Origin of the sequence: Sphingobacterium sp. B29, assembly GCF_001952815.1 — a bacterium.
GTDB lineage: Bacteria > Bacteroidota > Bacteroidia > Sphingobacteriales > Sphingobacteriaceae > Sphingobacterium > Sphingobacterium siyangense.
Window position 1 is genome coordinate 4,729,059 of the sequence record NZ_CP019158.1, and the last position, 461,373, is coordinate 5,190,431.

Sequence of the window (461,373 nt, forward strand, 5' to 3'; positions counted from 1 at the left end):
GCATGGACCAGTACACCATGTATTTACCGACCGAAGGGTCATATATAGTCTGTGGTGCCCATACTCTTTTCAACGCTTCCTGACCTTTGAAACGCTGCTGGATATCGATTGCCTGATGAGACCAATGCACAAGGTCTTCGGATTTTAGCAGGATCAAACCCCGATTAGAATCCCAGCCTTTGGAGGAGGTCATGTCGGTGAGCACCATATAAAATGTTTTCCCATCTTCGCCACGGAGAATATGGGGATCACGTACACCACCAGTCTTGCTGATCACCTTCGAATCCAGGATAGGCTGGTTTTCATTTAAGGCTCTGTAGGTATAGCCATCTGTGCTGATCGCAAAACAAACCGCTTCATCTGCGACAGCATTACCTTTGAAATAGGCAAATAAATAACCTGCAAAATCTTTGTCCGTAGGTCCGCTGCGATAAGCCTGAGCAAAAACACCGCATGTAGCATGTATTAAAAATAAGGTAACTAAGATTGAAATTTTGTTTTTTTTCATGAAGGTTTAGTAGAATAAATAAGCATTAGACCATTTTTTTGCATCGATGAAAGCCACGGGATATAATCCCGTGGCTTCGTAATCCGGCAATTTTACTTGCCATCAGCACCTATTTTAAAGCTATTTTTTGAACTGCCGTATAGTAGTACTCTCCAGATACCGTAGCTTTCACCCCTATTCGGGCAAACACATAATCGAGGTTTTTCAGGTTGTCCGGCAATTCACCGACGATACTTGTCGGTTGACCAAAAGCAACATTAGCCAAATTGGCATCCACACGTAGCTCGCGTTGTACCTGATCTGTTAAAACAGATTTACCGAGGTAAAGTCGCACAAACTCCAAATTTGCCGTACCTACTATTCTATTAACCGTAAAGTTAGCAGTAATACTGTTATTATTTTTTTGAAAAGACTCGTTTGTCACCGTGAAATAGGGTGTTACAGGCACATCAATTGTCGTATTGCCTTTCACTTGCACCAATACCGTATCGGTTGCCTGTTGTAGCCATGGTGAATCTCCTTTCCGCACCAATTTGTATTCGCCATCAAAAAGACTAACAGAAAAAGAGCCGTCCTGATCAAAATATACGGGTATTGCTGAGCGAAGCGGATACCCATCCTGCCATAATTCCAATTGAGGCCCATTATTCCGAACGCCAATCGCCTTTCCTTCATAAACAACGCGTCCCGAAAGCGTTGATTTTGGGGCTTCAAAATTATCATATTTGCAACCTACAACGAGTAGGCTTGCAAAAGCTACCAATAAGCTTAAAAATTTTATTTTCATGGTACAACTAGATTAATGGAATGGATTTCTAACTATTTTAGGATTTTTATTAATGACATCCTGACTAATGGACGCATAATAATTGGCCATACGGAAAAAGCGTGCCTTTCTGAAACGCGCAGGTCTTACCCGTTCATAGATATACTTACCGTCATCGGCATGCCCTGGACGCACGACACGATAAGCATACAGTCCATATACAACAGCGTTGGGATCATTTTCCGATCCGTCCCACACCAAATGTGCAATACGCCATCTTTTAAGATCATAGTAACGATGATCTTCGAAAGCAAGTTCGACACGTCGTTCGTTCCGGATAATATCCATTGTTAGGTTACTAACGCTATTGGCCGGAAATCCTGCTCTTTCGCGCAATTTATTGACGTAAGTTCTTGCGTCCACGGTCTGTCCCAGCTCAAATGCAGCTTCTGACGCGTTGAGATAAATTTCACCAAGACGAAACCACGGCCACCAGTTAGCAGCTGATGTACCGCGTGTACTGGCTGCCGGCGCATCGCTGACAAATTTACGGATATAGAAGCCGGTGTTGCTGACGTCCTGTGCGTCATAAAGCGGTCCATCAAAGCCGGTCCACAAACCACCACTCGCATAATTCTGTCCCAGTTGTGGCGCTGCAGTAAACTGGTAAGCTCCATTCGTCCCCCAAGTTGCCACTCCAGCCTGAATACTCACAGCACGTCCGCGGAAAGAAGTTCCCGGATAAATCACCGTCCCAAACAATCGAGCATCTTTATTCGCAAAAATATCGTTGATATTTTGATAGGCTACGTAATTTCCTGCGCCGTTTTTATCATGTAGTGTGCCTTTGCTACCGTCTAGATAATCAAAACTTTCTACAAGACTCAATGAAGGAGAAATTGTCGATGATGACTCATTGTCTTCGGTCAGACTTCTGACGATATTGTCATAAGCAAAGCGGTGAACTTTTAAACTCGTGACAAAATCCTTGGCAAAGATGACTTCGGCACCAGTTTTCTTATTGAGCATATCATAAAAATTGGCACCTTTATCGGCATTCTCATTGTAAAGCGCATAGGGACCATTCATAATTTCCTTGGAAGCAGCCAGCGACTTGGTATAATACCCCGTCGCCATATTGGCTGGAATACCCACTTCTCCTCCGGCAGTCGTTATCGGTGAGGCCATTAGATTATTATATTTCGCGATGGATGCCGCATAAAGCATTGCCCGACTTTCCAAAGCTAATGCTGTATACTTGTTGGCTCTGGTCTTACTGGCATTATAGACGGTAAGATCTTCCTTGATCTCTTCCAATTCTTTGTAAATAAAATCGTAGACTTCATACTCCTTGGCACGTGCTACCTGCAATGGTGTTGGATCACCGCTAAAGTCATAGATGAGCTGGGTTGTAACGATAGGTACGCCGCCCATGCGTTTGACGAGTTCGAAGTAAACAAAGGCCCGGATGAAGCGTAATTCGGCTTTATACTGCTTACGTTGTGCATCAGACAATTGTGTACTGAATTGATCGATATTTTCGAGGGAAAGATTCAGATCCCGAATCAGTCCATAATCCCAATAGCGACCGTAATCGTCACCAAACTGATAATCATTACGCCAGTTTTGATCGCGATGTCCCGACCACATGGCATCATCCAATTCGGTCATTCCTCCTGTATTGAAAACACCATGTAGCGTTGGCATTCTGTCGTAATAATTGGCGACGAGTGAAGTTAACAGTTTCGGGTCATTCCAAAGCTGTGCATCGGTAATCAATGATTTTGAATCCCGGTCAAACCAATCGTCGTGATTGCAGCTGCTCAACGAGGACAAGGTCAATAAAGCAACTCCTATATATGTAAGTTTAAATCGTAGTTTCATGTTAAAAAGTCATATTAAATCCAACCATAAATACCCTTTGCTGTGGATATACTACTGCTGCTCTCGCTTCGATCTCAGGATCAATCTGGTAGTCTTTGACATTGTCAAAAGAAATCAAGTTTGAGGCATTAACGTAGAACCGTATTTTTTCGGCCTTTATCTTTTGAATCCATGCTTTTGGCAGATTGTATCCAAGCTCCAGGTTGCGGACACGCAGGTAACGTACATTGGTCAACCAAAAATCACTATTTCGACTATTGGGACCTGAGTTGCCATTACGAATCGCAGGGTAGCGTCCCGGAATCCATTCACTGTTTGGATCATAAGGGTCTTTGCGATGCCATCTATCTTCAAGTAGATAGGCTGGAGAATTACCCCCACCGTGGAAGGCATTACGTAATTCATAATCCTGAAACCAGGATTGCACCGCACCACCGGCCAGATCAATATTTAAGTTGATGCCTTTCCAGTCAAGTCCTATCCGACCACCGAAGCTCATCATCGGTGCCCAACCCGTCGGATAACCGATCGGACGCTGATCCATATCATTGATAACCCCATCGCCGTTTACATCTTTATAAATCAGATCACCAGGAAGTTGCGTCCTATTGTTCTGACCATCATTATTGATCGGATGGTTGCGGATCTCTTCTTCCGACTGAAATCGTCCAACTACTTGGTATCCCCACCATACTCCGCCCCAGCGGTCTTCAATCGAGTTACGGTATTCATTCCACGAATTACTGAAACGAGGCTTATAGGTTTCTAGGTCACGATAACGTGAAAAAGTCATATTCCCACTGACAACATAGTTAAGCTCACCGACCTTATCGGTATAGGTAATGATACCTTCGGCTCCATAATAGCCGTTCTTACCGAGGTTTTCATTGGGAAGATCATAACCGATTTCGGCTGGTAATAGGACATCGTACCGTTTGCCAGGATATCCAGTACGGATAATTTTAAAGATATCGGCCGTCAATGTCAGCTTATTTTTCAGCAGTGTCGCATCGATACCCATGTTATAATTGGTGTTTTTAACCCAGGAGAGGTTGCGAACTGGTAAACCTCTAGGCTGTACCCCGGGCACATAAGCTCCGTCTAAGACAGCACTTCCAGCCGCCCAATTATACCCGGCAAGGTAATCGTGCATTCCCACGCCCTCTTCAAGTCCTGTTTGTCCGATCGAACCACGGATTTTAAGGTCACTCACCACAGATTTTAAGGATTTAAAGAACCCTTCATCCGAAATACGCCAACCTACCGATGCTCCTGGAAACAATCCCCAGCGTTTACCTTCATAATATTTAAAGGAACCATCATAACGGCCCAGTACCTCCAGAAGATACTTGCCCTTGTAGTTGTAGTTGATACGGCCAATATATCCAGCCCGAGCCTCGTAAGCCCATTCATCGGCCAAACTATTGAGCTCCGACAGTCTTAACAACGGAATATAATTGTTTGAAGGATTTGCGCCCAATGCCTTATACGTCCGGTCCCAATCTGAACGCTCATAGCCTAACATTCCCGCGAAAGTATGATCGCCGATCTGCTTGTTATAATCGATCTGGAACTGTGCAAAGCGAGAAACAATCTCCCTCGTGGTATCGTAACGCCAGCCAGCATCACTTCCACCAGTACGCTTATAGGCATTATTTTCGTACCGATATACATCATAGGTATATTGGAAGCCTTCAAATTTATTGTTGGTATAGTTGTAAGAAACAGTTCCTTTTGCCGACAAACCAAAATTTGTCTTATAGGCCGCAAAGAGATTCACATTTCCAGCAAGGTATTTATTGTCTTTATAGCCGGCAATATCGCGACTAAAGAGAGCCGGGTTATAGGGAAAATCATTGGTATGATTGATATATTCCGGATTGTCATTTGCGTAGGGACCTACAGTCGGCCTATTTTTCATAATAGCCAAAATAGACGAGAAGTATCCATCCCCACCTGGTAAGCCAACATCCTGTGTGCCCTCATGTCTTCCTGAAATCTGCGTCCCGACAGTAAGTCCTTTGAGTACCTCAGCTTCCATATTGGCCTGGAAATTGGTTCGCTTATAATTGAAATCCTTGATCATTGCATCCTGATTGAGGTGGCCCAATGACAGGAAGTAATTGGATTTTTCATTTCCACCGGTAACATTGGCATTGATGTATCGCTGTGGAATATTCTTACGGATCACCATGTCATAATAATCATAGCCTTGGTAGCCGGGCTCTGTCCCTGCCTGCCATTTCGCCAACTCCTCGGGCGTATATACCGTCCTCGGGTCGCGGTTTTCATTCTGTGCGGCCTCAACCAATCCACGTGTGTATTGTTTAGCGTTTGCCATGGTCGGAAAACGTGTCAAATTTTGCCAGCCTTGGTAGCCATTAATATTGATTTTTGCACTTTCTCCTTTTGCGCCTTTTTTGGTGGTAATCAATACAACACCTCTGGAAGCACGGAATCCATATACTGCTGCGGCGGCATCTTTCAAAATAGAGATACTCTCAATATCTTCTAGATTCAGCGAATTAAAGATATCTGCGCCGGAGCCATTCTGTGTACCAACCCAATCAGTACCTTCCTGACCTCCATAAGCAACCCCATCAATTACATATAAAGGCGAGCCCATATTCCGGATTTCGATCGCTGCACCACGACCGGGACGCGCGTCTTTGGCACGCACTGAGATCCCCTGCACCTTTCCTGCCAAAGCCCCAGCAGTCGTCGTCGATGATGACCGTACAATATCCTCTGATTTAATATTGCTTACCGCCCCTGTAATATTACGTTTGGACTGTTTACCATAACCAACAACGACGACATCCTCCAATACATTTTCATCGGCCTCGAGCTGGATTTTTAAATTTGTTGTTCCATCCAATGGAATTCGACGAGTCTTATACCCAACAAATGACACGACGAGCGTTCCTTTGTTAGCATTCAGCTCAAATTTCCCCGATTTGTCTGTTGAGGTTCCCTTACCTCCTTCCAGGAGGAGTACACTCGCACCAACGATAGGCTCGTTTGCTTTGTTGAAAACTTGTCCCGTAACCTTCTCCTGCGCATACAGCAATGTTGGCATCACGCTCAACATGGTGTAAAAAGAAGCAATCTTTAAGTTTTTCATAAATTTCAATACGAATTAAACAGTAAATAATACAATCTAGCCGGACAAGACAATATGATGGTAAACTACGGTCTACTTTGGTTATTTCTTTTGCATCGTTGCCACCCCTACCTAGATTTATAATTGGATTAATACCTCAAACTTAGCCGATTTTGCAGCATTCTATCGTACACAAATCCGTCAAAAAACATATATTTTTTAGTCAAAAACAGCTTTTTAAATATATTTAAGGCATATTTTATGTTTTTTTTCTCAAACTGATCTACGAAAAAACTATGCCCCTATCTATGTTGAAATAGTAGGGGCATACTTATCTGATGTGGATTGTTTTAATACACTACGCGAGCTTTATTGTCGGATCGTTGATATTCGGAAGGTAGCTGGCCAAACTCCTCTTTAAAACATTGTCGAAAATAAATCGCACTATTGATTCCGACCATAAATGACACTTCAGTCACGTTATACTTCCCGGTCCGAAGTAGATCTGCCGCCTTATGGATACGTATCTTACGTACGAGTTGATTGATATTTTTCCCTGTGATGCCTTTCAATTTCCGATAAAGGGTAGACTGACTCATATTCATGCGATCAGCGAGGGCAGCAGCATCCAATACCTCATCCTGCATATGCTGTTCGACAATCTGCATAAAATCCTGAACAAATTCATTTTCACGCCAGAGTTCCTCCGTAGGCTTTTGTTCTAGTCCTATATTGGTAGTTGAAAAAGATGATTTTGAATTTAAACTTTCCAAAATCAGTTCATTGATCTGTTTCTGTCGGCTCAATAGATTGTCAATACGTTTGAAAAGTAAAGCTGCTGTAACTGGTTTGATCAGGTAGGAGTCTATCCCCAGATCATAACCTCTCTGCCGATCTGCATCGGTATTTTTTGCTGTCAATAGCAACAGTGGGATATGACTTGTACTACGTTCCTGTTTCAATTGCTTTACAAGCTGAAAACCATCCATATCGGGCATCATAATATCACTGATCACCAAGTCGGGCACCCTAGCCATCGCCATTTGATAGCCTAAAGTTCCATTTTCGGCGAGCACCACGTCATATTGTCTTTGCAAGGTACTTCCCAGATATTCACGAAGTTCCAGATCATCCTCAACCAATAGCACTAGCGGACGTTGCGAAGAAACAGGCTGCTCGCCATTCTCAACAGGTAATCGATCGGTTTTCAATTTTACTGTAAAGGTGGTACCAAGGCCAAATGTACTATTCACATCAATCTTTCCATGATGGATCGCCACAAGTTCTTTCACCAAAGCCAGACCAATACCCGTACCCTGAGTACCTGTACCCGCAACCTGATAATACTTTTCAAAAATCCTACCGATATCTTCTTTGTCAATACCTACTCCTGTATCCTCTACGGACAACACCGCCCAATGGTCCAAATCCGATTCTTCGTAATGCAAGCTTAGTTTAATATAACCTGACTCGGTATATTTATAGGCATTCGACAATAAATTATCGACGATCAATTGTACGATTTCAGCATCAAATAGCGTACGTGAATCCCTCACAGGGAGTTCAGACAACACCCGAAGACCAGGTTTGTGATTCAATGTTTTATATTTATGGGCAAGATCTGCGAGCATTTCTCCCAAAGACCCAGCTTCGGGCACAAAGGGTTTAAACTGCGATTCTACCTTCCTAAATTCCAACAACTGGTTGACCAATGTGAAGAGTCTATTAGCGCTTTTCTGTACCGTCTGAACCAGTTCGCGATGTTTTTCAGTAAGCTGCTGCTCTTGGGACAGGTCGTCAAGGGGGCCTAGAATCAACGTCAAAGGTGTCCGTAGCTCGTGTGTTATATGCGTATAGAAATTTAGGCGCTCTGCATGTAACTGTTCGTCCTGCACATGTTGCCGCTCTTTCAGTTTTAGTTCGGATTCGGCTTTCATTTTTTTGAAATAGAAAGAAATGATAATATATCCAATTAGCAGCACAAGGAGCAGATACACGATCTTGGCGGATAAACTGAGATAAAAAGGTGGCGCAATGTTGATCAATAGATGCTGGTAGTCCTGCGACCATTGCCCATTTTTCATCCGGGTACGAATCAGCAACTCATGTTCACCGTAGGGTATATTACGAAAATCGAGGTTGGTCTCGTTTCCCAGAAAAATCCAGTCATTATTAAGCCCTTGCAATTTATAGCCAAACTCGACCAAACCGTCTAGAGCAAAGTCCATAACAGCAAGTTCGATACGAAAGCTATTTTCATCATAATTGAGTTCAATCGCCTTTGTCGGCGAGGGATATTTATCGACCTGCGTACCGGACTCTCCGGATCGAAAAACAATAAATCGGCTAATACTTAGGGGCGAGGTTGGTAAATTGGACGGGATTGTGGCTGGGTTGAAATAACACATTCCTTCCTGCATCCCAAAATACAGTCGACCTTCACTGTCTTTTCCTACACTTGCATTGATAAAACCTCCCAAAGGCAAACCGAAAGACTGGTCATATTGTAGAAAACGTCTTTCTTTCGGGACATAGCGTAACATCCCCGATTTGGTCGAACACCAAATATTTCCGGTCTGATCTTCTGCGAGTCCATTGACAAAAAGCCATGCATTCCCTCCCGGAGGCATCAATAGAGACAGATCACCAATCTTCTTACCCGCTTCCTGTACAGCCAGTCCTTGATTTGTAGCCACCCAGATATTGTTATTTCTATCCCGCAACAAATGATTAATCGTGTTATTTTGCAAGCCATTACCCTTGTCCATTTTTCGAAGCAGTTTATGCTGAGGATCGTAAACATAGAGTCCTTGCCCATAAGTTCCGACCCACATGTTGTGTTGGCCATCTTCCATCAACGTTCGGGGCGCATAATCGCCAAGCATTGGTTTGTTGATCAAAAGCTTCTGGACATGCCCCTTTCCTTCATCATATATAAATACCCCTTGATGTGCTGCAAACCAGATCTGTCCCAAATGGTCCTCATAAATCGCGCGTACCTCCGTCACAGGCTCACCTAAATCAATGGTTTTCCAAACGGACGATCCAGCATATTGAACGGCAATTCCACCTTTACGTAATCCGAGCCAAACATGTTGATGCTGGTCCTTAAAAGCTGTTAGCAGGAAATCGTCTGCCCCACCATTCTTTTTGGTAATCTGTCTCAATAAACGCCCTTCCGCATTCATTTCGACCAGACCTGAACCTTCAGTCGCCAAACGTATTGTCCGATTTTCCCCCACCAATACATTGCTCACTGTTGCCAGTCGATCCGGCAGCATATTGTCTGATGGAAAGAAACTAAAGAAGGGGGCTATATGACTCACAACTCCCAAGCCACCACCATATAACGCTAGCCAAACGTTTCCAAACCGATCGGGAGTAATATGCTGAACCATCGTATTATTGCCTTTCCCCAGATCAAAACGCTCTACATGCTGTACGGCTTCAATACGCTTATCATAACCATAGCTCGGCTGCAATAAAAAGAGTTGCGACGATTCGGCGCCTATCCACAATGTATGGCCAATTTCCTTAATCGCATATACAAAAGGTTCATTTCCATTTTTTGCCAATCCTGCCAAAGAAATCTGCTGTAGTTTACCGGAAGCTGGATGATACACAGCCAGCCCCTTTCGGGTCCCTATCCACATATTGCCGGCTTGATCACAAAACAAAACTTTAATTTCATTATCTGGTAATTGTCCGGAGGTATTGTGATTAGTTAGTCTTTTCAAAGAATGGCTAATGGGATCCATTATTGTTAAACCTTCGTTAACATGCCCGATGTAAAGCATTCTTTTTTGATCTTCGGCCAGAGACCAAATGCTATTTTCGGGAAGACCCGGAAAATTCTTTTTATTGAAATGACTAAATTCTCCCGTTACCGGATCAAAATGCTGCACCCCTTGATGGTAGGTCGCTAACCACAATTTCCCATCCTTGCCTTCAATCATATCCGTAATATCATTCGTGGCTATGGATTTTGGATTAGCTGCATCATGTGTATAATAACTGAATCTATTTGTGCCTAGGTCAAGCACATTCAGCCCATTGGACCTTGTTCCGATATACACTTTCCTGTCTGCATACAGCAACGTATTAATTTCATTGCTATTGATCGATTGACCGTCCTGCTTATCGGCGGCATAATATGATTTAAAAGACTTTCCCGCATAACGGTTCAGCCCCAGCTCTGTGGCTACCCACATAAATCCTTCATCGTCATGCACGATATCCAGTACCTGCTGATTGCTTAAGCCATCTTGAAGGGAAAAAAAATGGGCATTGTTGGGCTGTCCATAAACATAGGCCAACTGCCAAAGAAAAACAATAATAATGAGAAAATTTTTCATAGCTCCGCCACCACCAAATAAGTTAACAACACCAACCTGTTCTCTTGAATGGGATCCTTTGCCGACTATCATTCGCCCCAATCCATTTGCAACTTTTTGCAAAATTGTTGAGCACCACAACAACTATACAATGAAAATATTCAGGATATAAACACAACATAGGCCCATTCAAATAAAGGTTATTTTCAAGTTAAAGATAAGAATAAATATATAAATGTCAAACAAACATTTATAATAGTACCAAGAGGAATATCGTGCATAATCTCACGGAATATTGATCAACTAAAATTACCTACCAATACCTGAAATATTGGTATATTGCAACAAAATCTAATAACACTTGTGAATCACAAAAAACACGTTCATGAATAAAATCTTCTCAACCTTACTCCTATCCTGTGCCCTGTACCTGCCGACACTAAATTTTGCGCAACAAAAAAATGCACTTCCTCAACTCATTCCATTTCCGCAGCAATTGGAGGCTAAGCCAGGCCATTTTCAGCTAAAGGGTCAAGAATTGGGTTACTATATTGATCCAGCCCTATCTTCTAAATCATTATCGGGATGGATCGACCATTCCCTATTCGGGAAACTGAACAAAAAAAACGTAAAGAAAGCCAGCGCTACGTTGCAATTGATTAAAAATCAAGGCCTCTCAAATGAGGGGTATGAATTGATCATAGATCAAAAAGGTATCCAGATCATCGCCGCATCTGAAAAGGGTGCATTTTATGGATTACAAACAATCCAGCAATTATATTTACTCTCAGGAACAACAGCTAAGCTTGCTCTCCCCTATGTAACGGTCAAAGACGAGCCAGCTTTCCAATGGCGAGGTGTCGAACTCGATGTAGCCCGTCATTTTTTTCCAAAAGATTATATTTATAAATTTATCGATCTACTTGCAACCTACAAGTTTAACAAATTTCACCTGCACCTGACAGACGATCAAGGTTGGCGCATAGAAATCAAAAAATACCCCAAACTAACCGAACAAGGGGCTTGGCGGACGTATAACAATCAGGATTCTGCCTGCTTTGTGAAAGCCAAGGAAAATCCCGACTTTAATCTGCCTAAGGAATTGATCCGCACAACAAACGGAAAGGAAGAATATGGCGGTTATTATACACAACAGGATATCAGGGACATTGTAGCTTATGCGGGCAGCCGACAAATAGAAATCATTCCGGAAATAGATATGCCAGGGCATATGATGGTAGCTACAAAGGCCTATCCCGAACTCCTATTGGACAGTCAGTCCGCGGGCTGGGGAAAACAATTTTCTGTACCGATCAGCCCCTGGAAAGAAAGCAGTTATACTTTTGTTGAGAATGTACTAAGCGAAATCATTGAGCTATTCCCATCACATTATATTCACATTGGTGCCGACGAGGTAGAAAAAGACTCCTGGTCAAAATCAGCAGCTGCGCAGGCTTTTATGAAAGAAAAGCAAATACCTAACTTACATGATCTGCAAGGTTATTTCGTCAAAAGAGTGAACAATTTTATCCGTTCAAAAAATAAACAGAGTATCGGCTGGGATGAAATATTGGACGGCAGTTCCGATACCAGCATGATGGTCATGTACTGGCGTGGTTGGGTAAAAAATGCACCTATGGAAGCTGTTAACCGTGGTCACAGGGTCGTTATGACACCTACAAATCCGCTTTATTTTGATTACCTTCCAAATAGCAGCAGCCTAGATGCCGTGTACAATATGAGCGTGGTACCTTCGGATATATCCAGCCAAAAAGCACATTTGATCCAAGGTGCACAAGCCAATATCTGGACAGAAATGATCCCCTCAACGCGCGGTTAGAGTTTATGATCCTCCCACGTTTAAGTGCTTTATCGGAACGCGTATGGACCAACAAATCCCTGTATGATAGCTATAGAAATCGAGTGATTGCACACTTTGGACTCTGGAACAAAATGGGTTTACGGTATCGTATGCCAGACCTCAACGGTTTCGCCGAAACACAGGTAATTGTCGACGGACAATCTACACTAAAAGTCTCGAATGAACTTCCCCAAAATCCAATACATTATACCACCGATGGTAGTCTTCCAACAAAGCAAAGCGCAGTGCTGAACGGCTCTCTTGTCGTTAAAAAAGAAGGCCCTATTCGTTTTGCGACAATCTCGCCTTCGGGTGCAAAAAGTGAGCTCTATCAGGTTGATTTTAAAAATGATACTTGGAAAAAGGGTATAAAAGTTGATGAAAGCACGGTGGTTCCGGGTCTTACGGCAACATTTTTCAATGGAACTTTTACCAATACTTCTGCCATTTCGGGTCCCGAAGTGCGTCAGGAAGTGATTAACAATGTAGCGCTAAGCGATACCATCAAAATGCCTTCTTTTGGTGCAAAAATAAGAGGATACCTCTACGTCAAAGAAAAAGGAATCTATAATTTCTATTTTACTTGTGATGATGGTGGTGTCCTGCGGATCCATGATCAGCTTGTCGTTGATAATGACGGGCAGCATGCACCGATTATGAAAAGCGGACAGATTGCGCTAGAAACAGGCTACCACCCAATTGCTGTAGATTTCCTTGAAGCTGGAGGAGGTTTCACTTTAAAACTTCAATACAATGTCAATGATTCAAAAGTGATCGATATTCCCAAAGCGTCTTTTTTCCATAAAAAGGATTAAAAAAAAATCGACATAAAATAGCAGTGATACCATCCCCAGTGCAGTCAATAGGCACTGGGGATTTTTTTATCCGACAAGATTCTGGTCTAACGCGAAGCTAGGGATAACATATTCGCAAAAAGACGATATGCCCCTGCTACTCCTGCTGGCAGTTGTCGAAAGAGCGACAGGCTGTTATAGATATAATAACCTTTTCCTTTTTTGTGCAGCAGCAATAACCCATCTTCCGTACGATTATCTCCATTTTGCCCACGCAGTATCGGTTCAAAATCCGATGCCCATTTTTGAGGTAAAAAAAAGTGCCCGGTCCTGTACCCAATTTTGAAAATCATGCTGTCCGATTACATTAGGGTAGTTCAATATGCGATGGGAAGGGTTCAAAAATGATATATGGCTTTCCGTATCTGTAATTCTTTCCGGGGAAACCGCTAAAGGATAAGCCCCAACCTCCGTCAAATGCAAATCATACGGCGTATTATACTGCCCTATCAATACACCTCCCTGTTCAACATAGTCACGAAAAAGCTGATGAAATCCCGTAATTAGGGGATGGCTATTGTATATTCGTATTCCCAAAACCACTGCATCAAAGCCTGAGAGATCAATTCCCCCAATTGACTCAAATGGAATAATCTCCAAATGACCAACAAGTTGGCGTAAGCTCCCTGCAAGCTCATCGTTCATCCCCGAAATATAAGCAACTTTCTGGGCTGTAATATTCACGGGTAAGTTTAGCACCCGCAATATGCCCTTGGGAAAGTAAGTTACTTGATTAACGTGTGGATAAACAATACTTCTGGATGTGAACGGATACCGCCCTGTAGCCGTCTCAATCTCAAAGCCGATCTCTTGAATATATTCCTGCTGCGCAGGCGACCTCAACTCAAAGCTAAGCTTCTCGGTTGCATTACCCGCTATATTGAGCTCAATTTCTTTCGGAAATACATCGAGCCCATCCGGTAGCGTAAGCTTAACCTTTATAGATAAGGATTCGGAGACATTAGATTGTAGCTCTAAAGCAATTAAACGTCTAGTCGCATTAGAGAGCACCACGATATCCGAATCAAAAGTTGCTGTCAACGGGGGGGCCACCGCAACAGGACTACCAGCATGTTTCACAGGTAACTTAACCGCGATCGGTAAGCCGGCAAACTGCAGTTCCAAATGAACAGACAATTCAGTTCCAAATTGTGTCAATACAACATCAGCAGGCGACGCGGGCGCATAGTTATGTGCATCGCCCTCAGCACTAAGCCAAGTTGGAAAAGAAGGTAAAATCGTATCCAGAAGCTGACCATTTAAATGGATCGTCTTCGAAGGTGACAAAGTAAAGTCTTTTTGCTCTCCGTTACGAATAAATGGAACTTTCACTGTGGTCAGCTGTAGATTGGATTCCGATGGGATATGCGCGTTCAGGATCATATTAACCTCGGTTCCTGGTACCCAAAGTTCCTCAATAGCCTGTACTTCCAAAGATACACCAGCAAAGTCGAGCAGAAGACGCTCTACCTCAGCTCGTTTTTCATGGATAACATGACCCTCGGGAACAATCCTCATCCAAAATAAAATCGTTCCAAGCTCCAAGACAAGTTCTGCTGTATCTGACTCACATTTTGCAATGAGGTCGTCCACCAAGCGATTAAATACGAGTGAATAAGAATCTTGAGCAGTATATTGTTTAAAAATAGCCTGCTGTTTCTCCGAACTGATCGGTGTACCTTTTAATAATTCAAAATATTCGGTGCTAGGCTGATGCCGAACCAGACTTCCCATGGCCTGAGAGCGATGTCTATTACGGCTTTCTGCAGCAATCTCACCATAATGAAAGTCCAAAGAGCCGTGTCTCACTGGAATATGCAGCGAAAAATACGCTGGCAAAGGCCTTACTTCTCCACCGATATCCTTAACACCACTGTCCTGATACACATTCCACAACAGCTGCCGAGCCTGCCAAGGCTCCAATTCGGATAGCTGTTCTATATAAGCTGATGGATCAGCGGCCAGATCAAAAGCCTTTGCCGCTAGAATTGCTGAGGCCTGATGATGTCCATGTGAGTCCGGGACATCCGGTGAAAAACGTGTTACAATTACAGTAGGGCGAAAATAACGGATGGTCCAAACCATATCGGCAAGTACACCATTTTCATCCCATCGTGCCAGCGTTTCATCGACAGATTTTGCAAATCCAAAATCCTTAGCACGTGTAAAGAACTGTTTTGTTCCCTCAATTGCACGAGCCGCAAGTGATTCCTGCACCCGAAGTACACCCAGATCCAGTCCCTTTTCTGTGCCTATAAAATTCTGTCCACCCTCACCACGCGTCACAGAAAGATAGGCCGTATCGACCAACTGGTGTTGAGCCAAAAAGGTCAACAATTTATTGTTCTCGTCGTCCGGATGAGCACCGATATATAAAACACGATCAGACATTTTAAGCCTACATAACGCACGCATCATCATTTGTTCTTTACGCGAAAAAGCCTGATCTAAATGTTGTTCGTGTGCCTGTTGTGCTAAATATTCCAATGCCATATCCTTCCTACTAAATATTTCTACGGCTCAAATATAGGAATATTTTTCAATAAACTACTAAATTGGTAGATTATATATTTTAATAAAGAATTAGTATTAATTATAATGGAGGATTAGGGTTAAAAACAAACATGTTGCTCGTAAAAAAACACTAATCTAATCGTGTCAATACACCTTCTTTATGGGCGTAAAATTCATAGCTGGCTCCTTTGCTAAACTGCATAACCTTTTCGATATGGATACTACTATGGTTTTTGCTGAGGGTAAAGTATTTTTGCCGGAGCTGAAGCGGCAGACCAGTCCAGTGAATAGATCGCTCGAATTCCAGACCGTGAGCTTTACTATATTCCAAGACAAGATTTGTTTCTCTCCAGTTCAAAGTAAGCTCGGTTTTATTTGGCGAATGAGCGAAGCTAATCAGCAAACTATCCTGATCGACAATCTTACGCGAACTACCAACCAGCAATACTGCTCCCGAAACCACCATAGCGCCATAACCGATTTTTTTAAAGAGCTGATCACTGACATAGGGCAATATAAATTTGACTGTCACTGAAGAGACTATTGTTGCTATGGCAATAGCCAAGCCCAGTCCCAAGGCTGCCTTAGAATACAAACCTAAAATAATATAAATAATAAGCTTTACGAGATGTAAAAACACTTCATTTGCGGCACGGGTGGCTATAATCTCTTCTTTGGAAAGGCCCATTCTCAGATAGAACCGGTTGAACAGCAGCCCAATCGCACCTGTAATTCCCGAAATAAAGCCGGAAAGAAAACCAATAATTGCCAAAAAAGATTTCGAATACTTATTTTCCGATGGCAAATCCGCATTTTTTGATCCAAATAATTGGGGGATATTTCCAATAAGGAAAAACGCGACAATCAACTGCAAATAAGAGGGTTCGATATATTTAATCAGATATCCCCCCAATAGTACAGCTGGAATGGAAAACGGTACAAACCATAAAAAGATTTTCCAGTTGATATGCCGTTTAAAAACGACTATTCTTGAGACTGAACTTGTAAATGTACCGATAGTCAACGAGAAAGGAATGACCGATGAAGGTAACATAAAATTCAAGAGAGGTATAAGGATAAGACTTGCCCCTCCTCCACAGATAGCGCTGATCCAAAAAGCGACTATCGTGCTTAAAAATAGGATAACTAAATTTGCAATCATATTTCAAAAACTAAAAAGCTACTTAACTGTAACACCTGACAAAGATGCCTCCCCTTTCTGTAGAAATTTAGAATTGATAGCCGCTGGTATTTATTTTTGATGTACATCATGCGTACACTGCCTGCTCAATCTTGTTTTGTATAAAAATTAAATGCTTTCGTATAATATCGATTTCCCGGTGTCACCAGGAACATAAATTTGTAAGGATACCTCAGGTGATTGGGGAATCAAATGATTTTGAACGCAAATAAATTAGTAGCGATGAAAGTTAGGCAAGTGATGATTTTTAAAAGTTCAGTGAAGACCAAAGACAAGAAAATTTTTTTGATGCAATTGGTCAAGACCCATCTTCCACAAGTACAAGATGCCACGGTTGATATTGATGATGAGGATGCTATTTTCCGGTTCGAAACAGAAGAGTGTTGTGTCGACTATCTGACAAATTTCCTACGTAGTTATGGTATCCAAGTCGATTTTCTGGATCGCTTTGTGGTTGCCTAGGATAACTATTCGATCAAAGTAGCCCTCCTGTATATTGTTTAAAGAAAGATTCTCGATAGATCTCACCAATCGGGATTTCAAACTTATCGATGTAAACAGTATGGTTATCAAAAGAATCAATAAACGATAAATTAATCAGATAGGATTTGCTGGTACGCGCAAACAGGCTAATTGGAAGTTTCTGGTGAATTGTCTTCAAATTCATTGCAGTAATCAGTTTATTGTTCCGGGTATAGATAACCACATAATCCTTGAGTGCTTCTATAAAGCGAATATCGGTAAATGCAATTTTATAGTATTTCCTATCCGATTTAATAAAAAGTGCATCCTCACTGGCCTTCTCAACCGTACTTTGGTTTTCTTTTAACGCTAGTAATTTTTTATAGGCTATTGCTTTATCGATCGCTTTTGCCAAACGGTCTTTATTGATCGGCTTCAACAGATAATCTATTGCATCCAATTCGTAACTTTTCAGTGCATATTGCGCATAGGCAGTCGTCAGGATAACCAGCTTGTTATTGGGAAGAGACTGTGCAAAATCGAGTCCATTGACTGTCGGCATCTCGATATCCAAAAAAAGTAAGTCCACCGGGTTTGTCTTAATACATTCCAATGCCGATATCGCATTGGAAAATGTACCGACTATCTGAATAGACGAAATTTCTTCGATTAAATTTTTCATTTCCTCCCTAGCCAGGGGTTCGTCGTCTACAATAATGCAATTCATAAGGGAATAGTAAGTTTAACGCTATATAATGTCTCAGTTGTTAACACCGACAGTTCATAATCATTTCTATACAGCAGATCCAGTCGTCTTTTGGCATTAGCCAATCCCAGTCCGCTATATTTGCTTCGGACGAATGAGTTGTCGGGATCTTTCGAATTTTCACATTCAAAACAAAGCTGCTGATCCGTCTCAGAAAAATGGATTGTGATGAAAGTATCAGCATCACCGGCGCTGAGACTATGTTTAATCGCGTTTTCAACAAAGGCCGTAAATAGATGCGGCGGTAGAAATACACCCTTTTTTTCCAATTCTATTGGGCAAGATATACATGTTTTTAGGTTATCGCGGCGTATTTCCTCCAATTTCAGGAAATTGCTTATAAAATTGATTTCGGACTTCAGAAGTGTCTTATCATCGTTATTTTCATACAGCTGATATCTTAGAAAATCTGATAACTTCATGATGACCTCGGTAGCCATATTCGGATCTTTTCGAATTAAAGCTTTAACGTTGTTCAGCATGTTGAATAAAAAATGTGGCTGAATCTGATTTTTTAAGGAAACAAGCTCTGTGGTCAAAGCCAGGTTTTTCAGTTCAGAAATACGCTTATTGTCTTCCAACCAACGTTTAAAAAGCTTAAATGTCGTGGTGGTTAGAATAATCGGAATACAGATAAATAATGCGGCGATTAGCCCCATAGAGTCCGACTCCGGTTTTTTTATAGCGGGAATATGAATGGAATAGATGTAATTTGCAATGTACATGACTACCAGCAAACTGGCCGTTACCAGCAGTATCAATGCTAAGACATATAACTCATATTTGGCCTTAAAGAAAAACTTTGGGATCAGTACATACATATTGGCGTAAAACATGCAGACGAATACAAACCATAGGATAATAGAAAAATAAAACCGATAACTCCCTTGAAAATGAGAACTCGAATTTGCATTTGCAAAGAGCAACAGTAAACCGATCAGAAAAACCACGTGTCGCAGTGGCCTGAATTTATTTTCTGTAAAATACCTTAAAACAATGCTATTATTGAAGTCTTGCATGCATTAGAATGATTTTAACCTAAATAACAAAAATAAAGCTTTTCTTGGCAAGAATCCGATCTCTTATACGAAGACCTGTTTTTTTTATACCAAAACTGGGAGATGATTTTTAACGTTCCTTTTCACTGTTCCCCTAAATTGGACTTTTGTATAAAAACAAGACCTGTTGGTCTAAAAAAAAAATACCACCTACAAATTTCGGCTATCCTTACCATGATTTTAATCATACATTTATGCAAAAAATACTTTTAGTGTCAGTACTATTGTTTCGTATATCCACTTCAATCGCACAGACTAAAGATAGCGTACAGCAAAAAGTGAGGGCTGTTGTTACTGACAAATTTCCCATAACACGGGTCCTCAATTTGACCTATGAATCCAATACAGGATACCGTTATTCATCAAAACTCCAAGGTCAGGATTTACCTAAAACAAAAGTAGAATCGATGTACCAAGCCGGAGGTAGTATCAACATTAATTTTTTAAAGAGCAGAACCTGGAACTTGGGTACCAATATTGGCTATCAGTTCACTTCTGTAAACTCCAATCGTTTAGACTCCATCGCACAATCCACCATACAGTCAACCCATCAATATCATTATCATTACGAATCACTTAATCTTACCCGTTATTCACGTTTATGGGGCAAAGTAGCATTTTATACCGCAACGATTGCTGCCAATGGGAGTGAAAAAGCAATAGAACGCATTAATGGGATATTATCTGCTACTGTGGTACTAAAAGCTACGCGGGAGATTCAAATGGCGGTGGGCCTCATCGGCTTTATAGATCCGGCAGCAATTATTCCGGTTTTCCCAACCTTTGCCTACAAGCAACAATTTGCCAATGGGATGATACTTGATGTCATCTTACCTAAAGGAGCCTACCTTCGAAAAGAGGTCTTGCGGAATGGCCGCGTTTCAATAGGTTCCGATTTAAATAGTACGATCTTTTACCTCTATAACTTTCAGGGCGCTGAAAAAGTATATACCTTCAGTCAGATGGAGATCAATTCGGGTCTGACTTATGAACATAACCTGGGCCGATCTTTTATTGCTACCCTTAAATCAGGACTAAAAACCATACCTCGTGCACGCGTATTTGAAAAAAACAAAACCCAGCGCGATTATGTATGGGAAGCAAGTCCCGATCCTTCGTTTTATATTAATGCGGGGCTTTCCTTCAATCCCTTTGCTAAGAAAAGGAAATAATATCTTTTTTTCGGGTTATCCACCCCATATAAATCGATGATTGAAAGAATCGAACAGGAGGTTCAAATCCGGCTTCCTCACAGAGCTCGGCTAATCGTTCTTCCGAGACATGCAACAATTCATGCTCGATTCTTCGCAATCTTTGAGCGACCTGTGTTTCATCTATCCCCTTGGGCAGAAGAAGTCTCAACAACTGCAAGTTTTGTTGAATCTGCTCCTTATTGCCCGTAATATCTAATAATAACAAGGGTGCTTGCGACATCATTCTCTTGGAAATATCTTGGAGCATAACCAATTTTTCGCCATTGTCTTCTAAAAAATGTAATACAAGCAAAAGCGTCGCAGCACCATATTGTTTCTCTTCGTCCAAATCACTTACCACACCTTCGACAAGATGAACATTTTCGTCCGCTTCAAATTTTTCCAGGGCCTGACTAATCATCTCAGGCGACGGATCTACCCCGGTTATTGTCCAAGATTCTGCTGTGTCAACAAAACGTTCTATTTCATTTCCTGTGCCACATCCTACCACCAATAAATCCTTATTTTCAGTTTCTCGGAGAAGCTTCGGCAGCTGATCTAAAAAATAATGGTAATTGGGAATCCAGCTCTCAACAAATTGGTCATAGCCACTTGCACGCTCATTTTCAAACAGTTCTACTTTATTCATCTAGCTAATAATAATCGTTCAATATAAAATCAGTATGCAGTTAAAAGGTATACCTTTTCTGCATTCCAAATATACATCTAAAGTTATCTATTTAAAACTATTCTAAATAACTAATGATTATTCTGACAATCTCGTTACTTATATTTCACCGAATAGATCGGTCAATGAGTTTCTATATTCAGATTATATCAATACTATTTTTTTGAGAGTGTATCAATTACTTTTTTCAGATCGATCCCTTTCCCCAATACAGGTTTAAAGATATCACCCTGCTCATGCATTCTTTCAATCGCATTAAACAAGGTGAAATCACTAATTTTCAACCCTTTTTTAACTTCATCCCAATATAATGGCATGGACACTGTCGCTCCAGGCTTGGGACGTACTGAATATGCTGCAGCAATGGTAGCATGTGGTCTATTTTGAAGAAAATCAAGATACATTTTACCTTTCCGAGCACGAACAGTTCGCTCTAAGCTGGTATAGTCGGGTAGCTCCGCATGAATCAGGGTGACAATAATATGCGCAAACTCCTTGGACTGATCGTAATTATATTTATTTCCTAATGGTATATATATGTGAAGTCCAGTGGAACCACTTGTTTTACAATACGAAGGTACCGCCATATCATCTAAAAGTTGTTTGGTGAGCTGGGCGGTTTCAATAACTTGATCAAATGTATTTTTATCCGGATCCAGATCAATGATACAAAAGGTCGGATTATCCGGTTTTCCGACGGTACTACTCCAGGGATTCATTTCAATACAGCCAAGATTAGCCATATATAACAATGTAGCCTCGTCTTTTCCGACCAGATAATGCCGATCACGGCCATCGGCCTCACTTTGGTAAAGATAGGTTTCTGCCCATTCCGGTGCTGTATCGGTAACATCCTTGAAATAGAACCCTTCTTCTTTGATACCATTTGGGTATCGATTCATACTTTGTGGTCGATCTTTAAGGTATGGTAAAATAAACGGTGCAGCCTGCTCATAGTAATTAATTAAATCGCGCTTGGTGATCTTTTCGTCAGGCCAAAATAGTTTATCGAGGTTGGTAAATTTTAACTCATGTCCATTTACCTTCTGAACCTGGGTTTTGTCTTTGGGGTTTAGCATTGTTTTATAGTTTTTCTTATCCGAACTGCCTTCCTTACTATTTTTTCGCATCCCATCTCCCTCTTTTGATTGTTCGCCGATAATCTCATTAACAGCCAACTCTTCTTCTAGAATCACTTTTTTGGCATTTTTATCGTTACGCATGCCGACAAATGAGGGATGTCGCATAACGCCGTCCCCGGTCATTTCTGTAAAGCTCACTTCGCAAACCAGGTTGGGATGTAGCCAGGTGACAGCGGCGTGAGGAGGGCGGGGTCTAAATCGTGAGGATTTGTTGATATCGGGTTCGTCATCAAACGGGCTATTTTTTGTGACCAAGGGTTTGAACTGCGCCATCAGCTCTTGTTGTAATTTTGCACTGAATCCTGTTCCGACCTTTCCGGTATAAATAAGCTTTTTATCTTCATATAAGCCTACTAATAGGCTACTAAACAGTTTGCTGGAGCCTTCGTTCTTTGTAAAACCGCCAATAACAACCTCCTGACGCCTATTAGCCTTTATTTTCAACCAGTCAGGTGAACGCTCATGTATATGGTAAACGCTTTCCTTGCGTTTGGCCATAATACCCTCAAGACCGAGTTTTTTGGCTTCATTCAAAAATCCAACGCCCGATGTATCGAAATGTTCACTCAATAAAATCAAATCGTTTTGCGGTATTACTTCCTTTAAAATCGCTTTTCTTTCCAATAGCGAAAGACCTTTTAGATCTTTTCCATCGTACCAAAGGATGTCAAATACATAATATACCAAATCGCCATCCGCCTCACTTCTCCAGTTTTGTAGGGCCGCAAAGTTGGCGGTTCCATTTTTTTCCAATACAACGATCTCGCCATCGAGTATGGCATTGATCGCGATGCTTTTCAGGGTATCATATACTGGATAAAACTTTTCATTGAAGCTTTTGTCATTTCTAGATTTTAGTTCTATTTCGCCATTTTTCATAAAGGCAACAGCACGATAACCGTCCCATTTCACTTCGTATACCCAGCTTTGATCATCAAAAGACTTGTCGACCAGCGTCGCCAGCATGGGCTGCACCGTAGTATAAAAGACCTGCTTCGGTGATTTCTTTAGCAAGTCGGTGATATTATACGCTTGTTTCTGCGTCTCAGCCTTTTTCTTTTTAGGCACTTCTTCCAACTGGTTACTGATTATTTCAGCAGCATTCCTGCTTTTCTTGCCTTTATTTTTTGATATGCTATTCTTTTTAACAACTGGCTGTCCATAGACTTTATCGGGCGATTTTTCCATTTCCGCTATCGTCTTTCCCGACAATACGGATTTATCATTTGCTATGACATCCTTGCTTGTTGCATATTGATCTTCCAACTTCATCAATAGCCATTCATTTCCTCCTCTTCCGTATGCTTTTACCAAAGCAAATTCTCCCTTCAATTTTTCTCCATACAATCTGAATTTGAGCTTTCCGCTATAAAGCTGATGTCGAAGATTCTTATCCATTTTTACAACATCATTGCTCTCAGGAGCTAAAGCTTCATATCGCCCTTCATCCCACACGATAACTGAGCCACCCCCATACTGTCCTTTTGGTATGATACCTTCAAAATTCCGGTAATCATAAGGATGATCTTCAACCATCATGGCCAAGCGTTTAATAGATGGATCCATAGATGGCCCCTTGGGAACCGCCCAACTTTTGAGCACCCCGTTCATTTCAAGCCGGAAATCATAATGCAGATGCGAAGCATCATGCATCTGCACGACGAACCGCAACTCCTTTCCACTTGATCTACCTCCAAAGGGTTCCGGTGTTTTTCCTGCGGAACGCTTTTCGCGATATTTTGACAAACCCATACGCCTGTTTTTAATCGTAGCTAACTTTCTATCTTAACACAACCATAACACAAAAAAAAGTTTGTTTTTTTTTAGATGTTCGGGTTGATAAAGGTTCAGCATAGTTTCCTGGTAAGATCTCACAATTCAGCATAAAAAAGGCCAGGAAATCAACCCCTGACCTTTGAAAAATACAATATCTAACCTACATTACTTACTTTTTTAACCGGTGCAGATCGCAAATAGTTTTAAATATTTTTAGGAAATTCGTCTTTCCACCAAGTAAAACGCCAGTCATCGCCTTCTTCTTCGGTCAACAGGCATTCTTCCAGCTCTGCCAGATATTTTTCTTTATCCAGATCCTGACCTATAAATACCAATTCATTTTTTCGATCTTCCCACTCCGGATGCCAACGTTTAAGAAGTTCAGCTCTGATTTCGGCATAACTGGGATACTGATAACGCTGCTCTTCGGGCATACTACTCCACCATGAGCCTGCACTTTCCAACCTTACGCTACCGCCTGCCTGACTAAAGCTAATGGCCAAATGCGGGCGGGAGGCCAACCACAGGAGACCTTTAGCTCGTATGATATTGTGCGGATAGCGCTCGTTGAGGTAATGGTGCAGTCGTTGTGGATGGAAGGGCCGTTGCGATCGAAAGACAAAAGATGAAATACCGTACTCTGCTGTTTCGGGTGTATGTTCATTTTCAAGTTCCCTGATCCACCCTGCCGAAGATGAAGCTTCATCAAAATTAAAGGAGCCCGTACCCATAATTTCCCAGGGATCAACGCGTCCAAATTGTGTACGGATACGCTTTGCACCTGGATTGAGCCGCCCAATTGCAGCCTCCAGGGTACCCAAAGTTTCCTCAGATACCAGATCGGCCTTATTCAGAATGATAACATTCGCAAACTCGATCTGATCAGTCAACAGATTTACGATCGCCCTATTATCATAGTCGTCATCCGTCAATTTCCGATCTAATAAGGTGTCGGCGCTTCCAAAATCTTTGGCAAAGTTGAAACAGTCCACAACTGTTACCATGGTGTCAATATAACTGAATGTAGACAGGTCAATCGCATTATCATTACCAACATAACTGAATGTCTGGGCAACAGGGATAGGCTCCGAAATACCAGTACTTTCGATAAGAAGATAATCAAAGCGGTTTTCTTTCGCTAGTCGCTCCACCTCCACCATCAAATCCTCCCGTAATGTACAACAAATACATCCATTGCTCATCTCTACTAATTTTTCTTCCGTTCGCGAAAGTACATTTTCCCGCTCAACAGCCTGTGCATCGATGTTCACTTCACTCATATCATTCACAATGACGGCCACTTTCTTACCCTCCTTATTGTGTAAAATATGATTCAATAGTGTTGTTTTTCCTGCGCCTAAAAATCCACTTAAAACGGTGACAGGCAATTTAGTTTTTTGGGAAATGCTGCTCATAGTAATTTCGTTTTCACAAATGTAAAAACAATAACACTTAAATGCAACACTGTTGCTTTATTATTATAAGCACTAAACCAAAAGTCTTCCAAATGCCATTAAAAACTTATCAATGATTAAGATAAGTTTCATTTCACCTGATCAGCAAGACGTTGCCTCAAGATACGTTCACGATCAGCATCCCAATACTTGCAGTCCAGTTCGATAAACAAGGAACTGTAAGGCAGAGTTGACTCGGTCTTCAGTACGACAACACCAAAAAGCTGTGCTGCTTTATCCATTTTCGCAAATACTTCTTCGTGCATCAGCGGGGTTAATTTTATGTTCGGAAGTAATTTCTTTAGACTCTCCTGATATGCTTTTAAGCCTGGCGCGATGATTTCATCTAAGTATCCAAGCTCCTTATCTTGGTAAAAAACAGGTCTTATATGTGTTTGCTTATCGAGTAGTCGCAATGCGGTATCCAATACCTCAGGCATCTTTCTTCCCGTATTAATAATCAGCATATTTTGGGTTGCAGGAGCGGGATAGGCCTTATCAACAATCAATATCCAATTGCGGTGACCTAACAAAGGTAATTGCTGCGAAAATAAATCCTTCCAGTTTGGTTTTAACGGCGGATCACCCAAATGACGTGGCGATGATTCACAAGCGACCATCACAGCAAACATCATGAAAAGAAGCAAATTATTTATCCATTTTTTCATAGCCATTGTATTGTTAGTGTATCTCCATTTTTTAGCATGACTTGCTTTTTAAAACTAAGGATCAGACGCCCATCGGTGCGTTTCAGCTCAACCAGTTCAATCGACCTTTCATTTTGCTTTACAATGAGTTGTTTTTTATTGAGCGATAGGTCATCCGCATCACCTAGATGAAATTCATTGAGCGTCAATTGACCATATTTCAAGGTCAGTGTACACTGACATACCCCTTTAGTTTTTCGCTTCTGGGCATATGTCCCCCATCCTTTTGCTGTTGTGAAAGGCGCCTTGAAATCTGCTTTTCCTAACTTAGGGGCAAATCCAATCTGCCCTTTCGGCCCATGATAACTAAAACCACAGGCGCTGATAAAGGTTCCATAGCTTGCCATGGCACGTGCATAATGATCGCTGCATTCAATCTCATTAAAAGGATTTCTCTTGGCAGCGTGATGGCGATCGTGGATCACCCTTGTCAATGTTAAACTTTCGTCAACCATGCCTTCCGCCATCATATGTGCAGCGACCTGATGTTCAAAGCCACTCATACATTCATGGAAATAACCTAATTGCCAGGTAGTATTGTCGCCATAAGCCTTGTCTTCATTCTTTGGATTAGTGTTCATAACCATGCCCCCCTCCCCAGCCAAGGCATAAGGCCTTCCGCCAAGATGCGTTTTTATATAGGGGCCAACATCCATGGTAAAGTTATATTTCCAGAGTGCTTTCAATGCAGACACTACGTTCTCCTGACGATTGACCCCCGGCATGTCCACTTGTCTGCACCAGGCCTGACCATAGACCTGGTCAATATGACAGGTATTATAAGAGCCTAGCATCTTTCGCCCCTGCAGCATATCGGGACGATGAATATAATACTCTCCATTAAAGAGTTTGCTATCCATATTTTCAGATCCCTTCCTAACGTATTCCAAACACAATTTTTGAAACGTTTTATCACCTACTTCCTTCGCCATCAATGCAGCAGCCTGTATTGCTGCGAGACATAATCCGACAATCCAGGCAATTTCACCTTCCCAGACCGCATCAAGTGTATTTTCCATTGGCGTATCGGTCATACCATCCTTGTTTTTATCCTGATCAAGAACAAATTGAACAGCCTTCTTAAGTTTAGGCCAGTTTCGCTCAAGAAATGTGCTGTCGCTGCTCATCTGATGGTCACGATAGAAGCGTAGAATAACACCAGCCTGCCCATCAATAGCTGGTCTTTTTTCATATTCAGCACGAAAGATGATGGCACCGGTATCAGACTGAAAGCCAACACCTAAATCCGTCACTTCACGTAAATTACGTTCAAGATCCGGAAATATCCTGCCCATGGACTGCCCATATTGCCAAACGTGCGTACAGGTACCGGCACATGCCCCTACTCCTTCCCAGCCCCAAAATCTTCCCGAAGCAAAACGCATGGTGTTTGCTGTAGCCAGTGTGCCTATATTGACAAAAGTACGATCCATAAACCAGTACGGCAGTGTTGTATCATTCCAGGTCTGCTGCCATGCCATGGTTTCGCTCTCGAGTTTTTCACGATTGTTCAAATAATAATTGATTACTTCGGCCGCATTACTAAACCTGGCACCATACCAATAACCCGATTGCGCATCCTTGAGGTGAAGTTTCAGTTTAGGGTGTGGATTGTTAAAATACCAAGATATTGCATAAGAAATTTGGCTTGTCGCCTTCGCTTTTATTGTCCGTTTTACCGTAAAGGCACCTACTTGCAAATCCGAAAAATCGACGGTCGAATCCACCCTATCCGCCTTTACCTCCTGCGGTTTTACAGGCCATTCCTCTAATCTCGTCGTAGGTTGCGCTTCTAGATCAATACAGGTAAAAGCCATTGATCCATGGTCGCCAGCTTCCATGGCTTGAGTAGGAACCTGATCGCAACTAAAAAGCAACACTTGAGTATTGGCATGTTCCGCGAGGAAAGAGCGTTTGTGTACAGTGTCAAAATCTTTCCGCCCTTTATGTACACCATTTTCCATCCAGCCCGTGACCGTTACATCGACTGGCGCGTCGCCCTTGTTCTGCAATTCGATATGTATGGTGGTAAGTGGCAAAGAAGAGTTGTCCTGATCCAAAGGAATAAATGGTGAATAGGCGACCAACACCACATCCAATGGAAAATCGATACTGCTATAGGTTATTCGACATGTTGGATATGTTGCTTCAAATGCAACCTCATCCCAGTGGTTTTCCCTAAGCTCCTTGATAACCTGCTTTCCATCGACTAAGGTCGAAATCGCAAAGCCCTGTTCCATACTCCGCAGGTTGTCTGCTACAGCAGGCTCAATATAAGCAGATCCATCCCTCGGCCGTACAGTGACCAATTCTTTTCCATTGTTCCATTGCACATTTTTGGGTTCTATCCCCTCGCGCTCACCATCATAAGCCGTATTAAATATCTGCCACAACCATAGCCGACCATCACCTCCTATATAGACCGTACCCGAATGTAAACCACCTACAGGCATTCCAATGTACCGAAGCTCGTTTTTACTTTTTCGATAGGTGATTTTTTCTCCCTTTTCATACAGCGAATCAAACCATTGCCTGCTGAGACCTTTTTCCTCTGGAATGTTGTGAACAGGTTTATCCCAGAAAAATACGGTATTTGACCATACATGAAATTTGCTGGCCAATACGCCCAGGCCAACTAAACTGGCTTTCTTAAAAAAACTTCTTCTGTCCATTCGTTTATAATTTATTGCCGTCCCGAATTTAGCGGAAGGAAATATTGGTTTGTCTGCACAAGATATTGAAATATCCTTGATATCCAGCAATAAACATCCCCACAACAAATGGTAAATTATTAAAAAAGTTAAAGCCGCCTGATGTAGCAAAATCAGAGCGGCTCAGCTTACAGCACAGGAAAGTCTGTAAAGGTTACCTACCAGTGGAACTATTCGCTTAAAACAAACGCACTTTAAATCCCAGTTGATACTGGTCAATATGCGCATCCCAGTTGTCTACAATTTTATTATTCTTTTTGAACTGTCGGTATCTAAAATACAGCGCGCCAAGGTCTATCCCTAATGCGTAACCTATCCGTGTACGACTGTTGAATGCTGGTGTTCCATCATTGAGCTTATAAGCGTCGTCATTGAGCAACATATTAAGGTCTAGACCGCCCAGGATGGAAAATTTTCTTGTAAAATTAACTTTAAGGTACACCGGAGTGTTGAGATATTTCAGCGAACGGGTCCCTTTAGACAAACCTCCGGAAAGGGAAGCTGTGTTGTCATTAACACGTATTCTGGTTAAATTATAACTAGGTTCAACTTGAATATCCATTTTGCTATTAAGCCCAAATATCAAATCTCCCCCCAATTGATATCCCATTCTATTGGCGCCAAATGCATTCCCACTTGCACGCGAAATATTACCACCAACCCGAAGTCCAAACCCCATTTGTCCGTAACATGCGGTCTTGAAACCGAACAATCCCACGATCAAAAAACAAACTAGTGTACAATGCTTCAACTTTAATCGATCTATCTTTATCATTTTTACCATAAAACACACCATTACATTAGACCAATAACTGTTTTCCTGTAATTTGCAACTTCACAAAATAGGCTATATTATTTTTCTTTATACTTTCCTTCAATATTCGCGCTTCCTTCGTAAAGTACCTGTGGGTTCGCAAGAAGGCAAGGGTCAGTGCACACCAGATACGTTCATCGACCACCTGATTTTTTCTATAATTTACTTCCAGATACATCCTTTGATTAAGGTCAACAAAACTTTTACTCCCCAAATGAAATGAGACCGCATCCACAACTATTTCCTCCAGCAGATTTTCTGGCTTTTTCGAGGGCCTTGTTGCAAAAATGCACATTTCAACTTTTTTGATTACGGACTCTCCAACCAAATGTTCCTGTAAAAAACACCTTGCTGCAGATACGCTCCTCTGACGGGTTCCTTTTACCCCTTCAAATAGATAACCTATATCCTGAAAATAAGCGGCACAATTTACGACGAATTTATCTTCGACCGTCAAGCTATACTTTTCACTCAGGATAACTACCGCATTTACAATATCACGAACCCTATCAATCGTGTGAAAACACAGTTGTGGATTGTGGTTCTCGCGGTAACTCTGCACTAAAAAAAGATCTGCCTGCTGAAGTAAGTTTGTGTAATCCATTTAAACAAAACTAAAATTCCGTAAAAAATAGATTTAACATATTATACCAAAGGGGCTATTTTTTATACCAAAGGGCTCTTAAACAAAAAAGGCCAGGTAATCATACCTCGCCTTTATCCTTAAATTTTCCTTTTTCTATCAATTATCCCAAGCACCAAATCGCTTTAGATGGTTAATTGCTGTTATTTATGACATTATTTGATCGTTACAGCAAAAGCATATTCATCGGGAGGAAGACATTGTGAAGCGTCACAAGCTTGCCATTCCACTGTACCTTTTACTGTTGCAGTTCCTTTGTTGAGCGAAACTTTTTGCTGAAAGATCACTTCATTTGTAAAGTATCCTACATCCATTTTGAAAACCTCTTCGTGTTTAATCTTTGGTTTTGGTTCAGCAGTCTTACCTACCAACGCATAGTCAGCGGCTTTACTGAAATTGAAAGATGTTGGAATTGGTCCTCCATCTTTTACATTTTGAGAGTAAATGTGCCAACCATCTTGAATGGTAGCCTTCACGTAAACCATAGCTTCCTTGTTGTTCAATTTTTTGCTGGCCACAGTCCATTTTACAGGTTTATGGATCTGAGCGAATGCGCCCGAAACGGCGAACATAACCACGGTCACTAACAATAAAATCTTTTTCATGTTTGTATCAATTTTTCAGTTTATTATTTCATCGGCAGCACATTTCATACAGTATTTTTTCTGTAAAAAACACCACTTAAATGCTTACAACAATATTCGCTATAAACAGAATAAAACACAATATGATCACAATAAAACAATAAATTTTATCAAAAAAAACTAATTAAACCATATTTTTTACACTTTTATAGGCTCAGTTTTTTCAATTCCAGTAATATATTCAAAAAAGGCTATCAGACTAAAACAAAGGGAATTGTCAAACATTGTCTGTTGTGAGCTTGTGAACGCGTTCTGCTCTACAACTCCATCCCGAGCGAATCAATTTTACATAATTATCTGTATCTTATGCATGATTCACATTTATGCCATGGCTATACCAACCACAAAAGACGAACTCCTTCAAGCTATCCGTACAAATTACAGTAATCTTGTCTGTGAACTTTCCGATATTCCAGTCGATCAAACTAATCTTCTTATACTCCAGGGTCATGCTAAAGGAACAGTAATGAGTATAAATAATCTAATTTCCTATTTAATTGGCTGGGGTGAGCTGGTTCTCAAATGGAATAAGAAAAGTGAAGATGACAAAGAGGTTGATTTTCCGGAGACTGGTTTTAAATGGAATGAACTAGGCAAACTGGCTCAAAAATTTTATCAGGATTATGCCGACCTCGATTTTACGACTTTGTGCGCAAAACTAGATCAAACTGTTTTAACAATTGTGGAACTCCTTGAGCAAAAAACAAACATGCAGCTTTATGGTGTAACCTGGTATGGAAAATGGACCTTAGGCAGAATGATTCAATTTAACACCGCTTCACCTTATCAAAATGCAGTCGGGAGAATCCGTAAGTGGAAAAAAGAAAAAAAATAGTAAACCATAGCTGGATAAATATTGTTATTCAATAAACACATATAATCATTACTATGGGAAATCTATTATATACTATCGCTGTTATTTTGGTCCTGATATGGGCAATCAGTTTTTTTGGCGGATTTGTTGGCGGAGGGCTAATTCATATTCTTTTGGTTATCGCTATCATTGCTGTGCTTCTGCGTGTAATTAAAGGGAACGCGTGAAGACTGTAAGCAGTTTATTGATTACGATAAAAAGCTCCTCATTTTAACGCTGAGGAGCTTGTATTTGCTGTAAATTCTTCAGTTAAGAAACTTAAATATTCAGATCTCCTTCTTTACCTATATCTTCCGTTTCACCTGTTAGTCTAACTTTTAGCATCTTAAACAGGTTGACAATCATATTGGAGTCTGAATCCCAATAATGAGCATCTTTAGGCGTAACACGCAACAATCGGATATTGGGATCCTCCTTACCTTTATCAAACCATCCTTCCATCATTTTGTTCCAGTAACGATCTATCCTTTCCTGATCTCGCGAAAGACTCGCTTTACCATTTATACTTAGAAAGGTGTAGTGTTTTGGGTCCGCATAAAATAAGGAAGCTTTTGGGTTTTGTGCGATATTCTTAAAGGTATCGCTCTCAGCAGAACAAATAAACCAAATATCTCCATCTTCGTCTACTTCTTGTCTACTCATTGGAACCCCATGTGGATACTCCGATTCAGCTGGGAATGAACACACTGTTCCCACATCGATTTGATCTACAATTGCTTTAAGCTTATCTAAAGCTTCTTTGTTATTTAAATTATTCTCTGCCATAATATGTCGTTTATTAAGGAACAGTATCCTGTAGAAAATCGTTTATTTTTTCAGCAAATTCAGGCTATCTTGGGTAGTGAAAGGGGAAAAGTACGAATAAAAAAAGGCAAATCAAGTAATTTTACGCATCCTTAATACTAATAATATTAGTAATTTTACATCAAAATAGTAGAAAATAAATCATGTTTGGTTTTGATGATAAATTGCAAATATTAGCTGATGCCGCTAAGTATGACGTAAGTTGCAGCTCAAGCGGAAGTAAACGAAAAAATAGTGGTGGTATAGGTGATTCATCGACTAGTGGCATTTGTCATACCTACACCGAAGATGGTCGCTGCGTCTCCCTGCTAAAAATTTTAATGACCAATTATTGCATCTACGACTGTTCATTTTGTGTGAGCCGACGAAGCAATGACGTACAACGGGCAGCATTTTCGGTAAAGGAAATTGTCGAATTGACCATGAACTTCTACCGTCGTAATTATATTGAGGGTCTTTTTTTAAGTTCGGGTATTTTCAAATCTGCCGACTATACCATGGAACGCTTAATGTTGGTCGTCAAGAAACTTCGGACGGAAGAACGGTTTAATGGTTATATCCATCTCAAGGCCATTCCGGGTGCGAGTGAATCGTTATTAAAAGAAGCAGGTCTATATGTTGACCGGATGAGTGTGAACCTCGAAATTCCCACTGAGGAGGGACTCAAGCTAGTTGCTCCCGAAAAGGATCATCAATCCGTTCGCGAGCCTCTAGCGATTATTAAAAATGAAATCCTCAACCTTCGGCAGGATCGAAAAAAAGAGAAGAAAACACCCTTGTTTGTACCAGCAGGCCAAAGTACACAGCTGGTTATTGGAGCAACTCCAGAGAGCGACCTACAGATTATGCAGGCCGCCAATACATTCTATAAAGATTACGATCTCAAACGGGTTTATTATTCGGGTTATATTCCCATCAACGCGACCGATTCCAACCTTCCCCAAATTGGGACATCACCACCTCTTGTACGTGAAAACAGACTTTATCAGACGGATTGGCTACTTCGGTTTTATGGTTTTTCGCTTCATGAAATACTCAACAGCACGCATCAACATCTCGATCTAGAAATAGACCCTAAGCTTGCTTGGGCGCTACGCAACCCACAATTCTTTCCCATCGACATCAACAGCGCTACGTATGAGTGGATTATCCGAATCCCCGGTATTGGCAGGCAATCCGCAAACAAAATTGTACAGTCGCGCAAATATGGAAAATTAAAGGAATATCAACTTCGAAAAATAGGAATTGCCTATAATCGCGCCAAATATTTTATGGTTTGCCAAGATACATGCATAGCAGGAGGCTTCCATTATCCCGAAAAAATCAGAAAGTCTATTCTTGAAAGTAACCCGCGTACACTGGTCACGGCTTCCAATACACAGCTAACACTTTTCTAATGGACTATATTTTTGACGGAAGTTATTCCGGATACCTCTGTTGTGTATTTGAAGCCTTTGAACGGAAAGAATTTGATAGCATTCCCACAACAGAAAAGTCTATGGAAATTAATATTTTTTCGGAGAAGCGACAGGTTCATACTGATGTAAAAAAAGCCATGCGCATTTTAGTGGGAATGGAAAAGATACTCGGAGCACAAGAAACAAAAATTTTTTATCATAACTTTTTGTCCGATAATCAATCTGAATGGCTCAATGGATTTCGGTTGATCATCGAACTTTTTCGAAGGGGAAAATTGGATATACGCAATTATGGATACCCACCTGTACTCCGTATCCATCAGACGATCAAAAAGATCAGCCGCGAACGACACCGCATGAAGGCTTTTATCCGATTTGTCAAGTCTAACGATAATCTCTACACAGCCATCGTTGAACCCGATTTCAATGTGATTCCCCTGGTTGTAGACTTCTTTAAAAACCGATTTGCCGACCAGTGCTGGTTAATTTATGATATACGGCGAAACTATGGCTTCCATTATGATCGCAAAAATATCTTGGAGGTATCCAACAACAATACACATGAGGTTCAAGATCCATATCAGCTAGAAGTGGATCTCGATCCTCAAGAAAAAGATTATCAGCATCTCTGGAAGACTTATTTTAAGAGTACCTCTATTGAATCACGCAAAAACCTGAAGCTTCACTTAAGACATGTTCCCAAACGTTACTGGAAATATCTCGTCGAAAAACAATAAGTCCCTAATTAGTGAAAATCCTATTTCATATCATTATTTTGATCCGCCAAACAGCTTGCTCACCAACCAAATGACAATAGCGACTACGACAACAACCAATAAGATGCCCGACCATACACCAGCTTTAAATATACCTTCAATTGCTGCACAGCTAGACACGAGCACCAATAAACTCGACATGAGCGCAAATGGAATTATCTTTTTCATAAATACCTGTTTTAATTATTAATTGGAAGTATGACAATACTGGCCTTGAAAATGTTTTACAGCAATGACGTTCATGTACTTTTTACATCTCACTGCGGATACGTCCGATACGTTCACTGCATTAAATACTTGAGCAGTCCGTATTTTTTGTCACAAAGTGAATGCGCTACGTTATTTACACCCTAAAAATACGGTTAACGGGCCAAGGGAAGCTTTTGGGTACAGCATTTGATTCTGTTTACCCAAATAGCAAAATAGAATTTAAACAATAATTGACTAAAGATATGGACACTATACACCAAAAAGCGCAAAAAATAGGATTGGAAAAAGGTTATTATCTATTATTAATGGCTATATTGGATTTACCTGTTGATGGTAAGAAAAAATCGGAAAAGAAAAAAATAAACATAAAGCCTTTTTCAACTACATGAAAAAGGCTTTTAGTCATATTTACATCAACAATTTTTCCTAAACTCCTCAGGACTCATTCCTTTATTTGCTTTAAAAAATGTACTGAAATATGGTACATTTTCAAAACCAAGTTCAAAGGCAATTTCTTTTACCGTTTTAAAAGTATGATAAAGCAATCGCTCGGCCTCCAATAGTATGCGTCCACGGATAATAGTACCGCAGCTCGTCGATCTTTTTTTTCGACAAATCCGATTAAGATAGTTGATCGATATATTCAATTGCGCTGCATAAAATGACGGATAACGCTGCTGCGCATAATGACTATCAACCAAAGATTCGAAACTTCGGATTTTATCGTCATCATCCTCCTGCTTTACAACTACATGATCGACCACGATATGCCGTCCCAAAATCTGAAGCAACATGGTTAAGTAGCGGCTCAATACACCGTGAGCACTCAATTTAACTGAATTATAAGCAGTTTCCATCAAACTTACTATATGTAGACAACTGATCATATCTTCTTTCGAGTGCACAAAAGCGTGCTTACATCTACTCCTTAAAAAATGAAAGGATTTTCTTACAGCAGTGTTCTGCCTTTCCATGAAAAAAGATTCTGTAAATAAGACACTGTATCCTTCTACAGACGAACCTGCCTGAAAACTACACACACAATTTGAATTTATGCTGATTATATCATGGGCAGCTATAATCTGTACGCTCTGATCCGCTACCATAGACAGTTCACCACCCTTGATAAACAAAAGGGTATAAAAAGATCTTAGATGGAGCGTATTTTGATTTGCTTTAGCTTGTAAAAAAGCTGCTATAGGCATAATAACGATTCCCTTCGAAGTGGAATCAATATCTTCTAATTTTAGAAAATCTAGTTTCTCTTTTCGTATTACCATTTCTTTATGATTATTCTGTAAAAAAATATTTGTAGAATAATCAAATGATAGGCGGTCTAAAAATTTCAGGTAGTATACCTCCGAAGGTATCGGAGGCAAAGTCTTTCGGATAGACAGTCTTCACAGCAGGTACTATTGGATAGCACAGCAAGATTTCCTTCACATACTGCACAAAGACCAATATTTCCACCCCCTTCATTTTGGCAAGCACATTGTTCACATCCTTTTGTTCAACCGTCTTTTCGCTGAGGAAACAGAAACCTTTGCAGCTCACTGCCGGTTCAAAACGATTGACGCAGAGATTTTGCTCGATATACGTGCGATTGCACTCAAATTCAATAAATGCCCACAATAGATTGGTTGCCTGCACACATATTGCCCAAGCCATTATCATACAAAACCACCATCTACAGCGCTGAAACTTCATTGATCCGATCTATTTTGTTGTGCTATTACGTTCGCGCAAATATTCTAAAATGGCACGTGCCTCTTCTTGCTTCAAGCCCAAACTAATCATTGGCGAACCATATTCCTTGCTAAGTACTTTTGCGTCGGCATCTTTCTCCAGCATGGTTGCCGGATCTAGCATCATGTTCATAATCCACTCCGGGGTACGACGTTTGATGACAGCATCCAATGATGGTCCTACTAATGTGCGGTCAAAACTATGGCACATTGCACATTTCGACACAAATAGTTCTACACCTCTATTTGCAAGCTGCGCATCAAAGGGTTTGTGTTCAAAGGACGTAATGGTTCCTACACCTTTGGATCCCTCTGTTTTATAATCGAGCATAGCCGCAGGCTCATCTACGGAAGGTTGCTGGGCACTATCTTCTTTCTTGACTTTTGTACCCTCATTTCCGCTGCACGCCAGTATAGCTACAAAACCGAAACAGCCTAGGATTACGTTGATTCTCTTTTTCATTTTTATTGTTTAAGTATATTGGTAAAATAAATTCTGTTTGTATTAAGTGACCTGCACCAGATATTTTATATCATCCTGATTTGATTTTTTGCCCTCTTTCCATAGTTCGACAATGACTTCCCAACGACCAGGCATAGAAAAATTAACAGTGCCTTCATAGTAACCATTACCTGTACTTTCAGCAGCAAAATTTTCCGAAGACCCCGTTTCCGTAGTAGGCCTATTGATCTTTAGTTTAACGACATAATGATCTAATACCGGAAAATGATGACCATCCATTTTATTCATTAAAAATCGGATCGGATGCTTTCCCTGCTTTACGCTATCAGGCAATAGGCAGGAAATAAATACGCGACTATCGTCTCTAGTTCCTGAGCTCATTGTTCGCATGGTTGCTGCTGAAGTAACCGGAATCTTGATGGCAAGTGTATCTTTTAGGCGATTGTGACTACGTATCGTATGTAATTGCCAGCCCTTTCCCATCTGCGGGATATCTGCCATAATAAAAACCATTGGGCCTCGATACCAGCCTTCGCCGAGCGCGACGGGATGCTCAAAGGGGCCTCCATGCTTCATACGTCCCATACTCATTTCTGGATAGAAATCAAGGGATTTGTCATTGATCGGAATTCCCGAGGTATCTCTTAAACGCAGATAAATGGTATGATATTTATTGTTGAGTTTGGCATCCGCATATACGGTATAATTGGTAACATCCCAAACAGTATCCGCTATAAAGACCAGATCGGACTCCTCAGGCAGGATAAAATCCGTAGCATTCTTACCCTTCTTTTTTGAATGGTCGGCAGTACAGGATGAAGTTGAAAAAGCAACTGAAAACGCGAGTAGCAGTAAGATTACGCCCCCGACAGTCCCGACACGGGAATATAAATTCATATGTATTGATTTAAATCTTTTGAAAATAGACAGTACCTGCCATCAGTCAACATGCCGACAGCCCGTACGAAAAGCAAAATGACTTAAACCAAAGGTGGATGAAAAATAGTAAAGATTGGTCTATAGGAATAGTTTGCCTGATATGCTGGAAGTAAGGTCTCCGCAGCTGCTTCTTCAAAAAAAGCGATATCAAGGTTAAAACATTGCTGATTATTGATAAATACAACGTCGATTATACGAGATTCCAGGTTCTTTTGTTCCTTCTCCTCATGTTCACGCATTTTCTTCATCAAAATACATTGTCCTCTACAGGAAAGTGCCTTTTCGTTGAATCGATTGATACACTCATTCTTAGCGATATAATCTCTGTTAAATTCAAAAACAGTCCATAGCCAAACCGACGAGAAGCTCTGCAGGAGCATCAGCGGCAGTAAAATCCATATCAATTGTTTCGCTTTCATGTATCGCTAGTGAAGCAAATATACTAATTATTGACATATCAGCAACGAACTGCCTCTTTTCAAAACGCCCAAATGTTTTCTAAAACATCAAGAAGTTTTAGTACATTTAGCTAAAAATCACGCGCTTTGAGCAAATGAAGTTTAATCCTCTTTTAGTCATTAAATTATTACTTGGGCTGTTTATATGCATCGGAATAGCTTTGACCATATTGATGATGGTTCATGAAAGCAAAGTTGTGGGAGGATATGTCGTTTCTGGACTTTTCATACTATTCCCCGGTATTATCCTGTACGGTATGACCGTTGGATTTCGAGTATCCGAAAAAACCATAACACGACAGATTGCCCAACAGGAAAGTGTAACATCCGATCATAAAGGCCTATACTATCAAATCCCCTTGCTAAAAACAACCCAATTTATCTCCTGGGAAATTATCGAGACCATTATCTACAGCAACTACCACAGCGACGACCAGGCGCAGTTCAACTTTTATCTGACACAACCGGCATTGCAAATCGCCTCAGAAAAGCCAGGATGGATAGCGAAAGTTCTCTTACCCTTGATAAAAACAAGTAAAAAGGTCGTTATTTACGAAAATTGCAGCAATTTTCGCGAAATCCAGAAAATGCTAGAGAAACATTTTTCCACCATCAACCCCGTTGACATAAACGAAGTCCATGGAAAAGGAACACTACTGAGCTCAAAGACCACCTTAAGGGAAAATACGATTCAGATCGAAGAATATTGGAAACCTAATCCAAATTTTGAACCTGAAAAAGTCATTTATGATCGATACAACCGGACTATTGATGAACTGAAACAATCAAAAAACAGCAAAAATTTGTTTTCCTGAGCAAAATCACCCACGTCATCGTGTAATATTCAACAGGTATTGCTTATTATTTATTACTACGTTGGTGCATTGGCTGGGTGATATTAATGTTCGCAGCTGAGGCAAGCAGAATAAAAATCCAAAATAAGCTGATCGGAGATATGACATAAATTCCAGCAATTGTTGCTGATAAAATGGATAAATTTGTACCCGTTAACATTATTACGATGATTAAAAGAATAACAGCATATTGGAATGACCGTAGTAGCTCCTGGCGCAAGGAAAGGGATGAAGCTTGGTCCCGGCCGGAGACCGAACGCTGGCTTGCGTTTTTCAAGTCGGTCCGTAGCCAGACTACGGGCAATAAAGTACTTGAAGTTGGTACTGCTACCGGATATTTTGCCAACATTATGACCCTTGCCGGTTTTGAAGTTACTGCCGTTGACCTCTCCCCGCAGATGATTGAATATGCAAAACTCGTCAGCGAAGAACTAGAACTTCGCGTAGACTATCGGGTCATGGATGCACAAGTACTACAATTTGAAGCCAACACCTTTGACTTCGTCTTCACCAGGTTGATGACATGGACCATCCCCGATCTTGAAAAATGCTACCGCGAGATGGAACGTGTACTTAAACCGGGTGGAAAACTGATCAACCTGGATGCCGATTTTGGGAAAACGGTCTTTAGTACCGACAGGCACGATGAATGCCCATCGGGCGCCATCGATCAGATCAATGACATCAAATCGGCATTGGACATCAGTGCACATCCACGTCCTGCCAAAGACGTCGAACTATTGGAAGCAGTTGGATTTGATTCTATTGAAGTCGATATGGATGCACAAAATCGTATTCTTGAACTCCCTTTCGAAACTGAAGGACTTTTTATGCTAGAGGCTATCAAAAAGTAAAATTTGTTCAACACCTTTGATGTGTTTTTCGTCTGGAAAAACCGCAAAATAATTGGTTTACGGATCTTTCATACCAACCGATCTTTCATGAAAAACTAAGTTTGTCATTTAAATTTTCATCAAAAAAGCCCGATCTATATCGGGCTTTTACAGTAGATAGATTGTTATCAAGAGACAGCCTGATAAGCCTTCCGCGGAAACGAGATCCGAACAGAAACGCCTGTACCATGCTGATTCTCGAACTGCATTTTTCCATCAATCCGTTTGATCAAATCCTTACAGAGGGAGATACCCAACCCTGCACCATTTTTGCTCTCAGATTTTTTACGGTCCCAGCTATTGACAAAATTTAGATTATGGAGGACTTCCGACGTAAGTTCTTCCCCTTCGTTGCTGACGATAAGTTCCCACCGATCGTTCGGATCATCTATCAGTTGCAGCACAATGCTACCGCCGACTCGTCCATATTTAATGGCGTTGCTAATCACATTTCTAAGCACAAAAGCGAGAATTCCTTTATGTGTATCCGCCCAAAAATCCGGACTCACCGAATTTATGATCTGTAAATTGAAACGCTGGATTTCTAGCGTATAGATCCCCAATACCGCATCAATTTGATCGCGAATATTACAGTTCTCGGTATTTTCAAGTTTATCCCGGAGTTGTGACTCTGTCCATAGTAAGACCTCTTCCAACATCGTACGCGATCTAGCCACTTGTCCTTTTAGATTTAAAAAGATGAGTTTAAGCTCCTCCTTATCAACTAGAGAAATATCATCAATCGCCAACAAAATTTCGACCGATGCAAATGGCGCTCTTAGATCATGTGAGGCAATCGATAAGACTTTAGTCTTGAAACTCTCGGCAATTTTTAATTCTTCATTATAATGGTGAATACGAATTGCCTGTTCACTGAGGATACTGTTTGCGGTCGTCAATTTGAGCTGCTCGACCTTTAACAACCGATTCTTTCGGATTAAAAAGTAGATCAGTACGCCTATCAGCGTTTTACTGATGACTATTCCAACAATAAGTAAGGTAATAATAGTTTGGCTTTGCACAATTTTTAGGTAATAAATTAACAATAATGACTAATGGAATATCAAAGCTAAACAATCACATGCTAATTAAAAAATTTACCTTAAAAAAAATTACACTTACCTCGATTCTTTCTTAATTCATTAAAAAAAAAGCTAGATCAATATTGACCTAGCCTTTAAAAAAAAACTATCCTCTAATAGACGTATACCTTATATACCTTTGGTCTAATGAACAATAGCTCAGTAAAATAGTTTTAAGTATTTTATTTTTGTTAATTCACCAAATAAACCAATCTATTTTTAAATCCATTTCGGCGATGCTGCACTTTCAGCAAAGATTTCCTAAATTTCCAAAGCCTGCCTAAAGTCTACTGAATATGCTCAAAATTATTTGCGTTTGGGTATGGCTGTCATCACATCCAGTGACATATCCATCGCTTTCTTGGCCCACTTTTTCAGATTGTCCAAATCAGCTGCTTTTAACGCCTTATTTCCAAAGATTACCGCATTAAGTGAATAATTTTTGGCATTCGCACAATTGCAATCTGGAATTATACTGTAGGCAGAAGCTTCTTTTGCTTTACCTACGGCGTCCTTAAGCAAAACTTTGGCATCATCCAGTGATCCAGCCTGATAGGCTTTTTTAAAGCTCATAAAGGCCATCTCGGCATAGGTAGATGCCATACCGCAGCCCGTATTTACCTTTTTGTTCTCCTGGGCCATTACCGAAAAAAACATACTCAGCAAGGTCATCGTAAAAAAATATTTCTTTTTCATGATAAGGGTATAATTATAGGGGTATATCTAACTTAAAAACGCTATTTTATCGTTACTGTTTCTTTAATATCGAAAGAGCAATGTCCATTGTTCAATCCTACCTTAGCAATGGCTGTATACGTCCCCGCTTTTGTGTAGGTATGACTCGCATCTCGTCCTGTAAAATCTTGCACCGTGCCATCACCAAAGTCCCAGCGAACCGCATTGTCCACTGTTTGCTTGCCGGTATATGTAATGTTAAAATCAATCTTTGATGCATTTGATTCTGAAGCTTTGTGATCCACATCAACTAGAATGGATTGACCGAAGCAATCCACCACGCTCTTCTCAACTTTATCACCGCAGGAAGAGACTGCTATCAGCCCCAAAAACAGTAGGCTCTTTTTTACAAGTTCCATAGAATAATCTGATTACACTTTTTTTGACAAGATAACAAGATATCCGTAACAACGTTTTCACTTTGTCCATTTTTTTTCTTGAAGAAAAATAACACATAATTCACAAAAACTTAATTATTTAAAAATACAGTACAAATAAACTTTGTTTAGTATTACAAAACTTATGTATTTTTATATAAAATGAAAAACCTAGCAACATATTACGTATTTGATCGTGCCAATACAGCGCTCTCCAAAGTGATTAAACCTATTCCACCTTTGCAGGATGGTGAAATTTTGGTCAACATACGTTATACCACACGCTGTGGCATCAGGCTCGTCGGGACAGGCATTGGTGTAATGAATATGTTTGCGTATGTATTTGCTGCTGTCGGTGAACCTTTGTTTGGCAAGCTGATCGATTACACGGGCAATACTGCCAATATATTTCTTTTCGTTGCGCTAATATGTGCGATATGTGCAACAATCATTAGTTTTGTCCAAAGCCCAAAATCAATATCAATTAAAAAACCATGATAAACCGAAAAAAATTCCTAAAAATTGGCAGCCTGGGTATTTCGGGACTTTTAGTTCCCGCCGCATTCAGCTTTGCAAAAACACATACAGACCTAGACTCTGCAGCATCTGAGAACTTGGAAGCGAGACAGCAAAACCTAAAATTCGGTATTATTGCCGACCTGCATTATGACCTTATGCATGATGGTGAACGTCGCGCTCAACTTTTTATCGATGCAATGAACCAACAACAGCCTGATTTCATTATTTCCTTAGGCGATTTCTGTCTCCCAAAATCCGCTAACAAAAAACTGATGGCTATATGGGCACAGTTTAAGGGTAAAAAACACTACGTACTGGGCAACCACGATACCGACGGCGGATTTACCAAACAGCAGGCTTTGGCTTTCTGGGATGCAACATCCCCCTATTATTCTTTTGACGATAAAGGTTTCCACTTTGTGGTGCTGGACGGCAATGAAAAAGATCCCGAAAATAAGATTGAAGGCTATCCACGTACCATTGGAAAAGAACAGCTTAGTTGGTTAAAACAGGATCTCCAACAGACAAAACTTAGAACGATTATTTTTTGCCATCAAGGGCTCGATAATACCATGGGCGGCTTAGATAATGGCATGCAGGTACGCTATTTACTTAAACAAATCAACAAGGAAGCGGGTTTCAACAAAGTCATTCTCGTTTTGACAGGACACCATCACCTCAATTATCACAATGAGATAAACGGCATACACTACGTACAGATCAATAGCTCTTCGTACTATTGGGCAGGCGAAACCTTTGAGAGCAAAGCTTTTGATGCAGCGTTCTATAAAGATCATGGTATCTTAAAACGCACATTGGTTTATCAGGATCCCATTTGGGCAACGGTATCGATTGGTAAGAAAGATATTACGATTCAGGGAACGGAAACCGTTATGGCAGGCATTCCACTCGACCAAACCGGAATTGATGTTTACAAAGACGTCTATCCCATTACGTCGAAAGTCGACTCCCGTAAACTAATGTACTGATGCAACAATCAGTGAATAGCCTGGTAAAAAATCTCCTGATCTAAAAAAAGAAGCCGCTTTCCATAACGGAAAGGCGGCTTCTTTGTACTTCTTTCTTTCGACATCTTCAAGCAGAGCAACCCTAATGATTGGGTTCTACTTTTGTTCGCTATCCGTCTGATCGAGGACTATCTGTTGAATCGGCAAAGCCATATCGATACCTTCATCAGCAAAAGCTGCATAAATTTTGGTTAATAATCCGCTCTTGACACCGCCACTATCTTTGGATATTCTGACCCAAAAATAGAGTTCGACCACCAGTGCCTGCGAGCTCACCTGCACAAATTGCACAGCAGTGCCACCTGAAGAAAGAATCTGCTCGTCCTCGTCCATTATTTTTTTAAGCTGCTGAGTTACCCGTTCAAGATCTACCCCATATTTTACCTCAAGTCGAATACTGAGACGTTTTTTGGCACCACCCTGGCTCCAGTTCATCACATGTGCATTGAGCAGATCTCCATTCGGCATAATCAGATCGGCCCCCTCAGCTGTCGCAATAACACTGCTGCGAAATCCGATAGATTTCACTTTTCCCGATCGCCCACCGATCTCAATTAGATCATCAACATTCACAGGCTTTTCAAAGGCAATGATCAAACCACTCACAAGATTGTTGACAAGCGTCTGTAAGCCGAAACCTATTCCTACACCCAATGCCCCTACGATAATTCCGATCTGCTGAACCGGAATCCCCAGCGCAGAAAAGGCCAGAAAAAATCCAATCACGATAATCGTGATCCGAACGAGCAAAATCCAACTTCCCAGTCTAAATTTATGCTGAGCCGCACCTTCCTTTTTCTCCCATTGGGAGTCCGCAGCAAAATAAGAAACGATCTTCGAAAGCACCGTTGCACAGACCATAATTAATAGAAACACCGCGAGGTTATTGACAGAAAACTGATAGTTACCCAAACGGTGTTCGGTTTCCAAAAAGTCTCTCAATGGATCTGCAAGGAACCTGAATTCGTAGAAATTTCGGCCAAAGAGCACAAACCATCCAACAATCAATACCGCATAGAAAAAAACCGGGGCTCTTTTGCCCACCCTATTATAATTGATATAAAATAATCTTCTTTCCTGCTTCTGATAGACCGAAGAAGCCAATTGCAATCCTTCATTGACCAATCGAATCACCCACAAAAACAAAATAAAAACCACAGCATTTGTCAATCCCGCCACCAAAAGCACTTTACTAAGGTTGAAACGCCCAAAAAGGTTCATTATAATGGACCCAAATTCCAGGAAAACCATAAATGCAATTGGAAAAAGTATCCAGCGTTCTTTGATCTCGTCGCGACGTTTCTTATTCAAGAGCGCCAGCAGACCGACCAGGCAGGAAAGGCTAGCAATGACAAGAATCAACCAACGTTCCGATCGTGAAGGTTGAAGCACGAGGTTATCTAATCCGGCTAAAATAAAAAGGGTCAGAATGGAAAGCCATATCGCCATCCAATACCCTGTTATTGCCGGTCTAAAAACGAGGGATAAAAAGACCGAGGCAACAGTCAATATGGTGATCGTACACACAAAAGGTGGTGCGGGAAATATAAATTGCATGACGCACAGTCCGATGATTAACCCACTCAGAAGCGGTCGGTGCAACAACAGACTTGACTGAACCGTATTTTTATCGTTGATCCTCCCGCGCAATACATAAACATAGGAAACGACGACCAGGGTTGCCAGAAAAAAGAAAAGCAGTTTTCCCAGATGCGCTCTCAAATAATAGAAATAGAGCCATTTTGCTTTCACGAATGAGAAGAAGAGGATTTCATTCATCGGTCGTTCAAACTTACTTGGGACCCAAATATTGACAAAGTTGCGAGCTATCGTTCGGTTAGAGAGCCTGTTCTGGTAGTAGAGCACCTCCTCCATATCCGATTCCAGCCGTGCCAGCTCGATATTAATTTTATTCTGCAGTTCGTGGACACTGTTGATCCGCTCTGCCAATTTCAGCGTAATGGGTGAAATCTCCCTTGCGATCACCCGAATCCTGTTCATATACCGGGCAAGATTAGCAGAATCCTTGGAGATGACAAAAAGTGCGGGGTCATTGCTCAAAGAGTCGAGATCCAACTGATAATTTGTGAGCCTATCCTGATAACGGTCCATATCGCGTTTTAAACTCCTTACCTCTATGGAAAGTGCGTTCAAAATGTTGAAGGTCACTGTAAGATTGCGCGATGATTGGGCAGACCCCTTGTTTTCGAAAACACCATCTTTTGCAATATCGTGTAAGATGATCAGCTCCTTCAGCCCCTGGTCCACGCTCAACGAATCGAAACCTTTGTGCAGAAAGGAACGCGATTGGCTCGCCAATAACTTAATATCCTCCAATACCCGATTTTGGCGGATTGCAGCACGGTCCATTTCCAAATCCCGGATACTCCTTTTAGCCGATTCTTTAAAAAATCGTTCCGTCTTGGCGACAAATCCCTGTTGAAGAGAATCTTGCGGATTACCAAATAGCACCTTTGAAAACAGTATGATGAAGAAACACGCTAAAAATTTCCTACTCATTGCCCTTGAAGTTTATTTTTTTCCTTTAGGTATTTAAATTGTACTACGAACACCTAAATGTACATATATTGCTTTAATATTGTTTCATCATCCTTCATTTAACAGCAAGATATTTTATAGTTACCCTCCCCTCAATTCGATCTTTCACAAAACCAAAGCCGCTTCGGTCAAAACGCGATCAGTAGCCTAAAAACACGTCCGGGATCATTCAACCATGATTCCAAGGCCAATTGTGCATCCTCCGCCCGATAAATAGCCGTTATCAGTTCTTCGATCGGGCAGGTTTTCATTTTCAAGTAATTCATTACCGCAGCAAAATCCTTTGCCGTGGCATTGCGCGACCCGCTGATATCCAGTTCCTTTTTGACAAAAAACTGTGTATCAAAAGGAATCGCTTCCTTTGCATACCCGATATACAGCACTCTGCCTGTATATGCAGCGGCAGCAATGGCCGCCAGGTATGTTTCCTTTCGGCCAACGGCTTCTATAACAACATCAGCTCCCATGGACTGAGTCAACACATCCAACCTCGCAAGCAGATCTTCCGTAGCGCTATTAATCGTATACTTTGCACCTAGTTTTTTCGCTAGTTCGAGCTTTTCAGTACTCACATCGACAGCAATGACTGTAGCTCCCCGTAATGCTGACCGAATGATCGCCCCCACTCCGATCATACCACATCCAAATACCAATACAATATCGCTGTCTGTTACCGATGCTCGGTCAACGGCGTGGAAGCCCACACTCATAGGTTCCACAAGAGCCAATTCTTTGGATGAAAGCTGTCCCCCAGCGATGATCTTTTCAACAGGTAAGACAAGATATTCGGTCATGGCGCCATCGCGCTGTACACCCATAGTCTCGTTGTAACGGCAAGCGTTGGGCCTATTATTCTTACATGCGGTACAAACACCACAGTTGGAATACGGATTTACGGTAACTTTTGTACCAACCTTAAGATCAGTTGTCACATTAGTCCCCAATTCCACGACCGTTGCCCCAATTTCATGCCCTGGTATGACCGGCAAATTGACCAATGGATTCAACCCCCGAAAGGTATTCAGATCTGAACCGCAGAATCCAACATAGTCTACCTTTACGAGGACATGTCCATCCTTAACAGTCGGTTGCGGAATATCCATGATTTCCACACGTCCCTCTTTCACTATTTTTATTGCTTTCATTTATAAATGGCATCAAGATTTAAATAACAATTGCGTTGATTATGAATTGTACCAAAGCTCATATCGGAATTGATGAGATTTCCTGTTTTGGAATCTTTACTATTATCGTATAGTCAAAAATAATTATATAGAATGGAGAAAGGAACTACATTAGCGATAAAAACTAACACGATATCGATCCATCCCCATATATATCACAAAACCTCTCTTTCAAAAGTACCAAATAAAGGAAGGTTATTAACGATCAGACAAATTGCTTGATGCTAAAAAAATATTGCTCAGATAAGTTCAGCTACTAGTAAAGCTGTTATGAAACCATAGCCTTCACAAAAAACAAAACGCTCGGAATAATCCTAAAAAAAAAACATAAAACGATCTCAGAGATGCGTTGATTGCGCAAAAAAAAACACATTATCGACAACTGTAGGTAAAAAGTGCTATTTTTTTTTAGAGAAAACGAGTATTATTGTATCTGAGATTAATATAGTATGTAACTATTTTTCCGCTTCGCATAATGATAAATAACGAAAAGAATAAACTCGATTTTACACTATTGAATATTGGCTATGCGGAACATCTGGCAGATTGGAACTTTCAAAATATTAAGAGTCCCTTTGCAAGAATACATTATGTATGTGAAGGTGAGGCATCTATTATTTTAAAGGATGAAATCATTAAACTTCGACCCGGCCATCTCTATCTTACACCAGCCTATATCCATCATAGCTATGCCTGTTCTGCTAAACTCTCGCTCTATTACATCCATATCTATGAAAATCCCGAAATTAGGTCAAGTATTTTTGATCGTTACACTTTTCCAAAGGAGATCAAATCTGATCAGCTATTGGAGACTGTCATCCAGCATCTCTATGCCTCGAATCCAGGTCGTGAGTTAAAAATTTACGATCCAAAGGGCTACGATAATTCATCAGAATTAATGAAAAACATGGCACTTCAGACGGCTTCGCCTTTCGCCAGAGCCTCCGAAAACCAAGCGATCATTCATTTGTTGATGAGCCGATTTCTAGCAGAAGCGACCAACAAAATACCGCAAGTAGAAAAACGACTTCTGCGTGTACTCGATTACATAGACGAAAATATCCATCATACGATTTCAATCGAACAACTTGCCAATCTGATTTTTATCTCCAAAGATCATCTGATCCGACTTTTCAAAAAACACATGAATGCCACACCGGTACATTACATCAATCAAAAAAAAATAGAAAAAGCACAGTTGATGATGTTAATCGATGAAGACAATATCCAACAGCTGTGCTTTAAATTGGGCTTTGAAAATATATCTTATTTCAACAGACTCTTTAAAAAAATAACGGGCGAAACACCTACGATTTATAAACGTCGAATAAGCAGATAAAGCAACCCATTATGAATAAGATCTTGAAGACGTTGCTTTTTTTGCTAATTATGATGCCCCATCGGCAGCTTAATTTTCTTTAACTCCTCCAAATTATGTATTGGTCGCTCCAACTCGTAAGGAATCGGCTGACGCGAAAAACACTGAAAGTACTGTAGACAAGCATCTTTCCACCAAACTGCATCTCTAGCTTGGATTCTCAGTTTAGCTTGAACAGCCAAAAAACGTGGTCGATCAATATATTTTTCCATACGATCCCAAACTTTTTGAAACTCCCTCACTTTTTGGACACCGTGGTCATAACGGAAACATAATTCGGTCCAAAGCGTATTGCCGCTATTCATTCGATAATTCCAGGAAACATGATGAAACCACAATAAAAGATTTTCCGGACAGGTGGATATATTCCCATAAATCTTGTCCAATGGTGGATTATATTGTGTTACAGCACGACTTCCATTAACCGTTCGGTCAAAGCCCAATCCCACGCTATCCGCATTATGGTAATACCATGGCATCCAGTCTGGACGTCCCCCCGGAATATCTCCCCAAGGTTCTGGGCCGTAATGATGCTCAAAAGCAAAAAGGTGATGCAGGCCTAAAGGCATCATATAATCGACTGCTGCCTCCCGTGATTCAAGCATCAGCTTCTTTATAGGTTCTACAAACTCCTGGACTCCCGTAAAAGTCATTCTTATCCACTCATCCGCTATCTGAACCGACGACAGGTTATTGTTCCAAGCCAAACGACCAAAGGCATACCAGTTGGCTTGGGCAAAATGATGCCCCGTCCAATTGGTATCCAAACCAATATTGGCGACAGCAGCGATTGCAGTTTTACGTCCCAAATGCCCCCTACTGTCGGTCAATTTTGACACCGTTTGCCCTTTCCCATTGGCATAGGTATCACTATCCAATACTTCCTTAAACAAAGGAGCCAAATAGACCAAATGATTAGAAAAGCCTAGATATTCCTGTGTCAATTGAAATTCGAGCATCTTTGCTGTATTTGGCATCGCACCCAACAGTGGATTGAATGGCTCTCGGGGCTGAAAATCTATAGGCCCATTTTTTACTTGAAGAATAACATTGTCCCGAAACTGGCCATCAAGAGGAACAAACTCTTGATAAGCCTGTTTGGCACGGTCATCTTTAGTCGGATGATAGACAAAAGCCCGCCAAAACACTGTACCACCATAAGGACTTAATGCATCGGCAAGCATATTAGCCCCATCCGCATGGGTTCTTCCGTAATCTTGCGGTCCAGGTTGTCCTTCAGAATTTGCTTTAACCAAAAATCCACCGAAATCCGGAACTAATGCATAAATTTCTTTGACTTTGGATTTCCACCAGCGCTTAACTTCCTGATTTAAGGGATCTGAATTGGTTAAACCGCCTATATTTTGGGGTGAGGAAAAATTGATTGACACATATACTTTAATGCCATATTTACGAAAGACATCCGCCAATGCTTTAACCTTTTTCAGATAATCCGTCTTCAAGAGATCCGACGAAGCATTCACGTTATTCAATACCGTCGCATTAATTCCTATTGAAGCATTGGCTCGTCCATATTGTTCATATCGGGGTGAAAGTTTATTCGGCAACTCCTCCCAGTTCCATAATGAATGCCCGGCATAGCCGCGTTCTATTGTCCCGTCGAGATTATCCCAGTGGTTTAAAACCCTGATATCATAGACAGGTATTTCAACGAATCCCGAGCGGGGTATCCCTGCTCCCGTTTCCTGAAGACGTAATAAATGATAAACAGCATATAATATACCCACAGATTGGCCTGCAATCATATAAACCTGATTTTCGTGTTGGCTAATTTGATAGCCGTCTTTTAAATCCTTTCGGCTAGGATCTAATTTTAAGATGACATCCCCTCCCTTCCAGTAACATTCCAGTTCCTGTTTTGCCAGTGCCAAGGTTACATCGGTTGATTTTCCTTTGATAACCTGGATGGTGCCTACAGGTTTTACCTGTTTTGAAAACCGCAGCCACAATTGGCTACCATCCTCCGACCTTAAAGTAGCGGGGAAAATAAAAAGCAACGCCAACAATAAGAAATGGAAATACATAGTATACCTCATCCGTAAAAAAACTAATACATCTTTTAAGAAGACAATCCATCTATTGGCTTAATATGACCATTCTCATCATACGTCAACTCAATAACTTTCATGCTTCTGAGCCAGGTCTTTCCTCCAGATGGAACCGAGTCGTGATAAAATAGGTACCACTTGCCCTTGAATTCCACGATGCTGTGGTGTGTGGTCCAACCAACAACAGGCGATAAGATCACCCCTTGATAAGTAAATGGTCCATAAGGATTGTCTCCGATGGCATAACAAATCAAATGGCTGTCGCCTGTAGAATAGGAAAAATAATACTTACCTTGATATTTATGCATCCAGGAAGCTTCAAAAAATCGCTTTTCCGTATCCCCATGCTTTAATGGTTTGCCCTCTTTATCTAAAATAACTAGATCCCGCGGCTGTTCCGAAAACTCCAGCATACCAGCAGACATCTTGACAACCTTAGGCGACAATGCAGTTTCATCAGATTTTGGCAATTCATTAGGCGAAACAATCTTATTATTCCGATAAAATTGGAGCTGTCCACCCCATATACCACCAAAATATAAATAATAGGAACCATCTGTATCTTTAAAAGCACATGGATCAATACTGTAGCTTCCCTTAATTGGATTATCCTGCGGCACAAATGGTCCATAGGGTTGGTCTGCCATAGCGACACCCAGTCTAAAAATATCGTTTTTGTCTTTCATGGAGAAATACATATAGTACTTCCCATCTTTCTCGGCTACATCGGAATCCCAAAGCTGACGACCGGCCCAGGGAATGTTTTTTACATCCAATACCTTTCCATGATCAACAACCTCCGCATTGATATCTTCTAGGGAAAATACATGGTAATCCTGCATATCAAAATGGTCGCCGTTATCATTTTCGGGGATGCCGCTTTCCCTATCGTGAGAGGGATAAATATAAATTTTGTTTTCAAAAACATGTGCTGAAGGATCAGCCATGTAATCTCCGGGATATAAATACTTACTTTTGTTCATTTTTCTTATTTCTTTTTTTTTTGAGTCAACGCAATAATATCCTTTACAAAAGGTTTGGGCTGATAATTCCGGTCAAATAACAACGGATAGTCTGTCCGTCCCGGAATAGGCCAGCCATTCTTCCATGAGTCTCCATCGCCAACACCCCACAATGTCACACGTGATATTTTATCCCGATGTTTGAGATATAAATTAAAAAAAGCTACATATCTCGCTCCCAACTCATTCATTTTCGCTGCAGGAAGTCCTTTTTCGTACGGATTCATCGCTTTACTGTAGGCATGACGCTCCCCTATTTCCGCTCCCATATTGGGACGTACATGCGGTAGGACCGAAATATCCATTTCCGTCACCATTACCTTCGCACCAAGGCCTGCAAATCCGAGTATGGTTTTTTCGACTTCATCGACCGATGGATTGTCCAATGCATTATGTTCCTGCATACCAATTCCAGTGACCTGCCCACCGGCAGCCTTTACCTGTTGCACCATACGCATAATACCCTTTCTTTTTTCGGGGATAGCAGTTGAATAATCGTTATAATATAATTCTGCATTTGGATCTGCCTCATGCGCAAATTTGAAGGCCAACTCAATGAACTGCGGCCCGATGATCTGGTAGAATTTGCTTTTACGCCATTCTCCATTATCCAATATGGCCTCATTCACCACATCCCAACCAAATACCCTTCCTTTATAACGGGAAACAACGGTTTGTATATGCTTCCGCATGCGTTCGATAAGTACCTCTCGGGTGACTTCTTTCCCATTTTTATCGACAAAAAACCAAGCTGGTGTCTGCGAATGCCAAATCAGCGTGTGACCGATAATTTGCATTTTATTTTTTTCTCCAAATGCGACAAAGCGGTCCGCATCTTTAAAATCGAACTCACCTTCCCTTGGTTGCAAAAACATACTTTTCATACAATTCTCGGCAACTATGGAGTTGAACTGCGTTTTGACCACCGCGACCGCTGCCTGATCGCGCTCCCATATCTGATCAAGGTTTAATGCTGTTCCTATAAAAAATTTACCCTCAAATGCATCTTTCAAGGTCAATGAATCAGGAGCCCGCTTCAGGTTCTGCAAAGTGGCTGAAGCAGCAGGACCAAATAGTAAGGCTGCTACCGCCACAACAATAGTTTTTAACATCTTCATGGTTTATTTTTGATTAATAAGTATGTCTTGATTCTATATCTTGGTTGATTTTGTCGATCGTTATATCATCCAGCTCGTATTTGGAGATAACATACATCGCGAGAACCAAAAGTACTGCAGGAATAACAGCCACCAACCATAGAATTCCCTTTTCAGCCAATGCAGATTGTCTTACGGCATTATCTTTATCAAATTCAACATAGGCTAGTACCAAACCCGGCACTACACCTCCTAGTGCCATTCCAGCCTTATAAAAAATACCTGTCAATGCATTGACAATACCCGAAATACGCTTACCGGTTTTATATTCACCATAAGATATGACCTCAGGCACAAGAGCCCACATATACCCCGTAGCGACGATTACACCCGTTGACTTAATAAACTGAGCAGCCAATACCAGTCCAATATTATTCTTGAGTGTCTCGTTGGATGAAATTATGTACAACATGAGCATTCCAAGGATAGCGATACTCAGAAAAACATAAAACATTTGCTTCTTTCCTATTGCACGTTTGATAGCCGGCACCAATGGCATAAAAATAAAAGCAGGCAGGGAGCCCAGAGCCATAAAATAAGGCAGCATATCCGGAGCATGTACATTATAGATCATGTAGTAGGATCCTGCCGAATTACCGATGGCCATCATCGCAAATGCTGTAATGAAAAAAAAGGCCAAAATACGCAAAGGCCGATTGTGCTTAAATTCTCGCCATAGATCAGATACGCGTACATTATCCGTATCCTTTTCATCCATAATAACCCGTTCTTTTGTTTGTGAGAAACAAAAAATCAGAAGGGCCAATCCGACTAAAGCATAGATCAGCATCGTTGTAAACCAGGCTTCGGCCGAATCTTTTGAGTTTATCTTTCCATCCGGAGCGAGATATTGTACGACCAGCGGTACACCATACCCAACAGCCAGCCCGCCCACGTTCGCCATAAACATGCGCGTCGATGTTAGTTTTGTCACCTCGTCCGTATCCCTCGTCAAGGAGGCATTTAAAGCACCATAGGGAACATTCACTAAAGTATAAAGCATTGAAAGGCCAACATATGTAATATAAGCGTAGGCCAAAGAACCCGAAAAGCCATTCCAAAAACACAGAATTGCAAACCCTGTCAATGGAATTCCTCCCAGCACCAAATAGGATCTGTACTTTCCCATCCGGGGATTTCTCTTATCGACAAATGCACCTACAATGGGATCCCACAGCACATCCACAATTCGAACAATGAGAAACATGACTCCTGCCGAAGCAGCAGAAATTCCATAAACATTGGTATAAAAAATCAGGAGGTACATCGAAACAGTCTGGTAAATAAGATTCTGTGCAAGATCACCAGCGCCAAACCCCACCCGTTGTTTCATTGAAAGTTTGTAAAAACCTTTAATAGGCTTTACCTCTGTTATACTTTGATCCATATAATTGGTTATTCGATTAGTTGATTACAAGGGTAAAACTACAAGTAGCTTTCTACCGGGAACCAATACAAATGTTTTATATTCCAATAAAAATGTTTAAAAAAGGCTGTCCATTTCCATTGGACAGCCTTTTTCCACATGTTTGTAAAACCGCTTACCGGCTAACGGTTCAATTCTTTACATACTTTACAAGATAGCTTTTGGTTTGTCCTTTGTAAACACAATCGACCTGTGCGTAACCAGTCACCGAGCTGCCTTGTTTAACTTTGATTTCAACTTCAGGGTTATTTGCCATAGCCTTCACCACAGGAATCTTCTTGTCGTTGGTTTCCATTGGAAAAGTAACTTCATAATGGTTGTAACCAACGATGCCGTTCTCATCGGTAGATCGCACAGGAATCGAAGGCAACATTAGTTTTTTTCCATTCACTGTAATCGTAACCGAAGGCGGTACCGGACGTTCAATTTTTTTGTCTTTCGAACTAAATCCCAATCCTATAAAATCAAAAAGTGGCTTGCCCTCTTCACCCTCAGCGACCAGAAACAAGGCATGTTTGCCATCCAAGTGATCGACATAATTAGAAACATCGACCGTAAATTGCTTTACTGTTGTCGCGGTATTTGCAGGAACTGTTATTTGAGCAATACGCTTTCCTTTCCAGGTTTCGTTATCCCAAGGGCCATCCAGCCACACGTTAACTTTAAATGAAGCTTGTGTTTTTGGTGTAATAAACAGATTGAAGGTCGTACGATTTCCTTTTTTTTGTTCCCTCAAACGCCTTTAATCCAAATTTATCCTGTTTTAGGCCTCCAAAACCAAAATATTTAAAACCTGCGATAGTTCCATTTTTCATATTTGTCACAGGCATATGGTTATCCCATACGTCCCATGAATCCTGTTGTAAACTGATATCTGAAAGATAACAGGCATATCCAGCCGAGTAATACCGATAGGGGTCTAATCCATAGAAATGGAATCCTTCCGATGTCACCTCTGCGCCTTTATATTCTTTTCCCTGCTTATCTTTGATGGTTAAATTTTCTTGAAATGGGTCAAAAGCACGGATAGAAACCATCCCACCATCTTTTACGCTTTTTTCATCCCACGAAACTTTGATAGGTTCCACTACCGCCTGCCGTGCAAAGCCAAATCCGCGTGGCGGTCTATGGTAAAATACGTACCATTGTCCATTGATCAGTTCGATACTGCCATGGGTATTATGCCCCGCATTGCTGGTTTCGATAGCCGATCCGTCTTTATTTAATACTGGAGCACGCGAATCGACCAAAACACCACCACTCTTCCAGGGCCCCAATGGTGAATCCGCCACCGCATACCGCAAGGTTGAATTTGAGCTTCCTACCCCATATTCAGGACCCGAATAGCCGCTGTATACCGAAACATACTTGTTGCCGACTTTACGAATTGATGAAGCTTCAAAAAAATTAAAAGTTCCTAAATCCTCCCCCTCAAAAATATTAGGATACGCGGTACCTTTTGGATCACGCAATTCACCATATCGTGCACTTGCTGGCAATAGATAATTAATAATTTCGGTACCTGGTCGTAGCGAATACATCGTTTTCTGATCTAACTGTGCCGCCATCGAGCGTTGAAACCCCCAAAAACCGTATGCCCGGAATCCAATTTCATAATCAGGATCTTTGGGATCCGTCACATATTCAATGTAAATGGCCGGATCAAACCCTAAGATACTTCCGGGCAAAGTACGTTTGCCGTCTTCCGTGAGGTTTATAGGTTTAAAGGGGCCATTCGGTCGATCGCCTTTGACTACCATTGCTTCACGTTTATCTCCTCTGCTGTGCGGAAACAAGTAGTATTCTTTTTTTCCATCTTTACGTTTGACCTCTACAAGATCTGGGGCATACATTACATCCCATTTTCCATCAATCGGATAGCTAAAAATAGCACCCTCGTCTCGCCAGCTCGTTAAGTTTTCAATCGGCGCTGACCACATCCGAATGTCAGGCCCACAATAACTCGTAAAACGTAAATCATGGGAACCAATGATATATGCGCGATATTTTCCTGGCTGGTCAGGATCTTCAAAAACACGGGGTTCACCATCAGGGAGATGCTCCCAAAGTGGTAGGTATGGATTACCTATAGACTGGTGCACAAACCCCTTACTGAGATCCTTCACCATATTTTGCTGCTGCCCCAACGCCCGTGTTGTTGATAAAATTCCCGTAACGGATAATAACAATACCATTGTCCGTTTTTTTAAGACAATATTTAGTCCCTTCATAAATTGATTATATTAATTACTTAAATTGCTGAATTATATTTTATACTATTCAATTGATTTTTTTGCTTCGAACTACTCATGCTACCAATTATCGGTACGAAATGGCACAGCTAGCATTCCTTCCTTGTTGACTAGATTTGCATCTTCGGGATTATTGCTCCATGCATAGCGGACTGCCTGTGGATTGCTGATCTTTGGATGACTCAATACAACCTCATTCCCACGTATAATTGCATTCGCCCATACAAATTTTCGGTCTGAACCTGCAATCGCAAAATGTTGCAATTTTTTACCATGACCGATAGCCAGTCCCTTTCCAATTTCGTTGAATGAAACGACAACTTGATTTCCATCGGTCCGCATATGTTTAAACCGTGGGCCGGAGGCGACTACCTGTTCACCATACAACATCTTACGCGCGCATAGAAATAATCGCTTTGCCATATCCTTCTTATTTAGCGGATGTATATCATTCCACTCACCAAGATCATAAGTCACGGCGAGCGCTGTTAAAGGAACCTCTTTGCTAACCTCAAATTGAGCCTCCCTGATCCTTGCCCAGTTAGACTCCGCCGGTACCGTATCTTTGGCCATAAAATTGGGCAGCTGCACCATCAAAAAAGGAAGCTGAGGCTGACCAAATTGCGCGCGCCAATTACTGATCAAACGAGTAAGATAGCTTTGATAATAGGATGGATCAACCGCATTTGCTTCCCCTTGATACCAGAGAACACCTTTTATTCCATAGCCGCGCAATGGATAGATCATTCCGTTATACAGGCCCGAACCAACCTGCCCCAAATGCCGCAGGCGGCTTTTATACTTTTCAACTTCTTCCTGGTCGATCGCAATTTGCCAACGCCATTCGCCTGCAAGATCAATACATACATCGTCCAATCTAATCTTATAGGATTTATCGGGTGTAAATCCGCCATCCCCTCCATCCGATCGCAGGCGCACGGTTAAATTATTTCTTCCTGCATGAAGTATCCCTGCAGGAATATCGTAAATCCGTGGCGGGTAACGGTAGGCAGTAGAACCTACAAAATGACCATTGACATACACCGAATCGCTATCGATCAAAGTCCCCAAATACAACTTAGCATGCCGCCCTTCTTTAGCTTCCGGAACAGTGAAATTCTTACGGTAATAACGTACCCCTTTAGTAGTTCGCTGCGCTTTTTCCCAGTATCCAGGCACCAGCACCGTTGGCCAATCCGAATCGTTATATTCTTCTTCCGTCCAATAATCCGCTCCCAGATCTCTTTCGGCCAACCGAAGGCTATCGACAGCATGTTGGTCTAGCAACAATTCAGGAAACTTTTTCAGATATTTCTGATCAATCCAGCGCTCTATTCCTGATCCGCCGAGACTAGATACGATCATTCCGACAGGAATACCATTATGCCGATAGGACTCCATAGCATAAAAATAGGCCAATGCCGTCCAATTCATAACATCAGAGGCGATTCCCGAATGCCATCGTTCACCAGAAGGTATATCTTCCTGCCTATCCACTAGACTATTTTGTGTCGGCACCTTGAAATAACGGATCATATGATTATTCGACTCATTTATTTCAGGAAAACGTTCCACAAGCCGCTTAATCGGTGTCTCCATATTCGACTGCCCCGAACAGAGCCAGACATCGCCAATTAACACATCCCGAATAACAATGTCATTGATCTCCATGAGATAAGGACCACCGTAATGCTGTGGCGGGATATGCACAGACCACTTACCATCCCGCCCTGCTTCTGTATAATAGTATGCACCTCTAAAACGAAGAGTAATCTTTTCGCCTTTCGCTGCCCATCCCCAAATATTGAGATCGATATCCCGCTGTAGAACCATCTGGTCCCCCAGGACTGCTGGCAAGCGTACACTGGCAGCACATGGTAGTAGTCCGAGAAGCCAAACAGTAACCAGCGTTAGACGACTAAAAAAAGATGAAAACCAAAAGACATTTTCTATTCTAAAAAACATATTCTACCACATTACCTTCCAAATTTCCAACAATCGAAAAACAGAATATTCGACGGAGCCTTGCCTTTAAAAACAAAGTATAAATCGTGTATTCCTTTCACTTTATCGGCTAGTACGGTCTCCACTGTAGTCCACCGGTCATCGCCCCCTGTCATAGGAACTTGTATGGTAGCTAATAAAGCCCCGTCGATCGCTCCCGAACGAACCTCCATGCTGACTCCACCGTTATGTGTTGTTCCCACCCGTGCAAAAAAAGTGCGGGCACCTTTCTCACCAAAGTCAACATTTTTCACACAGGTATAAGCTCCATCTTTCCTTGCCTTTATAAAAACACCTACTTTTTCATGCTGATAGGATTTAACGTGCTCGGACCAAGCAATCATTTCGGCCTGATGAAGTTCGTAAGGGTTTACGTTTGCTACCCCCTGAGTAATTCCTGCAGTCATTTTCATCGGCGGGATACTGCCGTCTGGATTAAAGTTTAATTCCTGAACAGCAACTGAGCGCGTGAAACCTCCCCCGCCGGGTAAAGCTCCATTGTGATAAAAGAAATAGGTCTTCCCTTTAAAATCGACAACACCAGGATGGTTTGTAAATGCTTTTCCTTCGGCTGGCATGACTACACCACCATACTTCCAGGGTCCTTCGGCTTTTTTGCTGGTCGAATACCCAATAAATTCAGGTAAAGGGCCTCCCGGCCAAAAAAGATAATACAAGCTGTTTCTTTTGTACAACCAGGGACCTTCCTCGTAGGTTGTAGGTCGTTTCGGATCTCCCGCTCTTTTTCCAAATGATGCTGCTGTCATCGGAACCTCAACGATATCACCCGCATAAGAGATCATATCTTCATTCAGCCTGACATATTTCAGCTGAGGATTCCCCCAGTACATATGTGCCTCACCATCGTCATCAATAAACACAGTCGGATCGATATCGCCCCATTCACTCTGTAGTAATGGTTTTCCCAAGGGATCATGAAAAGGTCCCAACGGACTATCAGCAACTGCAACACCGATCGCACCACGATTGTTGAGTTTAGAAATAACAGGCACATATAGATAAAATTCACCATTCTTTTCAACACATTGCGCCGCCCAAGCATCCCCTTTTGCCCATTCAAAATCTGTATAAGAGAGAATCGCACCATGGTCGGTCCAGTTCACCATGTCATTGGTTGAATACACCCGCCAATTGTTCATATTAAACCAGGTGGATTCTTCTTCATCCTGCGTGGTATAAAGATAAAGACGGTTATTATACACTAATGGTGCCGGATCCGCCGTATAGGATGTCTGTACGATCGGATTTTGTGCTTTTAACGTATTTATTGAAGGCAAAAACAGGAATTGGAATCCAAACAGAAATAACGTAAAAAATTGTTTTCTCATATCATCTTAATTTATGGTTAAATGGAAGTAATCAAAATCTACGTAGCCACCAGCCTCTTTACTCGCATAGTTAAAAAGTCCGAACCGATACCCCATAAAATGAGGGATGGTGTAACTCATTTTTAGCACGTTACCTATCATCTTCCAATGGTGTCCATCGGTACTATAAAAAAATTGGGCCGTATCTTTTTTGTTTGAAAAATCGCAGTTTGCTTTAAGAAATATACGCTGCTGTTTGAGATTGATCTTCGCTAGTTCTTGTGGCGCCCCCGTCATCGCATTAATCATTACCAACGATTTTGTATTTCCTTCCATCCGGACGCCTACTAAACCATAGTTTTTTTGCAATAGCGATATTCCTGCAAAATCACCATCTTTCATGTTAGAAACCTCTACAGCAATAGCGGCGCTGCAGCTCGGGCCGATGGTGCGTTGCGTCAATGTATTCTTAGCTGAAAGAAAGTCATCAGTAAGGTCGCCGGTTCGCAGTCTTAAAAAGCCACTGCGTTCGGTCACTGACCAAAGATCAACAACTGGGTTATGGTTCCATTGCCATGCCAGGGGAAGGGCGGCTTGTCCGGCTTTCCGGTCAAAATCATCCGAGTCAACAATTCCGGGGCTTAAGCTTTTATTTGCGGGAAGATCCAATGTGGCCGGGACTTTTCCGTCAATACCAAGCACTGGCCATCCATCTTCCCATTTGACAGGAACCAAAAACGGAATTCGGCCTACAGCACCATAATCCTGAAAAAGATAAGCATACCATTTTCCGTTCGGCATATCAATGAGACCTCCCTGTGCCACACCCTGATCCTGCAAAACCACTTTCCCCTCATACGGACCTTCCAATTGGCTCGCCCGATGTACAATCACCGTGCGCATTCCTCCCGCTGGCCATGAAATATTAAAAAGATAATACATACCATTGATCTTAAACATTTGGGATCCTTCAGCAGGTAAACCGGCTTTGCCTTCTTTAGGCTTGGCGGGTAAAGAGGCATCGTCTATCAATACGCGTTGTGTTCCTGCTTTAACACCTGAAAAATCAGGCAATAATTCAGCAATATAGATACGTCCCCCACCCCAGATCATATATATTTTCCCCCCGTCAAAGAATAAGCTATGATCGTGCATCATCGGCTGAAATTCTTTCGAAACCCAGGGGCCATGTTCAATATCTGCTGTGTGGTAGACATGCGTTTTTCCTGTATTGGCCGAAAATGTACTGACATAGTACCGCCCATCATGAAAGCGCAAACTGCTTGCCCAGGAGCCGTGCCCATACGCATTTTTATGGTTTGACAGATTGAGTTCATCCTGATCGCCAAGACGATCGTACGCATAATTAATCAACGTCCAATTGACCAGGTCTTTGGACTTCATAATCGGGACACCGGGGTTCATGTGCATGGTCGTACTGCTCATATAATAGGTATCACCGACGCGTATCATGGACATATCGGGCACGTCAGCAAAGATGATTGGATTATGGGCTTGCTGCGCCAATGCTCCCAAAAACGGGATCATTAAGGAGAAGACAAAAGCGCCGATTTTCATTCTTAACATATTGACAGGATTCATTAGTCGCATTAATTTAGTAAGCCTTAAAAGTATAATGTTTTCCAGGCAAGGTTTGTACATCGTATTCATAATAGCTTGGTAATTCAATTCCTTTCAGCTGTGAATCTGCAGATTGAATACTTACTGGTGTTATTACAGGAGCTAAAAGGGTATTAGTCTGATCGCCTTTTGCGATTTGAAGTTCAGATCCTTTCAATGGCGAAGCTGTCCGTAGCCGCAAATTACCGCCTAAAGGTGAAAAGACCATTACCTCCTTTATCTTCCCTTTTTTCCATTGCATTTCAATTTCAAATCCACCGCGCGCCTTGATACCCTTTACCCAACCCTCTTTCCATTGATCGGGAATCGCTGGCAGCAGATGCACAGCGCCATCGTGGCTTTGGACCAGCATCTCCGCAATACCCGCTGTTAAGCCAAAATTACCGTCAATCTGAAATGGAGGATGTGCCGTAAAAAGATTTGGATAGGTACGTCCATCGGGATGGTTTTCATCGGAAATGCTCAGCATTTTCTTTATAATTTCGTAGGCATGGTTTCCATCCAATAAACGGGCCCATAAATTTATTTTCCATCCAATTGACCATCCCGTCGCAAAATCACCTCGATATATCAATGAATTACGTGCAGCCTCAAACAATTTAGGCGTGCGGAACGGTGAAATTTGACTACCTGGAAACAATCCGTATAAATGGGATACATGCCGGTGTTGATTTTGAGGATCATCCACATCTTCCAGCCATTCTTGTAACTGATTAAATCGACCGATATGCATTGGTGGGATCCGCCGTGCCGTTGCCAGCAATGTATCCCTATACATTGCATCAATATCGAGCGCTTCCGCCGCCAAAGCGGTACGGGTAAGCATGTCGTAGCATAGCTGATTATCCATGGTCACGCCTGCCGCAAGTGGCCCTTGCTCGGGCGAAATTGAGGGACTCAGGACGAGCCATTTTTCAGCTGGATAACCACGATGCACGACAAGCGCAGACAAAAGAAAGTCGCAAGCTCCCTTCATAACCGGGTAAAGTTGCCTCAAAAACTCTTTATCTCCCGTAAAAAGATAATGCTCCCAAAGATGTTGGGACAACCACAGCCCCCCACTTGGCCACATTCCGGCAGCCGCAAAATCAATCGGACTCGTCACGCGCCAGATATCGGTATTGTGATGGGCCACCCAGCCACGGGCATGGTACAATGTCTTCGCGGTTTCTTCACCACGTTCACTGAGTTCTTTGATCATGGAAAATAACGGCTGAAGCGTACTGGAAAGATTGGTGACCTCTGCAGGCCAATAGTTCATTTCGGTATTTATATTGATTGTATATTTACTGTCCCATGCTGGTTGCATGGATCGGTTCCAGATTCCTTGTAGATTAGCAGGCTGGCCACCCGCTTGTGATGAGCAGATGAGCAAATAGCGCCCAAATTGAGCCAACAAGGTCACTAAGGCCGGATCCTGTGTACGGGCAAAGTCTGCAATACGCGCGGACAGCGGCAACTGTTGTTCGCTATTGGCATCCCCCAAATGCAGCTGGAATCGATTAAACTGTCTGCTGTAAGCAAGGGTATGCTGGTGTGAAGCCTGCTGATAGTCTTTGTCCATTGCCTTTTGCAATCTTTCTGCAGCCAGCTTATAGGGATCAGCTCCCAGTTGTTTATAATTTTGAAAATTACTCGCAATTGAAATATAAAGACAAACGGAACTTGCATCTTTTATATCAATCGATTCCTCTTTCACAACAAGCTGTCCATCGGTATGCTTTACTCCCGTATGAATCTGATAAACAACCTGCCCTTTAATACCCTCGTGATCGGATCCTCGTCCTTCTAAAATAAGCTTATCACCGTTTTTGTAAATAGTATGCTTCGACTCATTCTCATAAGTTAATGTGAAATTGAGTTTCCCCTTCTTGCTCGACTTTATTTTCATAACAATGGCATCATCAGCAAACGAAGTGAAAACTTCTCTAGTAAATGTTACCCCATCTACTGTATAACGCGACAACGCAACTGCCCGTTCAATATCCAGTTCGCGATAATAGTGCCGGTACCGTTCATGCCCAGGGAATCGAAGCAGAATATTTCCTGCCGTTTGATAGGGCATGCCATGTGTCTTGGTGAAGAAGGTTTCATTTGCAAGCTTATCGGCTTCAGCTGGTTTCCCATCGAATATATAATTCTGAATAGTTTTTAATGCCGCGCCGCCTTTCTTATTATCGTTGCGATAAGGACCTCCCGCCCAAATTGTTACCTCATTAAGCTGCATACGCTCACAAGATGGAATTCCATAAACCATCGCGCCCAACCGACCATTTCCAAGCGGTAAAGCTTGTTCCCATACCTTTTCGTCTGCAGGCCGATCATACCATAGGGTCAATGCCGATCGCTTTTGGGCAAACAACAATGTAGTATGCAGTGACAAGATCGCAATGAATAGGCTTATGTACTTCCAAATAAATTTTTCAATCATTTTTCTTGATAGTATTTTTTGCAGTTTCGGAATTAATCATCAGGACTAACAAACTCATTTTAAGAACGGCCAAGGCAAACCGTCGAAGGATTTATTGCTATGATCAAATTAGTAAAGTCTTTATTTCTTATCCTTAAATAGCAATTGCGAAACATTATAGAGATCATTTCTCCATACATTAAAATCATGCCCACCAGACTCCAGGTAGTAAATATGAGGCACCCCATGTTCCGAAAGGTACTCATGTGTGCGCTTACTGATATTGAGCAAACCATCCTGGTCACCACAGGAGATCCACAGCAGTTTTAGTTTATCTTTAGCTTCTTTTGGAACAGGCAGTAATTCCTGTGGCATCTTGGTATTGGGCGCAGAGGAAAAGCCCCCCACCCAGGCAAAAGTATCGATATGGCCAAGTCCAAAATTCAGGGCCTGTCCACCACCCATAGACAATCCAAAAATCGCGCGGTGCTCGCGATCCTTGATAACGGGAAACTGCTTTTCAACAAATGGAATCAGGTCATCGAGCAAATCTTTTTCAAAAGTTGAAAACGCCGCTACCCGATCGGGGGCCATCACATTTCCACCAGCACGGTCATCTTCCATGGCACGGCCATTGGGCATAATCACCAACATGGGTTCCATTTTTCCTTCCGCATACAGGTTATCGAAAATGACCTGCGGGTTTCCATGTCTGAACCATTCCCGTTCATCACCGCCAATTCCGTGCAAGAGATATAATACGGGGTATTTTTTTGCTGCACTGTATCCCGGCGGGGTATATATCAGCGCTTTCCTCTTAACTCCTACAGTTTTTGAAGGATAAACAAGGGAATCTATTTTCCCAGTTGATGTCAATTTTCGTTCAACATCAAATCCCTGTGGGGCAGTCTGCTGCGCCTGGGCCACTAGGCTGGCGGAAAAAACGCACAACATGGTGCAGATCATCTTTTTCATATTATAATTGGTTTAATAGCAAATAGATAGCGAGGCTATCACCCATGACGGGACAACAGCCCAATTTCAACTAAATCACCACTTTCCTTTTGAGTACTCTTAATACCGCAGCTACAATAGCATCGGCGTTTAAGCCATATTTATCCATCAGCGCACTTGGCGGTCCCGATTCACCGAAGCTGTCGTTTACAGCCACATATTCCTGCGGAGTAGGCAATTGTTTTGCCAACAGTTGCGCTACACTATCTCCTAGTCCACCGATACGATTATGCTCTTCGGCTGTAACAACACAGCCCGTTTTAGCGACAGAAGTCAGTACGGCTTTCTCATCTAGAGGTTTGATGGTATGGATATTAATGATTTCGGCATCAATACCTAATGTTTCCAATTCTTCGCCGGCACATATGGCTTCCCAGACGAGATGTCCAGTTGCCAAAATAGTCACAGTTGTACCCGGATTGAGCATCACTGCTTCGCCGATCACAAATTCCTGATCTTCCGGGGTGAAAACCGGCACCACGGGTCGTCCAAACCGCAGGTAGACTGGCCCCTTGTGTTTGGCAGCAGCTAGCGTTGCAGCCTTCGTCTGATTATAATCGCAAGGATTGATAACCGTCATCCCTGGAAGCATTTTCATCAATCCAATATCTTCCAATATCTGATGGGTCGCCCCATCTTCACCCAACGTAAGGCCGGCATGCGAAGCCGCTATTTTCACATTTTTATCCGAATAGGCAATAGATTGACGAATCTGATCGTATACCCGTCCTGTGGAAAAATTAGCAAATGTACCTGTAAAAGGTATTTTTCCACCGATGGTAAGTCCAGCTGCAATACCCATCATATTTGCTTCGGCAATGCCGATCTGAAAAAAACGTTCCGGAAAGGCCTTGATGAAATCGTTCATTTTGAGCGAACCGATCAGGTCTGCACAGAGTGCAACCACATTTTCATCATCCTTTCCTGCTTCCAGCAAACCGGCACCAAATCCAGAACGTGTGTCTTTTGATTCTGTATATGTATATTTTTTCATGTTAATCTATTTCAAAATCGTCCTACGATTAGGCGATATAATCACCCAATGTTTCTGCATTCTGGTTTAAGGCCACAGCTAGTTGTTCATCACTGGGCGCTATGCCATGCCATTTATGTGAGCCCATCATAAAATCAACTCCATTTCCCATTTCGGTATGTAGCAACACCATTACAGGCATTTTAGTTCCGGTCGAAGCTTGCGCCTTTCGAAGTCCTGAAATCACAGAACCAATGTCATTACCGCGCATAACCTCTATAACCTTCCAGCCAAATGCCATCCATTTGCGGGGTAGGTCGCCCAGCGAAAGGACATCATTGGTAGCCCCATCAATCTGCGCACCATTGTAATCTACAATAGCAATCAAATTGTCCATTTCGTTGTGAGCTGCATACATGGCCGCTTCCCATACCTGCCCTTCCTGCAATTCGCCATCGCCCATAAGCACATAAACCATGCGGTTATCTTGATTTAATTTTTTGGCTTGAGCAGCACCAATAGCGACAGAAAGACCTTGCCCCAAGGATCCCGAAGCGACACGGATACCTGGCAGTCCTTCATGCGTAGTCGGATGTCCCTGCAGTCTTGAATTGAGTTTTCTGAAGGTGGCAAGTTCATCGATTGGAAAATAACCTGCTCGCGCCAACACACTATAAAATACCGGAGAGATATGACCATTGGAAAGGAAAAACAGGTCTTCCCCGAGGCCATTCAAATCAAACTGATCGTTTCGCTGCATCAATTCAAAGTATAAGCAGACCAACAATTCGGTGCAGCCCAACGATCCTCCCGGATGCCCCGACTGGCAACCATGCACCATACGGAGTATATCCCTTCGGACTTGCTTAACAATCGCTTCTAAATTATGGATACTATGTCTTGTCATGACCATCTCAATTGTTACTTTGTGCGGCAACGCGTTTATGATCAGCTAAAAATTGAGCAAGGCCACTGTCCGTCAACGGATGTTTTAAGAGGGAAAATATCGCCTGTAAAGGTCCAGTCATCACATCCGCACCGATCTTGGCGCAGCCAAGGATATGCGCACTATGACGTACCGAAGCCGCAAGAATCTGGGTAGGGAAAGCATAATTATCGTAGATCGTCCGAATTTCGCGGATCAAGGCCAGCCCATCGACAGAGATATCATCGAGCCTACCGACAAAGGGCGATACATAGGTTGCCCCGGCTTTGGCGGCCAAAAGTGCCTGCCCGGCAGAAAAGACCAGCGTGCAATTGGTTTTAATTTGTTTTGCACTAAAATATTTAATTGCTTTAATGCCGTCTTCAGTCATCGGAACTTTAACAACAATCTTATTGTCTAAGGCCGCCAAGAGCAAACCTTCCTCAATCATCGCGTTAAAATCAGTTGAAATCACTTCAGCACTTACATCGCCGTCTACAATAGCACAGATAGCTTTATAGTGCGCATGTACAGGAGCAGTTCCTGTAATCCCCTCTTTGGCCATCAGCGAAGGATTGGTCGTTACACCATCCAGCACACCTAAATTTTGAGCCATACGAATCTCACTGAGACTTGCCGTGTCGATAAAAAATTTCATTTTTTTTAGTTGATTAGTTTTGTATTCGCTAGAACTCCAGCGATTGGTTATAAGACAAAACTATAGCTTTCAACAAGATAGGATTGCAACAAATAAAAAAAAGAAGGGTAAAAATGTTTAAAACAGATTACCCTCCTAAAAAACTGACCTAAAACGACCTTTTAAATAACAATATTATGCTTAGTGCACGGATGTACTTTTATGCGATTGGATATATTCACTTGGCGTCATTTGATATTTTGCTTTAAAGACTTTTGTAAAATAGTTTGGATTGGCAAATCCCGTCTCATAAGCAATTTCAGAAATAGACTTATCGCTTTTTTCCAGCAAACCTGCCGCCTTTTCTAGTTTCACAGAGCGTATAAAATCTACGGGAGACATGCCCGTCAGTTCCAGCAGCTTATTATAAAGGGAGGCACGGCTCATGGAGGTGTGGGCACTTAGCGCTTCGACCGATAACTGCGGATTATCGATATTATCGTGTACATAATTGAGTACTTTTTGTAAAAATTTATCTTTTTCGGACCTGATCGTCATTTCAGGAGCTACAATAGACACTTGTTTACTATAGACTTCCTTGAATGCTTGGTTCAGCTGGAGCAAACTGTTAACCTTCGCGACCAATACATCCATATCAAAAGGTTTGGTCAGGTAACCCACCGCACCCGACTCAAGTCCGCAAACAAGACCATTATCGACCTGTGAAGCCGTCAGCAATACAACAGGAATATGTTTTGTCCGTTTATCCTGCGCCAGCTTCTGTGAAAATTCCATACCATTCATATACGGCATCTGAACATCGCTCACCACAAGGTCAGGGTGATGAAAAAGTGCTTTTTGCCAGCCATCCTTTCCGTTAGTAGCCTCGATAATCTGATAATACTCCTTTAAAGACTCGCTAAGGTAGTACCTAAAATCTTCATCATCTTCAATAATCAACACAAGCGGGCACTGTCTAAGCTCCACAGGTTGTGTCTCCGTGATTACTTCCGGTTCAGCCCCTTCCTCGTATACCGACTCAGCTTGATCCAGCCATAGATCAAATTTAAAGGTACTTCCGCTGTCGGGTTGACTGCTAACCGAAATCTCACCATGGTACATCTGAACAAATGACTGGGCAATTGACAGTCCAATACCCGAACCCTGACTTGCCACCTTGCCCTCAGTATCATGCTGAAAAAAACTCTCAAATATCGATTGTTGCAATTGCTCGGGAATTCCGATACCAGTATCGCGCACTTCAAAGGAAACTTGCAGTTTCTTGTCGACAAGGCTTATAGAGGATATACTTACAGCGATATCCCCACCCTTTTTGGTAAATTTAAAAGCGTTATAGATTAAATTAAATAGAATGCGCTCAACCTTATTTCGGTCAAAACGACAATACAATTTTTCCTGGCATGGAAAAAAAGAATAATCTATACCCTTTTGCAGCGCCATATCCTGAAATGAACGGTAAACTTCCTGTACAAAAGATACCAAGTCACCATCTTCATCCTGCACTTTCAATTCATGGTATTCCATTTTACGAAAATCCAGTAATTGGTTGACCAGATTTAGAAGCCGCCGCGCGTTACGGCTTACCAAATTTAGTTGATCGCCCAGTTTACTGTCTTTATTCTTGGCAATCAAAGCGTCTACGGGTCCCGTAATCAAAGAGATCGGGGTACGGAATTCATGACTTAAATTTGTTAAGAATCGGATTTTCATTGCATCTATTTGATGCTTTGTCTCGGCATCTCTCTTTTGTTGTTCAATGAGCTGCCTCGCCTGGATACGCTCTTGTTCTATCGCAAATTTTTGTTTTAACTTTTGAATCCCGCGATGTCTGATCCACAGCAGACTGCCCAATACTGCCAACACATAAAATAGATAAGCATAAATGGTGCGCCAGAACGGTGGAGCAACATGTATGGCAATCGATTTGATTTCCTTGTTCCAAATACCGTCGTTGTTGCTTGCGCGCACCTCAAAGACATAATCTCCGGGATCCAAATTTGTATAATAAGCACTATTATCCTTTCCATTTCGAATCCAATTTTTGTCAAAACCAACGAGTCGGTACTCATATTGGTTATCCTCAGGAACAGTTAGATTTAGCGCGGCAAAAGAAATTGAAAAATTTTGCTTGTATTTCAGATTGATACGATCGGCAGTCAATAGAGACTGCTGAATTGGCCCTTTTTCCGTTGGCTGAACGATCACATTGTCAATTTTTAGATCCGTGAGTGCTACCTTGGCAGGATTACCATTTGTTTTTAAATGGGCCGGATAAAAATGGTTAAAACCTTTCTGACCACCAAAGTAAATTTCTCCATCGTCCGTTTTTAACGCGGCACCGAGCATAAAAGCACCTTCTTGCAATCCCACAGCATTAGAATAGTTTTTGAACTTATTTTGCACCGGAGAATAACAACTCAATCCTTTGTTTGTTGAAAACCAGATCCTCCCCTTATCGTCCTCGATAATACTCTGAATAGCACCATTCACTAATCCATCTTTCTCAGAAAGTGTCTCAAATAGTGTTTTCCCTTTTCGCAGCAAACCTACTCCATTGCCATTTGTTCCAACCCATAAATTTCCATTTTTATCCGTATGTACAGCTAATATATAATTGCTCGGGAGCTTATTTTTTGCTTTGTCATACAGTGTAGTCTGTTGTTTGAAAGGATCATACATCACCAGGCCCGAGCCGTAAGTTCCTATCCACATGTTGTGTTGCTGATCTTCCGACAGGGCACGTATAAAATTCGCCGGTAATTCGATACCATCGTTTGAGGGCCCTTCGCGCTTGTATTTTTTGACGATAGCGCTCCCGTTTTGAATGATGTTCACTCCGCCGCCATTCGTCCCAACCCAAGTATTCCCCCGAAAGTCAACTTTTAAACAAAAAACATCATTATTATTCAAATTGTCGTCTCTGTTGCCGGCAGTATATCTTTTTAGGTTCCCATTAAGCAGATCATAACAGATAACTCCTCGCTGATAGGTACCGATCCAAAGCTGATCGAGTTTTCTTTCCAAAGTCAACACCGTAAGATCTTTAGGTAAGTTGGCCGAAAGCTCAACAGACGACAGTCTATCTGTCGATCGGTCATATCTCCAGATACCACCACCATCAACGCCCAAAAAAATCTTATTTTGATAAGCCGCGAAAGAAGTTACTATAGCTGGGTCACCGGTCATACCCTCCAGAAAATCTAAACTTTTTAATCTAAATTGGCTTAAATTGGTATCGAATTTATTTAGCCCTCCCTGAAAGGTACCTATCCAGTAAATTCCGCTATTATCGACAAAAATAGATCGTATCGATTTATGAGAAAGACTATGAACATTACTTGGATCCGGCTTAAAGGTCCGAATTGTTAAATCCTTGGTATTAAGCACATCCAGACCATTATCCGTTCCGATCCATAAGTCCTGCTTTTGATTGTGACATAAGGTGTAAATGCGGGGACTGCTTAAAGCTCCTTTCCCTTCTCCTGCGCTAAATTTATTGAACTGCGAATCGCCCGGATTCAAATATTTAAGGCCGAGCATAGATCCGACCCAGATACGGCCCTGATCATCTTCAACAATGGAACTAATTTCAATCCCATTTCCATACCCTTCCTTTTCCGAAAGAACTTCAAAACGTTTGATGGTCTTTAGGTCTGCGGCTATACGGAATATGCCGTTCTCTGATGACACCCACATGTTGTTCTGTCGGTCACGAAAGACACTGCCCGTCACTTTACCGGCAAAAGCTTCCACAATACGTCGATAAGTTGGATCCATTTTCTTTTGTAGATCATTGACATCCAAAATATACAGAGCACCATATGAAGCGACCCAGATATTTCCACTTGCATCCTTATCGATCGCATTAATAGCGGTACTGAGCCATTTACCATCAGGGGTAAGATTGTATGACCTGATCCGGTCAGCTTCCCGATCATAATAACTTAATCCCCCTCCATTTGTGCCGATCCATATTCTTCCTTTTCTGTCTTCACATAAAGCTGTAATATGGTTTGCCATTAAACTGTTCTCTTTGTTGGCATCATACCGGTAGACATTATAATGACGTCCGTCGAAGCGATTAAGCCCATCCTCTGTTCCTAACCAAAGAAAGCCATAACTATCACGGTAGATACTATAGATTGTATTGGAAGAAAGTCCATCCTTTGAAGAATAGCGTTGAAAAGTTACAGGCTGGCTTTGTCCATAAGAAAAAAACGTCAGCATCATCCAGGTGAATACCACTAAAGTCCGTATCATATATTTAGGTATGTAATCTTCAGCACAAAAAATCTGCGTTGAACTGTCAACTAAATTATCAAATTAATCCCTACTAAACTAGTCTCCACAATCATTTACACCATGTAAGCGGTAATTTTTGACATTCTTATCCTTCATTTAAACATTCTTGCTATCCACCAAACTTTCCAATGGCTAGCTTTGGTTTACAATTATAACTGCTTTGAAAGGCATTCCCAATATAGGGAAAACTATATGCAAACAATGCAACCGGTTGCTATATAGTTATAAAGAAAAATTTAACCAATTATTATACAGCATATGACAGTACCTGATGATCCATGACTGTCCCTTGATTTTTTATCAAAATGAACAAAGGGAATACGGATACAAATGTATCTAGCCAATTAGAGAAAATTTAACCAAGAATTCTTCAACCTATTTATCAATCCACAAATGCGATGATGATTACATTTACAATCACACGAGTAAGGCATTGGAAAAAGCTATGGGGTATAGCTAAGCCATTCACTTTACTGCTGTTCCTGCTTTATGTGGGACAGGCAACACTCTATGCTCAGGCCAAAAGGCAGATAAGGGGCATTGTCGTCGATAGTAACCATAAAAAAGTGAGCGGCGCGTCCATCAGGGTAAAAGGCACCTCGCTAGCCACGGCTACCGATGACAATGGAGCTTTCACGATCCAAGTCCCTGCAGATAATAATCTGTTGACCATCTCCAAGCTAGGATATGGCCAACTCGAAGTGGATATCCACAACAAGAACACGGTAGAAGTACAGCTAAGCGATAAGTCTATCGAAATCGAGGAGACTATTGTTGTCGGTTATGGCCGTCAGAAAAAAGAAACTGTCGTTGGCGCCATTGCGCAAACTTCGGGTAAAATCCTCGAGCGTGCAGGAGGTGTTTCGAGTGTGGGCGCTGCGCTAACAGGCAACGTGCCGGGAGTAATAACCACGGCAAGTACAGGTATGCCCGGTGAGGAAGAGCCCCGAATTGTGATCCGGGGTCGAAGCACATGGAATAATACCGACCCTTTAGTGATGGTCGACGGTGTTGAGCGACCGATATCTGCCGTTGATATCAGTTCCATTGAAACAATATCTGTACTCAAAGACGCATCAGCAACTGCTGTTTACGGAGTCAGAGGTGCCAACGGCGTTATTTTAATCACCACCAAGCGGGGTAAGGAAGGTCAAATGCTGATCCGTGGCACTGTCAACAATATTGTCAAGACCGTTTCCCAACTTCCAGGTAAAATGGATTCGTACGATGCATTGATGCTGCGCAATAAAGTAATCGAGTATGAATTGGGCATAAATCCTGCAAGTTGGGCCGATTATTCACCACAGGACATTATCAATAAATACCGTTTTCCCGCTGACCAGACGGAACGCGAACGTTACGTGAATACCGACTGGGCAAAGGAATTATTTAAAAGCCACGCTTTTTCACAAAATAGCAGCGTCAATATTGCTGGTGGTACACCCTTTGTCAAATATTTTGCCAATGCGGACTTTCTTTACGAAGGCGATATGTTCCGCCAGTTCGAAAATGCTCGCGGTTATAAAGCTGGCTACGGTTTTAACCGTCTAAATGTACGGTCCAATTTAGACTTCCAGCTTACTCCCACAACTAAATTTTCAACCAACCTGGCAGGGTCTCGCGGTGTCAAAAAAAGTCCATGGGGCGGCGGCAACGATTATTCCTATTGGATCGCTGCCTATACGGTAGCTCCAGATGTTATTTATCCACGCTATTCAGACGGTACCTGGGGTTACTATGCCTTAAACACACAAGCCGGGATAAACTCTGCCCGTGTGCTGGCACTCAGCGGAACCGAATACATCACCACCAGTCGTATTACAACAGATTTTACGCTCGAACAAGATCTTAAGTTTTTAACGAAGGGGCTTAACGTTCGTGGGACAATCTCACTGGACAACACGTTTGTCGAGGGCGGCCGCGGTATCAATGATGCCAACAACAGTACACAAAGTAAATGGATCGATCCCAATACGGGATTGCCAACCTATCAGATCGCTTTCGATGGTACAAATAGATTTGACTTCGTCGAGGGCATAAACTGGACAACCGGTGCCGGACAGGTTAGAGACTGGTCTACCTATCGAAGATTATTTTATCAATTGCAGTTAAACTACGCAACGACCATCGCTAAGAATCACAACATCACTGCCATGGGTTTATTCAACCGCAATCAGACCGGAACAGGGAGTATGATTCCCTCCTATCGCGAAGACTGGGTATTCCGCACCACCTACAACTACAAAAATAAATATATGCTCGAGTACAATGGAGCCTATACGGGATCAGAAAAATTCGGTCCTGACAATAGATTTGCCTTTTTCAATTCCGGTGGGATAGGCTGGCTAGTTACTGAAGAAGAGTTTATGAGGCCTATCTCGTTTCTCAATATGCTCAAGTTACGTGCGTCCTATGGTGACATCGGTGACGATAGTGGCGGCCGTCAATTTCTGTACCTAACCCAATGGGCATATGGGGGCACCGCTGGCATGGGGGTTGAAGGCCGCTACTCCTACTCCGACGGCAATACCAGTCCTTATATCTGGTATAAGGAAAGTGCGCTTGGCAATCCAAATATCCGCTGGGAAAAAGTTAACAAATTCAATATCGGCCTCGACTTCGGTCTGTTCAATAGCCAGATAACCGGTAAAGTCGACTTTTTTAGAGACCGGCGGACAGATGTTCTGATTAGCGGCGCCAACCGAGCCATTCCTTCCTACTTTGGGATGGAGGCACCTACAGCCAACCTAGGTAAGGTACAGAATAAAGGGTTTGAAGTAGAACTGAAATTTAACAGACAGCTCAATACTGACTGGAGAATATGGGCTGATATCAATTTTACCCATGCCAAGGATAAAGTCATCAATGCCGATGCCCCCGAGTTGCTGCCCGAATATCAGAAACCGGATAACAAACAAGTTAGTCAAACCTATTCTTATGTTAGCTCCGGATATTACAATACTTGGGACGAACTTTATTCGAGTACCGCGCACGAAAGCAATGACCTAGCGAAACTACCCGGCAATTATCATATACTGGATTATAACGGGGATGGTATTATCGATGCTAAGGATAATATTCCCTACGCCTTTCCTTCGGTACCACAGAACACTTATAATTATACCATTGGATTTGATTGGAAGAATTTCAGTGTCATGACCCAGTGGTATGCCGTAAATAATGTCACCCGGCAAGTTGTTTTCAACAGCTTCTCGGGCCAGCTTAACCTTGCTTATGACGAAGGTTCCTATTGGTCAAAGGACAATGTCAATGCAGACGTACCACTACCACGCTGGTTATCACAGTCGAGTACTTATACACCCGGTAGCCGGTATATGTTTGATGGTTCCTACATTCGATTGAAAACAGCCGAAATTGCCTACAATTTTAATCGGGAATCCAGCGTAATCAAACGACTTGGGCTTCAAAACCTTCGCATTTTTCTAAATGGCAACAACTTAGTTTTCTGGTCCAAAATGCCAGACGACCGTGAATCCAATTATGCCGGTACGGGCTGGGCATCGCAGGGCGCCTACCCTACCGTAAAGCGGTTTAATCTAGGTGCAAACATTACATTTTAATCCTACCACTATGAAAAAGTATTTCAAGGTAATCTTTATATCTACTGTGATCTGGTCTTCAACATCCCTACTCTCGTGTAAAAAATACCTGGATAAAGAAGAACAGTCCAATGTGTCCTCCAAAGAAGCATTTAAAAACTTTATTAACTTTCAGGGCTATACAGAAGAGCTATACAGCTGTGTTGTCAACTTCAGCAACAACTACTGGACCAACTCGTGGAACTGGGGTGAAGATGAAATGACCTCAACGGCTGGCAATTACCATTTCGTTCACAAAATCGACAACGGTAATTTTTGGGGTTGGCAAAGAGAATCCGACGGCTGGGGCTCCGGCTGGATGGATCAGGGTGATTTTACCACCATCAATGGGGATGTATTTGCCAACCGTGCCTTCCGCGATTTATGGAGCGCGGCCTGGTTTGGTCTGCGAAAAGTAAGCCTCGGACTAGAAAATATCGACAAATTAACCGAAGCCACCTCCGAAGAAAAGAACCTGATCAAGGGGCAATTGTTATTTTTCCGAGGCTGGTTTCACCACCGATTGATGGAATATTTTGGCGGGATGCCGTACATCAATTATGTACTTCCAAGTGACGAAAAGCTGCGGTTGCCAAGATTGAGCTACCATGCCTGTGCGGATCTTGCTGCGGCCGATTTTAGAGAAGCGGCCAATCTATTGCCGATCGACTGGGACAATACCACTGCCGGAAAACGTACCCTGGGGAAGAATCAATTGCGCATCAACAAAATCATGGCCCTTGCTTATCTTGGCAAAAATTATCTTTGGGCGGGAAGCCCTTTGATGAATTTTCAGTCTACCGGGAATAAAACCTATCATACTGACTATTGTAAAAAAGCAGCTCAGGCCTTTGGCGAACTACTTTCACTTGTCGAAAGCGGACAGACAAATTACGCCCTTGTTCCTATGGCCAATATCCACTTGAATTTTTACACAACAGGCCAAAATTGGGCCATGCCCGGGAGTACAGAAGCTATATTTAGAGGGCCCTACATTGACGCATGGGTATCGAATTATGGTACCAGTAAACAGTACATTCCGCTGGTCGTCTCCGACGGAGATGCATTGAAGTTTATTCCAACAGCCAATTATGTCGACTACTATGGTATGAAAAACGGTTTACCGATCAAAGACATTACCCAGTCTGACGCAGAATCAGGTTACAATGCCGAATACCCTTGGAAAGATCGCGACCCACGCTTTTATAAGGACATCATTTTCGATGGAACAAAAGTCGTCCAGGGAAATACACAGGACGAAAAAAATCGATACGCTAACCTTTACAGTAATGGAAGCTATCGAGATATCCAGTCTGGCAGCCAGACAGGCTACGTGTTACGTAAATTTGTCCCTATAACAGCCAACAAATATGATCAAGCCTATAATTATGGATCCAATCTTCATATTTACGTGCCCTATATGCGTTTATCTGATGTCTATCTGATGTACGCCGAATCCGCCATGATGGCTTCCAACTCAGCTACAGGCAAAGCCGACAATTACGGTAAAACAGCAGTTGATGCGATCAATATCGTTCGGGATCGGGCTGGCGTGGGTCATGTAGATGCCAAATTTCTAGGTTCGGCGAACGCATTGTTGCCTGAATTACGGCGGGAACGAGCTGTGGAGCTCGCTTTTGAAGGTCATCGTTTTAATGATCTGCGACGCTGGTTGCTGTTGACCGAATCACCTTACACCTTAAAAAAATCGGTTGTTTTTGATCGGGCAGGAACCTTCAACACCGTAGATCCATCCCAAAACCGCGTCGTAAACATGAAAGAAAATGTGCTTTTGGAACGGAAGTTTACAAGCAAGCATTACTGGTTGCCCCTAAAGGTCAGAGATGTCAACATGTATCCCGAGTTCTATCAGAACCCAGGCTGGTAACAAGTTTTTCATTTAATCATTCAAAAAATGAAGTACAAAAAATTAAGAATAGCACTATGTCTTGGATTAAGTTGGATAGCTACCGCTGAAGGAATGGCGAAAGAATCACTTAATCCAACCATTAGACAACATAAAAATATTTTTCCGGAGCGCTCGACATTTGTTGGTCCGGACAGTATTGGCACCGATAGTACGACACTTGTACAGGTCGCTTTCCGAAAAGTTCAGAAGAAGGACCTCATGGGCAATGTACAATCCATCAATGTTCCACAATTGCTCGACAAGAGTTACAACACCTACAGTCTGGAAAATCTAGATGCCTTTATTCCGGGATACAACGGTAATATTTGGGGTATGGGTGGTTATTTGGTATTAGTGGACGGATTTCCGCGTGATGCCAATAACGTTATGCCAACAGAAATCGATCAGGTCAGTGTATTGAAAGGCGCCAATGCCATCGCTCTTTATGGTAGCCGAGCAGCCAAAGGCGTTATTAGCATCACGACAAAACGCGGAAAATCCGGAGGTCAACAGATAAAAATTAGAGCCAATAGCGGTATCAATGCGGCTATGAGCTATCCACAATATCTTGGCTCCGCAGAATATATGACATTGTATAACGAAGCTCGACAAAATGATGGATTATCACCACTCTATAGTACCGAAACAATCTACCAACATGCAGCCGGAACAAATCCTTATCGTTATCCCAACGTGGATTACTATTCATCGGACTATATCAAAGATCACTATAATCGCTACGATGCCACCGCCGAAATCTCAGGCGGAAATCAACGTGCACAATATTATACCAACTTTGGATTTTGGTCTGAAGGGTCCCTCCTCAATTTTGGACAGGCGAAAAAAAATGGTGGCGCCAATAGATTCAATATGCGCGGTAACATCGATGTGAAAGTCAATGATCTGATCTCCCTGAACGTCGATGCGGCAGCCAGTTTTTATATTTCCAAAGGGGTAAATGCGGACTACTGGGGTGCAGCGGCAACCGTGCGGCCACATCGCTTCTCTCCACTCATTCCTATTGATATGATCGAAGAAGGTGACGTCAACTCGATGGTGTATGTCAACAACAGCAATTTTCTCATCGATGGCAAATATCTCCTTGGGGGAAGTCAGCTGGATCAAACCAATGCCTTTGCAAACGTTTATGCCGGCGGCACAAACCGCTATCTAAATCGGCAGTTTCAATTTAATACGGGTTTGAATTTTGACTTGAAAAATATCCTGGAAGGATTGGTTTTCAAAACCAACCTGGCTGTGGATTATCAGTCAAATTATAACCAATCCTATAACAACAATTATGCTGTTTATCAGGCATCGTGGAACAACTATGATGGAAAAGACCTTATCAGTAGCCTCACAAAATATGGTGACGACCGTATTTCAGGCATCCAAAATATCAGTGGCAGTACCTATCGGCAGACCATCGGTCTCAATGGGTCCCTAAACTTTAACCGTACCTACGGTAATGACCACCATGTATCGGCAATCCTATTGGCCAATGCGTTCCAGATCGCTGCCTCTGGCAGCTACCACAAAACCAGCAATGCCAACCTAGGGCTGCAGTTGGGCTACAATTATTCAAGCAAATATTATGTTGACTTTAGCAGTGCTTACAGTCATTCCGCCAAATTACCACAAGGGAATAGAAGAGCCCTATCTCCTACTTTAGCGCTCGCCTGGCGTCTATCTAAAGAAAATTTTTTGGTCGACAGCAAAGTCGTCAATGAGTTAAGATTATCCGCGTCGGCCGGTATATTAAACACGGATCTGGATATTAGCGACTATTACCTCTATCAGGGCTATTATACCTATAACGACGCAGCATGGTATAGCTGGCGCGACGGTGACCTCGTCCATACCTTTGACAGACGCAGGGGTGACAACCCCAACATGAAATTCCCGAAACGCAAGGAATTTAATATCAACCTCGAAGGTGGGCTCTACAACAACCTGATCACCTTTAATACGTCCTACTTTGTTAATCGGATGAGCGGCGGGTTGGTACAGGCGGCAACACAGTACCCAATGTATTTTATGACTTACTGGCCGGTTTATTCAGACCTTCCCTATGTCAATTTTAACGACGACGAACGCCGGGGTGTCGACTTTGGCATCAACCTGAACAAACAGATCAACAAAACCTTCGTATCACTGGGTTTCAACGGGATGTACTATACGACCAAGGCGGTAAAAAGGGACGAACTCTATGAATTTGCTTACCAAAACAGAGCCGGAAAACCACTAGACGCCATCTGGGGCTTACAGCATGATGGTTTTTATAACAGTCAAAGTGAAATTGACCAAGCTGCCTTTTCAACATTTGGAGAAGTCAAGCCTGGGGATATCAAGTATAAAGATCAGAATGGTGATGGTACCATCGATACCCGCGACGAAGTATACTTAGGCAAAGGCGGATGGGCCGGTGCCCCACTGACATTAGGTTGCAACCTGACAGTCAAATGGAATAATTTCACATTATTTGCCGCGGCAACGGGACAGTTCGGAGCCAAAGCGATGAAAAACAGTTCTTACTTTTGGGTAGATGCGGAAGATAAATATTCAGTGGTCGTACGTGACCGCTGGACAGAGTCGACCAAGGAGACCGCAACTTATCCGCGCCTTACCACCTTTAACAGTGACAACAACTTTCGAAGCTCAGACTTTTGGCTTTACAAGACCGATCGCATCAACCTATCCAAAGTGCAGCTGTCTTACGATTTCCCAAAGCGTCTATTCAATGCTAAGTTTATACACGAACTGGGGATTTATGCCACGGGATCCAACCTACTGACCATTGCCAAAGAAAAGGAAACGATGCAATTGAATATTGGACAAGCACCACAAATGCGTTTTTTCAACATCGGACTGAAGGCACTATTTTAATCTTTACTATCTAAGACGAGAATGATGAAAAGAATACTAACCATAGCCATCCTAAGCAGCTTACTATTTTCTTCCTGTGAAGATATGTTTGAGCCGGCTCTTGAAAATAATCTTGAAATTGAAACAGCCAATAGTCGCCCCCTTTACGCACAAGGGCTACTTTTAAATGGATACAACCGGGTTCCGGCTAATAGCTATAGCTTTGATGATGTCGCCACAGACAATGCTGTGAGCAACGATAAAAGCAATACTTACCTTAAAACAGCAACCGGACAATGGACAAGCATCAACAATCCTTTCGACCAATGGCGCAATAGCTATGCAGCCATACAGTACCTCAACAATTTTTTATCCCTAAGTGATAAAGTAGAATGGGCCTTGGATCCCAAGGTCAGTACGATGTTTAACGATCGCATGAAAGGTGAAGCTTATGGTCTCCGGGCACTATTTATGTTTCACCTGTTGCAATCCCATGCCGGAAAGTCGAGTACCGGTGAGATACTTGGTGTGCCTATCCTGCTGACTCCCGAAGATGTCAATTCGGATTTTAACCACAGTCGTGCACCGTTCGAAGCCTGCATGCAGCAACTTTACGATGACATCAAAAATGCAGAAGACCTGTTGCCTATGGATTATGAAGACATCAGTGCAGACAGTCAAGTTCCGGTCAAATACGCAGGCACAATCAATAAAGACGACTACAACCGTGTATTTGGAGCCTATTTCAAACTCCGCATGACCAAGCGCATCGCGCAGGCAATTCGTGCCCGAGCAGCGTTAATGGCGGCAAGTCCGGCATACAGCGAGGGCAGCAAAACAACCTGGGAGCAAGCCGCCACCTATGCGGGGCAGGTCATCCAGGCCAAAGGCGGACCAAGTGGTATCGATCCGAAAGGATTCACCTGGTACAATAAAGATGTGGTCGATGGCTTAACCTCCGGATCCAATCCGGCCGAAATACTTTGGCGCACCGACAAAGGAAATAGCAACAGCATGGAACAGGACCATTTTCCGCCAACATTGTTTGGCAGAGGACGTCTCAATCCTACACAGAATCTGGTCGATGCCTTTCCCATGGAAAATGGCTATCCCATTGACGATGCCAATTCGGCTTACAATAAAACCAATCCGTACGACAAGCGGGATCCCCGATTGAAGACTTACATTATTGTCAATGGTGCCACGGCAGGCGTAAGCAACACGGCTATCAATACCGCTGCCAATAGTCCAACAAACGATGGGTTAAATAAGGTCGAGACATCTACTCGGACGGGCTATTACCTGAAAAAGCTGCTGCGCCAAGATGTAAACCTCAACCCTTCATCTTCTACACAACAAATGCATTTCAATACACGTATACGGATGACAGAAATGTATCTGGCCTATGCCGAAGCCGCAAATGAGGCCTGGGGGCCTACTGGCATGGGTACTTTTACCTTCTCGGCCTACGACATCATCAAGGCTATTCGCAGACGGGCGGGTGTAGGAGCCAACAATGGCGATCCTTACCTAGAACAGGTAAAAAACAACAAAGAGCAAATGCGGCAGCTGATCCGCAATGAGCGGAGACTAGAACTTTGTTTTGAAGGGTTTCGGTTTTGGGACCTGCGTCGCTGGAAGTTGGATATCAACGTTGCTGCAAAAGGAATCAGTATAAGCAACAACAGCTATACCGAGATTCCGGTAGAGAATAGACTTTATGAAAACTTTATGTACTACGGTCCGATCCCGTACAGTGAAGTACTCAAATACAGCAATCTTGTACAGAATACGGGATGGAATTAACATTAATACACGCATAATGAAAAAGATCAATCTTCTTTACGCCATGGCTTTGGTAAGCCTGGCGTCTTGCAAAAATAACGACTGGGAGTTCCCAGATTTCGAATTTCAATCGGTATACTTCGCCTATCAGACACCAGTCAGAACGGTAACCCTAGGCGAAGACATTTTTGACAACAGTCTCGACAACCAGCATAAGGTGAAAGTCATGGCAACCACTGGAGGAGTATACAACAATGGAAAAGACATCCGTATCGATTTTGTTGTCGACAACAGCCTTACGAATGGCCTTAGCTATCCAAACGGGCAGACAGTTACCGCATTACCCAACAATTACTATCAGCTTGCTAGCAATCAGATCAATATCCCAAGTGGTAGTCTCACAGGTGGTGTTGAAGTACAGCTGACTGACGCATTTTTTGCCGACCCAAAATCCTTGGAAACCTATTACGTACTTCCTCTAAGGATGACAAAAGTGGTTAACGCCGATTCCATCCTCTCCGGTAAAACTTCGCTACAGGCTGCCAATAGGGCTATTGTATCCGATTGGGATGTCGCACCAAAAGATTTTACCTTTTATGCACTCAAATATATCAATCCCTGGCACGGCAATTACCTGCGTCGGGGTACCGACCAAATTGTCGGCAAAGGTGCCAATAACAGCTTGACAAAAAATATCGTCAGACATCAGGCTTATGTAGAAAAAGACGAAGTCAAAAGCGTCACGACAGCAGCGCTAAAGAAATCGATCTTGCCTCTTTCTTTTAAAGGAGCTGATGATGTCAATATCAATGTCAATCTGAACTTAACTTTTGACGACGACGACAATTGTAGCATTAGCTCGGCAAGTGCTGGCATCTCCGCTACAGGAACCGGTAAGTTTGTCAAACGGGGCGAAAAAAACAGCTGGGGCAATGCAGACAGAGATGCACTTTATCTTTCCTACACGATCGATATGACACAAATGAGTGTCACCAGCAAGGATACCCTCGTGATGCGGGACAGATCTGTAAAAATGGAAACATTTACACCCATCAAAAAGTAGTATCAATTCTATAACGAACAACGATGAAAAAAATCAATAAAACTATCGTCATCCTACTTTCGCTCGGCACCGCCTGGAGTTCCTGTTCCAAATATCAGCCACTGGATTACGCCGTCGATAAACCGGAGAAAGTACTGACGCAGGAAGATATCAATGCTTACAATCCATTAAAAAGTTATCTGGATAAGCAAGGCAACCCCGGACTTAAGCTGGGTGTTGCGCTCAATATGAACGATTATTTTAACAAAGGAGTACTCTACCGCTTGGCTAACCGCAATTTCGAAGAAATGGTGATGGGCTATGAAATGAAGCATGGTTCCATTGTGCAAGCCGACGGAAGCCTGAATCTATCTCGTGTAGAACAGCTGATCACAGCTGCGCAGGAAAACAACATGGCACTGTATGGCCACACGCTGTGCTGGCATTCGGGACAGAATGCCGCCTACCTGAATAAGTTAATCGCTCCTGTGGTAATACCAGGTTCTGGAGGACCAGCTCTAGCGGGACATGCATTAAAAATGAGCAATCCCACTGTTGTCAATGCCTGGGAAGCACAGACAGCCACAGACATTAACCCCACGGAAATAGGGAAAGAATATGTATTGAAGATTGTAGCCCGGGGCAGCAAAGCGGGCAACATTGGTATCGATCTGCAGAGCACCTCCAATTATACGGGCGACAATATGGGTTCATTGGCATTAACAACAAGCTACAAAGAATACGAACTCAAAGTGACCGCAACTGCCGCGCGTAACCGTTTTATCATCAATTTTGGTCAATACGATGGTACCATCTTCATCGACAAGGTTGTGCTGACAAAAACAGGCAGTTCGGCAAGCCTCATTGCCAACAGTGATTTTGAAAGCAATATTGATGGCTGGTTTGGCTGGGGAAACAATTCCTCCCGAGCGCAGTCCGCCAATGGCGAAGGTTATGGGAGCCCTGGGGGCAGCACGATCGAGAAAACCCCTGCCGAGAAAGAAGCCATTCTCGCGAAAGCACTGGAGACATTTATTGCCGGCATGCTTGAGAAAACCAAAGGCTACATCAAGGCTTGGGACGTAGTCAACGAACCGATGTCCGACTGGCCCGACCAATATGCCCTAAAGACGGGAGTGGGCAAAACCGATCTGGCGGATGATGAATTCTACTGGCAGGATTACTTGGGTAAAGATTATGCCGTAAAAGCCTTCCAGTTTGCCCGCAAATATGGTAATGCCAATGATCTCCTATTCATCAATGACTATGGCTTGGAAGGCAGTGACAACAAATGTAAAGGGCTGATCGCCTATGTCAGCTACGTCGAAAGCAAAGGGGCCAAAGTGGATGGAATCGGTACCCAGATGCACATCGACATCAACACAAGCAAAGACAATATCGTCAGTATGTTTAACCTATTGGCCGCCACCGGCAAGCTGATCAAAGTGTCTGAGCTCGATATTGGTTTGGGAAATGGCATAAAGACTAGCAATGCAACGACTGAAATGTATCAGCAGCAGGCCGACATGTACAAATTTGTCGTTCAAAAATATCTTGAGATCATTCCCAAGGATAAGCAATATGGTATTACCATATGGAGCCCACTGGACAGTCCGGACCAAGAGAATTCATTCTGGAGACGTGGGGAACCCATCGGTTTATGGACCGAAGGATTCGTTCGAAAGCCAGCCTATCAGGCGGTTGCTGAGGCATTGTTAGCTAAAAAATAAGATCATTAATCACCCTTTTATATTTAAATTATGAGAACAAACAAAATGTGGTTACTTCTGGTCATTTTCTTAGTTTTTCTTTCCAGCTGCTCGCGGCTGGAAGAAAAAACCTTGACCAGCGAATCCGAAAGAAGTCTTAAATCCAATGTTTCCGCCCAAGCCGTTACAGGTTGGCCACGAACGACACCAACCTTACATGTAGGCGGGAAGTACCTCAAAGATCCCTGTGACAACAATATTGTCCTGCATGGAGTGGCCATTACACCCAGCCCTTGGTTCAATGGCTGCCAGTATGGTGCCAACTCCGGTTACTGCACCTGGGATAATTACAATGTTCAGGGTGCGCTCAATTACAATAAAGCAGTCATTGACAAACTCAGCAGCGCGGCCGACGGTTGGTATCTCAATTATATCCGTCTGCACATCGATCCGTATTGGACCAATGATCCGGGCGCTCCTATTCCTGAAGACGACATCTCAAGATTTAACTATAATCGCTTGGTTACCTATACTGATCAGGTCATTATTCCTTTAATCAACCATGCCCGTAACCGGGGCATGTATGTGATCTTGCGTCCTCCTGGCGTATGTCCACACCGTATCGCAGTCAATGATGCCTATCATACTTATCTTAAGACCGTATGGACTTTCCTATCGCAGCACCCATCACTAAAGAATGCTGACAATGTGATGTTTGAATTGGCTAACGAACCCGTTGAGATTCTGGGAACAAATGGCAACTGGGGGACGACCGGCAACGAGCATTTTGCTGCGTTGAAAAATTTCTTTCAGCCCTTGGTCAATATCATCCGTAATAACGGTGCCAACAATGTATGCTGGATACCAGGAACTGGCTGGCAGTCCCATTATCAAGGCTATGTCAATAATCCGATTACGGGTGGCAACATTGGCTATGCAGTACATATCTACCCTGGGTATTGGGGTGGTGTCAATACCTATCAAGCTTTTCAAAATGCCTGGAATACCAATGTTAAACCTATTGCAGACATTGCACCCATTGCCATTACAGAGACAGACTGGGCTCCACAGGGATATGGCACATTTGGTACGGGATCAACCGGTACCGCTGGCGGAAACGGTTTTGGTGCAAATTTAAAATATATTGTGGATCAGTCCGGCAATGTAAGCTGGAACCTTCTCGCCCCCGACGATCTGCTCCACAAAGGGGATCCCAACGCCGGGACAGCTTTTAACAATGATTGGGAAGCCTGTGCTGCTCCCGCTAAACAGTGGTTTCAGCAGTATGCTGCCTCCAATTACCCCATGTCTAACTGTACAGTTACTAGTCTGGTCAATAATGGCATTTACGAAATCGAATTCCAGACCGATGCCAACAAGGTACTTGATTTAAAATCAGGTGAAGATGCCAACGGTGCAGTGCTCAGACCGTGGACCAGAAATGGCGCAAATGCACAGCGCTGGGTCGCTATAGATGCCGGTAACGGATACTGGCGCTTTGTTTCAAAAGCAAGTGCAAGCAATCGCTGCATTGATCTGACGAGTAATAGCAATGCGCTTGGAACTGCCATCCGGCTTTGGCAGAACTATAGCAATGATGCTCAGGCCTGGAAGGTAACTGCTGTAGCCAATGGCTATTACAAAATTACCTCAAAGGTAGATGCTACACGCGGTTGGGATGTACCCAACTGTACCATGGACGGCAATTCCAATCTTCAGCTTTGGGATTACTATGGTACCTCCTGTCAATTATTTAAGTTCAAATTTATTGCCATGAACTAAACACTATCTATTCGCGGTAAGCCATACTTACCGCGAAATAGGTTAATTTTAAAAACATAAAAAGCTTCACGATGCGACAAACACAATTTAAAATGCTGCTACTGATCTTCTTGGTATGTTGTTTTACCGGAACAACAGCTTTTGCCCAAGACAAGAACTTCCATATCTACCTTTGTTTAGGACAATCCAATATGGAGGGACATGGACAATTCGAACCTCAGGACACCATCACCAACAGCCGGTTTCATGTGCTAGCGGCAGTAGATTGCCCCGAATTGGGACGGCAGTACGGTAAGTGGTATCCTGCCCGGGCACCACTCACGCGTTGCCACACAGGCCTTACACCTGCAGATTATTTTGGCAGAACGCTTGTAGAAAAGCTTCCCAAAAATATCGAGATCGGAGTCATCAACGTTTCGGTAGGTGGTTGCCATATTCAATTATTTGATCAAGATAGCACGGCAAGCTATGTCGCAAAGGCACCCGAATGGATGAAATCCATGCTTGCAGCTTATGACAATAATCCTTATGAAAGGCTCGTCGTCCTGGCCAAGATGGCACAGCAGAAAGGTATTATCAAAGGTATTTTACTTCATCAGGGGGAATCCAATACCGGCGATCGCGAATGGCCCAATAAAGTAAAAAAAGTCTATGAAAGCCTCTTGCACGATTTGCACCTGAACGCCGAAGATGTACCCCTACTTGCTGGTGAACTCCTATCGGCCGAAGCAGGGGGTAAATGCGCAAGTATGAACAGTATCATCCAAACATTGCCCGCTACTATCCCAACTGCCCATATCATTTCTTCTGCGGGTTGCCAGGGTATCGGCGATGGACTACACTTCAGTCCTGCCGGATACCGGCAGCTGGGTAAAAATTATGCGGCAAGCATGCTTAAAATTCTTCAAAAAAAATAAACTTCCATTGCTTTAAAATTGCCATTTGCAGGTGACTTAAATCCATAGTTTTTCCAACAATGACACTACGGCGAAGGAACGAGTCTAAGCGATTTCCAAAACCGTAGCAATGTTATTCTGGATAAAATCATCCGGTAAAGTCACCTGCAGCGCGGCATCAAGCTGCGTATAAACGATGTTATCGGCATATCCAAGTATCCGGACTGACTTGACCTTTCTCGAATTGGGTGATAAACTACCCAATGACTTTAATTGGAGCTGCTTTTTGGTCAACGTTCCCATTATAAAAGCGTACATGACATTTCCTTTTGTCGTGAAGCGCACATCATCGCCGGTAAAAGCTTTTCCCTTCCCTTCATTAAAGCCCTGCACATGCAGTGAAGGAGCTTCCTCCTGTGCAGGCCCCTCACCAAAAATGCGCCAAGGACGCGTTCCAACAATGGCTTCTTTGTGTATGGCCATCCAGCTTCCTATGCCTTGTACCACTTCCTTCGCCCTATCGTCGATAGAACCATCACCGCGCAATGGTACACTTAACAATAAGTTACCGTTTTTACTGACGACATCAATCAGCATATGAATTACGGTTTTAGCCGATTTATAGTGATTATTCTCATAAATCCGGCGATCATAATGCCAAGACCCGATACAGGTACAGGTCTGCCAGGGCTGCGGTTCAATGGTATTGCTCTGTCCACGTTCAATATCCCATACCAGGCATTTTCGTTGTTGTTCATTCAGTATTTTCCCATTGATTACCACATTAACCTTGCCTTTATTTGCCTGCACGCTTTTATTATAAAAATCGGCTACGATCTCCAAGCCAACATTGCTTATTGGATAAAGTGGCAGCACCGTATCGTCAAAATAAACGATATCGGGTTTGTAATTGTTGATCAATTCCAGGGTCCGGGCCTTAAAGTTTTCGCAATAGGCCTTTGTTGGCACACTTACCCCTGAATTCACATCCCAATGCCATTGCCGATGAACGGTGTTATCATCCTTACTATCCAAACTAAGCGCATGATCCTGTGCATAAAGCTCCTGCGGATCGTATGCTGCCCACCATTTTCCTGCGCCATCTTTTTTCGTTAGTTTCCCATCATAGGGTATACCGGCAAACTTGCCTTCTTTATCACTCCGCTGTGCCGTTTCATACCAGGTCCAGGCATGTGCCGCGTGTACGCTGACACCAAATTTCAGCCCTCTTTTTTTTGCAGCGCTTTCCCAACCCTTTATAATATCTTTCCTGGGGCCAACATTTACACTATTCCATTGATGGTGGCTGCTGCGATAAAGGTCTAGATTATCATGATGATTGGCCAAAGCCATAAAATACTGGGCTCCGGCATTTTGATACAGTTCCATTAACTCTTCCGGATTCCAATTTTCGGCTTTCCACTGATGGATAACATCTTTAAAACCAAACACCGAAGGATGTCCATATTTTTCAACGTGATAATTATACTGATCGGATCCCTCCTGATACATGCCCCGCGCATACCAATCGCCGCGCTCGGGCTGACACTGCGGGCCCCAGTGCGCCCAGATACCAAATTTGGCATCCCTGAACCACTCAGGCACCTGATAATTTTCTAATGAACGCCAGTCGGGATTAAAAGGAGCTTTCCCCAGATGAGCTTGGGAAAGGCTAAATTTACTCAGGAAAAGCGTCGGAATAGTTGCACCGAGAAACTTAATTGCTGTTCTTCTGTCCATTATACAATGATCTTCGATCAGAATGCCTCGACACAAATTGCACGACAAAGGCATCCGGTTTATAATTTTTTATCTACTTGAATACCAAAAATACCTGTATTGGATCAGGAAAGAAACTACATAATCGATCAATACTAGTACAATATCGACACAGGATTCTTTTTGATCAGTTGAACCAAAAAAAGGTGCCCTAAAAAGGACACCTCCACCTAACACTAACTATGAATAAATAAAAACATCTATTTTCCCAGATCAATTGTTCATATCATTGCCTTTCAAATTTTTATTGTTGTCCAATTCCGACTGTGGAAAAGGATAGAACATTGCTTTGGTAGACCAGCCGCCTTTTTTTAAAGGTTCCAGCCAGCTTGGATTGGCCATCCCCCACCGTAACAGGTCAAAATAACGTTGATATTCACCCAAAAATTCAACAAATCGCTCATGCACGATAATATTTTTGATCGTATTTAAAGGAACGCCGTTTTTTACTAATCCCTGAGCGATCAATCCATCTACATCAGGAATTGTTCCATTGGATTTTTGATACCATAGGTGTGGCTGCTCATCCGGAACGATATTATTGGCGCGCTTACGCACCAGGTTGATGTATTGTTTCGCTCCGGCGATATCGCCACGTTCATTGAGACATTCCGCATAAAGCAGCAGCACATCGCTATAGCGAAAAATACGATCATTGTTACCATTATCAAAGTCAGCGATCTGAACATCCGGACAATATTTCCGGGTACCAAAGAAATCTTTATTGGTCGCCAGGTTTTTCATCCAGTCCGTATAGGTCGTGACCTTACCGTCCAGCTGCGTAAACTTTGCACCATTCTCGCACCAAAGCGTCATATATTTCCGGGGATCTCCTTCTTCAAATTCATCATGTGCCATTTTATTGGGCGCCAGATTCCACCAGGCACCACCCGTTCCGTCAAACATTCCGATTTCCTGCCACCGCCATGAACTCGATATATCGTCCCCCAGCCAGCCCGGTCCATTGTAGAGTTGCACCTCAAAAACAGACTCCTGATTATTCTCTTTTGTTTCCAGAAAATTATCCCTGTAAGAGGACATCAACTGATACTCCTTGCTATCAATCACGCTTTTCAACTGGATCTCAGCATTGGCAAAATCCGCTGCCTGTCCTTTTGCGAGGATGGGTTTATACAAATAAGTTTTGGCCAGGTAAGCCTGTGCTGCACCTTTGGTTGCCCGACCGATCATTTTACTGTCGGCATAGAGTGCTGCCCGCGTTGGCAACAATTCCGATGCTTTCTTAAAATCATCCACGATCAGCGCATACACGGCACCCGCCGCTGCGTTGCCCGGATAATAATCTTCGTTGGTCTCGACAGGTTTATTGATCAGCGGAATGGTTTCGCCAAACAACATGCTCAGGTGCAAATAGTTCAGTGCTCTCAAAAAATACGCTTCCCCCAAGAGTCTATTCTTTCTATTTTGATCTATTTCGCCTTCAAACTTCTGAATCCGATCGATGGCTAAATTAGCCGCAAACACCCCGTTCCAAAAATCTCTCCAGGTCTGGGCGGCCATCCCATCGCTCGCAGGGGTATTGTAGGTATCCTGATACATGGGTTCCCATTTGAAGGTATGATTGTAATCATCCCCAGGAGCCAAAAGCTCGAAATACAAACTGCGCGCATATCCACCCTGTGTGCGGCCGATTAACGCTTGGTAGGCCGGTATGACCGAATTTTCCAATTGATCTGCTGTTTTATAATAGGTGTCCGTCGACAATTCCTGCGGGTTGGAGAGATCCAGATTCGGTTTGCAGCTTGAAAACTGTATCAGCAATGCAGCAGCTGCGAGTTTTATATATTTTCTATTCATGATGTCAATAAGGGATTAGAATGTAAATTGAATACCCATAAAATACTCTCTTGAATTTGGAAAGCTCAACCCCCAAGGCGTTTGCCCATCGATACCACGGCTTAGATTGGAGCGTGTATCGCCCGACCCCACTTCAGGATCATAACCTGAATACTTGGTAAAGGTCAGTAGGTTTTTTGCGCCTACGTAAAACCGCAGTCGGTCGATCTTCCAACGTTCAAGTCTAGGACTTGAAAAACTGTAACCAATGTTGAGTACTTTAAGCCGGAGGTAAGAGCCATCCTCCACAAACCTGTTGGATGCCCTTAAATTTTGATTGGGATCGCCGAGTACAGCGCGTGGAATAGTAGTATCTGTATTTTTTGGATAGACCGTAGTTTCACCAGATACCGGATTTTTGAAGACAAGCTCCTCCGCACGATAACGATCCAGAGTCGATGCAAAATTATTGTAGTAATGGTACATTCCCTCGCCCCAATAGCGGCTATTGTTGTAGATGTCGTTTCCTTTACTTCCCTGCCACATCATCGACAGATCAAATGTGCCAATCGAACTGTTGTAGTTTACATCAGCATTGAAGCCGTAACTAAAATCAGGTATTGGGCTTCCCAAAAAATCCTTATCCTGATCATTTAAGACCTTGTCGCCATTTCGGTCATTGAAGCGTACATCGCCCAATGCTGCGTGGGGTGCAAAAGCTTTATCGGCATCCAATTGTGCCTGACTGGTATATAAACCGTTGGTGGTGTAGCCCCAAAATTCCCCTACCGAACGACCAACTGCTGTTCTTGTGACGTTTTCACCCCCAGGAGAGATACTTCCCCATAAAATTTCATTATTGTTGCCCAGACTCAGCACGCGGTTTTTCACAAAAGAAATATTGGCGCCGATACGATAGCCAAAATTACCGACCTGATCTTTGTAGGAAGCCAGGATATCCCAGCCCCGATTCCGTATGCTACCGGCATTCAGCACGGGAAAGTTGTTACCATAGCCTGCGGTAAACGAAATGGGTACATTGATCAGCATGTCCTCGGTCTTTTTATTATAGTAATCAACTGTCAAAGCCAATTTATGATCAAAAAGCTCCAGATCGAGACCAAGATCAGTTGAATACTGACTTTCCCATTTTACATTCGGATTCGAGGGAGTCTGTGGCAGGGCCCCCGTGACCATCACATTGTTCAGGTAATACCAGACATGGTCGAAACTAACTGTCCGTTGATACTGATATTGTGCAATATCCGAATTACCCAAAAGCCCGTAACTAGCTCGGAGCTTCAATTCGCTGATCGCAGGAAATGCTTTCATGAAAGATTCCTGACTGATCCGCCATCCCGCTGATACCGAAGGAAAGTTTCCATAGCGGTATTGATTGCTAAAGTTGGCCGATCCATCCCGTCGCATATTAAATGTCAACAAGTAGCGGTTATCATAATTATAGTTGACACGTCCCAGCATGGAATACATGGCAGACTGTCCCACACCTGACCCCACAAGACGGGAACTCGCCAGGGATGCCGAATTAAGGATCAAAACATCCGGACTCGGCAAACCACGGGCCCCAGCATTGACAGCATTATACCGGGATTCTTCTGAAGTGATTCCCGCCAAAGCCGAAATCGCATGCTTACCAAAGTTATTTTCATAAGTCAGCGTGTTTTCAAATAACCAGCGGTTATTCTGACTGCTGGAAATATTGAGTTCATCCGGATTATGGTTCTGATATTGTCCGACAGAGTAGTTACCTATATACCCCTCATTCCGCACCCGGCTAAGGTCGATCCCCATATTAAATTTGTAAACCAGGCCTTTTATAATCTCATAAGTAGCCCAGGCATTGCCGTTTACCGAAAAGTTGTCATTGACGTTTTTATTGAGGTATGCATTTGCCAATGCACTCTGAACATCCGTTCCATTGCCAGCTCCGGCAAAACCAGTGCTGCTGTTGGCATCGTAGAGCGGTAATGTCGAGGACCACTTTTGCGCATCGATGATATTTTTGTCGCTCCAGTTGCGGCGGGTGTAACCTAAGGAAAGGGTTTCGCCTATCTTGAGTTTTCCTTTGGTAAAATCAGAGATAAATTGGGCGCCATAATACTTATTTTTATCTTGAATAATAATGGATTTGTCTGTCGCATAGATACCGCTAAGCCGAAAATTGGCGTTTTGAGATCCGCCGGAAACCGAGAGATTATGCCGTTGATAATTGCCCGTCTGCAGCAATTCGTCCATCATATTATACCCGTGCCCGATGTCGGAGGGTTTAGACAGCGCGGCCAGATAATCTTTGCGCGAAGGATCCTTATTGTACATTTCCTCATTAATCAATTCGGCCAGTTGCTGTCCGTTCAGCAGAGGTATATTATGGGAAATATTTTTGATGCCGGCGAAGGCATTATAATCGAGCTTCACCTCTCCGGCTTTACCCCGTTTTGTGGTGACCAAAATAACGCCATTGGCCCCACGGGAACCATAGATGGCACTTGATGCGGCATCTTTCAAAACCTGAATGCTGGCAATATTATTTTCATCCGGCATAGCTCCGCCGATCATCCCATCCACGACATAGAGCGGATCGGTTCCGTTAATGGATCCAACGCCACGGATACGGATAGCGCCATTGGTTACCTGCACTCCAGGCACGGCGCTCTGAAGCGTAGCAATTGTACCACCAGGTACTTTCACCAGATCTTTGGTGTCCACAACAGCGATGGAAGAGGTCAGATCGACCTTCTTCTGTTTACCATAGCCTACCACCACAACTTCATCCACGGCAATTTCTGCGGCAACAAGTGGAATACTGATTTCCGAAGAATTACCGATTACATATTCTGCCTGATTATAACCCACATTGGATACAATAAGGACTTCTCCCGGATTGAGTTTGAGTACAAATTCGCCTTTCTCGTTTGTTGAAGTACTGAGGGTTTTATCCTTCACTTTGATCGATGCCCCAATAATTGGTTTTCCTTGATCACTGATGATCTTTCCATGAATCACTTTTTCCTGAGCAGACAGTCGTCCAATGCCCATTAAAATGGAAGCCATTAACAACCATTTCACTTTCCTATTCCTTTCTTTGGGAAAACAAAAGAAAGAAGACACATAATTTCTGTTCATAATCTTTATTTGAGATAAATGTCTTTTTGCCCCTTGAGGCGAGTACTTGGTTATTTATTTATACAAATTGGTTATTTATTACTTATATGCTAACTGTATCTGCTCACCGCTATGTGCTATCTGGTCACATAATAAGCTCGCTTTAACAGGTGGCATCCCTTAAAAATTCACTATTGCATTTACTGGATCATTTATTTAAAATGAACTGGCTTTTCGCCAATTGGTTACAAAGCAAAGCTATTGCTTTCAACAAAATCGCTTTGCAACGAATATTTAAAAGAAGGGTAAAAATGTTTAAAAGCTGTTATCGAAGACCATTGCCATTACTTTTGGATATCGATCCAGAACCTATCTTGAGATCAAAACAGGAAACCTACTGGAGATATCATTTTGAGAGATCTATAGAAATGCGGTGATTAAGTAGCCAAGCGAAAACAGTTTAACAAAAAAAAGCAACATTAATTTATAATCTTTTGAAGAAATATTAAAAATATTTCACATCTTTGAATTGACTTATGCAATCGATTGAATTGGCCATTTAACGCATATTTTGGATAGTTTATCCGACCTATTTTTTAAAGAAAAACCAAACTTAATGGAATATTTTTCGCTATTGAAACACCATTCCGATGAAATCATCAAATTCATCGCTAATTGCGGTATATTTTCCTTACTCCTCAAAAATGGTAAGGTGATCCATTTTATACCGGACGACCCGGATCATTTTACCGAATGGCTCCATAGGAAAGGCATCAAAAATATTAAAAAATCACAATCTGTCACTATTGAGGAAGAGATTCCCGTATAAACGAATAACGGAATAATCGTATTCCTAGATAAAAAGAATTTGCTTAACGGCCGAAAATAGTACAATATTAACCAATTGAATCCTTACCCTCATTCCAGTGTATGGATGACCAGTATTAAACTTCGCATATCCTGCTGAATAGAACGTATAGTCGCCTGCAATTCATTGTGCATATTGGCTAGATCATGTAGTTCCTCGGCCGCAAAAGTTCCACCATTCTTAAAATAAAGCTGCTGCAGGGGACTATCCGGTTCATCGTCCAAACCATATTGCAGCCAGCGCTGCCGCATTGTTTCTATCAGTGACGAGTTTTCAGCGTTGCTAAATTTTTTCTCGGATAAAATTCCCCAAACTGAGCTTGGGTAGATCTGCGCCTTATTATTTTGATACCAAATACTTTCAAGCATATTACGTTGCAGCTGCATCTTGACCTTTTTGCCTTTTGGGTTCAGGGTCATAAATCCCAATACGGCGGTACCGACCCCGCCAGCGATGCTCAACCCATTGTTGAGGCCATCATTTTTGACCGTTGTTGCAGTAACCGCTGTCACCGCTCCCAGAAGTATAGAAGCCACCGTCAAACGGGTCTGCGTTTTCGCATTCAGTTCGTCTATATATCCTGCGAGCTTATCGATACGCTCACCGTTACAGTCCAACTCCGCTGCAATGGCATTCAGTTCTGTCTCAAACAGCATGTACCTTTCAGTCATCTTTTGCCTTGCCGCCAATTTCAGTGTAGCACTATTCGCAGTCCCCAAATACTGGATAATGGGTTCTGCAAGATTGAGGTATTTGATCAGCACAAAATCATGGTAAGAAAAAATTTTCCTTATCTGGATACTATCCGAGGCAGCGATTTCCTGTATTGGAATTGATGTATAGGCCACATTTGGCGCACAGTAGTTTGTTGTCAACGTATGTACCTGAACATTGTTGATCAAGGTCGAACAGGCTGTCAACAGCAATATGGACAAAAAGAGAAAAGATCTGATCGTTAGAAGAAGTATTTTCATTACCTGAGGTTATGCCTTAATTTTTACAACAATAACCTTTTCAGAATGTTTTTGCCCCACCTATTTACTTTTTTGGAAAACAAAAAGAAGGCCCTATATTTTTTTGAAAATCCGCACAACAGGTCGATCACTCCATATTTTTTTAATATATTTAAAATGAAAACAGGAACCCATTGTATACAGATACAATGCGGGTGCAAAATATACGAGCCTAGCAACATCAAAAGACCATTTATGAACAAAACCCTTTTTCGGAACCTATTTATTGTATTATCATTCGTTGTGATACTCTTGCCCATTTACCCATCTATGCGGTCGTATTTCAGCAAAACATGTATTACCGAAAAATATGGAGTCAATTACAACGAGCAACGCAAAAAGCTGGGGCTGCATCCCATTCCAGCTAGCTGGGGCAGAAGGAACCTTGATTCCTGCATCATCTGGTATAATCCGAGCGGCAATATAGGGCATCGCTGGAAAAACATCTATTTTAAAGGCTGCAGTATCAAAAAAGAACTCGATCTTTTTGCCTTCGGATATGATGCCGAAAAAAGACAATATACCAAGGTATTGGAAGTGACGACAGATTATGATTTACAGGAGAAAGTGTTGGATATCCGCTATAAAGTGCTGACCGCATCATACAGTAAACAGATCGAAAAAAAAGAAGCTGACTCATTGATCAGCTCTTTAGCGCTAAATGACTCCAAGTGATCCTTCTTCAGTAAACTTTCGATAAAAAACGTATTGAACAATGTTCAATACCGTTTTTTATGGACATATCATTTTTACTTCCAGATACGAAGTCTTTCAAATTCACCATAACCTAACTGGTTGTTACCGGCAATCTGATAAAGTCCGACGCGCAGTCTTTTGCCGTTCAGATCGGGGCGTAGAAACGGTGTTCCGGGAAGATCCTTCCAGTCCATGCCATCTCCCGAGCAACGCAAAAAGAAATAATTACCGATCTTCTGAACCTGAAGGTAGGGCGAAAAATTTAGGCCGGTTCCTGTATTCTCTTCCTGAAAAATCTGTGGGCCGATGCTCCGCGAAAGATTGCCCAGGTTCCATCCCGTCAAAATACAATTGGTGATGTAGGCATCCTTACTATCCACGCGTTGAATCATGATACCGGCTTCACTTGATGTACGTGCTTTGCGGGCCAAGCCTGCCACATCGCTTATCTTAACCTCTAGCGTGAAATCTCCCTCCAGCTCTTTATAAACAAAGGGGGCCAGAAGGTCTGCATCACCCCATTTTGTATTTTTGGACTGGATTTTCCAGGTTCCATTCAAGTAGGAAAGCGCTGTCTGTGTACTGTCGGTTCTTTCACTGTATTGATAACCATCCCAGAAAGGAATTTTCTGATCCTTGGCTGAATAGCTTTCATCGTGTGCTGGCTGTACCAATTGCGGCCTTTTCGCCGAAACCCCTTCCACTACCGGCTTACTGACATGGCCAAAGGCATCCTTTGCCAGAACTTCGATGGATTTTCCAGGTTCGAATGATTTAAAGAGATGGTAAGACTGTTGCTTCCAGCCTGAACTTTCGCCCTCAGAACGGAAGAGATACCACATTCCCGCTTGCTTTTCGACCTGTACAAATACCTGATCCGCATTGATCAGGTGCGGCGGAGAAAGCACCTGCGGAACATACCCGTCCAGCCCATTGGCCAAGCCTGCTTTCCACTGACTGAACTTTGCGTTTATCTCATCCGATGTTAAGGTGCCAGAATAGGCGCGAAAGAAATGAAATGGATAAGCCAGTTCAATGCTAGTCTTATTTACCCCCAGCAGTTTTTCAGAAAACACCCGCTTTTCAGCCTTCCCATTGCGATAAAAGCGCTTTTTTCCTTTATCATGCACAAACAAAGCATGCTGCCAGGCAGCGCCGTCGTACCAGTCAAAATCCAGCGTATACTGCTGCTGACGAAGAATGTCCGTTAGCGCCGCACTTTCAAAAGCCTTACCTTTCAATGCCAATCTATTTCCCGCTACCACCACCTCCGCATCGTCAAGCGCCACTAAGGTATCCTTTGCTGTTCCCTGGTTCCGCAAAGTGCTGAGCTTTCCGAGATTTAAATCGTCAGTTTGCAGCCCAAAGAAATCCGATTTCGGGACTTCATTGGCCAAACTGGCCACTTCCTCCTCATCCAAGCTCGTATTATATACCTGCAAACTGGATACATAGCCCGAAAAATACTGATCTAGCACATCCGAAGCTCCCAGGACAAAAACATCTCCGGGCCTGACAAACAGCATCCTATTTTCCCTGCGTTGCAGCTTTCCGTCCACATAAATAGATTCCTGATAGCCGTCAAAAGAAAATACAATATGATGCCATATATTTGCGCCTGGAACCGATGCATATCCCAAATCAGGCCAGGAGCCATGCGTGATGGCCCCACGTCCGGGATCAGTACCATAACCAAAAATTGCTTTGCTGAGATCCTGCTGCCCCGACGACCAGGCAACCAACTGTTCAAACCTGGCGATGTCCGGATTATTGACCCATAGCGCAATACTATAAGAACTATTTGTAGCCAACGACTGTGGCACAGTGAAAGTCGAGCGCAATGCGGTAGCTCCATCAAAGAAGAATGCCTTTTTACCCTGATAATTTTTAACGGCCAAGGCATGTTCTGTACTGAACATCCCCCCGAGTAGCCCTTTATTCTGAATACCTTTTACCTGTTGCCCCTCCTGGTAATTGGCCGCATCGATATGGATTAAATTACCCAATGTTATTTCCTTGACGGGCATCGTTTGTGCTGCAGACCACAGCGTCTGTTGTGGAAGCTTTTGTGCATACACTTTCATGTTCCAAACGCCACGAGGAAGTCCATTCACTTGCGTGTTCAATACATGTAATCTAACATATCTTGCCATAGCTTTGCCGTGTTCAACAATAGGACTTGCCCAACGGTCATTATTCGAGCGATCTACAAAGCTTTTCCAGGCAAGACCATCCACAGAGGTTTCGAGTCGGTATTGATAGGCATAAGTTGGGTATTCAAACTGAATGGATATGGTCTGTATATCCAGCTTCTTACCCAGGTCAATAGCTACCCAGGCCGGTCCTTGATTATTTTTGGCACGCCATAGTGTTCCATTGTTGTTGTCGACTAAGAATGCAGGCCTAAAATCTGTATTGTAGTAAGAGGAGGCCTTCACCGTTTTCCCAAAAGCCAAATCGACCGGCCCTGTAACTGTTGGAAGCAAATCTGTCACACCAGCATGTGTGGGCCGCACCGGCTCAATATCGCCGTCAGGCCTAAAGAATAGCTCGTCCATGGCAACCTGACGGTGGAAGCCGCCCCCAGCATGTGGATTATTATGCCTGTGATAGACGATGAAATAACGATTATCCTGTTCAAGAATACTATGATGTCCCGGACCATGAATACTACCATCCTCGTTTGTAATCAATATCGGATTGGCCGATGGATATTCAAAAGGTCCCATGGGACCGATTTTACTTTTAACATATTGCACACGATAAGTACCATCTTCACAATGCCCCGAGGAGTACATCAGGTAATAGATGCCCTTACGCTTAAACATATAGGGCGCCTCAAAAAAGTCCTTTGCCACCGTATTAGGAATCAATGCTGTTTTTTCGAACGTTTTCATATCCCTGTTGAGTATCCCCACCCCACATCCATGATCGGGGTAGATTCCCCAGGTTCCCCAAAATAGATAGATGCGACCATCATCATCCCGAAAGGTTTGCCCGTCCAGAGTAATTACACCTGGAACCATATAGTTCGGGATCATCGATTTGCCACCGGCTACCAAAGGTTCCCAGGGGCCTGTGGGGCTGTCGGCCACTGCCCCAAAAATTTCTACAGGCTGACTATAATAGAGGTAATATCGTCCGTCGTATCCCTGCGTCATATCAGGAGCCCAGTACCAGTGTGTATTGGGCCAGTTCATGGGTTGAATGGTCCAGTTCTTAAAATCCCTGGATGTCCATACCTGTGATGGCCCTGCTCCCCAACCATTACCATCGGTGGTCGCATAGATATAATACGTATCTGCAATTTTCTTGATGCTCGGGTCCGCAAAATACCCAGGCAACAGTGGATTCAATACATTAGGCTGTTGGTAGGGTTTCAACGGCTGTGCCACCAGCCCTGTAAGCGACATAACCAGTGCAACCAAAATAGCGAAAGAAAAATGATGTTTCATGATAACACAAAGTTTACTGGTACATAAAAAACGATATCGCCATTCAACTAACTTTACAACAAATAAAATCTACGATAAATGTCTATTTAACATTAAATTTATAACTTCGATCATCGCATTACAAATTTTGAGGGCTAATAGGTTAAAAATGGGCTATTGAAGGTTAAAATCTACCCATAAATCGAGGGTACAATCCTTCATCTTTGTAAGAACAATGATCTTCGGCGTATTAAATGAGCAATAACATGTCAAAAATGAATCTTAAAAAAAAGCTATTGGATCCTATTTGCGCTCGTATGCACACAGTTGCCAAGCAGCGTATATAGCCAACAGGACGAACACCCCGTATGGAAAGCAGTCAAAGCACAGCAAGCCACTTTAGGTGTAGAAGAGGGTGCCAAAAACTTTACCCTCAAAAACCTCCATGTAGCTATCCTCAATGCATCGCAGACGCTATCTTCTTTTCGCCCCAACGGCGGCGAAAAAGATTTTGACTATACACCTGTTGAGCTCCTGAGCAAAAGAGACCGCAATAAGTTTTTTCATATCGGTGATATCAATATCAGTTTGCGCCGTCAGGGTGATACCCCCTGGACTTCCTACTCATCGGCGGCAGACCGTAAACATGTCATCCCAATAAATCCGGCAAAAAACGATCTTGCAAGCGCAGATATCAGCCCTACGCTCAACAATATTCCGTTGAAGGTTGTACGCAGCTGGCGAGATGACGGAGGCGATCTGATCCTGAGTTTTGAAGTTTCAAATCCCAACGATTATCCCATCGAAATCGGCGCGCTGGGTATCCCACTTCCTTTCAACAACAACATGGATTGGAAAAATCTCGATCAGGCACATGCACAGAATGTCTTTTTCGATCCCTATATCGGCCAAGATGCGGGTTATCTACAGGTCAACCGCCTACATGGCAATGGGCCGAGTCTGTTGGTATTGCCCTATAAAAATGCAGGCTTTGAAGCCTACAATCCGCTCAATACAGACCCTACCCCCCGAAGTATTACCTTTGAGGGATTTCATGAATGGATGATCCACAGTAAGGCCTATGCCGAGACTGATTGGAAAGGCGTAGAACAATGGAATACACCGACTTATACCCTCTTGAAGCCACATGAATCAAAGACCTTTGCCTTAAAATTTGTCCTCGCGCCAAGTATCCGGCAAATTGAATCGGAGTTATTGAAAAACAATAGGCCTGTCGCTGTTGGACTTCCCGGATATGTTGTCCCCATGGACAATCCCGCCAAACTCTTTGTTAAGCACAACAAAGCGGTCAAAAGTGTCAGTGTCTACCCCGAAGGTGCATTGACCCTGACAAAAAAAGGAAGCACCGCACAGCAATGGACCGAATACGAAGTGAAGGGCAACCATTGGGGACGCGCGCGGCTTACCATCAACTACAGGGATGGCATTACGCAGACGATCCACTATAAAGTAATCAAATCCGAAAAAGAAGTTGTACAGGATCTGGGCCATTTCCTCACCACCAAGCAGTGGTATGAAAATGACAAGGATCTCTTTGGCCGTTCACCATCTGTCATATCCTATGACTATGAAGAACAGCAGCCCATCACCCAAAATAGGAGCGCCTGGTTTGCAGGCCTCAGCGATGAAGCCGGAGCAGCAAGCTGGCTTGCCGCCCTGATGAAACAAGTACTGCAGCCCGATCAACAGGAAATAGCCAAATTGAAACGTTTTGTCAATGAGACCCTATACGGTCATATCCAGCATAAAGAAGGCGACAAGAAATATGGTGTTGTCAAAAGCCTTTTTTATTATGAACCAGATTCAATGCCAGCCGGTACCTACCGTTCGGATATCAACTGGAAAACCTGGTCTGCCTGGCCCAAAAAGGAAGCCGATGACATTGGACGATCCTACAATTATCCACATGTTGCGGCAGCACATTGGGTGATGTACAGGCTCGCCCGCAACTACAACAATCTGGTCAATGAGGAAACCTGGGACAAGTACCTCGAACGGGCTTACCAGACCAGTATCGCCATGGTCGAAAAAGCGCCTTATTACGCACAGTTCGGTCAAATGGAAGGCAGTATCTTCCTTATCGTACTCAATGATCTCCGTAAGGAAGGATTAACAACGATGGCCGACAAGCTTGAAGCCGCCATGCGCAAGCGAGCAGAGCATTGGAAAACCCTCAATTATCCATTCGGGAGCGAGATGCCATGGGATTCTACAGGTCAGGAAGAGGTATACCTCTGGTCGCGCTTTTTCGGTTTCGACGAAAAAGCTCAAGTGACGCTCAATGCCATCATTGCTTACATGCCTACCGTACCGCACTGGGGTTACAATGGCAGTGCACGCCGCTATTGGGATTTTGTCTACGGCGGCAAGCTCTCCCGTATCGAGCGGCAGCTGCACCATTATGGTTCGGCCCTCAATGCCATTCCTGTCCTTACAGCTTATCGCGACCATCCGGACGACTTCTACCTGCTCCGTATCGGACATGCAGGTATGATGGGGGCCTTGGCCAATGTCACAGCCGACGGCTTTGGCCCGGGAGCGTTCCACTCCTATCCATCCACACTAGCCAATGACGGCATCTCGGGCGATTATGGAACCGGCTTTTATGGTTATGCCGTCAATTCGGCGACCTACATTGTCGAACATCCCGAATTTGGCTGGCTGGCTTTCAGCGGAAATCTAAAAACCGAAAAACAACAGGTCAAGGTTGCCCTGACTACAGCTTCCAAGGGACGTGTCTTCCTGGCAAAAGAAAATCTTTGGTTGACCACAGATGCCGGAGAAATTGCCGAATTGCACTACGATCAAAAAGACCATAGTGTCACCCTGATCTTCAATAATGAAGCAAAACAAAACAGCACAAATATTCTGCTCAATGTAAATCCCGAAAGCCATTATGAGGTGGAAGGAATAAACCAAGATCCATTGAATCGCTATGTAATACCCCTATCAACAAAAACAGTAAAATTGAAAAAGCTGAAGTAGAAAAGAATCCAGACAATGGCCTACTAAAACATGGGCTATCTCTTCGCCAGACTCCATGCTAGAAACACAAGCGATCATAAGACTTCAAAAAAACGGGCTTTCATTTAGATGGAAGCCCGATTCAAAACAAAGGCTATTTTTTCACGGTTCTATTTAGCTCAGCAGCTTTTGCTGAAATGCAAAACGGATCAGATCGGCCGTATTTTTGCTTTTGGTTTTGTCCATCAGGTTCTGACGGTGCCCTTCGACAGTCCGTTTGCTCAAAAAGATCTTATCCGCAATTTCCACAGCGGTGAAACCCTGCGCAATGAGTTCCAGTACGGCAAATTCCCTTTCTGTGATTTCATACTGCGACAGCCGTGAAGTAACATCAACATTCGCACTATTCTCAACATCAAAATTTTCCATAAACCGTAGACCGAAATTGGTCATCAGATATTTATGCCCATGAGATAAACGTAACAATCCGAATAAGATTTCATCATAATCCCCCCCTTTAGATAGATACCCGTCTGCACCACTCCGAAAAGCTTCGGCTACATCAACCGGATCTTCAATCATGGAAAGCACAGCAAACCTAAGATCAGGATATATTTTTTTGGCCATTCGGATGAAACTCACACCATCCATGCCCTGCATATTCAGGTCCGTTAAAACCAGATCCGGCAATGCATTTTGTTCAAGATAGATTAATGCATCCTCTGCACTGTCTACTTCTCCTACCACCGAAAGCTTGTCGTGGGTATCAATGATCAAGCGTATCCCATTTCGCACAAGTCGATGGTCATCAACTAAAAGAATTTTAGTCATTTTTCCTCCAATCCTACCAAGATAATCTATTTTTTTAATTAAGTTATTTTTTAAAATAAGTTCACGTAAAAATCCCCTCCAGTTCTACTTGACCTTTCGCCATATCTTTTCATTACCCACCTGATTATAGTGGGGTGCCAGCGCAGAAAAGCGCAGTGTCTCCTGACTGCCTAAGGCAAGGTAGCCGAATGTTTCGAGGCTTTCATCAAAAAGGGACAATACCCTGGCCTGCAGCTCTGTGTCAAAATAGATCAGCACATTGCGACATAGAATCAGCTGAAAAGCATTAAAAGAAGCATCACTCACCAAGTTGTGAGATGCAAAAACAATACGTTCCCGCAACGTGGAATTGAGTTTTACCCAGTTATAGTTCGCGGTATAGTACGATGAAAAATCAGCTTTACCGCCCGAAAGCTGATAATTTTCAACATAAGATTTTAGATTTGCCATCGGGATGACAGCCTTCTTTGCCTGCTCAAGCACCGAGGGGTTGATATCGGTGCCATAGATCAATGATTTGTGCAATAGATTTTCTTCTTGCAATAAAATTGCCAGCGAGTACGCTTCCTCACCTGTTGCACAGCCCGCTATCCAGATGCGGATAAAGGGCGAAGTGCGCAATTTTGGAAGGATTTCATGGCGAAGATTTGCGAAAAAGCTTGGATCACGAAACATTTCGGTTACGTTCACTGTCATCTTTTCGACAAATCGCTGCATGTATTCCGGATCGTGGACAACACGATAACGTAGCTCGGCGAAACTCGCAAAATTATCCAGCAGGCAAAGCTGGTTGATCCGCCGCGATAAGGATGCTTTCGTATAGTGGGTAAAGTCGTAACCATAGAGACGCTCCACATCCTCCATCAGGATCATGACCTGCTCTTGGCTGACAATTTTTTTCCCTGTGGTCATCCTGCGATTTCTCTTATCATCTGCACAAGCAGTTCAATGTCGATCGGTTTCGAGATATAGCCATTTGCCCCTGCAGACAGACATTTTTCACGATCGCCGGTCATTGCCTGTGCCGTCACGGCGATAATAGGCAATTCACTTGCGTTCCATGAATCACGGATCAGCTTGGTGGCTTCATAGCCGTCTATCTCGGGCATCATCATATCCATGAGCACAATACCTATGCCGCCATGATCCCTTAACTGAGCAAGTCCTTCTTCTGCAGAAAGACTGCCCATCGCCTGAAAACCTCTTGACTTCAAGGCCAATTTCAACGCAAATATATTGTTCTGATCATCGTCGATGATCAATATGGTTTTATTTTTATCCATGCTCCTTATTTATTGCGTTATTATTCATATAGCCATACGCGCAAGAGAGACAATAGCTGATCGATATCCACCGGTTTGGATATATAATCAGACGCTCCTGCGGCAATACATTTTTCCCTATCCCCCATCATTGATTTGGCTGTAACAGCAATAATGGGCATGTTTTCGTATCGCTGATCTTTTCGGATCGAAGCAATCGTTTCGTAACCATCCATTTCGGGCATCATCATGTCCATCAGGATCACCGCCACATCCGGATTATCTTCCAGCTGTTTCAGCGCATCTTTTCCGTCCGTTGCCGGCACCACGGTCATCTGATATTTTTCGAGCGCTTTGGTTAGCGAGAAAATATTTCGAATGTCGTCATCCGCTACTAGTACTTTTTTTCCCTGCAGAACATCCTGCAAAAAGCCAAGTCCACCCGGCGATTTGGTAGAAGGACCATTATTTTCCTCTACGAGATGTAGAAATAAACCCACTTCGTCCAAAATACGCTGATAGGAATTAGCCGTTTTTACAATGATAGAATCCGCATACCGTTTTAATTTCATTTCCTCTACCTGCGAAAGGTTCTTACCGGTAAATACAATAATCGGCAAATTTTCAAGGCCTTGGTTTCGTTTTACGGCTTCCAATGTCTCGTAGCCAACACGGTCTGGAACCCCCATATCAAGGATCACACAGTCGGCAGTGTCTGAACTCAGCGCCACAATGCTATCTTCTACATTGCTCTTGATCTCCGAGGCAATGTCAAAACTCTCGAGGAAGAGCGACAGCGCCGCCGCATGTTTGGGATTTTCTTCAACGATCAATACTTTTTTGGGATGCCGTGTGAGCGCATCTTCTATTTTACGGAACATATCGCCCATCTGCTCCAATGCCATCGGTTTATTGATAAAGTCTATGGCGCCCTGAAGCAGGCTTTCTCTTTTAACCTGTAAAGAAGACATAATATGCACAGGTATATGTCGAGTCTTGGGGTTTTCCTTGATCTCAGCCATTACCTGCCAGCCATCTTTGAGCGGAAGCTGAATATCCAATAGGACCGCCAGCGGCATATAACGGGCCACCATCTCCGCAGCGATATCACCACGGACGACCACGATACCTTTGTAGTTTTGCTGACGCGTATATTTGAGCAAGATCTTTGCGAACTCAATATCATCTTCAACAATCAGGATAAAACGGTCGCCTGCGACGATGCTATCGCGATCATCCGGAATATCGGCTGGGATAGGAATCTCAGGCATCCTTTCCACGGCCTGCACGGCCACTTGTGAATCTTGTTCCACTAGAGCGGGCTCCACCGTTTCAACGTCTGTTTCTCCGATCATTGGTCGCTGCAATTCCGTAGCAAATACGGATGGCATGTTGCCCGAAATCTGCTCCGGAAGGATAAGGCGGAATACACTGCCTTTGTTTTCTTCACTATCCAACAAGATTTCGCCTCCGAGCAGACGCGCCAGTTCCCGACTGATCGAGAGCCCCAGTCCAGTACCGCCAAATTTGCGGCGCGTCGAACCATCAGCCTGTTGAAAAGCTTCAAAAATCAGATGCTGCTTGTCTTTTGGTATTCCTATTCCCGTATCGCGCACTTCAAATACGATACGGTGTCTCTGCGACTGTTCGCGGTCAATATGCAAGGTAACCTTACCCGAAGCTGTAAATTTGATGGCATTCGACAATAGGTTACGTAAAATCTGATCCAGGCGCTGCTTGTCTGTTTCGAGCTGTATCGGCAAACCCTCCGCGGCGCTCATTTCTAATCCGAGCTGCTTATCCGCGGCGATTGGTCCGAACATAGCCGTCAGTCCGTTCAGTATATCGGTAAAATATACAGGCTGTACATCCAGATCCATTTTTCCGGACTCTATTTTGGAAAGATCCAGAATCTCATCTATCAAGGTCAGCAGGCTCTTTCCCGAACTTTGGATCACAGCTGCCGATTCCATCTGTTCTTCATTGAGGTTGCCGTCCGAATTTTCGGCCATCAAACGGGAAAGTAACAGAATTGAATTGAGCGGTGTACGCAGTTCATGCGACATATTGGCCAAAAATTCAGACTTATAGCGTGTACTTTGTTCCAGCTCCGCCGCTTTTTTCTGAATTTCCTGATTGCGTTCGGCGATTTCAACATTTTTATCTTCCAATAGTTTTGAGCGCTCCTCCAATTCACGGTTAGATTGCACCAGTTCTTCCTGCTGCACGCGGAGTTCCTCTTCTGATGCCTGCAATTTATGGGTATGCATTTCGAGGCTCGAATTGAGGGATTCCAATTCGGTATGCTGTGCCTGCAGCTCTTCAGTCTGCGCCTGAGTTTCTTCCAATAGATTCTGCACCACAAGTCTGGCCTGTGCCGCCGCAAGTGTAGTACCTACTTTTTGCACTGCATCTCTAAAAAATGCCAGCTGTATGGAAGAAAAAGGCTTTAGTGCCCCCAGCTCCATCACACCGATACATTGGTTACCATCAAAAACAGGCAAGATAAAAAGGTTGTTCACCTGCACCTTTCCGCTGGCAAAACTGATAACATAGCTGCTATTTTCGAGGTTTTCAAATAACTTTTCTTTCCCGTCTTTAAAGACCTGACCGACCATGCCTTCTCCTGGAGCGAAGCGCTTATGGTCGGGATCTTCGAGTCCATAGGCTCCCCTTAAGACAAGTTCATCCTGTTCCATCAGGTAAATGGCACCATTGACACAGTTGCCATATTTTGTCAGATGACCCAGCGTAACGGCTGTGAGCTCTTCCTGCTGTTTATTACCCATCAAGAGGTTGCCCAGCTGGGTTAGTCCGGCCTGATGCCAATTGTTATTACTGAGTTCATCAAATGATGTTTTGAGCGACCTGGCCATTTCGTTGAGGGATCCCGTCAAGCTGCCCAGATCGTCCTGTTCGGCATCCTGAATCTGCATTTCATAATTGCCGGCAGCAATCTCGCGTGCTATACGCTGGGTAATGCTCAGTCGGCGCTGGATCTCCTCATCCTTGCGTTTTAGGTCATTCTGCAACTCCTCGCGCTTAAAGAAATCTGCCCTGAGGCGGAAGTAAAAAAACAGTGTAATCAGCAACGAAACTGCCGCAGCCAATAAAACAAATATGGAGGTATATCCCGAAGACCGTGTAAGTTCATCTGAACGTCGATTAAGCAACGATTCTTCTTTATCTATGATTTTGCTGATCAACAAACGGCAACTGTCCATATAGGTTTTGCCTTCTTCGAGCTGGGCAACAGAGACGATACCACCTCGTTTTTTGATGTTCACCAAATTCTCTAATCGATCCAGTCGAGACTGAACAAGTGTTGACAGGGTATCAATCACCTGCTGCTGAGCTGGGTTATCAGCCGTAAGATCATGCGCGCGGCTCAGGGATTGAGGCAAGGACTGAAGACCATTTTTGTAGGGATCGAGAAACTTGTCCATCCCCGTCAGCAGGAAGCCGCGCTGGCCTGTTTCTGCATTCTGTAAATCCTGCAAAATTTTATTGACACGACTCATGACACGGCGGCTGTGATCAACCATCGCACTATTGTGGATCTGCTTACGGATACTCACATAAGAAGCCGTTGAACTCGCTAACAGGATCAACAGTGAAATTCCAAAACCTATCTGCAGGTTTCTTAAAATAGTTTTAGGCATGCTTTTCAACAATTGATTTAAGACAATGCCAACTGATGGTCTAGATGGCCGCCAAATATAGCAATAGGGAGCTTAAATTAAATCCCGTGTCGCCCGGCCCCAACCATCTTACCGTATTTTAACAAAAACTTACGTATTTATCCCCCCGAAGCAATTCTATTGGCAATGATTTCGGAGGTTGCTGCACAAAAATCGAGGCCCGAATAATCCGGATTATAGCCGCCCATGTAAGGTACAGCCATCATGAAAAGACGTTGACTGGCGTTGCCGCTGTGGTCTACCAGCCGGAAGCTGTCGTCTATCTTTACCCCGGGTACCTGCAAAAAAATGGCACCATCCGGAGCCACAAACATATGGTCGTTGCCTGCCAGCATTTGTTCTTTGGCCTGTTCCACTGAACGAAATCGCAGGTAAGCTGGACTGACATTGCCATTGTCGACTAAACTCTTGAAAGGAAATTCTTCAAAGTCCAACGGTCGCTGTCCTACACAATCCACAAATGTCTTATAATGGGTTTTTACTTCTATCCCAGATTCATCGGTATAAAAATAGTTAGCGCCGCGGTCGCTCGCAGGTTCAACCCGACTGTCCGTACCAACATTGACCACTTCCAGCCGACCAGCATCGTGTAGTGCGAGGAGCTCACGACTGGAACTCTGCGGCACAAAAGCGATGACAATGGAAATCAACGGCATCAGTACTTTTTTTAAACGCAACATATCTTCGGCAGACATATATTTGGCCGGGTAATTCAGGGTAAAGCTCAAGGCAGAAAGTACTTCTTTCCAATAGATAGACTGACGCCTTCTGATAGATTTCAGCGCTTGTTCGTGCTCCTGGCGAAATCCCTCGAAGGCATCTTTCTGTTCCCTTAAACTGAGTACTGCTTCTACAAAGTCTTCCAGGCTGAGTTTTTCCACAATTGCATAAAAGTCGGGATCCTTTTCCTTAAACTGCGCTTTAAAATTACGATCGAACAGAAAATCCAACGACACGAAACCTTCATTTTCAAGTCTGTTAAGCATGAGTTCCTCTTCGGAGATCAAGAGCTTGTTGGCTAGGAAAGGTTCTTCCTGATGGAATCGGATCGCAGGCAGAAGGCCACTGCGGGTATGCATCAATAACTTAAAATTTTCACTTCCCGGGTCGATCTGATATCTTAACTCACCTGTCTCCAGCGCCTCAAAAGACCCATTGTGGCGTGCAAGTGTACGGATAGCATCGATTGCCGTGAGCGAAGCGCCACGTAAGCCTACTGCATGGTCTGTTTTTAAGGCGAGCTTTGATGGCGGATAGGGTGATTCAAAATAATGCTCTACATTGCCCTCATACCTGGTTGGCCATTTATGTCCGGTACAGATGATAACCTTGTCTACGATATAGGTATCGGTGCTGCCGACCATGATTTTAACCTGCGTCTGGCTTTCCAGATCAATGATATCGCTGACCTGGCAGCCGAGATGAATCTGTGTTTCTATCCCCTTTTCATCCGCCATCCGTTTCAATAACATAAACTGCTCCGAAAGGTAGCGGCCAAGGAGCAACCGTGGCACCACTTTGTAGCGATTAAAATCGTCAACATCGATTCCATAGCTTCGAAGCGTGGTTTCCGATAAGGATTGAACATAATCCTCAATCGTGGAGACCAGTGCGGGAATTTCATGATCCGAGACATTAGTTAGATGCTCAGGTGTAGCACCTTCGTAGCTATAAGGCATCCCTGCCCCCAATTGCTTGCGGGACTCGAAAATAGATACTTTGAGACCGGCTATATTCTTTTCGACCAATCTCTTGTACATAAACAGGCCACTGGGTCCACCCCCGATAATGGCTACATGAATGTTTTGTTGCATAGTTTTCGTTGCGCTGCCTAAAGGACAGTATTCGGTTCTAAGAACAAGGGTAAATTGCAGAAAGTTTTAGGCCTATTTATTTCAGGACAATAAAAAACGGGATAAATACGGGCCATGATTTAAATACCTGAATCTCGGATTCTGCAAACGATAATCAGGTACCTGCTGTTTTTCGAATAAACAAAATGATAACAAATAACAATATTATGGAAAACAACATCAACAATCCGGAGATCATCAATGACATTATCAAGATCAACAACGACCGCATCGAGGGTTATAAAAAAGCTATTGATCTGGCGACAAGTCATGGTTTAGATAAACTTATACCAACATTTCAAAAATTTATCGGACAGTCGGAAGAATTTATTGCCGAGTTGACACCTTATGTTGAGCTTGAAGGCAAAGAGGCGACGGATAGCACCATGCTGAGCGGCAAGCTTTTCCGCGCCTGGATGGGGATAAAAGTAAATATTACGGGAGATGACGAAAGAAGTCTGCTCGAAACCTGTGAGCAGGGAGAAGATGCCTTCAAATCAACTTATCAAACAGCTTTGGCTGAAGGATCGGAAGAACTTTCGCAAAATGTGCATAGCTTGATCAATACACAGCTCAGCAAGCAGCTTGAAGCGCATAATATCATTAAAATGCTGCGCGATAGCAAAACCCTCTAAGATTGAAATAGTAATTTTTCTTTTTCACGAAAAATACCGAAGTGTAATCCCTTCGGTATTTTTTTATGTTTCGACTTCATCATTGACTCACCCTAGCCAAGAATGTAGTGCCGCTTTTGCTGATTGCTTCCATTTCTCCCGAACAGAGATTGTTGTAGTAACAATTAGCATGATCAAAAATATCATTTCACTTAAATACATCATCCTATGATCGCCATACTCCCATACGGTAACCAAAAGCGGAAAAAGGAAATCTGAAAAATCATATGGTATAGCAGAATTGACACCACCGAAAGTTACATATAAGAGTATAAAGACATAAAAAATAATTGCCGTACACTGTATGAAAAATCGGTTCACTAGCTGAAAAAATATTAATAGCAGCTGAACCATTAGGATACCCCTCGGAAAGTATGTATTGTTAAAATAGGCCCACATCGTAAACAATACACATACAATGAGCCCCATTAGGATCAAATTATTAAGAAATTTTGACATCGTACAATGCTCAATTCGGTAAACAGTTAAAAAAAGTAATATTTTACATGATTTTAAGCCTTTAATACATGGCTTTTTTGATTAATAATGCGTCTTTTGAGATACAATTTCAAATCAATTATAAAGATAGGTACACGCTGCCATTATTTCATTAAAATATTTTCAGCAATTATGAGACCGGTTTATACGAAAGCACTTTCGAATTTAGGGAACAGGATTTTTGAAATTCGACGAGAAAATTGCGACAAATACCTCTCCGAATATCATTTTCACAGTGAATGCCAGCTTACCTACATCATCAAGGGTAATGGCCAACGCTGCATTGGCGATCAGCTGGAAGACTTTGAAAGCGACGAGCTGACATTTATCGGCCCGGGCTTACCGCATGTCTGGCACCATGAGGACACAGTTGCCTCCGAGGAGCACAGCGCAGTGTCCATAACACTGATTTTCGATCCTGAAGCCCTACTATCTTTTTGCCCCTTATTAGTTGAAACAGCCCCGCTGCATGACTTCCTGGAAAGATCGCGACAGGGGATGTTATTTTATGGAAAAACAAAAGATAAGCTCAAAAAAATACTACGAAAAATGGTCGGCACCTCCGATATGCAAAAAACAGCCTATCTATTTGAGTGCTTAGCTACCATTCTTCACACAGAAGAATATGCTGTACTATCCGATAAGTCCTATAGCAATGGATCACCGCGAAAGGACGGGGAAATTATTTTTAGCATATACAATTATGTTTTTGAAAATTTCAACAATGAAATTTCCTTAGAGGAAGCAGCTAAATTGGCGAACTTGACCAAGCCATCCTTTTGTCGCTTTTTTAAAGCACATACACGAAAAACATTCTCAAAATTCGTCAATGAAGTGAGGATCAATGAAGCTTGCAGGCTGTTGGTTCAGGATGAAAACCAGATAACAAATATTGCCTATGCATGTGGATTCAACTCCCTTCCCAACTTCAACAAGTTCTTTAAATCGATTAAAGGGATTACGCCTTCCGATTATAAAAGTAAGCTTTTGATGAATAAAGATTAGCGAGCAGTGACAAAGCGAATCAAAGAAGAACTGTATTAATCAGCTCTTTTTATAGTCCTCAGGTGCCAATGGGATAGTCGGCGTTCCAGCGATCTCACGCATCCAGTTATTGAAATCTACATTCTATGGTATGTCGAACTTTTTGTGCAGTCTATTTTTGCGAACCTGCACTGACCTAATCGTCACAAAGGTATATTCCGAAATATTTTTAGTAGTAAAGTTGAGAAAGGCCATGGCACAAACTCTAATTCTGTATTTCGCAGATTAGCGTCAAATGATGTGAGCGCCTGGATAAACTGTGGATACAATTCAGTAAATAGGATCAAAAATTCAGGATTGTTGTTTTTGGCCAGGTCTATCAATGTATTGAATTTATTTTCCCCGATCTGCTCGGGCAGTTCCTTATTGATTGTTTCGGTTTCCTGCAATGCCTCTTCTTTCTGTACCAATATCTGCTTGTTGTGCTTCGACCGCCAAACAAAAAACGAAACCGCAACAAGCAGCAGCAGCGACGCTATTGTATTTATTGCTGCCTTAGAAACTTTTGTGTTCGCTTCCCTGTCCTTGAATTTTAAAATTTGGTTTATTGCAATATCCATGACATGCGCCTTTTCCCTTTCCAAAGAATCGTTGAGCAAAGCATAGGCTAACTCATATTTTTCAGACTTGTCATTTCCCAATTGTAGGATCTATAATGATCAGCCAGATATTTATACCTTCTACGCGTTGCATTACGGTCCCCGACTTTCTTTATATTGGCCAGGCTCTTATGATAATAAACCAATGCTTTTTGACGATTACCTTTCTTTTCTTCCAGGTTAGCCAAATAAGTATATGTATTAAAAAATATAAGAACATTATATTTCTTTACAGGTTCAAGCGATTTATCAAAATAGTGATGTGCATTTTCAAAATCATCTTTCATTGTGTAGAAGTTTCCTATCGCATCAAAGACTCCCAAATAAATTAGTACATATTTCTTTTATCATTCTGCTTTGTCGCGCATTGAGCAAGGCAAAAAATAGGCAAAAAATGCCAAAAATTCTCATCGGCGAAACATAATGAAAGTACAAATATTTGCTTTTTTCTTCAATACAACAAAAAAATCAATATCCAATAAGTTACAATAACAAATTCGACCTCAGAAAAAAGAGTTAAAAAAAAAAATACAACGAAATAAAGATCTCTGGAATAACAAAAGGCACCTCAAAAAGGTGCCCTTCCACTGTAGTGCTATATTGTATTTTCCTCCTATTGTGGGTAATAGTGCTGCTGTACCGTTTTGATCTGTTCTACTATCGGTGGGGTGCTTCTTTCGGTTGCAATCTCGATTAATTTTTTGAAAAAGAGTTGCGTAGGCCGGAATTCATAGCCCATGTCGGCCGAAAGCTGATCAAAATGCTGACGGATCGTCCCGGGGTCTTTTAAGGCATTCCGCACATTCCAGCGATAAGGAGCAAATATAAACCGTAGCCCATCGTTATTGCCGGGCAGCGGCACCGTACCGTGGTCATCTTCTTCGTAAAAAGCATATTTCCAGTTGAGCTCTTTCAACTGCCCTTTTTCCAGTAAAGCCTTAAACTTGCCAATAGCTATTTCGTGTTCATCATCTTTGACGTTGCGCACACGCCCATTGTTAGCCTGTGCCAGAAAAAGCCGTATCCCCTTAAAATCCTGCTGGGTATTTTCACTTTTCCGGATCAGTAGTTCATTATCCCACCAGAGGCTCGGATCATTTGCAATATAAGCATTGAACATAGGGGCGGTCAACAGGTTATTGATGGCGGTGAGTCCGCCAAATGAATGCCCTACAAATACTTTAAAACCATTGGAGCGGTAATTCTTTTCCATAAAAGGGAACAGCTCGTTACCCATGAAATTCATGAAAGCCTCATTACCGCCACTCCCCTTAAATCCGGCCCGACGTTTTCCGGAAACTCTTTTTCTTTTGCTGTTGCTGTTGGCGTCAGATCGCGCGTGCGGTCGGTATTGGTTATCCCCACAAGGATGGCCGCAGGAAGAATACCAAAGGGTTCGCGGCTCAGGTAATGGTAAATAGAGGAAAGGTAGTTGAAATTGGTTTCGCCGTCTAATATATAAATAACGGGATAATTTGTCTTTGCACTATTTTCGTAGCTTTCGGGAACCGAAATCAATAGCGTCCGGTTTTCGTTCAATATTTCGGATTTCAACTGGGTTTTGATGCCAATCGTAATGTCCTGTCCTTTTACCGGATTAAATGATAAAATACATAACAGCGAAACAATGTAGGGTATAATTTTCATAATAAATAATGTATCAAGCGCTAAAAAACGGAGCCGATAACGATCGACTCCGTCCGACAAATAATGTTACTCACAATGCGTAACATTGTGCATAACCTGCAATTCTATTTCTTTTTTCTGCGCCCCCACCAGATCAGAAAACCTGTAATCGGGAGCGATGTGGCGACTATACCTGCCACAAAGGTAGATAACTTACCAAATTGTCCCCACCACTGCCCCATGTGAAGCTGCCACACGTAGTTTTCCACTTTTTCGTGGATCTCCTCCGGTGGGGCCACAGCGATGCGAGCTCCGCTGTACTTGTCAAATACGGCGATGTCCATATTTTCGGTGCTCTTCAGTCCGGAGGTTCCTCCAGAAAATACATAGGCACCCGATTTTTCGAGCCTATAAATCCAGATACCGATATTTTTCTTGCCTGCATATTCGTTTCCGAAAAGCTGGTCAACAAAAGGTACCATATCCAGTGCTGTTTTTCCTTTGACAGCTTTCGGGATTTTCTCGACCACATGGGCAGCGGATCCGCCCGCGAGTTTTACCGTCAGGTCGCCCAGCGGATGAAAGAAGATAATCAATCCCGTCGCGCTCAGTACCACACACAAGATCAGGGAATAAAATCCATATACATTGTGAAGATCGTAATTGAGCCTTTTGAACCTGGCCTTCCATTTGACCGTAAAACTTGCCTGCCGGGTGGTCCTGTTCCATCTATTGGGCCACCAGAGTATCAGCCCTGTCAGGGAACTGATCAAAAAGATCACTGTCGAAATGGCTACGATCCATCCGCCGGCTTTCCCTGCCAGCAGGCTGGAATGCAGGTGTGCTGTGATATAAAAGAAGTAGATGGTCGTATCCATCTTGAGCACCTCGGCCGTATAGGGGTCGATGTAAAGATGTGCCAATTTTTTGGTCTTCCCATCAAATACCCTTGCACGCACCGAACGCTTGGGATCTTTGAAAAAGACAAGTTCCGAAATCGCCAGGTCAGGGCTACTTTTTTTGATGGATGCCAAGAGCACTTCACTGGTCACCTTCTGCGCTTTGACTTCCTTGACAAAACGCGCATCGCCGGCACAGAGATCCATGATTTCGTCGCCATAGACAATGATTACACCTGTAAGACATACAAACACCAGTATCAGACCGGAGACTATGCTCGGCCAAAGATGTATCCATGAAACAAAGCGCATAAAAAGTGTCTTTCCTTTCCGCTTGGGCACCTGGTCCACTGCGGCAGGCCGGGGTTTCAATTTGGGGGTATAGGTTGCCATCTCTCTTTTCTTTTGATCTATCGGTTAGAATTTAAAGGATAAACTCGCCAGCACTTCGGTCGGCTTCTGTGGTTTGCCATAGAAATCCCAGTAGTGGATATTGCCCAGGTTGTTGAGTTTCAATCCGATTCTATATTTGGGTTGATCATAAAATGCTGTCGCACCAAAAACAGTATAAGCCGGAGTCGCAAATACCTCATCCAGATCAAGGTATACCTTATCGACGTGATTTAATCCGGCCCCTATACCAAAACCTTTGATGCGTCCGTCAAGAAACTTGTAGGAGGTCCATACGTTGGCAACATTTTTCGGTGTCCAGATCATCCGTTTTCCTTGTGTGGAAGCCGTATTTTTGATGTATTTATTGTCATTGTAACCATAGCCGACTATGACGTTCCAGCCGCTTAGTGGGTTGGCAATAAAATCAAATTCAAATCCGCGGCTTCGCGACTTACCGTTCTGTACGCTGATACCGTCCACAACGGTCCAGAGGATATTCGACACTATAATGTTATAATAACTGAGGGTGGTATTGACTTTACCGCCAAACAGTTCGGCCTTGGCCCCCACCTCAAATTGATTGGCCTGCTCCGGTTTCCAGTTCATCATTTCGGGTTCGCCGGCCTGATTTTCATTGGTATACCCACGTGAAGAGGCCAGGTTGGTAAAACTGTTCATGTAATTTGCAAACACCGAGAGCTGATCCTTGATCGGCTGGTAGACCAATCCGATCTTGGGTGATACATTGGTCTGCTTATAACCTTCGGTCGTTACTGCCGTACTTTTTGCCGGATTGGCATTGGGGGTGTAACTGTAGGAATCCCCATTGATGTAGTGATTTAGACGTAGGCTCAGCATCACAAACAAACGATCCGACAGGTTGGTCACATTAGACAGATAGGCACTCAGATTTTTGTAACTGGAGCGGCTATAGGAATCTCCAGGGCTATTTGCTGCACGGGATTTTTGGATATCAGCCCGCGAGATCGGTTTCCAGGCTGAATCTTTGATACCGATGGTATCGTAGGTGATAAATGCCGGAGACATGCTCTGGTCCGTACTTTTGTAATACGAGTAGTCCAGTCCGGCAACTAACGTATTCTTTACTTTACCGAGGTAGTAATCTCCCGTAAAATTCTGCTGCAGGGAATTATAAGTCAAGTTGTAACGGTCAAAAATACGGTAACGACGCTGAATCTGGTTATCATTTATATAAGTGGGCACAAAGAAAATAGACTCTTTGTCGCCACTCTGGTTGAACTGGTAGGATGTGCGCGACACCCAGTTTTCCGAAATACGGTACTCCAACTCTGTCCCCACGTTCATATTGGCACGTGATGTGGTGATATCATCACTCAGCATGGCACGGTCATAGGGAAGCGGAACTTTGTCCATCGTTCCGTAAGATAGCTTATTGGTATTGCGGACATAGGCCAATAATGTTTTTTCGGGCACATAGATATCGGCATCAAAACGGACGGTGGTACGTTCGTTGGGTTTAAACAGGAGGCTTCCCGCAAATCCCATGGCCTTTTGTTTTCCGGCATCCTGAAAACCGTCCTGCGTACTCCCCATGACATTGAAACGTGCCAGGGCAGTGCGGTCTTTGTTGAGCGGCGTATTGATGTCGGCCGTGATCCGGTTCATTCCCCAGCTTCCCGTGGTATAGCCCACCTCACCGCGAAACGATTCAAAAGGTTTCTTGGTCACATTGTTGACCACTCCTCCATAGGAAGTTACCTGCGATCCGAATAAGGTTGCCGAAGGGCCTTTAATCACTTCCACCCGTTCAATATTGAATATCTCGGAGGTTGTACGCGGGTTGCTCGGCAAACCATTCCGCATGGTCACATAGGCGTTAAATCCACGCATGAAAATCTGATTTCCACTGTCGTTGACGCCATTGCTCACCACTGCACCGGCCACCTGGCTCATGGCTGTATTGTAATCCGTAGCCCCCAATTCCTGGATCAGTTCTTTCGGAATGACCGAATACACCTGGGCATTCTGCAGGTTGGCCAGGGGCATACGCGAGATGTCTTCCGTTTCCTTACGGGCAAACTTGTTCTTCTGAATATCTTCGACCACGACCTCCCGCAGTTCGTTATATTTTGATTCGATAATAATGGGATCAATGGATTGACTGGCTCCAGCTTCGATACGGACCGGCTTGGTGATAGCAGCGTAGCCTGCATAGGTGATAACCAGCGTATAATGTCCTGCTGGGGCCTCCAGTTTAAAATTCCCTTGCTCGTCTACCCGTGTGCCAAAACGCGTGTCGCGCAATACAATAGAAGCATAAGCTAAGGGTTTATGGTCGGTGGTGAATACCTGACCGCTAATTTTACCCATTTGCTGTGCCAGTGCGGCAAATGGAAAAATAAGGCTAAATAAAATCACCATTCCCAGCGATTGAAGAGTGATGTCATTATTTTTCATACGATATATTGTCTGTAGATTAATGATGAATTAGGCTGAAACACCGCGTTTCATTCCGTTCTGCTCTTGTAAAATGTGAAACAAGAAATATTCGTTATTTTTAATAAGTCTAAATAACTTTGCAAAAATAAAATGTATTTTTGTTGAAATAGCAACGCGAAAACGAGTATTACACCAACGAATTTTGACCATGATAGACGAGAATCTGTGTTTCGGATCGGCCTTTGCGCATCGGCTGATTACGCTCCAGGAAGATTACATGAGCATCATTATGGATAACATTACCTACGCAGACATTAAGGAACAGATCTGGAAGGACTGCGGTTATATTCTGATATATCGGGAGCTGAACCTAAAAAAGCCATTTGTATACCCTACTACACACAAAAATGGGCTCTTAAAGATTCAGTTTGAGCTCGAGGGTTATTCTTCTTACCGTCCGGTAAAGGAGTCGGACAGCAATCTTCCGATTGAAATCAGGGCCGGGCAGTTCAATCTTTTTTATATGCCCTACGTGCAGGGCGATCTTCATTATACGGTAGACAGGCGTTGTATTGACCTCATGCTGCCACTGGATTTTCTTTCTACGCTGAGGCTTGCCTGTCCCTTAATCAGGGAGCGGTTTGAACAGGCAGTTTCGCAGGGCAAGGGCTTTAAACTATTTGAACAGGCACAACCTGTTCCTTTTAAGGTGAGGGAATGTCTCAAAGAAATCATTGGCAACACAATGCCCGTCAGCCTGTCGCGCTCCTATTTTCGGGTCAAAGTGCGGGAAATTATCCTGCTGGTATTGCTCCACTACTACGAAATGAATTCCGGTCAGCATTGCCAGCCACCAGAACTGAGAGGAGCAGAAAAAGCTTCTGTCATCAAACAGTGGATTCTCAAACACCTGCATGAGCCCATCGATATTGATCTGCTCTGCAAACAGTTCAATTCAAACCCGACGACGCTAAACCGCATCTTTAAGCAGCACTTCAACAGCTCCGTCAAAAAATTTATCTGCCTACAGCGCATGGAATGGGCACTGCAGGCCTTACAGAGCGGAGCATATAACATTAAGGAGGTTGCTGGCTATTGCCGTTATGAGCATCCACATCATTTTGCTCACGCTTTTAAAAAGCACTTCGGCAAGACACCACGCGACATGAAACCTTCCTGATGTCACAGGCAGCAATCTGCAGCAGCAGTCTGCAGTAAAACAAAAGGTCTTTCTGCCCACCACAAAAAAAAGACTAGCCTCACGACTAGTCTTTGATTTTACGAAACAACAAGTTTTAAGTATGATCTAAAATTAAATATTATTTAGAATAATTCCAAATAAAAGACAAATTGTTTACAATCGATAGGAAACCGTCGCCACAAAGTTTCTGCGCTGCTGCGGATTCACAGACCAGTAGCCAATGTAATACTGCTTGTTGTTTATATTATTGAGGTTAAAATTGACCCTGAATTTGTTAAACGAGTAGTATACGCTGCCATTTAAAAGCGCATAGCTCGGAAGCTCAAATACACCGGTTACGCTATTGTCTATGACCTTGTATTTGCCACCATAGTTACCACCGAGGCCAAAGCCCAGATTTTTGAGTTTACCGTTCTGAATCTGGTACGATCCCCAGAGATTACCCAGTGTACTCGGTCCTTGTCCACCCGGAGCACGTCCCTTTTCGTTGTAGAAATCATTTCCGTTTCCGGCGATGATGGCAATATGGTTGTAACTGAATCCAGCTTTGACCGAAAAACCAGCGTATGGTATTGCTTCGACGTCAAAATCAAATCCCTTGCTCTCTACCTTTCCACCCTGTATGGATCCCGTAGGTGTGCTATACACCCGATTGGCAACCCTAATATCATACAGGGCCAGTGTTGTCCACAGTCTATCCTTGATCAGGCTCGCCTTAGTGCCGAGCTCCCATTGGTTGGCCCGCTCCGGTTTGAAGGATTGTACCCCGGTCTTTACATTATTGGCATCGTATACGATACTTGGCGCAACATTGTAGAATGCATTCATGTAATTGGCAAAGAGCGAAACGCGGTCTTTTACCACCTGGTAAACCAAGCCCAATTTGGGCGAAAGTGCCCATTGGCTATAATTGTCGTCCGCATTGGAAACCTCCCCTTTTGAATCAAAGTAATCGGCACGCAAACTCGCCATCAGCGAAAGGCGGTCGGTCAGATCCAATAAGTCCGAGGCATATACACTGAACGAACTGTTTTTGATATGCGAAGGGTCGCCCGCTTCGGTACCTGCCAACAGCTGGTCAATCGCCTGACTGGTGAGCGGAACCGGCGTCAGCTCTTTGCCATCGCCATCCAGTGGCCCCTTGATTAGTCCCTGCGGATTTACCCGACGTCCCAGTCCCCAACCCGAACCATGGTCCTTCACGTCGCGGGCAAAATAGTCGACCCCGACCAAAAGCCTGTTTCTCAGACCGGCCAGCTTAAAGTCGCCGTTAAAATTCTGCTGTATATCAAAGGTTCGGGTCTTCTGATTTTCATTGTGGAAGTACTGGTCAAAATAGCTATCACCGGGTTGATTTCCCCAGATATAGCTGTAGATCCCATCAGACTTCACATTGCCCATGGAGACCACAGTCTGTGAATTCCATTGCTCATTGATCTTGTACAGTACCTCGCCCTGCACATTGGACCGTGGGTTTTTGATGGCCAGGTCGTTGCTTGTAAAGGAAAGCTTGGGATTGAGGTTGAGTTCGGCAATATTTTTAAAGGTCAGCGGAGCAACACGGTCCGAGTGGAAGAAAACCGGTGCCACAGCCCGTTTCATATCGAGCAGCTCGGCCATCAGGTTGACCGTTAGCCTGTCATTAACCTTATAGGTCAGTGAAGGTGCAAAGTAGAATGAGTTTTTAAAACCCGCATCCTGAAAACTATGCTCGCGGTGGAAGGCAGAATTGATCCGGAGCGCGATCGTCTTATTTTTATTTAGCGGTGAATTGAGATCTAAGGTTGCGCGATGTAGATCGTTGCTGCCATAGTTGTAGGCCACTTCACCGCCAAAATCAAAATAAGGTTTTTTGGTGATGGTGTTGATCACGCCCCCGTAACCGTAAAAACTAGCACCAAAAAGCGTTCCCGAAGGCCCTTTGAGCACCTGTATTTCCTCTACGCCAGCCGGATCCAGAATACCACTCGACAAGCCCGGAAGCCCGTTGACCAGGTTGCTCTGCGCCTCAAAACCACGTAACGAAAAATAAGCACCACCATCGCCACCACGTCCTGTCGATTCCCAGGTACGGCTTATACCCGATACATTGCGCAGCAAGGCGTCGTCAAAATTGGTAATGGCCTGCTGTTTCATTATTTCATGAGAGACTGTACTGTACACCTGCGGGTTTTCGAGATTGCTCAGCGGCATTTTGGCGACAGAGTTTACCGTCCGGTTAGATCTGAATGCAGATACGAGAACCTCCTGCAACTGCGCATAGTTTTCATTGAGGACAAAATCAAGCACGGTCGGCTTATTGCCTTCAACGGTTACTGTTTTTTCAATTGAGTTTAAACCCGTAAAACTGGTGACAAGCTGATAGCTCCCCGGTTTTAAGCGTTCAAATTTGTAGTGACCATTTTTATCTGTCTGTGTCTGTCTGTTCGTTCCCTTAATGGCTAGGTTGACCGATTCCGCTGGATTGCCATCCAAAGTGGTAATCTTTCCAAAGATACTGGCTGTCTGTGCATTGGCGACACCGGTAAGCGATAACATCGCTACAGCAATATGTATAGATTTCATTCCATAAAAAATTTATGGAGCCGAATATAGGCTAATTTTAGATCTAATTGAAATTAATTAGACTAATTATAAATAATAGTTCAATTAACTGTTGACCTATAGGTTAAATAATATGGTACTCAACTCACTTTATTGTTCTATCGATTCGCTATCGGAAAATTCCACGCTTAATCCATTGTCAAAAAAAACTGTAACAAAGCGTATGTATTCTCAAAATAACTAACCTTATAGCGACAAATTATTTTCAACATCCTGTAACAGTACATATCAGGGTTGTGGCTACCCTATTTATCTCGATCAGCCTACAAACTAAAAAGGTAAGCCCTATCGGGCCAACCTTATCCAGAAGGAAATTATCGATAAAGATTTTAAAAGTCGCTTAATTCTCCAAGCAGCCTCACCTCGTAAAAAAAGGCGGCCGATAAAATCGGCCACCTTTAGGATTAGAATTGAATAATAATTGTCTTTAAAATTCGGTCATATCAATAAAAACTGATTGTATTCTTATGAAAGTTTACTGTCATCTTGTACTGATTTAAAAACGGAGTTCCCAATAAGCCTTCTATCGGTAAGGCATCGTGACCTGTTCCGCCACCGATAGCCTGATCTGTAATCACAGTATACATATCCTGCAGAGCCAGCTCACCTACTTTCGCATGCGTTAGAAACGCTATACGATTGCCTTGACTTGTTCCATTCACCCCTTTGATATCCACCTCACCTTCCTCAAAATCAATATAAGGTTTTAGTTCAGTTTCCAATGTCTTTTTCAATACATTGGCATTTGCACCACAATCTATTCCCATTGGATACATCTTTCCGCCAATAGCAATATCCACAATCGGAATATGCCGTTTCAACCGTAAAGGATATTGCGCCAGCAAAGGCCCTTTCTCGATTGACTTCGCAAGTAGATCACCACGTTCGTCCAATTTTTCGAGCAATAACTCCTGCCGTCCATAATCTAATGTAAACTGGTAGTTTTTCAATACGCCGATGCCCAGCAAACCAAAGATCGGACTGCCATCTTCCAGCTGCATATCGTCCATTTCAGAAACTGGAGCCTCCAATCCATTGAGTACAATGCCTCCTATCTGAAGGCGATTGCCCGCTGACCAGACCACCTGTTGCATCTGCCCGCCAATACCTGCGAAATCTACTGAAACATCAGCACGAATCTGTTCTGCGGGAACAAATTTTTTGCGCAATATAACAACGGGGGCACCGCTATCAAATTGAAAGTAACCCTTTGTTCCGTTGACTGTAGACTCCAGATAGACCAATCCATTAACTAATCTAAAAGGAATCACCAATGTCTTGGGTTGCTCCGCATTCCCCACCGCATCAGCCAATGCTTTTTCAGGATTACCTTTCAAACGCCCTTTAATAATGCCAAGATTTATAATTTTTCCTACACGATTAAATAAGAAACTTGGTTTGCCTGGTTTACCATCCTGATAGGTAACTTCAAGCTGAATCCGTTCATCCCCATTGGCAAGCTTATGCTGATCGGCTATGTAAAACGAACTTATGGTGGAGAATTTAGCCAAAATTTCTGGTACAGCAGCTTGGTTGTTCATTTTGGGAAGATTACCGATCGTTGCACTATCAGCCATCATACGCAACAGTGCGGTTGCATCTTTTGTATTCATTGCCCCAATAATCCGATCAATCGACTTGCTATTGTCATGTTGTTGGGCGATAGCAAGATTTCCAATCAGCAACAAAACAAATTGCATATAAATGATTTTCTTCATATTATTTTACTGTTTCGTCCAACCATTTTGCAATTGAGTCCAAGGTACTATCGGGCATTTCACCTAGCTTTGTATACTCCGAAGGCAGGCAGGTTTGACAGACCTGCAATAAGTGGTTTACATTTGGCAATAAGATCGTCCTAACTTTTCCTCGCTGACCTGCGCCGCTATACTGTTGCCAATAGGTCAAATTGACCGGATCTACAAAAACATCCCTACTTCCATTGATTGCCAAGATGGGCACATCAACCTTACTTAAGAAGATCTGCGGCTCATAACTAACAAAATAGCGGTACCAAGGTCCGATAGCCTGCTGCACATAAGACCAGATCGGAAAACGAAAATGATCATGTTCAATACCTAAAGATTTAAAATAAAGGTCATCCTTTTGCTTCCAATAATTATAAACTGCATTGAGCTTACTCTCCATACTGTCCGATTTGGCATATTGAAAAGCTGTTGCAAACATCAGTCGATTGATTTCATTGGATCTCTTTTTGTCCACTGCGGTCATCGGCGAAGTATTGACCAAATTTTCGTTCTGGACAAAAAGTGATTCCAGACCGCTCGAAGCCAAACCCGATAAACTGATCAAAAAAGCAACATCTTTGCTCTGCGATGCGGCTATCGAGATAACAGCTCCCCCTTCGCTATGCCCTAACAATCCGATATGACTCAAGTCAACATTCTTTTCCGTTTTCAAAAATTGCAGTGCGCCCAATACGTCAAGTGCAAAATCTGCTGTCGTCGCATAGCGGTATTCGCCCGTAGTTTTACCCACACCACGGTCATCCATGCGCAAGACCACATATCCCTTTGGAGTCAGGTAACTGGCAATACGTGCAAACATCTTTGTCCCAGCCATTGTGCCATCCCGATCCTGCGGTCCAGTTCCCGAAGCGATAATAATGGCCGGGTATTTCCCCGCCTTGACAGGCGAGGAAATGGTGGCACCGATGGTGATACTATCTGCTTTTGACTTAAATACAACGTCTTTCTGTTGAATGGATTGTGCTGAAGCTTGGTCATAAAAAAGCAATGCAAGAGCAGCCAATACCAGTGATTTGATTGTTTTCATGCCCTTATTTTCCTGCTTTTAAAACGTTGACCATTTCAATAATTTCATCGGCAAGTTCTGAAGTGCTCCCCATATATCCAACCTCCGAAAAACGAAGCTTGCCATTTGGACCAATCACCATCTTGTGCGGTATAGGACCTACCCCAGCTGCCTTCGAAGCCTTGCTATCCGCATCCAGCAATACCGTGAACGGATAACCATTTTCTTTCATATAGTTGGTCACATATTCTTTCATATCCGATTTACGTTCCTGTGTATTTATAAAGTAAAAGACTACATTCGGATCATTTTTGAAATGATCAACCGCCAGCTTCATACCCGGAAATGCGCCTTTACATGGTGCACACCACGATGCCCAGAAATCCAAAACAACAATTTTTCCTTTTTGGGCGGAAAGGCGTACTTTTTTCCCATTTTGATCCAAAAGCTCAAAATCTGCAATACTTTTATTGATTAAAAGTTGCTGTACTTTTTCTTTCAGCTCTTTGCCTTTATCTGCATTTTTCAGACCAGCAAGATACTCTTCATAGCCCTTTTCTGATTTGGTTCTTGCGCTGTAGCTTTTTTTCATCAGCTCCAACATATACGTAGAACTCTGATTCATCGCATAGCTTTTCTCTAGCGCCATCTGCAGTTCTTTTGCTTTCCCTTGTCCTTCAAGCACGCGTACATAGGTATCGTTCAGGTCCGCATTTTTATAGCTTGCCGCACTTTGAGCTGCCGAGGCATACACAAAGGCTTCATCGTAAAGCTTATTGTCCACTAATATTTTGGCAAATAATGGTGCATTGCCGTAGTATAAAGTCGCGTATTTATCACCCTGAAAATTATCCTTGTAATAATTTAAACGCTCCATAATGACGCGTGCATAGGGCAATATCTCTGCAGGTCCCATACTTTTTTGTGCAATATAAGGAACGTCCAGCGAGCGATAGATCACATTAGAAAGTGCTTCGTATGGCGCTATCTTAGCCATATATTTGCTGTAATTCGGTAGATCTTTTTTCATGCTGGTATACACCGAAATGATCCAGTAAGCACTGATATAACTGATTCGGTTGGCCTCATTAAAAGAAACCTCAGCTTCCTGGTAAGGGTGTTTATCGATAAAATCCGTCGCCGCTTTTAAGCGTTCATCGTCTGTTTTGGCCTTCTGGATCAGATTAAAATCGGTCAGGCGACGCTGATCCTTTACATATTGCCCATTTGGAAACTGCGCAACAATCTTATGTTGGATTGCCTCCGTCTTTGGTCCATCTTTTAAAATATCCTTATAGACACGATAAATTTCAAGTAGATCCTCTTCTCTGATATCAGGAATCTGTTCCAGGGTGTTCAGCTCCTTATCGAGCTTAGCCAAAGACTCTGGCGTATTCATGTGTTTCAAAGCACTTGCAGCAGTATAAAGCACGCGAAAGCGGTTTTCCGGATGATACTGCAATTCATATTTCACCCACATCAGGAGTATCTCATCCGATTTGTAGGACGCTGTATCCACCACATATGGTACACCCGCAACGATATGCGGTGTGCGCAACATGCCCCAACCCAGCATTCCTCCTGACATCTGGCGTTTATCGTTTGCAGAGAGGATATAAGAATAGGTTTGTTCCCCACCTTTATCTACCAAAGTATCTGATTTAAAAACAAGATTCATCAGCCCCAAATGTGCCGGCAGAATATATTTTGCAGTCCATACTGAATCATTTTTAGTAAACTTGAGGTCCGTCGTCGTCCATTTAAAATCGGTATAACCTGTTAACTGTGCCGAGATATCTTTAGCATCCTTCAGCACAGTATTCCGAGCATCATATACGAGCTGTACAGTATCCTGTTCCTTTGGAAATTCCGGTATCACCTTAAAAATCTGCGGCTGTTTCTGTTGTTGCGCTAAAGCAACGGAGCTACTCATCAGTGCCCAAGCCAATATAGATGTTGTTTTCATCACCCTATTTTTCATATTTCTTATTCTTCCTTTTTCAATAATGGATCTACTGACCCGGTTTTATGGATTTTGCGCTATTTCGGGACTTAAATTGATTTCGTATTGGGCGATCCGAAACACATAGCGGTTGCTATTCGGAGCCAATGTGAAGGTGCTTCCGCCGAATGTACGCGTATAAGTTTTCTGGAAGCGTGTGTCGTCTTTGAGACGGCGCATATCCCACCAGCGCAGCATGCGAAACATAAACTCACGACGGCGTTCCTGCATCACTTTCACCAATGCATCTTCAGCATCCGTCGCGCTGAGATTGACAGTTGACCCCGGCAGAATTCTACTGGCGCGTAAACGATTGACCAATGTCATTGCAACGACAGGCTGATTGTCTCGCGCAGCAGCCTCCGCCTTAATCAATAGCATTTCAGGAACCGACGGACCTACATTTCGGCCTTCATTCTTGATATAGTCCAGGTAAAAGTAGCGTCCATCATAAACCTCCCAATTTGATATCATTGACCCCGGCACCGTAAATAAATTATAACGCTGATCGGTGGCATCAAACAGGCCCAAAAGGTCCTTACTCAAGCGTAACGCGGTGGTGGTGTAGGCCGTGATTCCATTAACGGGTATTTTAGACAGCAATATTTCCGGATTGGATACCCGCAATGGATAATTGACCATGGTCGTTGTTGTCAGCTTGGTCAAATCGTTCAGTTTATCATTCAGCGCAAGTGCCTGGTCGGCCGCTTTTGCTGCCTCCGCATAGCGATTCATATAAAGGTACGTGCGCGCCAATAAACCATAAGCCGAAGCTTTGGAAGGCAAGGTTGTAAACTGCTGTTGTGCCGGCAAGCCAGGCAGTGCTGTTTCAATATCCGCCAAAATAGCATCATATACCTGTTGCAGCGTACCTCTATCGAGCGACTTTTCTGTAGTTGGTTGCAAAACCAAGGGTACACCCAAATCCGTATTCGCACTTACCTGCAGGTAAGGTTTAGCATACGTATTGGCCAACATCAAGTAAGCCGAAGCGCGATGAATCTTTGCCTCCGCAATCAGCTGGTTAATTTCAGCAGGAGTTCCATCTGAAACATGAGGTACCTCGCTGATAACAGTGTTAGCATATGCGATCGCATTATAAAGTGCTCCCCAGTTGTCATCTTTGTGATATTGGTTGTCAATTGGGTAAATATCATCTGCCCACTGATACGCCCTGCGGTAATAACCATTAAAATCATTGTTCGCCAAGGAAAGTTGCTGCGGCGAACCATCGATGATTTCCAGGTCGTCCGAAGCCATATCCGACACTGCCGGTGCAGCTTCCAAAGCGGTTGTATTATTTAATAGATAACGATAGTTTTCAATCGTCCCCGGTGTCAGTTGTCCCTGGGTTTTGATATCGACATATTTTTCACAACCTGTCATGGTAAAGCCGATGCTCAATGCGGCTACCGCTACTGCCCATTTACGGCTGCTGTGTTTTATAGCTATTTTCATGATTTTGGCGATTAGAAGTTAACATTGATGGAAAAGTTGTACGAAGGAACTGGACGCAGGTTGGTCGTATTGCCCACATAATTGGCAAAATCCGGGTCAATCCCTTCCTTATTTGCTGTCCAGATCAATCCCAGATTACGTACGGACCCCGTCAGACTCACCTGCTCGATTTTCATCCTTTTTAAGAAATCTTTGGGCAAAGCATAGCTTAGCGAAACTTCCCGCAGACGGATATAGTCACCTTTGAGTACATTGATATCCGAATAGGTGTAGCGGTACAAACTATACTGCCCATAAATATCGGCTGTTACTGCAGGTATGTTCGTGGTAGCCTCATCTCCTGCCTGTCGCCAGCGATTGGCAATATCGGCACTTAAATCAAATTTAGGCAGGGTAAAACCACGACTCGGCGTCATGTACGACTCGATACTCGGTTTCATAAATACATTTCCAAACTGATAAGTCATCAAGGCATAGAACGACCATTGTTTATAACGCAGATTCGTTTTAAGACTCCCAAAATACGGTGCTACCGTACGGCCCATATATTTGAGATCATCCACACTTGTTAAGGTCTGCTTAACAGAAACGACTTCCCCCTCTTTATTGTAGATCTGTGTCAATCCGCTGGCATCCAGCCCAGCATGGCGAAATGCAAAGAGTTTATCGCTCGGGTATCCCTTCAGGTAGCTAATACCGATAGGTGTATACGAGTAGGTAAATGTTGAGATATCTGCCGGATCAAAACGGTTATCGGTTATTTTATTGGTATTGTAGGAGAAATTGGCTGTCATGTCCCATTGCCAGTCTGCACTACGTAACAAAACGCCATTCAACCCAAGGTCAATCCCACGTCCACTCATGGTTGCCGTATTCCGTTTGAGCGAGCCAGCGTTTATCGTACCTACATATGGTGCCGCGATGGGAAAACCATACAGTAGATCACGTCCTTTTTTCACATAATAATCCAATGTACCGTTTAAGCGATTGTCCAATAAACCAAAATCCAGTCCCAGATTGGTCACATAAGTTTTCTCCCAGCGCAACTGCGGATTGGCAATAGCGATGATACTTGCCGCTGGCTGCGCTGTTGGGTTACGTGAAGCGTCATCGAGCGAAATGTAGGTAAAGGGACGCACATCTTGTGTGATGTTGCCATTCACACCATAGGTTGCCCTAAAGCCCAATTGATTCAGCCAATGCAGGTTGTTCATAAAAGATTCTTTTCGCACATTCCATTTAAATCCGCTCGACCATAAAGGCGTTGCACGAAAGCTCCGGTCGAGACCAAAGTTGTTATAGTCATCGTAACGGACGCTACCGGAAAATGTAAAGCGACCATCATAGGTATAGGCAGCATTCGAAAAATAAGAAAGGAAGCGACGCGTCCGATCCGCTTGCTGCGGTGCTCCGGAAAGGCTTTCATTGAACCCCTGTATGCTTGGATAGGCGTTAGGCAAATAGCTTACCGCGGTATTAAATCCCGTCTGCATATTATAGCCGTAATAGGTGATATTACCTTGCCCTGTTTCCGTCTGCCTGATCTCCGATCCTGCTATTGCTGAGATATCGTGTTTCCGCCCAATTAAAGCATCGTAGCTCAACTGTCCCCTAACGGTATAATTGTTGACATCGGTATTGATGATATTATAGATACCGCCTTTGTTGATACCAATACTATTTGTCGACGCTCCGAGGGGTGTAAAGCGATTCAACAGTGATCGGTTGGCGTAAGAATCCTCGCCATTGTAAATTCGGTTGTTGCCGAAAGATCGCTCATTGGAATACATCACCGATCCCTTCAGTCCTTTATAGATGGGTACAGATAAGTTGATCACAGCCGAATAATTATTGTTTTTGAGCATGCGATCCATCTGCTCCAATTCCTGGAGATAATTGTACCGCCAGTCCTTATAGGCCGGCCCAAGGACATCGGTAAATCCCGGTGTCAGCCGATCGTAGGCAATGCCATTGCCGTTCTCGTCTGCCAGTAATTGATAAGATAACAGTGTAGACCCGCCCGTATCGTAAATCTGAGAAAGACCGATTCCATTTTGTTTATTGCGGAAGAAAGTCCCCCGGATACTTGTTGACAGGGTCGCAATCTTAAATAACTTCCAATTGTTGTTTAGACTTAAAGTCAACCTTTTCCCATTTTCTCCTTTGGTATACGGGTTTTCATTCGCATAAGATGCTGAATAAAAATAGTTGTTATTTTCTGTTCCGTTACTAATCGACAAATTGTATTGCTGACTGTTCATGGGTCGCAATAAGTACTGTTGAATCTGCGACCGATTATCGATGGATTTTAGTGGATTCACCAATGCATCATAAGCAGCCTGCGTCATCTGCCCATTTTTCAATCGAATCGCCGCCGCCGCAACCTCGCCTGGATAATAGGTACTATAACTGTATAGATTGGTTGCAATATTATTACCATTCAGAATATTCTTAGCCACCAGTTCCTCTTGATAATCGATCATCTGTGCGCTGTTCATTGTACGCAGATAACCTAAATCGGGTTTCCCCGAAAAAGTGGTATTCATGGAAAAGTTGATCCTTGGTACACCTGTGACTGACCCTTTTTTCGTTGTCACCACGATAACCCCATTGGCGGCACGAACGCCATAGATTGATGCTGCTGCAGCATCTTTCAAGACGGTTATATTGTCTACATCATTCGGATTGAGCATTGCCAAATCAATACTGGAAATAGCACCGTCGATAACGATCAAAGGTGATTTTTCAGTTTCGCTATCAATTGAACCGACTCCGCGAACAGTCAGTCCATAATCATTTTGGCCGATCGTTCTTGTGCTTGAGTAAATACCCAACTGATTGTTATTATAGGTAAAGGTACGATCGCCTGTTCCAATTGAAACCTGTACACCAGGAACCTGACCTTCCAAGCGTTGAATCAGATTGGCAGAGGGAATTTTTTCCAATTCTTTGGCCGTGATCAGTGAAACCGAACCCGTTGCCCTTTCTTTTGAAATCTTTTGATAACCTGTAGAAATCACCGCCTCCTCCAGCATGTGATTTTTTTCCTCCATGGTAAATGTAATCTGGTTACGATTTCCTGCTGTTAAGGCCGTGCTTTCATAACCTACAGCCGTGATCATAATAATATCCGTTGGTTTGATATCGTAAATCAGAAAGCGGCCGTTTTCATCACTTTTTGCACCTTTCCGCGTGTCTTTTACCCATACACTCGCTAACGGTATAGGTTTACCTCCTGTGGAAAGCACGGTTCCAGCGACCCGGTCCATCAATTCATTATCGGCCCCATACTTTACAGGGCTGGCTTCGCGATCCTCCGTAGCGCGACGAACAATTGAATAAGACCTGTCATCTACATAAAGAAATACCAACTGGTTGGGGTAAAGTACTTTTTTAAGAACTTCTTCCAGACGATTTCCTTTCAGCATTTCGGGGTCTACAGTTTTTCCATTCAACAGGTTATGCTCGTAGCTCAAATTGGCATTGAAGCGCTGTTCGATCTGTTTGATCGCTTGCGCAAGGGATAATTTTTGTTGGCCGAGTGCCTGTTGACCAGCAGTAAATAGTAGCGAAGTGACCGGGACCATCAACAAGCACCGTATCGGTTGCCACCTGTTTTCTGTGATTTTCATTTTTTGTTAGGTTAGATGTTTATTTAGTATAGATTGATCGTGTTTTTCTTATTTTGGATCGAGGTAAATGGTATCTTTTTCCATCCGGATATTCGCTTGTAATATATTCGCAATCGAATAAATAATGCTTTCTTGGGAATTGAGGGATATGCGACCGTCGATTTTTCGGTTCAAAAGCGTCGTATCGCTTAAAATGATTTCTTTACCGTATACATAGCGAAATTCATTGATTAGATCAGCCACCATTAAGTTTTCGCCTGTCAAGCTCTTCCGCGTCCATGAAACCGATTCCTGTGCTGCTTTTCTGTTAGCGCTCAGATTGCGGAATCCCTGGCTACCGTCGACAACGACATCTCCTGGTACGAGTATTTTGGTTTCGCCGCTATGTTTGCGGTTGCGTAGTGCGATGCGTCCTTCCAATAACGATACAATCACTTTATTGTCCCTATTTTTAAGGTTAAACTTTGTCCCCAGCACCTCCACGGTGATGTCGCCGGTGTAGGCCATAAAGCGCTCCCCTGCCTGAATGTCTGTCGTATCTTTGTTGAGATGTTTGACTTCTAATAGCGCCTCGCCGGTTGTATATACTTCGCGTTTGGACAACCATTTCCAAGCACGACGATAAGCAACAGAAGAATTCGCATTTAAATGTACAGTACTGCTATCAGGCAATACCACTGTTTGTAAGACACCGCTTCCGGTCTGTATCACAATCATGGATTGGTAATACCAAGCTGCAGTTACAAAAAGCGCTACCGCAGCTGCAGCAATAGTTGCGGCCCACAAACGGATAATCTGATTTTTTCGTTTCTTTCTGTTTCCGGCTATGCCCCGTTCAATATCGCGAAAGAGATTCTCCGCAAATAACTGGCTAGGTTTTATGCGCGAAATGCCATACAAAGCACGAAGATAAACGAGCGCTTCATCATATGCAGCAGCATTTTCTGGATTTGTGGCACGCCATACTTTCCAATTCCCGAAATCATCCCGATCCGGATATTTGGCAAAGCGGACAAAATCCAGATCATCTAAGAAATCCTGCGTACTGTAACTCGTATATTTCTCCATTATTAAGCCTTTGTTAAATACAAGACAAATGGACATTAAATTTTATCCCATGGATTTTGATTTTTTTTTAAAAAAAATCAAAAGACGATTTCAATACTTACCAATTTCATAATTTAGCACGCAAATTAATGTTCAAAAGCCTATTTTTGAACCAGTGAGATGTAATAATGTACTACTGCTATTATTTAAAATAAGGGTTTCATTATTGTTATTAAATCTTTACTATTTTTGGAGAAGCAAATGATCTATTTCATTTAATGGTATAAATTCGAAGATGAACAACACCATAGATCGGTACTGGAATGAATTCATTGAGGGCGACAAACAAGCTTTCGAGCAGATCTATCGTGCGTTATTACCCAGTCTATATGAATATGGTATGCGTCGGGTAAAAGACGAGGATTATGTCAGAGACTCCATTCAGGATGTATTTATCAAGTTTTGGGAAAACCGCAGCAAGCTACGAAGTATTTCCAATCCGAAGCATTATTTGCTTGTCGCTTTAAAAAATAGCCTACTGAATACCCAATTGCGAGACGGCAAACTATCTTCATTTGGTGAAAAAGATGATTTCCAGCTCACCTTTGATGTCGAATCCACTTATATCGCTGCTGAAGAACAACAAACTACAGCTTTAAAGCTAATTCAAGCATTAGAACAGCTAACTGGCAAACAAAAAGAGGTTATTTTTCTTCGGTATTTCGAAGAACTGAGTTATGAAGAAATCAGTGTACTGACCAACATATCTGTCAAAAGCTTATACAAACTAAATAATCGTGCCATGGAAGCGCTGAAAGATATCATGGGTATTCCAAAGCAGCATCTCCTCGTCCTGCTCTACATGATCAAATTTTTGCACTCGTAGCGAAAATAATCCCTTTCAATCTGTTGATCTAACCAGATACCCAGCAATCCCCTTATAGCGTCCATTAATATCATTTCAGGGTAATAATAAAAGGTAAAAACTGTGCTTTCGTTTATTAAAACTTACTTTTGAATTCAAAAAGTCAATAAAAGAATTCAAATGAAAAAGCGCTATAAATTCATCGCACTAGCTTCTCTCTCTTTTCTTACCAACAGTTGCAACATGTTTGACATCCACCCTTATTCAGGAAAAATCGATGGAAGGAAACATATTAATGCAGATAATATCGTCAAAATCGAACATGATTATGCTAATCGGGATACCATCCGCTACGCTTTTATCAGTGATTCACAGCGCTGGCACGATGAACTTGACGATTTTGTAAAAATAGTCAATAAAAGAAATGACATCGATTTTATTGTACACGGCGGCGATATTAGCGATTTTGGACTTACCAAGGAATTTTTGTGGCAGCGTGATATTTTGGAAAAGCTGAAACAGCCCTATGTCGCCCTTTTGGGGAATCACGATTGTCTCGCCAATGGCGAAGAGATCTTCGAACAAGTGTTTGGCACAGCCAATTATAGTTTTATTGCAGGTAAAACAAAATTCTTATGTTTAAATACCAATGCGCTGGAATCAGATTACTCCAATCCCGTTCCCGACTTTTCATTTATTGAGCAAGAGCGCCAAAAAGATACTACACGTTTTGAACAAACAGTTGTCGTCATGCATGCCAGACCCACATCCGATCAGTTCAACAACAATGTAGCTTCGGTCTTCCAATACAGTATAAAACAATTCCCCAATCTCCTTTATTGTACCAATGGCCACGATCATATCTATCAAAAAGAAGATATTTTTAAGGATGGTATCATCTATTACGGTACTCCCAATATCGGTAAACGTCAATTTCTAATTTTTACAATCACTAAGGACCACTATACCCATGAACTTGTCTCTTACTAAATCAAAAATACGATCTTTCGCGCTTGTTACCCTTTTCTTTTCAGTTCACAATATGGCTCAGGCTTCCGAACACCAATATCTCCCACGAACAAGCTTGGCTGGCAACAAAACGGACACCCTCCAGGAGAATAACATCACAACGGACAGCATCAAAACGGGAAACATGAGCACTAAAGAACTAAAAAAAGCCGCCTTTAGCCTTGTTCCCTCAAGTTATATGCTTCAATACGCAGGATCCATAGGACTGCTTTCTGCCGGAACAGGCTGGGATTATGGCCGACGCAAGCAGTGGTCGACAGATTTCCTGCTTGGCTATGTACCGAAATATGATACAGACCGGGCTAAACTTACCTTAACGCTGCGTCAATCGTATACACCGTGGAAAATTAAACTCAATAAACAGTTTACTTATCATCCCTTGCGTACCGGCGCTTATCTCAATACGACCTTGGGTAAACAATTTTGGTATAAAGAACCTGACAAATACCCGAATAGCTATTATCGGTTTTCGACCAGGCTACGCATAAATATCTTTTTAGGACAGGACTTCAGCTATAAAATCAAATCCAACAGTTCTTATTTTGAAGGCATAAAATTCTATTATGATCTTCATACCAGCGATCTTTACCTCGTTAGCGGCGTACAGAACAAGTATCTTAAATTTGATGAGTATATTGGACTCGCCCTAGGTGTCAAGCTACAGATTAGGCGAAAATAATGCGCAAAAAAGGCTAGATCGATATCGATCTAGCCTTTCTGTTAAAATACAATCAACTCACTAACTTACTTAAGGTATCATTTAAACAAAAGCTACGGTCAAAACGTTTTAGAATTTACGGTCTGTACAGTTAATACCCCCTCTTTTAAACCTTTGCATTTCGCCTTGATCTGAATCTTTCCCGATTTTTCGCCTGCCTGAACAATCAAGGTAAGCTGTCCATTGAATAAATGCATCTGCGGTTTATGAAAAGCCTCCAGATTGGTTGGATCACCGTTAGCCAAGGCTTTAAATGTACCATCGCCAACTACGTCAAATTGGATCAGTTCTGCGGCCCGTGGGCAGAGGTTCCCCGCTTTGTCCACTGCTTTGACACGGATGTAGGCTAATGCACGGCCATCAGCAGAAATGGAATCATGAACTGCATCCATTTCAATCCTGAAGGGTTTTCCCGCCGTAAGGATTATTTTTTCGGCCGCTGGTTTTCCAGATTCATCGTAAGCTACGACTTTGACTTCTCCGGGTTCGTATACCGTATTCATCCACATGAGGCGGTAACGCTCCTGTAAAGAAGCCTTACTCTTGCGCTGTATTCCCTGACTTTTCCCATTGATAAAAAGTTCGGCACTTGGATAATCTGTGTACACGAAGACAGGGGTCTCTTTTCCCACTCGCTCAGGCCATGTCCAATGTGGAAGTATATGCAGGGTATGCTCATTTCTATTCCATAAACTTCGGTACAGATAATAACGGTCTTTGGGAATGCTCGCCAGATCAATAATACCGAACATAGAACTATGGTTGGGCCAGGCATCGGTATCATAAGGGGAAGGTTCGCCAAGATAATCAAAGCCTGTCCAGACAAATTGCCCCATGGTCCAATGATGATCTTCCGCCAGGGCAAAATCCTCATCCGGAAGGTTGGACCAAGAGCAATATTCCATATCGTAAGAAGACGACTGATGATCGGAATACAACATATCACCTTTTTTTAGCACCGGAAATTTATAAACGCCCCTCGAGCTCACTGTTGATGCCGTTTCCGAACCCAACACTAGATTTTGGGGTAATTTGGCATACGCCTCTTCGTAACGGTGCGCACGATAGTTTAATCCCGGAACATCCAACAGACTAGCAAAACCATTTTCCAGCACACAGCTTACCTGATCCATACCGCAGGTCACTGGTCGGGACGGATCCTCACGATGGCATATATCCTGTAAAAACGAAGCTACTTTATAGCCTTCAGCACTGCATTGTGTGGGCACTTCATTTCCAATGCTCCACATCACGACAGATGGGTTATTTCTAAAATGATGGATCATGTTGACCATATCCCGTTCGGCCCAATCCGCAAAAAATCGATGATATCCATTTTTACATTTCGCAATATCCCATTCGTCAAAAGGTTCAATCATCAGCATAAAGCCCAATTCGTCACATAGGGCAACCAATTCCGGAGCTGGCATATTATGTGCCGTACGAATGGCATCGCAGCCCATATCTTTGAGTAATTCCAATTGATAACGAAGAGCCGAAACATTGATTGCAGCCCCCAATGGTCCAAGATCGTGATGATTACATACCCCCTGAAACTTTCGGATCTTTCCATTTAACATAAATCCCCGGTCGGCAATAATACGTACCTCCCGAATCCCAAAACGGGTTTCAAAACTGTCTGTCAATTTACCGTCTACAAATACTTGCGTGGAGGCCCGATACAGATTTGGATGTTCGGGGCTCCAGAGAGCAGGGTTTATCACTTCAAGATTTTGCACGAAAGGCTTGCCATAATTTAGTTTTTGTTGGTTTTCCTTCTGCGCAACCACCTGTCCCGCCGCATCCAAAATCGCAGTTACCATTCGTACCAACTTGCCATCAGCATTCTTCAAACTGGTTTCAAGCTTAACTGAGGCTAGACTGTCCGACACAAAAGGCGTCGTGATATACGTCCCCCAAACAGGTACATGGATCTTCTCCGTCACGATTACATGCACATTGCGATAAAGTCCTGCACCGGGATACCAGCGTGATGACTGTGCTTTATTTTCCAACCGCACAGCAACCGTATTATCCATCCCGTCCTGATGTAGAAATTCGGTCACATCACAATGAAAAGCATTATAACCATAGGGCCAAAAGCAAGCTTCCTTTCCATTGACATAGACCCGGGCTTCGCTCATTGCACCATCAAATTTCAGGACCACGCGTTTATTGACGGGATTGAATTGTGGAATATCAAAGTTGGTACGATACCAACCCACCCCCACATAAGGCAAACCGCCAGTACGGCCCGTTTTTACTGTTGCCTTTTTTTCTCCATTTTGTGTCACTGCAACATCCTGCAGATCGTGTGACCGGTCAAAGGGCCCGAAAATAGCCCAATCATGCGGTACCGTGACTTTTTTCCAGGCCTTATCATCCAATGCTGCTGATTCCCCATGAACAACCTCACCCTGAAAAAAAACGCCAGTTTTTCTCCAACAAGAAGGATTGGCGTGCAGACTGTCCGTGCGAATTGCCCGGAACAAGTAAGAATAAAAGAAACAAAAAGTAAGTCGTACGCAGTAATCTCATCATCAAATCATGTGTTTATAGTATACAGTTCAATTTTTTCATTGTCCTTCAGCGGCTTAAATATACCTTATTTAAAAGCATTCAATGCTTTTGTTGGGCGCCCATTATTGTCAAATGCACCCAGGGTATAACCATTCCAGCCACCATACGCCAAAGGCTCCCAATAGAATATACCCAGTACTTTCTGATCGGGCACACTATTGACCGCGTTGAAAAGATCCTTTAACCATATTTCAGCACTATCTGCTTCATCCCAGCTCATCCCCACCTCGCAGATCATCACTTCTGAATTGTATCGAGCAACCATATCTTTGATGTTACTGATGCAGGCCGCATTGCGCTCTTCCCAGTTTTCTGGGGTCGGATAAAGTGACATGCCAATTACATCCCATTTCCCACCGTTGTTTTTCAGACCGTCGAACATCCAACGAAACAAGTCATTGTCAAATCCATTATGCAGATGTACGATCACTTTTGCTTCCGGAAACACCGCTTTTACCGCATCATAGCCGGCATTATTCAATGTGGCATAATTAGCCATACTGACAGAGGCTTTTCCATCTTCCCAAAGCATCCCATTGCCCGTTTCATTACCGACCTGCACCCATTCAGGTGAGATACCGCTATCTTTTAGCAATTGAAGAACCTCCGTTGTATGATCACTAACAGCCTTCTTTAAACCATCAAACGATAAACTCTTCCAAGCTGCAGGCTTTGTCTGCTGTCCCGGATCCGCCCAGGTGTCACTGTAATGAAAATCCACCATAATACGCATGCCCAGATGATGCGCCCGACGAGCTTTCACCAGTACGTCATTCTTGTTGCACCAGCCTTGTTGGGGATCTACCCAAACACGCAATCGTACCGCATCCATGCCCAGTCCACGCAAGATTTTCAGCCCATCCACTGCGCTGCCCCCTGCATTAAAAAATTGCACACCTGAGGCTTCCATTTCAGTAATCCAGCTCACGTCCGCACCTTTTGCCAAATGTGTTTTAGGTACATCCACCTGAAGATTATCTTTGTCGTTGCAGCCAGATAAGCCCAAACACAAGCTTATCAGGGCCAACATTATTTTTATTTTTTTCATCCGATTATTTCATTTAAGACCCCGTCCCTATCTATATTATTCCACATGATATTTAAATTGTTTTGGATCGCTTAGATCAAGAATCAAGGTATGTGTACCGATCTTATTATAAGCGAAGCCAGTTCCATCGGCCGTATACAAAGCACAGTTTCCATCGCCCTCTGCTGCGCCAAAAAACCAAGTCCAGCTGCCATTGATCAATACCTTAATTCCCCATTGTTCGGCTGCCGTTGTCGTGATGGTTGCTTTCCAAACCTTCGTCGTCTGGTCATATACCATTGGTGTTGCTGTTGCACTCCAACCATTAAAATCGCCCGTTACCGTCATGGATTCTACGGAGGTTTCTTTCCAGGCCAACTTATTGACATCGGCTGTCAAGTATAAGTATCCACCTTTACTCGTCCAGCAATTCCAGCGATCAGCTCCGCTATACAAGATATATTGGCTACCATCTAGGGGATAAGAACCATAGATGAGCGATGCACTCGCACTTTCCGCATTGGTTAAATAGAAGTTGTACCATTGGTCGAGACGCACAAAACCATCGTAAAAACCATCTTCCTTTCTCGAACACAGTTTCCATGGAAATTGCGTAAACTCTTTATTCGATAGATAGAGATAGGCAGCATCCTCAAGGGGCTGGTAAGCGGTCACAGTCAGGGCGATCACATTGCTGTAGAGCCAATCTGTATTGGTTCCCAATCGCGAAGCAATACGGACATAAAACACGTTCTTTTCATCGGGCAAAAATCCCATTCCCGTGACAAGGTTATTCAATTGTTCATGCGTATAGCTGAACGAGCTTGCTACCTGCTCGATACTTTTGGTGACAGCAGAAAAAGATGGATCAGCAGCAATTTCTATTTTATTTTTTAAAGCCGACTGCGCCATTGGTTCATCGCTGGCCAAAATCGCCTCATCCCAGACAAGCTGCAGGGCCACGGCCTTGCGATCAGTAGATTTTAAGACCAGTTCTGTTGTACTGCTGTACAATACCGCAGGTTTTATCCCACTGACAGCCGGTGTCCCCCCCTCCTTTTTACAGGCAACGAAAAGCAACACCAGGATATAGAGTGTCAATTGTTTCATATGTATCATTATCTTTAAAAGTCCATCTGGGAATACCTGGATACTCTCCGCAGCAGGTGTGCTTTCAGATAACAGTATATCCCCATAGATTTAGTTATTAATACCAGTCGCCGCTAGTAGCCAGGATTTTGGATCAAATTCGGGTTAGCACTCATATCAGTGGTTGGAATCGGATACAGATTGAATTTTGCATCCACAGAGCGGCCGTTCATGTCACCGCCTTTCCATTGCCAGAGGTAATCGCTACCGGTAAATTTCCCAAATCGAATCAGGTCTGTGCGACGCGTACACTCCCAAAAAAGTTCACGCCCGCGTTCTGCTAGGATAAAATCCAGTGTTAGCTGCGCCTGGTCAATGGCTCCGGCCGAACTACCATACCCCCGCTGACGGATACTGTTTACCAACCTGATCGCTTCCTGTATACTTCCTCCGCCACCGCGCAGTACGGCCTCAGCATACATTAGATACACGTCGGCCAAGCGGATCATCGGGAAATCAGTACTTACCAAACCTTCATCTGTGGTATAGCTGCCATCATCTTTCAAATTTGTAAACTTAACAAGCCCATATCCCTGGCTCGAGGCAGCGGGGTCTTCGACATCTAGGGACTGGCCGTTTTTCCAAAAATCACCTCTTTTGTCTTCCACCTGAAAGAGTGCCACAAATTCGCGAAGTGTACGAAAACTATTCCAGCCGGAAAGCACACCGTAATCCGATGATTTCATGCTTCCAACAATAGGGCCGTTGACAAGATACGTTGTCGCACCCCATGTCGTTGTATGCGCTACATCGGCCTCTATCGGGAAAATAATTTCATTGGTCCGTTTATCATTATCAGCATTAAATACCTGCTTATAGTTCGCATTTAAGGAATATCCAGCATCAATCACTTTTTTAGCATAATTCAGACATTCCGCATTTCGTGCTGTACCCGTATAGACCTGTGCATTCAGATAATTTTTGGCCAATAGGGACCAGGCGGCAGCACGGCTTACCCGGCCATACTCATTTTGACGTGCTTCCGGTAAGATCGTCTCGATCTCAGTCAATTCTTTTTCAATAAATGCAAAGAGATCAGCTCTTGTCATCCGTGGTGGAAAAAATGCAGCAACCGGGTCCTTTTCAGTCACAAAAGGAACGTTCCCATAAAGGTCCATGGCATGACTATAGGCCAATGCACGCAGAAAACGCGCTTCGGCTGCAAACTCCAAAATTTGTGTCTGTTCGGCCGAACTAAAAGTCGCCAGCTTCTCTGTTGTTGCATTCCGTAGAAATTCATTACAGATGGCTACCGTATAATAGATCCGATAATACATGGCATTGACCCAGGTATCGGAAGCTCCCCAGGTCATATACTGGATATCGGTCATATTGTCGCCTCCGGCCCAAGTATAGATCACTTCATCAGTCGGTACCTCCTGCAAGTTAAAGTAAACCCGAAGGTAACCCCAAGAGGCCGTGCTGCCCGCCATATCCGGATCGGCATCACCACGTCCATTGCCCGCAACGGCAAATGAGGCATACAATTTAGCAAGTACTGCCCGGTAACCATCCACAGAGGTGTATACCGACTCCGAAGTAGTTTCTACAGTGGGATACTGGTTTAAGTCTTTTGTACAGGATTGTAGCAATGCGATTATACTCAACAATCCAAAACAATATCTTTTTATATTTTTCATCGCTATATAAGTTTTCTTTTTTGAGGGAGCCATTAAAAATCCATATTGAGACTCAAGGAGAAAGTTCTTGAGCGTGGGTAGAACGAACTGTCGAAGCCACTCGGAACCTCAGGGTCCATGCCGCTATATTTGCTCACAATAAAAACATTCTGAGCTACCGCACCCACACGTAGATTGGAGATCTTACCCACCTGACCAAAATTATAGTTCACCGACAGGTTTTCCATCCGAAGGAAGGAAGCATTTTCGACGTAATAATCCGAATAATACTGTCTGGTCTGGAATTGGGTATTCAAGTAATCCCGATGTAAGTTGTTGATCGACGCATCCACATATTGAACTGTTTCCCAAGCACTAAGATTCATTTTGGTATTATTGAATACGTAGTTACCCAAATTTGCGCGTAGTGTCGTTGCTGCTGTCCATTTTTTGTAAGTTAACTGCGTATTGAAACCAAAGAGCCATTTTGCCGCGGGCGATTGATAGCGGTACAAGTCCTTTTCGTTGATCGCTCCATCACCATTCAGATCCGCATATACACCTTCGAGCGGCTTGCCAGCCTCATTGTACAACTGTTTGTAGACATAAAACATGTAAGGCTGATACCCCGTTGTCAGAATCTGTATACCACGGCCACTGACATTCGGTCCCACATAAGTTCCTATGGCATTCGCATCCTGCACCAGAGCTATATTGGTCACTTTTGTATGCTGATTAGTCGCATTGAAATTGACTTCCCAGCGCAAATTATCCTTTTGTATGGGTACGGTATTCAGTTGAAATTCGAAGCCACTACTTTCGACATTACCTACGTTGATAGTCGCGTTCTGGTCAAAATTGGTTCCTGCGGCTACAGGCACATTGGCCAATAGATCATGCGTTTTTCTTGTGTAATAGTCAATTGCACCAGACAGCCTGTTTTTCCAGAAAGCGAAATCCAGGCCGTAGTTAAATGCTTTGGTCGTTTCCCAGCGTAAGTCCCGATTGTAAACCGATGGTCTATACACCAGATGGTACTGATCGCCGAAACGATACTGTGCATAGGCTGTTCCCAAATTGTATACCGGCAAATATTCGTAATTTCCGATCCCTTCCTGCTGACCTGTAACGCCGTAACTCGCACGGAGCTTTAGATCGTCCAGGAAAGAGATTCCTTTCATGAAAGACTCCTGCGAAAGACGCCAGGCCAAGGCGACTGAGGGAAATGTTCCCCAACGATTTTCGGGGCTGAATCGGGAAGTTCCATCCTTACGGACCGTAGCGGTCAATAAATAACGGCTATCGTAATTGTAGTTGATCCGTCCGTACCAGGAAATCAGCGTATGTCGTTCGTCAGATGCAATAGCAGTCGAGCGTATATCACCAGCTTCGTTATAGTATACTATAGGTGGCCGTCGGGCACTCCAATATTGATAATCGTGACCTGCTGTCACGTCAATTGTACTTTTAATTTCCGGGAAGAACTTGTTGTAGTTTAGATAGCCTGTAAACAATTTATTTTTAAGCGTCTGTTCATAACGGTCAAAAGCGCCTCCAATCGTAAAATTATTGGCTGCACTTGCCGGAATAAGATTCGATCCATTTCCTTTGGCATAGTCATATCCGAGTGTTACGTGCGCTTTCAATTCAGGTAGCAGATGGAATTTATAATCGAGGTCAAGGTTACCCACGGCTCTATTGACTGTACTACGGTGTTTTTCCTGCTTGAGCAATCCAAGTGGATTGAGGTTTGCACCTGTTGCCGGAAGACCGGCATTATCCAAACTCTCGTAATAGCCACCATAAGCATCTGCCCCAGAATAAATCGGTTGCGTAGGATTAAATGCTACAGCAGACCATATCGCATCGGTATTGGCAAAACCGTTGTTGTTATGGGCACCTTTAACATTTAAATTTACGGTCAGGTGTTTATTAAAAAAAGTGGGATTTAACACCAAAGCGCCCGTCACGCGCTCCGTTTTGTCGGTCCGCAAAGTCCCTTGCTGATTATAATAGCCCACTGATGTACGAAAAGCAAGGTTTTGCCGATCTTTCCCTGTAGACTTAAGTTATTATCCGTCCCGATAGCATCCTGAAAAACCTCAGACAGCCAATCTGTTGAGGCATTGCCCAATAACGCCTTTTGGGCAGTGCTCCCTTTGGTATTGATGAGCGAGGCAAATTCATCGCGCGACATCATATCAGCCACTCCCATAGCCTGCTGCATGGACACGATTGAAGAGAAAGAAAGCCGTAAAGCATCTCCTTTACCCTTCTTTGTTGTTATCAATAATACCCCGTTTGACGCTCGGGATCCATATATTGCTGTCGATGATGCATCTTTGAGCACTGTCATGCTTTCGATATCATTCGGGTTGATCAGACTGAGAAAATTGCCACTATTGCCGCTAATACCACCAGTCTCTAGCGGTACACCGTCCAATACGATCAATGGATCGTTGCTGGCACTCAAGGAGGCTCCCCCACGGATACGTATCGTACTCCCGGAAGAAGGAGAACCGCTGTTGGACATCACCTGCACACCAGCTGTTTTTCCATTGATCAGCTGTTCGGGAGAGCCGACAAGTCCACTGTTAAAATCCTTGCTTCCGACCGTATTTACGGCACCGGTTAGATCCTTTTTTGTTGTACTACCATAACCTACGATGACGAGCTCTTCCAGCACATTTCCCGCAGGCACCATGCTGACATCCACGGATGTTCCCCCTACCACCGTCAAGGTTTGGCTACTGTAGCCTACAACAGAGAATAGAAGCTGGGATTTACCCTTAGGCAATGAGATACGGTACGAGCCATCACTCGCTGTTGAAGTGCCCACCGTAGTTCCGGCCACCAATACTGTTACACCTGCCATCACCTGCCCATGCTCGTTGCGGACCACCCCACGGACATCCTGTTGTTGCATCGACCTGATCCACTTGCTTTCCCCTTTCGTTGCAGCATAAAGCTGCGTTTCCCCAAGACAGGATAGCAAGGACAAGCCCAATAAACTTGTTTTAAATGCAAAACCCTTCATTGTTTAAAATTTAGATGTGTTTATAATTGTTTTCTTTCCCTTTATTATATTTTTTGTATTCCTTATCGCTTTATTAAGCATTCCCCTAAAAAACGCCGCCGTTTTTTCAGGTCGTCATCCTGCTCCAAACCTTGATCCTTATAGCCTGACGGTTTATTATCCATGGCCTAATGAACCGTGGAATTATACAGCTGTATCGCTATTCGAGCCATATCGCAGCTATAGATAGTGCCACCCCCTCCATCTTTTCGCCTGAAACGATTAGTTTTTCGATATCTCTTTTGTCAAATTGAACCGGAACCGTGGGCTTAAAAAACCGCTCAAGAAATACAGGGTAAGGAGCAGGTAGCAAAGCCGTAGGCACGAGCTTTAAGTTGGCTAGATCCATACGGACCACTGTTTCGCCTGATGCCCCAATAGCTATATTATCCACATAGGTATACCCTTTTTTTGTCACAAACCCAGCATTCAGTAGCGGATTCCCGCCTTCATGTTTCAAGAGTATACAGAGCTTGGTGGCAGCAGCGATACCCGCAGGCCGTTCAGCAATTGTCGATTTGATATCTTTTACCCAAAAATACTGTACCCCAGAATCCTTGGCATGAAAAGTATAGGTCCAAAAAGGAACTTTACTGAGATCATGATGCTCCCGTTGCGCAGTCATGTAAGCCGTTTCTGGAATAGCGAAAGTTTCCAAAGAAGAGACTTTGGACAAGGACTCAAAAAGCCCTATAGGCGCACGCTGCTCATTTAAACCCACCGTCCAATAACTATTGACACGATAATTCCAATCCAGCGGGGCTCCAGTCTGATTATCAGGATAGGTAATTTTTTCACCATCCACAAACACAGTAGCTGTATATTTCAATTCATTGCCCACTAATAAAGATGCCGGGACATCCGCTTCATAGGTACAGTTATCTTTGGAGATCAACTTGATGTAGGGATTATGATCTTTCCAAAACGAAACCTGATCCGTTTGTAGAATAATGGAATCGGGCTGTTTTTCAAAAACATAACGGAACTGCAATTTGGTAGAGCGCCCTTTTTCCAATATTTCGGGCTGCTGGTGTATCAATAAAGGCTGCTTCAGCGCTTCAGTTTTTGGCGCGTAATATTCGCCCAAATAGCCATTTTTCCAGGGCGAGGAAGCTAGCCAGCTATTTTTCAGCTGGATATTCTTACGCTTTAACAGATATACTCCAGGCTTAACACTGAAACTTGTTTTAGCGACTGAAATAGCTTCATCGGTGTCATTTTTCCCTACCATTGACCGGACGGTAAACAGGTCGCCTAGATCAGGTATCCGAATATCGATCATCTGTGACCGATACAGGATATGTACCACCTCCCGATCGAGCGATGGCTTGGCAAAAGGATCAGCGATTTTTTCTGCATCCGGCATAACCTCCAAACGCCATAGACCATCTTCCAGACGATCTAAAAAATAAGCACCAGATCCACCGTATTCCACCACAGGTGATGAACCATGACCGGCAATATGTTGCAATTTCGTTGGATTTAAAGGCCTTACTGTCGTATTATTGGTGTAAAAATACTTATCCTGCGCATTCATCACGGAGAGATCCTGCTCATAACTGACGCTAAAATCGCCAAATAGGGTGTCTTGAGGATACTGTTCAAACTTTTTATTTCTCGGTATCGTATAAGCCACCTCCGCAGCAATCATGGTACTCAGTGCTTTTGCCGGGGTATAAGCCAAATTGAGATAATGTGTCTGATATTCGGTATTGTAGGCTGCAATATCCATCGGATCGTAAGCAAACTGAGTGATCCACTGAAATCCCGCCGAACGAAATGTGCGGCTCATTGCGGGATGCATGTAGCTGTAGAGATTATCAGCAGGATCATATTCGTAAACTGCTTTCGCTTTGTTGGCGAAGCCTTTCAAGTTTGAAAAAGGGATGTCGTACTGATCAATGTAAGGAAGAAAATTCCCCTGACGTTCCCGTCCAGCAACCAGTCCCACAGGATACCATTGATAGGTTGTCCCTTGGATATCAGCATCAAAATAAGCCTTAACATGTTCCATATTATGACTTACATTGTAGAAAATCGGTTTTTTGTTACCACTTTTCTTCATGGCCTTCACCATTCGACCGATATAATCCGACGTTGTCTGAATGGCACCTGTATGACAAGGTTCGTTATTTATTTCAAAGCCAATGATATAAGGATCCGTCTGATAAGAATTTCCGGTATACGGGTTGACATGATGAAGTAACTGGATAATATATTTTTCCTGAGCAGCTATCGCCTGTGGATTAGCATGAACCGCACACTTATCATAATGATACGTAAATGCATCTGTATTTATATTTCTCTCTGGATAACCATTACCAAAATTGGTCATTCCCGTAATCAGGATCCTAATTCCTCTTTCCTGAAGTTTAAAAAACAGATAGTCCAATAGATCAAGGTGTTCATTGTTGATCAGGTTACCATTTTTATCGGAGATTTCTACATCCCAAATATGGATACGATAAGCATTATATCCCAAACGGGCGAAGTGGTAAACGTCGCGATCAATAGCCTGCTTTCGATCGAAGCCTTTATCGTGCAAAGCCCGAAAGGCATGGGCAAAAGGAACGGTATAATTGACGCCATAAAATGAAGCTTCAGCTTTGGAGTCGGACCAGCGCATGACACCTTCACGGTCGACAAAAACTGTAGGGATCTTTTTAAAAGCCTTCGATTGAGCGTAAGAATTGACATAGCCCAAAAGAGCAAAGCAGCATAAAATAATTACACGCATGGATTGTATCGATTTATAATTTTTTGGTTATTACTCTTACAAACCTATCAAACGTGATTATTTTTTAAGGCCACATATCGGACAAAGAACAACACAAATTGGACATCTTTCAGCACCCAACACAACAAACAACACTAACAATCAATTATTTACAAATAACCTTCCATATACACCTTTGGTGACATCCCAAATTCCGATTGAAAGCATTTTGAAAAATAAGAAGCATTGGAGAATCCGACCATATACATCACCTCGGAAACGGTAAACTTTTTTTGCTGTAATAACAGCGCTGCTTTTTTGATACGAATGCTGCGTATATACTCCACCGGTGTATAGCCTGTTAGTTGCTTAATTTTACGATGGAGTTGTCTGGCGGCGACATCCGTGAGCTCACTGAGCCGCTGTACCGAAAATTCCGAATCGTCCAAATTTTCTTCGATCAGCTGCGTCACATTGGTCAGGAATTTTTCATCCGGTGAATGTACAGCTATTGCTTTTGTGGGTTTACTGATTTCGTCGATACGCAACTGAGCTACAATCTTATCTTTCCTATCCAAGAGCTGCAATAGCTGTATCTGGAGCAAGTCCAGATCAAAAGGTTTCGCCATATAAGCATCTATGCCGACGGCAACCCACTCGCGTCTGATCAGCTCATCGTCTTGTGCTGTCAGCAAAATGATCGGAATAGTTGCCGTCACGATATTTTGTCGTAGTTTTTTCACCATTTCAATTCCCCCCATATTGGGCATCATGGCATCCGTGAGAATAATGTCGGGCACAAAACTATGTCCGTCGATCAAGCGTAAGCCCTCGCTACCATCACTCACAATGCAGCAATCGTAATGCGACTGCATGGCATTTCGTAAAAAATCAGCGAGTTCGGCATTATCTTCGACGATCAGTAGCTTTCGTTTAGCCCCTACTGATATGCTATCGGTCGCATCCTTATCGTTTACATGGTCATGTTTCCAACTAAGCGTTACGGCTGTGCCCTTTTGATCGCTCGCTATATCAACGCTCCAGCCCAACTGCTCACAATAACTTTTGACCAGGTACAGACCAACGCCCGTGCCCTGTACAGCACTCACTTCTTTCAGGGAAGAACGATAGAATTTGCTGAAGACATAAGGTAGGTCTTCAGGTGCTATACCAAATCCCGTATCCCGAACGATAAGCTTGACATCCGGACCAATTACTTTCAGCCGCAGTTCCACGCCACCCTCCGGACGATTATACTTACAGGCATTAGCAATGAGGTTGTTGAGAATCGACCCCAATTTGGCTACATCGGTCTGTATAAAAAAGCTCTCTACATCGGCAACACAGTCAATATGGACGGTACTGTACTCGGGAACCTGCTGCCAGTCAGTGATAATTTGCCTGCTATAAGCGACCAGATCCACCTGAGAGGTAAGCAAGCCCTGCAAGGGCGTCTGCTGCTGCTCGACCTGATCAAAAGTCATCAATTCCTGAATGAGATGGCTTATTTTTAAGGCATTTCGATGAACACCGTCCAACTGTTTCTTTTTGTCACTGTTTTTTGTCTGCCGCATCATTTGGCTGACAGGAGCCAAAATCAGACTTAGCGGGGTTTTCAGCTCATGCGACACAGCTGTCAGGAAGTCCATTTTCATCTTTGTGAGCTCAAGTACCTTCCTCCGTTCGCGCCTTTCCCATTTTAGCGTACTGCGAACCCTGAAAAAATTGACGACCCAAAATAGCAGGAAAATAACAATGAGGGCGTAAGCAGTTTTGGCCCAATAGCTTGCATACCATGGATAACGGATCTGAATATGGTAGGTATAAATCTCCGACACAACATGACCAGCGACATCCACTTTAGCCAACTGAAGGTCGTAGTTACCCGAACTTAAGTTGGACAGGAGCACTTTGTTATCACCCCGTTCCATCGGAATCCAGGTTTCATTTTTTCCTTTAAAAGCATAAGCTAGGCGATAGCCCAAATGATTTCCATAATCCAAATCGGAAAATTCAAGCCGAAGGTTATTCTGATCATGCGCCAAAGTGATCTCGTTTTTATACCGTAAGCCATAGTCGTAATTACCGAAACGTTCATTATTGACATACATTGCGGTGAGCACAATCTTTTTGGAACCATCCAGATCCGCTAGCTCATTTTGCGCGGGCAACAGGACCACCTCATCAATTCCGCCCAGCACCACCTGTTCCCGCTCGGCATCGTAGTACATCGAGGATATCCTTTGTCCGTATCTTAACAATTCCGTTTTTAAACTCTGCTTATTAACCTGCCATACCCCAGTACTCGTTGCCAGCCAGATGCTTTCTTTGACCTCGGCCATGGCAGTTACTTCTCCCTTACCAACAGGATCAAAACGAACCAATGTATTTTTCCCGTCCGGAGCAATACGCCTCAATTCGCCATGTTCCCCTACCCACACCGTATGCTGCCCATCCTTCAGCATAAAGGTCGCCTGATCCAATGCATGCCCAGCGCTGTCTTTAAGCTCCGTTATTTTCCCTGTGCCCACATCAATGCTACTGATCCCCTTATTATAGAACAGCGCTAAGATCTTCCCCTTTCCATTGTCAACGATCTGATTGGCAAAATCTTCCAGAAGACCGTCAGCTTTACTGAAATTACGGCTTGCTATGACCGGGCCCTTCGACTCCAATAAACGGCTTCGGTTGACGACAAATATTCCCCCCATATAGGAGGCCACCCAGAGATTATCCTGTCCATCTTGCAAGATGTCGTACGACCATTTCGCATTTCGTCTTCCACTGGCATCGACAATTGTAAAGGTTTTAAACTGTTTCGTATGTGCATCAAACACATTGACGCCACCGTCGGAGGCTATCCACACCAATCCCGTATGATCCTCAAATATATCCCGGATACGGTTGTGTGCCAGACGATAGGTCTTGGCATCCATACGGTACCAGCTACTTTCCGTATTCTTGTCGTCCAGCCCACGTACACGGATCAAACCATTATCGCCTCCCAGCCAATACCAGCCATTGCGATCCTTGTTAATTTTATAAAAACGGTTGCCGTCGCTGCTCGCTGTTAATTGATAGATCGGCAGTATTTTTTCCACCTTGCGGTTGGACCATAAGGAAAATCCCAGGTCTGTACCCAGCCAGATATTTTCCGACCGATCCTTAAAGATACTCCAAACGATGTTATTGGCCAGCGAGTTTCTATTCCGGGAATCATGTTTGATCCGTTTGACCAACTGCTGATCCAGCTGATACGTAAAAAGACCATCATCCGTACCGACAAGCAAGGTGTTGGAATCTTTGGAAGCCATCGCTTTGATGGGATGATTTTGTAATACCGGAGTTTTCTGAAGTGTATGGTTCTTCGTATTATAGCGATACAGGCCATATTCAGTTCCCACATAGGTACTCGCCGATTCCGGAATAGAAAATATAGAATTCACAAATTGATTACTCCCCGGCCTATAATCTGCGAGCGGTAGAGGCACAATATCTTTTTTTGATGGATTTAATTCAAAAAGTCCATTATACGTACCGATTAAGATTCTATCGCCCACCTTTTCCAGTGCATACACGGCGGTTTTTGATTTGTTCTTTGGAAATGAATTCTGATAATCGATAAGTTTACGTGTCTTGGTATTATAGCAATACAAACCACTTATTGAACCTATCCACAAGGTGTCGCCAACAAGGAGCAAAGACCTGACATCTCCAGGTCCCCCTGTCGGAAAAGATTCAAATCGGTCGAACTGATAGTTATAGAGCAGCACTCCCTGCCCTGTCCCCAATGCGAAATGTTTATTATCGATCAACGCAATGCAGTAAACGAAAGTCTGAAAAGGAGATTTGGTCCCCGTGAGCGGCTGTAGCGCATAGCCATCATAATTAAATAACCCATTGTTACTTCCGAGCCAAAGCATCCCCAAGCTATCCTGCGCAAAAGAGTGGACTGTATTTGCATTCGTTCCCAAGGAAATATTGCGAAAAGAGGGATAATCCAGCGATTGCCCGAGAACAGCCGTACCCACGAAGGAACAGACAAATAACCAATAGAAATAAAGAGATTGCATTTTTTATAAGCGCTATACCACAAACTTAATTATTTCAAATGGAATACTGCTTATCCAATCAATTGTACCAAGCGAAAATAGCGTCCTTTACGCCGATGTGCAATTCTTACTTTTCTACCGTTTTCCAGCTGATATTTTTTACCCGGCAATCCTGCCCAATACAAAATTTTTCAAACGAAGCCCTATAGCGGTTGTTCTTTTTAAAAAAGTATATATGGCACATTTAGAAGTAAAACCGAGAAACGGAGCCCCCTGGTGGCTATGGCTGCTGCTTTCACTTATCGCGCTGGGCTTGGTCCTGTATTTTATAAACCGTTACAACAGTGACGCAAGGGTAGATAAACCCACTCCCGATACAAGCATTAACACAACAGCGCCGCAAAGAGATACCCTTTAGACCTCCGTTGCATATAAGAATTGATCACCAAAAAAAATTGAAGACATGGCATTAGAAGAAAAAAAATATAATCATTTAATTGAACTCGGTGGAAGCGATTACGAAATTGTCGATGGCGAACCTGATATCCGGGGCTGGAAAGTAAAGAATGAGGCCGGTCAACTGCTCGGCAAGGTGGATGATCTGCTCTTTGACCCTGAAAGCCAACAGGTCCGTTACATTATAATCGATCTCCATGACGCGGAATTTGTTATTGACGAAGATAAGAAAGTATTGGCCCCCATTGGACTGGCGTCGCTTTACGATGGCACACAGATTCAGGCCAGCAATGAGGAAGCTTACGCCACTCCGCCTGTCGAACCGATCGACCATAGCGTGATCCTAACTATAGACGAAATCCCAACAGAGGAACCCGCAACGGATTATCTGTATAATCCCGCCGATGATGGCGAAGTTGTGGTCATAGCTGTCAGTGAAGATCAGTTAATCCGCTTACCTGCTTACCGACCAGATGAAGTTGATCCGCAAACTGAGCTATCCGTCCGTCATGTGTTTGAAGGTACCGGCGACGTCGGTTTTGTCGTGAGCGACATCAGCTATCACCCGACTGAATTCTATGATCATTATCACTTTAGTGAAGATACGTTCTACAGCGGCGGGAAAAAGACCGAAAGTCTTCCTACAGATCAGAGGCAGCGCACCCGTAGAGTGGCTGCCCGATATGAGCAAGGTGCTGGACATGAGCCGGGTACGCTTGACAATAACAGTGAACTATAGGACAATCAGGTATAACTATTACATCAGGTATAGATAACAGCACTTATCTATACCTAATGTTTATTTATAGCTGTTTTATCGGACCGTATTTCCTGAATTGACTCGTTAAAATACCCAAACCGCCAGTATTTTATAACCTATCTCACAAAATAACTACTGAAATCCCTTTAACGTCATATAAACTGCATTAAAATTGCAGGATTTGGAGAAAATCAATACAAATCGGTTATGAAAGCAACATATAAAATCGTCAACGAAAAGAACAGGCAAACCATCAGGAGGTATTATGAAAAATATAGCTGGTATAAACTTGACCGCGAGGAGCTTACTCAGGAATTACTTATCCGGGGTGGTTTTCTAGCGATTCTTACCTGGTTGCTGTGGTAAACTAAACATACATCGGCGAAGATATCAATTCACAATATCCAAACCATTTGCAGTTCTGTGTTGTCCTATCTGTAAACTTAAATCAACAACACATTGAACAGATTTGCCCGGATTGCTTTAAAAACAATATTGTGGATTATTGGAGGAATAATTACGCTTTTTATTCTTATCGTTTTCCTGCTTCGCCTACCTTCCATACAGAATTATATCGCTGGTAAAGTGACACATTATGTCGAAGGAAAGATCGGCACCCCCGTCAAAATTGGTTACATCAATATCGATTTTCCTAAAAAATTGGTTCTGGAAGATATCTATCTCGAAGATCAAAGTAAGGATACCTTAGTTGCTGGTAAAAGCATTGCGGTCGATATCAATATGCTGAAACTATTAAAGAATACTGTTGAAATCCAAAGCCTGGAAGCCGATGGTATTACCACCAAAATACGTCGTTCTTTGCCCGACAGCAGCTTTAACTTTGACTATATCGTCAAAGCCTTTGCCTCTGAAAAGGAAAGCGAACCAACTGCCGACACAACTTCAGCCCTTCTTTTTAACCTCGATAAGGTTAAGTTTTCAAAAATACATATTGTCTATGCCGATGAGGTTATCGGTACAAGTGCCGATGTGTATCTGGGCAGCATAAATACCAATATTAAAAAATTTGACTTGACCAAGAACATGGCCTTTGACTTACCAAAAATTAAGGTCGACGGGTTAAATGCAACGGTAAAACAATGGAAACCAACAACTGATGGATCTGGCCCTTCGGTTGAAGATTTTGGTATCACCGATAAAACTGCACAAACCACATCCCTCCTTCCTGATGTAGGCATACAGGTAGCCGAGCTCAGTAATGTGCTGTTTCGTTATGAAGATGAATCGAGTGCACTTAAATCTCAATTTATCCTGAAAAACTTCTATGCCGCTATCAATAAGATTGATCTCAACAAAGAATTTGTCGACATCCAAAAGCTCGAGCTCAATGGTTCGGATAATAATGTCCTGCTGGGAAAAATCCAAAAGTCTTCGGTCTCAGCAGCAAAAACTAGCGAAGTTGAAGCCGACAGCAGCAGCGCCACAAAGATGAACTGGGTCGTTTCGGCAAAAGACATTAACATCAATAATACCAGTATCCGATTTAAAGACGACAACCAGCCCCGCATCAAGGGATTCGACTATTTTAACATCCAAATGCCGGGTCTCAAAACCAGGTTGACTGATCTCTACTACAGCGCCGATTCCATCAGTGGATCATTGAAAGAGCTTATCGCTGCCGACCATTCCGGTTTTGTCATCAAGCAGCTGAAGGCTGATTTTAACTATAGCAATACCGGTGCGGAAATTAAAAATCTATATGCCGAAACTCCCCGCACCCTGATTCGAGATTACGTTAAGCTAAGTTATCCTTCTCTGGATATCATCGGCAAAAAGCCAGAACTGATCACGGTCAATGCCAACATCACAAAGAGTTATATTGATATGCGCGATATCCTATTTCTCGCGCCCTTCCTGGACACCATGCAGGTAATGAAGCCGCTGTTGGACAAGAAATTCTATATTGACACCCGCGTAACTGGCCGTGTCGATGATCTGCATATACCGAATATCGATTTTAGGACACTTTCTAATACCCGACTGATTGCTAGTCTTCATTTAAAAGGACTTCCCGACATGAATAAATTGTCGGTAGACCTCAACCTGAAAAAACTTACCACAGGCCGTTCGGATATCGAAAAGCTGGTTTCCAGGTCTATGCTGCCTCAAAATATTGAGCTGCCCAATGCCATCGGACTGAGCGGTACTTTTAAAGGTGGGATGGCATCTTTTAATACAAAACTGGCTTTGGTTACCGAAAAAGGGACTGCTAAATTAGATGGAAGGGTTGCTATGGCCAAGCGCGATACCAGCTATGAGGCATCGGTAAGTGTGCGCAACCTGGACATCGGCAAAATCATGAAGATGGACAGTACCTTGGGGATTCTTTCTTTTGAAGGAAAAATCAAAGGCAGAGGCACAAATCCTAAAAAACTGATTGCCAGTTTTGATGGCAAAGTAAACCGCATGGATGCCATGGGCTACCGCTATCATGATATCGATATGGATCTCTCGGCAGACAAAGGCGCCATTAAAGCATCCGTCAACAGTCCCGACCCGAATATCAAGCTGAAATTGGATGCCACTGCGCAGATGGATGCGACCTATCCCAAAATAGCCTTTGAAATGAACGTCGACAGCATCAACCTACAAAAGTTAAACCTGATGCAGGAAGCTGTCAGCTACCGGGGCAAGCTGAGCGGTAACTTTAGCACTGCAGATCCAGACTTTTTGAATGGCGAAGCACATATTACCAATTCGTTGATCCGATATAACACTGATCGTTATGCACTGGATACTGTCTCCCTCTTGGCCAAGGCCGATACAAGCAGTAATCAGTTGGTATTGCGGTCCGATTTTTTAAATGCCCACTTGGTCGGCAAGTACAAAATGCTGGAACTGCAGAGTGCGGTCCAAGATCACCTGCAAGTGTATTATAAACCCGAAAAGCCGGTTAAGATTCCGCCCTACTCGCCGCAGGTCATCGAATTTTCGGCACAACTTACCCGCAATAAACTCATTCAGGACTTTCTTCCTGAGCTGACGGAAATGAAAGCCATTACCCTGGATGGTCTCTTTAACAGTGCATCGAAAAACCTATCGGCCAAATTAGATGCACCACGCGTGGTCTATGGTGGTACCGAGATCAACAATGTTACCCTAGATATCAACAGTCTGGACAGTGCCCTTTACTATTCGGCCTTAATCAATAAAGTTAAAGTCAGCAGCATTGAACTCACCAACACCGTTTTTAGTGGAAAGGTCGCGCAAAATACGGTTAATCTGGGGCTGTGGATCAAGGATAAGCATGATAAAGAACAATATCATCTGGGAGCCGATATGCAGGCCAAAGATGGTGTATTTGTATTCAGCTTACTACAGGACGGCTTAATGCTCAACTACGATAAGTGGGAAGTGGCGCCCAACAACACCTTAAAATTTGGTAGCGCCGGCCTATTGGCTAATAATTTTGTCCTCAGCAACAAGGGACAGGAACTGCGCATCGCTTCTCAGGACAGCATCCTGAACTCACCAATTGATGTGGCTTTTAAAAACTTCCGCATAGAGACCCTGAGCAAGATGGTCATGAGTGATAGTCTGGATCTTGGCGGCGGTATCAATGGGCAGACTACACTTTCCCGATTGGAAAGCAGTCCAGTGTTTGTGGCAGATCTGACCGTAGATAAGTTTTACTTCGGAAAAGATACCGTGGGCAACGTCAATATCAAAGTCAATAATGAACGCGAAAACACCTACAATGCCCATGTGAGTATTACCGAAAATGGTAACAACCTCCTCCTGAGCGGTGATTTTATCAATCCGCCGCAAGGCGACGCAACGCTCGACTTCACCTTGGACATCGCTCCCCTGACGATGAAGACGATACAGGCATTCAGCATGGGAAATCTGAAGGATGCCAAGGGTAACCTGGAGGGCCAGCTAAAAATAGCAGGATCGCCTTCAAAACCACAGATTAGGGGCGACCTCAATTTCAGGGAAGCCGAGTTCAATGTGGCCATGCTCAATGCCCTATTCAAAGCAAAGGATGAACAGATCCGTTTTGATCAAAATGGAATATCGTTCCCCAAATTTGAACTCGAAGACAGCAAAGGCAATATTGCCCAGGTCAGCGGTTCTGTCAATACCCAAACCTATACCGATTTTGACTTTGACCTCAACATCGTCATGGACAATTTTGAAGTACTAAATTCCACGCAGGCAGACAATGATCTATTTTATGGAAAAATGTTTCTTGGCACCGATCTGCAGATCGGCGGAAATCTAGACAAACCGGTTGTGGACGGAACCATCAAGGTTCTCGACAGCACTGATTTTACCATGGTGATGCCAAACAATGATCCTGGCATGGCCGATCGGAAGGGCGTGGTCGAATTTGTGGATAAACGGGATACGGCTACCGCAAATATGCTTGCCAGATTAGATTCTATGACTGTAACAAAGCTTACAGGAATAGACGTCGATCTGAATCTGCAAACTGATAAGGACGCCAAGTTTAAGATTCTCCTTGACGCCGGTTCGCAGGATGCCCTGAACATTCAGGGCGAGGCTGAATTGAATGCAGGCATGGATGCCAGTGGTAAAATAACGATGTCGGGAACATTTACCGTGGAGGAGGGAAGCTATTCTTTCAGTTTTGGACCTGTGAAAAAAGACTTTACCTTTCAGAAAGGAAGTACGATTACCTGGAATGGAGATCCATTGGATGCACAGCTCAATATTACGGCAGTGTACACCTTGAAAGCACCAACCCTGGAACTGGTTGCGCCACAGCTTGGTACGCAGAACGCAAACTTGTATAAGCAAAAGATACCTTTCGACGTGCTGCTGAAAATTTCAGACCAACTGTTTCAGCCACAGTTGAATTTTGATATCGACCTGAATGCTAATAATGCCATCGTATCACAGGACGTCATCAGTAAGGTAGACAATGCACTGACCACCTTACGTGATAATCCTTCCGATCTCAACAAGCAAGTCTTTTCACTGATTGTGCTAGGGCGTTTTATGTCTGCAAATCCATTTGAGAGCCTTTCCGGAGGTGGCGGCACAGAAGCTCTTGTGCGAAATAGTGTCAGTTCGTTTTTAAGCTCACAGCTGAACAGGCTGGCCTCAGATTTAATTACAGGCGTTGAGCTTGATTTCAACCTGACATCGGAAGATGACTACAGCACCGGAACGGCCCAGACGCGTACCGACCTGAATATCGGCGTCTCCAAAATGCTGCTCAACGACCGCCTGAAGGTCAATATCGGATCTAACTTTGAAGTAGAAGGAAATTCACGTCCCGGTGAAGCTGCCAATAATATCGCCGGCGACATACAGCTGGATTATCAGCTTTCGCAGGACGGGCGCTACTTTGCACGCTTCTACCGCAAAAACCAATATCAGGTCACTTTACAGGGGCAATTTGTCGAAACCGGAATCGGCTTTATCATCACGATGGACTACAACCGATTTAAGGAAATCTTTATGCGTTCCAAAAAGCTCAAGGAATATTATAATACCGGCAGCAAGAAGTTTAGAAAACGTTTTGATGTCGATCGTATGGAGCAGGATTCGGCCTATCGGGACAGTGTACGCACGGTGATCCGTGATAGCCTGATGCTCCATAGTCCGGAATACAGAAAACAGCTAGAAGATCAGCAAAAAGAACAGCAGCGCCGCCAGCAGATAGACAGCACCGCAAACAATGGGCAAAAAAATAGTATGCCTACAAATTCAGATACCATCAGAACCACAGCGATTAAAAATGAAGACGAGGAAAGGAATTACCATGCAAATTAAATTAAAATCGATTATTGGCCTGCTTGCCTTTAGCGGGCTGATTGCTTCCTGTTCGTCGACTAAAAACCTGCCCGAAGGTGAGAGCCTGTACGTGAAGGGGAATGTCAACATCGCATCCGATACCATTTCAAAGAAAAACAAAGAAAAGCTGGCGGCCTACCTAGCTGAATCGCTACGTCCGAAGCCCAACAAGCGCGTTTTGGGGTTGCCCTACAAGCTGTATTTTAACAATATGGCCGGCGACACCGCCAATAGCAATTTTCTGAAACGTTTTCTTAAAAAAATAGGTGAAGAACCCGTACTGCTGAGTGAGGTGAACAGGGAGTACAATGAGAATCTGCTGCGCAACCGGCTTGAGAATATCGGTTTTTTCAATGCGGAAGTTACTTCGGATACAATCGTCGAAAATAAAAAAGCTACGGTAGACTATACCGCCAAGCCCAATCTGATCTACCGGATCAGATCCGTCACTTTTGATGTCGACAGCAGCACGCAGCTGGGACGCGATATCCGCGCAACTTCTGATCGCAGCCTGTTGCAGGTGGGCAAAAATTATAGTCTTGATGTCGTGCTCAATGAACGCGACCGCATCGACAACGTCCTTAAAAATAAGGGTTATTATTATTTTAGCCCAGACTATATTCTGGTGCAGGTAGACAGCACCATCGGGGATCATAAAGTCAACCTCTATGTGACCGTAAAAAAGGAAACGCCCGAACAGGCAAGAACTGCATCCAAAATCAATGAGATCTATATTTTCCCAAACTATACCGAAACCGGAGCTGGCTACCAGCAGTCACCGCGGCATGCCGAACTATTTGACAGCAGTTATTATTTTATTGACCCAAATCATACCTTCCGCAAACCAGTAATTGCCAATCATATCTTTTTCAAGGAGGGCGATCTGTATAACCGCGACGCCCACAACAGGACCATCAGCCACTTGGTGAATCTCAACAGCTGGAAATTTGTCAAAAATAACTTTGTGGACAGCAAGGAGGTACCCAATGCGCTCGATGTATACTATTACCTCACTCCCCTGCCGAAGAAATCCATCCGTGTAGAACTGCTGGGAAAAATGGCTTCCGTCTACAACGGTACGGAAGTGAATGTTAACTGGACCTTACGTAACGCTTTTAAAGGAGCCGAGAAGCTCAATATCAACGTATTTGGGGGCTACGAATTGCAGACGGGTGGCAATGCCGATCTGAACTCAAGCTATTTCCGCTACGGTACCGAGGCCACCCTAACCTTCCCACGCATATTGACACCATTTGGCACCATCAATCCTTCCCGTCAATATATTCCGAATACGTATATCAAGGCAAGGTACGAATTTCTGAACCGGCGCAAAGCCTATACGCTCAATTCCATGGCGCTGAGCTACGGTTATACCTGGCAAGAGAACGAAGAGAAACAGCATGATCTGGCGCTGATGGAAATCACCTATGTACAGCCGAGAGGTATTTCGGAAAGCTACAAGATGCAGATGGATACCATTCCGGCGCTGCGGCATGTAATCGATCCCCAATTCACAATTGGGCCCAATTATAATTTCACCTTTCAGAACACTATGAAGAGGCACCTGCAGAATACCTTTTATTTTAAGGGCAATCTGGACCTGTCGGGCAATATTCTGGGATTGATCAAAGGTGCAGATTTTAACAAGGGGAAAACGTTTAAACTCTTTGACGCCTATTTCTCGCAGTATATCAAAGCCAGTGTGGATGGCAGGCATTATTTCAAGCTCAGCGAAAATTCACAGATCGCATCACGGGTGAGTATAGGGATGAGCTACTCGTATGGCAATTCGCGTTCCCTACCCTATCTTAAGCAATATTATGTGGGCGGACCAAATAGTATCCGTGCGTTTGGCGCACGTGCGATCGGACCCGGCACAGTAGCTCCGGAAAGGTTGGGCAATGGACTTTTCTATGCCGATCAGACAGGCGATATCAAGTTGGAGCTGAATACCGAATACCGGGCAAAAATTGCTGGTCCTGTCCATTGGGCCGCCTTTATCGATGCTGGGAATGTATGGCTGCAGCGGGACGATGAGACCAAACCCGGCGGTAAATTCAGCAAGGATTTCCTGCAGGAACTAGCCGTCGGCGGCGGTTTGGGATTACGGTTTGATTTTACCTTTCTGATCCTGCGTACCGACTTTTCCATCCCGTTCCGTATCCCCTATTTACCGAAGGGCGAGCGTTGGATATTTAAGGATATCGACTTTGGAAGTTCAAGATGGCGAAAAGATAATCTGATGTTTAATCTCGCGATCGGTTATCCATTTTAGTCTGGACATATCAACATAGTGATCAACTAAAATCGAAGTCCTTATGATTAATGAAAATATTCTGGGTATTATTGCTGGTGTCCTTACATCAATTTCTATGCTGCCGCAGCTCATCAAAGTGCTAAAGGAAAAGAATGTGGATGACCTTTCTCCGGTTATGCTACTAACATTAATCATAGGACTTTCCCTATGGGTATGGTACGGCATAATGAAAAGCGAAGTACCGATTATCTATTCAAATAGCTTTGCTGTTCTCGTGAACCTTTGCCTGCTGATCAGTTATCTGATTTATAGAAAAAAGACCTAAAAAAAGGCGGATAACATTGCTGCTATCCGCCTTTAACACGAAAACACTATTCTACAAACCGTTCAACCAACTATTCACCTCATCTTGTGTTTTACCTGTTTTCTTTTGAAGTTTACCGACCAACTCATCTTCTTTGCCCTCTGCATATAGTAAATCATCATCTGTAAGATCCGCATATTGCTGTTTTACCTTACCTTTAATTTCGTTCCAACGACCTTTCCATGTTAATTCGCTCATAATAATTTTCCTTTCGTTTTTTATTAATAGAACAGCCTGCAGCTGGAATCGTTTAAAAAAAAAATGTTATCAAATGTTAAAAAATAGTTACGGTGATTTTACTCCGTTTTATCAATGGTCGTTTCCTCTTCATCGAGCGGTGCTGGCGGGATTTCATCGACATTGCGTTCGATTTCCTGTGTCTCTAAATGGACCGCAAACTCAGAAGGTTCGATGGGTATCGCCATTTCCGTTGCGTACTCCCGCGTGAAAATAGCTCCAAAATAAAGAATTGCAGCGGTATAATATACCCAAAGCAAAATAAGTACAAAAGAACCTGCTGCTCCATAAGTATCCTGCGTTGCCGAACGTTCTAAATAGATTCCGATCAAGTAACGGCCAATCACAAACAGAATGGCTGTAAATAGAGCTCCGGCGCGAACAGTCTTCCATTGAATGTTGACATCGGGTAAGGTCTTAAAGATCACGCTAAAGAGGATCACAATGACCACAAAGGAAATGACAAAATTGATAAGATTCATGAGCACCACAGTGATATCGGGAAAGTAGCGCTGCAGCTGACCTGTCAAGGCCAAGATCACACCATTTATAATTAACGTAACCACCAATAAAAAACCCAGACCAATAACGAGCGACGACGACAGCAACCGGTCCTGGATTAACTTCAGCCAGCCTTTTTTGGGTTTAGGGCGCACATGCCAGATCTTGTTGATGGAGTTTTGCATATCGCCAAAAACCGTGGTTGCACCGATTATCAGGGTCCCGACACTGATCACCAATGCCATATTGGATTTGCCGGATAACTGGAGGTTTTGAATAACCTCTTCAATCTGTTTGGCGGCACTATTGCCTACCAGGCCGTTAAGCTCGGCAAAAACCTTTCCCTGAATAGCATCGGCACCATAAAATATACCGGCCAGCGCGATCATCAAAACCAATATTGGGCCGATGGAAAAAACGGTATAGTACGACAGTGAAGCACTATATTTCATGGAGTCTTCATTTATAAATCCCGATACGGTATTTTTCAGTATCGTCCAATACGTTTGCAGCTTGCTTTTATTTTTCTTTTTTACATCCATCATCGTTATTGTTTTTTAAGGAATTATTTTTTAAAAGTTGTTATCGTTTAAAAAAAAAGAAACTCCTTAAAGAGCCATAAGGTTTGTTTTTTAAAAAAATTAGGCCTAATCTGTACTCATCTGCCCTTACCCTTAAACGGGTCATAGACTCTATTAACCAACCTAAATATCCTAGAAATCAAGCTGTAAGACAAAGATTATTATCATAAAAGAAATAAAGCTAAACTATTGATTAATCTAAGTTGTTCCTCCTAAAAACAACTATTAAGAGCATATGAAAAGTAATCAGAATGACCCCAATATTTTAAATGACCTTATTAAAATCAATAATGACCGCATCGAAGGATACGAGCTGGCTATTGATCTGGCCGACGAGCAGGGCGAAGGTGCCCGGGAAGCTGTGTTCAGAAAGATGATCGGGCAGTCTGAAAAGTTTATTGCCGAACTCAGTCCACTGGTTGAGCTTGCTGGCCAATACGCGACTGACCGGACAAAATTAAGCGGCGAGCTTTTTCGGCTGTGGATGGTGATCAAATCAAAATTATCGGGCGGTAATATGCAAGATTTATTGGAGCATTGTGAGCGCGGCGAGGCAGCGTTCCGAGAGGTTTACGACAAAGCGCTGGCGGAGGAAAACAAGCTGTCTATCGGGGCCAAAAACTTGATCCAGATTCAGCTGAGCCAGCAGCGGGAAGCCCATGAAAACATTAAAATTCTGTGCGGGATCTAGATTTTTTTTGCATCAATGAGTCAATGCAAAAATAGTAAGAAAAAAATAGGCTAGGGAACCAATACCTAGCCTATATAAATACAATAATCTAACTTGCCTAAGTTATCCAAAAAACCACTGTCAGCGCAAGAATGTTTTAAAAAAATTTCTCAAAAATTCCGACTGAGCATCAGTAGCGTCGCCCCTATCGTCGTCAGCAAATTAATACATGAATTAATATCCTAGTTTTGCCAAACGTCCATACATCTCCACAAAAGCGCATTGATCTAACAGCCACTTGGATTTTTGCTTTTTCTCCAAAGTCCAGTCGACATCAAAAAGTCCGTCCTGATCCCTCATCTTATACCATGCACGGTCTAGGTTTTTCGCAAAAATATCAATATAGGTTCTATTTCCGTCCTGTTCAAATAAACTGATATATCCCCTCATCATTACAGCATGGAACCATAAGTTACTATTCTTTAACATTGGAAAAGTATCTTGGTCCGTGGTCTGAAAAAAATACGCTAAACAAGCTTTTGCCAGCTCTTGGGCATCAATCAGATATTTTTTTTCCTTGGTAAGCTTGTAAAGCAACGCTGCTGCTTGCAACATCTGTCCGGAATTATAGGAATACTTGGCCTTACCAATATTTCCGTTGAGCTGAATATTATCCCAATAGAGTTTATCCGTTGGGTCTTGCAGACCTGCCTTTGTCCACGCATAGAGTTGTCGCGCTTCATTCAGATAGTCTCCCTCTTTAGTAGCTTCAAACAGCTTTAGTGCAAATACTGCCGCAGGAGCATTGGAACAGGTATTTTTAGATTCTTTTTTCTGTTCACACCAATAGATTCCACCACCGAGCTTGTCATCCGCACCACTTTTTACAAAAGCCCAGATCTCTTTCGCATGCTTAAGATAATCGACCTTTTTTGTCTGCAGATAACTATCGGCAAAGTCAATACCCAACCAGACGTTATCATCATAAAACCGGTCTGATGGCGGAGCAGAATTGATATAGGAAGCATAACCAACGGGCTCTCTGGAATGATCCCTATATTCCATTAATCCTGGCAGCACGCGTTGGTCCAGGATCTTTTGGTAAAGCGCTTTGTTCTTTGGGAGTTCCATCAATGTGTTTACAGCGGAAAAGCTTCCGGAGAATGGCCATAGGTAAGCATATTTCTTTTGCACGGTCGCCTGTTCGGAATTATCAAGATAATCCGCTTTAAAGGTTTCGTCGAAGGGATATTTCTCGGTCAACAGTTGATTTTTGGTATTTCCATACTTAGCGTAAATAATAGCTAACATTCTTTGGGCACGTTCGGCAGACTGTCCTTTATTGAATTGTCCATAGCCTGTTAAATAGCATAGACCCGACAGCAGCACAGTTGTCGTTATCTTATAGATTTGTCTCATCAGCATATGTATTTTAAGAAGCCGTCGAAACCTTTTGGGTCACGAAGGCTTCTTTGTGTTCATTCCATTATTTTAATTTATTTTCATAGCTTGCTAATCCTTCAAAAAGCATCGCAGCACTTGCATAGGCAGTAATTTCACTATTGCCAATAGGTGGTTGTGCCCAGGATGGACCAAAGAACAGCGTCGGTAGACTTGTTCCCTTGGTCCAGGCAATTTTACCATTATTGACCAAAAATTTCTCAAACTTACTGCGGTAGGCTGCATCAATTCCTTCCTGATTTAAATAGTCTACAAAATATCGTATAAATATCCCTTTAAACAATGCGCCGTCGCCACTTCCCTCGTCGCGCAAAATATTATTCCCGCCATCGATACAACGTGTGATTGTGTAATAACTAATTTTTTGCGCATCAACCAGATAAAGCTGATCTTTAGTAATCTTAAAAAGCTCCACTGCGGTACCAAGGAACGTCCCCTGATTATAAGTCAGTGTTGTCATATCCACATTACCTGTCTGACCATTAATATTGTCATAAACAGCGCCCGTTGACGGATTGTACAGTGTTGCTTTTTGCCATTCGTAGATCTTCTTGGCCCAGGTCAGATAGTTTTCATCTTTTGTCAAACGATATAGTCTAGCTGCCAGAATACTAGCTGGCCCATTCGAGCAAGCATTTTTGCTATAGCGCATATCTTTCTTCCAAGCCAATCCACCGCCTGCATATTGCTCATCCCATGCGCCAGCAATATCTGTCCATAAAAGCAATACCGTGTCGAGGTATTTTTGATCCTTGGTAATTTCATATAAACGCAATATGGTCAGTGCATTCCATTCCATGTCATCATAGAATACGTTATAATAGGTATTGCCATTTTTGATCTTCACACCTTCAAACCATTTGCTGAAATAGGCACTATATCTGCTGTCCTTCGTTCGTAGATAGGCATCGATAACAACATCCATCGCATGTGCATTGGGCCAATATTGAAATCCCAGATCGGATTGATTGATCGCATTGTTAAAATACCCGGACTCATTCCAGAATCCGGCAATCATCTTATCGGAAACCTGCGTTGCAATAGTTGTCCAGCTTTCCTGTACAGTGTCGTCATAGGGGTAGCTGTCCTCAATCTTGGTGCATCCTAAGAGTAGAAACAATAGGGATGACAGTATAATCATTTTATTCATCGGGTCTCCTCCTTTAATTTGGTACGACAGTATGCGTATAGTCTTTGTCGCCTTGTAAAATCATCGATATTTTTGTTGGATGGCCGTCTACTGCATCCGCAAATTTCCATTTATCGTCCCATTGTGAAAGATTGGGCAATATTCGGACGAAATAATAAGAAGGAGCTGATGAACTATTGGGCGGACTGTCCGTCCCGTTTTGAGTTCCCAACTGTAAGGTTTCAGCCTTTCCGGCCTTGACGGTTTCCATTTGGAACTTATAACGTTGGTCACGGCCCCAACTTTCCTGTTTAAAATTGATGATACCTGTTGCAGACCAAATTCCCTTACCTTGATAAGGTAGATCCAACACCACAGCTCCGGATGGAGAAAAATAAACGCCCATGTTTTTGATCTCTGTGTAAGTAACTGCTGCCACATTGAAATCAATTCGAATACGATATACTGCTGTCTTGGCAATACTGTTACTTCCGGTTTCACCTTCTTTTATTTTGGTTTGATCTTCCGAATAGAAAACACGTCCCTCAGCAGACTTGCGATCCGTAAAGGTGTATTTTTTTCCGGCTTCCAATTTTGTAAAGATCTCATATTCACCATTACCTACCAATTTAAAAGGTAAAGATGCGGCAACATCCGTCCCACCCTCAGTCGCCTCTCCAGTGATAAATAATTCATCGGGGATCTCTGCAAAGCCTTCCAGTGTTTTGATATTCAATACTTTCTTTGCTTTGCTCAATACCCGTTTCATTCCACGGATAGCATATACGGACCAGATCACATCGCCGCTCTCACCAGGGTTAATCCCAGCTTTCGTTGCTACCTGATTCAATATTTTGTGACTAATATTGGCGCCGTTTGAGTTTCCATTATTATCCGACGTGACTGTATAAAGAGGCTTGCTAAAATCGCCATCGAGCTTATCAAAAACAACTTCATATTGCGCTGCCCCACCATCGGCCACCAATGCCGACTCCCATTCAAAATACAGCGCTGCTGAGCTGGAACTTAATAATTTGACAGCTTTTCCATCTGCAGGAGCATATAGGTTCTCAACAGCCGACACCTCTGCGTCGGCGTATTTCATATCGTCTTTTTTACAGGAAACGATGCTCGCAGCCAATGCGACCATTGCTATAACTTTAAAATACCATTTCATGTCTATATCATTAATTTATGGTTCGAAACGTACATTTTTTAATGCGCCGTTTGCGCTAGTTTTTGAATTAAATTTAGTTTGAGTAGCCCAGATTGTTAGGCAATAAATTTTTATTTAGATCGATCTGAGTTCGTGGTATCGACCAGAGATAATCTCTACTTTCATCAAATCGGCGGATATCCAGTTTGATATTACTATTGTTACCACCATATTTAGCACCCAATACCTGGCCGTCCAAATAGGTTTTACCAGCTTTCCAGCGCATGATATCATAGTAACGCAATCCCTCAAGAGCAAGCTCACTTCGCCGCTCATTTCGGACAATTGTTTTCAGATCTCCGGTAGTCGGAAAGTCTAACGCTTTTGATGCTTCAAAACCAGCCCGCTGACGAATAGGTCTGATCGTCATATCCCACACTGCTGCATTGAGTTGTCCCAGTGCTTCTTTTGCTTCTGCATACATCAATAAGATATCGGCGTACCGAAACATGATGATGTTCAATCCAGCATCGTATTTTACCGTTGCTGTTACATCGTAGTATTTCTTTACGTAATACCCTGTGGCGGAAGCGTTGGCACTTGCACCCTGATATTCGTCGAGCCGTTCCTTATCTGTTGTACCAGAGCCGGGTTTGATAAAGATCTTACGTGTTGTACCGTCAAAATCAGTCCATTGCCCACCATGAAAAACGATGGTTGCGGCCATGCGTGGATCGCGGTTGACATAGGGATTATTGTCGTTATATTGCGGATCCGTAGCAATGGTATTTCCGCCCAGTGTCAAATAATTATCGACCAGACTTTGTAATGGTGCATAACCATTTAAACGTGCTTGAGCAGAGATTGGTGCTGCATCATATAACTTATTCCAGGTTTTTAATAAAGGTACATAGGCATAATCCAGAATAACCTCTGAATTATATTCATTGGCTGCAGTAAACAACTCCGGATAACTGCGGAATAAAGCGTAAGTGCCAAATTCCGTTTGTTTTTTCATCAGATTTTCACAGTATTCCAATACTTTATTCCAGTTGCTTTCATAGAGATAGGCCCGGGCTTGAAAGGCTGAAGCGGCCCCCTTGGTAATCCGGCCACGGTCGTCTACCGGTAAAGCATCTCTGTTCGGTAGATCGGCCATACATTGATCCAACTCTTGATGGATAAAGGCCATGATAGTCGCTTTTTCTGTCCGAGGAAGAGTCTTAGACTCTTCCAGCGAGATATCTTTCGTGAAGAAAGGCACAGCGCCATAGAAATTAACAAGTCTAAAATAGAGAAATGCACGGATAAAGCGTACCTCGGCGATACGGCGTTTTTTGAGTGCCGCATCCATTCCAGGTACACGCTCTACATTCTCTAGATAGACATGGCAAGTCTTAATACCACCGTAAAGATCGGACCACTCTGCCCCAAAGCGGCCCAGTGTTGGATCGGCGGTTCCATTACGAATTGCGCGCTGGTCTGTGTTTGAGCGCCCCTCAAAAATATTATCACTCAGGGCTTCATCATTCCACATACGATCTGCTGAATACAGCTGATTATAGGCCATATTGACCATTTTTTCGGCGTTGTCTGGATAGTCCCAAAAATTTTCATCGGTAAAGCGATCTGTTGGCAGCGTATCCAACTTATTACAGGATGTTAATTGGAGAATTGCCATTAAACTCAAGCCTCCAATAAGTATCTTATATAGTTTCATTACATAAAAGGTTAGAATTGAATATTTAATCCACCGCCATAGTATTTCAACGTCGGATAATTGCGGGCACTATTGGCCGAACCACCCATGTTAGAATCAAATTCGGAGGATTCGGGATCTATCCAGGAGTTTTTGCTCAAAGTCAGCAGGTTTTGGGCATTGATGAAAAAGCGAACACGCTGCAATCCCAATTTCGACACGACTTCTTTGGGTAACGAATAACCTACCTGTATATTTTTCAATCGAGCGTATTTCCCGTTGAAAAGATAGAGATCAGAATCTTTCCCAAAGTTGTTGGTCGATGCTGTTGATCCATTTGCAGTCAGTCGGGGCCAGCGTCCATCAATATTGGTCGGCGTCCAGTAATCGAGTTGATGCTGATAAATGGTATATGAATAATTCTGATGAAATGGTTCGATCAATTCTCCCCGGATCATCATATCGCGCTTGCCTACCCCTTGCCAGAACATACTAAAATCAAAATCTTTATAATTCAGGTTATAGGTTAGACCAAATGTAAAGCGGGGGAAACCATTGCCCAACACAAAGCGGTCCCGTGCATCGATAATTCCATCGTTATTGCGGTCGACATACTTTACATCTCCGGGGCGCAGATCTGCTGCCGTAATACCGCTCGGCAAGGCCGAAGTTTCAATATCCGTTATATTTTGAAAGAATCCGGCCATCTTGTACCCATAATAGGAATTATAGGGTAGCCCAACACGCGTTAATTTAGTAATGTTATCGACTGTCGAAATACGGTCATCGCCGGGCATCGCAATAATCTTATTGTGACTATCGCCCATATTCGCATTGATCGTATGGTGGAAATCGCCTGTTGTAGCACGGTAGCTTAGGTTGATTTCCCAGCCCTCATTGTTCATTTCACCTAAATTCTGATTCTTTAGGGAGGTTCCGAATGTGGAAGGTATTTGAGGCGACATCAAGATATCAACTGTACGCTTTTTAAAATAATCGAAACTGGCCGTTAATTTATCATGAAAGAAGGTGGCGTCCAACCCAACATTGAAATTATAGGTTTTCTCCCAACGTAGATCCAGGCTGGCATAATTAAATCCCGCAGCAGAAACAGGTTTGTTGTTAAATCCATAACTGTTCTGATAGGATTCATAGGTAAAATAATACGCATAGTCGTCTACGGCCTGATTGCCAAGAACACCATAGGTAGATCTGATTTTTAGGCTACCGACATGTTGTTTATACCAATTCATAAATACTTCGTCGGATGCCCGCCATCCGAGGGATCCCGAAGGAAAGAAGCCCCAGCGATTAGCTTTCGAGAACTTAGAAGATCCATCGTAGCGAAAGCTAAATTCGGCAAAATACCTACTTGCAAAGTTGTATCCGGCACGACCGAAGATCGAATTGATACTATTTTGCAGTGTCCCATTTGGTGTCACACGGGCACTCACGGGATCGATAACTGTCCCTGTCGTAGGTGTACCGAGGACAGGATCAGTAAATTTCATTTTCAGTTCGTTTTGTCGGCGTGTATAGGATTCGTTGGATGCTCCAAACAGACCTGATACATGATGGCTGCCAAAATTTCGGTCATAATCCAGAAGGAGTTGAAAGTTTAACAACGAGGCTTTTTCGTTAAAATCTTCGGTATTGCGGTCTGAATTGACGTAGACCTGAGGTTGCGTGGCATCTGGACTGGAATATAATGGCACCTGGATTCTACGGATAAACCGGTGATCGGCATAGATGTCCGCTCCGAAGATACCACGCAGTTTTAAACCTTCGAACAGTTTTGCTTCGAGATTCAGGTTGATATTGAAATAGTCGTTATCATTTTTAATATAGCCGCCTTCATTCAGTTCAGCCAGAGGATTTTGATCTGTCAGTGCATTGTTGACAAGATATTTTCCATTATCAGCCTGCATGCGATAGTAGTAATAAGGCGGAAGTCTGGAAGCATTGATAATGGCACTTCCGGCCGTGTTGCTCATGTTGTTGTTGCGGGTATAGGCTAAGATTGAGGTCAATTTAAAACGTCCGATCTCTGTACTGAGGTTGCTCCGCAAATTGTACCGCTTAATGCCAAAGTCCTGTCCGACAAAGTTGCTGGGCTGATTGTAAAAGCCGCCGGAAAATAAATAGGAACTTTTATCTCCACCTCCGGCCACACTGATATTATATTTTTGCTGGAACGAGTTTTTCATGATTTCCGGCAAGTTCCACCGCTCGATATCCTGATGGGCATATAAGTCTGTAATAGCCTCTGGTGAAAACTGTGGATCCATTCCTGAGTTGGTCAGTGCAAGATTACGAAGGGTCGCATTTTCATATCCTGCAACAGGTGAAAATAAAATCTTAGGTTCTTGCACGCCCCACTGGGTGCCGACAGTCACCGCAGGCCGCTGATTTTGGCGTCCTCTTTTGGTGGTTACCAAAATAACGCCATTTGCAGACCTCGAACCGTATATAGCCGTAGAACCGGCGTCTTTCAATACCGACACCGTTTCGATGTCATCTGGATTGATCTTATTGAGTGTTCCGCCTTCTGTAATAATTCCATCGATCACCACCAGCGGCGCATTACTGTTTATGGTAGATATTCCACGAATATTGATATTCATCGAATTATCATTGGGGTCCATGCTTTTCTGTTGGATGGTCAAACTGGGTGAGGCTCCTTGAAGGGCTTGCGTTACATTGCCTACAGGTCGGTTTTCGAAAGTCTTCGCACTGATCTGGTCAACGGCCCCAACAACACGCTGACGTGTCGTGGTACCATAGCCGATTACGATAACTTCTTCGAGCTGACTGTTGCTATTTTTCATGATCACATTGAGCTGCCCCGATCCGTCGGTCCGCAGGGAAGACAGTTCTCCGCTCAATGCATCATAACCAACAGAGGAGAATACCAAGGTTGCTTTGGGTGAAAGATTTGTGAGGGTAAATAGACCATCACTATTGGTGGTAGTACCTATAGATTCATTTCCTTTGACCCGCACAGAGACATTTGCGAGCGGTTCGCCACGTTCATTGGTCACACGTCCTTTTACAGGGACTTGATTTGGGGTCATCGTAAACTCCATCGGTACGGACGTTATGGAAGCTTTTGGCTTATCATAAATGACCACAGTCTTATTATCCAACTGGTAGGACAAGGGCTGATCTTTAAAGATCTGGTCTAATACATCCGACAATTGACGGTCCCTAACTTTTATGTCAACAGGCTTCGCGTTTACCATCTGCCGTTCAGTGTACAGAAAATTGTATCCCGTCTGAGATTTGAGTTCCCTAAATATTTTCTTAAGGCTCATGTTGGAGTATTCTAATGTTACCTTTTGTGCAAAGGTGGTAGCGCTAACCTGCATAAAAGTAACCAAGATAATTATGGTTGTCAATCGCATAATAAGCCATAGTTTACGGAATAGCAGATACGCTATCTCCTTTTTTCTGATATAATTTTGATACATTTGTAAGGTTTATTTGCAGTGTATTCGAGTCGTCCAAAACAGAAACATACTGCAGATTGGATAGTTAAAATTTAATTGTCCCAAACGGCAACCGAGCTCCTTCAGGATCTTGGTTGCTTTTTTATACCCCCCTTCGTGGCTATTCGTTTTGTCGTTTTTTGTTCATCGGTTCGTTTATTTAGGTTATTGTGTCATTAATTATTTAGCGGATTATTACGGCAGTACATGTATTTTTTTTCCGTCGATTCTGAAATGAACGGCACCCGTTTTTTCGAGCAGGCTTAAGACTTTTTGAACATCATCAAAACGCGATATTCCGCCACCAAATTTCTCGGTCGTTTTTTTACCTTGATAGATGACCTCCACATTATACCAGCGTGCCACCTTGCGCATGACACTTTCGATATCATCTCCATCGAACATAAATTCGTTGTTTGTCCAGGCAATAACCGGCGCAGTATCTATTGGACGGGATTTTAGCACCCCATGAGCTGTAAGGCTCGACTGCTCACCCGGTGCTAATAACAGTTTTTGACTGTGGGAACTGACCTGTACACGACCTTCCAGTAGGGTGGTCTGTACCGCCGATTCGTCGGCATAACTATTTACATTGAAATGGGTACCGAGCACTTCGACCTGCTGATCTGCTGCCTGCACAATAAAGGGGTGTTTGGAATCCTTCGCTACTTCAAAATAAGCTTCACCGGTCAGTGTGACAGTTCTGTTTTTTTGATTTGCAAAACGAACCGGATAGCTGAGCGAAGAAGCCGCATTGAGCCATACTTGTGTACCGTCAGGTAGCTTAATCCGATAGGTTTCTCCTTTGGTTGTCGATAAGGTATTTTGCTCGATTTCGCCCTGCGAATTATCGCTGACTTCGTAAATCAATTGGCCATCTGTTGTTTTAGAGATTCTTATACCCGATTCTTCCGCAATCCGACCGTTTTGTGTTTCATGTAGATGAATCTGCTTGCCGTTGGCCAGCGTTAAGGTCGCCGATTGTTTTCCGGGTGATATCACATGTTGTGCAGCTTGCGGAGATACGTTTTTATTTTCAATGGTAAGAAACCAGCGACCAATAATTAATAGTCCGATAACAACAGCTGCGCTTGCGCCAATACGTTTCCAAGCCCATAGCGATCTTGTTTTTGGTTTATTGATCTGGAGATGCAATTGGTCCCAGGTATTATCCAGTACGGCCAATAAGGTTGGATCGTCCAATAGATGTTGATCGATGGGATCGTCCAAAACCTCTTGGATGAGTTCTTGAAGTAATATTTTATCTCTGCCTGATTTTACATAGGACAAAAACGCACGGGAATTTTCTTCGCTAAGTTTTCCCTGTATATATCGCCTTAACGTATATCGAAGTGTTTTCTTTTCCACAATTGGTTACCCTCTTTTCAGCTAATACACTTCAGCGGTAAACGTCATCTGCTCTGGTTGCGAATTTATTTTACTTTTTTTCTGTGCAATGAAAATTAGATGCGTTAATGCTGTTGGAGAAGTATAAAAGAAATAATGAGCAATGTGGATTTATCCAGGATTCCATGCTTCTCTTTTATATATTTCGTGGCTTTTACGATATGGTCGTTAATCGTGGATGTCGATATACTCAATAAGTCGCTTACTTCGGCATAGGTTTTGCCCTCAATTTTACAAAGTTTATAGATCAATTTGCGTTGTGGCGGCAGTTGGTCAATGGTCTGCGACAACCATTCTTCATATTGCTTTTCATAGAGTTCTTCTTCGACGTGGCTGTACATGGCTGTATTGTGAAGGCTAAGATATGCCTGAACTTGTTTTTCGAGGTTATTTCGCCGGATAAAATTATAGACGGTATATTTGGCGATCTGGAATAGATAAGATCGAAAAGACTGCTCGGGATCAATCAACTCCCGCTTATCCCATACTTTAATAAATACTTCCTGTAATAGTTCGACTGCGTCTTCTTCGGACTTGACCATCTTACGGATATTGAGATAAATACGCCCACTATACCTACTGTAGACCTGCCGAAAAGCACCCTGGCAGCCAGAACGCAGGGAGATCAAGACAGACTTCTCTTCAGTATCGTCGTATTTTTGTGCGTACATTGTCACGTTTTACCCTTTCATTACTAGCAAAGATTGCTATTTGTTTATAATATCCGGTTATTGATCTCCAATCTTAACATTTGCTTACAAGCTAATAAGCGTCACAAAAAACAATTACATGATGCAGGAATGTTTCATAAGTTGGTCTTTCACGCACTGTGTCTAGTAATTTGTGGATTACTCCCTTAATCTGGTTACGAACAAATATAATAAAACTAAAACGGTTTTGCTTTTTTAAATAAAAATTTAAAAAGATTAACAAATTTTGATTTTTCTCAAACATGCATAGCAGGAATTCATCTGGCACATAAAAAGGAGACTACGATTTATTCGTGTCTCCTTCATAGCCCAACAGTACCTGTCGAAGCTTTTCTCCAGACCTCCTTCCAACGCTTACTAGGGCAATAGGTGAGATCGGCCCCATCGCCAAAGAAGAAACAGGAGCAAGACGAAGCCCATGATCCAAACCTGCTGGGCAGAGCGCATTTGGCTGCCACTTTTTTCATGGCTGACCTGCTTTTGTTTTTCCTGTTGCTTTTTTTCAGCCAGCTCCAGTACCTCTTTACTGACTCTTTTGGCTGACTCATGCAATAATAAACCTCCCGACCGGGCAGACAGACCACTATCGGGATAGAAACGAAAAGCGCCGTCCGTCCAAAAGTACCAAAGGCGGGAAAGCGTATCCTGATGGTCGGAATATAGCCTTCGGAGCTGCTCGGTATACTGCCGGTGCGTATCCGTTTCTTGTTGTTTCTGATATTTTTTATTTTCGTAGATCTTGCAGGAGACCAGCAAGGATAAGAGTCCCCCATAAAATATCACCTGGCATAGCCTTGTTTTCATCCTTCCTCCTTTCAGTCCAGCCAATTTGAAAAAGCATAAATGGTAGTCAAGGGACGCCGCTTGCACAATACACGATTATCCACATTTCCTTCGACGGTTACGATCCAATTACCCTCCTTTTTGCGCACAATCCCTACATGGTTGATACGCTGGAGACTGGGGCTATAAATGGCGAAGAGATCTGCTGGCCGGATGCTCCCCTGCCCGATCTGCTGGGTCGTATAACGCCGGGCCATCGGAAAAAGTGCCGGGCTCCAGGCATTGCGCGGAGCTGCAAGGCCCGCCTGACCATAACACCAGGAGACAAAAGCAGCACACCAGGCATGGCCCTTTCCAAAACCAGTATACGCTAGGTATTCCTCGACCCGCATACCATCGTTATTGCCATTGGCTTCCTGCACACAAATTTCCTGTACAGCGATAGCTGCAATACGTTCACGTGCGACCAAACTAGCGTAGTGATGCGAGGATTCGGCATCTCTATATCCTGCACCAGGAGCCGAGCCACGGAGCTCAACATCGCTGCCCGATTGCTGCCTGTCGGCTATAGCAGCATTGCCAGCACCGCCAAGAAAGAGAACAGCGACAGAAAGAAAACCGAAAAATAAATAACGCATTGTTGCCATGATGTCAATTGATTAAAGTGAACACTAAATTGCTGACGAAAGAGCTTAAAAGGCTGCCAGAGGATCTCCTGTAGCCAAAAGCAGCAGTAGATAATCAATAGTGCCGCCAAAACGGCAAAGAACAATACCGAAAGAATACCAATATCCAATACCCCTGCCGTGGGATCTATCGCTTGCAGCAGAAAGCCTGCAGCAATAAAAAATACCATAAGACAGACCAGACTAATGCCCAGTACCCATCTCCCTGTCAAAGGCCAATAGATATACTCGATATCCGCGACCAATTGTTGTTGTTGTACTATTTTCATTCGTTTGATTTTAAATTTTACCTTATCGAATCAATTCGTTTCAAAAAAAGAGCTGCTCCCGAAAGAGCAGTCTCCATAAATCCACACAGCTAGGTGAGCACAAATTCACCTAAATACTGGCTGCTTGATGTCATCACCCCGTCCCGATGGATGTTAAATGTCCAGCCGACTATTGTCTTACCGGTATAGCTGTCTGGCAGCGTAATATCCATTGCGGCATCAAGTCGTGTTGCACCTTCAAATGCAAAAAAGAGGTTTTCTATTACGTCGTACAGAATCACAAGGACCTGATCATCATCAAACGCATTGAAGCGGTTTCCGATCGGATCCCAGGTTAAAGACAATACCTTCGGAAAAGATTCAACTGTCTGCAACCCTACCAGAGCGGCCAAACCACCGCTTGCGATTTTCACGACACTATAGTCGATCGTAAAATTGGGATAAGCCCCTTTAAACGCATTATTGATAAATTGTTGGAAAGCTACATTGTAGCCCGTTTTGTTTCTTTGTTTGCTGTCCGAAAAACCCAGCATCAGGATATCTTTAATGGATTTGAGAAAACTGGTTGTCATCCCAAATTTCATGCGCTGTGCCAGCTGATCTTCCGATGCTGCCTTTGAACTTTTCTTTGGCAGTGACCGTACATAGTCTATACCCCGCCACGACGAACCTACGATGTTGCCGACCTTACCTTGGTAGGCCCCGTGAATTCCTTTTATAAATCTTGCCATACTATTATTTTTTTAAAATATTTAACCATCATGTGGCGCTGCAGGCAGCCACGATATCGATATCATGACACTAAGGTAAAGTGGTTTAGAGGCGCTGTTGGCCTTATGGCGCCATCTTGCGCCATTTGGCTGAAAATGCCATTTTTAGCGACATAAAAACCGAGCTATATGTTGGGAAATACTGTATTTTTCGAGGGGTTTCGGTCCGGGCTCGCCCGCTTCAGGATTAGTCATTCTTTGTTAGTTTATGGCTATTTTGAGGCCATTCAAAGGCCGCTACATTACCAATATGACAAGGTCTATGCAGATAAACAGCAAAGAATCACCAAAGAACAGGCAGAGAAATGGCAAAGAAATACCAGAGAATAGGCAAATGAATAGCAAAGGATATGCAGAGAAAGACCAAAGGATAAGCAATGAAGTAGCCTAGTATGGGTAATCAATAAGTAAGGAAATACCAGGTCAGTATACTAGCAATACCAAACCAATGCGCGGCAACAAGTAAAGAATTGGCCATAAATCAGCAATTAAAAAGAGAATGAAAAAAGGCCAACCTTTTCATAAAAGATCAGCCTACTAAACACTAGGACTCAAATTAGTCCCTTAGCGATACTCCGCTTGATCGCATCCTGCAGATCCTCTTCGCGGTAATAATGTTTGTTGCCCAGATAAATGGGCTTAAGTACACCCGATTTCACCCAGCGGTTGTAGGTTCGTTCGGAGATACCTAATCTTGACACCACAGCCATGCGGGTCATCAGTTCATCAATGTTCCACTTTGTCATCTGTCCAGGCTCCGAAGAGAGGTGGTGTGCTGATAGTTTTGCATTGATTTCTCGCAACAATTGTACGATTTCATCCAATTGTGACATAAAATATTTCATTGGTCGATACCATGAAATGAGGGCAGCCTACCCTTTACTTATTATTTTGTTTATACACTTCATATTGGTGTTTAAAATTCTCTTTATACGATCTCGTCATTAAAATAGGAAAAGTATTTCTTGGTTTCATCAAGTATAATTCATCTGTGCGTACTAGATCAACCTTCGATAAATTAACCAAGGTATTACGTCGTGGACGCGCAAACTTAGCGACCGGAAGCTCGGATTGTAATGCTCTAAGGCTTCCTCTATAGCGATGGCTCTCCTCCTTCATAAAAATATCAACCAGAAGATTGTTAACCGTGGCATAAAAAATTTCTTCCACCTCAATATCAATCATTTTGCTATCCAAGGTTTTCACCCTCAGCGTTTTTACATCACGCGTTTTCATATCCAATCTTTTGTCGACCATCTCGACTACATCTTCCATTTTCGCCTTTAAGGCGTTAAAACTAATCTTTTTACTGAAATAAGTATAGATACCGGCCTCGTTGGCTTTAAAGACATAATCTGTATGCGCAGAACAAGCCACCATCAATGGCGGATTAGGGATCAATTTAGCCAGTTTGATTCCATCGATATCGGCATCGCCAAGGTCCATATCAAGTATCAAAATATCCACTTCACTTTCTTTCAAATATTCAATGGCTTGCACGGGATTATTCACAATCTCGATATCCTCATTGATAAAAGGAAGCTCTTTTAAGGACATCAGCACATATACCAACGAACTGGGTTCATCGTCCACGATCAATACCCTATAATTTAGCTTATTCATTTGTTTTCAAAAAATTTTAGTTTAATATGTATAGAAAAGATCCCATTTTGTTGCTGTGTCTCCAGTGTGGTCTGATAATCTACTTGTTCCAGTTTCGCGCGCAATAATCCAAAGCCAGTTTCAGTGCCGATTTTATCACTTTTGGGCGCCCAATGGTTTGTGCAACACAAAGACATTTCAACCCCGTTGCCAAGGAGCGTAAATACAATTGGATAATCTGCCGATATAAGGGCATGTTTTAGACAGTTTTCCAACGGGAAGAATAATATGCCTGTTGGTATTGCCGGGTAAGTAGGCTTTCCTATTGTAGGCTCATAGCGAACGGCTCTTTCTCCATAGTAATCCTGTAGTAGTCGAACGAAACAATTGAGCTCGTCAAGCTCTTCCTCAAAAGGTTTGAGTTCACCATTTTTCTCGATTTCCAGCAAATAAGCCAAAAACTGGATGATATCCCGTTTGGTACGTTTATCGGATGGTTCCTCATCGATCAACATCTTACCAAAGCTCGTCAGGAATATCGTTGTCAGGAAATGCGAGGTGTATTGAATACCCAAAGCCCTTTCCCTAAATTGTTCCAAGTCCTTATTCAGCTCATTTCTCTCCTTTTTTAACAGCGATGCTTTATAACGAAAGAAAACTCCTGCCGCCAATAAATTAGCGACCAGATATCCACTGATAATCCTAAAATAAAACTTTGGCAGATTAGCGGATTGCACATGACGGGAGAAACGGATATTAACCTTCGGAAGTATCGTATAAATTAAGGTATGGATACAGGGGATAACAGTCAGGGAAATAAGGACATACAGCACAACGCTGACTATTCTTCGTTTATTCCCTTCTTTCCAGCTATAAAAGTACAGTACAGTTATCACATAACTGTATGCCGTATACAAAGATGCAGCAATTACAATCTGGATAAAGGGAATAGCTTCTTCACTCCATAGCAAATTTGCCAACCCTACTAAAGTCAACATAAAAGCAAAAACAAGCATATTCTGATACGCCAAATGAAGTATGTTTCGCATGGTAACCCGTCAGTTTACTTAACAAGTTTAAGTTAAAAAAATATTTTTATTCAAATTGGTAACAAAAATATTTTCTATTAAAAATTCCTCTCTTTTCGTTGAGTTGGATCTGAATATTTTCTGCTAGTTTCAAACTAAAGTTAGGCGTTATATATGATTTGATTTTATAACAATTGAGAACATGTAGATATGCCCAGCATTCCCAACGCCAGGGTTCATCCTTGATTTGATTGGCTAAGAATTGAAACAGCAATTTCATACTGCGCAATAGATAATCTTCTCTACTTTCGTGGCTCAATCGAAAAATCTCTTCCCCCATAAAAAGGTAATAGCGGCCGTCTTTGACGGAATGGGCTAGTGGGACAATCGGCATTTGAAGTAAAAAACTCAGTACAGCAATACCTTTGCGTACATAGATAGAGCTTTCCAAAAAACTAACTTTCAGTTTTCTCTCCAGCGTATCTTTAGTTCCACTATTTCCATCGGCAAATATCAGCAAGTGTCTCCCCGCACGCGTCGTCGTCCTGACCTTCAATAGTACACTTGGATCGTCGCTCATCAAAAAGCGATGTAATGTTCCCTTTTCATGACATAGATCACGAAGTGCTGACATTTCTTCCTGATGTTTTGCAAATACTTTTCTATCCATTAAGATATCGAACTGGATGTTATTTTCAGCTAGTATTTGGGGGATATAGGCATGCATCCCCAAGTGATATAGTACCAAAATGCTCGGTTCGGCTTTCGGGAGCGATTCTATAGCGTCAGTATTCCAAATCAGATTAGAATGCAAGGGTTTGGGCAAATGATAATTGCACCATTGTTGGTAAATAAATTGGTGTTGCTCCCATTTCAATCGGGGCATGTAGCGGTGCAGATGCGCCGAAAATAGCGCATAGCTCCAGCTGTGGTTGTCTTCTGAATATATCATTTAAGGCGATTTATTGAAGGGAGGAAGAAAACATCCCTGTTTTCGTTCCTCCCTCAAGGGTATTTGGCTGCGCGAATTAGAAAGTTAAGATGGGACAACTTTCCTCATCTTTGATCTCACCGGAAATAAAAGATTGCAGCTCATCCCATTGTAAAATAGGCTGCGCTTCCATTGCCTGATCTATGCCATTGAATACCTGATCTTTCAAGATTTTCATTTCATACTATCTTTGATTTACAATTGGTCCTTCAAAGGATTGTACCTTCCCTTTGTCGAACACTTGACTACTCCATATCGGATCCGACGGTGGCAAATATGTTAGAACAAATAAATCCTTTCAAAAAAAATTGTACATATACCGGTTAATGTCACTTACAATTCAAATACAGCTTAGATCTGTCATTCACAATCAAAAAATGTCATCTGAAATTTAATTCCGTCAACTGCATTAAAAAACAAGTCATGTACAATTATATTTGGCTCCCTCCAATTAAACTTCATAAAATCATCTTTTAACTATTTATATAATCGAGATGAAAAGAACTTACAAATTTTCTTTAGATGAGGGTTTTAGCGCAGTCAACCAACCTCAGCAAACATTGAGTTACCCCATCCGCAATGCAGAGCAAATGCATTGGCAATCTACAGACAACCAGATTAGCGAGCAGATCTTCGATGGGCGGTATGCTTACCTCTATTATTACGAGTATTGGATCAACGAGGCAATGGATCTCCAGGTGGAGATCACCATGAACGACCTGCATCTCATCTATCCCCAGTTAAGCACAGGGCATATTTACGGCAAACGTATGGATCAATCTTTTACCTTCGAACTATCAGAAGCAGAAGGTGCATATTTTTACCTCGCTAAAGGCATTTACAACCTTCACCTGCCAGTAGGCCACCACATTTTGATTGGCTTTATTGTCGATGCGGGCATGTTCAGACCACCTGTCCTACAGCAATTCTCTTTTATCAGACATCTTATACAAGCCAAGAAGGAACAGTCTGCGGCAACACTTAAAAGTGCAGACTTTAGGGTCGGCCCGCTAACCATCAAATATCTGCGCATTCTATTTAGCAAGCTTAACCCCAATACGCTAAATAACGAGCATATCCTGCTCAGATACTTAATTTTCCTGGTTCATCTCAGCCGCTTTAAGCTCATCGAGGTAGAGGATCCGATCCTTCCTCTCCCACAGAAAGCGAAAGAACTACTCGAAGTGATCGTCTTTCATGAAGGCGCGAAGACGCGCATCCATGAAATTGCTCAGGTCCTAGGTGTCGATCCAGCGAGTCTAAGCCGCCAATACCATCAATTTTACGGTATCAGCATGCAAGACGAACGCAATATGCGCTTGCTGGCATTCGTACAAGTTACCATCGTGGAGCATGATAAACTTGGTGCTACTGCAGATGAGACCGGATTTAGCGGTCCGAGTGAACTGAACCGGTTTATAAAGAAGTTGACCGGCAAAACTGCATCGCAGTTTAAGGCCGAAATTGAAAAAAATCTCAAACGCTAAAAATAACCGATAAACTTAAACATGAAATTTAACAACAACAAAAAACTAGGCACTAAAATCACCCAAGCCATTCTTCAAGATACTTATGAGGCCGTACCGCAACTGATGACCTTGTTGGCTCCGGAAGGATGGCGAGAAAGTTCCTTCCATCAGGAGCTTATGGTCTGTCGCTATGAGTTCTACCACGAATTTTTCCAAACGGATGATTATCTGTCTACAGGAATCGACTTTAGGCGATCGGACTCGGATCAGGAAATCACCTCCGAACCACAACTCAGTTTTGATGAATACCTCTACCTCACCTTTCCTCCAATTGGCAATGATCATCTGGAGCTCTTCTATATCCTATCCAGCATATTGATTGAAATCACCTTTACCTCCGCTCTCTACCGAGACCATGAGTTTGATGCTTACTATTTTGACGAATTGCATTGTGAAGGCATCATGATCCAGTTGGCTTATGTCAATAATCAGGTCGACAAAGAATGGGCTAACATCGCTTTCACGGCCTTTCCGCCACCCTATCTCGATGAGATGGACGTACATCACTGTCTGGAACTTTTATTTACAATTCTAAAAAAACATGGCTTTAAGCTGGATTATTGGCATGGTGAATTACTCTACATTGTAGAGTTGCAAGATATGTATTGGGCTATCCTGTATGGGGATCTAGACTACGAAGAAAAAAATAGTCGGCGCCAGCAGATTAAATCCGATATCAGCGAAATCCTTGATCGTTATGACAGCACCTACATTGATCCGCTTAACCTATCGTCAATTGTCGACCTATTCAACCGACGCTGGGTATGCCCATTTGTATTGGCCTACCTCCATGTTTATGATGAATTTCCTAAAGGCTATCCCTATCTGCTTACAGATTATGAAGGCTGCTAAGAAGCCGAACAAACTTGGCATATCGCTCGATCAAATTTGGCCTAACACTAGGGCGGTTTAAGAAGGTAATTTAGTGTTGTAAACTTAGTAAACAGATGAACAATACAAATAGACAGATCAGCCATCAAGATTTTCAAATTGGAAAGCTCCCTTCGTTAGTGAAAGCGGGAATCCAATTATTGTCGCGATTTCCGATGCTCGTCGTTCGCTTTTGCTTAGTTCATTGGAAAGAAATCGCGGTGACTTTTTATGGCTCACTGATGATGGGCCTCTGGATTTTCGTCGCTTACAACAAGCTTACAGGTTTTGACCAAAATATGGAAGGCATGCTTCGTCAGCCATTTCCAAGACCTTTTGGCATGTTCTTGGCATACGCTATACCAGGTAGTGAGCTTATTGCCGCACTATTGATCGGCTATCATCGCACCCGGTTATTTGGGCTGGGATTATCAGCACTATTAATGATGGCGTTTACAGTCTATGTCGGATTGGCCATATTACATGTATGGAGTGATAAGCTACCCTGTAATTGCGGTCTGATCATTCAGATTGGCTGGAAAAAACATTTTGTATTAAACCTCTTTCTACTACTAATCAGCAGCTGGGCCTTTGTACTCCAATGGTGGCTATTAAAATCTAACCTTCATATTGACAAGCAAAATAATATAGATCGTTATAAAATCACCAATTCGATCCCATTAATGAGAAATCGAAAAAGGGAAACCCTGCATAGGTTGAAATGTAAGCATAAGCATACGAAAGAATAGCACCAAAAGCCACAGCGGATCTCTGATGCAAGGCTATCGGAGTGAAGGGCGCGTCTGCCAAAAGACATGGATTACCCTGTATTCCTGCTGAGGGCTACGGACAGAAAAAATTGGCAGCTACAGGCGGTTAAAAACAACTTATTTACCATTTAAAGTTAAGGTTATGAACCTCATTAAATTTATCAAAACAAATGTGATGCCTATTCTAGGATTAGCCATTGCAGCCGGATTATCAACTTGGTCGTTGACATCTGCAAACACCACTAAATATGCCGCTCCAATGGACTGGTATGAAAAACAACCTGATGGATCGTACCAGTTACTTTCTGGGGGTCCTACAGATGAGCCTTCCAATGGATGTCAGGAAGCTATTACTGATCTTTGTGCCAAGGGTTTTGCACCTGGTACAGCACCATCGGAAATAAATGATTCTACACCAGCTGTCGATCGTTATCATGTAGAGCCCTAATACTTTTGGTTAGCAAAGGAAGCCCCGTAAAAGAATTTTCTTTCACGGGGTTTTCTATTTATTTTGCTGTTACTTCCAACGGAAATGGCCATGTCCAGCGCGGATCATTGGGAGGCAAAACGTATTTCGTTCCATTTACCGTTCTTTCCAAAGTGATATTGGCACCCTCGATATTTAACCGTCGCAGATCTGACCAACGAATCCCACGAAAAATCAATTCTTTTCTACGCTCATCTAAAATTACCTTCAAGGCTTCTGCCTGAGAAAGATTTTCAACAGGCACATATTTCCCTTTTTCCCAGCGCTTCTCCATTAAATGATTTAAATCATCAAGTCCAGGTGTGACCTTGCCATTTCTCACGCGGCATTCTGCCCGATTTAAAAACACCTCATCCACAGCAAGGCCAGAGAAATAATTACTTCGGGTCGAGAAGTAATTATAGGTTCCCCTAAATCGATATCCAGTCGGCCTTTTTTCAAAAAACAATTTCTTGCGCAAATCACTCTCGGCATAACTGTTATAAAGCTGATCGGGAATTAAAGCACTTAAAAATGTCGTTGGATAATATTGAAAAGGAGCAGCAAGCATACCAGTCCAGTAGATCACCTCCGGTTTGATGATGCCCGATTGATTTTTGCCTGTCAATGGTTCAGTTAGTGCCATATTGATCAGGTTATAATCCAAGAGGAAATCTGTGATAGCCAAGCAGGAGTCAGCATATTTTTCTGCTTCCATATAGTCCTGCATGGTTAAATACACTCGAGACAATAAAGCATAGCCAGCCTGTTTGGACGGTCTTGTCGGGAAATCATTATTTTCCTTCAGGTATTTGACACTTTCCTTCAGATCGCCCACAATGCGGCTGTAGGTTTCTGCCACCGTAGACTTCACCAGAACTTCATTAATATCCTCTGTCACCCGCAGGGGGATTGATTTTTCATCATTAGCGGCCCCTTTACGATAAGGCGGTGCAAAAACCTGCGCTAACTGATAAAATAAATGGGCGCGATGGAATAAAGCCTGAGCTTTAAGCTGATTTAAATCAGCTTGCGAAGCATTTATCTTGTCTAAATGGTTGAGTACCGAATTTGCCACCAATATCGCGCGGTAAGGGTATCTCCAATCTAATACCTCCACTCCCGCATAAGGCTGTATACTCCAGGTATAATAGTTTTGCATTTGAGGGCGTAGGTTTGCATTGAAATCTGCATCCAGCAAGAAAAAATTATCTGCGCCTGACTCCCCCAGTTGTGGAGTCACCCCCTGGCCGTCAGTGCCGTTAATATAGTCATCCCTATCCAATAGTGCCTGAAAATGAACCAATGTGGTCGGGATGATCAATGAATCTTTAGGTTTTTCATTAAGAAACTCTTCCTTGCTGCATCCACTGAATAGTAGGCTTATTATCAACAGTTTTATAATTGATTTCATGTGTTAAAAATTAAAGTGAAAGGTTTAGACCAAATGCGACCTGTCTCGCTTCTCTTGGATTATTGTTATAGTAAGGATCAATGGCGCGGTGATTCGCTTTCCATAGCATTCCCAGATTGCTGAAATATAGAAAGGCTCTTACATTTTTCAATTTTCCGAGTTTAGGAATGGAATAGCCAATATTGATGTCATCAAAACGGATGTGATCGCCACGCTGCACAAGTACCTCAGCATATTTATAAAAATTATCCCGATTCACATTAGCCGGATATACAAGGGAAGGAATAGCTGTGTACATTTCATCCCCAGTTTCTTGCCACCTAGCCGCATAGTCTGCATGCCCGTACCAGTCACCGGCAAACATATTGGTATAATTCACCGAATTTGTCCTAAAATAATAACCGAATTTGAAGCTGATACTAAAAGAAATATCAAATTGTTTATAGATAAATCTATTCCTTACCGCGCCGAAATGTGTCGGCTGGGCAGTGCCAAAGAAAACAAGATCTTCCAAGGGCGTCTGGTTATACAAAGCATTGTAGTCCTTCGAAAGATTTCCTGCCAATAACCCCTGTGGATCGCCATTGGCCGGATCAAGTCCCTCCCATTTCAAAGCGAACACACTGAATAGCGGTCTGCCCTCCAGCGGATTTGCTAAGGTGATCGGTAGGTATTGCTGGCTTGTGCTCGCTACCGGCAATAAGTACTTTGTTATTTTGGAACTTGTATGACTATACATCCATACAGTTTCCCAGCTCAGTGCGCCTTTAATATTCTGCGTGTTGATCTGAATATCAATGCCGCGTCCCTTCATATCAGCCACATTCATGTAGACACTTGACACACCGTAGGTAGGATCTACTGGAGTACTGGCAAGTAGATCGACCGCTTTTTTAGTGTACCAATCGATCTTTCCTGAAATACGCTTATTCAAAAACTCAAAATCAATCCCCACATTCCACTGCTTCACTCTTTCCCAGGAGAGCTTACTATTGGCAATATTATTTAGATAAGCTGTTGGGAAAGGATGCGTAGTACCGCTTGTATTTAATGTAATGGTCGATATCGCATTGGCATTGCGCGCAATATTTCCGCTGGCACCATAGGTCCCCCTAAGTTTAAAGCGGGAAAACAGTTTGTTCAGTCCGATATCTTCCTTTGCCATATCCCAGGCCGCACCTAATGACCATAATGGTGTCCCCTTGTCATTTGTATTGAGGCCGAAGAGATTCGCTTCATCCTTTCGTAAACTGGCGTATACATCATACCGATTTTTGTAGCGATAAGATAAATTGCCAAAGTAAGACAAGAAGTTGTCTACAGCGCCATCCTTATAATCATTAAATGCGATTCGCCTCGTTGCCGTTGTTGTCCGCCGTGGAAAATAAGTCAACAGATCCACTTGATTAGCTATGGCGCCATTTTCGGCATTATAGCCTATATTTTGGTAGTTTTCATTTTGAGTCCGAATTGTACGGATCTCAAATCCGGCCATCGCATCCAGTTGATGTTCTTGCTTCCAATTTTTAGAATAATTGAGCTGCCCTCTCCCTTGATGGCTGCGGGTGCTGCTATAATTTTGCCAGATAATCCCACCCAAGGGAAATGGATAAGTGACCAGACCTGTGGTGCGATTGATCTGCGCAAGATCATTGATATTGTTTCGCGCATAATACGATTCCTCGGAAAATAGATCCCGACCATTGCCGGACTGATGCTGATATTGGTATTGGAGCGAAGCCTGCAATCCATCGAGAACTTTATAGTCCGCCGAGACAGCGAAAAGTAAATCCTGCTTGTCTGTGGAATGCGTCTCGCGATTTATTTCGTCTAAGGGACGATATGTCCAGTCCAACAAGCGGCCATTACCGACAGTGTCCAAAAATCCTTTTCTATAATTCAGATACACGGGCAACGCCTTCCCATTGTCATCAGCCAAGCGTGCATACGGTGATAAGGTATACGTACCAGAGGGTGCTGTTCCCATCCCATCATTATTTCCATTCTTGTTGTTTGTACGGATATAACTGATTGTCGTTTCAAATCCGAGCCGATCCGTTACTTTGAAGCGATTGTTGGAACGCAGTGTAAATCGCTGATTGGATGTACCAACCAATTGACTACGCCCTTGATCCAAACCAGTTGAAATGTAATACTGCATCCTGTCATTTGCACCACTGACATTCACGGCATTCTGACTATTTAGTGTGCCCTGATAAAAATATTTCCGAAGATCTTCTTTCACATCCTGACCAGCCAGTTGTGCTAACTGCGCATCAAGATCAGGCGCGTTGGCAATCATCAGTTCCACCGCATCCGGTACGACAGCAATTCTATTTCCTAAGGTTGTCGGATTTTTATAAGCATCGTATCGGCCATTGTCAAAAAGAAACTTTTCCAAAGCGATACGATCTGCCGAAGACATGATTTTGCGGTGATCAAGGTCAGGCTTTCCCTTATAGGACAAGTTACTATTCCAGGAGACTGTGGTCGCTCCTATTTTTCCTTTTTTGCTGGTCAGTACAATAACACCATTACCAGCACGTGCACCCCAAATGGAGGCAGCAGCTGCATCTTTAAGAACAGATACGGAGGCAATATCATTGGGATTGATATTTTCCAGATCACCTTCATACGGAAAGTTGTCCAGTACGATCAAAGGTTTGGCTTCGGCATTGATGGTGCTACGGCCACGGATCAGAAAAGCATCCTGCGCTGCCGCATCCCCATGATTGACCAATAATCCCGGAGAGAGGTTCTCGATACGTTCGATTATGTTTGCACCGACATTCCGATTGATCAGCTCTGTTCCGATCACATCGACACTGCCCACTGCCCTTTCTTTTGAAATACGCTGGTATCCTGTATTGATCAGTACCTCCTGCAGCATATTGTCTGCTTTAGCTAATCCAATTTCTATCGTGCTGGATAAATGCAAGTCAAATGCTATTGTTTTAGGCAGGTACCCTATCCGCGATAAGGTCAGGCTTCCTTTCGGCACATTTGTTTTAATTTCGAATTTGCCCTTATTATCGGTAGACGCTTTTATCGATGATCCACCGACAAGTGTAATGGTAACACCATCTATAGGTGTGTTTGTGGAGGAGTCACGCACTATTCCGGCCAATAGACCTCGATTATTTTGACTATAGCCAAAATTGACTGATAATAAGGATATGATGAGGAGAACAAAGTATACTTTGATCCCACTATGTAATTGTAGTATAGGGTTCATTATAGGTTATCTTATGTTAGGCTTAATTTCAGCTATATTGTTATCCGCAAGGATGAGCACCTCTATTTTTCTTTTCTTTTTCGAAGCAATAAGACCATAAGGTCTTAGGGCAAGATTGAGCTTATCAAGATTAAATTGGAGGTTTTTATAGTAAGGCATCGTCACTTTATCCGTAAAGCCCGATTCATCTATAAAAAGAGGCTGGTCAACCTTCCATCGTACTGAAAAATTGAGCAGCTTAACAAAGTCTTGAAAGTCCTGTGGATGGCCAGAATTGGTGATGCTCTCTTTAATATTACTTCCTTTCAATTTGCCAATAATAATACAGTCTTTGACTACTAGCTTACGCTCCATTTTGACATTAAATTGAAGCGATAGATCATTTAAAACTCTTCTTACCCAGAATGATCTGGTGGTATCCTTGCTGATCAATTGGTAGCAGAACATGGCCTCCATACCGGGAAGTTTATCTATCTCCAATAGCTTTTTATTGATGACGATAGTTTTGTTGTTGGGTTGTTGCAAGGTCCGCATAAACATGGAAATCGGATCAGCATTGGTGTAATTGGCAAAGATTTTGTTTTGTGAAATCACCTGCGAGATAATACTGCCGAGCCCTTTTTGTCCACTACTGAATGTTGAAACAGCGAAGCTATTAACCTTAGCGGTATCGATAAAATCTGCAAGATAGCGACTGGTAGAGAAATCGAGGCGATCATTTTTAGTCGCAAGCTTAAACGAATCGTCTTTCAAAGCGCGCCGAATATTTTCACCTGTTGTGTTGGATCCTTCGGTAATTGCGATGATTTTTCCATTTTTAATCCATACCTGATGCGGGATCATTTTATGGGGGAAATACTGTTTCAGATATTCCGTTTTCGTACCCGAGAATAGTTTTATTCCCTGTTTTTTCAGGAAAGCATTTACTCGATCTGCATCTTCATAACTTGTGGCAAATACCGCTAAATTATCTTTAAAAATTAGCTGTAAGCTATCCAGCTTGTGGATGGACTTGATACAGGGACTACACCATGTTGCCCAAAAATCAATGATGATCAATTTCTTGTCTCGTAACTGACTAAGTTTAAATGAATCACTTTGAGATGGAGCATTAACGATATCAATTGGCAAATCCCAAAGGGACTCTGGGATGCTATCGCCCACTTTCAGCGGTTTAATCAATAGCCCATCGACCCCGCTGTCCTTGCGGGGCGTCTGAGCTGATAAACTAAACATAGAAAACATTACAATACCCCAGAAAAGGATTGACAATTTTAAGCAATTCGACTTAGCTTGTTTTGGGTAGAAGTATTGCGCAATAGGCAGTTCACTCCCCCCCTTGTAAAAATGAGTCATTTTTAAAGGTGTTAATAGGGCTGTGACCTGCTTGGATTAGAATCCTTTTCTGATACTTACAAACGCATCGCTTTTGCTCCTAAGCCTTGCTTAGGTCACAAATAAAAAATGATTGATAATTGCAACCTAAGAGCGTTTGATTGAGATTTTCTAGGTAAATAATAGGGTCGCTACGCTCTTCAAGATTAGGAGTCATTATATGACTTTGTTTGCAGAGCTACTCCGCTGGCTTAATCTTGTTTTTGGTAATTTGCTTTTTTTTCATACTCGTTTGTTTATTGAAACGAGTCTTGTGGCAGGTGTATAAACCAACAATGGCGCGGCATCCAACCTACTGTCTACGTGGCCCTGAGAAGCCTATGGAACGAGTAAGCGGACGCCGCGCCATTACCGACGGGCGTTTTGATCCACTTATCGCCTTGCTCCATTTGAAATTTCTCAGGTTTCGTAGACAAGACTCATAAGTGCTACCACCTATTAAGATGGTGCAAATGTATTGTTTTAATATGCCAAAGACAAATTATTTGCTTTAAAAGTGGCTTTAAATGTTCTTAAGACTGATTTTATCGACAAATAATCGTACCTTTAGGTCAAAGATACCAAATTAGATTTTGGTACCAAACGGGTAACTTACCCGTATTTTACGGATTTATTTAATCGAATAAATTATGAGTGTTGTATTTCAAGATGAAAGAAAAATTAAACAGGGCGAAGTCGTAGCAAAGCTTCGTAGGATGCAGGGAATCAAGCAAGAGGCATTGGGTAAAATGTGTCCAAGCAATTTTTCTCAACAGAAAATATCAGAGATTGAGAGTCAAATCGTTATTGAAGAACCCACTCTTGAAGAGTTAGCTCTCGCTTTAGGTGTTACTGTTGAATTTATCAAAAATTTTAATGATGATAATGCAATTTATAATATCCAACATAATCATGACTTTAAAGATCATGCCGTCGCACATCAAAATCACCAACCCATATTCAATGAAACTTCCAAATTAACTTCGCTCTTAGAAAGACTTGTTAAGGACGACGCTGTTAAAACTCAGGCGATTTTAGATTTGACCAAAGTGGTTGCAGATTTAGCGGACGAGGTAAAGAGGTTGAAAAAAAAGTAAGATATCAGAGAGTTTACGGAAAATGTAACAACAACTTTTCAGTCCCTAAAAACGGATCTTAATGCGATACCTTGAAAATCAGTAATTTTTTGCTCGAGCTTTTTAACACCACACAGAACCTGTTATAAATATTATATCAATTGCTACGACTTTCTAAATGAAAATATTTTTGATTTATACTTGGGATCTAACAATCTTTTTCTAGCGTCTAAAGCGCCATAAGCATAATTAGCTAAAATCTGAATATCTCTTAGATATTCTTCGATAATATTTTCGTCTTTCTCTAAAATAAACTTTTCAAACCATTCATCTGAATTATCTTGATATTCAGAATTAGAATTTACAACATTTATTTTTTCCTTTTCAAGGTAATATGAAAGAGCATTTTTTCGAACTTCTTCAATTGCATATTCCGGAGTAAATTGACCCCATGATTCCGGCACTTTGCACTGGAGTATATGCGCGATTCCATTGAGTTATCGCATGCCATTCCGGCAGATGTTGACCCCCTATAAGATTTAGATGGATTTATTCCGGATCATACTGACCCCTCAAAAATAATATGGGGTCTAATTCCGGAGCATCTTGCCCCCCTTGGTTATTTTGATTTATTTGGGATAAGATTTTTAAGAGTTATTCCAATGGCCGGTAAATCAAGACCCATGAGTCAGATAAAACAATTGATAAGATTGAAACAGCAGGGCTATGCCATAAAAGCGATAGCACGTTGTTTATCACTGAGTAAGAACACCGTAAAGACCTATCTTTTCAAGATCGGTCAGGCAAAGCTCAACATGAACGAGCTGCTGGAACTGGAGGATCCGATTCTCGACGGGCTTCTGAATGCCGGTAATCCAGCCTATCGTGATGCCCGGTTTGAGGATTTCAAAGAGCGGCTTTCCTATTTTCAGCAAGAACTCGGCCGTCCCGGTGTTACCCGTAAACTTCTTTGGGAAGAATATAAGCAGAGCGTGTCGGACGGCTATGAACTTTCACAGTTCTGTTTCCACCTGGGACAATATCTCAAAGTACAGAAGCGCAGCTCGATGGTCATGGAACATACGCCAGCAGATAAACTTTATATCGACTTTTCCGGCAAGAAGCTTCATTTTATCGATGGTAATACCGGTGAGATCATAAATTGTGAGATATTTGTAGCCTGTCTTCCTTTTTCCAATTATTGTTATGCCACAGCTGTGCCGAGCCAGAAGACACCCGACTTTTTGGACGCGCTGGATAAATGTATACAGTTTCTTGGCGGGGTGCCAAGATGTATCGTTCCGGACAATCTTAAGTCTGCGGTTATAAAAAGTGACAGGTACGAACCGGAAATCAACCGCTGTATGGAAGATCTGGCCAATTATTACGGTACTGTTATCGTTCCTGCACGCGCTGGAAAGCCCAGGGACAAGAGTGCCGTAGAAAACCATGTAAAGATCATTTATACGCAGGTATTTGCCAAACTTCGAAACAGGAGCTTTTTCTCATTATCAGCCCTCAACAGCGCCGTTGAAGACTGTGTATTGAAGCTGAACCAGACGCGTATGCAGAACAGGAGTTATTGTCGGCAGGAACGGTTCCTCAGCTGTGAAAAACATCTTCTGTTACCATTACCCGAGCATCGCTTTGCACTAAAATATTATGCGGAGCTTAAGATCGGTGAAAACGGGCACGTCTATCTTGGCAGGGACAGACACTTCTATAGTGCCCCGAGTTGCTATATCGGAAAGAAAGCACAGGTTATCTACACCAAGAATCTCGTGCACATCTTTGTTGGAGGAAAACAGGTTGCCCTGCATCAGAGGAGCCCAAAACAGAATGCCTACACCACCCTGGAGGAACATCTGGATGCCAGGTACCGTGAGTTCAGAAAAAGGAACCCTGCCCATTACCTTACAAGAGCAAATGCCATATCTCCGGTATTCAGTGAACTGGTACAGATGATCTTTGACCAGAAACGCCATCCTGAACAGCTTTACAGGACATGTGACGGACTGTTCAGGCTTCAAAGAACCTACAGCGACCTGTTTATAAAGGCCTGCCAGGTGGCTATTACTCATCGCCAGCTACGGTATAAGTTTGTTGAAGGCCTTTTAATAACCGGCATGGTAAACTTTCCGGAGCACCAGGGCGCACAGATCGAAAAAAAAACTTCCCCTGCATGAAAATATCAGGAACCGGGGGTATTATTCATAACATAAAAATCAATTACAGTGAACATTGAACACAACATGAAAAGTCTCCGGCTATTGGGCATGGAGCGTAGCTGGAAAGCGCTGGTGGAAACCCGTCGTATGACAGAACTTAACTTTGAGGATGGGTTGCAGCTGCTCTTGCAGTCGGAGCTGGACAGCCGGGAAGAAAAACGGTTTGACAGACTAAAAAAGAATGCTGCCTTTCGCTATCAGGCATCGGTTGAGGAGCTCAATATGGATCCCAAACGCGGTATGGACAAAGCCCAGATCGCTGACCTAATTACTGGCGGGTACATTGAAAGAGGTGAGCCGCTACTGATATCGGGCGCGACGGGGTGCGGAAAAAGCTTTCTGGCCTCAGCCCTTGGTTTAAAAGCATGCTCACAGGGAAAAAAGGTCTTATACTTCAATCTACAGAAGCTGCTCCAGCGAACCAAGATTGCCAGACTGGAAGGATCAATGCACAAACTTTTGGACAGGATTGCAAAAGCTGACCTGCTGATCCTGGATGACTTTGGTCTTGTAAATCTAGACCAGCAGCAAAGGCTGGACCTGATGGAAATTATTGAAGATAGGCATGCCAGATCATCGACCATTATAGCCAGTCAGCTTCCCGTAGCAAGCTGGTATGATGTGATTGGGGAAGATACAATCGCCGACGCCGTATTGGACCGGATTGTACATACTTCACACCGAATTGAACTTAAGGGTGAAAGTCTAAGAAAAAAAAGGTAATATTGTCAGGCTATTGGTGAAAATCCCCCAGATAACCAAAATCAGAGGGGTCAGTATCGCCGGAAAGGGGTCAACATCACCGGAATATGCATCAATAGTTGAACCCATTTTATCAATATGTCTAACATACCTATGTGGGATTATAATAAAATCTGGAGGTAGATTTTCACTAAAAAATAAATAGAGGTATGATTTGTCATTTGGATGAAGTGTTGTTCTTGAAAGAAATTGTTCAATAATAAACGACATAGAATGAAAATTTGAAATAACGATTTTTAAATCCCGAATAAACAATGGTAAATCTGAAAGATCTTTATACCTCCCCAAATTATTTAAGTTTCCTTGAAATCGTGAGATTTTCTTATCAATAATATCCATCTGCTTATACACTAAATCTAAAGCACGAGAATATTGCAATTCATATCTACTAATTTCCAACTGTCTTTCATTAAATTGATTTTGATTTTTTTGTTGCTGATATGCTTGATAGGCATAGATGACTGTTCCAAAAGTTAACAACAAACCAAATATTCCGGTTACAACTTCGAATGTTTTAAAATCTTGTTCTTCTGCTTTAAGACTTACTGTTGCAAATAACAATCCATATGTCACAGCTATCACTGCGCACAATACACAGACAATAATAGTTTTATCCTTAGTCATATTTGAAGTCAAATTACAACATTAAAGCTAGATTACTATAATATACAGATCATATAACAAGTATCTTACAATGTCAAATTGATATTTTCTAATTTATATTCTCTGTCTTTCTGGTGAAATTTCAAAACCCGTTGGAAGGGGTTTAAACGGCTTTTCTGGAGCTATATGGTTTGTTTGAAAATCCCTCAACCCCTGTATATCAAGTTTTGATATAATAAATGTATCTAATTCTCCTCCATGAATTTTCTGAATATCTCTCATCCAACTGTCTTTATATGGAGCTCTAATTCTTGTGTCACCATACACTTTATTATTACATATTGATAAAAAACAATGAATATCCAAAGACGCTGAATTAACTAGATGTTGATACGTTTCCAAGTCTTGATTCCAAGCCACAACAAATAATGTATCAATATTACCTCTTAGCACAGCTCTATTATTTATATCAAGCATATCATTACAAATAAGACCACTAAAAACAAATCCGCAGTGTCTGATGATCAACTTCTTCATATACTTTGGTAAAATAACTAAATCTTTCTTTCTTCGAATTTCATCACTTTCATGAATCGCCCCTATTATTTTTGATTGGTATAACGCGACAGAATCACCTCTATTATGATTGCAATTTAGAACATATATTAATTGATTATCCACGGTTTTGTCATCGAATTTATATTCCAAACCAGCAATAAGATTAACGCCCACTAAGCTCAACTTTCTAGCTATTTGAACATAAATATTTCTTGGTAGACATAGTTCATGAAATACAGCATAATTAATATTTCGACTATCTTTAATTATATTATTTACTATCTCGATTAATCTATCATACCTTGATTTATCCGCATCAAGTCTAAATTGCCTAACAGTGGAATCAAAAGAATTATTATCTGTAAAAAAATGTGTATTACAAATACTTGGGTTATTATTTGTATTTGTATTTGTAAAATCAATGAAATTTAAGGTATCCACCCCCTTATACTTATCATTAACTGAGATTTCGTATTTATGGTAATACTTTTCTGCCAACTTCCGAAACAATCCTCGATCTTCCTCAATAACACTATTCTTAAATGTTATGGTGAGCTCTAGTAAAGACAGTCGTCTTGTAAAAAAAAAGAAACCAGTTGATGACGCTATATTTCCAACAATACCATTATTTCGATCAATAAAGTCAAATATGTCGGCATCAAAAAATATATCTCTAAGAAAGATAATTTTTGATTCTGTGATATTTTGAACTTTATATTCTTTAAATTCTTTAAATTTATAATAGGTTTCCTTATAGGGTATTTTATGTAAATCAACATTAAAAAAAAGTTGTACATTATAAAGTGTATCCTTCTTAATTAGATTTTCAGGTGCTTTCTCTTTTAACCATTTGTGAGCATATTCGCTATTTATCTTGTCAAGAGAGTTACTAGTAAGGATATTTTCTCCAATTTTAACATTTAGAAAACGTTTAGCATTTTCTAAATATGTCTGGTAAACACTTTGCTCTTTTAAATGTTTTAGAACACTACTTAAATTCTCAAAATAGCGCTTAATCAGGACCTCGTTATTAGAATGAATAATTAAACCAAATAATCGTGGGATATATTTGCTTAGATCAACAAAATTTTTAAAATCAAAAATATAATTTTCAATAATATTCAAAAAGTTATTTAGTCTCTTTTGCCAAATATTCCTATCATAGGAACAAATAAATGTCTCAAAACCAACAATCTCCTTAATAAATTTATTCCTTTTTAATATTAATCCACTAGATTTTCTAAGTCCATTGACATCCTCACATTCGCGGTTCAATTCATGGAAAAGATCCATATTTTCAACATCATCATAATCAGAATTATCTGGCATTAGCTTCCATTCACTTGAAGTCTTATTTATAGATTTTTTTAATTGATTGATTTCTGTTATATCTTCTTTAGCATTAAAAATAAAAATATTCTCCTTTTCGGAATTGAATTTCACGGAGGTGACTGTCCCATCTTTATATGTTAAGTCCCCATCTTCAGAAATTAAAAATGTTTTAAGCGGCTTCAGAATACTTTTTAAATCTAATTCTTCATTATCAAATCCAATATTTTCTAAGGCAATTATAATATCATCAACATACCTACCATAGTATAGTGGCTTCAAATTTTCGAGTATATCTTTATCTAGCTCCAATAAATATATATTTGCTAAAACTCGTGAAACATTTAGAGTCAAAGGAAGTCCATGTTTTTTGGAGTCTAGATTGTTTTGTTGGAAAAAGCTTTGATATTGTCCATTATTTAATTCATTAAATTTCTCTAACATTTGAAAGAGAAGCTTATTAACTAATAAATCTATTTTAGTCAATTCTAATTCAGAGCACAATTCTTCAACCTTAAACTTTAACTCCTCTAACTCAATAGAATGATAATATTTTTTGAGATCGGAAGTAATAACTAAAACATCTTTATCTATTTCAATTGATTTAAAAAGATCGTTTTGCCATTTTTTATAATCATTAAAATAAGGTTTATATAATGTATCATTTTGCCTATAGTAAGGCAGATTAAGACTATCATCACATTTTTTCAGCCTACAACCATATACATTGGAAGGAAAATTTCGGTCGAGTTTGTATCCAATTCGGTTTAGCCACAAGCCCCCAATAATTTGAAAATATATCGAAATATCCCCTATAAATCTAAAATCAATCTCCTTTATTTTGAAAAGATTCCTTTCCAAATTTTTTATAGATTTTTTCACAGCAGATTTACTCAAATCATCAAATGAAATATCTTTGAAAATAAATTCGCCAGTCCCGATATTTTCGGGATTGTTGATAAAACTTTTCAATTCGGATTCTGTACCCTCCAATATGGACAAGAGATATGAAAGCTTATCTTCAATATTTTCTTCAAACAAAGGAATACGATTTAACCGTATATAATCCTTCTCATAGAATAATTCCCTTTTTACTTTTCTATAGGTGAACAATAGTTCTTCCATAGAAATGCTGTCATTAGCCATATTTTTTTTAGAATATTTTTTCAACTATTTCACGATAATCCTATTAAACTTTATGTTTGAACAGGAAAATTCAATTCGTTCTATCTCTATATCAAAACGGGAGCAAATCCAAAAGAAAAGCTTAGTCACTTAGATTAACTACGATTTTGAATATGTTAGATTAATAATTCGAAACTAAGATAGTTATTAATATCCAATTAGTATTCTAGACATCTCCGATTTTTCCAGCAGAATTAACTATAGAGAGGTATTTCTAAAATCTACACCTTTTGTCTCCCTTAATAACAGAGGGTTATGGTTGACGACTTTCTATACGATATTTATGATCCAAATTATTTTAATGTTTAATTTTCTTTAATATTAAATATTATGAATATTTAATATTAATACATTATTTTTGATCAGTAGTCATTACCTCTGTTTTATGGAATCGTTTACAATTATATGTTCTATCTTAGGAGCTATAGCCAGTATTATTACAATATTAACCTTTAGAAATGATCATTCAAAAAAGCCAAATGAAGAACGTGAATTTTTCATCGCGCAATTTCAAAGTACCCGGAGTTTGTCCTTATCCGTTTTAAAAAAAATGGAAGAGTATTGCAAGAAAAATAATGCCTATGATAAGTTTATCTTCGAAGACATTACTTTTAGTCAATATATAAAGCTATTAAAACATTCTCAAGAAAGTGATCTATCTGAAGATCTTTTAAAGAAAACAATTGAATTTCCATTAACAACTCCGATGATAAACTCAATGGTCAAAAGTCTTGAAAATCAATTCAACGAACTTTTGAAGGTTGATAGTTGGATAAACGGCAAAATACTCTAATACTGATTTTAATATTACAATAATGAATCAAACACCTACTTTATCTCAGTTAACAGGAAATTTGGACCGTGTATTAGAAAAAAGAAATGGTGGGGCCATTAATTTTAAGGGTATCCATTTTCAAATCTTATATACTGCTTATAGAATTTTGGAAGAATTAAAACAGAACTCCAAAATTAATTCTATTCAAATGGAAGGAATTGAGGACATCGATATTCATTCTTCATCTAATATTACTGTAGACGCTGAGTACGTCCAATTGAAATCATCAGTTAACGTGATGGATGCTGGAACTTTTTGGACTTTAGGGGTTCTTCAAAACTTTCTTGAAGTATATAAAAACAAAGCCAATAGTAAATTTAAAATGGTACATAACATGGCCATTTCCAAGGGAAATCTCTCGTATATTAAAAACAGAAAAAAGGGTGATACTATTCCAGAGTTTTGGATCAGTAAATTGAATACTCTATCTCAAACAATAGATTTCGTAGATTTTCTAGATTGCATTTCATTCGAATATCGCGCATCTGAGGATCTATATAAAAATATACAAGTTTTGTTATACAAAGAATGGGATATCAATAAAGGTGCAGAAGCCCAATTTCTTAATGCATTGTTTTACAACATTCTAATTTGGTCTAAAGATAGAGCAACTGTCAATCAACTAGACATAGTCAAACTTTTTCAGAGCGTCAAAGACTCATCTTCTAAATCTCCAACAAATAAAGCAATACAAAATAATTGGATCGCACCAATATTGTATGAAAAATCAGATTTAAAGTTAGATGATTATTATGATGGTAAGGCTGCTAGACCACAACATATTGCAATGGGTTTACCGACCAAGAGAAAAAGTTGGGAAAAACTAATTGAGGAAACGATCCGAAAAGCAGATGTAGCTGTAATACGAGCATCGAGTGGACAAGGAAAGTCTACTCTTGCTTGGCAGGTAGGATTTAATTTAAGTAATAAATATTCACTTTATCAATTGCATTCATGTAGAAATATTAACGAAGCTAATTCAGTAATGGAATTTCTACAATCAAGAGTAATCATTGGTGAAATTCCTTTGGTAATCATAGATGGCTTAAGCAATGCTGTAGTCTTTTGGGCCGAAATTGTAGATCGGGCTTATGAGCTACCAATAAAATTTATAATCACTTCAAGGAATGAAGATTGGTCTAGATTCGGTGGGGACATTTCGAGAATTAATCTCATCCACATAGATATCAACTTATCTATTCAAGAAGCTAAAGAAATTTTTGACCAGCTAAAAAAGAAAAATAAAATACATAGTGAAATTATAAATTGGCAACCTATTTGGGAACAAGTGTATGACAAGGGACTATTAATCGAATACACTTACCTCCTTACAAAGGGGCAGATGATCAATGATAGACTTGCTGATCAAATAAAATATCTCAATAATTCAATTTCAGCGTCTGCAAAGATTGAAATTTTGAGAATGGTTTCATTAGCAGACTGTTTAGATATCAAACTTGAAACAATTAGACTTATAAATTACATAAAATCGGTAATAGGTTTTCAGCAAGATAGAGGCTTAATATTAAATGAACTTGAAAAAGAATATTTCCTAAATTTTGACAGTCAATATATAGAAGGACTCCATCCAGTTCGATCAAACCATTTGAAGAACCTTCTTCACCACAACATACCTATTGAAAACTCAATGATTAATCTCTTGATGATATTGGATGATAATCATAGACACGATTTTTTTATTAATGCTCCCTTTTTGCTTTCTGAAGAAGGTAAATCTTCTTTTTATAAAGAACTTGCAAACTTTTTAAGTAAGGGCGAAATTTCAGATATAGTTTTTGCTTTCGATGGCATTATGCATGGGGAGCCCCAAAGATATTGGCTTACAAATAAAGATTTATTTGATAAAGCGTTTAATATGGGAGCAATTCAATTGTTCACAATGGTAACAGTACCATTTACTAAATTAAACACTTTAAGTGAATTATCTGTAATAACGGGTAAAAAAAACAAATCTTTTCAAGAACTCGATGAACTGAAAGCGAAGTTACCTGACTACACCTTTGAAGACAGTGATTTAGTCTTATTTGCTAGATCGCTGAAAGCCGAATTAGAAAAACGAACAACTCCCATTACCTCTTATCAGGGGCTAGAATTCTTAATAAAATGGTTCGACGAATTGGCACTTCCTCTTAAACTACCATTTATTCAAAGTAAAATTACCATAGAGGATCTTTTGAATATGGATGTTAGTGAAGCGAAAGAACTGATGCTCTTTATGAGGCTTAGTAATCCTACCGCGATAAAGGAATTCATCGCCAAAAATAGAAACTCTATAATTAGTTACCTAAAATTCAACACAAACTCTTTGATAATAGAAGAACAGGGGGAGCAAATAAAAATCAAATATCTTTTATTTGATAATGAAGCAGATAAAGCTAATGAACTAAGTGTATCGAGGATTCAAACAATATATTCTTTTCTTCCTTTTTACAAAAAATATTGTACTGAAGCTATACTACTACCGTTTCCTTCTGAAGAACTTGTATCCGTAGTAAAGCAGAATTCTATTAAACATCTATCCCCCGATGTAATCGGAGATAAATTTGACGTTCATCTCAATCAAATATGGTTGTCTATTATACAAAAAAATTATCACGAAACTTCGGCCTATGACTGGCAATATAATATTATTGAAATCCGTAAAACTGTACTAGAATGGACCAAGATTATTACGAGATTTATCGATTCATTACTTGAGAATAATAATGAAAAGAAAGATAAAGTGCTTCCTGAATTAATTGAAATAAATGAAAAACTTAGTAATTGCATTTCTTCAAAAAAAAGCTATCCTAAGTACAAAAAAAGCTTTTTTGAGCAAGAAAGACATCTATCTGAAGAAAAAGATATAAATAATTGGACCTCCTCGGTTTCGTTGATAAATAATCAATTATTAAATCTTTTTAAACCCAAAGAAATTCATGATCGTAATGTTTTCCTTATTAATTTAAATGATGTTTACTTTGGATTACCAAAAATGCAAAAAGCTTTTAAGAAAATTGAAAGCAAAACTATATCTTATTTCGATTCTGACAAAATTTGTTTAGAAGAGGAAAAATGTTTTGAACGACTTTATGCAACAATAAAATACTATGTATCTCAAATTCCTTTAGAAAGGAAAAAAGCAGATCGTATTGGCAAATTAGCCGTAGAAGAATGGTGGAAAGAAACTAAATATGGAAAATTAAATAGCTTAAAATCTATGCTAACTACTATTCAAAAAGACTCTCATTATAGATTCATTCTTCCAAATAAGTTGAAAGAGACATCTACTGTTACTTATGCCACATTTGGTGTTGAAGGAGCTGATTTTGCAAATGAAAGTGAGATCTTTCAATTTTCACTAGATCTGTGCCTATTATCGCTCCTAGAAATTGACTATTTCACAGTAATTATTGTTAAAAATGGTGTATCGCTAGGTGGGGTGAGATTCAAAAAGGATTATTTTGACGCATTTTATAAAAATTTGTTAGGAGAAGATAATATAAATTTAGACAGATTAACACCAATTCCTCTTGGTAATGATTTAAAAATAATTAGTGATTTGCCTGAAATAAGCTTGCCTCCTCCTTCACTAAAGGCTCAAGATATTGAAAATCGATGCAAAGTATTATTTGAATTATGGAAATTATCTGAACACAGAACCCTTCTCGATAAAAATTCAGAGATCGAATGCAATTGGTTGCATTCAACTGAGATTCAAACGGCAAAATCGATAAAAAAATTAATGACCTCGCTAAATCAAGAATATGAAGAATTTTCCGATTTCGTATACGAAGGGGTTGATGATAATAGAATTTATACAAAATCCGATATTGTCAATCAATTATTTAAAGTATCTAATCAAAAAATTAGTTGATTTATGACTGATTATTGTTCATATTACTTCAGCAAATCTCTGAATGATCTTACCTATTCGGATATCCAGTCTTTTTTCCAACAAGAAAGGGAAGAGTCCATTACTTTGGAATTTAAGAGTGGACAGGATAATACAAAATCATTTGACGATCTCCTCAATAAAAAGATAATTCGAGCTATCGCTTCTTTCCTAAATTCGGAAGGTGGAATTTTAATTTGGGGGTCGCCACGTGAATCCGAAATAACAAAAGGTGATAAGAAAGTAAAAATAGCACAAGGTGATTTACAGCCAAATAAAGTTTACAATGAGAAAGATAAGCTTGTAAATAAAATCATTAGATCTATTTCTTATATGCCAGTTGGCGTCAATGTAATCGTATTAGAAGAAAATGATCAATATGTATACATCTTCGAAGTACAGGAAAGCCAAAACAAACCTCATCAGTATAATGATCAATATCCTATAAGAATAGACGGACAATCTCTCCCTGCCCCCCATTATCTTGTTGAATCAATGTTTAATCAAGTTAAATTTCCAACCATTGAGGGATACCTAAAACCATTATATTTTATCGAAAAAGACGGCGACTTAATTTTACATTTTGATTTCAAACTCTTCAATTTTTCTCCTTCAATCCCAGGGAAAGATATTCAATTATATATAAATACTTCGGGTGGAATATTTGAAGAAAGCAACGATAGTTTTGTTCAACCAGATCCAACGAAATTATTATGTTTCGGGCTCAATCCATCTCTCAAATTAACTTTAGCTATTAATGTATGGCACTTAAGAAATCCAAATTTTAAATCTAATATCACAATATTTATTTCCGGAGAAAACCTTCCAACTAAATTTTCTGAATATCGAGTTGATTTTCGAAAGTTGAATCAGAGCTTTAGAGAAGCATTGATACTAATAAATGAAAATCTAGATCTACACAAAACGAAAGATTTATTAGCCAACGATAGGGAGTCACTGATTGCTAGATTTCTTGAAGATGATGATTTTTGATTCAATAGTTGATATAGTCAAAGATGTGTTATTGCATAGCACAAAAACCTTCATAATATATATATGAAGATAGGACATACCTTTTTGAATTTTTAACTTTAAGTATTGAGCATATCTTCTATTTTATCCGCCAAAAGCTGTTTGCTTTTCCTTTTTATTATATTTATTTAAAAAGGGACGCAACCTTAGCTAAGTTTCGGAAGGTTTATAGCACGACATCCAATAGACACACAATGGCACTAGAATTAATACCTGTAATAGAAATTGGATATCACAATCAGGGCATTCAAACACCAGACAAATATCCTTATTGGGAATACCCGATGTTATGGGATAAATATAATGTTGAAAGCAACAAAAAAGCAGGTTTTAAAGACGATTTAAATCCATATTTAGCCGGATCATCATTTTACAAACTTTCTGAAATCACAGACAGCAATTTAACGAAACTTGTAATTGACCATACACACGAAATGAGGGCAGGAACATACAAACGAGAACAAGCAAGTGCGTTTTTTGGAGGTTATGTCCTTCGCATCGACCGGCAGGACAAATATTTTCCACAATGTTGTGGTGATCTTTCAGACATCCATTATTGGGAAAAACTTGCAAATGGAAAAGATGGCTATTATGCAGGACATCCGCAACCAAAAGTAAATGTGGACACGAACATAATTACGCTTGATTTTACTGTAGAAGAGTTTGACGAACACTTTGCCCCCACACCAAAAGATGTATTGGTTTCATTTGAAATATCATCTTTAAAGTCAGCAATTGAAAATGTAAAACAGGAATTAGAAAATTTCGAAGTAAGACTGGAGAGGATAAATCGGGACAACAATTTAAATATTGAAAGAATCGGCGAACTGTTGATATGGAATGATGAAGACTAGTAATAAGGAAAACGGAATGCAGACAATCGACATTTCAACTTGCTTATTATAAGAAATCGCCTGGAGGAAATTGTTTACTCGCATCTAAGCGAGCGCTTTCCTTATTCTGCTCAAGGACTGGGGCGTTATCTTGAGATAAGAAGCGATATATTGTTGTGGAACCTGTTGAACGATCGCTGGGTAACGTCGCAAAAGTTCCAGGTATTTCGTTTTCGCATCACCATAATTCAGAAAATCATTATCTTTTATTTTTTGAAGCAACGAAGCCTCACTAAGGGTTTTGAAATAAACATATAGATTTGGAATGGTCTGAAAATAACCTTCAAAAGCTGAAAAAGCTATCGTATAGATCTTGCTGGCAACCACTGTTTGAATAGCCTCTGTCGCAGGCTGCCTAGTATAATAACTTTCAAGATTTGCAAAAAATTGGTGCTCCTTGATAAAATACTTCGTAACATCGTTGCCTGATATATCCGCACCCAGCAAACGTAAGATACCGCTTTCAACAAAGAGAATCTCACACGCTACTTCATGGAGTTCTTCGATATAGGTACCCGCTTTTACCTGGCGTAATTTAAAACTCGCAGCAAGCAGATCAATATCGCTTGCCGCAAGTATTCCTCCAAAAGCAAGTGCAGCCTTAAGTTTTTCCATTATTTTACGATTTGTAGTTCCAATAGACTGTTTGCGCAGGAGATCACAGCTTCTTTAACAGGAATGGGCTTCCATCCCAGTTCTCTCTGCGCTTTACTGATATCTGTTTTCCTCCGAACCATCTCCAACAAAACTGGTTTGAGCTCGGGGCGAAATTGCGCAAGCATCCTTCTTATAAAGTTAGGAAATTCTGCTGTAGGAATTTTACGTCCCGGAAAATGATCTTTAAGGATGAGTGCAACAGCCTTGAGCGTTAAATACCCTGTGGCAGCGATATACCTATTGCCGGTTGCCTCAGGGCTTTCCATGGCCAAAATAAGGAGATCTGCAACAGAACGGACATCGACAAGATCGAAACCGATCTTGGGCAAAGCGGTATAACTCCCGTTCATCAAGGCGACAACGATCTCTGCAGAAGTACCATGATCTCTTTCGATCACCGGCCCCAAAATAGCCCCAGGACATACTGTAACCAATTCCAGCGAGCTAGCGTCCTTTTGGATAAAATTCCAGGCTGCTTTTTCGGCGATGGTTTTACTTTTATAATAGGGCGTCAGATCGGTATGCTGGACAATCACCTCTTTTATCGATGATATGCGATCTCCATTCCGTAGTGTACCTATGACCTCATAGCCCTTATTGAGCAATTGAATGGCCGTATGTGCGCCTAAAAAACCGGTAACTCCGGTCAGTAGTACTTGCTGATTTTTCATTTTCTTTTATTTATAAAGTTCGGATGATCTAAGCAAGCTACCATTACCATTTGTTAAGAAATACGGCTTTTTACATCTTTTGTGATCGGTTGCGCTACTTTACTGTTTGCGTCTGGATGCAGGCGGACAGATTCAGTAAAGATCATTGCTAATTTGCAAAAAAGAAAAGCTTATGATCAACTTAAAAACTTTCTATATCGCAATACTCCTTGCGGCAAGTTATTTTACCGCAACAGGACAGGTCACTATCAATAAAAAATCCAATACTATAGCCCAGTTGCATAAACAGCTCGATACTATTATACGAAAGGAAAATATTCCGGGTCTGATGGTCTCGATTGTCAAAAAAGATAGCATGCTATACGTTGGCGGACTGGGCTATGCTGACCTTCAGAAACGTCGTCCTGTAGATCAGCTCACCCAATTTCACTTTGCCTCTGTTACAAAATTTTTCGTGGCAATGGGGATCCAGCAACTAGTCGCCAGAGGAAGGCTTAAACTCAGCGACCGGATTCGCGATATAGCGCCTGAAATTCCTTTTAACAATCGTTGGGAAGATACAAATCCGGTGAGGCTGATTCACCTTTTGGAACACACCGCTGGATTTGATGATGTACAGCTCAACAGTATGGTAAATAGCGGTGAAAAGCCTCTACTTGGTATCGAAGCGATCAAGGCCGTAAGCAATTCGCTGACCGTCCGCTGGAAGCCAGGAACGATGATGTCCTACTCCAACCCCGGTTATAATGTACTCGGTTATATCATCGAAAAAGTGACGGACATGCCTTGGGATAAATATTTAGAACAGCATATTTTTTTACCACTAAATATGAATAATAGCTTATTTGACCGCAATGGAATACGTAGGCCTAACTTCGCCACAGGTTATGATTTTCAAGATGGTGAATTCAGGCCTATGCCGTTCTATCAGCCAGGCAGCAACGGAGCTGGCAGCGCATTGGTATCAAATGCCCATGATATGGCCAAATTTATGCTTTATCTGCTCAATGGCAGTGCCGACAGCACACTACCAAATAATGCCTATTTAAAGGAAATGGAGACTATCCACAGTACCCTTGCCAGCCAGGAGGGATTACAGACTGGCTATGCACTGGGAAATGATCTATTTCCGAATAATAAAAAGGTTAGCTTGCGAGGCCATAACGGCAAAGGGGAAGGTTTTGTATCCTGGCTATTTTTTAATCGCGAAGCTGGTATAGCTTATGCCATAGCAGCGAACAGCGTAGTCAATATGTGGCCGATCTCGCAAGCAATCGAAGACTTTCTAACTAAAAATATATCCCCACCGAAATTGACCAGCTTACCGATAGATGAACAAAAAATAAAACCGCTATTAGGCTACTACCAATTTATGAATCCCAAAAATGACCGTTGGGAATTCTATAGGCGGATCTTTGGCGGTATTGAATTAAGGGGTATCAGCAGGGATCGGCTTCTCGTCAAAAAAGAAAACGGACAGGTGGATTCACTGATCCACATCGGCAATGGCTTATTCCGCGCAAAAGAGGATATTATTCCTTCCTTTGTATTAGCCAAAGATTCCATGGGCCAACCTTTCTTTCAGGGTTATGGAAATAGTTTCTATCGAAAAGTTCCTCGGGCTTCCATACTCATACAGAAAATCCCCATCTATCTAGGAATTAGTGCCATTTCGATTTATATGATTTTTAGTCTGGTGGGAATAGTGCTTACACTCTTTGGAAAAATGAAGCTGATGGACCTCGGAATTCCTTTATTGCCAACAGTAGGAACCTGTTGTTTTATTTCAGCCTATCGGCTCATGGGATTGACAGACGCCAGTCACAAGGAATTGTTTACGTCTTATAATGCAACAAGTTTTTCTATTTTCCTGGGCATGCTCTTATTTGCAATATTTGTTATCGTCAGTATTTTGCTCCTCTATAAGCGTTGGTTTCAATTAACCCCGAGATGGTTGCGTATGCTCTTAGCATGCTGTAATTTCTTTTTATGCTACTTGGTTGCGCTTCTGTCTATAAATGGCTGGATCGGTGTGCCGATCTGGATGATGTAACTCATTTGGCCAATTATGTTTAAATTCACAGTACAAAGATAGGTTAATATAAACCATGGTCAACATACTCTATACTTTTCACGCTTTTTCAGCTGGTGCACTTTGGTTGCTCGGGACTTTAATTTTTATGGGGGTCAACAAAACAGGTCTCCAGGCCGACCGCTGGCTGGGCACATACTATTTTCTGTTGGCATGCTTATTTACCCAGCTCTTTCTCGAATGTTTTCATATCGACAACGAAGCTTTGATCCATGCCCTTGAACTACCCCGCTGGGCCACTCTCCCCTGCTTTTATCTCGCGGTTCATTACATGGTCAAACCAACGACGCCTATTCGGTATTGGGGATTACATTTTGTGCCTTTCTTGGCTTTTCTGCTTTTTTCTGCTATTTACCTGATACCGGGACTTTTTAATAGTTATATCCATCCGCCTAAATTACCGCAGTGGATCATATTTGCCGTTAAATATTTATTCTTTGCACAATGTATCTTTTATTGGATTGCCTCTTACAGACTCTTCAAAATACATCAAAAAAACATTCGCCAGCTGTCTTCCTATATGGAGAAGATCAACATGATCTGGTTGAAATATCTATTGATCGCACTATTATTTATGATCCTTGTCCGTTTGCTGGCGTTGGTTCATTTTATATTTAACTCCTTTGCACCAATCCTATATTTTATGGGCTCATTGGTACTTGGGTACGCAACTTTAACACAGCGGTCAATATATGCTGTTGAATCTACCGATAATCTGATTAATGAAAGTGATCAACCAAAGAAAATTAAAACCGACGAGCGGTTGACAGAACAACAGGTAGACACATTAAAAGAAAAAATCGTACAGAAAACAACAGCTGAGAAGTTATATCTGGATCCCGGCCTAACCCTCTCATCCCTCGCAGACCATATCGGCATCAATCCGCATGATCTTTCCTATATCATAAACAATGGCTTGGAGAAAAATTTTTACCAGTTTATCAACGAATTGCGCACGGAGGAAGCGAAAAGACTATTATTATCCGAAGAGGCCAAGCGACTTGATATGTTTGGGGTAGCGATAAGTGCAGGTTTCAATTCAAGAACAACTTTTTACAGCAGCTTCAAAAAGGCAACCGGAATTACACCGACCGAATATATGAAAGCCCATAGTAAACAATCAACTTAAGGAGGTGAAGTTTGTTCGATTGCATCCATTGGGACGGTTAACCTATCGAAAAGACCTAATCTTGTATCATATCAACACAAAAAATTATGATACAACAAATTAAACCAAGTATTCGCCAGAAAGCGATACGTCAAATTTCCAAAGCAACATACGGTCTTCTAGCCGGAGCATGTTGCCTTTTAGCCTCGTATGATACACTTGCGCAGACCGCCTCCCCAAGTACCTCCCTCCAACAAAATCAGACTTCGCTGAAATCATTTCAGGGCTACTACCAACTCCCCAACAAAGTAGCTTTCATTGCTTTCGACGAGCAAGATAATACGCTGCATGCAACACAGCTATGGGATCAGAAAAAAAGATATCAGCTCGTCCGTAAAGATGATACGCATTTTGAATCCAAAAACGAAGGCTATGCGATAGAGTTCTTAAAAAATAGCGCTGGAGATTTTAGCCAAGCCAAGATCCTGGGCAGAATTGTATGTGAGCGTGTACCGTTTGACCCCAATAAAATTGCAAGTCTAACCGCATCTCAACTGAAACAGCTTGCCGGAACTTACCTAATGGCCAACGACAACAATCTTAAAATTACCATACAGCCTTCAGCTCAGGGTTTAATCCTTAAACAATTATGGGATAACAAAACAATATCATTTACCCCTCGCTCTGAACTTTTTTTCCTCAACGAAGATGGTACCTTTCCTTTGACATTTTCTGTTGCCAATGGAAAAGTAGAGCAGATGACCTGTTTTGAAAAAGATCTTTGGTTGAAGGCTGATTAATAATCCCAATAAAAAAATAGTATGAAAAGAATGATTGTCTGCTTATCCTTTATTCTGCTGAGTATAGTGCAACTAAAGGCGCAGCAGGTAGCTGACGAACAGTTTCATTATCCCATTGCCGATCCGCACCATCGGATCGGTGATGGACCACTGCTCCTATTTGATGAGGCACACAACAATCCAGTTACTCTGAGAGGAACTTATGCCGCATTTTCAACTCTTCTGCAAGCGGACGGATATAGGCTTCGCAGTGCCAAAGAAAAAATTAATTTGGATAGATTAAAAGAAGCAAAAATATTTATCAGTGTAAATGCGTTATATGATCCAGAAAACTGGAGTTTGCCTGCCCGTTCGGCTTTTACTGATAAGGAAATAGAACTCCTTCGGCAATGGGTAAATGACGGCGGGAACTTATTTTTGGTCACCGATCACATGCCCTGTGGCGGATCGTTACAGGCACTTGCCGCGGTATTCGGCATTCATGTTATGAATGGTTTTGCACTACGCAAAGATGGGCGGCCCGAAATTTTTTCAAGAGATAGAAAAACGCTTTTGCCCAATGAAATCACAGCTGGATCAAGTACAGAAATAGACAGTATCATGTGCTGGGGTGGCACCGGATTTAAAGTCCCAGCAACCGCACAGATTATGTCTTTGTTGGACGATGAATATGAGATTTATTTACCTACTGATGCTAATCTGATAAAAAGACCTATACCAAAAAATATTCCCCGATTGCCAGGCAAAGGATTTGCAAATGGTGCTTACCTTCGATTTGGGAAGGGAAGAATTGTGATATTTGGAGATGGCGCTCCTTTTTCTGCCCAACTCTATGGCATTAAAAGTGAACAAAGGGGAATGAATCATCCTTCTGCTTACCAAAATGCACAGTTGCTGCTTAATATCGTTCATTGGCTCGACCAATGAACGATTAGCAAATACCAGTAACACAATTTTCTAAGATCATTCATAAATAGAAGTTTTATCAACCTCGAAATGGGATTGCCATCCTTCATAATCAAACACTGTTTTAACTGTACCTATTTTTGAGCAGGCAATTTCAAAACACGCACTCTTGAATAGCTTTACCTATCGTCATAGGGGATAAATCCTGCACGATAATCATATCGGAAGCCCAAAAATAGGACGCCTCATCACCTAGCATCAACATGTCAATGTTTTTTCTTTCCATTAAACAATGAATCAGTTTTCGGCGATAACTTATGGCAGATTGCCGAATAGTCCGTAATCAATAAGGATCCTGTTACCAATGGTACAGTCCGAGCAGAATGCTTGTCATGACAATGCTCCAATATACTTTGTAAGCTTTAAAAAGCCCTTTCTCCAGTAAATTATATGGAAACAATTAAAGCAATCAAACCGGGACCGAAGCCTAAAAAACCTGATGGAACGCCCGACAAAAGACGACGGGTTACTCCTGGAACGAAACCCAAACATCCGGATCTGAAACCGCACAAACATAAACTCGGAGATTCGAAGTAAGATACTATTTAACAAAAACGATGAAGGTGTCTCTGAATACGCCTTCATAACACCACAAAATTAGGATATGCAATTCTATTTCTTATCCTATGCTAAGTCGATCGAAGAACAAATCTTTTAAATTTATAAGACTGTAAATGATCAAAATCCAGATAGAAGACATAAATGTTCCTAATATGAAATCAATATTTGAGAAAAACATAAGAGAAGCGATCATCGAAAGAATTAATTTATTACACGAGGACAGCGATGCTCTTTGGGGAAAAATGACAGTAACGCAAATGGTCAGGCATTGTACATTATGTGAACAATATTACCAAGGATCCATAAAGGTTAAGCGTTCATTTTTAGGGCGAATGTTTGGTCAAAATGCGATAAAGGGGATATTGAAAGATGAAACAACAAGTTTTGGCAAAAGCGCACCCACATCCGCTGTATTCATCGTAAATGAAGACATACATGATTTAGAAATGGAGAAACGAAATTGGAAATTATTAATCGAGCAATATGAAACATTTGAAAAAGATGCATTTGTACATTGGTTCTTTGGTAGAATGTCCAGAGCCCAATTAGGTCAGTTCATATACAAACATTGCAACCACCATTTAAAGCAGTTTGGAGCGTAACCCAAAAAGCCAAGAAACCGCTACATGGGTCAGACGTTATAACACGTTCGTTCTAGGACAGGTATCTGAAAAGGGAATAAAGCTAATTTCATATCAGGTTACCGAACAGTATAAGCTGATGAAGTATTTTATGAATAATCACGAACGAATGCTATCCGAGTTGGGGTCAGATTATTAAATCAAACTGGTTGCACTGGCCGAAGCACATTTAACCATACGTCCGAAACTCTCCTTTTAAAATGTCCTGTTTTGAAAGGGAGGTCAACTGGCAAAACTCACAAAGTTTGGAAGTATAGAAATAGACGGAAATAGTGGTGGTTTTTTCACGACAGTAAACTTTGACTTTGGTATTTTTGTCAATAACACCAAGATAAAAGCTAGATTATTCAAGTATGATTATTCCGCGACAGAGTTAGAATTTTTAAAGTAACTAGTCATGAAGAATTGTCCCTACTTTAGCACCAATTATTTTTAACATCCTTTCAAATCCGACATCTGTCGGATGGGTACCGTCCACGGTTCCTTCCGAATCATCGCCTATTAAATGATCGGTTGGCAAGTAGTACAAGTCTTTATATCCGGTTTGCAGCAGTTTTTCATATTGTAACCTAAAATTCTTATTCTGCTCAGTCAATCTTGATTTCCACTTCAAATTGTAATTGCTTATCTCCCGTGTAATACTTTCTATTAACAATATAGGTACATCCGGATGAGATTTACGAAGCCGCGCTACAAAATTAAAGGTTCTTTCTTTCACCTCCTCGGGACTACTATTTGGTACACAATCCAAAATAAACAAATCCACAGTACCGATATCACCGAGCATATCTGCGACAGCCGGCTCCATACGGGCATTTCCGCTCACTCCCATATTAATCACATTAGCATTTAATCTACGGCCTAATTGAGCCGGATAAGCTAAGCCTGGACGGCTTGCTGAAGCTCCATGGACAATACTAGACCCATAAACCACCACCGTTTTATTAAAAGATTGTCTAGTGGCTAAAAAGGAAGCTTTCTCATCAATAATCACCTCAAAATCCAATAATTCTTTGTACAAAGGAAAATAAAGAAGAAATTCTTTCTCGGTGTTGGCCATATCTTCGACCACTATAGCATTACTTTCTACATTCTTGAGATCGGGACGGGCCACCCCGGCAAAGCGCCAGCCGTTAGCTTCTTTTACATATGCATCAAATCCCCGTGACATAATCGGAGTCGAATTATTACCCAATTCCGCATCGACTGTTTTCCATCTCAGGGATAGTTTACTGGTATTACTCTTAAAAGTGACAAACATTCCAGTAGCGTGTGTATACAATTTCTTTACGGCAGCAGGAAGGCTTTTATACTTTAATGTGTCTACACGGTGATATCTAGGGGTATTTTCAAAAGGCTTTCCTTGAATCTCAAATTTAGATGCAGGAATAACTTGTTGCGCGTAGCTAGAAAATGAACTACAAATAAGGATGATAAAGAGAAGCTTACTGATCTTTTTTTTCATTGCACTTTAAATTAATGATGAACAAAAGTCGTAATAAAATTCGCCCCCTATGGGGGCGAATTTTATTATTTACTGAGCTTAAGCTCTATAAATGTTGGGTAATGATCAGAAATATAATGTGTATATTCATTTTTGACAATACCGCTTTTGGTAAGCCGTGAGGCTGCTACTGAATTGGCCCAAATAAAATCTATACGCTTGGGATGACCGGTATTCTTTTGTTTGATATTCCCATTACCATCTTTAAAAGTCGGAACAGAACTTTCAAACTCCTTATGTAACAAACGATAGGTATCCTTAAATCCTGCTTCATGTAGCTTCCCCAATACAGAATAATCGATCGCCCCATTTCGCAAATTACGGATATGGTCATGCTTTTGCTCACTTTGCTTCATAGCGTCCAAAACTTCCATTCCATATTTGTCCTTGTCCGATATATCCAAGGAATTAAAGTCACCCATAATAAGTATAGGTTCGTTACTCGGGATCTCATTGACTTGCGCCAAGATATCCGTCACTTCCTTCAATCGCTTCTCATAACTGAATGGCGAAAAATGAATGACAAAAAAGTGTATACCTTTTATTTTCGCATAGATGTAGCTATGCCACATATTTTCAGTGACCTTCCTAAAATTAACCAAAGGATACTTGGAGGTAATGGCCACAGGAAATCCATCTTCCTTAGATTGTAAAACATAGTCGTGACCGATACGCTGTCCCAATTGCTCCAGTGTCTTTTGCGTATATCCATTCATTTCTTCCAAGGCAATCACATCCGGTTTCCAGTCCTGTGCAAAGTTTACAAATCGATCTATATTGACCGAATCTTTCTTTAATCCATAAAGCACATTATACGATACAATCTTTAGTGTTTCCTGCGCATTTGCAATACACAGATTCGCTGCCAAAATGACGGCAATAACAATAATATTTTTATAGTTTTTCATATTCTTATTTTTAAGTACCTGATTTGTCCCAACCTTTATTTTGCTCGAGCTTGGTATTTAATTGAAGCTCTTGTGTCGGAATTGGATAGTAGTAATCTTTTTCCTCTGTCCATTTTTTTAGAATGTCCGGCAAATTGACAATACGGCCACCATTTTTTCCATTTTCTAAAACCAGTTCACCTAGTTTCTGATATTGGACACCAGGTTTTTTGGTAGGCGCAGTGCCTTCGTAAATTACCAGGTCCAATTTGCCATCTTGATCCAAATCGTATTCGCCTGCTCCAGGAAAATACATTCCATAAAATGGTTTGGCAACTTTCGCTCCTTCTTTCCAGCGTAACAGGTCATTATAGCGTAGCCCTTCTTTTACAAGCTCAATACGGCGCTCTCGGCGAATTTCCAAGATTGCCCCTGTTTGGCCACTCTTACTAACATTGGGATAAGCAGCCAAAAGATAGGGATCAGCTTTGGAATTGGCATCGGCCAACACCAAATTGGGCATATTGACACGATCCCGAAGTAATTTAATGGATCTGTCGATATCATTCTGATTGATTGTACCCAATTCGGCCTTCGCTTCGGCATAGTTAAGTAATACTTCTGCATAACGGATAATAGGCATATCATTGGTGCTTTGCCCAGCATCAAAGCTCGCTGCAAGAATATACTTGACATATTGATATCCTGTTACGGATGTTGCAAAATCAGGAACTGATGTTGTATTTGCACCGATACGCTTGTAACCTGGTGTACGTATCGTTTGCGATAGCCGCGGATCGCGATTCTGCGTTTCTTCGTAAAACGATAGTTTATCAAAGTTAAGCTTGTCGGTAAATCGGCTTCCATCTTTCATCAAGTAATTATTCACAAGCTCTTTAACCATACCCGGACGGCCGTAAGAAGCGGACAAAATATAGAAATTCGCAGAATGGACAAAAGGAACAGATGCGCTATACTGCCGCGCCAAGATCATTTCTGCAGGATTGGCATCTTCTGCAATGAACAGCTCCTGATAGGCTTTATTTGGGTCACTTTTGTAGATACTGTAGGTATTGGACTTCATTAACTCGTCGGCGGCAGACACACTTTGCTGAAGCATGTCTTCCCAATCGCCCAAGCCATGGTATTTGCGAAATGTACCCTCAAATAAACACATGCGGGATTTAAAAGCCAAAGCGGTCCATTTGCTGATCAATTGAGCGCTTTTGGCTGTACTGCAATTGGCGATAGCAAAATCAAGATCTTCAAGTAATTTAGCAAAAACAACTTTACGTGAATCTCTAGGTTTGAACATCGCAGGATCATCCAGCTGATTTACTTTGTCATACCATGGTACGTCACCAAAGCGAACGATCTTGTCGTAATAAAAATATGCACGAAAGAACCGAGCTACACCGTCATACTGCAACCGTGCTGCCTCATCTGTACATTTGTGCGAATTTTCAAGGTAAAAATTGATACGACGAAGGGATGTCCATGTCCACCCTCCTCCACTCGCTGGAGTGGTACGAGTACCCTGAAATTCAGAAGCGAGCGTATTACGTGCTTCGTCATCGCCCTGACCCGGTGTATTGTAATGTATGGCCAGCGCATCCGGAAGATCTGCATAAAAAGCATTGGTAAAGGTCTGCAACTCGGAAGCGGTCCGAAAATAATTTTCAGGTGCCAATTCGGCTATGGGGTATCGCTCCAGATAATCGTTGTTGCAAGAACTAACTGCAAGTCCAATAATGAGCGTAAAAATATTGAGGTTTCTTTTCATGATTTTTCATTTTAAAATTTACACGCACAAACTAAAAAGACAATTGAGCACCAAAAGAATAGACACGGCCTACAGGATAACTCCTGCCGGTATTATCGCTCATTACTTGTTCGGGATCGATGTAATCGGTCTTCAACTTCGTCCAGGTATGTAGGTTTTCTCCACTGAAGAACACACGTAGCTTATTGATCTTTGCCTTTTGAGTAAGTGTGACTGGAAATGTATAACCTACAGTCAGATTACGCAGCTTTAGGTAGGCTATATCTTGTATATACATATCGTTGGCGACAGAAAGTTCAGAATTTTGTGCTGTATAGCCGCGTAAAAAAGGGAAATAAGCATCAGGATTTTCTGGCGACCATATCTTATCCTGAAAGTTCGACGGAATAAATGAATCGTATGGTCTGGCATAAACGGACCAAAAAGCTTGTGCTTCAAGATTAGGATACCAGTTTTGCTTCCCTACTCCTTGAAAAAAGGCAGAAAGGTCAATTCCATTCCAATTCGCCCCTAGGTTTAACCCATAGGAGTAACGCGGTTGATCATTTCCGATAATGGTACGGTCACCAGGATTGGCAAGCGTATTATCGCCAGCATCAATGATACCATCGCCATTGAGATCCAATATTTTGATATCACCTGCTTGAAGCATGCGCAAGTCTGCTGTGGGAGCCTGAACACGACGCCTATTGATCTGATCTTGATTGACGATTTTCGCATACTCCTGTGCTTCTTCGGTTGTCTTAAAAAATCCGTCGTAATGATACCCCCATATTTCGCCCAATTTTTGTCCTGTATAATAATTGCTCAATAGCCCAGCATCGTTGGCAAACTTGGTAATTTCAGCCTGATAATCTGACAGCATTGCCCTAACCGAGTAATTAAAAGGTTTTCCGCTTACATCAAAATGGTCCTTCCATAAAAGGGAAAGCTCAAAACCTTTGGTCTTCAGGTCGGCTGCATTCTCCTTGGGTTCAGATGCACCAAATACAGCCGGCTGGGTTTTGCCTTTACTCAGCATACCCTTTGTCTGCCGGACATAAAAATCAGATTGAAAATCGAGCTTGTTATTAAGTAAACTAAAATCAAGGCCAATGTTGCTGGTGGTAATTTTTTCCCAAGTCAATGTGGGCGCTACCGGCGCGGGACTATTGGCAACATTTAACTTTTGACCATTGACTAAATAGGAGATCTGACCTGTACCCATGGATGAAATATAAGCATAGGTATCCACCTCCTGGTTACCAAGTGAGCCGTACGAATATCTAATCTTCAGGTTATTGATCTTGTTTTTCAGTGGAGCAAAGAACTTCTCCTCGCTGATGCGCCAGCCTGTAGAAAAGGATGGAAAGAATCCAAAACGACTGTGCTTTGGAAAACGTGAGGTACCATCGTATCGACCACTTACCTCTAGCAAGTATTTGCCTTTGTAATCGTAATTGGCACGATAGAACCCTCCACGTACTGCCCATTCATCGCCACCTGCCTCAAACTGCTTCTCCCCGATCACCAAATCAAGATCATTTAAATTCTCAGACAATAGATCCTGACCGATTCCTCCAATGCGCTTATAAAAACGGTCTTCTTGATTAAAACCGCCCATTACAGTAAGGTGGTGATCGCCAAAATCTTTTTGGTAAGTAGCAAAAACATTGATAAAATGCCAAGCATATTTACCCATATTTTCCCGAAGCTTATCTTGATTCAAAGCTCCGAGTGAAGACAATTCGAGCTGTCCAGGATATTTCGAATAATACTGTTTGGTCTGTCGGTAGGAATAATCAGAACGATATTCACGATAGGAATAGTTTCCAGTTAGGGATAGACCTTTTCCCAATTTCAAAACCGCTTCTGTCATATTGGTAAATTCTGTACCCCGCGTGTAGCCACGCATTGTACCGCTTTCGAGCGCATTGTGCAGGCCGTATCCAATAGGATAACTATTGATACCCGAATACCCCGTAAGTGTGCCATCCGGATTTCGCGGCACGTACATCGCATGATAATGGTAGGTCGGACTATTGCTCACGTTGTTGGCAACGGTGCTGAAATTATTTTCCAATCCGGCCCAATCATAGCTGGATTTGAAAAAATGCGTGCTATTGCTGATGGTCAGCCAGCTTCGGATATCTGACGCGATATTTGCACGTAGATTATAACGTCCAAATTTATCGGGATCAATATTGAATATTCCTTGTTCACTCGCCTTGGAACCAGATATCGCATAACGTGTATTGCCAGAAGATCCAGAAAAAGAAAGATTATGCTCGTTTTTTGGCCTTGTTTTTTTGTACAAATAATTGAACCAATCGAAGTTGGCATAGTAACGATATATGTCATTACCACTAGCATCTTTCTTAACCACAACCCAGGGTCTGTCCGGATTCTCAGTCTTATCGTTAACACGTGCAAGTAATTCTTCATAATCCTCATCGGTATAACGCGTGGTCCGATACCCTAATGCGTTATACATAGCGTCATCGTTGATCTTCGCATTCCAATAACCACTCGTTATGAAATCAGTATTTGTGGCATGGGTAGTGAAACCAATATTATTATTATATTCAATGGAGGTCTTTCCATTTTTACCCCCTTTTTTGGTTGTGACCAAAACAACACCGAAGGCACCACGCGCTCCATAAACAGCCGCTGCGGAAGCATCTTTAAGCACCGTTACGGACTCTACATCATTGGGATTAATACGATCCAAGGTACCTAGAATACCATCAATCAAAATCAATGGACCACCACCGTTAATGGATGTATTTCCCCTCACATTGACTGAACCACTTGTACCGGGTTTTCCTGACCCAAAGACAATGTTGAGATTGGGAATATTGCCCTGAAGGGCTTGGGTAAGCTGTGTGACAGGACGATCTTCAAACTCCTTACCCGATATTTGGCTCACCGCCCCGGTTAGGTTAACTTTTTTCTGTTCACCGTAACCGACTACAACGACCTCATCCATTGCAGTAATAGCCACATCTAGGCTAACTTGAATTTCATTTTGTCCATCTACATTTACCTCCTTGGACTGATAGCCTAACATTGAACATACAAGCTGATCATTATTTGTTTTAAGGCGAATCTCAAACCTACCATTGTCGTCGGTAGTTGTTCTATTATCCGTTCCTTTCTCCGTTATAATAACATTGCTAATTGGATTGCCCTTTGAATCTACCACTTTTCCCCCTACGCGACGCTGTTGAAGGACAAGCGTATTATTGAGACCTGGAACATATCGATTCCACGGGATTCCCGCTGCTGTAGAAGCTGGCTTGCTTAATACGACATTATTGTCCATAATCTTATAGACGATCTGATAGTTTGCAAGCACATCCTTCAATGCATATTCGAAAGGTACATTTTTGTAATCGACATCGATACGCTTGGCATTGCTTAGCAGAGTAGCTTTATACAGAATATTGTAACCGCTCTGTTCTTCTAAAACCTTTAATATGGTTTCGAGTTTAGCATTTTTCTTTTGGAAATTGACTCCTTGCCCAAATGTAATTGCACTCAACTGGAGGTTAGAGGCCAGCAACAAGGGAATCGCTAATGACATTTTCATAGCAAATTCTTTTTTGGCAGAGATCCTACTTTTAGGCAAAGGATCTCCATACCGTTTTTTTTTTGTACTTTTGCATACGGTTGTAATGGTTTTTAAGTCTATTAAATCTTTTTCAGCCTGGTCTTTTCGAAGACAAATTCAGGGGCGGTCGTAACGCTCCTGAACTCTTCTTTATGGGTTATCTTTTCACATAAATTTTCCTCCCTTTCAATTCAAAATGAATATCTCCGACTAGTTCGATCGTACGGAGTAGTTTGTCGATATTATCATATCTTGACACTGTGCCCGAGAAAGCAAAGTTTTCGGGATGATAATCAAAGTGGACTTCCACGTCATACCATCTACTGATAATTTCCATGACTTCGTCAATAGGTGTATTATAAAAAGCAAATTTTCCTTCTTTCCAGGCAATGAAATAGCGCGGGTCAACAGCTGTCTTTAGAAACTTTTTGCTCGTAAATTGAAACACTGCTTGCTCAGCAGGACTTAAGTAGAGGTTGTCCTGTGGGCTATCTTGAACATTTAATTTCACCTTGCCTTCCACCAAAGTTGTCACGATCGATTTGCCATAACTTTGAAGGTTAAATGCTGTCCCTAAAACTTCCAATTTCTGATTACCTGCATGAACAATAAAGGGCACCCGTCTTCCTTGATAGACCTGTTTAGCAACCTCAAAATAAGCTTCACCCTGCAATTGTACTTTCCTTTCATCACCGTTAAAACTAATTGGATAACGTAGTGTAGTAGCGGCATTCAGCCAAATCTTTGTACCATCTGCCAATAGCAGCTTATATTCTCCACCTCGTGGCGTAACGATTGTATTATACGCTGTCTGCTGATTGCTAGTCCCTGAGCTTTTCAGACGATAGGATATAATACCTTTGTCGGATTTGATAATTTCAAACGCACCATTATCTATAATCGTATCCAATTTTAATTTTTCGAGATCTATACGCTCGCCACTTTCTAAAATTATTTCGGCTTTTTGGGATCCGGGAACTACCGCAGGTAGACTGTTGACCATTGCCCGGTCATCCGGTCTATTTTCTTGTATAAAGAAGAAGATCGAAGCAGATATACCAACTAGCAACAATATAGCTGCGATACTAAAATAATGTAGAATGTGAATTGATGATTTCTTTATAATTGGACTGGAAACAACTTGGTCTTTTATTCTTTCATCTTCAATGATTGTCTTAAAAAGATTATCGTGCGCAATTTGATTGTCTGGAGACTGCTCTATCTCTCCCTCGTCCATAAGCTGTTGCCACGCATTCAAAAAATCCGGATCATTGAGATAATTGGCAAAATTTTGCTTTGCACGCTCGTCTAATGTTTTTGCCAAAAATTGGCTGATAATAATCTTATATGCTTCTACTTTGGACATCCTTATTTATTGTACGCTATAATATTATTCGTACAACTAGGATCGATGAACTAGTCAAAAGATATTTTTTATTAAAAAAAGGATTAAAAGTAAGCCGTCAAGTTTCAAACGTACAAACTGGCATGCTGCTACAAGATGGTTGCGTACGGTATTTTTGGAAATACCAATTTCTTCGGAAATTTCTGCATAACTCATTTCCTCTATTTTGCTCTTATGAAATACAAGTTTTTGCTGTGGCGGTAAGCAGGATACAATCGTCTTGAGTACTTTATCTAAATCTTTATGAGCGATTGTCCGCTCTAATTCATCACTTAATTCATCCCATTCTGCCAATTGTGATACTTGATATTTTTGTCTAGACAACTCTTTTCGAAACAAAGTGATGGCCGTTCGCTTTGCTACTAAAAATAAAAATGGAAAGATAGCTTCCACAGAGGGGATTGAATTCCGTTTTAGAAAAAGTTGCACAAAAATCTCTTGCATAACCTCCTCCACGTCTAATTCGGAAGAACATACACGACGTACTTTGTGATACATCAAAGGCCTATAAAAATCAAAAATCTTTTTAAAAACCTTCTCGTCTCCCAATTTAAAGCGATTAAACTCATCAAGACTCAATGGAACTGCATTTAAATCCATGGTTATATTTTCCCTAGGTTACACTTGGTCTAAGCAACAAAACTTATATTAAATCTATATAAATGCAGGGTTATTTCAAAATTAAATATGAGTATCCCAAAATTTCAGTCAGTTTTCAACAGGGTTACTACCCAACAAACCGATCTATAGGCCATTCTTCCAAAAAAGTTTATTCACAACCGACACTATATATCTGGGCAACGTAATACCAGGATTACAAATAGAGATGGAAATCATCGTTAATGAGCTCTATATTTTGCCATGTTAGATTCTTTTCTGTAAATTCAAAAACCAGTAAAGTCATATGGATCATTTAGAACCTATACCATTATGGACATTAGTAGCTAACATCAAACAGGAAATTAGCTATGGTCAAGGAAAACTGCAAACCCGTTATGGCACGAAACAGTTTAGCCCGGGCACCAAGGTATATATTATCGATTGGTATGCCGGGATGTGCCAAGCTATTACCGTAATCGGCTTGTCCAGAGATACGAAAAAATTAATTACCATCGTTATACAGGCTGAATGGGTTGAAAACTTCCGTGTCAAGTTATGCTACAATCCTAAAGTATACTCAAAAATAAAGACCTACTTTGATAAGGAAGAAACTGGAATGCAACGGTATACAGAAAAATTTGTAAATGATATGTTTATCGGTATACCCCAATGGATTGAACCTATTTAACTCTCACAACGATAATGTGAGTTACCTTTGCCACAATTGATTATGTATATGGTCAAATATTAGCCATTACAGTAAATTACTTTGTGCTGAATTTTAGATAATGGTCTTTCATCGGTATCCCATCTGCAGTACGGAATGCATTTCCTGTAATGATGATCTCATAGGTTTTGTTTGGTTCTAACTCCCAATCTATAAGCACGGATTTCTTATCTGAAGAATAACGATGTCCTTTTATCACCGGAAAACCTTCTTTGGAAATCCCCCTAAATGACCGTCCCTGTCCCAATAAGGGCCTGTCGAAATTTATCTTCAGCTCCCTTAAGGTGTTGTTGACATTGGTTTGTCCATCCTGAATTCCCTCAAAAGAAATGATTTTTGGTCTTCTTTCTTCAAAAGCTGCATCTAAAGAAGAAATATCTGCAGCGTAAGATCGATAAGCTTTGGCAAGTACAGGCATATAGCTCTCTAAAGTAGGATATAAGTCTCGCTGACGATCAAAGTGTTCAAGTTCATCAACAAGTTTCTCAATCCAAAGAAATCCCCTATCTAGCTGTCCATTGGTTTCCTTTGAAATCTCTTCGAAGCTGAAATTATGATCTTTTTGATATTTGATAACCGCAGCTCGAACCAATGCCTCGTTCAACATCGTTTGCCAGCTACCGTATGCCTGCCGGTTCATTTTCTCCTTTACGACGCTATATAATTTTTCGCCGCTGTCTCTAAAAATTGTCGTGTCTTTTTCCAATAAATAATTAACAAAGGAGTGGTTAAACTCGTGAAGTAATGTAGGGAAATAGCTCTGTAACGGAAATTCAGCCATGCCAAGACTATCCATACTCCATGTCCCCATAATAGCGTAGACTTCCTTAAGACCCTGTGGATTTTTAATGGCTACCCCATAGTTACCGCCGCCATTCCCCAAACCATTCACAATCAAAAACTTTTCGGATGGTTTCTTACCATAGAATTTAGGGTACCAGTCCAATTCAATATGTTCATAAATTGGAAGAAAGCGCCTTTGTACCTCATGGTACAGTGCCTGGTTATCCTGAAAAAATCCTTTGCTATTACTGTCTTTGTAAAACTTCTTTAATAGTCTTGCGAATTGAAGAGCATTAGCTCTACTCCACCTTTTGTCCAAGGTTTCGCTGATATTTTTTTGCTTAAGATTGAACTTATCATCAAGATGTATGGCCATACTCATCACTGCATCGTAGCCTATGCCATTTTCATTTTTAATCTTATTGACAAAAGTGATCAATTCGTGTTCTTTAAAAGGACCATAGTGTTCATTGATTCGATCAACGTAGCGCTTAAAAATGCCTGAACTATACTCTTGATTGCCAGCAAGTCTAAATACAATACTCAGAATCTCGATACGCTCATCAACTTTTGGCTTATCCATAATTTCGTTACGCTGCCCATAGGTAAGCATAAATGATAAACTGAATAGGATAATCAATACATATTTAGAAGTTTTTTCGAACATATTGGAAATAGGCTTTACCATCTTTTATTTATTTTGTACTTGAATGGGGATTCCAAATAGTTTGCCAATAAATTTAACACACTATTTGCCAACACACTACGAACGAATTCCCTTCTTAGTACTGACCGTTATTGAACACTAACCGTTCAATATTGGACAGGCTGCCAGCCATTTTCTATAATCTTATTCATTAATATTAAATTGATCACTTAAGTCTTATAACTGTTTGAAAGCATATTACATTTCTTGTGCAACGTTACCTAAGTTGACAGCTGTTAGAAAAGAATAAATTCTTAAATTAGTTCAATAATTGTTTAGATCTAATTAGTTGAATTTAAAACTGCTTTACACCAATAATATGACCACCCTAAGATTTATATTGCTTGCACTTATATCAGTTGTTTGGTCACTGCCCTCAATACTTCCAAAAAAAAGATGATCATGTGGTCAGCTCCTTTATCATTTTATTCTATTCTTTTGGAATTTACCCAAAATTGATCGTCCGAAAAGAAATTTTTGAAACTTCATTAAGCTTGAATAGTATTACGTTATACCCCTTTGTTTCCGTCCAAAAATATTCTGTAAATATTCATATGGAGCACCCTGTGCTATCGGACTTTATGTTTACTTCCTGTGGGCCATGCCTTAAAAAATTAACATATTTACAGGCAATCATGATCCGCTTATCAGTAATAAAATACAAGACCATCTCTTTTCGCAGTGATTTCCTTTAATTGATCATAGTCCATATTCAAACATTGGTATAGCGTAAAAATCACACCTGAGCGCATGGAATAAATTTCATCGGGAAGTCGACCCAAATTTGTACCGTTCAAAATAACGTTATTCACGGCCTTCAAAGCACAAATCTCTACAGGAAATTTCTTGAGCTTACTATAATTGAAATCCAGTTTTAGCAGACCGTCCAATTGTCCAAAACTGCTTGGAAAATCAGTAATCGAAGATGCCCTTGCATTGATTTCCTTCAGGCTCTTAAGTTTTCCGAATGTTTCCGGTAGAGTTGTCAGTCTACTATTCTCCATATTCAGATAGGATAAACTACTTAATCCGCCGAACTCATCTGGAAGCTTCTCTACAGAAGGGGATAGCCAAAGATCTTCTAATTTTTTAAGGTTACCTATCGAAGCCGGTAAAGTTTTAAAATTACCGCCCACTAACCAGAATCTAAGATTAGACAAGTTCCCAATATTATCAGGAATAGATTGTAAGCTTTCTCCTTGAATCCAAAGTTGTTTTAAGCTCTTGAGGTTACCAAAAGATTGTGGCAGTTGCTGAAGCCTACTTTCTCCGTAAATTTCAAGCGTGTCCAACTTAGTCAAATTATCGATATCCGAAGGCAAGGTAACTGGTGATGATCCCGGATAAACAAAACTAAAACGTGCAAACCTCAAATTACGGCATTGACTCAAACTTGATGGGATATAAGCCTGTTGCGCGAGAATTTCCGTAGACACCAGTTTGGTCAAGTTTCCAAAATCTGAAGGAAGCTGGGTAACAAAACAATCGAGGTGTTTTAAATTGACCAGTTTACCCAACGTGCCGCTGAAGTCTACATCGCCGACATACCGCATAATAAGGGTTTCGAGCGACTTTAAATTTCCAAAAGTTTTTGGCAATACCACGGTATATCCCAAATCGGGGGTTCGCATCGGTGTGAGGTGAAATGATTTCAATTTGGTCAGATTGCCAAAATTATCGGGAATGGTAAGATAATAACCTACCCGATCCAGACTAAGTTCTTCAAGGGCAAGGTAATGATCGCCGAAAATAGTCGGAACATCTTTCAATGAAGATCCACCTAAAATAAGCTTCCTTAGATATTTAAATGCCTTAAGCGCAGGAAAGAAATCTGGTTCATTAAAACGATGTGCAATACCTGAAGCCTGCATATTTATTTCAATAATATGTCCATCCTTATCTTCAACAACACGTCCACCGCGCCCCATTTGCAATTCATTTAATGCCTCGTCTTCCTGATATTCGCCAGTCTGTACCTTTTTGGTAAACTGATAATTTTTCCCAGCATAAGTCATCGTATAGGTAACTTGATAGCTGGTATTGGAATAACCATGCAATTCAATGGTTGGATTTTCTTCTACCGGTCTAGCCCAACCATCGTGGTATGTGCTATGTAGATGACCATAAGCTTTATCGAAAGACCATTTACCTTTATATTTCGGATCCACGGCAAAGTGAAGTATCGTCTTAAAGGATGAAGGTGTGTTTTCTTTAATATCGATATGTAACTCGGGTATTTTAACATCGACTGTGGCCGTATTACTATTACCGCTACCTTTTACCGTCCAGGTAAGGATATATTCCTCTCCAGGCACTCCCCTAAAAAACGAATTAGGGTTATTAGGGTCGTCGATTTTCACATAATCTTCCACTACAGTTCCTTTTGTTATACTCCATGTACCTGTTTCCCCTTTTTGTAAGGCGCTACCCTTTAGCTGGACGGTGAATTCGTCATATAGTTCAGTGGGCTCGGCCTTAGATTCATATACTGTTTTCAGGACATCCTGGTATTCCTTCTTTGAACAGGCTACAAATAAAAAGCTTTCAAAAAAAACACAAAGAAATGAACACCAAAATAATGTAGACTTATGATACATGGATATTAAGGTTGAGTTGTAAAATTAAATATTGCTGAACGCACTGAATTCCCGTTGCTGTCGTTAACAATCAGTTGATAATAGTATTTTTTCGATTTTTCTAAAGGGGAAAAGAACACACTATACTTATTGTTATTTTGACTCACGGCATTGTAGATTTTTCCTCCGGTCTGTTTGTACATAACGGCAAGATCATCGTGTATATATACTTCAACTTTACTATATGGATACGAAGCAAGTGTAAAAGACAGTATGTACTGGCCTTTATCTAAAGTAACTTTATTTTGAATATCTGCAAAAGCATCTATTTCGTTATATACGGTTTCCTTTTTGCAGGAGCTCATAAGGACTAATAAAACTCCTATAAACCAGCATATACAGTTGTTATTGGATAGACATTTCATAAATTGAGCCTTCTAAAAAGTTAATATCAGCATTGAGGTAATACTTGTCTTTATAAGTGAACATTCCGCCAAAATACATATGATTTCCATTAATACTTAAATAGATAGGACTTAGCGTGTTTTTTACTATGTTGTACATCATAAAATTATTGACGTCCAATGCCAGTAATATATCACCATTAAAATTTATGGCACCGACAGGCGCATAAGGATAGGTTTGATTTGTTGTTCCGACACGATATAATTCTGTAAGTTTAAATGTGTTCGCGTCAACAGCATATATCGTTAAGGTATACCCGATATTGAAACCTTGGTCAAATACATTTGAAACTCCAAGTGCATATAATCTGCCTTTAACTGAGACAAAGCATTCACTGGAAAAATTAGTATCGAAAGTGGCGATCTCCTCAAATTTATCTTTTGTCGGGTTATATTTGGCGACAATATTCTTTATTCCACGAGAATTCACTGTAAGTGTATACGTTTGGTAGACCGCATTATTGTGCACAAAGATACTATGATTACTATAACCGTGCGATTCTTTAAGTTGGGGCCGGCTAAAATAGTACTTTGAAAATTCGCGTTTTTCAATGTCAAAAGCTTGACAAAACAACTCATAACCATTGAAAAGGTCCGGCTCTAGCGAAGGCAAAATATGGCTAACTGGCAGTGCAAGAAAAAATATTCGATTTCCAATGGATACGGACTTTGGCGGAATAACCCCCATCGTATCGGGAATATGAGCAATATTCTGCAACCGGCTCGTTTCAGGATCAAAATGTGAAACAGAATTGTTCCAAAAATAATAGATTTGGTCATTGCAGATCGAAGGATAATTAGTTCTCCAGTTCGTCTTTTTCAGTCCTATGGCCAATGTATTTCCCTTATAAATAAAATCAATAGCCTGACCAATGATCTCTTTCTCTTTATAAATCACGCGCAACATATAATTGCCGTCTCGATACGGATAATAACCCGTTAGACTGATCTGATAGGTTCCATTTTTCGTTGCAATGGGATAGTTCATGTGAAGCGTGTCCATTCCAAATAGAAATTTAATATCCCTCAGATTAATATTATTAAGATTCTTCCCTTCAACCACAGTCCTAAACTGGCCCCTTTCATCATACTCTGCCTCTGTATTTGGCCAAAAGAGCGTAAAATCTTCTGGGAATGGAGCAGTTGTGGTTATTTCAGTTTTACGCTCAGATTCTATTGTGTTGCCATTATACTCGATGTAAGGCACCAAAATATAAGTAGATTCGGAATCCAGTTCATTCAATGTGAGTCGAAACATATCGCCTTCACGAACAGCTTCAACACTTTTTCCTTGACTGGGATTATCTTTTTTATAGTACCTGACGCCCGATTTTGTATATCCTAGACTGGAAATCTGATAGGTCATTGAAATTTCTTTATCCCGGACACTAGTGATGGCCTCATTAATAATCCTTGGAAAAACCTCATTTTTTTCAGTTTTACAGGCCGACATAAGAAAAACAAGCCCCAGTAGACAAAGGTATTTGTTAAAGTTGCCCATTTGATTTTGTTTTAATATAAATGAAATTCAAATTTTCATAGGACCAGGTTTGTATATAATAGAAAAACAGGTTGTATGAATTATCGACATTCTGGGTCATATTTTTAAACATATGCATCTCCAAATTAGGATATTGTAAAGTCGATAAGAGCTTCAGATCACTGTCATACTTATTTATAGTACCATAAGTGGATATTCCACCACCTTCTTGCTGTCCATAGACCACAATATTGTTATCATTATCAAAAAAAGCTCCTGCTGGCTTTAAATTGACGTACTCACCCAATTTTGCCTTGACATTGCCATTCTTATCAAATTTGACATACCTTAACGAATAGGAATAGAAGTCAAAACCCCAGAGATAAAAAATATCATTTTTATCTTTCAGTAAAATAGGCATATGGTATTGACGTTCGTAATCGCCAGGAAGCTTTCCATCAAACTCAAAAGTAGCCAGCACATTACCGTCCCGATCTGTTTTTTGCACCTTAATTTTTGTTGCTTCAGAATCAAGCAAACTATAATAGATCTGTTGCGCATTGTCTAACTGAATTGAAGAAATGCCAACGGAGCTATTTTTACGTTTCCAAACAACTTTAAAGTCGCTGGTAGTAACCTTTAATAGCTCTCCCCCACCTGTACCCATGATCATGTTCTGTGACGCGTCAAACTGAACTGATGAAACGTAATCATTCGGAGACAAATCTATCGAAACGGGCTTCTCCAGTTTCAGTTTACCATTTGTCTGATCAATGACATAAATATCGTGTTTAACAATAATGAAAGCTTCATCTTGCTTAGAAGGCAACACTACATGTGGTGGTAAATCATAATAATTTAGATCCTGGATCAAGCGATACCATATAATCTGGCCTTTATTATTTGTACGATATACAATCAGTTTAAAATTTGTTTCTCCACCCTCATGCTGCAAGAATGTACAGATTAAATGTCCACCATCTTCCAGAAGACGGATGCTATTATTGCCCGTTATACGTGATTGCGTATGAATTTTGTATTCAACATAAGTACTTCCGTTAGTTGTACTGCCTCCAACAGTTCTTGCATCTATGCTTTGTTCTTGTATTATTCCCGTTTGGGAACTCGCAATTACACGGATCTTATAATTTGTATCACCAAGCAAATTAATTAAGCTGTATTTTGTTATACTAAGATCCTTCGCTACAAGCTTATTATCGACATATATCGCATAGGATACTGGCTTAAAATGCGAACTGTTCACCTTATCCCAAGATAACTCTATTAAATCTTTGTTTGCAGCACTTACAACAAGATTCAAAGGATTTAATATTTCTGCCTGATCAATATATTCATCGGTTTTGCTCGCAATATTCTCCTTCTTGGAACATCCTCCAATTAATAAAATTAGAATTAAGAAAAATAGCTGAGCACAATGGTAAAAAATAGCTCTTTTCATAAAATGAAGTTACTCACCAAAGATATTAAAAAGGTTGTATCAAAAGCATTTTTTTAAACATAATTAATTGATGCATTAATTAGGCCAAATAATTCTCTACAATATTTAATAGACCTTTATGAGATTATCGTGCCCCACAAGCAAATTCCATCTATACACACACCTATATTATCTGATTGTACAGCATTATAGGATGAAACATATCTTTTACTTCACCGTTAATTTGACGCTTGCTTTCTTCAATCCTTTTCCTTCTACTTCTGCTATAATTTCCCCAACAGAGTCTCTGCTTTCAACAAGAAAAACCAATTGACCATTAAAGCACTTCATGAAAGGCTTCTGAAATGATTCCAAACTTGTTGGATCTCCATTCGCCACAGCCTTAAATGCCCCCTGCCCTTTTACCTTGAATTTTAATTCTCGGTCTTCGCCTGTCACTATATTCCCCTGTTTATCAACCAGCGTAGCTGTGATAAAAGCAATATCTTTTCCATTTGCTTTCAATTGTTTCCGATCAACGTCTAAACGTACAGTATATAACTTACCTGCCGTCTTTACACTATCTCTTGCAGCTATATTTCCTAAAGAATCATAGGCAACTACCGTAACCGTACCCGGTTCGTATTTAGTATCCATCCACATCAAACGATAGCGCTTTTGACGCATAAAATCATTTTGTGCCTTTTTATCGTTAGAATTTTCCAAGGTAACATCAAAATCTTTCTTTTTTACTCCTTGACTTTTTCCATTGATAAAAATTTCCGCTGCAGGGTAATCTGTATAGACAAAAATTGGCGTTTTCTGTCCTTCGCGTCCCTTCCAGTTCCAATGAGGAAGAATATGAAGTGTATGCAATTCCTGGTTCCAATGGCTACGATAAAGATAATATCGATCTTTAGGGATACCGGCAAGATCTACAATACCGAACAAAGAACTATGACTTGGCCAATTTGTATAGTAGGGTGTCGGTTCGCCCAAATAATCGAACCCTGTCCAGACAAATTCACCTATTGCGTAAGGTAGATCGTCATGCTGAATAAAGTTATCTTCAGGCAAATCCGACCAGGAACAATGCTCTACATCATAACTCGAAGCCTGATGGTCGTCATATTTTGCCATCGATTTTCGTTCAACGGGAAATTTATAAACACCTCTAGAACTCAAAGTAGACGCAGTTTCAGTACCAAGAATTAACTGCTGTTGTAACTTTTTATAGGCTTCGGGGTATTTAAATGGACGATAATTAAAGCCTGCAACATCCATCGTTGAGGCAAAGCTACTATTTATAACCGCATCAGGGTTGTCCATCCCCTGGGTAACTGGGCGAGATGGATCCTCACGATGGCAAATATCTTGCAGATATCTCGCGACCTTAGATCCGTCAGGACTTCCTTGTTCGGGTACTTCATTTCCAATACACCACATCACAACGCTTGGATTATTGCGGTAATGCCGTATCAGATTTACAAGATCTTTTTCGGCCCAATCGTTAAAATATTGATTGTACCCATTCTTCATTTTGGGAATTTTCCATTCATCAAAACTTTCCGCCATTAGCATAATACCCATTTCGTCACAGGCTTGCACCAGCTCCGGCGCCGGCATATTATGGGAAGTGCGAATGGCATTAACGCCCATATCTTTCATTATTCGTAACTGCCGCCTAATAGCGGCATCATTTACAGCTGCTCCCAAAGGCCCCAAATCATGATGCAAACACACTCCTTTAAATACGGTCAGCTTTCCATTCAAATAAAACCCTTTATTGGGTACCATAGCAATGCTTCTGATTCCAAATACGGTTTGATATTTATCGATTAATTTGCCGTTCTGATAGAGTTTGCTGACAGCCTTATATAAATTGGGGGATTGCAATTCCCACAATTGTGGTTTCTCAACGAACAATTCCTGTTGCATCTGCTGGATCTGGTAGTTGCCTATCTGATCATTCTTCTTCGCCACGATGCGTCCATGGCTATCGATAAGAATAGTTTCTAAGGATAGAGAATCTTTCGACAGATCTATACCGGCTAAATCAGTCCGAACCTGAATTCGCGCGAAATCCTTTGTGATCTCAGGCGTCGTAATATAGGTGCCCCAATGTGCAATACTTGTTTTTTCAGTGATCTCCAATCGAACATTTCGATACAATCCTGCGCCAGGGTACCAGCGGGATGACTCAGACTTATTTTCTAATCTTACCGCGACCAAATTTTGACCCGGACTCACATACTCGGAAACGTCAAAATAAAAACTATTATAGCCATAAGGCCAATTGCCGACCTTTTTCCCATTCACAAAAACGACAGCATTGCTCATAGCACCATCAAACTGTAAAACCGTGCGCTTATTTTGAACGTTTTGTGGCAATTCAAATTCTTTACGATACCAGCCAACGCCTACAAACGGAAGTCCACCAGTCCGACCTGCATGTTCCAATGCTTCCTTTTGTCCATCTTGAGCAATAGCCATATGCTGCTTATCATTGTTGGCACTAAATGGGCCATAAATTGCCCAATCATGCGGAACACGAACAGTCTGCCATTCGCTTGTAATCAATCCGATATCAGCGAAGTTTGGCTGATCATGTTTTGTAAATTTCCATCCATCCTCGAGCATGGTTACTATTCGTTCCTGAGCAAATAAAGTATTTGGTCCAATAGATATTATTGCACATAGTATAAATTTCAGTCCTCGGGTTGAAAAAATGGATAAATAAGATTTAGATTCTTTTTGCATCTATAGCATTTTAAGGTTGAGTTTGTTCATAAAAACAAATTGAAGATCCGAAAATACAACTTATGTATAACATAATAAAATTATTCAGATCTTTTGTGATTGGAATTAAAGCTGAAATCATGATGTGTTATTCAAATACTCCTCTTTCATTGAAATAGAGTCCCAGCTGTTCTATTTGCGGGTTTAGACGAGATTGTAAAATGTTGATTCTTAATCTCTGGGCACTAACTGTCGGAAAAGTCAATAAACGTTTGTTACCGATAGTAGTTCCTTTCGACACTTCTCTCCAGACTCCATCTTGCCAGATCTCCAAATTAAATCGCTCGACACGTTGCCCTAAAGCGATGGTTTCCTGTAAGGAAAGAACGTTGAACGCGGTTGCTTTAGGTAGGGTATATTCAAAAGTTGCTATGCTGTTTTTTTCATCTTTCGTCGTCCAAAATGGCATTTTTTTCCATTTTTTTAAAACGAGGCCTGCAGTATGGAGTTTAGCTTTGCTTAAAAGATTTTTCGAAAACAATGCTGTGCGCCAGTCATTCCACTTTTTTAAATTTGCAGCATCTACCGAATGAATCAAGCCTGCAGTTGTTGGTGGAATATTAAGCAACAAGACACCATTTTTCCCTACCGAATTAAAATAAATATCCATCAACTTACCCGGGCTTTTGACTTTGTTATCCTCTTCCTCGTGATAGAACCATCCCGGGCGTATAGAAACATCAGTTTCCGCTGGGTACCATACCAGCCCTTTTGCCTCTTTGATCCTTTCTCTGCTCCCAAGATCTTTATTACGCATATCTCCGGCCGGTTTAATATTCATCTGCTGTTGCGATCCTGCAGCTATCTGATTTTGTGCTAGATTACTAGCCGGTACGACTGACCATTCTGTGTCCCGTCCATACCCCGTTTCTGTACCGACCCATCTTACATCGGGTCCCATAACTGCAATAACGGCCTCAGGTTGTTTTTCACGTATAACCTGATAATAACGATTCCAATCGTATTCCTGCTTTTTACCGTTAGGTCCCTCTCCGTTAGCACCATCAAACCAAACTTCATCAATCTGACCATATCGGGTCAGTAATTCGCTCAATTGGGCAACAAAAAAATCATTATAAGCTTCTGACCCATAAGAAGCTTCATGTCGATCCCAAGGGGAAAGATATACCCCCAACTTCATATCGTATTTTTTACAGGCCGCAGCAAGTTCGCCAAAAATATCTCCTTTTCCCTTTTTGTAAGGAGAATTTTTAACCGAATAGTCTGTTGTATTCGTTTGCCAGAGGCAGAAGCCATCGTGATGCTTCGCGGTAAGAATCAAAAGTTTGATTCCACCTTCCTTTGCTGTCCTAACCCATTGTTCTGCATCTAATTGCGTCGGATTAAATAATTTTGGATCGTCTTTCCCTTCACCCCATTCCTTATTTGTGAAGGTATTGATCCCAAAATGGAGAAATCCGGTCACTTCCAGCTTTTGCCAATCAAGCTGTCTTTGGGTCGGTATCACGTTGGCAGCTTTGGTTACAATAGCAGATTCTGATTCTCCGGGTTGTAATGCAATCATATTTTGAGCCGAAGCGTGAAAAACCGCTGCCAATAACAGTAATGTAATTGTATTAATTTTCTTCATTTGATATTTATCTGACAAAAATAAGATAGCCGGAATAATCTCCGAACTATCTTATCTTCAAAATTTTCGTAAAGGTTCCGACCAATTATTGATTGGCCCCCTGATTGGCAACTAAAGGCCAATTCGGGTTTTGATAGATAATTGAACCAGCTGGGCTACCATCTGTCGAAGTTATGCTCAAATGACTTATTGCTATGGGAGACAAATAATGGGCACTGGTCCAGCTATAGCCATTTAGAACAAGATTGTTAGCCGAAAGATTAATCCGATAGGGTCTTAAATATTGACTTTCCTGTGGTGAAGACACATTTGCGGTTTTTCCTGCTGTGCCGGGTACGATTAAAGTCGAGACGCCTTTATCTTTGTACCAGTCTTGCATAGGCCCCCACAGCCTCATCCCTTCAATAATGTATGGATTGCTTGCTAGCTGATCAAGAGCCCGCCAACGCCTAAGATCATTAAATCTAAATCCCTCGGCAACTAGTTCCAAACGGCGCTCCCTTCTAATATTATAAAGAAGTTTGTCAGATAGTAATTGTCCTGCCGAATATGCAGCAAAGTCACCCTGAGCTTCCTTTTGCATGTCGGTCGCATTTACGGTTGCCATAAAATCTGTATTTACACCTGCTCTTTCTCTGATTTTTGTCCAGTAACTATTGGCTTTTGCATCGATCACTCCCTTTGCAAGATAACTTGCTTCAATATAGTTTAGATACGCTTCGACTGCGCGAAATATAATCGAGCCTGTGGTACCAGTCTGTCCCTCAGCTTGGGCAAAAAGATAGCTCATTCCTTTTTTCAAGGCATAACCTGTCACGTACCTTGTTTCGGCTAGTCCGATAATATCTGGTCTCGGCTCTGTCTGCACAGCACCTGTCGAAGAAGTCTGGTTGGTATAACTCAATTCCCCAGGTGCTTTCATAAAGAGCTGTAAGCGATTATCCCGATTTTTTTTGACGAGGCTGATGGAATCGTCACCTGCATACCCAGCGTTAGAAGCATAAATAGGCAGTCCGTTTTTCATGGTGAAATTTTCCACAAGACCTCTTGAATATCCAGAATTTCCGCCATTACGGTTCATGTAGTGATTTACAGCATGCGTAATTCCTAAAGGCATTGAATAACTCCGCCATAAAAGGACTTCACTGTAACCGTTTAGATTTTCATCACCAAACATTTTAAAATAGGGATTTGAAGATGAATTATAACCATCATCCTTTGTATTTCCAACAAGTTCGACTGCATCGGCTACCTGAGCGGCGGCTGTCATCGACTGTTCTAAGAAATAATTGATCTCATTATCGATATTGATCGAAAAATTTGGATGCGATTTTGCACCCGGCCAGCCAGTACCACCAGGGACGAAAGCTGTTCCTTTATGGTATTTTAGCCAAGAGCCTTCAAATAATCCTACACGAGATTTAAAAAGTAAAGCAGCCTTTTTTGAAATACGGTTTTTCCCGTCCGGAGCAACATCGTTCAGCAGTGTAATCGCCGAATCCAAATCAGAAAGAATAAATCTAACCACCACATTCCTAGGTTGTCGAACAGAAGCAGCGGTCAGCTCTTCCATATTATCTTTCAGTGTATTTCTGATGATCGGAAAATCACCTAGCGCCTGTACCTTAGTAAAATATTCATACGCTCTCAAAAAATAAGCTTCTCCCACATAATGGGTTATATTTGCGGAATTTCCTGTTACCTTACCATTTTTCCATTTTGGAAGTACTTGTTCAAGAAAATAGTTCAACTGTCTAATCTGGGTAAAATCCCATTCACCTCCGGAACTTGGCACACGCCATTCTCCCGGGACCCAGCGTGTCGAATAACTTGAAGTCACCTGGTTATCAGTACCGTTATCGTTGGCAAATGTTCCAAGCCCCCAGCCAGAATGGGATGGAAAGGCATAACGTCCAACAGTATATGCAGCTAAGTCCGCTTCTGTATTTAAATATTCTTGTGGTGTTACATTGGATAAGGGTTCTCTATCCAAATACTTATTGCAGGAGTGCAAAGTGAACAACACGGTCATTGATAGCAACCAAGAAATTGTGGAGAAATAATATGTTCTTTTCATATCTATCTGTTTAAAAATTCAAGTTAAGTCCAAAAGAATAAGTCGTCGAAAATGGATATGTTTTTCCATCGTTCCACCCTCCAAGTCCAACGGTTTCCGGATCAAAAACCTTGGCCATTTTGGTAAAAGTCAACAAATTTTCACCTGATGCATAAATTCGAATTTTGGAAAATCCTATTTTGGTCAATAGCTGTGGAGAAAACGTATATCCAAACTGAGCATTCTTTAAACGTAAATAAGCGGCGCTTTGCAAATATCTCGTTTGCGTTTGCTGATTTTTTGAGGTATTAAAATAAGGTCTTGGTAAATAGGAATCTTTATTAACACCTAATATACCATTTTGTACCATAGTGGAATTCTCATCACGGTAGAAGTCCATATTCTCAACAAATCCAGCAGATTGCCACATCCCGCCATTCGCTCCCCAAAAATATGGGCCATTGGGCATATAATCGCGTTTTCCAACACCTTGCAAGAAAATCCCTAAATCGAACCCGCTATAATTGAAATTTAAATCAAAACTGTAACGATAGCGTGGGGCCGAATTTCCTATAATTGCCAGATCCCCTGGGTTAGCCAACGTATTGGCTCCATTATTAACCTGACCGTCTCCGTTGAGATCAGCATACATGATGTCGCCAGCTTGCCAGTTTGTCCCGAAAGACTGTTTGGCATTAGCGAGATGTGCAGCCATTTCTTCCGCGCTCTGTGCTATTCCTAAAGTTTGATATCCCCAGATCTCCCCATTCTTCCGGCCATCATACCAAGTACTCAACGTACCAGTAGGATTAGGATATTTGGTTACTGTCTGACGGTCGTCGGAAAGTACAGCTCGTGCGCTATAATTCAGTTTACCGATATGATCTTTCCAGTTTACCTCAATTTCGAAGCCTTTGGAATTCATCTCGGCATTGTTTAAACGCGGTACAGCCGTGCCCAAAATAACAGGAAGTTCTGGTGCTGGTCCTATCATATCGAATGTATTCCGACGATAGACTTCAAGAGATAAACCTAAACGATTGGAAAGTGCCCGCAAATCAAGCCCCACATTCCAGCTTGATACACGCTCCCAGGTCAATGTAGAGGCAATAAGCCCAGGTGCACTGGCTGTATTTGTTTTTTGTCCATTCAAAAGCCAGGTACCATTAGCTATACTCACTGGCATTGTTGCATAAAAAGGATACCAATTGTCCGTATATTGGTTTCCCAGCTCGCCATAGGAACCACGCAACTTAAACATGGAAACATGCTCCTTGATAGGCCAAAATGATTCATTCGCTATGTTCCATCCAACGGAAACGGAGGGAAAGAGATTCCAGCGCAAGTCTCTTGGAAAACGTGAAGAGCCATCGTATCGCCCATTCGCTTCAAAAAGATATTTATCTTTGTAGTTATAGTTTAAACGTCCAAAAAAACCAGCGGTAGCCCAATGTTGGTAGCCCCCAGAAGCTCTTGGATTAGTGGTCGCAGTATTCAATGTCGGTATATTATCTGTGATTAGATCGCTCATGCTTCCATTAAGATCTCTATACTTATTGAGCTCTGAATTGAAACCAGCCAAAATTTTGAAATGGTGATCATCGTTGATGTCAAAGGAATAATCTGAAAAGAAATTTGTACTGAAATATTCATCTTTTCGATTGTATTCGGACACATTGGTATATCCTGCCGCATTGTATCCTACCGCAACGGGAAATGGATTTCCTTTTGCATCATTTGAATAAGCTCTCAAAATTTCAGCATGATCATTTTGACTCGTAATGCGATAATTGACATTTCCTGTTACATTCAAGTTTTTGATTGGCTGATAATGCAATTGCAGCTGTTGATAGAGAAAATCTTTCTGAAATTTTGAACGCCCCCCCTGCTGCAGCTGCAAGATTTCACTTGGTTCGGAATAATTTCCATTTGGATCGTACAAAGGTATCGTAGGCCATCTTCTAGCTATATTATGATAATATAAATCATTCATATGGCTTGCTTTTTCGTAGTCTTCACGTACAAAACGCGTATTGTACATCAAGTCTAACTTATCGCTAATCTTTGCATTGATTTTCGTAGCTATCGAGTATCGTTGAAAATTATCATTGGCAAATCTGTTCAAACCGTTTTGATTCATGTAATTTGCAGAACTATAAAAATTCAGTTTTTCAGTCCCCCCATTCAAACTGAGTGTGTGTTCATGGGAAGTTGTAAAGTTCCGATAAAACTCCTTAAACCAGTTTGTATTCCCATTAGATCCTGTATAGTATTGAAATCTGTCACTAGCATTTGGGGTAGTCGTCGTTTCAATTTCGCCTTTCTGATAAGCATCAATTCGTTCCAATACCTCCTGCGAAAATTTTGCTCCCTCACCATCGTTTGCTGCGACTTCATTGAAATAATAAGCAAATGTTTTGGAATCTAACATCGTGGGTAGTCCTCTTGGCTTGCCCAGTCTGATATTATTGTTATAATTTGCAGTTATCTTCCCCGATTTCCCAGATTTTGTCGTAATGAGGATTACTCCGAAAGGTGCTCTGGACCCGTAAATAGCCGAAGCTGCTGCATCTTTAAGTACGGTGATATTTTCAATATCCTGAGGATTAAGTGCATTCATATTGCCTTCCATCCCATCTATTAAAACCAAAACTGATGAACTTGACCCCACGCCTATCGTTCCTGCACCACGAATATTGACACTTAAATTTTGATTTAGCTCACCCCCCAGTCCGGTTGTCTGTAAATTCAGTCCAGGGATCATGCCCTGAAGGGCCTGTCCAACATTCTGCACAGGTCTTGATTCTAACTCTTTACCGTCAAGAGAAGAAACCGCACCGGTCAAATTTGCCTTCTTTTGTGTTCCGTACCCCACTACGACAACTTCTTCCAAGGCCCTATCTTGATTGGCCATTGTCAACAGCATTGGATTGCGACTCGCATTTTCACTTAAAGAAGCATACCCCACATAGGAAAAATCCAAAATGGATTTTTCATTTGCTACTTTTAAAGTAAATGTTCCGTCTTCTGCTGTCAATACAGTATTTGAAGTACCTCTCTCCGTTACAGTCACACCTGCAATTGGTTTTCCCGATACATTTAACACTGTACCTTTAATTTCTATCCGTTCTGATTTTTGATTTGGGCTATCTTTTAAACTAGTTCTTTCCTGTGGTTTAACAATAATAGTGTTGCCTTCAATCACAAAATCTAGATTCTGCTCGGTGAGCGCTTTTTTCAACACCAATCTCAGATCCAGTTTGGAACCTGAATAAGTGATTAATTTTTTGTTTTGCAGAATATCCGAATCATAAATAATCTGATATCCTGTTTGTCTACGGATTTCTTTTAGGGCCTCAGTTAAGGTTGCATTTTTTAGATTCAGGTTTAATTCTTGTGCCTTGACTAAAGGAAGACTTTGGAGAGCGATTAAACCAAAGATAGTCCCTATTCTTGACGATCGCTTAAGAAGAGTTAAAGCGGATTTGTCCCGAACAAACCCAAATTTGTTTTTTTTCAGGTGAAATTCTTTATTCATGTTTTTAGGTTTTATTGTAAAAGGGGCATTATCCCCATTCTTACAATAAAGAGTCTCCTAAACGCTACTACCCTAAAAACTTTTTTAAAAAATTATTTCATGATCTTTTAACGTGATGTTCAAATTGCCTGATTTTTTTATGAGATCCAAAATCTCAGAAAAAGAGCGATCTCTTTTAAGAAAAAGTGTGAAATTCCGCTTTGGAACTTTATTGGGATCAAAATGAATTGGATAAATATTAGCAAGATCTGAAAGAATATCGCGCAAGCTTTTATTTTCGTAATACAAATTACCATCTTTCCACGATGTATAATCTTCGGTTATAGCAATTGTTTTACCAATAGCCCCTTGATCATCCAGCATGGCCATCTCTCCAGGAATAAGTAACTTATTTTTTCCTGATTTAATACTTTTCAAAGCTATACTTCCTTCTGTTAATACAGTCTGCTCGACTTTTTCACGAGACAAAACATTAAACTTTGTACCTAAAACAGCTATCCGCTGTTTCTCTGTCAGAACAATGAAATCCTGTTTAATACCAGCCTGTTGTCTCTTAGCAACCTCAAAAAAAGCTTCTCCTTTTAAACTTAAAATCCGATTTTTTAAAAAATCACCTTTGTAGCTCAACTCAGAATTGGAATTGAGAAATACCGTTGTTCCATCTTTTAACAAAACCTTATACAATCCACCAACCCCAACACGCAAAACAACATCATCAAATTCGGCGGTTGATGATTCTGTCTGTTCAATAATCAACATATCTTTCTTTTTACTGACCTTGAAAGGTTTGTTTTTATTATTCTCCCATTCAGCAAGCGACATGGGCCTTGATCCTGAGATTGTGATATCACCTGCTGTAATATCGGCATAAAGATGTTCAGCTTTTTGGGGGGACAGGTCAATGGAACGAGAATAGAAAATATAGAAGCTAACAGAACAAATAGATAAAACAAAAAATAGGATAGCACCATTCAACAAACGCTTTTTACGTTTCTTTGTGCTAATCGTTGTTAGAATACGATCAAAAGTTTGTTTTTTTATATGTTCGCTATCGTTTAGGGGCATGTGTTTATAATACAGATGAATTAAGATTTTAATTTGTTAATACGACAAGTTAACGAAAAGGCGAATATAATTATAAGGCTTTTCGTAATTTATTCAAGACTTTTGATATATGATATTCGACAGATTTAATACTAAGATTCATTTTTTTTGCGATTTGTTTGTAGGATAAATCATCTTCTCGACTCATAATAAATATTGCCCTTGTTTTGATTGGAAGTCTTGCTAGTAAGCCATCAAGCTGATCAGAAAGCTCTTTATACGAAAGCTCATCATGCTCAATCGCGATGTCTAACAACAGGTGATCCTCTACTTCATTTAACCTACGTAATTTCCTCAGCAGCTTAAAACATCTGTTTTTTGTACAAATGAATAAATAATCTTTTAACGATGACTGGATGTTTAATCGTTTATGACGGGCCCACAACTCGGTAAAGACATCATGTAAAACATCTTGTGCTAGCGATTCTTCCTTCATTAATCGTAAAGCAAAGCTATAGAGGCCATCCCAGTAAAAATTATAAACTAAGGAAAATGCTTGCATATCTCCGTCTTTTAGACAGCGCAAAATTTTATGCTCTATTCGACTTTCCACTTGATTCGATTCCATATCGGTAATTAAAATGTTCTTTCAAAGGTTAGCAGATGTTTAAGATTAATTGGTTAGATTAAGAAAAAATGCCAACAATATTATGTATTACATAAATACAATATTAATATTTTTTTATAAATGTATAAAACGATATATAAAATTTTTAAATAAAAAATTAGTCCAAATTTTGCTTTGGCCTCGAAATCATAGTATCACCTTGGTATAGTTATATGTTTATTTCATTGAAGGATCTAAAACTGGATGAGAAGCAGCAAAGTTGGGGATCAATCGACACGCTAGAGTAGTTGTACTCCTCAGCAGCGATATATTTTGTCTGTGCATTATAAAATAAAGCCCATGATATCGTAGGAACACAAACTTGGTTGACTGTAAGAATATCAATTGTTTAAACAAAAAAAATCCACATTAATTCTTAAATTAGAGGATAAACCTATTTCAGCATATTTTAACATCCCTCAACTAGGTACCATATATGAACAAAATCCATTTTGTCAGAGAAGCAGTGATTAATATAGTTTTCATTGAAGCCATTATTACTTCTATTATATTCCATTTTTTTCTGTACATACAAAACAACTTCATCTGGATAGAAATAGTTAGCATTCCCGCGCTTGCATTCCTCTTTTTATTCCTTTTTCTAAGATGGAAATTTACGCGATATTTAGTAACTGTATTCTATTCCTCTTTATACGGAGCGATGGCCTACTATATTGGGAGGCAGCTCCAAGATGACGGCATTTCAGCACGGGTTATATTAGCTTTTACAGCTTATTTCCTGAGTTTGGGATTTCATCAAACGAAGTATAGATCGCTAAAAACTAAATTATCAATGAAGATTGTAGTCTATGAAAATTAATATGCGATCCATTATTTTTATTACCGGATCCATCCTCTTTACCTATTGGATGTATTTACTCGCCGTAAGAGATAGTAAATATATAAAGGATAATTACAGTCCCAATGCCGAAGTAATTTCAACAATACCCGTGTATAAAAGGCCAAAAATAAACAGTCATATCATCGACACGCTTCACAGTGGAGTGAAACTAACTGTAAGAAATGCTAATCAAGATTTTTATCGGATTATTTTCGCAGAAGAATATAATAATTTAAAGGGTAGCTATATCCCTAAAAAAGGATTAGAGATTTTCTCTGATACTGAACTCTAAATTTCATTTGGTGCATATCAATAATATTGCCGCGGTTTAACCATATTCGTTTTATAGAATGGGTGCTGGTATATTGTAATATCCACTAATAATAGCTACGATTACTAATGTAGTTTTATAAATTAGAGACAATGAAACTGGGGTGCAATCTGATTTCCTTTTTTACCTGATTTGGCATATCTTTATACTTGTAATTCCGCAGTACCATTTTTCTTTTTTGAATTTCACATAATTTTATTGAATAAGTAATGAAAGTAACAAATACCGACAATTCTGAGCATTATATTTGGGGAGAAAATTGTGATGGGTGGCATTTATTAAAGTCTGATTCTTTAAGTGTGATTCAAGAGAAAATGTCGCCAGGAACAAAAGAAAGTTTACATTTTCATAGTAAGGCACAGCAATTTTTTTACATATTAAAGGGTACAGCAACTTTCGAAGTAGATAACGAATTATATGTTGTTGAAGAAAACAATGGTTTTCATATCCAAGCAAGTCAGAAACACAGAATTTTCAATAGAACTAATCAAGATTTAGAATTTCTTGTTATTTCACAGCCGAAATCTCATGGAGATCGAATTAATTTGTAATCTTTCATTAAAAATAAAGTTCGTTTTGGCCTGCTAAACTCTATTTATTTTCAACACTATTAAGTTGCTCAACACAAAAGAATCTTGATTAGTGGGTTGATATAGACCAGAACAACTGCAGCAGCTATAGCCAGCGAGGTAAAGGTTATACGGATGAGGATATATCTCCTTTAATAAAAGGTAAAGTAATACCGATAAATTAAACTTCACAATAACAGTGAAGCATACAACAGGAAAATGGGAATATAAATTCGACCAGAAGATTAGTTTCGAACGAAAACTTTCAATCAAGGCATCCTTAAGTTCGCAACAGACAATTAATGCCTATATCTTAAAAAACAAAGAAGCGGTATTTGGTGATGTCGGCTACAATCAAACAACAATTACCTACGACACCCAAAATGCAAGAGGATCGGCAGTCTACGGTTCATACAAAAATACAGACACGGGAAACGGTGGAAATACTGGTGGCAGCACCAAACCTACATCCTCCATTTGCGGTGCTAAAAACAAATCGGGCGGTTACTGCAAACGTGTCGTTGTAGGTGGTGGAAGATGCTGGCAGCATCGGTAGCAACTGAAACCGAAACCATTTTATTTAAAAAATATTTTGCTGGAATAATATCAACACTTTAGTGTAGTATTTATCGTATTTTAATATTTTAACCTATTATTTATTAACTTCACACTACACTAACAAAACAAATAACACCTTAATTTAATGAAGAGAATTTTATTACTTTTTACAATTTTTATTTTTATTGGAGGATGTAAAGATCAATATGAGATTAACCCCAAAGATCCGATTAAAGAGAAAATTGATTTATTGCGGGCCGACTTTCAAAAACAAACCAATTACAATCAGACAGATTCTAATTTTTTGATAGCCAATTTGAAGACTTCCATTAATTGGGAAAATAACAAAATAGTCTCCGACGACACTATCTATGTTAAGGTAAATTTATTTGATCAAGTTCAATTGCTTTCAACTGATTCCTCTAAAGTTGCCGTCGAAAATTTAGTATGGATAAAAGCTATAAAAACCAAAGATAAATGGAACTATATTTTAATAACCTTTATCCCAGAAAACACCAAACAAGGTTACACTGGAACAATTATCTCAAAATCTATCCTAACAGGGAGACAATCAACAATCTATTATAAAGAGGGGCACAAGATTCAACGCGAGGTGATAAACATCAAAATTGCGAATGGTAAAAAAAGTACAACTGAAAGAAAGTGTGTATACGGCTATGTGAATGGTATATTAAATTATGTAAACTGTGAACCTCAAAGAACAGGGACGGATGATCCTGACCAAGGAGGTGGCCCTATAGATTATGAAACTTTAGATCCTTTTGGTGATGATGGAAGCGGTGCAGGTGGTAGTGGGACATCTGGAGAGGGAGACGCAGAAGCTGCTGTAAATGATTTTAATGAAAGAATTGATGACTCAAATCTTCCTGACTGTATGAAAAATGTTCTAGAAAGACTACAAATGCTTAAAGGCAATACAGTTGCAGATATCATAAGAAAATTTTCTGGAGAACTTCCTGGATACAATCTTAGATTAGGAATGAAAGAGAATAATAATCCAATGCAAGTTGCCGGGACGAATTCTGAAATCACAAATGGTTTTGCACTAATAGAATTTAATAGTAATTTACTAACTACTCAAAATGTTACAGATTTAGCGTTTGCGACAACTGTTCTTCATGAATCAATTCATGCATACCTCTTTGCGCTCTATAAGAGTGATCCGAGCGCTGCGTCTTTGACATATCCAGAATTATTCGAGAAATATTCAAAAAAGAAAGCTTTGGACAATAATTTGCAACACGAAACGATAGCAAGAGATTTTGTTGCGGATCTCGCTCGATCTATCAAAAATTACGGTGAATTAAAAGGTTACACAATAGACAAACAGGTATATGATGATTTAGCATGGAAAGGTCTAACAGAAACTTCTTCGTTTAAAAAGCTTTCGGACAATGATAAATCAAGAATTATAGACAGAATAATGGCAGAACAATATGATAGTAGAAAAGACAATGGTATTAAACAAAAAGGTTCACGTTTGGGGTGTTAAACTTCTTCTTTTGCTAACACTCTTTAGCTGTTCCACAAAGAAGAATTATAACGACTGGGTTGATATAGACCAAAACAACTGCAGCAGCTATAGCCAACGAGGTAAAGGTTATACAGATGATGAGATATCGCCTTTAATAAAAGGCAAAGTGAGCATGTGCCATAATCATGAAAATGTTCCTTCTGCTAGAGTTTTCTTTCTTAGTTCAGAGAGTGATACAATTGGTACAGCCATCACAGATAAAAATGGAGAATTTTCGCTAACGATCCCATCCGAGGGATTGCTCCATGGAAAAATTATTGTAGATACATTTGGAACGGGGATGACTATCGAACATGTTTACATTGCGCCAAATTTTAAAACTTACGCCTTAGACATAAAATTACCAAGGCAGCCCATGTATATTAATGAAATAGGTTCAAAAAAGGATCAGAAAAAGCTGAGGAAAGAAGTTGAAAAAGCAAATAGAAAACATAAATAGATGTAGCAATGAGGTTTGGGGCTTTAAAATTTCACTATATTTTTTGATCTTTTGTTTCTCATCCTGCGCTATCATCATACCCAAAACAGAAAACAATAAAGTATTGGGCGGGTACGAAGCTTCAAGCTATTTAGACGAGAACGATTCGCAAGACTCGGTAACGATTTCAGGCATTATCACTGAAGCTAAGACAAAAAGGAAGGTACCCAATGCAGAGATACGATTTTTAGACTCGGAAGGAAATACGCTCAAAAAAGTATCTTCAGACGCAGATGGCTCATTCAATACAAAACTCGCAAAACTCACAAAGTTTGGAAGTATGGAAATTGATGGAAATAGTGCTGGTTTTCTCACTATAGCAAACATAGACTTTGGTATTTTTGTCAATAATACCAGAATAAAAGCGAGATTATTCAAGTACGATTATTGTGCAACGGAGTTAGAATTTTACAAGAAAGAAAATCGAGACCAGCTAAAGCGAGAGATAGAAGAAATGAAAAAACAAAAGAGGTAACAGCATCGTACCACAAAGTATATTAATTATAGAAATGTGGAGTTCGAAAGGACTTCACATTTTTTATTTGTCCATTTTTGTCATTGCGATATTCAGCAACGGATACTTCAGCGTATCTAAAATTCGGTAGGCCTTATGATCAGAACCAAATTTCATCCATTGGCTATCTTCCCGCCTAAGCTGAAGAAAACGAGTTTCAAAAACTGAAGCTGTGATCTCGTTGCTTAAAAAACCACGTATAAGATCAAGGTATTTCTGGAAATTGGTATCTTACGGATTTTTTGAACTCATCGTCATATCGATTAATAAAATTAGACAGTTCTCATAAGAGGTGTTATCCTAAAAATATCGGTTTCGTTATACAAAGACCAATAATTTATCAACTCCACAAAATGTATCCTATCCTTTGCTAACATCGCCTTAATGGCATCCCATCTGCAATCTATCTGTACGTTGTTCTCATTTAGAAAATCATCATAAGAAGCAATAATCAGGAACATTAAAGCCACCCTTTCCTCAAAAGCTAAATCATATTGATGATAAAAATCAATAAATTCATTGATGCGATTGGAATCTGCCATCTCAATATCCCAGTCCTGCTCCGTACCTGTATAAGGCAACGACAACTTCTTACTTAGTGTTGCGACTGTTTCTTTTTTGAGTATCATTTACATCTTTCAAGTGCCAACTTCAAGTATTTACCTGTAGCAAGAACATCAAAATTTATTCAAGAAGTTCTTTACCTTATCAGGAGCTGGAGAATTATTATAATCTTCTATATCAGTATAGGCCTTACCTAAAAGCTGCCCTAAGCGTTTTATTAAATCGGGGTTTTCAGAAAAATCTAATTTGCCTAAAAAACTTAGATAAATGGCATTTTGAACCCGCTTATCAACTAAAGGCAAATTCTTTGTTAAAAAATCTACCATAGCATCAAATTTATCTCCGTCGTTTTTAGCTATCACGCCCTGCATAAACCGTTTCAAACATCCCATTTGAAAGGTAATAGACGCCCTGTAATCTTCATCTAAAAACTCCTCTTCCAAATTCGGAAACAACTCGATCAACTCTTTAACAAATAAATCTTGGTCTTTCATAATTATTATTTTGGAGCACCTTTTTTATTCCTTTCTCCCTCAGGTCGAAAGGTCTTGAATACTACGATGAAATTAGCGTTTAATGTGATCCCTATACTCTTCTTGAATTATTCCCGCGGGAACATATTTATCAGAAGATGCTTTATAGGTAAATCTGGCAAATTCTAACGCATCAGCAATTGAAGGGAAAATATTAATTACACCAAAAGGCTCATCAGAATCAACCAATGAAAACGCATAGATGTCCATGAAATCTTCATTTCCCTCATCAAAGGATTCAAAATAGACCACCGAAAAGCTTTTATCTTTTTCCCTATCAATCCTTAACCATTTAAGAATTATATAATCATCTTCCTGGTCATCACCTAACCACTGCTCTACAGATTTTCCCAGTTTCAGCCTTGTTCTGATTTGATCGTCTGTTAAATACTGTATCATAAATAAAAACCTGATGCATGAATTTAGTAAATTGTACTATGGAAAGGAAATCATTTTGGCATCATGTTTTAAACCATTTGATAGATTTATGAAAGTATGCTTTTTAATACCATTTTTATTTTTCATCATAGCATGCCAAAGCAATGATCAAAAACAGGTACCAGTCAAAATCCAAAAACAAGCATTTGATTATGCAATTGTTGAAGATGATTATGCTGAAATTTTGGATGCTATAATTGCCTATAACTCCATTTCAAATGAAGTAGCTAAAACTAATAAACCAATGGCCTATATTCACCAATGGTTCATCAAGGACTCGCTATATAATGCCTACGACAAAAACTTTATGCCTGACGGTCTGAGGATCCAAAAATTGCTGGGCTTAGTAGGCCATAGCCTGCAAGACTCTACAGGCTATCTCAATCAGGTAAAAGGAAGGGACACTGTATTTATTCCACTACAAATCAAAAAGAAATATAACGTTGCATACCATAAAAAAACAGAAACGAAGGAGCAATTTCTGTCAAGCTATACATTTCACTTGCCTATCATGTCGCATGATCACAAAAAAGCATTTGTATCGTTAGACTACGTATGCGGAGCACTTTGCGGTCAGGGTTATGATTTTGTCCTGGTAAAAATTAATGGAAAATGGAAGGTGATAAAACGCGACTATACCTGGATATCTTAAGCGATTAAGTAAAAACCTCACACCTAAGTCACTGAATACAAACAAGCAATAAAGAAAGCAAACTATAAGGGATGTCCTATCATCGATACGCTTCATAGAGGAGTGAAGCTAAATATAAGAAACGCTAATAAAGATTTTTATCGGATTATTTTTCGCAGAAGAATACAATAATTTAAAGGGTAGCTATATTCTAAAAAAGTATTGTAGATTTCCTCTGATACTGAACTCCAAATTTATTTGGTGAATGAATTTCAACTTCTAGAAGATTACCTATACTTACTTTTGAAGTTTAATTGGAACTTACAGAGTACACTAAGCTACGATCTGCAAATTTTATTCTTCACTGCAATCCAAGTAATCAATTTCATCGTAAATGATCATATAAAGCTTTTAAATAACAGATAAAAAATAAAGATCATGAAAATTAAATCAATCTTATGGGCGGCTGCCTCTGCAGCATTATTATTGGGAAGCACTTACATGGGCCAGGCTCAAACAAAGGAAAAAACTGTTATGGTAGGTGGTGCACCGATGTATCCTTCCAAAAACATTATTGAGAATGCAGTCAATTCTAAAGATCACACGACTCTGGTCGCTGCAGTAAAAGCTGCTGGCCTTGTAGAAATCTTACAGGGACCTGGTCCTTTTACTGTTTTGGCTCCTACCAATAACGCTTTTGCTAAAGTCCCCAAAGAGGCCCTAAATAACTTAATGCTTCCAGAAAACAAGGCTCAATTAACATCAATATTGACCTACCACGTGATTCCTGGAAAATGGAGTGCCGCGCAGATCACCAAAGCGATTAAGGATGGTAAAGGAACCTATGTAACCAAATCAGTCCAAGGTGGCAACCTTACTTTTTGGATGAAAGGGAACGATGTATATGTAAAAGACGCAAAAGGTAATAGCGCAAAAGTAACAGTTGCGGACGTCAATCAATCCAATGGAGTTATTCATGTGATAGATGCTGTATTGATGCCCTAAATATTGTTGCCATAAAATCAACTATCTATTGGCAGCATACATTCAATGATGTTTTCTTATTACATCAAAGTGGTGTCGATAATGATAAAACGGGCAATATTAACATTGCTCGTTTTATTTTTTCCATCCATCCAATCCGTTTACAATAAGTAATTTGTTCATTAAACTTAGTATACTTTATTTTTCTCCAGCCAAAATAACGCTTTTTAATTTTGATTGGAATACCAATATATGTTTTGAAGGCTGTTTTTAGATGTTTTCGAAAAGTGAAATTCTGTTTGTGCCGTTTTCAGAAATTTCTTCAGATTACTGCCCTTAATGTCATCATATTTGTTTTTATATTCGACATCGTTTAAATAAATATCTTTCCCAACTGTCAAACAGAACCTGAAATATATCTTTGAGGTTTTTAAGGTAGCTGATTCGGTTTCATAATTGTAAGCATAAAATCCATAAATATTATTTTTTAAGAACCTCTTCGGAGCTCCATTTCCTTTTTGTACATACATAAAATCTCCATCAAACCAAATTGTCATACGCAGGGAGAGCGCTTTTAAAATAATATAACATGTACCAAAGTAGATGAGCATGAAAAACATCATGAGCGAAAGATGGAATATTGCCTTAAAAAAAATATAGTATAAAATACTATAGCATATCAAGCAGGGAATAATAATGAAAAGGCTCCAACTTGTGGGATAAGGTAAAACCTGGTTGAACGTAAATACATTATTTTTAGCCATCACTAAAGGTACAATATATTTTTTTCCATTTATCTGCATCTAGAAGCAAACTATTTTTCAGGAAAATAAACATCATAATAATCACTAGCTTTTAATAACTGACTTACTGGAATTCTCCAGCGATCTTGAAATGGTATCATAATTAAATTTAAATCCTTTTTTTCTAATTTTTTCGGCACTTATACGAGAACCATTTAATAGCATAGCAGCCATATCACCATACAATAGTTTAATAACGAAACCAGGTATATTTGGCAAAACGCTACTCCTACCAAATGACCTAAGCAATACATACGCAAAATCGTTCATTGTGATATGTTGAGGAGCAACGGCATTATACACACCCCGAATATCCGTCCGATCAAGAATAAATTCGTACATGCGCACTACATCATGTATGTCTATCCATGGGATATATTGCTTTCCATCACCTAAAGAAACATTGATACCAAGTTTTGCCAAAGGAGCAAGCTTGGCGTACATCCCGCCATTTCTACCTAAAATAATACCTTTTCGTAAAATAACGGTTTTGACACCCAAGCTTTCAAACTGCCATGCGGCCTTTTCCCATACCTCACAAGTATGAGCCAAAAAGTCATTTCCACTAATAGAATCTTCAGAAAGGATGGTATCTGAAGTATATGCTCCATAATAACCTACTGCAGATGATGAAATGATTTTATCAATATTAAGCTCGTGGCGTTTGACGTATTCAAATAGTAAATTCAATGATAATACACGACTTTCGATAAGCTCAAGGCGACGTGAGGAAGTCCATCGACCTGCACTTATATTTTCACCAGTGAGGTTAATAATGGTATCGACTCCATCGAAGGCATTGATATCTATGAAGCTTTTTTTCAGATCCCACTCAAAATATTTTACGCCACTTGCAGATTGGTCTTTAAGTGTCCGCGTAAGGAGGTGTAACTCATAACCAATTTTCTTAAGGTGTGCAGCAAGATACCCACCTACAAAACCAGTCCCCCCGGCAATTAAAATCTTTTTCATATATAAGCTTTCTTAATCTTTTCTACAACATCGTGAAGCGGAATGCTGCGCTGTTTTATAAATAAGCAATTTTGTAACGCAAATAGCTCTTTAGGGCAACAAGCGCTTTATGGGTGTTCGGTATGCGAATCCTATGTTCTAAAATTTCTTTTGAAGATTTTTTACGGATCTTCGCGAAAAGTGAAAGGTAATATTTGTAGGCAAGATAAACCCCAAACTTTGCTGAAGCTGGGAGTTTTTTGATTCCCAAAAGCGCCTCCTTAAATTCTGTATGAATTTCATTTTCGATCTGACTTTTGACCGTATTATCAAAGACTGTCATATCCAGATTGGGGAAGTAGGTTCTTCCAAGCGTATGGTAATCCTGTTTGAGATCCCGTAAAAAATTTATTTTCTGAAACGCTGATCCCAATTTCATTGCAAAAGGCTTGAGCTCCTCGTACAGCTTTCGATCTCCCTCTGTAAATACTTGTAAGCACATAAGTCCTACCACCTCTGCTGAACCATAAATATATTCCTTATAACTTTCGGAATTGTAGTCAACCTTATTCAGATCCATCTCCATGCTATGAAGAAACTGGCTGATCAGCTCGACGTCGATCTTATACCTGTGCACAGTTTCTTGGAAGGACTGCAAAATTGGATTTAAAGAAATCCTTTCTTCTAAAGCACAGTTGGTATCTAGATACAATTGTCCCAAAAGACGCTTTCTATCATATCCATGGAAGCTATCAACAATTTCATCAGCAAGTCGCACATAGCCATAAATTGCATAGATACTATTACGAATACAGGGTTTTAGCGCCAAAATACCGAGCGAAAAACTTGTGCTATATTTTTCGGTCGTTCTTTTGCTTACTTCATATGCTAGTTCATCAAATAGTCTCTTCATAGGCCTATAGATTATCTTCCGATTCTACGTTTATTTCATTTTACTTAGCTCCCTCTGTATGTTGCATATCCGAATGGGCTAACAGTGATCGGAACATGATAATGCTTATCGTCTTTGATTTCAAAAACGACTTCGATAAATGGGTAAAATGTTTCGATTTTTTGATTAAGAAAATAGCTTTCCGTATAAAACTTGAGTTTATATACTCCTTTATTGTCTACTTTACCAGTTTCCAGGAAAGTACCGATGCGACCACTGTTATCCGTTTTTTCACTTGCCACAGTAACCCATTGCTTGTTTGGCATCAATTTCTCCAAATCAACTTTAACATCCGGAGCAGGATTTCCCTTTGAAATATCCAGAATGTGACTTGATAATTGATATTTACTTTTCTGGCTATATGCCGTCAATCCAAACAGCATACATAACAACATGATCATGTACTTTTTTTTACTCATCATTGCTATATTCATCTTTGTTTCGTTAAATAATTCATTTAATTATGATCAGCTTTTTTCAATTTTTTCTGCTTTATTCATTAGCTTGATCACTGGCAACACTATAATTTTCTCCTCAAATTAGTTTTCAAATGCACACTTATGATGGTCTAAAAGATAAAAAAGTATATATTTATACCATTAATATCCTAAATTTGTTTTAATACACCTGATTTTTAGTATAAAATTAAACCAAATAATATATATATCCAAGTCCGTCTCATTCTAATTTCTCCATATATTCCTGCGTTTTAAACAAATATGTCCCTGAAGATGCTACTGAAAAATAGCCTAAGGCCCCATTAGATATATTTGAGCTTGGATTTCCTGGAGCTGCCCCGCCAGGATTTGCAGATTGAAACTCATTCCAAAATTTGTAAACACTGGCATCAATACAGTACCGAATTATCCTCACTTCGTCATTCAGCTCCAAATCTATTGTACGATCAGAGATTTCATGCGTAACATATTTTCCATCGTTGAACTTATCGTTATATGTTGAAGCAAACCGTATAGGAGAATTATTGATAGCGATTTCGTACAGATAATAATTGTTTACTTGTGCCGGATCGTAAAATTTAAAGGTTGGATAGTAACGCTCTTCTGTAAAGATTTTTTCTTTTGAGATTCCTAGGGAATCAACGGCCACGTAGGTAGGCATAGTTACCGAAGACCGATAATATTCTCCTTCTAATTCTATTTCAAGGCTATATCTTGTTCCTGGACGGACGCGGAAGTTTTGGGCACGATAGTAACCATCGCGCTCATAAAAAAAAAGCTATTTCCTCATTCGCAGAAGACCGCACCACCACCGATGCACCGGAAATAGGGTCGCTCTTTCTATCTATACCGAAAGCGACAGTTTTAGTAACCCTAATGAGCTGATCTACGTTTAAATCATTTAAATTGGCTTCAATCACAATGCGCGCTTCGCTATTTTCCAGCTCTAGATCGATCACTTTTTCACAGGCGGAAAATAAAACAGTCAGAAGCGCCAATATTGTAAGTAGGTTTCTTTTCATAATATTAAAACTTAAAATTCCAGGTAACTGATGGTATAATACCAAATAATGCAATCTGATAGGCTTCTGTTATATTGGGATTGTCTTCATTTTCCCTAAAGTCCACAATATAGGCATTGCGTCGGTTGTAGGCATTATATAGCCCAAATGTCCAGCTGGAAGTAAAACGTTTGTTTGATTTTTGAGGTTCATACGTTGCAGACAGATCCAAACGATGGTAAATTGGCGATCTATGGCTATTTCGCTGAGTATAATAAAATAATGTGGTATTGTTTAAGTCATATTTCCCTGCTGGATAAGTAACTGCATTACCACTGTTGAAAATAAAATTTGCCCCCAAAGACCATTTATCCGACAACTTATACATGGTCACCAAGGAAAGATCATGGGTACGATCCTGCCGGGCATTAAACCAGGCTCCCTGGTTAATTCCATTAAACTTTCGCTCACTCTTCGATAAAGTGTAACCTATCCATCCACTTAGTTTCCCACTATTTTTCCGTAGCAATAATTCAAGACCATATGCACGACCCTTACCAAAAAGAAGTTCTCCTTCAAGCAATTCGTTAGCCTGGAGATCAGCGCCGGTGCGAAAGTCGATCTGATTGGCCATGGCCTTATAATAGGATTCCACTGAAAATTCATAAGCGCTACCGTTGAAATTTCGAAAGTATCCGAAAGCAATCTGATCAGCGAGCTGCGGTTTGATATTCAAGCTGCTCAACACATACTGATCTGTAGGAAGCGCCGAAGTGGAATTGGTTAATTGATGCAGATTCTGCGCCATCCGATTATAGGAAAGTTTAATACTGCTCAGGGAATTTAAAAGTAGGCTTGCAGATAGCCTGGGTTCCAGATTGATGTAATGCTTCGCTACCGTTCCCTTTCCAAAATACTGTTCGTCAATAACATCTCTGTCGTCATCAAAACGATAGAAAGTACCTGGCCCCATCACCATAAAATCCGACAATCGGAAACCATACAGTAAGGAAAGGCGATCGTTGGCTTTCCATTCATGAGAAAAATAAGCGCTTACATCCCAGCCCTTACGCTTTTCAATGCTAATCGAATTGACATTGGCATCTTTGTCAGCAGCTAAACTTGCAGGTCGAATATTTTGGTTCAGCGCATTTGCGCCAAATCGGATTGTGGACCTATTGGATGGGTAAAAAGAAAAATCCTGTTTGAGATTCCAATTCCCAATTTTGGAAGCGATATCAAAGTCACCGCTATTACCATTGACGCCAACATTGTAATTAAAATCACTGTAAATTAAGGAGGTATTACTAAACAAGCGATCATTGAAAATATGATTCCACCGCACAGTAGCTGTTGTATTTCCCCAGTTAAAACCAAATTTATCTGAAAAACCCAGTTCATCCTTTCCAAAGTAACCCGAAAGGAAGACTTTATTTCGTTCGTCAATCTTATAGTTTAGTTTAGCATTTAAATCATAAAAATATAATTTACTCTGCTTCACATCCTGATCATTTGAAAGTTTGAGAAAAAGGTCCGCATATGTACGCCGGCCACTGAGCATGAATGATCCGCGATCATCAGGCAAAGGTGCCGATACCTTTAGGCGCGATGCAATAAGACCAACACCGCCTTCAGCAGAAAACTCTTTCTGATTTCCATCCACCATCGTAATATCCAAAACGGAAGATATTCGTCCGCCATATTGGCTTGGTATCCCACCTTTGTACAGCTGCACGTCTTTAACCGCATCAGAATTGAAGGTGGAAAAAAAACCTAAAAGATGAGCGGCATTATAAACAATTGCTTCATCCAACAAAATCAGATTCTGATCTCCCCCTCCACCACGAACAAAAAAATTTGTGCTTCCCTCGCCTCCACTCTGCACACCGGGCAGCAGCTGTATCGTCTTGAGCAGATCTTTCTCGCCAAATAGTACAGGTACGTTTTTTATCTCTTCCATACTAAATTTGAATGATCCCATCTGTGGACTACGCACATTTTTATTGCGTTGAACGCCCGATACAACAACCTCTTGCAATGCATTCTGGTTAGGTATGAGCTCGATATCAATCTTTAATGATTCATTTAAGGAGATTGCTTTTGTCTGAGTTTCGTACCCCACATAACTGAAGGTCACGATCCGCTCTCCTGCTTCGAGTACTAGGGAATAGAACCCATACTTGTTTGTTGACGTTGCTCGTTCTGTATCCTTTTCCGAAACAACTGCACCGATTAGAGTCTCACCTGTATTTGCATCTTTCACAATGCCAGAGAGTACTTTCTTTTGGGCGAAACCAGATAAAGCACTTAGCATAATGAGTGTAGTTAAAATGAAATTTTTGTCAAACATACAGCTACCTTTAAAAATTCAAAATCAAATATAGTTTATTTATACTCTAATTTAGTATTAAATAATACTACTTTTTTAAAAATAATAAAGACATGACCGAATTGTAGTACAAAAACGACGAAATATTTTCTATGCACGCTATTTCATATCAAAATCATACAATTGATATTCAGCATTATAGATAAATGAATACAGAATAATTTTTAAAATAGAGATAGGTTAAACTTATCTCAATCCTTTTTGAGATATTGTTCAAGATGGGTCACATCTTTCATATCAATCAGGGTATGGTGATGGTGATCGAGCTTAGCAAGTAATATTATTAATAAATCGCGTTCTTCGTTTGAAAGGTTGCCGATCAGGATATTACCTACCGTTTTCATGTTAGGCAGCACCTTAAACAGTTCAGCACGGCCAGCATTGGAAATACAGATTGGTTTGGCTCTTTTATCGGAGACTTTGGGTGCTTCTTCGATTAAACCAAGTCGCATTAATCGACGGATGACTTCTGTACCAGAAGCTTTTTCGACAGCATTTTTCCTAATCAGTTCTGTCTGAAGTAGCTTATCATAAGAGAATAACACCATTAGAAAGGTAAAATCTTCCGGAGTCTGCAGATGGGTTCCTTCGAATGCCAACTTTATGTAATGTTTCGCATAACGATTCATCATTAAAAGAAGTTTACCCAAATCTTCTGCCGGGACATCTCTTTCTGTGACAATAGCATGCTCTCCCCCAACTTTACGTGTCTGGGTCATCCCAATTGAATTTTTGAGATACATGTATTTTAAAAAATCAGTAAGCGTACCATTCACCGATTCATTGGTACAGTAATCCTCTAGCTCTTCAGCTATTTCGATCAAAAGATCTTTTCTTATCATCACAACTTTCTCTGCTATACAAATGAAAGATTTTTATTGCGAAAAAAAAAGTAAAAGGTTTTTGTATCAGTTTCTATTTGAACGACTGATTATTAAAATTAATCACTTTGATCTTATAAACAGCCTAAAATTTTGAAGGCGTTTCTATATATATCATTATTGTTACTTATCATCCACTTTCTTTTCGCCAATCACTATATCACCGAGAATGGATCTTAAATACCCTTCAAAAGCTATACTCAATCCTTCAATAATAATTTTATCGTGTGAATTGATATCGCCAATTATTTTCTTATCATCATAAGCATCACCAACAATTGCCAAAACACAACGCCCGCTGTGTTTTGAAAAAAGCCCAACTCCTATTATTTCTTCACCAAATTTCACAAACCAGGTTTCTTCCTTATGGTCTTCCGTCGTATTTGGTATGTGTATAGCCTGCTGCAGGTCTTCACACTTAATGATATCAAAATTCATTTGCTTTTTTTATGTTCCATTTATTGGACAGCGTCCAATAGCATATTGTTTTTAGAAATAATGCCTGAAAAAAGAAAGGTTATATAAGCGGTAACCGGGAGTTACCGAAAAATCGGTGATCAGTTTACAATCCAAAAGATTTGTGTATCTGCGCAAAGATACATTTTGTCTTTGTACCATAAAATGATACCCATGATGTCGTTGAAACAAAAACTTTGTTGACTGTAAAAATATTATCTTCCATTTTTTCCTGTACATAAAAAACAACTTCATCTGGATAGAAATAGTTAGTATTCCCGCTCTTGCAATCCTCTTCTTATTCCTTTTCTAAGATGAAATTTACACGATATTTAATAACTGTTTTCTATTCCTTTTTATACTGAGGGATGGACTACTATATTGGGATGCAGCTCCAAGATGACGGCATTTCAGCACTGGTTATAAACTATTGTAAGATAATTGCCTGGTAGAAAAACACGAGAATTTCAATATTGAAATAAAATTATCCAGGACATCAGTATAGGCGATTATCTATAGAAAACCTCGCATATTCCTACTGGATGATTTCTAATGCAACTTCAAATTCTTCTTTTGGCTGCTTCAAGTTTTTATGCTACGACATTATTGTTAATGAACTCTATTGATCGTAAGAGCGAACTAACCTCTTATTCTCATTACCGTCATTTGGGGAAGCGTTCTCCCATTTCATTTCCTTCGTATTCAATTTTTTTATCAGATACTGTTCTGTATATATCTTTCGTTCATCGTAGAGCGTCACCAAAGTCTTATCATTACTTATTACATAGGTTCTGTAAATAGCAGTATCTCGATCTGAAAGCGCATCGTAGATATTCTTAATACAGGTCATATCTGAGTTAAATTTGTATGTAACGGAACCATCTACGGTCATTTTAAGATCATCATTTGCCACGGTCCATTTACCGATAAGGTTATCAATGGCTATCTTTTCATCTTTTTTGCAAGAGCTAAGAACGACAATAATGATGGCTGGAAATAGGATTCTGTAATTTCTTTTTATAACTTCTTGATTATTTATTATTGATCATCAACAATACGAGTGAATTCGTTAATCTGCTACAGTAGTACTTAAAATCTCGATCCTGTCCATGCAAATACATTTTACAAGACAACTTGATCCTAATCACTACATATTCCATCATCAAAAGCAGGTCTATAATTTCAATTGGTCTTTTTTTAGTGATAACGAATAGTAGGTTTGTCTTCTGCGACATTATTGGAGATACAGGAGTTAAAAAAAAGCGTCTCGGATCGGTCTTAGCACTAGTTTATTCTTTCACCTGAGATACCCATTTCGGAACATGATCAATTGTCTGTTTAAGGTATAAATTCAATTGTGCAACATGATGCTGAATATGCCGCATATTATACAATAGAATCTCAAGGAAAGAAAAGTTTTTAGATTCGTTGATCCAACGGGCATTCATTCTGCTCGGTGTGAGTCCTTCTATATGCTTTCTAGCTTTCTGTCTACAGTGCTCCAAATACGCAAGAATTTCTGACCTGGTGTATGTCCGGTCCGGTTTTTTGCCCGTCGGATCAAATTCTGAAAATGTAAAAGGTTTTGGTGGCTCAAATTTATTGGGTTCTACAGATAAATAATAATCTGTCCAAAAGAGACAGTGGAAAGACAGGTACCAAAAATCTAATGTAGTGTCCCAATGTTCATCGGGGCACATATGGATCGCGTTTTCGAGCATGTCTAAACTAGCTCCAAACTGGCCCCACAGTACATCTTTTATCATAATCGAATCTTGCATCATTCTTATAATTGCATATCTATAATTAATAATTCCTTCATCCTAAACTCGCTTAACGATAATTTGATGAATAAATATAATTAATGTTCTTCAGCAAACTGTATATCGAACCACCAACGAGATGGAATGCGCAATATATGCAGTTCTATTTCTTACCCTTTGCCGAGTCGATCGAAGAACAAATCTTGGTCTTTCATCACTCCTTGCGGGCAGTACCATTGTTCAATAATTCTCTTTGAATCTTTCATCAGTTTGGCCTTGTATTATATAGCTATTTCAATCTTAATATCAGTGTATCTATTCTAGGTTTCATTTGCACGGTATTAATAATCCTTAGCTCCAGTGATGTATCAGACAACAAATAAGATACTAGTGAATCGTACCTTTCGTAGTTTTCAAGGATATCCTCTTTGTTGTTTTTAAATTTCCTAACTTGAATATAGTCAAGCATTGTAGCATTTGATGGGACATGATACACTCTCAATTTATAATCCTGTTCAGGAACATCAAACTCTACTAGACGTTTTACCTCGCTTTCAAATAGTGAGAATGTTGCCATTTTATAAATGACGAAAGCAGCTGTAACAAGTACAATTGCCCATAAAACAAAACCTAACCTATTTCTTCTTTTCATAATACATGCACCCTGCTTTAATCCATCTTTGATCTCTTGAATCATTTCTATAGGGAGCAACTAAGGTTTTTTGAACAACTACACCGCTATTAACATCCGTTATTACTCTTCTTGTAGATTTTTGCCAACTGTTGAAATCTCACTTTTGATATACTTGGGTTATGTAGTACTAAGATAAAAAATGGAGATGGAAATTATAATTATTGAGCTATTTATTTTGCCTTTTCACATCCTGTTTTGTAAATTCAAAAACCAGTAACGCCATATCATGAAGCTAGTTGTGAAAATATTTCAGGTCTGTATTGTTATATTACTTTTGCTGGGATATCAAAACGAGGCATTGGCAAAAGCTATTGCAATACCACTGGCAACAGATTCATTAATCGTATTGCATTTTCAGACAAATGACTCGCTGGTATACAGTTGGGAGGATTTTGACAATGGGAAATAAACTAATTAAAATAGCGCTGAATAAGTATGGATCAATTAGAATCGATACCATTATGGACATTGGTAGCTAACATCAAACAGGAAATTAGCTATGGTCAAGGGAAACTGCAAACCCGATATGGCACGAAACAGTTTAGCCCGGGGACCAAAGTGTATATTATCGATTGGTATGCTGGGATGTGCCAAGCTATTACCGTAATCGGCTTGTCCAGAGATACGAAAAAATTAATTACCATTGTTATACGGGCCGAATGGATCGAAAACTTCCGGGTCAGGTTATGCTACAATCCTAAAGTTTGTTCAAAAATAAAGACCTACTTTGATAAGGAGGAAACTGGAATGCAGCGGTATACAGAAAAATTTGTAAATGATATGTTTATCGGTATACCACAATGGAATGAACCTATTTAACAGCTACAGTAATAATGTGAGTTACCTTTGCCACATTTGATTATGTCTATGGTCAATTATCGGCCAAGACAGCAGTAAATTACTTTGTACTGAATTTTAGATAATGGTCTTTCATCGGTATCCCATCTGCAGTCCGGAATGCATTCCCTGTAATGATGATCTCATAGGTTTTGTTTGGTTCTAACTCCCAATCTATAAGCACGGATTTCTTATCTGAAGAATAGCGCTGTCCTTTTATCACCGGAAAACTGTCTTTGGAGATTCCCCTAAATGACCGTCCCTGTCCCAATAAGGGCCTGTCGAAATTTATCTTCAGCTCCCTTAAGGTGTTGTTGACATTGGTTTGTCCATCCTGAATTCCCTCAAAAGAAATGATTTTTGGTCTTCTTTCTTCAAAAGCTGCATCTAAAGAAGAAATATCTGCAGCGTAAGATTGATAAGCTTTGGCAAGTACAGGCATATAGCTCTCTAAAGTAGGATATAAGTCTCGCTGACGATCAAAGTGTTCAAGTTCATCAACAAGTTTTTCAATCCAAAGAAATCCCCTATCTAGCTGTTCATTGGTTTCTTTTGAGATTTCTTCGGAGCTGAAATTATGATCTTTTTGATATTTAATAACCGCAGCTCGAACCAATGCCTCGTTCAACATCGTTTGCCAGCTACCGTATGCCTGCCCGTTCATTTTTTCCTTCACGACGCTATATAATTTTTCACCGCTGTCTCTAAAAATTGTCGTGTCTTTTTCCAATAAATAATTAACAAAAGAGTGGTTAAACTCGTGAAGTAATGTAGGGAAATAGCTCTGTAAAGGAAATTCAGCCATGCCAAGACTATCCATACTCCATGTCCCCATAATAGCGTAGACTTCCTTAAGACCCTGTGGATTTTTAATGGCTACCCCATAGTTACCGCCGCCATTCCCCAAACCATTCACAATCAAAAACTTTTCGGATGGTTTCTTACCATAGAATTTAGGGTACCAGTCCAATTCAATATGTTCATAAATTGGAAGAAAGCGCTTTTGTACCTCATTGTACAGTGCCTGGTTATCCTGAAAAAATCCTTTGCTATTACTGTCTTTGTAAAACTTCTTTAACAGTGTTGCGAATTGAAGAGCATTAGCTCTACTCCACCTTTTGTCCAGGGTTTCCTTGATATTTTTTTGCTTAAGATTGAACTTATCATCAAGATGTATAGCCATACTCATCACTGCATCGTACGCTATGCCATTTTCATTTTTAATCTTCTTGACAAAGGTGATCAATTCGTGTTCTTTAAAAGGACCATAGTGTTCATTGATTCGATCAACATAGCGCTTAAAAATACCTGAGCTATACTCTTGATTGCCAGCAAGTCTAAATACAATACTCAGAATCTCAATACGCTCATCAACTTTTGGCTTATCCATAATTTCGTTACGCTGCCCATAGGTAAGCATAAATGATAAACTGAATAGGATAATCAATACATATTTAGAAGTTTTTTCGAACATATTGGAAATAGGTTTTACCATCTTTTATTTATTTTGTACTTGGATGGGGATTCCAAATAGTTTGCCAATAAATTTAACACACTATTTGCCAATACACTACGAGCGAATTCCTTTTTTAATAATGACCGTTATTGAACACTAACCGTTCAATATTGAACAGGCTGCCAGCCATTTTCTATAATCTTATTCACTAATATTAAATTGATCACTTAAGTCTTATAACTGTTTAAAAGCATATTACATTTCTTGTGCAACGTTACCTAAGTTGACAGCTGTAAGAGCAGCTGAAACACCAATGAACAAATTCGATTGTTCTAAGTAATTTCTTATATGCAGAAAGGGACAAGTCAAAGATCATTGGAAAATGGAAGTTAAATGTCTATATTTAATTATGGAGACATCTATGATAGCTATAATATTATACCGTTTAGCAAAACAAATATGAAAAATATTTTTTTCGCTTCCACACTAGCTCTGTCTATACTTTCCTGCAAAAAAAATACGCAACAGAACTCCCCCCTTGTAGAAAATGCAGTGGACAATGCTGAGTCGGCTGCTTCAGGTTCTTTTAAGAGTTATCGAGGAAATAATATAACTGTAGACAATATCTATTCCGAATTGATAAAAGGAGACAAAAACCTTACAGCTCTCAATTCCAGGATTGTGAAAACATTAGAGGAAACAGAAAAAGTTTTAGCTGTTTATAACAATGTACTCGAAACCACTAATTCTTATTATCAGGATGCCAATGAACGAACGAAAGCCATTACAGATTCACTAGTAAAACAACAGGTACAAAAGGAAATTAGTGCCAGTGCTGATCGATACGATCTTAAAGTAAAAAATATAACAGATCATGTCAGTCAAATAACTAAAAATAATGAAAATCTGGTTAGCACCTATACTGCTTTTAAAATCAGAAAAACGCTACCTGAAATTGAAAAATATCAAAATGCGCATCCTCTAGAAACAGATAGCCTGAATACTTTCATTATCAAGCAGAATAAATTGCTGGATGAATTAAAAAAAATTAAATAAATGATAGCAAGAGAAGAAATACTGAGTCAACTTGACCTAGAGGCTAAAAATTATACCTTTCCAATGTTGGATAACGGCTATTACTATCATGGAGATCAAAAATGGTAATTTTTCGAGATGAAAGTCGATGGGCAATATTAATTGAAATTTTTGCGTTTAACAATCACGATTATGATGTCAATGGTTTTACAACAATTGCCTATGTCTATGGCAATTGCCTACTTAACGGTTATGATAATGTCAGTTTCAATTGTTTCGTAAGTGATTCTGATACGGAGTCATTTCTTTATGACGACGAAAATTATATTCCATATTTGGATAGTAATGTTAAAACCATAAAAATTAGAGATCAAATTATTGTGTTAAATACGAATTCCGACTTTTTTAAACAGAAACAAATTGATCTTGAATAGCCGAATAAAATTGCCCCTTGGGATTTAATGAGAAGCTTAGTACCTGAATATTCGGATCATATTTGGCTAACCAATACCGAAATATCGCTGAGCATTCCATCAGATTTACCGATATTCTTAGAGCTGAATGAATGGCTTCATCCTGATTTAGCGGATAATCAACTACCGAGTGAAATGGAAACATTTATTCAGATTGCAGAAGCACTTGCGACTGGCAATAAAGCACTATATAAGCCAACTGTTGCACCAAACACACACTGGAAATATTGGCCTGAGGGTGGAACTTTGTAGTGATCATAAACCTCCATTCCGTAGTTTTTGCTTTATTGCTTATTCTTTTTATAAAAAGCACAGGACATAATCAAACCTCAATAAATACAGTAAAAATAAACAAAAAAAAAAAAAAAAAAACAACTCATTATCAAACACATACAGTAAAACTATTAGAATTTTCACTCCCCCCCTTTTTAATCAACTCCAAAAGTCCATCAAATGATTTCTGTAGGATAAGTAAATTCATTTGCTGTGGATGTAATTTCTGTTCCGAATTCTTATATTTGATAGAGCCCTCTATTTTAAGAAATGAAAAAATGTACCACATTATTACCTTAGTAATTCTGATAGCAACCTCCAGCATCAACTTTGTAAATGCGCAGGTAAATTGCCAACAGCTTCTGAAAAAGAAAATAAGCTTGCACGATTTAGATAGTGGCAAAATTGACCGTATTTTTAAAGATTTTGCACAGTTAAAAGCATGCGGTCTCGACAGCAATGCTCTCGAAATAATCAGCGATCCTCCACTTTTTGCAACCTTAATTATACCGTTCATGGATTATGGCAAGAAAACAAATGTAACTTACCAGCATATCTTTGACAAAATTATAGAATTTCAAAATTCAGACGAGTTTCCTTTCTTAAAACAGTCTCATGATGCATCCAAAGCGCTTAAAAATAAAAACGTAGACCTTAAAAATTGGTCAGAAGATAGCAAGTTGCTCTTGCAAGTACCACTAGATTCTAACGAGATTGAAGACTTTTACAACTACCTAAAGGCCAATCCCTCGAAAGATTACACTTATTTTGATGCCTGGGGAATTTTTAAAAGTCATGCACCGAAACATCAACAAATGAGTAAAGAGACGGGGATGGAAGAAAATAAAAACGATTCGCCACGCAATATTGAAGATGCACTATTCAGGGGGAAGTATAATACGATGACGTTGGCGGAAATTTTTGTGGAAGCTGACAGCCTCAATAGGAATGTTGTCATCTATTTTACGGGCTGGAATCATATAGATAGTAGAAAAATCGAAGTTCCTTTGTTTGACGATAAGCAACTTAATGCAAAACTTCTTCGTGAGTTCTTATTTGTCATTTTGTACAATGATGATAAAACCAGAATGGATGAAATACCAAATCTTAAAAAGGACGAATACAGCACGGGCAATATAACCGTAGGTCAACGTAGCCAAAAAATTCAGCAGCATTATCTGAGCTCCAAAAATATACCTGCATTTATATTATTGGATAGCAAAGGAAAATTAATCAAAACTTTGTCTAAAAATATAAATAAAGAAACCCTCAGAAGTTTTCTAACAAATTAGACAAATAGTGACACATTTAAGCTTTAACGCTAGCTATAGACACTTTGCCACATAGTGTAATCTCGGCATTAAAATCAAAAAGAAAGGCTGTACTCAACTACAGCCTCTCGTTCTAACGAAACATATGCCAACCTAGGTTAGGACTCAGCATATTGGAAAACTATTTGGAAAAAATTTCCGCCAATTTTTTATCCAATTCTTCACCACGCAAATATTTCGCAATGATTTTACCATTAGGGTCCACCAAGAAATTCATGGGAATAGCCTTCACATCATACATTAGCCCCGCTTCATTTTCCCATCCTTTGAGATCTCCCACTTGTTTCCATGTAAGTCCATCATCTTGGATCGCTTTTAACCATTTCGCCTTATCAGCCGCTTTATCCATGGATACACCTAAAATTTCAAATCCTTGTTTTTGGTATTTAGTATAGGATTTTACCAAATTCGGATTTTCCCGTCGACATGGTGCACACCAGGATGCCCAAAAGTCAATCAGGACATACTTGCCACGATAATCTGATAATTTCACAGGCTTGCCATCAACATCAGGCTGTGTGAAATCCTGGGCTTCTACCCCCTCGCTTGTTTTTTTGACTAACGCTATACGTTTGGCCAAGTCCTTACCCAAAATAGAATTCTGCAAGCTAGGATCTAGTGTAGCGAATATCTTCTCAGCTTGGAGTGCATCAAATTCAGGGGGTAACGTTGAATTAAAAGCCATTAAAGCCATGTAGCTTTTAGGGTTTTTGGCCACATAGTCCAATTTCGCATCGATGGTCTGTTGCTGTATAGCATTTGCACGATCCTCCAAAGACTTGATATATTTAGGGTCTTGCTGATCTGCAAGCGACTTAGCTTTATATTCGTTATTTAAAACCTCATATTGATCGTATATCGGTTTCAACATCGTATTTACCCGTTCATTTTCTGTATTTAAAGGGGATCCAGAGATTTTTGCATGTTTAATTGAATCTGCCGCTACAAATTTGATCGTCGCTGATTCAATAAAAAAAGGAAGAATGTCTTGTTTCGGTGGTTTAGCAGGGTCAAAAGGAGCATTATCGTGAATAATACGTAAATGCGCTTCCATCGGGGAAGGGATGCTTCCCTTAAATTCAAATTTTCCATTTTTTATTTCAACGGAGTCAATGCGTTCTTTTCCGTCATAATTAAGACGCAGATATGCCTTCGCAGGTTTGTCTAACTTGCCCACTGCTCCTTGCAGTGTATAATTTTGTTGTGCATATCCTAATGCTGGCAATACGCAAGCTAAAGCTAGCGCCCATTTCATATTTTTCATAATTATTTAGTTTTTCTCGTTCAAAAATCTATTTCACTAATTTCGTCAGACTGTTTTTAGCAGCCTGTCCCACAGTTCCTGTCTGTAATAATTGTTTGTAAAGTTTTTCATCACGTAGTACAGACAATGCTTCTTTAAAACTTTGGTTCGATTCGTTCCGGATCCGCGCCATGTAATCACCGCCAGTATATAACAATGAACCTACTTGTGCTTTAAATTCAACATCAATAGTAGCATGCGCGTCAAGTTGTTGTACAGGTGGAATTGCTACAGCAATTTTGTTTGCGGCAGTGATCAGTTGCTGGTGTACTTCTTTTGGAACTTTAAACCTTAAGTTGAATGCTTTGAAGTCTGGATACGCTTTGAGCAGAGCCTCACGATTTTGTTGGACAAACTCAAATCCACCTTTGGCAACGAGCCCACTGTTCATCAGTTGTGCCATCCAGGTACTATATTCATTGGTATCTATGGGAACAAAACGATCTGGCATAATTCCACCACCCCCAAAAACAATCCTTTTATTTCCAAGTGTCGTGTATTTTAAAGAGTCCGGAAAGGAAATATGCCCTTCTTCCAATAATTCTTTTGATTCCATTCGGCGGTTAAAATCCTGGAAATAATCATCCTTCCCTTTATTATAGGGTTTTTGGATCGAACGCCCTGATGGAGTGTAGTATCTCGCACCGGTAAGCTGCATTTCTGAGCCATCCGATAGCGGTACAGGTTTCTGCATCAAGCCTTTTCCGAAGCTGCGGCGCCCGATAATTACAGCACGATCCCAGTCCTGAAGTGCTCCTGTGACAATTTCACTGGACGAAGCAGTTGATTCGTCAATTAGGACTACGAGCTGTCCTTCGTAAAACTGACCAAATCCGCCCGTAAAGTAATAGTCTTTTCCCCCTTCATTGGGCACTGAATAAAAAACAATTTTCTCCTTAGGCAAAAACTCATCGGCAACACCAATAGCAGATTCGACATAGCCTCCGCCATTGCTCTGCAAATCAAGGATCAGCTTTTTCATTCCTTGTTCTTTCAGATTTTTTAGAGCAGCATCAATCTCCTGACGTGTAGTTCTATTGAAAATTGAAAGCGCGATGTAGCCGATCTCCTGATCTACCATATAACTTTCTCGAACCGATTTCTCCAATATATTTTCGCGAACAATACTAATACTCTTGCTTTCCTTACTTCCCGGCGACGCAATTGTAAGGAGTACTGGCACGTCTTTTTCACCGCGCAATTTTTCCATAATCTCCTTATTGCCCCATTTTTGCTCAAGGATGCTTTCTCCGTCTATCCCTTGGATCTGATCACCGACACGTATTCCTGCACGCATGGCAGGTCCATCAGGATTGACTTTGGTGACAAAAGTCTGCTCTTTTATTTTTAGAAACTGAATGCCTATCCCAGCAAAGCTTCCACTCATGGCGACACGCATCTGTTCAGCCTCCTCACGACTGGTATAGTGTGAATGGGGATCTAAATCTGCTATCATCGCTTTGATCGCCGCATCCACCAGATGTTCTTCATTGACCTGGTCGACATAATTCTGCTGAATAAGCTTCAGTGCCTCCTCAAATTTATATTTTGGATTCATCTGAGCCTGCAAAGACAGCCCTAGACCAAGCATGCCGACGAGTAAACTCGTTGCTTTCCTATTCATATTGCGTAATATTTAATATTTTATTTTTCGTTTTTAAGTATCTCGATAGCCAGGGAAAGTTCATCCATCAATTTGCTGGGGCTTCCTGAATAACCTCCCGAGCAATAACGCACCCGACCATTTTTCACAATGATTTTTCGCGGAATAGATGAATCGCCGAACAGAGGAACCAATTGTTTGAACACCAAATCCTGCTCATTCGTCTGTGGATTGACCGAATCATGCAACAAATTGAAACGAAAACCTTCTCCACGAACATAGTTTACTGATTTATCTTTATAATTTCCAGTCTGCATGGTACCTAGCATATAGATGGCAACATGTTTATCCTGCGCATATTTATCGACTAAAAGCTGCATGCCTGGAAAGGCCATGATACACGGACGACACCAGGTAGCCCAGAAATCCACGACAACAATTTTATCTTTCCAATCTTCTGGCGTAATAAATAGACCTTCGGCGGTTTCCAATCGAAAATCAGGCATAGGATGATTGACCCAATTGTGATCCACATAGGCCTGCATTGCAGCTTTTTCCTCGTTGGATTTTAATCCCGTCAAGTAAGCCTGATAACCACCCTCATCGCCAGCATGTCCTTTTAAGTAAATTGCTTTGAGCTTATCAAACATACGCGGTGTCATTGCATTGTATCTTGCACTCATCTCAAGTAAGGGTAAGACTTGTTTGTCATCGCCTAAACCCTCCAGCACCTGAAGGTTAATTTCATTGAGTTCGGCATTATTGTATTTACCATCTTCGGAAAGCAGTAAGAAATATTTTCGGGCTTCTTCATACTTTTTGAGGTCATTTAACAAAGAAATATGGGTAAAAAGACGGTCATCCAAATTTTTAACGACATTGGAATCTGCCTGTGTCTGCCGATCAAAATCTTCCTGATAAGAGTTGTCTCCTTTACGCGCGATCAATTTGGGTAGAATTGCTTCTGATACTTGATAAAGGCTATCTTTACCAACCATTTTAAACATATATGCACGCATGATATTCCAGCGCATCAATTCGTTTCCTGTACGGAAATCAATATCGTCATACAGTTTCGCAAACTTGTCAAGTTGCTTGGAGTCGAAGTAAGCCGATCCGAGTCCACGGTATACTGCATAATAGATAAACCCCTGACCGTTGGGATGCTGACGCCATTGCTTAACAGGAAAACGTTGTAAAAAATTCTCATACGAAGCAATTACCTCCGCTTTGTTTGGACTGCTTCCCATGGTATTGCTGTAAGCAATAAACCGGGCCGTCGCACCAGTTGGAAAGTCGGTGTTTACACGTTGCTCGATCAATTGAGTCAATGCATTATCATGAAGCCGCGCGCTCGCAAAACTATAGAGTTGGTTAAGGTTTTGATCAGAGATAGCCTTTTGTTTAATTTGATCATTAATCAGCTTCTTGGCGTATGCCGGAAATGCGCCTTCCAAAGCCAATTTTTGTAAGTTCATAAAAGGCTGAAAATAGCGGAGGTAATGTTTTCCCGACAAAGCAAATTCTTTTTCAGCCAATCCTTTCAGATAGGCAGCTGGCATTGCAGGAGGCTGACTATTATAATAAGAGAAGATTCCACCACCTGCTATTGCAGGTACGTGAAAAGCAGCTTCTCCCAAATATGCCCCCTCTACGGAATTTCCTTTTCCATCAGCTAGAGCAATAGCATAGCCACGATCCTGATTGTTGTCAATTGCATCGGGACGATCAGCTTCTCCCTGATAGAATTTTACCGCTATAAAAGCCGTCGTCGGTTTAACCGGTACCGCTACTGTCCATAGCCCTGTCGCATTTTTCTGCATGGAAACGCTTATCTGCTTCCAGTCAAAGTCTTCAAACAAAAAGAATGTCGCATGTATTGCATCACTAAATTCAAGATCCTTGTCTTTGGCGCTGTAGACCACCTGAACAGGCGCTGTCGTTTGGGGTTTTGCCGGTTTGAAAACGCTGCTGTCAAATCGAGGCTGCGCATATAACACAGCCTGGACAAACATCAGTACTAAAAAGATCATCTTTTTTTTCATCTTATATAAATTATCTGGGGTTTTGGCCAATTTCAGGATTAAGAGTCAACACTTCCTGGTTAATGGGGTATATTAAACGTGGGCTTGAAGCGGTCAAGGTATAAGTCTGTCCGTTTAACGTACGGCTAACAGGTTTAAAATAATTACCATCCAACGTAAGGCGGCGCATGTCGTACCAACGTAGATCCGTTCCAACAAATTCGCGACGGCGCTCGTCGACGACCGACTGTAGTAAGTCACCACTGATATCTGTTGGTGAAAGTGCGATGTATTTACTGGCTGCAAAACGCTTCTTACGCAATAGATTTAGCAATTCGACTACTTTGGCCACATTATTTTGACGAGCGTATACCTCTGCGCGATTAAGAATTATTTCAGGGCTATTCAAACCTACATAAGAGTTGTAATAATAAGGGTTATTAAATAAAGGTTTGATGTATACCGATCCTTTGTAGGTATTGACATCGGTACCAATGAATAATTTCAGCCGAAGATCATCAGCTTTGTACAGTGCGATAAGTTCAGGATTTATCGGACCGCGTATAAATCCTGAGCTTAACTTTGACAAGAGTACTTCCTTATCATCAATCAACCGAGGATAGGAGCTTGAAACGTAGTCCTCCAGATTATACACTGTAGGATCTAAAGCTAAGGCCAAGTCGGCATATCTACCAGCTTCTTCAAAATTACGCATTGTCAAGTATACTCTTGATAACAAGGCATAAGCGGCGATTTTGGAAGGATGGTAATTAAAAGTCGGATAATTAGGTAGATTTTCCGTAGCCAAACTTAAATCTGTGATCATCTGTTCATAAATCCGAGCTAGCGACACACGACTTAGGTTTTCAAAAAGATTTGCTTTCAGCAATAATGGTAATCCGGGTTGACTTTCGGCCTTTGTGGGATCATATACTTGGGCATACTGATTGGCTAAAGAAAAATAGGCAAACGCACGATGAACACGAGCTTCAGCAGCGACAGCAAGCTTTTGTGCCGTTGTGCCATTTTGGCTTTCCATCACCCCGTCAAGAATTTCATTGGCAATGTAAATCTGTTTATACAGATTATTCCAGGCTACGTCTTGCTGATTGTCTACATAGAAATAGTCATTCCAGATATAGGCTCTTTGGTAATTCTCGCCCCAGGACAATGAAGCTGTTAAGGGAACTTCCGTAGCGATATTATCACTTGTGATAAGTGGCAGTACATACGAACTTTCAAAGTTACCCTTGTTGTTGAGAAGATAACGAAAATCGTCGGTTGTCTTCAGGGTACGTTTATCATACTGATCTACTTCTACAAATTTCCGACATGAAGCTGCCAATAATACGCTCGAGGATAGTAGGCTATAGAGGATAATATTTTTGATTTTCATGATTTCAGGTTTAAAAAGATAGGTTTAGACTCATAAAATACGTTGGTGAGGGTGGAAGATTTGAATAACTATTCAATGTCCGATAACTTGGATCAATTCCATCTTTATTTTTTCGCCATAGTAAGCCCAGATTGCGAACACTCGCATTTACGTTTACAGATTTAAACGGTGTATGTTCCAAGGTTTTGAACGGAAAACTATAACCTAGATCAATCTGCTGCAAGCGAACATTACTGCCACTGATTACCAACGCATCCGAATTGGCATAACGGGACAAACTATTGTATTGGTAACCTTGCTTACTCAGTCCTGGTACGTTTGTGAAAGCTTCATCTCCAGGTTGACGCCATCTCTTTGCTAAATCAGACTGAAGACCGATCACTCCAGAATAGGGAGCATAATCTGGATAGTTTTGTACGGAAAGTCGTCTAAATACATGTCCCAATTCGTAGGTTATACGAACTCCCAAGGTAAAATTACGATAGGAGAATGTATTGAATAGTCCACCAAAATAGGGCGGTGTGGTACGCCCCACTTTCACGAGGTCTTCGGGTGAAAGAGCTGTAGCAGGTGCATCAGCATTGACAATTTCTCCATTTTGTTTGTATACCTGCGAACGTCCTTGATTATCTAATCCTGCCCATCGGTAGGCATAGACATAATCTATTGAATTTCCGACAATCGGAATAGTTCCATTGATATAATCAAGCACCCGAGTCGGATTGCTGAAACGCGAATCTGTGACTTTATTGGTATTATAACCAAAATTGAATAATGTATTCCATTTCACCTTAGATTGCAACCAAACAGCCCTTAAGCCTAAATCAACACCTTGTCCCGACATTGTCGAGCTATTAAATTTCAGACGCGTCCAGCCATAGGTTGGGTTGAACGGAAAATCATAAATAATATCAGAAGATTTCTTCGTATAATAATCTACATTAAGCTGTAGTCTGTTGTGCCAGATGCCGTAATCTACTCCAATATTTAGTGTATGGACTTTTTCCCAGCTAATCTGACTATTAGCAGGAGATACAATTTCTGCCGTTACTTCATTTGTAATGTTATCATTACTAGTATTGATCACAACAACCCTATTTACACCTGTTGGCAAAATACCGTTGACTCCGTAGGTCATACGAATCCCCAAAGCATCTACCCATGTCGATTCTTTTAAGAAGTTTTCTTTTTTAACATCCCATTTTCCACCTACAGACCAAAGTGGCTTACCGCGCTCACTCTTAGAAGCACCAACTAGCGTAAAATCATCAAATCGAATACTTCCAGAAAGTACATATTTACCGTTAAAGGCCGAAAAAGCGCCATTGGAATAGTAAGATAACGCTCGGTTTCTATTCTTTGCAATGGCAGCATTGGAACTGAAATAATTATCCCAACCATAAATCGTCGGGTAACTTCCTCTTGGATTTATAACGGCAAATGAATAGGTATCAGCGTTGAATCCTAAATAGTTATCTCCGGATGACCGGTAATTATTCTGTTTCCATTCGGCACCGGCGAGAAAATTCAAATTATGCTCCATAGACCTGCCAAAAGCTTTGTTGATATTCAGCTGCGAACGGAAAACGTACTGGGAGCCATTGTAATTTTGAATGCCCAATCGACCTCCCATCGGATAGCCGTATACATAATTTCCATTAGCATTGAACGTAGTACCGATATTGATCTGATTTCTCTGGCTATAACTATTTACCCCGTCAACATTTTCCGTGTTGTTCAGCTGCCGCTGCCATTGCCCCATTACCGAGAGATCTGCCCAACTGGTCAGTTTGGTATTGATATCCATATGCATCCGCAACCCATGATTTTGATTATTATAATTTGCAGCGGTAAGCTCTTCTATTGGATTATAAGCCCAATCCATATAACCTTTGTTCTCAAAATCCTGCGAGACCTCAGGTCTAAATTGAATATAACGTCGTATGTTATTTCCGCTTTCATCTTTCAACAGATCATAAGGGAGAAGACCGCCTGAACTAATATTTGATGATAGTGCATTGATTACGGCCGAATTACCAATGGAATTTCCATAATTATACGTAATACCAGTAGCTAGCTTAACCCGATCGTTGAAAAGCATATTGGTAAGATTAGCCGTTGTATTGAAGCTTTCTGCTTTATTTGCGCGAAATACGGGGACATCTTTTGTATAATTGGTGGAGACAAAGTAGGTGCTTTTATTGGCTCCTCCCGAGATCGAAAGATTATACTGTTGGGAAGTCGCTTTCTGCAATAGATAGTCTTTGATTTGATTACGATTATCAGTAGATGCAAGTCTTGAGAGTGCTGCATCGCGTTCCTGCTCTGTTGCTGTCCCCCGTATTGCACGAAAAATCCATTCGAGTGATTCAGAGTGAGGTTTGCTACTATTAAATGCGTCCCAGCTATTTTTTTCGATATTGTCTGCTATAAAGCCTTCCTCGACCAATTGTTTTTCAAGGTCAATATATTGCGACGAAGTCATCCTGTCCATTTTATTCAGAACAGCTGGAGAGGCGATACTTAAGGAAGTACCGAAATTGATTGATGTTGGGGTAACTCTTCCTTTTTTAGTTTCAATAACGATTACCCCATTTGCGGCTTTGGCCCCCCAAATTGATGATGCCGCAGCATCCTTCAATACAGTTATGCTTTCGATATCGTTCGGATTTATTCGGCTTAATACCGCACCACCAGAGCTCTGTGTATTGCCTTTATTTGTAAGCGAAAATTGGGCATCAACGGTTTCCGCCATCGGGAATCCATCAACTACGATCAATGGTTCTTTTGGAGTTCCTCCGGTACCAAAACTATTTATACCGCGTATCTGTATGTTATTTGTTCGTGGATCTACATACATCCCCGGTACGAGCCCCTGTATTCGTTCAAGGATATTGATTGCTGGTGTTTCCTGTAATTGTTTGGCCGTCACGTTTCCAAATGAACCGGTAGCTGTCTCTTTGGGAATTTTAGTGTAACCCATAGACACCACTTCAACATCATCCAATACACTGACGACCTGTTCCATCGTCACATTAATCTGATTACTACTGCCGATTACCCTACGCTGCGGCTCCATCCCCATGTAGGAAAAAATCAGTGCATCAGCTGGTTCAGTGAGGCGAAGTGTGTAGCCACCATCACTACTTGAGGTCACCCCTGTACGCACAGCATGTCCATCGGACATGACAGTTACACCAACCAAGGGCGTACCTTTATTATCTTTTACAAAACCTGTGATAGTCTTCCAATACAGCCCATCATCATCTTTACTTCTCTTATCTCTATTGTCCCGAATAATGGTAAAATAATTATTTTGAACGTAGAGAAAGAGATAATTGTTTGGATAGAGAAGTTCTTTCAATACAGTCTCCACAGGAATTCTCTTATTTCTCGGGATCAGATCACTGTTAACAAAAGAATCGCGGATTAGTCCCTCTTCATAAGAAAATTTCGTTCCGTAAATGCGAGTTACCTCGCTAAGAGCCTGCCCGAGACTAGCTCTTTTTTGTGCAAAGCTACCTGTGGTACTCATCAGGCAGACTATAGGCACAAGAAGTTTAGTTTTCATAAATTTTGATTGATTAATAGTTGTTTTAGTTAGGTTTTATTACAATCTGTTTGTTTTTCACTTCAATGTTTACATTCATCGTATGTTTGATAACAAAGAGAATGTCATCAATCTTTTTTACTGGAATGACACCGGTAAACCGCTTATTGAGCAATGCTGGGTCTTCAACCACCACTTGGTAGCCATAGTTATCTTCCAACACACTTACTATATTGGCTAAGTTACTGTGCTCAATGCTCAATTCGCCCCGAGTCCAGGATAGCACTTTGTTGGCATCGTTATAAACGATCTCATTAGTTTTTAAATTTTCGTCGTAGATGAACATCTCCCCTGGTGCCAGTACACGATCCTCTCCATTTTGCCCCTGAACGCGTACGCTTCCTTCAAACAAGGTCACTTCAATGCGTCCACGGCGATCCTTCACATTGAACTTTGTCCCCAACACCGTCAATGAAAGTTTGCCCACATGCACGACAAAGAGATCGTTTTCGCGGAGGCGATTTTTAATTGCTGTATGTTTTACCTCAAACATACCTTCCCCTTCTAACCAGACTTCACGCGGTTTATCGGTTTTCCAACTGCGTACATAGGAAATGCGGGAATTACTATTTAATTTGATAATAGAAGAATCTGGAAGAGCCAATTCACGTTGTTCACCAAATGCGGTATTCGCTGCTTTTGTACCAAATTGGCTAATTTCATAACTCAATATTCCAAGAAGCAATAGTGCCGCCGCTGAAGCTGTCCATCGAAGAATTGTTCTAATAATCGATTTTTGCACTTGTTTCCTCTCATAAACTGGAATCTGACTTTGGATGTTCGTCCAACGCTGATGACTATTTAAGCTGCTTTGAACAGGTTTCTGTGCTTTAATTAACAGCATCCACGATCTTGCAATATCCATTTCGGCGGCCAAATTTGGATAATGACTGCCCAGTTCCTGCCAAAAATCCTGTTGCGCAGCTTCATTCTGAAACGTAGACTGCACAAAGTCCTCATCCGAAAAAAAGTCCGTCGCCGTATAATCTTTATATTTTGCTAACCTAGAATTCATACTGTTTTATATAGGTTACACCCTTCACAAAAATTTTACCCCAATAAATTTTATTTTTTTTAAAAATAGCAATGCCAGTCAAATCAACCCAAAAGGCACAAACGCCATTCAGGATAATTTAATACTGGTTATTTTATATATTGTGGAAAAACTTACAGTTAGATGTAAGATTTATTGATATCGTAGCTGGTTGAGCAAATAGAGCAGTACCAAAAGACCAAACCTGCCAAAGTGTTTTTTCAAACTGTCTAGCGCACGGTAATACAGTTTATAGGTGTCTTTGGTCGAAAGCCCCATTATTTCGGCTATGTCTGTATAGGGCAATTCTTCAAAAAAGCGGAGATGAATAATTTCGCGCTGACGAGCGGTCATCTTTTGCAGTGCTTGATCGAGTCTATCCCGGACCTTAGTAGCACGTTCCTGACGGATTATAGTAAGATCATGTGGAAGCTCAATGGTAAATGGCAAATAATCAACGGAAGAATTTATCACTTCTGTCCGCCGAAGTGATTGCTCAATTTTCTTTACCAACGTACGACGGAAAGCCTTATATAGGTAGTTTTTGACCGCAACATCTGTACTTAAGTTCTCCCTGTTGCACCATAACTTAACAAATAGCTCTTGAATACTGTCCTCGATAATCGCCTCATCTTGTGTAAACTTGAATCCATAATTGAACAACAGTTGGTTGTATCGTTCAAAAAGTATTTTGAACGATGGTTCATGTCCAACTTGAAACATTTGCCAAATCTGTTGATCGGAGTTCATTAACTAATGCGCGACTTCTTGCTTTTCAGTTTAAGTAGATAAAATTTACATTCAAATCTAGCAATTTTTTTCAATCAACATAGATTCAATATTTCTACTTCTGAAAAGCGAGCATTCGCCTTCCTCTAGCCAAGCTGGAGATTTCAGGACCGTTGACCATCCAGGTTCGAAAACCGATGACTAGTTAATCCGCACAATTTTAACCGTTTGAATTTTTCGCTGAAAAGTCTCAAAACCATTTTCACTTACTTTTATGGTTTATTTAAAGTGGTCAATTCACCTCGAAATATCATGGTCTCTATCCCCAAAATCTCCACTAAGGTCCATATTACACGTTTTAATTCGAAATGATTCACCGCAGCTTTTCCATAGCAAAGGTCAAATCACGTATCTGTATTTTTTGCTCATTATTAATAATAGCACCATCAGTCCATTGTAGTAACAAATCGTAACCCCAGCTTCTACTTACCTTATTTTTAAATAATGATGGATCGAAACGAGGTTTTTTCTTTTCAGCTATGTCTATCACTGAATTTAAATAAAGATAAACAGGTGTTAGATCTTTTTCTTTTATGTCGTAACCTATCTCTGCAGCATATTCTTTAGCTTTTTGTTGTTGATTGGATACGATATAGATTTCCAGAATACATAGCCGATACAATTCTTTATTCGCTTGAATTTCCTTTTCATTTGCAATCCGCTTGCGGTAATAATCTATTATTTTCTGAAATGCCTCCCGAGACTTTTCTTTCTGGTTAGTCTTCTGATACAAGAGACCCACGTCGACCCAGCTTTCAATTCTAAACTGCTTCGACAAGGTGAGATAGTCTTGAATTGCCGCTAGGGTATCCTTGACGGCGAGATAACTTTTGGCTCTATTTTCAAATTCGGGGACAACAAAATTCATTATGCGAATCGGCCCTATAGTGTCGCGCTGAATAGCTCTCGTCAGATCGGATATTGCACCATTATAATCACCACGTCTGAATCGTGCCTCACCAATATTTCTAAAATTGAGCGTTTTTTTGGTTAGATCTGGATTAAGTTCAATGGCCTTATCTGCCAACTCAACAGCTGTCTTATAATCCTTGTCGAAAATAAAGGATTGGCTACTCCGCTCCACAAGCGCATTGACCATATTATTATCATTGGGCAGATCATCCATGTCCATCAGACCAATCTGTTGAAAATACAGCATTACACCGCTACGCTTTTCTGCATAAGAGTTTTGATTTTTGGGCGATTCCGGCAGCTTATTTCGTCGGAAACTCAAGCTTTCCAATAGTGGTGCTACGACCATTTCTTTTGGAACCTCTTTTATATTATTGTCCATCAAAAGTAGTTCCTTACCAAGAAATTTTTCCCATCCCGTTAAAGGTAAAGTGGAAATATTACAATGAGAAAGATCTACAGCATATGAAGTCGATGGAATAGTGAATAATGACTTTATTATTTCAAAAGATGAGAAATCATTATTGGATATTAGGATAGTGTTAATGTTCTTCCATTTTTTCAGATCATTTGGAAAACTACGAAGAGCTGTACTGGCAAGCTGACGGTTGGTTTTGGGGTCGTCTTTGCGATAAATTTCTCTCGATGAATCATATACATTATAATGTGAAGGTCGGCTATTGATCGCATAAAACGCATGTAAATTAACAAGTTGACCTAGCGATTCAGGGAGCACAGTTATATCATTGTGACTTATATTTAAAATCCTCAACTGTTTCATATCACCGATAGAAACGGGTAATTCACTCAGGTGATTGATATCGGCATATAGCTCCCGGAGATTGGCCAGCCCCTCCATATGAAAGGGTAGTTTTTCCAGTAAGTTCGTAGAGACTCTTAATTTTTCGAGCTTCGCTAGCTTTGCAATACTTTCTGGTAATGCTTTTAGAAAATTATCGCTTACATCAAAATTCTTTAAACTCAACAATGTACCGATGTCTTCGGGCAACCGACTTAAATTGCAATACGATAAATTTAATATTTCGAGGTTTTTCAATCCAGCAAATGACGGTAGTGTAGCTATCGGATTAGCTTGCACATTTAACTCGTGTAATCTATGAAGACCATTGATCGTAACCGGAATATACTGTAACTTATTTCCTTGAAGCTGTAAGGTATTTATACTTGTCAATTTCCCCACATCATTTGAAAGAAACCCAAGCTTATTATAGGATAGGTTTAGATTTTTTAATGCAGTTAACTGAAACAAGACATCCGGCAGGCTATCAATTGCATTGTCAGATAGGTCGAGTAGACGAAGTTTTTTTAACTGGGCTAACTCTTTGGGAAGATAAAATGCAGACTTTGTATTTTTAATCTGCAATTCCCGCAATTCTTTGAATTGAAATAAAGAGGAAGAAATCTGTTTTAGAGGTCCGTTTGAATAGTTCAGATATTTCAATTGAGTGCTGCTGCTGAAATTATTCGTAAATCGTCCTAGGTCATCGATATCGTTAAAATTTAATACTAACGTTTTGAGGGACCTGAATCCTCGGTCTGAATATATTGCTGTGTCTTTAACCGTAAAGTAGCTTAAACTAAGTGTTTCAATTCGCTCTTTATTGGGAAGTATATCCAATACATGATCAACGCGGTCACTTGGCGAAGTAGCGCTAATAGCTATTTCGATTAATTGGGACGGAAATTCAAATTGATCCAATAAAGGTTTATAATTAAGCGAAATGCCTTTCAATTGATAATTTTCTTTTAAACCTTTCGGGATATACTGCACCGGAAAAGCTTTGAAAATTAAATAGTGTAGCATGGGCAACTTATTCAGGTTTGAAATTTCGCCAGCCAAGTTTATTTTAGAGTTGCCCTCAAATGCTATTGCCCTCAACTGATTTTGTTTATAAAAAGTATCGTCAAGATGTAATATACCTACAGGCTGCAAAGTATCATTTCTAATTCTAAATTCCTTAAAGACAAGAGCCTCCACATGGGGGAATAAATATAATGATTGACAAAGACTATCTAATTGGGACTGATTTTCAAATTTTAGCCCTAAATAGCGAACCTTATATAGGCTATCAGAACAATCTTTTAAAAGAGGAATATCTTTGGTACTCAGCTCAACAAAAGAGATTCGATCGTTAGGATGATGATGGTTTATAGAACTTACACTGTTTGAAGAGCCACTCAGAATCGCTTCATACCCCAAAAGATCCTGAGCAGTTAACTGCAGACTAAAAAGACAAAAAGCTAAAAATAAAAATCGCTTCAAATATAAGATGTTAATCATATTCTTTCGTTTATCCATTGGCCAACTAATCAACAATAAATTTATATACTATCGGATTCGAGATTTGGTTATGTTTGACAAGAAAACTATTCCCAACCATATTGACCAAATCGATAGTATTGTCATGACGGAGATCTTAACTATATGCCCAGGGATAATTAATGTATTCCAGCGTGGAACGACTACATTGGAAAAAGTGAGGTAAAACGCCACTACTATTAAGATTAGAGTTAATAAAAATAAAACAAAAAATATCAATTTTGATTTAGAATTCATATTATAGCTGGTATTTCTTAAATATATACAAATGTTAGGAAAATTTTGGAAGAATCGGAATCTACTTACATTTATTTCCACTTAAGTAGTCAGTATTCCCGAAGGTTATTAATGGAACAATCAAATCTGAAGAACCTAATACGTATATCGAATCCATGTTTATCAAAGATTCCATATACACGGCTTAAAAGGGGTATAGCGCTGCGACCTTTGGAGATACAGGAGTTAAAAAAAAGCGTCTCGGCTCGGCCTTAGCACTAGTTTATTCTTTCACCTGAGATACCCATTTGGGAGCACGATCAATAGTCTGTCTAAGGTATAAATTCAATTGTGCAACATGATGCTGAATATGCCGCATATTATACAAGAGAATCTCAAGGAAAGAAAAGTTTTTAGATTCGTTGTTCCAACGGGCATTCATTCTGCTCGGTGTGAACTCTTCTATATGCTTTCTAGCTTTCTGTCTACAGTGCTCTAAACACGTAAGAATTTCCGACCTGGTATATGTCCTGTCCGGCTTTTTGCCTGTCCGATCAAATTCTGAAAATGTAAACGGTTTTGGTGGTTCAAATTTTCTGGGTTCTACAGATAAATAATAATCTGGCCAAAAGAGACAGCGGAAAGACAGATACCAAAAATCTAATGCGGTGTCCCAATGTTCATCGGAAAACATATAAATCGCGTTTTCGAGCATGTCTTAACTAGCTCCAAACTGGCTCTACAGTACATCGTTTATCATAATCGAATCTTGCATCATTCTTATAATTGCATATCTATAATTAATAATTCCTTCATCCTAAACTCGCTTAACGATAATTTGATGAATAAATATAATTAATGTTCTTCAGCAAACTGTATATCGACAGTTCTATTTCTTACCCTATGCCAAGTCGATCGAAGAACAAATCTTTTAAATTTATAAGACTGTAAATAATCAAAATTCAAATAGGGTAACAATAACCAAAAAATATAAAGCTATGCAAAAGATAATTCCAAACCTTTGGTTTGACAGCAACGCACAGGAAGCCGCGGCATATTACCTATCGGTTTTCAAAGATGGAAAAATAATCAATACTACCTATTACCCGAATTCAGAAGCCGAAGGACTGGCTGATTTCCAAAAGGATTTCGCCGGAAAGGTACTAACCGTGGAATTTGAGATTCTGGGAATGCGTATTATCGGGATCAATGCCGGACCGATATTCAAATTTAACGAGGCTATCTCGCTGATGATCCCCTGCAAAGACCAAACTGAAATAGACTACTATTGGGAAGCACTTACATCGGATGGAGGACAGGAGAGCGTTTGCGGGTGGCTCAAAGACAAATACGGATTAAGCTGGCAGGTTTGTCCTGGAAATTGGGAGGAACTCAACAAAAGACCAGGCGCGTTCAAAAAAATGATGGGAATGAAAAAGATTATTATTGCGGATTTCTAAAACTAGGTAACGACAAAGTCCATATTCAAACACTGGTGTAAACTCGAAAAAATAAACGTACCGGCAACGCAGCAATGGCCGCTAGGTTTCAATCATAGACCGAGGCCTTCTTAAAAATTTGAAAATGCGTCTCTGATTATTGCGCAAGCCATTATCTTTCAATAGGAGATTGGTCTAGGTAATTTTCAAATATCGAAAATCCGACAGCAGTAACATCCAAGGCAACATTGGACAGAATAATAATTGCTTTTTGAGATTTATCATCAAATGCCACAAAAGACCTAAATCCACCTGTACCTCCAGAATGATGAAATATCGCCTTACTTCCAGCTTTTTTAACACGCCAACCCAATGCCATAGTTTGATCCTTATCTGCAAAAGTCAGCTGATGTGTCAAATGAATGGCCTTTGTCAGTTTATTTTTGAAGCCTAACTGTGCCTTCATAAAAATAATCATATCGTCCAATGTAGATCTTATGGCACCAGACCCCGCCAAAGATTCCAAGTGCCAATACGACGTTGGCCTACCTTTTTCATCGTATCCTTGTACCACGTCGGTATCCCCTAGCGATGTATTTTTCATTCCCAAGGGCAAACAAATATTATCAATGACCAATTGTCCAAAACTTTTGTTACTATGACGTTCTAATGCTACACCTAAAACCCCAGCGCCTAAATTTGAATAAGAAAATCTGACTCCGGTCTGAGACGAAACATGATAATTTTTAAGGAAATGGAAGAGTGAATCAACCTTATAATGACTATAAGGATCTGCCGGAACGGCATTAGTCGTAAAAATATTATCCGGGAGCCGAGGAAATCCAGCGGTATGATTTGATAATTGAACAAGTGTGATCGGATGACCATGCCATGCTAAACGAGGAATGGAATCGGGCAGGTATTTACTGATCGGATCCTCTAATCGCATATTGCCATCAACGACTTCTTTTGCCAATAAAAGTGAGGTGAAAATTTTTGTAACTGAACCAATCTCAAAAATACTTTTGGAAGCATCTGGAAGTTGTTTACTTGTCTTAGCAATAGCTCCATAACTATATTTTCTTTGTCGCTTTCCATCAATTACCGCTAACATAATACCTGTGGCAGCACCCTTTTGAATATAAGGCCTGACGATTTTTTCCACCAGCAAATCTATGGAGTCTTTTAACGGATTATTACTTTCTGCTTTGAAATTCTTATCTTCTATGAAAAATGGCAGTTCCTTAAAATTCATCCTTAGAACCTGTTTCTCATTGTCAAGCAGAACAGAAAATAATTGTTCGGAGTTTTCAAATTGAATGGTATAATTATACCCGTTTTTAGTAGAATCAACAAAAGAAAAATATTGCATCAGGCCCACATTTGCCACAAACTTCCGCATTCCCAACGAAAACTTTTCTTTTGAAATTTTAGATTGATAAGTGGCGGACGATTGCCCGTAAATCACGTCTGATTTTTTTTCATTAAAAAGTCTTTGAAACTCCTCCATAAAATAATTGTAATCGGCACGAGTAGTCTGGGCAGGTAAGTACCGTACCGAGAACAGCAATAAAACCAGGAGACTGTAAAATCTATAATTTGGTTTAATTTTCATTTTTGTGTATTTCGGGTATGTTTAACAAATTTAATATATCCAATTGAAGAATCTTTACTATTTTCATTAATAAGATTTTATCTACATTGTCAAGAATATGCATCAATTATTGAATTTTTAAAATATAAAATTTGGAAGATAATCGATTACATCATTTAATTAAAATTATTAGGCAGTTGTTCCCTTTGAATGATAAGGAGGTTCTACTCTTGACGGATAGTATCAGTATTTTTTCCGCAGAAAAGGAAAATAACCTGATCAGACCGCTGCATGTTGCCGATCGGCTTTTTTTCCTAGAAAAGGGAACTGTTAGAAGTTTTTATCAGAAAGATTATAAAGAAATCAATACCGAATTCTTTTTTGAAAATGATTTTTTTACTGCGTTTACAAGTTTTCTTACCCAGGAAAAAACGAACTTGCATTTTCAATGCATTGAACATTGTGATTTAATAAGCATACCAAAGGATCTCATAGATAAATTGCTCCGGAAGGATACCAAATGGAATATTTTATTGAATAATATTTTAGCCAATGAATATATCAAAAAATGCCGCAGGGAAAGTTCCTTTCTGCTTTTGGATGCCAATGAACGATATCACTATTTTCTAAAACAATTCCCGGATGCAGATAATCGGATACCGCTTTTCCATATTGCTTCATACCTTGGGATGAGTCCTGAAACACTCAGTAGGATCAGGAGTAAAAAAATCAACCAAATTGATCTAAGTCAAGTAAACAATATTTAGATTTCCACACTTTTGTCATAGTAAAATTGAAATCATTTATGGAAAAAAGAGTAAAATTTGACTTCGAGATATTCTTTACGAACGGCGGTAGTATCAAAGGGGAAGATTTCAGATTAGATATATCTGGAGACGATATCATTGACAGTGCCCTGGCGGACTACATCGTTGAAGATATGCAGTTGCTCATGGTAGGAAAAGTTAATATCCTTAACAAAGAAATCCTCATTGAGCCCCATAAACGTAAACCAATTGATGAAAGTGTGGCGGAAGATTTCTTAATAGATTTAAGTCATACAATAGAGGATGGCCTGATCACTTACAAGGGGCTACCCGCACCGATTATTTGCGACTATCTCTCCAGGGAACAATCAAAACAGAACTATGATAGCGATACATCTTTTCAGATTGGAAAAATAGAGATGGTCACTAACACCGGAACTTATATCGATTGTCCATTTCATAGATTTGCGGATGGCAAAGACACAGCTCAAACAGTATTGAAAGATTTTGCACAGCTGGATGCTGTGATGATCCATATACCATTTACAGAAACCCTGAAAATTACAGAAGATCATCTTAAAAATAGAGAAATCAGGAATAAGGCTGTATTAATACAGACCGGCTGGGATAAACATTGGAATACGGAGCTATATTATCAGAACCATCCGTTTCTTACCGAACAGGCGGCAATATATCTTCGGGACTGTAAAGTTAAACTTGTAGGTATTGATTCCCATAATATAGATGACACGGATGGCAGAACAAGACCTGTTCATACGGTGCTATTGGGTGCCGGGATTTTAATCGTTGAACATCTCTGCAATTTGAATAAATTACCTGCTGAGAATTTTACGTTTACAGCCGCTCCACCAAAATTTAAAGGTGTGGGGACTTTTCCGGTCAGGGCATTTGCTTCTGTTGAAAAGAAATAATTATATTCAAATACGAAATCACCTTTAACAAGAAACACAATTACATGAAAAATAATGTAGGATTAACAAAAGATGCAGGCTGGCAGTTCGGAATCAGAAAAACTATGCCAGCAAACCTGGAAACATTGTGGAATGTCTTTTTTTCAGACAGGGGATTAAGTTATTGGTCTGAAGGTGTAGACCAGGGTTTTTCAACTTTTAATAAATATTCCCATATCCGAACAAAGTGGAGGCACAAAGATTTCACAGAAGACGCCAATTTACAGATCAGATTTATTCCTTCGAAAAATCAAGATAAAACAACAATTTCATTTCATGTTGATAAATTAAAAAATGAAAGCCAGCGTGAAGTGACGAGAGCATATTGGTCAAAAGTGATTGAAGATCTGAAGCTATTGCTTGATTCTTAAATCCCATATGAATAGGGGTTGTTTTATCTTCCCTAATCTTCCAAAACTAACTCAAATAGACCTGGATAGCTCTTTACAATGCCTTTCTGATCGACTTTGATCGACGAGGAAAATACGGTATCAAGATTGTCATACAGATATTCATCCTTCTTCTTTCTGCTATAAAGCTGTTTGACTGGCTTTATTTCATTTTCAAGAATGTTGATGTATATGACATCAATAGACTTTGATTGCCCTATATCCAGTGACAGATTATTGATTGGCAATGTATTTGTAAAAGGTGTAACCGAAATATCGATAAAGAGAAATTCATTGAACTCCGGTCTAGGAATTCCATTAATCGACCATAAACCTGCAGCGTTTGTACCGGTAATTAAATTTTTGTGCCCTTCAATTTCTGTTTTTATTTCAAATTCCTGTATGCACCAATTTCTGTCTATTTTTAAAACATAATCTACATTATAAATACGGTTTAAATAGTTGCCAATGATAGACGATTTTACATAATAGGCATCATTTTTCAGTTCTATCGTGCAATCTTCCCAGGATTTATAAACCAAGCCTCTCCAGATAATCTTTCTCATTTCGATCTATGAATTACAGTTTGCGGTCTTATTTCTGAACATTTCTTTGAATGATTTTTTGAGATGGATTCCCTTTCCCAATACCATTCCGAAACGGTTCTAAAAGTCATTTATGTAATTAAGCAGTTATTGTACCAGTTATTTCTCAAATCTAAATAAAAGGTGAATGTTATATAAATACCGGCCTTTAAGGTAAAATTTACTTTTATTTAATTGTATATCCGTTCGTATTGTCATGATTGCGACTGAAGATCCGATGCCAATATTTGCCATTATCTTCTTGACTCCTGCCCCGCATTCATCTGAAAAGTTAATGAAATCTATTGATCGTTAGATCGAACTAACCTCTTATTCTCGTTACCGTCATTTGGGGAAGCGTTCTCCCATTTCATTTCCTTCGTATTCAATTTTTTTATCAGATACTGTTCTGTATATACCTTGCGTTCATCGAAGAGCGTAACCAAAGTCTTATCATTACTTAATACATAGGTTCTGTAAATTGTAGTATCTCGATTTGAAAGCGCATCGTAGATATTCTTAATACAGGTCATATCTGAGTTGAATTTGTATGTAACGGAACCATCTACGGCCATTTTAGGATCATCATTTGCCACGGTCCATTTACCGATAAGGTTATCAATGGCTATCTTTTCATCTTTTTTGCAAGAGCTAAGAAAGACAATAATGATGGCTGGAAGTAGGATTCTGTAATTTCTTTTCATAACTTCTTGGTTATTTATTATTGATATATCAACAATACGAGTGAGTTTGATAATCTGCTACAGTAGTACTTAAAATCTTGATCCCGTCCATGTCAATACATTTTACAAGAAAACTTGATCCTAATCATTACATATCCCATCATCAAAAACAGGTCTATAATTTCAATTGGTCATTGTTTTTAGTGATAAAGAATAGTAGATGGCACGGATCGTATAACCTCCTCGTAATACTCCCTTCTCTAAGTACATCCAATCTGATATTTTTTGGTTATCAATCACTACGGTATCGCCAAGGGCGACCTCTTTCGTAGACACCGGACTGTTAGAGACAACGCCGGTAAAGTCGGGATTGACTAGCGTTGAAAACAGCCTGAGATAGTTGATGGGAATGTTTCCAATTTGCGTTGAAATACGTAACTTCAATACAACTGATCCATTGAATACAACATGATAGTTCCGAATAATAATCGCTTACCTCCATTAAACGGCCTGGTACTTATCGGCGGCAAAAGCCAACGCATGGGAAGAGCGAAAGAAAAGATGCGTTGGCATGGTAAAGAACAGGTCTATTATTTGGCCGATATGTTAGGGAATTATTGCGTTGAGGTATACATTTCCTGTCGTGTAGAACAGTTTGATGAAATAGCGGACGGCAATGAGATGACTTCAACCTACGCATGGCTTTCCGATCGTTATACAGACATTGGTCCTATGGGTGGAATGCTGACTGCTTTTGAATTTCGGCCCGATCGAGCCTGGTTGGTTGTGGCCTGTGATTTACCTCTGGTCGACCCCGAGGCGATCGCCTATTTAATACAACATCGCGACCCTCGAAGGATCGCCACCGCATTTAAAAGCCAACGGGACAGCTTGCCCGAGCCATTGTTGGCGATCTGGGAACCCAGTAGTTTGCCCATATTCCAGCAGATGCAGACTCAACATAAACTTTCACCACGCCGGGCATTGATACAACATCGGGCCCTATGTATTGAAGCCCCGGATGTCAATACCCTTGTCAATGTCAATACCCCTGCCGAGGCCGACAGTGTAAAAGCCATGATCAACAATAAAGATTAAGGTCGTTGAAGTGCGCCACGGTAGAGCATTTCATCCACTTTCTTGTATACCTCAGGGTCATGTCGTTTTATTTTAATCTTCACATATTTGGAAGCTGGCATATTACTTTCTTTTACGACATTGTTGACCGAAACCAAAACATTCGTCTCGGGGAAATAGGTTACCGTATTTTTTTCAGGAATAGCGTAGGAAACGATCAAAAATAAGGGAGCTACGCGTTCTATACCATCATCGTAATTATACAGATCAACTTTTTCTCCAGCCTTAAAACCAGCTTTATCAATATCTTTCTGATTCATAAATACCACACGTCGCTCATTTTTTATACCCCGATAGCGGTCGTCCAGCCCATAGATTGTGGTATTGAACTGATCATGGGTTCGCGTTGTTGCCATCATATACTCATCGTCATCCAGATGGTTTTCGGGGATATCCGTTAATGTGAATGGTGCTCGCCCTCCGAGTTCATGCGAAAAAGATTGTGCATCACGGGCGCCATTCGGCAGATAGAATCCATCGCGCTGACGTACCCTCACATTGTAATTCTCAAAACCGGGAATACATTGCTCAATTGCATCACGTACCGCGTCGTAGCTGTCATGGTAACGTTTCCAGTCGACTACCGACCGATCTCCTAAAGTTGCCATTGCCATCCGGCAAACGATCTGTGTTTCGTTGACCAGATTTTTGGAAACAGCATCCAATACCCCTTTCGAAGATTGAACCACACCCATGGAGTTTTCCGTGCTGATGATCTGAACTTCACCGTTCACAATATCCTTGTCGCTGCGTCCATAAGTCGGTAGGATAAGCGCCTCCTTGCCATGGATCAGATGGCCACGGTTTAATTTGGTGGAAACAGCGACCAATAAATTCAGCTTCCGCAGTGCATTTGCCGTAAATGTTGTGTCGGGTGTGGCGGACAAAAAATTCCCGCCCATGCAAAACAGGAATTTGATTTTTTCGGCGTGCATCGCTTTAATTGCACGCACCACATCATAACCATGTTCACGGGGTGGATTAAAGCCAAAATACTGCTGCAGCCTATCTAACTGCTCGTCGGTAGGTTTTTCATCGATAAGCATAGTACGGTTTCCTTGTACATTACTGTGCCCCCGAACGGGACAGACACCGCCCCCTTTAATACCGATACTTCCTTTCATCAACAAGATATTGAGGATCTCGCGAATCATATCAACACCGTTGGGCTGCTGGGTGAGGCCCATGCCCCAGCAAAAGATAATTTTATTTCTGTAAGCGAGCAGTTCAGCCGCTTTTTGCATATCGGGAATTGCAATGCCACTTAGCTGGCTCAGATGCTCCAGATTATAGTCCGCTTTACTGAATTGCGCCAAAAAGTCCGAGTAGCCCGTTGTCTTGCTGTTAATAAAATCGGAATGAATAACCAGGCCCGGATTTTTAGCTTCGAGGTCCAGTAAAATAAGTTCCAGTGCTTTTAAGAGTGCCATATCGCCATTGATCTTCACGGGAAGATAAAGGTCGGCCAAACTCACCCCTTTGCCGATGATCCCATTGACCTGCTGCGGATTATGAAACCCCATTAATCCAGCTTCGGGCAGCGGGTTGATAGCAATGATTTTGGCTCCATTCTTTTTTGCCTTTTCCAGCGCACTCATCATACGAGGTGCATTTGTCCCTGGATTGTGACCGATGATAACGATAAGCTCGCTTTCATAAAAATCGTCCAGTTTGACTGTGCCTTTACCGATTCCAATGGTGGGGCGAAGTGCCGAACCGGAGGTTTCGTGGCACATGTTAGAGCAATCCGGCATATTGTTGGTACCAAATTCTTTGGCAAATAATTGGTAGACAAATGAAGCCTCATTAGACGTACGGCCTGAAGTATAAAAGGCGGCCTGATGCGGCGATTCCAAGGCATTGAGCTGTTCGGCGATTTTTTGAAAAGCACCTTCCCAGCTGATCGGTTCATAATGTGTTCCTCCCGGGCGCAGATACATCGGATCTGTCAGCCGCCCCATCTTACCGATCTCATAGTCGCTGAGCTGTGAGAGATCGTACACTGAATTGTTCTTAAAAAACTCTGGGGTGACTCTTTTTGTTGTAGCTTCTTCTGCCAGTGCTTTTGCGCCATTTTCACAGTACTCACCGACTGGCGAACGCTCATCGTCTGGATCAGGCCAAGCGCAACTCGGGCAGTCGAAGCCGCCTACCTGATTCATTTTGAACAGCGCCTTGGTACCCCGGATAAGCGTTTTCTCTTCTATAAGATCGGCAAATGCCGCCAATACAGCCGGAATTCCAGCCGCTGATTTTTCTACGGGTGTCAATTTCAGATCCAAGAGCTTATAAGGATTTTCTGCCTGTGGCTCCTTCTTGATTGATTGCTCCAATTTTTGCTTATTGTTCTCTTCCATAACATAAGATTTTGGGACAGTTCACACTATTTTTCTATGTGCTTAGCATTTAAGATTGGGATTCGGAAAGTTGTCGCTCTGATCCTCCAGGGTATTGTCGATGCAGGCAAAATCCTTTTCCACGAGAATTTTAACTGGTCCCGACTGCCCGTCGAAACCTATCCGCTCTGTCGCCACCAATTCCTTTACCATATTGGCAGATAGTCCAATCACAATTTCATTTTCAACAAAAGAAGCAATGAGTTCTTCAGTATCCGTTTGCAGGATGCGGTATACAAAGGGCTGGTTGATAAATTCGGTTCGGGAGGCTACTTCGCCTGTATTGCCCAATTTATCAATTTCGGACATCGTCAATCGCAGTCTAACGGAATTATCTTTAATCCTTATTTTCATCTTTCTATTTTTTGATCTAATGCTGTCGGGTAGTCGAGCATCCCCGCTAATCCGTCTATTTTAACATGGTCTGCCAGGTTATAGATATTACATCTATGTTCGCGTAAAAAACCAAATAAAGTGATACCGAATTCCTTGGCCAATTCAACCGCTAGACTTGATGGCGCACCTATTGCTGCAATAATCTGTATCCCGGCCATGGCTGCCTTTTGTACCAATTCAAAACTCGCCCGGCCACTCAAAACCAGGATATGTTTTTGCAACGGCAACAAATTGGCGGACAATGCGTGCCCCACAAGTTTATCAAGTGCATTATGCCGTCCTACATCTTCCCGTAAAGCGATGAGCTGCCCCTGTAAATTGAACAGACCAGCAGCATGTATACCGCCGGTGGCTGAGAAATTCCCCTGTGCGACACGGAGGAGATCCGGCAAGCGATAGAGTATATCTAATGCAATTGCACAGGATATAGGCGCCAGATCCTTGAAAATACTAACCGTTTTGATTGCTGCGATGGAGCCTTTTCCACAAACACCGCAACTTGACGTGGTGTAAAAATTTCGATCTAAGGCGCTTGTTGTGGGGGCAAATCCGTCGTTCAGTCTCACAATAACAATATTGTCGTTATTTCTTGTGCAGGGTGCTTCCGAACGATCCACAGCTGCTACCTGGCTGATCGCAGAAATAAGGCCTTCGGTAAATAAAAATCCTGTAGCAAGTTCGGCATCATGGCCGGGTGTCCGCATCGTGACTGAAATATTTTTATAGTCGGCCTTTCCGTCAACTGACGTACATATTCTGATTTCCAGCGGTTCTTCGATCGATATGCTATCCACGACATGCGCTGGGATACGACCCGTCACTTTGACAAGGTCAATCTGTTTTAAAGTCGTATTGAGCAGTGCGTTGGATTCCATGGTTGCCAGTTCACATAGATTAAATATACTAAATTTATGGTGCTTATTTTAATTCATTGTGCTTAAATACTTAGATCAATTGGCAAGGTATAGATCCGCTTTCCTGTTGCCGCATAAATCGCATTACAGAGTGCCGGTGTAAATGGCGGTACAGGGGGCTCTCCAACTCCGGTCGGTTTTGCGTCGCTATCGATAATATCCACATGGATCTGTTTGGGGGAATCCGGCATCCGAATGATCTGATACCCGTCAAAATTACCCTGCTCTACCTGACCATCTTTTACCGTGATCGTACTTTTGAGTGCCAGACTTGCGGAAAATTGTGCGCCACCTTCAAATTGTGATTTGATACGGTCTACATTGACGGCTAGTCCGCAGTCCACCACATAGTAGACATTGGGAATACTGATTTTCTTGTTCTGATCCACATTGACCTCTACCACGCAGGCAACGTACGTTAAAAAGCTTTTATGTGCCGCAAAGCCCAGGGCAGTACCTGCTGGCATGGATTTACCCCATCCGGAAAGCTTGGCTACGCGCTCGATCACCTTTTTCATGCGTGCTGTATCCCAAGGGTAATCTTCGATCTTTTCGCCATAATTGGGATAGCTTGTCTTGATCAGTTCCTGCTCAAAGGTAATGTGGCGGTCTTCACCTAGTAGCTCCAGGGCATTCGAAACGGCATCCATTCCTCTTGCTTCAGCAATTTCATCGAGCATTGTCGCAGCGGCAAAAACCTGTGGAATATTACGTACAGACCTCAACCAGCCAATCCGCAGATGGGCTTTAGCATCATGCGTAGCAATATTTATTGCTGGAACATTGTAAGGGAAATCTGAAGCTCCCAACATTAACTCGCCGTCGCTGGGCTGTACCACTGATAAATCCTCTGTCGCAGAGATAGACGGATTAGCAATATGATGGGCCCAGCCACTCAATTTATTTTGGCTGTCGATGGTGGCGACAATACGCTGTACACTCATGGCGTGGTAGTAATCATGACGAATATCATCCTCACGTGTCCACTGAACCTTGATCGGCAGACCAGATTCTTTGGCCAATATTGCTGCCTCCAGGATAAAGTCAGGTTTTGACTTTCTGCCAAATCCGCCCCCCAGGAGGGTTACGTTCATTTTTACCTTGTCCACTGCCATACCCAGTTCGGTGGCTACTGCATCACGTGCGCCCTGCGGATTCTGTGTACAGGCCCACACTTCGCAGCTTCCGTTTTTCACGACAGCCAAAGCACAGGGCGGCTCAATGGTGGCATGCGCCAGGTAAGGAGCAATATACGTGTGTTCAATAACTTTTTTTGCATTCGCTTTTGCGGCGTTGAAATCGCCACGTTTACGACGGAGTGTTCCCTCCTGTGCCACCACCTGCTTAAGTTCTTCGATCTGCTTGGCTGAATCGTAGCCGGCATTGGGTCCCATCTCCCATTCAACCTCCAACAAGTCCCTGGCTTTTATGGCGGCCCAGGTATTTTCGGCGATGACAGCCACCCCAGCCAATGGTTTGGATAAGGTGGCTGGCAGTCCGGCACCCTTGATCGTAATCACCTTGAGAACACCCGGCACAGCCAGGGCTTTACTGTCGTTTACGGCTTTTACTTTGCCGCCCACGACCGGGCACCGTTTAATGACCGCAATTTTCATCCCTTCGACAACGGCATCAATTCCAAACACGGCTTTTCCGGTGACAATATTGTGCAGATCAATGATCGGGGTTTCTTTGCCGATCATATTGAACTGCTGTCTGTCTTTCAGTTTCACTTCGCTGGCTTTCGGAATAGGGAGGGTTTTTGCAGTTTCTACCAGATCGCCAAAATCCTTTTTCTTGCTGGATTCCCGTTGGATAACCTGTCCATTTTTGGTATCCAATTGGTCTACGTCAACGTTCCATTCTTTGGCTGCAGCACGAACAAGGAGTAACCGCGCTATAGCACCGGCTTCCCGCATGGGTTTATAAAACATCCTTACTGAAAAGGAACCGTCTGTGTTTTGGTTACCATATTTTTTTTCATCCCCTTCAGCCTGGATGATTTCCACCTTCGTCCAGTCGGCCCCCAATTCGTCAGCAATAATAAGGGGAAGAGACGTGCGGATACCTTGTCCCATCTCTGAACGATGTGCGACAATGGTCACTTTGCCATCTGAACCAATTGTTAAATATACATTTGGAGCCACAGTAGCCACTTTTTTACCCTTGTCATCACAGCTAAAGAAGCTTACACCCAGAACCAAGCCACCAGTAAGCAAGCCGCTGGCTTTTAAAAAGTCGCGTCTAGAAACAGTAAAAATCTCCGAATTGACCCGATCGGTTTTTCTTTTTTGAAAAGGAGCTAATATTTTCATCTTGTTTATATTTTTGATAATACCTAGCCGTTTGTAACGGGTGTACCGGCTGCTTCTAAAATGGCTGCTTTGATTCTATTATATGTACCGCAGCGACAGAGATTGCCCTGCATTGCTTGCTCGATCTCGGCTACTGAAGGTTTCGCATTTTTCTTCAAAAGAGCTGCCGCATTCATGATCTGTCCGGTTTGGCAATAGCCGCATTGGGGTACGACATATTTTTCCCAGGCCTCCTGAACAGGGTGATCACCTTCCTCTGAAAGCCCTTCGATTGTTGTAATTTTACCCTCACCGATCGCAGAGACCGGAAATGAACAGGATCGGATTGCAGTATCGTTGAGATGTACGGTACAGGCACCACATAGCGCTTTTCCACAACCAAACTTGGTCCCTTTAAGACCTATGATATCACGGAGTACCCAAAGCAAGGGCATATCCTCAAGCACATCAACTTCGTGCTTTTTGCCATTTACTAAAATTGAATATTTTGCCATAATCGTTGTTTTTTCTTGTTTATGTAAGCGATATATTATCGGTTAAAATGGGATAAGTTTTCTTACTATACGCTAGCATTCAGTTTATTCTGTGGTACAAAATCGTTAATTAAATTAATCAAATAATTATACATTTTACAGATGTTTTTACCATTATTACAGTTTTGGTGTTTTTTAACGTGTAATTCATTAAATTTGATAAACGGCATTGTATCATATTGCTGTTAATTTAATCATTATATCCGCGTTCCACTGTCTTGCCCGTAGTTGCATGAAAGAGATTAAAGACATTGTTTTAGCTGCCGATGTAGCTGCTTCCGAAAATATAAGGATGGTGCTTGCCACTGTGGTTAAGGTTGAGGGTTCCTCCTATCGAAGACCCGGGGCCCGCATGCTTGTAACAGAAGACGGGCAAATGACGGGAGCCATCAGCGGCGGATGCCTTGAAGGAGATGCCCTAAAAAAAGCCCTCTTAGCTATCCATCAACAGAAAAATCGACTCGTCAGTTACGATACGAATACAGAGGAAGGTTCGTCAATCGGGTTACAACTGGGATGCAACGGTATAGTTCATATCCTTTTTGAATATATAGACCTACAACGAAAGGATCATCCCATCGCGTTGCTGCAACGCTTGCTTCAACAGCGTGAAGAAGGCTTGTTGATTACGTTCTTTTCTACGGACAGAAAAGGAGAACAAAAAGGAACCCGCTTACTTATTAAAGATCTGAAGGAGCAGGCTTTTGCCCTAAATGCTCACTATTCACCACTGAACGAGCATATCCAATTTGCCAAAAGAGCACGAAAATCGGTTCTCACTTCCTTTCAGGAGAATGGTCAAAGCAGTGAAGTACTCATTGAGTACCTCGTTCCTACGGTGCACTTGGTTATTGTCGGTGCCGGTAATGATGCGCAACCTGTCGTAGAGATCGCGCATCTGCTCGGCTGGGAAATTACGGTGGTTGACGGACGTGCCAGCCATGTCAATACGGCACGCTTTCCAAGAGCTCATCAGCTTATTGCCGCACCAGCAGTTGAGATCACAGCTAAATTAAGCATAGATCCATGGACTGTTTTTGTGTTAATGACACATAACTATGCTTACGATCTCACACTCCTTAAAAACTTGATGCACACATCGACACGTTATATTGGCTCTTTGGGTCCAAAGACCAAATTACTACGCATGTTCGACGATATGCAAGAGGCTGGTGTGACCGCTACCGAAAGTCAACGAAACATTATTTACGGCCCGGTAGGACTCGATATCGGTGCCGAAACTTCCGAAGAGATCGCTATAGCAATCGTTGCAGAGATCAAGGCTGTGTTGAATAATAGGCCGGCAACTTCATTAAAGTTCCTCAAAACGAAAATACATACTGAATACCCCACAATAATTTAGAAGACATCATGCTGACGGATACATTTGGACGGATACACAACTACCTGCGCATATCGCTTACCGATAATTGCAACCTCCGTTGTTTCTATTGCATGCCGGAGGAAAAGTATAGCTTTACCCCGAATGATAAATTGATGCAGGTGGACGAAATTGAGCAATTGGCTGGATTGTTTGTCGATCAAGGAATCAGCAAAATCCGCCTTACAGGAGGTGAACCCTTGGTTCGCAAGGATGCAGCCGACATTATAGCACGTTTGTCCAAACTTCCGGTTGAACTTCATATGACCACCAACGGAATCCGTATCAACGACATGTTGCCTCAGCTTGTGAACGCAAAATTCAAAAGCATCAACATCAGCCTGGACACCTTGCAACCCGGAAGGTTTTTTCAGATCACACGAAGGGATTATTTTGACCGTGTACGTGCCAATATAGACCTTTTGCTTAAACATGGAATTCATACCAAGATCAATATGGTGGTAATGAAAGGCATCAATGACGATGAGATTTTAGATTTTGTTGCATGGACAGCGAGGAAGCCGATAGAAATCCGTTTTATCGAATTTATGCCATTCAGTGGGAACAAGTGGAGCAGCAACCAGGTGTACACACAGGCCGATATTCTAGCGACTATTCAGCGGAGCTATCCCATAGAACCGATCACTGCAGGTCCACACGATACCGCTAAAGCATTTTCGATTGCCGGACACGTTGGGCGTATTGCTATTATAAGTACAATGACGGCCCCTTTTTGCGCAGGATGTAACCGGATACGGCTTACAGCAGATGGAAAACTCAAAAATTGCCTATTCTCTACGAGTGAAACTGATCTGTTGACAGCATTAAGGACCGGCAATGAAGTACTTCCATTGATAAAAGCTACCATTAGCACCAAAGCAAAGGAATTAGGGGGACAATTAACAACAGATTTTGAACAAATAGACACCGATTTTCTCAAGAATCGGAGTATGATAACGATTGGCGGATGATAAAACAAACTGGTATAGTCATATTAGCGGCCGGAAATTCTTCGCGGCTCGGCCTCCCGAAGCAGCTGCTCGAATTTGAAGGTGAGACTTTATTGCGACGTATCAGTAGGGAAGCGCTGGCGATACCCAATGCCAAGGTATCCGTTGTGATAGGTGCTTATCCCGACCCTATCAACACAGCGCTGAAGGACAGTAATGCCGCTGTGGTAATCAATCCACATTGGACAACCGGGATGTCTACCTCTATTGGTGTAGGCTTAAGGGAGTTATTAAAACATCATCCCAATCTGGATCGTTGTATAATCAGTCTATGCGATCAGCCTTTCGTTGACCGACATGTCTTTCAGCAGCTTATCCAATTGGCCGATAGTACTGATAAAGGTATTGTAGCAACCGGTTTTTCAGGCATATGGGGCGCTCCGGTACTTTTTGACAGAAAATATTTTGAGCATCTGATGTGTCTGGAGGGACAACAGGGGGCTAAAAAAGTAGCCGAGCAATTTCCCGACGATCGTGTCGTATTTTCTTATGAGGACGCAAAGTATGATATCGATACGCTAGACGATTATTTCAATCTCCCCCATCAGTTTATCAGTGTTCAGCAGGCCAAAGATATTATCCATCATCATCTGCCTGAGCCAAAACAGCTACGGTTCCCCCTCGAGGAAGCCATGGGCTATACCTTGGCCCAAACCGTTGTTGCAAAGCAGTCAATTCCTGCTTTTCCGCAGTCATCCATGGATGGTTATGCTATTCGGTATAGCGACAAAGAGCGGGAACTTTCTGTCGTGGACAAAATTCCTGCAGGCACCACAGTCGAAAAAATATTGACAGCAGGACAGGCGATGCGCATTTATACTGGAGCTCCTCTGCCTCGAGGCGCAGATACGGTAGTGATGCAGGAAAAAGTAGATTTGAGCGATACAAATACAATCCAGATTCGCGATGAAGCCCTACAATTGGGGGACAATGTACGTCCCAAAGGGTCAGAGGTGCAGGCCGACAGCATCGCCATGCTCCCAGGAACATCATTGACTCCGGCTGCTATTGGCTATCTCGCAGGCATCGGATGCAGGGATGTTCTTGTTACTGCGCCCCCACGGATACAGCTTATTCTCACCGGAGACGAACTGAAACCTATCGGTACGACACTTGGATATGGAGAAGTTTATGAGTCTAACTCCTATCAGCTAAAAGCTGCATTACGGCAGCAAGGCATACTACAAGTTGAAAGTCGGCATGTGCCGGACGACAGAAGCCAGCTCCAGGCAGCTTTAGAGCATGCATTGAATGAAGCGGATATGGTTCTTTTAGTTGGTGGAGTCAGCGTGGGCGACTATGACTATGTCGTGGATGCGGCTAAGGCCAGCGGTATTAAACAGCGTTTTCATCGTATTCGTCAAAAACCGGGAAAACCACTCTTTTTTGGCACAAGAAATGAAAAGTTGGTGTTTGGGCTACCGGGCAATCCTTCCTCTGCCCTAACCTGTTTTTACCTCTATGTGGCCCCCGCATTGGAGCATATGATGCAGCTTCCGCAACGTACACGTTCCATCAAAACCCATACAACACATGCTTATAGTAAAAAGCCCGGTTTAACTCATTTCCTTAAGGCACGATACGATGGACATGCTGTCGAACCATTACACGCGCAAGAATCTTATCGCCTCCAATCGTACGCCCAAGCCAATTGCCTGCTGATTCTCGAAGAGGATAGCAAAGGTTGTGCCGCTGGCGACGAAGTTTTTATCCATCTTTTAACCTAATTGAGCCATGCAATTGGAGCTTTTTTATTTTTTTTCTTTTTATGCTGGCTTTTCTTTACGCATCGGTTGGGCACGGTGGTGCAAGTGGCTATCTGGCATTGATGGCACTCTATGGAATTGCGCCACAGGAAATGAAACCTACAGCATTGGTGCTTAACCTCTTTGTCTCTTTAACATCCTTTATACAGTATTATAGGGGGCATTATTTCAAACGAAATCTGTTTTTGATGGTCGCCATTGCCTCTGTTCCCATGGCTTTTATAGGCGGCATGATCACCTTGGAAGATCATTTGTACAAGAGGTTGCTGGGGCTACTGCTGCTTTTTCCTATTTTTCGATTTTTCTTTTTTAAGAGCCCTGCCGAAGATGAGCTCAAACCGTACAACAGTTTTGGTGCACTGGTAATTGGTGGCATTGTGGGACTACTTTCAGGCATGATCGGTATTGGCGGCGGAATTATCCTCTCCCCTTTTCTGATCCTGCTTAAATGGACCGATCAAAAACAAACTGCGGCTATCAGTGCTACATTTATTTTTGTAAATTCATTGTCGGGACTTGGTGGTATGCTCACAAAAGGTATTTCGTTCAATGCCCATATGTGGGGATACGTTGTGGTAGCTTTCCTTGGAGGTCTACTCGGAGCCTATCTTGGATCAAAAAAATTAAAACAGGATGCGCTGAAGTATGTACTCGCTACAGTTCTTTTGGTTGCAGCCTATAAATTATTGTTTACATCAGCTTAATAAATTTTAAAAAAATAGGACTGATCTATTTATCCAAATCGGATAACATAAAGAAAGCGAACAAGTCTTTCAATTGTGAGATGAACAAAGTAGGATAAAAGAGGCGAAACTTTGACAAAAAATGAATAAAAAAATGAAAGTTCACGTAAAGACCTTTGGCTCCTTGACCGATATATTGGCAAAGGAATTTTATATAACAGCTAACGATACAACAGAGTTATTGGCAACATTATCGCGCGACCATGCCGAATTGGCACAGCGCAGCTTATTGATAGCCGTAAACAATACTATTATTAAGACACCGGTAACATTTCAGGAAAATGATATAGTTGCCTTAATGCCACCCTATTCAGGAGGATAAGCAATGCGGAATGAACGGTATTCGAGACATTATGTCCTCCCGGGTTTTGGTGAATTAGGCCAACAAAAGCTGCAAACTGCCCGCGTACTGGTCGTTGGCGCTGGCGGTCTTGGCTGCCCTGTGCTCCAATATCTGGCAGCAGCAGGGGTCGGAACACTCGGTATCATAGACCATGATCATGTGGGGGTGAGCAACCTGCACCGCCAGGTTCTGTATGATACCAACGACATCGGCCGAGCTAAAGCTGAGGTAGCAGCGGGTAAGCTCAGGCTGCAGAATCCTGAAATTGAGATCCGCTATTGGGCGGAACAACTGCATTCGAATAATGTCGCCGACCTGATCAGTTCGTACGACCTGATCATGGATTGTACAGATAATTTTGCTGCACGATATCTACTTTGCGATGCTTGCCGTTTATTGGATAAACCGTTGATTTTTGCTGCAATCTATCAATATGAGGGACAGGTAGCTGTATTCAATATGGCCGACAAAGAAGGCATAAAGACAAATTATCGGCATTTATTCCCTGCAGCCCCAACAACCTTGGAAGCTCCCGACTGCAATGTAGCGGGGGTATTGGGTGTATTGCCCGGTATGATCGGAATATTACAAGCAACAGAAGCCATCAAGCTATTAACCGGCATCGGTACCGCCTTGATCAATAAATTAATGACGGTCAATATGCTTGATAATAGCAGTTATATCTTTGAAATCCCCTTTACGGCATCCGCAGAAACCATTTATCCACAAACTTTAGCTGAGTTGAGTACGTTTAACTATGAGCAATACTGTGCTTCGGAGAGCCAATTTATACAGGCCATAGATGCACAAGAGTTTGTTGAAATGTGGTCCGCAGAGGATGTTGTGCTTGTCGATGTACGCGATCCAAATGAACTTCCGCGTCTGTCCCAGCCACATCTATCCATTCCGCTTTCAACATTACCTGCACAAATCAAAAATATCGATAATACACGCGTTGTTTTTATCTGTCAGAGCGGAAAACGGAGCCTATTGGCTGCCCAGTACTTTTACGAACAGACAGATGCCGGACAACAAATATTCCATCTGGACGGCGGCATGGTCGCCTTAAAAAACTATATAAATGAGTAAACAAAAAAACGACATATTTTTTCAAGGACCAATTCCGGCCACTTTGGTTGCGGAAGCTATCTCAAAGCACTATAATAAACCTGAAATTGGTGCACATAGCATCTTCCTGGGACAGATCAGGGCTGATCAGATCGATGGAAAGGCCGTAAAATCTATTGATTATACGACAAACCGGGAACTGGCCTTACTTAAAATGGCGGAGATACGCGAAGCAGTGCTTGATAAGTATCCATTAGCCTGTATGCATGTTTATCATAGCGAAGGCGAAGTACAGGTTGGCGAAATTTGCTTCTTTGTATTCACGTCGTCAGCACACAGGCGTGCAGCGATGGATGCTTGTGACGAACTTGTTGAACGCATAAAAAAAGAAATGCCCATTTGGGGTAAAGAATTATTTGAAGACGATACGCATCAATGGAAAATTAATAGATAATATGGTTGATATTACACATAAAAGTGCGACGCTGAGGAAGGCAATAGCAATGGCCACGGTACTTGTCTCTTCTGAGAATACCGTCAGGCTTATTGAACAGCGACAGGTTCCGAAAGGCGACATATTTGAATTTGCACGTGCCTCTGCATTACTCGCGATCAAGAAAACTGGTGATATGATCCCTGATTGTCATCCTTTACCAGTTGAATATGCTGCGATCCGATATACCGTAGCGGGCTTACAAATTCATATTGAAGTTGAAGTACATACGATCTATAAAACTGGTGTGGAGGTTGAAGCTATGCACGGCGCCTCTGTTGCAGCGCTCGTTATTTATGATATGCTTAAGCCCATAGACAAACAGGTGGAGATAGGTGGAATCCGATTACTTGAGAAAAAAGGCGGTAAGAGCAATGAATCGTTGCCTTGGGTCGCAGCGCTTAAAGCTGCAGTCGTGGTTTGTAGCGATTCGGTAACCCGAGGAGAAAAAGAAGATATCTCAGGCAGGCTTCTGTGCGATCTTTTGGAAAAGCAAGGCTTGCACGATATTGCCTATGCGGTAATTGCTGACGAAACGAGTGCAGTACAAGAACGTGTGGAACACTATGGGCAAGCTGGTATAGATCTTCTGGTATTTACGGGAGGCACAGGACTCTCGGACAGAGATATTACGCCAGATGCTGTGGCACCATATATTACCAAAGATATTCCCGGAATTATGGAAACGGCAAGACAATACGGGCAGCAGCGTGTTAAAACAGCCATGTTATCACGAGGTATTTCAGGATTTGCCGATCGCATGTTGGTACTTACCCTGCCCGGATCACCGAATGGTGTACGCGAAAGTATAGGCGCATTATTTCCACAGGTGCTGCATGTCTTTCAAGTGAGGGAAAACCTTGGACATTAAGTCCTCAGCTTTTCGACAAGCTGTTTGATCCGCATAATGGTCTGGCTGATTTCCACTTCACGCGTAAATCGGCCCAGACTAAATCGAATGGACGATAAGGCATCCAAATCTGATAACCCCATAGCCTTGAGCACATGTGAAGGCCTTGAGGTCACTGCAGAACAGGCCGAGCCGCTCGATACCGAAATTGTTCCTAATCGGGTAATCAGCTGCTCTGACAGCACACCTGTAAAACGGATATTCGTCGTATTGAAAAGTCTATGCGTTTTACTCCCATTTATAAATGTATCTGGTATAGTAAGAAGTTCGCTTTCAAGATCATCTCGGAGCTGTTCTACACGGGATTGATCTATCGTTAAATCTTTAAGTGCAATTCGCAAAGCAGCAGCCATCCCAATGATACCGGCTGTATTGACAGTTCCGCTACGCCAGCCCTGTTGCTGTCCGCCGCCATGAATTTGAGGTATCAAATGTTCTTTAACCCGACTGGCGATATACAGTCCCCCGATTCCTTTCGGTCCATAAAATTTGTGCGCTGAAAAAGCCATAAAATCAACATCAAGGTGCTGGAGGCTTATGTCCATTTTTCCAACCGCCTGTGTTGCGTCACATAGAACAAAGGCATTGCCCTGATGCGCTATTTCACTGATCTGTTTTATCGGTAAGATAATACCCGTTTCATTATTCACCAGCATAGTACAAATTAACAGCGTATCTTCGCGAATACTTTCCTTAAGCAATCTGAGATCGAGCATGCCTTGAGGATCTACCTTTAGATAGGAAACTTCAAATCCCAATCGCTCCATAAAAGCGCAGCTATCCAAAACTGCTCGGTGCTCTGTGGAAATGCTGATAATATGTTTCCTGGACGAAAACTGGAATCCTTTTAGGACCAAGTTAATTGATTCTGTGGCACCCGAAGTGAAAATGATATTCTTGGCCTCCGTACCCAGTCTATCAGCGATGTCTTCGCTCGCCTGATCCATAGCATCCTGTATGGTTAAACTAAATAGATGTGCCCCACTTGAATTGGCATACTCCGTTCTAAAAAATGGAAGCATTTCATTTAAAACACGCTCATCTACCGGGGTGGTCGCATTATAGTCAAGATAGATAAAGTTTGAATTTATACTGTCCATTTATTTAATATTTATTGATGCTTGTGGTTAACAACAAAGCAGCCAGTAATGATGCAATTTTTTTCATTATTTAAAGTTAACTTTTTTATAATTGTTTCCTTATTCAAAACGGTCAGAAAACCTCTTGTCTGTGCCCACACCCCTGCGATAGAGGCCCAGATAAAAAATATAGGAAGCGAGTACGAAAATACGCTATGATATTTCATAGTATATTTACTCAAAAAGGGGCGCAACTTTGGTTCTGAAATCACCGACAGCAATTGAAATTGTAAGACAAAAATTAGAAAATTTCGAAGCAAGATTGGAGACGATAAATCGGGACAACAATTCAAATATTGAAAGAATATGACTTTACTACTTGCGATTGCAGCGATGTTCTTTTTCAAAAATCTAAGTAGAAAAGCAGTTTTATTCTAAAAATACCGATCTTAATAATAATTTAAACCTCACATAGATATAATGGATTGGATAACTCGAGAGCGCCCAAAGATAGATAGAATAGCGTGCCCATGGATCATAAAAAGGTTTATAGATCCGGAGGCAAATATACTTTTTGTCCCGACCGATGAGATTCATGAAATCGCCACTAGGACTGGTGCCGTACCATTCGATATTCCCAATGTTGAATATACGCATTATGATGATCAATGCACATTTGATTATTTTATCAAAAAGCATAATATAAAGGACCCGGCATTAATTCGGATAGCAGCCATCGTTCGGGGCGCAGATACGGACAGACATGATATATCAGCACAATCTGCCGGACTGGAAGCTATTTTTTCGGGTTTAGCCTACAATGTTCAAGATGATTATCAGTTATTGGACCTTGGAATGATCATCTATGATGGTCTGTATAGCTGGTCCAAACATCTCTATCAATTACGGCATAGCAGAGAGAATCCTATCGAAAACATCTTCCTTCAAATTTATCATCGTTACCTCAATGAAAAACAACAGGAAAAATCTCCCGAGTGGACTGTTGCGCTACGGCAAATGATACAAGATCAAATTGATACAAATACTGCACTCAGTTTAAGTCAGCTTTCGGAAGGACTTGACATTAGTCCAAGCTATTTATCCAGAGAATTTTCAAAATATTTCGATAACCTCAATTTCGGTGAATATATCCGTAAAAAACGTATTGATAAATCAATTGAACTGATGGAAGATCCTTCTCTAAGTCTAACGGAAATTGCATATTTGACAGGTTTCTCGGATCAGAGCCATTACACACGTATCTTTAACAAGTTTATGGGTTGTAATCCCTCCACATATCGAAAAAAAAACACGAAAAAAGTAAAGAATATACAAAAGGGTAAATAACGTTCTATTTTAGGCAGGTCTGCATTCTTTATACTTGTATATACAGTATAATGCGACTATATGTTCCCAAATAATCGACACCACCCGACATTCAAGTTTAAGATAGGTCTATCCTTTTTTATGATAGTACATATTTTTTCAAAATTATTGGCTCAGCAAAATGATAAAGCATTCAAATTGAATACTTATATCGGTATTGTACATCCTATCGTGTCATATTCTGCAAGTAAGTTCACCACAAATTTTAAAGACAGCTATCTAGTCGGCATTCCTACAGGCTTAAACGTGCTTAAATCAGGACACTTGGGATTTTCTATAGAAATGGTTCCTTATATAAAAGTTCAAAGTGGGAAGAGCAAAATGAGTAACTTTCTATTTCATCCAGGTATTTTATTTCCATTAGGCAAAGACTTTACATTTGTAGGAAGAGCTGCATTTGAAACTTCGGGAAGATACGGTATCACACCTGTCGTCAGTAAAATTATCACGCATGGTCAGGTCGGAAAACTTTTTCTAGCAATCCCTTTTCCAATTAGGTTTGGTAATGAACAGCGTACTACTGTATCGGCTGCTTTTCAATTCGGTTACATATTCTAGCGGTTTCTTATCATAAACATTTCGTTTCTCAATCCATTGTTTGTAGGCTTATGGCTAATTTTAAAAAGTCTCCTTCACGTAGAACTGTCCTCAAAACGCGCCTACTCTTTGCGGGGAGTGGACGACTTCTTCTAAGGCCAGTAAGCTCTAGAATAGCTGAATATTAATCCAACTTCTGATTATCGAGAGGTAAATCATCCACTTGCTTTTCGCCGATGACGACATCACCACGGATGGATCTTAAGTAGCCTTCAAAAGCGATATTCAATCCCTCAATAATCACTTTATCATGTGCATCAATTTCCCCAAGTATTTTCTTATCGTCATAGCTATCGCCAACAATTGCCAAAACGCAGCTCGTGCTTTGTTGTGAAAAAAGGCCAACACCTATTATTTCCTCACCAAATTTTACAAACCATGTTTCTTCATTATGGTCGTCGGTAGTATTGGGTATATGTATCGCCTGCTGCAGGTCTTCACACTTAATGAGATCAAAATTCATTTGCTTTGTTTATGTTATATATAAGACAGCGTTGAACAGAATATTGTTTTTTAGGAACCGATGACTTCCAAAAATGGGAAATAAAAATGTTGAAATTTCGATATTAAGTTTAACAGTCAAAATGGAAATTTGCGCTGTAAAATTTAAACGTGCATCTACTTTATTTGGAGTAACGGTGAATAGAACATTTACAAAAAAGGCACCGTCCGACTTTCAACGCATTTGGCAGCATATAGATATAAAGCTGCACTCCAGGTCTGCCAATCCTGTCCACTAGGTATTGCATCTTGACTTTTGATCCATTCGTTGAAACCGTATTCTAATCTAAAATCTACAGCCTTCTTAACAAGCACTGTGAGTGAGAGTAATTTTACCTCTGCTAGATCAAATCGCTGTGCTTTCACTAAGGCGGCAATATAGAAACCACAGACAAAAGGCCATATTCCACCATTGTGATAATCGCCAGGTTGATTGTACTGGTTATATCGTTCATGCCATTCGCTATCTCCCGGACAAATAAATGGGAAAAAATTAGGGGGCAGATCTATAGCTAACTGTCCTTCTTTCTGCATAGACTTGCAGGAGGATTCCACCCAATCTATGATGGCGTCTGCCTTTTGGGAAGATGCTATCCCGCTAAGTATGGCAAGGCTATTGCCCAGCAGATCAAACTTTCCGCTATGGTATAATTTATATGTCCATAGGGCATAATACTGATCTTCATTAGCAAATAGAATATTCACTCCATTTGCGAGCCTATCAGCACGCTCCTGATAACCTAATAATTGAAGAGCATTGTGATATATGGCATTAACATACAACCCATACCCCAATACCCACTGTTCGTCCCGCCAGTCGCTAGTGGGTTGCTGGGCAACAACCCCGTCATCCGTAGGACTCTGGTACGTCATCCAACGTAGCGACTTGTTAACGGCACGCCCTAGAAAATTTGTATTTCCTGTCATTTTGCGGTATATTCCTACAGCCATGAGAAACAACGGTGTTGTATCACTTGCCCCCAAATTGTTAGGATCATAGACAATGGATGGTATATGGCCATGTACTGTCTGGGTGATTGCTAAAACTTTCAAAACACTCTTTATACTATCATAAAGCTGCATATTATGAGTACTAGCAATGCCAAGGATTGAAAATAAAAGATCCCGGGTATAAGGTTCCGGATACCCCCAGCCCGCCGTGCGCGGAAGGTGATGGAATGGCCCACTACTATTATTTAACAATACTCCTTCAGCAGCTAGCTTTGCAGCATTGATCTCCTCAAATTGTTTTTCGGTAAGCATTGCTCCTCTAATTAGTTGATCTTGAAATATTTTTCCATGATTTTAACAAATCGCTTGGCTACTACCCTGTAGTCGAATCGTTCTTCAACTCTTTTTCGCCCAGCTGCTCCCATTGTAGTACGAAGGGACGCATCTCGCATCAATCTAGACAAACAATCTGCAATATCATTAACGTCCGCCCTGTAATCTACGGTACGAGGTATATCAAAATGGATAATATGATTGTCCTCATAACCAGATTCAGTACCTAGTATAACGTTGTCGACGACAATTTCTTTGGCTACCCCTGCTAAAAGAGCCGTTTCTCCATGAACGAGTGTATCAAGCATGCCCATCGCACGGATACCAACAACAGGTTTACCGCATGCCCCTGCCTCAACCTGGGGCATACCAAAGCCCTCCAATCTGGAAGGAGCTGCGTAGATATCGCAAGCACCGATTAGATAGGGCATAAAATCGCGCGAAACAGTATTTGTTGCATATATTACTTTTTTACTAATCCCTAATCGTTCGGCGAGGTCGTGATCAGATTGATTTTGAAAAGAGGTGCGCGGCTGTGGCCATACTTTACAAACATATTTCCATGGAAGCACATCCCTGTCGATTAAGGCAAGTGCCTCCATAACTTCATTTGCGCCTTTAGAAGCTGCATCTCCACCAATAGTTAGAATCATAATCTCGTCTGGCGACACGCCAAGCTGTTTTCGTACCGCAACGATTTTGGGATCGTAATACGCATGTGGGACAAAAGAATCCGTAGGACAACCTACAGGAAGCACCTCTATCTTATCTCCTGAAATGCCGTCCCTAACATACATTTGTTTAACCCAATTAGAAGTAACCAAAATAAGTGGTAATTCGTTAAGTATTTCATTATAATTCGCAATATATCCATCGGCTACAAGCCATGGTACAGCTATTCTTCCAAAAAGTTGCGGATGCACGACGATCGACGGAACATGCCCCCAATATCCAATACCAACGACAACATCTGGCTTGAACCAATCATAATACCATTCTTTCTCCTGACAAGATTGCCAATGCGCCGCATGAACATCAACACCTATTGCCTGCAATCCCTTATAAAGTAGATCGCCCTGTGTGGACAAGCCCCCCGGAGATGGTGGGTAATCGTATAATAATAAGACTCTCATACCAATACTCCTCCTTTAGACAACCAAACCATAGCCTTTCCGGTATCTGTAAATGACCAAAACGCTTCTGTACTCGGGGTTGTAATCACCTCCCAGCCCTCCTTTGGATAACCGTATATTCTATTCATAATATCATACTTGGTATCATAAATTGCAAGATTGAGCTGATTTTTTATCGGAGCCATTTTATGTGGTCGCGGATAAAACTGACGATTGCCATCGTGATAGGCAAATGTCCAAAGTTCCTTGCTTTTTATCTTTCTGTTTTTCCAGAGCTTTATAACGGCTTCGCTAACTTCAACATGTCGTCTGTGATAAGTATACTCGCCTGAAGGATTATGTGTGATCACGAGGTCATAAACAATAGGTGGCAACAGTGCGAGAATAGTCTGTTGAAGTTCGGATTCGTGCAACGGCACCTGTCGGACCCCATCATCAAGACATCCCATTGCACCATTTGCTCGTAGCACTCTAAGTGCAGCATCGAATTTTAAAGCACGGTCGGGATCATCGCCCCGACATACACTTATTACATACACCTGCCAATCAAAATGTTCGAGAATTGTACCGCCTGCCCAAAGTGTCTCATCGTCGGGATGCGCAACGATTACAGCTATTCTTTTTTTTGCCGAGGCTGTATCGGCAACAATGGATGGAATAACATTTTTCATCTCTTTTATCCTTTAATTTTCTTAGGCTGATGTATCAGCTAGAATCTAGCATATTGTCATCGGATGAACCTTCCTCCACTATCACACTATAATCCGTATATATTTCTGCTAATTTGTATCTCATATCAGCTATCGTTCTTTAGTTACTATTTTTTCTTCAACTCTCTTAAAAGATGTGCTAAATAGTCTGTTTGTACTTTTTGAATCTTCAGTAGTTTTTTGCTTTGCTAAATGAGTAGGTGGTCCATCTATTCACTCAGGAACTTGATCTTCAATTGTATACCTGTCTCCATCAGCTTAAAATTTACTAAATAATAGTATTATCGATTCATAATAAAGTTCTGATTTATACCCCACTACACGTTATACATTTAGACAAATTTGTTATATAATTGGTAGATTTTCCGATATAATACTAAAGTTCTTCGAGATTTTTTCGCTTTCTTAATAGGAGTTTTTCCCCTAATTCAATGGATTTATAAAGTATTCCCAATTTGTCGAGTTCAGACTTTACCATCATTTTGCAACGACGGCTTACCATATTTTGAATGATTATTTTCCTGTCTGCATATCCATTGGGATTAAAGTCATCATATGTTAAACGAAGCTTGCTTATAATTTGTCTTTAAATAATTGTTTGCTACTCATTTGATTTACGATGCAAGGACCACGGAATTTTAAACGGTTTGAGACCAAATACGATATTAAGATTCACTTTCATAAACAAATCTCCGTATATAGTTTTCCAAGTCGATAAGATCAAAAGGTTTAGCTAAAAATCCATCGGCTCCACATTCCACTGAAATACTCCGTCCATCGATATGACCTGAAATCATAATTACGGGCAGCTTATCATGTTTAGATGAACTCCTGAGGTCTCGCAGTACTTGGTCTCCGTTACGTGCAGACATATGAATATCCAAAAAAAGAATATCAGCATCTATACTGTCCAACACGTCTATCAGAACTAAGCTATTCGCTACCGTTATAACTATCGTATCTTGATCCTCCAATACTATAGAAAATGCATTCAGTATTTCTATATCATCATCACACACCACAATTTTCTTCTTCATCTTGAGTTTTTTAAATTCTATTGATCAGAGATACATTTTTCAGAGATCATCATTTATAAAAAATGGATCTTACAGACGTAAGATCCATCCATTTTTTTTGTTTAGTAACTCTTATTTAGCTTTTGTATTGAGGTTGGTATCCGCCAAGGCAGTTAAATCAGAATCACATTTTTTTTTCTTCTGAAAGAGTCTCACGCAAAAGCTGAATGGCCTCATTGTACTTCAAGACTTTAGCAAATGCCGCGAGCGTACCATATGTGGCAATTTCGTAATGCTCAATCTTTTGGGCAGCTGCGATAATACCTGCATCTCTAACGGTTCCTTCTTCGGTTTCCTCGATAATATGTTCACCTTCTTCGATCAACCCTGCCATTGCAGCACATCGCTCTGCTTTAGGCTTCAGCTCCAGAATATCGAAGCACTGTTCCAAGCGTTTCACATGATCTTCGGTTTCCAAAAGGTGTTTGGAAATCGCTTTTTTTTAATTTCTCAGCGGTAGCGTTTTTTTCCATTTTGGGCAATGCTTTTATCAAAGCTTTCTCCGCCCAATAAATATCTTTAAGCCCGTCTTCAAATAGCTCGGCCAAATCTTTTGCAGCATCGGATCCTGAACGCTTTTTCGTGTGGTCTGTGGATTGTTTCGTCATCGTTCCATTTCCAGACTTTTCACTTGCGTTACTTTTAGTTGTTGTTTCCATTTTTTAAAGTTTATTGCCCTAGAGCTTTTAAATTAGAACATCCATCGAACAGTATTAGTTCTATTAGCAGAGCTATCACCTGCATTTCACGTGTATATTCCAACGAAGACGTATAAAAACATCTTTTTGTATTGAAAATCAAGATCTTTTTAACTGGAATAATAAGTATCTCCAATTGGGATCCCCCCTCTCTGATACATTTAGATTCTAAAAAACGATTAAATTTTGCTTATATTTAGACATAAAGTCCGCTAACACAAGATTCGAACAGAAAATCAAACATCTTATTCTACAATTTGTAATTATATAGTCATTCCTTACAAAGTGATATATTTTGGTCATTGATATTGACTTCGATTTCACCAACAGCAACAGATATGAAAGAAAATAATGATACCATCTCCCATTTGCTCATGCGGATCGAAGATATTCCTGCAGTAAAGAATATATTGAACACCATATGTCTATATACAGGAATGGATCTAGGGCTGGTGACCTCTCACAATGGCCATCAATGGATAGCCTGTGCTGTACGGGATTCGCTCGGAGTCGGAGTAACAGCGGGGCAGCAGCTCGAATTACATTACACCTTAGGAGATGAGGCACATGATAAACATGCTCCTATTATTATCCCCGATATCGACCACTGTGAAAATGAAGATTGGAAAAGAAAATTGCATGCAAAAGGTTTTAAAAGTTATATCGCATTCCCGATCGTTGACAATGATGGATTGTTCTTTGGAACCCTCTGCACGATAGATTATAAAGCCGTGTCAATTGATAGAGAACGAATAGCACCACTATTTGAACTTCTAGCTGAACTGATCAGTTTTCATTTGGGTTCGATCGCCAAAATAAAAAATACCCAAGCCCTGTTAGGTGAAGAATTACAATACTCTGAACGCAGGGATACGCTATTATCCGTGTTGGGGCATGACCTAAAAAATCCATTGAGTGCTGTTATTACCTTATCGCAATATCTCGCCGACAAACTCGAGAATGCAAAACATAAACAAACGGCCAAGCTTATTTATGATTCGTCCTATAGAATGAAAGGTCTAATAGATAACATGCTTGATTTTGCCCGGAGTAAACTCGGCACGGGAATACATCTGAACAAAAATCTGGTCGAATTAGATAAAGTGATCCTTCAGGCCCTTCGTGAGATCCAAACAAGTGCACCCCACAGAAAAGTACAGACAAATCTCGGAGCAAAACATCCAGTAACATGCGATCATGAGCGTATGGCACAGGTGTTTTCAAATCTCATAGGAAATTCATTCCGACATGGTTGGGCAGAAAATACAATCGTTATAAAGTCCTCTATTGAAAGTGACAGATTTATCTTCCAGATAGAAAATGATGGCCATCAGATAGCAGCGCCTATATTCAATAACCTATTTAAGCCCTTTGTTGGAAGAAAAAACCAGAAAGAAGGTGGACTGGGATTGGGCCTTTATATTTCCAAACAGATAATCACGGCTCACAGCGGTGATATCCATGTCAAATGCTTTGATGAAAAGGTGGTTTTTACCCTTTGGATACCAATATGATAGATGCTTTGATCATATTTTTATGGGATTTATGCTCGACAATTAAGCATCATAAAGATATAATATACGATACTCAAATTCAGTTTTGTTAAAGAAAAAAGCGAGCAAAAGCCTGGTCTAATAATCCAGCCTTTGTACCCGCTCCAAATTAATCTGCCTTTGTGCAAGAGCAAACAATAAGCTATCTTTTCAATTGCCTATTTCTTTTTTTTACGGAAAACATTCTCCGTTAAGTCTTTCGAAACAGAATCTTTTTCTTTTTGATAAGAAGATTGCGTTTTCTCTTTTGTGCTTTTTTCCTTTTTAATGTCTTTACTCATGATGTATGGATTTTATAGTGCGTATTATCCTTTTCCCTTTTCAATGTTTATACTTGATCGGGAGGAATAAAAGTAAACTAAAACGTGTTCTCTCTTTGAGGTACGCTAGCAGCTAGTTGTTGAACTAAAAATTTCCGGAAAATATATTGTGGAGAATTTAAAGATAAAACAAGTGTATTTATCATATTGGACCTACGAAATGGGGTTATATGAAATAGTAGATCATAGTATTAAATATACAAATAATAATTGACAATGAAGCAACTACTGTTCAAAAGAAACTAACTCATAGGTTCGTGCGTATAATCCTCCATTTTAAGTCTTGCCATTAGATAGCTTATGGTGGATTCTGCACCTTGATTGATATTGATAGCATGCTCTTCCAGTCCATCAAAACAGCCTCCGGTAACAGGATTATAAACAATCTGTCTAATATGATTCCGTCCCAAAAACCAGTCGAATACTATTCGGATGGTCTTCTTATATTGCTCATCTTTTGTAAACTTATAGAATCTATCTAGTGCAATAATAGTATAAGCAACATCAATGGGCTGCTCTCCGCCCCTGCCCTCGGTTCTCAGCTGGCCACGATGTGCCCAGCCTTTGTTGGAAATCACATGAATCTCTTCGTCGACAATAATCCTGCTCAATAAGAAATCAAAGGATTGATAGGCGATATCTCTATATCTGTTGTCCCTAGTTGTCTCATAGGCGATCAACATGGCTTCTGGAATAACACTATTGCCATAAGTCATATAAGATTCATACCATTGCCAATCTGAAGAGCTCTCATGTTCAAACATAGCTGCTAGACGATCTGCCAGGACTTCTATGCTAGCCTTATAATTTTTGCCCTTCATAAAACTTAGGCCCTTAATGGTAAAGGCCATCGATCTTGTCGAATAGTAAACTAATGCATGCTTGGATGCCCGCTCCAAAAGCTCTATTGCAAGTTTTACTATCCTTTCAGGCAAAAGATTAGCCATGCCCACCACTTCACCCAAAGCCCAAACAGCTCGGCCGTTGGCATCTTCAAGATTCTCCTGTTTATTTTGTATTGTAAAATTGCCGCTCCTGTCTACATAATTCAGAAATGTACCATCTGCTTGCATACAATAACCTATAAAATCCAGATATTTCTGAATCAGAGCAATGGTTTCATATGATTCATATATTTTATAGTGATGTAACATCGCTATAAGTGCTCTTGCATTGTCATCCAACGCATAACCGCTTGCAAGGTCGGGCATAGAGATATCCGCAAATTGAACAAATCCACGTTCTTCAGACATCCGAAAAATATGATCCAGGTTGACGGGGGGAACTGAGTATATCATTTCCCTCTTTTTATCTATAAGTAACTCAAAAAGATAAACATGAGCTATAGCAACGTTCTGCCAGGAGGTTTTAACCATCTTTTGAAGATTCACACGATGAATCTTGCCTAATTTAAGTTCATCATCCAAAATTTGATTGACTGCAGCCGCAAGCTGGTCAGAAGCTTCAAAATCAATTATGGTCCCCATATCTTCCTTTAAAACCTCTTTTACGTGTGGGATTGGTGTTGACACAATGGGACAGCCAGAGCTCAGCGCATAAGAAAATGTTCCACTAACCGCCTGTAAAGGGTCTTTTGACGTAAAAAGATACACATCGGTGATCGACAGATAGGACAATAAATTTTCTGTTGAGAGAAATTCATTAACAAAACGGACATGATCTGAAATGTTATATCGGTCTATTATTGTCTCAAGTTTGTTTCTATACGTCTCTCCCTCATATCGTAAAAGATTGGGGTGTGTCATCCCCAAAATAAGGAACATTACATTTGGATTTTGTTCGATAATAGCGGGTAGCGCATAAAGTGTAGTCTCTATACTCTTACTGGGTCCAAGTAAACCAAATGTACTGAGGATTTTCTTGTCCACGAGACTGTATCGCTCAAGAATGGCGTGTTTATCCGTCGCTGGAGCTAAATGCGTGCCATGCGCTATTACGGTTATTTTACTCGTAGGAATTTTGTAAGTACTAGTAAGGATATCGGCGGATCCCTGTGTCATCACGATGATTTGCGAACAATTATAAGCAATGGCATATACATGTTCGAGCAGCATGCGGTCTGGTGCTGGCAACACCGTATGGAAAGTCACGACAATAGCAAGTTGTGCTGAATTAAGATCCTTGAGAAAAGTTATGAACTCAGTTTCTTGACCAACGAAAAGGCCAAACTCATGTTCGATACAGATCAATTTAATATCCTGATCAAACAAAATGTTTTCAAGAATAGTGTCGAAAGAGAACGGGTTTGTTATATCTAATTTCCCTAGTGGACCATCTTCCTGAGACGTATTGTCATCTACTATCGGTATAGGAATTAGTCGATAAGACTCTTCAAATTTACTCGCGATAGCCTTCATTAGATCTGTTGTGTAAGTTGCAATACCGCAGGCGCGTGGAGGATAAGTGGATAGGAACGCTATTCCTCTTTTTGTTGCTGAAATCATTGTTGGATTTTTAAGTGAAGTCCTTGCATACGATCTTCTTGTATCTTTGACAAGGTGCTGCACGTAGGGAGGTTTATAAATATACAAAAATAAATTGAAAGAAAATTTTTATTATAAGGGTAACAAGAGTAATATATATCCGATAATTTAACGCTGCCAAAATTTAATAAGCAGGAAACAGTCTGCTGGAGCTGTTCGCCTAACTATTTTTTTAATAAATCGGCAGTCCTTACGATCGATGATAAGTTGATTATAACATCCAACAATGAAGACATCTTATTTACAGGTTATTGAATTTCGAAGTCTATCATTCACCTGATGCCTTTAAGGCTTTTATCTTTTCTACCAGCAACTTTAATACTGGTTTCATCGCGATTAAATTAAAACTCCAAATATCATCCGTGATGAAAACGTAATGTCCCTCAAAACTGTAGATATAATCGCCCCCTTCCAGTCCAATTAACCAGGCTTCTTTCTTAAGGTCAGGGTAAGTTCTCAAAACCTTCCAGCAATATTCTTTAATTTCCGCCTCGTCCTGAAAATCATCGAGCAAGCGTAAAATACTGCGCTTTTCGCTCAGTCCATATAGGGATAACATTTCATCGATCTCATTCATAAAAGTATGTAATCCAAGAGCAATTTACATGCAATTTGCTATATACCAATAAAATATCCATATATTTATTATTGAAGGCTATGGTTTTTTATTAGAAATCCCCCTTACTCAACTTACGATGAAGAGCTATCAATTTCGTTTTAATAACCGCAGCAAAACCTCAGCCATTCTTGTTTGGTTTTTTACTGTTTTATTGGCTATTACACTAACAACTACCCTTTTTCTTGTACGCCCTGCACATGATCTCTCGAGCTGGCTGTTACTGATATTATTTCCGTTCCTCTTAATAGCTATTTATAGGCTATTTAAGACGGCCTCCGAACGACAATCGACAGAAATACTAACGCTGAATAAGGACGGATTTACCAGTGCCTGTTTTGGTTCGGTTTTATTTTCAAACATAAGTGCAATCAACATTCCTGCCCGTGAAATATCATTGTTGGGCGGAGAAAACTATGATTACTACAAAAAAAAACGACGTAGATCCCCCTAACATCGTGATTTCGATTACGACTGCCAGGGGCGATATATTTTGTTGGAGCTTAAATGAGTGGGGTGGCTTTTACAACTCAAAAGAGGACTTTTCTGTTTGTTTTGACTTTCTGACTGCCTTAACCGATCAACTGGTTCAATGTTTTCAATTAGAAGAGTCGCCTAAAAGTTATTTAAAAATTCTCGATGAAAATGGAATATGGAAAAGAAGCAATGGTTATTGAGTTAGTAAAAACTATAAATTGCCTTTAGAATGCGATCTTCAAAATAATGAGCCTTAGCAGCATCCGACTTTCGCTGTATGGAAACCAAAAAGCCTTTTTCATCATAACTCATTCCCAGTTCACTTACTTTTCGTCCGTTCCAACTATCTTCCATTAGTTTCAGGTTTCGGTTTTGGTCGTAGACATACTTTTCTGTTTTGGGATCAGGGGAAGAAGGTGCATCAGTGAGCTGTACCAAAAGTCCGTCTTTGAATTGATACAATTCAGATGGTGTTTTCTCGACAGCACAGCCATTATGTAGAAACAACACTACCGGATGCCCTTTCAAATAGTAATACGTCTTTTTTTGATAACACGTATCTGAACCGCCGCTATTTTTACTAAAATTGAAATATTCGGTACGTTCTTCTGCCTCGAATTCGTTTTCGGTATAGTAACGATATTGCATGGAAGAAAAATCATTATTCGCTGTCATTTTCTTCCAAAGGCTTTCGTCAGGTAAGGCGCCTTCTAAAATCATGTTGTCCGCTCTGGGAAATTGCTTTCCCTGCCAATCATTGTTTTGTGGCCTATTTGGCATCTGAGCATTCAATGTGAAGGTTCGGATGATATCAATTTTATTATTCTTATTGTATTGGACGCTACTCACTTTTACGATACCATTGGAATAATCTATCCTTGCTTTTTTATCGATGAGTCCGTTTAAATTATAAAAATATCTGGTATAAAAAGCGGTATCAGGTTTTTCGTTATTATATCGTATGCTCGTCATACTTACTACCATACCGTCGGTGTTAAAACTGTAAATATATTTCATACCAACCTTCTCTTCACTCTGCAGTAGAATGCTTTTTACTTTATTGCTTTTCATAAAAGTAGGATTGAATGAAAAAACAGTTTTTGTAAAATAATCATCGTCCTCCAAAGGTGTAACGTTATAGAATGGTAGCACCTGAGCCTTTCCTACAGTCACAATACAAAAAAACAAAATAAGGGTTAAGAAGTAGCTAAGATTATATTTTGTGTACATCATAAAGAAAAATTTTTGTTCTTTTAAAATCGGGGGTTTCAGAAAAACCCAATTTACCCAAAAAACTTAGATAAATGGCATCAAATTTCCCGATGTCATCATTCGTAGAATTCATAATTGATATATACAATATGAGCTATTTATTGTAGCTTTATCTCCAGCTAGTTAATCTTAATCAAGTCTGCAAAGAATATTTGTCAGCCAATATCAACTTTAGCTAACTTGATAAACTAATGGAAGGGATATTCATTACATTCGCTGATCAAAATTCCTCATTGCACAAGTCCAGAGATTTACAAAAATTTCTATCATGTTATTACTCAACATAGAATTTTCTTCTAGATGAATCTCGAAAGTAGCGTTTGTCGTATAGTACCTTTGTCAAAATTTTAAAAATGAAAAAAACGTTTATTTTACCAGTTCTTGCTATCGGATTTTTAATTTGGTTTTTGGCAACGTTGGCTTTCCGATTTGCGGGACAATTCTTTTTTATTGCAGATTCAGCCGGCATACTAACCAGTTTATATCTAGCAGTAATTCCTACATTGATTTTGATCTCAATCGTAACTTTCAAAAGATTTAAACTTTCAGGTTTTGAAAATATAGTGGCCGGAGTGCTATTGGTATTGCCAGGAATGATTCTCGATACATTCGCTATTCAATTTTTTGAACAGATCTTTCCCAATATGCCGTCAAGCCGAGCTGCAACATTTGGTTCTTGGCTCATGTGGGCTTATAGCGTTGTATTATTAACGTCAGTCGTTACAGGACTGCGACAAAACAGGATACTTGGCGAGGACTGAAACAATCTTGAGCTTGCATTTCACATTTTTTTTGCCAAAAGTAAAATTAATCTATCTACTTCCTGATGGACTTGGAGACTATTAGAATAAATATAGAAAGGAGCCATGGGCAGCCTGCTGTATTTTTCTATATTTGAAATAAATGGAACTCATATCTTATCTACTAAGGCACATAAAATTGAACAACGCCGAATGCGAAGCTATCGACGAAGCCTTTAATAAACAAAATTTTGCAAAAGGTACTATACTGGCGCATCCAGATAATCACCACCAAAATGTTTATTTTATTGAAAAAGGATTACTACGCGCTTTTTATAACTTAGATGGAAAAGATATCACCCATTATTTTTTCGACGAGAATAATTTCCTGGTATCTTTTGAAAGTGTTTTTTTCGACCGTCCTCATCCCTATGGTAAACAGGTATTGGAGGAAGCAAATTTGCGTATTATCCCCTATAGCAAACTAGATGAACTCTGTAATAGCATACCCGCTTTTAAAGACTTCCGGCTGCAAGTATCGTTGCAAGTGATTAGTATGTTATCCGATAAAACTCTTGCATTACAATTTCAGACTGCCGAGCAACGCTATAAAAATCTCATCGACAAATTTCCTCGCATATTGCTAAGAGCTTCCCTAGGGCACATTGCTTCCTATCTGGGCATTACCCAGCAAACACTAAGTGTGATACGCGCGAGTAGGTAACTGATTTCATTTTTTAAGATATCTTAAAAACACTGCAGTTTATTTTAATTTGCTTTGCAGTATGAAATCATTAAATATGAAAAAAATACTGTCATCCCTTACTATCATTTTCATGGCAATAATGAGTGTTGCTCAATCCTCTAATGATAATTTTGCAGGTAAATGGAAAACTGAAGAGGGCTTCATTATCACCATCTCTTATAGCCACGGAAAATTTTCTGGTCTCGATCCCAAAGGTCGTCCAACACTTTATAATGTCCGTTTTGAGAAAAAATGAGTGGAAAGGGACCGTGGAAAACCACGACACTGGACAAAAGGGCAATTGCGAAATGTACCTGCAGGGAAAAAAATTTAAAAAAATAGTGGCTCATAAAGGTATTTTTTCTAAGACTTTTTATTGGGTAAAGCAATAGACAACGCTGATTATCCTACAAACGGTGTTTAGGATGTACCAATACTGGTATTCATAGCTGGAGCTATTTTAAATGAAATAGAGACATGCATAATATCGCTCCCCAATCATTGACATATAGCGCGATCAAGGTAGCTATCCTTACCCGAAGATCCATTTTGATGCCCGCGGGATTATTTTATAAAAAGTAGCCACAAAGCCCCAGGAAATTAGGAAAACAAGGGCTGCAGTCATAGGAATTTTTAGTGATATTGGAATTGAAAGAACATTGGCCAACCAATAGCCAAGCCCTACAACAAAATAATGTACTAAATAGATGCCAAAGCCACATTTTGTAATATTTGAAAAAATGCTTCTCATCTTTACCGACGTCAACTTTACAGTACGTACTAACAAGAAAATGGCTAAAGTCATCATGAATACTTGAGGAGAACAATATAAAAAGAACAGCTCGATCTGTTCTTCACTGGCAGCTGGATTGGAAGCCATCCATTTAAAGCCGGTATATGTAATTGTATAGCCGATTATAAATAAAGGTACACTCACTAAAAATGTCTTGGGAAAAGACCAGGTTTTTAGGTGATGAGTCAATACATATCCAAGTAATAAAAACCCATTAAAACCCGTAAAATAATAAAATGTACCAAAAGTATTCCAGGCACTAAGGCCAAATAGCTCTTTTGAGAAAAATGAATAGGCATAAGGCAAAACCAGTGTACATAACCAAATTCCCAAAAATACCTTCTGCTGCCCCGAGGTCGACTTTTCAACCCATGCGGAAAAGAAAGGCATGTAAAGATATAAACCGATCAACATATAGATATACCACATGGGTACGGTATAAACATTGAATTTAATTGGAATTAAAGAAATTTGAACAAGTGCGCTTGCTAACGACTGTGATGAATCTTTGGCAGCATAAGCAAATACATTTGAAATGATCGTTGGCGGAAGTCCCAATAGTCCAGTTATCCAAGGGAAAAGGTTGTAAAGTACCGACCACAATAAAAACGGAACTGTAATACGCAAAAGACGCTTTTTATAAAACTCACCCATACTCATTTTCACAGGTAGCAACAGTAATCCGGTAATCATCACAAAAATAGGTACACAGGCCCTTAGCGCCGACCCGTAGATGGAGCCCCAATAGTTAAAATCTGGATTAGACCTTGCTTCGGCCGATACATTGAATGGATCTGAACAATGAATGGCGATTACCATGAATATTGCGATAAAACGCAATACATCTACCCAGGCAATTCGTTGGTGATCAACATGTGCATTAGAAATTTGCATACTCAATATAGTTGGTTAAGATGCAAAAATAAACAATCCACCCCGGAACAATTTTTAAGTAGTTAAAGAAATAGCGCTATTTTCGAAGTGCACATAACGTCACATGTGATATACCAAGAAAAGACGCTATATATCCCAAATTTACCCGCTGGGCCAATTTTGCATGGTTAACCATAAAATCTTCATATCTTTTCTCGGCCGAAAGATATAAGCGGTTGATTAACCGACGTTCCATCTCAACAAAAGCTTTCTGATGGACGTATCGCATCCAGTTAGCAATATCGATATAATCACGGGAAAGCATTTCCAGTTGATCTATTGTCATATAATATAAAAGTGAATCTTCGAGAACCTGTACTGTTTCAGTCTCATACCCTGACACAAATCCGTGAAAACTATTTGTTGAATAAAGTAAATCCCCCTCCTTGCTAAACCAGGAGGTTACCTCTTTTCCATCGCGTATGGTGTAGGCGCGGGCAATACCTTTTTCGACAAAATAAATGTTCTTATCGCTTCTATCTGGCTGTATTAGTTTTGTCTTTTTAGGAACGCTTAGCATGGTTAAATTGCTTAACAATATTTCCAAAGGCTCTTTTTTTATATCGAAATGAGCTCGTATAGCTGCGATGATGTGATCCATTAAATGTTATTCTCAATTGTTGGATGAGTGACAAAACTAATGAAATCAAATGTATAAAAGAATAAAAATTGCCTAATGAAATGATAACGCTCAAAAAAGTGGAGTAAATTATCTAAGCTTTATTTCAACAGGCAATTCGCAATGTCGTAAGAAAAAACGGCCTCTGAACTAGTATTTTCTGAAGCTATTTTTGACTAAGTTGCTATTTTTTTAGACAATACAGTGAATCTGAATTCTTCTTTATATATTGGGTTTCTTAGGCCTGCTTTGAAATTTTTTAAAAAAGTAAAGAACCCACAAAAACTGGGTGTATCCGTACACCGCATCTTCAACCGGAATCGTAAGCACCCTGATCCCCATAAATTCCATGGGATTGTAGTTTACTATCGGAGAATCCAACCCTGTTCCGGTGAGTATACCATTGACAGGTAAAAAACCCAACATAAGCAAGGTGAAGACTACAGAGGCCTGCGTAATCCATTGAATCCGAAATGCAAAGTGAAAAAGCACTAACGTCACGATAGTCACCGTAGCGGTAACAACCGTATAAATTCTGTCGGCATATCGAAGTGCCACCACAGCACATATAATGACACTCACAAAGACTACGATATTATTAAAGGCGGAAAGCGATTGTAATCTAAAAAATTTATCGATACAGAAATAAGTAAATATACAGGAAAAAGGGATAAATATAAAGAATAACCATTCTTCCAATGGTAAGCCTGCGATTATCAGGCCTAAAGTATATTTCGTATCAAACCACCACACTCCCCTACTGTTAAACCAGACATCCCAAGCGATAAAAAAAAACAGCAACAAGGGCCGCTGCCTTTAAGAATGGAACAAACTCACGATCGAATCGAAGCCGCTTGTCGAAGGATGCGACAAAACAGATTACGACCGTAAAAAATAAGATAAGCGAGTAAGTATATGGCATCATATTTTTTCATTGTTAGTATACATTTTAAAGTATTTCATCGGAACATATAAAAAACCAAAACATTCGCCCTCCTCTTTACCTAAATGTTTATGATGTTGTTTATGAGCACGCCGAAGCGCCAAAAAGTAACGGTTATTTGTTTTACTCAACCATTTGAAGCGTTGATGGATAAATATATCATGCACAAAGAAATACGCCATACCATAGAGCATAATCCCTAATCCGATGTAAAACAGATAATTGTAATCCCTTAACGAACCGAAATACATCAACGCGATGGTGGGAAGAGCAAAAATGATAAAAAAGTAATCATTCTTTTCCAAAAAGCCCGCATTGCTATGATCATGATGATCGCGATGTAATACCCAGAGAAAGCCGTGCATAATATACTTATGGATAAGCCAGGTTGCGCCCTCCATAGCAATAAAAGTGACCAATACAGTAATAAAATTCATAGCTTTATTTTATAAGTAAGCAGCTTTGTAACGCAGATAACTTTTTAAAGCAACATAGGCTTTTTGCGCATTTGGTATCCTCACCCTGCTTTCCAAAATCTCCTTTGAGGACTTTTTTCGAATCTTCGAAAACAGGGAAAGATAATATTTGTAAGCCAGATAAACGCCAAATTTTGCCGATGCAGGCAATTTTTTAATTCCCAAAAGCGCTTCCTTAAATTCGCTGTGTATCTCATCCTCAATCTGGCTTTTGAGTGCATTATCAAAGACAGTCATATCCAAATTCGGAAAATAGGTACGACCAAGAACATGGTAGTCGTCTTTAAGATCCCGCAAGAAGTTTATCTTCTGGAATGCAGAGCCCAGTTTCATAGCGTAAGGTTTTAACTCCTCATAACGCTGTCTATTACCTTCTGTAAAAACCTGTAAACACATCAATCCCACCACTTCAGCCGAGCCATAGATATATTCTTTATAGCGTTCAGAATTATAGTCGACTTTATTCAGGTCCATTTCCATGCTATGCAGAAATTGGCGGATTAGCTCGACGTCGATAGCATACTTATGTACCGTTTCCTGAAAAGATTGTAATATCGGATTTAATGAGATACCTTCCTCTAAAGCACAGTTTGTCTCGAGATATAACCGCGCCAACAGCCGCTTCTTATCATATCCATGAAAACTGTCCACGATTTCATCAGCCAATCGTACATAGCCATAAATCGCATAAATGCTCGCCCTAATGCTGGGCTTGAGTGCCAAAATACCGAGCGAGAAACTTGTACTATATTTTTCAGTTGTTTTTTTGCTTACTTCATAAGCGAGTTCATCAAATAGCTTTTTCATGGTCTTATGTTTTACGATATAATTCAATGGCTTCTTTGGCAACAATTTTCCCTGATAAAATGGAGGGAGGCACACCGGGACCAGGAACCGTTAGCTGACCTGAATAAAAAAGATTATGGACTTTCTTATTTCTGATCTTGGGTTTCCATACTGCTGTCTGTTTCAATGTATTTGCTAGTCCATAAGCATTTCCCCCGTAAGCATTATAATCGCTGATAAAGTCGCTTACACAGTAACTCCTCTTGTATACAATCTGTTCATATAAGTTTTTTGTACCGGTATGCTTTTCCAAACGCTTTAACATCTTAATTAGATATTTTTCACGTGTTTCATCATCATCCGGGATAGCGGTCGCCAAGGGCATTAATAAGAAGAGATTCTCACTGTCTGCAGGAGCAACATGCGGATCCGTTTTGGATGGACAACATACATAGAACAGCGGATTTTCAGGCCACTTTTTTTCACCATAGATACAGTCAATATGATCATCCAACGGATGTTCAAAGAAAAGTGTGTGATGTGTTAGATTTGGAATGGACGATTTCATACCGAGGTAATAGATCAAACTTGAGGGGGCAAAGGTCCTGCTCTTCCAATAATCATCGTCGTAGTTTCTCAACTCCTTGGCAAGTAGTGTTTCGATATGGTGATAATCGGCCGATGCAACCACGAGATCAAATGGATGATTCACACCATTAACAACTACAGAAGTGATCTTATACTTTTCTATATTTAACGCATCAACATTATGATCAAAATGGAAAGTGACACCTTGTCTCTCCGCTACTTGCTGCATCGCCAGTACTAACTGAAAAAAGCCCCCTTTGGGATAATGAGTTCCAAGTGCATAACCGCCGTAGTTCATCAGGCTATATAACGCCGGAATATCCTTGGGTGAAGCGCCCAAAAATATAACGGGGAATTCCATCAATGTCCGCAATCTTTGGTCCTTAAAATATTTGGCAACATAGGATCTAAAATTAGAAAGTAAATCTAGCTTAAAAGCACTAAGTGCAATTTTTGGAGAGAGAAATTCGCCCCAATTGTGACAGGGTTTATTCACAAAATCCCGCATGCCGACTTCATACTTAAATTTTGCAGCTTCCATAAATCTATCCAACTGCATACCAGCCCCAGGTTCGATCTGTTCAAATAATTGTTTTAACTCCTGATAGGATTCAGGTACACGAATCTGTCCAGAGTTAAATATCATTTCAAATTGTGGATTGAGGGATACAAGCTCAAAGAAATCAGCAGTACAACACCCAAAATCTGAAAAAAAGGACTCAATGATGTCAGGCATCCAGTACCAGCTCGGTCCCATATCAAATCTAAATCCTTCTGTCGTACTAAACTGTCTCGCCCTTCCACCGGGCTGCGTATGTTTCTCAAAAACATGCACATCGTATCCTGCCTGCGCAAGATAGGCCGCCGCTGAAAGACCCGAAAAACCTGCACCAATAACTGCTACCTTCTTTTTCATTTCTGTTTTTTTTGCTAAACTATTTGGGTAATCCCCTCAATAGACTTACTGAAACCGTAATTTGGTAATGTACACATTGTAGTTCTTATGTTATTTCCATCGCACCGCAGTATGGACTATAACTTCACTTGTTCCAGCAATTTTTCAGGTGCAATATTTCTATCATAAATTAATTGATGAAATTTGCTCAATTTATCCAATAGACTTATCAGTGTTATTTTTTCACTGTAGGTCAAATCACCTGAAACAATCTGGGTAGCATGACGTATTTTTCCCATTTGTCGATCCAACGCCGATAAGCCATTTTCTGTGATATAAAGCACCTTACTTCGTCGGTCTTGCTCTGAATCTTGCTGACCGATCCATCCTTGTTTGATCAAACGATTTATAATCGCCATGCCGGCTGGCTTTTCATGAATATTCCGCCTGATCAATTCCATTTTTGTCATCTCGCCAAACGACCTTAAGGTTATAAGGTATATAAACTCCTCTTGTGTAGAAAAATCAGATTCCCAAATAGCTGCCTTTGAATAACTTTTTGCAAACCTATTCATATGCACTATTAATGTGCTGATCACACTCTCTGGACTACGCCCATTTTCCTTACCGTCCCATTCAGGTTCGACCAGAACATCGGTTTCTTTTGCCACTACCCAACGTTTAAATCCATCCGCGTCGGTACTGTAGATTCCATCTACGTTCTCCTGTTCAAACTCCTCTACTAATACAATGATTTCTTTTAAAAGTTGATATTTCATACACTTTATTTAGAACATAAATATACTATATTTGTTTTTATTTTTCTAATAAAGATTTTTTTTAGAATAAATATAGACCATAAATCTTATCTACTCTAAATTTTGACCAACTGAAACTCATATCGGGTAGAGACTTGCTTTAACTTATAAAAAGACTTTTGTGCCAATTGGTAATCGCTTTTATTATAAATCGTGCAACATTTTTTTCCTGAGCTCGACTAACCTATAGTCACTAACTGCAAACAATGGTCATCAAACTCTGCACAAGAACCTTAATTACATGAAAGTCTTAGAAAAAATTGCCCTACTCTTCCCATGCCTGCTTCTTTTCGCCATAGCTCATGGTTCATCTAATAGGATTATCCTTTCGCGCATCGATTCAACCTTTACTGTTACGGGCAAAGTAGTCGATTCTCTTACAAAAGAACCCGTTCACTTAGTTTCAATATACTTACTGGACCATCAAAATAGCAGCAATCCTGTCAAAACAGTGGGTACAAATGACAGGGGCGACTTCCAATTGACCTATAATCAGCGTTCATTTTACCTAAAAATCAATCACATGGGCTTTCAGCCTCAGATAAAAAGAATTGAAATGCCGAACGGTTCCAATATAGATATCGGCACTATAGAACTTCATAAGATTGACAATAAACTTGAGGAGGTTACAGTTTCCTCCAAGAGACCTACCTTGGAGCTAATTACCGGTGGGTATAGATTTAATGCGGAAAATAATATATTAGGAAATAGTACAAATATAGCAGAACTGCTCAAGCAGGTACCGGGATTAACCGTTGATGAAATGGAAGGCAAATTACAATTGCTCGGAAAAGGGGCTACTGTATTGATAAATGGTCGAAAAGTCAATTTGGGGGGTCAGGATTTATTGAACTACCTGAAATCTCTACCGAGCAACGAGGTTTTGTCTGTTAATGTGCTTACCAGTCCAGGCGCAGCATATGATTCCGCAGGAGACGGAGGTGTGTTAGATATCAGACTTAAGAAAAATTCCAATTTGGGCTTCTTTGGGTCGGCAAGTACCAGTGTTTCTACCCTTTGGGGAACGGACCAATCGCTTAATTTAAATCTCAAAAAAAGTAAGTTTGAAATTTCATTGGGTTATAATTTTTCATATGGTGAAAATTTGCATAAACGAAACGATCTTATAAAAAACTATTACTTACCTGATTCCAGTTATCGCTATAGACAAGAACAGGTTAGTGAAAGATCCCAAAGGACACATTCCATGAAAATCAATACACTTTATACTATTGATTCAACAAGTACGCTCTCTTTTAATTATTGGTACGCCAGCTTTTATGGTAAATTTCCAAATGAACGAGATGCCACGATCTATAATCGGAAAGATGAATTTCAAAGGCAGCTTAAACAGCGGGACTTCATGTTTTTAGACAATAATTTCCATATCGTCGATTTGATCTACGACAAAGATTTTAAAAAGAAAAACAAGCTTTCAATCGGCCTGAATTACGCGAAATACTCGAATGAAAATAACACTTCATTCTGGAGAAAGGCATATGATTTTTCTAACACGGAAATAAATTCCTCAGAAAATGATAGCAGAAATTTTATTATTAAGAGACCATATGAAATCTGGACCTTCAATACAGATTACAAAACTAACATTGGAAGGAGTATAGATCTAAAATTTGGTGTAAAATATGCCCGTGCAAATACAGAAAGCTTCTTTAAGAATCTGACCACAGATGGAAATACCGTCGGAGGAGAAGCAAATATTGAAGATAAGGTTCAATATAACGAAAATATACTTGCTGCTTATTCTTCTCTGAGTGGTAAATATAAACACTTCTCCTTCGATGTAGGCTTGCGACTAGAATCATTCGATTATAAATTACGATCCCTTTCAACTGACGAACAGATTAAAAACAACTATCTTAATTTATTTCCCAACTTTAATATACGTTATGATTTCGAGGATCTTAAAAACAGCATTGCTTTATCGGGGAACAGAAGAATCGAACGACCAGGTTATAACATGCTCAATCCATTTGCGGTGACCAATAATCCTATCTATTTTACCAACGGTAACACACAGTTGAAGCCATATTTTGCAAATAGACTAGATCTGCAATATTCACATAAGTGGAATAGCAACCACTCACTGATCTTTTCTTTATATGGAAACTCCTCGAAGAATATGTTTACTTATATCTCAAGATATAATGAGGAGGTTGGGAGCCCGGAGTTTAACTATTATAATGATTATAATCTCAACCAAATTGGAGCTTATGTCATGTCGCAAAACAAATTTGGAAGCAGCGTGAATGTCAGTACATATTTATCGGCCCAACGACCTACTTTCAGATCGAATAATACAGAAGATATTTTGTTACCTGGTATTGTCAACTTTAGTGGGTCGATCAACACCTTTATTAATATTCTGCCAAAGACTACTGTTCAAATATTCGGCTTTTATGCTTCGAAAAGAAATAGTTTTCAAATGCAATATGGGGCAACAGGATATATCACGACGGGTTTACAACAAAAAGTGCTTCGGGACAAGCTAAACATATCCCTGACGATTGAGGATATTTTCAACTTACAAAAAGCACCTATTTCCATTTTAGGCAATGTGATTAGCATTGAAACAGTGAATAAATTGAAGTCACGCTATGCAAAATTGAGTTTCAGTTACAATTTCGGAAAAACCTTCTCCGCAAAACAGACCAAAAAGCTGGAAAAAGATTCGAGGATAGATTAACCCATCAATAGGTTAATCGTCAAAGATGATTCTTGGAAGCATAGCGCTGGATATAATTGAGTTTAGAAAATAGCTTAAATACAGATAGACCTCAAAATACTGCGAATTTAAAACAAATCCATACGAATTGAAATTCGCATGAAAATTTGAAAAGCGTTGTTTTAACTTAGTCCGATAAACATGTGAAAGAGAACGTTAATTATGAATGAGACTATCATAGAATTCGATAACAAAAAACGTCTGAAATTAGCACTATTTGGCTTGATATTGACGATAGCGGCTTTGGCATTTGCTTACTATATTTTCTTTGTCGCTGAAAAAATAAGAATTTTCCCTGGAGCATTGATGTTGACCTTAGGGGGCTTAGGATGTTATTGTCTAATTGGCGGAGTAAAAAGTCTATTTGTTAAAGATCGGACTGGCCTAATATTGAACGCAAATGGCATTCGATATAATGGTACGCCAGTAGGAATAAAGGCTGGGACTGTAAAATGGACTGCTATTCAATCTGTCTCGACAGGAATGGCCCATGGTGTCCATTTTGTTTTTTTGAAGCTACACCATCCCGAAAATTATATGCAGCAGTTCTCTCCACAAGTACAACAACATGTGCTCGAAAATGGAATAGCCGTTTCGGCAGATCAATTGTCGCTTGATTTCAATACACTCAAAAAATTGATAGAAGAGTATTATGAGCGGTATAAGCGATGATAAGAGGGAAAAGACTCGCCATAAACAAGCCCCTATAAAAATCTTACAGGGGCTTGTTTCTATTAATCGTATCAAATTGTTGTATTACAAATCCAGTTGGATACCTAAATTCGCTATTGTTCCGCTTCCTTTTACATAATAACGGCCTTCATTTGTAGCTCCCCTCACCTCCGCGTGCAGTGGAAAATAATCATTATTAAGGATATTATTAACTGAAAAAATGAACGCCAGATTCTTTAATTTGTAGCGTGTTTGGAAATCCATCAGACCATAGCCGGAAATCGGATATTTGCCATAATTATATTCAGAAGGTTGAAATACATCGCGTTTCCCCAAATGTAAATACTGCAGATAGACATTCCACCGATCTGTCAATTTGAAATCTGCATTGATATTTATTTTAAAAGGTGAAATAATGGAATTATCCAATTTATCCTTATATTTTCCCTCATTTTTCAAATCTTGTCTACCATCCATATACCCGAGTATAGTACCAAACTTCAACCAGTCAACAGGGGTTACATCGACAACCAATTCCAAACCGTAGATACGCTGCGGTACTTGGATAAGTTCGTAATTACCCGGTGTCGAAGTTTCTGCGAAAGTATTGCCTTTCTTGGAAGAGCTATAATATCCTGTCAATTGGTAACTTAACAGACTATAACTTCCGTTTAGCCCCAACTCAAAATTATTGACAACTACAGGCTTCGGATCAATTTGACTCAAAGGGACTCCATTCCGTAACACAAGTCCCACATCGCCGATAGAATACCCTTGTGAAAATGACACAAAGGGCTGCAGGTATTTTAATTTATTATACCTTCCTGCCAAGTTGAATACAAATGCGTTTGAGTTGCTCTTATCTCCAGGGGTGACTTTCCCTGCTTTTGTTAGATCCCCCACCTTGAAATCCAAGTTTTCGTATCGCACACCACCTTTTAAGATCCAATATTCAGCCAGGTTAAACTTACTTTGAAGGTATAGGGCGCCACTTTTCATATTCATGTCGGGTGTCACTAATCCATCGTCCAACGTTTTTTGAACCGTGTGATCCTTTAAAAGATCTACTCCATAAATTAAAGTTACGTTATTGCTGTTGGGTAGATCAAAGGGCGTACTAAAATTTAGTCTGGCTCCCTTATGATCAGAATATGTTTGGTTGTAGCTTTCAAATACCGTGTTCATATCTTCATAATACAGACTCATATTTGCTGAGGTTCTACCAAAGTTACCATCATACTTTACATGAAAAGCTTTATTGTAAGGTGTCCCGCCGTTAATCACTGTATCTGAAGGTATCCCTATAGCAGGTTTACTGCCAAACTCCCCCTTAGTACCGACATATTTACTATCCTGAACACTTCTATAATAGTTCCCCATAAGTTCGATACGATGATTATCGTTAATCTGATAACCAATCTTCGCTAAGGCATTATAACTTTTTGTCTCGCCCAGGCCATAAAATGGACTTACAATGGTACCATCGGAGCTACGTACCACACCTGTTCGCGCAATCTTTCCTTGCACAACATAATCAAACTTGTCTTTCGATCCAGAAAATACTTGTGCCAAATTATACCCGTATGTTTCATCTGGTCTGACCAAGCTTAGGGAATTATTTAAAGAGGTTGAAGAATGAAAACTCCTGTCTGTCTTTGGCTTTTTTGTTATGTAATTAATTATACCACCAGCCGCGCCATTTCCATACATGGCTGAAGCCCCATTAATAACTTCAATATGGTCTATTGCACTAGCATCAATCGTCTTCATATCTCTTCCGCCATTTCTTAAAGGAGTAGATTGAGGAATTCCATCAATAAGTACCAAAAAATTCCGACCACGTATTTTAGCAATAAAATTGTTTTGGCTTTCCTCACTGGGAGAGATACTTGGCACTTTCTGCATTAAAATATTGGGTAGGTTGTCGTTTATCAGACGCTGATCTTCTAAAGTCTTACCTCCAATATAGGTAATTGATGATGGCACTTCGTCAATACTTTCAGCCAGTCGGCTCGCCGTTACGACAACTTCATTCAAGTGATTACTTGTTTGCTCCATGACAAAGTCTGGGAGCTCGAGGGTTTCCCTTTCCAGTGCGATCTGCGATTTGATTTCTTGAAAACCAATATGCTTTACGATCATGGAGTGAATTCCTTTAGGAATCTTTAAAAAAATAAAATTCCCTTCATGATCAGTCTTGGCGCTATTTATCCCGTCAATATTGATATACACATTGGACAAACCTTTCCCCTCTGAATTTTTCACCTTGCCCTTAATTGTCCCCGATTCTTGATCATTACCATTTTTCCTAACAGCAATCGGTCTTTCCCTTGAAAAACTTATTGCTGGAATTATGGAAAAACTTAAAACCAATAGACTGCTCGCCAATGTTGTTTTTTGGGTAATAAACCAAGATCTTGTTGTTGTTTTCACGTGTTGAAGGTATTTAAAAAATCACTCGTCCTGTCCGCATATTGATATCTGTCCTATTTCCAAACCTTTCTATCTGGGAAAGCCTGTTCTGAAAAAGATATAATTACTATTTAGACTAATTATTATTAATGGCAAATATAGTAAAGTTAGGAAATACTTAAAGCTAAAAATTTAGAATATGAGCCCATTATCGACACAAGTAACAATTTCTCATTACAACTGGCAGGCGTTATCTCCATTTCTTAATGGTTATTATTTCGTTGAAAAACAAAATATATCATAATTCCACTCATGCAAATTAAAATGGATCCCAGAAAAAATGGCACTCCCGAAAATTGAAATAGCGCGTTATCCTGTGTAAAATAATAAAATGAGTTTGTCATTACTGGAGGTCCAATAATAGATGTTGCACTTACCAAACTTGCCAACGCTCCCTGAAGTTCACCTTGTTCATTTGAAGGAATACTCTTGCTAATAATGGATTGCAGTGCAGGTCCACAGATTCCGCCTAAGGAATATGGGATAAGGAAAACAAACATCATCCATCCTTCACTTGCGAATGCGAATAGCATAAGACCGATCGCATAAAAGAATAATCCAAAATATACACTTTTCTCGTCGCCTAATTTAGGGTTTACCCATCTTATTAGAAACCCTTGTACTAATCCAAGCAATAATCCGAGCAACCCAAGTGATAAGCCAACCGTCCGTTCTGTCCAACTAAACTTATACATGGTAAAGAAATGCCAATTACTCTGCACGGCGTGAAGAGCGATATAGACCAAAATCAAGGCAACAACAAGGCGCGCTATTTTCGATTGTTTTTTCAGAAAATTAAATGCTCCAATAGGATTCGCACGTTTCCAATCAAATGGTCGTCGTTTATCCTTATCTAAACTTTCCGGCAGGAAAAACAGCCCATAGAGAAAATTTACTAGGCATAATAAAGCGGCTGCATAAAAGGGTACTCGAGCGCCGTAATATCCAAGTAAACCACCGATTACCGGGCCCAAGATAAACCCCATACCAAAAGCTGCGCCTATTAAACCAAAATTTTTGGTTCTATCTTCATACGTGGATATATCAGCGATGTATGCACTAGCGGTTGAAATACTAGCCCCAGTCAGCCCAGCAATGATTCTTCCCAAAAAGAGCCAACTGATAGATGGCGCCAATGCTAATAATATATAGTCGATGGCAAATCCAAAAAGAGAAATTAAGATAATTGGGCGTCTACCATATTTATCACTGAGATTGCCCACTATAGGCGCACATATAAATTGTGTAATAGCATAAGCAAAGCCGAGCCATCCTCCATATTTTGCTGCTTCGCTAAGGTCTCCATGAATAAGTTCTGCAATGAGTTTAGGAACAACTGGAAGTATAATGCCCCAACCTGTAATATCAATCAACAGGGTAATAAATATAAATCCGATAGCTGCTTTTTTTCCTGTATTTTTCATGCCGTAAAATTAAACAGACGAGAAAAGGAGCTATTGACAATTTAATGGTGTTTACGTACCATTTGAAAGCTAATTCTACTTGAAAATCTGTAAATGCCTTCGACAGTTAAACGAATACCATCTATCACACGTTTCGATAAGTTGTTGGTGACAAACCAACAATTCGTTTGAAGTATCTGCAAAAGACGCTTGTTTCTTCAAAATGAAGTTCATTACTGATTTCTTTGATTGATAAATTAGAAGATTTTAATAATGTTTTAGCATGTAGAATTGTGATATGATCAATCCATTGTATTGCCGATCTTCCAGTTTTCTGTTTGAGGAAAGTTGAAAGATATTGAGGTGTTAAATGTAGTTTTTCAGCGTAAAATACAACACTTCTTTGTTGCCCGGCATATTTTGAAACAAGCAGATAAAATTCATCGATAATCTCATGCGTACGGCTTTTCACCAAATTTTTGTTATTTGGTAATTTAGAATAGACTTCAGAAATCATACTAACTAGCACCATGACGAGATGCCGTAGCATTTGTGTCTTATTGGGACTTGCTTTTTTATGGTAGAAGTCTTGTATAAGGGTCAATAATTCATTTTGGAGTTTAATTTCTTCCGATTGAAGTCTAATAATTGGCTGCCATCTTATTTGATTGTTCATTACAAACTCCCGTAGAACAGGAAATTCTGTAATGAAATCCAATGAAAGACCGATTGTTATAATTTCAGCATCTTCACTCAATGATTTTGTATCGATCATCACTTGTGGCTGCAAAATAGCAATATCCCCTTTGTTTACTTCATATTCTAAGAAATGGATTTGGGATTTCATAGATCCCTGTACCATAAAACCTAATAATAAACCATCAAATATGCGGCTATGACTTGTATACTTCTTCCCGGGGCCATGTCGTTGACTAAGAATAACTATGCCTTCCGTCTTTTTTGAAAGGTCAAGATTATACAATTGATAGACATTATCCAAAGTTATTAATAGAGCCATGTTCAAATGTCGTTAAAAAAAAAACAGCATAACATGTATTTTTCATCACTTTTACCATTTTCCTAAGGGAATCAACGTCCTAAGCCGTAGAAATTGAAGAAAAAGCCGCAATACTAATGTAAAACGGCTTTTTTTTTGTAAGTTTTCTTATCAAGTTACAAAATTACGAAACGATTCTATTTAGATATTGTTCTTCAATAAAGAATAATATTATATGGAAGACCTATTATATTCGGTAGCTATTAGCGTAATGATTGTTTGGGCAGTTACTTTTGTGGGCGGATTCATAACAGAAGATTTTATTCATATTCTTTTAATTATTGCAGCTATAGCATTTATATTTCGCGCAATAAAGGGTATTAGTAATTCTAAAGTGCACCAACCTCAACAATAAGTCAAAGCTATTCGTAAACAAATTGACCGGCAATAAAAATGACAATCCCAAACCAATTAAATCAAAATCAATGGTACGATAGGTATACGAAGAAGAGCGACTTCGACTCCTGTCAAAGAATTTTGGAGGCTTTATGTGGCCACACGAAAATGAGGTATGGCATGATACGCAAGAGAGATGGCCGTAAATGGGGGAATTGGTGCGTTTATGACTATCATTCTCAGAAGATCGTCAATAAAAACAGTGAAAACTACGTTAAAATATATCAGGAAATAACGAAAGGTTTCTCACCTATTTACATTGACGATAGCGAGCAATGTTCTGTCGACGAATGGACACAAGTTCTTCATGAATTCGGTTTAAAAAGCTATATCTCTTATCCGATTATTAACAAAAATAATTCTATTGTTGGACACTTGAGTTTCATGAATGCGGAACCCGTACACTTCGACCCAATTAAATTGGAGACGTTGCTCCCTGTTTGCAGTGATTTGATTGCAATAGATTTTAAAACTGCAATTGAACGTAGAAATACGAGAAAAAAATTAGAACAGGAACTTAGTTATTCCAAAAACAGAGAACTCGTTTTATCGTCTTTGGCCCATGACTTAAATAATCCTGTCAGCATCGTAAAAGTGATATCACAATATCTTGGCGCAAACATTAAAGATGAAAGCCAAAAAAACTTAATAAAGAAAATAGAGGCGGCTTCATCACGGGTAAAAGGTGTGATAGATGATATTTTAGATTTCAGTAGTATCCGTCTTCAAGACAAGCTAATTAGAATTAATGATCATTACCGCATGGATTCATTGATTAAGCAAATCTTATCGGAATTTGAAGTATTACACAATAGAGCACTAATCGCCAACATCAACCTTCCAGTTGATGTACCCTGTGATCATCAGAAAATGGGACGGGCTTTCGCTAATTTAATTGGAAATGCTATAAAACATGGTAATCCTCATGAAAATATCGAAATAAATGCATGCATTCAAAAAGAAAATTTCATTTTTAGTGTTACAAATGAGGTCGCCTATCCTCAATATTCAGATCTTACAGATCTATTTAAGCCTTTCGTAAAAGGAGTCAATAGTAATGGGCTCGGATTAGGATTGTTTATTGTGAGTGAAATAGTAAAAATTCATAAGGGAAAAATAGTCGTAAATTTAAAGGACAATAAAATTACTTTTAACCTGATGATCCCCCTAAATTCAACTACAGTTGTTCAATAATAAAGTACAGGCAATGATTTCAGCGAGAATTAGTTTTCGCTGAGATACTTTATTCAACAGAAAAAGGGTGCGCTAATCACACCCTTAGTCTTATCAAGTATCATGGGTATTGGGTACAGGTGCGTGTTCTTCAATAAGTTTATCATGTTTCAACTCTTTCCAAAAGTCGGCGGGAATCTTTGCCTCAAAGGAATGTGCATTTTGCACGGCCTGTTCAGCGGTATGTGCTCCGGGTATAACACCAGACACTGCGTCGGGAGCCGCTGCAAATTGCAATGCTGCTGTACGAAGATCTACAGCGTGATTTTTCGAGACCTGTTGCAAAGCATTTAGCTTTTCTTTAACCCCGGCAGGAAACTTCCCATCATAGAGATAACGGTCTTTACCCGATAAAAATCCAGCACATAATGGCGCTCCTACAATAATGGAAATATCTCTTTCAGCAACTTTCGGGAAAATCTGATTCAGTTCATCGTCATGTTTTATCAATGAATACTGGCAGGCCGAAAGAAAAATATCTGGATCAGCAACTTCCAATGTCTTTAAGATAGGCGCAACGGTATTGACTCCCAGTCCCCAACCTTTAATAACTCCTTCTTCTCTCATCTTAGTCAATTCGGGCATTGCTCCATGAATAGCTTGCTCAAAATAATGTGTATAGCTGTCTTTCATATCACCATTGTCAGGTGAAAGGTCATGAATAAATACCACATCAATGGAAGATAATCCTAAGCGCTGTAGACTATCTTCGATACTTCTTCTCACTCCCGAGGCGCTATAATCATATTGGTAAGCAAAATTTAATTTTCCTTTCCATAACGATTGTTCCATTTTAAAATCCTCCCCTGGCAACATTAATCGGCCTACTTTTGTTGACAGCGTAAAACTTTCTCGAGGCTGATCTTTTAAAAATAAGCCCATTCTACGTTCACTGATACCCAAACCATACCATGGCGAGGTGTCAAACAATCGTATCCCTACATTCCAGGCGGCTTCGACTGCCTTTAAGCATTCGATATCTGAGTTGTGCTGAAATCCATTTCCCAATGCCACTCCGCCAAATCCAGCTTTGTTGGCGGGACGGAATTTTTTCTTTTGTATTAAATTTTCGGCTGTTACCATCTTGTTCTTTTATTACTTCCTATTATTTATGTTCGCTAGTCTGTCTGGCCGCAAGTTCATCATGTGCAGTTAGGTCAAGACGTAAAGGCGTAATAGAGACCAAATTGTGTTCTACTGCCCAGCGATCAGTCCCCTTTTCAGCTGGTTCTAATGGTACCACTGTGATCCAATAGTTTTTTCTTCCCATGGGATCCTGTCCAGAAACCACACTACCATCATATAAACGTACTGATTGTCTTGTCCAGGAAAGCCCTTGGGGTTTAGGCGGAAAATTCACATTATAAAGAGCGGGGCCCTTATTTTTCAGCAATATCTTGAGCACCTCGATTGTCCACCGAGATAGCCCTTCAAAATCAGGTTCTGTCTTTCCAACAGGTGTACTCAATGCAATACCAGTAATCCCGAGCAATGTGGCCTGCTTCGCTGCAGCCAATGTTCCTGAGTGCCACATTGAATTGCCTAAGTTTGGCCCCATATTAATACCAGAAAGTACAACCTGCGTATCTGGAAACATATGTAAACCCAAGGCTACACAGTCTGCCGGTGTGCCATTGACCCTATAGGCATCAATATCCTCAAAAGTAACAGGCGCATGCCGATAGCTTAGGGGCCGAGAATGCGTAATAGCATGCCCCATTGACGACTGCTCAACATCGGGTGCAACAATCTTTACCGTTCCAAACTCTTTCGCCGTCTGTGCCAGTGCCGCAATCCCCGGTGAATAGATACCATCGTCATTGGTGATAAGTATATTCATAGCTGTCCTTTTCTATGAAAACCAATCTCAAGCATGCTTTGTTCTGCTGTTATGAAAGAACATGGCAAAAACATAAGGTTAGTTCACAATCCTGCTGCTGGGGATGACTCGAATGGAGATAAAGACGAACTATGTCAATTGATTGAAGATCTTGGCCACAATTGCACTGTAGTAACAAAAAAAGATGCTGTCAAAAAGATCGACCCACAGACAGATATCATCGCCTTGGCCGGCGGTGATGGCACCATAAGAATGACCATTATGGGTCTACTGGAAAAAAAGCTAAGATTTAAGAGGCCGATCGCCATATTACCACAAGGCACTGCAAACAATATTGCTATCTCTCTTGGTATTCCGCTAGACTGTGAAAAAGCTATTAGTCTGTGGAGAAGCGCTATACTTAAAAAATTCGATGTAGGGATGGTCATAGGGTTAGAAAGAAAACCTCTATATTTTATTGAATCTATCGGTTTTGGGGTATTTCCTACACTAATGAAAAAAATGGATAAAAAAAACACCGAAGATCTTAATGCGGAAGATGAAATCAAAACTGCACTAATACAGCTCCGCAAGCTGGTGGAAACATTCCCCGCTACCACACTAAGGCTTACAGTAGCTGGAAATAACTATGAAAAAGAGTGCATACTGGTTGAGATCATGAATATACCAAGCATCGGACCGAGGCTAGTGCTTGCTGCTGATGCTGATCCTGGTGATGGACAATTTGATATCATCATTGTCACTGTCGATCAACGTCAGGAACTTTTAAGCTATATCGATGGACTATTGAATGGAACCAACGTCGAATTTAAAATAATACCTATCCGGGCTAGTCAATTGGCGATGGAATGGGAAGGCAAAGAAATACACATCGATGATGAGCGCAAGAGTTACTTTGGCCAACAATTGAAGCTTACCTTACTGGATGGTATAGTTGAAATTATCACAGGCAATAAATAAGATACGATTTCAGCCAACGATAATGGTTCGAAAAATGTTCTCTTTTAAAAAACGAGTTAAAATGAACAGATCAAAAAACATAAATAATAAACTAAGCATGGTGGCCCTTCTCATGACTGCTATCCCAAATCCGGATCCACGTGAGCCAAGCCCAGACTTGTCCCAGTCACAACAAGAGGAAGATTCCAAAGAAGAAGAAAAGGGCCCTAACACCAATCTGTCTGGTCTCAAAGACGATCGCACCCATAACAAGGAGGAAGCACAGGCTGAACAGGAAGAAAAAGATGACAAAGATAAACCCGACCTTTCTGGTGAGATCAATGTTTAGATCATAGCAAAATGATACGAAATCTTTACGTGTAGTATTTACGTGGGACACATACCTCTCGGCATCGAAACATTGCAGTCAACGATAATATTAAGCCCCTTAACCTTTTCGAGGTGGGAAGAAAAACAGCTTTGGATTTATTTTAAAATAGATCCAAACAGCCTTTGCCATTTTAATCAATTCTTTCGACGATAGATTTCGCGAGCGGAAGGCTAACATCAAGGATAGCGAAAAGCTGACCATAAAATTAAAAAACCCTATAATTCCAATCCCTAAAATGCCCCAAATCCATATGTCGGTAGAGAGCTCCATCCCATGACCGAATAAGCCCAGGGCCAAATTTCCACTAGCAAATGTAATATGCCTAATATCAAGATTTAAACCTAAAAAAAGTCCGATGGAAGCTGTTGACCCCATAAAGATCCCGAACCACACGTTAGACACGATTCCTGCCCATTTTTTTTCATAAAACGAAGCTATTTTGTTTGTTTTTGCTTGTCCAAATATCTTTTTCAACATGGGGTGTTCCTGAATACGATAGTATACAGAGTTATGCTTATCCCGATTTGAAATACTGCCGGCAATAATACCGGAAAGAAATAAAAAAACACCTGCAATAGAGGCATGCAAAACCAAGGGTGTTTTTATCGGATTGAGATCATTGACCAGATGCAACCACTTGCCACTCGCAATATTGACCTGAAACAATTGTTGAATCACCCAAACAAGAAAAAGACTCATCGGAAAAGCCATCAAAACATTACCGACAAAAGCAATAAACTGAGACCGAAATAATCGTGCAAATAATTCAGCAAATATCCAATATCGATGTTTGTTGGTCGCCTGTTCGGCAATCCCCTGCTCAATTGCGTTGACCAATGCGGAAGCAGTCATTGCTGGTTGTTTGGTGGCTAAGGTAGCACCAAAAAGATAAATTAACGTAAAGCCAATAGCATAATTCAGGCTATATAAAAATGCATGACCAAACTCACTGCTGTGAACCTTACCTAACAATAATTTAACGATACACATTACGCCTACAATGAGGCCGCCACCGCAGGCAGACCGGAACATTTTCCAATATTCCTGCCGACTTGAAGTAATGTAATGTTCTCCAGTCTGTGCAGTATGATGAGTAATCTCGTACGCTAAAAGCTGTGTACTCTGTCCTACCAATTTGCGAATATTGCTTTTTCGGGAATTGTATCCAATAAGGGTCATTGCCAGTGCAATCGTCTTTTCCTTTTTTTCTTCCGGATGATCAATCACTAAAAAAAGCAAGATTTCTCGGATCCTTTCAAGTTGTTGCCGCATGCGCAAAAGTGATTGATTAACCTTTATGGAAATTCCGAAACGATGTGAATTATCGAAGGCAGTTTCAATGTACGATTCGCATTGCTTATGAAGTACCAAAATTTGTTTATAAGTCAGATCATCCGAGGAGATAAACTTATTATGCGATTGCAAAATACGATCATTCAATTCGGTGAATTCCCGCATAATGGCTATAAATGGACTATCAAAATTTTGAAACTCAGGTACCATCTTATTTACATCCGTTTCCATTGCACGCCCCGTAATGCGTTGAACCAACAGTTCCAACCCATACAATATTTCGATCATTCCAAAACCAGTTTCATCATCATAAATTGTTTCGAATCCGCATAAACGAAAGAGTTCATCGACCTGCTCTTGCGAAACCGTAGCAATCCAATCAGCATCACGAGGTTTGTAAAAAACCTGATTTAATATATATTGCAAAGTAGACTTGGATGGCTGAAAAGGTAAGTATCGCTCAGTGATCCTTTTTTTAAGTTCGTAAAAAAAATCCGCATAGCTGATAATTCCTGTATCTGAAATCAATTGATCAAAATCTTTACTAGCCAGAATTCTTTTTAAATAAAGCTGAAAGCTTTCCAGCTCCTCAGGTGCGGCATGGAGATAGTCCAGCAAAAATTGAATATCGATCTTATAGAGCAGATTGGTATGCTTGGGACGAATGATATCCACTAGTAGAACCAAAAAATCGACGCTTACATAAGACGAGTCTTCCAATTGAGTTTTATATCGCATAAACAAACTGCTTACCTGCTGCTCTTTATCCTGTTCTTTTTTCATAAATCATAAAATCCCTGATTTAGATACCAAATTTAGGTACATTTTGTTTTTTTAAACTGAAAGAATAACACGCTACATTGTGTCAAATAGCCACTTGATTAGATGATTTTGATCATTTTTCAGCCCTTTTCATTTTCATAATTTTATAGCTAAGAAATTATAAATCAAAAGTTAAGCCCAACGTAAAAAAGACAAAAATGAAAAACTACGATAAAGTAAAGTCCGCAAAATTATGTTACGAACATATCGGCGGAAAACTCGGCCAGCTCCTATTGGAGGCGTTAATAGCAAAAGGCTGGCTAGCAAAAAAAGATCCCAGCGATAAAGACCTCTATATTACCGAACTCGGAGAATCCCAATTGACAGCATTTGGTGTTGACTTATCACAAATTAAAGCGTAACCATCATGAACTTACTCTTAGATTACGACAATTTCTTTCTACCAGCACAGGACCTGGAGAGCGCCAAGGAATTTTATGGAAATCAACTTGGTCTTGAAACCAAATTCGATTTTTCGGATAAGGGAATGATTGCGTTCAAAATAGGCAAAAATGAACCTGCAATCATTCTTAGTACAGTACAACATACCAAACCGACTATTTGGTTTACTGTTGACGATGTGAAAACTACATGTGAATATTTAAAGGAAAAGGGAGTCGTATTTTTAAGCGAGCCATTTGAGATCATGACGGGTTTAGCGGTTGAATTTAATGATCCATTCGGAAACAAACTTGGAATAACAGATTATTCCAAATCAAATAAAGTTTGATGAGTATCGTTTAAATTGTCATATTATGCTCTAGCCAGCGCTTAAGGGCAATGAGCTACGGCTGCCCACGATATCTCTTAGACTGTAAAGTTTAATGGAATATATCGTATCTTGCTATCCAATTTTAAACCAAATATCACTTCAATGCGAAGAATTATCTATTCAATAGTAGCTAGCGGTCTTATTTTTACAGGATGCGCAGGAATGAAAGGTCAGGGCGATAATAATGGCTGGAAATCCTTGTTTGACGGAAAGGACATTAATGATTGGTTTGTCAAAATTCATCATCATGATGTTGGTGTGAACTACGGAAATACTTTTAGAGTTGAAGATGGAATAATTAAGGTCAGATATGATCAGTATGATGATTTTAATGATCAATTTGGCCATTTATATTATAAAACACCCTTTTCTTATTATCATTTAAAATTTGAATATCGATTTGTAGGCGAGCTCCATAAAGGTGCCCCCTCCTATACACTTCGTAATAGCGGCGTTATGTTTCATTCGCAGGACCCCAGAACAATGTTGAAAGAACAGGATTGGCCCATTTCTGTCGAAATGCAACTTTTGGGAGGACTGAGCGATGGCCAGCCCCGCCCTACAGGCAATATGTGTTCTCCTGGAACCAATGTGGTCTATCAGGGCAAAATAGCCTCCTCACATTGTTTAAATTCTACTTCGAAGACCTATGATGGTGATCAATGGGTTAAAGGCGAATTGATTGTATTAGGTGATTCGTTAATCAAACATATCATTAACGGAGATACCGTACTAGAATATTCAAGACCTCAGATTGGAGGTGGAACAGCCAATGGATATGACCCCAAAATTAAGATCGATGGTAAGTTGCTCAGCAGTGGATTTATTGCATTACAGAGTGAAGGTCAACCCGTAGATTTTAAGAATATATGGATTAAGGAACTACCTAAACCAAAGAAGGAAGGGAGGCTATTGCATAGCTCTACATAGTATAGTGCTATATAGTTATTTCTTATCAATTACTTTAAGGTCATTAATTTTTCCGAAAGGAGGAACATCTTGAGTTTAAACTTAGCAGTTTAACAAGTTCTCCACCATTATTAATATATTACGAAATTTTCAATCTAGATAAACCTTAAATAGTCGCATAAAGTCTCATAGTCAACCGAATAATATCTAGATTTACTATTTTTAAAGTAATAAGCACAAAAAAAAATAACAATCTGATAGGGATATGGATAAAATCACGATAAAAGAAATTGCAGAAGTAGAGAACCAACTTTTCTTGGCGCAGCTAGCCAGTAATGTAGACGGTCTTGATCTCCTCCTATATGACGACCTTGTTGCTGTAGCACCTGATGGTCAAATGTTAACCAAAGAAATGGATCTAAATGCACACCGATCAAAGGCTATGATTATTGAAAATGCTTCAACAGAAATTGATGAGATCAGAATAATTGGGGATACCGCGCTTTCCATTACTACGATGACGGCAAAAGGCAAGGTAATGGGAGCACCATTAGAAGGAAAATTTAGATATTTTAGGGTATGGAAACGCATTGACAACACACTAAAGGTCATTGGTGCCAGTTTTATGCAATTGCCTTAATAAGGGAACGGAAAACTGAAAATTCGGTTTTTTAATTTTGTCCTTGTAAATTTATATAGATGGGTATGATAAATAATAAATCTAGGATTATATGCAATGCAAAAATGAAAAAATATACTTTTTTTTCTGGCTTGTATTTTACTTTGCTTTTTTATTTCTTGTCGAAATATTGGCAAACCTGTTGATAAACAAAAATCCGGTTCCTACTTCATCGATTCAAAAGGGCAGATAGCTTATTGTCAGAATGGAAATTGGTTTAGTTTGGGCATTTCACAAATGCAGGCTGATGCAAAATCGTTTGAGGTTTTGTCAGAAGATATTGCTAAAGACAAAAATGCGGTATATTTTCGTGGCACGATTCAAAAACTTGTGGACAAGAATTCCTTTTATGTCGACAATCAGATTCCAAAAGATCGTTTTCATGTCTATTATATCGATCAGGCCCTAGGCTTTAATATCATCCAGGGAGCAGATCCAAAAACATATGAGCTCGTAAAGGATCATATAAACTGGGCACGCGACAAGGACCATTACTTCTACAGTAATGACATGATAAAGGCAGATCGGAAAACCTTTTCGTTCGTCAATGACTATTTTTTAATGGATAAAGATTCAGTTTATGTCTCTCCGAATATAGGTACCTTTAAAGCAGTTGTTGCTAACGCCGGAAACATTGAAGCCATAAACAAATATTACATAAGAATTGGCAATACAATTTACTACCCACCATTTCAGCAGGGATCAGATGTCATAACGAGGTCCTTTAAGACAATTGATAAAATTCGTGTACTTGATCAGGATCATATTAGTATTGACAACAAAACGATCCTATTCAGGGGGAAAAACTTCAGATATGAACAGGTAGATGCTCCTTCCTTTGAATTATTCCCGATTGATAAAAAGAATGATGTGTATGGAAGCAACTCCTATTCAAAAGACAAGGATAATGTGTATTATAATCAGGAAATAATTCCAGATGCCGATATTAAAACGTTTATACCTTTAGGTCACGATTTCGGAAAAGACGCAAAAAATGTCTTTTATCAAAAACAGCTGCTTGAAGGAGTAGATGCAAATAGTTTTAAGAAGGACGGTGATTTTTATAAAGACAATCGAGGCAATAAATTCAGCGGCCTTACAGGAAATAAAATCTAATCAGCTTTCTTTTGACAGCTAAACCTACTTTTTGTATTCAAAAAAAGCTTGTCCAGAGGAACTTATCGATTGAAATTTCCAACTCGCAAACTATTTTAATACAGCTAGTCAGATTTTAGGCGCAATACATCAAACATGCGTTGATATTCAGGTGTCTCGAGATTATACTTTTTAGATTCACGAATAACATAAGCTGTCAAAGATGCCAACTCTGTTTTCGGTCGTTTATTAAGATAGTCCGTATGCATGGATGAAGTCGCATCGTAAGGCATTTGTTCCATTTTGTCCAAGGTCATATGTACAATATGATCAGCAATAACAACTCCTTTTTCCTGAGCTAATGCTGCAACCTCCTGAATAAGTTTAACAACCGCATCTTTCTTCTTTGGATCTTCCATTATCTGACCAATAGAATAATCAAAATAAGAAGTAGCTGTGGCCATAGCGGAAATAAAAATAAATTTATCCCATATTATTTTCTCAATTTCATCGGAATAATTCACATGGATATCAGCCTGTTGAACAAGATGATATAACCTATCCAGTCTTTCATCATGTTCTCCATTCAATCCGAAACTCATTGTACCCCATTTCCCGGTCACTTCAATTACTCCAGCAGCCTTTAAACGGGATACAATATAGGCGCAACCATCCACAACCAAATTATTCGGATAATATCTGTTGATACGTTCTTTGCTGTCTACTCCATTCTGCAAGGGTATGAATACTGTATCTGCGCTCACACACGGTCCTAATAAGGCCATAGTATCTTCAAGATCATAAGATTTAGTACAAAGAAAAATGTAATCCATTTTTGTGAAGTTTTCAGCCTCACTGGAAGCCTTATAAGGCTTCGCTATAAAGGTTCCCTTTTCTAATAACAGCTTTAAACCATGTTGGTTAATCTCCTCAAGATGGTTACCTCGCGCCAAAAAATTGATATGAATATCAGTGTTCTCATACTTGCGCGCTAACATACCGCCAAAATATCCGCCCACTCCCCCCAGGCCCACAATTAATATATGCTGTTCCATTAGTTTTTTTATTTCGTATTCCTTACCTGTATTCAACCCTAAAATAAATCTAAGGTGAATATAAAGGAACTTTTGACAACACGCAACTTATCAATGTCAGGCAGAGATCAATTATTCAGGAACAACTTTTCTTTTACCATTACTTACAAATTTGTTAGTAACACACAAGTAGCTGCTTTACAACCAGAAGCAAGTATTTGCCTTTACATTTGCTCGTATAATTAATCATGTACAATAGGTTTTTATTTATGAAAAAATACGCATACATCGGAGCTTTGGGTTTTCTCGCAGTAATCACAACCGAGTTTGGCATTATTGGCATCTTGCCCCAAATAGCCGATCATTATCATATCAGTATCGACAAAGCAGGTTATTTATTAAGTGCTTTTGCCTTGATCATTGCCCTAACTGGGCCATTTATGACATTGTTGGCTTCGGGATTCGACCGCAAGAAAGTCATGTTAACTGCCATCGCTATTTTCTTAGTCACGGCGATTGTCTCTTCATTATCACCTCCTTTCTGGTTATTGCTTACTGTAAGAATTCTTCCCGCCTTTCTCCAACCGGTCTATATTGCGACAGCATTGTCTGTCGCCATTTTAAAAGGGGGGAAGAAAAATGAAAATGAACTTATGAGCATTGTTTTTAGCGGTGTTGCAATTGCTATGGTGACAACAGTCCCCTTCGCCACCTACATTGCCAGTCTCTACTCCTGGACATATTCTTTCACGATACAGGCCATTGTCAGTATAATAGCACTACTGGCGATCTATTTTACCATTCCTTCTTTGCCTGTAAAAGAAAAAAAAATCCTACGGTAGTCAGATGAAAATATTAACCAAACCCATTTTTATGGTCAGTACCGCAATGAATTTCTTTATGGTATCCGCTTGGTTTTCTACCTATAGTTATTTCGCCGAATATTTAAACAAAGCAAAGAATATGGACAGTACCATGGTTAGTTATATGCTATTTGTATTTGGTATTATTGGAGTCATCGCCAACTGGGTGGCAGGGAAAATGCTCAACCGAAATATTACGTTTACCACAGCATTTTTCTTATCGGGTACACTTATTATTCCTTTATTACTGTATTTTTCAGATGGCAATATGTTCGCTACGGTCTGTACGATTGCCTTATGGGGATTTCTTTATTCTCCTAGCTTCTTAAACGCATCTACCTATATGATTTCTTCCGCTCCCGAGGCGCTAGAATTTGCCAATAGTCTAGCGACTTCATTTGGCAATCTCGGGGTAACCTTGGGAACTACCGTAGGTGGCTGGATTATCGTTTCGAAAGGTGTAGAATTTTCGCCCTGGCTTACGATGGGTTTTGGTTTTCTCGCCTTTCTGATGATCGCCCTACGACAGTTTTTAGAAAAACGTGGCACAACAAATCAAATCACCGTGGTACAGTGTACACAGCAATAATATATTTTGCCGGTATTATAAATAGCCAATGCACGACAATTTAGATCTAGTTAGCCTGGATAATCATTCTAGGCTAACTAGATCTAATGCATCTCCTTAAAGACCGTCGACAAGATACCAACTCAAAATAATACCTATGACAAAAATCAATATGGCCACAATTGTAATACTATTTGAAGTTTGAGCGAAGTTCTCCTCTTCAATTTGTTTGTTTGTTTTACGATATTTAAAAAAGGCGACAATAACCGTCAATGCACCAATAACCACAATAGAAACACCAACAGCACCAGAATATTCATGCTGAGATCCTTCGACTATATCTCTTTTGAGAATGAGCTCAATCTGACGAATAAATAGTGAAAACTTAACAACTACAAAACCGAAGCCCATAATGCCCAGGCTTGTCCGGATCCAAGCAAGGAAAGTTCGTTCATTCGCAAGATGGTCATTTATCTTCTGGGTTACAGTTTTATTAGACATTTGAAATAAATTTTGATCAACAAAAAGTTAAAGGAATTTTAAAAAGTATTTCATAGCCCTAAACAATACTTTATCGCCGTGAATATGCTTCAGCACATTTATTTCACGGGTTAGTAAAGATGTTAAGGTTAAGAAATTCCATTGTTTGCTCCTCTATGAACGTTGCAAAACTTTGAAAGGTTTGAAAAATAATTCAAAGCTTCTTTCTTTCAAATCTTTTTTAGCAACTGCATACCGAACCCTGCAGATGAGGAAGGAATAAGTTTCCCATCTTTGACGAGATATCCCGACAAATCCACATCATCAGATGTACTTGTAACTCCTTCAATGGTTACGGTATTTCCGAGCCCTCCGGCTAAATGCGCTGTATAGTAGCTCTTGAGAAGCGATCCCCAGGCATGTGGAGATGCTTGCGCTCCGAGTTGTATTAACTTTGGCATTAAATTCCTCCAATTCGTAAATCCAAGGCCTTCAATATCCGTAAGGTGGACATCCAGCAGTTTCTTTTCAAATAAGGTTCTCAGCAAGTTCTGATCAGGATCTGCTTCGCCATCCGCCAGCAAAGTATTTATGCCTTCTGATTTTAAAAAGCCACTAAGCTTTTGATAATCCACCACCGTTTCATGAAAAGGTTCTTCTATCCAAAAGAGATTTACCATTGGGATACCTTTTAAATACTGAATAAACTGGTCTGATGTAAAACCGTTATTTCCATCAACTAAAATTCTGCAGTCGGGAAATGCTTCTGCCACTGCTTTTGTAACCTCAATATCCCGTTGAAGTCCTTTGGAAAAAGGCATCCATTTATGCCCCCTTCCAATTTTTAACTTGAATTGCCTGTAACCCACTCCATAATCATATTGGCATTCCTCAAGAATACGGTCAATTCCTGATGGTCTATCCGCTGGTTCTAAGTCATCGAAATAGATCATACCACTATAATAATCTGTTATGATCGGATCTTTTCGACCAAGTATTTCATAAACAGGTTTATTTAAAATGACTCCTGCGAGATCATGAAGAGCCATATCAAAGGGAATATGTGTCTGCAGCAGTGTACCGACTTTGGGAGAAAAAAGATCTGACATTTTCTTGCCTATCAATTCTCCCGAAATTTTTTCAGCTTCACGTCTTGAGCCACGGAGTGAGGCCCAGCCCATTGCTCCCTGATCTGTCCTTATAACACATATTTCCACATCAGGTCCATAACCATGTAGGTCGAGACGGGCATTTTTCCCCACAAGCCTCGGATAATTCATCTTTACGGTAGAAAATCTGATATCTTTTATCTTGTGATAGGACAGTACCTTGTTTCCTGGTTCAGCATCAGAGGAAAATAAAATTTCATTTGCGTAACCTTTATACAACGTAGCTGAGGCAATGCCAAAATTCAGCGCCTGAATAAATGTTCTTCTTTTCATAGTTGATCTATTTCGATTATCCGAAACCGTCAGGAAAGACTTGTTTCTAGTTTTTTCCTTTACACCAGCGTAGGTATAACTAGCCACCTAACCAAAGCTTTATAATTAGTTTATAAATATCCACATGAAAGATACTACATACGCGTTTGTATTTATTGACAGGGCGTATCAATTGCTGTGCAATTTGTATCATTTTTTTTATCAATGTCTCTGACGTGTACAATTTCCGTATGACTATCTTTACCGCTTCGAGCGGCCTTATTACCTCATACCAATACCGCATAAAAAATTTGCATATAAATACCTATATCTTAAATTTTCCTTTATTTTGTATACATGCACATATTGGTAACAGGATCTTCGGGAAAATTAGGAAGTGTAACAGTTCGGAATCTACGTCTTGCTGGACACGATGTTACGGGAGTTGATTTATTAGAAAGCGATACCACTGATCATTGTTTAGATGTACAGCGAACTGAGGCAGTTATTGAATTCACAAGTGGTTATGAAGCCATTATCCATACTGCAGCGCTGCATGGTAGACATATGGATTTGAATTATAGCCGACAAAGTTTTATAGATACCAATATAACAGGAACATTAAATCTGTTAAATGCCTGTGTAAAGAACGGAATAAAGCGTTTTCTTTTTACCTCTACAACCTCCATATACGGCAATGCACTTGTTGATGCGGAAAAAGCGGTGTGGGTTACAGAGGAACTTATAGCCCAACCTCGTGATATTTATGATATTACTTGGTTACACTCCGCAGTATACTTTCGAATTTCTTCTCAATCAACTTCAATAAAACAGCAAGACGGCACTTTAGTTATTGATCTACACCGATAAAAATGCCTTCATTTTATTTATTGCTTGCAAGGAAATATCTAAATCTTTATTGAGCACGATTTGTCCACTTGATTTTTCCCGAATAATTAAATTAGCATATTGTGTTCTAAATAATGAAAAAAGTGGCCTTTCCTTTAGCGGTAGATACTTTTCAACAATAGAAACTGCGTAACTATCGAAAACATATTCTTTTTTTCCAATGCTTATCCGGTCACTGAATAACGTACAGCGGTTTTGCCGATAGGTGGAAACAAGTAAGGCGGGTAAAAGAACAAATCCAAAGAGAGCGAAGGCCCCAAAAGATATAACCGTACTTGTACCTGAGATAATTCCCAAAAGATTATAGATTGATCCGAAAATAATAAAGGGCGCCAAGACACCATAAAAAATAAGTGTACGCTGTGATAGATTGATTTTCATACTAATTATAAAAAATTGATTTAATACACCAAAATAGTTAAAAGCAAATGAATCTCCCACATAATATAATTATCGCTTTGATCTCCTTAATATTCGTCCACTATCAATAAATAAGGGTAATACTTTTGCCATATTTAGTCGGCTGTTTTTCTATCGCCAGATTCTTGTCTGAGCTTACAAAGCATATGAAACAAGTCTCAAAAAACAACAAAATCTATATAAGTTTTCCAAATTTCCCAGTATAGATTAGGATAAGGGTAATCATATCGAATAGCGCATGTGAAATGATTGAAACCCAAAGATTATTATTCCATTTTTTATATAAAATACCCCAGTAGAATCCTCCCAAACAAGCAGCTATAACAGCAAATATATCTTGCTGCAGATGATAGAGACCGAAAAGAATACTGGTTATCACGATAGGCAACCAACGTCCCATTCCTTTAAACAATCTTTTTTCGAGTATATTCTGGATACAGCCCCGAAATACAACTTCCTCATAAAATCCACCAATAATCCAAGCTGCAACAATTGTCATGATCAATCTTGCCATACTACTCCTGATAAAATTATACTCCATATAATCGGGAACATTAAATAGATGTTTGATAACTGGAATATATATTATCTGCATAAATATTACCCAGGCTAATGCAGAGAGAATTCCTAAAAGAATAACACGCGAAGAAAGGTTTTTCTTATTTAATCCCAAATCCTTCAATGACCTGCCTTCTCTTCTTAAAACAAGAAAAATTGCTAAAAAACAAATCACTGCATAAGAATAAAAAGGTAATGGCACAGCATGCGGAAATACGACAAGAAATAGGATGAACCCGATATCCTGAATTATTGAAAATGCTTTGCTTTTCATAGCTTGAGTTATGAAGTGCGTATTATCTTCAAAAATTTAAGCAACCGTAACGCCGAAGAAATGTCCTATTAACGCGGTCACTCCCATTGCTATCGTCCCCCAGAAACATATTCTGCCTACTGCAATTCCGATACTCGAGCCTCCAGTCTTGGCCGCAATCGCTCCAAGAACCATTAAAAAAATAATCGTAAAACCATACTGCAGATAGACCATCTGCCTAATTGGTGCAAGCAATGAAACCATAAATGGAAGTAGCGCTCCTAACGCAAATGAGCCCAGAGATGCCAGTGCAGCTTGTAGAGGTTTAGCTTGTGTAATCTCATTGATACCCAATTCATCATGTGCATGGGCGCCCAATGCATCATGTGCAGTTAGTTCGCGTGCAACCTGTAAGGCGGTTTCTTGACTGACGCCTCTTCTTTCATAAACTTTGGCTAATTCCTGTAGCTCGATTTCAGGCATTTCTTCAAGTTCCTTTTTCTCACGTAGGAGATCGGCCTTTTCGGTATCTTCCTGCGAGCTTACGGAAACATATTCTCCTGCTGCCATAGACATTGCTCCCGCAATCATGCCCGCTAATGCTGCCAAGACAATGGTATTGCGTTCAGGGCTCGCCGCTGCAACTCCAATCACAATACTCGTCGTCGATAATAAGCCATCATTGGCACCTAACACAGCAGCGCGAAGCCACCCAACCCGGTTGACATAGTGTTTTTCTAATGGATGATGCATATCAGTATGTATTTGTGAAAGATACTTAAATTTAGCAATTATATTTATTTAAAGCTACTCTGATCTCACTGTAAGTCAACAACCTATCAAATTACCTACAGTGCCATCCTGATTTTTTTCAATTGTGGTTATGCCTTTTAACCATTACCTTTCAACATTTCGCAAACTTTATTCTACTCAGGAGCTTAAAGAGAAGGTGTAAAGAATCTTGCTTCTTTAAAATTTATAATTATATCCTAGTCTCAGCACCTGCGTTTCGTAATAATCATGGCTTGTATAATTAAAACCAATACCATCTATTTTTCGCTTAATAACCATCGTATTTAATAAATCCGTAGCATTAAAGAAAAGCTCGCCTTTTCCTTTTTGAACGGATTTTTTTAGTCCGGCATCTATTGAAAACCTCGATTGGATTTTTCCCTGCGGTATAATATCCGGTGCCAAATAGATTGCTGTAATCTGCCCATCCCATCCTCTTGCAAAACGAAACATATTGTTAAACTTCAAGTTACCTGAAAGTGCAGTCTGCCGATCTGCTGAAAAAGTATTGGGTTCGGGATAAAGGTTTTCTACTGTAAAGGCATTGATTTGGTTTCGATAGAGATTACCATTAATACTAAAGGAGTAAATTGAAGATACTTTTTGATTCAAGATTGTTTCAATCCCCGTATTGAAGCTCTTTCCTGCATTTTGGAACACAGCATAAATTAATTTACTGTCCGGAACAGTACTCGATATCCGTGTAATAGTTCCATCAGCGAAACGGTGATACATTGCGGCGTAAAAGTAACCATTGCTCCAGGTATTCTTATATCCCAGTTCGACAGAATTGGTGAACTGAGGACGCAAGCCTGGATTTCCAACCTTGATAATTTCAGCATCATCATACTTGGGAAAAATACGAATGTCAACTTCATTAGGTCGGTCCACCCGCCGATTATAAAAAGCCGAAAGCTTGTTATTGTCGTTAAGTTTGTAGGCCAATCTCACATTGGGAAAGGGTTGCGTATAATTGTACCCATCGCTTTTATAGGTGTTATGATTTGGATTTACATCATATTGAATTTTCACATATTCTAGACGCAAGCCTAATTCAGCCTCCCATTTTTCATTTTCGAAAACATAATTCCCATACACTGCTGGTATTAATTCTTTGTAATTTGCCCAACCGCCAGCATTCATATCAAGAACAGAGTTGGCGCCCGGTTTAAACTCCATATTAGTTGGAATATTCCGGTTTCTCACCTTTATTCCGGTTTCAATACGTCCATATTTCAGCGGTTTGATATAATCTACATTAACATCATAAACCTGTTCGTCAGATAGCAGCTTAAAAGAGTCTGTTCCCTTCGAAGAAGGTAGATAATTGTCATAGAAGTACTTTTCGTCTTCTCGATGAAATGTATAATTAAAACCAACATTGAGCAAATGCCCGGCATCTTTAAATTTGTGCTGATAAGAAGTGGTCGCCATGGCTGTTGTCTTCAATTCATCTTCCAAAAATTGCCAAAGACGCAAGCGTGTTGAAATATCAGCATCGAAAAAAGGTTGATCGCCCCGGTCAATAATCTTCTCACTACCATACATCCCCGAAATAGTCAGATTGTTCTGTTCGTCAATATGCCAATCTATCCCCGCTTTCGTCGTTAGAAAATTCGTATTCCGATTTCGTTTCAGCTGTGAGTTAATAATTGTACCATCTTCATATTTACGAGTTACAAATTCATTCTTGTTCAGTGTCTGTGTATAGAGATTATCGGCCTGTATGAAAATGTTGACTTTATCTTTTCTGTAATTTAATGATACACTGGGATTGATTTTAGGTGTTAAAGTATATTGTGGTCTTATGGTTGGTAGATTCTCCTTCCGTATCCATAATGAGCCCAATCCAGAACTGAAACCAACTTTACCATTAAATCCATTTTGATTACTTTTCTTCATAATGATATTAATAATACCTGCATTCCCGTTGGCATCATACTTCGAAGAAGGATTATTGATGATCTCTATTTTATCTATCGCTGATGACGGAAGATTATCCAACCCAGATTGGCTACCAAAACCTGTCAAGGCAGTTTGTTTTCCATCGATAAGCACGGTGACTTTGTCATTGCCTCTCAGTTGAACTTTGCCATCCTGAACCGTGATTCCGGGCAAATTTTGCATCGTCTGCAAAACAGAACCGCCGGTCTGACTTATATTATCGGCAACGGAATAGATTTTCTTATCCAGTTTATTACTTACATGACCTGCCTGAGCAGTCACGGTAACCCCTTTCAATGCGATGGAACGCTCCTCCAACTCGATCGTTGGGATATCCAAAAACTCCGAAAGACTACCAACAAATAGGGATTGCTTCTTATCCTCAAACCCTGTAAATGAAATGTTTAATTGGTAATTTCCTGGCTTAATTTTGGAAATGGTAAACCGGCCTTCATCGTTTTGTCATCGTTCCGGCGATAAAAGCGCTGTCTTTATCAGATTTGACCACAACGTTAACGTATTGAATAGCCAATTTATCCGCCTTATTTTTTATAATACCTGAAACGGTAACAGACGATACCTGTGCCGAAACAACCGAAGAAACTATGACTAAAATAAAAATAAAAAATAATCGTAATTGAACCATAATCTAATCCCTAACCTCCTTTAGAAATTTACCCTTATCATCAAAAATTAAGTCCCTACCATCGACTTCAGCCTCATAGCTAACATTATTTCTAGCGTCAGTAATTTTGGCTGCTTCTTTGATATTTTTATGGGAATAGTTTTTGATTACATAAGCTTTAGCGTCTGCAGGAAGCTCTCCGGCGGGAATTCCAACCTCGGTTTCAATGATATGTCCTGCGGCATTTATAAGGACGGAATAATTAATTTTCCCATCCTTAAATCCAGCTTCATAATTTCCCTTTTCTTTTTCCCATTTTACAGACTTTACATTAGGGTATTTCTGTTGAAACGCCAGCTTAATTACTGATGGAACTTTCTTATCTGAGACTTCTTGAGCTTTGACCAATGATACACTTACCATCAGAGCCAAAATAAAAATTAATCTTTTCATGTTCTTTTTTATTAATGATTTCATAAAATTCAAAAACAATTTAGAAGAAATTTAGAACTCAATACCAACCAGGATGATGGAAATTGTAGAGTGTCCATTCCTGAAAAAGGTTTACAAAAACCGAATATTAAAATCTTAAATTTAATATTATGAAAAAGCGTATGACAAAACGTAAATCAGGGGGACAGCAAGTTTACAGTGATAGCTTCAAGATCCTCGTTTCCAGAGAATACCTTGCGGGCAAGCTGAGTTATTCGCAACTTGCCCAGAAGTACAATCTTCCGGGGGAAGCCACTCCGCGGTATTTTATGAAATGGTACCAGCAGTGGGAAAACAATCTGGAGCTGGAAGTTTCCCAGACTGTTGAGCCAGAAGACACTGGGGTGAAAAATGAGCAGGATCTCAGGGATGAACTCTTCCAGGCGAACCTCAAAATTACTGCCCTGGAGATGTTGATCAAAAAAGCGGAGGAGCTCCATGGGGCTGATTTTGTAAAAAAGTCTGGGGCCAAATCGTCCAAGAAATGAAGTCGTGTTACCAGAATGTTTCGGTCTCCAGACTTTGTGGACTATTTGGCAGAACAAGGCAATCCTACTATAAATATATGGGCAGAGAACAGGAATACTCCGTTCGCAGCGGGCTTGTGCTGGCGCGGGTACGTGAAATTCGGAAGGACTCCCATCGCATGGGTACCCTTAAACTCCGCAGCATATTGGTCAAAGAAATGGGTAGTGCGATGGTTGGACTGGGAAGGGACGCTTTCTTCAGACTGTTGCGCGAAAATGACCTTTTGGTCAAATGCAAACGCAGGTATGCCATCACCACCCAGTCCGACCACCGTTTCAAAAAGTGGCCCGACCTTGTGCAGCGCAGGCAGGCCCTGCGTCCCGAGCAGATATGGGTAAGTGACATCACCTACATCCGCATCCGGGACAAATGGATCTACCTGTGCCTGGTCACAGATGCCTATTCCCGAAAGATCGTGGGCTACAAACTTACGCACAGGCCAACAGCACAGGCCTGTATATCAGCGCTCAGGATGGCAATATCACATAGAATGTATCCACAGAGCGATCTGACCCACCACTCCGATCGCGGCATCCAGTATTGCAGTACAAATTATGTCACTATATTGCAGGAAAATAGGATTACAATAAGCATGACACAATCCGGAAGCCCGTACGACAATGCCGTGGCAGAAAGGCTAAATGGCATCCTAAAAAGCGAATATCGCATGGCTGAGACCTTTCCAGACTACAAAACGGCACTTGCACAGCTGGTCAAGGCAGTCAATATATACAATCATTTTAGGCCACATATGTCCTGCAATATGATGTCTCCCCAGCAGGCACATCAGCAATTGCAGAACCAAAAAGTTCCCAAAATGTTTCAAAGACGTAACGCTGAGTCAAAAAAAGTTCCGCAGCAAAACTAGGGAAACTGTGGTTAGGGAAAGGACAACCGATAACAGTCAGAAAACGGACAATGACAACCAAATCCAGTAGAAAAAATAGGATGTAAAATCTATATAGTAATCTGTTCGGTAAATGTAAACCTATTTCAGTATAAGACAGAGCTAATGAATAGCTATTATCTTCGGAGATTACTCGGTGCTTGTTCGGTGCTTGTTCGGAACTTCTTCGGTGCTTCTTCGGTTCAGAGCGAATAAATAGCGACTAAGCTCCGAGGAAAAAACGTCGATTGTATGAATGAATATCGAAAACTATATAAGATTAAACTTACCGCGTATGGGATTCGCTTTCCCTACAGTATTTTATTTTTCCAAATAGCCTGATACATCTTAAGGATATGTTAAACTTTTCGTATTAACACTTTTTAACGATGTTAAATGGTAGCTTTAGCAAATATTATAATTTACATCAACCACAAATGCCCTTTTTAGACCATGTTCTGCAAGTTCCTACCTACGGATGGAAAGACAACGATGGAAACCTCGTAAAGCCAAGCAAAAAAGAAATTTTCAGCGAATTCTTCAAACGCCTCAATATTTTTAAAGATAAAAGAAATTGGTTACCCTTTTTTAGCTGGCTAAAAGTAGCTTGCCTCATCCCCTTTTTTTTCATCTTTTTGGTGTACCACTTCAGTTGGTGGACTGTCTTGGCAGCATTTATCTACAGTATGATTGTAATGGGAACCCATGGTACGATATGGCACCATCGATTTGCAACACACGGCGCATTTAAATTCCGGAACGGATTCTGGCGTTTTTTCACACAGAATCTGACTATTAATGTAATTCCAGAAGAAATATATGTGATTTCACATCATGTTCATCACGCAAAATCTGACACCCCTGGTGACCCTTATAATGCCCAGGCTGGTTTTCTATACTGTTTTTTAGCCGATGTAAATCATCAGCCTATTGCTAAGGACCTTACGGAAAATTCATATAACCGTGTCAAATTACTGATGCGACATACAGGTGTAACCGCCAATAGTTATGCACAATATCGAAAATGGGGGTCGTACGTAAATCCTTCTCATGCTATCGGATCCTGGATACTAAACTGGGCTTTTTGGTATGCCATTTTCTATTTGATCGGTGGCCACGCGCTTGCCTGTACACTCTTTGGCGCGGCCGGTTTCTGGGCAATCGGTGTACGGACATTCAACTATGAAGGCCATGCAAAAGGTGAAGACAAGCAACGTGAAGGTATTGATTTCAATGAGAAAGACAAATCAATAAATCAGTTATGGCCCGGCATTGTAGCCGGTGAATGGCACAACAACCATCATTTATATCCTAAGAGTGCGCGGAGTGGTTTTAAACCTTATCAGATTGACCTCGCTTGGTGTTATATCAAAATGATGCATAAACTCGGCGCAGTCAGTAGTTATCGGGATGACAAGAAAAGATTTGACGAACAATATCGTATCCCCTACCTAAAATCTAAGGAATAATCAATCGCTCTTAATTATAGTTTTAACCTGTTACCGGCTTCAGCTGGATAGCACGAGAGCAACTAAGTCAACGTAGCGCGATATTAGATTACCGCATTTTATTTGGAACAAGTCTAAATAGAGTGTATATTTGGGTGCTTTGAAAACCTCCGTACGTAAAATAGAGATCAACAAACAACAATTTGAAGAGTTCTTTCAACTGTATTGGAAGAGAATGTTTTCATTTGCGCTTAAAAGTGTAGACAATGAAGATGATGCAAAAGAAATTGTTCAAGATGTCTTCAAATCTCTGTGGGAAAGAAGATATCAGCTAGAACTTCAGGATGCGGAGCGTTATCTATTGCGTTCGGTTAAATTAAAATCACTAGAATTTCTTCGGAATAAAGGAAATAAAGAGAGACATCATGAGCTGATCTTAAATAGCAAAGCAGCATCTTACGAAGACAATTATATTTATTACAAAGAACTCAAAAATCACTTGGATCAAGCTGTTGATTCTTTACCCAAACAATGCAAAAATGTCTATAAACTGAGTCGCGACGAAGGGTTAACTAACAAAGAGATTGCAACAAATCTACTTATTTCAGAGCGAGCAGTCGAATATCATATCAGTAAAGCATTGTCAGTTATCAAAATAAGACTTAAAAAGTATTGCAATATCAATATTGCGAGATTCCTATTAATTACTTTTTTGTACTTTTGAATATACGTGGATTATCAAAAGATGGAAATCAACCAAGAAATACTTAAAAAATATGCTTCAGGTGAATGCTCTGAAGCTGAAAAGCATGCGGTTGAAAAATGGTTGGATAATAATTCATGGGATAGTATTGCGGAAAATAACCATGTCGATGAACTAGTTGGATCTGACATGTGGAATAAAATTAATGCCGATGTATATCGATATAGAAAATTCCTTTGGGCCAAAATTACTGCCGCCGCCGCAGTTCTTGTAATCGGTTTTTCTGTTTTCTATCTATCTCCCCCTGCTCTGGATAATCATACCTTTACCAATACATCAATTGAGAATAGCAAGCTCTTTACCGAAGATCATTATGATTTACAGTTAAGTAAAAATAGCACGGCCAATATTGATCTGGTCAATAAAAAACTAACCTTCAGCGGAGACTTTATGATCACACCTAAACGGGACTTTGAGCTTGTGGATAGCAACCATAATGTTCTTGTATTTAAGGCCGGGCGAGAATACTTTGTTTCTGATTCTCCGGATTTTGGTAAAATCGTTGCTTTTCAAAAAAGTGATTTGGCATTCCTCCCGTCCAATATGCAGATTAAAATTAGAGAACAATTTCAAAGCATTTAATAGGCAAACATGAAGCGATTAGTATTGTTGTCTTTCCTTGCAACTTTTATTTTTTCTTGTAAACAAATTTCCAACAAAAACATAGATCCTGATTTTGTTTTTTGTCTGTTCAACAAAGATGAAAGCCCAACCAGTTTGTTTTTCTCCGAAAGTTTGGAGGATACCCGACAACCGACTTTACAAATTCCTTTGTCCAGCTCACGAATTCAGGAACGGGAATATATCTATAAAAATGGCTTCTTTTATCGGTTGTCAAGCCAAACCAGTGTATTTACAAAACATCGATTACAGGGGGCGTCCTTGGTCCTTATTGACAGTATACAATTAAAAAATCGCGACTTTGAAACCATCACCTGGAAGGATGACAACAATTTAATTGCGCTATGTCGAGAGGATCTTATTGCAAAAAAAGCCCAGGCTCGACTCTATCAGATTAATGTTGCAGAGATGAAAATTATTAAGGAAGATACCATCACACTTCCCTTTGCAACAAAAGAATATAACGCACTACACCTCGGGCTTGTTGATATTGAAAACAATAACCTTTGGCTGGCTTATTCCTTCTTCAAATCACGCGGGAAATATGGACATACCACATCTGATACGACCTATTACGCCACAATAAACTATCCTAGCTTTACATTGCAACAAATTCAGAAAGAAACTCGTTCGACCTATCCCGGTGGCTTCAACATCATACAATCCTATAGTTTTAAAGACGAATTAGGGGACTATTATTTCATGACCAATCCTGGCATAGCGCTGGGCAATAATTTAAGGCTTCCAACAGCAATTTTTAGAAAGAAGAAAGGGCAGCAGCTCGTCGATCAGCACTTTATGATCAATATTTCCAAGGCAATTGGTAATCATGCATACGGGATCTGGTATGTGGGCAACGGAAAGGCGATTGTTCGCAATGAACAGAAGAATTTATACACCGATTTTTCCAATTATCACGCAGTTTATCAGTTCGAATATAGACTGGTGGATTTAAAATCTGGTTCCATCGAAAGAATTCCGCTCCCATTGGATAAAGGTACCCAAAAAGAGAATGTCTGGAGTGACAAAAAGGATGTTTATATAGCGATAGATGATGCAAATGATGAGCATCGTGTATGGAAGTATAATTTGCAGACAAAAGAAATCTCCAAGGGGATCCAACTCCCCAATAGTACAAACTTTATTGTACGCATGGATTATTTGAAAAAATAATCTATAGTTCTTCAAAAAAAACAAAGCTCATAATCAACTATTTGCATATTTTTCAAAAAAAATAGCTGAAATCAACATTCGGTAAGTGATCGGTATAGGCAACTCTCTTGTATATACTTAATCTAAATAAAAATGTTGAAGTCAACATCTACTTTTTTACTCTTATTAATTTTTACCGTATTTACACAGGCCCAGACCTCCCAAAAGAACGTTATTTCAGGTTTTGTCAAAGATAATTTTGGAAGACCAATCCCAGGTGCAACAATACTTCTAAAAGATCAGGTCAATGGTACCTCATCCGATGTAGATGGATATTATAAGCTACATACGAATATCCCGAACAAGGCCATCATACGTGTCACTGCGGTGGGATATAACTACGAAGAGCGACCTCTAAACGGGAAAAATATTCAGGACTTTCAACTTATCGAGGATCGCAATTATATCGACGAGGTAACCGTAACAGCACATAGGAAAACTGAAAATGAGCAGAAAGTAGCGGAAATAAAGCGATCGGGCTTTAATGTCAGTGTCATTGACATGAATAAACATGCCAACGAAGCTGCCAATTTAACACAGGTTTTAAAGCGCGCCACAGGAGTTACTATTCGTGAAGATGGTGGATTAGGCTCCAACTTTGTATTCCGTATCAACGGGCTCGATGCAAAAATCTATATTGACGGTGTTCCCATGGAAAACTTTGGGTCATCGATGTCCTTAAATAATATTCCTGTCAATCTGATTGATCGGGTCGAAGTTTACAAAGGTGTTGTTCCTGCTTTTTTGGGTTCCGATGCGCTCGGGGGTGCTGTCAATATTATTACAAAGCGCCGAGCAAGACCTTATCTGGATCTGAGTTATTCCTACGGCTCATTCAATACACATCAGGCAGCCGTAGTCGGCACATTTACCAATCCCAAAAACAAACTTTCCTTCCGGATGAATGCATTTTACAATCATTCCGACAATGATTATAACATGTATACTAACGAAAAGTACAACGTTCTTATCGAGAACACTGTCGACAACAAGTATGTCACGATCCCCAAAGCCAAGCGTTTTAACGATGCTTACACTTCAGCCATGGGACAATTGGAGGTCGGTTTTCGCGACGTATCCTGGGCTGATCAGTTCTATGCAGGTCTGACCTATTCACAAAATCACAAAGAAAACCAGCTTGGGGCCTCACTTAGCAAAGTGTTTGGCGGAGCATGGTCTGAAAGCAAATATCTGATGCCAACCCTGAGCTACAAAAAAAGCAATTTTCTGGTCAATCGCCTATACGCAGATATTTTTACAAGCTATAGCTACGATACCCGCTACGTGCGGGATACAGCTATGTACAATTACGATTGGTCTGGAAACTGGATCTCGAATTACAATGCCACAACCCCGAATCCCCAAAAAGATACAAAGTATAATTTGTCAAATTATCTCGCGCGCGTAAATCTAAACTATGACTTTGATGAAGCGCGTAATCAGAGTTTAAATTTCAATTACAATTTCAATAGCAACGATCAGAAACAATATGAACTGATTGGCAATTATGACCGGTCTGGTTTGCCATCCTACTTGGGCCGACATATTTTGGGTTTGTCATGGCAAAACCAATGGTTTGACAAGCGCCTATCAAATGTTTTAGCCGTAAAATATTACCGCATGAATGCCTCAAAAGATATTGACGAACGCACCTTTGATGCAAACAACAATTTGATCAGCGGTGGGATAATCAGTCAAAAAAAGCAAGGGAATTACTACAGCATGAGTTTAGCCTCACGGTATAGGATAACCAAGGATGGCGGTTGGAAACTATCTTATGAAAGAGCATACAACTTACCTTCTATGACGGCTCTTTATGGTGACGGTATCAATACAACATCCAACTGGGATTTAAAGCCCGAACGGAGTGACAATATCAACACTGGGTTTTACTACAATACGTATATTAATCAAAATCACTTTCTGAATGTCGATTTAACAGGTTTCTATCGCTTGGCAGATAACTATATAACCAGCCGTGCGGTCATGCAGAATGGAAATGCCTATTTTCAAAGCTATAACGAACCTGGAGTAAAGCTCTACGGCTTTGAGGCCGAAGTCAAATATGGCTTTAAAGATCTTTTAGCAGTTACCCTGAATGGTTCTTACGATAAAGCTACTTACAACAAAAAATACACAGACGATTCAGACAATAAACAAATTAGCCTCACTTATGGCAAACAACTCATTAATCGCCCTTGGATCTATGGAAACGCTGATATAAGCCTGATCCAGAATAACTGGTTTCAGCAAGGAAGCAGAGTGCAACTCTCCTACTTATATCAATACACGCACTGGTTTTATCTGACAGAATCATACTTGGGATCACTTGAATCCAAAGATCTCATCCCTTCCCAAAATATCCATTCTGCGGTACTTAGTTACGCTTGGGACCGGAACAAATACAATGTATCCTTTGAGGCTAGAAATTTAACAGATGAAAGAGCATACGACAATTTTCGACTGCAACGACCTGGACGTGCATTCTACGTCAAGCTGAGATTATCCATTATGTAAAAAACAAATAAATATATATTTTTATGAAAATCAATAAATTCGCCATCGCAATATTTGCTGCGACTGTGTTATTTTCTTCCTGCAAGAAATCACCTGACACCACTTCACCTGATGAAACTACACCGACTTCAAATAGCTTATATAGTGTATGGGTGACGACCGCAGCCGGTTCATCTTACCTGCTTACCGCAAATAATTTAATGAAAGATACCCTGCTCACTCCGAACAACAATCAAGGAATCGATATTACCTCTCACCTACCAGCAGCATTCTATGCCATTTACGCTTATGCCTATGAAGGTAAATATTACCTGTCAAATGATGGAACAAGATTTAGTCAATTTGAAGTAGTCAATAGTAAATCTTGGAAAGAAACGAACAATTACGCTTTCCCTGGAAATTTCTATCTGGGAAAAGTACTAAAAGATATTAGCACAAAAGATGAAATGGTCATGACTAAAACAGCTGGTACGACCAATAAAGTGAAGAATGTACTGGAACAACCGATTTATTTTATGAATATCAACAATATGACAATCAATAAAACAATTGGTATAGAAATTCCAATGATCACTTTTAACCCCAAAACTCCGGAAGGAAAAGATCATAATCCATATATCGTACCGACGAGCTTCACACAAAGAGGCGACAAATTATTTGTCGGACACAAATACAGAAGCAATGAAACTCGTAAAGATATCATCGACACGGCCTACATGTATGTGTGTGATTATCCGAGTTTAGCGAATGGGAAAATTATAAAAGATGCCAGAGGAGGATTCGCTGCAGGACACTGGGAAGTACAGACACTTACTTTTACAGACGACAATAATGATCTATACATCGTGACGAAAAAGACTGATGCTGCTACCTATGGTTTACTGCGTATCAAGGCTGGCCAAACTACGTTCGATCCAGATTATTTCTTCGACTTGAAAGACTACAACGTTTTCAGCAACAACATTTCACAAGTTCAAAAACTAGGTGATGGCAAGGTTTACATTAGTCCATTTGTGGTCGATCCGGCAAATAAAAAGATTGTTGCAGATCTTCGGATTTTAGTTGGTGGTGGAGAATCTAAAACAACGATGAACTTTATGGAAAATGGCAAATTGTACGATGTATTCAAGACAGATGAGTCTAAATGGTATGTTTATGAATACGATCCAACAAAAAATTCGGTAAAACGCGGTGCCGAGATCGATCCAGGAATTACACAGGTTTATCACTTGAACAAGCTTAAATAAAACGCCACTTAGTTTAGGAAATACCTAGTCGATGACACCTTCAAAACTCGAGTACTCGATGATGAAACGTGCAAAATCGAATCTAGGTATTTCTAAAAATATAACTCCTAGTTTAAATCAAATGAAAACAATACTCATTAACCTCTTCACATTTTTTATTGTGCTGTCAGCTTCGGCACATGCTGTCTTTATTGAAACTTCGCTGAAAGGAACCAAAGGAAAGCTCCATACGGTAAAGGTCGTTTATGGTGAACCCGATGAACATGAACTTATCTCAAAATGGTGGTGGTATAAAGATGGTACGCAGATTACGTTGACATTAATTAAACCTGATGGAAGCACCTCATCGTTAACGACTGCCGCACAAGATAATCATCTATCGGCCTCATTCATTCCTGACCAAGAGGGCGTATACCACATTTCCCTAAAAAAAGATACAGATCGGAAAGAAGGGGCCAAAACACAGTATCAGATTAATGCGATAGCGACAATCCAAGTCGGAAATTCCATTATTGGAAATACAGCAGCCCATATCGACAATGAATTGTTTGTCTTTACGAACAACATAGTTTCTAAAAATAAAAAAGAGCTGTCGTTGACTTTATTCGAAAAAGGTAAACCTGCAGCAAATACAGCTGTTCAGATCATTGCACCCAGCGGATGGATTAAATGGCTGCAGACAAATGACCAGGGTATAATCAAATTCACGCCAGAATGGACTGGTAAATACTTTGCGGAAGTATCGAAAAGGGAAAAAGCTACAGGACAAGACTTTGAAGAGTATAGCCGCGCAAGCTCAATGAGCTTTGCCGTAAACTAATGTGGACATGGCCGTAAGAAAGAAGAAAAATAATTCGCTGTTCAGGCAGATCAATAATTGGTTGCACCTTTGGCTGGGATTAATTTCAGGTAGTATTGTATTTGTGATCTGCCTGATGGCCTGCCTTTGGGTTTTTAACCATGAGATTATCGATCTTGTTATTCCGAAAAAAGAAAGGCAATATATCCTTGCTTCCAGCCAGTCCTTGATTTCGCCCTCAAGGATTGTCGGAATAGCAGACTCACTCTATCCTAATGCTGTAATAAGGGGCATTACCTATACCCGGGATCACCCCATTTCCTTTACCCTCAAAAAAAAGGAACAAGAGGACAAAGGCAGAGAAGCTAATTCAAAAGCAAACGCACAGGTGCATCTATTACACCCATATACAGGCCAATATCTAGGTTTGCAAACAGAAGACAATTCCAAGGAAGCGCAGTTAAGAGAAAAATTGAACAGCTTTTTTGCATGGACGCTGAGTGGACACCGTTTTCTGTGGCTTCCCAGAGAAATTGGTCGCCCCATTGTAAACTATGCAACCTTGGTCTTTAGTATTACTTTAATCACAGGATTGGTCTGGTGGTATCCAAAAAAATGGACAAAATCAACTCGGGAAAAAAGCTTTCGGATCAAATGGAAAGCTGGTTGGAAAAGAATTAATTTGGATCTGCATAATGTGGTTGGCTTTTATTCTTTTATTTTGATTCTATTATTGGCCATAACTGGAATGTATTATGGTATCGAGTGGTTTAACAGAGCCTTGTATTGGTCAACAAACTGGGGAACGCCACTAGCCGAAAGAACTTCTGTCCAATCGGATTCTACAAAAATTGGTCAAATAGCCCTTTTTTCGACAGCTTTCGATCGCGAGATTGAGACGATTTTAACCCAATATAAAGATCCACACTACTTGACAATCACCTATCCAGACAAGGAAAAAAAGGACGCTACGATTTCGGTCTATATTCGCAATGACATGGATCGACAGTATAACAATCGCTATTATTCATTCGATCAGTATACCGGGGCATTTCTACCCAATAACATTTCTTTATTCAACAAGGATTTTGCCGAATTAAGTGCAGGTGAAAAATTCAGAAGACTCAATTACGATATTCATGTGGGGTCAATTTGGGGATTCCCCACAAAAATGCTGGCTTTTGTACTCACCTTTATAGCAGGTACGCTTCCTATTACAGGCTTCATTATATGGTACAATCGCAAATGGGGAAAGAAAAAAGGCAGCAATAAATTGGGCAGGGAATTGCATAGCGGGGAAGAAATGGACGTATCAAATACGAACATACAAACAACAATACGAAAACCACCGGTTCGTTTCCTTCCAAAATCCACAAACCTTTAGGTTTTCGAACCACTACTATTTAATTTATGCTTAAACCGGTTCTTTCTCGAAGAGTACAAGGGACACGATTATTATGACGAAATCTACATTATTATCTATATTACTTTCAGGCGCTGCCACTGGACTTGTCGCGCAAACAAAGTTATCTGGAAAAATATTTGACAAAGACGGGCATCCAATCAAAGGTGCCACAGCCAGTCTTTTACACTTAGCTGATTCTTCCCTGATCATGCAGGCAGATGCAGCTAAGGATGGCTCATTTCTACTACATGCGCCTAAAAATGGAAATTATCTTATACGCTATAGTTCAATCGGCTACACAACAGTACATAGTCGAGCATACCAGTTAGCTGGAACCGAACACACAGCGCCCCCCATTTTTTTACAACCAGTTGAACATCTGATGGAAACCGTACATGTTATTGGAAAGCAAGCTAGTGTACGTCAGTATGCCGATAAAATGGTAGTTGATGTCGAAGGAAGTGTATTAGCTGAAGGCAACAATGTCCTCGAATTATTGGAGAAAACACCGGGTCTTGTTTCGGATGGGAAAGGAAACTTTTCAATTCAGGGTCGCGCAGGTGCTAACGTACGCATTAATGGACGTGATATGTATGTGTCCGGTGAACAGCTTGCCAGTATTTTACGCGGACTGCAAGCATCCGAAGTCTCCAAACTTGAACTGATCAGTAACCCTTCGGCACGTGAAGATGCCGCGGGAACTGCCGGCATAATTAATATTGTGACCAAGCGAAATGCAAAGGCCGGCTTTGGGGGTGATGCCTTCATTCGAGCTGGACAGGGCCGACAATTTTATGGTGGTTTGGGCGGTGGATTACACTACAAGGTGAATGGGCTAGATATGTACTTGCAGGGAAATAAGAGCTATGATCGGGGTAATAGCCATAATCTTACAGAAAGAAGTTTTTTTAACCAGGGTAATTTAACCTCCTTTCAGAGACAACACGAACGTAAGAAATTAGATGATGCCAGTTTTCATAGTGTTCGTGCTGGGGCAAAATATGAATTTTCGGATGGTGGAGTTTTGGATGGAAGTGTACACTGGATGACGGGCAATTATAAACCCTATGCATCTATCGAGATGGATACCTGGGATTATCCAGCCAATATTCAGACAGCGCATGCAATCAGTAACAACCGTTTTGACGAGTCGTTTAAAAACTGGACATTTAATATCAATTATATTAATAAATACGAAGGAGAAGATCACTTTTTAAAATTCAACTTTGACTTTGCTCCACACGGAAACGATTATAATAACCGGTTTGAAACCGATCAGTTTAATTTGCAAACAAACACGCAATCTTCAACAGGGAGGACAAATATTCAGGACTTGAGTAATACGACCTATTCCGGAAGACTTGACTACAGTAAACCGTTAACAGATTCAAGCAAAATTGAGCTCGGCTGGAAAGGAACGTATTTTTTTATCAACAACGATGTCATAAATACGCTATTGGATAATGGCAAATGGATACAGGACAATGCTACCTCCAATCGCTTTCAATACACGCAGCATATCGAAGCGTTATATGCCATCTACTCTGGCAAATACAAACGAATAGAATATCAGGCTGGCCTGCGGGGAGAATATACATTTATAAATGCCAATCAGGTCACGTTGGACAAAAAAAATGACCAGCGCTATTTTGATCTGTTTCCAAGTGGATCATTGCTATATCATCTAAATGAGAAAAATACACTAAGAACATCCTTTAGCAGCCGTATTGAAAGACCGGGTGATCATGACATCAACGTATTTCGAATTTACGAAGATGCCTATAGCTACAATGAAGGAAATCCTGACCTGAAACCCGAGAAAAGCTATATTACGGAAATTGGTCACGGTTATAGGAACAAATTGTTCACCACAGTAGGTATTTCATATGGACGTGACATGATCAACTGGATTATCCGCCAAGGCGATAAAGTTGGTGAAAACTTGTCGAGACCAGAGAACATTGGACGCTATATGAACTACAGCGCAAGTGTAATGTATAACCAAACATTACGGTCATGGTGGACAGCAAGTCACTATATCAATGCATTTTACAACAACTATTCCGGAGAAATTGGAAATGTAAACCTAGATTCTAAAGGCTCAAGCTGGACAGCGAACAGCCGGCATACGCTGCAATTTAAATATGGATTTCGCAGCGAAATTGCATTTTATTATCGATCGGGAATTACTACTGGACCTTCCCGAACCGATAAAAGGTATGGTATAGATGTCGCCGCGGAGAAAAAAATGTTTGGAGATCGCGGCATGATCAAACTGACCGCAAATGGTCTGCTCAGAAATGCGAACCCGCAGTTGGTTAGTGAATATGGAGACCTTAAGGTATTTTATGCTGACTTTCCGGACAACAGAAAAGTCTTATTGTCGCTGAGCTACCGATTTGGAGACTAAAGAAGGTGGACCTGCAATTTTGTCATATTAAGTAGACTGGCATAAAAAATGTAATACTATAAATTCATAATTTAGGTTTATAATTGGTTAGTTAAAACGCTTGAATTTCCCCGATTCAAGCGTTTTTTGTTCCTAAAAATTAGCTTGTAGGGTCTAGGAGACCTTCATCGGTATTCGCCATTGCCACCGGTCTACCTTGTATCTTCCAAGCCGGGAAATAATAAAACCTGAAAAATGGAAACACATTACAAAAATCACATTATATTAAACCTATATCCTGGCGAAAAGCATCTGCATTTGTCAAACAATCTTATCTTTAATAGCGATAGGAAAACGGTAAATGATTATTGATTTTCAAGTGCCCAATTGGCCATTGCCTGAATAACAGGAAATAAACCTACCCCTGCCGGACTTAATCGGTAGATCACAAAAGGCGGAACAACGGGTTTTGCCTCCCTTAAGATCAATCCATCCGCTTCCAATTGTTTTAAACTCTGAATGAGCATTTTTTCTGTAATTGCAGGGATACATTTTTTAAGTTCACTATATCTCTTACAATCCGTAGACAGATGATAGATAATAATTGGTTTCCAATATCCGCCGATCTTATCCATTGTGAAAGTTACAGGGCATAATTCCGCTGCAATTTTTTTGTTTTCCTGAATCGTCGATGTCTCCTTAATTGCTGTCATGATTGTCTTGTTTTTGCGTTCAGTACACTTACTATAGGGTAAGTACTTCCTTAAAAGAAAGTACAAATGTACTTTTGTATTATCACATATAAAAAATTAAACGATGAAAATTACAATAACAGGTTCTTTAGGAAATATAGGCAGACATTTAGTCGATATTCTTATCAAACAAGGTCATGAGGTAAGTGTAATCAGCAGTTCTCCTGAAAGAGCGAGCGAAATTGAACATTTGGGCGCTAAAGCGCTTATTGGTTCTATCTTAGATGGTCCTTTTTTAACCGCGAGTTTTTCAGGTGCAGATGCTGCTTTTCTGATGACTCCTCCCAATTTAGGTGGCCAACATATTGTTGAGAATACCGCAAATGCAGGAAAAGCCTACGCGACAGCCATAAAGTCGGCTGGCTTAAAAAAAATAGTGATGTTAAGCAGCGTTGGTGCTGATTTTGATGCTGGAACAGGACCAATTCGCGGTTTGCACCAAATTGAAGAGATATACAAAACACTACGCGATGTTCATATCACCTTTTTGCGTGCCGGATATTTCTACACGAATTTTTATAACGATATTCCATTAATCAAAAACGCAGGTATTGAAGGATCAAACTTCCCTGCAGAGCTAAAAATTCCATTGGTTGATCCTTTAGATATTGCTACTGCCGCAGCCGATGCGCTCCAAAATTCAGAAGTTGGACATCACGTGCGTTATATTGTTAGCGATTATGTTTCAGGAGCAGAAATTGCCCACACATTGGGAGATGCTATTGGTAATCCAAACCTGCCATGGATTGAATTTACCGACGAACAAGCTTTGGACGGTATGTTAAAGGCGGGACTTCCAACAGAAATTGCATCACTCTATGTAGAGATGGGGCAGGCAATCCGTGCAGGAAAATTACAACAAGATTTTGAAATTCAGGGTCAGCCTATCTATGGTAAGATCCAATTAAATCATTTTGCCATTGATTTTGCTAAACGATTCCAAAAACTATAGATCAATAAAAAAGGGTATTTTAAGTTGTAATAACTAATAAGATCGGCCCTTTTTTATTAAATTTAATAGAGATGAGCACGATAATCAATCGGACTCATCGCTATTAAATCTATTGAACTAAACATCCTGCGCAGCTCTCTGAATAGGCTATGAAAAGCTTGAACTTCCTTCGTATCATACGATTAAAATTATCCATGTGCCTAAAGTTAAACGGAAATACTCTTTATTAAAACAGAATACAGGTCTTCAGGCTTAACAGGTTTGATTAACCAATAACTTATAGCCAGAGAATGACAAAGCGGTTCTATGTCTTGCTCTTCAGCACTAAAAATGGGAATGATGTTCTGCTCAAAATTGTTATTAAATTTTTTTTTCGCGAATATTCTTTATTGTTTCGATACCACTGATAATAGGCAGTTGATTGTCGATCAAGATAGCGTCAAAACAGCGCCCCCCTTTTAACATCTGTAATACTTCAAATCCAGTTTTTGCCTGTACGCAATCAATATTCTTTAAGGATAACATCCGAGCCAAAGCATTTCGTTCAGATTCTTCCTCGGCAACAACGAGTACATTCTTTATTTTTTTCAATTCCTCCCACTCATTTATTTCCCAGATAGAACGCACCTGAATATTGAAAAAGAAACGGCTGCCAGCACCAAAAGTGCTTTCCAATTTCAATTCACTATCCATCATTTTAAGCAGTTTATTGGATATAGTCAATCCTAATCCAGTTCCGCCATAACGTTTAGTCATCGAGTTATCTTCTTGCGTAAACGCATCAAATATCCGCTCCAATTTATCCGCTTTGATCCCTATACCTGTATCTTTGACACTAAAGCACAGAACAGCCTGGTCAGCATCATGTGATTCTACTGTAATGCTTAGTTCAATGGTTCCTTTCTCGGTAAATTTTGTGGCATTACTTAATAAATTCATCAATACTTGCTTGATGCGAAGAGCGTCAACCCAGATGTAATGTGGTACATCGGCCGCGATATTCAGATAAAACGCTAGATTTTTGGTTTTGATCTGCAGATTAAGAAAGTTCGTCAACTGAATAACCAGGTCGTGGAGATCGGTCTGTTCAATTTCCAGTTCTAACTTTCCGGCTTCAATTTTAGAGAAGTCTAGAATGTCGTTTACGATCCCAAGCAATAAATTAGCGGATTGATCAACGATCGTAAGGTATTCCCGTTGCGTATCCTCCAATGCTGTTCCAAGCAATAGATCGGTAAAGCCAACAATGCCATTCAGCGGTGTACGAAGTTCGTGGCTCATATTTGCCAAAAATTGTGATTTTGCTGCATTTGCCTGCTCGGCTACTAATTTTGCCTTTTCCAGCTCCTCGCGTTGATGAATAATCCGACTAATATCTGTCGCAATCGCAAGATAACCGATGACATTGTCGTTAATATCCCTAATATGAGTAACTGCTAAGGAAACATATAATTGAGATCCATCTTTTCGACAATAGGTCCACTCGCGCTGCTCAGCACCGTGCAGCTCTGCCATATCTACAAAGAGCCGAAGTTTATCTACTGAATGTCCCAATTCGACCTCCAGTTCTTTCGCCCTCAAAACAAGTTCCTCTTCTAGATGAAAGTGTGCAAGACCAAATTTACCAATCACTTCTTCACTACGGTATCCCAAGAGGTTTTCGGCCCCTGTATTAAACAATGTAATTACACCAGCATTGTCGGTCGCAATAATACCGACAGCAGAGGTTGCTTCCAACACTTCTGCAAGTAATTTTTTTGAATTGGAAGACTCTGCTTCGATACGTTTACGCTTATCAATATCCTGAAAAGTACCGTATAAACGGACACAATGACCATTTTCAAAATCGGCATTTCCCAAGGCACGTATCCATAGTTCATGACCGGTGAAGGTGACAATCTCAAGTTCCAAATCCCAAGCTTCTCCCGTAGCGAGTGCGTGTTCAATTGCAGTCTGTATTTTTTTTCTACTTGATCCCGCTTTATAGAACTGTAATGCAGTTGTCAGGTCTGGTTCATAGTCTTTTGGTGCTTCATGAATCTCTCTCGTAATTTCGGACCATACTATCTTCCCATCAGCAGGTGTATATTCCCAGCCCCCAATTCTAGCTACCCTTCCGGTCCGTATCAATGTGGCCTGTGCATGCTTAAGTTTCTTTTCTAGAAAATGTTCTTCTGTAATATCTACTGCATTACCAATCACATAAGGTATTTTTTTTTTCACTGGCCTGGAGAATATTGTTAAACATCCAGATACGCATGTCACCCGAACGAGTCATGGTACGCATTTCTCCTTTGATTGTTCCATGCCGAACAATCGCATCCAGGTAGTTTTGTAAATTTTTGTGCCCCTCCGATGGAACAATATCAAAAAGTGATAATACCTGAATCTCATCTCTCGTATAGCCTAAGATCCTGGCTCCAGCATCATTGACGGTGATGAAATTCCCTTTCAGATCATGGGTACACATAAGCCCTTGAGAATTATCGAAAAATGCTTTCAGCTTTTGTTCACTTTCCTTGTATTTTTCTTTCTCCTTTCTGTTGACAATAAGCGTAACAACTTCATCCCGGAGAAGGGTTAGAATTTCTTTTTGATGCTGGTCGAGTTGCCTTGGAACACGATCGATAACACATAGCGCACCTAAGGCATAGCCATTGGGATCGATTAATGGTAAACCAGCATAATAACGGATATTTGGTTCTCGGGTAACGAGTTCATTGGATTTGAAACGTTCGTCTTTTTCAGCATCTTCAACTTCCATCAGTTGATCTTCTTCCAGGGTATACTGGCAGAAAGATACATCCCGTCTGGTTTCTTCAGTCTCCAAACCAACGCGCGACTTAAACCACTGCCTGTCTTTATCCACCAACGAGATCAATGAAATAGGTGTACCGCATACAAGCGATGCAATTTTTGTAATGCGATCGAATTCTTCCTCTGTTGCAGTATTTAAAATTTCGTACTCATGCAACACGCGTATTCGATCCGATTCATTTGTAGGCGACAATTTAGCATTCATACAAAAGCCTGTATTCGTTGTTAGTTTTATCTTCGAAATCTTTATAGGTTCTAATATCTAGCTTGCTCTAGCGTATAAATAATATTTCACTAATCTTCCAACAATTGATTTAATCATTCCCACGCCCAACTAAAATATATTTTGTATTAACACTCCTGATTCTATGGTAAAACATCGAAAACCAGCGCTAATAGCATGATAAATATAAACATGAACACCGCTACGTTAAAATAGTTTTAAATAAAAAAACAAACTATTAGATTAAAAGTCTACCAACAATAAGTACTCCACTCCCGCCTACCTTTTGCGCTTAAAATTATCCAAAGCCAACTGTTATCCTTTCCTAATAACACGCCATCTGAAACGAACATGCAATAAATGTAACGAATAATATATACCTGAGTCGATTGAAAATAGAAATCATCGAAATCTTTTAGGATTGTTCTGTCTTTGGCGCCCATAAAGGAGAAGATTATATCAGTTTTTCAATGCGAAAAAAATATTTTAAAAAAAAATTGAACTTGTGAAATCCAAGCTTTCCCAAAAGTCGTAAATGGGTATAAGTACAGAGAAAAAATTATAAACTAAAAGACTTTTGTTATGGAAAAGATAACCTCCCACAACGAAACACTATTGAACTCCAATAGTGACATGGACAAAAGAGATCTCAGACGAAGAGACTTTTTAAAATATGCAGGAGCCAGCGCAGCGACATTAGCCATACTCGGTATGTCGAGCTGTAAAAAAGACCACGACGATGGTATGGATAACGGCGGCAAGGGCATGTATTTTGGCAGCGGCGACATTGCTATCCTAAATTATGCCTATGCACTTGAACAACTTGAAGCCGCATTCTACATCCAGTTAGTCAATAATCCCTATAGCGGTATGACGGATATGGAAAAATCTTTTTTCACCGATATCCGTGATCATGAAATTGCACACCGTGAGTTTTTCAAAGTGGCCTTGGGTGCAAAAGCCATTTCAAGTCTAGAATTTAACCTAGCTGGCGTCAATTTCAGTAGCCGTGAAACAGTACTGGCAACAGCAAAAACATTTGAAGACCTTGGTGTTTCGGCCTACAATGGTGCTGGTTGGCTAATCAAAGATGTCAATTATTTACTATTGGCAGGTAAGATTGTTTCCGTTGAAGCACGACATGCTGCTTGGGTCAGGGATATGATCGACAACGGCAGTTTTGCCAATCAAGAAGTAGTGGATTCAAATGGTCTTGATCTCGCAAAGAGTCCAAGCGTGGTGCTTAGTGCCGCTGCACCATTTATTAAGTCCAAGATTGATGTTAGTGACCTACCAACCTATTAATTCACCCAAAATCTGATTATCATGAATCTCTTAAACGTTTTTGAACAAATAAATGCTGTAGATCCTGAATTCAGCGATCGTATCAGCCCTCGCCGTGAAGCAATCAAAAGTTTGGCTTCCATGAGTAAAAAAGTAACCTTGGCTGCCCTGCCCTTTATGATAGGTGAACTCTTTAAAAAAGCCTACGGTGCCACTGCGCCCACAGATGTAAATGGAGTACTCAACTATGCCTTGACATTGGAATATCTCGAAGCAGAATATTATACAATGGGTGTTGCCAAAGCAGGTCTTATCCCCACAGGTAAACCACTTGGTGCGATAACCACCATTCGTGACCATGAAGTTGCACATGTGAATTTTCTTAAACAGGTACTGGGAAGTAAAGCTGTTTCAAAACCAACCTTTGATTTTACTGCTGGTGGCACTTTTGGCAATGTTTTTAGTGACTATGATACATTTTTAGCTGTCGCACAAGCATTTGAAGATACTGGTGTAAGAGCTTATAAAGGCCAGGCGGGAATTTTACTTGGCAATCGCGTTGTACTGACTGCTGCGCTGCAGATCCATTCGGTTGAGGCAAGACATGCCTCCCATATCCGTCAAATGCGCCGTGCCCGCGGAGGTGGAGCCGCCAATCAAAAACCTTGGATTACGGGAGGCAATGACAGTGGTATAGGAGCAGTTGTCGATCCGGTATATGCAGGCGAAAATAATGTGACACAAGCGGGAGTGGATATTACGACTTTGCCAGGCGCCTCGGGGAAAATTTCGACCAATGCGGCAACCCAGTCATTCGACGAACCTCTAACTGCAGAAGCTGTACTTAATATTGCAGGTTTATTTATAAAATCCTAACAAAAGACGTAGTTTACCTGTTTTAGCGTGTCCTGATCGGTTTATCCCATCAGGGCATTTTTTTATATATTATATACTCCCCATCACACATAATGCACTGAGCGTTGGCGCATCTTTTCCGCCTTCATCTTCCAGTGTAATGGCAAAAGCCTGAGCTTGGGGAATATCGAGCATCTTACTTGCCGTGTCTCCTTTTGAATCCAATGGAAAAACACCTGCATTAACAGGTTTACCGTCAACCATCGCCCACAACTGATATTGCTTTCCTTTAGGTGCAACTGGCATGTGCTCAATGCTTAGATAAACTGCCTTTGATGCCTGATCCCAAAATACCAAGGCACGGTAATCGGGTTTACTTTCTACGCCCTTAAGAGGGATTGTTTTGATCGCTGGGTTTTGAACGAGTGCCCATTTGTTCTGTAATGTCGCTACTTTTTCTTGTTCAGCATCAAGTAAGGACGTCGTCTGATTTAACTTATTTGCTGTATCCTGTTTGCGTTGATATAAGAAAATATTAGCACCAATACTAACAGCTAACAATAGACTCGCTGCAACCGTCCACGTATAAGACCGAGCACCGAGCGTTTTCTTGTCGGCACCGATAGCAATTACTTCGCTATCGCCTGTCGAAGCGGGCGCGAGTACTTCGTTGACTTCCTGATCTTCGCTTGGCACAAGATTTTCCGCTATGAGTTTATTCCATATCTCTTGTTTGAACTGCATAGGCATCTCCATCGCTTGGCTATCAGCCAACTCTTCGAGTGCAATTTCTGCTTCGATGATGGCTTGTTCCACTTCGACATTATTTTTTCGAATACAATTCAAGATGCTCACTTCCTCTTCAGAAGCCAGCCCCAAAACGTACGATTCAATAATCCCCGACGATATGTATGCTCTAATATCCAAAATTAACGATACTCCTTTAGTAATTGTTGTAACTGTATAAATGCCGCTCTGGTACGAGTTTTTACCGTTCCCAGCGGGACATCAAGTTGTTCAGCTATTTCTTGTTGTGTATATCCTTCATAGTAGGCCATCTCAATCAAGATACGCCATTCAGGCTTCAATTTATCTAAAATATTTCTGAATCCAATAAAATCTGCTTTCGTATGTAGTTCGTCCTGACTTTGATCTTGTTCTTCCTCCCTATTTACGATATTTGAAAGCGGTTGGTTTTTCTGTTCGTTTACGATCGCTTTTGATTTTCGATGATCGAGGGCTGTATTACGGGCAATGTTGATCATCCAGGTATAAAGACGGCCTTTTTCAGCATCGAAAACATCGATGTGTCTCCAAATTTTGACAAATACGTCTTGTATGACTTCTTCCGCATGCTCAGTTGAAGCCACTATACGACAAACCACACCAAAGAGCGCATTGGCATAGTGATCGTAAAGATAACTAAAAGCCTGCTGATTCTTCTTTTTCAACAAAAGAATCAATGTTTCTTCAGAAAGATTGTGTAATGGACTCAAATTTCACGTTTATAATGATCTAAAGATGGATATTAAAAATCAGAAAAAAAAGCAACTAAAATAAAATAAGTTAAAGTACCTATAAAACAGGTTAAAATACCTACTATACCATAGCATTTATGCGGATAGCATTTGTTACTAATGTTTTACATTGCTCAATTCCTGTTTTTGGTTATTTAATTCCACTAGTAGTCCCACTAGAACGGGATCAATTTAACTTAATTAGGCCAGATAATCAGCTTGTAGTTTTCATTTTCGGCTAACCTGGTATACACAGTTAGATTTACTAAAATTTATCTAATAGCTTAATTTACAAGAAGAATTCCCCTTGGAAATTGGATTTATCAACAGCATATCACATGTTGCCAGATAAAATTCATCAATTAGCTGGATAATCAAATCATCTCTTTCGTTATTAACAGCTAGTCCCACCCAATTTTTTGAGGGAAGATATTTACTTCGGGTCCATTGAACGGGCTGTTCTATTTGTTTTTCTGAACGCAACCATTCTAATCCACTATCATTGAAATATATCTTTTCATTTGACAAATCCATCACGATGAAAGGTCTTTTCTTAAAATAGAAAATACTCATATCAAGATCTGCAATTACATTCATTCGAATATGTTTTTTGAGATGCACATATGCATTTATACGGGTTAGTGTTGACATCTATTTATCTTATTGGCTATAATAAAATCGTCATAAATTTCCATGAACATTCAAAGTAGGCGAAGTGTTCATCAGACGAGAATCAAAGATATTCGAACCAGCGGTCTAAGTGGGGGTATATTTTGTTCTAATAGGTGGAAAAAAATGTTAATGTAGGTTGAAAATACGACGGATAAAACCACTAATTTACCAAGCGAAAGGATATGCGTTAGTTTGCCCCCTTGCAGGTTTCGGCGAATCGTAAAATCCCTGCACGGATTGTAAATAACACCATTGAACCAGTGTTGCAATGGTTTAAATTTGATAAACAACAAAAGATATGCGGAAAGAAAGTAAAAGCACGTCATTCATTAAAAAAATTCTAGGCTTAATTAGTCTTATCCTTATGGTAACAAATAGTAAAGCACAGCAGGTCACGCACTATTTTCCAAGCGGAAAAGATAAGGCAAAGACAATCAGTGGACAGTATGGTGGTAATAGCGGAATTTGTCTTTTTGAAGATGGCAAATTTCTGTTATATGGTTATGCTACATCTGTTTTCGGGTCCTATGTTTTTGAAAAAGATTACCTGCTTTTCTATCCGGATGAGGCCCCTTTATTTCAACTGTATGGGCGTCACAATGCTAACTTCAAAGACAGTACTCGTTTCAATTTGGCAGGTTTTGAAGGCGGGAAAACCTATGTACAATTTGATAATGACAGTACACATCGGGTTTTCAATGACAAAGCAAACTGTTTCAGCCCCCCTTTTGTTCATCAGGAATCCAAACCGGTTCAATCGCTTAAGTTTATTGTACAAAATCAGTATATGGAAGATGATAGCACTTATCAAGTCTTTCAGTATACCAATGAAGGAAAATTCAATGATTTTATAGCTGCTTATAACAAGCCCCAACGTGCACGTCAAAATTTCAGCGCATACCTATATTTGGCTGAAGGTAATAAATTAGCCATCAGGCTCTCCAATTATGGTGGAGAAAGAGGTTTTTTAAGAGAAAATCAAGACGGTTCAAATCAAGAGCATTGGAACGAAATATTGACCATGAAGAAGGATTATGATCAGTCAAACTATATCGACCCCACAGAAATATTTAGCAATGCACATTACACAATATTTTACCCTGACCTCGAACAGTACATTTTAGATCCTGTCACCGAAAGATATATCAGCAAGTTTGCATCAGACAATGAAGCTTTTTTTGCAGGAAATCCTGAGCAAGACGATCGGTATTTAAATAAGTACATCCGGCAGGGTCTGTCCTTTCTGCAAGATGAAAGATTCGATAAATCAAAACTAGCAAAGACCAGCTTATTCTATACGAGCTGTGACGAACCTGAAAAATCATATCATTATGAAAATGGATCACAGCAATAATTGCCCAAAAGCCACAGCAATGATTCAAATAGGATTTTAGCACTAATAAGCGTAACAAACAGTGGCATAAACGGCGATTAATACGAGCGTGACCTCTTAAATATGGCTTAATTTTGGTAGTAATAACTGGATAACATATACACCAGTTTTAATTTCGGCAAAGATGATGAATTATATAAAGATTATTATTGGACTGGGAATTTGCTCACTGGCAAGTTGTGCAACTCAAAAGGAAAGTATTGTAAATAGAAAAGAGACAGAAAGTGTATCCTTAGCTGAGGGACAAAGTATATCATTGCGAGAATATCCGATCAAGATCAAATTTAAAGGTATTTCAGAAGATAGCCGTTGCCCTGAAGGCGTCAACTGTATTTGGTCTGGAGTTGCGGTAGCAGAAATTGAGATCGCAGAAAAAGCGACCGAACCCACGATTATAAAGCTCGCCACAATAGATTTACAGGATAGAGGCTATCAAAGAACTGCCAATACCAACGGATATACCATTTCATTACAAGATATCGCCCCTTATCCGAACAAGGAACAAGGGACACAAACGCTACGGGGTAACTACAAAATCTCTGTTATTGTACAAAAAACTGTAAAATAAACCTACAGCGGTTCACTATGTGGTAGCAATCGCCCCTTTGACAAAGGCAGTACAAATCCAAACAAGTCATCAAGTTTTGAAAATACCGAAACGTGTATTTTAATTATATGCATGGATACTTATTGGTTCATTCCTTGAAAAATAATACCTTTGCCAAAACCTCATTTATGAAAAAGTTTTTTAAATTTATTAAGATCACATTTTTTTCTATACTGGCCATTATTGGGCTATTATTCCTCTATTTTTTCATTTCCAATCGGATATTTATAGGAAATACCAATGCGGAAAATATAGCGTATCTCAAACTCCATAAAACGGAGATTAAGGATCGTATTGTAGATTCTCTATTCGACAATAGCTTCTATAATTCGGATATTTTTTTACTTGGGGAAATTCATGGCTACGCAGACAATCAAAAGTTGGACAAAGAGCTGCTATTCTATTTGAACAAAAAACTCGGTGTTAAATATTACATTGCTGAGATGGATAGTACAAATGCCAATAAACTAAACAGCTTTTTATCCAAGCCCCTAAAAGATAACGCCCTACTGAAAGATGTGGTTAGCTCCATTCGCAAACGTATTCCGCAACAGTCTAGTTTAGAGCTATATCAAAAATGGGGTGAAATTTATGATTATAACCGTAACCTTGCCGATTCGGCAAAAATCACTGTTATTGGCATAGACAAAAGCTTTACAGCGGATAAATCTGACGTGTCCAGGGATTCAGCTATGCTATTAAATTTGGAAAATTATATGAAAGAACACCATATTAAAGGTAAAAAACTATATGGGCTATTTGGTTTCTTTCATGTTTTACAAAAAGGAAAGGATGCAACTAACGATCCTTTTGCTGCACGCTTGAAAAATAAAGGATATAAGGTATCTAGCTTTGTTAGTTATACCATTGCTAGTGAAATGTATCTCCCAAAGAATCCTCAATTTCCAACCCCTGCAGATGAAAAAGTAGATTGGGTAAATGCAGATGGCCCACTTATGCTCGTGAAAGGCATTCAGGATCTAAAAGAATTAAGTCGACCAAATAGTATATCATTGTTTAAACTCAATGCTGCACATTCACCCTATGCTACTTCTCAAAATTTAATAACTGTAAAATCACGGCTTTTTGGCGAAAATATCATACCCGCTGAGAAGACTCATACAACTGATTTTTTTCAATATGTATTTTTGTTGCGAAATTCAAAGGCCTTAACAAAACTTGATTAGGGCAGCAAGCATTTCATCGAAAAATCGGGTAAACAGGCCGTCTGTAGATCATGTGATCAAAGAGACAAGTATCCTAATGAAAAATATTCCATTCATAAACAGGATGATCCATATTTAAAAGAAGGAATCTAGCTTATCGACTTGCAAGATATCACTTTGGTTTTTATATTTGCGACATCATAATAAATCCTAATGCGGAAGTGGCGTAATTGGTAGCCGCACCAGACTTAGGATCTGGCGCCGCGAGGCGTGGGGGTTCGAGTCCCTTCTTCCGCACAAAAAACTCCCGAGCTCATAAGTTCGGGAGTTTTTTTTAGAAATTAGTTCTTAGCTACACGATTTAAACCGACCAGTCAAATGGTTTTGTACAAGGATCGCATTCAAATTTTAAAACCTTGCCTAGACTTTTGGCTTTTTTTCCTTTTTTCACAAATACATACGCTAAATCTACATATTCTTCCACTTCCACTCCGCTTTCATCTCTACCTTTTACGATAACAGAATAATATTTCCCGTCAGGATATTGCTTGTAAAATACTTCGTTTACAGTAATCTTTTTTGGTGTTTGATTGTCGCAGCAGCTACACCACAAAATAACAATGGGCTCTTTCTTAAGATATGCTACTGCGGTTTCCGCTTGTTTTTGTGTTAGGGCCTGTAGTTGGTCGGCTTTTGAAAATAAGGCTGTGCATAGCAACAAAAGAAGAAAAACGGTCTTTTTCATACAAATAGTTTAAAGTTTAAAAGAATTCATCAGCAAAGACTATGCCTTTAGATACACGAAAAATAACAACAGCTTTCCTTAGGTATGAAATAGTCGGTTATTTCTTTGCCAATTCTGGGCAGTGTATTGGATTTCCCCTAACAGAAAGACCTTACAAATTTATAAATTAACAACTTAAAAAACCTGTTCTCAAGATACAAACGGTATCCCTAATAGATGGTGTTAGTATCTTGAGAACAAATTGATATTTTATTTTTCCCAAACCAATGCACTTGCGCCAAGAATAGCAGCATCAGCTTCTTCCAATTCACTAAAGACAAGTTTCACTTTATTCCTAAACAAAGGAAAAAGATTTCTTTCCATATGCAGCTTCGCAGGTTTTAAGATAAAATCACCAGCTTTAATTACCCCACCAAATAGGAGAATTGCTTCAGGAGATGAAAACATCACAAAATTGGCCAAGGCTTCACCAAGCTTCTGCCCCGTATATCTAAATACTTCGATGGCAATTGCATCCCCTTTCAAAGCACATTCATGAACAGTCTTCGAATTTATAGCATCTTCTGGATACTGATTTAGCATCGACTCAGGAAACTCAGCTCTCATTTTCTTTGCCGTAATCGTTATTCCTGTCGCTGACGCATAGGCTTCTAAACTTCCTTCAGAACCTGTGCTCCAATGCTTCCTTCCTCCAGGTTTAACAATGGTATGGCCTAATTCTCCAGCAAATCCGTCATGACCATAGATAAGCTTTCCACCGGCGACGATACCGCTGCCGACACCTGTCCCTAGGGTAATCATAATAAAATCTTTCATTCCCCGCGCTGCACCAAAAAGCATTTCACCATAGGCTGCAGCATTGGCATCGTTGGTTATGGTACAGGGAATGTTAAACTTAGCGGTCATTAAATCACTGAATCGAATGACACCCTTCCAAGGAAGATTGGGCGCATGGTCTATGGTTCCAGTATAATAATTCGCATCCGGAGCACCGACGCCAATTCCATCAAAGCTATCTTTACCACCAAAATTTTCAATTAAAGGAGATGCTTTTTCATACAACGCATCGATAAAATCCTCTACTGTCTCATAATCATCTGTTTTTATGCTTCCCTTTTCAAGTACTTCACCGCGATGATTGACCACGCCAAATTTCGTATTGGTCCCTCCGATATCTATTCCCAACGCTACACGTCTTGATAAATCTATTAATGACATTTCTATTTCTTGTTTCTTAGTTCTAAAATTACTAAAAGATAATATTTTATGAGCAGTCGACAAAATCTTCTTGCCATTTTATACCTGTAGGTAACGCTATTTATGGTCACAAGCAATCCGATCAAAGTTGGATGTATCCGGCATCGCTACTTTATTTTATCGCCTACGCACAAGAAATTACCAAAGGCGGCATAGTTTTAGCACATTAAGAATAGTTTAGGCCCTATATTTATATTTTTTAGTACAACAATAAATTTATGAATAAAATATTACGATTTTTTGATCTACACCAAGGTGAAGAAAAAAAGGAAGCTGTTCTGGAAAATGTTGTCAGTAATATTTCTTTTCGCGGAGCTAATGCCTGGATTCTAGCCTGCGCGATTGTAGTGGCGTCTGTTGGATTGAACGTAAATTCTACTGCCGTCATTATAGGAGCCATGCTGATATCTCCGTTAATGGGGCCAATAGTAGGAGCTGGATTCGCCTTAGGGACTTTTGACTTTCCGTTATTAAAAAAATCGCTAAAAAATCTACTGATCGCCACATTGATCAGCTTAGTCGTGTCGTTTATCTATTTTCTTTTAAGCCCCTTCAAAGAGGCACAATCTGAGTTACTAGCACGCACATCACCCAATATTTACGATGTCATGATTGCAATCTTCGGTGGTCTGGTCGGTGTCATAGCCATTACAAGAGTGGATAAGGGCAATCCAATTCCTGGAGTAGCAATTGCAACAGCCCTGATGCCTCCACTCTGTACCGCGGGCTATGGGCTCGCAATAGGCAATTTCAGCTTTTTCGCCGGCGCATTATTCCTGTATATAATAAACTGTGTTTTTATCTGCATTTCGACTTTTGTGATTGTCAAATATTTACGGTACCCCAAAACACATTATGTCGATCAGCAACGGGAAAAAAGAATTACACAAAGTATTACCATCATCACAATTATACTTGTATTGCCGAGCGTATATTTTGCATACAATCTACTGCAAGAAAAAAAATACACAAACAAAGTAAATCAGTTCGTTCAACAGGAATTGAGCAATAAAGGTTATACGGTTATTTATGAAAAACTGGAGATGAATGGTAATCCAAAGAAATTAGAACTGGCTTTCTTATCAAAAAAATTCAGCAAAAAAGAAGTTGAGTCTCTACAACACAGCATGGAAACATTTGGGATTACCAATACCTCGCTGGTTATTCATCAGGACAGTTTAGACCTAAAATCGAGTATTCTTAGCGAAATCGATAAGCGTACCGCTGCTGTAAGTGAAAAAGACCTTACCATAAGAGCGCTCAATAATGAACTTACCAAATACCAATTGGCCAATCCACAGCTCGATCGGGATATCTTGGTATTGTTTCCCGAGCTAAGCTCCTATAGCATTGGTATACAACAACATTACAGCAAAAAAGATAGCTTAGCCAACCTTGTCGCATTTATTTATTCTACCAAAACTCCGCTACCTCAAACACAACGGGAAAAGCTACAACAATGGCTACAAAATCATTTTCCGAAAGATAGTGTGGAAATTATACGTAAATAGACTTGAGTCAGCTCGTTCTATGCCGACGATCTGACGGTTTAAACAAGCGTAAGAGCTATGTTCCATCAGCAAAGAACGAATAGCGAAATACTCACATCCAAATAGAGAGCTTGATCAGCAAACCATAGGATGCGAGCCGACAGTCAGGACAAATTATCGGCAGCTTTTAGGTGTTTAAGAAAAATGCAGCACAACAGCGGAAAACCGATATAATAAGTAACGAGAACGAGCAAAGGCAAAATCCCCTCGGGTTTGACAGGATCTACTGCATACGTTTTTATCAGGAGCTGCAGACCGATATTTTTTTCTTTCGAAAATAGAATCATCGTTGCAAAATTATAACCAAAATGCAAAACGATCGGATACACTATTTTACTGGTTTTAATATAAATCTGCGCGAATAAATACCCCACTATACCAGTCGATACAAGGACTTCCAGCATCTTAAAAACCTGCCCCACGATACCGTACGAAAACCAGTGATAAATGCCAAAAGCCAGCGCTGTGATCAATGCAGCTTTCCCCTGACCACAGCGTCTCATAAGAATATATAATACGGCTCCCCTAAAGATCAATTCCTCAAATACTACCGCTTTTGATACGTAATAAAGACTGCCAAAAAAATCAGATACCGTATAATTCGGATTTAGTTGATACGGATTTCCGACTAAATAAGCAATACTCAAATAGAGAGCAGTAACGTATATTATGGGACCAAACAGACAAAACAGGAAAGATCCGACCTTTGAGGAAAACCCCAGAACCTGAAGGTTCCGCTTGCAAAAATAACCCAGCAAAAACTGGGAGACGACCAATTCAAGAGCAATAGCGATCATGATTTTTTTTACACAAAGCTATAGCCTTAAATCATTTAATTTCACGACATTTGAATACGCCGCAAAATGTCATAAAATGACCAATAAATCCAGCAAAGAGAAAATAGCGCTTTTGATCAAAAATGCCCGTATCAGTAAAGGATATTCCCAACAGCAACTTGCTGATCTTGTCAAACTGAATCTTCGATCTGTACAGCGCATCGAAAAAGCTGAGGTTCTACCAAGGGCTTATACCCTCAATTTAATGGCAGTGCAGCTTGATCTCGATATTGCACTATTGAAGGAAACCGAACCTGTACATGAGATCCTCGAGAAGAAAGTAGCACAACAAACAAAACCCGCGTTAAACAAAGCTCAAAAACTCATTGTGAGTATAACCTCAGGCATACTCGGCATTTTATTAATATCCGCCTTTCTTTCACAATCGACGAATTTTCCGGAGACAAGTTTCGAACTATTTTTACTGCTTGCGGTCGCTGTGCTTATCTATGGAATCATTCTTTGGTGGACCTGGCGGAATCGTTAGCTTTTGATAATCCCTACTGTTTTAAAAGAGCTGCATCTCTTATAAAGATTTCAACCCTGCTCCGATCTTTCTCATTTAATTTGACATAGCCTTTTACAATAACAGGATTCTCTTTTAACCACACTTTATTGTTGTCGCTCAGCGTAACCTCCACCATCGGTGGAATACCATTTTGGCCACAAAACATACATTGCTGCACTGGCAAGACCGACAAAAGGAACCTATTATGGCGAAGGCCGGCCCTTAACGGTACCATATAGCCTTGCAACTCTACCCTTGTTCCATCCAGTTTCGCAAGCTTACTCGGAAAATAAGGGGTGTAAACCGTCTTGCCATTAACCTTGTTCACTTTATAGAGCATGGTGTCAAAAGTTTTCCAAACCTCATTCATCATAGGCTTATGATCGACCAAATGTTGTGATTCCGTTACCCCTTGAGAAAAAACTGGATTAGTTTTACTTCCTGCAACAACAAACAAAAAAACTAGAATAAATTGCTTAAACATAACGCATTAAAGATTTACCTATCAAATATAGTTAAAAAACAGTAAAAGCAACTATATTGCATTTGATGATTTTTAATTATATTTATAATACGAATAGCACTATGAAATGGCAACTCCATTTGACAATAGACAAGAGGTATAATCAGCACGATTTGATAAAAATTAATTTATGAACACATTATTAAAAAAAGATGCAGCATCCAATCCGGAAGATTTAGGAGACCAACACATGATGACTTCAATGGATACTCCCCTGCGACCCGATGCATTTGATCGAACAGACGAAGAAAAAATCAGCAAGATATCTCAACTTTTTAAGGACATCATGTATGAACTTGGCCTCGACCTACAAGATGACAGTCTGAGCGGAACGCCCCATCGTGTAGCAAAAATGTATATCAACGAATTGTTCCATGGCCTTAACCCGGTTAACAAGCCCAAGCTGTCCACCTTCGAAAATCGCTATGGCTACAATAAGCTCTTGATAGAAAAAGACATACGGGTAAATTCAGCCTGTGAACACCATTTTTTACCAATTGTGGGACGGGCACATATAGGCTATATCCCCAAAGACCGCGTAATAGGGCTGTCAAAAATAAACCGTATTGTAGACTATTATGCGCATCGGCCACAGGTGCAGGAACGCCTTACTTTACAGATTTACAATGAACTCAGATCTACCTTATCAACAGATGATATCATTGTTGTGATTGATGCAGATCATCTGTGTGTTTCCGCAAGGGGTGTCAAAGACACCAGCAGCAGTACAACAACACTGGAATACAGCGGTATATTCTTATCAGAAAGTAAACGCAACGAATTTTTCAATTTATTGAAATAAGGTCTGCCTTTCCCCGACTTTCGTTGGGGAGATACCAAAAGCAGATTAAATGTATAATCATCGCAAATGAATACAGCCCATGCTCGCCCAGTAACCATTTTAACTGGCTTTTTAGGTGCAGGAAAGACGACTTTTCTAAATGCGCTAATGAAATCCTATCCGAAAAAACGCTTTGCTATCATTGAAAATGAGATAGGACAACTAAATATAGATAGTTCCTTGCTCAATGAAAACTATGGACAATTGGTAGCGCTCCAAGAGGGGTGCATCTGTTGTACGATGAACGATGAACTTTACACCGCACTCGAATCGCTCTATCAAAAACAGGACAGCTTTGATGAACTCGTTATTGAATGTACAGGTCTTGCCATACCCGATGCTTTAACAGAACCTTTTACAAGGCATCCAGTGTTTAAGAACTACTTCCCATTAAAAAAGATTATTTGCTTGGTTGATGCTGCACTTATTGAAGATCAGATCAAGGAAAGGGATGAAGTGTTACGGCAAATCACGGCTGCCGACGTCATTGTCATTAACAAAACCGAAGCGGTACATTCAGCATATTTGAGCTATTTAAGCGACTACTTAGCACATGTAAACCCATTAGCGCAAACTCTCCAGTCAACAGTAACGGAGGGGTTTCCTTTCGAAATAATTGAGGAAATAAAGTACACAAAAAAAATAGAGGCCTTTTCTTTTCTGAAGAACGTTAATCTAAGCAGTTCACTGATACTTGGCAAATCAAGTCTGGCAAAACAACATCTGAGCGATATTGCAACGCGCGCCTATACTTTTGCTGAAGAATTTAATTTCGTAAACCTATTTCTCGGTTTGAGCAAACTCGTCGGCAAGTATCCAAACAAAATTTACCGAATGAAGGGAATTGGTTATAAAAAAGATGAAGACAAAAAAATCATTATACAGACCGTCGGTTCACGTGTCGATATCGACTACGGTAACCATTGGAAACAGGATGAAAGAAAAATGAATACACTGGTATTTATTGGAAAAGAACTGGATAGTCTCTCCATACAAGATCTCCTGATACGTATGTTGACCATCAAAGAGAAGCAATAAACGATTTATAGAAACAATTGTCTACGTAAAAAGACCTCTCGGACACAAATCCGAGAGGTCTTTCCATGACTAATTACGCTTACTTTGTATTTTATTTAATAAGCCAAATAATGTCATTTTGGGTATCTGATCCATTAAACTGACGTTGCAAAGCTTCTTTCAAGTAAGTTTCGTTGGTACTGTATTCGGTCTTCGGATATGCCCACCGTTTCGGTATCTGGTTATTATTGGCATTCGAAGGTCCTATATCAAAAACTGGCACTCCTGTCCGGCGCTGCTCAAAAAACGCCTGTTTTCCTGAGTTTTCAAAAAATGCCACATACTTTTGTGTTAAGATCTGCTTTAACCCTTCCGCATTGTTCCCTTTGTAAGGATTTGCCTGTAAGAATAAATTGATCTTGTCTTGAGAAACTCCGTAGAACAGCATCGACTGACTTATCCCCGACTGAAATCTTACCGCAGCATCTCCGCTAGCCCAACCGCGATTGATACCTTCTGCCAGAGCAAATTGGACTTCGGAGGCACCAAGTTGAATAGACGGAACCCCAGAGGGCGAAGCGAGCCAATAATCGAAATTGATCATAGACAGCTGTCCATCCGCCGCTTGTTTTAGCAAGGTACTCTGTAGGTCGCCTGTTTTCCCGCCATTGTATGCGTCGAAAGGGCGCGTAGGATCAGAAGGCATCGCCGAAGCCGGCAGTGCCTGAATCAACAATCTTGGATCCTGTAAAGTCTTTAAAATATTCAGGTAGGTTGCTCCCAATGTGTTTCGCACATCCTTTTTTATAATCACACCGTCTGTTGGCCAGAGCGGATAGGTGTTAATATTATTGTAAAGGAGTTGAAAATTATCCCGATTTTCAAGAATCAGCGGGTATTTGGTTGGATTCGCTAAAACTTCAGCAAAGCGTTCCTTCACCCGCAATACGGGACTATCATCTGCACGTTTGCTGAGGCTAATTAAAACACGTAGCTTAAATGAGTTGACCAGTTTCTGCCACTGCTCAGGCTTGCCATTGTAAAAGAAATCGCCATCTAAAGTATTGCCTTTTTCTTTGAGATTTGCCAGTTCATTATTCGCCTCCTCAAGCCAGCTAAGCACTTGCTGGTATACCTCCAACTGGGTATTGTATTTGGGCGCAAAATTGCCCGCTGATTCACCTTGCAAAGCCTCTGTCAATGGAATATCACCAAACATTTCAGTCGTTCGGGCAAAGAAATAAGCCTTGAAAAATTTGGCCATGGTCATATAAGCAGCACTCAATTCAGGAGTTTTCGCAGCTTCGATTTCCATACGGTACACATCACGCAATATACCATAGGGCGTTTCAAAGGAGCCTGTAGTCCATCCATAAGGCTGCCCCGCATAATAGGCTTCATTTTGTGTCATATACTGATTATGTCGATGATCTTCACTCCATGGCGCATCATAAGAACGCATGAGTATTCCCGTAAACAAAAGTTTTGGAGCAGGATTATATACAGCCGCAGGGTCTTTTTGTAGATCCGTTATCTTTTTACAGGAACTGAAAGAACACCCGAACAGGAGAAGAATGAGAGTGGATTTAAAGTACTTCATTTTTAAAAATTTTGACTAAGTTTTTAGAAGGATGCATTAAGATTTAGGCCAAAGCTCTTTACTGATGGTGTCTGGTAGTCTGAGCTAGCACTGGTGAATTGGTCCAAATCCATATTTCGGGTACCTTTTCCCGTGAAATACAGCAAATTCCTACCGACCACTGAAACACTTGCACTGCGGAAGAATCTGGAATTTTTCAACAAGTTGGCAGGCACATTATAACTGAAAACGATCTCCCGTAATTTGACAAAGGTTCGGCTTTTGGCTGTCATTGGTCCCGACTGATAGTAATTAGTGGCCCAATTTTGCCACAACACAGCAATGTCATTTGGGGCAAATTCTCTTGTATCGGAGATTATCTTACCATCCTGATCTGTATTGAGCTGCCCCTTGACTATTTTTAACCCATTGGTCATGACAGTTCCTTTATAATCTTTGACGTCCCTATTTTCCCAGTCCTTTAGACGATATTCATTTGCTGATTCGGGATGTGTTCCCGATCCCCACTGTTTGGCATCCTGCACATTTTTTATTAAACCACCAAAGCGGCCGTCCACAAGAAAACTAAAACTGAAATCACGATATCGGAAACTATTGCTGATACTGGCCGTAAATTTATTATCACTATAACCTATTCTGCTCACATAAGGATTGTAAGCTGGCAAACCATTTGTACCCACAATTGGCATTCCTTTTTCATCACGCTGAAAATCATTCACGTAATATCCGTCCCATCGTTCACCAACACGAACATTCCCCGAACGCGTTTGATGCCCATCGATGTCGTGTAGCCAGGCATGATTTGTTGATGCATTGACCGTTACATTCCAGCTAAAATCTTTCTGTTGAATCAAAGTCCCATCGATACTCAGCTCGATACCTTTGCGCAATAAAGTCAACCCATTGGTTTGTCTGGCTCTTACACCCGAAGTAACCGACGTAGCCAATTCGATAATCCTGGGACCTTCCAGGTTTCTAAAAAAAGCAAAATCGAAACCCAAACGGTTGTTAAATAAACGAGTTTCCAAACCTATTTCCGCCGTCTTCACACGCTCTGCCACGAGATCCGGGTTCGGTAATACATCGGTATATGTTACGCCGGTCATTGAATTGGCCCAACGACCATAATTACTGTATGCCGGCAAAAGTTTATAAATATCGTACTGGGCCGATTCATTGACGAAATCACTCGCAACGTTAGCATATGCTCCACGGATTTTTAATGCGGAAATAACCTTGGGCAAAGTGATCATCTGTGAAATCACAGCGCTTAATGAAGCCGATGGGTAGAAGTAGGTGTTATTCTTTACCGGCATCGTCGAAGATTTATCAAATCGCCCCGTTAGATTTAAGAATAACATACTTTTATAGTCTACATCCATGAATCCATAGACACTTCCCACCTGACGCAGGGCGCGATCGTTAGTAGATACCGTGGGCATGATCGAATTACTTAAGTCATAAACACCGGGCACAGTCAATCCACGATCTGTACGTGCAAACAGCGATTTGACACTGACGGTTCTTAAATTACCAAATACTGAGCCTGAGAAGCCTATGTCCTCGGCAATACGATTTTGGTATTTTAAGGAAACCTCTGTATTATTTTCCCAAAAAGTATCATAGGTTTCCTGATAACCACCAACACGGCTTCCACCGATAGTATAATTATATAGGTTGGCAGAAATTGGAATTTTAATCGTTCTATTCCGATTCCAGGTACTAGCACTGGTACGTGCATTTAATGACAATTTATCATTAAACTTGTAATTAGCCGACACGTAACCGTAGATATCATCCTTATCATAAGTCCTCAAATTTTCATAAGCCGTCATCCAAGGATTGTCATAAATGGTGTATTCACGATTGTACTGCTGTACATTTTCTTTCCCAGGCTGCCAATAGTTGCGAAGATCATCAATATCATAATCTGCCGCTCCCCATAACGTAAGAATGTAAATAGGACTATTTGGTCCATAAGCAATATTTGGATAATTTGGTGAATACTGCTTATTGTAATTTATGCTCGCATCGAAACGGAGCTTACTACCAGCGTTAATGCCTCCGGTAAGATTTATATTGGTGCTTCCCAATTTCGTGTTAGGCGTAGTTCCCCGTTGAAACATCTGAGACGCAGATAAGCGTAGATCACCATGATCATTTTTGGTCGATATAGCAATATTGTTTGTACTCAAAAGACCATTCTGAAGAAATTTCTTCAAATTATCTTTTCCTCTGGCCTCCCAAGGTAAGGGAATAAGCTGTCCTGTTTTTGGATCTATCGGGCTGTTATATTGCGGAATAAGTTGTCCTTCAAATCGGGGTCCCCAAATGTTGTAATCGTTGTCATTGATTCCACCCCCACGACCATCTTTAAAAGCATATTGATAATTTGAACCCGGGCCATATTCGGTTTGAATTTTTGGTATGGCATTATACCCCGTCTGCAATTGTGTACTTGAATTAAATTCAACCTGAAAACCCTTATCCTGTGATTTTGCTCGTTTTGTCGTTATCACAATCGCTCCATTTTGACCTCTGTTCCCATATAATGCCGCAGCATTTGCCCCTTTTAAGACAGAATAGGATTCGATATCATCCGGACTAAGATTCCATGAGTCGGTATTAATCGGCATGCCATCGACCACAATAAGAATATTGCTCCGACCACGTAACGTGATACCCGGGTCTCCAAATAAGTTTGTACTCGGTGTAATTGTTAAGCCAGACACGCGTCCAGCTAAACCAGAAATAGCATTTGGTTCCCGAGCTTTAACCATATCTTTGCCTTTTATTTCCTGCACTGAATAGCCAATAGCCTGCTTTTCTTTTTTGATACCAAGCGCAGTTACAACCACCTCATTGAGGGATTGTTGGTTCGGTATAAGCGAAATAACGGATGAAGATTGATTACCAACAATGAAAACCTTGGGAAGATACCCCATGTAGCCAATTCTTAGCGTATCACCGATATGTGCATCGATCACAAATTTACCGGAATGATCCGATGAAACAAGCTTAGCTAAATGAGAATTACGAATTGTTGCGCCATGAATAGCGACTTGACTCAATGAATCGACCAGTCTCCCCTGGAACGATCGGGTCTGGCTAACCCCCTGTGCAGCCAGCATGGCCAATGACAATGTTAGACCAGTAACTTTAGGTGAAATTGAATAGGATAGTTTGAACATAATCGCTTACTTATAGATGAAAATGTAAGCAATATTAAACATCGTTTATTAATACTAAACTAAATTCATATTAAGTTTAGTATTTCCATATTAAGTTCAGTATTTCTTCTTGTCCTAAAATAGCTTAGCTAAGTCAGATAGCGGAGCGTTCAACAACACATCAATGGATGTTCTTAAAAAAAATATATCCATGTTATTCAATAGCAAACGAATAACATGCTACTCTACCCGATTAGTTTAATAAAATGACAGATAATGATCAAATTTACTTGTTGCTGAATTAGAATTTTCCGTCATTTGTGTAAATGATTTTTTTAGCTTAAAAAAAATCACAGCTAATTATTGACATGGCTGCTACAAATCGAATTACCCGGAGCAAATAACATAAGTTATTTTACCCATAATTTGTGCGTACTCCCAGATTGAATTATTGAAAATCATACAACATTAAAACAACAATGAAAAAATTAACACTCGCCCTAATTTTCTTGGCTGGAGTCTACACACAGCATGCGGAAGCACAGACAGCAGGTACAGGACCCGACAAAGGACTTGATCTGAGCTTAATGGACAAATCTGTACGTCCACAGGATGACTTTTACAACTACGTAAGCGGAACCTGGATGAAAACGGCTAAAATTCCTTCCGACAAACCCACTTGGGGAAGCTTCAATAAATTGGCAGAAGATACGGACAACAATTCGATGAAAATTCTGAACTCACTTTTAAAAGATAAATTTCCTGAAGGAAGTGAGGGCAAAAAAATACAGGACCTGTATGCTTCTTACATGAACTTACAGAAAAGAAATGCAGACGGTATTAAGCCGATTCAGGGAAATTTAAACAAAATCGACGCGATTAAAAACCTAAAAGATCTTCAGAATTATCTAACTTCCGTAACGAAGGAAGGTGAAAATAATTTCTATGGCTGGGGTGTCTACGCTGATTTAAAAGATTCAAAAATGAACGCGGTCTACTTAGGAGATGCCTCCTTAGGACTAGGAAGAGATTATTATCAAAAAGAAAATGAAAAAAATACCGAAACTATTGCCGAGTATCAAAAATATGTAGCTTCCATGTTAACAGAATTGGGCTATAAAAATGCTGATGCTGCCGCAAAAGGAATAGTTGACTACGAAAAAAGCATTGCGAAGACCTACTTGACCAATGAACAAAGCCGTGATAATACGTTACAGTACAATCCACAGACCATGGCAGAGTTAACCGCCTTGGTTAAAAATGTAAATCTACCTGAGTACCTTAAAAAAGTAGGTGTCAATACGGAAAAAGTAATCATTGGGGAATTAGGTTATTACAAGAACTTCGATAAATTGGTCAGTGCACAAAACCTTCCTGTTATTAAAGATTACTTAAAATTCCATATGATCAACGGTAGTGCCTCTTATTTAAGCGAAAAATTAGGAGACATGCGATTTGCTTTTTATGGTAAGTATTTAAGAGGTCAACAAGAACAAAGAGCATTAAATAAAAGAGGATTTGAACTGATCAATTCCACATTAGGTGAAGCTTTCGGAAAATTATATGTCGAAAAATATTTTCCAGCTGAGGCTAAAGCACAAATGGTTGAATTGATCGACTATTTAAAGAAAAGCTTTGCAGTCCATATCAACGATTTGAGCTGGATGTCTTCGGCTACAAAAGGAAAAGCGCTTGAAAAACTAAACAAATTCACTGTAAAAGTTGCCTATCCGGACAAATGGAAAGATTATTCTAAATTGAGTATTCTATCTGAAAATAAAGGCGGTAATCTGTATGCTAACCTCCAAAATATCACCACATGGCGATATGAAAAGGATCTGGCTAAAATTGGCAAGGCTGTTGACAAATCAGAATGGGGAATGACTCCACAAACAGTAAATGCCTATTACAATCCCGTAAACAATGAGATCGTGTTTCCGGCAGCTATTCTTCAACCGCCATTTTTCAACCCACAAGCCGACGCAGCTGTTAATTTCGGTGGTATAGGTGCGGTAATTGGCCACGAAATGAGCCACGGATTTGACGATTCAGGTGCACAATTTGATGCGGACGGAAACTTGGTAGACTGGTGGACACCAGAAGATAAAGCCAATTTTGAAAAAGCAACAAAAACACTCGCAGCTCAATACGATAAATATGAACCTGTAAAAGGCACTTTCGTCAACGGAACATTTACAAACGGTGAAAATATCGCGGATTTAGGCGGTGTAAACATTGCTTACGACGCACTTCAACTATATTTAAAAGATAAGGGAAACCCAGGTGAAATAAGTGGATACACGCAAGATCAACGCTTTTTCCTAAGCTGGGCAACTGTGTGGAGAACCCTATCCAGTGAAAAATATATGGTCAACCAAGTTAAAACTGATCCACACTCTCCAGGATATTTCAGAAGTTTTGGCCCATTGATCAATGTTGATGCTTTTTACAGAGCTTTCGATGTTAAACAAGGAGACAAACTGTACAAGTCACCAGAAGAAAGAATTAAAATCTGGTAATAAGCATTATACAGGAACTGCCTCAAAAAAGGCAGCTCCTGTAGTTTGTTTAATCCAACATATATTTCTTTTGCGAACCAACCAACCAACCAACCAACCAACCAACCAACCAACCAACCAAGCCCAATATGAAAGCGGCACTAGTAACATTTCGTTTATAATTCACTAAATCATTTTAGTATACTTATATTCATATTCTGAAAAACCAAGAAGTATACCATGATAAAAACCAAAACCTCAATTTTTGTGCTGGCACTATCGCTCTTCGGTTGGCTTAATGCTTTGGCACAACAGCCACAGCTTTCAACCCCATGGACAGCAATAGCCAAGCAAACAGAAATCCCACTTTCCGAATATCCACGTCCCCAAATGGAAAGGAACGAATGGCTATGTCTCAACGGTAAATGGGATTATATAGGTGGAAAGGACGCTCCGAATGCGCTGAATCCTGCTGCCCCCATTTCCTTTGACCGCAGCCGAGAAAGCATTCTTGTCCCCTACTGTCCAGAGTCCTATTTATCCGGAATACAACGCAAACAAGAAATTAATCTGTGGTATCGTAAAAATTTCGAGCTACCTAATCATTGGAAAGGGAAAGATATTATACTCCATTTTGGTGCAGTGGATCACGATGCGACCATATTTGTAAATGGAAAAAAAGCTAGTACTCATTCAGGTGGCTACGACTCCTTCTGGATCAACATCACTGAGTTTTTAAAGGCCGGTCCAAATAACATTGTCGTTGCAGCACATGACAAGAACGACGGTAAGTATCCTTCGGGCAAAAATGGACCTCGAGGCGACTATACATTTTCTTCTGGCATATGGCAAACTGTGTGGATGGAACCAGTAAGCAAAAACCATATACAGGGAATCAAATTATTACCTCAAGTAGCAGAAAAACAACTAAAAATAAAGGTCACTAGCACAGCCAAGGCAAAAGTTACAGCCATCGTTTCTTCAGAAGGAAAAGAAATTTCAAAAACGGTAATTCAGTCGGGCATGGAATTTAAAATCCCGGTAGAAAATCCAAAACTTTGGTCTCCTGACTCCCCCTTTTTATACGATTTAAAATTAAGTATACATGGGAAGAATGGAGAAATTATTGACGAGGTTAAGAGCTATTTTGGTATGCGTGATATTAAACTTGGTAAGGTAAACGGAATTGTAAGGCCGCTATTGAATGACAAATTTGTGATGCAGCTCGGTCTCCTGGATCAGGGGTACTGGCCCGATGGAATTCTAACAGCACCTACGGAAGAAGCTCTCAAATATGATATCGAGTTTACCAAAAAAGCTGGTTATAACCTTATTCGTAAGCATATGAAAACCGAACCCCAACGGTTCTATTATTGGGCAGATAAAATGGGACTGCTCGTGTGGCAAGATATGCCTTGCCTTTGGTATCCCGATGAAGATACTACGATTTATCGAAAAGCATTTCGTGATGAATACAAGGCCATCATTGACGACCACTACAACTCCCCATCCATTATCGCCTGGGTTCCTTTTAACGAAAATTGGGGCGCTTTCGATGTTCGCAATATTACCGACTGGACCAAACAATATGACCCTTCACGTTTAGTGAACGGTAATTCGGGATTTAACAACAATCCATCTTACCAAAAAGCTTATGGTGATCCCGGAAATGGAGATTTTGTTGACACCCATATCTATGTTGGCCCCAAGGGTGCCTCAGAACCTGATCCGAAACGGGCTGCTTCCCTTGGAGAGTTTGGTGGCGTAGGCTTATTTGTCCGCGATCACATGTGGCCCGTCGAAAACAATGCCTATGCATACGAACCCACTATAGAGGCACTCACAGACCGTTATATATTCCTAATGGATAATGTCGAACAATTGCTCAGATACAAAGGACTCAGTGTTGCTATTTATACGCAAACTACAGACGTGGAACATGAAGTCAATGGTCTATTGACTTACGACCGTAAAATACAAAAAATGGTTCTTGAAAGAATAAAAGCCGTCAACCAAGCCGTGATTAAAGCTGGAAATGAATTGAATTAGCGGATACAGATGCTCGCTATTTCGCTCTCAAAGAATTTTCAAACGATTCAACTGAAACAGCTGTTCTTTTTGCAGAAGTGTTTAATAACAGATCAAGGTGTAACACTATTATGGCAAAATATTCAGAAAAAGCATCTGAGAAAGTTGAAAAGACGATGCACGAAATGAAAGAGGGAAAATTAAAATCTGGTAGCGGAAAAAAGGTAACATCACGAAAACAGGCGATTGCTATCGGCCTCTCCGAAGCCAAAAAAGAAGGTGCCAAAGTACCCAAAAAAAAATCCTAGCAAGCAAACTTGCTAGGATTTTCTCTTTAGACCAAATTATGCTTTTTCATGCGGCAATCTACAGTAAGGATTTTTTCTTGTCTGTACCATCATAAGGATCTGACAAAACATTTTGACTATCCTCTACATCTATAAAATTTTGATTTACATCGACGGGTGTATAAATATGAACACTGCTTCCATTTCTTTTTTTGAGATAATATTGAATCTTTGTTGTATCAATATTGGTCACATCTGAAGCTGTCCATATCATTTTATGACCTGCACCATCAATCGTTATTACTGTATCATTGCCACGAGCGATGATACGCTGCAGTCCCAATTCTCCTTTTCGATCACCTTCTCTTGTCAACAAATGTGTGTTCCCATCTTTATCAATCATCCTGATCTGTTGATTATTGTTGCATCCAACTAAAAGGATGAAACTAAACAGAAGAAATGAAAGGGTCGTTCGTATTATTTTCATATCGTTCGTGGTATAACTCAATATAGTTTAACGACGAGATACAAAGATGCTGCCAAAATACAGCTGGCATCAAAGATACCTTCCAAAAGTTGGCAAATATAGCTTGATTCACTATTCGCTAGTCTGGGCAAACCGCAACTATTTCATAAAAAAGCATCTATTCGCGTTGATCCTAAATCTACTTTTCCATCAGGCGGTCAACACTATATGCTCCAATAATCAACGCTGCTGCCAACATAATTACATCTTTCAGTACTAATCTTCCGGCTACAGAGAAATAAGGAAAAGCATAATTCGGTGAAGGAAAATCCCCATCAGATTTGGGCACAAGTGCTTCCGGTGTTGTTATTAGGTTAGATCCTGACTCAAAACTATTATTCATCCGCCCTTAAGCTTCGCTTCAAATGATAAAACTTAAGCAGAATATGGTCATACCATAAGGCAAACAAAAGCATTGTAGCGGGTAACATTAATGTTTTCAATTTAAAATATTGAAACATAAAACCTCCTAAAATTCCCCCGAAAAAAAAAACCACCAATAATCATCAACTTAAGAAAAATACTTTTGTGTAATTTCACTTTCTCAACAATTTCTCTATAAAAAAGCAACTGTGAAATTTCAATACCAAGATCAGTAAACAATCCGGTCAAATGCGTCGTTCTGACAACGGATTGTGACACCTTCGTTACCAGAGCATTCTGAAGTCCCATAGCAAAAAGCAGGGCAAATGAAATTATTGTTGGCAAAGTTGGCCCTGCTTTAAATAAAGCTGGGACCAGTCCTACGCTAATTAAGATAATAGACTCGATACAAATTGGAATGATATAAGCGTTATGTGATTTCTTTTTTGAGGCTAATTCTACAATAAAACCTGAAACGGTAGCTCCCATTAAAAAGAAAGCAATATATAACAGATAAATCAAAGCCATCTTGTAATTCATTAAAATCAACTGTTCTGAAAAAAATGCGAAGTGACCTGTGACATTTGTTGTTAAAGTGCCAACGGCAAGAACACCTGTAATATTAACCAGGCCTGCAACACAAGACAAAATAGAGGCTAACTTCAAATTATGAGTATAATTCCTTCCTCTCCCTTGATGCCTAAACATTTGAATTAATCTTTATAAATTACAGAAAATAAGATTCATTTAAGGTTTCAGTAAATCATATACCCTGACATAATCCACCTCCATCTCAGCAGGAAATGCGATACTATCGACACCTTGCACACCGCCCCAATCTCCACCAACGGCCAGATTCAATAGTAAATGAAATCTTTTATCAAATGGCCACACGCCATTGCCTTTTCCTTCATTCGGAAAACTATAGATCTGAACATCATCCACGAAACCCCGGATATACTCGGGGGTCCAGTCAATCCGATAATCATGAAACTCCGATGTTGCCTGATTAATTCGCTTCATCACTCCTTTTTGAGTTCCAATGGAATGATTATAGTCCTTTGTATGAACGGTAATATGTATTGCATTCTCGTCATAACCGACATGCTCCATGATATCTATTTCCCCCGAATGTGGCCATCCTCCATAAACCCAATCTGTCGGCAACATCCAAGCGGCTGCCCACGTACCTTTCCCTTTCGGTACCTTGGCTCGGACTACAAATCGACCATACAGAAAATCGCCCTTGTTCTTACTGACCAGCCTAGCAGAAGTATAATCCAACCCCTCATATTGTTCTTTTATTGCAGTAATACGTAAAACACCATTTGCCACACTTGCATTTTTCCTGTTTGCAGCTGTATAGTATTGAAGTTCATGATTTCCCCAGCCATTATGCAAGGAGCCTACATCATACCCCCATTTTCTTGCGTCCGGCAGACCATTGTAATCAAACTCATCGCTCCAACTGGGCGTTTCAGCAAACTTATATTCTCCTGCATGCGTACTATCGGGACTTGCGGAAAGTATGGTGATTAAAGGAAGTATCCAAAGGCTCATTATGTTTATATTTTATACAACTATGTATAAAGCTAATGAAAAATACGAATACATTACTTCATATCGGAGAGGCGATTTAAATTTCAGTTAGCAATCATAAAATCACGGCTATTAACTTTAGTGCAATCATTTTCTACTTACTAAATCGTGTACAATTAACCAATGGATAGTAATAACAAGGAGGAGATTACCGACAATTAATATAAATTACGCTTAAAAAAAGTAGGAACCGTCAGATTACGATAAATTGCTTTCGTAAGATTTCTGGAAAATATACTTTTGAAAAAACTTTTAGGAATGTACGACACAAGTAAAAGATCAATAGCTTCGATTTCTACCATGTAGTCGATGCAACGCGGTATAGGCATATTGTAATCTAAGCGATTGACCGCGTTTTTTTCCACATAATCAATTTTATTAAACGAGAATTGGGTGGATAGCTTTTGTTTCCAGTCTTCAATATCTTCTCGTTTTGGAGAGATATACTTTTGTGTTACGTGCAAGAGACTGAGATTGAATTTCTCCGGTACACGTAAGATGAAACTGTCAAGTAGATCATATTCGGACGCTTTAAAATTGCTCAGTAATCCGATATTTTGTAACCTAAGTTTTTGGAACATGATGGGTACTGCCAAGACACCGATTGGACTCTTTTTTATCAGGGCAAAGGTATTGCTTCCCAAGACCGCATTTTGTATCATACCTTTACCCTTAGCTCCCATAACGATAAAGCGGTATTCCTTTTCTTGTAGTAAGTTTAGTACCGTTTTTTCCAAGTCGCCGAGCAAACTTACGGTTTTACTGCTGAGATCAGGAAATTCATCGTCGATACGTGTCTGCCAGTCCTTGAGCATGCCTTCAGCCTCTTCCTTCTGAGGCGTCAAAAACATATTCTCCATTTTAGCATGGACACTGTCTTTTATTGGGATAGTATAAGTATGCAGAAGCTCTACTGTCCAGTTAAATCTTTTAGCCAGATTCGCCGCATAGCGGATAGCGGTCCATGAATTTTCAGAAAAATCGGTGAGTACGAGAATTGTTTTGTCCATAAATATTTTGCAGATAAATCAGCGCAGATTACTAGTATTACAACAGTAGAGAATGCAGAAGGTTTTTAATAACCAATCAAAAGAGAGACTTTCAAAAAAAAAAGGTTTTCAAACGGGGAGAATGAAAACCTTAAATAACCAATTATAAACCTAAATTATGATACAACAAAGATAAGCATCAAAAAGATAAAAACCAAAATAAACTACCAAAAAGATAGACTTTTTTTTACTAAGGAATCAGTACAGCCCTTCCTTTGATCTTACCGTTGCGCATTCGATCATAAACTTCGTTAGCCTGATCAAGCTTAAACTGCTCAATTTCAATATGAATCTTCCTTTGCCTAGCCAAACCTACAACTTCCATAAGCTCAACCCGCGAGCCCCAATATGGGTTTGTCATACTCACACCAAAAGGAAGCCCAGACATATTGTACTGGTAGTGTCCCCCACCTAATCCAACAATTGTCAGGTCACCATCCAAACCAACAACCTTTGTTCCTAGATCTATAGTCGATGTTGCGCCTACAAAATCAATCACTACTTTAGCTTTTTTAATGCCGGTAATCTTATTGATTTGTTCGGCTGCATTTGCATCCTTCGAATTGACCACATAGGCTGCCCCCAGTTCTTTAGCAAAGGCTAGTTTTTCTTCGGTGACATCACAGGCGATAATTGAACTCGCGCTTACTTCATTTAGTATTTGTAATGCAACATGGCCCAAACCTCCAACTCCGATTACAACTACATATTCATCTGCCGTTAATTTACCAATAGAACGTTTTATCGCCGAATAAGGTGTAAGTGCCGCATCCGTTAATGGCGCAGCAATGACTGGATCTAAGTCATAAATTGGGACCAGTAAGCGCGAAGAAGGGACAAGCATATATTCCGCCATCCCGCCATCTAGGCCTAGCCCACCACCATAAGCCATTTCAGACTGGTGATCACAATAATTTTCTTTTGATTGCTGACAGGGTTTACAGTGCCCACAGCCCCAAGGACCATAGACCAATACCGCATCACCTTTTTTATAGTCTTTTACATCAGATCCAACTTCTTCAATCCAGCCCGCATTTTCGTGTCCCAAGGTAAACACCGTACCTACAACGGTCCCCTCATCTATAATGTGAAGATCAGAATGACAAACACCTGCACCACCAATTTTTAGTAATACTTCATCGCCCTTAGGAACGGGCTTCACAAGATCATTCACAACGCGGACATCTTTGTGCCCAAAAAAACGTACTGCTTTCATATTGAAAATTTTTGTTGACTAATAGAAAAACAAATAAGAACAATATATGTTTCAACGCATATGAAGACAGCGGCAACATGTAAGTCTTATTCCAAGAAAAAGTATTGCAATCTCCTGATCGTATTACCTAACGGGCAAGTCAAAAGTATTCATGCAATAAAGGCCGGCAACTCGAAGATATTTATGTATTTTTATCGGGAATCAAAGGATAAAAATATATGTTAAAAAAAAATGAACATATCGAAAGCGTTCCTATGGAACTCCAACAATTGTTGGATATGGACGAAAAAGCCAATGCTTTTTTTGAAACACTTACCAAATCATACAAACAAGGCTATTGTGATTGGGTTGGATCTGCAAAACAGGAACAAACCCGAAAAACAAGAGCTGAAAAAGCAATACAAATGCTACGAAATAATCAGAAAACGTTAAAAACCGTTTAGAATAGCCCAATTGAATATTAAGGTAGTTACTTATCAAAAAAATACTGCAAGCCATTTTTGCTCAATTGAAAGAATAGATTAGGCCAAACAAAAAAACAACGAAAATAAACTCAAAAAAAACCTAAAAACATAACCCATTGAAGAAAACCAAAGCTATTTAGGTCATATTTTTTAAAAATATCACCTAAACGCAATTTCAAAAACGGAATTTGAGAAATTTTTACACAAATAATCACTAAAACACCGTCAGTTTAAATACTTTGTAACAATATTACATAAACTTTAAAAATTCCATACCTAAATCACTTGTATCATTTTTAAAGTTTAATTACATTTGCTTTCAAGGATGCAAGGAAAATTCCATCAATATCTGTTCGGCGTAGTTTGCGCAATACTTATCAGTTTTGGCTGGTATCATGTGCCAACACCAAATAAAATCTCTTCCTGCAATCTTCACGCTGTCAATCATTTCAACAAGCAATTAAAAAGCGAAGATTATGACACCAAAGTTATTCGCAAAACTAAACGTCCTCGACATGAAAAATTAAGGGCTTATTTTTCAGAAAATGATAATGAAAACGACGACACGGGAAATGATTCCAATAGCCCTAACTTATTCGCACTTAAAGGAGAGGGTTTTGGAAATCTAGTCTCTTATATACATCCCGAATTTCACAATACACGCACAGCAGTTTCGCTTGCAAATTCCAACCAGCATACTTTACGAAAAAGCGCCCTATATATCCATTACAGTGTATTCAGGCTGTGATTTTTTAATAATTTCTTAAAAAAAGATCAAAATAACTTTCAAAATCATTTGGAAGCAGGTCAAACTATTGTTCAATTTTTCGAAAATAATTAAAAAACTATTATCATGGTCATGAGAAGCTTTATGTATATAAGCCTGTGCCTTATTATTCTATCGACAAGCTGTCAGTCAGAAAAAAAAGACAAAAAAGAAGCTGCAGTTTTCAATGTCACTACTCCTTTGGTCAAGGATACAATTGTCAATAAAGATTATGTCGCCCAAATCCGTTCGATCAACCATATTGAATTGCGCGCACAGGAAAAAGGCTACATTCAATCGATATTTGTCGATGAAGGTCAATTTGTACAAAAAGGACAACCCCTCTTTAAAATCATGCCCAACCTCTATGAGTCCGATGTTAATCGTGCTAAAGCTGAGGTAAAATATGCTGAAATCGAATATCAGAACACCAAAAATCTGTCCGAAAAAGATATTGTAGCTCCGCAGGAAACTGAAATGGCAAAAGCAAAATATGAAAAAGCCAAAGCTGAGTTAGCCGCTATGAATACCCATCTCAAATTTACTGATATCGTAGCACCGTTTTCCGGAATCGTTGGTAAGCTTCATGTCCGTAAAGGAAGTCTTGTCGATGAAGGCGAGTTGATCACAGAGCTGTCCGATAACAGTAAAATGTGGGTTTACTTCAATGTACCCGAAGTCGAATACCTCAATCAAATGGACGCAAAACAAGACAATAACCCGCTTCATGTACGATTAAACATGGCTAATGGAAAAGAATTCGGTCATGAGGGTATTGTTGAAACAATTGAATCAGACTTCAATAATGAAACTGGAAATATTGCCTACAGAGCGACTTTTCCAAATCCAAAGGGATTATTGCGTTATGGCGAGACAGGTAATATCGTCATTACATCGCCCTATAATAACGCGCTTATGATACCTCAGAAAGCTACATTCGAGGAGCTTGAAAAAAAATATGTTTACGTTATTACAAAAGATAATAAAGTAAAAGCAAGAGAAATAAAAGTTGCTGCCGAACTGCCGCATATCTATGTTGTTTCTTCCGGATTGGGCAAGGACGAAAAGATTCTGCTGAATGGACTTCGCCTGGTACAGGAAAATCAGACTATTGAATCCAAATATCAGACTCCGGAGAAAGTCATGTCAAACTTAGATTTATATGCAGAGTAATTAAAAAAGCAGCATTATGTTTAAAAAAGTAATACATCGACCGGTATTTGCTATTGTCATATCGGTTGTAATCCTATTTATCGGAGGTTTGGCCATAAAGCAACTTCCTACTGAGCAATTTCCAAAAATCGCACCGACTACAGTAGCGGTCTCCATTGCCTATCCTGGTGCAAGTGCCGATGTACTTGTAAAATCCTCACTGATTACACTGGAGAATGCAATCAATGGTGTACAGGGAATGCGCTATATCGCAACCGATGCGACCAGTGCCGGTGAAGCAACCGTAAACGTCGTATTTGATCCGGGAACAGATCCCAACGATGCCGTGGTACTGGTCAAAACCCGGGTGGATCAAGTTATGCCACTATTGCCTGAACTTGTTCAAAAGGAAGGAGTCGTCGTCAATCCAATTCAGCCTAGTATGCTGATGTACGTGAATCTTTACAGTACAAATAAAAGCATGGATGAAAAGTTCTTGTACAACTATGCAACTGTAAATATCATTCCTGAAATCAATCGTATTCATGGTATCGCCAAATCACAAATCTTAGGTAGCCGTAGATATGCCATGCGCGTCTGGTTAAATCCCGATCGTATGCGCGCCTATAGCCTGTCAGTTGATGAAGTGATGAAAGCGATAGGAGAACAAAGTATCATCGGCCGTCCCGGTCGACTAGGACAAAGCTCGGGTATTGCAGCGCAATCCCTCGAATATGTCCTAACCTATAAAGGGCAATACAATACACCTGAAGAATACGACAATATTATCGTTCGCGCAAACGGCGACGGTGAAAATATCAAGTTAAAAGACGTAGCTAAAGTCGAACTGGGTAGTGAATTCTTTGACATCTATTCCAATTTAGACGGGCATCCCTCGGCTTCAATTGTGTTGAAACAGAATTATGGTAGTAATGCCAATGACGTTATTAAAGATGTGAAGGCAAAACTTGCAGAGATGAAAAGTAACTTTCCTCCAGGGATAGACTATAAAATCAGTTATGACGTATCCCAATTTCTGGATGCTTCTATCGAACAGGTGATGCATACTCTACGCGATGCTTTTATTTTAGTTGCCATTGTTGTATTTATTTTCCTTGGCGACTGGCGTTCGACTTTGATTCCGATCATCGCCGTGCCCGTCTCGCTGATAGGTACATTCTTCGTCATCCAATGGTTCGGTATGTCGATCAACTTAGTGACCTTGTTTGCATTGGTGCTTGCCATCGGGATTGTCGTGGACAATGCCATTGTGGTCATTGAAGCAGTACATGCCAAAATGGAAGAAAGTGCCATATCGCCATACAGCGCTGTAAAAGAAGTCATGGGCGAAATCGCAGGTGCTATTATCGCTATTACAGCTGTTATGGTGGCCGTTTTTATCCCCATTTCATTTATGACAGGTCCTGTCGGAACATTTTACCGTCAGTTTTCAATTACCATGGCGAGTTCCATCGTGATATCTGCAGTAGTCGCATTAACCCTTACTCCTGTGCTTGCTGCGATGCTCCTGAAAAACAACCATGGTAAACCAAAAAAATCAAACGTATTCACTAAATCGCTCGACCTTTTTAACCATACTTTTGATAGAATAACGGGCAAGTATGCCTCCTTACTTCGTAAAATTGCCAGCCGAAGAGTGATTACATGGGGTATCTTAATAGCTTTCTGTGTCGGAATTTTCGTCATTAACAAAACGCTTCCAGGAGGTTTTATACCGAGTGAGGACCAAGGTACAATATATGCCATTATTCAGACTCCTCCGGGATCAACATTGGAACAGACCAATAAGCTTTCCAGAGAGCTCCAAAAGATCTGTCAAGGGGTAGATGGGGTAGAATCTGTCTCATCACTGGCAGGTTATGAAATCATGACCGAAGGCCGTGGATCGAATGCCGGAACCTGTCTTATCAACCTCAAAACCTGGGGTGAACGTGAACACTCCGTTAAAGAGATCATGGAAGAACTTGAAGAAAAATCAAAAAATCTTGGTGCAACGGTTGAATTCTTCGAACCTCCCGCTGTTCCAGGGTTTGGTTCTTCAGGAGGTTTCTCCATGCGCCTGCTGGACCTCAATAGAACCACCGATTACCAAGATTTCGATAAAGTAAATAAAGCGTTTATCGCTAATCTAAAGAAACGTAAGGAACTCACCGGAGTCTTTACATTCTTTGCCGCCAATTACCCACAATACGAATTGGTATTTGACAATAACGCCGCAATGCAAAAAGGCGTTTCCATTGGTAAAGCCATGGACAACCTCAATATCCTTATCGGTAGTACCTACGAGCAGGGTTTTATCCGTTTCGGTCAATTCTTCAAGGTCTATGTACAATCTTCACCAGAATTTAGAAGGCTACCTTCCGATATCATGAACCTCTACGTCAAAAATGATCATGACCAGATGGTTCCTTATTCGGCCTTTATGACCTTAAAAAAAAACACAGGGACCAAACGAAATCACGCGTTATAACATGTACAATTCGGCCGCCATCCGTGGACTTCCGGCAAATGGATATACAACGGCCGACGCTATTCAGGCAATCAACGAAACTGCACTTCAAACATTACCACATGGCTATAAAGTTGCCTGGGAGGGCTTGTCCTATGATGAGGCCCAACGTGGAAACGAAGCCGTTTATGTCTTTTTAGTCGTCTTAGTCTTCGTATATCTTGTACTTGCTGCGCAGTACGAAAGCTTTATCATTCCGTTTGCGGTATTGTTGTCGCTACCAGTTGGTGTATTTGGATCATTCTTCCTATTAAAAGCTATGGGACTTGAAAATGACATCTATGCACAGGTCGGACTGATCATGATTATTGGTTTATTGGGTAAAAATGCGGTGCTTATCGTAGAATTTGCCGTGAAAAGGCGCCAAGCTGGCGATAGCATATTGGAAGCAGCTATTGAGGGCTCACGAGCACGTTTCAGACCAATCCTCATGACCTCATTTGCATTTATCGCTGGACTTGTACCACTTGTCTTTGCCAGTGGTGCTGGAGCTATCGGTAACCATACCATAGGTGCCTCGGCGCTGGGAGGTATGCTCGTCGGAACTATCTTTGGCGTTATTGTCATTCCCGGACTCTACTACATTTTTGCAAAATTGGCTGATGGAAGAAAAATGATCCAAGCCGAAGACGAATCACCATTAAGTGAAGACATGATACATTATGAATAAGAACAGATTATATCACTATACAGGTTTCGCACTTTTCTTGCTTAGTCTTGCAGCCTGCAAACCACTGGAAATAAAACAACGTACCGAAAATAGAACCGTTCCTGGGAAATATAGCGATGCCGACAGCGACACCGTGAATACAGGAAAAATCAAATGGAACAGCTATTTCAGCGATCCCAATCTACAAGGACTGATCAGTCAGGCACTAGCAAACAACCAGGAGCTACATATTATGCTTCAGGAAATTGAAATAGCCAAGAATGAGGTAAGCGCCAAAAAAGGTGAATATCTACCTTCCGTAGGTGTAAAAGTTGGCGCCGGGGTCGACAAAGTTAGTCGCTACACAAACATTGGAGCGATGGAAAAGAATACGGAAATCGAACCCGGACGCGAAATGCCGGAACCGCTATTTGATTTTGGAGTTGGTGTACAGGCACAATGGGAAACAGATATCTGGGGTAAACTCCACAATGCGACCAAAGCCCAGTTGCAACGGTATTTTGCCAGCGTGGAAGGCAAAAACTTTATGGTAACTCACCTGATCGCTGAAATTGCAGATTCTTATTATGAACTCCTGGCGCTGGACAACGAACTCTTGGTTATCAATGAGAATGTAAAGATTCAAAACGATGCACTGGTCGTGGTAAATGACTTGAAGAAAAACGCGCGATCCAATAAACTTGCCGTCAAAAGATTTGAAGCCCAGATATTGAAAACCCAAGGTATGCAATATGATATCAAGCAGAAAATTACAGAAACAGAAAATAGAATAAACTACCTTGTTGGAAGATTCCCGCAGCCGGTTCAAAGGGATCAACAATCATTTGATAAGCTTGTCCCGCAAACCGTTTATGCCGGCATCCCGGCCGACCTCCTGGAAAACAGACCTGATATAAAGCAGGCTGAATATGAACTTGCAGCGTCCAAACTGGATATCAAATCGGCCAAAGCCCGCTTTTACCCTTCTTTGGACATTGCGGCGGGAGTAGGTTTTCAAGCTTTTGACCCGACTTATCTCATCAAACCGGAAGCCTTTCTCTCTTCCCTCGTTGGTGAACTCACTGCCCCTTTGATCAACAAACGGGCAATTAAAGCCGCGTATTATAGCGCAAATGCACGACAGGTTCAGGCTGTTTACCATTATGAGCAGACCATATTGGCGGCTTATATTGAAGTTGCAAACCAGCTCTCCAAAATTAAAAATCTGGAGAATGGCCTACAAATTAAGACCAAGGAAGTCGATGCATTAAATGAGTCTATCGGTATTTCCAACGACCTCTTTAAATACGCCCGCGCAGATTATATGGAGGTTCTGCTGACACAACGCGATGCCCTAGAATCCAAATTTGAGCTCGTTGAGAAAAAGGTCAACCAACTCAAAGCAAGCGTAGCCATATACAGATCCCTAGGTGGTGGATGGGATCATCAATAGCACAATTTAATTTTAGTTTTTATATGTTGGGGACTTATCATGTGATAAGTCCCTTTTTTTGTAAAAGCATATTTACTCCACCACGATTTCTTTCATTTTCTCGTTTCCATAGTATGTCGGGAAATACATTAATTCAGCCTTCGCGGGATTGACAGTATAAGTCCCGGTATAACGAGGTAAAAGTTCGATCTCAAAGGTATGCGTACCTTTCCCCAGTTTGTTGCAAAAAATGACAACACGATCTTTGAAATGCTCTCGGTGCGCCTCGATTCTATAGTATCCATTGGTTTTGGTTTCATAAGAACATCCCGCCGGTATAGGAACTTCAATCTGCACATACTCAGCTTCACCAGTTAATGTTACGCTTGCTTCAAGTTTTACAGGCTTTCCTTCCTTGAGCGCCGCTACCGTAGCACCATTGTCCTTAAATCGCGTTGCAACAGCAAGGCCCTTTTCTTTTTCTATGACAGGGTTTGGATTCCAAAAATTTTGATAGGCTGTCACAAAAGCCGGCCCCGTCCCTTCTTTCCTCACTTTAATCTGTTCATCCGACTTAAAGCTTTGCGTATACGGAAATGTAGTGACGCGTTTGCCATTGATGACCATAACCGGTACCTGGAAAGACTCACCCTCTTTCAGTAAATCAGGAAGAATACTTCGTATGATACGGGAAGATTCGTAGATATTATACCATTGGTTTTGCTGGCGCTGCGCGAAAAAGTAATTACGGATATTTTCTAAATCCGAATCATGACCGCCAATTGATTTTAAGACACCATAAGCCAACAGTGTATTCTCGGTATTGGTTTCCGTAGGTCGCATAAAAAATCCGCCTTTCTGATCTGTTGTAGCTCCAGAAGTCCAATAAAGCCCACCTAAGACAGCCTTTGAGGAGTATTTAAGAATGGTATCTGCAGCATGTGAATCCTTAAGACCCAGTTTTGAAATCAATAGATATTTCAACAGTTTATCCTTGATGGTTTTACTTTTCAGTTTTGTATCAATTTCGAAGAAATAGTTTTTGTAATCGGTTTTCGGATCTAGCCGGAGCAGATATATCAGGGAGCTAAACAAATTCTCTTTGGCCCCGTGAAGCTTATCTTTATCCAATAGAAGATCCAGCGAAGCCAAGCTGCTTTTCAACATGGTCTTTTCACGTTCTGCATAGATCTCCGTATCGATCTCAACCTGGTATCCTGCTTCTCGGGCATCCAACAGTACCCCGATCACATAGTTGCTGATCCAGCTCACGGTTTCACTCTTGTTCCACCAGCCCCAGCCCTGATTGGAATTTTTGTTTTTCTGTAACTCCTTCAAAAGATCCTTTATTTTCTTATCCTCTGTAAAGGGCTTTCCGATCAATTTTGTAAGCTCTTTTTTAGAAAGTAACGCGCTCAATTTGGAAGCCATCTGTTCATTGCATAGAAATTTGTAACGATCGATCGATTCGATTTCCCGTTGTAAGAATTCCAGCGAATTTGCTTCGGCATGCAAGGTGATTTCGCCTAGCGCAGGAGAAGTTTTTAGCAAATACTCTGCGGTACTGTTGAGTACTTTAAAATCTCCTTCATGTTGTTCAAGCCCCTTTTCAAAAATCGGAATGCTACGTTTTTCACCATCAAAATATCCATTTGACAATCCGATCGAATAAGCAAGTTGGATGCTGTCCCCCTTATCGGCAATAACCGATATAGGATCCCGATAGGACTTCGCAATTTTCAACTTTGCCTCCTGCGTTGTTAGTCCATTATTGATGGTACGCAAGAGCTGTAAGCTGTCGCTAAGATAATTGACAACCCGTCCCATGGCTGTAAACTGATCACCTCTGATGGCAAATCGGGGACTCGACAAATGTGCCGAAACAGCTTTAAAAGATTTGACATTTAGCTCTTTCATGTCGGCGAAATTTTTATTTCCTTTAGCAATAAAGAATGTTCGCCAATTGGTAATATCATCCGGATAGGTCGCTTCAAAATTAGCTTTTCCCTGAGCATCGGTAGTTAGCTTTGGCTGCCAGAATGCATCATCGCGGAAGTTCACGCGCATCGTATTTCCAGATTCCAAATAGGGCATATCCACAGCACCTGTCGATGCCGCAGAAGCTCCAGCTTTCATCTGAACCATCACCACGCCGTTGGCGGCCCGAGCACCATACAATCCAAGCATAGATTGATCTTTAATCACATTCAATGACGCGATAGTCGATGGATCAAGACTTGAAATATCACCTTCAAAGGGGACTCCGTCTACTAAAATCAATGGTTTTTCATTGGGAGCCGGACTAGCAGCGCCACGAATACGAATCCCTGCTACAGCCCCCTGCAACATAGCCGTAGTCACCCCATCCATCCTAGCATTGATCGATTTCACTGCCGCAGTCAATGATTGCCTTTTTTGGACGCCATACCCCACAACAACAACTTCATCCAATTGATTTTCGCTTGGCTTTAACTCAACGAAATAATCTTTGCCACTGGAGACTTTGACTGTAGCTGTATTGTACCCTAAAGCAGCAATCTCAAGTACCGTATCTTTGTCATCGGAGAGCTCAAGTTCCAAACTACCGTCAAAGCTTGTGAAATATCGTTTTTTTGTATCCGAAACACTCACCTTAGCCCCAATTAATGGCGTATCACCATCGTAAACCAAAATCCTTGCGACCTTATTATTCTTTCTTTTCGCTCTAAAATCTTCTCGGTCTATTTTTAAGAGCTGCGGATCAATCTCTTGCCCATGTCTTATAGAATCCCGCAATGGGTTTTCCACGGTACGTACAATAATTTCATCGCGTACAAGTTTGTAAGCCAATCTTGCCGCTTGGGATGCATTGCTCCATTGAATAGAATCCAGTCTGAGATAATTCATCCCATTGGCTTTGAGTTTGATTGGCAGGCTAAATGAAGTTGAATCATCCTTTACAATATGCAAAGTAACATCGCCGACCGGAAGATCCCCAAAAGTTCGATGTCCACCGTAAAACAGTCGAAAGTACATTCTATCCTCTACATTCGTCGGTTCAATAAAGATCAATGCAGGTCGAATGCCTTTTTGGGCAGCATCATTGCCCAAAATTAAATTCAATTTAAAAATAGCGTCTTTTTTTCCTTTCTTCACCGTAGCAAATTGTGCAGGTCCCGTGCTATTTTGCATCGTCTCTTGGAAAGTATGTTCTACGTTTGCCTTGATATCCTCCAAGGTCCATACCCTCTCCTGAAAATCTAAATTTGGCGTAAAATCATACAGATCAATCCGCAAAGGATTGCCATCCCAGCTTTTTTGCTTTTGGTAATTTTTATAGATACTGTATTGATAGCCTCCCTCAATTTCAAAACGTCCAATTTTCGCTGTGTCAACCATGAGCGTGCCTATTTTGGACACACCGTTATACATTTCTGTCCTTGGAAATGGTCCCACGAGCAGGGGTACGGGAACCTGTGTACGCAACCGGTTATCGTAAACAGTTTTTCTTACGGGATTGAGGTAGTAGAGATCTCCCGCTGTCTGGATATATGCTGGCATCTCAATCAATGCATTATTATTGGGTAATTGCCAGGCTCCAAAATTGTTGGTTACTGTAATCAACTGGCGCTTCAATTCAGTCAATTCGTTAGTGTAGAGCTTACCACGTTCTTCTTTAGGTAAGCGGTAAACCAAAATCTGGCCTTTGCTAAATGCTTTTTCGGGGTAGGTAAAACCAATCGTATCCTGCGAGGCATTAAAAGAAACAATGACCTTTTTCCCCTTTTCAAGATAAAAGCCATTTACACGAATGTCGCGATCCTTGGTCCTAAATCTAAAATCATGCTGCCCCGGAGAAACTTCAAAAATAGTATTGTTATTTTGTTGGTCTTGTTTAGCATAAGTCAGTACACCGTCTATCCAGACTAAATGTATCCCCTGCACCGCACCATTTACTACGACATAAGGGGAAATCTGGCTCTTGACCGCATCCAGAGGAAGAGACTCCTGATAATAATCTTTGGGATATAAAAACCGATAAAAAGCCATCGTATCCAACTGCATGTCTTTAGACCATTTTGCCCAATTTTTAAGAGCTCCCTGATGAACCTTCTCATCATCATCCAAACTAAAATTAAGATTTTGTGAGACTCTTGCCCTTCGCATCAGACCACCCATAGTAATATTTGGAGTGGTTGCTGACCTAAATTTTGAGGTAAAACCATAGGCCGTAATATCAACATCCTTCAACGGTTTACCATGCTTATCCGTAACCGAAAGTTCTACATCAGCCTTCTGCCCCGGATAAACTGTCGTCGCCGTGTTTACTGCCAAATTTAAATTCTTCTCCACATAGGGTAATTCTTCCTGGATAACTTTTGATTTTCCTCCGAAAAGATAGGTGATTTCCATGCTATACCCGTCTTTTCCCCGAGCTAAAAATGTACCATTTAATTTGGTATTATAACCCGAAGCAATCGTACGACCAGCACGATAGACACGATACCAAAATGGAATCATAGCGGGATTATTGACATGCAATATCACCGAATCCGCAGTTCGATAAAACCGATAATTCAGTTGTGCCTGCTCTTGATCCTCCAGATATATGTTTTTACTGAATCCATTCGACTTGACAACAATTTCTTCGGCCTGCCAAGGTATAGAAACCAAATTAGGTAAACTCAAATTTTCAGTCTTCAGCACTTCACGATGTTCACCTAATATCATTAGCTGAGCAGTTGTTGGCATCGCAACACCTTTTTCGAAATACTTCAGTTCTGCATGCCCGTCTTTTACAGCAATACGAATTTCCTTTTCGCTGTTGAGTATATTAAGGTCGAGACTTCGCTCAATTCTTTCATTATCCGAACTTAGGTAGGTGCCAATAACCCGAAATGTAAGACCTATGTCAGCCGGAAAGATTGAATCGGGTAATACAATTTCCTTTTCCGCCACATCTGCAAGCGAAATGCTCGTTTGCCATAATGTATCTGGAATAAAATTGACCTTATTGGATTTTATATCAAGTGTATAAAGTGGACTTGTCACAACACGCACATCTACTTTCCCATCATATATGGGCATTTCATTTTCATTTAAAGCTTTTAGTTTCAGTCGCACACTGTCTCCTTTAGCATATTTCGTCTTTTCGGACGTCATATTAAAGCTTAGGCTTTTTAACTCATAGTCTTCATATCGGAAAGACTGTTGATGCAAGACGTCTTTGGCTTTCGTAGATTCCAAAGAAATCCCATAATCCCTATCAAGGATGAGACCAAGCCCCTTCAAATCAAATGCAAAGTTGTACATTCCTGGACGATAGGGAGCAAGTCGGGCCAAAACGGTATCTTTGGCATATCCATATCCACCTGTCAGACGTACAGCAATAGAATCACGGTAAGGTTTCCATTTTTCTTCCTCAAGATAAGCTTTAAACTTAACCTGCTCATTTGGCTTATACATTGGCTTGTTAAAAACCATAAAGCTTTCTGTCTGTTCAGTTTCTTGTTTATGAAAGAAACTCTTAATCTTAAACTTTGTTCTAAGCCAGCTATTTTTGATTCCTATCCATAATGGAACCCTGTCTTTGTAAGGCCAACTCCGTTCTACACTCAGGTAATGATAGACACCCTTATGTTCAATACTGACGACATCGTCACTATTTGCATTGGCAGCTTTATAATAATGATACTTCTTATCGAATGACATGCGACGTCCCTTCACTTTTACTTGCGCATCTTTTATAATCGTTCCCAGAGAATCGTATAGACAAATCGCAAAAATTTCTGCCGGAATAATCTTGACATATAGGTTATCACTAATCAATTCCTGATAAATGAGATCAGCTCCGCTGGCGCGGACCTGGACATAATTACCAGGAGGTAAATTCGGCTGTGGACTTCCGGCCTTATACTTGAGAAAAAAATCGCTGAGCATAGTTTCATCGAATTTCTTCTCTCCCAAGTGAATTTTTCTTAGAACTTCAGGGCTCAGTTTATAAATATAATAGTCAGAAGATCCACGCGGACTATTGAATAAGGTCGATTGCCCACAAAGGACCACAGAATACAGAACAGCTAAAAAGCAGACAACAATTGATTTCCATTTCATGTTTAAGATACTGGCTAAATTCTTTTAAAAATAGATAAATTTACCTAAAGCCAAGTACTAGATTTTTCCATCCGGCACTTCAACTTTCGTGCAGGGATGCGAAGAGTATCAAAATTCCATAAACGGAGAAAAAAAATTACAATTTCAACCTAACTTTGATTGAATCTATAACTTCAGTGTCCGAGGGAAAGTCACCAGCTCCCGAACCGCTGGAACGATTGACCAAAGGCGGCTCCTCACCATATAGGGTATCGCGGGCGATGACTACCTTCTTGTCGAGATCTACATAGCTAATAATATAATTGCGCTGATAAGCTTTATCTTTTTGACCGATCTTATTGACGTACTCTCCTTTTTCCTGCATGTCCATCGCTATCATAACAATGCCTTTGACAGCATCACCGGGATAATTATCTACTGTTCCCAATGCCTCGTTCCATTTTTCCTTATAAGTTATTCCCAAATCACCGGCACCGCCATTTTCAAGAATTAGACAGTTCTTCCCCCAGTCGACTTCGGACAATTGTACTGGATATTTATAAATAGCGGTATGATCGCCAAAACCAGCTAAAATTCGGGAAGATAATTGTTTTGTTTTTTCCTGATCCGCCTCCATATTTCCCAAAAGACGGTAAGCCCATATACCGATACCAATTACTGCAACCAATACCAGGCCTACAAAAGTGAATATTGCTTTCTTATTTCCCATAGTTCTATTTTATTTAATTAATTACCAATCAAATATACTTAGTCTATATGCTCATTTTCACCCTTTTTACAATTCGCTTGACCTGCTTTATTATTTGCTGCGCTTGCTTAAATAAACGTTATAAAAACAAATATTCGAGCCTTCGCAGCCCTAGTTTTCAACAACATGAAATAACAGGAGCTGCCACTATTTTATTTTTATCATAAATGATGGTTCATCCAATTCATACTGACACATAGCTGTCACATAGTGGTTATATCTTTGTTTAACCTTAGCAGGAAAACAAATACTAAACGAAAAAACAATTCCAGAGCAAAAGCTATTAGTAGGATAACTAATCGAATTTTAAATTATTACAGTAAAAAAACATGGAAACATTACCACAATTAAAAGAAGAATTAGCGAATGAATATCAAATTACAAAAAACTTCATTGCACTTTTCCCTGAAGGCAAGAATGAATATGTCCCACATGAAAAAAGTATGAAAATGATGCGTCTGGCAACCCACTTAGTCGAAGTTTTCGAATGGCCAAGTACCATTTTAAAGACTTCAGAACTTGACTTTGCCAAAAGTGCTTATGTGCCAACAAGTCTATTGACTCGGGATGATCTCTTAAAAAAATTGGACGAAGATTACGAAGCCGGAAAAAATGCTTTAGAAACAGCTAAGGAGGAAGACTTAATTCCAAGCTGGACCATTAAAAATGATGGCCATGAACTGGCAAGCTGGAGCAAATACGGTGCTATTCGTCACTCATTAAACCAGATTACACATCACAGGGCACAATTAGGTGTTTATTATAGACTCAATGATATTCCCCTTCCAGCAAGTTATGGCCCCTCTGCCGATTCACAGAATTTCTAAAAAGCTAGCGGCTGGAATGAAAATACGACATCTATATGTCGTATTTTCATTCTACGCCGGACAATATGTATGTGCGACAACACCACCTGGAAAAACTTGCACATTCACGAGCTTTAGATCGAGAAATCTAGAAAGACCGTCGAATATAGGCAGCCCAGTACCCAATGCAATTGGATGTGTGATCAGATGATATTCATCAATTAATCCGGTTTCAATTAAACTTCGCATAAACTCAGCTCCTCCATGAGCCAATAGTGGCTTCCCTGACTCCGCTTTTAATTCTCTAATTCCTTCAATGAGACCTGCATCAAAAACCCGGGCATTCATCCAAGAGGAATTCGCAGGAAGCTCGGCATTGTGAGCAAAATCTTCTGTTTTGGGATGATAGCCCTTTTTTGTAAAGACAGCTTTAGGGATTTCATTCATTGCTGCCGCAAAAGGATTTGTTGAAGCAGGCCAATAGGAAGCCATTACTTCAAAGGTCTTTCGGCCCATTAGATGAACGCCGGCAGATTCACAAATATTTAAAACCCATGCGCTAGAATGATCATCACCACTTTTAAACATCCAATCAAGTTCACCGTGGATGCCCGCAACAAATCCATCGATGGAAACAGACATTTTCATTATTAATTTCCGCATAACAAAAAGTTCAATATTTAATAAAACAAATCCAATTCAAAACTGGGTTATTGTCTATCAAAAATAAACCATTTCAATCGACGTACAGCGGGGACAAACCGTCAATATACAAGGGCATTTACGACAGTTCTTTTTTCTATCCTTTACCTTCCTCAAGGGTAAGCATAAAATTCAAATAGTGCTTTTTCTTCGCGAAATGCTGATCATCCAATAACTTTTTGTAGGCCGATATCGCATTAAAAAGGATTTGAAGATTATCCTCGTTATAATGATCTACATTGAAATATATTAAATCCCTGTTGATATAATCGTCCAATGAAGTAAGCAACGTATCATCCAATTCATCCTTGCTTCCGGGAAGTGCCATAAGCGTTGCCAGCTTCTTTTTTAATTCTCCTTCCCAACGTTTGACGTCTTGCAACCTTGTCTCAATATCAGCGAAGGGCAAAGTCTGAAATATAAACCGGGTATTCTCCGTCATGTCAACATAAAGTTTTTGAGCCTCCTCATAATTCTTATCGAAAAAAGCAAAATCATCATATCTCCGTTCAAACTCCTCACTCATCCCCTGCGCATCAGCCAAGCGCGCAAAATAATAATGGATTTGATGGTTATAGTCAGTAATTTTATCCTCCGTAGCTGCAATAGTGTCTTCAATTTTTTTTAGTAATTCGACGGCATCAGCCGCTCGATATTTTGTACCGTCATAGTCAAAGGACTTTAATTTTAATTCGCCTTTACTGATTGCTTCAACGACATATTTGTCATTTTTCAGACTATTAAGTTCATACAGTGTATCGACTCTACAATCGGCAAATAACTCATCAAAAGTCGGCTTTGACTGTCCCTGAAAAATTGGAGTTTCACCTTTTCGCACAGGATGATTGTAGTCATAGAAATCATTGAATCTTGGATCAACAGCATACTTGTTCATTCGACTTTCAAAATCATCACTGAAAGACGTTATTTCTAACAGTGATGGGGGCTGTTGATACTGTACCTGCGCAAACAACTTATCCGAAATTTGGTTTGCTACGGCAGCACGATTAGCTAGTAATTCAATAGCAGGTGCGTTGTTGGCTTCTTGCTTGACAATATTAAGTTTCTGTAATGCTTTTACCCGATCTTCATCCGATGGATGGGACGACCATTGATCTTCAAGATTTAACTTCGATTTATCATATTTTTTTAAAGTCGCCAATTCGATTTGGGGAAAGCCATTTCGCACTTGATATCTATTGCGTTCCGCAATCAAGAGCATGACACAACGATGCTCTGGATAAATATTACGACTACGGATATTTTCAGAAAATTTGGTATCATAGAAAGTAAGTACATTATTTAGTGCATGGTTTGCAAAACCCAAACGTAAGAGCGAGTCAGCCAAAGCCTGGGAACCAGCAACATGTGCCGCAATTTCATCCGCATGAAATTCCATCTCTCTTGATAACGCCAAATAATTGAGATTTACATATTCATAAAGATGCTTCAAAATATGCTGAATCTGTTGAATAATAAACATCGATATACCAATAAAAATAGCAGAGTACCCACTGATGTTACCCCATTTACGAAACATATTATCCAGCGATTCATTCTTATACAGCATATTGTAGATAATCTGATTAACATGGTAAACATAGCTACCCACTTTCATGCTTTTTTGTGAGAAGTGGCCAAACTCGTGTGCAAGAATAGCCTTTAGTTCCTGTTGAGTAACTGCATTCACCATCCCCACACCAATCTGAAGATTTTTCTTAATGGGTAAAAACATGCTCCAAAAACTAGAATCATAGAATACAGATGCATTGACATCATGCGATAGAAAAACTTTCTTTGGAAAGCTTGTGTCAACTTCCTTTACCACCTCATGAATAAGTGCAAATAACTGTGGTTCGTCGCTCTCATATATCTGTGTAAGATGCCCCGTATCAACTTTTGTTGACGCAAAAACAAATTTTAATAAAAAGAAAAGTATGGTCAAACCTGTAGCGAGTAAGCCCAAACATAATACTGCGGTTAAAAACATAGGCTTGGCAGTGAACATCAATAGTCCCAATAAAGTAAAACCAACAGTAATACCTATTGCCAAGAGTAGCAGAATAACATAAGTAACCGCAAAAACAACAATAGATAAAATTGTTTTACGCGCATGTTTTCTAAAGTTTGTAGATACTTGTACGTTCATAAATTGTTAATAAAGCAAGGATAATTGACTATATAAATCTAAAAAATAAAATCCATTTGCCTATAAGTTTACAGCAAATCAAAATTGTAAACCTATCCGACAAAAGACCAATCAATGCTTTCTACCGCAAAACTTGCGTACATCTTATATTGCTAATAACCTTTTTTTAAAGAAACTTCATGGAGTAAAGATCGCCCCTCAACCATTCTTCGATAATTATCCACCACTTGTAAGACGGAAGATCCAATATTTGTCCTACTAGCAACATGCGGAGTTATCACAATAGGTGGGCAATCCCAAAATGGATGATCTTGCGATAATGGTTCTTGATGAAATACATCAAGATAAGCTTCAGTAATTTTTTTTCCAGCAATTGCATCCAACAAATCATTTTCCACGAGATGTTCTCCTCGACCAACGTTAACGAGTACAGTTTCTTTGGGACACAAATTGAAGAAACCACGATTTAGAATTCCTTTTGTTGCATCGGTCAATGGTAGTATATTAACAATAAAATCTGTGCTTTCAAGGGCAGCACGAAGTCCTTTCATTCCAGTAAACGAACTTACTCCCTTAAGATTTTTAGGTGAATTGGACCATCCATTTACGTTGAATCCCAATTGGACTAAACCTTCAGCCACATAACCACCAATTTCGCCTAACCCTAAAATAGCAACCCTGGTTTCACCAATTGATTTGTATAGCAAGGGTTGCCAATGTTTCTTTTCTTTTTCGTTTATATAAGCCGAAAACTTCTTCATCGAATGCATTAAGCAAGTCAAAACATGTTCAAACATATCGCTTTTCAACATGGGATCGATAATCCTACAAATGCGGAGATGTGATGAAATACTTTTGGGAAAAAGATGATCTATTCCGGCGCCACCAGATTGGATAACTTTTAAGTTTGGAAAATGAGTGTAATAATCTGCTTCAGGTTTCCAGCAAAGCGCAAATTCGACCGCATCATAATTTTCAATCTCAGGGAAGATCTCCACCTTTATTTCAGGTAAATATTTATTGATTTCGACCTTCCACTCCTCGGCTCTTGCTCTATTCAGTATCAATGCTATACTCATACTTTGTTCGTTTACACGAAAATAACATTTTATGCCTATCTATCGTTTGCTTTCTTTGGGTATTCTTAGTCTTAACGTATTTAAAAATATCATGATGATTTCTTTTGTTCAAACAAACCAGCGGGTTAGCTTTCTGTCGAAATTAGCTGAAACAACCGATTCTATTAAAAAACAAAGTTTAAAATCTATTTTAATCGTAAATTCGTAGAGGACATCCATAAATACAAATTCAGATGGCACTCAAAAACCGAATTATCCTAATAAGCCTAATCATTTTCAAATTCATCATGCAATACCAGTTGATTAGCCCAACCTACGAATTGCAGCGCGACGAATTCTTACATGTAGATCAAGCAAACCATTTAGCCTGGGGATACCTTTCCGTTCCGCCAATAACATCGTTGATTTCCTATCTCATCAAAATACTGGGCAATTCTGTCTTTTGGATCAAGTTTTTCCCTGCACTTTTCGGAGCCTTAACGATTCTTATCGTCTGGAAAACAATAGAATCGCTAAAAGGAAATCTGTTTGCACAGCTCTTTGGAAGCTGTTGCATTATGTTTTCTGTGCTATTCCGTTTGAATGGTTTGTATCAACCTAATTCTTTTGATGTCTTATGTTGGACTTCCATATATTATTGTATAATAAAGTATTTAAATAACAAACAATCCAAGTGGTTATTTTATATGGCTATTGTTTTTGCGCTTGGATTTCTGAATAAATACAACATCGTATTTCTGATCTTAGGTTTGATCCCCGCAGTTGCTTTGGTTCCAGAACGAAAAATATTTACAGAAAAAAAATTATATTACGGAATACTCATTGCCCTACTAATTATCCTTCCTAATTTAGTATGGCAGTACCGCAATAACTTCCCTGTATTTGTTCATTTCAAAGAGCTTCAAGATACACAACTTGTTCATGTTAACCGATGGAGTTTCGTACGATCTCAATTTTTGTTTTTTTTCGGAACCTTTCCCGTCCTCATTCTTGGATTATATGCACTGTTGAAATATCCTGCATTTAAAACATATCGCCTATTCTTCTACTCTTTCTTTATCACCCTTGGAATCTTCTTATTTCTAAGAGCGAAAGATTATTATGCAATAGGTCTTTACCCAATATATTTTGCTTTTGGCGCAGTTTATATTTCATCACTTTTGGAAAATAAAACTGGTCAGATTTTAAAACCTATCTTGATCGTGTTAACGGCGATCCTATTTCTTCCAGTCTATAATATTGCATTCCCCAATAGAAATCCAGCATATTTTGTGAACCATCCCGATAAATACAGAAAATATGGTATGTTGACATGGGAAGATGGCAAAGAGCATCCACTCCCACAGGATTTTGCAGATATGTTGGGATGGCAAGAACTTGCTAGAAAAGTCGATAGTCTCTATGACCAAATACCTAGATCGGAAAATACCCTTGTACTTTGCGACAATTATGGGCAGGCCGGCGCCATTAACTATTATTCCAAACGAGGAATTAAAGCTGTTTCATTCAACGCTGACTACATCAATTGGTTTGATTTGAATAAAGCATACAGCAATGTGATTCGAATTAAAAACCGCTGGGAACGAGAACGAGAACTAGCAGCAACAAGTCCCTTCTTCAACAAATCAATGCTGGCCGACTCCATCACAAATACCTACGCAAGAGAATATGGTACAGTGATCTTCACTTTTATTCATGCAAAAATCAATATCAATGAACGTATCTCCGAAGAGATTGCATCAGAAAAAACAGCGAAGAAACTTCCTTTGTAAATAATTCATTTTTTAAGCGATCAGGCCTGCTCCAGTCTATTTTTTTATTAAAAAAATAGTATATTTAATTCAATAGCCAAAAGCTTCCGGCGCGAATGATACTTGTCGTATATCTTCTGGTATCATCACTATGACATGGAACTTAACACCAAATTAACAGGATAATTATGCGCTTTTTGAATTTCTTGAAAGGACAAAGCAATTTGAGACAGATTGACGTTAGTGAGGACGATGATTTTGTAGATTTACAACTGACCGTCACAAAATATTGGAAAGATGACGACGAACATCATATTGTCCAAGCTAAAGGGCTTTGGGGTAGAGAGACCGTTGGTTTGGCAATCGCCTTTCGTCCTGATATGAAATTGGGTATTGTCGATACCGAAGTCGATAAACAAAGGTTTTATCGCGAAGGGATTAATTTCTATTCAATTGGCAAATTAAGTGACAATTTTACCAAAGCGTTAAATAGTCTCTTTAAAATCGATGGTACATCCTTTAAAATGCACGATAACATTGGATCGACCGCGTTTATCGTCAGTGGACACCCGGAATATTTTGATGAGGAATATATTAAAGCTAAAGTTTTCTTTGACGACGCAAATGAAAAACATCATTATGCGGAATGGTATGTCAACATAGATTTAAAACACAATATTCTCGAACTTCGAGAAAAAGACCCCGGATATAGAAAAAACATCATTAGTATCTTGACAAATGTTTAAATTTGAGGGTGAATTCATCAGCCTCAAAAAAAAATAATACCATCCCATTAAATTCATTTCCTAATGAGTTTAGTTTGGGAATAGCTATAAAAAGGAATGCTGTCAGAAATTTAGAGTTAGCCAAAATAAGTCAGGCACATCGTGATGATTTCTATTTATTTTTCATTCTCGAAGAGGGAAATGGAATATTTGAAGTAGATTTTCAGCGGTATCAATTAGGCTCCTCCTCCGTAATGATCATCCAGCCTTATCAAGTACATCGGGGAATAGCCATGGATTACAGCGCTTTTAGTGTCTTAATGATCAGTGTAGAAAATCTAAACTCGGATTACATAAACGCTCTAAAAGATATTACGGGGATTGCTCCCATCGAAATTGATCAGGATACATTAGCGGTCTTATGCCAGACTGTAGACACCTGTTTAAAAATTAACGAAAGAAGACACGAAAAACTATATACTGCGCTAATGAAAGATAGCTGTAATACCATTGCGGCTCTTATTATCTCTCAGTATTTAATACAATCAACTAAAAGTGATGCACAGTCTCGATTTGAAATTATCAGCAAAGAGTTCGCTTCGCTATTAGATAAAGAATTTATTGACATTAAACAGCCTAAGCGATATGCCGAGAAAATGAAAATATCTACCGCCTATCTCAATGAATGTCTAAAAAAGACAACCGGAAAGCCCGTTACTTATCATATTCAGCAACGTGTTGTATTAGAAGCGAAACGTCTGCTCTATCATTCAAAGAAATCTGTAAAAGAAATAGCGGTGGAGCTAGGTTACGATGATCATCCTTATTTTTCCCGTTTATTTTCGAAAGTAACCGGTATGACAGCTCTTACCTTTCGAAATAGAAACCTTGAATAATCCAATACTTACCAGTTTTAATCTCTTTTAAACTACAGCAAATTGATATTTCTTTGTGTTAGAAAGCTTGGTTCAGCCTATCGGTAGCGACAAGTTGAACAGCATATTTAATTGATTACCTAAATCCGACAGAACGGAGATTTTAGTCCATTAAATATCAAGAAGAAAACCACAGGTAAAACAAAACACAAATGAGATATTTCATCACTGAGCCCGTAGGGCATATCAAAAACGATTTATTTTTTGAAGTCGCAAATTTTCTTTGGGACAGTGGAAATGAAGTTGCTTTAGGAAAAAACAGGGTATGCGACTGTGAAAAAATGCAACATGATGACTACGATTATACCATTTCGCTGGTATCCAATAATGAAACTGTTGAATCGTTATTTAAAACACACTACACGATCCTAGGCAAATATTTTGACAAAATTGATAGCAGCAATCCAATGCTAATATTAGCAAATACGGGTATTTATACAAATGCCCTTCCCTATCCCCATAAGATTTACAGTTTTGAAAAATTGGACAGACAGGCTTTAGTCAGTTTTTTTGACTGGTGCAAAAAATTCAATTTGTTTGTTAGGAGAAGATAAACACAGCTCCACCACTAAATATCAGAATATGCGACGGGGTATAGCAACACTTTTATACTCTTTGATACGTTATTCTGATATTGCGGTAAATCCTGCATTGGTTTGTATAAAGGTCCAAAATCTTTCCAATGTGTATTCCTGTCTTCCATATTTTCGAAAGCCGTCAAATACATCAGGTTGGGCATCGTGCTACCTGCAATTACTTGTCCATAGAAAACAGCATTAAAATTTAACTTATTAAAAATATCGATTTCACCGTTGTTAAACATGTCTATCTTATTCATTGACAGTTTCTCGGTTGCAGCCTCATAGCTCCGTAATTCGTAAATCCGCTTATTTTTCTCAGCAGACAATTTAGGCAGCTTTGCTTTAGGCATCGCAGCAAATGCTTTCATCAATATTGTCTCCAACCTCTTGAAAGGAGGATTACTATAACCTGCCTCAATATAAACCTTTCCAGCCTCCAGGTATTTTTGATCTTTGGCTAGCAGCTGATCCAAATTAACTAGCAAACTGAGATCAGCAGCACTGATGAACACATAAACCAATCTATCTTGGCCAACTGCATTTTCTAAGGGTTTAAATACGCCGATTTCTTTAAATCCCAATTTATGCAATGCCGGTAAATAAGCCGACTCAAGATACTGATCAATGGCTTTCTCCTGTTCATCAGTTTCATAATGATACACTTTCAACTGAAAATAGTCCTGATTTACTTTCTCAAACGCAGCTGCATAGCTTCCCACAGCAACAAGCAATAAAACTAAGATGAAAGGTCGATATAGGTTAAAGGCATTCTTTTTCATGAGCAATAAGATGAATTGGTTATTGATTATACCATAAAGATAATATTAATTTTAAAAGTTCAAACTCGGACGATTCATCTCATCACAAAACTATCTTCCGTTAAGCCTAAAAATAGGGATTTCTACTTACTAGAATCGGTATTTTACCCATGCTTCCCCTAAGGCTTTTTAGTTAATTTAGCTCCACCTTTTTTTAAAACGAAAACATGCCAAATAAAACAATACTGATGTTGGACGATGATAAACATGTCCTTGAAATATGCACAATAATCCTTGAAACAAACGGCTATAATATGGCCGTTTCAGAAACCTCTCACGATATCATCGAAAAGGTAGACGAGGTACGTCCAGATTTAATCTTGATGGACAATTGGATTCCAAAAATAGGTGGTGTAGAAGCCACTCGTCTGCTCAAAAAACATCCTTTATATCGAGACATCCCTGTTATCTACCTCTCCGCAAACACCGATATCGAAACACTAGCCCAACAAGCTGGAGCAGACAGCTATCTCGCCAAGCCTTTTGATCTAGAAGATTTAGAAAATAGAATAGCTGAACTACTGTAGTTCTATTCTTATATTTCAGCACCATTACGGAAATGCTACTTGCGAAACTTATATTTTGATACCCTACTTGCGCATAAGGCCACATTGAAACGAATAGGATCATGTGTTGCTTTAATACAATTGTGGCTTACTCAATTGCAGGCATGTATCGTCATAGTTGTCGCGGCATAGTCATCGGGAATCAGCAATTTGGAATGAATGCAATACCACATTTGAAGTATAAATAATAATACATACTTTCGCATTATAGTATTAGAAATAATCATTAAGACAGCATTAATTACGCTATGTCAGAGTCCGTTTTAGCATTTCAATCAGGTTCATTCCATATCCGTCAGCTGAAAGAGAGCGAATCCCCACTTTATAAAGCGATGCGTATCGAGTCAATTCAAACCGAACCTACACTTTTTCGACAGAGCACTCCTCCTGAAATAGAACTATCTGATAGGGATTGGGCAGAACGCATAAGATACCCACGTATTGTTTTTGGTCTTTTCGAAAATGAAAAAATGATTGGGATAACCAGTATGCTGTTGCTGAATAAAGAAGAAGCCTACTTTGGTCAGTCTTTCATACAGCCACAGTATAGAAAATTAGGTCTATCGAGTCTTTTGTATAAAATAAGAATGGTGTGGGCCATCGAGAATCAATTAAGAAAACTGACGATAAGCCATCGTGAAATAAATATGATTTCAAAAGCCGCTATCCGAAAAGCCGGTTTTCACTATAGCCATAAAGAACTTGTACAATGGCTCGACGGAACAAGTGGTTACTCTATGTATTATAGTCTACTCCTATAATCAGTAAGGCGAACTAACTGGACTGTTGATCAATCCAGAGAAACCAAGATAGGGTAAAATAATCGCTTTTCCATCTTGAATGCGTATATTGAATCGATTTATGTCTCATTTAATGCTGTGTTAATACCGGATGAAAAAACTAATCTTGAGCATATTCTTTTTAGCTAGTTTAGCCTTATATGGCCAGCAAAAGGCAACAAAAGACAGTTTTACAGCAAAAATTCAAGAACTAGAAGGCGATATAAATCATGATGGTTATCCGGATAAAATTGTTCTTGCCATAGACACTTCAAATACGACAACACCAATTAGAACGCAGGTATTTCTGTCCAAACCCAACGGAAAGCTACAGTTGGCCCTCTCCTCAACGACGATGATCGAACCCCATTTTCCGCTGCCCAAATTCGCTATCGAAAATGGGCAGCTTCATATATTAGCCGATATCACAGATGGGCATGCCAACTATACATTTCGTTGCAGCAATGGAAATTTTGAATTGATCTACCTAGAAAAAGGAACCTGGGATGGCAAAAATACAACGACTGAAACCCAATTCAACTTGTTGACTGGAATAAAAACTGAACAGGTAAAAGCGCTAGGGTCCGAAGAGAATCTACAAGAAAGAAAAACTACGATAAGAATTAATCCCTTACCGTTACTGCAGGAGCTCAATCAATTTGATGCCCCCTCATTTAGGCTCAATAAAACTCCTTAGCCTACTATAAACAATCGATACGATTCTAAAAGAGATAGCCCACCAGCCATTTTATTGGCTTTCCAGACTTTCCATAAACGCAATAATATCTTTCATTTCCTTTTCGGTCAGATGCAAATTTTCATCTGACAATGTCTGATTGGATAATTTGATCCCCAATCCTGCCCCTCCCCCATTATTATAAAATTCCATGACCTCATCCAAGGTCTGATAGATCCCATTGTGCATATAGGGAGCAGTTTTCTTTACATTCCGGACAGAAGGTATTTTAAAGGCATATTTATAAGAATCAACACCAATGATATCATAGTACCCTAAATCTGAATCCAGCACAGAATCTTTCAGGGATTTTGGTACCCCCAGAACTTCGACTTCGCTCTGAATAAATTTGGGCGGTGTAACACCGTTGAATAAAGGCAGGAAATGACAGGTCGCACATTTTCCCTTGCCCATAAATAAATTAAACCCATCCACTTCCGGTTTGGACAATGCGTTCTTATCCCCACGCATATAATCATCAAATCGGCTATTGATTTTGGTCAGGCCACGAATATAAGAAGCAAGTGCATTGCTTACCTGCTCAGCTGAGATCGGGCCATCCGCTGTATTGAATGCTTTATTAAATAATGATCGATAGATTTTATCCGAAGAAACGTATTGAACGATATCAGTTACCGAGCCGTCCATTTCCTGCTTATTACCAATGACATCGTGTATCTGATCTTCCAGCGTCAACGAACGCATATCATAGAAGTAGTTGGACTGTAAGGCCGCATTGAGCAAAGTAGGCGTATTGCGTTTGAGCAAACGTCCCGAACCATGAATGTCCACTTGCAAGTTCAACCCATCCGTAAATGCGCGGTCCGGATGATGGCATGAAGCGCAACTTCTCGTATGTGTTCCTGACAAAGCAACATCATAAAATAATTTCTCGCCCAATACGGCCTTTTCATTGCTGAAGTGAAATTTAGGCCCCGGGCTAAAGGCATCTACATTAAATGCATTCAGATCAAACATCGTATTGACGTCTTGCCGAAGCATCCGATTGTATCTGATTTTAGGGCCTGGAAGATTACGCTCCAACTGTGCTATCTCCGTGCTGATGTTGTTGGCAAATTGGGTAATGAATTGCGCCCTATCGAACGATTCAAATTCCGCGTGTTGTTGCAAATAGCTGATCGCCCCTGTAAGCATCAAAGCTAGCGTTTCTTTTCTACCTTTATATTGCAAAAGAATTTGCTGTAGACTGCCTAACGCAATGGAGGACTCGATCATACTATTTCGAGAAAGCGCATTATCAAAACCAGTAATTCCTAAGGAAATAATCCGAAACACCTCCAATTTTGTTGCATCTAAAATACGCCAGTCTTCCAATTGATGATCTTCAAAATAGGAAATCAAATAATCCGTATTGGTTATCAAATGTTCGATTTCACGAATTAGCTTTTGCCTATTGCTATTATCGTAAGTGGGATAGATAAGCTCTTCAATCACCTGCAATCCAATAGGCTCCACTCCCCTGGCCAAAGAGGGATCCAACAAATCCGCATTTTCAACTTCCTCCACCGGAGGTCCATTTAACCTTCTGGATAGATCTGCAGTAAAATACTCCGAAGCCCATTCAAACTTTTTAAAAAGTAGCCTTGTTTTCAAAAAGGCTCTTCTGAGCCGTAACGTATCCACTGTACCTCTCTGCACTTCGGCATTCAGTGTATCCTTGATATATGTCCTAAAAGAAAGCATCTGACCCAGTACTTCTTTCTGAATCAGATGCTCACGGGCATTGCCCTCTTTTTGTTTTGTATAAACAGGCTGCCCTGTAGTAAATCCGAGGGTAAATACTATTACAACCAATAAGATAAAAACGACAACCTTTGTACACATAGTTCAATTTCCTATCTCTCGATATAAAAACCGTCTATTTGAAAACGAGCGCATTTCTAAAAGGATTTGCCTTTCTATCTCTTTCAGCAAGAGGCTCTATTCCCCAGCGTTTTTCTATAAATGAAAGGATGCTCACTGTTTCATATGGCGTATGATCCACTACACCACGTTTAGCAAATGGTCCAATGACAATTGCCGGGATACGGCTCCCAGGTCCCCAACGGTCAACGACCGGTGGGTTAACGTGATCAAAAAAGCCACCAAATTCATCGTAGGTCAAAATCACCAACGCGTCTTTTGCATTCGGTCCCTCTAATACAGCATTGATTAAGTTAACCGCAAGTTGTTCGGAGGAATAGACCGCCGAACTTCCAGGATGCTCATCATTGCCTCCACCCGGTTTAACAAAAGACACACTTGGAAGCGTCCCTTCTTTTGCGGCTTTAATAAAATCGTTTTGATCCTTCATGTGTTTTCGCCCTTCCTTACCATCCTCATAATTCGCGAAGTATAAAAAGGGCTCATGATTGTAGGCAAAATTATTTTTAAGTTCGGCAACAGCGTCATCCCAGCCTTCTGAATACCAAGCCCAACTTACATTTTTCGCTGTTAGGCGATCGCCAATGGTCGGCATAGTCTGAGAAGGTAATAATTTGGAAGTATCCGATTTCGCGGGATAAGGTTTGTTGCGAGAAAGCACATGATTGATCGCATAACCGTCTGGCGTAACTACACCATCCTTAATCATCTTTCCATTTGCATCGAGTTTAGCAACCATTGAGCTTGGTGCATCAGGCCAAACAGGAATAGCTGCCGAAATCATATAAATATGATTTAAATAGGATCCGCCAAATACACTCTGAAAGAAATTATCACACAATGTATACGCTTTGGCAAACGGATACAAAGGTAGCTTCTCAGTATTGTAATAGCCCATTGCTAAACCTTTGGAATCATTATAGAGGGCAAATTTATCCATTTTCCCACCATTGATCTGCAATTGATTATGATAAAAACGGTGTGTAACATCGGGCGTCGCCTTATCCGAAGGTACATATTGGTCTATATTAAAAAATTGATTGGGTAGATTGGTTGGAAAGGAATTGTTACGTGGAATTTCGGGGAGGTATTGGTAGGCTTTACCATGCTCGTCTACCTGTAAAAAATCCTCCTTCTTGACATTCGCTATGCCATTGGCTCCCTTGAATTCGCCATACAGATTGTCAAAACTATGGTTTTCCATATAAACAACAACCACATGGTTAATTTTTTTGATCCCTTCATCGAAGGGAATCTCTTGGTGTCGGGCGTTTTTGGTAAATCCGCAACTGCTGATACTCAAAACTCCAAGAGACAAATAAAATAAGTGTTGTAACCGCATCCTGTCTTCTTTTAGTAGGTTAGACTGTAATTTCTAGAACAAACTTACAATTATTATCGTTTTCATAACCTATAATCAAAGGGAATTGCGACCTACGTATCAGGTTCTTTACAGGCATCCTCCCTCTTATCACTAAAAACAAAGACCTGTTTACCTATTAGCTTGTAGCTTCCACTTCCTCATTCTTGGTATAAAGCTTACTTCGGTAAGTTATACCCCATTTAGTAATCTCATCGATGATTGGACCCAAAGTTTTTCCGCACTCGGTCAATTCATACTCTACCGTCAGGGGTTTGGTATTTAATACTGTTCTTCTGATCAGCTGGTTCATTTCTAAATCCTGCAGTTCTTTAGACAACATCTTCGCACCTATCCCTTCAACTTCGCGCAGCAGTTCCATAAAACGTAATTTCTCGACCAACAATAAGGTACCTATAATATGAAATTTCCATTTTCCGGCTAAAATCTCCATGGTATCATTAATGGCCAACACACGTGTTTTACATGCACCCGACGACGTTAAAGTTGCTTCCTTTTTCATTTCACTTTTTTTTATTCATGCATTACCCGCCTTCCTAGAGCATCCTATTTCCCTAAACGATCAGCGATAGATGAATACACAAGCAAAGCTTGGCTCCATTGGCACGATTTCTTTATTCTTACAAAAATACGCATTTATAAAGTTTCAGACCACTATCTTTTTGGAAAGTAGTTTCCTTAAGGAAACTGATACCTAAAATAAACTGTCTATCATCTACCTTTGTATTGGCAACATCAGAAGGAATAAATTGGCACAGTTGATGCTGCAAAATGAAAAGTGCAAATAACATATAAAAAATAAAACGATTAAAAAATGAAAAAGCAATTAATCTCGGGTTTAGCCCTTATGCTATTGTTAGCTTCTTGTCAGAACACAAATGGCGACAAAGCAACAACAACAACTGCTCAGGAAGTAACTGAACAAAAAGGACAGACTTACACTGTTGAAGCAGATAAAAGCTCATTAAAATGGACTGGTTACCATAAAGGCGGTTTAAACCCAAGATATGGTGTTTTGAAAAGCGAAGGAACACTTTCAGCTGAAAATAATACCGTTACTGGTGGTACTTTCACAATCGATGTCAATTCTATTCTGACAGATACAGCTTCTGTAGATCCTGCAACATCCGGTGGCAAAAAATCATCAGATTTGGATGCACATTTAAAAAGTGCTGATTTCTTTGACGTAGCAAAATATCCAACTGCAAAATTCGAAATCACCAAAGTTGGTCCATTCGATGCAGCGCAAGGAAAAAGTGTTGTTGCTGATGCGACAAATACGGTCAGTGGTAACTTAACCATCAAAGATAAAACTGTGAATGTAACTTTCCCTGCAAAAATTACGTTCAATGGTGACGAAGTAACATTCTACTCTAAATTTACGATCCAAAGACAAGATTGGGGTCTTACTTACGGTACAGAAGGTAATCCACAAGATTGGATGATTGCACAAAACGTTGACATTGAACTTAATGTCACTGCAAAAAATGCGAAATAGTTTTCAATAGCGTTTAGTCGCTTATAGTAAATAGATTAATCGGGTAGGTTCTACTTGATTAATCTATTTGATTTAAATAACCTCCCAATAAGAGGTCGTCTTCATTCAGGACCTGGGTCAAGTGTGAGTCTTTCAAGAGGTATATGCGGTCACTGATTTCCATTACCTGCCTAAAATAATGATCTGATATCAATATTCCTTTTCGATGTTTTACTAACTGAATCTGTTCTTTAATAAGCTCAATATAAATAGGACTAAGACCGACAAAGGGTTCATCAAGTAAAGCGATGGATTCTTTGGTATAAACGATCAATAGCGTTTCAAACAAACGAATCATTCCCAGTGATAGGCTACTCAATCGCCTATTCAAATTCTCTTGAATCAATGGAAGCTCCAGTAAATTAACATCATCGATTTGAAAAAATTTAAGGGCTTCAGAAAGCAGCAAATTTCTATGCAAAAAACCTTCCTGAGGGAGATAGGTAATCTCTCCTGTCTGGTAGCCTTTTTCAAATTTAACACCTTTGCAATGCATGAAAGCAAAATCCGCTTTAATACGTCCAAATATAACGCTCATCAGGGTAGATTTCCCACTACCATTTCTGCCCAAAATCCCGACTACCTCATGCTGCGCACATGTCAAATAAAGCCCCGAAAGAATGCTCCTGCCACCACGACTAAACGATAAACTATCTATGTATAGCAGCTCGTTAGATAAATTTTCAGACTCCAACATAAAATTACAAATAACAAAAAGTCTATTACACTAAGCCTTATCAGCAGACTTATGGGAGATATATGTAAATTTTTCAGAAACACTTCTTTCTTAGGAAGATGAAAAATATATTCGGCAATAAAAGAAATATTAGAACCAATGACTTTAAACCAAAAAATGAACATATAGAACGACGCTGTTCCAACGGAATTCAGCATAAAACGTGGTGACTGTAAAAGAATACCTCCTGTTACAAATAAATTAAAGAGAATAATGAATCTAAAAAATTTTAAACTTAACCGTATCGTCTTAATGGAATTCAATAAGAAATGTATTAGCTACTTATAATCGGCGTTATCATAATAAACAGGTTTTAAACGCTGAAATGAATATAGCCAAAAGAAATGACCGAACATTATTTTTAACATTCCTTAACTTCAGCGGATGCACCTGATAGCACCTCTATATCCTTACTTTTCGGTTTGTTCTAATTTTTTCTTCAATCGCTGTTTTGCCTTACGAACCGCTTCCACCGAAACACACAGCAGTTCGCTCATACTTGCATTACTTAAATCCAATTTGAGCAGCGCTAATATCTTGAGATCATTCTCGGTAATCTTTGGATAAGTTTGCCGCATTTGTGTCAGATAAGCTGGATACACTTTGTTAAAAACATGTTTGAATTTTTGCCATCGCTCATCCGTCATAATGTGCTGCTGCAAAAGCGCATTCAGATTATCCGTAACTTGTGTCAGGTATGCCGGGTCAGATTCAGAAATCTTTACTACTTCCTGCCTAAGTTGCTGGATGATGACATCGTTTTGCCGGATAGTGTCTGTAAACTCGGTCAAGGAGTTGCGTAAAATCATTAGCTCCTGATCTAACAATTGTTTTTCATAGGCAAGCGCAAGTTGGTCTTTTTCCAGTAAAGTATTCCGCATCTTAATTTTAATTTTCGACTTATTGACTAACAGAACAACTATCGCAAAAATCAACATAAGTACAATGCCTATGAACTGATACATCCGTTTTGTCCGAATCCGTTTTTCTTCCGTGGCTTGGATAGTCCGGTTGTATTTTTCAGATTCCCTTTGCCAGAGCATTTTCTGTATCTCCTTGTCATTCGTTCTCTTTTCCAACGAATCTTTCAGCATTAGATACAAATGCAATTGCTTAAGCTCCTCCCCTTCACGTCCTAAACCCCGCATAATGTTGGACTTGGATTTTGCTAGTTCCATTTTATATTTCAAAAAATAGGGTTTGTCTTCCATCAAATGCTCACAGGCCATCGTATATTGCTCGGCCAACTTCCATTCTTTCAATTCGATATACCAATTGGCTAGATTGAGATTTGCCCGCATTGCATCTGTACGTTCATTGTAATGCATGGAGAGCGCTATATTTTTCTTAACCAACGCAATAGCTTTTTCCCTTTCACCTTTTCGCCATGCATGATCCGCCAGATTACCAGAAATAATACCGATCCACACGGAATCCTTCGCCAATTTAGCCTCATCCATGGCACGATTCAAATAAGAAAAGGCTTGGTGATTGAGCGAGTCCTTTGCCAGATATACAGCAATAGAGTTGATCAGATCGACACGTTCTCGTGAAGCCGGCTTTGTAAAGGGTAAAGCCTCTTCCAAATAAACAACAGCATTTGCCTGATCACCAATATAACTGTAGAAGCTCGCCATAAATTGGTAATGCTTCACCACCAAGGGGATTTTTTTGATATTGACTTTAGATTTTAAATCATTCGCTCGTAGAAAGAACGGAAATGCTTCTTTTACCCGTCTATAGACGAAGTTGTAATACCCTTCACGGGCACAACCTAACATTTCTAATTCAGCATCAGGATGAACACGTAGCAGCTGCTCAGCCAAACGATAATAGCGCTCAGATGACGAATTTATACGATCAAAAGCTATAGAGAAACCATCGGCCATGCGCATATAATAGGCCCATTTTAAAGCAATATTCCTTTTTTTGTCTGCCAATTCAAAAACCGGAGCCAAGGCATTTCTCAACTTGATCGTATCACCGTCAAATCTGATGGGCAACAGCAGGACAGCTTCCAGTTGGACAACAGGATTCTCAATAGCAGATATTTCTGCTACAGATTGCCCATAGACATGATTAAGTTTGCCTGACAATACCAAAGAAACGAGTATAAAAGAATAAAGTAAAATGGTTTTCATGCTTAAAAAAGGTCAATTTCAGCGCGCTGTCTCCCTATTGATATAACCAATAAAATAATTTTCAATAATTCTTTAAAATTAACACGCAAAATCCTTAAAGAAAATGGTTAATACAGACATATTGCTCGCAAATCAATGCGCTCAAATCCGGTTATAAATATAATATTTATAACTTTAACATAATTATACGTTTTTATTAAAATTTCGCCTTCTTTCAACACTATTATGTTCCATTAGATTTGACAGATCAGGTCTTTTATTTAACACTTTTCCAAAAAAATGAACAAAATTCAAACAAAAAGAACAGGATTAACTCTCCGAAAAGGAATATTGAAAGATCTGCAGGAAATATTAATCCTATTTTCCGGAACGGTTGAGACTGTATGCGCAAATGATTATAATAACGAGCAAATTGTAGCATGGATATCATGCGTCAATAACACTGACCGTTGGCATCGGCTAATCGAAGATCAGTATTTTATTGTAGCTGTGCTCAATCAGAAGATTGTTGGTTTTACCTCCTTATATCATGGAGATTATATCGACGTCTTGTATGTGCATAAAGATTTTCAACGACAAGGGATCGCACAACAGCTTTATAATGCACTGGAAGCCGAAGCTACCACACATAAAAACACTATTTTAACCGCAGACGTAAGCAAAACAGCAAAACCTTTTTTTGAAGCTAATGGCTTCAAAGTTATCGCAGAGCAGATACAAATACGAACTGAAGTCGAAATACCAAACTATAACATGAAAAAAGATCTTTAGGTTCTCTTCCGAATTTTAGAAATGCTCTCCATAGTCGATTACTTCAGTTTTCAAAAGCAGCTTACTTTCAGTATTATTCTTTAATGTCGCTGTTGCTATTTTAGTCTTTGTATCGACATTGAACTCCAGTACAGCCCCAATGCCCTTTTTATCATTAAAAAATGAAGCAAAGTTTTTAAATGTCTCAGTTTCATCAAACAAAAATCGCGCAGCACATCGGTTATTATGCTGATCATACCATTTGATATAAACATCTTTGGGAATACCTCGAGATGCCATGTCCATATCCCGAAGACGCTCATCAAAGACAAAACGTTCGGAATTATAAAATTCAAAGTCTGCGTCGAATGTTTTAATGTCGGCAGACATAATAAGTTTTGGCTGTAAAGAATACCGCGTGCGCAATTTATCCCAATAGCCATAGGGAATCGGTTTATTTGCAATAGCTTCTTGAACATCCGAAGGAATAATCGATGTATCGGACAGTACCTGTTCGCGCCATTCTTGATTAAAGATATTACCATACGTTCCATTTTCCTTGGATTGATCCGAAGCCTTGATCGTTACTTTTTCAGCTTGATAACGACCAATTTCGACCTGACGACGTCCCGTTCCCGCGGCCCATATCACAAGTACGCCCCCCGGAGCAAAGCCCAAAATAACCTTATTATAATGTTCATCAACAGTTTTCATCGCCCCTTTTTCTTGGTATGGCGTACTGAACAACGTCCGCAATTTACCATAATCAATCGGACCGTTCATGCGATAAAAAACATCTTCAGCAAATGAATACCAAGTAATGTCCAATGCCTTAGGCAATGACATCACCTGCTCATATGTACCGCCTCCAGCTTGTCCCCAAATGGCGTTATAGTTCACTATATTGCCCTCACTAAATGTAAACTCGTAATCTTCATCTTTCGGAAAGATAAAGCGGCCTTTATACAACTGGACGGGATAAGCTGTTGGATTACTCATCGAACAGAACCATTTATAGCGTCCTTCCCTGATATTATCTTCTTGCGTGAGGCGTTCTTCCCTGAGGTCATTAAACTCACGTATTGTCGTTGAGAACGCGAATATAATCGGTAGCAAAATAAGATATCCAAGCAAAGTCGGAACTAAATATTTCCATGATTTTACAGCCCATGTTATAATCACGCTACTAAAGAATGTCAGGAAAATACTGAGTGTTAAAATCAAGGGAAACATTTCTTTAATCACTCCGCCCAGATCCGCATAAAGTCGATGCTCGTATTCATCACCCAAGGTTGATAAAAAAAAGAAGTACCGGAAGCAATAAAGAAAATAAGCAATAAAAAAGAAAACCATAGCCAAGTTCAAAAGCAAATTTTGGTTTCTCTAAGACCTTTAACTTTTTCCGAAAGAAATTAAAATGGAAATAAACCAAGGCGATAACAATAAAATAAGGCGAACAACAACATGCAGCATAAGCCAAATTTAAATCTGCATTCTGTACAAGTAGGGTCGCGATTAGGCTGATGATGGCAACAAAAAAAAGCAGAAACCGTAGCTCTTAAAATCATTGTAATTTGTTTTTAATCCAAAAAAATTTGTTGATTTAGCCTAACCGACAACAACACACTTCAAAAATAACAAGAAATGTTTTAGGAATATAAAGCGATCGATATTCAAGTACATTGATCAAATATTCGACCCAAAGTAGACAATATATTCTTTTAACAAGAATGTATTTAATTAACTTTTATCGGTTTTCGCCAGGATCGATATCCTGAGCAATTTCAAACACAGTCAGTAAAGGTCCAGCTTTCCCCCCTCTCCAGCAAGAGATCGCTCGTTATCGTAAATTTTCTTCGAAAACACTCCAATCAAAGGTCCCCTAAGGAAAGTCGATCAAGTTTACTAACTTCGTTTTTATTCTTCAAATCATGGATATACATAATAAAATTAGAAAAGCCAAAGAGAGTGATTCGCATGTTGTACCTGAAATTATGCTCCAGGCGATGGGAGACATTATATTTCGTTTTATTCAAAAAGAAGATCCAACTGAGGCAGTACTTTTTCTAACTCAGCTTTTTAGGCAAAAAGGTAATCTCTATAGTTATGAGAATACATTTGTCGCAATTGACGATAATGAACGTATTGTAGGCTCTTTAACTGGCTACGATGCTGATCAGTTTGTTGAATTAAGACAGCCTATTTTAGATCACATGAAGGATCAGTACAACAATAATTTGATTCCAGAAGCCGAAACAGCTGGTGACGAATTTTATATCGATTCAATTGCTGTTGCTCCCATTGCACGAGGTAAAGGTATCGGAACACAACTTTTACAATATGCGATTACACATGCCAAGCAACATGGTTTTAAACAAATTGGTCTGCTCGTTGACCTAAAGAATCCCAATGCGCAAAAGCTCTATGAAAGGATTGGTTTTAAGCTTGGTAAAAAAACGTCTTTCGCAGGAGGCGAATATTACCATATGTATATTTCCCTTGATTAAATACAGTGTTTAGCTTATTTATCGCCATTCAGGCCTTATCCCGCTAATCAGTACCACCTAAAACAAAATGCTGAATTAGGAAATGCCGCAATCCGTGTGCTCAAAGATCTACCTCTTGACAGAAGACCCGAAGAGTATTACGCTGATAATGAAGATTGGCCCGATTAACAACGTGATCAAACTTTTTACGTTTATTTAGAATAATTACTGATAATACTGTATTTTTGCGCTGTTCATCCTATTGACGGCGCATCTATGACAAATAAAAGAGCTAAACAAAATATTCTAAAAAATATACTTGGAAAACTCCACCTTTATTTGGGCTTATTATTTGGTATAATCTTTTTTGCTGTTTGCGTTACAGGAATGTTATTGAGTTTTGAAAAAGAGCTTACCCCACTTTTGTGGCCGAAAGAACAGAAGGTAACCGTACAAACCAATCGTCTTTCTCTTGCACATATTTCCGAAAAAGCCGAATCTATATTTCCGGACAAAAAGTTGTTTCGCATCGAAATTCCAGCAGATCCTTCCCGCAGTGTCCGCATACAGTATGGACAAAAAAAGACCGGATATTGGTATGCATATATGAATCCCTATACTGGAGAACTATTATCCAAAGGTCGGCAGAGTGACCGTTTTTTTCAAAAGACTTTAGATATCCATCGTTTTCTTCTCGTCGAAAAAATCGGAAGTACCCTAACGGGAATCTCAGCTCTAGCGGCTCTCTTTCTTGCCCTAAGTGGCATTTACCTTTGGTGGCCTAAAAATAAATCCATGCTCAGACAACGTGTAACCATGAAAATGGCAGCCTCTCTCAAAAGAAAGGTCTGGGATTTTCACGCAGTCGGCGGTTTCTACGCATCTTTGTTTTTAATTATTTTTACCTTAACTGGATTGACCTGGAGTTTCGATTGGTACAATAAACAATTCTATAAAGTATTGGGCTCAACCCAAAAATCAACAAAAGAGAAGATCAGCAACACCAACAAACTGGCTTTTTCAGATTACCTTGTGCTGGATACGATCTATCAGCAGTTAAACAGCCTATACCCTACCTCGGGAAATATAATTGTCACATTTCCTGAAAAGAAGGATTTAGCTTTTGCGCTAACCAAGGAAAACTTTTCAAATGCAACTTTGCAGATCAACCAGGCATTCTTTGACAGCAAATCCGGACAGTTACTTAAAAATAACCCTTTAGAAAAGTTACCATTGGCACAGCAGGTTCAACGGATGATGAAATCCATCCATATGGGATCGATATTTGGACTACCCTCTAAAATTATTGCATTCTTAGCCGTTACCCTAGCAGCGTCTCTTCCCATCACAGGGATATGGATATGGCTGAACAAAAGAAAGAAGAAGAAACCGTCAAAAAGCCAAAAGAAGAAATCAATTCAACTTCAAACCATAGCATAGCCTACCATGCGTATTGTCCTTATTTTTCTCATCTTTCTGATAAGTCGAGCAGAAAGCCAAGCCAGTGCATTCTGGATGGAGGTGATACCACCTGCTAAAAACAGTTCATTGGTAACAGTCCGCGTGTGTTATGGTTATATTGATGACCTTAGTGTAAGACATCGTACAAGTGGCACCGAATTCGAGTCCATAAAATTGTTTGACTTCAAAACACGAGCAACCTCAGGCCAAGAATCACCATTGTTATTGATAAAAAAAGCGGATTGCTGGGAGGGGACATTTTCCGCCAAAGCAAACACATTTTATCAGGTTATTGGAATCAATACCAAGTTACCCGTCATCGTTAGAAATGCAAAGGATTCCAGTAAAAACATCCGTTCCATTGAATATCTTTACGGTGAATATGGACGCTCCAGCGCGCCGGATACCTTACCTATCATAGCGGAAGGTCCATATATCCAACTTATACCAAAAAAAGATTCTTATCAGATATCACCTTACATCTATGGTAAACGCCCATCGAAAGAGTCTACTATCCGAATCTTTAACCCGGAGAATTGGGAGAAAAATATTCCAGTTGACACCGCTGCAAATATAGTTTTTCGGGCAACTCAAAAAGGCATGTATATGATCCGGCTAGATTGGTATGAAAATAGCCCCGGCGAGGATCAAGGCATTTCCTTTATGAGAATCAGACATCGTTGCAATTATTGTCTCAATCTGTAAATAGATAAAAAAAGAGAAGGCTAAGCCTTCTCTTTTTTTATCTATTCGTTGTGGTCTTCCACTAAAATTTTAGTGTAAAGTTAGCCAAAACACGCGCCGGGCTCTGTGGCGTAAGCCTTACCGACCAAGCTTTCTCACTTGTCAAATTATCTACTTTTATTCCGACCCTAAATTTAGGTTGATCATAATAAACAGTTGCGTCAAATAGCTGATAGGAAGGAATAATAACCTTAGCTGTCTGCGTATTTGTCTGATAAGAGGAACTGCCCATATTTCCTCCAAATCCGGCGCCCAGTCCTTGATATTTTCCAGCTGGTATACGATAACTCAACCAAAAATTCAACATACGCTGTGGCCCCGAAAGTGCAGGTCTCAAACCATTTACCGATGGATCGGCGTTACTATATTTACTCTCATTATAAGCATATCCAGCTACAATATTCATTCCGTTAAAAGGATTCGCAGTCAATTCCACTTCAACACCTTTACTTAACTGTGTACCGTCCTGGATGGAATAATTACTATCCTCTGGATTCGTGCGTAAAACATTATCCACACGGATATCGTAGTAACTTACAGTTCCAGCCAAACGGTGGTTGAATAGATCCCCTTTTACACCAAACTCCATCTGATTGGCATATTCGGGTTTGAAAGGATTGCTATTGATATCCACACCACTGATATTATTAAAACCGTTCATATAGTTTCCAAATACCGATAGCTTATCTTTGAGCGCTTCATATACCACACCAAATTTGGGTGACAATGCTGTTTGCCCAAATGGTCCTTTTTGGATCCCCCCAGCACCTATCCCGCCCGTAGTTTCCCCTGTCGTAATATTGTAGACCCCATGATATTGAAAGCGGTCCACACGCAGACTCGCCATAACCATCAATTGATCCGTCAAATTAAATACATCAGAAACATAGGCCGCATACGTATCGTCACTATTTTTCTCCTTACGATAGGCAGATTTTGCGGTTAAAGAATCAACAATAAAATGATTGATACGATAATCTGCAGGTGGATTTATAAAATTGATTGTCCGGGTGTTGGTATGGTAGCGATCAAAATAATTGGAATTATTATAGTAGTCCAAGCCTATAACCATCCGGTTGCGAAATTTTCCGATATGAAAATCACCGATAAAATTCTGTTGCAGATCCGTCGCAATAAACGACGTAGTTCCCACCATAACCTGTGCATTTAAGGTCGAATCAGATTTACCATTCAGCGCTGAGATATACCCATTGATAGTTGAATTTGCCCTAGAAATGATAGTCTGTGAAGTCCATTCTTCTGAAATTTTATAGTTCATCTGCGCAAAAATATTGAACATCTGCGTTTGATAGGCTAAATCATTGCTTAGAAAAGTCTTCTTGTAAGGGAATTTCATATCACTGATGGACTGCACTTTGTTACTTCCAGTGTATGGGTTGAAACGTACCACAGATGTCCCTTTGGCCTGTCCATACTCAAGATCCAAGAGTAATGAAAGCCGATCTGTAATCTGGTACGAGAAACTTGGTGCCAAGGCAAAGCTATTGGTAAATCCCAGGTCCTGAAAACTTTTTTCTATCGTTCCAGCGGCATTGATTCTGAAAAGAGCTGTCCGGTCCGCATTTATCGGCGTATTGAGATCCAAAGCGACACGGTTATAATTCCAGCTTCCACCTACATAACCAACTTCGCCCCCAAAATCGTTATAAGGCTTTTTGGTAACACGGTTATAAACGCCACCGTAGCTGCTCGATACACTTTTTCCAAACAAGGTAGCTGATGGTCCTTTTATGGCTTCAATGCGCTCCAGATTAACTGGATCGATAAAAGAAAAAGCAGCTCCAGCGACACCATTACGTGCATTTGGCTCAGTTTCAAATCCTCTCGAACGAAACGTTACCCGGCCTTGGTTAGCAATCATTGGTATGCCAGCACCGGGAACATTTTTAGAAATGCTACCGAGGTCCACAGCGATTTGCTCCTGAAAAAGAGTTTTGGGAACTGCATTATACACCTGCGGGTTCTCCAAATTTTTTAAGGGTAAGCGTGCCACGTACACACTTTCTTTTTGAACAAATCTGTTGTTTTTACCGTGCACAACAACTTCCTGCAAAGCAAGTACATTCTCGTCCGACATCTGATAATTCGCTTCCACGTGAATAAGAGGGGCTCCGATATGAACGGGGATCTTGATTTCCTTGGCCCCTAATAATTGTACACGAATGGTATAATTACCTGTATCTAACCCTTTGAAGATGTATTTACCATCCTCATCTGTAAGGGTCGTTCGCTGAAGTTCTAGCAATGAAATAGCCTTGGAAGCCATAGGTTCACCATCCACCATTGTTAAGCGCCCGCGAACGCTGCCCTTGCTCTCCTGCGACAGCAGGCTGTGTGAAAGATGTAAAAGGCTAATGATAAAGACAGTGCGTAAAATTGATCGCATTGAAAAAATGTATGTTTCCATTTAGACAAAAGAATTTGTAGATGATATTGTCTCTTTGTAGGAGCGCAATGAATAATGGCCCAAAGATATGCTATTTTTAATAATTCTAAATAAAAGAATTATTAAAAATAAATCGATGACGGAAGGACACAAATTACTAGGGAAATATCCCTTTCATTCTTCACATTTTTTTCGATATTAGTAGCTATGACAGACCGCAAAGAAAATTCGACGAATGCAATCAATGAAAAAACATTACAACAGTTCTGTAACGCCTCAAAAACGTTGGCATTATTCAGTGGTCGATGGAAACTTTCGATTCTATTCAAACTCCTCGAGCAGGACACAAACTATTCGGAATTCAAAATTCTTCTGCCCCAAGTAAGCGATCGTACACTTGCGAAACAATTGAAAGAATTGCAGCTGGATGGACTCATTCAAAAAGACCGAAGTAAAACAGCATCTGTCTATTCACTGACCGACAAAAGTCATCAGCTAAAACCCCTATTGGCAGCCCTTTCTCGGTTCAACAACGACCATCCTTAACTAAAATCAACCCGCTCCAAAAATTCAATCACCTCTCCATTTGGACTATAAACGAGACTGTTGCGTACAAAAACATCTTTTTTACCTTGACTGAGCCTGAGTTCGAAAACACCGGCACTCAGGTCCTCTGCACCATGGGCGATAGCCTGTATTCGGGCATCTTCGGCATCTTCTACCGTAAAACACAGATGAAGTAGCGCATTCTCGACATACTCCTCCCCCTCTATACGCCTTCTTCCCTGCGTTGGAATAGCAGCATTCTTATCACAAATTTCCAAATAATAGCCTATAGAGGCATTAAAAAGCATGGCGCAGCGTTCTAAATTGAACTCGGGTAACGACCATTCATGCACGACAATAAAACCAAGATTTCCATAAAAGCCAATCGTCTTATCAAAATCCTGAGCCTTAATCGACAGGTGGTGAAAACCTACAATATTATCTTTCAATTCCATAGCGTATAATTTTTGAACAAAACTAAAGTGTTTTTCCGGAGACTGGAACAACTTACAAAATTGTAAGTTGCACTGGTCGGATCGAAAACCAACAGGGCCACATTGCGCGCCGCAATGAAACCAATTTCATCAAACTAACATCCACTTAACTATTTGCACAAAATGATACTGAAAGATCGGATAGAAAACCAACAACCAATTCTATTGGACCAGAAAAGAGTATACGTTAAAACTAGCCGTATCAAAAGGGAGATTTTAAATTACAGGAGATAGATCTTATTATTTTAGTGTACTTTTGCCCGGTAAATTTTTCGATCTGAACAAGAGCCAAAAGCGTTGTAACTACCATGAGTCTATAAAAATGGGGCATTCCTTAGACATCATTTCGATGGACTTTGCTGCCAAAGTATCGTGACACCCAGCATAAGAAATCGAATGTTATAAATTCTTCAAAAATCAAGATAGAATGCGCAAAGTTTAAAGCCCTTGGTCTACATATTTTTGCAAATAAAATGAAACAGCATCTCCACAGACAATTACGGATCTATAGATATGTGATCTATAGAGAGACATTAGTCGATCCTTGGGAACATTTTTGGTCATTTATTGGTGCATTTGTTGGGATATTTATTATCGCTTATATCCAATCACTTCATTTACCTTCGCTCGAAAATGTCTTTTTGATAGGTTCTTTCGGAGCTTCCTCGGTTTTGGTTTATGGTGCCATACAAAGTCCACTTGCACAGCCACGCAATTTAATCGGCGGCCATGTTGTTTCTGCAATCGCCGGAGTTACCGTTGCACAGCTCCTTCCCGATATTATCTGGCTGACCGCTCCCTTTGCCGTTGCCCTGTCCATTGTTTGTATGCAACATACACGCACGCTGCATCCTCCTGGTGGAGCAACTGCACTCATTGCAGTCAGCAGCGGAACAAAGATCTCTTCAATGGGATATTGGTACGTATTAAGTCCAGTACTATCAGGTTGCATAATTTTATTCCTGGTGGCTCTAATCTTTAACAATATCACAAAAAAGAGACATTATCCTGTAAAAAAATCACGTTTACGCCGTTCAAGAAGGCAGCATCTAAAAACCCGTTTTGATAGCGCCAAGAACCCGTCAAACCTATAAAGTTCTGGAATCCCTCATTCTATCCAAATCTATCGGATAGAATGGGTACTTGATTCATATCCTGGCAAAATCCGCCGAAGATTAAGCTAGAAAGATCTATTTTGAGACTAGAAAACCACTATAGTCCATAAAATTACCTTTCCTTTAAATTAAGTAAATTCTCAAAATTAACTTGCATAAATTTTAACAATTACCTAATTTCACCAGCAAAACACATATTAATACATAAAAGTATTTCCATAAAAATAATTATTTAACAAATAATCACTTAAATCAAAACCATTATTTAAAAAACACGTTAACTATTTTATTAATTACATTTAATTATATACTAACAACGTAAACCAATCATGACCAGATTTACTCAAACAGTGCTGTTGATTCTGTTAATCTTCACAAGTCAACTTGTCGTTAATTGTTCCTCGGATAAGGATCCAATTGATGAAATCGAAAATTCGACCAGTTGGATGGACGACCTCGAAAAATCTTTAGGAACAGGCACCAAAGCCAAATTAAACAATTGGATAGCAAAAGGTTTGGACCAAACCAAACTCAAAGAGGCATTTTCTAAGTCCAAGGATAAGGCTGCTCTGCTGAATAACCTAGAAACAGCACAAAGTATTTATCATCAAAGAGTATATATTGAAGACTGGAACAATATCCCTGGAATAGAAAAATCTGATTATGTACCGAATGGCTTAGCCAATGGAAAAAACAGCCCATGGAATAACCCCGATTTAGATTTACCTGCTGTTGAAGCAGCCAACTTTGTCGACGCTACAGCGACAGAACTACCCGCAGGCACCAAAATATATCGTGTCACTGGCGGAAATCCTGCTGGCGGCTACTGGACCAAAGAGATTCCAAAATCCGTTGGCGACGTAATCGGCGGTACTGCCGTTCAACCGGCATGGAACAACTTCAGTAAATTCTACCGCTATGAAGTGCCACAAGCCAAAACACTAAAAGTATGGCAAGGGACCACCGCAAGACAACCCATTGCCGCAGGTATAATCAACCCCCATCTGCCAGGTAAAGCAATTCAGCTATTTATCCCTGCAGCTATCAGAGATGATGCCTTTAAACAACTAGTACAAGAAATTCCTTTACCATGGTAACTATTGAATACATCAAAGCGCATTATCTGCAACTTCTGACACTATTGCAACAGGAAGTTTCACTCAACCAGTCAGCTCAACCGTTTTTAGACTATGTTCTTCTTTATGAGAATAAATTTTCAGGCACATCAACTACAGCGGATGTACAACAGCTTCGGGAGTTTTTGAGAGGGGCAAACCGATTTGCAGATGAGTTTTCATTTTCCGATCGGCATGGCAGCCAAATACGGGCCTTGATCAAAAGTCTCTATGACCTATTGGATACCGCTATTTCATAGCTTATACAGGAGCGTTTTTGACTAGTAAGCCAAAAACGCTCTTTTACAAATTATCCTTCACATCCGCTAAAACGGTTGTCATGGCCCGATAGATCCCATACAATAAGAAGAGTAGACTTGTAATTGTAAGCCCCAGATACTCCACCACCCACGCAATAAGGATAGCTAAGAGGTGAATTTTACCATTCTCCGGTTTAAATGCCGCTCCCGAATAAACGTAGTAAGCAATGGAACCAAATAACACCAACCATATCACCGCATAAACATAATGAAGTGGGTTTTTGCTGAGCTTTTTATTTTTAAACATGTGTCAAGTTTTATGATTTGTTAGCCATCCGTTTATCTAAACAGCAAACGGATATGTTGTCAAATGTAATCCCTAGCCCAGCTTTTCCCAAGGCACAACTATAATTCGCATCCGATGGTTTAATATTCGTGGAACCGCTAAAAAAAATCGGCAGCAGCAATCATCGGCATACAGCTACTTCGCTACCTTAACAACAAAAGAAAAAGTCCCTTACATTACTGCAAGGGACTTTACGATAACCGATTATTCCGATATGATTTCTATGCCGCTGGAAATTTGCTCATATCCATATAAAATATCTCCCAGGTATGACCGTCAAAATCTTCAATACTTCGCTGTTGCATAAAACCGTAGTCTTTCATTGGCGTTGGTTCAATTCCTCCGGCTTTCAATCCATTATCAACAATTTCGTTCACACGATCCAAACCAGAAACAGAAAGTGAAAGTAGTGCTGCAATCTGTTTTTTTGTATCTGCAAGCGGTTTTTCTGTAAATGTTTTAAATTTATCCGGAGATAAAAGCATCACAAAAATATGCTCACTCCAAACCATACATTTGCCTTGTTCATCGGAAAACTGAGGATTATTCGTAAAGCCCAATTGTGTATAAAAATCCATTGACTTATTCACATCGGCTACGACGAGATTAATAAATATCTGTTTCATCATTTTAAAGTTTAATTGCTATTGATCATGCAAAGTTGAAAATTTTCATCCAAAAAAAACTTGACCTATGCGAAGATTTTTATGCAGCATCAATGAATAAGCAGCGGAATGACCACGCCTTATATGGATAGCTCGTTATATGGATCGCTTGTTACTTAGCGAGCTCATTCAATTCGGCCTGTGAAAACACATGCTCACCTTTGAGATAACTATTTGCTTCTTTCAAATAGATATAGATCACTTCTCGGCCCTTTGGATTGGGTAATTTATGTAAGTTGTGCACCAAATACTCCTTGTCCCGCAATCGATCTTTACTATAGCTTAAAAAAGAGGGCGCATGTGTCTGCACACTCCAACGAATAAAACGTAAATCGATATTATCGGGATATTTCATGATCATTTCCTCCAAAAGCTTTTTCCCTTTCTTGAATTGACCTAATTTTGTAAACGGATTACCCATATGTTTCGCCCATAATATTTCATAAGCAGCCAGGTATCCCTTCTCCGTTGCGGAATTGGCAGCTCCTTCCAATAGTTTCAGATTCGCTTCACAGAGTTTTTTATTTTGAACAGCAGTAGCGTACTCGGCTCGCATTTTATCAACATCAACTTGACCAAAACAACATATCGCACATAATACCAAAGAGACACAGACAAAAAATCGTATAACCATTTTCAATTCAATTAAAGTAAAAAATAGAACGCTGTTCTAGTAATATAACAAGATCGACAAGCTTTGAGTTTTCTTATTTTTTAATCCGTTGAGAATGCCGTTTGTTCTGCCATTTTCCCAATACGATCAATAATGCACCAATTGCGACGAAAACCAAGGTCACTCCAAAGCTGTTCAAAAGAACCCTGTCCATCCCCAACTCGGAAACATTGACAAAAGGATACGGATAAAATCCAGAAAACGAACCATGCCACAACGTATAAAAAAGATAGACTAATGGGAAGATCAGCCAATAGAAAAGATGATTCCAACGGATTGTTCCCTTGTCCAAAAAGCGCCACCAAAAAAGGAAAAAACTCAAAGGAGTGACCACATGCAATAATTCGTCAACTACCATTGATAAACCCTGTGGATGCGACAGAAAGCGTAGTAGGGTATTATAGATAATTCCGACAATAAGAATGTATAATGTTACCGCAGTAATTGTTTCGGGTTTAGTAAAAAATAGGCCTATTCGACTTTTTGACCAGCAAACAGTAAAAAAACAGCATAGCAGAACCATTACATTACCTAGAATCGTAAAATAACTAAAAAACTGAACAATATAGTCCATGCGCCCAAGCTTAGAGACGAGAGCGCTTAATACAAATTGCCCAACGACTGCAAACAAGGTAATCAAACCAATGCTACCAGCGAAAACCGATTTTAATGAACTTTGAGTCTCCATATTACGAGTGGTCTATACAATACTAAATATAAAAATTTCAACTGCTATTTGGAATTTTAAATGATCAAATCCAATTCACCGCTGTTCGAACCCGGAATCCAGATTGTAAATAATTGCAACGAATTGTAAATGGACTCAGTTTCCTTACTAACAATTATTATTTTTATACGCTATAAAGTATTGATAAATGATTAGAGTAGCCATTATCGAGGATGAACCCGCCGTACGCAAAGAAATCAGCTATTTGGTCCAACAGGAAACTGACGTTGAACTTGTTGGCTGGAGCGATACGGTGACAAATGCTGTAAAATTGATTGAAGAGAAACAACCAGACGTTATACTTATGGATATTCAGCTCCGTGATGGTACAGCATTTGACATCCTAAAAAAGCTAACCGTTATTCCACAGAATATTATTTTCATTACGGCCTACAATCATTTTGCAATCAAAGCCATCAAATACGGTGCTTTGGATTATCTCTTGAAACCAGTCGATCAAACCGAACTAAACGAAGCCTTAGAACGTTACCGGCGTAAAAGCGAAAACAATCCCCAATGGATGCAACGTTTATCAATGGCACAAGAAGCTTTACATGCCAGTGAACTTCCCGAAAGCATAGCCTTGTCTTCCATACACCAGGTACGTATCGTCCCTGTTCACAACATCGTGTACTGCAAAGGAGACGGTCCCTATACTTTTTTCTTTTTAAATGATGGTACAAAAGAGTTAATCTCTAAACCCCTCAAATATTATGAAGAATTATTGCCACAGCCTTATTTCTTACGCACCCATCAATCGTATCTTGTCAACAGGTCGCATATTTCTGGTGTCAATCGTTCCGAATATATTGTCTTAAAGAACAAAGAGGAAATTCCAATTTCATCACGTAGAAAAAACTCGATCTTAAATCAGCTTTTCCCAGAAAAATGAGCGCACTGAACCGCATTTTCCCTTGGCTACTACTGCCTTTGTTTTTTATCGCTTGCGCTCGAAAGAAAGACACACCCTCGCCCGACTATGATGCTATTGCTGCACAGATTAAAACGCTCGAAGACCGAAAATTAACTGCAGCAAATGGAGATTCCATCAAACAGGCCTGGTTAACGTTAAACCATAATTCCACCGTAAAAAAAGACACGGTACTCGCTGCCCGTGTAAAATATTACCTGGCACGACTCTATGCTATGAGCGGTCAAGATTCCGCTCTTTTTTTTGTTCAACAGGCGCTTGAACTCATTGAACCCACCACTGGAAACGCAAAATACAAAGCACTTATTTACAATGGCATAGGAAACATCCGTAGCATAGAAGCAAAACAACGCGAAGCGGGCTATTATTATAACAAAGCCGCCACGATTGTTTTGTCGGATACCGCTGCAGGACTGTCAACCGAAGCAAAATCAGCGATATTATTGTCCGCTGCCCAAAACAACTTGAGCTCCTTCCAGTATAACCTTGCCGAAAAAATGAATCGTTCGGTACTCCCCCTAATTGATTCACTACCGGAAGGACATATTAACCGACAACGCGTATTGGTACAAATGATACAGACGCTGAACACCTTACAACGGCCAGCAGAAGATATTGCCCCCTTCCTTCATCAACTCGAAGAATTACACACTAAAAATCCAGACAAATACAACATTAGTTTTCTTTACGATTCGAAGATCCAATACTATGAAACGGCTAAGAAACCAGATTCCATTTACATTACGAGTTGCTAAAAATAGCAATAGATGAACGCTTGCACCAACAGACAGCTTCCTCTATACTGATGAACAATTTATTTGTAGATTACAGTAATGTAGCCGCAATCTATGTTTCATTAAATAAACCAGCATTGGGAGAAAAATTCATCCAAAAAGCCAGCAAACTTAAAGCGCAGTTTCCCAAATTGATCTTTCCCAACAACGAAATTACATTTCAAAACAGTCTCGCAGCCGTCTATCGCCTGCAAGGAAAAGATAAAGCAGCTATAGACGTACTAAATCACCTTGTGCAATTACAAAGGGGTATTTACCAATCGGAGAATACACAAGCGATCGCAGAAATGAATGCCCTATATCAACTCCAGGCGAAAGATCAGTCTATTCGTATACTGAACGAAAATATCAAGATCAATAAACTTCAGCTACAACAAAATCGTTTAGGACTGATCATTTCCTCCTTGGCGGTTATTCTATTGATCATCATACTTTTCTTCCTATATTACAGTTTTCGCCAGCGACGCTCCAGGCAAGAGAAAGAAAAGGTTTTATTGCAGCAGCAGTTGTTGCGCACACAGATGGAACCGCACTTTATTTTCAATACCCTTTCCGCTGTACAGAGCTTCATGCGCCTGGATAAAAAAGAAAATGCCATCAAATATTTGAACCGTTTCAGCCGACTATTACGTAGCAATCTCGAATTAAGCCGTGAAAACCTCGTTCCATTAAATGAGGAACTTGAAACCCTAGAAAACTATTTGATCTTACAGCAAATGCGTTTTGAAGATGCTTTTCATTACCAAATCACACAACCTGAAGATCAAGATTTAAGTGCAGTCATGCTACCGCCAATGCTGATACAACCCTATGTTGAAAATGCAATTCTGCACGGTATAAACCTCGAAACGGGCGATGGTAGTATTGACATCCAGTTTGCGTTGTCTGCAGATATCCTACGGGTGACGATTAAAGATAGCGGTAAAGTCAATCCAGACATTCCTGAAATTACACATCGTTCACTCTCTGGAACAATCAGTCGCGAACGTATGCAATTGTTAGGAAAAAAAGCGAGTCTTCAGACCACCAAAGACCCAACTGCTGGCACTACGGTCACACTTCTTATTCCAATTACCTATTAACGATTTATATTATTTAAACAAACTGCAGCGCATTCAACTTGTCATCTAATATCAAGATAGGATATAAATTGTAGCGCAATTTCATTCGTTATCCATGGAAAATCAATTAAATTAATTAAATTCGTTTATAAACCAACGAAATAGCGTTTTGAACACAATTTTCAAATTTATAGTCGCATAATTTAGCCTCACAAACCACAGGCTAATTATTCTTTTATTCGGGTAACTCCTATCCGAACAGGTTTTCATTTCACCCTATTATTCTCGGTATTGTTAGCTCAGGAGAGTATTTTTATGCTATTTCAGTATTTAAAATACCGTATCCCATCCTTTCCAATATCGTCGATAACATCAAAAATCAAATAAAGAATATTAAGCGCGACTACAACTCATGCGAAAAGAATATATCTGGGAGATCAAAGCACACAACACTCCCCTTCTCAAAAGATCCTGCAGCCATTGTGATAGTGATAGGTTCTACTGCAGTGAAAAGTTCAGAATGAATGCACAGAAAAAAAAATATCGACGTTTGGTTGATTTATAGATGTATCAAATGTGATAACACCTACAATATGACCATTTTTTCCCGTGCCAGCCCCGAATCCATCAATAAGGAACTGTTTCATAGATTTCAGGAAAACAACAGGGAGCTAGCATGGCAATACGCTTTTTCAACAGAAATCAGAAAAAAGAACAATGTTGAAGCAGATTTCGATACCATCAAATATGAAATACAGTATGAACAGCGGTTCATGGAGAATTTGCACAGCACAAACGAAGACACCTTATCCTTCAAAGTCATCTATGTATTCAGCTTTCAGCTCAAACTAGCCACCGTCATTCGTAACTGTTTAAAACTATCATCCAGGCAGCTTGACCGACTCATCACTATGCAGGCAATTACTGTACATGGAAAATTTCTAGAAAAAAAACATCGCATCAAACATGAGGATATTGTGAAAATATCATGCGAAGCATTGAAACGCATAACCCGATAAACAAACGGCGAGCAATCCTATAATTGCCCGCCGTCTTATTAACTAAACACAAACTAAATTTCATTGCAGGTTCTCCCCCTGCTCATTGACATTATTTATTTTTGTTTCATTATATCCGCTAAAAGTTTCATGTAAAAACCTCCAACAACACTACGCGCCTTAAAGTTTTCACGGATACCCGTAGTCGAATCATAAAAATCATTTAATGGGACACGGGATTCCGTTTGAATCGCATGATTATAGACAGGTTTCACCAAAGCTTCAAATGCTTCTTTTGACGGAGCAAATGATGCTGTCCAAAGAATCCAGTCATTTTTGGTGTAGGCCTTACGGCTATCCAATGGTATGCCGAATCTATTTTGCTTGGTCAGGTAATACTTAATTTCCGTATCATACACTTTTTGCGGAAACAGATTCAATCCCAACACTTTGTCCCAGATCAAATTATATTTTTGACTCCAGGTATTTTTATCGTCAAATGTCAGCGCGTAATGGTCGCCCGCATCTGCCATTTCCATCCATTTCGGAGCCATTTCCTCCGCAATTGCACGGTATTTTTTTGCGATTGCAGTTTCACCAATGGCCTCCGCTAGCTGCGCATAACAGGCAATACCCACAATAGCTTTAACAGATAAATTGGCATTTCGTGCAAGATGACCAGCAAAATCGTCTGTACAGAGCTGCGTTTTAGGGTCAAAGCCATCTTTAACGAGATAATCTACCCAAGTTGTCAATGTTTTCCAATGCTTCCTCGCATAGTCCCCATTCCCTTGCACTTTCGCGATTGCTGCAGTTAAAATAATCATATTGCCCGATTCCTCCACAGGCATAGGCTCGCCATAGGTTTGACCATTGCCCAATGGATACGTACCCAAATCGTGAGCCGCCCAAGGATAGGGGTATTTACCGCTCTCGCTAAAATAAAATATTCCAGTTAACATCCCTTTCAACAGCTCCGGATTATAGATCAAATACAATGGTGCTGAAGGATAAGTGACATCCACCGTATTGATAAAACCACCACTATTATTTTCTTTGGAAAGCCATAGCAGTTCATTTTGTGGACTTTTCACCAAGGTATGTGCTGCTATACTTTGGCGATAAGCTAGCACACTAAGATGTGCATATTCTTTTCCACCCGATTTTAATGCATCTGCATATACAGCTTTGTCGAATGCTACGCACTTATCGAGCACATTACGATACTCATCTGCAGCCAAAGTCAGCTGATTTTCCATTGTTTCTTTGCCAGAATTGTTCCACCATGGTCGCAGGTTATTTTTGAAATACTGAATCGCATAAATTTCATCGTAGCCTACCTCAACAAAACGCTCCTCCGCTTTCGCCCCCACATTGCCAAATGGAATGACCGTGTTCAGCGCAAGTGAGGTACCCTTAACAGTTTTTGCAGCGGTCGTTGTTCCCTTTCTAAAGGCGTCGACGGCTCCGCCCCTCGGACTAATAAACTGTTGCGTTTTATACCGCTTTGGTGAAGCAACATAAAAATACCCCCAGTCTATCCGCATATCATCGGCACCTTTTTGCAAAATAGGCTGTTCGACCGTTCCCGCTTTTAGTACCGACAATTTTGCCGTTTCATATTTATCGGCGGTTACTTCCTGTGAAGGCTTATACACCGCAATATTTGTGGATGCACTTAGAAAAACTTTAACAGCATGTTGCTTGCCATCGTTTGCTTTTACGTTATACGTGATATAGCTTACCGGTCGAGCCAATAAATTCAGATCATCCATAAGCAAAGGCGACGTAAAGCTTAATTTCAGATCCACCTTACCGGCCTGAAAATTATAGACCGTACGCGTCGCTGTTATTTCCACATCTTTTTGCACGGCTTCCTGAATTTTCGGTCCACGCTCTTTAAGCCTGTCGACCAAGCCAAAATCCAGGTAACGACCGCCAGCACTATTCTTCAAATGGATGGCAATATGATTTTGCCCGGCCTTCAAATTCGCCTTGTCAATCGGTAAATAGTGAAAGCTGTTAGTCCAACCTACCTTTTCGTAAACCTTCTTCCCATTCAAAAATACGTCTATATTATCATCATGATTGAGTTTTAGAAACAGCTCATTGATGCCCTTCGGATCCGCTACGGAAAACTCACGTCTCACCCAGATATCGTCCGATTTCCAAAGCGTCTTTACCTGCTGCGCATCATCACCGATGGGTGCAAGTCCCGATTTCCACGTATTCGTATTATAAGCGGAAGACTCCCAGCTGCCTTGAGGTTTTGATTCAGTATATTGTACCGTATAAGATTTATCTTCCGAAGTCGGTAGAATAACCGCATAACTAGGCTCTTCTTTGCCAAGAAAACGATAAATATTGCCATCAACATCAATTAAGCCCAACAGCGAATGATCAGCGTCTGTCCAGTGTTTCGTTGTCGACGCATGAAGCTGATCAGTCATAGACCATATACTAAAATTCGGGTTGTGTGTAATCAATGGATAAGCCGGAGCTTTGCGTTCTTGAGCTTGTCCATCTAAAACAGTGGAAACACAGGCCACAATAACACAGAGACCTATCTTCCCAAGTTTGTTCATTGCATAAATAGATTTTTGAAAAGGTTTAATCATATTTTTTGGATAAAATTAGCTATACAGTTTTCCCCATTGAGCATATGCACAATCGTTTTAACAAAGAAAGTTGGAATAATTTAAATTCAGCTGTCGCATCGTATCATTTTACCTTCAATTTATATCATATTTGACATGCTGCCATCTAATCAAGATAATTATTATCTTTGAGAACCCGTCCGATCGTTATGTGCAAAATGACCTAATAAACATCGGCATTCAATTTTACCAACAACACAATGAGAAGTATTTACGTTTATTTCTTAATGACCATATCTTGTCTTTTTTCAACGAGCACACGGCTTTATGCACAAGAAACAGATTCGGTCAATAAAAAAGAATTGGATCTGAGTTCCTTACTGAACGGAATTAGACAACAGCAAATTAATGATTCTCTTGAACGGGTAAAGCTTCAGCATGAAATTGCCGATCTTAAAAGTCAAAATAGCCCAAAAAAGGAAAATTTAAAACAGCAGCTGAATGAGTTTGACGAAGAAAACAACCTTCGGAAGCAGCAGCTGAAAGTTAAAGTAGACTCCATCAAAAAAAACACAAAAAGATATGCAGTCGCGCCATTTCAGGATACCCTCTTCTATATCTATAATAAACTTGGATCATCATTGGCCAAAGACCGAGCTTACAATGTGGTCAGCAGAATCCATAATCTATATGAAGACGATTTTGTGAAAGTAGATTCGTTTAAAATCGAAAACAACGAAATCAGTGCTGACATCGTTTATAAAGATCTCGTCATAACTTCCGTCACAGAACTCGACGCACTACTTGAAGGAAAAAGCAAAGAAGAGATTGCGGCAAACTACTTAAAAAGAATTCAGGATTCAATCACAACGGAACGTGCAGATAACAGCATTACAAAACTTCTTACCCGTATTGGACTTGTATTGCTCATTCTCCTTGTCTTTTCCATATTGGTTCTATTGATAAACAAGTTGAAAAAATATGGTACGCAACGAATTTTGAAGGAAAGAACACAGCGGATAAAAGACATTAAGATCAAAAATTATGTCCTTGTCACTTCGGTACAAAAAACACGGATGTTTATTCATGCAATAAATATCTTACGCTGGGGCCTGATCGTCCTCATTGCCTTTATCATGCTGCCGATTGTCTTCAGTGTTTTTCCATTTACACAGAGTTGGGCATCCAATCTTATTGGACTTTTCACAAAACCCCTGAAGACCGCAGTTTTGGCCATTTGGGATTATATCCCCAATCTGATTACCGTATTTGTCATACTCGTTGTCATGCGGTATGCCGTTCGATTCATAAAGTATATTTTTAGCGAAATTGACAAAGGCAAATTGGAGATTAATGGATTCCATCGCGATTTTGCCATGCCTACCTTTACGATTGTTCGCTTTCTGCTCCAAGCCTTCACACTGGTGCTCATATTCCCGTATTTACCCGGTGCAAATTCAGATATCTTTAAAGGAATATCTGTATTTATAGGTGTCCTATTTTCTTTAGGATCATCTTCTGCAATTTCCAATATCATAGCGGGACTTGTGATCACCTATATGCGTCCTTTCCGTATCGGAGACCGCATCACCATCGCCGATAAAACAGGCGTTGTTATCGAAAAATCACCACTGGTAACAAGGCTTCGAACGATAAAAAATGAAGAAATTACCATCCCCAATTCTTCGGTACTTTCCGGAAATACCGTCAATTATTCAACCTTCTCAGAAGACGGAATCTGCTTTCAGGTGGAATTGACAGTCGGTTATGAAGAACCTTGGCAACGTATACACGAATTGCTCCTGAACATCCCACCCCGAATAAAAAGGGTCAACCTTAACCCCGCGCCATTCGTCTTACAAAAAAAATTAGACGACTTCTATGTCCTCTATGAACTGAATGTATACATCGCTAAATCTAGTGAAATTGAACTGGCAAAGTCTGAAATTTTTCAATCGATCTTAGATGACTTTCTAGCCGCAGGAATTGAAATGAATGGCCCACACATATTTGCTAAAGTTGACCATGTACAACAATATAATCCAAAAATGCCCAACAGCTCGTACAATAACTGATCTGAAAGGACAATTTTTTAGCTGATTACTGCAAAGAATATGTGATGCGTTTTGACCCGGTATGTATATCCTGCTGAATTCATCCACTGTTGTGAGCTTGTTAACTTGTGAGCTTGTTAACTTGTGAGCTTGTTAACTTGTGAGCTTGTTAACTAAAGATGTAAAACATAAATTAGCTCTTCGGCTTCGACTCCGTCAGGCCAAACGACATCCCTGGATTGCGTGTATTTAAAATGAAATGACTGATTCGCCGCTTTAGACGCATCATTCCCCACCCGATGGGATACCGTAATCTGAAGGCAGCCTTGCTCAAGTGCCCATGCGATACGCGCTTCATAAAACAAACGGGATAAACCCTGGCCTCTATGACTTTCCTGAATGAAAGAAGCGATCAAAATCGCGTTTGACTCATCTGCCCTATCCAATACAACACCAGTCAGCCCGACCAATGTGCCTTGGTTATACAAGCCGAACATCGCACATTTGGGATTATCAAGCAAAGCCATCCATGCTGCATCACTGTACCCTGCTTCTTTTTGATAGTTGCTGCCAAAAACCTCAGGGGTAGAAAACAAGGCCTCCAGTCTAATTTTTTTATATTCCTGCCATTCTCCTATTTCTAAACGTCTTAGTTCATATTTTTCCATTTCTGGCACCTTTCTTTGCTTATCTTTCAGCGTAAATATACTTAAGCAAGCGCAATAAATGAACACTGGACCAGCGACATTATTCAAATTGGACTAGCTCAGTTGCATCTATTGGCTGTAATTTTGGATAAAATCAAGAAATAGCTATTTGCATGTATGTACCCAAACATTTCCAGTTCGAAGATTACGCAGAAAAGGTCGAATTTATGCAACAATATAGTTTTGCGACCATTGTATCGATTAAAGCGGGGGTTCCAATAGCGTATCTGTGATTTTCTGGAAAATAGCGACAATGAGCTCGAATGAAATATTGCCGCAGCAATGAAAAATGGATCAATAAGTAACGAAAAAAAATGAACACACACACTGACATAGAAATCACACAGGTAAAACTAACAGATATTGACCTGCTGCAGCAAATAGGAAAAGCAACATTTATTCAGACCTTTTCAGACACGAATACCGAAGAGAATATGAAGACCTATCTAGCCGAAGGGTTTTCAAAGGAAAAATTATTGTCCGAGCTCTGCGACAACGAATCTGAATTTTACTTCGCTGTCTTGAAAAATGATGTTATTGGCTACCTAAAAGTAAATACCGGCCAGGCCCAGACCGAACAACAGTGCCCGCAGGCATTAGAAATCGAGCGCATCTATGTATTACAGGAATTTCAGGATAGAAAAGTGGGACAGTTATTGTTTGAAAAAGCACTAGCCTTAGCCCAAATAAAAGCAGCTTCATTTATCTGGCTTGGTGTTTGGGAAAAAAACTTGCGGGCAATCAATTTCTATCAGAAAAATGGTTTTGTCGCATTCGACCAGCATATTTTTCAACTGGGTGACGATAAACAAATAGATATCATGATGAAAAAAACAGTACAACCGCACCATGCATGAGTTTATAGCAGAAAATATACAGGTCATACAACAACGTATAGACGAAGCCTGCAAAGCAAGCCGTCGCGATCCCCGCGAGGTAAAATTATTGCTGGCCACTAAAACCGTATCTGCCGAACGTATCGAAATCGCACTGCAAGCTGGTCAAACCCTAATTGCTGAAAATAAAGTGCAGGAAC

General features: G+C 40.4%; 379 protein-coding genes, 1 tRNA gene and 5 pseudogenes (2 of these 385 running past the window's edge). 161 read left to right on the plus strand and 224 right to left on the minus strand.

Features of this window, described 5'->3' with window-relative positions; genetic code table 11:
• From BV902_RS20405 to BV902_RS20425, 5 genes are all read right to left on the minus strand, one after another.
• Positions 1-508 carry the 5' end (the start) of a family 43 glycosylhydrolase gene (locus tag BV902_RS20405; protein WP_075993520.1) on the minus strand. It extends 1,406 nt beyond the left edge of the window, so only the first 508 of its 1,914 coding nucleotides appear in the window; the start codon lies at positions 506-508; the stop codon falls past the left edge of the window.
• A 109-nt stretch (positions 509-617) separates the two neighbouring features.
• Positions 618-1,295: a DUF3823 domain-containing protein gene (locus BV902_RS20410; RefSeq protein WP_075993521.1), complete on the minus strand. Its 678-nt coding sequence runs from the start codon at positions 1,293-1,295 to the stop codon at positions 618-620.
• 12 nt (positions 1,296-1,307) lie between these two features.
• The gene (locus BV902_RS20415) at positions 1,308-3,158 is read right to left on the minus strand and encodes a RagB/SusD family nutrient uptake outer membrane protein (protein ID WP_075993522.1); all 1,851 of its coding nucleotides are present in this window, start codon (positions 3,156-3,158) and stop codon (positions 1,308-1,310) included.
• A 1-nt stretch (position 3,159) separates the two neighbouring features.
• Complete coding sequence (locus tag BV902_RS20420) at positions 3,160-6,282, minus strand: SusC/RagA family TonB-linked outer membrane protein (RefSeq protein ID WP_075993523.1); 3,123 nt, start codon at positions 6,280-6,282, stop codon at positions 3,160-3,162.
• 329 nt (positions 6,283-6,611) lie between these two features.
• Entirely contained in the window at positions 6,612-10,718 is a 4,107-nt protein-coding gene (locus BV902_RS20425) for a hybrid sensor histidine kinase/response regulator transcription factor (protein WP_157626147.1), read from the minus strand.
• Between the two features lie 262 nt (positions 10,719-10,980).
• Between BV902_RS20425 and BV902_RS28200 the strand changes: the two genes are divergently transcribed.
• On the plus strand, positions 10,981-12,435 hold the full coding sequence (locus BV902_RS28200) for a beta-N-acetylhexosaminidase (RefSeq protein ID WP_237241751.1): 1,455 nt from the start codon (positions 10,981-10,983) through the stop codon (positions 12,433-12,435).
• 5 nt (positions 12,436-12,440) lie between these two features.
• Positions 12,441-13,271 (plus strand): PA14 domain-containing protein, encoded by an 831-nt coding sequence (locus BV902_RS28205; protein WP_237241753.1) that lies wholly within the window; start codon positions 12,441-12,443, stop codon positions 13,269-13,271.
• 264 nt (positions 13,272-13,535) lie between these two features.
• Here BV902_RS28205 and BV902_RS20435 read toward each other — a convergent pair whose 3' ends face one another.
• Together BV902_RS20435 and BV902_RS20440 are read right to left on the minus strand one after the other, a co-directional pair.
• A complete protein-coding gene (locus BV902_RS20435) occupies positions 13,536-15,803 on the minus strand; it encodes a PIG-L family deacetylase (protein ID WP_075993525.1) in 2,268 nt (755 codons plus the stop codon).
• A gap of 151 nt (positions 15,804-15,954) precedes the next feature.
• Positions 15,955-16,986 carry a sulfite exporter TauE/SafE family protein gene (locus BV902_RS20440; RefSeq protein ID WP_075993526.1) on the minus strand — a complete coding sequence of 344 codons (1,032 nt, stop codon included), beginning with the start codon at positions 16,984-16,986 and terminating at the stop codon, positions 15,955-15,957.
• 261 nt (positions 16,987-17,247) lie between these two features.
• Here BV902_RS20440 and BV902_RS20445 point away from each other — a divergent pair, with 261 nt between their 5' ends.
• Positions 17,248-17,487 carry a hypothetical protein gene (locus BV902_RS20445; RefSeq protein WP_157626149.1) on the plus strand — a complete coding sequence of 80 codons (240 nt, stop codon included), beginning with the start codon at positions 17,248-17,250 and terminating at the stop codon, positions 17,485-17,487.
• A 13-nt stretch (positions 17,488-17,500) separates the two neighbouring features.
• Here BV902_RS20445 and BV902_RS20450 read toward each other — a convergent pair whose 3' ends face one another.
• On the minus strand, positions 17,501-18,214 hold the full coding sequence (locus BV902_RS20450; RefSeq protein ID WP_075993528.1) for a LytR/AlgR family response regulator transcription factor: 714 nt from the start codon (positions 18,212-18,214) through the stop codon (positions 17,501-17,503).
• Positions 18,211-19,272 carry a sensor histidine kinase gene (locus BV902_RS20455; protein ID WP_075993529.1) on the minus strand — a complete coding sequence of 354 codons (1,062 nt, stop codon included), beginning with the start codon at positions 19,270-19,272 and terminating at the stop codon, positions 18,211-18,213. The genes BV902_RS20450 and BV902_RS20455 overlap by 4 nt, the downstream gene beginning before the upstream one ends.
• Positions 19,273-19,505: 233 nt before the next feature.
• Between BV902_RS20455 and BV902_RS20460 the strand changes: the two genes are divergently transcribed.
• A complete protein-coding gene (locus BV902_RS20460; protein WP_157626150.1) occupies positions 19,506-20,483 on the plus strand; it encodes a hypothetical protein in 978 nt (325 codons plus the stop codon).
• On the opposite strand, the gene BV902_RS20465 is transcribed toward BV902_RS20460, so the two are convergent.
• The 8 genes from BV902_RS20465 to BV902_RS20500 form a co-directional block, all read right to left on the minus strand.
• The gene (locus BV902_RS20465; protein ID WP_075993530.1) at positions 20,467-21,153 is read right to left on the minus strand and encodes a class I SAM-dependent methyltransferase; all 687 of its coding nucleotides are present in this window, start codon (positions 21,151-21,153) and stop codon (positions 20,467-20,469) included. The two genes, BV902_RS20460 and BV902_RS20465, sit on opposite strands and share 17 nt — an antisense overlap.
• Positions 21,154-21,347: 194 nt before the next feature.
• The gene (gene ligD / locus BV902_RS20470; protein ID WP_075993531.1) at positions 21,348-24,086 is read right to left on the minus strand and encodes a DNA ligase D; all 2,739 of its coding nucleotides are present in this window, start codon (positions 24,084-24,086) and stop codon (positions 21,348-21,350) included.
• 227 nt (positions 24,087-24,313) lie between these two features.
• A complete protein-coding gene (locus BV902_RS20475) occupies positions 24,314-25,525 on the minus strand; it encodes a GTP-binding protein (protein WP_075993532.1) in 1,212 nt (403 codons plus the stop codon).
• Between the two features lie 128 nt (positions 25,526-25,653).
• Entirely contained in the window at positions 25,654-26,232 is a 579-nt protein-coding gene (locus BV902_RS20480; protein ID WP_172840715.1) for an RbsD/FucU domain-containing protein, read from the minus strand.
• A complete protein-coding gene (locus BV902_RS20485) occupies positions 26,229-28,943 on the minus strand; it encodes a GH116 family glycosyl hydrolase (RefSeq protein WP_075994898.1) in 2,715 nt (904 codons plus the stop codon). Before BV902_RS20485 ends, BV902_RS20480 begins: the two co-directional genes overlap by 4 nt.
• Before the next feature lie 217 nt (positions 28,944-29,160).
• Positions 29,161-29,757 (minus strand): outer membrane beta-barrel protein, encoded by a 597-nt coding sequence (locus BV902_RS20490; protein WP_172840716.1) that lies wholly within the window; start codon positions 29,755-29,757, stop codon positions 29,161-29,163.
• Positions 29,758-29,782: 25 nt separating this feature from the next.
• Positions 29,783-30,400 carry a hypothetical protein gene (locus BV902_RS20495; RefSeq protein ID WP_075993534.1) on the minus strand — a complete coding sequence of 206 codons (618 nt, stop codon included), beginning with the start codon at positions 30,398-30,400 and terminating at the stop codon, positions 29,783-29,785.
• Positions 30,401-30,594: 194 nt separating this feature from the next.
• Positions 30,595-31,044, minus strand: a complete 450-nt coding sequence (locus BV902_RS20500) for a protein-disulfide reductase DsbD N-terminal domain-containing protein (protein ID WP_075993535.1) — start codon at positions 31,042-31,044, stop codon at positions 30,595-30,597.
• Between the two features lie 367 nt (positions 31,045-31,411).
• Between BV902_RS20500 and BV902_RS20505 the strand changes: the two genes are divergently transcribed.
• Entirely contained in the window at positions 31,412-31,918 is a 507-nt protein-coding gene (locus BV902_RS20505; RefSeq protein ID WP_075994899.1) for a ClbS/DfsB family four-helix bundle protein, read from the plus strand.
• Positions 31,919-31,971: 53 nt separating this feature from the next.
• A complete protein-coding gene (locus tag BV902_RS27455; protein ID WP_112376008.1) occupies positions 31,972-32,124 on the plus strand; it encodes a lmo0937 family membrane protein in 153 nt (50 codons plus the stop codon).
• Between the two features lie 91 nt (positions 32,125-32,215).
• Here the strand turns inward: BV902_RS27455 and BV902_RS20510 are convergent, their stop codons facing one another.
• Positions 32,216-32,722: a pyridoxamine 5'-phosphate oxidase family protein gene (locus BV902_RS20510; protein WP_075993536.1), complete on the minus strand. Its 507-nt coding sequence runs from the start codon at positions 32,720-32,722 to the stop codon at positions 32,216-32,218.
• Between the two features lie 182 nt (positions 32,723-32,904).
• Here BV902_RS20510 and BV902_RS20515 point away from each other — a divergent pair, with 182 nt between their 5' ends.
• Complete coding sequence (locus tag BV902_RS20515; RefSeq protein ID WP_075993537.1) at positions 32,905-34,158, plus strand: putative DNA modification/repair radical SAM protein; 1,254 nt, start codon at positions 32,905-32,907, stop codon at positions 34,156-34,158.
• Positions 34,158-34,916 (plus strand): TIGR03915 family putative DNA repair protein, encoded by a 759-nt coding sequence (locus BV902_RS20520; RefSeq protein WP_075993538.1) that lies wholly within the window; start codon positions 34,158-34,160, stop codon positions 34,914-34,916. The genes BV902_RS20515 and BV902_RS20520 overlap by 1 nt, the downstream gene beginning before the upstream one ends.
• Positions 34,917-34,949: 33 nt before the next feature.
• Here BV902_RS20520 and BV902_RS27595 read toward each other — a convergent pair whose 3' ends face one another.
• Positions 34,950-35,123: a hypothetical protein gene (locus tag BV902_RS27595; protein WP_167512259.1), complete on the minus strand. Its 174-nt coding sequence runs from the start codon at positions 35,121-35,123 to the stop codon at positions 34,950-34,952.
• A 284-nt stretch (positions 35,124-35,407) separates the two neighbouring features.
• On the opposite strand from BV902_RS27595, the gene BV902_RS27460 reads away from it, so the two are divergent.
• Positions 35,408-35,554, plus strand: coding sequence for a hypothetical protein (locus tag BV902_RS27460; protein WP_157626152.1), 147 nt, complete (start codon positions 35,408-35,410; stop codon positions 35,552-35,554).
• A gap of 24 nt (positions 35,555-35,578) precedes the next feature.
• Here the strand turns inward: BV902_RS27460 and BV902_RS20525 are convergent, their stop codons facing one another.
• The 5 genes from BV902_RS20525 to BV902_RS20545 form a co-directional block, all read right to left on the minus strand.
• Positions 35,579-36,445 carry a helix-turn-helix domain-containing protein gene (locus BV902_RS20525; protein WP_075993539.1) on the minus strand — a complete coding sequence of 289 codons (867 nt, stop codon included), beginning with the start codon at positions 36,443-36,445 and terminating at the stop codon, positions 35,579-35,581.
• A 40-nt stretch (positions 36,446-36,485) separates the two neighbouring features.
• Entirely contained in the window at positions 36,486-36,833 is a 348-nt protein-coding gene (locus tag BV902_RS20530) for a hypothetical protein (RefSeq protein ID WP_075993540.1), read from the minus strand.
• Between the two features lie 48 nt (positions 36,834-36,881).
• Entirely contained in the window at positions 36,882-37,373 is a 492-nt protein-coding gene (locus BV902_RS20535; protein ID WP_157626153.1) for a c-type cytochrome, read from the minus strand.
• A gap of 42 nt (positions 37,374-37,415) precedes the next feature.
• Complete coding sequence (locus BV902_RS20540) at positions 37,416-38,270, minus strand: FixH family protein (RefSeq protein WP_075993541.1); 855 nt, start codon at positions 38,268-38,270, stop codon at positions 37,416-37,418.
• A gap of 83 nt (positions 38,271-38,353) precedes the next feature.
• A complete protein-coding gene (locus tag BV902_RS20545; protein WP_075993542.1) occupies positions 38,354-38,731 on the minus strand; it encodes a hypothetical protein in 378 nt (125 codons plus the stop codon).
• A gap of 134 nt (positions 38,732-38,865) precedes the next feature.
• On the opposite strand from BV902_RS20545, the gene BV902_RS20550 reads away from it, so the two are divergent.
• Positions 38,866-39,585, plus strand: a complete 720-nt coding sequence (locus BV902_RS20550; RefSeq protein WP_075993543.1) for a hypothetical protein — start codon at positions 38,866-38,868, stop codon at positions 39,583-39,585.
• Between the two features lie 206 nt (positions 39,586-39,791).
• A complete protein-coding gene (locus tag BV902_RS20555; RefSeq protein ID WP_075993544.1) occupies positions 39,792-40,478 on the plus strand; it encodes a class I SAM-dependent methyltransferase in 687 nt (228 codons plus the stop codon).
• A gap of 167 nt (positions 40,479-40,645) precedes the next feature.
• Here BV902_RS20555 and BV902_RS20560 read toward each other — a convergent pair whose 3' ends face one another.
• From BV902_RS20560 to BV902_RS20570, 3 genes are all read right to left on the minus strand, one after another.
• Positions 40,646-41,539 (minus strand): sensor histidine kinase, encoded by an 894-nt coding sequence (locus BV902_RS20560; RefSeq protein ID WP_157626155.1) that lies wholly within the window; start codon positions 41,537-41,539, stop codon positions 40,646-40,648.
• A gap of 366 nt (positions 41,540-41,905) precedes the next feature.
• Positions 41,906-42,295, minus strand: coding sequence for a hypothetical protein (locus BV902_RS20565; protein WP_237241755.1), 390 nt, complete (start codon positions 42,293-42,295; stop codon positions 41,906-41,908).
• A 41-nt stretch (positions 42,296-42,336) separates the two neighbouring features.
• On the minus strand, positions 42,337-42,693 hold the full coding sequence (locus BV902_RS20570; RefSeq protein WP_075993546.1) for a PKD domain-containing protein: 357 nt from the start codon (positions 42,691-42,693) through the stop codon (positions 42,337-42,339).
• 180 nt (positions 42,694-42,873) lie between these two features.
• On the opposite strand from BV902_RS20570, the gene BV902_RS27805 reads away from it, so the two are divergent.
• Both BV902_RS27805 and BV902_RS20580 read left to right on the plus strand, forming a co-directional pair.
• Positions 42,874-43,209, plus strand: coding sequence for a hypothetical protein (locus BV902_RS27805; protein ID WP_216640380.1), 336 nt, complete (start codon positions 42,874-42,876; stop codon positions 43,207-43,209).
• Complete coding sequence (locus BV902_RS20580; RefSeq protein WP_075993547.1) at positions 43,206-44,219, plus strand: metallophosphoesterase family protein; 1,014 nt, start codon at positions 43,206-43,208, stop codon at positions 44,217-44,219. Before BV902_RS27805 ends, BV902_RS20580 begins: the two co-directional genes overlap by 4 nt.
• Positions 44,220-44,354: 135 nt before the next feature.
• On the opposite strand, the gene BV902_RS20585 is transcribed toward BV902_RS20580, so the two are convergent.
• A complete protein-coding gene (locus BV902_RS20585) occupies positions 44,355-46,778 on the minus strand; it encodes a mechanosensitive ion channel family protein (RefSeq protein WP_083663693.1) in 2,424 nt (807 codons plus the stop codon).
• 167 nt (positions 46,779-46,945) lie between these two features.
• On the minus strand, positions 46,946-47,962 hold the full coding sequence (locus BV902_RS20590) for a zinc-binding alcohol dehydrogenase family protein (RefSeq protein ID WP_075993549.1): 1,017 nt from the start codon (positions 47,960-47,962) through the stop codon (positions 46,946-46,948).
• Between the two features lie 514 nt (positions 47,963-48,476).
• Between BV902_RS20590 and BV902_RS20595 the strand changes: the two genes are divergently transcribed.
• Complete coding sequence (locus BV902_RS20595) at positions 48,477-49,340, plus strand: helix-turn-helix transcriptional regulator (protein ID WP_075993550.1); 864 nt, start codon at positions 48,477-48,479, stop codon at positions 49,338-49,340.
• Positions 49,341-49,384: 44 nt separating this feature from the next.
• On the opposite strand, the gene BV902_RS20600 is transcribed toward BV902_RS20595, so the two are convergent.
• The 15 genes from BV902_RS20600 to BV902_RS20665 all read right to left on the minus strand — a co-directional run bounded on the left by BV902_RS20600 (position 49,385) and on the right by BV902_RS20665 (position 72,518).
• Positions 49,385-51,436, minus strand: coding sequence for an alpha-glucuronidase (locus tag BV902_RS20600; protein WP_208734207.1), 2,052 nt, complete (start codon positions 51,434-51,436; stop codon positions 49,385-49,387).
• Between the two features lie 23 nt (positions 51,437-51,459).
• Complete coding sequence (locus BV902_RS20605; protein ID WP_075993552.1) at positions 51,460-52,431, minus strand: glycoside hydrolase family 43 protein; 972 nt, start codon at positions 52,429-52,431, stop codon at positions 51,460-51,462.
• 5 nt (positions 52,432-52,436) lie between these two features.
• Positions 52,437-53,588 carry an endo-1,4-beta-xylanase gene (locus BV902_RS20610; RefSeq protein ID WP_075993553.1) on the minus strand — a complete coding sequence of 384 codons (1,152 nt, stop codon included), beginning with the start codon at positions 53,586-53,588 and terminating at the stop codon, positions 52,437-52,439.
• Between the two features lie 13 nt (positions 53,589-53,601).
• Positions 53,602-55,014, minus strand: coding sequence for an MFS transporter (locus tag BV902_RS20615; RefSeq protein ID WP_075993554.1), 1,413 nt, complete (start codon positions 55,012-55,014; stop codon positions 53,602-53,604).
• A gap of 169 nt (positions 55,015-55,183) precedes the next feature.
• On the minus strand, positions 55,184-55,789 hold the full coding sequence (locus BV902_RS27810) for a hypothetical protein (protein ID WP_216640381.1): 606 nt from the start codon (positions 55,787-55,789) through the stop codon (positions 55,184-55,186).
• Complete coding sequence (locus BV902_RS20620) at positions 55,716-57,284, minus strand: hypothetical protein (protein ID WP_216640382.1); 1,569 nt, start codon at positions 57,282-57,284, stop codon at positions 55,716-55,718. The genes BV902_RS27810 and BV902_RS20620 overlap by 74 nt, the downstream gene beginning before the upstream one ends.
• A gap of 81 nt (positions 57,285-57,365) precedes the next feature.
• Entirely contained in the window at positions 57,366-59,270 is a 1,905-nt protein-coding gene (locus tag BV902_RS20625) for a sialate O-acetylesterase (RefSeq protein WP_075993555.1), read from the minus strand.
• An 11-nt stretch (positions 59,271-59,281) separates the two neighbouring features.
• Entirely contained in the window at positions 59,282-60,658 is a 1,377-nt protein-coding gene (locus tag BV902_RS20630; RefSeq protein WP_075993556.1) for a glycoside hydrolase family 43 protein, read from the minus strand.
• Positions 60,659-60,664: 6 nt separating this feature from the next.
• Complete coding sequence (locus BV902_RS20635) at positions 60,665-62,224, minus strand: glycoside hydrolase family 43 protein (RefSeq protein WP_237241757.1); 1,560 nt, start codon at positions 62,222-62,224, stop codon at positions 60,665-60,667.
• A 28-nt stretch (positions 62,225-62,252) separates the two neighbouring features.
• Entirely contained in the window at positions 62,253-64,709 is a 2,457-nt protein-coding gene (locus BV902_RS20640; RefSeq protein ID WP_075993557.1) for a glycoside hydrolase family 95 protein, read from the minus strand.
• Between the two features lie 120 nt (positions 64,710-64,829).
• Positions 64,830-65,663 carry an alpha/beta hydrolase gene (locus BV902_RS20645; RefSeq protein WP_075993558.1) on the minus strand — a complete coding sequence of 278 codons (834 nt, stop codon included), beginning with the start codon at positions 65,661-65,663 and terminating at the stop codon, positions 64,830-64,832.
• A gap of 70 nt (positions 65,664-65,733) precedes the next feature.
• Complete coding sequence (locus BV902_RS20650) at positions 65,734-66,696, minus strand: transketolase family protein (RefSeq protein WP_075993559.1); 963 nt, start codon at positions 66,694-66,696, stop codon at positions 65,734-65,736.
• A gap of 28 nt (positions 66,697-66,724) precedes the next feature.
• Complete coding sequence (locus BV902_RS20655) at positions 66,725-67,582, minus strand: transketolase (RefSeq protein ID WP_198385951.1); 858 nt, start codon at positions 67,580-67,582, stop codon at positions 66,725-66,727.
• Positions 67,583-67,589: 7 nt separating this feature from the next.
• On the minus strand, positions 67,590-68,258 hold the full coding sequence (fsa, locus tag BV902_RS20660; RefSeq protein WP_075993561.1) for a fructose-6-phosphate aldolase: 669 nt from the start codon (positions 68,256-68,258) through the stop codon (positions 67,590-67,592).
• A gap of 180 nt (positions 68,259-68,438) precedes the next feature.
• Positions 68,439-72,518, minus strand: coding sequence for a hybrid sensor histidine kinase/response regulator transcription factor (locus tag BV902_RS20665; RefSeq protein ID WP_075993562.1), 4,080 nt, complete (start codon positions 72,516-72,518; stop codon positions 68,439-68,441).
• Positions 72,519-72,958: 440 nt separating this feature from the next.
• Here BV902_RS20665 and BV902_RS20670 point away from each other — a divergent pair, with 440 nt between their 5' ends.
• The 8 genes from BV902_RS20670 (at position 72,959) to BV902_RS20705 (ending at position 88,168) form a co-directional block, all read left to right on the plus strand.
• On the plus strand, positions 72,959-76,141 hold the full coding sequence (locus tag BV902_RS20670) for a SusC/RagA family TonB-linked outer membrane protein (RefSeq protein WP_237241759.1): 3,183 nt from the start codon (positions 72,959-72,961) through the stop codon (positions 76,139-76,141).
• A 10-nt stretch (positions 76,142-76,151) separates the two neighbouring features.
• Positions 76,152-78,047, plus strand: coding sequence for a RagB/SusD family nutrient uptake outer membrane protein (locus BV902_RS20675; protein ID WP_075993563.1), 1,896 nt, complete (start codon positions 76,152-76,154; stop codon positions 78,045-78,047).
• A 27-nt stretch (positions 78,048-78,074) separates the two neighbouring features.
• Positions 78,075-80,954: a SusC/RagA family TonB-linked outer membrane protein gene (locus tag BV902_RS20680; RefSeq protein WP_075993564.1), complete on the plus strand. Its 2,880-nt coding sequence runs from the start codon at positions 78,075-78,077 to the stop codon at positions 80,952-80,954.
• A 21-nt stretch (positions 80,955-80,975) separates the two neighbouring features.
• The gene (locus tag BV902_RS20685; protein ID WP_232475574.1) at positions 80,976-82,739 is read left to right on the plus strand and encodes a RagB/SusD family nutrient uptake outer membrane protein; all 1,764 of its coding nucleotides are present in this window, start codon (positions 80,976-80,978) and stop codon (positions 82,737-82,739) included.
• A 16-nt stretch (positions 82,740-82,755) separates the two neighbouring features.
• Complete coding sequence (locus BV902_RS20690) at positions 82,756-83,781, plus strand: DUF5627 domain-containing protein (protein ID WP_075993565.1); 1,026 nt, start codon at positions 82,756-82,758, stop codon at positions 83,779-83,781.
• A gap of 23 nt (positions 83,782-83,804) precedes the next feature.
• The gene (locus BV902_RS20695) at positions 83,805-85,490 is read left to right on the plus strand and encodes an endo-1,4-beta-xylanase (protein WP_075993566.1); all 1,686 of its coding nucleotides are present in this window, start codon (positions 83,805-83,807) and stop codon (positions 85,488-85,490) included.
• A 30-nt stretch (positions 85,491-85,520) separates the two neighbouring features.
• Positions 85,521-87,251 carry an RICIN domain-containing protein gene (locus tag BV902_RS20700; protein WP_075993567.1) on the plus strand — a complete coding sequence of 577 codons (1,731 nt, stop codon included), beginning with the start codon at positions 85,521-85,523 and terminating at the stop codon, positions 87,249-87,251.
• A gap of 71 nt (positions 87,252-87,322) precedes the next feature.
• Positions 87,323-88,168 carry a sialate O-acetylesterase gene (locus BV902_RS20705; RefSeq protein ID WP_075993568.1) on the plus strand — a complete coding sequence of 282 codons (846 nt, stop codon included), beginning with the start codon at positions 87,323-87,325 and terminating at the stop codon, positions 88,166-88,168.
• 84 nt (positions 88,169-88,252) lie between these two features.
• Here the strand turns inward: BV902_RS20705 and BV902_RS20710 are convergent, their stop codons facing one another.
• The 3 genes from BV902_RS20710 to BV902_RS20720 all read right to left on the minus strand — a co-directional run bounded on the left by BV902_RS20710 (position 88,253) and on the right by BV902_RS20720 (position 94,867).
• Complete coding sequence (locus BV902_RS20710) at positions 88,253-89,887, minus strand: alpha-L-fucosidase (protein ID WP_075993569.1); 1,635 nt, start codon at positions 89,885-89,887, stop codon at positions 88,253-88,255.
• A 252-nt stretch (positions 89,888-90,139) separates the two neighbouring features.
• Positions 90,140-91,744, minus strand: coding sequence for a RagB/SusD family nutrient uptake outer membrane protein (locus tag BV902_RS20715; protein ID WP_075993570.1), 1,605 nt, complete (start codon positions 91,742-91,744; stop codon positions 90,140-90,142).
• A gap of 15 nt (positions 91,745-91,759) precedes the next feature.
• Positions 91,760-94,867, minus strand: a complete 3,108-nt coding sequence (locus BV902_RS20720; protein ID WP_075993571.1) for a SusC/RagA family TonB-linked outer membrane protein — start codon at positions 94,865-94,867, stop codon at positions 91,760-91,762.
• Positions 94,868-95,462: 595 nt separating this feature from the next.
• Here BV902_RS20720 and BV902_RS20730 point away from each other — a divergent pair.
• The gene (locus BV902_RS20730) at positions 95,463-95,675 is read left to right on the plus strand and encodes a hypothetical protein (RefSeq protein WP_075993573.1); all 213 of its coding nucleotides are present in this window, start codon (positions 95,463-95,465) and stop codon (positions 95,673-95,675) included.
• An 89-nt stretch (positions 95,676-95,764) separates the two neighbouring features.
• Here BV902_RS20730 and BV902_RS20735 read toward each other — a convergent pair whose 3' ends face one another.
• Positions 95,765-96,688: a hypothetical protein gene (locus BV902_RS20735; protein ID WP_075993574.1), complete on the minus strand. Its 924-nt coding sequence runs from the start codon at positions 96,686-96,688 to the stop codon at positions 95,765-95,767.
• Between the two features lie 234 nt (positions 96,689-96,922).
• On the opposite strand from BV902_RS20735, the gene BV902_RS20740 reads away from it, so the two are divergent.
• Complete coding sequence (locus BV902_RS20740; protein WP_157626157.1) at positions 96,923-97,402, plus strand: hypothetical protein; 480 nt, start codon at positions 96,923-96,925, stop codon at positions 97,400-97,402.
• A gap of 74 nt (positions 97,403-97,476) precedes the next feature.
• Here BV902_RS20740 and BV902_RS20745 read toward each other — a convergent pair whose 3' ends face one another.
• The gene (locus tag BV902_RS20745; RefSeq protein WP_075993576.1) at positions 97,477-100,878 is read right to left on the minus strand and encodes a family 43 glycosylhydrolase; all 3,402 of its coding nucleotides are present in this window, start codon (positions 100,876-100,878) and stop codon (positions 97,477-97,479) included.
• A 306-nt stretch (positions 100,879-101,184) separates the two neighbouring features.
• Here BV902_RS20745 and BV902_RS20750 point away from each other — a divergent pair, with 306 nt between their 5' ends.
• A complete protein-coding gene (locus tag BV902_RS20750; RefSeq protein WP_075993577.1) occupies positions 101,185-103,863 on the plus strand; it encodes a DUF5695 domain-containing protein in 2,679 nt (892 codons plus the stop codon).
• A 153-nt stretch (positions 103,864-104,016) separates the two neighbouring features.
• On the opposite strand, the gene BV902_RS20755 is transcribed toward BV902_RS20750, so the two are convergent.
• From BV902_RS20755 to BV902_RS20775, 5 genes are all read right to left on the minus strand, one after another.
• Positions 104,017-104,673, minus strand: a complete 657-nt coding sequence (locus tag BV902_RS20755; RefSeq protein WP_075993578.1) for a response regulator transcription factor — start codon at positions 104,671-104,673, stop codon at positions 104,017-104,019.
• Positions 104,674-104,757: 84 nt separating this feature from the next.
• Positions 104,758-105,585 (minus strand): CheR family methyltransferase, encoded by an 828-nt coding sequence (locus BV902_RS20760; protein ID WP_075993579.1) that lies wholly within the window; start codon positions 105,583-105,585, stop codon positions 104,758-104,760.
• Positions 105,582-105,956 carry a response regulator gene (locus BV902_RS20765; RefSeq protein ID WP_075993580.1) on the minus strand — a complete coding sequence of 125 codons (375 nt, stop codon included), beginning with the start codon at positions 105,954-105,956 and terminating at the stop codon, positions 105,582-105,584. Before BV902_RS20765 ends, BV902_RS20760 begins: the two co-directional genes overlap by 4 nt.
• Before the next feature lie 20 nt (positions 105,957-105,976).
• On the minus strand, positions 105,977-109,597 hold the full coding sequence (locus BV902_RS20770) for a response regulator (RefSeq protein ID WP_075993581.1): 3,621 nt from the start codon (positions 109,595-109,597) through the stop codon (positions 105,977-105,979).
• Positions 109,598-109,734: 137 nt separating this feature from the next.
• Positions 109,735-111,450 (minus strand): FAD/NAD(P)-binding protein, encoded by a 1,716-nt coding sequence (locus BV902_RS20775; RefSeq protein ID WP_075993582.1) that lies wholly within the window; start codon positions 111,448-111,450, stop codon positions 109,735-109,737.
• 206 nt (positions 111,451-111,656) lie between these two features.
• Between BV902_RS20775 and BV902_RS20780 the strand changes: the two genes are divergently transcribed.
• Both BV902_RS20780 and BV902_RS20790 read left to right on the plus strand, forming a co-directional pair.
• Complete coding sequence (locus BV902_RS20780; RefSeq protein ID WP_075994905.1) at positions 111,657-112,124, plus strand: PA2169 family four-helix-bundle protein; 468 nt, start codon at positions 111,657-111,659, stop codon at positions 112,122-112,124.
• Between the two features lie 669 nt (positions 112,125-112,793).
• On the plus strand, positions 112,794-113,666 hold the full coding sequence (locus BV902_RS20790) for a helix-turn-helix domain-containing protein (RefSeq protein WP_075993584.1): 873 nt from the start codon (positions 112,794-112,796) through the stop codon (positions 113,664-113,666).
• A gap of 182 nt (positions 113,667-113,848) precedes the next feature.
• Here BV902_RS20790 and BV902_RS28210 read toward each other — a convergent pair whose 3' ends face one another.
• The 6 genes and pseudogenes from BV902_RS28210 to BV902_RS28490 form a co-directional block, all read right to left on the minus strand.
• Positions 113,849-114,346 carry a hypothetical protein gene (locus BV902_RS28210; protein ID WP_075993585.1) on the minus strand — a complete coding sequence of 166 codons (498 nt, stop codon included), beginning with the start codon at positions 114,344-114,346 and terminating at the stop codon, positions 113,849-113,851.
• A complete protein-coding gene (locus tag BV902_RS20800) occupies positions 114,313-114,591 on the minus strand; it encodes a hypothetical protein (protein ID WP_075993586.1) in 279 nt (92 codons plus the stop codon). The genes BV902_RS28210 and BV902_RS20800 overlap by 34 nt, the downstream gene beginning before the upstream one ends.
• Positions 114,592-114,917: 326 nt before the next feature.
• Entirely contained in the window at positions 114,918-115,760 is an 843-nt protein-coding gene (locus BV902_RS28390) for an alpha/beta hydrolase (protein ID WP_443019328.1), read from the minus strand.
• Positions 115,649-115,951 (minus strand): annotated as a pseudogene (locus BV902_RS28395) (alpha/beta hydrolase-fold protein); the annotation flags it as partial. The pseudogene BV902_RS28395 and the gene BV902_RS28390, both read right to left, overlap by 112 nt.
• A 104-nt stretch (positions 115,952-116,055) precedes the next feature.
• Positions 116,056-117,222, minus strand: coding sequence for a PepSY-associated TM helix domain-containing protein (locus BV902_RS20810; protein ID WP_075993587.1), 1,167 nt, complete (start codon positions 117,220-117,222; stop codon positions 116,056-116,058).
• A gap of 24 nt (positions 117,223-117,246) precedes the next feature.
• Positions 117,247-119,661, minus strand: a complete 2,415-nt coding sequence (locus BV902_RS28490) for a TonB-dependent receptor (RefSeq protein WP_075993588.1) — start codon at positions 119,659-119,661, stop codon at positions 117,247-117,249.
• A gap of 190 nt (positions 119,662-119,851) precedes the next feature.
• Between BV902_RS28490 and BV902_RS20820 the strand changes: the two genes are divergently transcribed.
• Complete coding sequence (locus BV902_RS20820) at positions 119,852-120,823, plus strand: helix-turn-helix domain-containing protein (RefSeq protein WP_075993589.1); 972 nt, start codon at positions 119,852-119,854, stop codon at positions 120,821-120,823.
• A gap of 174 nt (positions 120,824-120,997) precedes the next feature.
• On the opposite strand, the gene BV902_RS20825 is transcribed toward BV902_RS20820, so the two are convergent.
• From BV902_RS20825 to BV902_RS20855, 7 genes are all read right to left on the minus strand, one after another.
• A complete protein-coding gene (locus tag BV902_RS20825) occupies positions 120,998-123,409 on the minus strand; it encodes a TonB-dependent receptor (RefSeq protein WP_075993590.1) in 2,412 nt (803 codons plus the stop codon).
• A 482-nt stretch (positions 123,410-123,891) separates the two neighbouring features.
• Positions 123,892-125,166 (minus strand): aspartyl protease family protein, encoded by a 1,275-nt coding sequence (locus tag BV902_RS20830; RefSeq protein WP_075993591.1) that lies wholly within the window; start codon positions 125,164-125,166, stop codon positions 123,892-123,894.
• A 1-nt stretch (position 125,167) separates the two neighbouring features.
• Positions 125,168-126,244, minus strand: a complete 1,077-nt coding sequence (locus BV902_RS20835; RefSeq protein WP_075993592.1) for an alpha/beta hydrolase family protein — start codon at positions 126,242-126,244, stop codon at positions 125,168-125,170.
• A gap of 4 nt (positions 126,245-126,248) precedes the next feature.
• Positions 126,249-128,189 (minus strand): peroxiredoxin family protein, encoded by a 1,941-nt coding sequence (locus BV902_RS20840; RefSeq protein WP_172840717.1) that lies wholly within the window; start codon positions 128,187-128,189, stop codon positions 126,249-126,251.
• Between the two features lie 60 nt (positions 128,190-128,249).
• Entirely contained in the window at positions 128,250-129,683 is a 1,434-nt protein-coding gene (locus tag BV902_RS20845; protein ID WP_083663699.1) for a RagB/SusD family nutrient uptake outer membrane protein, read from the minus strand.
• A gap of 11 nt (positions 129,684-129,694) precedes the next feature.
• The gene (locus tag BV902_RS20850; protein ID WP_083663700.1) at positions 129,695-133,315 is read right to left on the minus strand and encodes a SusC/RagA family TonB-linked outer membrane protein; all 3,621 of its coding nucleotides are present in this window, start codon (positions 133,313-133,315) and stop codon (positions 129,695-129,697) included.
• 48 nt (positions 133,316-133,363) lie between these two features.
• Positions 133,364-134,383: a FecR family protein gene (locus BV902_RS20855; protein WP_075993595.1), complete on the minus strand. Its 1,020-nt coding sequence runs from the start codon at positions 134,381-134,383 to the stop codon at positions 133,364-133,366.
• Between the two features lie 274 nt (positions 134,384-134,657).
• Between BV902_RS20855 and BV902_RS20860 the strand changes: the two genes are divergently transcribed.
• The 3 genes from BV902_RS20860 (at position 134,658) to BV902_RS20870 (ending at position 136,935) form a co-directional block, all read left to right on the plus strand.
• Positions 134,658-135,248, plus strand: coding sequence for an RNA polymerase sigma factor (locus tag BV902_RS20860; protein WP_075993596.1), 591 nt, complete (start codon positions 134,658-134,660; stop codon positions 135,246-135,248).
• A 159-nt stretch (positions 135,249-135,407) separates the two neighbouring features.
• Positions 135,408-136,217 (plus strand): metallophosphoesterase family protein, encoded by an 810-nt coding sequence (locus BV902_RS20865; RefSeq protein WP_075993597.1) that lies wholly within the window; start codon positions 135,408-135,410, stop codon positions 136,215-136,217.
• Positions 136,218-136,269: 52 nt separating this feature from the next.
• On the plus strand, positions 136,270-136,935 hold the full coding sequence (locus BV902_RS20870) for a hypothetical protein (RefSeq protein WP_083663702.1): 666 nt from the start codon (positions 136,270-136,272) through the stop codon (positions 136,933-136,935).
• 98 nt (positions 136,936-137,033) lie between these two features.
• On the opposite strand, the gene BV902_RS20875 is transcribed toward BV902_RS20870, so the two are convergent.
• The 8 genes from BV902_RS20875 to BV902_RS20905 form a co-directional block, all read right to left on the minus strand.
• Positions 137,034-139,466 carry a glycoside hydrolase family 2 TIM barrel-domain containing protein gene (locus BV902_RS20875; RefSeq protein WP_216640384.1) on the minus strand — a complete coding sequence of 811 codons (2,433 nt, stop codon included), beginning with the start codon at positions 139,464-139,466 and terminating at the stop codon, positions 137,034-137,036.
• Between the two features lie 113 nt (positions 139,467-139,579).
• Positions 139,580-140,602: a glycoside hydrolase family 53 protein gene (locus tag BV902_RS20880; protein ID WP_075993599.1), complete on the minus strand. Its 1,023-nt coding sequence runs from the start codon at positions 140,600-140,602 to the stop codon at positions 139,580-139,582.
• A 36-nt stretch (positions 140,603-140,638) separates the two neighbouring features.
• The gene (locus BV902_RS20885; RefSeq protein WP_075993600.1) at positions 140,639-141,691 is read right to left on the minus strand and encodes a DUF5111 domain-containing protein; all 1,053 of its coding nucleotides are present in this window, start codon (positions 141,689-141,691) and stop codon (positions 140,639-140,641) included.
• Positions 141,692-141,804: 113 nt separating this feature from the next.
• Positions 141,805-143,370, minus strand: coding sequence for a RagB/SusD family nutrient uptake outer membrane protein (locus BV902_RS20890; RefSeq protein ID WP_075994907.1), 1,566 nt, complete (start codon positions 143,368-143,370; stop codon positions 141,805-141,807).
• A 32-nt stretch (positions 143,371-143,402) separates the two neighbouring features.
• Complete coding sequence (locus BV902_RS20895) at positions 143,403-145,370, minus strand: SusC/RagA family TonB-linked outer membrane protein (RefSeq protein ID WP_216640385.1); 1,968 nt, start codon at positions 145,368-145,370, stop codon at positions 143,403-143,405.
• Positions 145,316-146,386 (minus strand): TonB-dependent receptor plug domain-containing protein, encoded by a 1,071-nt coding sequence (locus BV902_RS27820; protein WP_216640386.1) that lies wholly within the window; start codon positions 146,384-146,386, stop codon positions 145,316-145,318. The genes BV902_RS20895 and BV902_RS27820 overlap by 55 nt, the downstream gene beginning before the upstream one ends.
• Positions 146,387-146,585: 199 nt before the next feature.
• On the minus strand, positions 146,586-149,162 hold the full coding sequence (locus BV902_RS20900; RefSeq protein ID WP_075993601.1) for a hypothetical protein: 2,577 nt from the start codon (positions 149,160-149,162) through the stop codon (positions 146,586-146,588).
• Between the two features lie 149 nt (positions 149,163-149,311).
• Entirely contained in the window at positions 149,312-153,214 is a 3,903-nt protein-coding gene (locus BV902_RS20905; protein ID WP_075993602.1) for a hybrid sensor histidine kinase/response regulator transcription factor, read from the minus strand.
• A 214-nt stretch (positions 153,215-153,428) separates the two neighbouring features.
• On the opposite strand from BV902_RS20905, the gene BV902_RS27465 reads away from it, so the two are divergent.
• The 6 genes from BV902_RS27465 (at position 153,429) to BV902_RS20930 (ending at position 162,778) form a co-directional block, all read left to right on the plus strand.
• Positions 153,429-153,611: a hypothetical protein gene (locus BV902_RS27465; RefSeq protein WP_157626159.1), complete on the plus strand. Its 183-nt coding sequence runs from the start codon at positions 153,429-153,431 to the stop codon at positions 153,609-153,611.
• A 45-nt stretch (positions 153,612-153,656) separates the two neighbouring features.
• Positions 153,657-154,388 carry a PRC-barrel domain-containing protein gene (locus BV902_RS20915; RefSeq protein WP_075993604.1) on the plus strand — a complete coding sequence of 244 codons (732 nt, stop codon included), beginning with the start codon at positions 153,657-153,659 and terminating at the stop codon, positions 154,386-154,388.
• 228 nt (positions 154,389-154,616) lie between these two features.
• Positions 154,617-154,775, plus strand: a complete 159-nt coding sequence (locus BV902_RS27470; RefSeq protein ID WP_153847830.1) for a hypothetical protein — start codon at positions 154,617-154,619, stop codon at positions 154,773-154,775.
• 93 nt (positions 154,776-154,868) lie between these two features.
• Positions 154,869-160,175, plus strand: a complete 5,307-nt coding sequence (locus BV902_RS20920; protein WP_075993605.1) for a translocation/assembly module TamB domain-containing protein — start codon at positions 154,869-154,871, stop codon at positions 160,173-160,175.
• A complete protein-coding gene (tamL, locus tag BV902_RS20925) occupies positions 160,141-162,471 on the plus strand; it encodes a translocation and assembly module lipoprotein TamL (RefSeq protein ID WP_075993606.1) in 2,331 nt (776 codons plus the stop codon). Before BV902_RS20920 ends, tamL begins: the two co-directional genes overlap by 35 nt.
• Positions 162,472-162,514: 43 nt before the next feature.
• Positions 162,515-162,778 carry a SemiSWEET transporter gene (locus BV902_RS20930; RefSeq protein WP_075993607.1) on the plus strand — a complete coding sequence of 88 codons (264 nt, stop codon included), beginning with the start codon at positions 162,515-162,517 and terminating at the stop codon, positions 162,776-162,778.
• A 51-nt stretch (positions 162,779-162,829) separates the two neighbouring features.
• Here BV902_RS20930 and BV902_RS20935 read toward each other — a convergent pair whose 3' ends face one another.
• Both BV902_RS20935 and BV902_RS20940 read right to left on the minus strand, forming a co-directional pair.
• Complete coding sequence (locus tag BV902_RS20935; RefSeq protein WP_046675215.1) at positions 162,830-163,015, minus strand: CsbD family protein; 186 nt, start codon at positions 163,013-163,015, stop codon at positions 162,830-162,832.
• A 98-nt stretch (positions 163,016-163,113) separates the two neighbouring features.
• Positions 163,114-164,100 (minus strand): YihY/virulence factor BrkB family protein, encoded by a 987-nt coding sequence (locus tag BV902_RS20940; RefSeq protein WP_083663704.1) that lies wholly within the window; start codon positions 164,098-164,100, stop codon positions 163,114-163,116.
• A 271-nt stretch (positions 164,101-164,371) separates the two neighbouring features.
• Here BV902_RS20940 and BV902_RS20945 point away from each other — a divergent pair, with 271 nt between their 5' ends.
• Positions 164,372-164,827 carry a PA2169 family four-helix-bundle protein gene (locus tag BV902_RS20945; protein WP_075993608.1) on the plus strand — a complete coding sequence of 152 codons (456 nt, stop codon included), beginning with the start codon at positions 164,372-164,374 and terminating at the stop codon, positions 164,825-164,827.
• Positions 164,828-165,040: 213 nt separating this feature from the next.
• Here the strand turns inward: BV902_RS20945 and BV902_RS20950 are convergent, their stop codons facing one another.
• From BV902_RS20950 to BV902_RS21000, 11 genes are all read right to left on the minus strand, one after another.
• Complete coding sequence (locus BV902_RS20950; RefSeq protein ID WP_075994909.1) at positions 165,041-166,225, minus strand: glycoside hydrolase family 76 protein; 1,185 nt, start codon at positions 166,223-166,225, stop codon at positions 165,041-165,043.
• Positions 166,226-166,292: 67 nt separating this feature from the next.
• Positions 166,293-167,417 carry a glycoside hydrolase family 76 protein gene (locus BV902_RS20955; RefSeq protein WP_075993609.1) on the minus strand — a complete coding sequence of 375 codons (1,125 nt, stop codon included), beginning with the start codon at positions 167,415-167,417 and terminating at the stop codon, positions 166,293-166,295.
• Positions 167,418-167,430: 13 nt separating this feature from the next.
• Positions 167,431-168,573, minus strand: coding sequence for a SusE domain-containing protein (locus BV902_RS20960; RefSeq protein ID WP_075993610.1), 1,143 nt, complete (start codon positions 168,571-168,573; stop codon positions 167,431-167,433).
• Positions 168,574-168,646: 73 nt separating this feature from the next.
• Entirely contained in the window at positions 168,647-170,272 is a 1,626-nt protein-coding gene (locus BV902_RS20965) for a RagB/SusD family nutrient uptake outer membrane protein (RefSeq protein ID WP_075993611.1), read from the minus strand.
• An 11-nt stretch (positions 170,273-170,283) separates the two neighbouring features.
• A complete protein-coding gene (locus BV902_RS20970; RefSeq protein WP_237241761.1) occupies positions 170,284-173,721 on the minus strand; it encodes a TonB-dependent receptor in 3,438 nt (1,145 codons plus the stop codon).
• Positions 173,722-173,934: 213 nt separating this feature from the next.
• Positions 173,935-175,107: a FecR family protein gene (locus tag BV902_RS20975; RefSeq protein ID WP_083663705.1), complete on the minus strand. Its 1,173-nt coding sequence runs from the start codon at positions 175,105-175,107 to the stop codon at positions 173,935-173,937.
• A gap of 104 nt (positions 175,108-175,211) precedes the next feature.
• On the minus strand, positions 175,212-175,817 hold the full coding sequence (locus BV902_RS20980) for an RNA polymerase sigma factor (protein WP_075993613.1): 606 nt from the start codon (positions 175,815-175,817) through the stop codon (positions 175,212-175,214).
• 396 nt (positions 175,818-176,213) lie between these two features.
• Complete coding sequence (locus BV902_RS20990) at positions 176,214-176,660, minus strand: hypothetical protein (RefSeq protein WP_075993615.1); 447 nt, start codon at positions 176,658-176,660, stop codon at positions 176,214-176,216.
• An 11-nt stretch (positions 176,661-176,671) separates the two neighbouring features.
• The gene (locus BV902_RS28225; protein WP_237241763.1) at positions 176,672-177,286 is read right to left on the minus strand and encodes a CHAP domain-containing protein; all 615 of its coding nucleotides are present in this window, start codon (positions 177,284-177,286) and stop codon (positions 176,672-176,674) included.
• Positions 177,205-177,594: a hypothetical protein gene (locus BV902_RS27475; protein ID WP_157626161.1), complete on the minus strand. Its 390-nt coding sequence runs from the start codon at positions 177,592-177,594 to the stop codon at positions 177,205-177,207. Before BV902_RS27475 ends, BV902_RS28225 begins: the two co-directional genes overlap by 82 nt.
• A gap of 89 nt (positions 177,595-177,683) precedes the next feature.
• Complete coding sequence (locus tag BV902_RS21000) at positions 177,684-178,325, minus strand: DUF6266 family protein (protein WP_075993616.1); 642 nt, start codon at positions 178,323-178,325, stop codon at positions 177,684-177,686.
• A gap of 168 nt (positions 178,326-178,493) precedes the next feature.
• Here BV902_RS21000 and BV902_RS21005 point away from each other — a divergent pair, with 168 nt between their 5' ends.
• The gene (locus BV902_RS21005; RefSeq protein WP_075993617.1) at positions 178,494-178,694 is read left to right on the plus strand and encodes a hypothetical protein; all 201 of its coding nucleotides are present in this window, start codon (positions 178,494-178,496) and stop codon (positions 178,692-178,694) included.
• Positions 178,695-178,915: 221 nt separating this feature from the next.
• On the opposite strand, the gene BV902_RS21010 is transcribed toward BV902_RS21005, so the two are convergent.
• From BV902_RS21010 to BV902_RS27480, 5 genes are all read right to left on the minus strand, one after another.
• Positions 178,916-179,209, minus strand: coding sequence for a helix-turn-helix domain-containing protein (locus BV902_RS21010; protein ID WP_075993618.1), 294 nt, complete (start codon positions 179,207-179,209; stop codon positions 178,916-178,918).
• Positions 179,210-179,243: 34 nt separating this feature from the next.
• The gene (locus tag BV902_RS21015; protein ID WP_075993619.1) at positions 179,244-179,987 is read right to left on the minus strand and encodes a LytR/AlgR family response regulator transcription factor; all 744 of its coding nucleotides are present in this window, start codon (positions 179,985-179,987) and stop codon (positions 179,244-179,246) included.
• Positions 179,984-181,015, minus strand: a complete 1,032-nt coding sequence (locus BV902_RS21020) for a hypothetical protein (RefSeq protein WP_157626163.1) — start codon at positions 181,013-181,015, stop codon at positions 179,984-179,986. The genes BV902_RS21015 and BV902_RS21020 overlap by 4 nt, the downstream gene beginning before the upstream one ends.
• 46 nt (positions 181,016-181,061) lie before the next feature.
• Entirely contained in the window at positions 181,062-181,946 is an 885-nt protein-coding gene (locus BV902_RS21025; RefSeq protein ID WP_075993621.1) for a hypothetical protein, read from the minus strand.
• A 76-nt stretch (positions 181,947-182,022) separates the two neighbouring features.
• A complete protein-coding gene (locus tag BV902_RS27480) occupies positions 182,023-182,163 on the minus strand; it encodes a hypothetical protein (protein WP_157626165.1) in 141 nt (46 codons plus the stop codon).
• A 316-nt stretch (positions 182,164-182,479) separates the two neighbouring features.
• Here BV902_RS27480 and BV902_RS21030 point away from each other — a divergent pair, with 316 nt between their 5' ends.
• The 4 genes from BV902_RS21030 to BV902_RS21045 all read left to right on the plus strand — a co-directional run bounded on the left by BV902_RS21030 (position 182,480) and on the right by BV902_RS21045 (position 185,602).
• Positions 182,480-183,472, plus strand: coding sequence for a helix-turn-helix domain-containing protein (locus tag BV902_RS21030; protein WP_075993622.1), 993 nt, complete (start codon positions 182,480-182,482; stop codon positions 183,470-183,472).
• Positions 183,473-183,493: 21 nt separating this feature from the next.
• Complete coding sequence (locus tag BV902_RS21035; protein WP_075993623.1) at positions 183,494-184,366, plus strand: hypothetical protein; 873 nt, start codon at positions 183,494-183,496, stop codon at positions 184,364-184,366.
• A gap of 95 nt (positions 184,367-184,461) precedes the next feature.
• Positions 184,462-185,133, plus strand: a complete 672-nt coding sequence (locus BV902_RS21040) for a DoxX family protein (RefSeq protein WP_075993624.1) — start codon at positions 184,462-184,464, stop codon at positions 185,131-185,133.
• 163 nt (positions 185,134-185,296) lie between these two features.
• A complete protein-coding gene (locus BV902_RS21045; protein ID WP_075993625.1) occupies positions 185,297-185,602 on the plus strand; it encodes a hypothetical protein in 306 nt (101 codons plus the stop codon).
• 58 nt (positions 185,603-185,660) lie between these two features.
• On the opposite strand, the gene BV902_RS21050 is transcribed toward BV902_RS21045, so the two are convergent.
• Genes BV902_RS21050 through BV902_RS21060 form a run of 3 tightly spaced genes read right to left on the minus strand, consistent with a single transcriptional unit; the run spans position 185,661 to position 191,505 of the window.
• Positions 185,661-187,034, minus strand: a complete 1,374-nt coding sequence (locus BV902_RS21050) for a RagB/SusD family nutrient uptake outer membrane protein (RefSeq protein ID WP_075993626.1) — start codon at positions 187,032-187,034, stop codon at positions 185,661-185,663.
• A 10-nt stretch (positions 187,035-187,044) separates the two neighbouring features.
• On the minus strand, positions 187,045-190,269 hold the full coding sequence (locus tag BV902_RS21055; protein ID WP_075993627.1) for a SusC/RagA family TonB-linked outer membrane protein: 3,225 nt from the start codon (positions 190,267-190,269) through the stop codon (positions 187,045-187,047).
• A 6-nt stretch (positions 190,270-190,275) separates the two neighbouring features.
• On the minus strand, positions 190,276-191,505 hold the full coding sequence (locus BV902_RS21060) for a TlpA family protein disulfide reductase (RefSeq protein ID WP_075993628.1): 1,230 nt from the start codon (positions 191,503-191,505) through the stop codon (positions 190,276-190,278).
• 788 nt (positions 191,506-192,293) lie between these two features.
• Here BV902_RS21060 and BV902_RS21065 point away from each other — a divergent pair.
• The gene (locus tag BV902_RS21065) at positions 192,294-192,740 is read left to right on the plus strand and encodes a helix-turn-helix domain-containing protein (RefSeq protein ID WP_075993629.1); all 447 of its coding nucleotides are present in this window, start codon (positions 192,294-192,296) and stop codon (positions 192,738-192,740) included.
• A gap of 143 nt (positions 192,741-192,883) precedes the next feature.
• Here the strand turns inward: BV902_RS21065 and BV902_RS21070 are convergent, their stop codons facing one another.
• Positions 192,884-193,183 carry a hypothetical protein gene (locus tag BV902_RS21070; protein WP_075993630.1) on the minus strand — a complete coding sequence of 100 codons (300 nt, stop codon included), beginning with the start codon at positions 193,181-193,183 and terminating at the stop codon, positions 192,884-192,886.
• 219 nt (positions 193,184-193,402) lie between these two features.
• Between BV902_RS21070 and istA the strand changes: the two genes are divergently transcribed.
• Together istA and istB are read left to right on the plus strand one after the other, a co-directional pair.
• Complete coding sequence (istA, locus tag BV902_RS21075; RefSeq protein ID WP_216640387.1) at positions 193,403-194,905, plus strand: IS21 family transposase; 1,503 nt, start codon at positions 193,403-193,405, stop codon at positions 194,903-194,905.
• Positions 194,906-194,953: 48 nt separating this feature from the next.
• Positions 194,954-195,670, plus strand: a complete 717-nt coding sequence (gene istB, locus BV902_RS21080) for an IS21-like element helper ATPase IstB (protein ID WP_201668617.1) — start codon at positions 194,954-194,956, stop codon at positions 195,668-195,670.
• Here the strand turns inward: istB and BV902_RS21085 are convergent.
• On the minus strand, positions 195,653-196,333 hold the full coding sequence (locus BV902_RS21085) for a hypothetical protein (RefSeq protein WP_075993631.1): 681 nt from the start codon (positions 196,331-196,333) through the stop codon (positions 195,653-195,655). The genes istB and BV902_RS21085 overlap by 18 nt on opposite strands.
• Positions 196,334-196,426: 93 nt before the next feature.
• Positions 196,427-199,345: an RNA-directed DNA polymerase gene (locus tag BV902_RS21090; RefSeq protein WP_075993632.1), complete on the minus strand. Its 2,919-nt coding sequence runs from the start codon at positions 199,343-199,345 to the stop codon at positions 196,427-196,429.
• 424 nt (positions 199,346-199,769) lie between these two features.
• Between BV902_RS21090 and BV902_RS21095 the strand changes: the two genes are divergently transcribed.
• The 4 genes from BV902_RS21095 (at position 199,770) to BV902_RS21110 (ending at position 206,000) form a co-directional block, all read left to right on the plus strand.
• Positions 199,770-200,177: a hypothetical protein gene (locus BV902_RS21095; RefSeq protein WP_075993633.1), complete on the plus strand. Its 408-nt coding sequence runs from the start codon at positions 199,770-199,772 to the stop codon at positions 200,175-200,177.
• Positions 200,178-200,199: 22 nt separating this feature from the next.
• The gene (locus tag BV902_RS21100) at positions 200,200-204,096 is read left to right on the plus strand and encodes a P-loop NTPase (protein ID WP_075993634.1); all 3,897 of its coding nucleotides are present in this window, start codon (positions 200,200-200,202) and stop codon (positions 204,094-204,096) included.
• 3 nt (positions 204,097-204,099) lie between these two features.
• Complete coding sequence (locus BV902_RS21105) at positions 204,100-205,107, plus strand: AlbA family DNA-binding domain-containing protein (RefSeq protein ID WP_075993635.1); 1,008 nt, start codon at positions 204,100-204,102, stop codon at positions 205,105-205,107.
• A gap of 233 nt (positions 205,108-205,340) precedes the next feature.
• Positions 205,341-206,000, plus strand: a complete 660-nt coding sequence (locus BV902_RS21110) for a hypothetical protein (RefSeq protein WP_075993636.1) — start codon at positions 205,341-205,343, stop codon at positions 205,998-206,000.
• Positions 206,001-206,084: 84 nt separating this feature from the next.
• Here BV902_RS21110 and BV902_RS21115 read toward each other — a convergent pair whose 3' ends face one another.
• Together BV902_RS21115 and BV902_RS21120 are read right to left on the minus strand one after the other, a co-directional pair.
• Positions 206,085-206,654 (minus strand): Crp/Fnr family transcriptional regulator, encoded by a 570-nt coding sequence (locus tag BV902_RS21115; protein ID WP_075993637.1) that lies wholly within the window; start codon positions 206,652-206,654, stop codon positions 206,085-206,087.
• Complete coding sequence (locus BV902_RS21120) at positions 206,654-207,367, minus strand: NAD-dependent epimerase/dehydratase family protein (protein WP_075993638.1); 714 nt, start codon at positions 207,365-207,367, stop codon at positions 206,654-206,656. The genes BV902_RS21115 and BV902_RS21120 overlap by 1 nt, the downstream gene beginning before the upstream one ends.
• 172 nt (positions 207,368-207,539) lie before the next feature.
• Between BV902_RS21120 and BV902_RS21125 the strand changes: the two genes are divergently transcribed.
• The 6 genes from BV902_RS21125 to BV902_RS21145 all read left to right on the plus strand — a co-directional run bounded on the left by BV902_RS21125 (position 207,540) and on the right by BV902_RS21145 (position 213,496).
• Positions 207,540-209,420 (plus strand): serine hydrolase domain-containing protein, encoded by a 1,881-nt coding sequence (locus BV902_RS21125; protein WP_075993639.1) that lies wholly within the window; start codon positions 207,540-207,542, stop codon positions 209,418-209,420.
• Between the two features lie 55 nt (positions 209,421-209,475).
• Complete coding sequence (locus tag BV902_RS21130; protein ID WP_075993640.1) at positions 209,476-210,588, plus strand: helix-turn-helix domain-containing protein; 1,113 nt, start codon at positions 209,476-209,478, stop codon at positions 210,586-210,588.
• 86 nt (positions 210,589-210,674) lie between these two features.
• Positions 210,675-211,367 carry a hypothetical protein gene (locus BV902_RS21135; protein ID WP_075993641.1) on the plus strand — a complete coding sequence of 231 codons (693 nt, stop codon included), beginning with the start codon at positions 210,675-210,677 and terminating at the stop codon, positions 211,365-211,367.
• Positions 211,368-211,388: 21 nt separating this feature from the next.
• Positions 211,389-212,294 carry a hypothetical protein gene (locus BV902_RS21140; RefSeq protein WP_075993642.1) on the plus strand — a complete coding sequence of 302 codons (906 nt, stop codon included), beginning with the start codon at positions 211,389-211,391 and terminating at the stop codon, positions 212,292-212,294.
• A gap of 429 nt (positions 212,295-212,723) precedes the next feature.
• Positions 212,724-212,870, plus strand: a complete 147-nt coding sequence (locus BV902_RS27600; RefSeq protein WP_172840718.1) for a hypothetical protein — start codon at positions 212,724-212,726, stop codon at positions 212,868-212,870.
• A gap of 176 nt (positions 212,871-213,046) precedes the next feature.
• A complete protein-coding gene (locus tag BV902_RS21145) occupies positions 213,047-213,496 on the plus strand; it encodes a DUF1569 domain-containing protein (RefSeq protein WP_075994912.1) in 450 nt (149 codons plus the stop codon).
• A 430-nt stretch (positions 213,497-213,926) separates the two neighbouring features.
• Here BV902_RS21145 and BV902_RS21150 read toward each other — a convergent pair whose 3' ends face one another.
• The 6 genes from BV902_RS21150 to BV902_RS21175 form a co-directional block, all read right to left on the minus strand.
• Complete coding sequence (locus BV902_RS21150) at positions 213,927-215,000, minus strand: SGNH/GDSL hydrolase family protein (protein WP_083663708.1); 1,074 nt, start codon at positions 214,998-215,000, stop codon at positions 213,927-213,929.
• Between the two features lie 65 nt (positions 215,001-215,065).
• Positions 215,066-215,947 carry an endonuclease/exonuclease/phosphatase family protein gene (locus BV902_RS21155; protein WP_075993643.1) on the minus strand — a complete coding sequence of 294 codons (882 nt, stop codon included), beginning with the start codon at positions 215,945-215,947 and terminating at the stop codon, positions 215,066-215,068.
• A gap of 10 nt (positions 215,948-215,957) precedes the next feature.
• Complete coding sequence (locus tag BV902_RS21160; RefSeq protein ID WP_075993644.1) at positions 215,958-217,709, minus strand: RagB/SusD family nutrient uptake outer membrane protein; 1,752 nt, start codon at positions 217,707-217,709, stop codon at positions 215,958-215,960.
• Positions 217,710-217,740: 31 nt separating this feature from the next.
• Positions 217,741-221,280 (minus strand): TonB-dependent receptor, encoded by a 3,540-nt coding sequence (locus tag BV902_RS21165; RefSeq protein WP_075993645.1) that lies wholly within the window; start codon positions 221,278-221,280, stop codon positions 217,741-217,743.
• A 178-nt stretch (positions 221,281-221,458) separates the two neighbouring features.
• Positions 221,459-222,667: a FecR family protein gene (locus tag BV902_RS21170; protein WP_075993646.1), complete on the minus strand. Its 1,209-nt coding sequence runs from the start codon at positions 222,665-222,667 to the stop codon at positions 221,459-221,461.
• Between the two features lie 54 nt (positions 222,668-222,721).
• A complete protein-coding gene (locus BV902_RS21175) occupies positions 222,722-223,306 on the minus strand; it encodes an RNA polymerase sigma factor (RefSeq protein ID WP_075993647.1) in 585 nt (194 codons plus the stop codon).
• A 304-nt stretch (positions 223,307-223,610) separates the two neighbouring features.
• On the opposite strand from BV902_RS21175, the gene BV902_RS21180 reads away from it, so the two are divergent.
• A complete protein-coding gene (locus BV902_RS21180) occupies positions 223,611-223,994 on the plus strand; it encodes a hypothetical protein (RefSeq protein ID WP_075993648.1) in 384 nt (127 codons plus the stop codon).
• Between the two features lie 76 nt (positions 223,995-224,070).
• Here BV902_RS21180 and BV902_RS21185 read toward each other — a convergent pair whose 3' ends face one another.
• The 11 genes from BV902_RS21185 to BV902_RS21235 all read right to left on the minus strand — a co-directional run bounded on the left by BV902_RS21185 (position 224,071) and on the right by BV902_RS21235 (position 243,136).
• Complete coding sequence (locus BV902_RS21185) at positions 224,071-225,504, minus strand: DUF4932 domain-containing protein (RefSeq protein ID WP_083663709.1); 1,434 nt, start codon at positions 225,502-225,504, stop codon at positions 224,071-224,073.
• Positions 225,505-226,169: 665 nt separating this feature from the next.
• Positions 226,170-228,119, minus strand: coding sequence for a leucine-rich repeat domain-containing protein (locus BV902_RS21190; RefSeq protein ID WP_075993649.1), 1,950 nt, complete (start codon positions 228,117-228,119; stop codon positions 226,170-226,172).
• Between the two features lie 5 nt (positions 228,120-228,124).
• On the minus strand, positions 228,125-228,463 hold the full coding sequence (locus BV902_RS21195) for a hypothetical protein (protein ID WP_075993650.1): 339 nt from the start codon (positions 228,461-228,463) through the stop codon (positions 228,125-228,127).
• A 40-nt stretch (positions 228,464-228,503) separates the two neighbouring features.
• Positions 228,504-230,063 (minus strand): hypothetical protein, encoded by a 1,560-nt coding sequence (locus BV902_RS21200; RefSeq protein WP_139145010.1) that lies wholly within the window; start codon positions 230,061-230,063, stop codon positions 228,504-228,506.
• Positions 230,050-231,501, minus strand: coding sequence for a hypothetical protein (locus BV902_RS21205; protein ID WP_075993651.1), 1,452 nt, complete (start codon positions 231,499-231,501; stop codon positions 230,050-230,052). The genes BV902_RS21200 and BV902_RS21205 overlap by 14 nt, the downstream gene beginning before the upstream one ends.
• 207 nt (positions 231,502-231,708) lie before the next feature.
• Complete coding sequence (locus BV902_RS21210; protein ID WP_083663710.1) at positions 231,709-234,240, minus strand: glycoside hydrolase family 2 TIM barrel-domain containing protein; 2,532 nt, start codon at positions 234,238-234,240, stop codon at positions 231,709-231,711.
• Positions 234,241-234,367: 127 nt separating this feature from the next.
• The gene (locus BV902_RS21215) at positions 234,368-235,870 is read right to left on the minus strand and encodes an alpha-L-fucosidase (RefSeq protein WP_075993652.1); all 1,503 of its coding nucleotides are present in this window, start codon (positions 235,868-235,870) and stop codon (positions 234,368-234,370) included.
• An 85-nt stretch (positions 235,871-235,955) separates the two neighbouring features.
• Positions 235,956-237,947 (minus strand): RagB/SusD family nutrient uptake outer membrane protein, encoded by a 1,992-nt coding sequence (locus tag BV902_RS21220; protein WP_075993653.1) that lies wholly within the window; start codon positions 237,945-237,947, stop codon positions 235,956-235,958.
• A 10-nt stretch (positions 237,948-237,957) separates the two neighbouring features.
• Complete coding sequence (locus BV902_RS21225) at positions 237,958-241,464, minus strand: TonB-dependent receptor (protein WP_083663711.1); 3,507 nt, start codon at positions 241,462-241,464, stop codon at positions 237,958-237,960.
• Positions 241,465-241,548: 84 nt separating this feature from the next.
• The gene (locus BV902_RS21230; RefSeq protein WP_075993654.1) at positions 241,549-242,529 is read right to left on the minus strand and encodes a FecR family protein; all 981 of its coding nucleotides are present in this window, start codon (positions 242,527-242,529) and stop codon (positions 241,549-241,551) included.
• A 70-nt stretch (positions 242,530-242,599) separates the two neighbouring features.
• Positions 242,600-243,136 (minus strand): RNA polymerase sigma-70 factor, encoded by a 537-nt coding sequence (locus BV902_RS21235; RefSeq protein WP_075993655.1) that lies wholly within the window; start codon positions 243,134-243,136, stop codon positions 242,600-242,602.
• Positions 243,137-243,984: 848 nt separating this feature from the next.
• Between BV902_RS21235 and BV902_RS21245 the strand changes: the two genes are divergently transcribed.
• The 6 genes from BV902_RS21245 (at position 243,985) to BV902_RS21270 (ending at position 247,982) form a co-directional block, all read left to right on the plus strand.
• Positions 243,985-244,308, plus strand: coding sequence for an SH3 domain-containing protein (locus BV902_RS21245; RefSeq protein ID WP_075993657.1), 324 nt, complete (start codon positions 243,985-243,987; stop codon positions 244,306-244,308).
• A 248-nt stretch (positions 244,309-244,556) separates the two neighbouring features.
• Positions 244,557-244,898 carry a cupin domain-containing protein gene (locus tag BV902_RS21250; protein WP_075993658.1) on the plus strand — a complete coding sequence of 114 codons (342 nt, stop codon included), beginning with the start codon at positions 244,557-244,559 and terminating at the stop codon, positions 244,896-244,898.
• Between the two features lie 217 nt (positions 244,899-245,115).
• Entirely contained in the window at positions 245,116-245,472 is a 357-nt protein-coding gene (locus BV902_RS21255; protein ID WP_075993659.1) for a hypothetical protein, read from the plus strand.
• 147 nt (positions 245,473-245,619) lie between these two features.
• On the plus strand, positions 245,620-246,987 hold the full coding sequence (locus BV902_RS21260) for a hypothetical protein (protein ID WP_075993660.1): 1,368 nt from the start codon (positions 245,620-245,622) through the stop codon (positions 246,985-246,987).
• Positions 246,932-247,468: a hypothetical protein gene (locus BV902_RS21265; protein WP_075993661.1), complete on the plus strand. Its 537-nt coding sequence runs from the start codon at positions 246,932-246,934 to the stop codon at positions 247,466-247,468. Before BV902_RS21260 ends, BV902_RS21265 begins: the two co-directional genes overlap by 56 nt.
• Before the next feature lie 43 nt (positions 247,469-247,511).
• Positions 247,512-247,982, plus strand: coding sequence for a carboxypeptidase-like regulatory domain-containing protein (locus BV902_RS21270; RefSeq protein WP_157626169.1), 471 nt, complete (start codon positions 247,512-247,514; stop codon positions 247,980-247,982).
• Positions 247,983-248,045: 63 nt separating this feature from the next.
• Here the strand turns inward: BV902_RS21270 and BV902_RS28765 are convergent.
• From BV902_RS28765 to BV902_RS21290, 4 genes and pseudogenes are all read right to left on the minus strand, one after another.
• Positions 248,046-248,225 (minus strand): annotated as a pseudogene (locus BV902_RS28765) (colicin immunity domain-containing protein); the annotation flags it as partial.
• 68 nt (positions 248,226-248,293) lie between these two features.
• Positions 248,294-248,650 (minus strand): hypothetical protein, encoded by a 357-nt coding sequence (locus BV902_RS21280; RefSeq protein WP_075993663.1) that lies wholly within the window; start codon positions 248,648-248,650, stop codon positions 248,294-248,296.
• 48 nt (positions 248,651-248,698) lie between these two features.
• Positions 248,699-249,079 (minus strand): DUF7674 family protein, encoded by a 381-nt coding sequence (locus BV902_RS21285; RefSeq protein WP_075993664.1) that lies wholly within the window; start codon positions 249,077-249,079, stop codon positions 248,699-248,701.
• A 72-nt stretch (positions 249,080-249,151) separates the two neighbouring features.
• Positions 249,152-249,517 (minus strand): hypothetical protein, encoded by a 366-nt coding sequence (locus BV902_RS21290; protein WP_075993665.1) that lies wholly within the window; start codon positions 249,515-249,517, stop codon positions 249,152-249,154.
• Positions 249,518-249,530: 13 nt separating this feature from the next.
• Between BV902_RS21290 and BV902_RS21295 the strand changes: the two genes are divergently transcribed.
• Entirely contained in the window at positions 249,531-250,208 is a 678-nt protein-coding gene (locus tag BV902_RS21295) for a hypothetical protein (protein WP_157626171.1), read from the plus strand.
• 417 nt (positions 250,209-250,625) lie between these two features.
• Complete coding sequence (locus BV902_RS21300; protein ID WP_075993667.1) at positions 250,626-251,192, plus strand: fasciclin domain-containing protein; 567 nt, start codon at positions 250,626-250,628, stop codon at positions 251,190-251,192.
• A gap of 827 nt (positions 251,193-252,019) precedes the next feature.
• On the opposite strand, the gene BV902_RS21310 is transcribed toward BV902_RS21300, so the two are convergent.
• From BV902_RS21310 to BV902_RS21355, 11 genes and pseudogenes are all read right to left on the minus strand, one after another.
• A complete protein-coding gene (locus BV902_RS21310; protein ID WP_075993669.1) occupies positions 252,020-252,946 on the minus strand; it encodes a TIGR01777 family oxidoreductase in 927 nt (308 codons plus the stop codon).
• A 55-nt stretch (positions 252,947-253,001) separates the two neighbouring features.
• The gene (locus tag BV902_RS21315; protein ID WP_075993670.1) at positions 253,002-253,838 is read right to left on the minus strand and encodes a phytoene/squalene synthase family protein; all 837 of its coding nucleotides are present in this window, start codon (positions 253,836-253,838) and stop codon (positions 253,002-253,004) included.
• Positions 253,839-253,882: 44 nt separating this feature from the next.
• Entirely contained in the window at positions 253,883-254,311 is a 429-nt protein-coding gene (gene uraH, locus BV902_RS21320; protein ID WP_237241766.1) for a hydroxyisourate hydrolase, read from the minus strand.
• A 244-nt stretch (positions 254,312-254,555) separates the two neighbouring features.
• Positions 254,556-255,083 (minus strand): annotated as a pseudogene (locus BV902_RS27170) (DUF4249 family protein); the annotation flags it as partial.
• A gap of 16 nt (positions 255,084-255,099) precedes the next feature.
• Positions 255,100-255,357, minus strand: a complete 258-nt coding sequence (locus BV902_RS27175; protein WP_083663714.1) for a DUF4249 family protein — start codon at positions 255,355-255,357, stop codon at positions 255,100-255,102.
• Between the two features lie 4 nt (positions 255,358-255,361).
• Complete coding sequence (locus BV902_RS21330) at positions 255,362-257,650, minus strand: TonB-dependent receptor (protein WP_237241768.1); 2,289 nt, start codon at positions 257,648-257,650, stop codon at positions 255,362-255,364.
• A gap of 266 nt (positions 257,651-257,916) precedes the next feature.
• Positions 257,917-258,567 (minus strand): MarR family winged helix-turn-helix transcriptional regulator, encoded by a 651-nt coding sequence (locus tag BV902_RS21335; RefSeq protein WP_075993673.1) that lies wholly within the window; start codon positions 258,565-258,567, stop codon positions 257,917-257,919.
• A 162-nt stretch (positions 258,568-258,729) separates the two neighbouring features.
• Positions 258,730-259,044: a hypothetical protein gene (locus BV902_RS21340; protein WP_075993674.1), complete on the minus strand. Its 315-nt coding sequence runs from the start codon at positions 259,042-259,044 to the stop codon at positions 258,730-258,732.
• Between the two features lie 637 nt (positions 259,045-259,681).
• Complete coding sequence (locus BV902_RS21345) at positions 259,682-259,975, minus strand: hypothetical protein (RefSeq protein WP_083663715.1); 294 nt, start codon at positions 259,973-259,975, stop codon at positions 259,682-259,684.
• A 376-nt stretch (positions 259,976-260,351) separates the two neighbouring features.
• Positions 260,352-260,828, minus strand: a complete 477-nt coding sequence (locus tag BV902_RS21350; protein ID WP_237241770.1) for a DinB family protein — start codon at positions 260,826-260,828, stop codon at positions 260,352-260,354.
• A gap of 286 nt (positions 260,829-261,114) precedes the next feature.
• Complete coding sequence (locus BV902_RS21355; RefSeq protein WP_075993676.1) at positions 261,115-261,522, minus strand: hypothetical protein; 408 nt, start codon at positions 261,520-261,522, stop codon at positions 261,115-261,117.
• 223 nt (positions 261,523-261,745) lie between these two features.
• Here BV902_RS21355 and BV902_RS21360 point away from each other — a divergent pair, with 223 nt between their 5' ends.
• Positions 261,746-261,928, plus strand: a complete 183-nt coding sequence (locus BV902_RS21360) for a hypothetical protein (protein WP_075993677.1) — start codon at positions 261,746-261,748, stop codon at positions 261,926-261,928.
• 26 nt (positions 261,929-261,954) lie between these two features.
• The gene (locus BV902_RS21365; protein ID WP_075993678.1) at positions 261,955-262,338 is read left to right on the plus strand and encodes a hypothetical protein; all 384 of its coding nucleotides are present in this window, start codon (positions 261,955-261,957) and stop codon (positions 262,336-262,338) included.
• Positions 262,339-262,417: 79 nt separating this feature from the next.
• On the opposite strand, the gene BV902_RS21370 is transcribed toward BV902_RS21365, so the two are convergent.
• Complete coding sequence (locus BV902_RS21370) at positions 262,418-263,851, minus strand: DUF4932 domain-containing protein (RefSeq protein ID WP_083663716.1); 1,434 nt, start codon at positions 263,849-263,851, stop codon at positions 262,418-262,420.
• A gap of 420 nt (positions 263,852-264,271) precedes the next feature.
• Between BV902_RS21370 and BV902_RS21375 the strand changes: the two genes are divergently transcribed.
• The 4 genes and pseudogenes from BV902_RS21375 to BV902_RS21395 all read left to right on the plus strand — a co-directional run bounded on the left by BV902_RS21375 (position 264,272) and on the right by BV902_RS21395 (position 266,885).
• Positions 264,272-264,868, plus strand: coding sequence for a hypothetical protein (locus BV902_RS21375; RefSeq protein WP_075994919.1), 597 nt, complete (start codon positions 264,272-264,274; stop codon positions 264,866-264,868).
• Positions 264,869-264,976, plus strand: coding sequence for a DUF7003 family protein (locus BV902_RS28770; RefSeq protein WP_420833006.1), 108 nt, complete (start codon positions 264,869-264,871; stop codon positions 264,974-264,976).
• Positions 264,970-265,572, plus strand: a pseudogene (locus BV902_RS28775) (DUF7003 family protein). The gene BV902_RS28770 and the pseudogene BV902_RS28775 overlap by 7 nt, the downstream one beginning before the upstream one ends.
• Positions 265,572-266,885, plus strand: coding sequence for a hypothetical protein (locus tag BV902_RS21395; RefSeq protein ID WP_172840719.1), 1,314 nt, complete (start codon positions 265,572-265,574; stop codon positions 266,883-266,885). The pseudogene BV902_RS28775 and the gene BV902_RS21395 overlap by 1 nt, the downstream one beginning before the upstream one ends.
• A gap of 160 nt (positions 266,886-267,045) precedes the next feature.
• Here the strand turns inward: BV902_RS21395 and BV902_RS21400 are convergent, their stop codons facing one another.
• The 9 genes from BV902_RS21400 to BV902_RS21440 form a co-directional block, all read right to left on the minus strand.
• Positions 267,046-268,188 (minus strand): TlpA disulfide reductase family protein, encoded by a 1,143-nt coding sequence (locus tag BV902_RS21400; protein WP_075993683.1) that lies wholly within the window; start codon positions 268,186-268,188, stop codon positions 267,046-267,048.
• A gap of 28 nt (positions 268,189-268,216) precedes the next feature.
• Complete coding sequence (locus tag BV902_RS21405) at positions 268,217-269,851, minus strand: S41 family peptidase (RefSeq protein ID WP_075993684.1); 1,635 nt, start codon at positions 269,849-269,851, stop codon at positions 268,217-268,219.
• A 20-nt stretch (positions 269,852-269,871) separates the two neighbouring features.
• Positions 269,872-271,875, minus strand: coding sequence for a TlpA family protein disulfide reductase (locus tag BV902_RS21410; protein WP_075993685.1), 2,004 nt, complete (start codon positions 271,873-271,875; stop codon positions 269,872-269,874).
• Positions 271,876-271,885: 10 nt separating this feature from the next.
• Positions 271,886-273,250 carry a RagB/SusD family nutrient uptake outer membrane protein gene (locus BV902_RS21415; protein WP_083663717.1) on the minus strand — a complete coding sequence of 455 codons (1,365 nt, stop codon included), beginning with the start codon at positions 273,248-273,250 and terminating at the stop codon, positions 271,886-271,888.
• Between the two features lie 10 nt (positions 273,251-273,260).
• Positions 273,261-276,821, minus strand: a complete 3,561-nt coding sequence (locus tag BV902_RS21420; RefSeq protein WP_083663718.1) for a SusC/RagA family TonB-linked outer membrane protein — start codon at positions 276,819-276,821, stop codon at positions 273,261-273,263.
• Positions 276,822-276,846: 25 nt separating this feature from the next.
• The gene (locus BV902_RS21425; RefSeq protein ID WP_075993687.1) at positions 276,847-277,875 is read right to left on the minus strand and encodes a FecR family protein; all 1,029 of its coding nucleotides are present in this window, start codon (positions 277,873-277,875) and stop codon (positions 276,847-276,849) included.
• Between the two features lie 171 nt (positions 277,876-278,046).
• Positions 278,047-278,616 (minus strand): RNA polymerase sigma factor, encoded by a 570-nt coding sequence (locus tag BV902_RS21430; RefSeq protein WP_172840720.1) that lies wholly within the window; start codon positions 278,614-278,616, stop codon positions 278,047-278,049.
• Positions 278,617-278,995: 379 nt separating this feature from the next.
• Complete coding sequence (locus BV902_RS21435; RefSeq protein ID WP_172840721.1) at positions 278,996-281,896, minus strand: tetratricopeptide repeat protein; 2,901 nt, start codon at positions 281,894-281,896, stop codon at positions 278,996-278,998.
• A gap of 538 nt (positions 281,897-282,434) precedes the next feature.
• The gene (locus BV902_RS21440) at positions 282,435-282,845 is read right to left on the minus strand and encodes a DinB family protein (protein WP_172840722.1); all 411 of its coding nucleotides are present in this window, start codon (positions 282,843-282,845) and stop codon (positions 282,435-282,437) included.
• Between the two features lie 304 nt (positions 282,846-283,149).
• On the opposite strand from BV902_RS21440, the gene BV902_RS21445 reads away from it, so the two are divergent.
• Positions 283,150-283,611, plus strand: coding sequence for a VOC family protein (locus BV902_RS21445; RefSeq protein ID WP_075993690.1), 462 nt, complete (start codon positions 283,150-283,152; stop codon positions 283,609-283,611).
• Between the two features lie 151 nt (positions 283,612-283,762).
• Here the strand turns inward: BV902_RS21445 and BV902_RS21450 are convergent, their stop codons facing one another.
• Positions 283,763-285,205, minus strand: coding sequence for a serine hydrolase domain-containing protein (locus tag BV902_RS21450; protein ID WP_075993691.1), 1,443 nt, complete (start codon positions 285,203-285,205; stop codon positions 283,763-283,765).
• Positions 285,206-285,336: 131 nt separating this feature from the next.
• Between BV902_RS21450 and BV902_RS21455 the strand changes: the two genes are divergently transcribed.
• The 3 genes from BV902_RS21455 to BV902_RS21465 are packed head-to-tail and all read left to right on the plus strand — an operon-like array spanning position 285,337 to position 287,293.
• Positions 285,337-285,951, plus strand: coding sequence for a Crp/Fnr family transcriptional regulator (locus BV902_RS21455; RefSeq protein WP_075993692.1), 615 nt, complete (start codon positions 285,337-285,339; stop codon positions 285,949-285,951).
• A gap of 38 nt (positions 285,952-285,989) precedes the next feature.
• Positions 285,990-286,883, plus strand: a complete 894-nt coding sequence (locus tag BV902_RS21460; protein WP_075993693.1) for a cyclase family protein — start codon at positions 285,990-285,992, stop codon at positions 286,881-286,883.
• Between the two features lie 44 nt (positions 286,884-286,927).
• Positions 286,928-287,293 carry an SRPBCC domain-containing protein gene (locus tag BV902_RS21465; protein ID WP_075993694.1) on the plus strand — a complete coding sequence of 122 codons (366 nt, stop codon included), beginning with the start codon at positions 286,928-286,930 and terminating at the stop codon, positions 287,291-287,293.
• A 32-nt stretch (positions 287,294-287,325) separates the two neighbouring features.
• Here BV902_RS21465 and BV902_RS21470 read toward each other — a convergent pair whose 3' ends face one another.
• The 3 genes from BV902_RS21470 to BV902_RS28780 all read right to left on the minus strand — a co-directional run bounded on the left by BV902_RS21470 (position 287,326) and on the right by BV902_RS28780 (position 289,022).
• Positions 287,326-287,877: a putative glycolipid-binding domain-containing protein gene (locus BV902_RS21470; protein ID WP_075993695.1), complete on the minus strand. Its 552-nt coding sequence runs from the start codon at positions 287,875-287,877 to the stop codon at positions 287,326-287,328.
• A 320-nt stretch (positions 287,878-288,197) separates the two neighbouring features.
• Entirely contained in the window at positions 288,198-288,599 is a 402-nt protein-coding gene (locus BV902_RS21475; RefSeq protein ID WP_075993696.1) for a hypothetical protein, read from the minus strand.
• Positions 288,600-288,761: 162 nt separating this feature from the next.
• Positions 288,762-289,022: a DUF2314 domain-containing protein gene (locus tag BV902_RS28780; RefSeq protein ID WP_075993697.1), complete on the minus strand. Its 261-nt coding sequence runs from the start codon at positions 289,020-289,022 to the stop codon at positions 288,762-288,764.
• Positions 289,023-289,046: 24 nt separating this feature from the next.
• Here BV902_RS28780 and BV902_RS21485 point away from each other — a divergent pair, with 24 nt between their 5' ends.
• Positions 289,047-289,676, plus strand: coding sequence for an NTP transferase domain-containing protein (locus tag BV902_RS21485; protein WP_075993698.1), 630 nt, complete (start codon positions 289,047-289,049; stop codon positions 289,674-289,676).
• Here the strand turns inward: BV902_RS21485 and BV902_RS21490 are convergent.
• The 5 genes from BV902_RS21490 to BV902_RS21510 form a co-directional block, all read right to left on the minus strand.
• Positions 289,673-292,072: an FdhF/YdeP family oxidoreductase gene (locus tag BV902_RS21490; protein WP_075993699.1), complete on the minus strand. Its 2,400-nt coding sequence runs from the start codon at positions 292,070-292,072 to the stop codon at positions 289,673-289,675. The genes BV902_RS21485 and BV902_RS21490 overlap by 4 nt on opposite strands.
• A 42-nt stretch (positions 292,073-292,114) precedes the next feature.
• A complete protein-coding gene (locus tag BV902_RS21495) occupies positions 292,115-292,465 on the minus strand; it encodes a DUF7009 family protein (protein ID WP_075993700.1) in 351 nt (116 codons plus the stop codon).
• Complete coding sequence (gene fdhD / locus BV902_RS21500; RefSeq protein WP_075993701.1) at positions 292,462-293,382, minus strand: formate dehydrogenase accessory sulfurtransferase FdhD; 921 nt, start codon at positions 293,380-293,382, stop codon at positions 292,462-292,464. The genes BV902_RS21495 and fdhD overlap by 4 nt, the downstream gene beginning before the upstream one ends.
• 62 nt (positions 293,383-293,444) lie before the next feature.
• Positions 293,445-295,736, minus strand: a complete 2,292-nt coding sequence (locus tag BV902_RS21505; RefSeq protein WP_075993702.1) for a xanthine dehydrogenase family protein molybdopterin-binding subunit — start codon at positions 295,734-295,736, stop codon at positions 293,445-293,447.
• 23 nt (positions 295,737-295,759) lie between these two features.
• The gene (locus BV902_RS21510) at positions 295,760-296,230 is read right to left on the minus strand and encodes a (2Fe-2S)-binding protein (protein WP_075993703.1); all 471 of its coding nucleotides are present in this window, start codon (positions 296,228-296,230) and stop codon (positions 295,760-295,762) included.
• 271 nt (positions 296,231-296,501) lie between these two features.
• Between BV902_RS21510 and BV902_RS21515 the strand changes: the two genes are divergently transcribed.
• From BV902_RS21515 to moaCB, 8 genes are all read left to right on the plus strand, one after another.
• On the plus strand, positions 296,502-297,632 hold the full coding sequence (locus BV902_RS21515) for an XdhC family protein (protein ID WP_075993704.1): 1,131 nt from the start codon (positions 296,502-296,504) through the stop codon (positions 297,630-297,632).
• A gap of 8 nt (positions 297,633-297,640) precedes the next feature.
• The gene (gene moaA / locus BV902_RS21520; protein WP_075993705.1) at positions 297,641-298,621 is read left to right on the plus strand and encodes a GTP 3',8-cyclase MoaA; all 981 of its coding nucleotides are present in this window, start codon (positions 297,641-297,643) and stop codon (positions 298,619-298,621) included.
• Positions 298,618-300,387 carry an NTP transferase domain-containing protein gene (locus BV902_RS21530; RefSeq protein WP_083663721.1) on the plus strand — a complete coding sequence of 590 codons (1,770 nt, stop codon included), beginning with the start codon at positions 298,618-298,620 and terminating at the stop codon, positions 300,385-300,387. Before moaA ends, BV902_RS21530 begins: the two co-directional genes overlap by 4 nt.
• Positions 300,345-301,130: a sulfite exporter TauE/SafE family protein gene (locus BV902_RS21535; protein ID WP_443019230.1), complete on the plus strand. Its 786-nt coding sequence runs from the start codon at positions 300,345-300,347 to the stop codon at positions 301,128-301,130. Before BV902_RS21530 ends, BV902_RS21535 begins: the two co-directional genes overlap by 43 nt.
• Positions 301,131-301,263: 133 nt before the next feature.
• Positions 301,264-301,491: a MoaD/ThiS family protein gene (locus BV902_RS21540; protein ID WP_172840724.1), complete on the plus strand. Its 228-nt coding sequence runs from the start codon at positions 301,264-301,266 to the stop codon at positions 301,489-301,491.
• Between the two features lie 3 nt (positions 301,492-301,494).
• Positions 301,495-302,601, plus strand: a complete 1,107-nt coding sequence (locus tag BV902_RS21545) for a HesA/MoeB/ThiF family protein (protein ID WP_075993708.1) — start codon at positions 301,495-301,497, stop codon at positions 302,599-302,601.
• Positions 302,594-303,034, plus strand: a complete 441-nt coding sequence (locus BV902_RS21550) for a molybdenum cofactor biosynthesis protein MoaE (protein ID WP_075993709.1) — start codon at positions 302,594-302,596, stop codon at positions 303,032-303,034. The genes BV902_RS21545 and BV902_RS21550 overlap by 8 nt, the downstream gene beginning before the upstream one ends.
• 1 nt (position 303,035) lies before the next feature.
• Positions 303,036-303,944, plus strand: a complete 909-nt coding sequence (gene moaCB / locus BV902_RS21555) for a bifunctional molybdenum cofactor biosynthesis protein MoaC/MoaB (protein WP_075993710.1) — start codon at positions 303,036-303,038, stop codon at positions 303,942-303,944.
• On the opposite strand, the gene BV902_RS21560 is transcribed toward moaCB, so the two are convergent.
• On the minus strand, positions 303,941-305,083 hold the full coding sequence (locus BV902_RS21560) for a cysteine desulfurase family protein (protein WP_075993711.1): 1,143 nt from the start codon (positions 305,081-305,083) through the stop codon (positions 303,941-303,943). The genes moaCB and BV902_RS21560 overlap by 4 nt on opposite strands.
• Positions 305,084-305,542: 459 nt before the next feature.
• Between BV902_RS21560 and BV902_RS21565 the strand changes: the two genes are divergently transcribed.
• Positions 305,543-306,409 carry a chromate resistance protein ChrB domain-containing protein gene (locus BV902_RS21565; protein ID WP_075993712.1) on the plus strand — a complete coding sequence of 289 codons (867 nt, stop codon included), beginning with the start codon at positions 305,543-305,545 and terminating at the stop codon, positions 306,407-306,409.
• Between the two features lie 120 nt (positions 306,410-306,529).
• Positions 306,530-307,006, plus strand: coding sequence for a hypothetical protein (locus tag BV902_RS21570; protein WP_216640388.1), 477 nt, complete (start codon positions 306,530-306,532; stop codon positions 307,004-307,006).
• Positions 307,007-307,169: 163 nt separating this feature from the next.
• Here the strand turns inward: BV902_RS21570 and BV902_RS21575 are convergent, their stop codons facing one another.
• The 7 genes from BV902_RS21575 to BV902_RS28235 form a co-directional block, all read right to left on the minus strand.
• Entirely contained in the window at positions 307,170-307,508 is a 339-nt protein-coding gene (locus BV902_RS21575) for a hypothetical protein (protein WP_075993714.1), read from the minus strand.
• A 188-nt stretch (positions 307,509-307,696) separates the two neighbouring features.
• Positions 307,697-308,809, minus strand: coding sequence for a glycoside hydrolase 100 family protein (locus tag BV902_RS21580; protein WP_075993715.1), 1,113 nt, complete (start codon positions 308,807-308,809; stop codon positions 307,697-307,699).
• Positions 308,810-308,820: 11 nt separating this feature from the next.
• Positions 308,821-309,963: a glycosyltransferase family 4 protein gene (locus BV902_RS21585; protein ID WP_075993716.1), complete on the minus strand. Its 1,143-nt coding sequence runs from the start codon at positions 309,961-309,963 to the stop codon at positions 308,821-308,823.
• Complete coding sequence (locus tag BV902_RS21590; protein WP_075993717.1) at positions 309,960-310,634, minus strand: PIG-L deacetylase family protein; 675 nt, start codon at positions 310,632-310,634, stop codon at positions 309,960-309,962. The genes BV902_RS21585 and BV902_RS21590 overlap by 4 nt, the downstream gene beginning before the upstream one ends.
• 704 nt (positions 310,635-311,338) lie before the next feature.
• On the minus strand, positions 311,339-311,710 hold the full coding sequence (locus BV902_RS21595; RefSeq protein ID WP_075993718.1) for a response regulator: 372 nt from the start codon (positions 311,708-311,710) through the stop codon (positions 311,339-311,341).
• Positions 311,711-311,873: 163 nt separating this feature from the next.
• Positions 311,874-312,140 carry a DUF892 family protein gene (locus BV902_RS28230; protein ID WP_237241772.1) on the minus strand — a complete coding sequence of 89 codons (267 nt, stop codon included), beginning with the start codon at positions 312,138-312,140 and terminating at the stop codon, positions 311,874-311,876.
• Complete coding sequence (locus BV902_RS28235) at positions 312,103-312,408, minus strand: DUF892 family protein (RefSeq protein WP_237241773.1); 306 nt, start codon at positions 312,406-312,408, stop codon at positions 312,103-312,105. Before BV902_RS28235 ends, BV902_RS28230 begins: the two co-directional genes overlap by 38 nt.
• Before the next feature lie 377 nt (positions 312,409-312,785).
• Between BV902_RS28235 and BV902_RS21605 the strand changes: the two genes are divergently transcribed.
• Complete coding sequence (locus tag BV902_RS21605) at positions 312,786-313,961, plus strand: GAF domain-containing sensor histidine kinase (protein ID WP_083663722.1); 1,176 nt, start codon at positions 312,786-312,788, stop codon at positions 313,959-313,961.
• Positions 313,962-314,158: 197 nt separating this feature from the next.
• Here the strand turns inward: BV902_RS21605 and BV902_RS28495 are convergent, their stop codons facing one another.
• The 3 genes from BV902_RS28495 to BV902_RS21615 form a co-directional block, all read right to left on the minus strand.
• Positions 314,159-314,281 carry a hypothetical protein gene (locus tag BV902_RS28495; RefSeq protein ID WP_257787001.1) on the minus strand — a complete coding sequence of 41 codons (123 nt, stop codon included), beginning with the start codon at positions 314,279-314,281 and terminating at the stop codon, positions 314,159-314,161.
• Positions 314,282-314,562: 281 nt separating this feature from the next.
• Positions 314,563-316,785, minus strand: a complete 2,223-nt coding sequence (locus tag BV902_RS21610; RefSeq protein WP_075994922.1) for a glycosyltransferase — start codon at positions 316,783-316,785, stop codon at positions 314,563-314,565.
• 307 nt (positions 316,786-317,092) lie between these two features.
• The gene (locus BV902_RS21615) at positions 317,093-317,401 is read right to left on the minus strand and encodes a hypothetical protein (RefSeq protein WP_075993720.1); all 309 of its coding nucleotides are present in this window, start codon (positions 317,399-317,401) and stop codon (positions 317,093-317,095) included.
• Positions 317,402-317,519: 118 nt separating this feature from the next.
• Here BV902_RS21615 and BV902_RS21620 point away from each other — a divergent pair, with 118 nt between their 5' ends.
• Complete coding sequence (locus tag BV902_RS21620; RefSeq protein ID WP_075993721.1) at positions 317,520-317,894, plus strand: hypothetical protein; 375 nt, start codon at positions 317,520-317,522, stop codon at positions 317,892-317,894.
• Positions 317,895-318,118: 224 nt separating this feature from the next.
• On the opposite strand, the gene BV902_RS21630 is transcribed toward BV902_RS21620, so the two are convergent.
• Complete coding sequence (locus BV902_RS21630; RefSeq protein WP_157626173.1) at positions 318,119-319,150, minus strand: hypothetical protein; 1,032 nt, start codon at positions 319,148-319,150, stop codon at positions 318,119-318,121.
• Positions 319,151-319,542: 392 nt separating this feature from the next.
• On the opposite strand from BV902_RS21630, the gene BV902_RS21635 reads away from it, so the two are divergent.
• The 3 genes from BV902_RS21635 (at position 319,543) to BV902_RS21645 (ending at position 320,930) form a co-directional block, all read left to right on the plus strand.
• Entirely contained in the window at positions 319,543-319,950 is a 408-nt protein-coding gene (locus BV902_RS21635) for a DUF5367 domain-containing protein (protein ID WP_075993724.1), read from the plus strand.
• 178 nt (positions 319,951-320,128) lie between these two features.
• Complete coding sequence (locus BV902_RS21640) at positions 320,129-320,653, plus strand: Crp/Fnr family transcriptional regulator (protein ID WP_172840725.1); 525 nt, start codon at positions 320,129-320,131, stop codon at positions 320,651-320,653.
• A 76-nt stretch (positions 320,654-320,729) separates the two neighbouring features.
• On the plus strand, positions 320,730-320,930 hold the full coding sequence (locus BV902_RS21645; protein WP_172840726.1) for a hypothetical protein: 201 nt from the start codon (positions 320,730-320,732) through the stop codon (positions 320,928-320,930).
• A gap of 276 nt (positions 320,931-321,206) precedes the next feature.
• On the opposite strand, the gene BV902_RS21650 is transcribed toward BV902_RS21645, so the two are convergent.
• The 8 genes and pseudogenes from BV902_RS21650 to BV902_RS21680 all read right to left on the minus strand — a co-directional run bounded on the left by BV902_RS21650 (position 321,207) and on the right by BV902_RS21680 (position 327,486).
• The gene (locus BV902_RS21650) at positions 321,207-322,361 is read right to left on the minus strand and encodes an acyltransferase (RefSeq protein WP_075993727.1); all 1,155 of its coding nucleotides are present in this window, start codon (positions 322,359-322,361) and stop codon (positions 321,207-321,209) included.
• A 76-nt stretch (positions 322,362-322,437) separates the two neighbouring features.
• A complete protein-coding gene (locus tag BV902_RS21655; protein ID WP_120336424.1) occupies positions 322,438-322,920 on the minus strand; it encodes a Crp/Fnr family transcriptional regulator in 483 nt (160 codons plus the stop codon).
• Positions 322,921-323,241: 321 nt separating this feature from the next.
• Positions 323,242-323,601, minus strand: a complete 360-nt coding sequence (locus BV902_RS28240) for a lycopene cyclase domain-containing protein (protein ID WP_237242188.1) — start codon at positions 323,599-323,601, stop codon at positions 323,242-323,244.
• 117 nt (positions 323,602-323,718) lie between these two features.
• Positions 323,719-323,772: pseudogene (locus tag BV902_RS28245) on the minus strand (hypothetical protein); the annotation flags it as partial.
• Positions 323,773-323,940: 168 nt separating this feature from the next.
• Positions 323,941-324,399: a sterol desaturase family protein gene (locus tag BV902_RS21665; protein ID WP_075993729.1), complete on the minus strand. Its 459-nt coding sequence runs from the start codon at positions 324,397-324,399 to the stop codon at positions 323,941-323,943.
• Positions 324,400-324,408: 9 nt separating this feature from the next.
• Complete coding sequence (locus BV902_RS21670; RefSeq protein ID WP_075994923.1) at positions 324,409-325,245, minus strand: phytoene/squalene synthase family protein; 837 nt, start codon at positions 325,243-325,245, stop codon at positions 324,409-324,411.
• A 4-nt stretch (positions 325,246-325,249) separates the two neighbouring features.
• Positions 325,250-326,728 carry a phytoene desaturase family protein gene (locus BV902_RS21675; RefSeq protein ID WP_075993730.1) on the minus strand — a complete coding sequence of 493 codons (1,479 nt, stop codon included), beginning with the start codon at positions 326,726-326,728 and terminating at the stop codon, positions 325,250-325,252.
• Between the two features lie 116 nt (positions 326,729-326,844).
• Positions 326,845-327,486 carry a MarR family winged helix-turn-helix transcriptional regulator gene (locus BV902_RS21680; protein ID WP_075993731.1) on the minus strand — a complete coding sequence of 214 codons (642 nt, stop codon included), beginning with the start codon at positions 327,484-327,486 and terminating at the stop codon, positions 326,845-326,847.
• A gap of 280 nt (positions 327,487-327,766) precedes the next feature.
• Between BV902_RS21680 and BV902_RS21685 the strand changes: the two genes are divergently transcribed.
• Both BV902_RS21685 and BV902_RS21690 read left to right on the plus strand, forming a co-directional pair.
• The gene (locus BV902_RS21685; protein WP_075993732.1) at positions 327,767-330,229 is read left to right on the plus strand and encodes an outer membrane beta-barrel family protein; all 2,463 of its coding nucleotides are present in this window, start codon (positions 327,767-327,769) and stop codon (positions 330,227-330,229) included.
• Between the two features lie 201 nt (positions 330,230-330,430).
• On the plus strand, positions 330,431-330,940 hold the full coding sequence (locus BV902_RS21690) for an STM3941 family protein (protein WP_075993733.1): 510 nt from the start codon (positions 330,431-330,433) through the stop codon (positions 330,938-330,940).
• A gap of 84 nt (positions 330,941-331,024) precedes the next feature.
• Here the strand turns inward: BV902_RS21690 and BV902_RS21695 are convergent, their stop codons facing one another.
• The 3 genes from BV902_RS21695 to BV902_RS21705 form a co-directional block, all read right to left on the minus strand.
• On the minus strand, positions 331,025-333,373 hold the full coding sequence (locus tag BV902_RS21695; protein ID WP_075993734.1) for a TonB-dependent receptor: 2,349 nt from the start codon (positions 333,371-333,373) through the stop codon (positions 331,025-331,027).
• Positions 333,374-333,615: 242 nt separating this feature from the next.
• Positions 333,616-334,836, minus strand: coding sequence for a TCR/Tet family MFS transporter (locus BV902_RS21700; protein WP_075993735.1), 1,221 nt, complete (start codon positions 334,834-334,836; stop codon positions 333,616-333,618).
• Between the two features lie 124 nt (positions 334,837-334,960).
• Positions 334,961-335,833, minus strand: a complete 873-nt coding sequence (locus BV902_RS21705) for a helix-turn-helix domain-containing protein (protein WP_075993736.1) — start codon at positions 335,831-335,833, stop codon at positions 334,961-334,963.
• Between the two features lie 214 nt (positions 335,834-336,047).
• On the opposite strand from BV902_RS21705, the gene BV902_RS21710 reads away from it, so the two are divergent.
• Together BV902_RS21710 and BV902_RS21715 are read left to right on the plus strand one after the other, a co-directional pair.
• Positions 336,048-336,227 (plus strand): lmo0937 family membrane protein, encoded by a 180-nt coding sequence (locus tag BV902_RS21710; RefSeq protein WP_075993737.1) that lies wholly within the window; start codon positions 336,048-336,050, stop codon positions 336,225-336,227.
• 38 nt (positions 336,228-336,265) lie between these two features.
• Positions 336,266-337,462, plus strand: a complete 1,197-nt coding sequence (locus tag BV902_RS21715; protein WP_075993738.1) for a GAF domain-containing sensor histidine kinase — start codon at positions 336,266-336,268, stop codon at positions 337,460-337,462.
• Positions 337,463-337,555: 93 nt separating this feature from the next.
• Here BV902_RS21715 and BV902_RS21720 read toward each other — a convergent pair whose 3' ends face one another.
• Positions 337,556-338,584: an aldo/keto reductase gene (locus tag BV902_RS21720; protein ID WP_075993739.1), complete on the minus strand. Its 1,029-nt coding sequence runs from the start codon at positions 338,582-338,584 to the stop codon at positions 337,556-337,558.
• Between the two features lie 22 nt (positions 338,585-338,606).
• Entirely contained in the window at positions 338,607-339,341 is a 735-nt protein-coding gene (gene surE, locus BV902_RS21725) for a 5'/3'-nucleotidase SurE (RefSeq protein WP_075993740.1), read from the minus strand.
• Positions 339,342-339,392: 51 nt separating this feature from the next.
• Here surE and BV902_RS21730 point away from each other — a divergent pair, with 51 nt between their 5' ends.
• Both BV902_RS21730 and BV902_RS21735 read left to right on the plus strand, forming a co-directional pair.
• Positions 339,393-340,301 (plus strand): diacylglycerol/lipid kinase family protein, encoded by a 909-nt coding sequence (locus BV902_RS21730; protein WP_075993741.1) that lies wholly within the window; start codon positions 339,393-339,395, stop codon positions 340,299-340,301.
• Positions 340,302-340,362: 61 nt separating this feature from the next.
• The gene (locus tag BV902_RS21735; protein ID WP_075993742.1) at positions 340,363-340,629 is read left to right on the plus strand and encodes a hypothetical protein; all 267 of its coding nucleotides are present in this window, start codon (positions 340,363-340,365) and stop codon (positions 340,627-340,629) included.
• Positions 340,630-340,728: 99 nt separating this feature from the next.
• Here the strand turns inward: BV902_RS21735 and BV902_RS21740 are convergent, their stop codons facing one another.
• The gene (locus tag BV902_RS21740) at positions 340,729-342,747 is read right to left on the minus strand and encodes a recombinase (RefSeq protein WP_075993743.1); all 2,019 of its coding nucleotides are present in this window, start codon (positions 342,745-342,747) and stop codon (positions 340,729-340,731) included.
• Between the two features lie 197 nt (positions 342,748-342,944).
• Between BV902_RS21740 and BV902_RS21745 the strand changes: the two genes are divergently transcribed.
• The 5 genes from BV902_RS21745 to BV902_RS21765 all read left to right on the plus strand — a co-directional run bounded on the left by BV902_RS21745 (position 342,945) and on the right by BV902_RS21765 (position 346,262).
• A complete protein-coding gene (locus tag BV902_RS21745; RefSeq protein ID WP_075993744.1) occupies positions 342,945-343,148 on the plus strand; it encodes an ArsR family transcriptional regulator in 204 nt (67 codons plus the stop codon).
• Positions 343,149-343,153: 5 nt separating this feature from the next.
• Complete coding sequence (locus BV902_RS21750) at positions 343,154-343,516, plus strand: VOC family protein (protein WP_075993745.1); 363 nt, start codon at positions 343,154-343,156, stop codon at positions 343,514-343,516.
• A 144-nt stretch (positions 343,517-343,660) separates the two neighbouring features.
• Complete coding sequence (locus BV902_RS21755; RefSeq protein WP_075993746.1) at positions 343,661-344,488, plus strand: 3-keto-disaccharide hydrolase; 828 nt, start codon at positions 343,661-343,663, stop codon at positions 344,486-344,488.
• A gap of 244 nt (positions 344,489-344,732) precedes the next feature.
• Positions 344,733-345,107, plus strand: coding sequence for a nuclear transport factor 2 family protein (locus BV902_RS21760; protein ID WP_075993747.1), 375 nt, complete (start codon positions 344,733-344,735; stop codon positions 345,105-345,107).
• Positions 345,108-345,368: 261 nt separating this feature from the next.
• Positions 345,369-346,262, plus strand: a complete 894-nt coding sequence (locus BV902_RS21765; protein WP_216640389.1) for a DKNYY domain-containing protein — start codon at positions 345,369-345,371, stop codon at positions 346,260-346,262.
• Between the two features lie 104 nt (positions 346,263-346,366).
• On the opposite strand, the gene BV902_RS21770 is transcribed toward BV902_RS21765, so the two are convergent.
• On the minus strand, positions 346,367-347,296 hold the full coding sequence (locus tag BV902_RS21770) for a ketopantoate reductase family protein (protein WP_075994924.1): 930 nt from the start codon (positions 347,294-347,296) through the stop codon (positions 346,367-346,369).
• A 248-nt stretch (positions 347,297-347,544) separates the two neighbouring features.
• Here BV902_RS21770 and BV902_RS27825 point away from each other — a divergent pair, with 248 nt between their 5' ends.
• Positions 347,545-348,117, plus strand: coding sequence for an MFS transporter (locus BV902_RS27825; RefSeq protein ID WP_216640390.1), 573 nt, complete (start codon positions 347,545-347,547; stop codon positions 348,115-348,117).
• Positions 348,118-348,121: 4 nt separating this feature from the next.
• The gene (locus BV902_RS27830) at positions 348,122-348,727 is read left to right on the plus strand and encodes an MFS transporter (protein WP_216640391.1); all 606 of its coding nucleotides are present in this window, start codon (positions 348,122-348,124) and stop codon (positions 348,725-348,727) included.
• Between the two features lie 96 nt (positions 348,728-348,823).
• Here the strand turns inward: BV902_RS27830 and BV902_RS21780 are convergent, their stop codons facing one another.
• Complete coding sequence (locus BV902_RS21780) at positions 348,824-349,207, minus strand: YidH family protein (RefSeq protein ID WP_075993749.1); 384 nt, start codon at positions 349,205-349,207, stop codon at positions 348,824-348,826.
• A 209-nt stretch (positions 349,208-349,416) separates the two neighbouring features.
• Complete coding sequence (locus BV902_RS21785) at positions 349,417-350,628, minus strand: enolase C-terminal domain-like protein (RefSeq protein ID WP_075994925.1); 1,212 nt, start codon at positions 350,626-350,628, stop codon at positions 349,417-349,419.
• A gap of 336 nt (positions 350,629-350,964) precedes the next feature.
• Between BV902_RS21785 and BV902_RS21795 the strand changes: the two genes are divergently transcribed.
• A complete protein-coding gene (locus tag BV902_RS21795; protein ID WP_075993751.1) occupies positions 350,965-351,477 on the plus strand; it encodes an NAD-dependent epimerase/dehydratase family protein in 513 nt (170 codons plus the stop codon).
• Here the strand turns inward: BV902_RS21795 and BV902_RS21800 are convergent.
• The 5 genes from BV902_RS21800 to BV902_RS21820 all read right to left on the minus strand — a co-directional run bounded on the left by BV902_RS21800 (position 351,466) and on the right by BV902_RS21820 (position 356,561).
• Positions 351,466-351,897 (minus strand): hypothetical protein, encoded by a 432-nt coding sequence (locus BV902_RS21800; RefSeq protein WP_145330502.1) that lies wholly within the window; start codon positions 351,895-351,897, stop codon positions 351,466-351,468. The genes BV902_RS21795 and BV902_RS21800 overlap by 12 nt on opposite strands.
• Before the next feature lie 214 nt (positions 351,898-352,111).
• Positions 352,112-352,768: a CPBP family intramembrane glutamic endopeptidase gene (locus BV902_RS21805; RefSeq protein ID WP_075993753.1), complete on the minus strand. Its 657-nt coding sequence runs from the start codon at positions 352,766-352,768 to the stop codon at positions 352,112-352,114.
• A 36-nt stretch (positions 352,769-352,804) separates the two neighbouring features.
• The gene (locus BV902_RS21810) at positions 352,805-353,500 is read right to left on the minus strand and encodes a VIT1/CCC1 transporter family protein (RefSeq protein ID WP_075993754.1); all 696 of its coding nucleotides are present in this window, start codon (positions 353,498-353,500) and stop codon (positions 352,805-352,807) included.
• 216 nt (positions 353,501-353,716) lie between these two features.
• Positions 353,717-355,822 carry an outer membrane beta-barrel family protein gene (locus BV902_RS21815; protein WP_237241777.1) on the minus strand — a complete coding sequence of 702 codons (2,106 nt, stop codon included), beginning with the start codon at positions 355,820-355,822 and terminating at the stop codon, positions 353,717-353,719.
• A gap of 310 nt (positions 355,823-356,132) precedes the next feature.
• Positions 356,133-356,561, minus strand: a complete 429-nt coding sequence (locus BV902_RS21820) for a PepSY-like domain-containing protein (RefSeq protein ID WP_075994926.1) — start codon at positions 356,559-356,561, stop codon at positions 356,133-356,135.
• A 149-nt stretch (positions 356,562-356,710) separates the two neighbouring features.
• Here BV902_RS21820 and BV902_RS21825 point away from each other — a divergent pair, with 149 nt between their 5' ends.
• From BV902_RS21825 to BV902_RS21875, 11 genes are all read left to right on the plus strand, one after another.
• Positions 356,711-357,088 carry a hypothetical protein gene (locus BV902_RS21825; RefSeq protein WP_075993755.1) on the plus strand — a complete coding sequence of 126 codons (378 nt, stop codon included), beginning with the start codon at positions 356,711-356,713 and terminating at the stop codon, positions 357,086-357,088.
• On the plus strand, positions 357,085-357,996 hold the full coding sequence (locus tag BV902_RS21830; protein ID WP_075993756.1) for an IS3 family transposase: 912 nt from the start codon (positions 357,085-357,087) through the stop codon (positions 357,994-357,996). The genes BV902_RS21825 and BV902_RS21830 overlap by 4 nt, the downstream gene beginning before the upstream one ends.
• Before the next feature lie 407 nt (positions 357,997-358,403).
• Positions 358,404-359,483 carry a fatty acid desaturase gene (locus tag BV902_RS21835; RefSeq protein WP_237241780.1) on the plus strand — a complete coding sequence of 360 codons (1,080 nt, stop codon included), beginning with the start codon at positions 358,404-358,406 and terminating at the stop codon, positions 359,481-359,483.
• A gap of 139 nt (positions 359,484-359,622) precedes the next feature.
• On the plus strand, positions 359,623-360,186 hold the full coding sequence (locus BV902_RS21840) for an RNA polymerase sigma-70 factor (protein WP_237241782.1): 564 nt from the start codon (positions 359,623-359,625) through the stop codon (positions 360,184-360,186).
• A 21-nt stretch (positions 360,187-360,207) separates the two neighbouring features.
• Positions 360,208-360,807 carry a hypothetical protein gene (locus BV902_RS21845; RefSeq protein ID WP_075993758.1) on the plus strand — a complete coding sequence of 200 codons (600 nt, stop codon included), beginning with the start codon at positions 360,208-360,210 and terminating at the stop codon, positions 360,805-360,807.
• Between the two features lie 9 nt (positions 360,808-360,816).
• Complete coding sequence (locus tag BV902_RS21850; RefSeq protein ID WP_075993759.1) at positions 360,817-362,019, plus strand: hypothetical protein; 1,203 nt, start codon at positions 360,817-360,819, stop codon at positions 362,017-362,019.
• Positions 362,020-362,151: 132 nt separating this feature from the next.
• A complete protein-coding gene (locus tag BV902_RS21855; protein ID WP_075993760.1) occupies positions 362,152-364,575 on the plus strand; it encodes a TonB-dependent receptor in 2,424 nt (807 codons plus the stop codon).
• A gap of 23 nt (positions 364,576-364,598) precedes the next feature.
• On the plus strand, positions 364,599-365,822 hold the full coding sequence (locus BV902_RS21860; protein ID WP_075993761.1) for a DUF4374 domain-containing protein: 1,224 nt from the start codon (positions 364,599-364,601) through the stop codon (positions 365,820-365,822).
• A 121-nt stretch (positions 365,823-365,943) separates the two neighbouring features.
• Complete coding sequence (locus tag BV902_RS21865) at positions 365,944-366,642, plus strand: hypothetical protein (RefSeq protein WP_157626177.1); 699 nt, start codon at positions 365,944-365,946, stop codon at positions 366,640-366,642.
• A 7-nt stretch (positions 366,643-366,649) separates the two neighbouring features.
• Positions 366,650-368,005, plus strand: coding sequence for a PepSY-associated TM helix domain-containing protein (locus BV902_RS21870; protein WP_075993763.1), 1,356 nt, complete (start codon positions 366,650-366,652; stop codon positions 368,003-368,005).
• Between the two features lie 73 nt (positions 368,006-368,078).
• Entirely contained in the window at positions 368,079-370,436 is a 2,358-nt protein-coding gene (locus BV902_RS21875) for a TonB-dependent receptor domain-containing protein (protein ID WP_075993764.1), read from the plus strand.
• A 344-nt stretch (positions 370,437-370,780) separates the two neighbouring features.
• Here the strand turns inward: BV902_RS21875 and BV902_RS21880 are convergent, their stop codons facing one another.
• On the minus strand, positions 370,781-371,128 hold the full coding sequence (locus BV902_RS21880; protein WP_075993765.1) for a winged helix-turn-helix transcriptional regulator: 348 nt from the start codon (positions 371,126-371,128) through the stop codon (positions 370,781-370,783).
• A gap of 103 nt (positions 371,129-371,231) precedes the next feature.
• Between BV902_RS21880 and BV902_RS21885 the strand changes: the two genes are divergently transcribed.
• Positions 371,232-372,119 carry an NmrA family NAD(P)-binding protein gene (locus BV902_RS21885; RefSeq protein ID WP_075993766.1) on the plus strand — a complete coding sequence of 296 codons (888 nt, stop codon included), beginning with the start codon at positions 371,232-371,234 and terminating at the stop codon, positions 372,117-372,119.
• 360 nt (positions 372,120-372,479) lie between these two features.
• On the opposite strand, the gene BV902_RS21890 is transcribed toward BV902_RS21885, so the two are convergent.
• Complete coding sequence (locus tag BV902_RS21890) at positions 372,480-374,342, minus strand: hybrid sensor histidine kinase/response regulator (RefSeq protein WP_075993767.1); 1,863 nt, start codon at positions 374,340-374,342, stop codon at positions 372,480-372,482.
• On the minus strand, positions 374,311-375,141 hold the full coding sequence (locus BV902_RS21895) for a GAF domain-containing protein (protein WP_075993768.1): 831 nt from the start codon (positions 375,139-375,141) through the stop codon (positions 374,311-374,313). Before BV902_RS21895 ends, BV902_RS21890 begins: the two co-directional genes overlap by 32 nt.
• A gap of 600 nt (positions 375,142-375,741) precedes the next feature.
• Between BV902_RS21895 and BV902_RS21905 the strand changes: the two genes are divergently transcribed.
• Both BV902_RS21905 and BV902_RS21910 read left to right on the plus strand, forming a co-directional pair.
• Positions 375,742-376,464, plus strand: a complete 723-nt coding sequence (locus BV902_RS21905; RefSeq protein WP_075993770.1) for a ferritin-like domain-containing protein — start codon at positions 375,742-375,744, stop codon at positions 376,462-376,464.
• Between the two features lie 21 nt (positions 376,465-376,485).
• Positions 376,486-377,319 (plus strand): ferritin-like domain-containing protein, encoded by an 834-nt coding sequence (locus BV902_RS21910; protein WP_075993771.1) that lies wholly within the window; start codon positions 376,486-376,488, stop codon positions 377,317-377,319.
• 69 nt (positions 377,320-377,388) lie between these two features.
• Here BV902_RS21910 and BV902_RS21915 read toward each other — a convergent pair whose 3' ends face one another.
• From BV902_RS21915 to BV902_RS21925, 3 genes are all read right to left on the minus strand, one after another.
• A complete protein-coding gene (locus BV902_RS21915) occupies positions 377,389-378,225 on the minus strand; it encodes an anti-sigma factor (RefSeq protein WP_075993772.1) in 837 nt (278 codons plus the stop codon).
• A 2-nt stretch (positions 378,226-378,227) separates the two neighbouring features.
• Positions 378,228-378,794, minus strand: coding sequence for an RNA polymerase sigma factor (locus BV902_RS21920; RefSeq protein ID WP_075993773.1), 567 nt, complete (start codon positions 378,792-378,794; stop codon positions 378,228-378,230).
• A 297-nt stretch (positions 378,795-379,091) separates the two neighbouring features.
• Positions 379,092-379,466: a hypothetical protein gene (locus BV902_RS21925; protein ID WP_075993774.1), complete on the minus strand. Its 375-nt coding sequence runs from the start codon at positions 379,464-379,466 to the stop codon at positions 379,092-379,094.
• Between the two features lie 385 nt (positions 379,467-379,851).
• Between BV902_RS21925 and BV902_RS21930 the strand changes: the two genes are divergently transcribed.
• From BV902_RS21930 to BV902_RS21945, 4 genes are all read left to right on the plus strand, one after another.
• On the plus strand, positions 379,852-380,841 hold the full coding sequence (locus BV902_RS21930; RefSeq protein WP_157626179.1) for a preprotein translocase subunit SecD: 990 nt from the start codon (positions 379,852-379,854) through the stop codon (positions 380,839-380,841).
• Positions 380,842-381,004: 163 nt separating this feature from the next.
• On the plus strand, positions 381,005-381,448 hold the full coding sequence (locus tag BV902_RS21935) for a hypothetical protein (RefSeq protein WP_216640392.1): 444 nt from the start codon (positions 381,005-381,007) through the stop codon (positions 381,446-381,448).
• Between the two features lie 167 nt (positions 381,449-381,615).
• A complete protein-coding gene (locus BV902_RS21940; RefSeq protein ID WP_075994928.1) occupies positions 381,616-382,674 on the plus strand; it encodes a hypothetical protein in 1,059 nt (352 codons plus the stop codon).
• Between the two features lie 194 nt (positions 382,675-382,868).
• Positions 382,869-382,950: transfer RNA gene (locus BV902_RS21945), tRNA-Leu, on the plus strand.
• Positions 382,951-383,014: 64 nt separating this feature from the next.
• On the opposite strand, the gene BV902_RS21950 is transcribed toward BV902_RS21945, so the two are convergent.
• Entirely contained in the window at positions 383,015-383,398 is a 384-nt protein-coding gene (locus BV902_RS21950) for a hypothetical protein (protein ID WP_075993777.1), read from the minus strand.
• A 249-nt stretch (positions 383,399-383,647) separates the two neighbouring features.
• Entirely contained in the window at positions 383,648-384,616 is a 969-nt protein-coding gene (locus BV902_RS21955; RefSeq protein ID WP_075993778.1) for an ROK family protein, read from the minus strand.
• A gap of 257 nt (positions 384,617-384,873) precedes the next feature.
• On the opposite strand from BV902_RS21955, the gene BV902_RS21960 reads away from it, so the two are divergent.
• Positions 384,874-386,166, plus strand: a complete 1,293-nt coding sequence (locus tag BV902_RS21960; protein ID WP_075993779.1) for a TIGR00341 family protein — start codon at positions 384,874-384,876, stop codon at positions 386,164-386,166.
• A gap of 143 nt (positions 386,167-386,309) precedes the next feature.
• On the opposite strand, the gene BV902_RS21965 is transcribed toward BV902_RS21960, so the two are convergent.
• Positions 386,310-387,002 carry a CPBP family intramembrane glutamic endopeptidase gene (locus BV902_RS21965; RefSeq protein WP_075993780.1) on the minus strand — a complete coding sequence of 231 codons (693 nt, stop codon included), beginning with the start codon at positions 387,000-387,002 and terminating at the stop codon, positions 386,310-386,312.
• 76 nt (positions 387,003-387,078) lie between these two features.
• Here BV902_RS21965 and BV902_RS21970 point away from each other — a divergent pair, with 76 nt between their 5' ends.
• Positions 387,079-387,528 carry a helix-turn-helix domain-containing protein gene (locus BV902_RS21970; protein WP_172840727.1) on the plus strand — a complete coding sequence of 150 codons (450 nt, stop codon included), beginning with the start codon at positions 387,079-387,081 and terminating at the stop codon, positions 387,526-387,528.
• A 13-nt stretch (positions 387,529-387,541) separates the two neighbouring features.
• Here the strand turns inward: BV902_RS21970 and BV902_RS21975 are convergent, their stop codons facing one another.
• Positions 387,542-388,033, minus strand: coding sequence for a hypothetical protein (locus BV902_RS21975; RefSeq protein WP_075993782.1), 492 nt, complete (start codon positions 388,031-388,033; stop codon positions 387,542-387,544).
• A gap of 169 nt (positions 388,034-388,202) precedes the next feature.
• Here BV902_RS21975 and folE point away from each other — a divergent pair, with 169 nt between their 5' ends.
• Complete coding sequence (folE, locus tag BV902_RS21980; RefSeq protein ID WP_075993783.1) at positions 388,203-388,874, plus strand: GTP cyclohydrolase I FolE; 672 nt, start codon at positions 388,203-388,205, stop codon at positions 388,872-388,874.
• A gap of 66 nt (positions 388,875-388,940) precedes the next feature.
• The gene (locus BV902_RS21985; RefSeq protein ID WP_075993784.1) at positions 388,941-389,951 is read left to right on the plus strand and encodes a CobW family GTP-binding protein; all 1,011 of its coding nucleotides are present in this window, start codon (positions 388,941-388,943) and stop codon (positions 389,949-389,951) included.
• A gap of 91 nt (positions 389,952-390,042) precedes the next feature.
• Here BV902_RS21985 and BV902_RS21990 read toward each other — a convergent pair whose 3' ends face one another.
• Both BV902_RS21990 and BV902_RS21995 read right to left on the minus strand, forming a co-directional pair.
• The gene (locus BV902_RS21990; RefSeq protein ID WP_075993785.1) at positions 390,043-391,530 is read right to left on the minus strand and encodes a SusD/RagB family nutrient-binding outer membrane lipoprotein; all 1,488 of its coding nucleotides are present in this window, start codon (positions 391,528-391,530) and stop codon (positions 390,043-390,045) included.
• 23 nt (positions 391,531-391,553) lie between these two features.
• Positions 391,554-394,721 carry a SusC/RagA family TonB-linked outer membrane protein gene (locus tag BV902_RS21995; RefSeq protein WP_075993786.1) on the minus strand — a complete coding sequence of 1,056 codons (3,168 nt, stop codon included), beginning with the start codon at positions 394,719-394,721 and terminating at the stop codon, positions 391,554-391,556.
• Positions 394,722-395,179: 458 nt separating this feature from the next.
• Between BV902_RS21995 and BV902_RS22000 the strand changes: the two genes are divergently transcribed.
• The 3 genes from BV902_RS22000 (at position 395,180) to BV902_RS27610 (ending at position 399,534) form a co-directional block, all read left to right on the plus strand.
• Entirely contained in the window at positions 395,180-397,219 is a 2,040-nt protein-coding gene (locus BV902_RS22000; RefSeq protein WP_075993787.1) for a M13 family metallopeptidase, read from the plus strand.
• Between the two features lie 219 nt (positions 397,220-397,438).
• On the plus strand, positions 397,439-399,247 hold the full coding sequence (locus BV902_RS22010; RefSeq protein ID WP_075993789.1) for a glycoside hydrolase family 2 protein: 1,809 nt from the start codon (positions 397,439-397,441) through the stop codon (positions 399,245-399,247).
• A 110-nt stretch (positions 399,248-399,357) separates the two neighbouring features.
• The gene (locus BV902_RS27610; protein WP_167450483.1) at positions 399,358-399,534 is read left to right on the plus strand and encodes a DUF6496 domain-containing protein; all 177 of its coding nucleotides are present in this window, start codon (positions 399,358-399,360) and stop codon (positions 399,532-399,534) included.
• Between the two features lie 58 nt (positions 399,535-399,592).
• On the opposite strand, the gene BV902_RS22015 is transcribed toward BV902_RS27610, so the two are convergent.
• The 6 genes from BV902_RS22015 to BV902_RS22040 form a co-directional block, all read right to left on the minus strand.
• A complete protein-coding gene (locus tag BV902_RS22015) occupies positions 399,593-400,000 on the minus strand; it encodes a hypothetical protein (protein ID WP_157626181.1) in 408 nt (135 codons plus the stop codon).
• Between the two features lie 178 nt (positions 400,001-400,178).
• A complete protein-coding gene (locus BV902_RS22020; protein WP_083663729.1) occupies positions 400,179-400,382 on the minus strand; it encodes a DUF417 family protein in 204 nt (67 codons plus the stop codon).
• A gap of 101 nt (positions 400,383-400,483) precedes the next feature.
• Complete coding sequence (locus BV902_RS22025; RefSeq protein WP_237241784.1) at positions 400,484-401,110, minus strand: YoaK family protein; 627 nt, start codon at positions 401,108-401,110, stop codon at positions 400,484-400,486.
• A gap of 39 nt (positions 401,111-401,149) precedes the next feature.
• Complete coding sequence (locus tag BV902_RS22030; protein WP_075993790.1) at positions 401,150-401,962, minus strand: glycoside hydrolase family 16 protein; 813 nt, start codon at positions 401,960-401,962, stop codon at positions 401,150-401,152.
• Between the two features lie 197 nt (positions 401,963-402,159).
• The gene (locus BV902_RS22035; protein ID WP_075993791.1) at positions 402,160-403,011 is read right to left on the minus strand and encodes a universal stress protein; all 852 of its coding nucleotides are present in this window, start codon (positions 403,009-403,011) and stop codon (positions 402,160-402,162) included.
• Positions 403,012-403,240: 229 nt separating this feature from the next.
• Entirely contained in the window at positions 403,241-404,266 is a 1,026-nt protein-coding gene (locus BV902_RS22040) for an NAD(P)-dependent alcohol dehydrogenase (protein WP_070566904.1), read from the minus strand.
• A 218-nt stretch (positions 404,267-404,484) separates the two neighbouring features.
• On the opposite strand from BV902_RS22040, the gene BV902_RS22045 reads away from it, so the two are divergent.
• The 6 genes from BV902_RS22045 (at position 404,485) to BV902_RS22065 (ending at position 411,280) form a co-directional block, all read left to right on the plus strand.
• A complete protein-coding gene (locus BV902_RS22045) occupies positions 404,485-404,709 on the plus strand; it encodes a YdeI/OmpD-associated family protein (protein WP_075993792.1) in 225 nt (74 codons plus the stop codon).
• Positions 404,710-405,055: 346 nt separating this feature from the next.
• Positions 405,056-405,478, plus strand: a complete 423-nt coding sequence (locus tag BV902_RS22050; protein WP_075993793.1) for a hypothetical protein — start codon at positions 405,056-405,058, stop codon at positions 405,476-405,478.
• A gap of 105 nt (positions 405,479-405,583) precedes the next feature.
• Positions 405,584-406,669: an efflux RND transporter periplasmic adaptor subunit gene (locus BV902_RS22055; RefSeq protein WP_075993794.1), complete on the plus strand. Its 1,086-nt coding sequence runs from the start codon at positions 405,584-405,586 to the stop codon at positions 406,667-406,669.
• A 16-nt stretch (positions 406,670-406,685) separates the two neighbouring features.
• The gene (locus BV902_RS22060; RefSeq protein WP_335682247.1) at positions 406,686-409,139 is read left to right on the plus strand and encodes an efflux RND transporter permease subunit; all 2,454 of its coding nucleotides are present in this window, start codon (positions 406,686-406,688) and stop codon (positions 409,137-409,139) included.
• Between the two features lies 1 nt (position 409,140).
• Positions 409,141-409,848 (plus strand): efflux RND transporter permease subunit, encoded by a 708-nt coding sequence (locus tag BV902_RS28610; RefSeq protein ID WP_335682248.1) that lies wholly within the window; start codon positions 409,141-409,143, stop codon positions 409,846-409,848.
• Positions 409,841-411,280: a TolC family protein gene (locus BV902_RS22065; protein ID WP_075993795.1), complete on the plus strand. Its 1,440-nt coding sequence runs from the start codon at positions 409,841-409,843 to the stop codon at positions 411,278-411,280. Before BV902_RS28610 ends, BV902_RS22065 begins: the two co-directional genes overlap by 8 nt.
• A gap of 72 nt (positions 411,281-411,352) precedes the next feature.
• On the opposite strand, the gene BV902_RS22070 is transcribed toward BV902_RS22065, so the two are convergent.
• Together BV902_RS22070 and BV902_RS22075 are read right to left on the minus strand one after the other, a co-directional pair.
• Positions 411,353-417,352, minus strand: a complete 6,000-nt coding sequence (locus BV902_RS22070; RefSeq protein WP_075993796.1) for an alpha-2-macroglobulin family protein — start codon at positions 417,350-417,352, stop codon at positions 411,353-411,355.
• A gap of 136 nt (positions 417,353-417,488) precedes the next feature.
• On the minus strand, positions 417,489-418,061 hold the full coding sequence (locus BV902_RS22075; protein WP_075993797.1) for a hypothetical protein: 573 nt from the start codon (positions 418,059-418,061) through the stop codon (positions 417,489-417,491).
• A 368-nt stretch (positions 418,062-418,429) separates the two neighbouring features.
• Here BV902_RS22075 and BV902_RS22080 point away from each other — a divergent pair, with 368 nt between their 5' ends.
• Positions 418,430-418,927 carry a DinB family protein gene (locus BV902_RS22080; protein ID WP_075993798.1) on the plus strand — a complete coding sequence of 166 codons (498 nt, stop codon included), beginning with the start codon at positions 418,430-418,432 and terminating at the stop codon, positions 418,925-418,927.
• A 51-nt stretch (positions 418,928-418,978) separates the two neighbouring features.
• Here the strand turns inward: BV902_RS22080 and BV902_RS22085 are convergent, their stop codons facing one another.
• The 3 genes from BV902_RS22085 to BV902_RS22095 all read right to left on the minus strand — a co-directional run bounded on the left by BV902_RS22085 (position 418,979) and on the right by BV902_RS22095 (position 422,836).
• A complete protein-coding gene (locus BV902_RS22085) occupies positions 418,979-419,569 on the minus strand; it encodes a dihydrofolate reductase family protein (RefSeq protein WP_075993799.1) in 591 nt (196 codons plus the stop codon).
• Between the two features lie 136 nt (positions 419,570-419,705).
• The gene (locus tag BV902_RS22090) at positions 419,706-421,757 is read right to left on the minus strand and encodes a M48 family metallopeptidase (RefSeq protein ID WP_075993800.1); all 2,052 of its coding nucleotides are present in this window, start codon (positions 421,755-421,757) and stop codon (positions 419,706-419,708) included.
• 152 nt (positions 421,758-421,909) lie between these two features.
• Positions 421,910-422,836 carry a 2-hydroxyacid dehydrogenase gene (locus BV902_RS22095; RefSeq protein WP_075993801.1) on the minus strand — a complete coding sequence of 309 codons (927 nt, stop codon included), beginning with the start codon at positions 422,834-422,836 and terminating at the stop codon, positions 421,910-421,912.
• Between the two features lie 233 nt (positions 422,837-423,069).
• Here BV902_RS22095 and BV902_RS22100 point away from each other — a divergent pair, with 233 nt between their 5' ends.
• From BV902_RS22100 to BV902_RS22115, 4 genes are all read left to right on the plus strand, one after another.
• On the plus strand, positions 423,070-424,608 hold the full coding sequence (locus BV902_RS22100; RefSeq protein WP_075993802.1) for a glycosyltransferase family 39 protein: 1,539 nt from the start codon (positions 423,070-423,072) through the stop codon (positions 424,606-424,608).
• A 167-nt stretch (positions 424,609-424,775) separates the two neighbouring features.
• A complete protein-coding gene (locus BV902_RS22105) occupies positions 424,776-425,333 on the plus strand; it encodes a hypothetical protein (protein ID WP_075993803.1) in 558 nt (185 codons plus the stop codon).
• Between the two features lie 8 nt (positions 425,334-425,341).
• Complete coding sequence (locus BV902_RS22110; RefSeq protein ID WP_075993804.1) at positions 425,342-426,208, plus strand: AraC family transcriptional regulator; 867 nt, start codon at positions 425,342-425,344, stop codon at positions 426,206-426,208.
• A gap of 191 nt (positions 426,209-426,399) precedes the next feature.
• Positions 426,400-426,801, plus strand: a complete 402-nt coding sequence (locus BV902_RS22115) for a hypothetical protein (protein WP_075993805.1) — start codon at positions 426,400-426,402, stop codon at positions 426,799-426,801.
• A gap of 14 nt (positions 426,802-426,815) precedes the next feature.
• Here the strand turns inward: BV902_RS22115 and BV902_RS22120 are convergent, their stop codons facing one another.
• Positions 426,816-427,607: an NIPSNAP family protein gene (locus BV902_RS22120; protein ID WP_075993806.1), complete on the minus strand. Its 792-nt coding sequence runs from the start codon at positions 427,605-427,607 to the stop codon at positions 426,816-426,818.
• Positions 427,608-427,813: 206 nt separating this feature from the next.
• Here BV902_RS22120 and BV902_RS22125 point away from each other — a divergent pair, with 206 nt between their 5' ends.
• The 3 genes from BV902_RS22125 to BV902_RS22135 all read left to right on the plus strand — a co-directional run bounded on the left by BV902_RS22125 (position 427,814) and on the right by BV902_RS22135 (position 429,688).
• Entirely contained in the window at positions 427,814-428,173 is a 360-nt protein-coding gene (locus tag BV902_RS22125) for a response regulator (protein ID WP_075993807.1), read from the plus strand.
• 287 nt (positions 428,174-428,460) lie between these two features.
• A complete protein-coding gene (locus BV902_RS22130) occupies positions 428,461-428,973 on the plus strand; it encodes a GNAT family N-acetyltransferase (protein ID WP_075993808.1) in 513 nt (170 codons plus the stop codon).
• A 130-nt stretch (positions 428,974-429,103) separates the two neighbouring features.
• Positions 429,104-429,688 (plus strand): hypothetical protein, encoded by a 585-nt coding sequence (locus BV902_RS22135; protein ID WP_075993809.1) that lies wholly within the window; start codon positions 429,104-429,106, stop codon positions 429,686-429,688.
• Positions 429,689-429,739: 51 nt separating this feature from the next.
• Here the strand turns inward: BV902_RS22135 and BV902_RS22140 are convergent, their stop codons facing one another.
• The 3 genes from BV902_RS22140 to BV902_RS22150 form a co-directional block, all read right to left on the minus strand.
• Complete coding sequence (locus BV902_RS22140; RefSeq protein WP_083663730.1) at positions 429,740-431,572, minus strand: cytochrome-c peroxidase; 1,833 nt, start codon at positions 431,570-431,572, stop codon at positions 429,740-429,742.
• Between the two features lie 34 nt (positions 431,573-431,606).
• Complete coding sequence (gene acpA, locus BV902_RS22145) at positions 431,607-432,953, minus strand: acid phosphatase (protein WP_075993810.1); 1,347 nt, start codon at positions 432,951-432,953, stop codon at positions 431,607-431,609.
• A gap of 157 nt (positions 432,954-433,110) precedes the next feature.
• Positions 433,111-433,494 (minus strand): winged helix-turn-helix transcriptional regulator, encoded by a 384-nt coding sequence (locus BV902_RS22150; RefSeq protein WP_075993811.1) that lies wholly within the window; start codon positions 433,492-433,494, stop codon positions 433,111-433,113.
• A 312-nt stretch (positions 433,495-433,806) separates the two neighbouring features.
• Between BV902_RS22150 and BV902_RS22155 the strand changes: the two genes are divergently transcribed.
• The gene (locus BV902_RS22155) at positions 433,807-434,490 is read left to right on the plus strand and encodes a YceI family protein (RefSeq protein WP_075993812.1); all 684 of its coding nucleotides are present in this window, start codon (positions 433,807-433,809) and stop codon (positions 434,488-434,490) included.
• A gap of 58 nt (positions 434,491-434,548) precedes the next feature.
• Here BV902_RS22155 and BV902_RS22160 read toward each other — a convergent pair whose 3' ends face one another.
• Together BV902_RS22160 and BV902_RS22165 are read right to left on the minus strand one after the other, a co-directional pair.
• A complete protein-coding gene (locus BV902_RS22160) occupies positions 434,549-435,226 on the minus strand; it encodes an ATP-binding cassette domain-containing protein (protein WP_075993813.1) in 678 nt (225 codons plus the stop codon).
• Positions 435,227-435,675: 449 nt separating this feature from the next.
• A complete protein-coding gene (locus tag BV902_RS22165) occupies positions 435,676-437,406 on the minus strand; it encodes a helix-turn-helix transcriptional regulator (RefSeq protein WP_075993814.1) in 1,731 nt (576 codons plus the stop codon).
• A gap of 279 nt (positions 437,407-437,685) precedes the next feature.
• Between BV902_RS22165 and BV902_RS22170 the strand changes: the two genes are divergently transcribed.
• Positions 437,686-438,177 (plus strand): GNAT family N-acetyltransferase, encoded by a 492-nt coding sequence (locus BV902_RS22170; RefSeq protein WP_075993815.1) that lies wholly within the window; start codon positions 437,686-437,688, stop codon positions 438,175-438,177.
• A 15-nt stretch (positions 438,178-438,192) separates the two neighbouring features.
• Here the strand turns inward: BV902_RS22170 and BV902_RS22175 are convergent, their stop codons facing one another.
• On the minus strand, positions 438,193-439,446 hold the full coding sequence (locus BV902_RS22175) for a DUF2931 family protein (protein WP_172840728.1): 1,254 nt from the start codon (positions 439,444-439,446) through the stop codon (positions 438,193-438,195).
• Between the two features lie 641 nt (positions 439,447-440,087).
• On the opposite strand from BV902_RS22175, the gene BV902_RS22180 reads away from it, so the two are divergent.
• The 3 genes from BV902_RS22180 to BV902_RS22190 all read left to right on the plus strand — a co-directional run bounded on the left by BV902_RS22180 (position 440,088) and on the right by BV902_RS22190 (position 442,808).
• The gene (locus tag BV902_RS22180; protein ID WP_216640393.1) at positions 440,088-440,663 is read left to right on the plus strand and encodes a GNAT family N-acetyltransferase; all 576 of its coding nucleotides are present in this window, start codon (positions 440,088-440,090) and stop codon (positions 440,661-440,663) included.
• A gap of 255 nt (positions 440,664-440,918) precedes the next feature.
• Positions 440,919-442,082 carry a PepSY-associated TM helix domain-containing protein gene (locus BV902_RS22185; protein WP_075993817.1) on the plus strand — a complete coding sequence of 388 codons (1,164 nt, stop codon included), beginning with the start codon at positions 440,919-440,921 and terminating at the stop codon, positions 442,080-442,082.
• A 6-nt stretch (positions 442,083-442,088) separates the two neighbouring features.
• Positions 442,089-442,808: a hypothetical protein gene (locus tag BV902_RS22190; protein WP_075993818.1), complete on the plus strand. Its 720-nt coding sequence runs from the start codon at positions 442,089-442,091 to the stop codon at positions 442,806-442,808.
• Between the two features lie 61 nt (positions 442,809-442,869).
• Here the strand turns inward: BV902_RS22190 and BV902_RS22195 are convergent, their stop codons facing one another.
• Positions 442,870-445,254, minus strand: coding sequence for a TonB-dependent receptor (locus tag BV902_RS22195; protein WP_075994931.1), 2,385 nt, complete (start codon positions 445,252-445,254; stop codon positions 442,870-442,872).
• Between the two features lie 207 nt (positions 445,255-445,461).
• Here BV902_RS22195 and BV902_RS22200 point away from each other — a divergent pair, with 207 nt between their 5' ends.
• On the plus strand, positions 445,462-445,800 hold the full coding sequence (locus tag BV902_RS22200) for a winged helix-turn-helix transcriptional regulator (protein WP_075993819.1): 339 nt from the start codon (positions 445,462-445,464) through the stop codon (positions 445,798-445,800).
• Here the strand turns inward: BV902_RS22200 and BV902_RS22205 are convergent.
• On the minus strand, positions 445,797-446,255 hold the full coding sequence (locus BV902_RS22205; protein ID WP_075993820.1) for a VOC family protein: 459 nt from the start codon (positions 446,253-446,255) through the stop codon (positions 445,797-445,799). The genes BV902_RS22200 and BV902_RS22205 overlap by 4 nt on opposite strands.
• Positions 446,256-446,767: 512 nt before the next feature.
• Here BV902_RS22205 and BV902_RS22210 point away from each other — a divergent pair.
• The 3 genes from BV902_RS22210 (at position 446,768) to BV902_RS22220 (ending at position 448,784) form a co-directional block, all read left to right on the plus strand.
• Positions 446,768-447,388, plus strand: coding sequence for an HPP family protein (locus BV902_RS22210; protein WP_075993821.1), 621 nt, complete (start codon positions 446,768-446,770; stop codon positions 447,386-447,388).
• 350 nt (positions 447,389-447,738) lie between these two features.
• A complete protein-coding gene (locus BV902_RS22215; RefSeq protein ID WP_075993822.1) occupies positions 447,739-448,506 on the plus strand; it encodes a hypothetical protein in 768 nt (255 codons plus the stop codon).
• Entirely contained in the window at positions 448,500-448,784 is a 285-nt protein-coding gene (locus BV902_RS22220; protein ID WP_075993823.1) for a hypothetical protein, read from the plus strand. The genes BV902_RS22215 and BV902_RS22220 overlap by 7 nt, the downstream gene beginning before the upstream one ends.
• 43 nt (positions 448,785-448,827) lie before the next feature.
• Here BV902_RS22220 and BV902_RS22225 read toward each other — a convergent pair whose 3' ends face one another.
• The 4 genes from BV902_RS22225 to BV902_RS22240 all read right to left on the minus strand — a co-directional run bounded on the left by BV902_RS22225 (position 448,828) and on the right by BV902_RS22240 (position 451,156).
• Complete coding sequence (locus BV902_RS22225; RefSeq protein WP_075993824.1) at positions 448,828-449,091, minus strand: hypothetical protein; 264 nt, start codon at positions 449,089-449,091, stop codon at positions 448,828-448,830.
• A 260-nt stretch (positions 449,092-449,351) separates the two neighbouring features.
• Positions 449,352-449,759, minus strand: coding sequence for a VOC family protein (locus BV902_RS22230; RefSeq protein WP_075993825.1), 408 nt, complete (start codon positions 449,757-449,759; stop codon positions 449,352-449,354).
• Between the two features lie 148 nt (positions 449,760-449,907).
• Positions 449,908-450,429, minus strand: a complete 522-nt coding sequence (locus BV902_RS22235; protein ID WP_157626183.1) for a hypothetical protein — start codon at positions 450,427-450,429, stop codon at positions 449,908-449,910.
• 73 nt (positions 450,430-450,502) lie between these two features.
• Positions 450,503-451,156, minus strand: coding sequence for a Pr6Pr family membrane protein (locus BV902_RS22240; protein WP_075993827.1), 654 nt, complete (start codon positions 451,154-451,156; stop codon positions 450,503-450,505).
• A gap of 187 nt (positions 451,157-451,343) precedes the next feature.
• On the opposite strand from BV902_RS22240, the gene BV902_RS22245 reads away from it, so the two are divergent.
• The 4 genes from BV902_RS22245 (at position 451,344) to BV902_RS22255 (ending at position 455,000) form a co-directional block, all read left to right on the plus strand.
• Positions 451,344-452,087, plus strand: a complete 744-nt coding sequence (locus tag BV902_RS22245) for a LytR/AlgR family response regulator transcription factor (RefSeq protein WP_083663731.1) — start codon at positions 451,344-451,346, stop codon at positions 452,085-452,087.
• Complete coding sequence (locus tag BV902_RS27835) at positions 452,084-452,881, plus strand: hypothetical protein (RefSeq protein ID WP_216640394.1); 798 nt, start codon at positions 452,084-452,086, stop codon at positions 452,879-452,881. Before BV902_RS22245 ends, BV902_RS27835 begins: the two co-directional genes overlap by 4 nt.
• 50 nt (positions 452,882-452,931) lie before the next feature.
• Complete coding sequence (locus BV902_RS27840) at positions 452,932-454,002, plus strand: sensor histidine kinase (protein WP_216640395.1); 1,071 nt, start codon at positions 452,932-452,934, stop codon at positions 454,000-454,002.
• A gap of 503 nt (positions 454,003-454,505) precedes the next feature.
• Positions 454,506-455,000 (plus strand): DUF1062 domain-containing protein, encoded by a 495-nt coding sequence (locus BV902_RS22255; protein WP_157626185.1) that lies wholly within the window; start codon positions 454,506-454,508, stop codon positions 454,998-455,000.
• A gap of 95 nt (positions 455,001-455,095) precedes the next feature.
• Here BV902_RS22255 and BV902_RS22260 read toward each other — a convergent pair whose 3' ends face one another.
• Positions 455,096-457,564: a glutaminase family protein gene (locus tag BV902_RS22260; RefSeq protein ID WP_075994933.1), complete on the minus strand. Its 2,469-nt coding sequence runs from the start codon at positions 457,562-457,564 to the stop codon at positions 455,096-455,098.
• Positions 457,565-457,836: 272 nt separating this feature from the next.
• On the opposite strand from BV902_RS22260, the gene BV902_RS22265 reads away from it, so the two are divergent.
• A complete protein-coding gene (locus BV902_RS22265; protein WP_083663732.1) occupies positions 457,837-459,651 on the plus strand; it encodes a mechanosensitive ion channel family protein in 1,815 nt (604 codons plus the stop codon).
• A 152-nt stretch (positions 459,652-459,803) separates the two neighbouring features.
• Here BV902_RS22265 and BV902_RS22270 read toward each other — a convergent pair whose 3' ends face one another.
• A complete protein-coding gene (locus BV902_RS22270) occupies positions 459,804-460,298 on the minus strand; it encodes a GNAT family N-acetyltransferase (RefSeq protein WP_075993829.1) in 495 nt (164 codons plus the stop codon).
• Positions 460,299-460,450: 152 nt separating this feature from the next.
• Between BV902_RS22270 and BV902_RS28785 the strand changes: the two genes are divergently transcribed.
• The 3 genes from BV902_RS28785 to BV902_RS22280 all read left to right on the plus strand — a co-directional run.
• Positions 460,451-460,570 (plus strand): FMN-binding negative transcriptional regulator, encoded by a 120-nt coding sequence (locus tag BV902_RS28785; RefSeq protein WP_157626187.1) that lies wholly within the window; start codon positions 460,451-460,453, stop codon positions 460,568-460,570.
• A gap of 81 nt (positions 460,571-460,651) precedes the next feature.
• Positions 460,652-461,194, plus strand: coding sequence for a GNAT family N-acetyltransferase (locus tag BV902_RS22275; protein WP_075993830.1), 543 nt, complete (start codon positions 460,652-460,654; stop codon positions 461,192-461,194).
• Positions 461,187-461,373 carry the beginning of a YggS family pyridoxal phosphate-dependent enzyme gene (locus BV902_RS22280; protein WP_075993831.1) on the plus strand. The gene runs 545 nt beyond the window's last position, so 187 of the gene's 732 nt are visible here — the first part of the coding sequence; it begins with the start codon at positions 461,187-461,189; its stop codon lies off the right edge, out of view. The genes BV902_RS22275 and BV902_RS22280 overlap by 8 nt, the downstream gene beginning before the upstream one ends.

Coding starts and splice junctions, on each gene's coding strand:
- BV902_RS20610 (WP_075993553.1), bottom strand. CDS start 53,588: ATGAAGATGTTAAAAACTATTGTTGTGGCGGTAGCAGCCTTACTATTT.
- BV902_RS20780 (WP_075994905.1), top strand. CDS start 111,657: ATGGAAAACAACATCAACAATCCGGAGATCATCAATGACATTATCAAG.
- BV902_RS22265 (WP_083663732.1), top strand. CDS start 457,837: ATGAGAAGTATTTACGTTTATTTCTTAATGACCATATCTTGTCTTTTT.
- BV902_RS20680 (WP_075993564.1), top strand. CDS start 78,075: ATGAAGTACAAAAAATTAAGAATAGCACTATGTCTTGGATTAAGTTGG.
- BV902_RS20740 (WP_157626157.1), top strand. CDS start 96,923: ATGAACAAAACCCTTTTTCGGAACCTATTTATTGTATTATCATTCGTT.
- BV902_RS21460 (WP_075993693.1), top strand. CDS start 285,990: ATGGAAAAAAGAGTAAAATTTGACTTCGAGATATTCTTTACGAACGGC.
- BV902_RS20410 (WP_075993521.1), bottom strand. CDS start 1,295: ATGAAAATAAAATTTTTAAGCTTATTGGTAGCTTTTGCAAGCCTACTC.
- BV902_RS27470 (WP_153847830.1), top strand. CDS start 154,617: ATGAAAGCAACATATAAAATCGTCAACGAAAAGAACAGGCAAACCATC.
- uraH (WP_237241766.1), bottom strand. CDS start 254,311: ATGAATATAGCAATGATGAGTAAAAAAAAGTACATGATCATGTTGTTA.
- BV902_RS20775 (WP_075993582.1), bottom strand. CDS start 111,450: ATGCAACAAAACATTCATGTAGCCATTATCGGGGGTGGACCCAGTGGC.
- BV902_RS22260 (WP_075994933.1), bottom strand. CDS start 457,564: ATGAACAAACTTGGGAAGATAGGTCTCTGTGTTATTGTGGCCTGTGTT.
- BV902_RS22020 (WP_083663729.1), bottom strand. CDS start 400,382: ATGAATAATAGTTTTGAGTCAGGATCTAACCTAATAACAACACCGGAA.
- BV902_RS27820 (WP_216640386.1), bottom strand. CDS start 146,386: ATGAAGGGTTTTGCATTTAAAACAAGTTTATTGGGCTTGTCCTTGCTA.
- BV902_RS21960 (WP_075993779.1), top strand. CDS start 384,874: ATGAATAAAATATTACGATTTTTTGATCTACACCAAGGTGAAGAAAAA.
- BV902_RS21020 (WP_157626163.1), bottom strand. CDS start 181,015: ATGCGAAACATACTTCATTTGGCGTATCAGAATATGCTTGTTTTTGCT.
- BV902_RS21820 (WP_075994926.1), bottom strand. CDS start 356,561: ATGAAAAGATTAATTTTTATTTTGGCTCTGATGGTAAGTGTATCATTG.
- BV902_RS20625 (WP_075993555.1), bottom strand. CDS start 59,270: ATGTTTTTTAGAATAGAAAATGTCTTTTGGTTTTCATCTTTTTTTAGT.
- BV902_RS21215 (WP_075993652.1), bottom strand. CDS start 235,870: ATGAAGAAAATTAATACAATTACATTACTGTTATTGGCAGCGGTTTTT.
- BV902_RS21135 (WP_075993641.1), top strand. CDS start 210,675: ATGATACAACAAATTAAACCAAGTATTCGCCAGAAAGCGATACGTCAA.
- BV902_RS27460 (WP_157626152.1), top strand. CDS start 35,408: ATGGACACTATACACCAAAAAGCGCAAAAAATAGGATTGGAAAAAGGT.
- BV902_RS22240 (WP_075993827.1), bottom strand. CDS start 451,156: ATGGAGACTCAAAGTTCATTAAAATCGGTTTTCGCTGGTAGCATTGGT.
- BV902_RS21330 (WP_237241768.1), bottom strand. CDS start 257,650: ATGCTAAGTGCTTTATCTGGTTTCGCCCAAAAGAAAGTACTCTCTGGC.
- BV902_RS28200 (WP_237241751.1), top strand. CDS start 10,981: ATGAATAAAATCTTCTCAACCTTACTCCTATCCTGTGCCCTGTACCTG.
- BV902_RS20760 (WP_075993579.1), bottom strand. CDS start 105,585: ATGACCACAGGGAAAAAAATTGTCAGCCAAGAGCAGGTCATGATCCTG.
- BV902_RS22065 (WP_075993795.1), top strand. CDS start 409,841: ATGAATAAGAACAGATTATATCACTATACAGGTTTCGCACTTTTCTTG.
- BV902_RS22225 (WP_075993824.1), bottom strand. CDS start 449,091: ATGTTTAAAAATAAAAAGCTCAGCAAAAACCCACTTCATTATGTTTAT.
- BV902_RS21705 (WP_075993736.1), bottom strand. CDS start 335,833: ATGGCTCTATTAATAACTTTGGATAATGTCTATCAATTGTATAATCTT.
- BV902_RS22045 (WP_075993792.1), top strand. CDS start 404,485: ATGTTAAAAAAAAATGAACATATCGAAAGCGTTCCTATGGAACTCCAA.
- BV902_RS21300 (WP_075993667.1), top strand. CDS start 250,626: ATGAAAATTAAATCAATCTTATGGGCGGCTGCCTCTGCAGCATTATTA.
- BV902_RS21670 (WP_075994923.1), bottom strand. CDS start 325,245: ATGAAAAAGCTATTTGATGAACTCGCTTATGAAGTAAGCAAAAAAACA.
- BV902_RS20905 (WP_075993602.1), bottom strand. CDS start 153,214: ATGCAATCTCTTTATTTCTATTGGTTATTTGTCTGTTCCTTCGTGGGT.
- BV902_RS21155 (WP_075993643.1), bottom strand. CDS start 215,947: ATGAAAAACTATAAAAATATTATTGTTATTGCCGTCATTTTGGCAGCG.
- BV902_RS21050 (WP_075993626.1), bottom strand. CDS start 187,034: ATGAAATCAATTATAAAACTGTTGATAATAAGCCTACTATTCAGTGGA.
- BV902_RS21140 (WP_075993642.1), top strand. CDS start 211,389: ATGAAAAGAATGATTGTCTGCTTATCCTTTATTCTGCTGAGTATAGTG.
- BV902_RS21010 (WP_075993618.1), bottom strand. CDS start 179,209: ATGAAATATTTTATGTCACAATTGGATGAAATCGTACAATTGTTGCGA.
- BV902_RS21375 (WP_075994919.1), top strand. CDS start 264,272: ATGAAAAATATTTTTTTCGCTTCCACACTAGCTCTGTCTATACTTTCC.
- BV902_RS21860 (WP_075993761.1), top strand. CDS start 364,599: ATGAAAATCAATAAATTCGCCATCGCAATATTTGCTGCGACTGTGTTA.
- BV902_RS21090 (WP_075993632.1), bottom strand. CDS start 199,345: ATGGCTAATGACAGCATTTCTATGGAAGAACTATTGTTCACCTATAGA.
- BV902_RS20545 (WP_075993542.1), bottom strand. CDS start 38,731: ATGAAAGCGAAACAATTGATATGGATTTTACTGCCGCTGATGCTCCTG.
- BV902_RS28610 (WP_335682248.1), top strand. CDS start 409,141: ATGTACAATTCGGCCGCCATCCGTGGACTTCCGGCAAATGGATATACA.
- BV902_RS21955 (WP_075993778.1), bottom strand. CDS start 384,616: ATGTCATTAATAGATTTATCAAGACGTGTAGCGTTGGGAATAGATATC.
- BV902_RS22080 (WP_075993798.1), top strand. CDS start 418,430: ATGGAAACATTACCACAATTAAAAGAAGAATTAGCGAATGAATATCAA.
- BV902_RS20620 (WP_216640382.1), bottom strand. CDS start 57,284: ATGAAGGGACTAAATATTGTCTTAAAAAAACGGACAATGGTATTGTTA.
- BV902_RS21785 (WP_075994925.1), bottom strand. CDS start 350,628: ATGAAAAGAAGAACATTTATTCAGGCGCTGAATTTTGGCATTGCCTCA.
- BV902_RS21530 (WP_083663721.1), top strand. CDS start 298,618: ATGATAAAACAAACTGGTATAGTCATATTAGCGGCCGGAAATTCTTCG.
- BV902_RS22255 (WP_157626185.1), top strand. CDS start 454,506: ATGCACAGAAAAAAAAATATCGACGTTTGGTTGATTTATAGATGTATC.
- BV902_RS20570 (WP_075993546.1), bottom strand. CDS start 42,693: ATGGAACTTGTAAAAAAGAGCCTACTGTTTTTGGGGCTGATAGCAGTC.
- BV902_RS27830 (WP_216640391.1), top strand. CDS start 348,122: ATGAAAATATTAACCAAACCCATTTTTATGGTCAGTACCGCAATGAAT.
- BV902_RS21285 (WP_075993664.1), bottom strand. CDS start 249,079: ATGAAAGACCAAGATTTATTTGTTAAAGAGTTGATCGAGTTGTTTCCG.
- BV902_RS22120 (WP_075993806.1), bottom strand. CDS start 427,607: ATGAAAAAGAATGCCTTTAACCTATATCGACCTTTCATCTTAGTTTTA.
- BV902_RS21290 (WP_075993665.1), bottom strand. CDS start 249,517: ATGATACAGTATTTAACAGACGATCAAATCAGAACAAGGCTGAAACTG.
- BV902_RS21930 (WP_157626179.1), top strand. CDS start 379,852: ATGGTAACAAATAGTAAAGCACAGCAGGTCACGCACTATTTTCCAAGC.
- BV902_RS20980 (WP_075993613.1), bottom strand. CDS start 175,817: ATGTACGCACAAAAATACGACGATACTGAAGAGAAGTCTGTCTTGATC.
- BV902_RS27465 (WP_157626159.1), top strand. CDS start 153,429: ATGGCACATTTAGAAGTAAAACCGAGAAACGGAGCCCCCTGGTGGCTA.
- BV902_RS20670 (WP_237241759.1), top strand. CDS start 72,959: ATGATGATTACATTTACAATCACACGAGTAAGGCATTGGAAAAAGCTA.
- BV902_RS22035 (WP_075993791.1), bottom strand. CDS start 403,011: ATGGACAAAACAATTCTCGTACTCACCGATTTTTCTGAAAATTCATGG.
- BV902_RS21605 (WP_083663722.1), top strand. CDS start 312,786: ATGAAAGAAAATAATGATACCATCTCCCATTTGCTCATGCGGATCGAA.
- BV902_RS21745 (WP_075993744.1), top strand. CDS start 342,945: ATGAAAAACTACGATAAAGTAAAGTCCGCAAAATTATGTTACGAACAT.
- BV902_RS21800 (WP_145330502.1), bottom strand. CDS start 351,897: ATGAAAATCAATCTATCACAGCGTACACTTATTTTTTATGGTGTCTTG.
- BV902_RS22105 (WP_075993803.1), top strand. CDS start 424,776: ATGCGCTTTTTGAATTTCTTGAAAGGACAAAGCAATTTGAGACAGATT.
- BV902_RS21740 (WP_075993743.1), bottom strand. CDS start 342,747: ATGAAAAAAGAACAGGATAAAGAGCAGCAGGTAAGCAGTTTGTTTATG.
- BV902_RS20955 (WP_075993609.1), bottom strand. CDS start 167,417: ATGAATAAAATGATTATACTGTCATCCCTATTGTTTCTACTCTTAGGA.
- BV902_RS21130 (WP_075993640.1), top strand. CDS start 209,476: ATGGTCAACATACTCTATACTTTTCACGCTTTTTCAGCTGGTGCACTT.
- BV902_RS21760 (WP_075993747.1), top strand. CDS start 344,733: ATGGATAAAATCACGATAAAAGAAATTGCAGAAGTAGAGAACCAACTT.
- BV902_RS22140 (WP_083663730.1), bottom strand. CDS start 431,572: ATGTGTACAAAGGTTGTCGTTTTTATCTTATTGGTTGTAATAGTATTT.
- BV902_RS21360 (WP_075993677.1), top strand. CDS start 261,746: ATGAAGCTAGTTGTGAAAATATTTCAGGTCTGTATTGTTATATTACTT.
- BV902_RS20695 (WP_075993566.1), top strand. CDS start 83,805: ATGAAAAAAATCAATAAAACTATCGTCATCCTACTTTCGCTCGGCACC.
- BV902_RS20605 (WP_075993552.1), bottom strand. CDS start 52,431: ATGAACAAAAGTAAGTATTTATATCCCGGAGATTACATGGCTGATCCT.
- BV902_RS22200 (WP_075993819.1), top strand. CDS start 445,462: ATGACAGACCGCAAAGAAAATTCGACGAATGCAATCAATGAAAAAACA.
- BV902_RS21315 (WP_075993670.1), bottom strand. CDS start 253,838: ATGAAGAGACTATTTGATGAACTAGCATATGAAGTAAGCAAAAGAACG.
- BV902_RS22085 (WP_075993799.1), bottom strand. CDS start 419,569: ATGCGGAAATTAATAATGAAAATGTCTGTTTCCATCGATGGATTTGTT.
- BV902_RS27835 (WP_216640394.1), top strand. CDS start 452,084: ATGAGCGCACTGAACCGCATTTTCCCTTGGCTACTACTGCCTTTGTTT.
- BV902_RS27595 (WP_167512259.1), bottom strand. CDS start 35,123: ATGAAAAAGATAATTCCATTTGCGCTCATGTCGAGTTTATTGGTGCTC.
- BV902_RS28770 (WP_420833006.1), top strand. CDS start 264,869: ATGATAGCAAGAGAAGAAATACTGAGTCAACTTGACCTAGAGGCTAAA.
- BV902_RS21795 (WP_075993751.1), top strand. CDS start 350,965: ATGCACATATTGGTAACAGGATCTTCGGGAAAATTAGGAAGTGTAACA.
- BV902_RS20870 (WP_083663702.1), top strand. CDS start 136,270: ATGGCTCAGGCTTCCGAACACCAATATCTCCCACGAACAAGCTTGGCT.
- BV902_RS21940 (WP_075994928.1), top strand. CDS start 381,616: ATGAAAAAGTTTTTTAAATTTATTAAGATCACATTTTTTTCTATACTG.
- BV902_RS20525 (WP_075993539.1), bottom strand. CDS start 36,445: ATGGTAATACGAAAAGAGAAACTAGATTTTCTAAAATTAGAAGATATT.
- BV902_RS22040 (WP_070566904.1), bottom strand. CDS start 404,266: ATGAAAGCAGTACGTTTTTTTGGGCACAAAGATGTCCGCGTTGTGAAT.
- BV902_RS22245 (WP_083663731.1), top strand. CDS start 451,344: ATGATTAGAGTAGCCATTATCGAGGATGAACCCGCCGTACGCAAAGAA.
- BV902_RS20515 (WP_075993537.1), top strand. CDS start 32,905: ATGTTTGGTTTTGATGATAAATTGCAAATATTAGCTGATGCCGCTAAG.
- BV902_RS21280 (WP_075993663.1), bottom strand. CDS start 248,650: ATGATACTCAAAAAAGAAACAGTCGCAACACTAAGTAAGAAGTTGTCG.
- BV902_RS21165 (WP_075993645.1), bottom strand. CDS start 221,280: ATGAAAATGTCATTAGCGATTCCCTTGTTGCTGGCCTCTAACCTCCAG.
- BV902_RS21895 (WP_075993768.1), bottom strand. CDS start 375,141: ATGAATGCTAAATTGTCGCCTACAAATGAATCGGATCGAATACGCGTG.
- folE (WP_075993783.1), top strand. CDS start 388,203: ATGAACACATTATTAAAAAAAGATGCAGCATCCAATCCGGAAGATTTA.
- BV902_RS21470 (WP_075993695.1), bottom strand. CDS start 287,877: ATGAGAAAGATTATCTGGAGAGGCTTGGTTTATAAATCCTGGGAAGAT.
- BV902_RS20615 (WP_075993554.1), bottom strand. CDS start 55,014: ATGGATCAAAGTATAACAGAGGTAAAGCCTATTAAAGGTTTTTACAAA.
- BV902_RS20880 (WP_075993599.1), bottom strand. CDS start 140,602: ATGAAAAAAATAAAAATAATGTTGGCCCTGATAAGCTTGTGTTTGGGC.
- BV902_RS21025 (WP_075993621.1), bottom strand. CDS start 181,946: ATGATATATTCAGAAGACAACCACAGCTGGAGCTATGCGCTATTTTCG.
- BV902_RS21405 (WP_075993684.1), bottom strand. CDS start 269,851: ATGAATAGGAAAGCAACGAGTTTACTCGTCGGCATGCTTGGTCTAGGG.
- BV902_RS21835 (WP_237241780.1), top strand. CDS start 358,404: ATGTTAAATGGTAGCTTTAGCAAATATTATAATTTACATCAACCACAA.
- BV902_RS22000 (WP_075993787.1), top strand. CDS start 395,180: ATGAAAAAATTAACACTCGCCCTAATTTTCTTGGCTGGAGTCTACACA.
- BV902_RS21495 (WP_075993700.1), bottom strand. CDS start 292,465: ATGAAAATAAGGATTAAAGATAATTCCGTTAGACTGCGATTGACGATG.
- BV902_RS22205 (WP_075993820.1), bottom strand. CDS start 446,255: ATGGAATTGAAAGATAATATTGTAGGTTTTCACCACCTGTCGATTAAG.
- BV902_RS20655 (WP_198385951.1), bottom strand. CDS start 67,582: ATGACAAGACATAGTATCCATAATTTAGAAGCGATTGTTAAGCAAGTC.
- BV902_RS21590 (WP_075993717.1), bottom strand. CDS start 310,634: ATGAAAAATGTTATTCCATCCATTGTTGCCGATACAGCCTCGGCAAAA.
- BV902_RS21150 (WP_083663708.1), bottom strand. CDS start 215,000: ATGAAAAAAAAGATCAGTAAGCTTCTCTTTATCATCCTTATTTGTAGT.
- BV902_RS28785 (WP_157626187.1), top strand. CDS start 460,451: ATGTATGTACCCAAACATTTCCAGTTCGAAGATTACGCAGAAAAGGTC.
- BV902_RS20590 (WP_075993549.1), bottom strand. CDS start 47,962: ATGAAAGCAATAAAAATAGTGAAAGAGGGACGTGTGGAAATCATGGAT.
- BV902_RS20745 (WP_075993576.1), bottom strand. CDS start 100,878: ATGAAACATCATTTTTCTTTCGCTATTTTGGTTGCACTGGTTATGTCG.
- BV902_RS21825 (WP_075993755.1), top strand. CDS start 356,711: ATGAAAAAGCGTATGACAAAACGTAAATCAGGGGGACAGCAAGTTTAC.
- BV902_RS21105 (WP_075993635.1), top strand. CDS start 204,100: ATGACTGATTATTGTTCATATTACTTCAGCAAATCTCTGAATGATCTT.
- BV902_RS21995 (WP_075993786.1), bottom strand. CDS start 394,721: ATGTTCAAACTATCCTATTCAATTTCACCTAAAGTTACTGGTCTAACA.
- BV902_RS20845 (WP_083663699.1), bottom strand. CDS start 129,683: ATGAAAATAGCTATAAAACACAGCAGCCGTAAATGGGCAGTAGCGGTA.
- BV902_RS20555 (WP_075993544.1), top strand. CDS start 39,792: ATGATTAAAAGAATAACAGCATATTGGAATGACCGTAGTAGCTCCTGG.
- BV902_RS21970 (WP_172840727.1), top strand. CDS start 387,079: ATGACCAATAAATCCAGCAAAGAGAAAATAGCGCTTTTGATCAAAAAT.
- BV902_RS21715 (WP_075993738.1), top strand. CDS start 336,266: ATGACAATCCCAAACCAATTAAATCAAAATCAATGGTACGATAGGTAT.
- BV902_RS21720 (WP_075993739.1), bottom strand. CDS start 338,584: ATGGTAACAGCCGAAAATTTAATACAAAAGAAAAAATTCCGTCCCGCC.
- BV902_RS20530 (WP_075993540.1), bottom strand. CDS start 36,833: ATGGCTTGGGCAATATGTGTGCAGGCAACCAATCTATTGTGGGCATTT.
- BV902_RS21170 (WP_075993646.1), bottom strand. CDS start 222,667: ATGTCCAAAGTAGAAGCATATAAGATTATTATCAGCCAATTTTTGGCA.
- BV902_RS22075 (WP_075993797.1), bottom strand. CDS start 418,061: ATGGGAAATAAGAAAGCAATATTCACTTTTGTAGGCCTGGTATTGGTT.
- BV902_RS22125 (WP_075993807.1), top strand. CDS start 427,814: ATGCCAAATAAAACAATACTGATGTTGGACGATGATAAACATGTCCTT.
- BV902_RS20825 (WP_075993590.1), bottom strand. CDS start 123,409: ATGAAATCTATACATATTGCTGTAGCGATGTTATCGCTTACCGGTGTC.
- BV902_RS21000 (WP_075993616.1), bottom strand. CDS start 178,325: ATGGCAAGATTTATAAAAGGAATTCACGGGGCCTACCAAGGTAAGGTC.
- BV902_RS21465 (WP_075993694.1), top strand. CDS start 286,928: ATGAAAAATAATGTAGGATTAACAAAAGATGCAGGCTGGCAGTTCGGA.
- BV902_RS20930 (WP_075993607.1), top strand. CDS start 162,515: ATGATTAATGAAAATATTCTGGGTATTATTGCTGGTGTCCTTACATCA.
- BV902_RS21185 (WP_083663709.1), bottom strand. CDS start 225,504: ATGGTAAAGCCTATTTCCAATATGTTCGAAAAAACTTCTAAATATGTA.
- BV902_RS20505 (WP_075994899.1), top strand. CDS start 31,412: ATGGCTATACCAACCACAAAAGACGAACTCCTTCAAGCTATCCGTACA.
- BV902_RS21095 (WP_075993633.1), top strand. CDS start 199,770: ATGGAATCGTTTACAATTATATGTTCTATCTTAGGAGCTATAGCCAGT.
- BV902_RS21560 (WP_075993711.1), bottom strand. CDS start 305,083: ATGGACAGTATAAATTCAAACTTTATCTATCTTGACTATAATGCGACC.
- BV902_RS21085 (WP_075993631.1), bottom strand. CDS start 196,333: ATGACTAAGGATAAAACTATTATTGTCTGTGTATTGTGCGCAGTGATA.
- BV902_RS21310 (WP_075993669.1), bottom strand. CDS start 252,946: ATGAAAAAGATTTTAATTGCCGGGGGGACTGGTTTTGTAGGTGGGTAT.
- BV902_RS21770 (WP_075994924.1), bottom strand. CDS start 347,296: ATGGAACAGCATATATTAATTGTGGGCCTGGGGGGAGTGGGCGGATAT.
- BV902_RS22030 (WP_075993790.1), bottom strand. CDS start 401,962: ATGAGCCTTTGGATACTTCCTTTAATCACCATACTTTCCGCAAGTCCC.
- BV902_RS20700 (WP_075993567.1), top strand. CDS start 85,521: ATGAGAACAAACAAAATGTGGTTACTTCTGGTCATTTTCTTAGTTTTT.
- BV902_RS21005 (WP_075993617.1), top strand. CDS start 178,494: ATGTTGGGAAATACTGTATTTTTCGAGGGGTTTCGGTCCGGGCTCGCC.
- BV902_RS21160 (WP_075993644.1), bottom strand. CDS start 217,709: ATGAAAAGAAACCTCAATATTTTTACGCTCATTATTGGACTTGCAGTT.
- BV902_RS21650 (WP_075993727.1), bottom strand. CDS start 322,361: ATGCAAATTTCTAATGCACATGTTGATCACCAACGAATTGCCTGGGTA.
- BV902_RS21355 (WP_075993676.1), bottom strand. CDS start 261,522: ATGATTCAAGAGATCAAAGATGGATTAAAGCAGGGTGCATGTATTATG.
- BV902_RS20465 (WP_075993530.1), bottom strand. CDS start 21,153: ATGAATAAAGTAGAACTGTTTGAAAATGAGCGTGCAAGTGGCTATGAC.
- BV902_RS21205 (WP_075993651.1), bottom strand. CDS start 231,501: ATGAAAAGAGCTATTTTTTACCATTGTGCTCAGCTATTTTTCTTAATT.
- BV902_RS20690 (WP_075993565.1), top strand. CDS start 82,756: ATGAAAAAGATCAATCTTCTTTACGCCATGGCTTTGGTAAGCCTGGCG.
- BV902_RS21675 (WP_075993730.1), bottom strand. CDS start 326,728: ATGAAAAAGAAGGTAGCAGTTATTGGTGCAGGTTTTTCGGGTCTTTCA.
- BV902_RS21145 (WP_075994912.1), top strand. CDS start 213,047: ATGAAATCAATATTTGAGAAAAACATAAGAGAAGCGATCATCGAAAGA.
- BV902_RS21200 (WP_139145010.1), bottom strand. CDS start 230,063: ATGGGCAACTTTAACAAATACCTTTGTCTACTGGGGCTTGTTTTTCTT.
- BV902_RS20735 (WP_075993574.1), bottom strand. CDS start 96,688: ATGAAAATACTTCTTCTAACGATCAGATCTTTTCTCTTTTTGTCCATA.
- BV902_RS21870 (WP_075993763.1), top strand. CDS start 366,650: ATGGCCGTAAGAAAGAAGAAAAATAATTCGCTGTTCAGGCAGATCAAT.
- BV902_RS22070 (WP_075993796.1), bottom strand. CDS start 417,352: ATGAAATGGAAATCAATTGTTGTCTGCTTTTTAGCTGTTCTGTATTCT.
- BV902_RS21295 (WP_157626171.1), top strand. CDS start 249,531: ATGCATGAATTTAGTAAATTGTACTATGGAAAGGAAATCATTTTGGCA.
- BV902_RS20455 (WP_075993529.1), bottom strand. CDS start 19,272: ATGCAAGACTTCAATAATAGCATTGTTTTAAGGTATTTTACAGAAAAT.
- BV902_RS21040 (WP_075993624.1), top strand. CDS start 184,462: ATGAACAATACAAATAGACAGATCAGCCATCAAGATTTTCAAATTGGA.
- BV902_RS27610 (WP_167450483.1), top strand. CDS start 399,358: ATGGCAAAATATTCAGAAAAAGCATCTGAGAAAGTTGAAAAGACGATG.
- BV902_RS21805 (WP_075993753.1), bottom strand. CDS start 352,768: ATGAAAAGCAAAGCATTTTCAATAATTCAGGATATCGGGTTCATCCTA.
- BV902_RS20945 (WP_075993608.1), top strand. CDS start 164,372: ATGAAAAGTAATCAGAATGACCCCAATATTTTAAATGACCTTATTAAA.
- BV902_RS21265 (WP_075993661.1), top strand. CDS start 246,932: ATGATAGTAGAAAAGACAATGGTATTAAACAAAAAGGTTCACGTTTGG.
- BV902_RS21700 (WP_075993735.1), bottom strand. CDS start 334,836: ATGAAAAATACAGGAAAAAAAGCAGCTATCGGATTTATATTTATTACC.
- BV902_RS22215 (WP_075993822.1), top strand. CDS start 447,739: ATGACCAGATTTACTCAAACAGTGCTGTTGATTCTGTTAATCTTCACA.
- BV902_RS20950 (WP_075994909.1), bottom strand. CDS start 166,225: ATGAGACAAATCTATAAGATAACGACAACTGTGCTGCTGTCGGGTCTA.
- BV902_RS20550 (WP_075993543.1), top strand. CDS start 38,866: ATGAAGTTTAATCCTCTTTTAGTCATTAAATTATTACTTGGGCTGTTT.
- BV902_RS20600 (WP_208734207.1), bottom strand. CDS start 51,436: ATGAGGTATACTATGTATTTCCATTTCTTATTGTTGGCGTTGCTTTTT.
- BV902_RS20475 (WP_075993532.1), bottom strand. CDS start 25,525: ATGAGCAGCATTTCCCAAAAAACTAAATTGCCTGTCACCGTTTTAAGT.
- BV902_RS20540 (WP_075993541.1), bottom strand. CDS start 38,270: ATGAATTTATATTCCCGTGTCGGGACTGTCGGGGGCGTAATCTTACTG.
- BV902_RS21250 (WP_075993658.1), top strand. CDS start 244,557: ATGAAAGTAACAAATACCGACAATTCTGAGCATTATATTTGGGGAGAA.
- BV902_RS21510 (WP_075993703.1), bottom strand. CDS start 296,230: ATGGCAAAATATTCAATTTTAGTAAATGGCAAAAAGCACGAAGTTGAT.
- BV902_RS21400 (WP_075993683.1), bottom strand. CDS start 268,188: ATGAAAAATATGAAATGGGCGCTAGCTTTAGCTTGCGTATTGCCAGCA.
- BV902_RS21550 (WP_075993709.1), top strand. CDS start 302,594: ATGAGTAAACAAAAAAACGACATATTTTTTCAAGGACCAATTCCGGCC.
- BV902_RS20835 (WP_075993592.1), bottom strand. CDS start 126,244: ATGAAAACAATCAAATCACTGGTATTGGCTGCTCTTGCATTGCTTTTT.
- BV902_RS20770 (WP_075993581.1), bottom strand. CDS start 109,597: ATGCCTAAAACTATTTTAAGAAACCTGCAGATAGGTTTTGGAATTTCA.
- BV902_RS20635 (WP_237241757.1), bottom strand. CDS start 62,224: ATGTTAAGAATGAAAATCGGCGCTTTTGTCTTCTCCTTAATGATCCCG.
- BV902_RS21475 (WP_075993696.1), bottom strand. CDS start 288,599: ATGAAAAGAAATTACAGAATCCTACTTCCAGCCATCATTATTGTCTTT.
- BV902_RS21570 (WP_216640388.1), top strand. CDS start 306,530: ATGATAGTACATATTTTTTCAAAATTATTGGCTCAGCAAAATGATAAA.
- BV902_RS20755 (WP_075993578.1), bottom strand. CDS start 104,673: ATGACTAAAATTCTTTTAGTTGATGACCATCGACTTGTGCGAAATGGG.
- BV902_RS21630 (WP_157626173.1), bottom strand. CDS start 319,150: ATGATGTACACAAAATATAATCTTAGCTACTTCTTAACCCTTATTTTG.
- BV902_RS21490 (WP_075993699.1), bottom strand. CDS start 292,072: ATGGAAGAGAACAATAAGCAAAAATTGGAGCAATCAATCAAGAAGGAG.
- BV902_RS21655 (WP_120336424.1), bottom strand. CDS start 322,920: ATGCTAAGCGTTCCTAAAAAGACAAAACTAATACAGCCAGATAGAAGC.
- BV902_RS21925 (WP_075993774.1), bottom strand. CDS start 379,466: ATGTCAACACTAACCCGTATAAATGCATATGTGCATCTCAAAAAACAT.
- BV902_RS22050 (WP_075993793.1), top strand. CDS start 405,056: ATGCAAGGAAAATTCCATCAATATCTGTTCGGCGTAGTTTGCGCAATA.
- BV902_RS21220 (WP_075993653.1), bottom strand. CDS start 237,947: ATGAAAAGAACATATTATTTCTCCACAATTTCTTGGTTGCTATCAATG.
- BV902_RS21685 (WP_075993732.1), top strand. CDS start 327,767: ATGAAAGTCTTAGAAAAAATTGCCCTACTCTTCCCATGCCTGCTTCTT.
- BV902_RS20490 (WP_172840716.1), bottom strand. CDS start 29,757: ATGATAAAGATAGATCGATTAAAGTTGAAGCATTGTACACTAGTTTGT.
- BV902_RS21515 (WP_075993704.1), top strand. CDS start 296,502: ATGAAAGAGATTAAAGACATTGTTTTAGCTGCCGATGTAGCTGCTTCC.
- BV902_RS21115 (WP_075993637.1), bottom strand. CDS start 206,654: ATGGAAAAACTTAAGGCTGCACTTGCTTTTGGAGGAATACTTGCGGCA.
- BV902_RS21120 (WP_075993638.1), bottom strand. CDS start 207,367: ATGAAAAATCAGCAAGTACTACTGACCGGAGTTACCGGTTTTTTAGGC.
- BV902_RS20595 (WP_075993550.1), top strand. CDS start 48,477: ATGATAAATAACGAAAAGAATAAACTCGATTTTACACTATTGAATATT.
- BV902_RS20495 (WP_075993534.1), bottom strand. CDS start 30,400: ATGGATTACACAAACTTACTTCAGCAGGCAGATCTTTTTTTAGTGCAG.
- BV902_RS21755 (WP_075993746.1), top strand. CDS start 343,661: ATGCGAAGAATTATCTATTCAATAGTAGCTAGCGGTCTTATTTTTACA.
- BV902_RS20990 (WP_075993615.1), bottom strand. CDS start 176,660: ATGAAAACAAGGCTATGCCAGGTGATATTTTATGGGGGACTCTTATCC.
- moaA (WP_075993705.1), top strand. CDS start 297,641: ATGCTGACGGATACATTTGGACGGATACACAACTACCTGCGCATATCG.
- BV902_RS21195 (WP_075993650.1), bottom strand. CDS start 228,463: ATGAGCTCCTGCAAAAAGGAAACCGTATATAACGAAATAGATGCTTTT.
- BV902_RS20580 (WP_075993547.1), top strand. CDS start 43,206: ATGATAAACCGAAAAAAATTCCTAAAAATTGGCAGCCTGGGTATTTCG.
- BV902_RS21635 (WP_075993724.1), top strand. CDS start 319,543: ATGAAAAAAACGTTTATTTTACCAGTTCTTGCTATCGGATTTTTAATT.
- BV902_RS22150 (WP_075993811.1), bottom strand. CDS start 433,494: ATGAAAAAGGAAGCAACTTTAACGTCGTCGGGTGCATGTAAAACACGT.
- moaCB (WP_075993710.1), top strand. CDS start 303,036: ATGGTTGATATTACACATAAAAGTGCGACGCTGAGGAAGGCAATAGCA.
- tamL (WP_075993606.1), top strand. CDS start 160,141: ATGAAGACGAGGAAAGGAATTACCATGCAAATTAAATTAAAATCGATT.
- BV902_RS21365 (WP_075993678.1), top strand. CDS start 261,955: ATGGATCAATTAGAATCGATACCATTATGGACATTGGTAGCTAACATC.
- BV902_RS20860 (WP_075993596.1), top strand. CDS start 134,658: ATGAACAACACCATAGATCGGTACTGGAATGAATTCATTGAGGGCGAC.
- BV902_RS21565 (WP_075993712.1), top strand. CDS start 305,543: ATGGATTGGATAACTCGAGAGCGCCCAAAGATAGATAGAATAGCGTGC.
- BV902_RS20450 (WP_075993528.1), bottom strand. CDS start 18,214: ATGAATTGCATTATTGTAGACGACGAACCCCTGGCTAGGGAGGAAATG.
- BV902_RS21055 (WP_075993627.1), bottom strand. CDS start 190,269: ATGAACCCTATACTACAATTACATAGTGGGATCAAAGTATACTTTGTT.
- BV902_RS20585 (WP_083663693.1), bottom strand. CDS start 46,778: ATGAGTAGGAAATTTTTAGCGTGTTTCTTCATCATACTGTTTTCAAAG.
- BV902_RS20565 (WP_237241755.1), bottom strand. CDS start 42,295: ATGAAAAAGAAATATTTTTTTACGATGACCTTGCTGAGTATGTTTTTT.
- BV902_RS21425 (WP_075993687.1), bottom strand. CDS start 277,875: ATGAATTCTAGGTTAGCAAAATATAAAGATTATACGGCGACGGACTTT.
- BV902_RS22130 (WP_075993808.1), top strand. CDS start 428,461: ATGTCAGAGTCCGTTTTAGCATTTCAATCAGGTTCATTCCATATCCGT.
- BV902_RS20500 (WP_075993535.1), bottom strand. CDS start 31,044: ATGAAAAAGATTTTATTGTTAGTGACCGTGGTTATGTTCGCCGTTTCG.
- BV902_RS20830 (WP_075993591.1), bottom strand. CDS start 125,166: ATGAAGAAAATCATTTATATGCAATTTGTTTTGTTGCTGATTGGAAAT.
- BV902_RS21340 (WP_075993674.1), bottom strand. CDS start 259,044: ATGAATTTTGATATCATTAAGTGTGAAGACCTGCAGCAGGCTATACAC.
- BV902_RS22115 (WP_075993805.1), top strand. CDS start 426,400: ATGAGATATTTCATCACTGAGCCCGTAGGGCATATCAAAAACGATTTA.
- BV902_RS21875 (WP_075993764.1), top strand. CDS start 368,079: ATGACGAAATCTACATTATTATCTATATTACTTTCAGGCGCTGCCACT.
- BV902_RS21750 (WP_075993745.1), top strand. CDS start 343,154: ATGAACTTACTCTTAGATTACGACAATTTCTTTCTACCAGCACAGGAC.
- BV902_RS27175 (WP_083663714.1), bottom strand. CDS start 255,357: ATGAAAAGAAACCTACTTACAATATTGGCGCTTCTGACTGTTTTATTT.
- BV902_RS20970 (WP_237241761.1), bottom strand. CDS start 173,721: ATGTATCAAAATTATATCAGAAAAAAGGAGATAGCGTATCTGCTATTC.
- BV902_RS22025 (WP_237241784.1), bottom strand. CDS start 401,110: ATGTTTAGGCATCAAGGGAGAGGAAGGAATTATACTCATAATTTGAAG.
- BV902_RS21030 (WP_075993622.1), top strand. CDS start 182,480: ATGAAAAGAACTTACAAATTTTCTTTAGATGAGGGTTTTAGCGCAGTC.
- BV902_RS21610 (WP_075994922.1), bottom strand. CDS start 316,785: ATGATTTCAGCAACAAAAAGAGGAATAGCGTTCCTATCCACTTATCCT.
- BV902_RS22100 (WP_075993802.1), top strand. CDS start 423,070: ATGGCACTCAAAAACCGAATTATCCTAATAAGCCTAATCATTTTCAAA.
- BV902_RS21680 (WP_075993731.1), bottom strand. CDS start 327,486: ATGAAATATCAACTTTTAAAAGAAATCATTGTATTAGTAGAGGAGTTT.
- BV902_RS21540 (WP_172840724.1), top strand. CDS start 301,264: ATGAAAGTTCACGTAAAGACCTTTGGCTCCTTGACCGATATATTGGCA.
- BV902_RS21985 (WP_075993784.1), top strand. CDS start 388,941: ATGAATACAGCCCATGCTCGCCCAGTAACCATTTTAACTGGCTTTTTA.
- BV902_RS21505 (WP_075993702.1), bottom strand. CDS start 295,736: ATGAAAATATTAGCTCCTTTTCAAAAAAGAAAAACCGATCGGGTCAAT.
- BV902_RS21990 (WP_075993785.1), bottom strand. CDS start 391,530: ATGAAGTACTTTAAATCCACTCTCATTCTTCTCCTGTTCGGGTGTTCT.
- BV902_RS28225 (WP_237241763.1), bottom strand. CDS start 177,286: ATGGCAACAATGCGTTATTTATTTTTCGGTTTTCTTTCTGTCGCTGTT.
- BV902_RS28205 (WP_237241753.1), top strand. CDS start 12,441: ATGATCCTCCCACGTTTAAGTGCTTTATCGGAACGCGTATGGACCAAC.
- BV902_RS20665 (WP_075993562.1), bottom strand. CDS start 72,518: ATGATACGGACTTTAGTGGTATTCACCTGGATGATGCTGACGTTTTTT.
- BV902_RS21430 (WP_172840720.1), bottom strand. CDS start 278,616: ATGTTTCAAGTTGGACATGAACCATCGTTCAAAATACTTTTTGAACGA.
- BV902_RS20645 (WP_075993558.1), bottom strand. CDS start 65,663: ATGAAAAAGATGATCTGCACCATGTTGTGCGTTTTTTCCGCCAGCCTA.
- BV902_RS22095 (WP_075993801.1), bottom strand. CDS start 422,836: ATGAGTATAGCATTGATACTGAATAGAGCAAGAGCCGAGGAGTGGAAG.
- BV902_RS20765 (WP_075993580.1), bottom strand. CDS start 105,956: ATGGATAAAAATAAAACCATATTGATCATCGACGATGATCAGAACAAT.
- BV902_RS21350 (WP_237241770.1), bottom strand. CDS start 260,828: ATGATAAAAGATGTACTGTGGGGCCAGTTTGGAGCTAGTTTAGACATG.
- BV902_RS27840 (WP_216640395.1), top strand. CDS start 452,932: ATGAACAATTTATTTGTAGATTACAGTAATGTAGCCGCAATCTATGTT.
- BV902_RS21620 (WP_075993721.1), top strand. CDS start 317,520: ATGAAGAGCTATCAATTTCGTTTTAATAACCGCAGCAAAACCTCAGCC.
- BV902_RS27600 (WP_172840718.1), top strand. CDS start 212,724: ATGGAAACAATTAAAGCAATCAAACCGGGACCGAAGCCTAAAAAACCT.
- fsa (WP_075993561.1), bottom strand. CDS start 68,258: ATGAAATTTTTTATCGACACGGCAAGTCTCAGTGAGATTCGTATGGCT.
- BV902_RS21410 (WP_075993685.1), bottom strand. CDS start 271,875: ATGAAAAAAAAGATGATCTTTTTAGTACTGATGTTTGTCCAGGCTGTG.
- BV902_RS20480 (WP_172840715.1), bottom strand. CDS start 26,232: ATGAAAAAATGGATAAATAATTTGCTTCTTTTCATGATGTTTGCTGTG.
- BV902_RS21690 (WP_075993733.1), top strand. CDS start 330,431: ATGAATGAGACTATCATAGAATTCGATAACAAAAAACGTCTGAAATTA.
- BV902_RS20520 (WP_075993538.1), top strand. CDS start 34,158: ATGGACTATATTTTTGACGGAAGTTATTCCGGATACCTCTGTTGTGTA.
- BV902_RS20510 (WP_075993536.1), bottom strand. CDS start 32,722: ATGGCAGAGAATAATTTAAATAACAAAGAAGCTTTAGATAAGCTTAAA.
- BV902_RS21595 (WP_075993718.1), bottom strand. CDS start 311,710: ATGAAGAAGAAAATTGTGGTGTGTGATGATGATATAGAAATACTGAAT.
- istA (WP_216640387.1), top strand. CDS start 193,403: ATGAGTCAGATAAAACAATTGATAAGATTGAAACAGCAGGGCTATGCC.
- BV902_RS20715 (WP_075993570.1), bottom strand. CDS start 91,744: ATGAATAGAAAATATATAAAACTCGCAGCTGCTGCATTGCTGATACAG.
- BV902_RS22055 (WP_075993794.1), top strand. CDS start 405,584: ATGGTCATGAGAAGCTTTATGTATATAAGCCTGTGCCTTATTATTCTA.
- BV902_RS20855 (WP_075993595.1), bottom strand. CDS start 134,383: ATGGAGAAATATACGAGTTACAGTACGCAGGATTTCTTAGATGATCTG.
- BV902_RS21585 (WP_075993716.1), bottom strand. CDS start 309,963: ATGAGAGTCTTATTATTATACGATTACCCACCATCTCCGGGGGGCTTG.
- BV902_RS20675 (WP_075993563.1), top strand. CDS start 76,152: ATGAAAAAGTATTTCAAGGTAATCTTTATATCTACTGTGATCTGGTCT.
- BV902_RS20485 (WP_075994898.1), bottom strand. CDS start 28,943: ATGGACAGAAGAAGTTTTTTTAAGAAAGCCAGTTTAGTTGGCCTGGGC.
- BV902_RS21100 (WP_075993634.1), top strand. CDS start 200,200: ATGAATCAAACACCTACTTTATCTCAGTTAACAGGAAATTTGGACCGT.
- BV902_RS22135 (WP_075993809.1), top strand. CDS start 429,104: ATGAAAAAACTAATCTTGAGCATATTCTTTTTAGCTAGTTTAGCCTTA.
- BV902_RS21045 (WP_075993625.1), top strand. CDS start 185,297: ATGAACCTCATTAAATTTATCAAAACAAATGTGATGCCTATTCTAGGA.
- BV902_RS21665 (WP_075993729.1), bottom strand. CDS start 324,399: ATGAATTTTATTACTGTATTGGTCACTTTTATTGCTATGGAGGGCGCA.
- BV902_RS20415 (WP_075993522.1), bottom strand. CDS start 3,158: ATGAAACTACGATTTAAACTTACATATATAGGAGTTGCTTTATTGACC.
- BV902_RS22270 (WP_075993829.1), bottom strand. CDS start 460,298: ATGGAAAAATATGAACTAAGACGTTTAGAAATAGGAGAATGGCAGGAA.
- BV902_RS21015 (WP_075993619.1), bottom strand. CDS start 179,987: ATGAATAAGCTAAATTATAGGGTATTGATCGTGGACGATGAACCCAGT.
- BV902_RS21965 (WP_075993780.1), bottom strand. CDS start 387,002: ATGATCGCTATTGCTCTTGAATTGGTCGTCTCCCAGTTTTTGCTGGGT.
- BV902_RS21060 (WP_075993628.1), bottom strand. CDS start 191,505: ATGTTTAGTTTATCAGCTCAGACGCCCCGCAAGGACAGCGGGGTCGAT.
- BV902_RS20940 (WP_083663704.1), bottom strand. CDS start 164,100: ATGATGGATGTAAAAAAGAAAAATAAAAGCAAGCTGCAAACGTATTGG.
- BV902_RS20800 (WP_075993586.1), bottom strand. CDS start 114,591: ATGAAAGATGATTTTGAAAATGCACATCACTATTTTGATAAATCGCTT.
- BV902_RS21420 (WP_083663718.1), bottom strand. CDS start 276,821: ATGAAAACTAAACTTCTTGTGCCTATAGTCTGCCTGATGAGTACCACA.
- BV902_RS21710 (WP_075993737.1), top strand. CDS start 336,048: ATGGAAGACCTATTATATTCGGTAGCTATTAGCGTAATGATTGTTTGG.
- BV902_RS20535 (WP_157626153.1), bottom strand. CDS start 37,373: ATGAAAAAGAGAATCAACGTAATCCTAGGCTGTTTCGGTTTTGTAGCT.
- BV902_RS21445 (WP_075993690.1), top strand. CDS start 283,150: ATGCAAAAGATAATTCCAAACCTTTGGTTTGACAGCAACGCACAGGAA.
- BV902_RS21735 (WP_075993742.1), top strand. CDS start 340,363: ATGAACAGATCAAAAAACATAAATAATAAACTAAGCATGGTGGCCCTT.
- BV902_RS21440 (WP_172840722.1), bottom strand. CDS start 282,845: ATGTTTTCCGATGAACATTGGGACACCGCATTAGATTTTTGGTATCTG.
- BV902_RS22165 (WP_075993814.1), bottom strand. CDS start 437,406: ATGAAAACCATTTTACTTTATTCTTTTATACTCGTTTCTTTGGTATTG.
- BV902_RS20435 (WP_075993525.1), bottom strand. CDS start 15,803: ATGGCATTGGAATATTTAGCACAACAGGCACACGAACAACATTTAGAT.
- BV902_RS21110 (WP_075993636.1), top strand. CDS start 205,341: ATGGCACTAGAATTAATACCTGTAATAGAAATTGGATATCACAATCAG.
- BV902_RS27805 (WP_216640380.1), top strand. CDS start 42,874: ATGAAAAACCTAGCAACATATTACGTATTTGATCGTGCCAATACAGCG.
- BV902_RS21885 (WP_075993766.1), top strand. CDS start 371,232: ATGAAAATTACAATAACAGGTTCTTTAGGAAATATAGGCAGACATTTA.
- BV902_RS21730 (WP_075993741.1), top strand. CDS start 339,393: ATGAAAGAACATGGCAAAAACATAAGGTTAGTTCACAATCCTGCTGCT.
- BV902_RS22195 (WP_075994931.1), bottom strand. CDS start 445,254: ATGCGATCAATTTTACGCACTGTCTTTATCATTAGCCTTTTACATCTT.
- BV902_RS20630 (WP_075993556.1), bottom strand. CDS start 60,658: ATGAGAAAACAATTTTTTACGTTATTTCTGTTTGGATTCCAATTCCTG.
- BV902_RS20890 (WP_075994907.1), bottom strand. CDS start 143,370: ATGAAAAATATAAAAAGATATTGTTTTGGATTGTTGAGTATAATCGCA.
- BV902_RS21545 (WP_075993708.1), top strand. CDS start 301,495: ATGCGGAATGAACGGTATTCGAGACATTATGTCCTCCCGGGTTTTGGT.
- BV902_RS21180 (WP_075993648.1), top strand. CDS start 223,611: ATGGATCATTTAGAACCTATACCATTATGGACATTAGTAGCTAACATC.
- BV902_RS21190 (WP_075993649.1), bottom strand. CDS start 228,119: ATGTATCATAAGTCTACATTATTTTGGTGTTCATTTCTTTGTGTTTTT.
- BV902_RS27480 (WP_157626165.1), bottom strand. CDS start 182,163: ATGAAAATCTTGAAAGATCAGGTATTCAATGGCATAGATCAGGCAATG.
- BV902_RS20730 (WP_075993573.1), top strand. CDS start 95,463: ATGGAATATTTTTCGCTATTGAAACACCATTCCGATGAAATCATCAAA.
- BV902_RS21450 (WP_075993691.1), bottom strand. CDS start 285,205: ATGAAAATTAAACCAAATTATAGATTTTACAGTCTCCTGGTTTTATTG.
- BV902_RS20445 (WP_157626149.1), top strand. CDS start 17,248: ATGAAAGTTAGGCAAGTGATGATTTTTAAAAGTTCAGTGAAGACCAAA.
- BV902_RS21575 (WP_075993714.1), bottom strand. CDS start 307,508: ATGAATTTTGATCTCATTAAGTGTGAAGACCTGCAGCAGGCGATACAT.
- BV902_RS22090 (WP_075993800.1), bottom strand. CDS start 421,757: ATGAACGTACAAGTATCTACAAACTTTAGAAAACATGCGCGTAAAACA.
- BV902_RS22160 (WP_075993813.1), bottom strand. CDS start 435,226: ATGTTGGAGTCTGAAAATTTATCTAACGAGCTGCTATACATAGATAGT.
- BV902_RS20790 (WP_075993584.1), top strand. CDS start 112,794: ATGAGACCGGTTTATACGAAAGCACTTTCGAATTTAGGGAACAGGATT.
- BV902_RS20840 (WP_172840717.1), bottom strand. CDS start 128,189: ATGAAAACAACATCTATATTGGCTTGGGCACTGATGAGTAGCTCCGTT.
- BV902_RS21615 (WP_075993720.1), bottom strand. CDS start 317,401: ATGAATGAGATCGATGAAATGTTATCCCTATATGGACTGAGCGAAAAG.
- BV902_RS21975 (WP_075993782.1), bottom strand. CDS start 388,033: ATGTTTAAGCAATTTATTCTAGTTTTTTTGTTTGTTGTTGCAGGAAGT.
- BV902_RS21485 (WP_075993698.1), top strand. CDS start 289,047: ATGATAGTTCCGAATAATAATCGCTTACCTCCATTAAACGGCCTGGTA.
- BV902_RS20915 (WP_075993604.1), top strand. CDS start 153,657: ATGGCATTAGAAGAAAAAAAATATAATCATTTAATTGAACTCGGTGGA.
- BV902_RS21210 (WP_083663710.1), bottom strand. CDS start 234,240: ATGCAAAAAGAATCTAAATCTTATTTATCCATTTTTTCAACCCGAGGA.
- BV902_RS21225 (WP_083663711.1), bottom strand. CDS start 241,464: ATGAATAAAGAATTTCACCTGAAAAAAAACAAATTTGGGTTTGTTCGG.
- BV902_RS21230 (WP_075993654.1), bottom strand. CDS start 242,529: ATGCCCCTAAACGATAGCGAACATATAAAAAAACAAACTTTTGATCGT.
- BV902_RS20460 (WP_157626150.1), top strand. CDS start 19,506: ATGCAAAAAATACTTTTAGTGTCAGTACTATTGTTTCGTATATCCACT.
- BV902_RS21935 (WP_216640392.1), top strand. CDS start 381,005: ATGATGAATTATATAAAGATTATTATTGGACTGGGAATTTGCTCACTG.
- BV902_RS20935 (WP_046675215.1), bottom strand. CDS start 163,015: ATGAGCGAATTAACATGGAAAGGTCGTTGGAACGAAATTAAAGGTAAG.
- BV902_RS21830 (WP_075993756.1), top strand. CDS start 357,085: ATGAAGTCGTGTTACCAGAATGTTTCGGTCTCCAGACTTTGTGGACTA.
- BV902_RS22180 (WP_216640393.1), top strand. CDS start 440,088: ATGGATATACATAATAAAATTAGAAAAGCCAAAGAGAGTGATTCGCAT.
- BV902_RS21370 (WP_083663716.1), bottom strand. CDS start 263,851: ATGGTAAAACCTATTTCCAATATGTTCGAAAAAACTTCTAAATATGTA.
- BV902_RS22235 (WP_157626183.1), bottom strand. CDS start 450,429: ATGGTTATACGATTTTTTGTCTGTGTCTCTTTGGTATTATGTGCGATA.
- BV902_RS21855 (WP_075993760.1), top strand. CDS start 362,152: ATGTTGAAGTCAACATCTACTTTTTTACTCTTATTAATTTTTACCGTA.
- surE (WP_075993740.1), bottom strand. CDS start 339,341: ATGAATATACTTATCACCAATGACGATGGTATCTATTCACCGGGGATT.
- BV902_RS22210 (WP_075993821.1), top strand. CDS start 446,768: ATGAAACAGCATCTCCACAGACAATTACGGATCTATAGATATGTGATC.
- BV902_RS22220 (WP_075993823.1), top strand. CDS start 448,500: ATGGTAACTATTGAATACATCAAAGCGCATTATCTGCAACTTCTGACA.
- BV902_RS21415 (WP_083663717.1), bottom strand. CDS start 273,250: ATGAAAATCAAAAATATTATCCTCTATAGCCTACTATCCTCGAGCGTA.
- BV902_RS20850 (WP_083663700.1), bottom strand. CDS start 133,315: ATGAAAATCACAGAAAACAGGTGGCAACCGATACGGTGCTTGTTGATG.
- BV902_RS20965 (WP_075993611.1), bottom strand. CDS start 170,272: ATGAAACTATATAAGATACTTATTGGAGGCTTGAGTTTAATGGCAATT.
- ligD (WP_075993531.1), bottom strand. CDS start 24,086: ATGGGTTTGTCAAAATATCGCGAAAAGCGTTCCGCAGGAAAAACACCG.
- BV902_RS21950 (WP_075993777.1), bottom strand. CDS start 383,398: ATGAAAAAGACCGTTTTTCTTCTTTTGTTGCTATGCACAGCCTTATTT.
- BV902_RS20650 (WP_075993559.1), bottom strand. CDS start 66,696: ATGAAAAAATATACATATACAGAATCAAAAGACACACGTTCTGGATTT.
- BV902_RS20810 (WP_075993587.1), bottom strand. CDS start 117,222: ATGGCAACCTATACCCCCAAATTGAAACCCCGGCCTGCCGCAGTGGAC.
- BV902_RS28490 (WP_075993588.1), bottom strand. CDS start 119,661: ATGAAAAATAATGACATCACTCTTCAATCGCTGGGAATGGTGATTTTA.
- BV902_RS20420 (WP_075993523.1), bottom strand. CDS start 6,282: ATGAAAAACTTAAAGATTGCTTCTTTTTACACCATGTTGAGCGTGATG.
- BV902_RS28495 (WP_257787001.1), bottom strand. CDS start 314,281: ATGAGTAAAGACATTAAAAAGGAAAAAAGCACAAAAGAGAAAACGCAA.
- BV902_RS20440 (WP_075993526.1), bottom strand. CDS start 16,986: ATGATTGCAAATTTAGTTATCCTATTTTTAAGCACGATAGTCGCTTTT.
- BV902_RS27825 (WP_216640390.1), top strand. CDS start 347,545: ATGAAAAAATACGCATACATCGGAGCTTTGGGTTTTCTCGCAGTAATC.
- BV902_RS21125 (WP_075993639.1), top strand. CDS start 207,540: ATGATCAACTTAAAAACTTTCTATATCGCAATACTCCTTGCGGCAAGT.
- BV902_RS21335 (WP_075993673.1), bottom strand. CDS start 258,567: ATGATAAGAAAAGATCTTTTGATCGAAATAGCTGAAGAGCTAGAGGAT.
- BV902_RS21910 (WP_075993771.1), top strand. CDS start 376,486: ATGAATCTCTTAAACGTTTTTGAACAAATAAATGCTGTAGATCCTGAA.
- BV902_RS21905 (WP_075993770.1), top strand. CDS start 375,742: ATGGAAAAGATAACCTCCCACAACGAAACACTATTGAACTCCAATAGT.
- BV902_RS21880 (WP_075993765.1), bottom strand. CDS start 371,128: ATGACAGCAATTAAGGAGACATCGACGATTCAGGAAAACAAAAAAATT.
- BV902_RS27455 (WP_112376008.1), top strand. CDS start 31,972: ATGGGAAATCTATTATATACTATCGCTGTTATTTTGGTCCTGATATGG.
- BV902_RS22275 (WP_075993830.1), top strand. CDS start 460,652: ATGAACACACACACTGACATAGAAATCACACAGGTAAAACTAACAGAT.
- BV902_RS22015 (WP_157626181.1), bottom strand. CDS start 400,000: ATGAAAATAATACGAACGACCCTTTCATTTCTTCTGTTTAGTTTCATC.
- BV902_RS21865 (WP_157626177.1), top strand. CDS start 365,944: ATGAAAACAATACTCATTAACCTCTTCACATTTTTTATTGTGCTGTCA.
- BV902_RS22155 (WP_075993812.1), top strand. CDS start 433,807: ATGAAAAAGCAATTAATCTCGGGTTTAGCCCTTATGCTATTGTTAGCT.
- BV902_RS21235 (WP_075993655.1), bottom strand. CDS start 243,136: ATGGAATCGAATCAAGTGGAAAGTCGAATAGAGCATAAAATTTTGCGC.
- BV902_RS21035 (WP_075993623.1), top strand. CDS start 183,494: ATGAAATTTAACAACAACAAAAAACTAGGCACTAAAATCACCCAAGCC.
- BV902_RS21260 (WP_075993660.1), top strand. CDS start 245,620: ATGAAGAGAATTTTATTACTTTTTACAATTTTTATTTTTATTGGAGGA.
- BV902_RS21245 (WP_075993657.1), top strand. CDS start 243,985: ATGAAAATTAATATGCGATCCATTATTTTTATTACCGGATCCATCCTC.
- BV902_RS22170 (WP_075993815.1), top strand. CDS start 437,686: ATGAACAAAATTCAAACAAAAAGAACAGGATTAACTCTCCGAAAAGGA.
- BV902_RS21065 (WP_075993629.1), top strand. CDS start 192,294: ATGAGTGTTGTATTTCAAGATGAAAGAAAAATTAAACAGGGCGAAGTC.
- BV902_RS22185 (WP_075993817.1), top strand. CDS start 440,919: ATGACAAATAAAAGAGCTAAACAAAATATTCTAAAAAATATACTTGGA.
- BV902_RS28235 (WP_237241773.1), bottom strand. CDS start 312,408: ATGGAAACAACAACTAAAAGTAACGCAAGTGAAAAGTCTGGAAATGGA.
- BV902_RS21645 (WP_172840726.1), top strand. CDS start 320,730: ATGAAAAAAATACTGTCATCCCTTACTATCATTTTCATGGCAATAATG.
- BV902_RS22060 (WP_335682247.1), top strand. CDS start 406,686: ATGTTTAAAAAAGTAATACATCGACCGGTATTTGCTATTGTCATATCG.
- BV902_RS20900 (WP_075993601.1), bottom strand. CDS start 149,162: ATGCGTGTAATTATTTTATGCTGCTTTGCTCTTTTGGGCTATGTCAAT.
- BV902_RS21435 (WP_172840721.1), bottom strand. CDS start 281,896: ATGATTAACATCTTATATTTGAAGCGATTTTTATTTTTAGCTTTTTGT.
- BV902_RS21580 (WP_075993715.1), bottom strand. CDS start 308,809: ATGCTTACCGAAAAACAATTTGAGGAGATCAATGCTGCAAAGCTAGCT.
- BV902_RS21850 (WP_075993759.1), top strand. CDS start 360,817: ATGAAGCGATTAGTATTGTTGTCTTTCCTTGCAACTTTTATTTTTTCT.
- BV902_RS22190 (WP_075993818.1), top strand. CDS start 442,089: ATGCGTATTGTCCTTATTTTTCTCATCTTTCTGATAAGTCGAGCAGAA.
- BV902_RS22230 (WP_075993825.1), bottom strand. CDS start 449,759: ATGATGAAACAGATATTTATTAATCTCGTCGTAGCCGATGTGAATAAG.
- BV902_RS20865 (WP_075993597.1), top strand. CDS start 135,408: ATGAAAAAGCGCTATAAATTCATCGCACTAGCTTCTCTCTCTTTTCTT.
- BV902_RS21845 (WP_075993758.1), top strand. CDS start 360,208: ATGGAAATCAACCAAGAAATACTTAAAAAATATGCTTCAGGTGAATGC.
- fdhD (WP_075993701.1), bottom strand. CDS start 293,382: ATGGAATCCAACGCACTGCTCAATACGACTTTAAAACAGATTGACCTT.
- BV902_RS20885 (WP_075993600.1), bottom strand. CDS start 141,691: ATGAAACAATTGACACTCTATATCCTGGTGTTGCTTTTCGTTGCCTGT.
- BV902_RS27475 (WP_157626161.1), bottom strand. CDS start 177,594: ATGAAAATAGTACAACAACAACAATTGGTCGCGGATATCGAGTATATC.
- BV902_RS20720 (WP_075993571.1), bottom strand. CDS start 94,867: ATGAACAGAAATTATGTGTCTTCTTTCTTTTGTTTTCCCAAAGAAAGG.
- BV902_RS20710 (WP_075993569.1), bottom strand. CDS start 89,887: ATGGACAGAAGAACAGCAATTAAGTTTCTCGGTGCAACTATTCCGACG.
- BV902_RS20705 (WP_075993568.1), top strand. CDS start 87,323: ATGCGACAAACACAATTTAAAATGCTGCTACTGATCTTCTTGGTATGT.
- BV902_RS20820 (WP_075993589.1), top strand. CDS start 119,852: ATGATAGACGAGAATCTGTGTTTCGGATCGGCCTTTGCGCATCGGCTG.
- BV902_RS21780 (WP_075993749.1), bottom strand. CDS start 349,207: ATGTCTAATAAAACTGTAACCCAGAAGATAAATGACCATCTTGCGAAT.
- BV902_RS20640 (WP_075993557.1), bottom strand. CDS start 64,709: ATGATTGAAAAATTTATTTGGAAGTACATAAGCCTATTCATTGCGATC.
- acpA (WP_075993810.1), bottom strand. CDS start 432,953: ATGCGGTTACAACACTTATTTTATTTGTCTCTTGGAGTTTTGAGTATC.
- BV902_RS20960 (WP_075993610.1), bottom strand. CDS start 168,573: ATGAAATGGTATTTTAAAGTTATAGCAATGGTCGCATTGGCTGCGAGC.
- BV902_RS21175 (WP_075993647.1), bottom strand. CDS start 223,306: ATGGATTTAAATGCAGTTCCATTGAGTCTTGATGAGTTTAATCGCTTT.
- BV902_RS22010 (WP_075993789.1), top strand. CDS start 397,439: ATGATAAAAACCAAAACCTCAATTTTTGTGCTGGCACTATCGCTCTTC.
- BV902_RS21810 (WP_075993754.1), bottom strand. CDS start 353,500: ATGCATCATCCATTAGAAAAACACTATGTCAACCGGGTTGGGTGGCTT.
- BV902_RS20685 (WP_232475574.1), top strand. CDS start 80,976: ATGATGAAAAGAATACTAACCATAGCCATCCTAAGCAGCTTACTATTT.